The organism is Paenibacillus lentus (genome assembly GCF_003931855.1).
Classification (GTDB): Bacteria; Bacillota; Bacilli; order Paenibacillales; family Paenibacillaceae; genus Fontibacillus; species Fontibacillus lentus.
Genome location: NZ_CP034248.1, coordinates 2,076,177 through 2,537,549 on the forward strand (window position 1 = coordinate 2,076,177; position 461,373 = coordinate 2,537,549).

The window sequence follows — 461,373 nt, forward strand, 5'->3', positions numbered from 1 at the left end:
CGAGCCTGAGCTGTTGTCTTTCTCAACTTCCAAGATCAGTTATGTTTATGAAAATAATGAAGTAATGGCGGGATGGAATGAAGCAGAGGCAGACTTGTTTGGAGATTTAACAGCTGCTGACACGAATATAATTACAGTGTATATGAACCCTAAATCTGTGCGAACAACAGAGCAAAAGGAAATCAGCGAGGAGTATGTTCATATACAGATAAATGACGCAACTCGATTATTTTCCAGAACTATTTCTTCCGATAAAAATACCGTGATCAGTAAGTATGAAGCACTAAGAAGTTCTGATATATCCTCCCTGTTAGAAACTAGGGATATCACTCCCACGGTTAGAGTTTGGTTATTGGATGAAGACAAGCAAGTGGCTGAGGCGATTCTTATTAGTATCATAGATTAAGTGAATTAAGGTCAACGGAATCCTTCACTATTTATAGCTTAATTGCTTCTCTTATGCGGTGTTGTGTTAGCGGGGTGTTCCAGCTTTCCTGCAAAGGAAATCGAGCAACGTTCCAGTTTGAAAATAATGTATATGGAGGAATCGTATTTCTTCCGGCAATACGGCGATTTATTCATGATGCAGCATCCTAATATCGACATTGAAGTGGTTAGCACGAATAGTATTCATACTGGGGAAGATCAGGATTATGATAAAGCACTTGCAGACTTCATCGAGAAGGAACAGCCGGATGTAATCAGGTTGAGTATGGACAATTATGAGAAATATATTGAGGAAGGTAAGTTGCTGGAACTTGGTACATTGATTGAACGCGATAAGTACGATATTGGCAGCATTTACCCGGCACTACTTGATATTCTCAAGGAGCAGGGCGGTGGTAAACTGTACGGCTTAGCTCCTTTCTTTTTCGCCAACGTCCTTTTCTATAATGCAGACCTGTTCGCTAAATATGGAGTTGAAGTACCGCATGATGGAGTTACATGGCAGGAAATCATCGACACGGCCCGGCAGTTTCCGACCGAAGGCGACGAGAAGACTCGTGTTTACGGATTTGGCAGCGACCACGGCATGTCCTTGGAGGATCTCGCATCATCCATCGCCAGTACTCAGGGTTTAAAATATCTCAATACCGATAAAATGAAAATTACACTGAATACGGATTCCTGGAAGCAGGCCTATAAGTTGGCCATGGAGGCGATCGATTCGGGGACAATTTACAATCCTCAGGACGGGGGATTCAGGAGCGGAACGATGACCGAGTATTATCAGAGCCGAGCGTTTTTGATGGGGCGTATGGCAATGGAGATCGACGGCTTTTACTTGTTGCGCAACATGAAAGAAGCCAGGAATACGCTCAAGGATTACAAGCCTTTTCAAGTCGGCCTCGTCGCAGGGCCTGTCGATCCGTTCGAACCCGATAAAACCCGAAATTTCTACATCAATGAATTGTTTGCTATCCGTGCGAACTCGTCGAATGTGGATGCCGCATGGGAGTTCTTGAAATTTGTTAACGGGGAACAATTCGCCAAAATTAAATCGAGGTCGTTGAATAACGGACTTTTGTCCCGGATGGGAATATTGGAGGAAATTGGCGGCGTAAGCTTGGACGTGTTTTATAAACTGCAGCTGAAATTGGACCGCACAAGTACGCTGGACCATAATAAAATCCCCGGGGATTTCTATCCCCAGTACCAACCGATCGTCGATCGTGAGCTGAAATTGGCTGAAGAGAAGAAGAAATCCATTGAGGAGGCGCTACAGACGATTGAGGAGGAAGGACAGGCCGTATTAGACAAGGGGGTAAACGATAGGGCCTCCAAAAAAGATGGGGATCAGGGAGATGACAGTTTCGAAGAAGGAGAAGATACGGCCAATAACAGCTATGATGGCGCACTTATAATCAGCGAATAGTCACTAGCCCTGATTAACAAAGTATTACTCGATACTCGGTGCCATCTTTTAACTTTCTGCAAGCTCCGGCTTTTTCCAAAACAGGGCAATACCTGTGCCTAGAAGAAGTACGATGGTAGCGAAATAGTAGGGATAGTTCAAGTTGATATCGAACAGCGCGCCGCCGATGATCGGGCCGAAAATATTACCTATGCTAGTAAAAGTCGAGTTCATGCCGCCGACAAAGCCCTGCTCGTTCCCGGCAATTTTCGATAGATACGATGTGATGGCGGGGCGCATTAAATCAAATCCGGTAAATAGGACGAAGGTTGTCAGCAAAATGATAAAATAGGTGCTTACAAATGTCATTAGAAGCACGAGAACGGCAGAGATCGCAAGACAAAAGCGAATGACATTGATTTCGCCGATGCGTTTAGTCAGGCGGTCAAATAGCAGGATCTGAGCCACTGCGCCGACCAGCGCGCCGCCAGTAATGACGATGGCGATATCCTTTGGCGTAAAGCCGAATTTATGGTCGACGAACAGGCTGAAGAGTGATTCGAATGCAGCGAGGCCGAACGAAGACACGAAAATCAAAATGAACGCGATGAAGTACATCGGAATGAAAATGCGACGCAGCCCGCTCGTTTGACCTGATTTTGGGGTTTCTTTAGCAGCCCGTTCTGGTTCCCTCAGAAGAACCAAAGAAAGGATCGCGGCGATACCGCCAAGCAGCCCAGCGGAATAAAACGGAATGCGAGTGCCGATTTCAGCCAAAATCCCGCCAACACCTGGCCCGATGATGAAGCCTGTGCTAATCGCTGCCGACATATAGCCAAGCGCTTTGGATCTAGTGTCGTTCGTTGTAATATCCGCGATAAAGGCCGTCACGGCAGGCATAATGAATGCCGCACTGACCCCGCCCAGCATGCGGGAGATAAATAAAATTTCTACTGATCTTCCGATCCCAAACAGAAACTCTGAAAACCCGAAGATGAATAGACCGAGCACAATCATCACTTTACGTCCGTATTTGTCCACCCAGCGGCCGGAAAATGGAGAGATGATGAGCTGAGTTATTGCAAAAGCCGCCACCATATAACCGACAACGGCTCCGGTAATATTTAATTCATTCATAATAGTTGGCAGTACCGGAATAACAAGTCCGATCCCAAGAAAGGCGATAAATAAATTCGTTAATAGGATAGCTAATGTTATTTTCGGGTTTCTCATAAACATACTCCTCTAAACTTATGCTGTAAGTACAGTCGATCTGTGGATAACTAAGTTTAAGATTGATCCACAGACCTACTATTATACAACAATAATAAATTGCAGTATAGTAGTGGTCACGGACGATTATAATGAATAGGCCGTGTTACACACTGATCATGATGAAGAGGCCATGTCACACAATGTTCTGGCGAGAATGCCGCAGAATATAAGGGGACTACTCGTGCAATAATTGGATTCGTTGTAGTTAAAAATTGCTCATACTTTTTGGATATGTCTTTAGCTGGATTTTGTGTAGCTATATGGAGTTGGGAGGGGGAGTTGGTTTAAAAAAAATGAGTTAGATACACGAAATACAGTTATTTTGTCTAATTGAGGAAAAATGAAAAAATAAACTCAAAAAATCCACCTAAAATGTGCACGTATTTATTGAGGAACTGGTGAACTAAGTGAATAAGGAGAACTAGGTGAAGTAGTTAAGGGTTAAATGCTGTGGAACGGAGATAGGCTCTATATGAAGCATAAAGGTAAAATTTGTTTTGCGGTGGGAGTGGCGCTAGCCCCCAACCCCAATTTTTAACCCACAAGAAGGACACTTTGAACAAAGTTATTTTGTACAAAGTAACTATCTTGTGGGTTATTTATGGTTTTTATTCACTAACGGATTATGGAAAATTGAAACAAGGGCTTAAAAGAGCTGCTAATCCCAAAAAATTGCCTTGTATCCAAACGCATCTACAGTCACCTGGCCTGCGGGAAGATCATGTCCTGTTACAGCATCCGTTCCCGGGCAAGGCAAGGTAACGCTGCCTCCGTGACCGTCCATGTTGATTATGATCCACAATGTTTGGCCGTCTGCTCTCTGCCTTGGGGCGATAATGGTACCGGGGGTCACGTCGCTTTTAACGGTTATTCCGGCTTCATCGGTGTAGTGCTGGATGAGCTGGCGAAGCAGCTGATCCCCCTCCTCCCCGCTCGGCATTGAACCTAGCATGATGATTTTACCCTTTCCGTGCCGATGCTCCGTCAGAAACGCCAGACCGGGCGTTAGCCCATCGCTGATCTCGCCCACCACGGACGCGCCGCCTTCCAGTGGCTGGAATACTGTGCTCCATAGCGAGAGCGGAGCCGATACGCCAAAGGCGCGACCGATGGATCCCGTACCATCCATAGGATACGTAAACACCGTCTTTACGCCTGCTAACATCTCCAGCTCGCCGAGTCCCGCATCCGTATGAATCGTATGCTCTTCCGTGCGTCCTCCGGTTAGCGGCCCTACGACCCAAATCCCGCCCCCGGCAGTAAACTCCAGTGCGCGCTGTAAATATTCAGCGGATACATAAGGGAGAAAAGGCGTCAACAGCAGCTTGTAACCGTCGAGATCGGCTCCTTCCGGAAGGACATCGCGATGGAGGCCGAGCGATAGTATCCTCTTATAGAATTCATTTACCAGTCCCCGATGATCCAGCTTCCGATGCGGCTCGGTCTTCAAATAAGCCTTTGCTCTATCGGAGTATGTGATGGCGACTTCTGCTTGCACAGGTCTTGTCTCCTGCAGGATCTCTTCAAGCTCCTTCCTGGCGGCCTCCACTTCTAGTACCTGACGATGGCCGATCGTCGGCTCGCCCCAGGCGCTTACGACAGAGCCGTGAGGCTGCTCACTGCCCGTCCGCTGCTGACGCCATAGCCAGTAGCAGAAAGCCCCGGCGCCGAGGGCATACGCGGCTACAGCCTCTGCCTTCACATACCCGTTCGGATGCGGCGTGGCGTAGCTCTCCAGGGACGCTGCATGGGAGGGACTTGTCTCCATGATCCAGAAATTCTTACCCGGTTTAAAATTGCGCCATAAATCACAATTGAATAAGTACGCGTGCGCATTATCCTTGGACGCATAGGTATCAAAGGAGGCGAAGTCGAGATTCTGGAACAATCGCTCGTTGTCGAGGTGAAAGGCGATACTGCTATTATGCGTAATAGGCGCGGCGGAATACCGCCGGATGATGGCCGCTTGTTCATCCGCGAACTCGGCGATCTTCTCCATGGAGAAGCGTTGGTACATCGTCCGCAGCGAAGAATTGTGCAGGAAGGGGGCCGGTCCCGGCTGCGGCACCTGTTCAAACCGTTGGTAGGTCTGGCTCCAGACGTTCGTGCCCCAAGCCTCGTTCAAGCTCTCAATCGTGCCGTAGTGCTGCTCTAACCAGTGATGCCATAATTCTTTGCACGTCCTGCACATGCACTCTGCTACATGGGCTTTGAACTCATTGTCGAGCTGCCAGGCAATGACGCCCGGCAAGGAGCTGACCGCTTGTACAATATGCTCAATAATGATTGAGGCCCGCTTACGGAAATAAGGGTGATTGGTACAGACATGCTGCCGTGCGCCGTGATCCATTATGGTGCCGTGCTCATCCACATACATCCGCTCCGGGTGGCCATGGCTCAGCCAGATCGGCGGTGTCGGTGTCGGTGTGCACATGACCGTATCGATGCCATACTCGTACAGCAGCTCAATCACCTCGACAAATGAGCTAATGTCGATATGCCCTTCCTCGGGCTCCAAGATAGACCAGGCGAATTCCCCGATCCGCACGACATTGATCCCAGCCTGCTTCATGGTAGCGATATCCTCCAGCAGTACGTCCCGCCCCCATAGCTCTGGATACAAGCAGGCACCGTGATAAAGCTTCTTATTCAACTCTTCTCCACCTTTCCTCTAGAAATGCATTATCGCTGTTCACCATCAGTCTGTCTTAGCCTTGAACTCTCGGCAATAGCAATGTTTTGCCGCATTTGCACTTTTTTGAGTACAGCGGGCTGTCGCACCGTTTGCCAGGCCTTCAAGAAAGTCTAATTGCCGGAAAATAAGCGCTGACCCATAATGAGACTACATCGCATGCAAGCCGACAATCTCATGATGAAATCTCAAGTTAGGGCACAATGCATTCGCCCAGTTATGGATTCTCATATCCATTGCTGAAATGCATGACGATTATTGGCGGATGACTTATTTGGAGGTGAACAGGGTGAAACCATCGGCAGCACCGAACATCCTTATGTCGAAACAAGCTTTAAAAGACAACCGAGAAACCCGCTGGAAGCGCCTGAAGCGTGATAAGTGGCTGTACATTCTTCTTTTGCCGGGCCTGCTGTACTTTCTAATTTTTAAATATGTGCCCATGTGGGGAATCTTGCTCGCATTTAAAAACTATCAGCCCTTTATCGGATTTTGGAAAAGCGAATGGGTGGGCGTCGAGCATTTCAAGGTTTTTTTCCAAAACCCTGATTTCTTTATGCTGCTGCGCAATACGCTGATTCTGTCCCTGTACAATTTGATCTTCTTCTTCCCAGCCCCGATTATATTAGCGCTGCTACTTAATGAAATACGCCGGGCCATCTTCAAAAGAACGATTCAAACGCTGATTTATGTACCACATTTTATATCCATGGTCATCGTGGCGAGCTTGACCTATGTATTTCTAACGACCGAAGGCGGTATGGTTAATGAATTTTTGTATGCGTTTACAGGTAGGAAAATCGATTTTCTGGCCAGCCCGGACTGGTTCCGGCCGCTCATCATCCTGCAGACCATCTGGAAGGAATGCGGCTGGGGAACGATTATTTTCCTGGCGGCGCTGGCAGGCGTTGACGTAGAGCAATATGAAGCCGCTATCGTCGACGGAGCCAGCCGCTGGCGGCAGCTATGGCATATCACTTTGCCATCTATACGAAGCACGATCGTTATTCTGCTTATTTTGAGGATGGGGACGATTTTGGATAACGGGTTCGAGCAAATTTATTTGATGATGAATGCTTTGAATCGCGAGGTCGCCGAGGTATTTGATACGTATGTGTATGCGCTCGGGATCACGCAAGGGGCATTTAGCTATAGTACGGCTGTTGGATTATTCAAATCGGTCATCGGCGTAATACTTGTACTTGGCTCCAACTGGCTGGCTAAAAAATCCGGGGAATCAGGACTTTATTAACCGCCTTGACCTAGAGAGGAGAAGATGCTGTGGGCAAGCAATACAGAAGCACGAGCGAGAAAATATTCGATGTATTCAACTACGTGTTCCTCGCTTTGTTCGGATTAATGGCCGTTCTGCCCTTTATATTTGTTATCTCGGGTTCATTCGCGACGGATGCCGAAATTACGAAGCGCGCCGTCTTCCTGATCCCGAAGACGTTCTCGCTGGACGCTTATAAATTCATATTTTCTACGGACACCATTATGCGCAGCATCGGTGTATCGATATACGTGACTGTGATCGGCACGATCGTCAATCTGTTCTTCACGGTGACGATGGCATATCCGATGGCCCGGCGCAACCTGATGGGGCGCAACATGATTTTGAACCTTGTTATTTTCACGATGTTGTTTGGCGGCGGTATGATTCCAACGTACCTTGTCATTCGCGAGCTGCATCTGCTTGATACATTGAACTCCCTGATCCTGCCCGGCGCTATCAGCGCATTTAATTTAATTATTGTGAAAAATTTCTTTCAGGAGCTGCCCCCCGGGCTGGAGGAAGCGGCCAAAATCGACGGCTGCAACGAGCTCAGTCTGCTCTGGAAAATCGTGCTTCCGCTTTCGAAGCCCGTACTAGCTACTTTCACGTTATTTTACGCGGTCGGCCACTGGAACAATTTCTTCTCAGCCCTGCTCTATATCAACGATCCGAGTAAATGGCCGCTTCAGGTGATGTTACGGCAGATCGTGATGCTATCGCAATCGGCGGGGGATATGAGTTCGATGGACCCGACCTTCGTGCAGCCACCGGAGCAATCCATCAAGATGGCCGTTATTGTGGTCGGCACGATTCCGATCCTGTGCGTCTATCCGTTCCTGCAGAAGCATTTTGCCAAAGGAGTGCTGCTGGGCTCGATCAAGGGTTAAATTCATCCGATTCCTCAAGCTATGGAGTCAGACGATTTTACCATATAGAATAAGGAAAGCTAACGAACTTTAAGGGAGGTTATAAGGGAATGAACAGGCACACAGGTATGGGAAGTATGAAGCGCTGGCTATCTTTATGGTTGATTGTTGCCATGCTGGTCGTTATTGCCGGCTGTGGCGGAGGGAATGCCAATGAATCGGCGGCCGACCCGGCATCCGCTAGCAAAGGCAACGGAAATGAAGGTGGAGAGCAGGCGGAGCAATCCCCACTCGACCTGACGATTATGCTGCCGATTTTCAAAACGAATTATCCGAAAGATAATGGGCCGGTTGTAGAGGAAATTAAGAAAAGAACGAACAGCAACATTCACTTCGAGTGGGTGCCTAATGCCTCTTATGCGGATAAGTTTAATATCACTCTGGCTTCCGGCAAACTGCCACACATTATCTATGTTGGGGATGTGAAGGCACCAAGCTTTGTAAGTGCGGCTAAATCCGGTGCGTTCTGGGAGGTCGGCCCTTATTTGCAGCATTTTCCGAATCTGAGCGGCGCTAACCCAGTTATTATGGAGAACTCCGCAATAGAAGGGAAAAACTATGGGATATACCGTGGCCGGGTGTTGGGCCGAAATGGAGTTGCCTTCCGCAAGGATTGGCTGGATAATGTAGGGCTGGAAACGCCGCAGACGGTGGATGATTTTTATCATATGCTGAAGGCGTTTAAGGAGCAGGATCCGGATCAGAACGGGCAAAATGATACGTACGGCATGGTGCTCGTCAAATGGACGGGACAGTGGGCGAGCGGTTTTGATACGATCAAGCTTTGGTTCGGCGCACCGAATAAATGGGGTGTTATCGATGGAAAACTGGTGCCAGAGCATGAATATCCGGAATATGTGGAAGCGCTTAAATTTATGAAGAAATTATATGACGAAAAATTGATCAACTCTGATTTTGCTGTCATGGATAGCGCAAAATGGGTAGACCCGATCGTCAACAATAAAGCCGGCGTCATCGTTGACGTGGTGGATGTCGGCGCACGGATCGACGATAAAATACACGCTGCTTTGGCCAAGGAAGGGAAGGATGAGCCGGATCACCATTATATCGACGTCATCGGCGGGGTCACTGGGCCTGATGGCAAGCTGCGGACATTGCCGACATCCGGCTTCTCCGGCATATTGGCCATCCCTAAATCCTCGGTAAAGACCGAGGAAGAGCTGATGCGGGTGCTTGGCTTCCTGGATCAATTGAACGATCCGGACATGCAGACGATGCTCGGCTTCGGCCTGGAAGGTGTGCATTACAATGCAGTTGGCGAGTTTATCGAACCGATTAAGGATACTGTCAAACTGGAGTCTGAGGTGGAGGGCTTGAATCAAATGCTTGGTTTCATTCCCGAAGACCGCTCCAAGAAGGTCAAGCAGACACCGCTTCGGGTTAAGCAAGCCGAGGTCCAAAAGGCTAACGAGGAATTCATCGTAACGAACCCTGCGGAAGCGTTTATTTCCACTGTTTATTCGCAAAAAGGCCAGCAGCTTGACAACATCATCAACGATGCACGCATTAAATTTATCGTTGGACAGATCGATGAAGCAGGCCTAAAATCGGCATTCGAGGTATGGAAAAAAACCGGAGGCGACGATCTGGTTGCGGAAATGAATGACCTGTACAGCCAAGTGAACCCCTAGGGCAATCTTTAGGGTAATCCCAAACTTAGCATAAGCATGGATATCATGGAGAGCTGCCACGTAAGGTCTAATATTAGATTTTACGCGGGCAGCTTCTCTGCCTCAGACGCGATAAGCCCATTGCCCCATTTTATGTAAGCGGACTTGTATTTTTACATGAATGCGTTTACATTTTGTATATACCTTGATTCGGTTGGTGAGGAGATGAAGACGGGAATTTTGTCAAAATGGTGGTCGCGCACAATAGGGCTCTCTGGCTGTAAGGGGAAATATTACCGCAACAATTTAATCATGATGCTTGTAGTATCTGCGATTCCCGGCATTATTACCGGAGGGATTGTGTACTGGATGATCGGTGGGCGTCTGGAAAGCGAGCTGCTGCAGACGCATCATCAGCAAATTGAGCAGCGGGCGAGGAATATCGATGAACAGCTGTCCAATCTGGAGCTGATGCTATCACATTGGGCGTTTGATCCCCAATTCGACTATAGCTTGAATGGGCTTGATTTTAAACGGGATTTCGAACGGTCGCGAGACGTTACAAAGACGCTGGTCGTGATGCAAGGCTCGAATACGATGGTTAAGCAGGTCGAGCTTTATTTGTCAGGGCAGGAACCGGCGCCGCTGCTCTTTAATCCGGAGTACGGAGAGGTTCATTCCCAAGTGGTGTCCGATTTGTATGACAAGCTTGTTGAAACAAAGCGGAGCATTTATTGGACGGAATGGGCCTTTGATCCGAATCGGCCGGAGGTCAAGGAGCTCACGCTAGTGCATCATATTCCTGGCGGTAGCCAGCAGCCCTTTGGAGCACTGCTCATTCGGATGGATACTCAGAAAGTGGCGAATATGCTGAAGACGATGACACCGTATAACGTTGGAGAGACGTTTCTCGTGCAGAATACGGGAGATTTGTTTGCCTCTGCCGGGGGGAGTAGTTCGAACTCACCTTTTGTCTCTGAGCTGCGCGCTAAGATTAAGGAGCGTGGAGCGGATCAGAAATCCTCCTTTTTCTTTGAATGGGATGGTGCGACTTATACGGTTACATACGGGGGATTTTCGCGGATTTCTAATGAGTGGACTTATGTGTCCGCATCGCCGATAACGAGTATTACCTCCCCGGTAATGTTCATATCCAAGCTGATCCTCATCGTCAGCTTCAGCGCATTGCTGCTGGCGGCAGTGTTATCGTGGATTGCCTCCAGGAGGATGTATTCTCCGATTAGGCGGCTGTTCAAGACGCTGCTGTCGGATGATATTAAGACGGAGGGCAAGGAGGATGAGTTCACGCTCATCGAACGGCAATGGGAGAGCTTGCATTGGGAAAGCCATGATCTGCAGCGCAAACTGGCGGAACAGCTGCCCCATGTGAAGGAGAGCTTCCTTAACCAGCTCCTGCAAGGCCATTTATACGCTTATTCCGAGCAGGATTTGCGCCGCAGGATGGAGCGGTTCAGGTGGGATGTCACGAGCAAGCATTTCATTGTATTTTATGTCCAATTGATGGGGATTACGAGTCTGGAGGGGAAATTCAGAAGCGGGGATGAAGGACTCGTATCTTATGCGGCCGCCAACATTATCGGCGAACTAGCTATGCAGCGCTTCAGTCAATCCGACACGATCCATTTTCACGATTTGACGGCGGGGATGCTGCTTGTACTTCCGGAGGACGGCTCGTATGATGCCGAGCTGCATAGCTTTAGCGAGGAATTAACGCGGACGATTAATGCCATTCTGAAAATGCGGGTTACAGTTGCCTTTAGTGCCCCTGTCTCCAGCATTTCCGATATCCCACTCGCTTTTGAGGAAGTGAAGCAGGCGGCCAGCTATCGTCCGTTCAGCAACGAGAACCAGATTATTGATATGGAGCGGCTGGAGCAGGGGGGGAGCGATGAGACCGAGCCGACGTATTCCTTCGCCTTGGAACGGGAGATGATCCAAGCCCTGCGAACCGGTCAGGAGGAGGAAGCGTATCGTCTTCTGGCGGATTTTCTTGAGGCGCTGCGGGCTAAGGGGGCTAAGGCGATTGATGTGCAGCAGGGAATGCTGCATTTGCTTGGTCATGTGCAGCACGCGATCATGCAGTCAGGGATCGATCCGAAGCGGCTGTTCATGGGCGCGAATTTGTACGAGGCGCTGTCGCAAATCCGCGAGCCGGAGCTCATGCTAATCTGGTTCAAGGAGAAGGTGGTGGCTCCATATTTAAAGGAGCTCTCCCAGCGTACCAATGCCGAAGTGAAAATGATGATCGAGCAGGCGATGATTTACTTACAGCAAAATTATATGCGGGATGTTTCCCTGGATAGCTGTGCAGATGAAATTGGTACGAATTCCTTCTTTCTGAGCAAGTCATTCAAGCAGGTGACGGGGAATAATTTCATTGATTATTTGACAGAGCTGCGCATGGAGAAAGCGAAGGAGTTGCTGCGAGAAACTAAATTACGGATCAGTGAGGTCGCTGAGCAGGTAGGGTATCAACACAGCTATTTCAACCGTATTTTTAAGAAAATGGAGGGGATGACGCCCACGCATTATCGGGAGCTCAGCCAGTGATTTCGAAGGCTCTCGGGCAGCTGCAAGTCCGGGAGTGGTCGCCGAGTGACGGCGGTGTGCGGTCTGTGCTTGTGCTGGCCTGAACAAAATGCACAGCTCGATCAAAAGGATTAGTCTCATCTGGGATTGGTCCTTTTTTTTTGCAAGTTGTACCGTTGAAATAGCTGTGGAGCTCCTTATATTGTGCGCACGAAGCTGTCGTACACGAAATGGAATTCATGTATCTAATTATGCACTAAACGAATATTTCAAGGTACTAGATGGATTTTATGACCTTAAAATTAGGAAACAAGACCAGGCTGGGAATTTCCCTTATTCTAACGACATGAAATCCATTTAAACCTACATTCCCTTCTTTGTCGAAGAAATTAACTACTATAAATCCATTCATAAATCGAACGGTTGGAAAGTGGGGAGCCCCTTTCTTTCGGAAGCTTTTTCAAATGAATTCGCCATTCCTTGAGGAAGGTAGTTCCTAATGTACAGGATCAAATTATATCCTGCTCTGTGTTCCATTCTTTTGTTCATCTTATACTGCTCGTTTTTTAGTCATAGCGGATTTTCGGGGGAATCTTGGGGCGGCAATAAAGTCCAAATCGATGGAAAATATGCAATTTAGTAAGATGAGCCACTGTTTCTGCTGAGCAAGAAAGTCTAATTGCCGGCAAATGTCACCCTGCCTACAATGAGGGTACATTGATAGAGAAGGAGATGGTGGCCTGTGGCTTTGCGGACATCAGTCGGATTGCGTTGGTTGAACCAACCATCCATTCCTGTCGGAGTAACCTGGGGAATCCCCTGGGCAAAAGGTGTGCTAGGCCGGGAGGGGCTGTCTGAGCTTTCTTTGATTAGCGGTGATTCGGAATCAAACTTTCAATTGCTGTGTCGTGAGTTTGGCAAGAGTGCAGGCGGTGAAGGTAATAAGCAGGCGGAAAATGCTCGGATTGTTCAGAATGCTGTGAATGCTGAAAATGTCGTAAATGCCGGATGTGCCACAAATAGCGCAAGTGCTGCAATTAGCAAAAATGCCGGGAGTGCGAGCAAGTTCCCTTTGCAGAGCTGGGCAACGGCCTATTGGCCGGATGGGAGCGTGAAATGGACCGCTCATGCTACCGTTGCTTCATCTGAGGAAGACCAGGCTGAACGTGGAACTGCTGTTGTTGTGAGAGAGACGAAGGAAACCGTTATTGTTGACACGGGAGTCATCGTTTGCACGATCAACAAGCAGGGGCGAGGGATTATTCGCAGTATCGTCCAAACAGGATCGGGCAGTATGGTTTGCAGTAGTGGAGAATTAGTATGCATCCGTGAAGAAACAAGTTCGGGTTCCGGCCTGCGTACCATGAAGGAAGAGAAGTTTATCGGCAGCACGCTGCGGGTTAAGGTGGAGCAGCAGGGGCCGGTGCGCGCCGTAGTGAGATTGGATGGCAGGCACCAGTCTATTGCGGGAGGAAAGCGGCAATGGCTGCCCTTCACGCTTCGTCTATATTTTTACGCCGGATTATCGTCAATTCGAATGGTGCATACCTTTTTTTATGATGGCAATCCGCATCATGATTTTGTGAGAGGGCTGGGAATTTCCTTCACGGTTCCGCTGCAGGGCGCTTTATATAATCGGCATGTTGGGTTTGCTGGAGATCGCGGTTTGTTCAGCGAGTCACCGAAGACTCTCCATACCCGTCGGACGAAGGGACGCTATCGAGAGCTGTATGCCGCACAGATTGAAGGCAGGACGGTTCAATTTGAGTCGGATCAAGATGCATACTTTCTTGGTCTGCTTGACGATTCAGCGTCTTGGGACAGCTATAAGCTTGTACAGGAAAGCTCTGAGCATTACCGGATTTTCAAGCGGACGACAGAGGGCTGCAGCTGGGTTAAGGTGACGGATGGAAAAAGAGCCCGCGGGCTCGGATATGTTGGCGGCGAAGGCGGCGGGCTTGCTGCCGGGTTGAAGGACTTCTGGCAGAAAGCTCCCTCGGGCATGGAAATCCATGCAGCGACCGAGAATGAGGCCGAGTTCGTAGTATGGTTCTGGTCGCCGGATGCGCCAGCCATGGATCTGAGGCATTACGATACGAAGACTCATGTAGAATCGGCGTATGAAGGAGCCGAGGAGATGCGAGCCACGCCTTACGGTATCGCGAACACGAGTGAACTGATGATTTGGTGCATGGAGGAGACGCCAGGGCTGGAGCAGCTTGGGCGCATGGCTGCGGAAGCAGCTGCACCGGCTCGGCTTGTTTGCGACCCGGCCTACTATCATGAGGCGGGCGCCTTCGGCATTTGGAGCTTGCCTGATCGGAGCACGCCTGCCAAGGCCTATTTAGAGGATCGGCTAGACGGGATTATCGCTTTCTACAAGGCCGAGGTGGAGCAGCGAAAATGGTATGGCTTCTGGGACTATGGCGATTATATGCACAGCTATGATCCCATCAGGCATGTATGGAACTATGATTTGGGCGGGTGCGCATGGCAGAATACAGAGCTCGTCCCGAATATGTGGCTCTGGCTGATGTTTCTCCGCTCGGGGCGGGCTGACGTCTTTCGGATGGCCGAGGCGATGACCCGGCATACAAGTGAGGTCGACGTCTATCACTTCGGCGAATATGCGGGCCTCGGTTCGCGGCATAATGTGATGCATTGGGGCTGCGGCTGCAAGGAAGCGCGGATCGCGATGGCGGGTCTGCATCGCTATTATTATTATTTAACTGCTGACGAACGAATCGGGGACATTCTCGACGAGGTGAAGGATGCCGATTATTCAACGGTCACGCTGGATCCGATGCGAGCCTACTTTCCAAAGGATGAGCATCCGACGCATATCCGGGTCGGCCCGGATTGGGCTGCGTTCAGCTCCAACTGGATGACTCGCTGGGAACGCTTCGAGGATACGTCGTACCGGGATAAAATCCTGAGGGGCATCAATAGCATCAAGGCCGCCAATTTCCGGCTCATTTCCGGTCCTACTTACGGTTATGATCCAAAGACGGGGATTCTTACAGGTATGGGCGATGACAATTGGGGCCGGCATTTGGCCATATGCATGGGCGGACCGCAAATTTGGTTCGAGCTGGCGGGTCTGCTTGAAGATCCCGAATGGGAGGATATGCTGGCCGAGTTCGGCGTGTTCTACAATTTGTCGGATGAGAAGAAGCTGGCTTTGACTGGTGGAGCCATCGGCGGCAATAAGCAGCGGTTCGAGCATCCGGTGCTCAGTGTGGCGATTGCGGCGTATGGCGCCTATTATCGACAGGATGCCGAAGTGGCCGCGCAGTGCTGGGCGATTTTGCTGGAGAACAACTTTGCCCGGGTTAACCTGCAGGAGGCTGCTGTGCCTGTTATTCATTTAGATGAATTGTTGGAAATTGAATGGATGAATACAAATGAGGCTTCTCAGTGGTCTATCAATACGATTATAAGCTTAGAGCTAATCGCCGATGTATTGCCGCCACAGATACCGGGGCAAGAGCAGGAACAAAAAGAAGAGGGAGACAATCGGGAATAAGAGCAGGCATAGAATCAGGAATAGAAGTGGATGCAGAAGTAGGAGTAGAAGCAGAAGTAAAAGTAGAAGTAGAAGTAGAAGTAGAAGTAGAAGTAGAAGTGAGGTAGGAGCAAGAGAGATAGTGATAGAGGAAAAGCAAGAAATGCAGGAACAGCAACAGCAACAGGAACAGCAGCAATGGCGGAGGAGGTGGCTTTAGTGAATACCAACAGGAGTGGCTTGATCCCGCAGCATTGGGAGCAGTTGTATTTCAATCCGCTGCAATCGGCAGAGGATGTGGCGGAATTTCGGATGGAAGGAGAAGGTGCGGTAACCTTTCCCAGAGGGTGGATGCGCCTGGAAAGCACCCGTAGCGCGGCAGAGGGTCAGAGGGCAAATTTGGTATTTTGGTGTCCAGAGGAGCTGCCGGCAGATATCGCGATTTCCTGGCGCTTTCGGCCGATTCGGGAGCCGGGGCTGGCTATATTGTTTTTTAGCGCAAGGGGAACGGAAGGGAGGGATTTATTCGATTCGTCGCTGTCGCGGCGGACAGGCGAATACGAACAGTACCATCATGGGGAGATGAATGCTCTTCATATATCTTATTTTCGCCGAATGTGGGCTGAGGAACGGCAGTTTCATACCTGCAATTTACGGAAGAGCTATGGCTTCCATTTGGTTGCCCAGGGGGCCGATCCGCTGCCGGGAGTTCATGATGCGGCTGATTTTTACCACATGCTTGTTCTGAAAAAAGGTTCATCGATTACGTTCGCCATCAATGATCTACAAGTGCTGTCCTGGGAGGATGACGGCGCAGCATATGGGCCGCTCCTGGCCGGGGGGAAGCTGGGCTTCCGGCAGATGGCGCCGCTGATCGCAGAATATGCAGAGCTCATCGTATACGGGGCTTCGCCCTAAAAAGGAGGCGGTGAATCATGGCTTTGCCGAATATTAATTTTTGCTATCCACAGGGTAAGCATAAGGCGCTAACTATGAGTTATGACGATGGGCGGAGGGCGGATAAGAGACTCATCGGAATTTTTAATCGTTACGGCGTGCGTGGAACTTTTCATATTAATTCTGGACTGCTGGGAGGCGATGATCGGTTAACTGCGGAGGAGGCGGTTGCCCTGTACCGGGGGCATGAAGTGTCTGTGCATACGGTGACGCACCCGACGTTAAGCCGCTGTCCAATGGAACAGGTCGTCGATGAGATCATGGAGGATCGCAAGACACTCGAACGGCTATTCCAAACTACCGTGCGCGGAATGTCCTATCCGAACGGTTCTTATAGTCAAGAAATCGTGAAATTGCTACCGCACCTAGGAATAGAGTATGCGCGAACGGTGCAAACGACACATGGCGGCTTTGGATTGCCAGAGGATTGGCTGCAATGGCGGGCCACTTGCCATCATAACGACCATCTGCTGGAGCATGCGGAGGCATTTGTAGGACTGCATAAGCGTCAGTATCTCTACTTAATGTATGTTTGGGGTCATAGCTATGAGTTTGACCATGACAACAATTGGGAGCTGATAGAGCAGTTTTGTAAAGCAGTTGGCGGGCAAGACGATATTTGGTATGCGACGAATATTGAAATTGTGGACTATATGAAGGCCTGCAAATGGCTTAAGTTCGCCGCGAGTCGAGAGTTTGCACATAACCTAGGGGCGTTGCCGATTTGGTTGGACGTGGATGGAAGAATCGTAGAAATTCCCGGCGGAAGCCAGGTGAGCTTGATCTAATGGGTATGGGACGTTCAAAGCAACCGAAAGAGTATGGGGAGTAAGAATGAGAAGGAGAGATGAAATGAAGCTTTCAGCTAATACTGAAGGAAATCTTCACGAAGGAAGCGGTAAGGACATCGGACTCGAAAAAAGCAGGTGCGATCAGCCCATTCAGCATGATGAGCAAAATCAGCATGGCCAGGAGCCCTTTCAACTAGCGAGCATTGATATAAGCGCCTCCGGGCCGAGATGCAAAATGCTGCTCGGCGACCTTAACGGAGATGGACGGGCTGAACTGCTGCTCGTCCAGCCGGACAATCGTCAAGATGTCCGCTACATCCCCCACCAGGTACAATGTCTCACGGCTTATGATTTGAATGGCAATATGCTGTGGCAGCGGGGGAAGCCCAGTCTAGAAGCAGGAAGTCAGGGCTCTGACTATCCAGCGCAAATTTATGATATCGACGATGACGGCTGTCTAGAGGTGCTATGCGTTATGGATGGCCGGTTCCATATTATAGATGGCGCGACCGGAGCGATCAAGGAAGTGCATGATTTACCGGATCCGCATGCGCATGACTGTATCATCATTGCCAACTTATCCGGCGGCGAACATGCTTCGGATATTATTCTGAAGGATCGTTACCATAAAATGTGGGCGCTGAACCGGAATTTTGAGCTGCTTTGGATGCATGAGGGGAATGTTGGACATTTTCCATGGGCCAGCGACTTGAACGGCGATGGCTACGACGAAGTGATGGCCGGTTATGATTTATTGGATCATCGGGGCAATGTGCTCTGGAGCTGCCGCGACCTTGAAGATCATGCCGATTGTATATGGGTCGGGGATGTGAACGGTGACGGCGTACCGGAGTTGGTCATTGGCGGCAGTGTTACTGTGATGTATGACAGAGATGGACAAGAGCAGTGGAGATATGAGGGTTCGATCGAGTCGCAGCATATCGCGCTGGGCCGATTCAGGCCTGACCTGCCGGGGCTGCAAATCGCCGGGCTGGATCGGATGGTTCGTGAAGATGACGGAAAAGGACTAAAGGGAAAAGACGCATTGTTCTTAGTCGATAGCCAAGGAAATGAGCTGTGGAAGGAGGAGCGGAAGACGAGCGGCTGGCTGACTATCGCTGAAACATTAAGCAATTGGCGCATAGGAGCTCCAGATTACATTCTTGCCTATCGCCGAGGAGGAGGGGTGTATCCGGCTCTGTATGACGGTTACCAGAACGTCGTGGCCGAGTTCCCTCACGAGGGCTATGCGGTCCATGGCGACCTGCTGGGCCTTGGAACCGAGCAGGTTGTCATCTATGACGATGAGCTGGCGGTGATTTATTCCAGCAAGCAGATGGATTTATCAGTGCCGCCGTCCGGCGTATCGCAGCCTCATCCGAAGCGTTTATACAATTCAACTTTATATCCGGGAGGAGAAGTGAATGCAGACCTATTTTCCCGCGCATGATTCGATCGCAAGATATGCTGCAGGGCAAACGAGGCGGGTGCTCGCTACTGTAGCCAACCGCTACATCGGGGCGCATCCTCAGGAGCCTTTGGTATATCGTGTTCATTCCCGCCGAGGCTTCCGCCGTTTGGAGGATTGCCGTTACGATATGGACTTGATGCAACGATGGCCGGAGCTGTCTGTCGGACAGTTTGTTTATGTGTGGGGTATGCTGTGGGCGGAACGAGATGGCGAGACGCCATTTGCGGTTAACTGCTACGGCCCGGTTAAAATCTATATCAATGGATGCCTGGCCTTCCAATCGAATTTGAATGATGATGTGTTCCCGGACAGGCGAGCCTTTTTTCGCGCTAAAACAAGGAAAGGCCGCAATGATATCGTTCTGGAATTTGTTGCGGTAGGCACGGGCTGCGGTGGAGTTTTCGGCACAGGAAGCGTCAAGGGAGCGCCGATGCATTTCCTGAATCCCACAAGTGAAGGGCGAGGTGGCGAAGGCTGGGTTTACAGCGAGCCGCAGCAGGCGCCCTGGCGTAGATTGCCAGGCTTCACTGGTACGGGAGAGATGGATCACGATTCATATGAGCTTGATTGTAACGGTGTTCCTACCTCTGTCCGCTTATATGAATGTAGTGAATGTACGGTGTGGCATCCTCAGGAGCAATGGTCGGCTGAGGAGCTTGGAAGCGGATGCTTCCATCGTTTGTTCGGGACGAAACCTGATGCAAAGGCGTTCGCCTGGTGCAAGTTGGAGCTGCGCGGAGCTTTGCGAGCCAATCTACGGCTTGAAGGCCGTTATTCGGGAGAGATTGCCGTTTATGTTGGGGGTAAGCTTGTTTTCCGAGGCGAAAAGTGGAGCGGGCGGATTGATATTTCGCTGCAGGGCATCGGATTCGGGACGTATGATCTCGTTGTAGAGTCCACTTGTCTCGGGGAGGACTGGGGATTTGAATTGAGTGAGCCTCAAATTACATCTGCATCTTCGCCGCGGGCTATCATTCGGTTTGCGGAACCTATCCCCATTGAGGGAATGACGGACAACTGGCTGTATCTCGGCGCATTTTCAGCAGGAAATGCGCCCCAGGCTACTGAGATTTTGGAGATGGAGCGGCTGTTCGGGCTAGGGGAAAATACAACTTACTGGCGGGTGGATCGCCCAGAGTGCTGGGTCAGGCCGTATTTGGAAAGTCCGCTCTATGGCAGATGGAATTATCCTCTGGGGGTAACGCTATATGGGCTGTTAAGAACGGGAGAGGCACTGTCGGAACCGCATTATACGAAGTATGCCGCAGAACATATCGAGCAGTGCAGTAAGTGGCATGAATATACCCAGTGGGACCGAGACCGTTATGGGGCGCCCGGATTGAATCATCAGCTGAGCTTGATCGATTCCCTGGACGATTGCGGCTCCTTTGGTGCGGCAATGCTTACGGCGAATCAGCTTCGCCCCATAATAGGCGTGGAGAGAGCGGCTGCCCATATCGCCCATTACATAACGGACGTGCAGGATCGCCTACCGGATGGAACGTTGTACCGGACTCGCGGCACGGTAGATTTTATGAAGGAAACGGTATGGTGCGATGATTTGTATATGAGCACCCCGTTTCTATGCAAGTATTACGAGTTGACCGGAGAAGAGCGTTATCTTAATGATGCGGCTTCTCAGTTTTTGCGTTATAAGGAGCGTTTGTTCATCACTGAGCTTGGGATCATGCATCATGTCTTCGATGACAAATTTGGAAAGCCGAACGGCGTGCCTTGGGGGCGGGGTAACGGTTGGGTCATCTTCTCACTGACTGAGCTGTTGACGATTATGCCACCAGAGCATAAGCTTCGGCCGAAGCTGCTGGAATTTTATCGCGAACTTAGCGAAGGATACCGCAAGCTGCAGAGTGCAAACGGGCTGTGGCATCAGGTGCTCACAGATTGCGAATCCTATGCCGAGGCTTCTTGTACGGCCATGTTTATATACGCTTTTGCTCAGGGGGTTCGTAACGGCTGGCTGGTAGAGCCGGATTTGTATCTCGAGGCAGCCGTAAAAGGCTGGAAGGGATTAACCGAAGCATGCATTGATAGACAGGGCAACGTATATGGCGTATGTCGGGGATCGGGATATTCTTTCAATCAACTGTACTATAAGGAGGAGCTCGATTGGCAGCTGAATGATACGCATGGCATTGGAATTGTGCTGTTGGCGGGGATAGAAATTCTACAACTGGAGGCCAGCTTATAGAATAATGATAATTGCTTGCAAATATGGTACCATATTTAATGGCTATTTGTTTACGTATGCTCAAGCCTTTAGGTGTGGAGGGATCATTATGCAGGACGAATATACACGAAAGCTGGAGGATCAGAAAGGTTTATTCAAGCAGCTTGGCATAAAGCTGGACGCCCTGACCATTCATGAGAAAGATTTTGATGTGAAGATGCGCGGGTATGAGAAAGAGGAAGTAGACCGTTTCCTGGATGATATTATCGTTGATTATGAAAGATTTTATGATATCATCACGGATTTGTTGGATAAATATAAGGAAATCCAGCGCCGTCAGGCTTATCTTGAAGAAGAGAAGAAGGCGTTATCCTTCCGCAAGGTAAATAACGATCCCGGAAATGTCATAGATCGTCAGCTCGTAGAGGACGGGATTCGGCAAATGGAGCGCAGCCTGGAGCAATTTAAACTGCATATTCGCAAGGAATTCGATGTTTAGGTGGAACTGGTGCTCGGGCGCCGGTTCTTTTTTTGCATAAAAAGAGTGTGTTTTGCGCAAAATTTCACTAAAGAGTCGTTCCTTCATAGGATGTTCATGCATTATTCGTTGCATAGAACGGGAGAACATGGTATTATATATCTAAGATTTAGATCTAGTCTAAATTTAAAATATTCTAAAGAAATGAGACTCTTTCGGCTAGACTAATGAGTATCATATTTTGAATTGAATGGAGGAACTATAAAATGTCAAACCAAGTACTAACTGAAACCAATCAAACTTTGCATCAACAATTAAACCTGCAAATCGCCAACTGGACGGTGCTGTACACGAAGCTGCATCATTTCCATTGGTACGTTAAAGGACCTCAATTCTTTACGCTCCATGAGAAGTTCGAGGAGTTATATAATGAAGCAGCTGGATACGTAGATGAAATTGCTGAGCGGTTGTTGGCCATTGGCGGCGAACCGATTAGCACCCTTAAGGAAGCTTTGGCGCAGACGACGATCTCCGAAGCTGCAGGCAAACAATCCGCAGAAGAAATGGTCGCAGCTGTAGTAGCTGACTTCGAATCGATCAGCCAAGAGCTGAAGAGCGGAATGGATGCCGCTGAACAAGCCGAAGATGAAGCAACCGGGGATTTGCTGCTTGGCATGCTGTCCGCACTAGACAAACACAGATGGATGTTGAACGCTTATTTGGGTAAATAATTTTATAAGCTAACCGATGGAACCTGTTCGATTAGGATAATCTCCTAGCCGGACAGGTTTCTTATAATGTGCGTGCAGGTGGATATTTTATATCGTGAATGTCGATCTCTACGAATTAGGCGTATAAAGGGGAAACAGTGACGTGCTTAAAATTAAGAGAATATATGAAAGTCCAGCCATTGATGATGGTAAGCGAATACTTGTGGACAGAATATGGCCGCGCGGCATCAGCAAGGCCGAGGCTCAGTTATCCTTATGGATGAAAGAAGTCGCTCCGAGCACCGAGCTGCGAAAATGGTTTGCGCACAAACCTGAACGTTTTAGCGAATTTTCCAAGCGTTATAAGCAGGAGCTGGCTGCGCAAGAGGTTCAAGTATTTATCGAACAATTACGCTTTTGGAACCAAACGGAAACGGTCACTTTACTTTACGCCGCTAGGGATCAGAGGCATAATCATGCACTTGTGCTACAGGAAGTGCTGGAACGTAAATGATATGCAGCGATCCCACAGTCCCAGACAATCTTAAGCAAGCATCGAAGGCTATATTGCGGAAGCTTGCCGCATGTCCCGCAGCTGGACATTCGTACTATAAGTTGACGATTTGCCGCTTAATTTGAAGGTCGGATAGTTCTCCTCCGCATCAAGCCACAGCGTATCCTCATAGAAAATTTGATGCTGCTGATCGACGACAAAGGACAGATCCCCAGCATCAATTGGAAGGTCGAATTGTCCTTTCTGGCTTTGAATCAGCAGTGTATTTACTCCATCACATCCGCAGCCTTCCGTATCGTAATACAGCTTGATCACACCGGGCTGATTGCCCAAATTATCCCGAAGTCTACGTGCTGCTAACGGCGATACCTCCATTTTTATCATCGTTATTACTCCTTTCTTTTTATATAAGATGCGATCGTAGGAACATTTTACGTACTTGCCTACATCTCTTTCAATAGGTCTAACTTATATAACTCACCCATTTGTTTTGATTATAGATATTATTTTTTATTCAATCAAATTTCTAATTATTTGACTTAGGTTTATAATAGTAAGCATATTGGATTTATCGGCCTATTTCTGGCGAATTCTAATGGAATGGATGGTGATTCAAATGGATGTATTGTCGGCAATTCAAAAGCGGAGAGAAATTACGGCGTTTAAGGATGCTGCTATCTCAGAAGAGGATTGGAGCAAGCTCAAGACGGCCTTGTATCAATCTCCTGCCGGGAACAATTTGCCTTCAAGAGAATTTATTATGATTACAAATAAGAAGCTTCTGGAGCAATTGAGCAAGACGACGCCTTATATGCGGTGGTTGGAGCAGGCTGCGGCTGGTGTAGCTATTATAGGCAATGAGGAATTGAGCAAGTATTGGCTTCAAGATGCTTCCATCGCTGGAGGATATCTGTGGCTGGCTGCGACTTCGCTTGGACTTGGTGCTGCTTGGGGGGCGGTCTACCATTCAGAGGATCATAATCAATCGGCCCAGCGGGAAAAATATGTACGCGATTTATTAGGTATTCCTGCGAAATATCGTGTAGTGGCCATTCTGGGATTGGGTTATCCGGCCAGCGACCCGCCACCGAAAGAAATGTACGCCGAGGATACCGTGTTTCATTTGAATAGCTTTAATACACGGTAAATGTTGTTTACTCGTAAGCTTCTCATGGAGAGTAGTCATGGGAAGCTTATCTTTTTTTGTAGATGATTTTAACCTGCCATCCAGCCCGACAAAGTAAACCGACAAAGTAAATGGAATTCAGGTATTTAAAATATGCAATCTAGTATAAAGTCTACAATTAATTGGATTTTAGGTCATTAATACAAAGGTTTTAAACCGGATAATGTTATTGAAGTGTTTTAAATACACGACATCCAACTAAACCGGTATTGTTGCTTTGTTACAGGATACTGGATACAGGGGATCGAATTGATGGGCTACTGGGTATTTTCTACTGCTATTTGTTATCTGCTAATTGCTAGCTTCTATCTACTATCTACTATCTACTACTTCTATACTATTACTTCTATCTTTTGCTGTTATCTTCTATCCTCTACTACTATTGGTTGCTGTCTTCTGCCACAGATTACTATATATCAGCTATCGGCTATAGTTCTCAGATTCTGGTATTTGCGAAGGGGAGGGAAGGAGTCTTTATTGATCATTGCTGCTCCAGTTTCCGGATGAAGTGGGATGTTTTTTTCTTTTTTTGATTTGTGACTAAAATCACAATGTCTAAAAATGAATGTCCTACAATGAGAGTAAGGTATAGTTCAAATAAAGAAATGAGGTGCTTGTATGGGGAGCGTGAATACATTGCAGGAATTTTCTTTTGACGATATGAAGAAGATTTCAAGGACAGCATTGGGGAACGCGGTACCGATCGAGCTTTATCGTGCTATACGCCTCATCGGCATGTATCAAGGCCTTCCGATGAAAGGGAAGGGAACGACATTGACGGTTGGCCGGAAAATCGGCGAAAGTCTGCCTGTACATTCCGTGCAGGATCTGCTCGATTTATTCCGCGACTTGAAGATCGGTGATCCGCAAATTGTCCTTGAAGAAGACAGTAAGCTTTATATTGCGGTGAATGATTGTTTTTGCGTGGGACTGCCGGAGATCGAAAGCAATTTGGTTTGCGACTTGGAAGGCGCCATTATGGAGGGAGCCCTAAGTAAAATGATGGATAAAAGGGTATTCGTCAGGGAAATCAAGTGCAATGTTAACGGGGACGACTGCTGCGAGTATGAGGTGCGAATCTAGATTAGAAATGATCTGCAAGTAACGTCTTATACAGCTTAATTATTATAAGGAGGAAGATCACGATGGAGAAGCGTCATCTTAACGAGTATCAAGAATATCAGGAGAATAAATTTACGAAGCGCATTGTTTTTAAGGAAGAGGAGAATGTTATTTTTGTATTGAACTTTGCTCCGGGAGCGGAGCTGCCGACACATAAACACCCTGGTGCAAATGTGTATATTCTAGTCCTTGAAGGTGCTGGCGAAGTAATCTGTGACGGGCAATCATCCTCCGTCACCAAAGGAGACATCCTTCATATTACCGGGGACGAGGAATTCTCGTATCGCGGTGGTGAGGCGAACTCCAGTCTGTATGTTGTACTGACGAAAACACCTAATGAAAACTACGCCAAGAATGTTTGAGGCCGCTTCTAAGCTGTCCTTTGACTATCTTTTGACCACGGGCTATGTTGGTTTGAACCTGCAATGATAAAGATGGTGCCAACATGTGTAGAGATAGTGTTTAAAAAAATAGGAGATCCTCTCAAGTAAAAGATGGGGTCTCCCCGCAAGCTGATGGTGAACAAGGATTGCTCCTTGGTTCACCATTTTTTATGCGTTCGCCGAGTCAACAGCAGCAGCAGGAAGGAAATTAAAATAATTGTAATTGTCCAGGCCCAGGCTAGCTCGGTATTCCCGGTATCGACGGCAACGTAAATTGCGGTGGGGAGGGTCTGTGTCTTACCCGGTATATTGCCAGCGAACATGATAGTGGCTCCAAATTCCCCTAGTCCACGGGCAAACCCAAGTATATAAGCTGTAATCAAGGATTGAATGCTGAGCGGCAGTGTAATATATCGAAATACTTGCCATTCACTGGCTCCGCTGGATCGCCCCGCATCCTCCAACTCCTGATCTACCGAAGCAAATGCAGATTTCATCGTCTGGTAGACGAGCGGAAATGAGACGACGATGGAGGCAATGACCGCCGCCCACCAAGAGAATATGAGGGGCGAGGAGAATAGCCATTCGACGAAACGGCCGATTCCGCTCCTTCTGCCCAGGAGGACCAGCAGCAAAAAACCCACAACCGTTGGAGGCAGTACGAGCGGCAGCATAAGTAGAGTCTCTAGTATAATTTTGCCTTTCCATCTCTGGCTGGACATCCACCGGGCCATGGCCGTACCTAGAATCATGACTAGCACACTGGAAAGCAGGGCGACTTGCAGGGATAAGCGGATTGGCTGCCAAAATTCAGGCCAAGGTATTTGCACACTCATAAGGATTGTGCTGGAGCGAAGCCGTATTTAACCCAAATGTCCAGTGCCTCTTTGGATTGAAGATAGTTATAGAGCTCCGCTGCTTCCTTGCTATGTTTGGTGGACTTGATGACGCCGATTGGATACTCGACAGGAGTGTAGATGGCTGGATCAACGGAAAAAGCGACCTTCACCGCTTTAGAGGTCAGCGCATCAGACTGATAGACGAACCCTGCATCAGCGTTCCCCGTCTCTACATATTGCAGTACCTGCCGAACATCTTTGGCTTGTACCACTTTTGACTGGAGATTATCCCACAGCTGGGTAGACATTAGAGCTTCCTTAGCATAGCTGCCCGCCGGGACACTCTCCGGAATTCCCAGAGCGACCATCTTAATCCGCTTATCGCTTAAATCTTGCAGTCCCTTAATTTCCGCGAAGTTCTCGTTCGGTATGATAACGACAAGCTTATTCGTCAATAGACTCCTATGCTGCCCGGCATCAATCATGCCTTGTTCTAAAAGGGCGTTCATATTTTTAGCAGCCGCAGAGAGAAATATGTCAACAGGCGCACCTTGCTCGATTTGCTTCTGCAAGGCGCCGGAGCCTCCGAAGTTAAAGGTAAGCTTAACTGCCGGATGCTGTGCTTCATAAGAGTCTTGTATTTCTTTCATGGCATCTGTAAGACTGGCTGCTGCTGAAATCGTCAACTCGACCTGCTCTTGTGGAGCCGCACTGCAGCCAGTAAATACAAGGGATATTAACAGGGATAAGGTCAGAAAGGTTCTCGAGCTTTTCATACATACAAACTCCCTTTCAAGTTATGGTGCCGTATTGCTAAATGATTTGCGTTTCATTATAAGTGGTTGTGACCCAGGAAGTAAACCCTGTTCGCTAGTGAAGAAACGATTCTCGAAAGAAAGAGGGATTTCCCCGAAACGATATTAGGAATTCCCCTTATAGGAATGAGAATGACTCCCTTCCATAATAGATGTATAGACTAGACAAATTATTGATTCCCGTCATATCTTTGTCATTCTGCAGAAGGGGTGATTCGTCCAGTGAAACGGAAATTCGGACTGAAGTTTTTTAAGCCGATAGAAAGCTACTCTGATAATTGGTCGATTCTTGAAGAGAAGGATCGTACTTGGGAGAATATGTACCGCGGGCGTTGGGCGCATGACAAGGTCGTTCGCACGACGCACGGTGTCAATTGTACTGGCTCTTGCAGCTGGAAGGTCTTCGTAAAGAACGGAATTATTACCTGGGAAAACCAGCAGATCGATTATCCGTCATGCGGCCCGGATATGCCGGAATTTGAACCGCGCGGTTGCCCGCGCGGCGCTTCGTTTTCTTGGTATGAATATAGTCCGTTGCGAGTGAAATATCCGTATATGCGGGGCCGGCTCTTTAGAATGTGGAAGCAAGCCCTGAAGGAAACGACAGATCCGGTAGCCGCCTGGGCAAGCATTGTGGAAAATCCAGAAAAGGCCAGATCCTACAAGCAGGCCCGGGGAAAAGGGGGGCATGTCCGCGTATCCTGGGAGGATGCAACGCAAATGATCTCGGCGCAGCTCATCTACACGATCCGCAAGTATGGCCCGGACCGGATTGCCGGCTTCACGCCGATTCCTGCGATGTCGATGATCAGCTATGCATCGGGAGCCCGGTTCATCTCTCTATTGGGCGGCGAAATGCTAAGCTTCTATGATTGGTATGCCGATCTTCCGCCCGCCTCTCCGCAAATATGGGGGGAGCAAACAGATGTGCCGGAATCTAGCGATTGGTACAACTCAGGTTATCTGATTATGTGGGGCTCTAACGTACCGCTTACGCGTACACCCGATGCTCACTTTATGACCGAGGTTCGCTATAAGGGCACCAAAGTGGTGTCGGTGGCCCCGGACTATGCGGAAAACGTCAAGTTCGCAGATAATTGGCTGGCGCCAAATCCGGGGACAGATGCGGCGATTGCCCAAGCGATGACCCATGTTATTTTGAGTGAATTTTATCATGAGCGTCAGGAGCCGATGTTCCTTGACTATGCCAAACAGTATACGGATATGCCGTTCCTTATTCTTTTGGATCCATATGAAGGCAGTTACAAGGCAGGACGCTTCTTGCGAGCCAGTGATCTTGGAGATACATCGCAGCATGCGGAATGGAAGCCGGTTATTTTCGATGAAGATGCGAACGAAATTACGGTTCCTAATGGAACGCTGGGGCAGCGGTGGGAGAAGGATAAGAAATGGAACCTGATTCTGGAGCGTGAAGACGGTACGAAGATTATGCCGGCGCTTTCCGTGGAATCCCACGGCGCACAATGGGAAGAAATGGTATTTCCGTTCTTTGACCAAACCGGAAACGGCACCTTCAAGCGTTCGATTCCAGCCCGAAAAATCCAGCTTGCCGATGGCACGGAACGCCTAGCCGTTACTGTATATGACTTAATGCTGAGTCAATACGGCGTGCGGCGCACTGGCAGTGAGCACGAAGCGGCTGGATATGATGACGCCTCAACCCACTATACTCCTGCATGGCAGGAAGCCATTACTGGCGTCAAACCGTCCATCGTTATTCAGATTGCCCGTGAATTCGCGCAGAACTCGCTGGATACCGGGGGACGCTCCATGATTATTATGGGCGCCGGGATTAATCACTGGTTTAACAGCGACACGATCTACCGTTCCATTTTGAACCTGGTCATATTGACGGCATCGCAGGGCGTGAACGGCGGCGGCTGGGCGCATTATGTAGGACAAGAGAAATGTCGTCCAATCGAAGGCTGGTCTGCGATCTCCTTTGCGAAGGACTGGCAGGGGGCAGCGCGTCAGCAGAATGCCACCTCTTTCTTCTATTTTGCAACAGATCAATGGAAATATGAGGAGACGGGTACGAATGCATTGAAATCGCCCACTGGGGGAGAGGTTCGCTACCAGCACCCGGCGGACTACAATGTGCTTGCCGCACGTTTAGGCTGGCTTCCGTCCTATCCGCAATTCAACAAGAGCAGCCTGACCATGGCAGAGGAAGCGGCCCAGCAGGGAAAAACAGATCACGACAGCATTATACAACATACTTTGGATCAGATCGTATCCGGGGATACCAAGTTCGCTATTGAAGATCCGGATGCGCCGGAGAATTTCCCGCGCACGCTATTTGTTTGGCGCTCGAATCTGATATCGAGTTCTGCAAAAGGGCAGGAGTACTTTATGAAGCACCTGCTAGGCGCATCAGACGGGCTGCTGTCTACGCCGAATGAGGAGGAGAAGCCGGAGGAAATTACCTGGCGCGAAGAGGTTGAAGGAAAGCTGGATTTGCTTGTCGCGCTGGATTTCCGGATGACAGCGACGCCGATGTATGCGGATATCGTATTGCCTGCTGCAACCTGGTATGAGAAGACAGATCTGTCCTCTACGGATATGCATCCGTTCGTTCACCCGTTCAACCCGGCGGTCGATCCACTATGGGAATCTCGTTCAGATTGGGATATTTACCGGACGATTGCCAGAGACTTCTCGGACATGGCGAAGGAGCATCTGCCAGGCGTGTATAAGGATGTCGTAACCACGCCGCTTGCTCATGATTCCGTGAACGAAATCGCCCAGCCTTTCGGTGTCATCAAGGATTGGCATAAAGGCGAAGCTGATCCGATCCCCGGCAAGACCATGCCGAATCTGAGCATTGTTGAGCGCGACTACACGAAGATTTATGACAAATATATTACCCTTGGTCCAAATTTAAGTACTGGAAAAGTGGGGGCTCACGGTGTCAGCTTCTCAGTCGCCGAGGAATACGAGGAATTGAAGCGCATTAACGGTACTTATCATGATGATTCCATTAAAAATGGGCTTCCGAAGCTCCAAACGGCTCGTCATGCCGCAGAGGCCATCCTGAATCTATCTTCGGCCACGAATGGCAGGGTGTCCCAGCGCGCATGGGAATCGGCGGAGCAGGATACAGGTGTTGAACTAAAAGACATTTCCGCTGACCGTGCGGCTGAACGGATTACGTTCGAGAGCATTACGGTGCAGCCCCGCGAGGTCATACCAACTCCGGTATTTAGCGGGTCCAACAAGATGGGACGGCGATATTCGCCATTCACTACGAATATCGAGAGACTTGTCCCTTTCCGTACGCTTACCGGCAGACAGCATTTCTATATTGACCATGAGTTGTTCCTGCAATTCGGCGAGGCGTTGCCGGTCTATAAGCCAACCTTGCCGCCCATGGTGTTCGGCCCTAGGGACAAGCAAATTACCGGCGGGACGGATGCGCTTGTACTTCGCTATTTAACGCCGCACGGCAAATGGAATATTCACAGCATGTACCAGGATAATCTCCATATGCTGACCTTATTCCGCGGCGGCCCGACGGTCTGGATCAACGACGAGGATGCCGCAGCTCATCAGATTCAAGATAATGACTGGCTTGAAGTGTATAACCGTAACGGAGTCGTTACAGCACGGGCCGTGGTTAGTCATCGCATGCCGAAAGGCACGATGTTCATGTATCACGCGCAGGATAAGCACATTAACGTGCCGGGCTCGGAAATTACGAAGGAACGCGGCGGAAGCCACAATGCGCCGACGCGAATTCACGTTAAGCCAACGCAAATGGTTGGCGGCTACGCCCAACTCAGCTATGGCTTCAACTATTACGGACCGATCGGGAATCAGCGGGATGTTTATGTTGCTGTCCGTAAGATGAAGGAGGTTGACTGGCTTGAAGATTAAAGCACAAATCGCCATGGTCATGAATTTGGACAAATGTATAGGGTGCCATACCTGTAGCGTGACCTGCAAGAGCACTTGGACGAACCGTCCAGGTGCGGAATATATGTGGTTCAATAATGTCGAGACGAAGCCAGGCATCGGTTATCCGAAGCGCTGGGAGGATCAGGAGCAGTATAAAGGCGGCTGGATGCTAAAGAACGGCAAGCTTGAATTGAAATCTGGGAACAAACTATCCAAGATTGCTCTCGGCAATATTTTTCATAATCCGGATATGCCCGAAATGAAGGATTACTATGAGCCATGGAACTACAACTATGAGCATCTCACCAATGCGGGGGAGAAAAAGCATCAGCCAGTAGCCCGTCCGAAGTCGGCGATTACGGGCGACAATATTGATCTGGAATGGGGACCGAACTGGGAAGACGACCTGGCCGGCGCCCATGTTACCGGGCCGAGGGATCCGAACATCGAGAAGATCGAAGAAGAAATTAAATTCAATTTCGAGCAGGCCTTCATGATGTATTTGCCGCGGCTTTGCGAGCATTGCTTGAACCCGAGCTGTGTGGCATCCTGCCCGTCCGGAGCGATGTACAAGCGTGACGAGGACGGTATCGTTCTTGTCGATCAGGAGGCCTGCCGCGGCTGGCGTTATTGCATGACAGGCTGCCCGTACAAGAAAGTGTATTTCAACTGGCAGACGAATAAAGCGGAGAAATGCACCTTCTGCTTCCCGCGGATCGAGGCTGGGCTTCCAACCGTATGCTCCGAGACATGCACGGGACGCATTCGCTACCTCGGCGTGCTGTTATATGATGCTGATCGGGTGCAGGAAGCGGCTTCCATGCCGGATGAGAGGGATCTGTATCAGGCGCAATGCGACTTATTCCTTGATCCGAATGATCCCGCCGTCATTGCGCAGGCTCGTGCAGACGGTCTGACGGAGGAGTGGATCGAGGCGGCGCAGAATTCACCGGTTTACAAGCTTGCGATAGAATACAAGCTGGCTTTCCCATTGCATCCGGAATACCGGACATTGCCGATGGTATGGTATGTTCCACCGCTGAGCCCGATTATGAATTACTTCGAAGGCAAGGATTCGATTCAGAATCCAGATATGATTTTTCCGGCCATTGAAGAAATGAGAATGCCTATACAGTATTTAGCGAATATGCTAACCGCCGGCGATCCCGAGCCTGTAAAAGAATCCCTGCAGCGTATGGCGATGATGCGCTCTTATATGAGGTCCTTGCAGACGGGCAAAGCCTTTGACGAGGGACGGCTAAATCGCCTGGGATTGACCGCGCATCAGACCGAGCAAATTTATCGCTTGCTTGCTATTGCCAAGTATGAGGATCGATTCGTAATTCCAACGTCTCATAAAGAAACGTACTTGGACACTTATCACGCCCAGGGCTCGGCAGGCTTCGGAATGGATTGTGGGGGCTGCGGCATTAGCGGCTCAGGCGGAACGAAAAGTGCGAAAGAAGAAGATCACTTCTATGGGGGAATATGGCGTGATTAATCTCGAGAAGCTGTATGAATATAAGCATGTATTCGGTTTTTTCGCCCAGCAGCTAACATACCCGGAGAAGCTCGATTTCCATCCATCGGTTATTGAAGGGCTGCTGAAGCCGGAGGATCCGGCTTATGAGCATATCGGGCGATTCTGGGATCTGATGCATGACTGTAGTATGGAGCAAATAGAAGAAATGTACGTACAGACCTTTGATTTTCAAAAGGATTCGACCTTATATATGACTTACTTTAAATTCGAAGATACCAAGGAACGCGGGCAAATGCTGGCCAAACTGAAAATTCTATATCAAATGTTTGGCCTTGAAATGCCAGATCATGAGCTGCCTGACTATTTGCCGCTGATGTGCGAATTTATTTATGCTGCTAATTGGCAAGGGAACGCGCAAGCGGAGAAGGATTTTAGTGTGCTGGCGGGCGTTATTGAGGATGGCACCTATCATTTGCTGAAATCGCTGAAAAAGAGTGAGAATCCCTATTACCACCTGATCAAGGGCTTGCGGGAGACGTTAAAGGCTTGCATCCAACAGGAGGTGCCGACGAAATTATGAATTTATGGGATCAATTTCTGTGGGTAATCTTCCCTTATTTATGCCTCGTATTGTTTGTTGTCGGCCATATTTACCGTTATCGCCATGATCAATTCCACTGGACCGCCAAGTCCAGCGAATTTATTGAGAAGAAGCATCTAAGGCTCGGCAGCTTGATGTTTCATGTGGGCATCATTCCTGTTATCTTCGGCCATATCGCCGGCTTGGGAATCCCCAAGGAATGGACGCAGGCTCTAGGTATTAGCGATCATCTGTATCACCTCGGCGCGATGTATATCGGGGGATTATTCGGATTCCTCACACTGGGGGGAATGCTGCTGCTGACCGCTCGGCGCCTGACGATCAAAAATGTGAGGAGATTAAGCTCCGCATCGGACATTATCGTAAATTTAGTATTGTTGTTTATTGTCATCATGGGCATGTACAGTACAATCGTTACGAATAATGTTCAGCCGGACTTCGACTATCGCTCGACGATATCCGTATGGTTCCGGAATTTGTTTATCCTTCGTCCTGAGGCCAGCTTAATGGCGGATGTGCCGATTTCGTTTAAAATCCACATTTTGGCGGCCTTCTTCATCTTTGCATTGTGGCCATTTACAAGACTGGTTCATGTCTGGAGCGTGCCATTGAATTATGTAGGCAGAAGTTATATTCTATACAGAAAGAACCGTAAACAAGGATTGTAGGGGAGAAGGCGTAATGCCTTCTTTCTTTTCAATAAGCAGGGGTGTAATTATGATGAAGGATGAATCGAATTTTGATTTTCAGCAAGCGATTGATTTACTTCGGCAGCGCTTTGAGTTTGATTTTGTTTCGATTGCGCTCGTGCAATCTGCAGCCGATCAATTTGTACTGACATGGCAGTATGTATCAGGTAATTTAAATGAACGCTATAAACGGATTATCCTGCATTCAGGCAAAGGGATTGCCGGTATGGTGTTCAAGACGGGAAAGCCGATGATCATTCAAAATATAGCCGATGAACTCGACCCGAATGATTTGTTTAACTATCCGATTATCGTTGCGGAGCAGCTTCAGACCGCATGCGCTACCCCTCTATGGAAGGAAAGCCGTGTCGCAGGGGTATTACTTGTGGGCTTTCGGGAAAGTAATCGTTTAACATCTTCCTTGCTTGATGATTTCAGGCAATATATAGACCCATCGTTTGGCCCCTATTTCACCAGAGAGCTGGTAGAGGAGTGAGCCCTTTGCTAGATATGCCGAAAACGGATATGTTGCATCTGTTAAGAAAGATGTACGATAACAGTATAGAGGCTATTTTCTTCGTCGATGCAGAGGGGAAAATTTTGCATATGAACCCGGCTGCAGAGAATATCCTGGATCTTGATGTGATCGAACAGATGCATAAAGGAGAAACGATCACGCTTTGCAACTCCTGTGCCGGCTACACGAGTGAGGAAGCAATGATATCTTGCATGAATTGTTTCTTGCAAAATACAAAGGAGGAGTTCTCTTCCTTTCAAGTGTATTTGAATACGCGGGGGAAAGGACTCGTTCCTTATGCGGCAAGCTTTCATATGATCGATGAGCCAGAGGGCATCCGTGTCTTCATGCTGCTTAACTTAACGAAGCAATACCGGACTCAGGAAAGGCTATACCAGACTAATATGACCAAATACGTGATTAAAGCGCAAGAGGACGAGCGCAAGCGGATTTCACGTGAGCTGCATGATAGTGTTGCTCAGGAGCTGTTAAGCTCCCTCGTCGATTTGCGCGTTCTAAAATATATGAATGCCAACGAAGTCGTCCTGAACAAGTTACAGCAGACGGAAGCTTCATTAACCCGGCTGCTCGATGATATCCGGCGGTTAGCTGTCGAATTGCGTCCGGCGTCATTGGATGATTTTGGCCTGGAGGCCGCTTTTCGTTCTCATTTTAAATGGCTGGAGAAAAATTATGGCCTGCTTATCGATTTTAAGGCAGAGCTATCCGCTGCACGGTACAGTAATGAGATGGAGACCGTGGTTTACCGGATTTGCCAAGAAGCGGTACTGAATGCCCTGAAATATGCGAATACCGATGATATACAGGTCAGGCTGTTTGAGGAGGAAGGAGAGCTGCAGCTCATCGTGCAGGATGAAGGCTCAGGCTTTCAGCTGAACACAAGGGATCCGAAGGGGACAGGGCTCGGCTTGTTCGGTATGCGGGAGCGTGCTGAGCTTGTGCAGGGACAATTGAACATTTTGTCTGAGGTGGGCGTGGGAACGACGATCCACCTTCGCATTCCGTTGTCGCCAAAAGAAGGAGGGGAAAAGGAGTGAAAATTGTTATCGCTGATGATCACGCCGTCGTTCGCAGCGGCTTTTCCATGATCCTGAATTATCAGCCTGACATGGAGGTTGTGGCCACGGCTGCGGACGGGATTGAGGCATATCAAATGGTTGCCAAGCATAACCCTGACGTCTTGTTGATGGACTTAAGCATGCCGCCGGGAGAAAGCGGATTAATAGCGACAGGCAAGATTAGCAGTGATTTTCCCAATACGAAAGTATTGATTCTTACCATGTACGACGATGAGGAATACTTGTTCCATGTTCTAAAAAACGGGGCTGCAGGCTATGTGTTGAAAAATGCTCCTGATGAGGAATTGCTGACAGCCATTCGCACCGTTCATCAGGGGGGGACGTACATTCACTCGAAGATGGCGACATCCCTGGTCAGGGAGTTTATTAAGAAAGATCAGGAAACTAGTGATTCCGATCCTTTTAACCTGTTAACGAAGCGGGAGATTGAAGTACTGCCATTGGTCGCCAAGGGCTATGGCAATAAGGAAATCGCCGAGAAATTGTTTATTTCCGTTAAGACGGTGGAAGTGCACAAGGCAAAAATTATGGAGAAGCTGGGCTTAAAGAGCCGTCCGGAATTGGTAGAGTATGCCCTCAAAAAGAAGCTGCTCGATTTTTGAACGGAAATTTTTCGTACTTGCCCCACCATCATTTCGATAGTTCAACTTATATAGAAGCGCACAATATTTAGGGAATTCCTCTGCAGGATCAGGGGATTTCCCTATTATTTTTCTCCTCGTACTGCATTTACAATAGGATATGGGAATCAATAATACAGTACGCAGGAATTAGGTGATCTGATGATTAGAAAAGTGCAGTTGCCTTTGCAAACGATGAATTTAGTGCTTGGCTTTATGGTATGGGTTATTATTTCAGCTCTTATTCCATTTATTAAAGAAGATATTCAAATTCCAGCGGAAAAGCTGGCGATTCTCACGGCGATTCCTGTCGTGCTTGGGTCGATTTTAAGAATCCCCTTTGGATACTATGCCAATGTGTTCGGGGCACGTTTTGTATTTGCGGTTAGCTTCGTTTTGTTGCTGTTCCCGGTATTCTATATTAGTGAGGCTTCCTCGTTTACCGATTTAGTCATCGGCGGTTTGTTTTTGGGGATTGGCGGTGCCGTGTTCTCCGTAGGCGTAACATCGCTGCCGAAGTACTATCCGAAGGAACGGCATGGGCTGGTTAACGGCGTGTATGGCATTGGCAATCTGGGTACGGCGATTACAACGTTTGCAGCTCCGGTGATCGCGACACAAGTGGGCTGGTCGTTAACGGTTAAGCTTTATCTTGTTCTTCTTTTGATTTTTATCGCATTGAATATTTTGTTTGGTGATCGAAAAGAAGTCAAAGTGAAGACCCCGATTATGGATGAAATCAAGTCTGTCTATAAAAGCGATAAACTATGGTTGTTCTCACTCTTTTATTTTCTTACCTTTGGTTCGTTCGTAGCTTTTACCGTATACCTGCCAAATTTTCTAGTCTCTCACTTCGAACTGGAAAAAGTAGATGCAGGGATGCGCACCGCGGGCTTCATCGCCCTGGCTACGTTTATGCGTCCGGTGGGAGGATGGCTCGGCGATAAATTTAAACCGTTAATTTTATTGATGGGGATTTTCCTCGGGCTGACATTGTCTGGAATTTTGCTGGCTTTCTCCCCATCGATCGGGCTGTACACTTTAGGGAGTTTAACTATAGCGATTTGTGCGGGCTTAGGGAATGGTGTTATATTTAAGCTTGTTCCGCAATACTTCAATAAACAGGCGGGAACCGTAAATGGGATCGTATCGATGATGGGTGGACTAGGAGGCTTCTTCCCACCGCTTATGCTCTCCATGATTTATTCCATGACCGGGCAGTATTCCATTGGATTCATGGCTTTATCCCAAGTAGCTCTTGCTAGTTTGATACTGGTCATCTGGATGTATTATCAGGATCAGCTCGTCATGTCCAGCAAGGTGTTCCGCTACACGGGGCAAGGTATTCTAGTCACGGATTCAATGGGGAAGATTAGCAGCGTAAATCCTGCCTTTACCAAGCTGACGGGTTATGACGAGGAAGAGGTTATTGGGCATAAGCCGAATATTTTGAAATCAGGGAAGCAATCCAAGTCATTTTATGAAGAAATGTGGCAAACCATCCGAGAAACGGGCCAATGGCAAGGAGAGATTTGGAACCGCAGAAAGAATGGAGACGAATACTTGGAGTTTCTGACCATCAATGCAGTTAAAGATGATTCAGGTGAAGTCGTCCACTACGTTGGATTGTTCAGCGATATTACTACATCGTGAAATAAGGGCGACTGGTCATTCGGCTGGTTGCCCTGTTTTATTTTAATAGATATAAGGTGGTTGAAAATGAAGCGATACGAGATTGTTGACGGGCCTATCGATATTCAGCGTGCCATAGATATGGTGCTTCATCCGGGCGCAGGTGCCGTGACTACGTTTACGGGGCATGTACGGGAGTGGACACATGGTGTCAGAACGATATACTTGGCTTATGAGGCCTATATTCCGATGGCGGAAAAGAAGCTGGCCCAAATCGGCTCCGAAATTGAAGAGAAATGGCCGGGTACACGTGTCGCTATAGCTCATCGCATTGGTGAGCTGCACATATCCGATATTGCCGTCGTCATCGCTGTTTCGTCGCCTCATCGGAAGGCCGCCTATGAGGCCAATGAGTATGCGATCGAACGGATCAAAGAAATGGTGCCGATTTGGAAGAAGGAAATCTGGGAAGACGGCGAGGAATGGATCGGAGATCAGAAGAAGAAGCCTGAATATGGGGGGAGTCCGGAATGATTCGAGTACTATATTTTGCAGGTCTGCGCGATTTGACGGGAAAGCCGGAGGAGATCATTGATCGTCGAGAATGGACGGTTCAGGGATTTATGGACTGGGCGAAAGCAACCTACCCAGAGTTTGGTGATAAAACCGTATTTGTTGCTATAAATGAAGAGTATGCTCGTCCAGATGATGTCATTCAGGCCGGGGATACGGTGGCTATGATCCCTCCAGTGAGCGGTGGGTAATTGCGGCAGCGATGTAGTGCTTGTGGAGGAAATGAGAGGGGCAAATGGGATGATGACGACTGAACCTATACGCGACCAACTGAATCGGCCTATTCGTGATTTGCGCATTTCAGTAACGGATCGCTGCAATTTTCGCTGCACCTACTGTATGCCCAAGGAGATTTTCGGGGATGATTATCCATTTTTGCCGAAAAACGAGCTTTTGTCACTGGAGGAAATTTGTTATGTAGCGCAGTTATTTGCTTCCTTGGGTGTCAAGAAGCTGCGTTTAACGGGCGGTGAGCCCTTGCTGCGCAGAAATTTACCGGAACTCGTGGGCATGTTGGCGAACATCGAAGGGATCGAGGATATAGGTCTGACTACGAATGGACTGCTCCTGAACAAGTATGGCCAAGCGTTATATGATCAAGGCCTCCGAAGATTGAATATCAGCCTGGATGCACTGAATCCGGAGCTATTTGCCTATATGAATGGACGTGGAATTAAGCCGGCAGCTATTCTTGACAATATCGAGTATGCCAGGGAAATAGGCTTTCAAATCAAGGTGAATATGGTGGTACAAAAGGGGGTAAACGATCAGGAAATTCTCCCTATGGCTGCTTATTTCAAGGAGAAGGGAATTACATTGTGCTTTATCGAGTTTATGGATGTGGGCAACGATAACGCCTGGAGCCTGAAACGGGTCGTTACCAAAAAGGACATTTATGATCAATTATCCTCGGTGTACGAGCTGGAAGCCTTGGAGCCGCATTACTTTGGGGAAGTTGCGAAGAGATACCGCTATAAGGACGGTAAGGCCGAGATCGGCTTTATTACCTCGGTGTCGGAGTCGTTTTGTTCGACCTGCACGCGTGCAAGGTTGTCATCAGAAGGAAGATTCTATACTTGCCTGTTCGCCTCCCAGGGATTCGATTTGCGTCAGCTCCTGCGTGGAGGTGCGTCCAAGGATGAGCTGCTCGCCGCAATCCGAAGCGTCTGGGAGCGACGGGGCGACCGTTATTCGGATGAACGAACGGAGCAGCGGGCCTTACAGCGGAAGAAAATAAATATGTCTTATATTGGCGGTTAATAGAAAATGCAATGAGAGAAGAGGTTGGGGCGTGTGAAGAAGCAGGGGATCGTAATTCCCCATGAACACGGGGGCTGGGCCATGGTCACCGTTCCATTTGTGATCGGAATGATGTCTGGGCGCCCGCAGTGGATGCATTTGTGGCTATTTCTAGCTTGGTTATTTCTATATTTATCTTCATATCCGTTACTGCAATCCTTAAAACGAAAAAAGGATCGCAGACGCTTGATCACTTGGGGAGCCATATATGGGGTCATCGCGCTCTTTTTTTTGGCACCGGTTCTAATCAGTTTCCCGGAGCTGTTCTATTTTGCTCCGATTTTACTTGTTCTTCTGACAGTGAATATTTGGCATGTGAAACAAAAATCGGAACGAGCCGTGTTGAATGATCTCTGCGCTATTCTTACCTTCTCGATGGGCGGAGCGGCCGCCTATTGGATTGGCGGGGGCGGATGGGATCACACCATGCTGCTGATCGTTGGATTTAATGTACTTTTTTTCATGGGTAGCGTATTCTTCGTGAAGTCTGTGTTTCGCGAGCGAACGAATACTCGGTGGCTTGTTTGCGCGAAAGGCTATCACGTCCTATTGCTGATGGCTCCCTGGTTGCTGGGCTTGCCGTGGATGATGATTGCCTACTTGTTTCCATTGATCCGTACCCTTGCTTTTGCGGGAAAAACATTGCGTCCCATGAAAGTGGGTATCATTGAAATTATCGGTTCCGTCCAGTTTTTGCTGCTTGCTATTGCTGTGTTTTAGGCATGCTTGCTGTTTGATGATCTCTCGGCGAGTTAATATGTACTAAATTATATCCCCTCCGCCCTGATGTTTTGATTTCTTTAGAGCGGGTAATACAATACCGTACCCGGCGCGGTACCTTACAAATACGATAAGGAGTGAACCAACATGGCTAACAACAATCGTGACGGTAAGATGAGCTTGGAGGAAGCAGGGCGCAAGGGCGGAGAGGCAACTGCCAGTAATCATGATAAAGAATTCTATCAGGAGATCGGGCAAAAAGGCGGTGAGGCCCGCAGGGATTCAGACAAGATGAGCCGCGAGGAAGCGGGACGCAAGGGCGGCGAAGCTCGTGCCCGCCAGCGGAAAGATAAATAAGAGTAATGTAATGCGGATAGGCATGATCATATAAGTAAGTATGATCCGGCTGGCCCTTAGGCCAAGCAAAATGACCTCTGATCCATTCAGAGGTCATTTTGCTGTGCAGTCATTATATTTTGAATCGTTCAATCATGGCATGCAGCTTCTCCGAAAGGCTGGACAGGAAGCTCGCAGAGGCGCCGACTTCCTCCATGGCCGCGAGCTGTTCCTCGGATGCAGCGGACATCGTCTGAGCTCGTTCTACATTATGATTGGCTACTGCGACAATTTCCTCCACAGATCCTACTAAATGGACGGAACGGTCTGATAGCTCTTTGACGTTCGCGGCCACTCCCTCAATCGATTCCGCAGTGTGTGCGGCCGAGGAGTGGATCGTGGTGAAGGATTGGCCCGCTTGGCGCACAAGCTCTGTGCTGTGAAGCGTCTCCTGCAAGGTCTCGTCCATCGTTTTGCTGCTTTGATCCATCTGGTTGACGATATGGGCGATGAGGGCAGAAATTTGATCCGCCGATTGTACAGAGCGTTCGGCTAACTTGCGAATAGATGTGGCGACAACGGCGAAGCCCCGTCCTTGTTCTCCGGCCCGAGCCGCTTCTATTGCGGCATTCAGGGCAAGCAGATTGGTTTCCGTGGAAATTTCCGTCATAATGTCGAGAATGCTTTGAATTTCTTGGGAATGGCTGCCGAGTTCTTGAACAATGGAGGACAGCTGTTGTATTTTGTGCTCCATCACTTCCATTTGTTTTATGCTAAGCTGCACCGCTTCACGTCCTTGCTCGGAGGATTCGGAGGATTGCTGTGCTGATTGCGCGACAGCCTCCGCCTGGCGGCTGATTTCATCGATAGCTGCCGCCATGCTCCGGATGACGTCCGAGCTGTCCGCCAAGCTGCGCAGCTGTGTTTCGGTGCCTTCGGTCAGTTGTTCTATCATCTCAGCAGCTTGCTCACTTGCTTTGCCCGTCTGGTCGGCGCTGGCGGAGAGCTGCTGGGAGGATGCGGCGACCTGCACGGACGTTCCATTGACCTCGGCGATAAGCTGTCGCAAGCTTGCGGTCATGTTCCCAAAATCGCGGGCTAGCTGTCCTATTTCATCCCGGCTCTGGATTGCAGGGGGCTGTATACTCAAATCTCCAGCTGCAATCTCGTTGACCTGCCGTGAAAGTAGCTCGAGCGGCCGGATCATCCGGTGGATGAAGAAGTAGACACAGACAGCTCCTGCCAGAAGAACCGCTGCGCCGATCGCGAATGGCAGCGTAATGATTTCCCACGTCCGTTCATGAATGATGGAAGCGTCAAAGTTAATAGTCATTAATCCGACAATCGGGCTCGCAGGATCATGGTTCAGATAAATCGGCGCATAGCCAGACAATAACTCTACGCCGTCATAAGTGTACACGTCACTGTAAACCGAGTGCTTCATATCTCTAATCATATCCTGATCTGCCTTGGCTAAGTAAAAGGAGTCGCCAGCCGAGTAACCACGTGCCTGCAAGTACTTGTCGGCGGCTAGAATTTCGCCGTCCAGGGACAGGATAAAGCTTTCTTTAAACAAGGATTTATGGTCGACCGTCCAATTTAATTGTTCCTCGACGAGGGGAAGAACGGACGTGTCTCCTTGAAGCAATTGTTCGATCATTCGGGGATCCACTAGCCCCGTAGTAATGTTGGCGCAGCCCAGCACCTCAATACCGACGGAAGTTTTAATTTGACGGTAGGCGGTTTGATAGCTGAATCCCCCGATTAGGGCCCCGATCACAAGGAGCAGACTGATGATGGCTAAAGTAATTTTTCTTGCTAATCCCATTCTAATGTAGTTCTCCTATCATAAAAATTTTATATATATATTTGTTTATATTAATTATAAATCTGAAATGTTTGTGAAATAATAACGACAAGTGTCTAATTGTGTCGAAAAAACAACTATTGAGAATAAATTCACAAGGAGAAGTGATCTATGTCACCGGAAGGGGAGAAATGGCGCTTATTCGTTGCTGTCCCATTACCAAATCCCGTCAAAGAGCGACTGCACAGCTGGTGTCTAGAGCGGCAAAATGACTTGAAGTTTCGTAGGTGGGTACATCCGGCGGATTATCATATTACCCTGCAATTTCTCGGAGATACTCCGCCAGAGAAGGTAGCTCCTATATTGGAAGTGCTACAGAAGGCAGCAGCCGAGATTGAACCCTTTCGACTGGAGGCTGCGGGCATCGGAGTTTTCGGCTCACCCAGTCGGCCCCGCGTGCTGTGGAGCGGTGTGCAAGGAGAAATGACTTCCCTGCACCAGCTCCATAGCCGGGTAACCGCGGCAAATGCAGAATTGGGGTACGTGCCTGAAGAACGTCCATATGCCCCTCACATCACGTTAGCCCGCAAGTTTTCAGAGGGTGCCCGGTTGCAGGAATCGCTGCTAAATAAAGGATTATCGTTTGGGGATTGGACAAATGACACCATTTTAGTGTATCGTACTAGGGTAACCGTAAGTCCGATGTATGAGGTAGTAGGAATCATATCTTTGCAGAAATGAATTTCCTCGTTTCTCCGTTAGTTGCAGAGTGGTTGTAAGGAGAGCCTTCCTTCTCGGAAGGCTCTTTATGTCGAACTTTTTAGAGATAGTATTCAAAACCTCTTTTTTCGGTTACATAGTTGAAAGGGTCATTTCAGAGATACTGTAATTGTAGGAGGCCATATGTATATTTTTAGACAGAATCGTTATATCACGCTTTTAATCAGTGCAATTCTAGTATGTTCAGGGTCGATTTTATTATTATGGGGTCATATGGATCAGAGCCAAAATCGTGCTCGTTCAATCGAGCTTTCATCAAATAATAAGTCTATTTTCGTAAAGCAGCAGAATCGTAATACTGCCGTGAATATGAACGCATCCCTGAATCAGGAGAGGCGTATTTATCGACCCGTCGTTCCAGTGATTTCCAGACTACAGATGAAGAAACAAGGCGAATCCAAGACAAGTGAGCGTTTTCAGCTTTTGTTCACACGCAATCTGATAGCAGCAGAGCAGGCTCTGGTGCAACAGAAAGCGGTAAAGGCTGAGGCGGCTGCAGAAGCAGTAGAAACAATAGATATGTCTCATCCCCCCAACCAAATATACTTCACTCGTACAGAACTGCTTAGCCAGGCAAACAAGGATCAAGCGACCTGGAACTACGTTCTAACGGATGAAGAGCTGCATCTTCTTCACAAAATAGTGATGGCAGAAGCAGAGGGTGAACCGTACGAAGGCAAAGTGGCAGTCGCCAACGTTGTCTTAAACCGGCTACGGTCCGCCAATTACCCCGACACGATTAAGGAAGTTATTTACCAGAAATCTCAATTTAGTCCTGTGCAGAACGGAAGGATGGATCGGGTTACTCCAAACGAGGATTCGATTCGTGCTGTAACGGAAGCCTTGCATGGGCGCAAGGAAGTGTCTGATGACACTTATTATTTCCTGTCTCTATCTTTGGCTACGGATCTGACAGTTGCACACACCAAAAGTAAAACGAAGGAAATTGGGAACCATACCTTCTATAAATAAACATAATCCAGCTTGGCTTCAATGGAGGTTTTCTGCAACAAGCTGAGCACGGCCTTAGCGCAGCGATCCGGCTTATATACCGGGTAACGCAGCGGGCTTACTTTGTCGGATATCAGGCTGCTCTGCGCTGGTTCGGTAATCGATGTGAACCATTGATCGATGATTTCGGGAGAGGACAGCTCCATGCCAAACCCTTGACTGACGAAATATTCGCGGTTCTTGTCTTCCTGTCCAGGAATCGATTCAAAGAATAGCATGGGTATGCGCTTGGCTAGTCCCTCGGTGCATGTCATACCGCCGGGCTTCGTAATTAAAATATCCGAGGCGTCCATCCATTTGCTTACCTCCTGGGTATGGCCGATGATGGTGATGTTCTCATGCTGCAATGCAGGACAAGCGCGCAGCTTCTCAGCCAGCTTCTCGTTGCTGCCCGTGCAGCATATGATTTGTACTTTGCTGCGCCAGGCCAAGAGTTTGTCGATGAGTTCATCTTTGAGTAGTAGCCCCCAGCCGCCTCCCATGACGAGTACGGTAGGCATTTGCTTTATGCCGAGTTCTTTTCTTGCCGAGGTCTTATCCTGGATGCTCCAGAAGTTAGGATGAACCGGTATCCCGGTTACCTGTACGGCATCGGGGCTGACCCCGCGCTGCAAGAGCAATTGTTTGACCTCTGGCGTGGAGACGAGATATTGGTCCACTTCAGGACTAATCCAGGCGCCATGGGCATCATAGTCTGTAATTAGTGTATAGAGAGGAATCCGCAGTCCCGAGGCGCGCAGCCTTGCGATTACGGCATTCGGAATCGGATGCGTGCAAATAATAACATCCGGGTTCAACTGCCCAATTACCTGTGAAGCATGTTGATAGAACATTTTATGAAGGGCCAGCCGGGTTAATCGACCGACTGGTTTTTCATATTTTTTGCGATAAAGCATTCCTACTAATGCTGGGCTCGTATTTACGGTAACCCGGTAAGCAGACAAAATCCACGGGGCGATAATCGGATTAAGGAATGAGCCAAGCTCCATTACTTTTGTCTGTGCCTCGGGGCATATTTTCTTTATGCCGGCGGCTAACGCATGACCGGCCTGGGTATGACCGCGGCCGAATCCCTCCGATAAAATCAGCACTCGTTTTTTGGACATGATATCACCTGCTTTAGAATAGATCCGTCCCTTTTGGGCGGTTTTTTCTTACTTGAATAAGACACAATGCTAATACCTGTTTTCTAGTTTAAAAGGTTGCGATATGAAACAAAAGAGCCTGCAGACTGGTCGATAGCTGGACTAAAGTCGGGGAAAAATCACTGAAAGGGAAAAAAATCCACGCTCAGGTTAACTGGCTGGATAATCCGGGAATTATAGCAGGCTCATATTTTTGGCATAAAAGACAACCCGAAGCGAGGGATCACCCTGCTTCGGGCTGTGCTGCTTTTTTTTTGGATTTTTTTACGGAATCGGCTTCGGGGATCGGTACGGTTACTGCCTTCTCCATTTTGCTGGTCCCGTTTAACAGACCGCCTTCCGCTATGACGAGTTTCGCTACGTTTACATTTCCTTCAACCCGTCCGCTGCTCGAAATCGTTAGTCGGCCCTGCGAGGAAATATCACCGATGACTTTGCCAGCTACTATGATATCTGTACCCTTAATATTCGAATAGGCCTCCCCGGTCTCACCGATGATCACCTGCCCCTGACAATGTATTTCTCCATGGAATGCACCTTCTATTCTCAGGTTTGCTTCACACTCCAGCTTTCCCTCAGCCTGGCTGCCCTGTCCGATTAAAGTCCCCTGCCAGCCGCTTATTTTTTTATGGTCCTTGAACATGTATTTTATCCTCCGTTCATGAATGGGATATATTATTGCAAGTAAGAGAGCGGGTTAACCTTCTTGTCCCCCTTCACAATCTCAAAGTGCAAATGCGGGCCAGTGCTTCTACCGGTGTTGCCTAATTTTGCGATGGTTTGCCCCTTTTTCACGGTCTCGCCTTCGGAAACCTGAATCTCATTTAAATGCATATACCAGCTTTGTAATCCATTCGGGTGTTGAATTATAATATATTTGCCTCTTGAATGATTATTTTCCGCTGCGATGACTTTACCGGCTGCAGCAGCGTAAATAGGGTCTCCAACCTTGCCAGCGATGTCAATTCCTGCATGAAAGGCCGCTTTGCCCGTAAACGGATCGGTTCGATAACCGAAGTTCGATGTAAGGCGAGTGGACAATGTGGGCCACTCCGAAGGGGTTCCTGAAATGGAATATTCCGTTTGCTTGGCTTTTTGCAACGTTGCTGGCAGACTCTTCTCAATTTCATCCAGCATGGCGCTGATTTCCAGGAAATCATCACGTGTATCCTGAGCCAAACCTTCAATTTCTTGATCATATACGGCAATAAATTCGCCGCCCCTTCCTAAAGATTCGCTCCAGGATAGGGAGGACAGCCTGCCCGAATCGCTCTGACTTCCATATTTATCTATAAACTTTTGCAGTTCGGCTTCCAGTTCGCTTACTCGCTCCATACGATCCATCAATGCTTTGGATTGTCCTGATAATGAAATGACCTGACTTTGCAGCCGCTCGATTGCTTGATTCCTGTCCGTGACGACGGCCTCGAATTTGAGATTTTGCAGCTTCAGTGTTTCCTCCAAACGCGAAATGGTATTCTCCGATTGCAATTGCAAGCTGACGATGAGACCGGAAATGGACAGGAGGGCGACGATTGGCACAGCAATGACAAACGGTTTCGATACCTGGATTTGCTTGACAGGCTGATTCGCTTCCCGAAGAACAAGCAGCGTCATGCGATGGGGTAAACTAGCACTTCTCATGGCATCTCCTTCCCGTATATTTGATAGCTACTACTACTTTATCTATTCTTATGTCTCTTAAAACATGTCAAAAAAGTCATCTTGTCTCATATAGTTCATATTGTAAATAAACGAACGACAGGTAAATGAATAATTTGGGAATAGCTTGGTTAATGCTGAGTGGAGGAAGGGTGAGGCGTATGTGGTGGTTAGTTCTTATATTGCTCGCATTTATTTTTCAAATCGCTACCATTCTTATTCTGGAATTCCGCAATCCCGGCAAGGCGTTAGCTTGGATGCTGATCCTGTTCCTCTTTCCCGTTATAGGCTTCATTCTGTACTATTTCGTGGCGCAGGATTATAAGAAAAGGCGAAAGCTGCGGAACCGTGGCTCAAGGGTATTTCAGGAGGTTCGGGACAGACTCTGGCAGCAGACCGTAATTATAGATTGCATGGATGACATGAACAATTCGGAATATCGACATCAAGAGCGGCTCTTCGGCTTGCTTACGCATATTTCAGAGAGCCCTATTACCGGCTGCAACGAAACAAAGGTGTTGACGGACGGGGAGCGGACTTTTGCGGCGATGCTAGCCGCGATGGAGCTGGCCCGGGATCATATACATATGGAGTCTTACATTTTCCGCGCGGATGGTATAGGACATCAGTTCAAGAACGTGATGATTCGGAAGGTTCAGGAAGGTGTGAAGGTCAGGTTAATCTGTGATGGACTCGGCAGCTATCATTTAAAAAGTTCATTCGTAAAAGAGCTACAGGATGGGGGGGTAGAAGTGTATTTTTTTCTGCCGCCGTTGATTGCTACGATTGATCGTAGAGTCAACTACCGTAATCATCGTAAAATACTTGTGGTGGATGGGACGGTAGGCTTTGTCGGCGGGCTCAATGTCGGGGATGAATATTTGGGGCTGGATGGAAAGCTTGGCTATTGGCGCGATACGCATTTGCAAATTAACGGGGATGCGGTGTATTTTTTGCAAAATGCGTTTCTGGGGGATTGGCGTCTGGCTTCAGGCCAGCGGATTAATGATCCTAAGCTGTACCCTGAGCATCATTGCCAAGGCAATGAACAGGTACAGGTGCTCACCAGCGGTCCCGATCAGCATTGGGATGCCATTCAGGAGATGTGCTTTGGGGCGATTGCAGTTGCCAAACGGCGCATTTGGATGACTACGCCTTATTTTATCCCGGATTCCAGTGTGTATAATGCGATAAAAACGGCTGCCGTCAGCGGGGTGGAGGTGAAAGTAATTATCCCGTACGAGTCGGATAGTAGGATCGTCAAGCTGGCTTCACTCTCTTATGTAGAGGAGCTGCTTCAGTCCGGAGTGAAATTCTATCAGTACCAGAAGGGGTTTATCCATGCCAAAGTGATGATCGTGGATGATCTGCTCGCTACCGTCGGTACGGCGAATATGGATATGCGCAGCTTCTTCTGCAATTTCGAGATGACGGCGATCCTGTTTGACAAGGCTCCGATTTCTCGGTTATGCCAGGATTTTCTGAATGATCTAACCGAGAGTAAGGAGATTGAATTGAAGACCTTCTCCCGCCGAACGAGGCAGCAAAAAGGGCTGGAGCTGCTGTGTAGATTGTTGTCCCCACTCCTCTGACTAAAAGGCGATTCTACGGCCCTGCCCTATTTCAAATGCTGCAGGATAAGCTGAACAGATTGCGGAGGAACGTCTGCCAGCAAATCCCCTTTTTGTTTGAGGCGTTCCCCGATATTGTGCAGGTTGAAATCGGAGGGGTGAGGATTGTTGCGCACCTCTTCCCAGGTCAGCGGTGTAGATACACTGGCGGCAGGACGCGCCCGGGGGGTGTAGGGGGCGGCCAGTGTTTTTCCGGCATAATGCTGCAAATAGTCAAAATAGATTTTGTCGCCGCGATCCTTCTTTAATCGTTCGATCGTAAAGAGTGTGGGATATTTCTCCGTGGCGTAACGGGCGACAAAGTGCCCGATCATCCGAAGCTCGTCGAAGGTGACGCCGTATTCTATCGGCACGATGATCTGTACGCCGGTCGCTCCAGAAGTTTTCGGTACGGATTGAAGACCTAGGGAGCTCAATATGTCTCCTACGTAGACAGCAGCTTCCATAATGCGCGGTTCCTCCTCCTGCGAAGGATCCAAGTCGATCATCCATTCACAGGGCAGCTGCTCGTGAACATAATGCAGTGATGGATGGAATTCAATGCATGCCAAATTGCCCAGCCACAACAATACTGGCAGACGATTCAACACCACGTAATCGACACCTTCATGCACGGAAGTGTGCACGAATGTCGGTAAAGGCTCCGGCGCATTTTTCTGATAGAAAAATTTGCGCCCCACCCCATCGGGATAACGGATCGTGGTAAGAAGACGGTTCTGGCAATAACGCAGCAGATAGGGCGAAATTTCCGCCAGCTTCTCCAAGTACAGCTTTTTCGTTATTCCTGCTTCCGGCCACAGCAGCTTATCGGGATTGGATATCGTAATTTCCTCGCCGTCTACGACGATCGTGCCTTTTGTTGTTTTGGCCATGGGTATGCTCCTTTCATCCGATTGATTTCCTTAAAATTTAGATTTATGATCCGTTCGTTTAAGCATGAATCAGTGCTTTTCTTTTAGGCTTACCCATTGATAACAAATTAACCGCTAGAGCTCGCATTCTGTACATAGAATGGAAGTACGGCAGCATGGGTAGACTTGGGAACATAAATGATGAGATTCAAGAACAGATGGTAGGAGGAATAAGCATGAAGCTGAAACCGGTAGCTCCATTTGAGCCGATACGGTCGGAGATTCTTCCGGCTGGGCCGGGTTGGATTACACAGGTAAAATGGGACGGTGTGCGAATGCTAACCTATTATGACGGTCATGAAGCACGTCTTATTAACCGCAAAGGGAATGAGCGGAGCAAGCAATATCCTGAGTTTATGGACTTGTCCTCCTATTGCCGTGCGGATTCGATTATTCTGGACGGAGAAATGATCGCGCTGAACGCGGACAGGCCGTCCTTCCATGAGATCATGAGGCGGGACAGTCTGCGGCGGGAACAGGAAATTCGTTTCGCCGTCAAGCGGATTCCGGCTATTTATATGATATTTGATGTTCTGTACTATAACGGGGAATGGGTGATCAATCGTACGCTGGCCGAGCGGCAGGAGCTGCTGCAAGAGATCATTGTTCCAAACGCGCAGCTTCAGCTTGTTCCCAGCTACAGCGATGGAGAGAGCTTGTTCGCAGTAATGAAGGAGCGGGGGTGGGAAGGCGTTGTCAGCAAACGGCTGGACAGTACTTATGCAATCGGCGGTAAAGACGGGCGCTGGCAAAAGCTCAAGCTCGGCTATGATTTATACGCCGTAATCGGTGGCGCTACTTACCGAGACGGGATTATGAATGCTCTGCTACTTGGCTTATACGATGAAAATGGACAATTCATTTATATCGGGCATACCGGCAGTGGGAAGCTGAATCAGGATGCCTGGCGAAGCCTCACCGATCAAATATCCGTGCTAATGGTGGAGGATAGAACCTTTCACAATATTCCGCAGCGGATTAAGGGGGCCGTCTGGGTTCAGCCCTTGCTTACGGTGAAGGTGCAATTTATGGAGTGGACTCCCGGCGGAACGTTGCGTCATCCGGTATTGCAGGGGATGGCTGACATACCGCCGCAGAGCTGTTCGGTTACGCAGAACAAGTAGGAAACTAAGAGATGGTCTTTTTTGCTTTGCTGGAGGCTCTTTTTTTCGGTTTGGGCGCAGTATTCCCTCCAATTGCTGTCTCCGCAGTATCTGTGTTTGCGGCTTGCTTTTTGGCCGCCGTTTTGCGCGTGCGCTTGGCAGGAGCTGGACCCGGATCGGTTACGACAGGCTTAACCGCCTCGATGCTGGCCTGCAAGGCCGCCATGAGATCAATGACATTGCTCTGCGGTTTCGCAGGGGCAAGGCTGATCTCCTCCCCGGCAATCTTCTGTTCAATAAGTTGCAGCAGGGATTCCCGATAGTCATCATTATATTTCGCCGGCTCAAATGGAGTCGACAGCTGTTCGATCAACAGCTTGGCCATAGTCAGCTCCTTATCGTTCACGTTCAAATTTTCTGGCAAATTCGGTACTTGAGAGATCGGTCGAACTTCATCGGGATAGAAAATGGTTTCTACAGCTAGACAGCCTTCCATGACTCGGATCGCTGCAAGGCTGCTTTTGGAGCGAATTGCGATTTTGGCGATGCCGATTTTGCCGGATTGGCGCATCGCTTCCAACAGGAGCTGGTAGGCGTTTGATCCAGCCTGGTCGGGAGAGAGGTAATATGTTTTCTGAAAATAGATGGGATCGATTTCCGCCAAATCTACAAAATCCAGAATGGTGATCGTTTTCTCGGTTTGGGCCGACAACTGATCCAGCTCCTCTTTTTCAAACAGCACATATTTCCCCTTCTCATATTCGTAACCGCGGGAGATTTCCTCCCAGGTTGTATCCTTATCGCAGGTTGGACAGCGTCTTACATAAGATATAGGACTGCCGCAAGGCGTATGAATGTATTTCATGGAAATGTCTTTGTCTTCTGTGGCTGAGAACATTTTAACCGGAACGTGTACGAGACCGAAGCTGATTGCACCCTTCCAAACGGTATGCATTAGGGGTTGCTCCTTTCATTCCTTACTTATTTTTTGATGGTTTGGGTTATGATTATGGCATTATCTCTATATTAGTATGGTCCAATTTGGTTCCTCATAACCGGGAGCACCTGGCCTAAGTTGTTGCGGCTCATGCGGCAGACCGATATAATGGGGACATACGTTTGAGCATTTACACAGATCGTGGATGTCCGCAAGTGCGAGCGGAGTTGAAAACGCGATGTTGTAATATTGTAAAGGTGGTTGTATTGGTGGGATTTGATCAAGCTTCGTCAAAATGGATGTACGAGGCCAAGGATTTACAAGGTACTGAAGAACTCGCTGCGTATCTTGCCGCTCAGGCTGCACCGGGAACGGTCATAGCCCTGGATGGGGATTTGGGTGCGGGCAAGACGGCATTTTCTCAATTGTTTGCCAAGCATTTAGAGGTTCAGGATACGGTGAATAGCCCGACTTTTACCTTAATTAAGGAATATGAAGGTCGACTGCCTTTTTACCATATGGATGTGTACCGGTTGACGCTGGAGGAAGCCGAGGATTTGGGATTGGATGAATACTTCTACGGCAACGGCGTGACGCTGGTAGAGTGGGCAAGCATTATCGAAGATATTTTGCCAGAGCAGGTTATGCACATCTATATAGAAGCCGGGGCAGGCACGGAGCGGAAAATGTGGTTATCCGGTCGGGGAGAACCCTACGAGCAATGGATTACGATCTTGAGACAGAATGGAGCTGCACCTAAATGAATTATACACAAAAGCCGCGCCAGCGGTTATTGGCGTTGGACACGTCGACCTCGATCCTATCTGTGGCTGTGATGGAGGACGCCAAGCTGTTGGCCGAACGGAATATGAAGGCGGAGCGCAATCATTCGGCCTATTTGGTTACAGCGATTGAAGAGGCTCTGGCTGAGGCTGGATTGGCTAAGAAAGAATTAGACGGCATTGCTGTCGGCGTAGGGCCGGGATCGTATACCGGCGTTCGCATTGCGGTAACAACAGCCAAGACGCTAGCTTGGTCGCTGCAATTGCCATTGTCCGCCGTGTCGAGTCTGGCGGCAATCGCGCTTGGCGGTTTTGCTGCGGGAAGGGGACAAGTCGCCGAGCAATTTGCCCTTCCTCGCCCTACTGAGGCTGAAATGGCTGTCTCTGCGGATGATGCTGCCGAGCACTGGATTGTGCCGCTCGTCGATGCTCGTCGTGGGCAAGCCTACACCGCGTTATTCGGCGCAGCGGAAGGGCAAATTCCGCACCGCCTAGAACCGGACGCCATTCGGCTGGTGGCAGATTGGCAGGGCGAGCTTGCCCAGCGGCTGGAAGCTTTGCCCCAAGGCCGTAGACCGGCAGGCGTATGGTTCGTTGGAGACACTGCGGTTCATGCCGCAGCGCTTGAAGATCTGCGCTCCCTGTTGGGAGAAGCGCTGCACATTCGCGGCTATGAGCTTGAAGCCGTGTGGCTCGGGCTTGTTGGATCGGAGCAGTTCCTGCGAGGGGCTTATGAAAATGTACATACGCTGGAGCCGAATTATACCCAATTGGCAGAGGCCGAGGCGAAGAAGCTTCGTTAGCATTCAGGGAGGGATTCGGACATGGAGTCAGCAAAGTCGATACAGATGGACAAGGTGACTTTTCGTCATATGAAGCTTGAAGATATACCTGATATTATGGTCATCGAGCATGAATCTTTCACCTTGCCATGGAGCGAAGAGGCATTCCGCAGCGAGATGACCTTAAACCATTTCGCCAAATATTTGGTGATGGATTACGAGGGGAGTCCAATTGGTTATGCGGGGATGTGGACGGTGCTGGATGAGGCGCATATTACAAATATTGCGGTGAGGACGGCATACCGCGGTCATTATTTGGGCGAGCTGCTGTTTCGCAAAATAATTGACTGGGCTGCAGAGCTTGGCATGCGCCGGATGACGCTGGAGGTACGTGTAACGAATCATTCCGCCCAATCCTTATATAGGAAGCTTGGATTTCATTCTGTCGGTACTCGCAAGGGATATTACTCCGATAATGATGAGGACGCGCTCATTATGTGGTACGAGCTTCCCGTTCGGGAGCAGCAAGCAGGTGAAGAGGAAGGAAGCGAAGAAGATTGGATTTAAATCGGGATTGTTATATATTGGCGGTCGAAACGAGCTGTGACGAAACATCGGTCGCTGTTGTTAGAAATGGAACGGAAGTGCTCTCGAATTTAATCGCCAGCCAGATCGAAACGCATCGGGCTTTTGGCGGAGTCGTTCCGGAGGTAGCTTCTCGCAAGCATGTCGAGAGCATCACGCTCATGCTGGAGGGGGCGATCCAGGAGGCGGGCATTACGCTTGAAGACCTGTCAGCGGTCGCTGTTACGGAAGGCCCTGGCCTTGTCGGGGCGCTGCTGGTCGGGATTATGGCCGCCAAAAGCCTTGCCTTTGCTGCGGATAAGCCATTGATCGGCACACACCATATTGCCGGTCATATTTATGCGAATCGGCTTGTGCAGGAAATTCGCTATCCGTCGATTGCGCTAGTCGTTTCAGGCGGACATACCGAGCTTGTGCTAATGGAGCGGGAAGGAAGCTTCAAGCTGATCGGCCGTACGCGGGACGATGCTGTCGGCGAGGCGTACGACAAGGTGGCGAGAGCCTTGGGCTTCCCTTACCCTGGGGGTCCGTATGTCGACAAACTGGCTTTGGAGTCGGATACCGTCGAGGTGTTGCCCCGAGCCTGGCTGGAGCCGGATTCGTACGATTTCAGCTTCAGCGGCTTGAAATCGGCTGTACTGAATGCGGTGAATCAGCATAAGATGCGTGGGGAAGAAGGGTACGGTCCGGCTATCGCCCGCGGCTTTCAAGAGTCGGTCATTGAGGTGCTGGTCGAGAAAGCCATTCGCGCGGTGCGATCAACGGGAGCGGTACAGCTACTGCTATGTGGGGGAGTTGCTGCGAATCGTGGGCTGCGCTCGGCACTTGCCGAGCGGTGTGAGAAGGAGCGGATTGATCTTGTCATTCCGCCGCTAAAATATTGCACGGACAACGCCGCCATGATTGGTGCCGCTGCCTATTTAAAGTGGAAGAGCAAGGAGTTCTCCAACTGGGAGCTTAAAGCGGAGCCTTCACTATCTCTGGAAAAGTGGTCGATGAAATAATAAAAGGGCGCGGATCGGGAAGTATCCCGGATCTGCGCCCTTTTATGTATAACTTTGAGTCTCATTCGTTATCTAGGTCCTGTTGGATGCCAATCAGGAAGTTTGCGATGTGGCGGCTGCTTCTTTATTTGCACTTGCCGCGGGTTCGGACGGATTGCTCATACGGCTGCTACCTTCAAAAACGCTGCCTTCCTCAATCGAAAGACTGGTCACCGTAATGTTGCCGTACAATTTCCCCGTCGAGGTAATTGTAAGCTTGCTCTTCGTTTGAATATCTCCTGTCACTGTTCCAGCGATGATGACATTACGTGCGACAATGTTGGATTTAACTCGGCCTTTTTCACCGATTGTAACGTCGCCTTTACATTCGATATCTCCCGTAACCTGCCCCTCAATGCGAATGCTGGCATCCGATTTAATGTTGCCTTCGAAGCTGCTGCCTTCTCCTACCAGGGTATCCGTCGTATCGGGGTCAAGCTTTACAGGAACTGCCTTGCTTTTAAACATTATTCATCCTCTTCCTTTTCCGGTTTAATTAGATATATTTCGGGGTCAACCATAACCCCATTCTTTACTACTTCAAAATGAAGGTGAGGGCCTGTACTGCGACCGGTTGAGCCGAGCGTACCGATTACATCGCCTTGTTCCACTTCATCGCCTACTGTCGTTGCGATCTCATGTAAATGTAAATAGTTCGTTGATAAGCCGGATGGATGACGGATGGTGACATAATTTCCGCGCGTAGAGCTGTACCCGGCATCGGTCACTGTCCCGTCAGCCGCGGCATAAATGAGATCGCCGACATTTCCCTTGATATCCAGGCCGTTATGCAGTGTTGGTCTGCCGGTAAATGGGTCCTGGCGTTTTCCGAAGGGCGAGGTCGTCTTTAGAGAATCCGCTGGCCAAAACGTCGGCAGAATGCGCATCATTTCCTTATATTCTGTCACGGCTACCTTCGTTTGTTCCAGCCTCGCCTGCAAGTCAGGCATTTCTTCGAGAGACGTGGATATGCTCTCTTTCGTCTCCTCAATGAGAGAAGCAATATCCTCCTCGGTTAAAGGAATGAGTTCACCGCCCATCCCTTCCACATCCTGCTTGTTGTTCGAAGTTTCCCATGACAAGGCAGAAGCGGAATGAATCTCGCCTCCTGTTTTCTCCCCATTTGTTATTGATTTCAGCTCTGCCTCCAGCTTCTCGAGCTCGGTCATCTTCGTCTCCAGGGTTTTGGATTTCTCCCAGAGCTCTACCAATTGAAGCAGCAATCTGTCGATTTCCTGTTCTTTATCGTTGACTGTCGCTTGCAGCTGCTCCGACGAGGTTGAGAGTTTGGTCTCCAGAGCAGCGATCTTGAAGGCATGGGTTCGGTTTAGTGTAAATAGGACAAGCGCAGTGCCGAGCAAAAGAATGGCAGCGATTAAGCCGACCAGCAAATATGTGGAAGTCATTCTTAAACGAAATACCGGCTGTGAGCCTTCGGGTACAACTAGAACGGTATAGCGTTGGTTCTTGCCTTTAAATCCGAGCTTCATAGCTTCCTCCTGAATCTTGTACAATCTTAAAAGAACGTAAGACATGCGTCTTCGTTCACCAAGAGGTATAATTCGGCAAAACATTCCAATATTCCTGTCGCTATGGAAAAGATTATCGTAAATATTTGTGAAAAGTTAAGGGATTTGTCGAAGGTTCTGTGAAGTACTCCTGGAAAATAACATAAATTGAAACTTTTTCAGCGAACGGACTGTTTAATAGAGTAGGTTATGTAGGTTATGTACAATGCATAAAAAGTTGAAAAGTTGAAATTAAGGGGGAACTGCAGGGTGGGAATAGCATTGAAGCCGATAAGGCGATCTAAGCTACGGGCCTGGCTTGGCGTGCGATATTATCGTTTTAGGCGGTATACGGAATGGTGGCTGAGCGATGATAAAGTTGCTCGTGCTCGCAGCCGAAATCTCTTGCCACATGTCATTGCTGAGCATCGAAGTCCCTTGCTAAGACAACTGAAAGACGTCGATATGTGGCTGCAGCACAATAAGATCACGAATCTTAAATTAGCGGTATCTCGCATAGACAGTTTAATTCTGCAGCCCGGGGAGACATTCTCTTTTTGGAGGTTGGTAGGTAGACCATCCCGGCGAAAAGGATACGTTGACGGTATGATCCTCCATTATGGAAAGTTTAAGCATGGGGTAGGAGGTGGGCTATGCCAGCTTACGAATTTGCTGTACTGGATGGCGCTTCATTCTCCTCTTGAAATACGGGAGCGGCATCGCCACAGTTATGATGTATTTCCGGACTCCGGGCGTACCCAGCCATTTGGCAGCGGAGCGACCTGCTCCTACAATTACTTGGACTTGAAGCTGTATAATCCAGGCGATGAGCCTGTGCAATTGCATGTGTTTTTGGATGATGAAAATCTCGTGGGGGAGCTCCGCGCAGCGAGCCCTTCTTTGCACCGGTATGAGGTCTACGAGCGTGAGCATCAGATTACTCGTGAATATTGGGGCGGTCATATTAGACATAATCTGATCTATCGGCGGATCTACAACCTGAATGGCGAGCTGATCGAAGATTCGTATGTCACCGAAAACCATGCGCTGATGATGTATGAGCCCTTGCTTGAAGCTGGAGATGCCTCCAAATGCGAATGAAGATCATCTAGAGTGCGGTACATTTATTAAAGTATCGCCAGATTGTCCCGTGACCCACAGCATCGTTCCGCAATATAAAAAGGGCAATAAGCCGATCCACGTTATCCAGTATGAGCTTTTGAGCCGTCATCCTTACCGGTATACGCATGATCAGTTTTTGTTCGAGGTTCACATTAGGCATAAAAACATCCGGCTGAGGAGCTTGAAATGCACCGCCAGCACATTTGGGACGCGCTGTTCAGCAAAGCGCATGCCTGCCTGCGGGCCTCCCAGTTTCCGAAAAAATACGGCTTTGGCATTCATTACGATGCAGAGGGCCGGATTGCCATATATGGCATGGAGACGCCTGAATACGAGCGTTTCGTACAATCCGGCGATGAGCTTACGCTGCTGCTGAACAGAATGCGAAGTCGGCGCGGATAGACAGCGGGGGCAAAATGCGGGCCTGCCGGATTGCGGATTGCCGCACTGCAGACTGCAACCTGCCGGACTGTTGGACTGTCGCACTGGAGCATTGCTGGATTGCTGTATAAGTTGCTGTACCCGCACCGCTTACAGCTTTTATGTACATATCCCATATCCACTTATAATTTAACTTATATAGAATAGAAAAGGTGAGATCAAGATGGAAGAAATTAAAGGAGAATTAATTACAGTCGATACGTTAATGCAGGATTTAAAGAAACTTGGCGTGCAAGAGGGCATGACGTTGCTTGTACACTCCTCGTTCAAGTCCCTCGGCCAATGGGTGCTTGGCGGTCCGGTATCCGTTATTCTTGCCCTGGAGAAGGCGGTAGGAATGAGCGGTACCTTGGTTATGCCGACGCATACCCCGGATTTAAGCGATCCGTCAGGCTGGGGAAATCCGCCGGTTTCGGAGTCTTGGTGGGAGACGATTAGAGCAGAAATGCCACCTTATGACGAGGACATGACGCCATGTAAATGGATGGGCGTAATCCCGGACACCTTCCGCAAGCAGAAGGGCGTTATTCGCAGCAGTCATCCTCAAGTATCTTTTGCAGCCTGGGGAGCGAATGCTGGTGATATAGTGAGGAATCACTGTTTGGACAACGGGCTTGGGGAGAGCTCGCCGCTAGCTAGAATATATGATCGTCATGGCTGGGTACTGCTGCTCGGCGTCGGGCATGAGAGCAACACATCTCTTCATCTTGCGGAGCATCGGGCGAGCTATTACGGCAAGAAAGCGATAGAATGCAAGGCGCCGATAACTAGAGAAGGCATAAGGCAGTGGATTAGCTACACAGATCTTGATTATGAATCCGCGGACTTTGGACGTTTAGGCGTGGATTACGAGCGTTCGGGCGGACAGGCTCATCGGGGAAAAATAGCCGGCGCAGACGCTAGACTTATGCCGCAGCGGCAGCTGGTGGATTATGGTGTGCAGTGGTTGGAGCAGCATCGTCGCTCATGATATTTGCGAATATCAAACTCCCAACGACAGGTCCTGCGATTGCTATTGCTTCTAGATTTTTTTGAAATTGCTTTACGCTCTTGCCTGTATCCCATTCATTAGTTCATCTTAGTTAAAGAAATAGCTGCAGAGCTTACCGACAGCTATTTCTTTTGTAGTTGCTATAGTTTACAAAGTTTGAATTACACGCCGGAGTAGGCCATGAAGCCGCCGTCCACAGGGATAACGGTTCCGGTCACGAAGCCGGATGTATCCGCATCGGCTAGCCAGAGCAGCGTGCCGAGCAGGTCTTCCGGCACGCCGAAGCGCCGCATCGGGGTATGTGTAATGATTTTATTGGAGCGCTCAGTCAATGATCCATCCTCGTTCGTTAGCAGGTTGCGATTTTGCTCCGTCAGGAAGAACCCGGGGGCGATTGCATTGACGCGGATGCCGGACTCCGCCAAATGTACGGCGAGCCACTGCGTAAAGTTGTTGATCGCAGCTTTCGCTGCGCTGTAGGCCGGCACTTTGGTCATTGGGCATGGCGCACTCATGGAAGAGATGTTCAGTACGACAGCTCCGGGACGGCCGATCATCCCTTTGGCGAACACTTGCGTCGGAATCAATGTGCCTACGAAGTTTAAATCGAATACCGTCCTTACTCCGGAAATGCTCAGGTCGAAGAAGGTCGTAACGTCTGAATTCGTTAAATCCTCTGAGCGGAAAATTTCATTCGTCGTGTTGGCGCTAGGCTGATTGCCGCCCGCCCCGTTGATCAGAATGTCGCAAGGGCCGAAATGTTCCTGAACGGCCTTTTCTGCTTCGCGGACGCTGGTTTCATCGGTCACATCGCAGGCGACTGCGATCGCCTCGCCGCCGCAGGCTTGAATCGCAGCGACAACCTCATCGCCCTTTTCCTTGGTGCGATTGAGAATGGCGACCTTCACGCCCTGCCGGGCAAGTTCCTGCGCCATGGCGCGGCAGAGCACGCCTGAACCTCCGGTAATAACGGCGGTTTTCCCCTCAAGGGAGGAATGCTTAGGTAATGCACACATGTTAATTCCCCTCCCCGGCGCTTGCGTTAAGGGATTTTAACTGTTGTCTCGAATAGGCATCCCATAATCCCCATAGATACATAATCCCAAGAGCACGGTCATATAGTCCGTATCCGGGACGGCATTGCTCGCCCCAAATATGTCTGCCGTGGTCAGGGCGGCAGTAGCCTGTGAAATCGGTGTCATAATACGCTTTCACAACGCCGCTGATGTCAACCGTACCGTCAGAGGTTTTGTGAGAAGTCTCGATGAAATCCCCATTATCCATGACGCGTACATTGCGGATATGTGTGAACGGAATCCGTCCCTTGAATTCATGAATCATGGAGATAATATCATTGCTAGGCTTAGCCCCAAGCGATCCGGTACATAGCGTAATGCCATTGGCCGGGCTGTCATGCAGCGATAGCAGGCGGCGGAAGCCAGACTGGTCGTTCAGGATCCGCGGCAGTCCAAAGATCGAAAACGGCGGATCGTCTGGATGGACAGCCATCAGAATGCCGTGCTTCTCGGCGACGGGAACGATCTTGTCCAGGAAATATTTGAGATTGTCCCACAGATCCTCCTCTGTCACGTCCCGATAGGCTTCGAATAAGGAGGTAAGATGCGCCAGTCGTTCAGGCTCCCAGCCTGGCATCGTAAGGTCGCTGTTCTGATTGATGACTTTTACGAGATCGAACGGATCTACCCCATGAATTTTCTCCTTCTCAAAAAATAGGGCCGTCGAGCCGTCTTCCAGTTCTTTGAATAAATCGGTTCTCGCCCAATCGAATACCGGCATGAAATTGTAACAAATAACCTTAACGCCAATTTGGGCCAGGTTCTCGATCGTGCGAATGTAATTTTCGATATAATGATCTCTTGCAGGCAGCCCAAGCTTAATATCCTCGTGGACATTCACGCTCTCGACGACTTCTGTATGCAAGCCGTGCTTGCTGGCCAAATCGTGGACTTCTTTAATCCGTTCGAGCGGCCATACCTCTCCGGCGGGCACATCATGAAGTGCCCAAACGATACCCTCTGTTCCAGGGATCTGTCTGATCTGTTCCAGCGTAACTGTGTCGTTGTTTTCGCCAAACCAGCGAAATACCATTCGCATGTTTTCACCGCCTAATTCATTTTGATTGTTTATTGAAATAATCGGGGAACTTCTCCTGCAGCAGGCCCAAATTATAAATGCTAAGAGCCAGATGCGTCTGCATAAGGCGATCTGCTAAGGCTTCGTCCTTTTGGCAAATCGCTTCATACATACTGCGATGCTGCTCGTACAAATGATCCCAATGAGGATCGGTTCTCATCCACAGGATGCGGCTCCGGTTCAAATGGGCATTCATTTGCTGAATAACGCCCCAGGTTCCGAGCTTGCTCACCCCTTCGAACAAGATGCGGTGAAATTGTTCATCTAGCTCGAACATTGCCATCCCGTCATGTTTTTTCAGGGCATCCTGTTGTAGGGACAAGTTGTTGTCAAGTTTGGTGAGCAGTTTCTCCGGAAAATGCTTGCAAGCAAGTCTGATCACAGCGCGTTCCAATTGCTCCCGCATGAATTGGGCTTCCAGAACGAGATCCGGATCAATCAGAGACACCCGAGTGCCGCGCTGGGGAAGTACTAGCACCAGTCCTTCCTGGGCGAGCCGAACAAAACTTTCTCTCACTGGGGTGCGGCTGACGTTAAAAGTGATCGACACTTCCTTCTCGGATAACGTGGTTCCCGGAGGGAGTTCCATATTGACAATTTGCTTCTTTAACTCGTAATACACCATATTCCCAGCAGATTCTTGCATGGGAGGATTCATTCCTCTCAATCAATCACCCCCTTACTTCTTCCATACTACCACACTTGTATGGTAGTATGGAACTGAATATTCAGCAAGACTTATCATCATGAAACAGGAAGTGAGAATATAATCTCTCAGGGGGATGGAGCATGAAGCATTTTTATACGGAGAATTTGCTGCTTACGAGCCATAGTGCAAAAAAACTATATTTGAATACGCATCAGAGATGCCTATATACGACTACCATAACCATTTGAATCCGGCAGATGTAGCGGCGAACAAGCAGTTTCACAATTTGACGGAGCTATGGTTGAACGGGGATCACTATAAATGGCGGGCGATGCGTTGGCTAGGCATTGATGAATCGCTCATTACGGGGGAAGCCGGCGACCGGGAGAAATTCCTGGCTTGGGCTCGCGCGGTTCCACGGCTTGTGGGCAATCCGCTGTATCACTGGAGTCACCTGGAGCTGGCTCGTTATTTCGGTATCGAAGAGCGATTAAGCGAAGATAATGCGGAGGAGATCTGGGAGCGCTGCAACGAACAGCTGCAGGACAAGTCGCTTCATGCGGCTGGTATATTGCAGCAATTCGACGTTCGGGTTGCGTGCACGACGGATGATCCCGTGGACGACTTGGTGGCGCATGGACTAATCAAGAGCAATGCCAACATTAAAGCTCAAGTGCTGCCGACCTTTAGACCGGATCGGGCCTTGAATGTTATGGCTCCGGGATTCACGGCGTACATGCTGGAATTGGGTCAGGCGGCCGATTGTACGATCACGAGCTATACTGATCTTCTAGCCGCTTTGCAGAAGAGAATTGAATATTTCCATGAAAGAGGCTGCCGTTTGTCCGATCATGGGTTCGAGGCATTTCCTTTTGAGTCGGCCACGGAGCGGGAGATCGCGGATATTTTTACTAAAGCACTTCAAGGCCAAAAACTGACAGAATTTGAGGAAAGTCGTTACCGGACGTTTACTCTCCTCCGCTTAGCAGAAATGTATAATGAGCGCGGATGGGCTATGCAGCTGCATATCGGGGCCATTCGTAACAACAATTCCCGCATGATGGCTACTATCGGCAAAGACAGTGGATATGATTCCATTCTTGACTACCATTTGGCTACGTCTTTGAATGCCTTTTTAAATGAATTGGAACTTAGGAACGTTCTACCGAAGACGATTGTCTATAGTCTTTATCCCTATCATTATGAAATGCTTGCTACGACGATTGGCAATTTTCAATCCGGCGGAAGCATTGGCAAGCTCCAGCTAGGCTCAGCCTGGTGGTTTAATGATCAGAAGGAAGGGATGCTGCAGCATTTGAAAGCGTTATCCTCCATTGGGGTCATCAGTACTTTTGTAGGTATGCTGACGGACTCACGCAGCTTTATGTCCTTTCCAAGACATGAATATTTCAGGCGCGTATTATGCCGGTTATTTGGGGAATGGATCGAAGAGGGGGAACTGCCTGCTGATTACAGCTATATTGGAGGGATCGTGCAGGATATTTGCTATCACAATGCGGTTCGTTATTTTGGAATCCCAGCAATAAAAGTAGTAGAGTAACAGAACAATAGATTAATAGAGCAATAGAGCAATAGAGCAACCGGAACATCACTTGTCGCCTGCTGCCGTGCAGCCGGTAAAAGAGGAGGGCATAGCGATGAAGCGTCATAGGGTCATTCTTGTAGATGACGAAGTATACACGCGAAAGGGATTAGTCAAATTGATCGACTGGGAGGCCTGCGGTTTCCATGTGGCTGGTGAGGCTGACAATGGAGAGGATGCACTAGAGCTGATCCGGTCAATACGTCCTGATCTAGTTATTACAGATATTCGTATGCCGGTGCTGGATGGATTGGGGCTTATCAGGCAGTTGATTGAGGAGGAAGATGAGCCGCCCGTCTTTGTTATTATTAGTGGTTATGATGATTTCAGCTATGCCCAGCAGGCGGTTCGCTATGGGGTGCATGATTTTATTCTTAAGCCGATTGACGAGGCGGAATTCATGGAAATGCTATCCAGGTTAGACGAGCGGTTGCGGCAGGAACAGGAGGGGAGGGAGCGCAAGAAACGGTTAGCGAATCAGGCAATGATTGAATCTATCATTAAGAATGAAGCGGAAGAGTCGTTTGTGGCGGATTGGGAGAAGCAGTTGAATATGACAAGCAGCGACTTTTTGTACTATGTGTTTGTGGAATTGAATGATCATCATCTATGGGGGCCAACAAGGGAAGAAATGCCCCTACATCGCTTTCTTGAGCAGGTGGAGCAAGTGCTACAGGACCTCGTTGGGGCGTATCCACTCTATGTTCACGAGCATCGCAATCGAGTCGGTGTAATCGTGCCAGAGCGTGTGCTGAAGCCTTATCGTAACAATATTCGCTCGTTCGCTGAAGCGCTTCAGGGCAAAATAAAGGTTCGGAATGGCCGCGTATTTATTTACGCGGGATGTCCGGTTCAGGGGCTGGCTGGTCTTCGAAGTGCGTATGAGAGCGCCAAGGAGGCACTACTGTATAAGTATGTGTATGACCGAGATGGGATAGTGATTCATAGCCACAGTAACGAATGTACTATCCAATATGTCTCCGTCGACCAGGAGTTGTATCATCGTTTGATCGAGCAGATTGAGGAGTTCAAGCTTGAAGAGCTTGAGTGTTCGATTAAGCAGATGTTCCGAGGCTTTCAGGAGAAACGTTATGCCCCTGAGGCTGTAAAGATGAACATCCATCAGAGCGTGCTTGGCGTGATCGATATTATCCGAAGTATGGATGGGGAAGAGCAGTCGCTTGAATCATTGGCACCGATTATCGGCTGGCATGATTTAAATTTCTCCCTTCAGGAGCTGCAGCGTCTCTTTACGACTTTTGCTGTAGAGAGCGGCCGATATATCGGTGATCTGCGCAAGGAGCAGCAAAGGGGCGGCATTCATAAAATCCGTACATACATTGAGGAACACTACCACGAGAACATTAGCTTGAAGTCGATTGCCGCGATTTTCTATATGAACCCCGTTTATTTAGGTCAATTATTCCGCAAAACTTACGGCGTATACTTCAATGATTTCCTGCTCCGGTTAAGGATAGGAGAGGCCAAGCGCCTTCTCCGGCAGACGGATTTGCGCATATATGAGGTGGCCGACCGCGTAGGCTTTAGCAACCCCGACTATTTTGTTACCCAATTCGAGAAACTGGAAAAGCTGACGCCGAGTGAATATCGTTCACGGCTGGTGAAGGGAGGGGCGTCCGCAAGGACGAGTGGATGATACCTAATTTGAATAATGTCCGGCTGCGGGACAAGATGCTGCTGCTCTATTTTCTATGCGTATTCGTCCCGATTCTGCTTACCAACTTCATTTTTTATAATGTGACCACGGCTAGCGTAAAAAATCAGCGGATGCAGGACATATCCCGCGCTCTGGAGCAAGTCAAAAATGAGTTTCTTCAAGAAGTGGAAGATACCCTGCAGGTATCTTCTGTTTTTTATACCGACCATCTCCTGAATGAGATCATCGAGACGAAATATGAGCACCCCGCCGAGTACGTAGAAGTCTACGACTCTTATTTGCGGCGAATTATCAACACCTCCAGCCCGGCTTATAATTCCGTGGATGCAATCACCGTATATGTCGATAATCCCACGCTGCTGTATTCTGGCGGCATTGTCTACATTGATCAGAACGTGAAGCAGCAGGATTGGTATAGGGAAATATCTTCGGCCAAGCCATCTGCGCCGATTTTAATGCGGACGGGACAGAATGGTCAATTGGACACGTTTAGTGTTATCCGCCGCATGGATTATTACTATTATTCGCGGCAGGAGAACGGACATTTTCTTAAGATCGATATGCGTATGCCGATTATTCACCAGATTTTCAACAATTTGAATTTGCAGGGCCGCATCTACTTGCTTAATGATCGTGGGGAAGTCGAGTATTCAAACGATGCAGATCTCGATTTGCATGCAGGAGCCGTCCCTTTTGAACAAGTAGTTACTCCAGAGAGAACGATCGAATTCCACAAAGGCTATGGTCAAAGCAACCATTTGACCGGTTGGAGCATTGTCGGGAGAATTTCGGAGGATGAGGTCTTCCAGGAGGTTCGGCAAAACCGTAATTTCATCGTGCTGCTGACGTGCCTCAATATATTGCTGCCGACCTTGATCATTGTCTGGATCACCAGATCGTTGAATGTGAGGCTCGTTCGCATTTTGAAACATATGAAAAAATTAAAAAACCAGCATTTCGAAACGATTCAGGATGAAGGCTCCAGCGATGAAATTGGGCAATTGACCGGAGAGTTCAACCGAATGACTCTGCAAATCCAGAGTTTGATCAACAACGTGTACGTTGCTGATATCCAGAGGAAGAATCTGGAACTCGAGAGACGACACGCCCAATTAAATGCGCTGCAAAGTCAGATCAACCCGCACTTCTTGTTCAATGCACTGGAGACGATCCGCATGCGCAGTTTGATGAAGGATGAGGAGGAGACTGCCAGAATCATTCACAATATGGCGAAGATATTCCGCAACTCCCTCGTATGGCGGAGGGATATGGTTACCTTGAAGGAAGAACTGGATTTCATCTATTGCTTCCTGGAAATCCAAAAATACCGGTTCGGCGATAAGATCGAATATACGATACGGACAAACGAGGCAGATCTGTCGATTTCAATCCCTAAAATGTCTATCGTTACTTTCGTCGAAAATGCGAGCATTCATGGCATCGAACCGCTGAAGCAGGGTGGAAAGATCGAGGTGGAGATCAGGCAGTCCGCTGGCGAATTGTTCTGCACGATCCGGGATAACGGTGTGGGGATGTCCGGCGAGCAGGTAGAAAAATTACACGGCTACCTGATCGGGGAGGAAGAAATGGGGGAACGCATCGGGATTCAAAATGTCATTTATCGCTTGAGAATGTACTACAAAGATGGGTTGAATTTGAAGGTTCGCAGCAAGGTTGGCGAAGGCACAGAGATTCATCTTACGATCCCCATAGAGAAACATGAAAACAAAAATCTATATCAGTCTCCTAAAGTTTTCTAAGTATCAACTTTAGATTGACGGGTAAAACTTCTGTCTTGCCTCTCTTATAATGAAAGTGCTTACAAATAATGAAAGTCCGAAAGGGGAAGTCAAAGGATGATAAAAAGACGGTTTTGGCTAAGCTGCTTGACCATCATTATGCTGGCTTCGCTATTGTCTGCCTGCTCTGGCGGTAAAGGCAATAGCAAGGCAGTAAGCCCGTCAACCGGTGATGCGTCCCAAGAAGAGAAGCTGGATAAGGTGACTTTTACTTATTTTAACGCGGTAGCAGGCAAGGACATCAATACGAATGAAACGAAAATCGGAAAAATCTTTGAAGATCAAACCGGTGTGAACTTTAAAATCGAGCATCTTGTCGGTGACGAGAATACGAAGGTAGGCACGTTCATCGCAAGTAACAGCTACCCTGACGTTCTTGTGCCAGGCGGCTCGATCGATAAGCTGTTGAGCTCGGGCTCTTTTATCCCGCTGAACGATTTGATTGAGGAGTATGGCCCGAATATCAAACGGGTATATGAGCCTTATTATAACCTGATGAAGGCCGAGGATGGCAATATCTATTTCCTTCCGATGAGCGCCGTTGTGGGCGAGTACATTTCCGCTCCGAATATCGAGCAGGGAGCCTTCTGGATTCAGCGCCGCGTGCTGAAGGAAGCGGGTTACCCGAATATTAAGACATTTGATGATTACTTAAATCTTATCCGCGAATATATGAAAAAGCATCCGGGCGAGGATTTGACGGGATATATCGCCTTGACTACACAGGACCAATTTTTTGCCTTAACGAATCCACCGATGCATCTAGCCGGGTATCCGAATGACGGTGGCGTCATCATTGACATGGAGACTCACGCAGCGAGTGACTATGGTAATGATGAAATTACCAAACGTTATTTGCAGGAGCTGAACAAGCTGAATGCGGAAGGCCTATTTGATAAGTCCTCCTTTGTTGATAACCGTGATCAATATTTAGCTAAAATCGCTTCCGGTAAAGTGCTTGGCTTCTTCGACTACAGATGGCAGGTAGGCCAAGCGATGAACAATCTGCGTGAAGTCACGCAGCAAACCGGCAACGATGATTTGGAGTATATGGCACTGCCAATCGTATTTGACGAAAACACTAAAGATCAGTATCTCGATCCGCCTTCCTTTGTAAACAACCGCGGGGTAGGAATCTCTGTCAGTGCGAAAGATCCTGTACGTATTATCAAATATTTTAACAACCTGCTTACGGATGAAAATCAGATTTTATCCAACTGGGGACTTGAAGGCGAGACCTATTCTGTAGATGAGAACGGCCGTTTCTACCGTACGGAGGAACAAATCAAGCAGACGAACACGGAATCGTTCCGCGAGTCGTTCGGATTCAAATATTTCGAATACAACTGGCCGCGTTATGGTAACGGTTCTACTCTGCCGGACGGCAACTCCGTAGGGGCTGGCCGCCAACCTGAGGTTGCGCAAATGTCTTACACCGAAGCAGACAAGAAATTGCTGGAGGCATATGACATTCAGTCATTCTCACAATTGTTCGCTGCACCTGACGAGCGTCCATGGTATCCGGCCTGGAGCATTCAGATCGAGCAAGGCTCGCCGGCCCAAATCTTTACGCAGAAGAAGAGTGATTTGCAGCGAAAATACTTCCCGAGACTCGTTCTTGCCAGTCCGGCAGAGTTCGACAAAATCTGGGATGAATACGTCAAAGAATTTAACAAGCTTGGCGTCAAGGATTATGAGCAGCTGATTACCGACGAGGTTGCCAAGAAAATCGACCTGATTCAAGGGAAATAATAAATTGAGATTTTGAAATGGAAAGGCCGGCTGATCTGGACAATAAGTGGATTTTCGGCCTTTCTGTTATCTAAATTCCCCATTACTTGGATAGGGAGGAGAAGAAACCGTGGACAATGTGACACAGTTAAGACCGGCAGAGTCGCCTGAGCTGAACAAACTGGATGGCGGCTCGAAAGGTTTCTTCCAATTACTAAGCAAGCAAAGAGCGCTCGTCTTTATGTCGGTGCCTTTCCTGATTTGGCTCATCATTTTTAAATATTTACCGTTATGGGGTTGGACGATTGCGTTTCAGGATTATAAGCCAGCAAAGGGCATGTTCGATCAGGCTTGGGCAGGCTTGAAGCACTTCAAGTTTCTGTTCCAGGACGAGCATTTCGTTCGCGTTATGCGCAATACGCTCGCCATGAGCTTTATCAATCTTGTGCTGGGTTTTGTCACAGCGATTACTTTGGCAATTCTTCTCAATGAGCTCCGTAAGGTCGCTTTTAAGCGTGTTGTGCAAACGATCAGTTATTTGCCGCACTTTATTTCGTGGGTGGTCGCCTCAAGCATCATTTCGACGGCATTGTCTGCGGACGGCGGTATTATTAACGATGTGCTAATGTGGCTTGGTCTGATTAAAGAGCCGATACTATGGCTCGGAGAAGGGAAATATTTCTGGGGAATACTCGGTGTTTCGGAAGTTTGGAAAAATGTTGGCTGGAACACCATTATATATTTGGCGGCGATGACCAGTATTGATCCGTCGCAGTACGAAGCCGCAGAGATCGACGGAGCTGGACGGTTCCAGCGTATTTGGAACATTACGCTACCGGGCATCAAATCCGTTGTCATTATATTGCTCATTATGAACATCGGAAATTTGCTGGAGACGGGTTTTGAACCGCAATATCTGCTCGGAAATGGCATGAACGTCGACTATTCCGAGAACCTCGATATCTTCGTGCTTAAGTACGGGATTCAGATGGGGAACTTCTCCCTTTCGATCGCGGCAGGCATGTTCAAGACGGTTGTCAGTTTCATACTCTTGTTTACAGCCAACAATATCGCGAAGAGATTGGGCGAGGATCGGCTGTTCTGAGGCCGTACTTCCAAGGAGGGTTCACTATGGCTAACTCACTATCTAAAGCGCCTAAGATGTATGCCCGGTTCAAATCGCCAACGGACCGGCTGTTCGATACATTTAATATCATCTTCATGATTTGCCTGATGATTGTTACGCTATATCCGTTTATCAACACACTCGCCGTGTCGCTCAATACAGCGAATGATTCCATTAAGGGGGGCATCTATTTATTGCCTCGTGAGTTTACGTGGGAGAATTATAAATACGTATTTGAAGAAGCGACGATTTTCCATGCAACGCTTATTTCGGCGCTGCGGACCGTAATAGGCACGGTACTCTCTGTATTCTGCTGTACGATGGTCGCCTATACGATCGCCCGACCGGAATACGTGCTGCGCAAGTTTATTTCAATCGCGTTTATTTTGACGATGTATTTCAGCGGGGGGCTGATTCCCAACTTCCTGCTTATCCGGGAGCTCGGTATGATGAATAGCTTCTGGGTATATATCATTCCGGGTCTGATCGGTGTATTTAACGTTATTATCATCCGGTCGTTTATCGAGAAGCTGCCGGAAGGGATTCTGGAATCTGCACGCATTGACGGTGCCGGGGAGTTTACTACGTTTCTTCGGGTGGTTCTGCCCCTCTGCTTGCCGGTTCTCGCGACCGTCTCCCTGTTCTCTGCTGTAGCGCAGTGGAACTCCTGGTTCGATGTCTTCCTGTACAATTCGTCAAATGTGGAGCTGAGTACCCTCCAGTATGAGCTTATGAAAATACTGCAGAACTCCAATACGTCTATGAACAGCGGCAGCGACTATGCGAGCATGTTCTCCGGCTCGGAAGCTGCCATTAATCGCGTCACGCCGACGTCGATTCGTGCAACGATGACGATCGTGGCAAGCGTGCCTATTATTTTGGTCTATCCGTTCCTGCAGAAATACTTCGTGCAGGGGATGACGCTAGGAGGGGTCAAAGGGTAATGAGTGATGTAATACGAAATGAACGGAAGCTGAAGGAGATCTTTGCGGGTTCCTTTCAGATTGGAGCAGCTGTAAACCCGCGGACAATCCAATCACAGGAGGAACTACTAGCTTACCACTTCAACAGCATTACTGCTGAAAATGAAATGAAGTTTGTCAGCCTGCAGCCGGAGGAGGGCATATTCACGTTCGAGGAGGCGGACCCAAGCGCCTTGTTATTTTACAATGATTATAATGAGTCGAACCCGCTGAAAAGGGAAAAGATCTACAGGCTGCTCCAGCTTCTGCTGGACCAGGGCGCTCCAATTCATGGCGTCGGTTTGCAGGCTCACTGGAATTTGTATGGCCCGTCGCTGGACGATATTCGCGCCGCGATCGAGAAATATGCTTCGCTTGGCCTGCAGCTTCAGCTCACGGAGCTGGATGTGTCCATGTTCGCCTTCGATGATAAACGGACGGATTTGAAGGAAGCACCGCCCGAGCTCATCGAGCTTCAAGCGCAGCGTTATGAGCAATTGTTCAAGCTGCTGAAAGAATACCGGGACGTGATTAGCTCCGTTACGTTTTGGGGAGCCGCCGACGATTATACATGGCTGGATAATTTCCCGGTATGCGGGCGAAAAAATTGGCCGTTTCTGTTCGATGAACATCATCAGCCTAAGCCTGCTTTTCATCGCGTAGCGGAGTTAGCAGGATCATAGAGCTTGCCTTGTCCAATGGACGGAGGAGGGCTAGGTATAGAAAATCTCTCCTTAGATCACGAGGCAAAAGATAGGCTCCATGATCTAACGGAGAGATTTTTGATTGAATGCCGCGTATTCTATTTCATTGAGTTACTGCGTTATTTTTCCAGCTTCTTGGCATCCAGAGGATGCTCTATAACATTCTCTAATCCTGTGGCGATCTCGCCGTCCCAATCGAGCATGCCGCCAGCGTAATTATGTACTGCATCGAAGCCATGCTGTTGGAAATACTTGGCCACGTTAAAGCTCCGCTGTCCGCTTCGGCACACAAACACGTACTCTCTGTCCGGATCCAAGTCATCCATATAATGGATGATTTCCCCCATGGGAATCAGCGGTACGCCCGGGATATGGGCTTGAATGTATTCCTCCGGTTCTCTGACGTCGATGATAATGGTTCGATTGTTCCTGTCCTGCAATATAGCGGATAATTCTTTGGTGTTGACATGGGATACTCCCTGTATCATTTCGCTCATGGTCAAAGACCTCGTTTCCTTAGTATATGATTCTCATTAATGGAAAATATCCATGCTTAAATATCTCTCACCCGTATCTGGCGCTATGCATAAAATTCGCTTTCCGGCTCCAAGCCGGCGGGCAAATTGAATCGCTGTCCTGACTGAGGCGCCTGCGGAAGGGCCGACGAGAATACCTTCTAACGCCGCCAGTTGACGGATCGTCTTCAGTGCGTCGTCATCGGATACTTGAACGATTTCGTCATATATTTCGGTATTGAGAATAGGCGGAATAAAGCCTGGGCTGGTGCCGACAAGCTTGTGCGGTCCTGCATCTCCGCCGGACAGCACTGGCGATCCCTTCGGCTCGACGACGACGATTCGAATGTCCGCAACATGCTCTCGTAAATATTCCCCAGTGCCCGTAATGGTGCCGCCAGTTCCGGATGTAGCGACAAATACGTCCAGCCTTCCATTCATTTGTTGAACGATTTCCGGGCCCGTTGTCAGGCGATGGATCTCAGGATTCGCTTCATTCTGAAATTGCTGCGGCATGAAGCTGTCGGGTATTTCGGCTAGGAGCTCCTTCGCTTTGTCAATCGCCCCGGGCATCCGTTTGGCGGCTGGTGTGAGCACTACCTCTGCCCCGTAAGCCTTCAAAATATTGATGCGCTCCTTGGTCATGTTATCGGGCATAACCAGAATGCTCTTGTAGCCCCGGGCTGCGGCGTTCATGGCCAGTCCGATCCCGGTATTGCCGCTGGTCGGCTCAATGATCGTCGCTCCCGGTCGTAGCTTGCCAGCCTTTTCCGCTTCGCGGATCATGTGGGAGGCCGCTCGATCCTTAACGCTTCCGCTAGGGTTAAAATACTCCAGCTTCACATAGACTTCGGCATCCTGCTCGCTGACTAGCCGGCGAAGTTTTACAGCTGGAGTGTCTCCGACAAGCTCGGTTATGTTGTTAACGACTTTACGGGTCATAGTGCGTCCCCTTTCTTCGGGCCTCTATGACAATATATTTTATCGATTGCCTAGAGTGCTTTCAAGTTTATTGAAAAAGTAAACAGAAAGAACCTTGGCCGCGAACGAAATGCTTCTATATAAGTCGCTTCGGGTGGCCAAGGCTGATTATTCGTTTATCTCTAAACTATAGATGGAATCTATTTACCAGGAGGATAGCTCCGTTCGTTTCCAAGTATCTTTATCTACGCATACGTAAATGTAATTTTCGTCCCAGGCGATATCTCCTTTGTTGCCGGGAGCTTTGGAGGAAGCGGGTGTCTTGGATTCGCGGATCGCTAGGCTGTCTCCATTCACATCTAGCTGGCTTTGAGGCTCATTGGTGCCGATGCCTACTCTCCCATCGTTTCGATTGACGAATATGGCGCTAGCCAAGGCTTCGCCTTCGTCCGAGTATCGAACGACATGGAAATTTCCTCCGGCATTATCGCCGGTTAGCTCGGAGCTGTCAGCTCTGAGACTCCAAAGCGGGGTCGTTGCATTATTTTCTCCAGTTTTTGCGAATTGCAAATCCCGGTTCCCTTCACCGGCAACCCTAAGTATGCCATCCATCACATTAAAGTTGGAGGAATGGGTGCGAATCTCGGAAACATCGGTATCATAGGGAATTTCAAAGCGCGTAAATAGTTGATCTTTATATTCCCCTTCAGGTGACATCGTCGTTTCAATCGAAATATGCTTATGGTCTTGTTGCTCAGGATCGTTCGCTTTGTCATGAGAGACGATAGCTGTCTTGTCTATCCCTTTCTCATCGGCCCAGGAAATTGCCGGCTTAGCGCGTTCGGCCGTCCATTGCAGCCGGATTAAATCTGACAAATGCCCTTCTTCAGCAATCCACTTTTGATCGGTCGAAAGGTGGATGCGTTCATTATGCGGGAACGCAAGGCCTCCGCCGGGGAGAGGAGATTTTTGAAAGGCTAGTGTTCGTGACCCGGAGGACGCTTGCTTAGAGGCGCTGCTGCTCTGGCATCCTCCTAAATAAATCAGGCTTAAGCTTAATATGATGAGTGAAACGGTTTTTAGTGTTTTCATGTGATTTTTTCTCCTTTCATGATTAACAACCTGCTGATCATGTCCCTATCCAAGTAGGATTTTTCTATTTTTCATTTTTAGCTGCCAATTTGCGACCATTTGTGTCGAACAAACAGGGGGAAGGCCTGTAAAGATGATAAAGACTCTCCTCCATTTCTAGCAATAGGCTGATAGATGGGGGCGGACATAATTGAGGTTTTCTAATTACTCATTAACATGGGCAGATAGGAGTAGGAAGTAAGGTCAATTAATTGCTAAGCTATGCTAGTTAGGCAGATAGCATAAATCATTGAGTGGCATAGATGATTTAGTTTTTATGTCAGTCGTAGGACTCTTTGAATTTTTCATTGATTTTTTTAGGCTGAAATAAGTAGCATCCACTCTTAAAATAGGGAAAGGAGAACTAGGAGAGAAAACCGCTTTTTACTACAAAATATATCTTTTTGTCAAGTTGTGGACAAAGTTATCCACAACTTGTAGACTAACTTAGTGAAAAACGAATGAAAGCTTATGTACCAAGTGGTTGCCCGTTTTACGAAAAAGGGGATGTTTTTTTCTGAAAACTGTGGATAATGTGGATAGTTCAGTGGATAATTTGCATAACTTTGCAAAAGGGCTGCTTTTCAAGGGAAAAAACGGCCTCTAAGGCCGTTTTTATAAGCTGGAAGCTATCTAATCTGTGGATAATTCTGTGTGTAACATGAAGCTATGTTAAGGCAATGTAAAAAAATATTTTTCTAGGCTTCTGCCAGTGCCTCCCATTCTTCATAGGCTGCGGTCAACTTCAGCTTGTGATCATCGATCAAATTTTGTCTTTCTTGTACGGCAGTATAGTCCTGATATACTTCTGGCAATGCGAGCTCTGCTTCAATGGCAGCGATTTTATCCTCCAGCTCGGAAATGGACTGCTCAAGCTGCTCCAAACGGCGCTGTCTCATGCGTTCCTCACGTTTAGCTTGCTTCTCTGCTTCAAAGGTAGCTGCTCCATTCTTTGCCAAGGCAGCATCAGCAGCAGAGGAATCAGCATCCGCGATCGTGGCTTTGCTCTTTTGAATCGTGTCATTCTCTGCAGCCAACTCCGTGAGCTCCTGTAGCTTCGCTAAATAGTCGTCATAATTCCCCAGGAAATGATGAGCGCCGTCAGGATGCAGTTCGACAATTCGCTCTGCCATTTTGTTCAGAAAATAACGGTCGTGAGAAATAAATAATAACGTTCCGTCATAGTCCAGGAGGGCGGATTCAAGCACCTCTTTACTAAATAGATCCAGATGGTTGGTCGGCTCATCGAGAATAAGGACGTTGGCTTTTTGCAGCATTAACTTGGCCAACGCTACTCTCGCCTTTTCCCCTCCACTAAGTGCTGCAATTTTCTTTAGGACATCTTCCCCGCTGAACAGGAAATTGCCTAGCACTGTGCGTATACGAGCTTCCTCCATATGTGGAAAAGCGCTCCATACTTCCTCTAATACGGTATTGTTACTATTTAAGTGGGTCTGCTCCTGGTCATAGTAACCGATTTTTACTTTAGTTCCCCAGACGATGGAGCCGGATGAAGCTTTTAGATCCCCGGTCAAAATTTTGAGCAAGGTTGATTTGCCAATTCCGTTCGGCCCGATAAGGGCTACGGTTTCGCCTCGCCGCAGGTAGAAAGATACGTTTTGGAACAACGGATTTTTCTCGTTTTCAAATGAAAAGGAGAGCCCGTCCACTTGGAGTACTTCCTTTCCCGTCATGTACTCTGATTCGAAGGAGAAGCTGGCCCGCTTCAGGTCGCCGGTCGGACGATCCATGATTTCCATTTTCTCTAGAGCTTTGCGACGGCTTTGCGCCCGTTTGGTTGTAGAGGCACGGACGATGTTCCGCTGGATGAAGGTTTCCATGCGGGAAATTTCATCCTGCTGCTTCTCATACATTTTCATTTGGCTTTCGTATTCGGCCGCTTTTAGCTCAATATACCGCGTGTAGTTTCCCGTATAACGCTTCGATTGGTGGCGTTCGATTTCGACGATAGCCGTTACGAGCCGATCGAGAAAATAACGGTCATGGGATACGATCAGCAGTGCTCCGGAGTAGTTGCGGAGATAATCCTCCAGCCAGGTCAATGTCTCGATGTCCAAATGGTTCGTCGGCTCATCGAGCATGAGCAAATCAGGCGCCTGGAGCAAGATCCGCGCCAAGGCAAGCCGCGTCTTCTGTCCACCGCTTAGCGTGGAAATGACTGTGTCCGGGGGGAAGCTGCCAAAGCCCATGCCGTGGAGCACGCTGCGGATACGAGTTTCGATTTCATATCCGCCGTTATCCTTAAACCAATCTTGTTTGTGTGCGTAACGCTCCAGTAAATCCTGATAAGTCTTATTATTACTGTTGGCAGATTGGGCCGCAATTTCTTGCTCCATACGACGAAGCTCGCGTTCTGTATCCAATAGGGGAGCAAAGACATTCAGCATTTCCTCCCAGATCGTAAGATCCGATTGCAATCCGCTGTTCTGAGCAAGATAACCGATCGTAGTTTCCTTCGCTTTAAAAATTTGCCCTTCATCGTAGGATATCTCCTGAGCAAGGATTTGCAAAAGCGTTGATTTTCCGGCACCGTTCACGCCCACAAGACCAATCCGATCCCGCTCTAATATTTGTAGATTAATGCCATGAAGTATCTCGGTAACACCATATCGTTTTGTAATATTAGTCGCTTGAAGTAGCATAAGAATTGAATCCTCCGATTTTACTTTCTATATTAAGTGTACATGAAACCGTGGTGTATTGCATCGCTCAATGTACATGTCGATATCAATGGAAAAGAAAGAGAAATACAGCTTGATGAAAAAGCGCGGAAATATGCTATTTTTTCAGAAATCGCTTTAGTTTTCATTTTGCTTCAACAATGATAAACTAGATGAGAATATAACTCATATAGAGGGGATTAATATGCCGGATCTCCCAGATATCAAACAAAGGCTTCGCCATGTGATGAAACAACGCAGGTCGCAAATACCGGAGCAGTCCCGACGCAAACAGTCCAGGGAGGCGAGCTTGCTGGCTGAGCAGGAAGTTCTTGATCCGTTGAGGCGTAAGCTCAATAGGCCGCTTACGGTATTTATTTATGCTTCTTTTCGGGACGAGCCTGATACGAGTCATTTAATGAAGCAGTGCTGGATGAAGGGGGATCATGTAATAGTTCCGAAAGTCGTTGGCAAAGGGCGGTTGATGCTTCACGAATTGAAGGAATTCAGCGAGTTGTTGCCCGGAGTATGGGGCATACCTGAGCCAGCAGAGCATACGGACATATGGCCTGAGACCCGTTGGTCGCAAATCGATCTCATCGTAGTACCCGGTCTTGCTTATGATAGGACAGGCGGACGGATCGGCTTTGGTGGAGGTTTTTACGACCGATTCATACGTTCTTTGCATCTTTCAGAGGGTAGAGATACAGGAACTCTTATCGCAGCTCTCGCTTTTCGCGAACAAATATTGACCGACTGTATTCCGATGGAGCCCCATGACTTTAAGGTGGATTTGTTGTTTACAGCATCCGGTACGATATATATTAATGAAAGTAGTGAACGGTTATGTCTTCAAAATCCCCAGACGGGAAATTGACTCATTTTAATGAGCAGGGAAGAGCACAGATGGTAGATATATCAGGCAAGCAGGTAACAGTTCGTACTGCGGTTGCGATGACTACCGTGACGATGCAGCCAGATACACTTCAAGCTATTAAGGCAGGAAAGGTTGGCAAGGGAGATGTGCTGGCCGTAGCTCAAATTGCAGGAATTCAGGGCGCGAAGCGGACCTCCGATTGGATTCCCATGTGCCACCCGCTGCCATTAACCGGGGTGAATCTCACTTTTACAGATAACGGACTTAATGAGCTGTATATTGAGGTAACTGTAAAGACGGAAGGAAAGACAGGTGTGGAAATGGAGGCGCTCACCGCTGCTTCCGCGGCGGCGTTAACTGTGTATGATATGTGTAAAGCGCTGCAAAAGGATATGATCATCGGTCCGACCCTGCTCCGTTCCAAAACGGGAGGGAAAAGCGGAGATTATTTATCTGAGTTTTAATTATTGCTTCTATAATATATAAGTCGTCAAATTAAGGATTTGATTCAGACATTAAAGACGGAGTTCCTATGTGGATGAGGAGGGTGACTTCATGGTTTGGAAAACTGCGATCCTGACGGCAAGCGATAAAGGCTCCCGGGGAGAACGCGAGGATACGAGCGCTCAGGTGATTCGAGAGCTTGTTGAAGAGGAACTCGGCGGAGAAATTATTGAGTACCGCATTGTTCCTGATGAACCGGATGAAATTATCGCGGCTTTAATTGAGATGACAGATTATTTTCAAGCAGACTTGGTGCTTACTACAGGTGGTACGGAACTAGCCATCCGCGACGTGACGCCGGAGGCTACTCGACGAGTAATCGAACGGGAAGTGCCCGGCATGGCGGAGGCGATGCGTTATTCAGTTATGCAGAAGAACCCTGCAGGCATGCTGTTTCGCGGTATCGTCGGCATTCGCGGACGAACGTTGATTGTTAACTTGCCAGGTACGCCGAAAGGGGTTCACGAGAATTTGGCAGCCATTATGGAGCAACTTCCTGAGGCGCTCTTGATGGTTACGGGGCAATTCCGGCTATAGCTTTTATGAAATGGGCCTAAATGTTAGTAATATGTCCGGCAATAGCACTGTTACTGTGATATTAGTTATGGTATGATGTGGGCGTATGCAGAAAATATGCAAAACGATGTAAATCTATATCTATACTTTAACTGCTCTTGGAAGGGGAATCAGTATGAGTGCAGGCGGATTGTTATTAATTATCATCGCAGCGCTAATTATATTTGGGCCCAATAAGCTGCCGGAGCTGGGGCGCGTCGTAGGCCGCACTTTCAAAGAATTTAAGGATGCGACACAGGGGATTATGGAGGATGAGCCGCCGACCAATAAGGCGGAATCTCCAAAGCCTGCCGCTATGGTTCAAGAATCAGCAAAAGTAGAAGAAAGACGCTTACCAGAGTGATTTAAGGTTGAAATCGGCATCAATATGGATAAGTTTGAGCCTCCCTTCCTTCGGGAAGGATTTTGTATGCTTGGAGTAATTTAGAGTTGGGAGGACGGCGTATGGCTGAGGAATCGCAGCAAAGCGTAGTGGAGCATTTAACAGAACTTCGCCGCCGGTTATTCTGGGTCCTTTTTATATTTGTATTTGTACTTGTTGCCGCTTTCTTCGTAGTCAAACCTATTTATAATTATGTAACCGTCAATGCTCTTTCAGGGGTAAAAATTAACCTGAATGCGTTCTCTTTTTGGGATGGTGTTGGCGTATATATGAAAATAGCGATGATGGTCGCCCTGGGAGTGACCCTGCCCTTTGCGCTCTACCAGATATGGGCATTCGTAAGTCCAGGATTACGGCCTGCTGAACGAAAGGCAACGCTGAAATATATCCCTTATGTGTTTCTATGCTTTATTATTGGGCTCATGTTTGGTTATTTCGTTGTATTTCCGCTTGCTATGGCTTTTACGGGTGAATTGAATGCCGAGCTTGGGCTCATTGAAACCTATGGAATGGCTGATTATTTCAAATTTTTATTCAATATTATTATTCCAATCTCGCTGCTTTTTGAGCTGCCAATTGTCATATTATTTCTTACACAGCTCAGAATTCTAAACCCACAGCTGCTGCGGAAAATGAGAAGAGTGTCGTATTTTGCATTAGTGGTTATCTCCGTAATGGTTACTCCAGCAGATCTTCTTTCGGCTTTTCTAGTGCTTATTCCTCTTATTATTTTGTATGAAGTCAGTGTACTTCTTTCATCCCGCGTGCACCGTAAGCAAGTGGCGGCAGATGCGAAGCGGGAAGCTCAATATTCATAATACGTCTTGTCGATGAACACATCTTCTTGGTAGAAGATGTGTTTTTGTGATTGGGGCTGTTCTGTGGAATGGAAGACATAGATTCTGAGAGGAAAATGGAATATTTATAGAGGAGAGAGGATATTATGAAAAGGGTGTATGAAACGATTGAAACTAATTTAGAAAAAAATATGGAAGGGAACTTGAAATCTGTACTTATTTTGAGTATCATAAAAAGTGGTTGTTAGCACTGACCTTCATCGAGTGCTAAAACATCAAATTATGTTATTTAAATCAACAACAACATATTAAAGGAGGACATTTTCATGATCAAACCTTTAGGTGAACGTGTACTGGTAGAACCGATTGAGCAAGAGGAAACGACGGCATTTGGCATCGTGCTGCCAGACACAGCGAAAGAAAAGCCGCAGGAAGGTAAAATCGTTGCCGTAGGCAGCGGAGCTCTGAAGGATGGGGTGCGTGTTCCATTGGAAGTGAAGGAAGGCGACCGCGTACTGTTCTCCAAATATGCGGGAACAGAAATTAAATACGAAGGTAAAGAATACTTAATTATGAAGGAAAGTGACATCCACGCTATTGTGGGTTAAGTGTACATTGGCCTGACCTTACGAATAAAGATAAACAATCATTCAGGGAGGTAATTGAATTATGGCAAAAGACATTAAATTTAATGAAGATGCTCGCCGTGCAATGCTGCGCGGGGTAGACGCTTTGGCAGATGCGGTTAAAGTGACTCTTGGACCCAAAGGCCGCAACGTAGTATTGGAGAAGAAATTCGGCAGCCCGCTGATCACGAATGACGGTGTAACGATCGCTAAGGAGATCGAATTGGAAGATGCATTCGAGAACATGGGTGCACAACTCGTAAAAGAAGTAGCAACCAAAACAAACGATGTTGCCGGTGATGGTACAACAACTGCTACGGTTCTCGCACAAGCATTGATTCGTGAAGGTTTGAAGAACGTTACGGCTGGGGCTAGCCCGATCGGTCTGCGTAAAGGGATCGATAAAGCGGTTCGCACGGCGGTAGAAGAACTGCAAAAGATCTCCAAAACGATTGAAGGCAAGCAATCGATCGCTCAAGTTGCGGCTATTTCCGCTGGTGATGAAGAAGTAGGCGAATTGATCGCTGAAGCAATGGAGAAAGTCGGCAAAGACGGCGTAATTACGGTTGAGGAATCCCGCGGCTTCTTGACTGAGCTTGAAGTTGTTGAGGGAATGCAATTCGACCGCGGTTATATCTCTCCATACATGATTACGGATACAGATAAGATGGAAGCGGTTCTGGAGAACCCGTACATCTTGATTACAGATAAGAAAATCAGCAGCACGCAAGATATTCTGCCAATCCTGGAGAAGATCGTACAGCAAAGCAGACCGCTTCTGATTATCGCTGAGGATATTGAAGGCGAAGCGCAAGCTATGTTGATCGTCAACAAACTGCGTGGTACGTTCAACGCTGTGGCAGTGAAGGCTCCTGGCTTCGGAGACCGTCGTGAAGCTATGTTGCAGGATATCGCTGCTCTAACAGGCGGCCAAGTGATTACTGAGAAGCTCGGTCTGGATCTGAAGAGCACCAGCGTTGAGCAATTGGGTAACGCTCGCCAAGTTATCGTTACGAAAGAGAATACAACGATCGTTGACGGTAGCGGAGATAAGGCTGACATTACAGCTCGCGTGAACCAAATCCGTACACAATTGGAAGAAACCACTTCCGAGTTTGACAAAGAGAAACTTCAAGAGCGTCTGGCTAAACTGGCTGGCGGCGTAGCCGTAGTTAAAGTTGGCGCAGCTACTGAGACTGAATTGAAGGAACGCAAACTGCGTATTGAAGACGCATTGAACGCTACTCGTGCGGCTGTCGAAGAAGGTATCGTATCCGGCGGCGGCGTTGCGCTCATTAACGTTTACAATGCTGTAGCAGCACTGAACGTAGAAGGCGACGAGAAAACAGGCGTGAGTATCGTACTTCGTGCCCTTGAAGAGCCAATCCGTACAATTTCCGCGAACGCAGGTGAAGAAGGCTCCGTTATTGTTGAGCGCCTGAAGAAAGAACAAGCAGGCATCGGCTTCAACGCGGCTACTGGCGAATGGGTGAACATGATCGAAGCAGGTATCGTAGACCCTGCCAAGGTTACTCGTTCCGCACTACAAAATGCAGCTTCCGTAGCAGGATTGTTCTTGACTACCGAAGTTGTGATCGCAGACAAACCAGAACCAGAAAAACCAGCTATGCCTGACATGGGCGGCATGGGCGGCATGATGTAATAAAGGGGTATAAAACCCTGTAATAGCGCATAGTTAAAGGCTCCCGAGAGGGAGCCTTTCATATTAAATCACATAAAAAATCACATTTCCTGCAAAACACCTTGGGTTTGTTCTTTTTCATGGTGATCAAATTTGAAATTCAGAATATTTGCGAAGTGAATTCGAATCTTCTCGTTGGCATCATGAAAATCAGGAATTAGTTTTTTGTTTTCGGCCATAATTTGGTGTTGCCTTTCCCAAAACGCCTTAAGCAAATTCATAATACTTTCATCTATATCAATGGTTCGGATAGAACCGGTGGTTTTAGGGGGAACAAGTTTATAGAGCTTCATATTGTTATTTTCGTTATAAAGCGTCTTAGTAATGCGTATTTGATTAGTTTCGAAATTTACATCCGTCCATTTTAAGGCACATAGCTCGCCGGAATGCATGCCAGAAAATGCGAGAAGATAAAACCTTTCTAAATCCATATCCATACCGTGATGGTATACTGCTTCAAGAAACTCAGTCAGTTCATTCTTTTCTAAAAATTCATCCTCAATTGAGGGATTCTCGATTTCTTCGACAGTTAGTATTTTTTCCGGAATTACCGCACCTGTGCAAGGATTGTCGCTTCTCATTTTGTTCTTAATCGCGTATTTCATGATCATATTTGCAGTAACATGTACGCCTTGAATTGAATTCCTGGCATAGTCCTTATCATCCAAATCATTAAGAATATTTTGGTATTGTTTGTGTGTAACTTTATCGATTTGTGCCTCCGCTATATACCTTAACAATATTTTGATTTCCTTTTCCTTAATCCGTATTGTTCCAGGCTTAACTTTTCCTTTAGAATATGTCTTCAGCCATTCCCAAGCGACTACTTCAAAGGTGAGCTTTTTTATTTTTTTAGTATCTATCCCTTCCTTTAACTTCTTGAGCTCAGCTTTTGCTCGATCATATGCTTCCTTTTGGGTATCCCCGCGGCGAGGTATTTGTTTCCGTTTCCCTGTAACCGGATCAGGCGGTCCCTCTAAAGTACAGATCCATTTGTATCCTTGCTTGTTTTTAGCAGGGATCTTTTTATAGCTGGCATATAAAAGCACCTCCAGACATTTTCACAATAGTCCTTTGTCTCTGTAAGCAGCCATACCTTTTGCTAACAGCTGCCGGTTTAGCTGTTTTAAAATGCGCTGAGTCTCGTGAGACCAGGTTGGCCGTTGGATATTCCTACGGTTGGTTAATTCTTGGCTACTATGTTCAGCAACCAGTCTCCTTGCATTTCTCGTCGAAATATTTGTTCTAAACGTTGATCCGCTAGATCGAGTGAGACGTTAAATACATCTGCGACGAAAGGGACAGCTTCCCCTTTACTCTGGGGTATGGATAATTGTGAAAACATATAAAACGGCATTGTTGCGTACAAAACAAATGCATCTGCCTCATATTCTTGTGCTTCCTCAAACAATTCCGGCATGTAACGCTGATCTCCAGCATGCCTAAGTACATGGCATAGTTCATGAAAAAAGATTAGCCTCACAATAATATCATCAAGATGTTTATTTATAAAAATTACTCTCAGTTCGTTATCTGAAAAAGAAGGAGAGTCGGAAAACAAAAGTTTCACATCAAATGCTTCGGCAACCCATTCAAGATCAAATAGATCACCAGGTGTACATATTCCATTTTCAAGCAGCGCGCTTGATATCCATTGTTCCAAGTTAGTCTCCTTGTAATATGTAAACAATATGAATATCACCTCTGTACGGGAGTGTATGTTCGATTTGTGTGTGAAAAGAAAAGCCGTTTCCGGCTGGAATAACTATGATTATGGTTACTAGTTTTTATCAGGTTTCTTCGGTAAAGAGAATGCAATTTTGGTGATAAGTTCCGGATCGATGTTAACTCCTTGGGCTTTAATAATGACGGGTTCGGGCTTGGAATCTCTATCGGATCCTGTAAACACTCCGATTCTGATCACAGTAAACACCTCCATGAAGGGAATCTATGTTCGGTTTTTGTATGAAAATAAAAGCCATTGCTGGCTGGAGAAAAAAATATTCAGTTTGCTTTAAGACGTCTGATACCTGTTTCTTGTTCTAAGGAGCGTACAGCAAGTGACTCGAGTATCTTATCTTGCTTCAATTGCCCTTTCTTAAGCTCAGAGGAAGCAAAGATAGGTCAAGTAGAGAAGATGTTTTGAGAATGAAGGCAGCTCTCAGGAACATATTGGACATTTGTACGGATGAGTTTGCTAGATACCAGGCACGGTATGGTCTTGGTATCAATGTGGGAGGGGGAAATGAAGATTATGAGCAAACCAGGGTTTTATGACAAATACCAAATCATCAACCGGGATACTGGGCAAGAGTCGGTAGGCGCCTACTTCGTGCTTAAGCCGGCCACAGATCCGGCAGCGCGGGCGGCATTGTTGACGTATGCCGAAGTTACGGATAATAGGCAGCTCGCTATGGAGATTACAGCATGGGTTTCAAGCCTGCCGGAGCTGATGAAATGTGATTGGTGTGACGAGCCGGCAGCGGAGTTAAGCCATCCTCACATGTTTGATATGGCGATTGGAAAACGGATATGCCGTCATTGTTGGGAGCATGACCGGGAAGCTTACAAGGGAGTATAGGGAGAAGATATCGGGCCGTTTAAACCGATTGGAGGCTGCAATCCATGAAAGCTATAACGATACATCAGCCCTGGGCGACGCTGATCGCGCTTGGCGAGAAACGATTTGAGACACGGACTTGGGATACGAACTACAGGGGGCCAATTGCTATTCATGCAGGTAAGCAGATTGATCAGTATGCATGTGAGGAGCCGGAAATCAAAGCAGCGTTAGCCAAGCATGAGTTCAAAGCGAGTAACCTTCCGACTGGGGCAGTTATAGCAGTTTGTGAACTCGCTGGATCATATCAAATATATGACACAATTGACAACGGAACGCACATCGTTCGATGCCCGAATGATAGATATGATTTCGATAAGGTCGAATACATTCGCCGCCCTGAGCGTAATTTCGGTTGGTGGGAATCAGGGAGTTATGCTTGGGAACTGGATAATGTTCGGATGCTTTCGGAGCCGATCCCGGCCAAGGGCATGCAACGGTTGTGGAACTGGGAGGGTGTGCAGTAGCACGTTTAACGCAATGAAAGGAAGCTGGACAGAACAGCATATTTTGAAATGCAAATTTTCATTAAGGATGCAGGACATTAAATATTCTCAATAATATATATTCAGCACCAAAACTGAACGAATAGTGCTGAATATATGGCAGCCACTCAGGGGAGATGAATCAAATTATTTCGATACTTCCTTTCTCGCCTTAGAAAATCCAACTGTTGCGCTAAATAAAGTAACAATAAATATGTTTAGTATATAATCAATTTCATTCAAAGTTTTCTGCTGGATTAAAATATTGAATGCAATTAATACTAAACCGTAGAAAAAAAACATTCCAAGAAAATATTTAAAAAAAGCAAACCAAAATTTCATTTAATCAGCCTTATATCCGTCTAAAAATTTTGTAGCTGTGGTCCGTTCTAATTCATTGGTACGTTTCGAATCGCTATAAAAAATAGTCTCCCATTTAGACCCAACAATTAAAGTAGTAGCAACCGTGGATTTTTTTTCTGCGTACCTTCGTTTGTAGTATAATAACGGAATTTCATCTGATACTATCGTAGTAGCTATTGCCCCTATTGTACCTAATACGATCGTAGCTCCTGGTGCTGCTGCAGTTGCTATTGCAAATACTAAGGCCGTTACTGCAGTGACAGTGTATCTTTCGAACTTGGTGCTGCCATTATTCCAATCACCATATCTCCATGGCGTGACTGGCTCTCCTCCATAGGAATCCATAGGCTTAACATAACCAAAATCAAACCTATTAGGAGCAACTATATCTAACTTTTGAATTTCTGTATCTATCTGACCATTTTCAATAGTTGTAACTTCGAAACTTGATTTTTTAGTGTTTACAATAGCATTCTGAGTTGCATACTTAACAAATTCACCTTCAGAGTTTTTGATATAAATATTACTATTAACTCTGGTAAAATCCAGATTGGCATTTTCATCAACTTTATAAATCTCGCCGTTGCTCTCGTACGTGTAAACAAGATGTTTGTCTCCAGGAGTTCCTTCAAGGAAAATAAAGTTTTTCTTTTCTAATGATAGTAGGCTTACACTCTCCTCTATTTCCTTTGGTGATGCAGATATTATTGTTGGATTGACAATGCCTATACACAATGCAAATGACAAAACTGCTGCTATAACTTTTCTCACAGACTGAATCTCCTTTCATTTTCCTGAATTTTTGAAGAACTGAACCTTATAAACTGAGGCCCCATATTAAATGGCTGCATCTATATTGTAAACCATTTTTTAGGTTAAATTGTTCTTTATATGTTATTTATATGTAAAATAAACCAATTTTTAGTTTTGTGAAAGAAGAGCTATGTTGCACATTTCGAAAATGTGATTCAACAAAGTAGATGCTTAATGCTGGTCAAAGGGATAAAGCGTGAAGTATGTACACTCGAGCAGATCGAGAAGCACTTAAAGGTGATCGGCGCAGATAAGCCGCCTGAGCCACAAAATGAGTTTCCGTTTAAGATTACAGCCCCGAAGCAGGGGCGTTGGGGAAAATACTTAAATGAAAATGCAAAGACCCCCATATCCTTGGTCGGGGTGGGGGTCAATCGGTAAAAGTTTCCGCTCAATAATTATACCATAAAGGGGATTGAGGGGAATGGCGATGGCGTGGGGACAAGGGGAACTCTTTCCAACAGCAAATGAGCAGGAGATCCAGCGTACGAAATTCCTGCTCGGAAAATATACAAGCATGATTTCTTTGATGCGAGACTTCGAGGAGAACGAACAGGATTTGAAGCAAGTGGCCATTGATGGGGAAGTGGCTCGCCGGATCGATCAGGAAGACCTTCATGCGGATAAGACAGCTAATGCAGCCATATTGATTGAAAAACAGCGCTGGGTATATCAGCAATATAAGCTTTACACTCAGCAGCTGCGAAGAGCTGGGCGCTGATTCAAGACGATGACGCTAGGCAAGCAGTCGAATATCGGTATATTCAAGGATGCTCATATAAGGAGACGTTGCTTTTCTTCCGGCACAATATGTCCGATAGTACAATCCGAAGGAAGATCATTGAGGGAACCGAAAGCATAGCCAATACATTGAAACTGATGGGATTCTTTGAGCAGGATGATACGGAACCTGAGAACTCAGTTTAAATATAGAGTATGAATTAAATGTTGCTTCATTGACAATAAAAGACACCAGTTAATGCTGGTGTCTTTTTAGAACGTAATTAGTACTGTCTTGCAGAAACTTGAATATTCATACTTGCGCCGTCTTTAGTAAAAATATATACTTTCCAGTTACCGGTGATTCCCGTGCCATAAAGTTCTTCAAACGTTTGAGTGCGTTGACCACCAGGGGATATGGCAAGTTCGGATACAAACTCACTGCCATTTCGATAAATGGTCATGTAAACTGTTCCTGAACCATTATTCTTACAATAGACATTTAAGTATTTTCCGTTTTCCGGGGCTGTTGTAAATTCACCTGTGTAGGCTGCTGTACCAGTATGATTAACTGGATTAATGTGTTGAGTATCCATAGTGGAAAAACCAGGAGTTTCTGTTTCATAAGTTATAATTGTTGAATTTTCGACGGGTGGTTGGGCTATAGTTGTGTTAAGGAGTTCGCCTTGCCCACTAGTATTATTTTGGGTGGGAGAAGCATTGGCAATTAGTGCTGAGAATGCCATAGATACTAGCGCAACAGTCATGCAAAGCTTGGTAAGTCTCTTCAAATTAAAAACTCCCTTTCAATGCTATATTTTATAACTGAAACTATAACTTACCATATATTATTACAGCAATCAACTATAAAAGGAAGAAATATACATCCTCATTCAGCAAATTCTATTTCTTGCTTAATGGGTAAGTTATTAGTAGAGAGATAGGTTGTTACCGGAATAGATAAAACAGCCTGAAATTTATGACTACAAAGTGAGCAAGGTTTAAGCACAACATGACCACAAGTTGAACACCATGTGACGGATTTTCCATGTTAGTATGTAAGCATAGAAAAAGGCGGGAATGACACGCGCAGCTGCATGAATGCGGCGAAGAACCGGGGCGTACCTCTTCCTGCCTTTTCTATTATCAAAATAGTCTGCAATTAACAGGAATCCAGAGCAAAGGGATTAATAGTTCGGGGAAATCCATAAATGCAGTTTTGACTTCATTTTCCGCAGCTCGTTAAAATGGTCTTGTAATACGTCTCTAGTTACAAAGTACGTTTAAGTGAACAAGTTTAATATTTGAAACTTTCGTCAATGCTGTTAATTTAGCCGATTTGAGTCAATGCTGTAGGTCCGCCTTCAATATATATCTGTTTGTTTTTCAACATGTGATACGCAATAACTAGAATCTTACGTGAGATAGCGATACAAGCCTTCTTTTTCCCTCGTCGCGAGGCAATTTTCCAGAACTTCGTTGCCAAGATGGTGTTTCGTGAGCGAGCGATTGCCCAAGACGCTTCGCAAAGTGCCACTTTCGCATGAGGATTGCTTTTTACGCTTTTTGTACTTTTTTTTGCCCGCACTTTCGTGAGATTTACAAGTTCGTCCCCTCCACGTCTACCTTTGATTTTTTGGATCGACAGGAGAACTTGTATTACCCCATCTCCTTTCGGGTTGTTCGTTTTGTCCTGTTCAATGGTGCATATGAAACCGTCATAACGAATCTATCTGCCGCTGATTTCCCACCCGATGAACTCAAGTCTATTTATCACTTGCGATGGGGCATTGAAACCTCTTTCCGGGCCTTAAAATATACCGTTGGCCTGACCAATTTTCACGCAAAGAAGCAAGCGTTCATCATCCAAGAGATTTTTGCAAGAATGATCATGTACAATTTCGCTGAAATGATGACCTCACACGTCGTCATTTTGCAAATGGATAAACGGCATTCCTACCAAATTAACTTCACAGTCGCCGTTCACGTTTGTAGATATTTCCTGCGCTCAAGGGATGATGAACCCCCGCCCGATGTTGAAGCACTGATTCGCAAAAACATTTTACCGATTCGACCCCTTCGCCCAGGGCAGAAGAATACGCGTAAAATTCGCTATAAATCAGTTGTTAGCTTCGTCTACAGAGTAGCATAATTCGGTTCACATGAACAATTTTTAAGCGGATAGTCCATCCGCTTTGTTTGCTGTACGCTTTTTTCTTGCTTGAACCAAAAAACAAACGGCACAGGGCTTTTCCTATGCCGTTTTGCATTTCAGTTTTACTCCCGGTCTTGTCTTTGATCTTATCTTAATGACATTGCCCGAGAGGGAGCCTTTTATATTAAATCACATAAAAAACCATCTAACAGAAATTACATGTTGGTATGAAGGTCATAAAAAGAGGTGGGAATGACCGCTCGGCTGGATGAAGCGGCGATGAACTGGAGTGTACCTCTTCCTGCCTATTTATCTATCGGGTATTAGATTCATAAAATTAATAATTCTAGAGGATTATCCGACATATAATATATTCTATTATTGGGAGGATGAAGGATTTTGAGAATCAAAAAGGGATTAACTTTGATCACCACATTTGCGTTGCTGTTTTCTTTTATGGAAACAAATGGAGAGGCGGCCAGTCCACCATTTACCCAAGGTGGTGGATATGAACAAGGTGCATATGATGATTCAGCAATGCAGCCATTAGGGTTTAACTGGAATAAAAACTCAAGATATGCTGGTGTAAGTAAGAATATACATATTAAATGGGTATATCAAAAACCTGAGTCTGGGTCCGGTAATGCGTCTTTGACGATTGATAGCGAAGGCAACTTGTATTCAACAAGTTATAATTCGTTAGGTTCACCTAAATCGCACTTATATTCAATATCCCCAGATGGAATAGAAAGATGGAGATACTCATCAGATTTAAGTATGCTTCATTCATCGCCGGTAATACGTTCAAATAAGGAAATTTTGATGAATGTTAATAACGAGCTTAATTCAATAGATCCTGATACCGGCATTCCAACTGAAATTGCTGGTATTTCAAGTGGGCACTTTTTTGTAGAGCCAGTTATTGATAGCAAAGGTGTGATTTATACACTTTCAGCATCCGGACCAAGTCTGGTTGCCTACAATCCTGATGGAACAACGAAGTGGAGTAAGCAAATAACGTTAAAAAATTTTACCCAATTAGCCTCTCGGCAGATGGGACCTTATACTTTATTACCAATTCAAAGTTATACGCATACAATTCATTAAACGGAGATATTAAATGGGAGTATGGTATCTCGTATGATCCCAAATACAAGTCAGCTCCAACTATCGATTCTTCAGGAACTATTTACCTCGTTGATAATGTGGGGACCATTTATGCAATTAATCCTGACGGTACTTTGAAATGGCAATACCTGACAGAAAAACTGTCTAGTAGCTCTACCAGGACTACAATTAATCCTTTTATAGGTCTTGATGGGACGATTTATGCGTCAAATGGTTATAGAAATCTATATGCACTTGATCAAAACGGAACATTAAAATGGACATTTAATACAAGTGCTCCACTGCACTCTGCTTTAATTGATAAAAATAACAAAATCTATATTTCTGTTGGTAATAATGTTAGTAGCCTTGATTCGAATGGTGTTCAATTGTGGTCTATTGAGACTGAAACTGCTATAATCGGAAGCTCACTTGCAATTGCAGAAGATGGAACTATATATGTTGCAGGTAATATGGGGAAAATTTATGCAATTGGAGGCGATGTCGAAGAAGGCGAGGAGCCTACTAATCCACCACTAGATCCAGAGCCTCCAGTTGAGCCTAAGGGTGACCGAGCAATTTTAGTTATCACTCTAAATACAGGTGTAGAGAAGGAATACGATCTCTCCATGCAAGAAGTGCAACAATTTATTAACTGGTATGAAGGAAAAGCAGCCGGATCTGGGCCGATAACATTTGCAATCAACAAACATTATAATAATAAGGGGCCATTTAAGCAAAGACAAGATTACATTATTTTTGATAAGTTAGTTACATTTGAAGTTAACGAGTACTAAAGTGTGAGCCGCTGGTTTCAGCGGTTTTTTTATATTTATGGCGTGCCCAGAGGCACGCATCATCTAGTTGGTGAAAGTCCGACCGAAGGAGGGACCAAGCCACCTTCGTAGCTAGGATACCTACGTATGGCGAAAGCTGTGCGTAGAAGCGTATCGACGAAAGTACCTGGCAGAGACAGGGCGAGCAACATACCAGGCCGTAACATAAAGTGAATCCTGCCGCGTCGTCAAAAAGGCCTCGCAAGAGGGAAAAGAGGAAGTCGAGTCCCGCTTAAATGGCCGAAGGCCACGGAAGCTGTATAGAACTTGGTGCAACAGTGAAGAATCCTCCGGCGTATGGGGAGCGGCATGGTATGAAAGGTGGTGCAGTGAACTGGGGAGACCCTCCTGCACAGAAGAAACTGTAGAGAGATGCCCTATAAACCCGAAAGGTGAAATGGGTTATCTGCAGGAAGGGAGTCCGAGGGGTTAATAGTACCGAGGAACCGTAGGACAATATAACCTGCGGGAGGGAAGGAGCCCTACTTTGTTCAAGCTTGTTCAATGAGGTACGAATGAGTGAATGCCATGAGGCTAACAACACCAAAGGAAAAAGTTCAACAACTCCAAGAGAAGCTAGGTCATGCAGCCAAGGAGAACAAGAAGCGTAAATTCCACGCACTGTATGACAAGATCCACAGAGAAGATATATTAAGGGAAGGTTGCTACTCCGACAACATCAATGAAGAGAAGCTTATGAAGCTGGTTAAAATGCGAATCAGTGACAGGCGAATCTTGGAGTTCGTGAGGAAGTGGTTAGGTGCGGGGGTCATGGAGGAAGGGAGCATCAGGCGCTCAGATTTAGGTACGCCGCAAGGTGGAGTCATCTCCCCCATGTTGGCAAACATCTACCTAAATTACTTTGATCTCTTGTGGAAAAGACATGGTAGTCAGGTTAGGGGCTGGGTTCCGCCCAGCCTTTCACTCTAGACCTATTAAGATGACCCCACCCTCTATTGATAGAACCCATATACACCGGAGCTCTCAGCCAACAAATTTAGATAGCGAGATCAAGGCCGTAATCGTAATGATGTTCAACACCGTTGAAATGAGCACGGTTTGGGAGGCAAAGTCAGGTTCATTATCATATTCTTCCGCGAGTATAGTGCTATTTACACCTGTTGGCATACCAGAAGCGATAAGCAGGGCTTGTGCAGGAATCCCTTTTAAACCAAGTGCATAGATAAGTAAAAATCCAATGGCTGGGCCAATGAGTAGTCTTAAAAAGACGCTGATATAAACATCTAACCGATCCAGGCGCAAAAGATATTGGATGATTTGAGCACCAAGCGTCAGCAGTGCAATACTGACCATGGAATCGGCAATATAGCCTAGGGGCTTGGCAGCAAATTCAGGCAATGGCCAACGAAAGACGTGAAAAATAAGCCCAAGTACAAGGGCATACGGTACGGGCATTTTGAGAAATCCAATCAACGCTGCTTTTAGTGTGCCATCTGATTTAGCCCGCTGAACGGATATTACGCCATAGGTAAAGGTCACCAGGCTTTGGAAAGTCATGACCAAGGCCTGAATGGACGTTGCTAGAGGATCGCCTTTGAACGCGAGCTGATTGATCGGGAGTCCATAATTGCCTGAATTGTCTAGAATGAGACTATTCGTGAACGCGGCTTTCATTCCCGGTTTGAATTTTCTTTTCCAACTAACAATAGAGCTGACGCCATAGAGCAGCACAACATATAGCACATAAAATAAGGTGACGCTCCCCAGCAATGCAGGGGACATGCTGGATTCGTACATACTCAGGAACACGACCGCAGGAGTAATGTAATAAAAGTTTATTTTCGCTAAAGTATATAAATTTAGTTGAAAAGCACGATGCATAAGCGCGCCAAGTCCTATAAGCACAAATATAGGCAGAACTACATCCATTATTATTTCGATAATCATCTTGGTGTCCATCTTCTTTCAGCTCAATAATAAAATTCATTGATTCAGAAACTGTTAGTTATTATACCATGTTTGTTCTGTATATACAGGAATTTATAGGAGCCAGTAGGGTAACAATATACCTGAAATGGCAAACATATGCCTAAGTTTAAAACATGGGGTGCTATGGTTATGTCAGTGATTTTATCCTATATTCCGAAATGGAGCATTTTTGGTCAAGCTTTGCTGCTTATTGCCGTTCCTATTCTTATAATGTCCTTCTTCGGTTGGCTCCGAAAAGAAATCATCTCAAGCTTTGCCCTCAAGCCTAATAAATCATTCTCGTCGGTCAAGGAAAATGATGAACCCAAGTCAAAACCTTTGACTGGTCAATATGATGCAGATCTGGCCTCCGTTCGGGATGCTATTGGTCAGAATTCGGATGTCCGATTCAGGGAATTTAAAATCAGTGGAACGAGAATCCGGGCAGCAATCGTCTATGTAGATGGATTGCTTGATGCCGATCATGTGGATACCCACCTAATAACTCCCTTAATGATGCATGGTATCCCAGATCAAGAGTGGGATAATATCACGCACTCGAGCACCTCTTTTCAACAATATATGACTACTCAATTGCTCCCTGTTAACGAAGTTAATGAGACGAAGGATTTGCTTGAGTTAACCGAGACTGTACTGACTGGCAGAACTGCCTTGCTGATTGAAGGAATAGAGAGCGCATTCTTGGTAAGCTCTCCCCAAGGAAAGAGCAGAAATGTGGAAGAACCTTTGTCGGAGGCGCTCTTGCGTGGTCCGCGCATAGGATTTACGGAAAGGCTTGGGGATAATACAGGCTTGCTTAGATTGCACGGAAAAAACGAAAGCCTGATTTTGAGTAAATTCGAAGTTGGTAATCGCGTGAAAAAGGAATTAGTACTTGCCTATATGCGGGATATTGCAGATCAGACTCTGATAGATGAGGTCACATCGCGAATTCAGAAAATCGATATTGATGATCCTTTGGAATCAGGTTACATCGAACAACTGATTGAAGATGATGTGCTGAGTCCTTTCCAGCAGCTGCAAAATACCGAGAGACCGGACAGAGTGATTGCTTCCTTGCTGGAGGGCAGGGTGGCTATTCTTCTTGATGGAACACCGTTTGCGTTGATTCTCCCAGCGACCTTCGGCATGCTGTTGCAATCTCCTGAAGATTACTACGAACGATGGATTCCAGGCTCCTTCGTCCGCATATTGCGTTTCTTGGCAGCATTATTAGCCCTGCTGGCACCAGCGCTGTACATTTCATTTATCTCGTTCCATCCCGGGCTGATTCCGACGAAGCTGGCCCTTTCCATCATTGAAACAAGGCAGGGTGTACCGTTTCCCTCCATCATTGAAGCTCTCATTATGGAGCTATCCATTGAGATATTGCGGGAAGCCGGCATTAGGCTGCCTAAGCCGATCGGTCCAGCGATGGGGATCGTAGGCGGCCTGATTATCGGCGATGCTGCTGTGAATGCCGGAATCGTCAGCCCGTTCCTCGTTATTGTCGTCGCGGTAACAGCAATTTCTTCTTTTACAATACCCGTCTACAGTGCGGGTATTACACTGCGCATTCTCCGATTTGTGGGGATGATTATAGCGTCAATATTGGGGATATTCGGGGTTGTTATGTTTTTTCTTCTAATTTGCAGTCACCTGGTCAAGTTGAAAAGTTTTGGCGTCCCTTATCTGAGCCCCATGGTTCCGTATACCCTTGATGATTGGAAGGACTTTCTCGTTCGCCTTCCCTTGAAGGTGATGAAGAAACGACCTCACATGTTAAAGCCGAATGACCCTGACCGCAGAAATTAAACCTTTTAACTCAAAGAACAGAAAGAGGTTGGCAGCATGCGCCGTGCAAATATGAATCCAAAAGAAAAAGATCAGATAACCACTTCGCAAGCCGCTGTAATGCTTATTAACTATACGTTAGGAGCTGGAGTTCTGACACTTCCAAGAACGACTGTAGAAGCTGCTCAAACACCTGACGTGTGGATTTCGATTATCATATCCGGCATGATTATTATGGTTGCGGGGATTATTATTGTCCTGTTATGCCGTAGATTTCAGGGAAGAACTTTTTTTCAGTTTGCGCCGGACATTACCGGGAGGTGGCTGGCTTGGATTTTGAATCTGATCATCATTTGTTTTTTTCTCCTTATTTCAGCGCTTCAAATTCGAATCATGGCTGAGGTAACGTCTTTTTATTTGCTGGAGGGCACTCCCATGGGAGGGATTATTATGACTTTTATGTGGATTGGTCTCTATTTATCGTTGGGAGGCATAAATTGCATGGCTCGAATATACGAGATCATTCTGCCGATTACGGTGCTGTTTTTTCTTATTTCCATCCTATTAAGCAGCAAGATATTTGATATTAATCATCTCCGGCCAGTACTCGGCTCCGGGATTATGCCTGTCATAAAAGGGATTGAGCCGGCGCTGCTTTCTTTTAGCGGATATGAGATCATGCTCGTTGCCACAGCGTATATGAAAACTCCGCAAAAAGCGACCAAAGCCGTGGTGATCGGCACACTCATTCCTCTAATTATTTACTTAATAACCATTGTCATGGTGATTGGTGGAATCTCTATCTACGGGGCACTGACCAGAACCTGGCCTACCTTGGATTTAGTGCGCAGCTTTGAAGTGGAAGGCTTACTCTTTGAAAGATTCGAATCGCTGCTGCTCGTCATTTGGCTTATGCAGATATTTTCGACCTTTACGATAACGCATTATGCTGCATCGCTCGGTTGGTCGCAACTGTTCAAGAAAAATGTAAAACCCTTCTTGTTTGCCATGCTGCCCGTAATTTTTTTGATTGCCATGGTCCCGAAAAACGTGGCAGAAACCTTTAAGCTGGGAAGTGCAGTTGGTCAAGTGTCGATTTATTTATTTGGTGTCGTCCCTCTATTGCTGCTGTTGATTAGCATTGTTAGGAAGAAAGGAGGGCGTACGAATTGATTAAATATGCAAGGCGAATCTTACTAGTTCTTTCAAGCTTGCTGCTAGTTATAATAACCGGCTGCTGGAGCGGCAATGAGATTGAGGATTTAACGATATATATTGGATTGGGGCTAGACACCGTTAAAGAATCCCAGTTTGAGAAGGAAGCTAATAAGCAAGGGGCTCATTATCCGAAGGAAAACGTATTGACTGTTACGATTCAAATTGTTCCGCCAGTGAGCGGAAAAAAGGGAGGGGAGGGTGGAGGCTCGAGTTCCTCGGACTCGGATAAAGCTTATTTAAATAAACGTTTGACGGGGGATTCCGTTATTCAAATTTTACGCCAATTTTCATTGCAACGGGATCGTCCAGTGGTCGGACATCATTTGAAGGTGATCGTCGTTGCTAAAGAACTAGCGCAAAAATATAGTCTTGAGCAGCTGTTTGACTTCATTCTCCGCGACAATGATATCCGACCCAGTTGTCTCGTTGTGGTAAGCCATGGTAGCGCAGAGGAGGCTTTAAGTTCGAATGAACCAGGGGAAATCCCCGCTGTTTATTTAATGGGACTTGTCGGTAACCGCCATCGTTCCAGTGCAATTCTGCCCCCGATGACGCTGGTTAAGCTGGATAGTGACATGCAATCGGGAGCCAGCTTTCTGCTGCAGAATATAGTGACTGCTGAAGGTGAGCACGAATTTTCTGGAGCAGCCATTATAAAAGGGGATACGAAGAAGTGGGTCGGAGAACTAACTCAATACGATATTGAGGGGTTATCCTGGATCAAGGGAAATGTGGTGGGCGGAGCCCTTAAGACGTATGCACCAAAAGAGGGGTACACGATCACTTATGAGCTGAGGAACTCTAAGGCTACGATCATTCCTAAAGTATCTGGTGATGATATATCATTCCATATCGATGTCGAATCCGAAGGCAGGTTGATAGAGGACTGGAGTTTTCCGGAAATACCCTCATCTACTGAATACATTCAAGAACTAGAAGATCAATTTGAAGAAGAAGTCCGAAAACAAATCCGCCAAGTGTTGCACAAAATGCAAAACGTATACCGTGTCGATGTTGGGGGCTTTGATCAACAAATGAAAATTAAATATCCCAAGCATTGGAAAAAGCTGCAACGGAATTGGGACGAGACCTTTAGCCGGGCTCCTGTCACCTTTGATGTAAGCATGAGGATTACGGACTTTGGTTCCTCAACAGATTAGAGTGTGATGGAGATGATATGAGAAAACCTCGCCGTGGGGCGAGGTTATCCAATACCCTATATTATTTGCTTTTCAAACTTTCCAAATCAGCCTCCAGCTTAAGCTGCCGGCGATTAATAATATCAATGCTGTACTCATGGGTATTGAGCTGGTTGGTCGTCTTTCTCTCAAACGACTTTTGGGATAAATCCAGCCGTTTGGTGATATCGAGTGTTTCCAATACGGCTTGTCTTATTAATGGAATATCCGCCGTGTTGGCTTTTATCTCTTTCAACTCAGCCTCAAAACTCGATTGCTTAGCCTCCAAAGCGGCTTGTCTAGCCAGCAGAGCTTGCTGTCCGTCCTCAAGGGTTGCCTGTCTAGCCAGCAGAGTTTGCTGTCCGTCCTCAAAGTTTTGTTGTCTGTCTTCTAAGCTGCCCATACGAGTATTCAATGATTTCAGTTCATCCAGAATTTGATTTAGAACCTGATCGCTCATATGGCTGTAATCCCTCCTTTTTGCCATTGTAATGTAGGTGCTTGCTTATATTTGATCGAATCTAGATGTTGTCGTTGAAAAGGTAGTTCTATATGATACTTTCAGCATAATGAGTGTCTGGGATAAGTATAACTTAATAGGCAATTAGCCGCAATTGGTGCCTACATAAAACTTAAAAGCCGAGAAGGGGCATCGACATGACCAACCCTTACTCGGCCTATTCATATTCACCATGTTATATACTGCCTTGCGGTTGTTCCTGCTCTTGTTCTTGCCGACTTGGTCGCAGAACGGGCCCTAATTCGTCTTCGATCGTGGAGTCGGAAAGCTTCACATTCGAGCGGTAGGCGGCACGTATGATAAGATGTCCGGATACCGGAGCCGTGATGAAAACAAATACGATGCCAAGGATAACCCGTACACTGATGTAGGCATCACTGAACCATATATAAAGAAACGTCCCTATAAGAGTTAATAGTACTGCAAGCGTCGAGCTCTTGGTTGCGGCGTGCGAGCGCGTATATACGTCCGGGAAGCGAATGATGCCGATAGCGCTGATGACGCTTATAATGCTGCCAATGAGAATCAGGGTAGCCCCAACAAATTCACCCACTACGTTTACGTTCAATAATAACACCTCTCTCGATAAATCTTGAGAGTGAAATCGTACTGATGAAAGCCAGTATACCCAAGATTAGAATAACTTCCAAATATGCTTTCGTCTTCAGCAGTATAGATAACGCGGCAATACCAGATATCAGATTAACACCGATCATGTCCAGCGCAATCACACGATCGGGAATGGATGGGCCCCTGATAATCCGATAAAGGGAAATGGCAATGGCCACACTGAATAAGGTGAGCGCAACCCCCAGCATAATATTGATCATTATCGAGTCACCTCCATAATTGCTTTTTCAAATCGACCTAAAGAACGTAAAAGATCTTTTTTGTACCGCTCTATGTCGAGCGCGTGAATATAGAACGTATCTCCCTCTGGTGAAACCTCCATAACGACCGAGCCCGGGGTCAGCGTGAGCAGCAGGGCTAGCGTGGTTACTTCCCAGTCGCTTTTGAGGGCTGTTCGATAGGTGAAAATACCAGGTTTGATATCTATTTTTGGACTAACAATATGCTTCATTACAACAAGAGCCGACTGGAACAGCTCGGAAATAAAGATCAGAATCAGCTTGATGACACGGAAAAATCGATGCAAATAAAATTGTTTTCCGAAGAACCGCTGCATGACGAAAATGATTCCCACCCCGACAAGGAAGCCGGCAAAAAATGTCGTAAATCTTAATTCGTCTTCATCATTGAGAACCATCCAGAGAAAAGCGATAAATAAGTTGAGCAAAAACTGAGCAGGCATTACAATCCCCCCTTCCTTATTGCGTATTAGCTGTTCTAATTATTTAATACCAATTATTTGCCTAAGACCGCATCGATATAAATATAAGGATTCGTTAGTGTGCGCGCGGCATCCGCGACATATGGCGCTACATACTCTGCACCGAATCCTAGGCCGATTGAGGCAGCGGTAAGCAAAATACAAGGGATGATCCAGCCTTTACTCAGGGGCATGACATCGTCCTCGCTTGTCGTCGTTTCTCCCCAGAAGCAGTTCAGGAAAATACGCAGCAGGGAGTAAAGCACAAATATACTGGATATGAGGGAAAGAGCCAGTAGGATATAAGCTCCGCCTTCCACCGCTCCTTGTCCGATCAAGATTTTTCCCATAAATCCGCTGAGCGGAGGAATGCCAGCAAGAGCCAGCATAATGATAAAGAATAGCCAGCCCAGTACGGGATAATGGCGAATGAGTCCGCTCATTCGATCGATCATTGGCGTACCTGTAAGAGCCACCATAGAACCAGCAATAAGGAACAATGCGGCCTTTACAATCATGTCATGGATCAAATAATAAATCGATCCTTCGATTGCGGCTGGCGTTGCCACTGCGAGTCCTACTAGGATAAAACCTACTGCAATGACAACATTAAAAGAAATGATTTGGCGAATATCCTTATAAGCTATAGCTCCTAAGGAGCCCCCGATAAGCGTAATGCCAGCCATGATGCCGATAATGGTATGGGTGATCGAAGGGTCATGGTAAAAGAGCAAGGTAAACATACGGAACATGGCATAAATGCCGACCTTCGTCAAAAGTCCCCCAAATAAAGCGGCTACGGCTGTTGGTGGTACGCTATATGAGCCGGGAAGCCAAAAATAGAGCAGTAAACCGGCCTTCAAGCCAAATACGAGCAAGAATAGAATGCTAATCACCGTAAGCAGCGGAGTCTGTCCGGCTTCGGCTATGAGCTCGGCTAGATGAGCTAGGTTAAGCGTGCCTAATGTACCATACAGGTAGGCGATCGCAACTAGGAAGAACCAGGACGAGAGCACATTAATAGCAACATATTTAATGGATTCCTTTAATTGCGGTTTGGTCCCTCCAAGCGTAATAAGTGCATAGGAAGCAAGAAGCATTACCTCAAAGCACACATACAGGTTAAACAGATCGCCTGTTAAAAAGGAGCCGTTCACGCCTGCAACCATTAATAAGACAAAAGGATAAAAGAACATTTGCTCACGCTGCTGCCCTATAGAGTAGAAGGCATAGACTAAACAGACAGCGGCTACGATGCTTGTCGTGAGTACCAATAGCAATGAAAATGAATCGCCGACAAAGAGAATGCCGAATGGTGGCTGCCAATTACCAAAGTCAAGGCGGATAACGCCGACGTTCTGAATCATGTTCAGCATATAAAGGCTGATTCCCGTGACCGACAATATGGCGGCCAAGCTAAGCCATCGTTGGATTTGGATTTGCGACCGGAAAAAGATAAGAATGACGCCGATTAAAACCGGGATGACAACGGGCATAACAAGGATATTATTCATCCACAATACCTCTCAACTCGCTTAAATTATCACTTCTGCTCTCCTGGTACAATCGATATGCGAGTACGAGAAGAAAGGCAGTTACCGCAAAGCTAATGACAATGGAAGTTAGAATCAGGGCTTGAGGCAGGGCATCTGTAAAAGTAGTGCTATCCTCCCCAAGAACGGGAACGCCTCCGGTCTTTAGGCCGCCCATTGTCATGATTAATAAGTGTGCTGCATGGGTCAGCACGGCCGTTCCGAGAATGATCCGAATAACATTCCTGGAGAGAAACAAGTAGGTCGCCACGGACACTAGAACTCCCGTCAGGATGATGATCAACGTCTCCATACACTTACACATCCTCACTAATACTTAGAATAATCGTTACGACTACACCGACTACAGCCAATGCAACACCGAGCTCAAATACCGTCACTGTAGCCAGCCCGGTTTCCCCAAAGATAGGGAGATTGAAATAAGAATAAGCCTGGCTTAAAAAAGGAATGTCAAAGAATAGGGAAGCTACTCCTGTAGCTACCGCAATAAAAGCTCCTAGTGCGGCCACCATTTTAAAATCCAGAGGAATTCTCTTCATAATGGTCTCCGTATCAAAAGCAAGGAAGAGCAGAACTAATGCGGATGCCAGCACGAGTCCGCCAATAAAGCCACCGCCGGGGCTGTTATGCCCGGTTATAAATAGGTAGACGGCCATCGTTAGGATGATGAAAACTGCGATTTTGGTTACTGTTTGTAGGATGACATCATTGATCTTCAAGTTTCTGCTCCTCCTTTGTGGTTTTTAGTTTGATCAGTGTGTATACGCCCAGTCCGCCGATAGTGAGGACGACGACTTCAAGCATTGTATCGAACGCCCGGAAGTCCCCAAGAATCGCGTTTACAATGTTCTTGCCGCCAGTTAGTTCATAGGCATCCTCAAAATAGCCTGAAATCGTTTCAAAGAGCTTGCCGCTTCGCACAGAGAGAGCAACGAATACAAATATGGCTCCCACGGCAATGGAAATGATAAGATTGTTGCGTTTTGTCCTGCGCGGTGCATTTTCTTTCTTCCATTCCGGCAGAAAATAAAAGCAAAGCAGGAACAGCGCAGTCGATACCGTCTCCACAACAAGCTGGGTCAACGCTAAGTCAGGCGCCCGGAACACAACGAAGGACAGGGCCATGGAATAGCCTAGCGCTCCATTGAGTAGTACGGCGTTGACGCGGGATTTGGCGAACGGTATGGCAAGTGCGGCCGCCATCATAATGATTACCAGGACGGCTTCATATACACCGATCGAGGCATCGCCTGTCATATCAAAGGAAAAGGCTCCGGTGAACAGCATCGTACCTCCGAGCGCGATGATAAAGAACAGGAAAATATAAATCGAATAACTTCGAAGATAACCTGTCATGTAGAAAGAAGTAATTCGATTAGAGCCTTTTTCCATGAAAAGCAGACTGTTGTTATATAGGTTATCGAGCGTCCATTTCTCTGGAAGCAGCGAGTATATTCTCTTCCAACGTTTGAACGACAAATATAGCAGTGTACCGACTGCAATGACCCCGATGGTCATAAAGAGAGCCGGATTAAATCCGTGCCAGGCAGAAATAGGCTGAACCATTCCTTCGACTCCTATGGAAGGAAGGATGCTTGCCATGGCCGGACGCAATAAATAGTCGCCCAGTACATTCGGGAAGAAGAAGATAGCTACGATTAGAACCGCTAGAATTATTGGTGATATTAGCATGCCAATCGGTGCTTCATGAGCTTCATGATCCAATTTTTCCCGTTGGTAAGGCCCAAGGAACGTTTTAAATACTATGATCATGCAATAAATAAATGTGAACACGCTAGCAATCCAAGCGATAACAGGGAAAATAATCTTCGATACATTCAAAGAAAAAATCCCGGCTTGGCTCACGTTGACTATGGCTTCAAAGAACATTTCCTTACTCAGAAATCCGTTAAAGGGCGGCAGGCCAGCCATCGAAAAACTACCGATTAAGGCAATAGTAAATGATATCGGCATCAGCCCCATCAGTCCCCCTAGTCGGCGAATGTCTCGGGTGCCGGCTCCGTGGTTTACAATACCGATCACCATAAACAATGCGCCTTTAAAGGTGGAATGATTCACCAGATGGAACAGAGCAGCAAAAGTAGCCTGGGTATAAATCACGGTCTCCTCTCCAGTTCCCATGGACAGAGCGGCTGAGCCAATACCGAACAAACTCATAATCAGACCTAGCTGGCTTATAGTTGAGTAGGCGAGCAATGCCTTGAGATCTGTCTGGCGAACAGCGCTAAAGGAACCCCAGAATAGCGTGACGATCCCGACGCTGCTGACGATCCAGAACCAGGTTTCATGGCTGCCGAAAACCGGCGTGAACCGGGCGACCAAGTAAATGCCCGCCTTAACCATTGTTGCTGAATGAAGATATGCGCTCACTGGCGTAGGAGCTTCCATCGCGTCAGGCAGCCAAATATGGAACGGAAATTGGGCGGACTTGGTAAACGCGCCAAGCAGCAGAAGTAGCATCGCCGGAACAAATAGCATATGATTGGGATCGATGGCAGTGATAATTTCGCGAACGCTCATTGTGCCTGTCATCACATAGATCATAATGAAACTGGTAAGCATTGCGATGCCGCCGGTAACCGTAGTTAATAGCGCCTTTTTCGCTCCATATCTGGATCTCTTCCGGTGGTACCAGAAGGCAATTAACAGGAAGGACGAAATGCTCGTTAACTCCCAGAAGGCATAGAACACCATTAAATTGTCGGAGAAGACGACGCCAAGCATTGCTCCCATAAACAATAATAAGTAGACGTAGAAATGATTAAGCGACTCCTCCGAGGACATATAATAAATGGAGTAGATGATGACCAGGCTGCCGATCCCGGTGATTAGGAGACCGAATATCAGGCTGAGCCCGTCAAGATAAGTAGTAAAATGAATGTTGAGAGATGGAATCCACTTTACCGTGTTTAAATAATTCTCTCCTTGGGCTACCGATGGAATGTAGCCTGCTAGGGCAACAAACAGAACAACCGGCACAATAAGAACGAACCAGCCTATATGTTTGCGTGAAACCTTTGCATAGAGAAAAGGTACGATTACAGCAGCTAGAAAAGGAATAATAATGGCTAAGTTCACGGATAACAAAGTCAAACCTCCAATTTCTTCATGATGGTTATGTTTACATTAAGTTTGCACACTTTTAGGCGGTACAATACTTGTGTAAGAGGAGTTACTTTTTTAAGATAAAAACAAAGTGTAAGCTCCCAGATTGTTCTTCTTTAAAAAGCAGTAATAACAACCTTTAAAGAAGGATTCCCGCAGGGCTTGACTCCTATGTCAATAAGCGGGATAATAGGAAACCATAAGTCATTGATTGCCTATGATAATAAAGAGAGGACTTCGCTTAGGAAGTGGATTGGGAGTTCTCGGAAAGAAGCCGGCAGCTTTAAATTAGTTTGATAAAAACAGCTAGATCGACAACTTCGGATTTCTTACTAAACGATAAGGAAAAATTATTATAATGATATAATTATACAATAAAAATATGCTTGCTGTACAATTGTACATTTGATGTATAAGCTTTTCTTATATATGTTGTTAAAAAGGTCATCTTTTGCTTACATTTTTGTTGAAGTATTTTGCAGTAAAATTTACGATTCGTTAATGAGGTGAATTTCCGTCATGAAGAAAGTGAAGGGTCGTATGGATGAGAGTATTCTCGTTTGTGTATATTACGGTCCAAATGGTGAACGTTTGATCAGACGCGGTCACAAAATGGCGAGTATGCTGAATTGCCCTTTGTATGTGTTAACGGTAGATCCGCTCCCGTATGATGAATTCGATGCGGAGAAATCGGGTTATATAGACCGATGGAGGGAACTTGCCGAAGAGTGCGATGTCGAGGAGTTTATCCTCATGGACAATGAAAAGCGGCCAATCTCCAAGACCATTGCAGATGTCGCCCATAAACATAATGTTACACAAATTATCATCGGACAAACTCCTCAGAACCGGTGGGAGGAAATTACAAAGGGCTCATTCGCTAGTGCGTTGCTAAGAGAAATCACTTTTGTAGATATCCATATCGTATCGCTGGATCGCACAATTAAAACAGAAGAGGAAATTGAGTATGAAGCCGGTGTTCGCAGTTATTTGCTGAAAGACGGGGATAGCTACCGACTATGCTTTTCTTGCCAGAAGAACATAAGTTATGAAGGAATATTCTATAAAGAAATCGGCACTGACTTTAATAATGGTTTGTTTAAATTCGTCAGCAATGGCAAAACGCATCAGGTTCATGTTGCCGAGGATAAGGTTACCGAGCCTATAGAATTGCCTTCTAACATTAAATATGAGCACAAGACGCATGACTTAATTTAAACTTAAGTGATATTTTATATGAGACTCCCAAAGGGGTCTTTTTTTCATGGGGAAATATTCCTTGTTTTGCTTTTTTTGGTGATTACTAGAAGGGTATATAGTAGGCTATAATGCCTATTAGTAATTATTAAGTTTGCTTCTTGGCAATCGATAGACTAGGGATGCGTGTTTAGAAAATGTAAAGAATGGCTTGATATATTATGGACGATTAAGGAATATTGCAATCAACAATTCTATTATCTGGTAAAAAGGGGCTAGAAGATGCAGAGCAATAACAGATCGAGGAGAAGAAGATTATGGATGCGATTTACGGCTCTATTCATGAGTTTGATTCTGATGACAAGCTGTGGAATATTCGGTTCTGATAGCGGTACGGCAGACCTAATGGGAAGCCAGGATCAGGGCGAAGCAAGAATCGAGCGGTATGCAGGTGAGAAAAGCCAGGTGATTACCTCTGTTTATACGGCTAGAAAGGAACTGAGCTTAACCTTTAATGGCATGGGAGATATGCAGACGATGGAACGGCTGTTGAATGAGCTGGACAAGTATGACATTAAGGCTACGTTCTTTCTCCCGGGGATCAGAGTAGCGGAAGAACCGGACATTGCCAAGAGCATTGCGGCTCGCGGTCATGAAATCGAGAATAACACTTTGAATCACTTGGATTTAACGAAGCTGGATTATGAGCAGATTTATAAGGAAATTCAGCTAAGCAATGAAGTAATTGAGAAAGAGACGGGGATCTCACCAAAATACATAAGAACGAGGTCAGGCGATTATTCGGATGACATCCTTCTCGTTGCGGCCCAGCTTGGAATGGAGGGAGTGGTTAGCTACAATATTAACCCGAAGGATCGCGATATGAAGAATGCGAAAGAGATCGGCGACTATGTAGCTAGATATATGTCTAGAGGCAGCGTGATTTCGCTGAATACGGATATTAATCCCGAAATTGTTCCAGCGATTCGGTTCATTGCCGAGGCAGCACAGGATATCGGCTACAAACTGATTACACTGAGCGAGTTGGTTAATAATGGCGGGGAGCGCAAGCCGTTGGAGCAAATTCCTGGTTACGATGCAGCAAAGCTGAATCCTGATTATAAAGGAACTCCTTACGAGCTCGTCTATAAAGCCGATACGGGGAAGAAAGAAATAGCGATTACCTTTGATGATTGGGCTACGGATAAGACGGTCACGCGAATTCTGGATATTTTGGCCGAGCATGACGTCAAAGCTACCTTCTTCCTAAGGGCACAGGGCGTGGAGCACAATCCGAATCTGGCGAGAGCCATGATTGAAGAGGGGCATGATGTGGCCAATCATTCCTATGCCCATCAGGTGGTAACGACGCTGACCCCCGAGCAATTGCAGGAAGATGTCGTCAAGGCTCACCAAGTGATTACGGAGGCGATTCAGGAGCAGCCGCTGATGCTGTACAGGCCGCCGACAGGCGTGGTGGATCACGCTACTGCGGAAATTATCGCGGCTACGGGATATCCTCGAATAGCGATGTACGATGTGACGACGCTGGATTGGGATGTCAAGAACAGCGCCGATGATATCGTTAACGGTATTATGGATAAAACGCAGAGCGGAAGCATTATTTTACTGCATATCCTTGATGGCATCCATACGGCAGAGGCGCTGCCGACTGTGCTGGAACGGTTGAAAGAGAAGGGCTACACCTTTGTAAAGATGAAGGATTTGATTGAGTAAGGTGTCAATTTGACAGACGGAGATGGGGCAAATGGGACTATATAAGGAAATTGTTAACCGACGTGAAGGAATTGCCGTTGTTGGCTTGGGGTATGTCGGCCTGCCGATAGCTGTTGCTTTTTCCAAAAAGATAAATGTGATTGGTTTTGATGTGAATACGAAGAAAATTGAAGGTTACCTAGCAGGAATCGATGCTACGGGCGATGTGGGAGATGACGTGATTCAGGCCTGCGAGGTGGATTTCACCGCGGATGAAGAAAAACTGCGGGGAGCTCGCTTCTTTCTCGTAGCTGTGCCAACTCCGATCCAAAGCGGTAATGTGCCGGATTTGAAGTATGTGCAGAGCGCTAGTCGGATTGTCGGGAAGAAGCTGACCAAGGGGGCAGTCGTCGTCTATGAATCAACGGTTTATCCGGGGGTTACCGAGGATGTATGTATCCCTATTTTGGAAGAGGAATCGGGCCTTCGCTGTGGCGAGGACTTCAAGGTTGGCTATTCCCCTGAGCGGATCAATCCCGGGGACAAGGTGCATCGTCTGGAGAATATCGTGAAGATTGTATCCGGGATTGACGATGAGGCGCGGGAAGTGATTGCGAAGGTCTATGAGCTTGTCATCGAGGCAGGTGTCTATCGGGCAGAAAGCATTAAGGTCGCCGAGGCAGCCAAGGTGATCGAAAATGCACAACGGGACATCAATATCGCCTTCATGAACGAGCTATCGATGGTTTTCCATCGTATGGGCATCGATACGAAGGCTGTGCTTGAGGCTGCGGGAACGAAATGGAACTTCCTTCATTTTACCCCCGGTTTGGTAGGCGGACATTGCATCGGTATAGATCCTTACTATTTAACCTATAAAGCAGAGGATACCGGTTATCATTCGAAAATTATCCTTGCAGGACGGCATATTAATGACAGCATGGGGGCTTACATAGCCGACAACATTATAAAGATCTTGGTTCGATCGCAGCTGGATATTCGAAATACGAGAATCGGTTTGCTTGGCTTAGCCTTCAAAGAGAACTGCGCGGACATCAGAAACACGAAAGTTACCGATATTATCAACGAATTGAAGGATTACGGGGTAACTCCTTTAGTCGCCGACCCGTTGGTAGATCCGCAAGAGGCCTATGAGGAATACGGAATTGAATTATCAGATATGGCTTCGTTTCGGGATTTGAATGTTGTCATCGTGGCCGTTCCGCATGCACCGTTCGTGGAAATGAGCATGGATGATTTCGGGGAATTGTTCAATGACCATCAGACTAAAATTATGATTGATGTCAAAGGAATTTATTCCAAAGCGGAATATGAGCGAAATGGGTTTTACTATTGGAGGCTGTAGGTAAACCAATAAATGATTGGGGACGCAAATCGTGATTAAAAGTAAGAAGAAAAAGGTAGAAGAGGTACTGACTGTACCTAAGGCAGACAGGCGTACATTGTCATATGTGCCCGATCCCGAGCATATTCGCGGACGGGTTGATCGGAGAGGAGTGCGGGATGAAGGCTTCATGCCGGAGGATAACGAGCCGGATTCCTTAGAGAAGCAGCGGCTGCTTAGTTTGAGATATATGGCGGATTTCGAAGTTTTCCTCGTTCCGAAGGGGAAGAAGAAGAAGGATAGCATTAAGGCTCACGCCGTTGATATATCTTCAACGGGAATATTGCTCGAAGTGAGCCCCGAAGCAGGCAAGTGCGAGGAGGGGGAAAGTTACCAGCTTTATTTCCAGATCCCGCCGGGAACGATGCCGGAAGGCTTTGAATCCTCTGTCAAAATCGAGGCGGAGGTCGTTCGCTTGTTTACTCAGCGGGCAGAGGGCGGGGAGCAGCAGCGTGTGGCCCTGCAGTTTAGCCTGCCGTTAACAGACTATTTTCAGAAAAAACGCTGGGGTTATTCGATTTACACCGCGAGCAGCTTGATGTTCGTCGCAGTCGCAGTCATCATGTTAATGCGCGTGGAGAGCGTACTTTATTTTAAATATAATCTCTGGCTTTATTTATACAGCCTTATTGCAGCCTTATTTTTGTTGAGCCGATATTTATTTGGTGCTTTTTACCGGGATGTGCCAGTCAATCCAGATTATACGCCGGGGGTAACCATTATCATTCCCTGCTTTAATGAAGCTGAGTGGATTCATCGGACGATATTAAGCTGCATGAATCAGGACTATCCGGTGGATAAGCTGGAGGTGATCGTTGTCGATGACAAATCGACAGATAATTCCGCGGAACAGATTCGTAAGACAATTGAGATGGTTTATAATGAGGCCGAACGCTACAAGACCAAGGAAAGATTGAAAATGGTCGTGCTTCCGGAGAATGGAGGCAAACGCGTTGCTCTTGTGAAGGGCGTGGAAATGGCCAAGCATGATCTCGTCGTCTTCGTGGATTCCGACAGTTTCCTTGAACCAACAGCTATCAAACACTTGGTACAGCCGTTTCAAGATCCCCGCATGGGCGGTGTTGCCGGTCGTACCGATGTTGAGAACAAATATACAAATTCGATCACGAAGCTGCAGACGGTTCGCTACTATATCGCCTTCCGCATCATGAAGGCTGCGGAGTCCTATTTTGATAGTGTTACCTGTTTGTCGGGGCCGTTGTCCTGTTACCGCAAGGATCTTGTGCTAGAGCATTCTGAAGCCTGGCTGAATCAAAAGTTCCTCGGGCAGCCGGCGACCTTCGGCGATGACCGTAGTATGACGAACTTTATATTAAGGAAGCACCGTACTGCTTATCAGGATGCCGCAATTTGCTCGACGATCGTGCCGTCGAAACTGAGTGTGTTCCTTAAGCAGCAAATGCGCTGGAAGCGTTCGTGGCTGCGTGAGTCGCTGCGTGCCTCCGGGTTTATTTGGCGGAAGGAGCCCTTTATGTCGCTATTTTTCTACGTCGGGGTTATCGTGCCGATCGCTGCACCAATCGTAGTGCTGTACAACTTGGTGTATGTACCGCTTGCCTATCATGTTTTTCCGGGCACATTCTTGATGGGGCTGCTGCTGATGGGGCTGTTGATGAGCCTCGCTCATTTAATGTTCCGCAAGAGCAGGCTGTGGGTTTATGGACTTGTATTTTGCATCTTTTATGAGGTCGTACTGCTGTGGCAAATGCCGGTCGCTTGGGTGACGTTCTGGAAATCCACCTGGGGGACAAGGGAAACGCCGCAGGATATTGAAGCTAGAGAGAAAAGAGAAGCAAGAAAGCAAAAAAATAAAAAAAGAATCGGATTGCGTTTCTAAAGCAATCGCCCGAAGATTCATAGAGTGAGGATGGCAGAAATGTTAAAGAAGAAGCGGAGTTCTGCCCTTGATTATCGCAAAAAAAACCGCAGGAAAGTGATAAAGACCATGGTGCAAAGTGCGCTTTTACTGGTCGTGGGTGTCCTGCTCGTCAATACCTTGTTCGGAATTCGGAGGTATGAGGAGCCGGACAAGTCCGGATGGAGCAACAGGGAAGGTTTTATTGCGGTATCCTATTTCGGCGTAGGGCGCTCATCCACTCCAAAGTTGGTGGCAAAAAGCCAGCTTGATCAACAGCTTAAGGCTCTTTATGATCAAGGCTATGTTACGATATCGCAGCAGGATGTGATCGATTTTTATGTGCATCATAAGCCGCTGCCAGAAAAGGCGTTATTTCTGTCCTTTGAGGACGGACGGAACGATTCCAGTCTGTTCTCTCAGTCGCTGCTGGAGAAGTACAATTACAAGGCGACTTTCTTCTCTTACGCGAATAAAATGGGACACAGCGATCGCAAATTCGTTCAGCCGAAAGAGATGCTGAAGATGATGAAATCAGGTTACTGGGAGCTAGGAACGAACGGAAACCGTCTGACATATATTAATATTTTCGATCATAATGGTCGTTTTATAGGGATGAAAGAGGAGAAGGAGTTAACAAGCAAGGAGCATATCAAATATTATAATCATTATTTGATGGATTTCATTCGAGACGAGAATATGATTCCGGCGGAGAATCGGGCAGAAATGGAGACGCGGATTCATAGTGACTATGAAACGCTGAAGGATATTTATACGAGCAAGCTCGGGTTCGTGCCTCAGGCGTATATGATTATGCACGCGAACGCTTTGAACAATGGAATGAACCCGCTTGTTGCTCATGCGAACAGCATGAATATCGAGCAGTTGTTCAGCATTCATTTTAATCGGGAAGGGAATGCGTTTAATACCTCTGCAGGTGATGTATTTGACTTAACGCGGGTACAGGCCGCACCATACTGGTACACGAATCATTTACTGATGAAAATTCAGAAGGATACTGGAGAGGAAATGCAATTTATTCAAGGGGATAAGCGCCTTGCAGATGATTGGGAACTCATTAGCGGGGCTGCGCAGTTTACGGATAATCGGATTATTCTGACATCGCCCTCGGCAAGTCCGGGCATGCTGTACTTAATAGGCAGCGAAAGCAGCGGGAATACGGCAATTTCATATCAAGTGGCGGGGAATGTGGTAGGCAAACAGACGGTGTATGTTCGTTATGATAAACGAACGGGAGCTTACTTGCGGGTTGTTGTGGAGAATAATGAGCTGCATGTTGAACAGAAAAAATTTGGCCGCAAGGAAACAGAACGCATTCTCTCCAGTCAATTACAGCCGATCTCATGGAATGAAGAGGATCTCGCCTTTGATAAGGCTTCGGTTTATACGAAAGAGCAAATCGTAGCGGATGCCGAACCGAAGAAAGAGGAGTACCCGATTAATATTCAGCAGACTAGGCAGTTGAAGGTGAAACTGCAGGGAAATTTGCTGACGATTACGGTGGATGGCGATCCTATTGCTGATGGAGAGGAAATTGACGGATTGGTTGAGAGCGGCGGCGTTGCTTTGGAAGCAGAATACAGCACGCAAAATAAAAAGGACGATATCTATGACGCCGTGTTTGAGGATTTTGAAATCGTACTGATGGCGAAGGATGACGATAAATCCCTCGTGGTGTTTAGCAATAAAATGACAGGATTTCAAGGGATCATTCACAGCTTTAAAAAGGGGTTGGACGCCTCGATAAACTGGGTGATGGACACCTTCTAAATCGTGGGAGTAAGAAAGAAGGGAGAGGTGTCTGAAGCAGATGACTAGCAAATGGTTGTATGCTGCGGGGGCTGTAATTTTAGTTGTGATCATCGGAGTTTTATGGCTGGGCAGGCATGAGAAAGGACAACAACCAATCCAAGCTGTTACCGTAGAACCCGACTTGGAATTGGCTGCCTGGGTGGTTGATTGGAAATGGGAATCCGGCGTAGACGATTTGGAGCTAATCGGCAAGCAGCTTGATCGATTGCAGGTTTTTGCTGCATACTTCGATAGTGAGAATCGCTTATATTTTACCGAGGATATGCATGAAGCCCTCCCGCACATTTTTGAAACTGCGCGGAAGGGCGGCGTGAAGTATGTGGATTTGACGATCGTCAATGATCGCTGGAACTCGGACGGGACAGCGGTGCAGAAAGATCCGGGCATAGTTTCGCGCATGCTGGTCTCCAGGGAGAGCCAGGAGGAGCATATCGCGGAGATTATCGATGTCGTGGAACGATACGGGTTTGATGGCGTTGAGATGGACTACGAGAAGATCGGTGAGGCGGACTGGGAGAAGCTCTGCATATTTTATAAAGAGCTGCATGAACGATTGCAGGCTAAAGGGAAGGCACTAAGAATCATATTGGAGCCGCGAACGCCCATCGAACGCTTGCCACTGCCTGAAGGACCGGTGTACGTCATGATGGCTTATAATCTATTTGGCAGCCATAGCGGTCCAGGGCCCAAAGCAGACCATGCATTCATCAAGAAGCTGGCCTCTCGCATGAAGGTGCTGCCTGGCGAAGCGGGGATTGCACTGTCGGTGGGTGGCTTTGACTGGGCGGCTAAAGGCAAGGTGACTTCTTTGACGGAGAAGCAGGCGGTAAAGCTGTTGCGCCGAAGTAATGTAGCGGTACCGATGCGTGACAAAGCCAGCGGAAGCGTGTATTTCACTTACAAGGATGAAGGAGGTCAGAAGCATACCGTCTGGTATGCGGATGGCGAGACGATATCGCAGTGGATCGATACAGTCAAACAGGCGGGGTACACTAATATCGCCTTATGGAGACTGGGTGAGTTTGAGCGGTCTACGGTGGATAGGTTGAAAGACTTGTAAGGTTCCCTTCGCTTTACCAATTTTAATTTATTTTTCAGGTTACGGTAATGTGGCATTAAGGAAGTGAGGGTACTATAGATATACTCCCTTTTCTATATAAAGGAACCCATCCCGCTAAGCGGGATGGGTTCTATGTTTATCTTCACATATTGATTTGCTGCGAGCGCAATGTGCTTGCTCAAACAAATTAACTACCTAGGATTTACTTCAAGTCCTCAATGGAATTGGCCTCTACATAAGTCGGAACGACGAGTCCGGTACGGACTCCGGTCATATTGGCGCCAAGATCCTCCAGTTGATCCTTATATTTGTCCCAGTAGTCGGCATGAGTCAATGGCAGCCAAGCTGCAGCCGAGGCATCTACATCACCGCTGGCTACCCCTGTCCACATAGGGCCTGCTTCTACCTGGAGCGCTTCTACTTTGTATCCAAGGCGGTTCTCTAGAATATATTGAATTAGATTCGTGCTGGCGATTTCAGAATCCCAAGCGACATAGCTAAGCTTGAAGGTGTCTCCGCTAACAGGCGTTAAGTCAGCTGTCCATGCATCTACACGATCGCTATGGCCTTCTGCCCAGGTTTTAGCTGCTTCCGCAGGATCCTGGCCTTCCTGAATGGCTGTCATGATTTCGCCCATCTCGTCGGGAGTCCACTCGAAACGATCTAGAAATTCATAAGCTACCGGATGATCTTCCTTTAGACCTTTACGAGCGATAGTATGAATTTCCTCTGCCTCACCAAAGACTTTCTTTGGATCCTCCAAGAATTTCAGATCATATTCGGCGAACATCCAGTGCGGCGTCCAGCCTGTAATAATGATGGGCTGCTCGGATTTAATCGCCTTTGCCAGCGTAGCCGTCATCGCTGCACCAGAGCCTTCGATCAGCGTCCAGTCGGTAAGCTCATAATCTTCGATAGCAGCGCTAGCTGCCTTCATGATCCCTGCGCCAGGGTCAATTCCGATAATTTCATGCTTGACTTGCTCCCCTAGCGACTTGCCATTAGCATTGCCAGCGTTGCCTCCTGCAGCTCCCTCATTGCCTGAATTCCCGCAAGCCGATAGCAGCAGCACCGCTGCCAAGCTTAGTATCATAAGTAGATTTGATTTTTTCTTCATTAATTATGCACCTCTTTTTTTGGATTTAAATAAGTTCTGGGTAAAACGGTCGAGCACGATCGCCAGTACAACTACAGCGAGCCCGGCTTCGAAGCCCTGGCCGATTTTGAGCTGGGTGACTGCGCGGTATACCGTTGCACCGATTCCTTGCGCTCCGATCATCGAAGCGATGACGACCATCGATAAGGACAGCATGATCGTTTGATTTACGCCGGCCATCATAGTAGGCATCGCTAGAGGCAATTCCACTTTAAATAGCTTCTGCCACGAGGTTGAACCGAAAGCATCAGCCGCTTCCGTAAGCTCGCCGGACACCTGCTTGATTCCGAGATAAGTCAGGCGAATTGTCGGCGGAATAGCAAAGATGACGGAAGCAATTACACCGGGTACCACGCCGAGACTAAAGAAAGTGACGGCAGGCAGCAGATAAACGAATGCAGGCATCGTCTGCATGAAATCTAACAAAGGTGATACAATGCGGTGGGTAGTTCTGCTGTAGGCGCTCCATATTCCGATAGGGATGCCTAAGACCACTGAAATAATGCCGGATGTAACAACGAGGCCTAATGTATTCATTGTTTCTGTCCAATAGCCAAGATTATCGATCACGAGGAAACCAATCACCGTAAATAAGGTGAGTGGCACTCTTCCGATCAGAAAGGCCAGGATACCCAAAATAGCGATGAATAGAAGCGGGTGTGGTAAGAGAAACAACCAAGAGAAGAACTCGACGACACTTTCAATGATCTTGGACAGCCCTTCGAAGACTCCCCCAAGGTTTGACTCCATCCAGTCAACGATTGACTCAATCCAATCCGCAAGAGGTATTTTAGGAATGAAGTTCATATTGCTTCACCTCCATCTCGCGCACGTCTCCTGCAAGCGCGCCTAACACAGCGCCCCGCACAATTACGCCCAGCAATCGTCTTTGTTCATCGACAACGGCCAACGGAACTTTAGCCAAGCTGGTAGCTTCAAACAGGTCGCTCAACAGTGTATCCGGAGATACTTGCGGACTATCGTTTATCAGAATATCCGATAATGTTTTTCCTGACTTATTTGCTTCGGACGCATCCTCCGCCGTAATGACGCCCAGCATGCGCATAGAACGATCGATTACAAAGAGATTTGAAATTCCCCGTTCTCGCATCAGCTGCAGAGCAACCCGCGGGCCACGATCCAAAGTAATCGTCTCGGGTCTTCGCATCACATGCGAAGCAGTCAGCACCTTGGAGAGATCCACATCCTCGATAAACCGTTCAACGTAACCGTTAGCCGGCTGGGTGAGCATTTCCTCAGGTGTTCCGATCTGAATCAGCGAGCCATCCTTCATTAAGGCGATCCGATCCCCGATTCTTAGTGCTTCGTCAAGGTCGTGCGTAATAAAGATGATCGTTTTCTTCATCTTTTCTTGCAGCTCAATGAGCTCATCCTGCATATCTCGACGAATTAAGGGATCGAGGGCGCTGAACGCTTCATCCATCAGCAGCACCTCTGGATCATTCGCCAAGGCTCTGGCAAGCCCGACCCTTTGCTGCATGCCGCCGCTAAGCTCATCCGGCATTTTATCGCCCCAGCCCTTCAGGCCAACAAGCTCAAGAGCCTGCTCTGCTTTTTCTTTACGAGTACGGGCATCAATCTTTTGTATTTCTAAGCCATACTCCACATTTTGCAGAACCGTACGGTGAGGAAAAAGAGCAAACTTCTGAAAAACCATGCTGATGCTCTTCTGCCTTACTTTTCGCAGCTGGGCTTTGTTCATTTTCATCAAGTCCTGGCCGTTAATGAGAATTTGACCTGCGGTCGGCTCGATTAGTCGGTTCAACATCCGGACAAGGGTCGATTTGCCGCTTCCCGACAATCCCATGATCACAAAAATTTCCCCTTGACGGATGTCTAGGCTGACACGATTCACGCCAACGGTTATACCTCGATCAGCCAACTGCTCCTTCGTTTGTCCCTGATTGAGCAGTTGAAGCCCCTGTTCCGTATTGGATCCAAACAGCTTAGTGACTTGCTTCACTTCTAAAATGGGGTCCTCCAAACTATCCACTCCTTTATATATGAATTTCTAAAAACTGCACGGGCCTGCAGTCTCACATGGTACTTAGTTTAACAAAAAAGAGGGAATCTAAACAAACGTTAATACGGTTCGTATAGAACGTACAGAAAAAACTGTACGGAACGAATGATACATATACTCCCTCATCCTTACAAATGCTCGATTAGTCGCTGCTTTACTTTTATCCGGCCTTTTTTTAAGATATAGGAAGTATCATGATAGGAGGTTGCAAGCATGGGCTTGGACCAGCTAACACCAGAGCAGCAGGCAGATGTGATGAGAGTACGCAAGCGCGTCATTGAAGCCATTGGTAGGAATATGGATCTATATGGAATTTCTTTATCAACAGGTCATCTTTACGGTCTGCTTTTTTTTGCGAATAAACCGATGACTTTGGATGAAATGGGTCTGGAGATGAAAATGAGTAAGACAAGCATGAGTACGGGCGTACGAACTTTGCTTGATCTTAAAATGGTTAACAAAGTGTGGGAGAAGGGCTCCCGTAAAGATTTATATGAGGTAGAGTATGACTGGTACCAGACGTTTACGGATTATTTCGCAATCAAGTGGAGAAAAGCGGTAGAGTCCAACATTCTCATTCTTCGCAGGTCGATTGAAGAGATGAATAAGTGGCTTGCTACGGAAACAGAAGGAGCTATAACGGCTGTTTTGCAGGAAGATTGTCGGAAAATGGGCGAGGCCGTGAAATACTATAAATGGCTTGACCGTTTAATTGATGCGATGGAAAGCGGCGAAATATACCAGCTTGTTCCGAAAGAGTAGTTATTCGTTAAGTCTCGTGTTATTTGCAAAAAACGCCTAACCTAGTATCGGCTCAAACAAACCGATCAGGGCAGGCGTTTTTTGTGTTACATCAATATACACCGATATCATCCAGCATAATCTTGCCTGGCTTCTCGGAGAAATAGAAGGTAATTCGTTTGAGGGAGGTTAAGTCCAATGCGGCATTGACCTTGGTGAACTCTGATAAACGAAGCATGACCGTTTGGAATACCGCCTCCCGGGGATGCTTGTATTTGCCGCCGGAGAGCCGCATCTCTATCCAAGGATGGATGGTGAAAGCCACGTCTTCAGGCGGAGTAATCGCCAAATAGTCGGTCAGCGATATTCGAGCCGCAGCTCCATTTGTGCTCTGCAACTCGACTTCAGCCTGCAAAGCTAATGAAGCTCCAGGATCGCTTAGCTCGAAGGAGCGGTTGGATAATGAAAAGGAGAGGATTTGCGGTTTTTTCATTGACTCTCGTAAGAAGGAGTTCTCCCATTCTAATGAATAGGAGGCGCGATTACTCCCGTCCGCTGGCCACTCCAAGGTTACAACCCGGGTTCCTTTGTTCGTTTGCTTGCGATTTTTGGCTTCTTCCTCCGTCCAGGTTAAATTCGTAGCCCTGGCTGAACCGCCATTAGGAAGTGTCACCCGGTTCGAATCCTCATCAAAGCTGGCTATTTTGTTGAAATCCGCACTTTCAAACCGACTGAAATATTCAGTATCCTCCGGTAGCCAGTGAAGAGCTGATCTATAATCTTGGAATAAGGGCATATAGCTTGCATTCCCGTGAAGTGTGGCTTCCAAGAAGGCAGAAATATAAATTTTGGCGATTTCCCGCTGCTTCCGCGGATCAAGGATTTCTTGCTGACTTAAGAATATTCCCTTCGGATAGCTGATATCCCGAAAGCCCCATTCCGTGTTGAATTGACTGTGATTGGCATCGGTAATATAAATAGAAGATTTGAAATGAGAAGACGGCTTTGTAAATGATGTTCGAATATACTGCCGATCTCCATCGAAATCTGTTACATCCGCATCTCTTGCCCCCTGTATAGCCAAATAACTAACGTCTTTGATTCGTGCTAGGCCTCCATCTACCTTTTTGTCCGTTGGGGAGATAGCGATGACGGCTTGAATGTTGTAATGATTGAGGTCTCCTATCGATTCATCTCCACTGAACCAACGATCGGCATCTTTCGTCATCGCTACCGCTTGACCGCCCCTGGAATGTCCGATTAAACCGATTTGCTGGAAATCTACTTTATTATAGAAAGGGGTATTCGGATCACTAGCAAATTCATCGACCTGCTGAAGATGCTTTAATAGAATCCAGGCTCGAACCTTCATATCATTATTCGGTATACCTGTCCAAACGGAGTAATTTAGAAAGTTCTCATCCACTGATACGACGATAAAGCCCCGGCTGGCCAGCAGTTCCCCTAAGTAGCCATACCCTTCATCTGAGAAATCCTCCATGAGGTGGTTTCCATGGACGACAAGCACTAGCGGGAAAGGACCCTCTCCTTCAGGCATCCAGACTCTGCCGTTCAGGGGCAGTGAGCTCTGATCAAACCCCCAATAGCGGGTGCGAAATGCAGGCCATTTCTCGATATATGGGGAGGCATCCACCGAATTTGAAATCAGATCGGCTTGATTGCCGTATTCTGCTCTCCAATTATCGCTGCCGCTTCCATAACTGAATTGAATATAGTCGTAATCTCCGGGTTCGGCAGGATGATCCGACTGTATGGGAGCAATGCCATTTATCCAGGTGGAGTGTGATGCCGGGCTTTCGCTTGGCCATACCGCAGCAGAAACGCACAGCAACCCAACTGTGGCTGCAATGAATAATCTCAACCTGCTGTTTAAGCGGCTTCGGAGGAGTCCGGCGCCGAGTCCTGTTATAATTCCAGCGAGAGTCAGAATGCCTGCGGTGACCGCGGAAATGGCAGCATCATGATCCTGCCAAAATATAAAGAAAGTGATGGAAAATGTATATAAGACGGCTCCAGCGTACAGCCCAGGAATCCGCAGCCCGATGAGCGCTAGAAGTACGGCAACCAGATGGGTTGCGATAAACAGCCCTTTCGTGCCTATGGAAATAAATATTAAAATATCAGTCAGTGCACCTAATCCGGTAGGCATGCCTAGCGCTGCCAGCGCAAATACAAACATTGCTGCGCCCCAAGGCCCAACGATGGCCATTCGCCAAAACGCAGTATCGCAACCATAGGCATGGCGAATTCTCTGTTTAAGGCGTGTTCGCAATCGAGGCTTGACCGGCATAAATTCATTTTGAAGCTGCTGAAGTTCCACAGTTACTCCCACCCTTGACCGAGCTTCGCCGCTAAAAAGGCATATCCATTCCGAGCATTATTACTTGTAAGGATCGAAGCCGGTGATTGATCTAAGCTTATTGTAACATGCTTCGAGCTTCAGGAAAGGTGGTTAGCACTTAATCAAGAATCGTCTCGTCCATCGAAAGATGTAGTGAAAGACTGGGTACAAAAAGCCCCCTTTAGGCGCCCTGATCGATAAACGAGTTATCCCAAAGGCAGTCTAAAGGGGGGAATAAGGCTTGACTAGCTTCTTATACCTATTTCAAAAGCCATAAGGCCGGTGTGTTCACTGGTTCCCAGCCCTCCAGGGAAGTATGGGACTGTCGGCACTCATATACCGAACCGTTATAAGTTACCAGCGTGCCAGTGGTGTATGCCGTATTTGGCGCCCAAGCCTGAGCTGCCGGTGCTTCCGCTGTTGTTGCATGGACGGAATTGCTTGCAGGCGATTCATTGCCCGCGGCATCGAAGGCCCGAACAGTGAAGGTATATGTCGAATCGGGGCTTAGCCCAGTAACGACATAATCAGTAGTCGTTCCAGAGACCGTTGCTGCCAGAGCAGTGCCGTTATAAATACGATAGCCTGCTACAGCTACGTTATCTGTGGAGGGATTCCACATTAGAGATACACTAGAAGAGCTTGGTGTCCCCATGACATGCAAATTGCCAGGCGCCGTAGGTGCTTCGGTGTCCACAATGACCCCTTCCGTCGTTATGTTCACCGGATTGCTGGCATTCGACAGGTTCCCTGCGGCGTCTTTGGCTTTTACAGTGAAGGTATAAGAAGTATTTGCCGTCAATCCCGTAACGGTATAGCTCAAAGCAGAGCCGGGCACCGTTGCGACGAGCGAACTGCCGTTGTAGATTTGATACTCGCTAACGCCAACGTTGTCTGTAGATGCGTTCCAAGCCAAGGATACACTGGTGGAAGTGGCGCCTGTAGAAATGAGTGCTCCAGGTGCGCTCGGAGCAATCGTGTCGGTAGGAGGATTGTTTCCGCCGAAATTGACATCAATGACATTATAAAAGGCATTCGCCGTATCAGCGACTTCCCACACTGCCAGGATGACATGGTATCCGCTCCGCTGCGGAACATTGCAGGTATTTGAATATTCGAATGGAGGGCGGGCGCCACCATAGTCTACGGAGCAGAATGGAGTAAGATCAAAGGAGTTTCTGGAAAGAGGTGTATTCGGATCCCAGTTCTCTTTGGTAATATAGTATTTCCAGCTAGAGGTGGCATGAGCCGCCGTAAGCTTCCAAGTGAACGTATTTATACCCGAATTGATATTGACTTTCGCCCAGCGTGTAGCCGACTGCTCGTCCAATTTTGGAAAAGCTCCGCCTGCGCTAGCAATTTTACCGTCAGCTGGTCCCGCCTGGGGAAATCCTTTGGGCGCTTCCAGGCTCTGAGGCTCGTAAATTATAGCGCCACAATCCGTATTTTGTCCATTTTTGCATAGGATCGCTCGACTTCCCGGGCTGTCCACATAACCATGAGCGGATGCCTGTTCGGCAAACATAACCATAAATACAGACAAAAGAACGATTAGGCCCAAGGAAGTAAACGCTTTCGTAAATATAGGATGAAATCCGCGAATTGCAGACATTGTAATATCCCCCTTCTTCATTTGGATTGTGCTTTCTTTAAAACCTGGCTTCAACAGGATTGACAATGAAGGCTCCCCTCCTAATATAGTAAATTTATAGGTCATTTCTACCGACAGACATCACCTCCTCAATTTAAATTTATACAAACTCTCGTTCAAGTTACTGTTCCAAGGAGCTCCATTGTTGGTACAGTCTTTTACGAAAGTTCATACCAAGTTTAATAGACAAATAGGCGACAATTATCAGCAAAAAACGTCAATAATCAACATGGTTTATAATGGGTTTAATGACGAATATGAACAAAAATGACAAAACACTAAGAAATTTAAGTTACATACTAACCTTCTCGCATGTAACTCGTCAAGCCAATTTTTTACAGTTTATTGGGGATCTTAGGTAATCCTAAATCACTTAAGGCAGGTGCACCACGATAGGAGGAGAAAAAATGAAGTATCACTCAACGACTTCCATCCAACGAGATCAGATCGCGTTACCCCCTCCTTTCAGCGACTTCATTGGCACCGGGCTCTCGAGATCAACTGGATCGCTAGCGGTACCGGAATTTACGTCATCAATGGGCAGGAGCTTCCGTTTTGTGCGGGCGACATTTTTCTCATCGATTCCGATGACCTGCACCGCGCCTACGGAGGCAAAGGTCTCGAGATGGTCATTCTAATGATGGAGCCGTCCCTGCTCGCTAGCGAGCAACGCTATGATCCGGAAATATTGCTCCCATTTCGCAACACTGGTTCACAATTTTCGAATCACATTTCTCATGAGCAGGCTGGTTGCGGCAAGCTGGTTAAATACATCGAGGAGATCGACGCCGAATTTGCATCACAGCAGCCATCGTATACCTCGGTCATACGCGGTTTGCTGCTGCAACTGTTAGGCGAGATTAACCGCAGCCACAAGCACAGGCAACTCAGTGCCGGCTTAGGTATAAGCGCCAGTTCCAATGCCGGGGCAAACCGTAGGCTTTCTGGACGAAGGCAGCTGGGGCAAATGAGAGCGGTTATTCTCACCATGGAAAATGAAATTTCTCATCCGTGGACGCTGAAGGAGCTGGCAGAAGTCGCTCATTTGAGTCCGTCCCGCTTTAGTGCGCTGTTTAGTCAGATTGTCGGGTCATCGCCGCTGCACTATCTGGTGCAGCTTCGGCTCGATTATGCGGTCGGATTGTTAGAGCAGGGGGAGCTGAGCGTGCTGGAGATCGCTGAGCAGTGCGGATTTCGGAATCTATCGAATTTTAACCGGCTTTTCTTGAATTATTTGGGCATGACCCCCAGCGTGATGAGAAGGCGGTTGCAGGGTGGAGCTATCGATTAATAGTTCTAACAGTGATTCAAAACAGTAAGATCATATCAGTTTTGAGTCTGATTATAGAAGAATTCGTTAGGTTATCTTTGTAATCTAAAGGGGAAGGAGAGATGACCTATGAACTTCTTTTTGGGTGTCGACGCTGGTGGCAGCAAGACGTATAGTCTTATCGTCAATGAGAGGGGCGAGACACTCGGCCGCGGGGCAAGCGGCAATGGAAATCATCAGACCAACCCCTGCCATGCGGAGAATAATATCGCCTCAGCTTGCCGTCAGGCGCTTCGGGAAGCGGGGCTATCCAAGGAGAATATTTCTCAGGCTTACTTCGGCCTTGCCGGGGCGGATCGCGAGGCGGATTATGCGGTGCTCCGTCCGATGATCCGAAGAATGGAGTTTCCACGGTACTCCATTGCCTGCGATACTATGATCGCGATGCGATCGGGTACGGCTCGCTCTTACGGAGCGGTTGTTATTAGCGGTACGGGGTTTAACGCAGCCGCTCGCAATAGAGCTGGGAAAGAGCTGCAGTATGGCGGGTTCGGATACATTTATGGCGATGGTCAAGGTTCAGGAAGGGATCTGGCCAACTTTGCATTCCGCTCTGCGGTAAGGGCCTGGGATTTGCGGGGTGAATCCACGGTGCTCCATGATCTTGTCTTAAAGACCGCGGGCTTTCACAGTGTTCCGCAAATGCTCGATGCGGCGCTGGATCGAGGTTACGTCCCTCCGTTATCCTTAGCCGAGCTTGTCTTTGAAGCCGCAAAGCAAGGGGACGAGGTCGCAGCCAGCCATCTGGCTGAGCAGGGCAGCGAGCTGGGAAATGCGGCTGCGGCCCTGATTCGCCGGCTTGGTATGGAGAATGAGGAGTTTGATGTCGTGCTTGGCGGCAGCATTTTGTCCAAAAGCCGGAGCCCGATCATGACTGATGCGCTGGCCAGAACTGTCAGCTTGACGGCTCCCCGAGCCAAGGTTGCACGGATCGAGATGGAGCCGGTGGCCGGTGCGGTGTTAAGCGCTATGGACGCTGTGGGACATAGGGTGAGTGAGGAGATCATTGGCCGCTTGCGCGGCATTAGTTATAGCGATTTGAAGGGAGAGGCAAAGGATGTGTGAGCGAAGCGGACTCAAGATAGCCGTGCTCGGCGGGGGCTCCTCGTATACCCCTGAGCTGGTGGAAGGACTAATCAAGGGGTATGAGGAGATGCCGGTTGCTGAAATCTGGCTCGTCGATATCGAGGCAGGAAAACGGAAGTTGGATATCGTAGGCAATCTCGCCAAGCGGATGGTTCGCAAAGCGGGGCCGCCTATTCAGGTGCATCTGACCCTGAACCGGAGGGAAGCGATTAGAGACGCGGATTTCGTATTAACACAGATGCGCGTTGGTATGCTGGAAGCCAGGAGGCTCGATGAGCATATCCCGATTCGGCATGGAGTGATCGGGCAGGAGACGACAGGCCCCGGAGGCATGTTCAAGGCCCTGCGCACGATTCCTGTCATATTGGAGATCTGTCGTGATATCGAGGAGCTTGCGCCGAATGCATGGATGCTGAATTTTACGAATCCGGCTGGCATGATTACCGAAGCAGTCCAAAAATATTCACGCGTGCGAACGATCGGGCTGTGCAACTCGCCGATCAATTTTAAGAAGTCCCTAGCTGCGGTCTATAATGTGCCGGAGGAGAAGGTGCTGCCGGAATTCGTCGGCATTAATCATTTGCATTGGGTAACCTCCGCCCTTGTGGATGGGGAAGAGGTTCTGTCCGAGCTGCTTGCGGGTGAAGGTGGGGAGTACACCGCAGCAAATGTACCTACCTTCGGCTGGGACCCCGAGTTTCTCCAATCGCTGTCAGCTGTGCCAACCTACTACCTCAAGTATTTTTACATGCAAGATGAGATGCTCGGGGAAATGAAAGAATCGCTAGAACAGAATGGAACGCGGGCTGATATCGTCAGTCGGGTAGAGAAGGAATTGTTTGAGCTTTACGAGGACGAGACACTGGAGGAGAAGCCAAAGCAGCTGGAGCAGCGGGGCGGAGCATATTATTCCGAGGCAGCGGTAAGGCTGATGCAGTCGCTGTACCTGGGATCTAATGATATTCAGACACTGAACGTGGCTAATAGCGGTATCTATGATTTCCTGCCTGCGGACAGCTCTATTGAGGTGAACTGCGTCGTGAGTTCGGGCGGGCCAATTCCACTTGTTCCCCGGTATGTGCCATCGCATATCAAAGGCTTGCTGCATGCGGTAAAGACTTATGAACGTCTAGTGATTGAAGCAGCGGCTACCGGTGACCGGGCACTGGCGCTGCAAGCCTTAGTGCATCATCCGCTTGTCCCTTCTGCCTCCACGGCAAAGGTGCTTCTGAATGAAATGCTGGAAGCACATCGACAGTATCTTCCGAACTTTTTTGCATAAAGCATTGCGATTTTGGGTGTCCCGGCAGTCATCAATGATGACAGGAGGACTCTCTTTTTTTACAGTCTGCGGCTGCTTTTCTCCAAGTGGTTGTCCCGTTTTGCCCTGTTTTCTTTAGGGGTCGTTGCAAGAGACAGTGATTTCTATCAGATTTAGTTGATTAGGCAAGTAGTTAATGGGTGCTGTCTTTTTTAAGATATAGGTAACTGGTAAACGGAGTAGGGAGGAACAAGCTATGTCACAGATTTCCGTTGAGAAAAGAATGCAGCCGAACTCGCGTCAGATAAATCTAAAGATGGCCTTCAAGAGAGTTGTTCAAACGATCACTTACTTGCCGCACTTTATGTCCTGGGTTATTATCGGCGGATTGGTTGGCTCCTTGCTGTCCACCGACAACGGTAGTGTAAATATGCTGCTGGAGCGTTTAAATTTCATTTCGCAGCCGATCCGGGTCTTCGAGACGTATCCGATGTCATCGATACTTACGTCGTCCGTGTCGGCATTGATAATTATCGTTATTCCTACGCTTCGGCCGTTGGCCTTTTCAAATCGGTAATTAGCGTCGGTCTTCTCAGCATAGCGAACTATATCGCAAGAAAATCCGACAATAGCTTATGGTAATCGCGACAGAACTGGAGGAGAAGCAGGATGGTGCGTGACAGCTTTAGCTATATCTTTTAACGAAGGAATAGACACATCTAAGGGCGGAATTACGCTCTGGCCGAGAGTATTCACTTGGGAAAATTACGACGTGGTGTTCAAAGACGACCGTTTGATGAGCGGATTTCTCATTTCCGTGCTCCGGACGGTCATCGGGACGGTAACAGCGATATTGTGTACAGCAATCTTCTCTTACGGCATGAGTAAACGCGAGCTGATCGGCCGCAAGTATTACATGATCATGTGCATCATCACAATGTACTTTGGCGGTGGGTTGATTCCGACCTTTCTGCTTATCCGTAATCTCGGATTAATGAATTCTTTCTGGGTGTTCATTATTCCTTCCTTGATCGGTGTCTGGAATATGATTATATTCCGTACATTTTTCCAAGGGCTTACGGCAGGGCTGGAGGAATCGGCTAAAATTGATGGCTGCGGCAATTGGGGGACGCTGTTTCGAATCGTGCTTCCGCTATCCGGTCCTGTTATTGCTACCTTGGCTTTGTTCACAGCGGTAGCGCATTGGGAACGCTGCTGCAAATCAGAGATAATATCGAATACAAGCTTGAGGATGTGGAACGAGTTTCTTCTATTATATATGATGATTATTCATTAGTTCTGCACCTGCGCCATTTCGAGAATGGCTGGGATACATATGAAAGAACAGTAACGACGCTTAGACCCAAACTCCAGAATGCGATGCAAGCAACGAGGTTAAATATGGCGATGTTCATTTTTTTGCATAATCAGCATTTTAATGAATCTTATTATGGCTCCTTTGAGCAAGAGAACCTGGATATGCTGGAGCGGCTAGTTGAACAAGAGTGGTACACGACTTACCCGCAAGAGGAATATGGGAAAACGATGGTCTGAAAAAAGGTACAGCGCGACGAGCAATATGGACGGATATCCTTGTTACGGCGTATGGTTGATGTGTATCCGTTGGAAGTCAAGGAAGTCAGGTTTATGCGTTTTAGCGTCCAAATTCAGGAACTGCTCGAAGCCACAGGCGCAGATTAATCCGCATTTCCTGTATAATACGTTGTCATCGATTAGCCGGCTGGCCAAGTTTGGTGAAATTGACAAGTTGCAGAAGATGGTGCTTGATCTAGCCAAGTTCTATCGTCTCTCTTTAAATGAAGGAAGGACGGTGATTCCGATTCGCCATGAGCTGGAGCAGGCCGACCGCATCAGATTTAAAGTGATTGATAACGGCCTGGGCATGTCGCCTGTGCTCATCCGCCGAATGTTCGATCCGATGGAGGGCCAGAATGTTGGCTTCGGCATCCGTAACGTAAATAGCCGCATCCAGCTCCATTTCGGGGCTGAATACGGCGTAACGATCGGCAGCAGGCCAGGGGTGGGGACGACAGTGCAGATCGTCATCCCGGCCACTCCTTACTTCCCGGAGGAAGGGGTATGATGCAGGAATTTGGCCCCGGCAATTCCCGGTGAGGTCATCTCATGGGGATCGAGGATGACATCGAGCTCCTCCGGGGTCAACACTTTATATTCAAGGCATAACTCACGCACGGAGCGGCCCGTGGCAATAGCTTCTGCGGCGATTTTGCTGACCGTTTCGTAGCCAAGATGCGGATTGAGTGCAGTAATAATGCCAACGCTTTGATCCACGTAAGCTTGGCATTGCTCCATATTCGCCGTGATTCCTTCCAGACAGTACTTTTGGAACGACTGGAAGGCCTGGTTCATAATGCTGATGGACTGCATCAGGTTGAATACGAGCACGGGCTCCATGACGTTTAGTTCGAATTGTCCGGCTTCTGCGGCCATACTAATCGTGGTGTCATTCCCAATGACCTGGAATGCGACCTGGTTGATGAGCTCGGCCATAACCGGATTAACTTTGCCCGGCATGATCGAGGAGCCCGGCTGGCGAGCCGGCAAGGTGATTTCCCGGATTCCTGCTCTAGGCCCGGAAGACATGAGCCGCAAGTCGTTAGCAATTTTGGACATGTTGATCATGCACAGCTTCAGCGCAGCCGATGTCTCTGTATACGCATCACAGTTTTGCGTAGCGTCCACAAGCTGGCCTGCTGAGAACATCGGGTAACCGCTATACTCTGCCAACAATTTGACTACGCGTTCGATGTATTTAGGTTCCGCATTTAAGCCGGTGCCGACCGCCGTAGCACCCATATTGATTTCGAATAAAGCTTGTCTGGTCTGGTCCATTCTGCGAATGTCTCTTTCCAGCACACGTCGATAAGCTTCGAATTCTTGTCCCAGACGTATAGGTACGGCATCCTGCAAATGAGTTCGTCCCATTTTAATGATGTTGTCGAATTCCTGTGCTTTTTTCTTGAATGTATCAGCCAGCGAGCGAGTCGTCTTCAGCAGCCGATCCAGCAGATTAAGAATCGCGATATGGTTCGCCGTCGGGAAGGCGTCATTCGTCGATTGGGACATGTTCACATGGTTGTTTGGACTAACTGTGGCATAATCGCCTTTCTCTTTACCCAAAATTTCTAGCGCGCGGTTCGCGATCACTTCGTTGGCATTCATGTTGATGGAAGTACCAGCGCCGCCTTGAATCGGATCGGTAATGAATTGATCGTGATAATGTCCACCCATAATTTCGTCGGTCGCCTGGATAATCGCTTTACCGATCGTGGGGTCCAGCTGGCCAATGTCCATGTTGGCTTGGGCAGCAGCTTTCTTTACAAGGGCGAGGGCATGGATAAGTTCGGAATATATTCTGTATCCGGTAATGGGGAAGTTCTCCACGGCACGCATGGTTTGGACACCATAATAGGCATCTTTCGGAACTTCTAAGGAACCTAGAAAATCTTTTTCGATTCGGAATGAGTTGTTTGGCATGAATCTTCCACCTCTCCTTATATCTACATATATATTGTAACCTTTTTGAATTACAGGATATCCAGGTAAGGGCCTGTTTTGCACACAATTTCATGGAGTCAGAATTTATCCGGTATATAAAAACGGAAGCCTGATCGTAAATGAACAGCGCGGACTGCTTGTTAATTCTAATGTATCATGTTCCATAATTTACTCACAAGGCAGATAAGGCGGTTCGATGACTTTAATGAAAGCTGCAACTTTACTCCTGTTTTTTACGTATTAAGTTTAATACATCCGGAAAACGGGTAATTTACTTCAGTGTATTTATTAGTAATCATACATAATCATGCTGCAATATGCGATAGAGGTGGCGAAGAAAGGAGCAAAATAGCTATGAACATTGTCGTTCACAGTTCATTACCATATTACTCCCAACACCCCAGATCACCAATCTTGCATCTTTCCAGGAAAAGTGACAGGTACAATAAACCTGTTAGATTCAAGGATGTGCTTCAAGAGAAAATGAAGGCAAACCGTGACAGGCCAAAGCTTAAACAGTCTGAGTGAGAAGATTAGCATTAGCAGACATCGGTTGTTTCAACATTGCGGATGGCCCAGCTGGCAATAGCAACGCCGACAACAGATAGCGCTAGCGGCACGTAAATGATCGATGCGATCGAAAAAGCGGGGTTATGCGAGCTGATCAGCGCGACGATCAGTATAGAAGATACGATGGTTGCTGGAATGGATTGTTTGCGCAATCCGAAATATAGTGGAATCAGGCTAGTACCCGCCGTAGCGATCGAAAAAGTAAGAATCGATAACACCTGCTGCTGGAGGAAGGCCATGTCTACAATTCCCGGAATGATATGCAGAGAAGAATTCAGAAGCAGGAAGACCCCAGCCGTGAATAAGTTTGAAATAAAAACGGCTGCACCTGTTAAGGCCGCAATAAACAGCAGCTTTGCTGTAAGCACTTTTTTGCGGCTGATCGGGTAGGTGAATAGAACAAAGATGGTCTTATTCTTATATTCCTCGATAATGAGTTTAGCGACCATCACCCCTGCCAAAATGACAAAGGTAGCTCTGACAGACGATCCGATGACAACGCAGGCTTCTTCCAGATCTTTGATAGCCATTTCACCCGACGCTTCTACATAATTAATTACGATCATCATGGCAATGATACATAAGTTAGCGATAATGGCACTGATAAAATACCATCCCAGCGAGAATTTCATAAGCTCTAGCCTCATTAGTTTTATCATCAATGAACTCCTCCTTGATCCCTCTTACTGTCGCCCTGGACAAGATCGAGAAAATATTCTTCAAGGGACATGACCTTCTTGTTTATTGCTTCGATCTCGATATTTTGCAGAACCAGCGCCTTGAAAATATCTCCTTGAGAGATAGAGTTGTCGTAAATGCGAATATTCCGGTCATGCAGAACTTTAAAATTGGATATTCGGAGCTGGTGATCCAGGATGGCTGCTGCTCGGCTAGGCTCGGTGGTGATGAGCTCAATAAACTCCGTATTCTGGCCCCGGATGCTTTCCATAGACACTTCTTCGATTAATCTGCCTTCGCTGATAACTCCGATCGTATCGGCAATCTGCTCGATTTCGCTTAATAGATGAGTAGATATCAGGAGGGTAATCCCATAATCCTTGTTCAAAACTTGAAACAGATGACGTATTTCTTTAATTCCTAGCGGGTCTAGGCCGTTAATCGGTTCATCCAGTATAAGCAGCTCAGGCTTAGTCATAATGGCTCTGGCAATCCCGAGCCGCTGCTTCATGCCGAGGGAGAACTCCTTGACGGGCTTCTGATTCGTGTTTTTTAAGCCGACCATCTCCAGAGCCTCCAGGATGGCATGCTTGTTAGGATAGCCCATGTATTTACCATGCAGCTCCAAGTTTTGCGCAGCCGTCATTTTCTCATAGAAGATTGGATACTCTATGATGCTGCCAAGCCGTCCCAGCACTTCATAGGAAGAGGCTGTTAAATGTTCATTAAACAATAGAATATCGCCGGTCGTCGGCTTTACGAGATTGGTCAGCATTTTCATGATGGTCGTCTTGCCTGAGCCATTGGGCCCAAGGAATCCGTAAATTTCGCCCTTTCGAACATTTAAGTTCACATTGCTGATAACTTCCTTCCCCTCATAGGCTTTACTTAGCCCCAGGGTCTGAATGATATAATTCACGCGGCATGTCTCCTTTCGTTTATTACAACTGTATTCTAGCTGCAGACATTATCTTTTTTGTGATATGAATCTTACGAAAATCTTAAGTTTGGTTCTACCGCGCGCTGCAGTTGGATTGTGAAAGTTGTTCTTTGGTAAGGAAGACTGTGCAGGGAGATTGTTCCGTCCATCGCCTCTACGAGTCTCTTCGTAATCGTCAAACCGAGACCGCTGCCTTGAAAAGAGCGATTTCTGGATTCCTCAAGCGTGAACATGCGCTCGAAGACTCGCTCCAAATTTTGCTCCTGAATGCCTTTGCCCCGATCCCATACTTCTATTCTGATATGCGCCTCATCCGCAGTTAGAGTTAGGCCAAGTGTTTTTCCTTCATGGCCGTAACGGATCGCATTAGAAAGCAGATTGGTTAGAATTCGATTTAACGCCTCTTCATCGCCGTAGGCGTATATCGGCTGGTCAGGGATTTCAATGATGGCCTCCATGCCACTGGAGTGAACCCATTCATAGAAAGCTAAAATATTTTTGCGGCAAATTTCATTCATATGCACCTTCGTTAGGGAGAGCTGCTGGTCACCGGATTCCAATTTAGCCAAATCAAAAAAAGAATTCATTAAAGAAATGATTTCCATTGTTTTTTGTTGAATATTTTGCAGCAAGCGGCTTCGTTCCGAACTTTTCATGTCAGGCTCGTGTTGAATAATTTCGATATATCCTAATATGACGGTCAATGGGGTTTTTAGATCATGCGAGATGTTCGCGAGCATTTTCTTCATGGATTGTTCAGTTCTTGCATAACGAACGGACATCTTTTGACTTTCGGTTCGGAGCCGCTCAATGTCGTTTACTAGGGACTGTAAATATGTATCGTCGGTAAAAAGAAGTAGTTGCTCGGCAGATTGTTCATCCAAGATACGGTTTAGTTTCTGGGATACATCCACGAGACTCGCTTCGCGTTTTCGCCAGGCTGCATATTGAAGGAAGTTCAGTCCGATTGACAATACGGCGAGGAGGGCGAGGAGAAGCACTAGAACTTTCATGAGCCGAAGTCGCCCAGTTTGTAGCCGATTCCCCAGACGGTCTTAATATATTGCGGGGAGGAAGGGTTGTCCTCGATCTTCTCGCGTAGCCGGCTCATATGGACATTGATAATATTCTCGTCACCGTAATACTCGTCTCCCCACACGGAACGGTAAATTTGTTCTTTCGTAAATATTTTTTGGGGATAGGTAAACAGCAGCTTTAATATGCTCCACTCTTTAGCGGTAAGGTGAATTTCAGCCCCTCTCTTGCTGATCCGAATATTGTCGATGTCCATTATAATATCCTGTACGGTTACAATATTGGGTTGAAGTAGTGCGTTCCCCCCAGATTCTGAATATTCCGTTGCCCGGCGAATGGCGGATTTTACGCGAGCAGTCAATTCAATCAGCGAGAAGGGCTTAGCGATGTAGTCATCCGCTCCAAAGCCAAGGCCCAACGCTTTATCTACTTCGCTATCCTTCGCTGAAATAATAAGCACGGGAATGCGGCTCTGCTCTCTAATTTTCTTCAGAAAGTCCATGCCATTTAAATGAGGCAGCATGAGGTCCAGCAGAACGAGGGCAAGGTTATGCTCGCTAAACAAGCGGAGCGCCTCCTCTCCGTCCCGTGCATGAATGAGGGTATAGCCTTCTTTGGACAAATAGCTAATAACCATCTCGCTAATCGATATATCATCCTCGACAAGCAGTATGTTTTGAGCGTTATGAATCATGCCATATACCTACCTATTCCTATTCATTAGTTTTACCAAGTATTGGACTCCATTTTATCATATTTGCGCTTAATCCATACATCTTGACAGTTCAATGAATTAGGAGTTTAATTGTTGAATGGTTTTGCATAATATGTAAAAAAGAAGGCGTAACTATGAACGCTCATTTCAAGCAAATTCATCCGCTCTCTTGGACGATCATCATCGGTACAATATTTGGCCGTACGGCGATTTCCATGAGCATTCCGTTTCTATCTATTTACTTGATCCGATCTATGGAAGCAACGCCTGCAGAGGCGGGAATCGTCGTCGCCGTCAGTTCGCTGATCGGTGTGTTTTCCAGTTTTTACGGGGGTTATATATCCGATATTATCGGCCGCGAAAAAGTGCTCTACATAGCTATTTTCGGCTGGGTGCTAGTATTTGTGGGGTTTGCATATGCAAATCAGATATGGATGTTCTTCATCATGAATGCACTGAACGGCCTATGCAGGGCAACGTTTGAGCCTACTTCTCGCGCACTGCTCGCTGATATCACGCCCAAAGAGAGTAAACTGCTCGTGTTCAATTTGCGCTATGCTGCCATCAACTTAGGGGTGGTTATCGGGCCGCTGCTCGGACTTCAGGTGGGAGCTTCTGACTCGAACCGCGTATTTCTGATAGCGGCTGCCGTTTATGCCTGTTATGGTCTATGCCTGCTCATGCAGTTTTGGCGGTATTCGGAGTTGGGACAAGTTAACAGGGGGACCGAGCAACGCATTGGTTTGGCCGAGGCGTTGAAAGCGACGAGCAGCAATCGGACATTTATGTTGGTTTTGATCGGGATGACTTTTTGTGTGCTTGGCTGGGGACATTTCGATTCTACATTGGCTCAATATATGGAGCTGAGTCCACGAATTGAGGAAGGGGTCAAATGGTTCAGTTATTTACTGTCTCTCAATGCAGTAGTTGTGCTGGCGGTTCAATATCCACTTGTTCGGCTCGCGGCTCGCTTTGCGCCGGCACTGCCGATCATTGCTGGTAACTTGTTTACGGGCGTAAGCCTTGTCCTATTCGGGATGTTCGATGCCCTTTTGCCTCTCATGGCTTGTGTAGTCATTTTTACCATTGGGGAAGTGTTGACCTTCACGGCCGCGGACGTACTTATCGATCGCATCGCCGAGGCGGAGCTGAGGGGAGCATATTTCGGTATGTTTGGATTTAATAATTTGGGGATGGTGTTAGCTCCTTTAATCGGCGGTTTTTTGCTTGATAGCCTTGGAGTGGCTTCGTCGCAGCTTATATTTGCTCTTCTCGGCTTGCTGACCTTTTGCGGCGTTCCATTCTTGTATATGGCTCATCGGAGCTTGTATCGTCTGGAGCGAATGCGCGCCAGGCAGGAGGAGCGGCAATTCATCTCATCCTGATTGGCCGGTCGCCCCAAGGCCATTAACGGCTTCAATAGATGCATCTAAAGCCAAATAGAGTGCTTTGCCCCACTCAACCTTATATGATGAAATAATTCTGGGGTACTGAGCACGCGCAGGACTAACTCTTTGCAGACCCCTGTACTTCAACTGTCATGCTCCTCAAACTAGTCCGCATAATCGGCCAAGTTCCCTCATAGACATGTTATCAGTTTAGGAAATCAATCTGCAGAGGGGATGATCTCATGCGACGGATCACTTGGGCGCTAGTAATTGTAATATGCTTAAGTGCTGTATTGGGCGGGTGCGGCAAGAAGGATGCTGACGGTGTCGTCAAGGATTTGGACAAAGTCGTTGCGAATTTGGAAAGTTATCAGGGCTCGGGAACGATGACGCTTCATACGGGCGATAAGCCTCAGGAATACAAGGTGGAGGTATGGTATCAGAATCCGTCATTTTATCGAATTGCTCTGACGAATGCCCAGAAGGACATTACGCAGATCGTTCTCAAAAATGATCAGGGTGTTTACGTGCTGACGCCCAGCTTGAACAAGAGCTTCCGGTTTCAAAGTGACTGGCCGGAAAGCCAAGGACAGGTTTATCTCTATCAGACGCTTGTGCGAAGTATCCTGACAGATAGTACCCGTCAATTTGTAAGTGATAAGGACAGTTATGTGTTTGATGTGGCAGCGAACTACAATACTCATGCATTAGTTCGACAAAAAATATGGTTAGCCAAAAATGATTATGCACCAAAGCAGGTTCAGGTATCCGATGCTGAGGCGAGAGTCGTGGTCGAGGTGAAATTCGATCAATTTAAATTTGACGCCAAGTTTGACGATAAATCATTTGATATGCAGCACAACCTGGATACGGCTGGTCAACAATCCAAAGGAACACTGCTCGAAGTGGATGAGAACGGAATGCTTGTAGAGAGCAAAGAGGCTTCTGAATCAGGAGCTGACATCGCAGAGCAGGGAGCAGATGATCAAAGTATGGAAGCCCCGGCATTAAGCGAGCCGTTCGGTATCATTGAACCGACTTATTTACCGGAGGGCGTGGTGTATAAAGATGACAAAGTCGTAGATGATAGTGATAGAAGCAGCGTCCTTCTCCGATATGACGGTACATATCAATTTACATTGACTGAATCCCGTTCAGCGGATCGTACCGTTGCGCTGGCGGCAGGGGAAGTCATCGACCTCGGGTTTACGGCCGGTCTGTTAACAGGCGATGAGTTGCAGACTTTAACCTGGACGACAGATGGTCTGGAATTCCGGATTACAAGCGATAATCTTCCTGTGCATGAGATGGTGAAAATAGCCGCGTCTATGCAGGAACAAACGGGTAAATAAGAAGAGGCTGACGGACTTGCGGTACTTCGGATAGGCTGTAGGGGCTACGAACCCGTCAGTCTGTCTCTTCTTTATATTTGGAGATATTTGGAGAAACTGGTTTTTTAGTTTAAAATTACTTCATATGCACAAAATGGTTTATTTTGTATAATTGACAGCCGCCTTCAGGAACATTACGATTAGTGTATTGTTTGATGATGGATTTTCACTCATTAGAGAAGGTGACCTACAAAGTGCAAGTGAAGTATCGACCTACCCGTGCTGAAATCGATTTGGACGCGCTTTATGTCAACTACACTGCTTTGCGAAGCAGAATACCGTCAGGCATGAAGCTGTTAGCATGTGTTAAAGCAAATGCATATGGACACGGAGCTGTTCCTATTGCCAAGGAACTTGAAAGCTACGGGGCTGATTATCTTAGCGTAGCATTTCTGGATGAGGCGTTAGAGCTGCGCCAAGCAGGTCTGACCATACCCATTCTAGTTCTGGGCTATACCCCTCCGGATGGAATTCGTACGGCGTGGGAGAATGGGGTAACGCTTACTCTGTTCAGTCGAGAAGTGCTTGACGCGATCAAGGCTATTGATCCCGGCGAGTATCCTAATAAACTGAAGGTCCATATCAAAATCGATTCTGGTATGGGGCGTCTCGGACTCCTGCCTGGAGAGGAGGCGTTAGATTTCATCCGCGATGCGATAAGCTTACCGCAAGTGGAAGTGGAGGGTTTATTTACCCACTTTGCAACAGCGGATGAAGAAGATAAGAGCTATACATTGGAACAGTACCGGCGTTTTCAGAATGTAGTCCATGCGCTGAAGCAATTTGATTTGGATATCCCGATAATACATACAGGCAACAGCGCAATTGCAATTGACTTACCGGAGATTTCGTGCCAGATGGTACGAATTGGCATTGCATTGTATGGTCTCTACCCATCGGCTGAAGTTCACAAAGAGCAGGTTGCGCTGCGTCCGGTTTTATCCCTTAAGACGGAAACGGTGCATGTGAAAACTTTGCCGCCGCATTCCTCCATAAGTTATGGAGCAAGATATGTGACCGATCGGGAGGAGATTATCGCAACGCTGCCAATAGGCTATGCCGATGGATATTCACGGATGCTTGGTGGTAAGGCACAGGTACTCATTCGTGGACAGCGTGTCCCTGTCGTCGGAACCATCTGCATGGACCAATGTATGGTTTCGCTACAATCTTTAGCTGAAGAGGCTGAAGAAATCCAAGTCGGTGAGGAGGTTGTACTCATCGGCCAGCAGTCCGGTGCTACGATTACAGCGGACGAACTGGCCTCCATGCTCGATACCATTCACTACGAATTAATTTGTATGCTGGCTCATCGTGTGCCCCGCCTATATATAGGCACTAATAAACCGCATCTTTTAGTTAATCCATTGTTTGCGTGACTCGCAGACAAAAAACTACAAAACTATCTTCCTATGGAAGGAATTTATGCTAGGTCCATCGAATGATATACATTATGCTCGAATGTTAAAGATGGAAATGATCAGGTATGTACGCTCATGCTATTTTTGGTTATAATGAAATGCAGCATACTTGATATATACTCAGCATATATTCTTTTGTATAAATATCCTTGAATATTGCTATACTGAGTCACAAGGATCTGGGTCGACAAGGTTTTGGGGGTGGATGTTTTAAGATGGCCAATATGCAGAACACCAAAAGAATTATGATCAGCTTACCGGATCATCTATTGCAGGAAGTGGATGGAATCGTTGCTATGGAGAACTCCAATCGTAGTGAGCTTATTAGGCAAGCCATGAAGCTGTATTTAAATGAACGGAAGAAGCGTTTCATCCGGGAATCTATGCAGCGGGGCTACATGGAAATGGCCAAGATTAACTTAACCATGGCCTCGGAAGCTTTCCACGCGGAGGAAGATGCAGACAGCACTCTGGACCGCCTAGTTAGCGGGGTGTGACCATTGATTGTAAAGCGCGGCGACGTATTTTTTGCAGACCTTTCCCCTGTTGTCGGCTCTGAGCAGGGAGGGGTAAGACCTGTGCTTATCATCCAGAACGATATTGGCAATCGATTCAGCCCGACGGTAATCGTTGCTGCTATTACTGCCCAAATTCAAAAAGCGAAGCTGCCAACTCATGTAGAGATTGAAGCAGCAACGCATGGTTTTGACCGGGATTCTGTCATTTTGCTTGAACAGATACGAACGATTGATAAGCAGAGATTGACGGATAAAATTACGCATCTGGATGATGAGACGATGAAGAAGGTTAACGATTCGCTGCTTATTAGTCTCGGATTAATTGATTTTTGATGAACAAGGGGAGAGTCCCCCTCAAGACGTCCTTTCTTTTTAGGGCGTCTTTATCTTGCTTTCATCTTCGGGAATATTCGCCAACCTATAACCTATATAATGAATTTTGATTTCTCGATAGCTTCAATGGCTGAATCTGGTATAATAAGCGTATCTATTTTCCGAGGAGGATCATTGTTAATGGATTATAATACTTCAGGACAGTACAATTATAATTATCCGCCAGCACCACCACAGCCGCCAGGGCATTCGCCAAGCGGCGAACCGAATACAAATGGTAAATCGATAGTTGCGTTAGTATTAGGCATATTGGCAATCATCACTCCGTATCTCGGATTTTTTATAGGAATTATCGCAATTATTTTTGCATCACTTTCCTTTAAAGAAATCAAGGTTACCCGAGAAAAAGGCCATGGCCTCTCGATCGCCGGCATGGTTTGCGGAATCATCGGTACCGTCATTTATGGTATCATTTTCTTGATCGTAATTCTTGCCATTGTTGCTTATTCCTCGGCGGAGGGCATCATCAACTACTCAAGTTTCTAAAAGCGATGACCAGACACCGTACTGCAAGTACGGTGTTTTTGCTATTTTTCTGTGTATAGATTTATAGTTTTTAGCAGACCTGAGGCGGTCATAGTCGCTAGAAAATTACCGCTCAAAACACGGTCTCTCTACTGAAAAATACGTCTCAATCGTTATCTAACATCTAGTAATGCGCCCTGTACTGGCAATAAGCCATCAATTTTGTGATAATAAGAACAGTGTAATTTGAGGATGAAAGAGGGATGACCTTGTCACAAAGTAAAATCAATCCGGAAACGGCAACGAATGAGGAACAAATTAAGGCCGAGGTTCATGAACGAATCATTACGCAGGTAGCTAAAGAGCTTGGGCTGCCTTTGAAAAGTGTACGGACGACTGCTCAACTGTTAGATGAGGGGAATACCATTCCTTTTGTGGCTCGTTATCGTAAAGAAATGACCGGCGAGCTGGACGAAAATCAACTTCGCGATATAGATGATCGGATACAATACTTACGGAACCTGGAGGTTCGGAAGCGTGAAGTGATACGCATTATTGCTGAGCAAGGAAAATTGACTGGGGAGCTGGAAGCCGCGATTGTTCAGGCGGTGAAGCTTCAAGAGGTCGAGGACTTATACCGTCCATACCGGCAAAAACGGAAGACTAGAGCCAGCGTTGCCAAAGAAAAAGGCCTGGAACCTCTTGCGAACTGGTTGTTATCTCAGCCAAGAGACGGGGAAATGTTCGAGGAGGCAGCCAAGTATATAAACACGGATCTTGCGGTTGAAACAGCTGAAGAGGCTCTGCAAGGTGCTATGGATATAGTTGCCGAGGGGATTGCCGATGAGGCGGGAATTAGGGCTTGGGTACGGAAGTACAGCATGGATCATGGCGTGATCGTTTCGGAAGCCAAAAATCCCGAAGAAGAGTCCGTGTACGAAATGTATTACGACTACCGTGAGCCTGCCAAGAAGCTGCCGCCTCACCGCATACTGGCCATTAATCGGGGAGAACGTGAGAATGTACTCAAGGTATCTTTGGAGTTGGATACGGAGACAATATATCGCCATATCGCCAGTCGGACTATTAAGGGCCACTCCGTTACCGAGGGTACTCTTCAAAGCGTAATAGAGGATTCCTATAAAAGGCTGCTGGCCCCTTCAATCGAAAGAGAAGTGCGATCGGAGCTGACGGAAAAGGCCGAGCGGCAAGCCATCTCTATTTTCTCTGCAAACTTGCGGAGTCTGCTGCTTCAGCCTCCTGTCAAGGGGAAAACTGTGCTTGGCGTAGATCCGGCTTATCGTACAGGCTGTAAGCTTGCCGTCGTTGATGATACCGGCAAGCTGCTTGAAGTGGCTGTGACTTACCCGACTCCTCCGAATAATAAGAAACGGGAAGCCGCAGCTAAGTTCAATGAATTGATTAATAAGTACGGCGTGCAGCTTATTGTCATTGGCAACGGTACGGCCTCCCGTGAGACGGAGCAATTCGTCGCAGAAGTTATTGCTGAACGCAATGACCCTGAGCTGGCTTATTTGATCGTGAATGAAGCGGGAGCCAGCGTATATTCGGCTTCAAAGCTGGCGCAGCAGGAATTTCCGGATCTGGATGTCGCCGAACGAAGTGCGGTGTCGATTGCGAGACGATTGCAGGATCCGCTAGCAGAGCTTGTAAAAATCGAACCTAAAGCGATCGGCGTCGGGCAATACCAGCATGACGTATCCCAGAAGCATCTGGACGAGAGCCTGACCGCCGTGGTTGAATCTGCGGTCAACCATGTCGGCGTAGACGTGAACACGGCGTCTCCTTCACTCTTGTCTTACGTATCGGGCGTTAATACGACCATTGCTAAAAATATAGTTAAGTTTCGCGAAGAAAATGGAAAATTCACAAGTCGCAAGCAGCTTCAGAAGGTGCCGCGCCTTGGTGCCAAAACGTTCGAGCAATGCATCGGCTTTCTGCGAATTAGTGATGGGGAGAATCCGCTTGATCGCACACCGATCCATCCCGAGTCTTACGAGGTGGTTACCCGGTTGTTTAAGGAGTTGCGTGTCGAGCTAAGCCAGCTTGGAACGAAGGAACTGGCCGAGATGCTCTCAACCTTGGAACCAGACCATTTGGCAGTACAGCTGGACGTAGGCGTGCCCACATTGCGGGATATTCTTGATAGCCTGCAGCGTCCGGGACGCGATCCTCGCGAGGAGCTTCCGCCACCGATTTTCCGTACGGATGTCCTGAAGATCGAAGATTTAACGCCAGGTATGGAGCTTCAAGGTACGGTTCGCAACGTCATTGACTTTGGGGCTTTTGTCGATATCGGCATCAAGAACGATGGATTAGTTCATATCTCCCAGCTTAGCAAAGGATATGTGAAGCATCCGATGGACGTTGTTTCCGTCGGTGATAATGTGACCGTATGGGTGCTTAACGTAGATACCAAAAAGGGACGAGTCGGTCTTACGATGCGTAAGCCTTCTGAATAAAAAATGAAGCGGCACGGGGCTGTGTTATTGTGAATAGGTGCTGCTTAAGAAGCTGTTAAGTAAAACTAGTGAAATAAAAGCATCGAGTAAAACCGCATAATTTAGCAAGGGATGTGCTGCCAGTCCGGATCTCCGGGCTGGTAGTTTGCGTTTGCGGGGGCTTTTTAGCTCTATTCCCGTGCATTTTTTTTGTCTTAATGTACACAATGGTAATACGATCCCCATCAAGGCAAATAGGTTTGAAGGATATTGCGAGGAGGCTCGATGGTGAAAACACGGTATTATGTGTCTGTGCAAGGACGTTCAGTTTTGGAGGAACAAGGCGCTGCGGCCTATGAGTGGACGATCGAAGCATCTCCTGAAATGGCAAATAACTTAAGACATATGCTGGAGTGGATTGGAAAGAAGGAGGAAAGCTCCTTTGCTGCATATACGTATCCTTGGCCGGATACGTCGGAAGCTATAGTTAACAGTGGGTATCAGAGTCAGATGGATAAAGTATATCGGGAAATTTACCGGCTTGGTACGGAAGAGACGAGGCGAGAATTACAGAGAATAGGTTATGGAGCTGAGCAGGACGAAGATTAATTTAAGATGAACGAGGAGCGAAGGAACATGTACTATATCAAGGAAGCCAAATTTCGGCGGATGGCTGAGCATAATGGTCGGGAATGCGCTGAAATACAGGTGTGGCCAGGGGCAGTTGGTGATCCAGAACTGTTCGTATATGTAGCCCGTTCACAAGCTGGCAGCGAAAACTACGAAATCATCAGAATGATTCGCAGCGATGCGGATCTGGAAGTCGATTGGTACGACAATAGCCTTCATCAGGCTTATGCCGAGGTAGCCGAGGAGAACTTCTGCGACACAGGCTGGCCTGAGCCCGCTGAACAGCGTACGAATTTTAAGGAGCAGCTGCTTGCTTATGGGGATATTTCCGAGAAATTAAAGGAGAGACTGTCAAATGGAATTGGGGAAGACATGTCTTCATAAAAATATACTTTGAAAAAAGAAAAGGATGCGTTATAATAAATAACGCATCCTTTTCATACATACTTATTATGTCCCAGTAGCTCAGCTGGATAGAGCAACGGCCTTCTAAGCCGTCGGTCAGGGGTTCGAATCCCTTCTGGGACGTATCTAAAACTCTCCATAGGAGAGTTTTTTTGCGCTTCCCAGAGGATGAGAACCCCTTGGGGGTTCGTCGTTAGTGAGATCGCCGCGTGGAGCGGCAGAACGAACGGAGTCTCGCGCTTGGTGCGCGAGTATCCCTTCTGGGACGTATCTAAAACTCTCCAAAGGAGAGTTTTTTGCGCTTCCCAGAGGATGAGAACCCCTTGGGGGTTCGTCGGAGTGAGATCACCGCGTGGAGCGGCAGAACGAACGGAGTCTCGCGCTTGGTGCGCGAGTATCCCTTCTGGGACGTATCTAAAACTCTCCATAGGAGAGTTTTTTGCGTTTATTACATTCGCTCCGGCGTAGGCAAACCAAGAACCTCAAGCGCATCCCCTAGAGTTTCTATGACTTTTGCAGTCAACCAAACGCGAAACAGCTGGACTTCGCCCCTGGCCTTAAGAATGGGGCAAGCTGAATAAAAGTTATTAAATAAAGTAGCCAGTTGGTGAGCATAGGTGCATATCGTATTGGGTGTTAAGTCTTGGCTGGCATGGTGTAAGGTATCTAACCAAGTGCTGATATGCCTTAGCAAAGCTCTCTCTGCTTGCTCTGATGAAGTTATTTCAATTGGAGCTGAAGCTGGATTATTGTTCTGCTCCCTCGCTTTGTTCAAGACACTAGTGGCACGGGCATAAGTATACAGCAAATATACTCCGGTATTTCCTGAAATTTCAGTCGCCTGCTGCAAATCAAATACCACCTCGGTCTGAAGGTTAAAGCGCAGTAAATAATACCGTATAGCCGCCGTGGCAATATCTCGACTGGACAGCCCGCTTTGCTCGGATCTCTTGCTCTCAATTACGTTCTCCATGATATCGATTAATTCGGACACTTTTATACCAATTCCCTGACGGCCAGACATCGCATACGAGCTCTTTCCATCAGATATATCAATTCCCAATTGCGAGGCTGACGAGGGGCTCAACGAAACAACGCCATAGCTCACATGATGTAGCTTTTCTGCTTCTTTCGAATAATCTAGCGCTTGAAGTGCCTGCTTTACCATAGCCTGAGGGTATTCCTGCCTGTAGTCAATGACGTTGATAACCCGATCGGCATTACCGAAATTTTTTACGATACCATGAGAGCAGGTAGTCCATAAACCATCGGAAAAGGGTTGATATGAAAATTCCTTTTGAAGCAGTCCGTATTTCCACAGATGGTAGGCGATATCTTTGGCGGTGTAAGTCAAAATGCCATTTGAACGCACCAGAACTTTCTCCATAGCGTGATCGGTCATTTCCTGAGGTTGGCCCTCCCTATTTACATCCCCTGAACTCTGCTTCAATACCCAACATCCAGCCAATTTGCCTTCGGTCTCTTGATAAAAAAGAGAGGTCTGCTGCAGAAGCTGGAATGCTGAAGACCAAAAACCTTCTCTGACGATGCTGCTCTCCCAGACTAACAAATCATACTTGATTCCAAACTCGCTCATATCTTCTATATGTTCACGTACGATACGCTCTGCGGCCAGCATGCCGATCCAGGAGACATTGGAAATACCGTTCTCTAGCGCATGCAGCACCTCGGTTCGTTTATTCGCCAAATTGTAATTAACCGTATACTCCAGACTGTTGAAGTAATTGATTTTCTATGCAAGAAAACATACTTTCCACGGAAATCCAGAATCGAAAGGATTAAAATATAAGGTGAGTTCCCGTTTGTACGAGAAAAAAGCTTGGCTAGGTGCCTTGCTATTTTCTTAATGTTCTGCACTATGGCAGTCATCAGTGCTTGTTCCTGCACTTTTTCCCGGCCACGCAAACGGGAAATGCGAAGCCCATGGAGCACTTTGGCATCCGCGAAGCTTCGCTCAACTGTTTTACAACGGAGCTTATACAAGATCTGTCCTGAAGAGCTACGGTAATTCGCTTCTACTCGCTCTTTAAACCCTTCCCAAACATGCCGCTGAATTTTACGTTTACGATTTTTGCTTGATGTACAGCTATCCAATAATGGGCATTGGCCACATAAGTCAGGGTTGGACATATATTCTTTGTATCCATTGCGATTGGTTGTGTGGTAAGTCAGCTTAGATCCATTGGGACATATATAAGCGTCTTGTTGCGGGTCATAGGAAAACTCTTCTTTGGGTATAGTCCCCTCTGCTGTAGGGGCATTACGAGTAGCGATGACACTGAAAATACCCATCTCGCTTGTTTTTTTGCATATGTAGGGCGTCATATATCCTGAATCCAAAGCAACAGCTTCTAACGTATTGTGAAAGTCAAATGTATCGATCTGTCTTTGAAGTCTTTCTATATAAACGGTTGAGTCATTCACATTTCCAGGGGTAACATGGACATCCGTAATGAGATTGAATTTGTGATCGACTGTACGATGATCCAAATAATAAAACCCTTCGGGTTTACCTTTACGCTTCATAAAGCCACTTTCTGGATCGGTGTTACTCACTCGCAGTTTTTTTTCAATCGTTTCGTTTTTCACGGGCGGCAGCGGCTTTTTTCCATGACGCTCTCGTTCTTGATTAACAGCTGTCTCCAATTCTTTTAAATATTCAAGGGGCGTTTCCGTCACAACTTGCATCGATGAACGATTTTTATTCGCGTTAGCTTGGATGTGCGTTGAATCAGTAATGAGAACACGTCCCCCTACCATGTTATGACGGATGGCCAAACGGACTACTTCGTCAAAAATGTCTTGAAAAATGGTAGATCCTTTGAATCGCACATTACGGTTGTAACTAATCGTCGAGTGATCCGGCACAGGATCCGTTAAGCCTAGACCGAGGAACCAGCGGTAGGCTACGTCCGTTTTAATTTCTTGCTCTAATTGCCTTTCGGAGTGAATGCCATACAAATAACCAATCAGCATCATTTTGAAAAGGCGAATCGGGTGAATTGGAGGCCTCCCTAATGTGCCGTGATAGTAGGGGCGAGTCATCTCCGTAATAAATGAAAAATCTACGTTTTCATCAATGATTCGTAGTAAATGATCTTTTGGTACAAGCATATCTATACTAACCAATTCAATTTGATTTCTATCTTGTTGAATGTTAGGCAATTCGCACACCACACTTTCAATATATTACCTATATTATACCAAATTAACGCGGTAATGTGATCTAGATAGGGGCTTTTTCAACAGTCTGATACTCCTTATTGGTTGTTGCGTATAAATCCCAGCAATAGTCCCCAAAACGCTCATACTCTCCCGATAAAGGAATATTCAGCAGTCCAACCACCGTATCTGCCAATTGATTGCCTAAATCGTCGATATAATTATGGACTTCGACATGATAGCCTACTCTTCTTAGCAGCCTTACTAACGTATCGCCGATACAGGAATTCCTAAGATGGCCGATATGTGCTGATTTATTTGGGTTAATGGAGGTATGCTCGATAACTACCTTTTCATTCGTGTATTTCGGCAGTTCGAAATCACGCTGTACCCATTCTTCCCAATTGATAAATAAATTTAAAAATCCGGGAGGCAGGATTTCGACTCGACTCAATAAGTTTTGCATATTCCCTTGTTCGATCAGTTTGGCCTTGATTAATTCAGCGATGTGCAGGGGCAGCTTTCTTTATATCTTGTACGATCGATTGACTTAACATCATCAAATCCCCCATATACAGTTTTTTAATAAAACAAAAAAAGCCCACGTCTCATAAGAGACGAGGACTTATCGCACTCGCGGTACCACTCTTGTTGCTAAACATAAGGTTTAACCAACTTATAAAATAACGGTTTTAGCCGGGGCTCCCTACTTATTGTTCAGAAGTCCATCTCATGGATCCGTTTCATTATTGACTCCGGCCGGCTCTCACCATCCCGGCTCGCTTTGACTTAGAGGACAATAACTACTCTTCCAATCATTGATTAGCATATTAACTTTGGCTTATTATAACCAGTTTACCAAAAAATATCTACACTTTTAGAAAACATATTAGCCAATAATCCATTAATTACTCCCCTTTTTGAAGAAAACGCTTGCATATAAAAAGCGAATATGATATAAAAAATATAAATCTAAACGTTTAGATTTCGATTGGTTTATTCAAGGAGGTGGAGAGTATGTCCAACATTAGCATTAAAGATATAGCAGCCAAAGCGAATGTGTCTACAGCTACCGTCTCCTACGTCCTTAATGGTACGCGTAATGTTCGTCCCAAGACACGTGAACGGGTACTGGCAGTAATCGAAGAGCTTAACTATAAGCCAAACGATATTGCAAAAAGCCTGAAACGAAGACGTACCGATACGATTGGTGTAATTGCCGAAGACGTTACTGTATTTAATACGCCGGAAATTATTGACGGCATCAACGATTACGGCGATCGCCACGACCTGCATATTTTGCTGACGAACCTGCGGCTGGATAAACGGATCGGCCGTGATTTCGATAACATCGACAAGTACAAAAAGTATGCTACAAGCGCTGTGTCCGAGCTGCTAAGCAAGCAAGTAGACGGCATCATTTACATTGGCGTACATACCCGGGACTTGAGTGGATTGATCGATACGGAGGGAAAACCGATCGTTTACACCTACGGGTACACCCAGGACGATGTAGCGATTCAATATAATGATGAGCAGGCCTCCTATGAAGCGATGTCCTATTTGGTTCAAAAGGGACACAGGCGGATCGCCATTATTAGTGGCTTGATGGATTCGATCCCGTCCCGGCTCCGTTTGAATGGCTATTATAAAGCGGTAACGGACTTCGAACTGCCCTTCGACCCGCTATATATCAAGATGGGGGATTGGGAGCGAGAATCGGGTTATCGGTTAACGAAGGAATTGCTGGCATTGCCGGAGCCGCCAACAGCGATATTGTCTATGAATGACGTAATGGTTGTAGGTGTTTTGGAAGCGGCTAATGAAGTGGGAGTGAAGGTACCGGCCGATTTGTCCATCATCGGATTTGATAATCGGGAATTTAGCGATTATTTGACTCCCCGGATTACAACGATGGATATTCCCTTGCATGAAATGGGATACCGGGCGATGGAGATTCTCCATGATTTCATGCGTGGAAAGAAAAGCGAGCCTATGGAAATGCCGGTCTGCCGGTTGATTGAGCGCGATTCCGTGGCTGCCCCGAGAAAATGAGTGTTTTTTCGTGACAGCTTTTCTTTTCCAGTAAAATCTAAACGTTTAAATCTTTGACTAAATGGTGACAACTTGTCGATGGGGACAAGCTCACATATATATGAACCACACATTAGGGAGGGGTCAATGTGAAAATGAGCATCAGTACAAGCAAGGGAAAAAGCAGGAATAAGATGTGGTTAATGCTATCCCTGGTAGCAGCGTTGTGTCTTGGTTTGCTGTCCGCTTGCGGCGGCAAAACTGAAAGCGGTGCCAATTCATCCGGCGCAGCAGTTAATGGAGGAAATAAAGGAACTGAAGGAAATGAAGTGACGCTTCGTTTTATGACCTGGGACTCCGGACAGACGCTTCAGCCTTACCAGAATGCAATTAACGCTTTTATGGAGAAAAATCCTGGCATTAAAGTTAAAGTCGAATCCGTGCCGGACAACTATGATCAGAAGCTGTTGACATCGCTTGCTTCAGACACTGCTCCTGATGTGTTTATGGCCTGGAACTATCCGCTGTATGTGCCGGGCGGGGCCCTTGAAGATATGCAGGCTTGGGTAGACAAGGACAATTATGATCTTGGCAAATATTATCCGATCTTAATGGATTACATGAAATATGACGGAAAACTGTGGGGACTGCCAACAACGTACTCCACGCGTGCCATTTACTACAACAAGAAGCTGTTCGATGAAGCGGGCGTACCGTATCCGCAAGACGGGTGGAAGTGGGACGAATTCGTCGATACCGTCCATAAGCTGACCAAGCCGGGACAATACGGATTCATTATGACGCCGGATGATGTTATGACGATGCAGCCCTATGTCTGGAGCAACGGCGGAGATATGGTGAGCGAGGACGGGCAAACGACTGAAGGGGTGTTGAACAGTGCTGAGAACGTGGAGACGATGACTTTCCTGAAACAGTTGTACGATGCATCCTCCAAAATCAACTCGGCGGGCAAATTCAGTACGAACAACGGTCTGGAATCGTTCCAAACGGGACAAATCGCCATGTTTGACAACGGAATGTGGCCGCTCGGAGACATTTTAAAGGAAGGTAAATTAGATATTGGAACCGTGACGCATCCTCTGCCTGAGGGCGGCAGCTTGAAAGGTATTATCCATACGTCAGGCTACTCGATGCCGAAGACTGGCAAGAACAAAGAGGCGGCATGGGAATTGATCAAGTTCATGTCGGGCGAGGAAGGAATCAAGATCATCACTGCGAATAAATTCGCATTCTCGCCAGTCATCTCCGTAGATGAAGAGAATGGCTATGCTAAAGACCCTTATTTGGAAGCGTTTGCTAAAGAGCTGGAAGGTAGCGATAAGCTAATTGCGAGTATGCGGAACGAAAAATGGAGTGAGGCCGAGGATATGATTCGCGCCGGAGTGCAGGCGATCTTCTATAATAATGCCGATATTCAGAGTACTTTGGATGATGCGGCCAAGCAGGCTCAAGCAGTTTTGAAATAACAGGTTGCAATACGGATTTATAGTAATGGAAGGATGGGGGCCTTGAGGCCTACAAGCTTACGAGCCTGCGAAAAGCTATGACAGGCTTACAAGCGAAGGGCTGCAAGGCTTCCCTTTCTCCTCAAATTGAGGTGATGACAACATGACACAATCCAACGCAGGTCATACTCTAATGAAACGTTCCTTCAGACGAAAAAGACTTCGAGAGAATGCAGCCGGTTTATTCTTTATTTCGCCGTGGTTAATCGGATTTCTTCTACTGATGTTCGGGCCTATGATGTTTTCTCTCGGAATCAGCTTCACCGAATGGAATATGGTCGGCAGTCCGAAATTTATTGGCCTTAAAAATTATATTCATATGTTCACGAACGATCCTTTCTATTTTAAATCGATGATCGTTACGTTTAAGTATGTATTTATAATGGTGCCCTTGCAGGTCATATTCGCGATATTAATCGCTGTACTGCTCAACCGAGCAACTTATGGCATTAAATTTTTTAGATCGATTTTTTATTTGCCATCTTTAATTCAAGGGGTAACGCTCGCGTTGATTTTTAGTTGGATGCTGAATGACGATTTCGGGCCGATCAATTACATGCTGGAGCTCGTTGGGCTTCCGCGGGTACATTGGTTGACGGATCCGAACGTTGCTTTATACGCACTTATTTTTATTGCTTTATGGGGCGTTGGTTCTCCGATGGTGTTATACCTGTCAGCGCTTCGCTCGGTATCTTCCGAATATTATGAAGCAGCAGATATTGATGGAGCGGGGCCAGTGCGCAAATTCTTCAACATCACGATTCCGCTGATTACGCCGACGATATTATTTAATATTTTGACGAGCCTGATCTCGGCCTTTCAGACGATTGTCCTTGCCTTCGTGCTGACGGGCGGCGGGCCGGCGAATTCGACGTATTTCTACTCCTTGCATGTCTACCGTAATGCGTTCACCCACTTTAAAATGGGTTATGCTTCGGCCATGGCCTGGGTGATGTTCATTTTGATCGTCCTGTTGACCGGCCTCGTTCTGGCATCGTCCAAATACTGGGTTCATTATGAAGACGACGGAGGTGGACGTTAATGCATGCGATAGAGAGCAAAAAGCGTATCCAAACAATTCTGGTTTTGGCTCTGATCGTGCTCTGCGCAGCGGCATTTCTCTTTCCGATCGCCTGGATGCTGTCTACCGCGGTCAAAGCGCCGGAGGATATTTTTACACCAAAGCCGGAGCTAATACCGTCTACTTGGCAATGGCACAACTTTGCCGATGCTTGGAGTGCACAGCCGTTTGGTCGCTTCCTACTAAACACGCTGATCGTGGTCGCTGTTTCAACTCCGTTTGCCATGCTGTCCGCGACGATGGTCGCATTCGGGTTTGCCCGAATCAATTTCTGGGGTAGAAGTGCTCTGTTTCTGTTCGTTATCGGTACGATGGTGATTCCTTGGGATGTAACAGCCATCCCGTTATATATTCAATACAACAAGATGGGGCTCATTAATACGCTGTGGCCCATGATTCTGCCGGGGGCGTTCGGCTCCGCGTTTTTCATCTTCCTAGCCCGGCAGTTCATTATGGGGGTTCCGCGAGATTTGGACGAAGCGGCCGAAATTGATGGGTGCAACCGCTGGCAAATTTATTGGAGCATCATCCTGCCGTTATGTCGTCCGATTGTGGTCGTCATCGGAGTATTTCATTTTGTTTGGTGCTGGAACGAATTTTTAACGCCGCTCATTTTTATAAATGACCAGAGCATGTACACGCTGCCGCTCGGAATTAACTTATTCAAAAATGCATTTAATATTGAATACGAGAAGTTGATGGCGGTATCTTGCTTATCGGTTCTGTTCCCGGCCACACTATTCTATTTTACGCAAAATCTAATCCTAGGGGGCATTTCGCTTAGCGGAGTCAAAAAATGATAAAGGTGACAGGACTGAGGGGTGGAGACATATGAACATACTGAGTAATCCAAAGTTTGAACTTGCCTTTACAGAGCGTGGAGCGTTAGAGTCTCTGTTGATGAAGGATGATCCTTACGCCATGAACTGGGTCGTGGAATCCGCATATATGGCCGAAGTGGGTTATGATGATGAAGATAAGCTGTTCGGGGAGTGGACAGCCGTAGTGAACGGCCGCACGTTGCAAAGCTCCGAATTGATGCCAACCATTGTAAAAGACAATGATCACAGTGTCAAAATCTCTTTCGATGCAGAAGGCCTAACGATTACACTGACATATCGGCTTGAAGAGGAGCAAATTCGCTGGAATATCGAGGGAGCCAACCGGTCAGGCGCGTCGCTGCGGATCGACGGATTTCATGTTTGGTTCTCGTTAGCCTATGTGATGTTTCGCGATGAAAACGTGCTGCGCAATATAAGGCAGTCGTGCGCGGTTTTCGCGCATATGGGAGGAGACTTCTCCAAATTTGCAGCGATTCGGCGCAGCAATGAGGCACCGCATCTCGCTATTTATGGAAAAAAAGGCCGCACCGCGGCGTTTGGTTCATTTTGCAGATATGAGAATCGTTTTTTGGAGCAGGTGTCGCCATCGCTTGATGGGCTGCTGTTCCATCGCTTGTCGCTCGTAGAGGATGGCAGCTCGATGCCGGAATCGGCAGCGGTCGACTGGATTTACGGCGATGAGTACCGTTCGCTCACTCTGGAAGCCGGGCAGCGTATGCAGTGGGAGTATGTGTTTACAGCATGCGATAGTCAAGAGGACTTCTATAACCGAGCGTTAGAACACGGGCATCCCCGCTGGACGTATACTCCGGTGCTGACATCAGATGGATTATTTCAAGCGGAGTTGGAGCTTCCACCCGGCCAGCAGGTGCAGCAGGTCAGGCTGCTAACTTCACCGCCTCATCAAGGCGTGATTCAGGAGGAAGACATTACGGCTTATTTCATAGTAGATGAGCAGTGTCCTCGGCTATTTCAGACCGCCATGCAGCGACGAGAGCCCGGGGAGCATAAGCTTGAGCTGCTGCTAAAGGATGGACGTAAAGATGTGCTCGTGTGGAACGTACTAGAACCGATTGATCGCATTTTGGAGAAGCGTGCGGAGTGGTTATGCCGCAACAACTATGACGGTGAGGGGAAGATGGGAAGACCTCATGCATTTTTGCCGCTATCCAATCAGGGGGAATCGTTAGGGAAGCTTACTTTTTTGCTTATGAAAAATAGTCTGACGACCCCGGTTCCCGAGCAGGTGGCCCAAGCGGAAGCCTCCGCTGTGCTTGATATGAAACGCCATTGGTTCGAGTCCGGCAACTTCTTCAAGCCGCGAGCTCTATATGGAAGCTTTTATCGTATATTTGATCTGGACTATATCGCCCATGTGTTCTACTTGCTCTCTCGCATTGAAGCTTCGCTGCTAAAGCTGAATACGCCGCAAACTTATTTGGAGTGGGCTGCGGAGGTGCTTTCTGTCCGATTGAATCCGGATTGTCACCAAGGTCAGAGAGAGAAGGACGAAACAGGTTTGAGTGGCGTGTTAATACTATACATCGATGATTTACTTAAAGATTTATGGGAGGCAGGGCTGCTGGAATGGCATCAGAGGTTGACCCGGCTATGGAAGGAGTTTGGAGGGAGGCTGGAGCGGAATACGGAACCATTTGCCGGAGCGATTACGGAGCATTTCTATGATAATGCCGGTTTCGGACCCACATGCGAGGCATTGCTCTCCGTTGGATTGCGGGAAGAAGCGGAGAAATACGGTCAGCTGATTCTGGCCAATATCGGCTTCAGTAATGATTATCGGGCGCAAAATCCGGATCGCTGGTGGGAAGCCTTGTCATACATGATCCATTCCTTGTGGGGAGGCCTTGTAGCCGGTTCCTCTCGGGTAGCTTACGAGCAACTTGGGGATCCTCAGTACTTAGAGGCCGCCTATCGCTCGACAATGGCTGTCTTTAACTGCTACGATTGGAACGTGTCGTCTACGCCACGCCGCCTGCAGCCAGGCGAAGCCGCTTCGACCTATAGCGTGGCTGCCCCGAATTTGAACATGCCGTCCCTGTCCCGCGATCGATTTGGACAATCCGTGTTCCGGGACGCAAGCGATCCACTATTTTCCTCCCTGTTCTCCAATGCGACAGGCGACGATTGGGATATGGGGGAAGAACTCGTGGCATATTTGCTTGGATTCGGCACGACGACCTATTTATATCGCGATGATCAAGGAAAGCTGCGCTGCGTCAACGGATATATTACGAAGGATGAGGATAGCTGGATCATAACCAGCTACGCAGCATATCCCATGAAGTACGTTGTTCAGGAAGAAGGATTGGTGCTCCAGGCAAAGAAGGGCGAAATGCTCAGACGAGTGCGGCTTTGGGAGGAGGAGCTGTCCGCGCTGGAAATCGTACGCGAAGATGAACGATGAAATGGAGTCTTGGTCAGGTTTTGTTCATCGAAGCAGAACATTGAGGGTGCTTGCTAGAAATAGTAGAAGCCCTGTTCCAGCTAAATTAATTAATAGGGTTAGAATAATTCGAACCACAATATGGGCAGATAAACGAAATACGCTCACATTGGCCGCAGTCGTTAGTATGCCGCTGAGAGCACCGATTGCTCCGCCTATGAAGATTAGTATTACCATTTGCCCGTCATCCCGACGCAATATCATGGGTTGCTTCTTCTTAGCTGTGACTTCTTGATTGTTGTCGATAAATATTTTAAAAACTCTCCCGATGGAGAGTACTAATACGTCCCAGAAGGGATACTCGTGCTCCAAGCGCGAGACTCCCTCCTGGGACTTCATTTTGTGTCTTTCCAAGTCGCTTTGTATTAGGTGGCTTTTTTGTTGTGCACGCAGCGCATACTTAAAAGTAGTGTAGCTACAACTTCATTTAAAAATGCGCATGTGCGCACGGTGTGCTCCCTGCACGCAAAAAGCTGGGTACATCGTGTTTGCTTTGTTTGCATGTCAGTTTGTATATTTTGCGGGATGCTAGGCTTGCATACAATGTAGATTCCTGTATGGGAGTTGCTTGAACATGCGCCCTTCAGGATGTACAGCGCATGTCGCAGTTAGAATGGTATTGGACATCGCAGTTGAAAAGACAACAAAGGTTCAATTATCAAAGAATAGAGCTATTCCTACCTGCTGCTAGCTGCTGTGGGTTCTTCTTTATTGTTGGGAAGGATTTTTAGGCAACGGGCTAAGGTGCTCGTGAATTAGAAGCCATCGCTCTTGCTCCTTGACGAATACATTCGTGGCTCTCCCCTGTCCACTTACATAGGTTCCGTTAATATAGCCCTCATAAAAATAGGTGTAATTGCATGTGGCCGATGAGTCTCCCTTATGTAGCCAAACTACATCCTGAGCGGCGTAATGCTCTTCTTTGACGACAGTCCAGACATGTTCAAAGTAAGTTTGAATTTGCTCAGCGGTTGTACAGCTTTGATCCGAGAAGAAGAAGGTAGCATCAGGATGCAAAACCAGTCTGACTTCTTCAAAGTTATGTGTATTAATTGCCTTAATATATCTGTTCAGAATGTCCATCATGTTCACCTATCCTCGTTGTATTGAATCAATAATTTTACCATAAACCAAGAACGATTCAAGCTTGTTGTCACATTTTAAGGGGCCGTATCCGTAGTAATCAATATAAAGGGTTCAATAGGCGCCTGAAGAACTATTACAACTTTATATATATTTTTAGCTAGAGGTGGGAGGAGGTATAAAATGGACCCCGATATACAGCATGTTATTTTTAAAGTTATCCAAGGGGATCTGACACAATTTGAGCAAATCATGAACAAGTATCAGCGTAAAATTTTCAGCTACTGTTATCATATGCTGGGTCATTATGCAGAGGCGGAGGATGCAGCACAGGATACTTTTATCAAGGCTTATAAAAATTTGGAGAAATATCAGCCGGATAAATCCTTTGAGGTCTGGTTATACACTATTGCGTCCAATACATGTATAGATGCTTTAAGAAAGCGTAAATCAACGAAATATTTACCATTTTTATACCAAAATGATAAAGACAATCGACATGTGGATCAAACGATTAATGATCATTATTACAACGAAGAAATATTAATTTCACTGTCCAGATTAACAATTGAAGAGCGCAGTTTACTCATATTGAGGTGCGTCTAGGATAAGGAATATACAGAAATTGCACATATTTTGCAAAAAAAGAGCGGTGGTCTTCGTAAAAAATTCCAACGAACCATATCCAAATTCAAAGTGTACTACAGTCAAGCGACAGGAGGGAATCAAGATGAAGCACGAGGACGAGCAAGACCTCAAGAAGATTTTTCATAGTATTGAGATTCCAGAAATTGATGTCACAGCATCCGTAATAAATAAATTGGAGGGCTACAATATGAATAAACGTACTCGACCATCGGGTAAATTCAAAGTGGGGACAATTGTAGTGCTGGGGACGCTCCTACTTACAACATCTGCAATTGCAGCTTATCAACAGTTTACAATAACAAATTCTAAAGGTGAGGTTGTATACGAAGAGGAGAGATTTGATAAATCCAGATATGCAGATCGGACGAAAGAAATGCAGTTCCGTAGTTTGAAGGCTCATGGATTAGCTTATGAACTGCTGCAACCAGGGGAAGTCGCGGCGTTTTATATGGCTGGAGAAGGAGATGAAGGTGAATTATATATAAGATCAGGTCTAGGGATCTCCTTTAAAAATACGAATGACCTTTATAAAGCAATTAATGATTCCCATGTTCCTGTTCCTGAAACTTTGCTGGGGAAATATCATTTTATTAATGGGGCTATTAGCTACTCAGCCGATAATATGAGTGATCAACAAAAATTCGCTCTAATTCAAGAATTAGGGCCAGAAGCTCGGCAATCAGAAGAACAGTATGCTTTCAAATTACTCGATATATCTGGGAATACTTGGACATTGCATACGGTTTACTCAGGGGAAATCGGCGACATTCGTGTAACTCAGATGAGAGGAAGTGAAAAAATAACCTTCGTTTGGCCAAGTGATGAGAGCTCTGCCTATAGCAACACCGAGGAAATTGTATTGAACAATCATAAAGTGCTCTACAGGGCTTTCGACGCTGAACATAGCGTGCGTTTTTCTGTAAGTATTCCAGATAGTGAAGATCATATTCAGCATTTCATCTCTGCTCCTAAGAAAATGAGTAAGGAAGAGGTGTTGAGTATCGTGGAGACCTATTTGCAATAAAGTAACAGGGCTACAGATAACAGTAACCGCAATCGCAGAGATTTAGATCTGCGGTTGCGGTTATTTTTTTACTATGTATGTGTTACAGTACCACGATCCGGCGAGATGCTGCTAGAGACCGTAGCTCGACATTGAGGCTTTCTTTCATCTCATCAGTCATATCGAGTAAGAGTCCGTAATGGAACAGGGAGTTCTCGCTTTCTTTCTGCCACTGAATTTTTCCGGGAAACTTATGTAGATCCTCATTCAAACGAACATGAACCGTAGCTTGAATCTGATTAGTATCTGCGCGCAGATCAAGATTCGTCTGGATTCGGCATCCCGATTTGCTAATGTCAAGCAACTCAACTTCTGCTAATTTACTATACACAGTAACCTCGTTAATTTCCCTAATTTCTATCCAGCAGGGCAAGGGTGTGGTCATAGAATAACGGAAGGGATCCGCTCTTCGTGTTGTCATTATTATTTCCTCCGTAATAGGGAATATATTCCGATTATATCGGATATTTCAGGGAAATGATATGGTTTGGTCGGTTTACTTAAATATATTAAAGAAAGAGGTGTTAGTAGTAAAGGAGTTAAGGAGTTAATTGACAGAGGCGGCTGTTTTGTGTATTCATATACTTAGTAATGCTAAATATTATGTGTAGCAAGGTGATGAGATGAGCGATACGGCCAGCCAGCTGAAAAAGGGCGTTCTAGAAATTCTTGTATTGTATTTGTTGAGCCGATCGGACTTATACGGCTATCAGTTAATTATAGAGCTGGATATACGCAGCCACGGATATTTTAAAGTGAAGGAAGGCACGCTGTACCCGGTACTCTATCGACTGGAGGATTCTCGTCATATTGAGAGCTATTGGGAACGTGATGACGGCAAACGCGGAGTTAGGAGAAAATATTACCGCATCACAGCTTCTGGCGGGCGAAGGCTTGCAGAAATGAAGCAGGAGTTAGCCCTGTTCTTCGGTTCCATTAAACAGGTGTTGGAGGTAGATGACGGTGAACGAGATTGATGAGTATGTAAATGAAGTGCTGCTTCATATTCGAGCGGATCGACAGATAAAGCGTAGAATTCGAGAGGATCTTATCGCCTCGCTGAGCGAGAGAATTGCCTACGAGTCCAACAGGTCATCGCATGAGGTCATCGCTAGCCTTGGATCTCCTGCCGAAATGGCCAAAGAATATATGGAGAATCTCAGACTGTTGAAAAAGCCCCTATCTAGATCACATTACCGCATTAATTTGGTATAATATAGGTAATATATTGAAAGTGTGGTGCGCGAGTTGCCTAACATTCAACAAGATAGAAATCAAATTGAATTGGTTAGTATAGATATGCTTGTACCAAAAGATCATTTACTACGAATCATTGATGAAAACGTAGATTTTTCATTTATTACGGAGATGACTCGCCCCTACTATCACGGCACATTAGGGAGGCCTCCAATTCACCCGATTCGCCTTTTCAAAATGATGCTGATTGGTTATTTGTATGGCATTCACTCCGAAAGGCAATTAGAGCAAGAAATTAAAACGGACGTAGCCTACCGCTGGTTCCTTGGTCTAGGCTTAACGGATCCTGTGCCGGATCACTCGACGATTAGTTACAACCGTAATGTGCGATTCAAAGGATCTACCATTTTTCAAGACATTTTTGACGAAGTAGTCCGTTTGGCCATCCGTCATAACATGGTAGGGGGACGTGTTCTCATTACTGATTCAACGCACATCCAAGCTAACGCGAATAAAAATCGTTCATCGATGCAAGTTGTGACGGAAACGCCCCTTGAATATTTAAAAGAATTGGAGACAGCTGTTAATCAAGAACGAGAGCGTCATGGAAAAAAGCCGCTGCCGCCCGTGAAAAACGAAACGATTGAAAAAAAACTGCGAGTGAGTAACACCGATCCAGAAAGTGGCTTTATGAAGCGTAAAGGCAAACCCGAAGGGTTTTATTATTTGGATCATCGTACAGTCGATCACAAATTCAATCTCATTACGGATGTCCATGTTACCCCTGGAAATGTGAATGACTCAACCGTTTATATAGAAAGACTTCAAAGACAGATCGATACATTTGACTTTCACAATACGTTAGAAGCTGTTGCTTTGGATTCAGGATATATGACGCCCTACATATGCAAAAAAACAAGCGAGATGGGTATTTTCAGTGTCATCGCTACTCGTAATGCCCCTACAGCAGAGGGGACTATACCCAAAGAAGAGTTTTCCTATGACCCGCAACAAGACGCTTATATATGTCCCAATGGATCTAAGCTGACTTACCACACAACCAATCGCAATGGATACAAAGAATATATGTCCAACCCTGACTTATGTGGCCAATGCCCATTATTGGATAGCTGTACATCAAGCAAAAATCGTAAACGTAAAATTCAGCGGCATGTTTGGGAAGGGTTTAAAGAGCGAGTAGAAGCGAATTACCGTAGCTCTTCAGGACAGATCTTGTATAAGCTCCGTTGTAAAACAGTTGAGCGAAGCTTCGCGGATGCCAAAGTGCTCCATGGGCTTCGCATTTCCCGTTTGCGTGGCCGGGAAAAAGTGCAGGAACAAGCACTGATGACTGCCATAGTGCAGAACATTAAGAAAATAGCAAGGCACCTAGCCAAGCTTTTTTCTCGTACAAACGGGAACTCACCTTATATTTTAATCCTTTCGATTCTGGATTTCCGTGGAAAGTATGTTTTCTTGCATAGAAAATCAATTACTTCAACAGTCTGAGAATCTCAATATAGGCAGGGTTGTGCCTAAGTTCACAAATATCACAAATGTAATGTATGAGGGATCCCCCTATTTTGAGTACCGCTCTAAGTTTACATTGTTTGGTGTTCCTTGGGTACATGTGAAGACTCGCAAATGGTATAGCAATCGTCCTGGGGTTGCCCGCGGAATCATTGCTATAGGCGATGTATCCATCGGTTGTATCTCTTTGGGTGGACTGGCGCTAGGAGGGATCTGTTTAGGTGGAGTGTCGGTTGGGTTGTGCTCCCTAGGCGGTGTTGCTCTTGCGGCTTTATTGGCAGTAGGTGGAGTAGCGGCAGGTACGGCTGCAGTGGGAGGCGTATCAGTTGGGCTGTTTGCCCTGGGTGGAGTAGCCCTTGGTCAAGTAGCGATCGGTGAAGTAGCCGTTGGCAAATTAACTCATCAACTCAACTCACCAGACTCTGCTTCATGGTCGTCCTCATGGCAGCTGATTAAAGAGCTGATAAATAAGGGGTTTAAATTATAATACTTCACTTCGTATAAAAAATAGAGGTTGTTCATTAGGAATTCAACTTATTTGAACAACCTCGTGTTGTTGCTACAGTTACTCAGAAGCTGAAAGCACTTGCTGAATATCCCCCTCGAGTGCCGATGGAGCTGTCCGTGCGCTATACTGTTTCACTATGCTGCTGTTTCGGTCAATAAGGAATTTAACGAAATTCCATTCAATGTCTCCGGTTCGGTAAGGTGCGGGTACATGGTTGACCAAATAATCGTACAACGGGTGGATGTTGTCGCCTTTTACGTCAAGTTTGGCGAAGAGCGGAAAGGTGACTTGAAAGTTCAAATCACAGAACTCCTTGATTTCCTTTTCTGTGCCCGGCTCCTGCCCGGCAAATTGGTTGCAGGGGAAGCCGAGGACGACCAATCCCTGATCGCCATACGTATCGTATAGTTGTTGCAATCCTCTATATTGCGGTGTTAATCCACAAGCGCTGGCTGTATTTACGATGAGCAGTACTTTACCCTTGTATTGTTCAAGCGTTGTTGCTACCCCGTCAATAGTGCGCACCTCAAAATGATATAGCTCTGACATTGTTGTTATACCAAATCACAGGCTTCCGCTGGCATCCAGTGGGCATCCTGTCCTTCCCATTTGACATTGCATCCGATCGGATTCGTTAGCGGCACGCTAACTGGTTGACCGGAGGTTAGCTCAGTTAGAGCCCGCTCAAGGTCGTTCGTTGTCATTTTTGCAGTTTCGCGAGGGTTGTCCACTCCACGCCCTGTATAAACGAGACGACGTTGCTGGTCAAACACGAAGAAGTGGGGAGTCCGCAGCGCGCCATAAGCTCTGGCTACGTCTTGATCCATGTCCCGAAGATATACCCAAGGAAAACGGTGTTCCTCCATTCTGATGATCATATGCTCAAAGGAATCTTCCGGATACGTGTTTTCGCTGTTTGCGTTAATACCGACAAAGGCTACGCCCTTATCCTTGAATTTCTCCGCAGTATGGCGGGTCACTTCATCGGAACCGACCACGTAAGGACAATGGTTGCAAGTGAAGAACACGACTAAGTAATCGGCGGAAGCGAAGCTAGCTAATGAATACAAAGCTCCATCTGTCGCCTTAAGTTCAAAATCGGGAGCCTGAGCTCCAAGCTGTAGCGTAAAACTCATGTAATACGTACCTCCTCATCAATTAAAGTTGATAGATTTCGTTTCAACATGAGCAGAGCTGGTATGAAAGTCAGACGTCTATATTGTACTTCATTTTTCTTGAGATGCCTAATCGAAAAATAAATGAAAAGCGAGCCTTTCGACCTTTAAAATGAAGGTTTTTGTCGAAAAAAACTCGCTTGTAATTATGTAAACAAAACTATAAGAGATCCGCTCCGTCAAAATGGTTGACTAATCATCTTGGTCACATTCTGTTTAGCGAAGCAGAGCATTAAGGGTGGTTGCTAAAAATAGAAAAAGTCCCGTTCCAGCTAGGTTAATGAGTAGGGTTAGCATGATTCGAACTACAATATTGGTAGGTAATCGAAATACGCTGACATTGCCTGCAGCCGTAAGTATGCCGATGAGAGCACCTATTGCTCCACCAATGAAGATCAATACTAAGGGAAGAAAGCACCATAACTTAGCGATGACAGGCAGTGGTTTGGTTACTTCGATGATCGAGCCATCAATGACTAGATTAGGAACGTCTATTCCGAAGAAGTCTCTTTTCCAAGTGGCTTCCACCTCTTGACCGTCATCCCGGCGTAACATTATCGGTTGTTTCTTTTTGGCGACGATTTCTTGATTGTTGACAAAGAGTCGGGCTTTTCCCAAAAATCCGGAAGTAATAACCTCTAGAGTTTGATTGGCAAAGCCTGTTGGATAGATCTTGTAGCGCATCATATTCCTCCTAATTTAAAATGAAATTGATCATTAGTTTATATCGGAGGTAGTGGGAAAAATTTCATAGCACTTTCGGTCTGGTGTCAAATTTTGTGCGAGACTGTCGACGATTGTTGTCGATAAATATTTTTTTAAAACTCTCCCTACTGGAGAGTTACTAATACGTCCCAGAAGGGATACTCGCGCTCCATGCGCGAGACTTCGTTTGTCCTGCCTATGTATAGCGGACTCACTTCGCCGAACCCCCAAGGGGTTCTCATCCCTCTGGACGCAAAAAAACTCTCCCTACTGGAGAGTTACTAATACGTCCCAGAAGGGATACTCGCGCTCCATGCGCGAGACTTCGTTTGTCCTGCCGCTATGCATAGCGGACTCACTTCGCCGAACCCCCAAGGGGTTCTCATCCCTCTGGACGCAAAAAAACTCTCCCTATTGGAGAGTTACTAATACGTCCCAGAAGGGATTCGAACCCCTGACCGACGGCTTAGAAGGCCGTTGCTCTATCCAGCTGAGCTACTGGGACAAAAAATATTAAAAACGCAAGCAAAAAATATTTTATCACAGGAAGCGACTTGAAGCAATAGGTAATTTCAAAAAAAATTACTTACATTAATAGCACGGACTACACGGCAAGTATTTTTATCTCGAATACGTCTATGCTATAATCTCAATTAATTGAAATACGGAACAAAGGAGGCTGCGCATATCAGCAATTCTCGACCCGATGGAAAGGACAACATCGTTCTATTTCCCAAAACATTAGATTACTATCAAATTGAGCTAACACGGATGCTGGAAACAGAAAGATACCGTGAGGCCGTTGAGCTTTTACAATTTTTATTGCAGTGCCAGGGACAAGAGCCCAGGCAGTACGATGAGTGGCAGGCCCTGCTCGATTGGCTGAACAGTGCTTTTCCAACCTTCGAGAAGGAGGAGGCGTCCGAAGAGAATCCTTATGCCGAAGAAGAGATGGCAAGGCAGCATGCAGAAGCGAAGCTGGCTGAAGACCATCTATACACCGAGAAGCTGCTGTATGCCGTTACAGAGAGGCCTTTGTCGGAACATACTTTTCTTGCCCTGGAGCAGCTTGTGTATCTTAACAAGCCCGAGGTGGACGAGGTGCTGATACGATGGGTTGAAAATACAGAGCTGCATCCGCTGTTGCAGTATCGAGTGCTTCAAACTTTGCATAGACGAGGGAAGCAGGGAACACTGACCTTGAAGCGCGGCGGTGAATCGGTCGAAATTGATGTTGAGTCTGTTCCATTAAACCCGGATCAATTCCCTGCACCGATTCAAGCAGTGTTGGAACGTGTAGGAAATGAGACGCAGGTGCATGATCCGACGCTGTTTTATTTTGCCCAGGAGCTATGGATGCAATTTATTATGGCGATATATGGCACGAAGGATTACCAAATGCTTCTGAGCGAGGAGGACGCGGTCATCGATATATGGTCGGCTGCTCTCCATTTATTGGTTTCCGAGAGCATTCCCAGCGGAAGAAACGATGAGGATATAAGAACACTTTATGGCATTACGGATGATTTGCGACTGAAATTTGAGCAGGCCTGTCGCTCGATGAGGCAGTTTGTGACAGCGGGCATTGGCGGTTAATGGGGCGAAACGATACTTGTTATGCTCTAAGAAACTCCACGTTTCTGCTCTTGTAAAAACATGTATTGTTGTTTATAATATAGTGGTTATTCTGAACGTGGACATAGAGACAGCTATACTGGAACCATGATAGCTGCTTTATCGCGATTCGGTTTCAGTATTAAGTATAGTAATATGTGAAATTTGGAGGGGAAAGCATAAAATGAAAGCAACTTGGGAAAAAATAGAGAAGAACCTCGGCGTTCTCGAGGTTGAAGTGGAAGCAGATCGTGTATCTGCTGCACTAGATAAAGCGTTTCAAAAAGTGGTAAAGAAAGCTAACGTACCTGGATTCCGTAAAGGTAAAGTACCTCGGGCGATTTTCGAGGCGCGTTTCGGCGTTGAATCGCTTTATCAAGATGCCATCGATATTTTGCTTCCTGAAGTGTACACTGAAGCGGTTGATCAAACGGACATTTTTCCTGTTGACCGTCCTGAAGTAGACGTTGAACAATTTGCGAAGGGACAACCTTTCAAATTCAAAGCAAAAGTTACTGTAAAACCAGAAGTTACTTTGGGCGATTACAAAGGCATCGAAGTGCCTGTAGAGCCTGTGGAAGTAACTGAAGAAGAAATCACTCAAGAGCTCGAACGCTTGCAGCAGCGTCATGCTGAACTAATCGTAATCGATGAAGAAGCGGCGCAAAATGGCGACACAGTAGTTATCGATTTCGATGGTTCTGTAGACGGTGTTCCATTCGAAGGCGGCAAAGCAGAGCGTTATTCGCTTGAACTTGGCAGCGGCGCGTTCATTCCGGGCTTTGAGGAGCAAGTTGTCGGCTTGGCAACGGGCGACTTCAAAGATGTTACTGTAACTTTCCCTGAGACATACCATGCTGAAGAGCTGGCTAACAAAGAAGCTGTCTTCAAAGTGAAAGTACATGAAATCAAACGTAAACAGCTGCCTGAGCTGGATGATGAGTTCGCAAAAGATGTCAGCGAGTTCGATACACTTGACGAGTACAAAGAGGATCTGAAGAAAGAGCTGCTTTCCCGCAAAGAGAAAGACAGCAAAGCAGCGCGTGAAGGAGTCGTTGTTGACAAAGTAAGCGAAAACGCTGAAGTTGAAATTCCTGAAGCGATGATCCAAAGCGAAATTCAAAACATGGTGCGCGATTTTGACAACCGTCTTCGTTCTCAAGGCATGAACCTGGAAATGTTCCTGAGCTTCTCCGGTCAAAGTATCGAGGATCTGCAGGAGCAAATGAAAGCTGATGCAGAGAAACGCGTTCGCAACAACCTGGTTCTGGAGCAAATCGCGAAGCAAGAGAATATCGTGGCTACCGAAGAAGAAATCAACAAGGAGCTTAACGATATGGCGGAAGCTTACAAGCGTAGTCCTGAAGAAATCCGCAACATTCTTGCGGCTAATGGCTCTCTTGGTAGCTTGAACGAGGATGTGACACTCCGCAAGACGATCGAGTTCTTGCTGGAGAACAGCAAAGAAGTCCCTGCAGAGAAGAAGGAAGAAGTTAAAGAAGAAGCTACAGAAAAAGCAACTGAAGAATAAGATTCGCATTAAACCGTAAGCAGCTTTTGAAGCTTGCAACAAGGACGGGATGTACAATCGTTAAGGCACGTATATTAGATGCGTGCCTTAATTTTTAACCTTTTTAAAATACATATATTGGTATTACTTGGCTGGGTAAGTCATGAGTTATATATTACGTTCAGAAAATCATACACTGTATCGAATGAAAAATGACATGAGCCTTTGAACGTGATAGAATATTTCTGTAAGCGTAAGAATTTGAAAAGGAAAAGAGGTTGGTCGCATGAGTCTGGTACCTATGGTCGTAGAACAAACAAACCGGGGAGAACGCTCTTACGATATTTACTCGAGACTTCTCAAGGATCGCATTATTTTTCTCAGCAACGCGATTGACGATGATGTTGCCAATCTCGTAATAGCCCAGTTGTTGTTCTTGGCAGCGGAGGATCCTGACAAGGATATCCATCTTTACATCAATTCACCTGGTGGTTCGGTTACAGCCGGGATGGGTATATATGATACGATGCAATTAATCAAACCAGACGTTTCTACGATTTGCGTAGGAATGGCTGCCAGTATGGGTTCGCTCCTGCTTACAGCAGGTGCGCCGGGGAAACGGTTTGCACTTCCTAACAGTGAAGTGATGATTCACCAGCCGCTCGGTGGTGTGCGCGGTCAAGCTGCGGATATCAAAATTCATGCCGAGTGGATTATCAAGACGAGAGAGAAGCTGAATCAGATTTACGTAGATCGGACGGGTCAACCCCTTGAAAAAATCGAACGCGATACAGACCGTGACTTTTTTATGAGCGCGGAAGAGGCTAAGGCCTACGGGATCATCGACAAGGTCATTAGTAAGCCGATCAATCCATAAAGGGGTGTTTACATGTTTAAATTCAACGATGAAAAAGGACAGCTGAAATGCTCATTCTGTGGCAAATCGCAGGAGCAGGTTCGGAAGCTTGTCGCCGGACCGGGCGTTTATATATGTGACGAGTGCATCGAGCTATGCACGGAGATTGTAGAAGAGGAACTTGGTCACGAAGAGGAGTTAGATTTGAAGGAAATTCCTAAGCCGAAGGAAATTCGCGACATTTTGGATCAATATGTCATCGGCCAGGAGCAGGCAAAGAAATCACTATCCGTAGCGGTGTATAACCACTACAAACGTGTAAATATTCAAGGCAAGGTCGACGATGTTGAACTGCAGAAGAGCAATATTTTGCTGCTGGGTCCTACGGGCTCCGGTAAGACATTGCTGGCGCAGACGATGGCGAGAATATTGAACGTGCCATTTGCAATTGCGGATGCGACTTCTCTGACGGAAGCCGGGTATGTTGGCGAAGATGTGGAGAATATTTTGCTGAAATTGATCCAAGCAGCTGATTATGACGTGGAGAAGGCGGAACGCGGCATCATTTATATCGATGAAATTGATAAAGTGGCCCGTAAATCCGAGAATCCGTCCATTACTCGTGACGTATCTGGTGAAGGAGTGCAGCAGGCTCTCCTCAAAATATTGGAAGGCACAGTAGCATCTGTTCCTCCGCAAGGTGGACGCAAACATCCGCATCAGGAATTTATTCAAATCGATACGACAAACATTTTGTTTATTTGCGGCGGAGCCTTTGATGGTCTGGAGCAAATGATAAAGCGTCGGATTGGTAAAAAGATTATTGGTTTTAATGCGATGAGCGAAGGTCAAAAGGATCTTAAGCCAGGCGAATATCTCTCCATGGTTCTTCCGGAGGACTTGCTTAAATTCGGCTTGATTCCTGAATTTGTCGGTCGCTTGCCGGTTATTTCTACCCTAGAGCCGTTGGATGAGAACACATTGGTGCGCATTTTGTCCGAACCGAAGAATGCTTTGGTGAAGCAGTACCAGAAGCTGCTTGAGCTTGACAATGTGAACTTGACCTTTGAAACGAAGGCGCTGGAAGCTATTGCTCAAGAGGCGATTAAACGGAATACAGGCGCCCGCGGACTTCGGGCAATCATTGAAGGCATCATGCTCGATTTGATGTATGAAGTTCCTTCGCGTGAGGATATTACAGATTGCGTCATTACGGAGAAGGTGGTTCAGGATAAGATGGTTCCTGAGCTCCAGCCGAAGAAGAACAAGAAGCAAGAAGAGAGCGCGTAAGCCTACTTGGCGATTACGCTACAAAATAGATGTCTAGTCCTCCACCTTTGCGAGAAGCGCGTCAAGTTACGTGTTCGCTTGCAGGGGTGGAGCTTTGACGTTATGGGAGAGACATGAAATGACATTCTTGAGACAAGATACCCGGCCGGTCAAAGTAGGTAATCTAACGATCGGCGGCAGTAACGACGTAATCATTCAGAGCATGTGTACGACCAAGACAGCAGATGTGGCCGCAACAGTGGCTGAAATCCACCAGCTTGAGGAAGCGGGCTGCCAATTGGTTCGCGTGACCGTGAATAATGAAGAAGCTGCAGCGGCGATCAAGGAAATCAAGAAGCAGATTCACATACCGCTTGTGGCAGATATTCATTTTAATTACAAACTAGCACTACTAGCCATTGAGAACGGTATTGATAAGGTTCGGATTAATCCAGGGAATATCGGCCGTAGAGAAAAGGTTGAAGCTGTCGTAAAAGCCTGCAAGGAAAAGGGCATTCCGATTCGTATCGGGGTAAATGCAGGATCCCTTGAAAATCATTTGCTCGAAAAATATGGCTATCCTACGCCGGAGGCAATGGTAGAGAGTGCGTTGTTCCACATCGGAATTTTGGAAGAGCTTGATTTTCACGATATCATCGTGTCGCTCAAGGCGTCTGATGTACCTATGGCTATTGCTGCGTATTCCAAAGCGGCGGAGGTTATCCCTTATCCGTTGCATCTCGGCATAACCGAGGCAGGAACGTTATTCTCGGGTACCGTCAAAAGTGCAGCTGGCATTGGGGCGCTGCTATCCATGGGCATCGGTTCTACGCTTCGTATTTCATTGAGTGCCGACCCTGTTGAGGAAGTGAAGGTGGCTCGAGAGCTGCTCAAAACTTTTGGTTTAATTTCAAACGCCGCGACATTGGTGTCTTGCCCGACCTGCGGACGGCTGGATATCGACCTGTTTGCTATTGCGAATGAAGTGGAAGACTATATCGCCAATCTGAAAGTGCCGATTAAGGTTTCTGTACTCGGCTGCGCCGTGAATGGGCCGGGCGAAGCGCGCGAAGCTGACATCGGCATCGCCGGAGCGCGTGGTGAGGGTCTTCTGTTCCGATATGGAGAAATGATCCGTAAAGTACCGGAAGCGGACTTAGTTTCGGAGTTGAAGAAGGAAATCGACCACATCGTGGAAGTCTATGAAGCGACAGGCGAAATTCCTGGTCGTAAAGAGCACCGGGCAGCGAACGCAAAGGCATAGTATGGGCATTGAATGTGCACAAATACAAGCAATAAGTACTTGCGTTGTGTTCTGTTCCATTAAATATGAATGAGTACGAGCGCAAGACAAGTGTGGAAATGATATGAACGAAACCGTTAACCGCACTGTAAACCATACTGTGCACCGTAAACCAAACCGATCAGTAAACCAAAAACTGGCCTGTAAACTAACTGACCCTAAAGCCAACATTAAACCGTATTGTGTACACACACACATACCCACCATAAAGCGGTTATGCACAATCGTAAACCATACTGTACACCGTAAAGCGTTATGTAAGCCGTAAACTGTACAGTACACCGTAAAGTGGTTATGTAAGCCGTAAACCATAATGTAAACTCTAAAGCGTTAAATAAACCGTAAACCGTACTGTAAATAGTGCAGTTTGCGGTTTTTTTTTATATTTAGATTGCTGGGCGGACGTTATTGGATATCTTGTTTTTTTGCATGCTTTAGTTTGTTTTTAAGGCACAAGAGGCTAAATAGTTCTTGTTATATACGGTACCCTATACGTTGGCGAGTGTGGCATCCATCTAGTTGTCTAGTTTCATAATGAATTTAAAGACTAAATGTATTTCATCAGACTGTTGAAGTAATTGATTTTCTATGCAAGAAAACATACTTTCCACGGAAATCCAGAATCGAAAGGATTAAAATATAAGGTGAGTTCCCGTTTGTACGAGAAAAAAGCTTGGCTAGGTGCCTTGCTATTTTCTTAATGTTCTGCACTATGGCAGTCATCAGTGCTTGTTCCTGCACTTTTTCCCGGCCACGCAAACGGGAAATGCGAAGCCCATGGAGCACTTTGGCATCCGCGAAGCTTCGCTCAACTGTTTTACAACGGAGCTTATACAAGATCTGTCCTGAAGAGCTACGGTAATTCGCTTCTACTCGCTCTTTAAACCCTTCCCAAACATGCCGCTGAATTTTACGTTTACGATTTTTGCTTGATGTACAGCTATCCAATAATGGGCATTGGCCACATAAGTCAGGGTTGGACATATATTCTTTGTATCCATTGCGATTAGTTGTGTGGTAAGTCAGCTTAGATCCATTGGGACATATATAAGCGTCTTGTTGCGGGTCATAGGAAAACTCTTCTTTGGGTATAGTCCCCTCTGCTGTAGGGGCATTACGAGTAGCGATGACACTGAAAACACCCATCTCGCTTGTTTTTTTGCATATGTAGGGCGTCATATATCCTGAATCCAAAGCAACAGCTTCTAACGTATTGTGAAAGTCAAATGTATCGATCTGTCTTTGAAGTCTTTCTATATAAACGGTTGAGTCATTCACATTTCCAGGGGTAACATGGACATCCGTAATGAGATTGAATTTGTGATCGACTGTACGATGATCCAAATAATAAAACCCTTCGGGTTTGCCTTTACGCTTCATAAAGCCACTTTCTGGATCGGTGTTACTCACTCGCAGTTTTTTTTCAATCGTTTCGTTTTTCACGGGCGGCAGCGGCTTTTTTCCATGACGCTCTCGTTCTTGATTAACAGCTGTCTCCAATTCTTTTAAATATTCAAGGGGCGTTTCCGTCACAACTTGCATCGATGAACGATTTTTATTCGCGTTAGCTTGGATGTGCGTTGAATCAGTAATGAGAACACGTCCCCCTACCATGTTATGACGGATGGCCAAACGGACTACTTCGTCAAAAATGTCTTGAAAAATGGTAGATCCTTTGAATCGCACATTACGGTTGTAACTAATCGTCGAGTGATCCGGCACAGGATCCGTTAAGCCTAGACCGAGGAACCAGCGGTAGGCTACGTCCGTTTTAATTTCTTGCTCTAATTGCCTTTCGGAGTGAATGCCATACAAATAACCAATCAGCATCATTTTGAAAAGGCGAATCGGGTGAATTGGAGGCCTCCCTAATGTGCCGTGATAGTAGGGGCGAGTCATCTCCGTAATAAATGAAAAATCTACGTTTTCATCAATGATTCGTAGTAAATGATCTTTTGGTACAAGCATATCTATACTAACCAATTCAATTTGATTTCTATCTTGTTGAATGTTAGGCAATTCGCACACCACACTTTCAATATATTACCTATATTATACCAAATTAACGCGGTAATGTGATCTAGATAGGGGCTTTTTCAACAGTCTGATTTCATGCAGTTGGATTGCTTTGTTTCAAAAAAATACTTGGGCTAAATGGAAATCATGTAGTTAGTTTACCTGAATTGGATCGAATAGCCGTAATAGCCTAGAAGTAAATGTAGGGTTGCAACTAGAATAAAAAGTGGACAGTCCTTAAGTGAACCTAGATAATAATCCTTAAGGGAGAGATGTCCGGATGGAACGTAATAGTTACAGTGAAGAGTTTAAGAAGCAGACAGTGAAGTATATTTTAGAGCAAAGTAAGTCCATGCCGCAGTTGGCCGAAGAACTCGGTATATCTGCCGGTGTGTTGCACAACTGGAAAGCACTTTACCGCGATGAAATCCAGCTGGAATCTTTAGTCACACCGGAGAGAGTGCGTCAACTCGAACAACAACTGCGTAAAAAGGAACTGGAGAATCAAGAGAAGGAGCGGGAAAATCAAGATCTCCAGGAAGAACTCGCTATATTAAAAAAGGCGCTGCACATCTTCAGCAAAGAAAGGAACTGAGGTTCCAATTCATTGAAGAACATCGCTCCGAGTTTTCGGTGGAGAAGATGTGCAAGGTTTTACAAGTGTCTCGGAGTGGCTTCTACAAGTGGCAAAAGGCATTGCCTAGCGAGCAGAAACTTCGAAAGGCGAAGGTTCTGGAGAGAGTCAAGTATCATTTTCATGACTCCGGGGAACGCTACGGCAGTCCTAAGATTACCCGAATGCTGTGGAAAGAGCGTATCCAGGTCGCGGAGCGCACAGTTAGCATCTACATGAAAGAACTGGGGTTGCGTTCTTGTGTCTCCCGTAAATTTAAGGTGCAGACGACCGATTCCAATCATGACTCACCCATTGCTCCCAATGAGTTGAACCAGAACTTTGCCGTATCTGAACCGAACAAAGTGTGGGTTGCAGATATTACCTACATCCCCTGCCGAGAAGGACGGCTGTACTTGGCTAGTCTGATGGATCTGTGCACACGCGAGATCGTGGGTTGGCGTCTTTACGGCCGGATGACAACAGAACTTGTCTTAGATGCTCTAGAGGCCGCATATGATGCGAAAAAACCAGGTAAGGGATTGCTTCACCATTCCGATCGCGGTTCACAGTACGCATCGAAGGAGTACCGTGACAAGCTGGAATCGTATTCCATGAAGGTTAGCATGAGTCGTAAAGGGAATTGCTACGATAACGCTTGTATCGAGTCATTTCACAGCATCTTGAAAAAAGAACTCATCTACAGAACGAAGTTCAAGACCAAACAACAGGCTTACGAGACCATTTACAGGTACATTGAATTTTTCTACAACCGCAAACGAATCCACAGTTCAATCGGCTATGTGTCGCCGGTTCAATTTGCTGCGCAATTCAAGAAGGAGACGGCGTAAACTTTCACTTAATAGGTGTCCACTTTCTTGACAGAAGTCCAGGTTTACAGTTAGTTGCCTCTGACATGGTGAAAATCAGCGAATTTACTGTATGAATACATTTAGGTTTAATTTAGACACCTTGGTGTCCCTTGGTTTTGCCATACCAACCATAGAGACGGCCCATCCCCAAAGGAATGCTCAGATCCCGAAGCCTGACGAACCTTCACGAATGGAGGTCGAGTTCTTTTGAAAAGTAAGCTGAATGACGTTTATTCATTACAATTTAGCTATTATCTGCGTTTTATGAGGAACGAATAGGGCAATACTACCATGTATCAGTAAATGTGTGGGAGGATCTGTGTAATGGAGCTAAATGTAATTTTGATGTCCGTACAAATGTTTTTTGCCGTGGTGATTGGTCTATATTTCTGGAATCAGCTTCGCAGTCAGAGGGGGAATCGAACCGCGGTAGATAAAGAGTCGCGCAAAGAAATGGAGAAACTGCGCAAATTACGGGCGGTTTCATTAACGAAGCCGCTGGCGGAACGTACGCGTCCGGCTACAATGAATGACATCGTCGGCCAGAAGGATGGACTTCGGGCTTTGAAGGCCGCATTATGTAGTGCTAATCCTCAGCACGTCATTATTTATGGCCCGCCGGGGGTCGGTAAGACGGCTGCGGCTAGAGTAGTCATGGAAGAAGCGAAGAAAAATCCGATATCCCCGTTTAAAGCAGACGCCAAATTTATTGAAATGGATGCGACAATTGCGAGGTTTGATGAGAGAGGGATTGCTGATCCGCTTATTGGTTCGGTTCACGATCCGATTTATCAAGGAGCAGGTGCTATGGGGGTTGCAGGAATTCCCCAGCCGAAGCCGGGGGCGGTGACCAAGGCGCATGGCGGTATTTTGTTTATTGATGAAATCGGGGAGCTTCATTCTATTCAAATGAATAAAATGCTAAAGGTGCTTGAAGATCGCAAGGTGTATCTGGAAAGTGCCTACTATAATTCCGAGGATTCTGGAACTCCTGCATATATCCATGATATATTCCAAAACGGATTGCCTGCCGATTTCCGCTTGGTCGGAGCGACCACTCGTTCTTCCCATGAAATTCCCCCGGCACTCCGTTCCCGCTGCATGGAAATTTACTTTCGTCCGCTGCTGCCGGATGAGATCGCCCAAATTGCCGAGGATGCGGTAAAAAGAATCGGCTTCCAGCCGTGTCCTGAGGCGATTGAAGTTATTAAGAAATTTGCGACCAATGGGCGGGAGGCAGTGAACATGGTTCAGCTTGCGGCAGGGCTTGCCTTGACCGAGCAGCGTGATCATTTGCTCGCTTCCGATTTGGAATGGGTGGCTACGAGCAGTCAGCTTTCACCGCGCCCGGATCGTAAGGTCAATGAGCAATCAGAAATTGGTGTGGTTAATGGGCTTGCTGTGTATGGGCCTAACATGGGAACACTGCTAGACATTGAAGCTACGGCTGTTCCCGTCCAGAAAGGCAAGGGCGTCTATACCATTACAGGGGTGATCGATGAGGAAGAGATCGGTGGAGGCAATCGGACGCTCAGGCGCAAAAGCATGGCCAAAGGATCGGTGGAGAATGTGCTAACCGTGCTTAAAAGCGTCGGACTCCATCCGGCAAACTACAATCTTCACATTAATTTCCCGGGAGGGACGCCGATTGACGGTCCATCTGCTGGAATGGCTATAGCTACAGCGATTGCTTCCGCGATTAAGCGAGTACCGGTTGATAATCGGATCGCTATGACCGGAGAGTTAGGCATTCACGGCAAAGTGAAGCCGGTTGGCGGAGTGGTTGCCAAGGTCGAAGCCGCCTTCCAAGCTGGAGCGACAACGGTGCTCATTCCTAAGGATAACTGGCAGACACTATTTGAAGGCTTGCAGGGGCTGAGAGTCATTCCCGTAGAATCGATATCGGAGGCATTTCGCCATGTTTTTGGGCCTGAAGCGGAGAAAAATTTTGACCTGTCGCTAGGTGGAGATTCATTTGTTCCGACGCCGGCTCCGTTTCTGCACGCAGAATCTCCGCGAGGAGGCGCGATTTAACATTGGTTCTAGAATCTAAGGTATCTCAGCTATCTCAGAAGTCTAAGAAAAGGAAGTCTAGGTCTGCCTAGAAGTCTGTCTAGATAGATTTTTAGTCTGTGCATCCGTATCGGAATCCGGATAGGGGCGTAGTGTATCTTTATCGGAATTTGCTTAAATATAGACCGAAGTGTGTGTGCTGCTCGGGCTTAATAATGAGCTTTTCAGTCGGAGTGATTTATAGGGGCGGCTGCATGTGGCAGTCGCTCTTCGTTGGTGTTTTCAAGAAACATTTGCTAAAATAGGACTAATATCTAACGAGAACGTTTGGAGGTGCGAAAGCGATGGGATCCACTAAATCTAAAAGCCGTCGTTTTCCTTTATTGCCCTTACGCGGCCTTCTCGTCTATCCGAGTATGGTTTTGCATTTGGATGTAGGCCGGGAGAAATCTGTAAAGGCGCTGGAAAAAGCGATGGTAGACGACAATTTGATTCTCCTCTGTTCTCAATCTGAAGTGAACATTGAAGAGCCTACCCAGGAAGATATTTTTCGTATTGGTACAGTAGCGAAGGTTCGGCAGATGCTAAAGCTCCCTAATGGAACGATTCGTGTATTGGTTGAAGGGGTGGAGCGAGCCGAGATTATCGAATATTTGGATAATGATGAGCACTACGAGGTGCTTGCACAGGAACGTCCCGAAGAGGAGAGGCTTGATCCTGAAGTAGATGCGCTTATGCGTACCGTGTTGACTCAATTTGAGCACTATATTAATTTGTCCAAGAAGGTCACGCCGGAGACGCTGGCTGCGGTGTCCGATATTGAAGAGGCTGGGCGTCTGGCCGATGTTATTACGAGCCACTTGTCGCTTAAAATTAAGGACAAACAGGAAATTTTAGAGACGATTGATGTAAGTAAGCGGCTGGAGAAGCTGCTGGACATTTTAAATAACGAACGTGAAGTGTTGGAGTTGGAGCGCAAAATCAGCCAACGTGTTAAGAAGCAAATGGAGAAGACGCAGAAGGAATATTATTTGCGTGAACAGATGAAGGCGATCCAGAAGGAGCTCGGTGAAAAGGAAGGCCGGGCTGGTGAAGTAGAGGAACTGCGTGCCCAACTGGAGGAGAAGAATCCGCCAGAGCACGTTCGTGAGAAGGTTGAGAAAGAGATTGATCGATTGGAGAAAATGCCAGCTAGTTCTGCGGAAGGCGGTGTCATTCGCAATTATGTCGATTGGCTGCTGAGCTTGCCATGGAATGAAAGAACTGAGGATGATCTGGATTTGATCAAAGCGGAGCAAGTGCTCGATGAGGATCATTACGGTCTGGATAAGCCAAAGGAGCGCGTGCTGGAGTATTTGGCCGTGCAGAAGCTGGTGAAGAAGCTTAAAGGGCCGATACTCTGCCTTGTCGGACCGCCAGGCGTCGGAAAAACCTCGCTAGCTCGCTCGATTGCCCGTTCACTTGGACGGGAATTCGTCCGCATATCTTTGGGTGGTGTAAGAGACGAAGCTGAAATACGTGGACATCGCCGGACTTACGTGGGAGCGATGCCAGGTCGGGTTATTCAGGGCATGAAGACGGCAGGTACACTGAATCCTGTATTCCTGCTCGATGAGATCGATAAGATGGCCTCTGATTTTCGCGGAGATCCATCCTCAGCATTGCTTGAAGTGCTTGATCCTGAACAGAATAATACCTTCAGCGACCACTTTATTGAATTGCCGTTTGATTTGTCGAACGTGATGTTCGTGACAACGGCGAATGCGGTTCATAACATCCCGAGACCCCTGCTGGATCGGATGGAAATGCTCTATATTCCAGGATATACCGAGCTAGAGAAGCTGCAGATCGCTTCGCGATATTTGCTACCCAAGCAGAAGCGCGATCATGGACTCAGTCCGGAGCAGCTGGAAATTAGTGAGGAAAGTTTGCTGCGTACGATTCGGGAATATACCCGGGAATCGGGTGTGCGTAATTTGGAGCAGCAGGTCGCAGCCCTGTGCCGCAAAGCGGCCAAGAAAATCGTGTCGGAGAACGTGGAGAGCATCGTCATTGAACCAGATGAGATTAAGGATTACCTTGGCGTTCCGAAATACAGGTATGGTGTAGCGGATCTGGAGGATCAAATCGGAACCGTAACAGGTTTGGCCTGGACGGAAGTCGGCGGCGAAACTCTTGTCATCGAGGTAACGGTCGTACCGGGAACCGGGAAGCTGACCTTGACTGGAAAGCTTGGTGATGTAATGAAAGAGTCTGCCCAAGCCGCTTTCAGCTATACAAGATCAAGAGCTGCGGAGTTGAATATTCCGCTTGATTTCCATGAGAAGAATGATATTCACATTCATATTCCAGAAGGAGCTATACCGAAAGACGGCCCTTCAGCTGGTATTACGATAGCTACAGCGCTGATTTCCGCGTTAACGAACCGCTTCGTCTCTAAAGATGTCGCTATGACCGGGGAAATCACGCTACGGGGCCGCGTGCTACCGATCGGCGGCTTGAAAGAGAAGTCGCTGGCAGCTCACCGAGCTGGATATAAGAAAATATTGCTTCCCAAAGACAACGAACGCGATTTGCGCGATATTCCGGAGAGCGTGAAGGAAGATGTTGTGTTTGTTCCTGTGTCCCATATGGATCAGGTGCTGGAGCACGCCCTTGTAGATCAATCCGGGATCCATTAGAGAGGAATTCGACTTATGAAAGTAACGAATGCAGAATTTGTGATCAGTGCTGTAGGCCCTGATCAATATCCAGGAGACGCCTTGCCAGAGATTGCTTTGGCTGGGCGCTCCAATGTTGGTAAATCATCGCTGATCAACCGGATGATTAACCGTAAAAATCTGGCTCGTACAAGCTCTACGCCAGGAAAGACGCAGCATTTGAATTATTACCGCATTAATGATCAATTGTATTTCGTCGATTTGCCCGGGTACGGTTATGCGAAGGTATCGAAAACGCAGCGCCAGGTATGGGGGCAGATGATTGAGAAGTATTTGCTGGAGAGAGATGCATTGAAGCTGATCCTGCTTGTCATCGATTTAAGGCATCCACCAACGAAAGACGATGAGATGATGTACGATTGGCTAAAACATTACGATTTACCGGTGTGCGTTGTTGGCACGAAGGCAGATAAAATACCAAGATCCCGCTGGCAGAAGCATATTAAAATTATTAAGGAGTCACTCGTTCTTCGGGCGAGGGATCAATTCGTGATGTTCTCCTCGGAGGAGGGGATTGGTAAGGACGAACTATGGAGCCATATCAGCCGCCACATTCTTCAAGAGAAGCAAGCTGCCGAGAAGGAAGTCCAAGAGTGATTATATTAATAAATCGGTAGATGATAAAGGGATTTGAAGAAGTTGCAGCAGGAAAGTGAGCATGCAGGGGGATTTTTGCGGTTGAGAACGGATTAATCCGTTTTTTTCTGAAATATGGCAGGAAATCACGTTTCAGACGCTGAGCAATACCTTCAATGAGTGGTGTATAATTATGATTAAGGATTGCTAAAAGAATTGAGGAGATTTTTATGGCTCAGCGGTTAGCCACAGAATATGTTAATGCCAGTTTACGCTTGTCGGAAGTTCAGATGTCCCAGTTTATTCACAAGGTATATGATCCTCATGTACGTCAGCGGGTTAAGGTCCTGGATAATGGCGGCCAAGAGGTAGTGCTGGAGGATGATAGCGGAGAAGAAGTTCATCTGCCTTTTGACCGTAAGGACGGATATTACGTCTGTGAATTGTCTTTCCGCTTGGAAAAACCCCATTTAACCAATGTTATGCGACTGTTGTTTGCTGCATTCAAAGGCTCAGGTATGGTTACACGCATTTATAACGGATTCATGATGATGTATTATTATCAAGAAGGCCGCGTACGTAAAATAGTGGAGTATTCCCGTGATTCCTACAAGTTGGTATATGAGCACAAGGATACGGTCGGCGAGCTTCAGCGCATATACCGCAACAATGACGTCGAGCGGGAGATTGAACAGATTCATCGCGAGGTGAATGTACTTCTCGACCAGCGGTTTGTTGCACAGGATTCTACAGCTCTGCAACGGATTGATGGAGAGCTTCGCAAACACACCCGTCGATTGTTTGTCCTGGAAGCCTAAACAGCTATAATAATAATTTTTAGACCACTGTCACCATGGATGAGAAAATAACATAAAGTGGTAAGGAAAACTACTCTATTGCTAGAGTAGTTTTTTTTTCGGGCAAATAAATTAACTTTTTTTGCGAAAAGTGTTGCATTTGTTACGGATAGATGGTATTTTTAATCTCGTTGAAAAGAATATAGGAACCAGGATTCACTCAGGACATGGAGATGTTGCGAGAGATTTTTCCCTCGGGAAGTGAATGACGTAGGTCCTAGCGGATGAAATTTTTTCAAACATTTTATTCCTAGGAAGGGGGAACCGAAGGATGGAATATTCAACTTTCGGAAGACACGTTGCTGTTGATACTTGGGGAGTCGACTTTGAGGTACTGAACAATGCAGAGCTATTGCAAGCTCATTTGGTGGAAGCTGCTGAATCTTGTGGAGCAACGGTATTGTCCGTGCAATCCAAACAGTTCGAACCGCAAGGTGCGACGGTACTTGTGTTGTTGTCGGAGAGCCATCTCTCGATTCATACGTATCCTGAGAGAGGGTTTGCTGCTATTGATTGCTATACTTGTGGGGAGACGGTTGATCCACAATTGGCGATCGATTACCTGGTGTCCGTATTGAAGCCGGAGAAAGTTTACGCGAAGAAGATCATTCGCGGGTTGGGCGAGCTTGAGGTTGTAACGCCGGTTATGAATCAAGTAGAGCTTGTATAAAGAAAAAATGAAGACTCAGTGGTTTCGTAGCTCATAGTTTGCGAAAAATTGGGGACAATAAGATAACCATGGAGCAATTCCATGGTTATTTGTTTTTTGGTGGTAGAAATTGGTTGTTTTCATAAAGAGTTCATAAAAAGCTCATCAAAACCACCAGGTAATCTGCTGTTCGTGTGATATAATTAACATAGTTTGTTTTTGGTTGATGCTGTGACATCTTAAAAAGGCAGGTGAACTTGCAATGCACATCGTCGTAGTCGGGTTGAACTATCGTACAGCGCCTGTGGAAGTCAGAGAACGTTTTACTTTTGCCGAACGGGATTTGCCGCAAGCGTTGCAAGAGTTGAAACGCACCAAGAGTGTATTGGAAGGCGTCATTATAGCAACCTGCAACAGAACTGAAATTTATGTCGTTGTTGATCGATTGCATATGTGCGGTTACTTTATCCGCAGCTTTATGGAGCAGTGGTTCGGGATTCCAAGACAAGAGTTTACCCAGCATTTATATATGTATGAGGATGAGCAAGCCATTCGCCATCTATTCCGGGTCACATGCGGCCTTGATTCGATGGTGCTTGGCGAGACGCAGATACTAGGTCAGGTTCGGAGCTCCTTTTTGCTATCTCAAAGTGAAAAGGTTACGGGTACATTGTTTAATATGCTCTTTAAGCAGGCCATCACTCTTAGCAAAAGGGCCCATTCTGAGACGGCAATCGGCGAGAGCGCCGTATCGGTGAGCTATGCGGCTGTGGAGCTCGGCAAGCGGGTCTTCGGCAGCTTTGAGGGTAAGAAGGTACTTATCCTTGGCGCAGGCAAGATGAGCGAGCTTACAGCGAAGCATTTAAGCGGAGGCGGCGCAGCGGAAGTGCTGGTTGCCAATCGAACCTTTGGCCGAGCCCAAGAGTTGGCGGCCAAATTTGATGGAATTCCTTGCTCGATGCAGGAAGCGATGCAGCGACTGCAAGATATTGATATATTAATTAGCTCTACGGGGGCGGATGGTTACGTAATTACATCATCCCAAGTTCAAAATAGCATGAAGCAGCGGCCGGGGCGGCCATTGTTTATTATAGATATAGCTGTGCCTCGAGATATTGATCCTTCGATTGGAGAACTCAATAATGTGTTCCTTTATGATATTGATGATCTAGAAGGGATCGTAGAGAGCAATATGGAAATGCGCCGCGGTGAGGCCCTCAAAATCGATTGGATGATTGAAGAAGAGATGGGCGTATTCGCCAACTGGTTGCAGACGCTGGGAGTTAGACCGGTGATTCGTGCCCTTCAGGAGAAGTCGTCTTCAATTCACGAGAGCACGCTGGAAAGTCTGTTCAATAAGCTGCCTGAACTAAATGAGCGGCAGCGGAAGGTCATTCGCAGGCTAACCAAGAGTATTGTGAATCAAATGATGCATGACCCGATTAACCGGATTAAAGAGTTGGCAGGAGAAGAGCAGGGCGCAGATGCACTTGAAATGTTTACGCAAATCTTCGCGTTGGAAGAGCAACTGGAAGCGCTGTCTGAATCCTCTGCTTCAACTGGTAAGCAGGCTGATATAACCCAAGAAGTACCTCATCAAGAACCCAAGGAGAAAGAGCCTTTAATAGATGAATCGCCTGCTCTTTCACTTGTGCAAGTATCGGTTTAAAACAAATCGAATGTATTTTTAAATCTTCTTTGAATATATGCCGGGATCATATTTGTATGCCCTGAGCCTTCTGTTTTATTTCTCGTATTGCATTAGGGTGCAATCCGGAGACGGAGGGTCCAGGGCATTTTTGATGTGCGGGAGTCGTGCTCCCCTTCTGGCGGCTTACAGTTTGAATATAAATGGAGCGGTGAACGTGGCAAAATAAAGGATGGTAGGTTATGCTATTATCAATATAAAAACACGATAAATTTTGATCCGTTTACCATGGCTGGATCGGGGAGTGGTGACCATGGTCTTGCCGTATTATATACCTATAATGTTGAACTGCACGGGTAAACGCTGCGTCGTCGTGGGCGGCGGGCAAATTGCTGAGAGAAAAGTTACTGCGCTGATTGCCTCGTCGGCCGATACAGTAGTTATTAGCCCCTTGTTAACTCCTCATTTGATGTCCTGCTACGAGAAGGGACAGATACATTGGATAGAGCGGGGATACCGGGAAGGGGATTTGCAGGGGGCTTTTTTAGCTTATGCGGTTACAGACGATGTACAGGTGAATAGAGCAGTTGTAGCCGAGGCGGAATATCGGGCAGTGCCGGTGAATGATGCGAGCGACGGGACAAGAGGTTCATTCATAACGCCAGCATCGCTTCGAAGAGGCGGCCTAATCGTCGCTGTGTCTACTTCTGGTGCAGGTCCTGCGGTTTCTAAACGCCTGTGCCAGGAAGTCGATGCGATGTTCGGGGAGCATTATGAGGCTTATATAGATTTTTTGGGTAAGATGAGGATGCAGATTAAAGAGCGTGTGGCGGATCAGGACAAACGCCAGCGGTTATTTAAAAAGCTAGCTGAAATGGATTTATTGACACAAATTCGTGAGGAACGCTTTCGTCCTTGGAGTGTAGAAGAAATGACTTCATGGATCGATACATATCGGGAGGAATGAAGATGAAGAAACGAACGATTGTTGTTGGAACGAGACAAAGCCAATTGGCATTGACGCAAACAGGCCAGGTCATCGATGCGCTGAAGGCGATTTGCGAGGAGCAGGGTCTGCCCTATGATTTTGAAATTCGTAAAATTGTGACCAAGGGTGATCGCATTCTGGATGTGACCTTATCGAAAGTGGGGGGGAAGGGCTTATTCGTCAAGGAAATCGAGCAAGCGATGCTCAGTGGCGAAATTGATATAGCGGTACATAGCATGAAGGATATGCCATCCGTGCTGCAGGAGGGGCTCACCACCGGGGCGATTCCACGCAGGTTCGATCCCCGGGATGCGCTCATTTCAAGAAACGGCTTGAGCCTGGATGAGCTTCCCGAAGGAGCAAAAATCGGTACCAGCAGTCTTCGCCGTTCCAGTCAGTTGAAAAAGTATCGACCGGATCTTAAATTGGAATGGATCAGGGGGAATATTGATTCGCGGCTCCGTAAAATGGAGACGGAAGGCTTTGACGCGATTATTCTTGCTGCTGCTGGATTGTATCGGATGGGCTGGGAGGAGCGCATAACCTCTTTTTTACCGGTAGAGATATGTTTGCCTGCTGTTGGCCAAGGAGCGCTTGGCATTGAGTGCCGTGAGAATGACGAGGAGGTTCGTCATCTTCTCTCGTTATACAACGATCCGGATACCGAACTAACCGTAACCGCGGAGCGTCAATTTCTTCGCGTGTTGAATGGGGGTTGTCAGGTTCCGATAGGAGCGTATGCCACTTTGGTGCAAGGTGATGCCGATAATGCTGAAGCCGGAGCCAGAACGGGAGCGGTGCGTATCGAATTAACAGGAATGGTTGGGACTCCGGATGGGCGGCTAGTCTTGAAAGATGTCTTGGCCGGAGAAGATCCGCTGAAGCTGGGCGAAGAAGTCGCGGGCAAGCTGATCTCTAAAGGAGCAGATGAAATTTTGGCGGAAGTCAGGGAGTGAGTGATGAGGATGGCTGGCAAGGTATATTTAGTCGGGGCGGGCCCCGGTGATGCAAGATTGATTACAATTAAGGGACTGCAATGTCTGGAGAAGGGGGATGTTGTCGTATATGACCGTCTGGCCAATCCTAGCTTGTTGAGGAAGATGAAACGCGGGGCTGAGAAAATATACGTGGGTAAGCTGCCGGATCGCCACACGATGAAGCAGGAAGAAATTAATCAACTGCTTGTAGATTTGGCGCTGACGGGGAAGACTGTTGTTCGCCTCAAGGGAGGCGATCCTACGATCTTTGGCCGAGTAGGGGAGGAGGCGGAACTGCTGCGCAAACACGGTATCCCTTATGAAATTGTGCCTGGAATTACGGCTGCGATTTCAGTACCTGCATATGCGGGTATTCCGGTAACTCATCGAGATATGGCCTCATCCCTTTCCATTATCACTGGACATGAGAGCCCAGAAAAACTGGATAAGTCCATCAACTGGGAAAAAGTAACAAATGCAACGGGGACGCTTATTTTTATGATGGGCGTAGCCAAAATCGGATACATCAGCAGACAGCTAATGACCTACGGCCGTTCTCCCGACACCCCAATAGCTCTTGTACGCTGGGGGACGCGAGCTGAACAGGAAACCCTGACCGGGACGCTGGAGGATATTGAGCGTAAGGTGCAGGAAGCCAACTTTCAGCCTCCGGCTGTTATTGTGGTGGGCGATGTTGTGACGCAGCGCGAGCATTTAAAGTGGGCGGAGTCCCTTCCACTGTTCGGCAAACGTGTTCTCGTTACTCGTGCCCGAAGCCAAGCCAGTGAACTCGTCGCGCAAATTGAGGATTTGGGTGGCGAACCGTATGAATTTCCTGTTATCGATATACAAATGCCCCAGGACGAGGAACGGATGGCTCATACGCATGCGGCTTTAAGCCGCCTGAAGACGTATGACTGGGTGCTTTTCACGAGTGTTAACGGAGTGGAGTATTTCTTTATGCACTTGGAAAAACTGGGACAGGATATTCGTTCGCTTTATCGCGCGAGAATTGCCGCGGTTGGCCCGGCAACAAAGGAGGCTTTGCGCTCCCGCGGGATCGCTGCTGAGGAACTGCCTGGACAATTCCAGGCTGAAGGCATGTTCGAGGCCTATGGCGATGAGATGCTTGCCGGGCAGCAGGTGCTGCTGCCGCGTGGGGATCTTGGCCGCACCTTTCTGCCGGAAGTATTGCGAGAGAAGGGACTGACTGTCACGGATGCAGTCGTTTATGAGAACGTCCCCGCCAGCGAGGAGGATGATGAGCTGTTGAAGCTTATCGAAGAGGGCGGCATCCACGTCGTGACCTTCACCAGCTCGTCTACCGTAAAAAATCTCGTTGCCGCCCTTAAAGGCATGGGGCTCGCTGATCCTGTTCAAGCTTTGTCCGGCGCGACGATTGCCTGTATCGGCCCGCTTACTGCTCAAACTGCGAGGGAAGCCGGCTTCAATGTCGATATCATGGCCGAGGAGTCCACGATTGACAGTCTCGTCCAATCACTTTGCGATTGGCGGGCCAGCGTGAGGGACTAGATACGAAGCTATCAGAAGTCAAGCTATCATAGCATTTTTAATTCCTTAACACTGCACTATAGTCAGCGTATCCGAAGGGGACAGCGCCTCTTTATAGAAATGTAACTTCTATACACTAAATGAATTCCACCCACCCTACAGTAGGCGCACCTAACGTTAGAGCGGGCCCGTCAGGGCGGCAAGCGGCTAGAGCGTACGCAGGCAGCTTGCCCGGGAGCATCTCCCGTTGCAGGAGTCCAGAGGGCGCGGCCCCCTGGACTCCTCCCTTAAGACAAGGGAGGGTTTGGGTGGGTTGGGATCAATCGAAAGGATGAACAGCACTATGACATTTCCAATTGTAAGACATCGACGTTTACGGCAATCGGCTGGAATTCGCGGTATGGTTCGCGAAACGGTACTCACGGTCGACGACTTCGTGCAGCCGATATTCGTAACCTACGGTAACGGGGTGAAGAGCGAAATATCATCTATGCCGGGCGTATATCATTTTTCCTTGGATCGATTGCAGGAGGAAGTGAAGGAAATTGTCGGTCTGGGCATTCCGGCAGTTCTTCTGTTTGGTATACCAGAACAAAAGGATAGCATAGGAACGTCCGCATTCGTGGATAATGGCATTGTACAAGAAGCTACTCGTTTGATTAAATCGTGGTATCCCGAATTGCTGGTCATTGCCGATACTTGCTTATGCGAGTTTACCGATCACGGGCATTGTGGCATGGTTCATACGTTTGAACGGGACGGACATGTCTGCGGCGACGTGCTGAATGACGAATCTTTGGAGCTGTTAGTCAAGACTGCCGTATCGCAGGCTCAAGCGGGTGCGGACATTATTGCTCCATCGAATATGATGGACGGGTTCGTCCAGGCCATTCGTTCTGGTTTAGATGAAGCTGGCTTCAACCATGTGCCGATTATGTCGTATTCGGTGAAATATGCCTCTGCATTTTATGGGCCGTTCCGGGAAGCTGCAGATTCGGCACCGCAATTTGGCGATCGCAAGACATACCAGATGGATCCTGGCAATGCGCGCGAGGCGCTGCGCGAGGCGGAAACGGATGTGTTGGAAGGTGCGGATATGCTCATGGTGAAGCCTGCACTGGCTTATATGGACGTCATTCGGATGCTTCGCGATCAGTTTGACCAACCGATTGTTGCCTACAATGTAAGCGGCGAATATTCGATGGTTAAGGCCGCTGCAAGGCAAGGTTGGATTAGCGAACGGGCTATTGTGAACGAGATGCTGCTGGGGATGAAGCGGGCTGGTGCGGATATTATTATCACGTACTTTGCCAAAGACATGGCTGGTTGGTTGCGTGAAGGGAAGTAAAGTGCTTTAAGGAACGATGAGAAATCTAACGCAGATCACAGATTAATGATAATGCAGGGAGTGTGACGTCAATGAGTACAACTAGGGGACGCAATAGGGAGGAGTTATCCCATCAAGCTTTTGAAGAAGCCAAAAAGGTACTGCCTGGCGGAGTGAACAGCCCGGTGCGCGCATTCAAATCCGTTGGACTTACACCGATCTATATGGATCGCGGTGCTGGCTCGCATATTTATGATATCGACGGAAATAGCTATATCGATTATGTCGGCTCATGGGGCCCGTTAATTATGGGACATGCACATCCTGAGGTCGTTAAGGCCCTGCAGGAGACAGCTGAAAAAGGGACTAGCTTTGGTGCGCCTACTTTGCTTGAAACGGAAATGGCGAAGCTTGTTGTTGAGCGGGTACCATCGATCGAGATCGTTCGGATGGTCAATTCCGGCACGGAAGCTACGATGAGTGCGATTCGTCTCGCTCGCGGATATACGGGGCGCAACAAAATTATAAAATTTGAAGGCTCATATCATGGCCATGCTGACAGTCTGCTGATTAAAGCCGGCTCCGGTGTAGCTACTCTTGGTCTCCCGGACAGCCCAGGCGTGCCCGAAAGCGTGGCTGCGAACACGCTTACCGTTACTTATAACGATTTGGAATCCGTTCAATTGGCCTTTGATCGCTTCGGAGAAGAGATTGCCGGGGTGATTGTAGAGCCGGTTGCCGGGAATATGGGCGTCGTTCCGCCGCAACCTGGATTTCTGGAAGGATTGCGCCGTATTACGACGGAATATGGCAGTCTGCTTATTTTTGATGAAGTCATGACCGGTTTCCGCGTTCATCTGCACTCCGCACAAGGGTTATACGGTGTGACACCGGATTTAACCTGTCTGGGTAAAGTTATCGGTGGGGGACTGCCAGTGGGGGCTTATGGCGGAAAACGTGAAATTATGGAGCAAATCGCTCCTTCCGGTCCAATCTATCAGGCGGGAACACTGAGCGGCAACCCATTGGCCATGATTGCTGGTTTCACTACATTGTCATTGCTGACACCGGAGGTTTATGAGCGGCTAGAGCAATTATCAGCCAAGCTTCAGAAAGGTCTTGAAGCAAACGCAAAGGAAGCGGGTATTCCAAGCGTGATCAATCGCGTTGGCTCTATGGTTTGTCCATTCTTTACGAATGAGCGGGTTGTTAACTATGATACGGCGAAGAGCAGTGACCTGGATTTGTTCCGTCGATATTTCGCCGCTATGGTGCAAGAGGGGATCAATATCGCCCCGTCGCAGTTTGAGGGTATGTTTGTTTCTGGCGTTCATACCGAGGAGGACATTGACTCCACGATTGAGGCGCATCGTCGTGCGCTGCAGAAGCTGTGAGTTCAAAGCATACTGGCCAGAGGCGGGGCGAATGGCTGGAGCTGATGCCCGGCAAACTGTCTTCGCCGCAAGAAGGTGACCGTTTTGCCGCTGCTTTGGCGTGGCTGGAAGGCGAATTCGGCCTTCCTCCCAAACTGCGGCGTTCGCTTGAAGCCGAACAGGGAATTAAGTTGGCGGGGGATCGCCTGCGTCTGCGGCTTTTTCCGCCAAGGATTTCGCAGTATGAGCCGATGCAGCCAGAGCATCCGCTAGAAATTTTGTTCGAGGATGATTTCTGCCTCGTTGTACATAAGCCGGTAGGAGTCAAGGTGCACCCGGACGGACAGAGCCGTCAGCCTACTTTGGCAAATATGGTGGCAGCCATATATTCGGAACGCGGGGAACAGATTGCTCCCCAGCATATTCATAGGCTTGATGAATTTACATCAGGCCCCGTGCTGTACGCCAAAAACACTTATTCCCAGCTTAAGCTGGATGCGGCGATGGCTGGCAAAGAAATCAGCAGAGTCTACGTTGCCTTAGTTCAAGGGGTGGTGAATCCTGAGCTTCGTGTGATTGATGCACCGATTGGCAAGGATCGGCACCATAAATCACGGCGGCGCGTATCCCCGTCGGGTCAACGTGCAGTAACTCATGTAGAACCGATAGAAGCCTATTCGGATGCTAGCCTCGTTCGTCTTAAGTTGGAGACAGGGCGTACTCACCAAATTCGCGTGCATATGAGCTATGCAGGGCATCCGCTTATTGGTGACGCTTTATATGGAGGGAGTACGAGGCATCTCCCCTACCAAGCGCTCCATGGCGAGAGTCTAAGCTTCGCCCATCCGTTGACCGGGGAGAAATTGTCTGTACTAGACCCTTGGCCTAGTAGGTGGGATCAGCTGCGAAAACAGCTGCAAAGCTAGCTCAGGGTAGAATTCGATTTAAATGTGCTGCTTAATGAAAGACCGATTGATCGTCAGTCAAAAAGCAGTCATGCACTCCTTTTTTAAGCATATAGATAAAACGAGCGATGATTTGGGCCATTCAATATTCGGGTTGCGAAATCATGTTTGGAAATGCTGAAAGGAGGTATCATTCTTGGCTGATCAATCCTACGGTCTTAGGTTTGATATTTATGAACGTGTTCATTTATCGGAAGATGTAGTTGGGATTGAAGAATTGGAGGAAATAGAGCTCTTCCCAAAAATCCAGGTCGTCCCAGGCGAGGAGTATGCCGCTCTTCGCGGACATTTATTACTTTCTGGACTTTATCGGGGACAGGGGGAGAGCTGCAAGCTGGAACACTGGATTCCTGTCGAAATTACAATTCCTCTTAGTCGAATAAACAAGCTGGAAGAGATCGCAGTTGAAATTGAGAATTTTGACGTAGATTTGCTAAGTGCCCGCAGCTTGAATATTACCGGAGTATTGTCGTTACAAGGCATTGAAACGACGACATTGACAGGAAGCGGAGAATGGAAGGACAGCGAATTCATTGCGGCGCATGAATCAAAGCTGGATGATCAGGAGGAGACTAACTTTGTAGAGGAATTGCCTGTGAGAGCATGGACGGAAAGGGCTGCAGACAAGCAGAACCATGAGCAAGTGCGGGCACTAGAATCTACAGTGTCAGGCTTCAGAGAGAATAGCGCTCCTGAATGGCATAATTCCTTAGAGTCTGTGGAACAGCCGGATTTGTCAAAGCAGCCGGAGGACGGTCATCGGGACGTTATATCCTGGACCGAGACTTCGCCGCTTTCTACCCCCACGTTTTGGACGGACAAGGAGCCTGTTGCAGCTCATTCAGCGGATGAGGAGCAGCAGCCCGAAGAGAGTTATACTTGGTTCAAAGAAGAGATTACAGAACATAAAGACGTGGAATCCGCTGCTGAACAGGATCACAATACCGTGGAAGTCGTACAGGCTATTTCAAGGAATTTGGATCCAGCGGAGCCACAGGAGCCTGGGTCGGCGCCGGAAGCAGCTTCCGCTTTATCCTCTACGGCCTCGATCGATACGGAGACGGTGGAACAATTTGTTCAAGAAGACGCGGACTTGGAGATTCGTCCCCAGCCCGAGGAGAAAAAGGAACTTAAGATTGCTTTGAACAGCAAAAAGAGTGATGCTGCTGCGTTAGGGGACGACATTGGCATAAGTAAACTGTTATCTGCCCCCCGGCCGAACAAAGATCCCGACAGCTCATTGGAGCAGGGAGAAGAGATTGTGAAGCTGGCGACAGAAGGGCAAGGGGACGAAGAGGAAGAGGTGCGCTGGAAAAACCTCTTCATCGGCAATTCGGAGGATCAGTCCCCGTTTCGAAAAATTCGGCTTGTCATCGTTCAACGCGAGGAGACCTTGGATGAGATTGCAGAGCGTTACAATCTCAGTACTCGGGAGCTGCAGCTCTACAACCGGTTAGCCGAGCATAATTTAACGGAAGGGCAAGTATTGTATATCCCATAATATGCAGCTCCGGCTTTATATTAATTTATGCTGAGCTATTAGACTGCGCGAACTACGCGCAGTTTTTTAATGTGAATTTCAAATATAATTAAAATAAATTGGCGAAGAATCTTGTTTTATTTTTACTATTTATGGTATATTTGTTACGAGATGGTGAACTCATTGTATTTTTACAATTGTTTGTCGTCTGGTAATCATTTATTCTGTCGTTTCGTCGGATTATTGCCGCGTCATGACAGAGTTCTAGCGGAAAGGAGTGAAGTAAGAGCTGTTGTCTGTTTTGAGATTACTTTTAGGAGGAGCTAAGAAAGGAGAGTAGGGCACGACGGATTAGGAATAGCATATTGAAAGGCTACATTTTGAGAGCGCATACATTTCCGCAGCGAATGGTTCATAATCTATGAAAAATTATAACAGGAGCTGAAAGAAATGATAAAATACTTGCCTAAACGCACCGCGATGTTAGCATTAATCTCGGCATTGGTAGTCACGATGTTCACGCCTTTTGGAAGTCAAAGGGCACAAGCCGCAGAGGCTCATGTGGACAATCCGTATGTTGGCGCGACAAAATATATCAACCCTGACTATGCTACACTGATTGATTCTTCTATTGCTCAAGTAAGCGATAATACGTTAAAAGCAAAAATGGAGACCGTCAAATCCTACAATACCTATGTTTGGCTGGATCGCATCGCAGCTATATATGGCGGAGAGGACAACGGCAATCGCCGCAGTCTGGAAGGACACTTAGATGCTGCTTTGGCGCAGAAGCAAGGTAATACTCCGATCGTCGCTGAGTTTGTTATTTATGATTTGCCTGGCCGGGACTGTCATGCCCTAGCGTCAAACGGGGAGCTCCCATTGACGCAAGCAGGTCTGCAAACATATAAAACAGACTATATTGATGTGATTGCTGATATTTTCTCCAATCCTAAATATCAAGATATTCGGATTGTTACGGTGGTTGAACCTGACAGCCTTCCGAACCTAGTTACTAACCTGAGCAATCCGGCATGCGCGGCGGCCAGCTCCACGGGTATTTATGTGGATGCCATTAAATATACGCTGAATAAATTGGCAGTCATCCCGAATGTATACACTTATCTGGATATCGGCCACTCTGGCTGGCTTGGTTGGGATGATAACCGCCAAGGAGCGATCCAGCTTTATACTCAAGTGGCTCAAGCTACGGATGCCGGCTTTGCCAGCATTGACGGCTTCGCTCTAAATACGGCGAATACAACTCCTCTAGTAGAGCCGAACCTGCCGGATCCGAATCTCAATGTGAACGGTACTCCGCTTAGGTCTGCGAGCTTCTATGAATGGAACCCATATTTCAGTGAAGCTGATTTCGCAGCAGGTCTATACTCCGGCTTTGTATCCGCTGGATGGCCAAGCAGCATCGGTTTTATTATCGATACTTCCCGCAATGGCTGGGGCGGCCCGGATCGGCCGACTAGCGCTGTAGGTTCCACCGTGAACGAGATTGTGGATTCCGGTCGGGTAGATCGCCGCGAGCATCGTGGTTTGTGGTGCAACAGCAGTGGGGCTGGAATGGGTAGAGCACCTGAGGCAGCACCATCAGGGTTCCCGGCTTCGCATATCGACGCTTTTGTTTGGGTCAAGCCGCCTGGAGAATCCGATGGCTCTAGTTCTGAAATTCCGAACAATGAAGGCAAGGGATTCGATCGGATGTGCGATCCGACTTATCTAAGCCAGCATGGCGTATTAACGGGCGCACTTCCAAATGCCCCTATTTCCGGTCATTGGTTCCATGATCAATTTGTCATGCTTATTCAAAATGCATATCCTGCAATCCCTACAAGCGGGGGAGGACCGGTGGAACCGACTCCGACGGCTCCAGCGGTACCGGCCGGCTTGAGTGCTACGGCTGGCGATGGGCAAGTATCCTTGAGCTGGGATGCTTCCCAAGGTGCGACCAGCTATACGGTAAAACGCTCTACGACGAGCGGCGGGCCTTACACGACAGTAGCCACTATTAGCGGTACGAGCTATACGGATTCCACGGTTACTAATGGCACAACGTATTATTACGTGGTCAGTGCTGCCAATAACGCTGGCTCTAGCGCGAATTCTACCCAGGCTTCTGCGGTTCCGCAAGGCGGGGGGACGAATCCGAATCCGTCGCCAACGGGGGATTTGGTCGTTCAATACAAAGCTGGCGACACGAATGCAACTGATAACCAGATCAAACCGCATTTTAACATTGTAAACAACGGGACTACGGCTGTGGCATTAAGCGATTTAACACTCCGTTACTACTTAACGGCGGATGACCAGTCCCTTCAATTCAACTGCGATTGGTCGATGGTTGGTTGTACAAATTTGACAGGTACATTTGTCAATATGAGCGAGGGTAAAGAGGATGCAGACACCTACTTGGAGATCAAATTCAACGCATCCGCAGGAACGCTTGCACCAGGAGAAAGCACTGGCGATATCCAAACCCGTAACAATAGCAGCAATTGGACGAATCTAAATGAAAGCAATGATTATTCCTATGACCCTACCAAAACTTCCTATGCGAATTGGGATAAAGTTACTTTATACCAAAATGGAACACTCGTATGGGGAAATGAACCTCAATAAATGAACAGAAACGGCGTCTTATGGCGCCGTTTTATTTCCCTAAGAATGATTATAGAGAATTATTAAAATTTATGAGGAATGAGGGAGCATGATGTTTGCTGCTAGAAGATGTATTAGTCTGGCGATAGTTTGTGTTCTGTTAGCAACGCTTGGGCTCGGCTTATTTCCTGGAGGCAAAACGTTAGATCATGTTACTGCAGCGTCTGCAAATTTATTAACAAATCCTGGATTCGAATCCGGTTCGACAACCGGGTGGGAAGGCATGGCGGGAACAGAAACGTTAAGTGTGGTTAGCAATCCGGTTATTGAAGGTACTTATAGCGCGTTAGTAGAAGAAAGACAAAGCGAGTGGCATGGCATTGCCCAGAACCTCCTCGGCAAGCTTACGGCAGGACAAACTTACGATATTTCCGCATCTGTACGTCTAAAAAATGAATCCAGCGGTCGGGTTATGCTGACGATGCAGCAAAGCGATGGCAGTGGCGATGATTACCTTAGAGTGGCTGAATCCCCTGTGACGGATAATGCCTGGAGCACACTAAGGGGCTCATTTCTATTTAAGCCTTCCGGCACGGTAACATCATTGAAGCTGTATTTTGAAGGTCCGGAAGCTGGAGTAGATTTTTATGTAGATGATGTTGTTGTTATGGAAAGAGCTGAGATCGATTGGAAAGCCGAAGCAAATGCAAGGATCGATCAACTGCGGAAGGGCGATGTGCAGATTCTGGTAACGGATACGCAGGGCCGTCCAGTGTCGGGGGCAAATGTCGAGGTGCAGCAAACTAGACAAGGTTTTCCCTTCGGTTCAGCCATGAGCAGTACAGTGCTTAGCAACAGCCAATACAGCGATTTTTTCAAGAACCATTTCAATTGGGCTGTATTCGAAAATGAATCTAAATGGTATGCCAATGAAACCAGCAAAGGCAATGTCAACTATAGCGTGGCTGATCAGATGATGGAATTTGCTGAAGCGAATGACATCACGGTGCGGGGACATACGGTGCACTGGGAGGTTGAAGAGTATCAGCCCAGTTGGGTAAACAATCTGCAGGGCGACGAGCTTCGTCAAGCGATGGATGACCGGATCACCAGCGTAGTCAATCATTTTAAGGGAAAATTCGTTCACTGGGACGTGAACAACGAAATGATGCATGGCAGTTTTTTTAAAGATCGGCTGGGACAATCGATATGGCCTTACATGTACCAAAGAACGAAGGAGCTTGATCCGGCTGCCAAGTTGTTCGTGAACGATTATAACGTGATAAGCCAGCCTGGAGACAATGATTATAAGTTTCATATCCAAGAACTACTCAGCCAAGGAGCGCCCATTGATGGCATTGGTGTTCAAGGACATTTCGGTGCGACGATCGATCCGATTGTGGTGAAGCAGAGACTGGATAATTTGGCGACTCTGGATTTACCGATTTGGATTAGTGAATATGACTCTACCCAACCCAATGAGAATATCAGGGCGGATAATCTCGAAGCGTTATATAGAACGGCCTTCGGCCATCCAGCCGTAGAAGGTATCATGATGTGGGGATTTTGGGCCGGAAACCACTGGCGTGGCGCCGATGCTGCGATTGTTAACATGGATTGGTCTCTGAATGCAGCTGGTCAAAGGTATATGGAGCTGATGGATGAATGGACGACGTCTGAGTCCGGTACAACATCGGTCAATGGCCAATATGCCTTTAGGGGGTTTCATGGAACGTATGACGTGACCGTGACGAAAGACGATCTCCGTGCAACAAAAACCTTTGAATTAGTACCGGGAAGCGGCGCGCTTTCAGTACCCGTTCAGCTTAACGAGTCCGGCGGCGAACCCGAGCCTGCTCCTACGGGAGAATTGAAGGTGCAGTATAAGGCCGGGGACACGAATGCCAGTGACAACCAGTTGAAACCGCATTTCAATATTGTGAATAGCGGGAATAACGCAGTGCCGTTAAGTGAGCTGACCCTTCGCTATTACTTGAACACAGACGGGAACGAGGCTTTTATATTTAACTGTGACTGGGCGGTCGTCGGCTGTTCAAATCTCAGCGGCAAGTTCGTTAAGCTGGATGAAGCTAAAGCGAATGCTGATGCTTATTTAGAAATTAGCTTCAAAGCTTCAGCAGGCACTCTCTCGGCGGGAGGAAGCATCGGTGAAATACAAACACGCAGCCATAGCAGTGACTGGACGAGTTTAAACGAAAATAATGATTATTCTTTTGATTCGACAATAACCTCGTTTACAGATTGGGAGCAGGTGACGCTATATCAAAACGGGAAGCTAGTTTGGGGAGTCACGCCTTAAATTAAATGAATGAAAAGAGGGAGCTAGAATGATCGGTTTTATGGATAGTTCGAGAAGCAGTGTATGGAACTTTACAAAATCAACCGCGGCTGTGCTCATTCTCATGATGGTTATATCTGTTTTGTTACCTACAGGGGTTAACGCGGATACGGACCCTAGCCCAATCCGTGTCAACCAAGTTGGTTACCTGCCCGGGGCGAATAAAATAGCCACGATTGTCAGTAGCTCGACATCGCCGCTTGCTTGGGAGCTACGGAAGACGGGAGGCGGCGTAGCAGCTCAAGGACAAACGCATGTATATGGTCAGGATCAGGCTTCTGCCGATCATATTCACCACGCGGATTTTTCATCCATTACGGAACAAGGGACTTATAAATTATGGGTTTCGGGGTTAGGAGAAAGTGTACAATTTTCAATTACTGAAAACTTATATCCGAGCCTGCCGAACGAAGCGATGGAATATTTTTATTTTCATCGTATGGGAATTGATATCGAGGCGCAATATTTGAGTAATTCGGCGTTTGCTCATAAAGCACTGCATCCGGGGGACGGCTCGGTTGGCTGTTTTAACAACTGGTGCGGAAACGAAAGGCTCAATGTGAAAAATTCCTGGGCGGACGCGGGGGATTTCGGAATCTATCCCGTGAATCAGGCCATATCAGCTTGGACGCTGCTGAATCTGTACGAGCGTTATCCAACAGTGTTCCCGGACGGTTCCCTGAACATCCCGGAGAGCGGGAACGGAATTCCCGACATTCTCGATGAAGTTTTGTTCGGCTCTACTTTTATGAAAGGAGTTATGCCTTCGACAGGGCTTGCCTCGCATAAAATTCATGGTGATAACTGGAGTGCTTTCCCAGTAACGAACATTGATGAGGAAAACAGCATGAATCGCCAGGCCCAGCCGCCATCTACGAATGCGACCTATGCGGTTGCCCGCAATCTCGCACATTTGGCTCGCCTGATCGAACCGTACAATGCAGTAGAGGCCGCGGAAATGTGGAGCATTGCCAAGGAGGCCTGGACACGGGCTTTGGCTAACCCGAATGTTCTCTATACCTCGGAAACGCCCGATGCTCCTGGTGGCGGAGACTATGATGATATGAGTACAAGCGATGACCGATATGCGGCGGCCGCAGAGCTTTATTTGACGGCTTATGCGTTCGGTGACAGCAATGCCTCTTCCTACAAAGCCGCGGTAACCTCATCTCCCCATTACCGCGAGGTTACCCAGTTTGATTGGTACTCTACGGCTGCGACAGGTACGCTCTCCTTATTGTCAGCTCCCAGCGATTTACCAGCCACTGATCTTCAGGCGATGAAGACGAATGTGCTGAACCAGGCGAACGGTATGCTGGCGACGCTAAACGGGGAAGGATACCCTGTGCTGCTGCCGGGGAACAAAGGTTATGATTGGGGCTCCAACTCCAGCATTGCCAATAAAATGATATTGCTGGGCTACGCTTACGATCTTAGCCAGAATTTGAATTATTTAAAGGCCATGAACCGGGCGATGGATTATTTCATGGGTAACAATGCGATGAGATTATCCTATATTACGGGATACGGACAATACTACGAGACGGACACGCATGACCGCTGGGCCTGGGGCAAATACCAGAGCGGCGTCCCGTATCCGAAAGGCTGGCTGTCCGGAGGGCCGAACAATACGCATATCAATGATTCGGCGACACCGACGGGAATGCCGGCTGCGAAATCGTATGCCCCGAAGAACACGGCCCCTGAGGCCTGGGTGTCCAAAGAGAATACGATCAACTGGAATGCACCACTCGTTTGGATTTCAAAATACATTCAAGACCACAGAGAGCCCTTAGGCGGAGGTACGAACTCGAATCCTAACCCGAATCCCGACCCAAACCCAGATCCAAACCCATCACCTGAAGGAGATTTGGCTGTTCAGTATAAGGCCGGGGACACGAATCCCTTGGATAACCAGTTCAAGCCGTACTTTAATATCGTTAATCACGGTTCTACGGCAATACCTTTAAGTGAATTAAGCCTTCGTTACTATATTACTGTTGATGAAAATGAACAGATGGAGTTCAACTGCGATTGGGCGATGGTAGGCTGCACTAATCTAAGCGGTACTTTTGTCAAAATGAATCCCGGAAAATCGATGGCAGATACCTATTTGGAGATTACATTCAATGCAGCGGCAGGTTCGCTGCCGGCGGGAGGTCAAACCGGGGATATCCAGACTCGCAACCATAGCAGCAACTGGACGAATTTAAACGAGAGCAATGATTATTCTTTTGATCCGCTGAATACTGCTTATACGAACTGGGAACGCGTAACCTTGTATCATAACGGGATTTTAGTATTCGGAACAGAGCCTTGATCGGCGGGACTCACATGCGATTTCTCTCAGCTCCGGCACGTTTAAGACGCTTGAATTCGGGCTGATTGGATGCTGGCCGCCAGACCAAATATTGACTCCTAGTCAATTTCACGCTATGATAATGAAGATTAACTTAAAAAATGCGTGGAAAGACATAGAACGGGAAGAGTAGGCAGTATGCCCTTCAGAGAGCGGGATTGCAGCGCTGGAAGATTCCGCAGGATGCAGCTGGCCGAAGTCACCCGGGAGTCGCTTGTTTGAGCAGCTATGTAGTATGTAGTCGTTAGAACGGGCCGGTAGCAGCCGTTATCTGTACGAGTGTTGCGAGTTTCTCGGCTATTCCAATTAAAGAGGAATCAGCTTAGGTGAACCCGCAAAACAAAGGTGGTACCGCGAAAGTAAAGCCCTTTCGTCCTTTGAGACGAGGGGCTTTTTGTATTTTTAAGCAAGACTATCCTGATTACGCTAAGGCAATGCTGAATTGTAACGGAGGTTGAAATTATGTCAGAGATCCAAAAGCATTCATCGGCTAACATGCCAACAACGTATGACCCTAAGGCGGCAGAGCAGAAATGGTATCGGTATTGGATGGAGGGCGGCTTTTTCAAAGCAGGGCAAAGACCGGAAGCTACGCCGTACACGATCGTTATTCCACCACCGAATGTAACCGGTATGCTCCATATCGGGCATGCGCTTGATTTTACGCTGCAGGATATATTAATCCGCACAAAACGGATGCAGGGTTATGACGCTCTGTGGCTCCCAGGCTCAGATCATGCCGGAATAGCTACGCAAACGAGAGTAGAGCAAACGCTGCGGGCAGAAGGAATTTCCCGTTATGACCTTGGACGCGAGAAGTTTCTTGAGAAGGTATGGGAGTGGAAAGAGCATTATGCCGACACGATTCGTGAACAATGGGCAAAAATGGGCTTCTCGCTCGATTACTCCCGCGAGCGGTTTACTTTGGACGAAGGGCTATCGGAGGCTGTTCGCGAAGTTTTCGTTAAGTTGTACGAGAAGGGTCTGATTTATCGCGGTAAGTATATCATTAACTGGGATCCTGCGGCTCGTACGGCCCTCTCGGATATTGAAGTGGAGTACAAAGAGGTTAACGGTCATTTGTATCATCTTCAATATCCGCTTAAGGATGGCAGCGGATTTATTACAGTAGCTACAACGAGACCTGAAACGATGCTTGGGGATACGGCTGTTGCCGTTCATCCTGAGGATGAGAGATATCGTCACCTAATCGGGCAATCTTTAGTTTTGCCAATCGTGAACCGCGAAATTCCGATTATAGCCGATGAGTACGTAGATAAGGAATTCGGAAGTGGAGCGGTGAAGATTACACCTGCTCATGACCCGAATGACTTTGAAGTAGGCCTTCGCTATGATCTGCCGCAAATTACCGTTATGGATGAAAGTGGCAAGATGAACGAGGCAGCTGGAAAATACAAGGGGCTGGATCGCAGCGAATGCCGCAAAGCCATCGTTGAAGATTTGAAAGAATCGGGAGTCCTTGTGCAAATCGAGGATCATGTTCACCAGGTTGGGCACAGCGAGCGTTCCGGAGCCGTTGTAGAACCTTATCTATCGACGCAATGGTTCGTAAAAATGAAGCCTCTGGCAGAAGCGGCGATCGCTGCTCAAAAGTCAGGCAAAGGAGTTCACTTTGTTCCGGAGCGGTTTGAGAAAATCTACCTGCACTGGATCGAGAATGTTCGCGATTGGTGTATTTCCAGGCAACTATGGTGGGGTCATCGCATTCCAGCCTGGTATTGTGAATCCTGTGGCGAATTGCACGTCGCAAGAGAAGCAGTAGATGCTTGCGTAAAATGCGGAGGACATAAGCTTGTACAGGATAATGATGTTCTTGACACCTGGTTTAGTTCTGCGCTGTGGCCGTTCTCCACACTGGGCTGGCCGAATGAGGACAGCGAGGACTTCAAACGTTACTTCCCAACGGATGTTCTCGTTACCGGGTATGACATCATTTACTTCTGGGTAGCCCGGATGATCTTTACCGCGCTCGAGTTTACGGGAGAAATTCCGTTTAAGGATGTGCTGATCCATGGACTGGTACGGGACAGCGAAGGCCAGAAAATGTCTAAATCGCTGGGTAACGGGGTTGATCCATTGGATGTGATCGAGAAATATGGTGCGGATGCGATGCGCTATATGATCTCTACGAGCAGTACGCCTGGGCAGGACTTGCGCTTCCACTGGGAGCGGGTCGAGCAGGCTCGCAACTTTGCGAATAAAATTTGGAACGCCTCTAGGTTTGCATTGATGAATCTGGAAGGTGTAACCTTTGATGATATTAATATTGAAGGAAAGCTGTCGACTTCCGATCGTTGGATCCTTCACCGTTTCAATGAGACGGCGCGCAATATCACTCGTCTGATCGATGCTTATGAATTCGGAGAGACAGGTCGGGAACTGTATAACTTCATTTGGGATGATTTATGTGACTGGTATATTGAATTTGCTAAATTGTCGTTCTATGGCGAAGATCCGGTAGCCAAAAAGAATACGCAGTCCGTCCTTGCCTATGTGCTTGATCGCACGCTGCGATTGATTCATCCTTTCATGCCGTTTATTTCCGAGGAAATATGGCAGCACTTGCCGCATCGCGGCGAGACAATCACGCTTGCAGAATGGCCGCAGTATGATCCAGCGCTGGAAGCACCGGATGCCGTGCGGGAAATGAATTTGCTGATCGACATTATTCGCTCCGTTCGGAATATTCGCGCGGAAGTAAATGTACCAATGAGCAAGCAAATCGAATTGATCGTGAAGCCAAGCTCAGCCGAGCTGCTGGATATCGTGGAACGCAACAGTCACTATATCCGTCGATTCTGCAATACCTCGCAATATGAAGCTTCACTGGATGCGGCAGTACCTGAGAAGGCGATGACGGCGGTAGTGACGGGAGCCGAGTTATATTTGCCGTTAGCGGGTCTGATTGATATCAGCCAGGAAATTGCCCGTCTCGAGAAAGAATTGGCTCACCTCGATAAAGAGGTAGAGCGTGTAGAGAAGAAGCTGGCGAACGAGGGTTTTGTAGCTAAGGCACCAGCGAAGGTGATAGAGGAGGAACGTGCCAAAATGGCCGATTACTCCAGTAAACGTGATAAAGTGCTGGCCCGGATCGCTGAATTGAAAGGCTAAGACACGAGCAATACCCTTAGTACAGCAGGAGCAAAAGTCATTAATTACAGCTCTTGCTGTACATTTCATTATTGCAGCATTTCGATCAATACATTAATGTAGGTGAAAATGTCATGGGGGTTAATCTTTCGAAGGAGATTCAACTGCCGCTTGCAAGCTATCCAGATGCGGTTGAATGGATTAACGGTTTATTACCGTTTGGCATCCGTCCGGGATTAGAGCGGATTGAACGGATGATGGAGCATTTTGGTCACCCGCATCGAAGACTTAAGTTCATACATGTTGCAGGAACGAACGGTAAAGGCTCCTCCTGTGCTTTTTTAAGTTCAACGCTCAAGGAATGCGGATATGATGTAGGGATGTTCACTTCCCCTTACATTACGAAGTTTACGAACAGATTCCAATTCAATGGAGAGGACATACCGGAGGAGACACTGCTCAGCTTGTCCAACCGGATTGCTCCCGTTGTGAATGAGATCGCTGCCAGTGAATTGGGATCTCCTACAATGTTTGAAGTGAGTACAGCACTTGCGATTCTTTATTTTGCGGAAGTATGCTATCCCGATGTTGTAGTATGGGAGACCGGACTCGGGGGTAGAATGGATGTAACGAACCTGGTCACGCCGATTGTGTCACTGATTACGAATGTCGGCATGGATCACACGGATATTTTGGGCGACTCTCTGGAGGAAATCGCTTCTGAAAAAGCAGGCATTATCAAACCGGGCGTTCCGGTAGTAAGCTGTGCCAGCCAGTCTTCTGTTATTGCTGTTTTGAAAGAGACAGCTAAAGAGAAAGGCTCGACGCTCTATTTGCTAGGTGAGCAGTTTTACTACGATGGCAACGTTAGTGGCTTAAGCAGTCAAACCCAGAGCATTCATTTTCGCGGGCCGTTCCGTGCGATGGATTTAGAGCTTTCGATGTTAGGCCAGCATCAATGCGTAAATGCGGCAGGGGTAATGATGGTACTCGAGGTTTTACGCCAATACATGGCCTTTGTTCTTGAGGATGAGCAGGTGCGGGTCGGATTCAAAAATGCTTTTTGGGCAGGACGGCTTGAGCAAGTAGCTGAGCAGCCGCGAATCATACTCGATGGGGCCCATAATCCGGAGGGTGCAGAAGCGCTCACGAGAAGCCTTTCGGAAGCATTTAGCTACCGAAAGCTGAATTTGATGATGGGGATGCTGGATAACAAGCATCATCGTGAATACTTGGAGCATATATTACCAATAGTGGATACGCTTATTCTGACCGAGCCCGATTTTCGCAAGAAAATGGATGCGGATTCGCTGTATCAGCTCGTGGAGGAATTGCGCGGAGATATAGCGAAGGCGGATCTTGAAGTCATTGTGGAGCGTGATTGGAAAAGTGCGCTGGCACTGCTTCAAGCACGGACGGAACGGGAGGATCTTGGGGTAGTTACAGGTACGCTCTATATGATTTCGGACGTGCGGGCAACCCTTTTGCATCATACCGATTCTGAAAAAGGCTGGTGACCATATTGTTGAATACAACAGAACAACATGTACATTTTATCGGGATCGGTGGCTATGGAATGAGCGCTATTGCCCGCGTTATGCTGGAAATGGGCTACACCGTTACCGGATCGGACGTCGCTTCCCAGGAGTTGACCGAGAAGCTGGCGGCCAAAGGGGCTAAAATTTATATTGGACATACCAAAGAACAGGTTCATGGGGCAGATTTAGTCGTATACTCGACAGCACTGCCAAAGGACAACGTCGAGCGGGTGGAAGCGGAAGAGCAGGGCATACCGGTTCTACATCGTTCCCAGATGCTGGCGAGATTACTTAACGAACGTACAGGCGTGGCTGTCGCCGGAGCGCATGGCAAGACGACGACCTCGTCTATGATTGCTCTGGTGATGGAGCAGTGTGGAACAGATCCTACCTATATTATCGGTGGCGAAATAATGGATATCGGTACGAATGCTAAGGCAGGTCAGGGAAAATGTGTTGTTGCCGAGGCGGATGAGAGCGACGGTTCTTTCCTCCAGTACCATCCAACGCTCGGCATCGTTACGAATATTGAGGCCGATCATCTGGAAAATTATGGTGGAGATTTCGGAAAGCTTAAGGATGCTTACGTGCAATTTCTAAATCAAATCAAGCCGGAAGGTAAAGCTGTTGTTTCTGGAGATGACGGAATTATCCGTGAGTTACTGCCTAAACTGCAGTGTAATGTGGTAACTTATGGGATAGAAACAGCTTGTGATTATACAGCCACGGATATCATGCTGGGGGATCGCAAGGTTGTGTTCACGATGAATCATGGCCAGCAGCCCCTGGGCCAAATTAAGCTTTCCGTACCGGGAAGGCATAATGTCTATAATGCGATGGCAACGGTAATTGTATGCCTAGAGGCAGGAATTCCTTTCGCGGACATTGCAGAGGCGATTCAGTACTTTCACGGAGCTAAGCGTCGTTTCCAGGTGCTTGGTGAGAGCCGTGGCATCCTTGTGATTGATGATTATGCTCATCATCCAACGGAGATTGAAGCAACGATTGCCGCCGCCAAGGCGACCGGCAAAAGAATCATTGCCGTATTTCAGCCGCAGCGCTATTCGCGCACCTTCTTTCTATTAGATGCCTTTAGCCGGGCATTTGGCGGAGCCGATGAAGTGATTATTACCGATATCTATTCACCTGCCGGAGAGAAGCAGATTGAAGGCGTCAATTCATTGAAGCTGGTAGAGCTGATTAAAGAAAATAGCAATGCCGGAGCAAGATATCTGCCAACGAAGCAGGACGTAATTGACGACTTGCAAGGAAGGCTGCAATCCGGTGATCTCGTCATTACGATGGGGGCCGGGGATATTTGGAAGGTAGGACATGAGCTGGCTAAGACTCTAGCTTAGAAGAAATTAATAAAGGAGGAGTTCCGTGTGCAGACTTGTCTGCTGCGGAACTCCTCCTTTTGATTTATTTTAAAGCTGTCCTCCATACCAAGTTAAGGTACCCAGGGCATAAGAAATGGAATATCCCAATAGGATCCCGGATAGTACGATCCCCATAAACATCCAATCCTGCCAGCGAATCTTCATTTGGATGTAGAAATCGCGTTTGCCTCCGGTAAAACCGCGGGATACCATAGCGACGGCTACGCGCTCCGATTTACGAATTGCGCTTGCGAGCAGAGGGATGCTGTATCTCTTAAAGGCATGGAGCAGCGAACGAACATTGCGCCTCTCTCGCCATATGCCCCGCATCCGATGAGCCTGCTGCATAATACGTAGCTCTTCGCGGAACAAAGGGAGAAAGCGAAATCCGGCTAGAATGCCGTATGCCAGCTTGGGCGGCAGCTTACATTGCTGCATGAGACTGAACATGAACTTTACGGGCTCGGTCGTTAAGACGAACATAAGCGAAAGCGCTGAGAACATTAGAGTGCGCAGGGCGAGCGAGAGGGCCAGACTGAACCCGGCTTCTGTCATCTGCAGCGGACCCCATGATAGAAGTACCTTCGAACCCTGAGGCAAGTCGGAACGTGGGAAGAGCGCTGCCGTCCAGAAATAACCGATGGCCATAATGAAGAAGGGCAGGAACAACAGTAGCCATTTGCGCCAGGAAATCCGGCCGAAAATCACTGTAACCATCAATACATAAATCAGACTTACAGAGATCGTTACGGGATCAAAAGCAAACGATAACAAAATTACTCCTAGAATGACCGTAAGTCCTTTAATGGCAGGATTCATCTCATTCAACAGTTCGCTAAATGCGCCGGATGCTCTCACATCAGCACCTCCCTGCATGTTTCCTGCTTCTCCTTGAGCGTTAATCGCAGCTTATTCTTCAAATAAGCAGAGAGAGGAGGAATCAGTTTATTGGCCTGTAGCTGCTGCTCGGGCCAATCCCATAAATTATCTGGATGCCCGTCCCATTGTATGGATCCTTGGCGTAGAACAAGTACCCGATCAGCATATTGCTGAACGAGCTCCATATCATGAGTGATCATAATGACGGTAAGCCCGCGATCTACTCGAGCGCGCAGCGATTTCATCAATTCCAAGGCAGAGTATGCATCCTGGCCGAAGGTTGGCTCGTCGCATAACAGCAACTGCTGTTCCTCAGACAGCATGGCAGCCACACTCAAGCGGCGCTTCTGCCCCTGACTGAGCGCAAAAGGGCTGTAGTCGCGGCGGTGCTGTAGCCGATACTGTTCGAGAAGTGAGGCGACCCGCTCGGACACGACATTTTCCGGCAGTTTTTGGATTCGCAAGCTGAAGGCTAGCTCGTCGTAGACGGTATCGGTCACGAATTGGTGCTCGGGGTGCTGAAAAATCAACCCGATGCGCTTCCGCAGCTCCTGTTCAGGCCAACTCGATATGGCTTTGCCGGATAATTGGATCGTACCGGCTGTAGGTTCTAATATTCCTGACAATAGAGCGGCCAAAGTGGATTTGCCCGCACCGTTAGGGCCGACCAGCGCAATGAATTGTCCCGCAGGAATTGTCAGCGAAAGCTGCTGAAGAATTTGTCGGCCGCCGCTGCGCTCGAAAGAGACATTGTCGAGTAACATTAAGCTGTCTCTGCTTACGGTCTCCGAATCGCCATTCGACTGCATTGACCTGCGGGCTTGCCTTTGTTCTAGCTGCTCGAGAACATTAAGCTTTATTGCGTCCGGCTCATTGAGCCAAAAATAGGTAAGCTCATCTCTGGTTAAAGGCTGCCATGAAGCTGTATGCATTGTCTGCAGCTCCTCGTGAAGGCGCACGGCACCCGGCATCCATATTCCTAATTGTCGTGCTTCTTCTTTAAAATTAGCGAAGTAATTCCTGGGCTCGCCTTCGTAAATTAATTTTCCCTTTGTCCCCATTATAGCCAGGCGATCTACATAGGGCATCCATGCATCCAATTGATGCTCGATAAGCAAAATGCTCATCTGCCGTTGTTGGCGTATCGAGTCGATAAGGGCCGACAAGGCCCAGCAGGCTTCCGGATCCAAATTGGATGTCGGCTCGTCGAGAATGAGCACTTTTGGATTTAGTACCAAGGCACAGGCCAATGCTAGCCGCTGCTTCATTCCCCCGGATAAGGCATGAATCTGTGCATCCCGCCATTCAGTTAAATCAACGAGCTGTAGTGCATCGTCGATTTTTGCGCTAATTTGCTCCCTTGGACATCCGATGTTTTCCAGACAAAAAGTAAGCTCTTCCTCTACCTTTAGCATACAGAACTGACTGTCTACATCTTGAAAGACGATCCCCACCTGCTGGGCAATTGTCCCGGGATCCTGTTCCTCCAGAGACTGGCCGTATAAATAAACACTGCCGTTCACCACGCTGTCAATGGCTGAGGGGTACACGCGGTTTAAACATAGAGCCATGGAGCTTTTGCCGCAGCCTCCGGGACCGAGAAGCAGCATGAGTTCACCTTGATATAGGCGGAGGGAAAGAGAGGAGAATACAATCTCCTCATCCTCCTCGCTAAAAGCTAGTGACAGGTCTTTCGTCTCCAGAACAATGGGCTTATTCATCATTTCCTCATTCGTGTACATCATGTGTCCTGCTCCCTGTTCGGAGGGTGTGCACGGGATTTTGGTATTCATTACAGCTTCACCGCAGATTGTTTCTGACGTGCGGTTTGAGCTGCTTCTTTGCCGATCGGGAAGCTTCTCAATACACCGGTACGAGCCAGCGCATCGGCAATCCATTTCCCGAGCAGACCTGCGAGAACAGCCCCGCTAATTACGCGCACGATGAACATCGAAATAACGAGCCCTGTGGATAAGGCGGCGAAGCCGGACTGGAAGAAGCCCCAGGCAAAGCTGAATACGGCCGCTCCAACGCCAGCACCAATTAATACAGATGTGTTGTAATAACGGTATCTGACAACGGCAAATGCTGCTTCCGCACCGAGACCTTGAATAAAGGCCGACAGGATCAGAATTGGGCCGGTCACATTGCCAATGAGCACCTCGATGGTTCCGGCGATGGTCTCTGACAATAGAGCTGCCCCAGGCTTACGCAAAATGTAGGCGGCAATGATCGAGACAATAAACCATATTCCAAAAATGACCTCGTACCCCATCGGCCCCATAAAACCGACAAGGACATTGCCGATTTGCAGAAAAATTAAATAGACGACAGCAAAAACAACGGATAATGAACTAAGAACAATAATGTCACGGAGTTTCCAGGACGACATCGTTATTCCCCCTTATTTTGTACATGATCTGGTTTGGCAGACGGACTGTTGCAGGAAATGGTCGCCGTCATTACAAGATGTGAGGTTTGGATGCTAGAGGCTACAAAAGCATTCTCAAGCGACCGGAATACTTGATGAGCGTCTCCATCTAAGCGGCTGGCGTAATGTATGCCACCGGAGAAGGTACCCTCGATTTCAGCTGTTTTGACGGCATTATAGATGACATCCATATAGTGGGGCACACCCATAGGGTAAAGTGCGAATTGTACTGCGGTATCTACAGCAGATCCGGTGTCCTTATTTAAACGGACATCATCCTCGGACATGAATACGTCGCCCTCCGTGTCCCCAGGGCAGCCAACGGAAAAGGTTGCACTAAGGACAACGTGCTCCCCGCTTTTTGCCGCTTGAAGAAATATGGATTGGACCACGTCGAATACATGCTCGTGGCGACCTCGTACACAGGTGCTGATGTCATCGCTTTTAATCCATACCTTGGATGTGTCCGTATTCTCCAGAGCGCCAAGAATAATCGGCACGAAATGGCCGCTCATGGGGAATAAAGAAAATCGGCAGCCAACGATGCGGCTGCTGCCGCACGCTGCGGGTTTATTTTGTTCGTTGAATGAATTGCTTGTGATCATGAAGCATGTTCCTCCCCTTTGATAAATTAATAAATGTCGACAACGACAAAAAAACCGCACCCGAAGAGTGCAGTTGTATCGATATTGGCTAGCCCGCTTTAACATAATAAAGATAGGGTGCAACGCCATCCATCGTTTCCCCGCACTTCCCCACGCTAGTATGATCTAGATCGGGTGAAAAGGGTTAACCGTATCCTTGATCAGGAACGATCTCTCAGCCAATAAAGGCACCCCTAGTGCTTGATTCGTTATGCGGTTTTCAATGGTTCCCATTATACAGAGTTCCTTTGAATTGTAAAGTCCTTGTTTGAATGAACTGGTCTATATTCTCGTGAAAATTCATATTGTATCGTTAGAAGAGAGGACAAGGAGCGTGCGGATCGTGAACAAGGCGAAGATGACATTCCGGTTCGATGAACAAGGCCGGGAGACCCAGAAAAATGATGACTCATTTCCAGCTAGATCTAGTCAAGAGGTATCAAATATCTCAAGCGAAAAACCTAATCATCTCTCCGCAAACTATCGGGCGGTGGAGACGGTAGATTATTGGGGGGATCCATTAACCGATCGTGCAGCAACAGGGATTGCGGTATTTCCCGATCAAGGAGAACCGGGTGACGGGGATTATTATGTTCGGAGAACGAGAACCTCCTGGTGGAAGGTTGCAGGCTCATTAACCGGGGCTATTGTGACGGGGGCGCTCTTTGGATTTGTCGTTCTGTCGATGTTCAATCAAGAAATAACGGTACCTATACCGGGAATAGGTGTTCCGACGCAGAAGGCTGCGGGGGAAGCGGCAGACATTCCCGTGCTAGGCAGTGTTATCACCGAGAAGCAGGCCCCGCTCGTTCAAGTCGTATTGCCATCGCAAAGCTATCATTTCCTTCAATACGGCGTATTCAGCACGGCGGAAGGGGTGGAGCTGGCTCAGCAGCAATTGCGTGACTCAGGTATCGCTGCAGCGCGGGATACAGTGGATGAGAAACGGGTATACGCCGGTGTCTCTCCTGACCGCGAGGAAGCTAAGTTGTTAAGCAATCGACTGAAGACAGGGGGAGTTCACCTTATTTTGCACGAGATATCTCTGCCTGAATCAGCCACGGTTGAATATAATGGAGAAGCTGCCCTCCTTCAGCAATATTTGGCGCAGAGCGCGGATCTTGTATATATGCTAAGCTCTTCCTCGGCAGCTTTATTGGGAGAAGCCTCTCCCTCACGGCAGAGTCAAGAGGAGATGGAGCGGCTACGTGAGAGTCATCAGCTTTGGACTAAAAGCGCTGCCGCTATTCGGGGCAAGCTGTCGGCTGCCATAGATGGCGAGGCGAAGGAAATGGAGAAAGCGATGAACAGCGCGGTTGAGGCCATGGAGGAATTTAATGAAAAGGGTGAGCAAACAATGCTTTGGGAAGTACAAAATGAGGTGATGCGATTTATTTTGGCTGAACAAAAATTAATAGGAGTTTAATAAGCTTTTAAGAAATTTTGATAAGGCAGGGAAAGCTGGAAATAGTTCCCTCGCCTTTTTTATGTTTGTATTGCCGATCAATTAACCTTATAATAATGAAGTGCCAAAGTGTCAAAAAATGGCGAGGTTACAAGCTCGCAGAGCTTGCCCTGCGAAAGACGGATAAAGGAGAATCTGAACCTTGGAATTTGCAGCTTCATCAACACGACATGTCGTACTGGCCTCGACTTCACCGCGCAGACGGGAACTGCTGGCTACTCTACATATTCCGTTTGAGGTTATGCCGAGCGATGCCGATGAAACGACGCCGGATCATTGGACGCCGGAGCAAATCGTCATGGAGCTAGCGCTGCGTAAAGCAAAGGCAGTTCTTGCCACGCTTGAATCGGCATCACCCCAAGCGGTTATTATGGGGAGTGATACGATTGTAGTCCTGGACGGACAAGTGCTCGGCAAGCCCAAGGATGAGGAAGAAGCAGCTTTGATGCTTCGCTCTTTGCAGGGACGAAGCCACCATGTTTATACTGCCGTAGCTTGTATTGATGTAGCTACTGGAAGATCGGAAGTCGAATATCGTTCTACTTTAGTTACGATGAAAGCTCTGACAGAAGAAGAGATTATCGCATATGCCAAGACTGGAGAAGGCTTAGATAAAGCGGGTGCTTATGCGATACAAGGACTCGGGGCAATTTTTGTCACAAGTATCGAAGGCTGTTACTTCAGCGTTGTAGGATTGCCGCTGTCATTGGCTAGTGAGATGCTTGGTCGTTTTGGAATCCGTGTATTGAAATGAGCGACCGGATCAAATCGAAAAAGGCTGTAACAAATAATTTCATATTTACGTTGTAAAGGAAGAGGAAGAGATAAAGCATATCCTTCCGTAATGAGTTTTGCTGCCAGCAAGCTAGCTGGACGAAGCCTAATCATTCGGAAGCGAGGGATATGTATGGACTTGCCACAATACTTACTGCGTGATTTGCCTAGTGAGGAAAGACCCAGAGAACGCATGATGCAATATGGAGCGGGCTCGCTCAGTCATGCTGAACTGTTAGCTATTCTTTTTCGTACAGGTACCCGGGATGAATCGGCTGTTCATTTGGCCCACCGCGTACTGAGCAGTATAGGTGGAATACGCAACCTTGTAGACATTAGTTTGGACGAGTTGGTGAAGCTGAGAGGCATCGGCCCAGCCAAAGCTTTGCAGCTTAAGGCGGGAATTGAGCTAGGCCAGCGGCTTGCCAAAGCGCGACTACCGGAAGCTCAAGTGATTCGCAGCCCCCGCGATGCGGCGGATATTCTCATGGAACAGCTGCGTTATTTGCAGAAGGAACATTTTGTCTGTTTATTTTTGAATACGAAAAATCATATCATTGCTCAGGAGACGCTTTCCATCGGAAGCTTGAATTCCTCAATCGTCCATCCGCGGGAGGTGTTTCGCGCAGCGATTAAATGCAGCAGTGCCTCTGTCGTATGTGCTCATAATCATCCAAGCGGAGATCCGACGCCAAGTCCAGAAGATATTCGGATGACCGAGCGTCTATGCGAAGCGGGAGAAATTGTTGGAATCGATGTGCTGGATCATATCGTCATTGGGGACGGGGAATTTATAAGTTTGAAGGAGCAAGGCTTGATGTAATATAATAGACCAGATACAGAAGGAAAGGAAGATTACAGCATGTTAGGTGGTTTCACGAAAGACTTAGGGATTGATTTGGGTACGGCAAATACGCTCGTTTATATTCGCGGTAAAGGAATTATAGTGAGAGAACCGTCGGTAGTAGCGATGAATACAGATAATAAGAGCATTGTAGCGGTTGGAGAATCGGCAAAGAAAATGATCGGGAGAACGCCGGGGAATATCCGGGCCATCCGGCCGATGAAGGACGGAGTTATTGCGGACTTCGACACGACTGCGACGATGATTAAATATTTTATTCGCCAGGCTCAGAAGCAGCGTTCCTTGTTCCAACGTCATCCAAATGTGATGGTATGCGTACCGTCCGGCATTACGGCTGTAGAACAGCGGGCGGTTGAAGATGCCACGAAGCAGGCGGGAGCACGTGAAGCCTATACGATCGAAGAGCCCTTTGCGGCTGCAATTGGAGCCGATCTTCCGGTATGGGAGCCGACCGGCAGTATGGTTGTAGATATCGGCGGCGGTACGACAGAGGTTGCTGTGATTTCTCTTGGCGGCATTGTTACCAGTAAATCTGCTCGTGTAGCAGGCGACGACATGGATGATTCCATCATTCAATATATCAAGCGTCAGTATAACCTGATGATCGGTGAAAGAACGTCCGAGCAGCTGAAGATGGATATAGGCTCGGCTCTTCCGCTTGAGCAGGTAGAGACTTTGGAAATCCGGGGAAGGGATCTCGTGACCGGCTTGCCGAAGACCATCTCCATCACATCGGATGAAATTACCGAGGCGCTGGGCGATACGGTGAATGCAATCGTTGAAGCCGTAAAGGTAACACTGGAGAAATGTCCACCTGAGCTTGCTGCCGATATTATGGATCGGGGCATTGTGTTGACTGGCGGAGGTGCGCTGCTCCGCAATCTGGATAAGCTGCTGGCCAAAGAGACGGGCATGCCTGTCATTGTGGCTGAGCATCCGCTCGATTGCGTAGCCATCGGTACAGGGAGAGCTCTCGATAACATCCATTTGTTCAAATCAAGAAGCAGTTCGACCTTGCGCAAGCGCTAATATTTCCGTGGCAAGTAAGGATACGAACATTATGATAAAACGGCGCCGTCCTCTAATGGACGGTGTGCCGTTTTTCTATAGTAAATAGAGTGGACTCGTGGAGAGGAGAAATTGTAAGGTTGGAGGGTGCTTAAACTGTTTAAGCTGCTTGGCAACAAAAGATTGTTTATTTTGCTCATGGGACTCATTTTTTTTATCGCCATAATGGGATTTACGCTCGGGCCCCGGACGAATTTGTCTTGGCCGGAGAAATTCGTAAAGGATACGGTCGGCTTTGTACAGTCTATTTTTTATAGACCTACCTCGTACATCGCCGGTTTGATTGAGGATGTTTCTAACTTGCGTGCACTGCAAGAGGAGAATGAACGCCTCAAAATTGCGCTATCTCATTATACTAGAGATAAAGCCATCTATAATCGGATTGAGCAGGAGAATGCCCGTCTGTACGAATTGCATAAATTTACGGAAGCCCAGAAGAATCAATATAATTATACCTACCGGATCGCCCACGTAGTGAGCGTGAATAATGATCCGATCAACCGAACGATTAAATTGAACCTGGGAAGCAATGACGGGGTCAAGGTCGGGTATGCTGTTATCTCGGCTGAAGGTTTGGTAGGTACGGTTAGCCGGGTTGGCAACTTTACCTCCACCGTTAAGCTGGTGACAACGATGGATGCGAAGGATCCGAATTCCAACGGGATTTCGGCAACGGCCCAAGGCAAAGAGAACGAAGTGTTTGGCATCGTTGAGACGTTTGATACGAATAAAGGCATGTTCCTGATGAATAAAATCGACGATCCTTCGTCGATAGCGATTGATGACACGATCGTGTCGTCTGGCGTTGGCGGCGCCTTTCCAAGAGGGATGGTCATCGGCCAAGTCAAAGATATTCAAGTGGGAGAGTATGGCATGACCTACACGGCCTTCATCGAGCCTGCAGCGAGCTTTTCGGATTGGAAAGAGTTGATTGTGGTGTATACACCGGAGGTCTTGGAGTAGTGAGGAGCAAACGCAAACAAATATTGATCCTGCTATTGTTCGTATTGTTTATTATTGAGGGAACGGTCATCCCGTGGATTATTCCCGATTCGTGGCAGACGCGGGTCGTGCCTCACTTGGCCTATATCGCTATACTGTTCATTACCGTTTACGACAATCGGCATAGCGGCTTAGTGCTGGGGATTCTTTTCGGATTGTTGCAGGATGTTGTATTCTATGGATCGATCATCGGGGCCTATTCCTTTGGGATGGGGCTGTCCAGCTATTTGCTTGGCCTCGTTTTCCGGTCGCCGAGGGCTCCGCTCCCGCTGATGATGATTGTTGTCATGATCGGCAGCATCCTGCTGGATTCTATTTTGTTCGCAACGTATTCCCTATTTGAGCTGACGCATCAACCTTATACCTGGGCTCTAATGAATCATATTATACCGAATGTGTTCGTTCACTTTGTATTTGCCCTAGCTATCTACGTTCCTCTCCGGCGTCAGCTGGAGCTGATCACTAAACGTCGTTCCTCCGAGAATCAAGCCTGATATTCCGTGCTTTTCCTTAGGGAAGCAGGAACTTTGATGCTTCTGCACGAATTGAATAGGAGGGAGGGACAGGCTTATGACAGTGAAATCTAACCACGTTACGATCAAGGGCATCAAAGATGGCCTGGTTTTCCTGCTTGACGATGAGTGTGATTTGCAACAGCTTGTGGATGAGCTTCGCTATAAGGTAGAGCACAGCCACCAGAATATACTGACAGGTCCGATTATTCATGTAGATGTCAAACTGGGCAAGCGAATTGTGACAGACGCGCAGAAGGAAATGATCCTTGATATATTGAAGCAAAAAGGAAATCTGCTGGTTCGATCCATAGATTCACCGTTAGCGGAAGAAGATCGGCCAAAGGAAGGTGCGCTCACCACGCTTAGCGGTATTGTTCGTTCCGGACAGATTCTGCATCATGATGGGAATTTAATGTTTCTTGGGGACGTCAATCCGGGAGGGACGATCACCTGTACCGGAGACGTATTTATTCTGGGTGCTTTGCGAGGGACGGCTCATGCCGGGGCCGGGGGCAAGCAAGATTCCATTATAGCAGCTTCGTACTTATCGCCAACACAGCTGAGGATTGCGGAGGTTTTTAGCCGCCCGCCCGATGAATGGGAGCATCGTGAGAGCAGTATGGAATTTGCTTATTTATGTGACGGGAAGATGCAAATTGACAAAATAACGAACATAACCCGGGTGCGTCCGGACTTTAACGTGTTCAGAGGGGTGTAAACTATGGGAGAAGCTATCGTTGTCACTTCGGGGAAAGGCGGCGTCGGCAAGACGACAACTTCCGCTAATATTGGTACGGCATTGGCGCTGCTTGGCAAAAAGGTATGTCTTGTCGACACGGACATCGGCCTCCGAAATCTGGATGTCGTCATGGGGCTGGAGAACCGGATTATTTATGACTTAATTGATGTAGCGGAGGGGCGCTGCCGCTTAAATCAGGCTTTGGTGAAGGATAAACGCTTTGATGAACTATACATGCTGCCGGCAGCACAGACGAAAGACAAAAACGCCGTCTCTGCAGATCAGGTTAAGGATATTGTGCTTGAGCTGAAGAAGGAATATGAATATGTCATTATTGATTGCCCTGCCGGCATAGAACAAGGTTTCAAGAATGCCATCTCGGGAGCAGATCAAGCGATTGTTGTTACAACGCCGGAGCACGCTGCTGTTCGGGATGCGGATCGGATTATCGGCCTTTTGGAGAGCTCGCATATCGGTTCGCCGAAGCTCGTCGTCAACCGGATCAAAGTAGATATGGTGAAGTCTGGCAGCATGCTGGATATTGAAGGCATATTGCAAGTCCTTAATATTGATCTGATCGGCGTCGTACCAGACGATGAGCTTGTCATAAAAGCGGCGAATAGCGGAGAACCCACCGTGATGAATCCTGACTCCAAGGCAGCTATCGCCTATCGCAACATTGCGCGGCGTATCTTGGGAGACACCGTTCCTTTGATGCTGCTTGATCAGAAGAAAGGCATGTTCACACGCTTTAAGAAGTTTTTCGGAATGGGTTGATCCTAGTTGTTTTTTAAACTAAAAAAAATTGATTGGCTTATGGTAGCGATCCTGGCCATCTTCATGATTATGAGCACCTTGCTCGTCCACAGTGCAATTGCCCCTTATCTGCCTGATTTCAAAAACTATGATTTAAAGACCTTGATGTTCTATGGTCTTGGCTTCGCTTTGGTATTTGGCATGTCGATCGTCGATTATCGCACATTGCTTCGTTATAGCTGGTATATTTACGGAACGGGCTGTTTACTGCTCGTTCTTGTCTTCTTATTTGCACCGGAAATTAACGGCGCCCGGAGCTGGTTTAAGCTTCCCGGGGGGCTGCTGTTTCAGCCAGCCGAGCTGGTAAAAATTATTTTGATTATGACCACCGCGTATTTACTGGGCAAGCGTGAGGGCCGGTTGTTAAGCTTTCATCGGGATATTATTCCTATTTCGGCTGTAACGCTGCTTCCTTTCATACTGGTGTTGATTCAGCCAGATTTGGGGAATGCCATTATTTACCTGGTGGTGCTCTGTGCCATGCTCTGGATCGGCAATACGAAATACAGCCATGTACTCATCGGTCTGACTCTACTCGTTACTTTTCTGATTGTGTTCGTCACCATGTTCAACATTTACAATCAGCAGATTCATGATTATTTGGATGATAAGGGAAAGTTACACTGGTATCAACGGATTAATACGTTTATTAACCCGGACGAAGCATCGAATGATGCCAAGCATCAGTCCAGTTACGCCCAAATTGCCATTGGCTCCGGCGGGCTTATAGGGGACGGATTTTTGCAGGGCGAGCTCAAGAATAAACGGTTTATCCCTTATCCATATTCGGATTCGATTTTTGTCGTTGTTGGTGAAGAGTTTGGTTTCTTAGGATCATCCGTATTGCTGCTGCTGTACTTCTTGTTTTTATATAGGATGATCCAAATTGCACTTCGCTGCATAGACAAGCGGGGAGCGTTTATTATTATAGGGATTGCGGCCATGTTCCTGTTTCAAATCTTTGAGAACGTAGGCATGATGATCGGTCTGATGCCGATTACGGGTATTACGCTGCCGTTTATTAGCTATGGAGGGACGTCATTACTGCTCAACATGCTTTGCATAGGCCTGGTGTTCAGCATTAAGCTTCATCAGGAGAAATATGAAGTAGATTAGAACCAGCGCCGGTGGTGCTGGTTTTTTTGCGTCGGAATCAGGGTTGCAGTGTCGCTAAGGCTTGTTCATAATCCGCTGCTGCCACTCATAAACTAAGTACAACATGTTTACGGGCATATCTATTGGGTGTATTCGCACTTGGGGTGAGAGGCCTGATGTTATCGGAGGGGAATGAGAGTGATGGACGTGAAGTCGAATGTGAAGCGGCGGCGGGAGGAGCGGATCAAGCAATTGGTTTCGGGTGAAGGTGTCTCGGCCGCGGCGTCTCTCCTTGCTAAACGGAATAGTAACGAAGCAGTTGATCTGAAACATATTATTGGCGAGCAGCCTGGAGATGAGAGGGAGCAGGATCCTGAATGGATGTGGAAGCATGGACAAGGGCGGTGGAAGGATTCGGATCTTTTCGGGAACGTGCCGCCTCTGCCGCCGAATGAAGGGAATCGCTCTTCTTTTTGGAGCATGTTATTTATTCGTCTAAGCCTCAGCATGCTGCTATTTGCGGGACTATGGGCGATCTATCGGTATGAACCTCCTTGGTCGGGAGAGATTCGTCTATTCGTGGCTCATTCCTTAACCCATGAAATGGATTTTGGAGCGGCAGAGGCGTGGTATAAGCGTAATTTTGGAGGTGCTCCGACCTTTATTCCGATATTTAGGCAAACTGAAGAACACGGGATTAAAGTCAGTCATTCGGGCAGCTTCACAGTTCCACTGGAAGGAAAGATCGCTGATGCTTTCGCGATCAGCTTAAAAGGGATTAATATACTACCCTTAGGTGATTCGCCTGCAGACTTACAGGTTAAAAGCGTAGAAACGGGCAGGGTGCTTAATGTCAGTAATGATGCCTTTACAGGGCAGACGATCACTATTCAGCATGCGAGTGGGTATGTGTCTATTTATGGTCATCTGCAGCAAGCTTTTGTAGAAAAAGGAGATTGGGTGGAGTCTGGGGATTTAGTCGGGAGGCTCGAGGCGTTATCTGAGCAGGAGCCTGTCCTTTATTTTGCTTTAAAAAAAGATGATCGCTATATTGATCCTGCGGATGTGATTCCATTTGATTAGATGGAGCGGCATTATGATATCATTTCATCCGTTATTCGTAATCATCATGCTAGCTTCCGTTATTACTGGCCACTTTGTGGAGTTAATTACACTGTTCGCGATTGTATTTATTCATGAATGGGGGCATGTTGCCGCAGCAAGGTGGTTTGGCGTTAATGTCATTTCTGTACAGATGCTGCCTTTCGGTGGCGTGGCAGTCATGGAAGACACGACTTTTTTGAACGCAGGTCGTGAAATAATCATCGCCGTTGCCGGGCCTTTGCAAAATGGGCTGCTGATCGGACTGGCCTGGCTGCTTCATGTTTTTGGTTTGTGGGACGGGCCCTTCTATGAGTATTTCGTGCAGGGCAATATTTTGATTGCTTTGTTCAATTTGCTTCCCGTGCTGCCGCTGGACGGGGGGAAAATTGCTCATTCCCTGTTTAGTATTATTTTTCCGTATCATTCGTCATTGGTCTGGTCGCTGCGAATCAGTATATTATTTAGTTTGTTCGTTATTGGATATGCGTTGTTCCCTCTATTGCTGCAAAATGGGGTGTTACAGTTAAACTTGCTGCTAATCGGATCGTTTCTGCTCTATTCCAACTATGTGGATTACCGCAATATTCCTTATCGATTTATGCGCTTTCTGATGAACAGGGATCGTTCGTTCTCCCACCATCTGTTACACGGCAGTCTGGCTCAGCCGATTATAGCGGACAAAGTGCAACCTTTAGAGCATATTTTGCGTTTATTTAAAAGGGACAAATATCATTTTATTTATGTGATGAATCGACAAGGAAAGATAATTGCCGTCCTGCCGGAGCAGAAGGTAATTTATACCTTTATGAAAGGTGGACCTGCGGCATAGTAATCCGCCGTGGTATAATCAAAAAATATAATTGTGGTACAACGCAGACAGAGGGTGAAATCATGAAACGGATGATTGTTCACTGCAAATCCAGCTCTACCGAGATGGCCCTGCAAGAGGACGGCAAATTGGTGGAATATGCTACCGAACGCAGCCAGGCGAGAGGGCTTGTCGGCAGTTTTTTTAAAGGGCGCGTAGTTAATGTATTGCCCGGCATGCAAGCTGCATTTGTAGATATCGGACAGAAGAAAAATGCATTTCTATATATTGATGATGTGCTCCATCCGCATTTGGAAAGACAACCGAAGGTAAAACCGCTTATATCCGAGCTGCTTCAGCCCGGCCAGGATATAATCGTACAGGTGGTGAAGGATGCCATTGGCAATAAAGGGCCAAGAGTAACGACGCATTATTCTCTCCCAGGCCGCTGGCTCGTATATATGCCGTCAGCCGCCTATGTGGCGGTTTCCAAGAAGATTGTGGATGAAGAGAAAAGGCAGCGCCTAAAAGGAATCGGCAAGCAGCTGCGGCAGGACGAGGAGGGACTTATTCTCCGCACGGTAGCCGAGCTTGAGGAGCTAGAGGCGATTGAACTTGACTTGTCGCTGCTGCGGAAGCAATGGGCTACTATTTTAGAGAAGAGCAAGAAGAGTATTGCCCCGGCTCTGCTGCACCAGGATCTGAGCATGGTTCAAAGATTGATGAGGGATGTCTACAGTCCGGAGACGGATGAGATTATTATGGATTGCGCTCAACGGGTCAAGGAAGTCGCTTCGTTTCTGGAAATGATGCTTCCCGGAAATCCGCAGCCTATCAAAATTTACGACAAGAATATTCCCTTATTTGAATTCTACGGCGTGCAAAACCAGTTGGAAAAGGATTTTCAGCGGAAGGTGTGGCTGCCGGGCGGGGGTTATTTAGTCTGGGATCAGACAGAGGCGCTTACGGTTATTGATGTGAACACCGGAAAATACGTCGGGGGAAGCTCGTTGGAGGAGACAGTGTTCCAAACCAATTTGGAGGCGGCGGCGGAAATGGCCAGGTTGATTCGTCTCCGAGACACCGGGGGTATCATCATCGTTGATTTCATCGACATGGATCGAGACGAGCATCGCGATGCTGTGCTGAACAAGCTTCACAGCTGTATGCAAAAGGATCGGACTCAGCATCATATTCTTGGCTGGACGAGGCTTGGATTGCTCGAAATGACGCGGAAGCGAATTCGGGAAGAAACGGCAGCTTCCAGCGCGGATTAAATTTAACGAAAACAATTGATTTTAGCTATACCCCGTGATATTATATTAAGGTATGTGTCATAAGTTAGCTTGTGCACATGCTGTAACCGCTCCGATCAGGTCAGCAAGATCGTCGCATTTCGCGGCGCACCTGAATTAGGCGAGTCTGAGACATGAGGAGGTGCAAGCAAATGTACGCAATTATCGAAACTGGCGGTAAACAATACCGTGTTCAAGAGGGCGATGTGCTTTACATCGAGAAATTGAACGCAGAGGACGGCACAAGCGTGACGTTCGACCGTGTATTGGCCGTATCCAAAGGCGAAGGTTTGGTAGCGGGAACTCCTGTAGTAGCCGGTGCTAGTGTGACAGCGAAAGTTGAAAAACATGGCAAAGGCCGCAAGGTTGTCGTTTACAAATACAAACCGAAGAAGAACTACCACAAGAAACAAGGTCATCGTCAACCATACACGAAAGTGACCATCGAGAAAATCCAAGCGTAAGAAGGTGACGTAACTTGATTAGCGTCTCCATATTGCGTCGCAAGGATAACGACATACATGGTTTTAAAGTGGAAGGTCATGCTCATTATGCCGAACCAGGTCAAGACATTGTGTGCGCCGGGGTATCCGCCGTTACCGTTGGGACGGTGAATTCCATCGAATCGCTGACGGGAATCGTTATGGATTCCAAGATGAAGAACGGGTTCTTGAACGCGAATCTTCCTCATGTCGAGCAACCGAAAGCTCTCGAGCAGGCACAGCTACTTCTCGCTTCTATGGTCGTTATGCTGCAAAGTATCGAATTGTCATACGGTGAGTATATTCAGATACAAGATGTCATTATTTAAAGAAGGAGGTAGACTATAATGTTGAAATTGGATCTCCAGTTATTCGCATCCAAGAAGGGTGTAGGTTCCACAAAGAACGGTCGTGACAGTATTGCTAAACGCCTAGGCGTAAAACGTGCTGACGGCCAAACTGTAACAGGCGGAAGCATTCTTGTTCGCCAACGCGGAACGAAGATTCATCCGGGAACCAACGTAGGAATCGGTAAAGACGATACGCTGTTTGCAAAAGTGGATGGCGTTGTTAAATTCGAACGTTGGGGACGCGATCGCAAGAAAGTGAGCGTCTACCCTGTGGAAGTTGCTCCTGTAGCGGCTGCAGTCGAAGCTTAAGAGCTTCATCTGCCATAGCTTGGCTTATGAGCCCTCGGCACTCGTGCCGGGGGCTTTTTTATTCAAATATACATCATTTAATTCCTTGCTGGGACAAGGATTGTGATATACTGGTTAAAGATGTTAAAAAAATAGGTCTTGTTATCCAAATGAAGAGGAACGGGGAAATTCATGAAACATCGGTTCGCAGTGCCGGTTATTGCCGGGACACTTACGCTTGCTCTGTTGGTAATATTGTACTTCGTTGATTCGACAGTATGGTATGTTGTGTTGTGCGTATGTTTGCTAGCGGTGTTATGGGGTTATGTTAAGTACTTGAAGGAACAGGCGGCGATTGAGCGTAAGCAGCTGCTGGAGTCGGTTCAACGCACCGCGGCCGCTACGCTGGGGCATCATCGGCATGATTGGATGAACGACCTGCAAATATTGTATGGATACATACAACTGGGCAAGGTTGATAAACTGGCCTGCTGTGTGGAAAGAATAAAGGAAAGGATGGCTGTGGAGAGTAAAATATCCCGCTTAGGCATCCCTTCATTGGTTTTTTATTTGCAATCGTTTCGAGAAGTGAATAGTTCAGTTCAACTCACGATAAATATTGAGGACGATTTAGAACTTGGAAAGCTGCTTACTGCTGAAGATGCCGAAGAATTGACTGAGGCGATTATTGCGACGATACGTGCTTTCCAGTTTGCGGGCCGCTCCTCCTGGGGAGAGATGCTGCAGCTTAACATGTCGATATGCCTTGAACATAACGAGGTGCTGATCAGCTTTGAACAGGAAGGAAGTTCGGGAAATACGGAAACCCTCTTGAAGCGTCTGGATGAGGTTGTATCAGGCAAACGGGTCCGAGCCGAGCACCATGATTCTACATTAGCTTCTGTTCGATTGCGAATGCTGTGCGGAAATTTAAAAGAGGTGAACGCATGTTTATAGATAAAGCGAAAGTATATGTAAAGGGCGGCGACGGCGGCGACGGTATCGTTGCTTTTCGCCGGGAGAAATATGTCCCGGAAGGCGGACCAGCGGGTGGGGACGGCGGTAAGGGCGGCGACGTGATATTCCGCGTGGACGAGGGTCTTCGCACGCTGATGGATTTCCGCTATCAACGCCATTTTAAGGCAGACCGGGGCGTCAAAGGGCGGAATAAAAGCCAGCATGGCGCGAACGCTGAGAACATGATTGTCAGAATTCCTCCTGGCACGGTCATTATCGATGACGACACCCAAGAAGTACTCGCAGATTTGACTAGGCACGGTCAGCAGATTGTTGTCGCAAGAGGCGGCCGTGGTGGTCGGGGGAACACTCGCTTCGCGACGCCAAGCAATCCGGCCCCGGAGCTGGCGGAGCATGGTGAAGAAGGTCAGGAACGCTGGATCGTACTGGAACTGAAGGTTATGGCCGATGTGGGGCTCGTGGGCTTTCCAAGCGTAGGCAAATCTACTCTGCTATCGGTTGTATCCGCAGCTCAGCCTAAAATCGGTGCGTATCATTTCACAACGATAACACCGAACCTCGGTGTAGTGGACGTCGACGAAGGGCGCAGCTTTGTGATGGCTGACCTGCCGGGGCTAATCGAAGGTGCACATGAAGGTGTTGGACTGGGGCATGAATTTCTTCGTCACGTTGAGCGAACGCGCATTATTATTCATGTAGTCGATATGGCGGGGTCTGAGGGCCGCGATCCGTTTGACGACTGGTTGAAAATCAACGAAGAGCTCAAGCTGTATAATGCTGACTTGGAGAAACGTCCACAAATCGTAGCTGCGAATAAAATGGATATGCCGGAGGCGGAGGAGCATTTGGAAAAATTCCGCGAACAGGTGGGCAAGATTCGTCCTGATCTGGAGATCATGCCGATTTCTTCGTTGACTCGGCAGGGGGTTAAGGAATTGCTCTATAGAACTGCCGACTTGTTGGATCAGATACCAGAGGAACCGGCATTGGAAGAAATTACAGACTTGAACGAGCGTAAAGTGTACAAGCTGGTTAAAGAAGAGGAGCAAGGCTTTATTATTCGCCGCGAAAACGAGGGTTTTGTAATCGAGAGCGAGAAGATCGAAAGAATGATGAAGCGGATGCAATTGAATACGCATGACGCGATTCTCAAGCTCGCGCGTACGCTTCGCCACATGGGCGTAGATGATGAATTGCGTAAACGCGGTGCAAAGGACGGAACGATTGTTAGAATCGGGGATTTTGAATTCGAATTTGTGGAGGGAAGCAGCTACTATTAATGCTTTCATGGGAAGGGCACCTACTGGGTGCTCTTTTTTTAGAGAGAAAAAGTATAGATATAGAATCCATGAAAATCTGTGCTGAAAATAGGTTGCTTCCGGACATTCTTTCCGTTATAATGTCCACTATACGAAAACAACAGTCTTTAAGGGGAGGACGTTTGTGAAGGAACGTTACTACTTGGTCCGTGAGGATATTTTACCGGAAGCGGTGATCAAGACGCTTCAAGTGAAGCAGCTGTTAGCTGCTGGGGACGTCAAAACCGTGCACGAAGCGACGCTGCAGGTCGGGCTTAGCCGCAGTGCTTTTTATAAGTACAAGGACGGCATTCATCCATTGAATCAAATGGAACGGGAAGAAATCGTCACGATATCATTCGATTTGGAGCACCGTTCCGGGATCTTATCGCAAGTGCTGTCTCTGCTTGCCGGATCCGGCGGAAATGTACTCACGATTAATCAGAGTATTCCTTTGCAGGGAAGAGCCAATGTTGTCATATCCGTAGAGACCTCGCGATTGACGGAGGAACTCGATCAGATGATGAAGGCTCTGCAAGAAATCTCCGGCGTAAAGAAAATTCAAATTGTTGGTCAGGGATAGAATTTCCCGCAATATTACATTCTCTATAATAACCCGTATTGGGAATAGGAGGGACTCATATTGAAACCCGTTAAGGTAGGATTACTGGGACTTGGCACTGTAGGAACTGGTGTCGTGCGCATCGTCGAAGGTCACCAGGAGGATCTGAGCAGTCAGGTTGGATCTCCGATTATCATTGAGAAGGTCTCGGTTAAAAATCTGGAGAAGGCCAGAAGTATTGAAATCGAGCAGAGTAAGCTTACAGAGGATCCTTGGGAAGTCATTCGTGATCCGGAAATTGACGTTATTGTGGAGGTTATGGGCGGCGTCGAGCAAACTAAAAAGTATATTCTCGAGGCGCTGGATCGCGGTAAACATATTGTGACGGCGAATAAAGATTTAATGGCGCTTTACGGTGCCGAAATTATGGCTAAAGCGCTGGAGGAGCAATGTGATGTATTCTATGAAGCAAGTGTTGCTGGTGGCATCCCGATCATTCGAACATTGATTGAAGGCTTCTCTTCGGATCGAATCGTAAAGATCATGGGGATTGTCAACGGGACGACGAACTATATTCTAAGCAAGATGAGTCAGGAGGATGCTTCCTATGAGGATGTTCTAAAGGAAGCCCAGGAGCTTGGTTATGCAGAGGCAGATCCTACTGCAGACGTGGAGGGCTTGGATGCGGCTCGGAAGATGGTTATCCTGGGTAGCCTAGGCTTCCGCACGAACGTAGAGCTTAGCGACGTAGATGTTCGCGGCATATCCGGTGTATCCAAAGAGGATATAGCCTATGCGAAAAAGCTTGGTTACGAGATGAAGCTGCTCGGCATCGCCGATCGTCAAGATGATGAGTTCAGCGTCAGCGTTCAACCGACGATGGTGAAGAAGAGCCATCCGATTGCCGCGGTTAACGGCGTGTTCAACGCAGTCTACGTCCATGGCGAAGCGGTTGGCGAGACGATGTTCTATGGCGCAGGCGCTGGAGAAATGCCTACGGCTACCTCGGTAGTAGCTGACCTTGTAGCGGTTGTGAAGAACTTGAAGCTAGGTGTCAACGGTTTGAAAGCAATGGTTCCTTTTAAACAGAAGAAGCTAAAGACCGATGAGCAAATTGCCTACAAAAACTTCCTGTTGCTTGAGGTTGATGATAAGGCAGGCGTGCTTGCCCAGATCACCCAGGTGTTTGGGGAATATGATGTAAGTCTGGAATCCGTCGTTCAATCGCCGAATGAGCATACGCCGGATGCAGAAATCATTATTGTGACCCATCATGCCACGAAAGCAAACATGAACAAAGTGCTGAAGCATTTTGAGTCGTTAAAGGTCATTCGCCGCATCAAGAGTGTATACCGAGTAGAAGGTTAAGTAGTTTATTCCTAATATAAAAGGGGTTTTTATTTCATGAGATATCTTGGATTGCTGCATACGTACAGACAATATTTACCGGTTAATGATAAGACGCCGCTGCTTACATTGCATGAAGGCAATACGCCGCTCGTTCGTGCAGATCATTTATCTGAAGAGTTAGGGCTTGATTTATATTTTAAATATGAAGGCCTTAACCCCACAGGTTCATTTAAAGACCGGGGAATGGTTATGGCGGTGGCAAAAGCCATTGAAGAAGGCAGCAATACGATTATGTGCGCTTCTACGGGAAATACATCCGCAGCAGCCGCAGCATATGCAGCTCGGGCAGGACTTAACTGCATCGTCCTAATTCCGAACAATAATATTGCTCTTGGCAAACTGGCTCAAGCGATGATTTACGGGGCCAAGGTGATCGCGATTGAAGGCAACTTCGACCGTGCCCTGGAGATTGTTCGCGATATTACTGCGAAGCATCCGATTACCCTAGTAAATTCGGTGAACCCTTATCGCATTGAGGGTCAGAAGACGGCGGCCTTCGAAGTTTGCGATCAATTAGGGAAAGCTCCGGACGTGCTGGCAATTCCGGTCGGCAATGCCGGAAATATTTCAGCCTATTGGAAAGGCTTCAAGGAATATCACCAGCTCGGTAAAAGCGATTCGCTTCCACGTATGGTTGGTTTTGAAGCCGAAGGAGCTATGGCTATCGTCAAAGGAGAGCCGATACTAGAGCCTGAAACGGTAGCGACGGCGATTCGCATCGGTAACCCAGCAAGCTGGAAAACGGCGGTAGCTGCAGCTGAGGAATCTGGCGGCCAAATCAATTATGTAACGGATGAGGAAATTTTGACCGCTTATAAGACGATTGCTTCTCGAGAGGGAATTTTTGCTGAGCCTGCCTCTGCAGCGTCTGTAGCAGGTGTGTATAAGCTCCATCGTGAAGGTTATTTTAAAGGCGGAGAAACCGTTGTTTGTGTCTTGACTGGTCATGGACTGAAAGATCCTAACATTGCAATTAAGAGCATTGGCAGTGAGCCACTCGTAGTGGAGGATACAGAGGAAGCGGTTATGGCGGCGATTGCGAAGTTGCAGGGTGAGCAAGAATGATATCCGAAGCAGGCGTTCGCGTAAAGGTACCTGCCAGCACGGCGAATTTAGGGCCAGGCTTTGATACGCTAGGTATGGCTCTGTCGCTTTACGCCTGGATCGAAATGAAGCCTGCGAAAGAGACGGAGATCCATTTATACGGGGATCAGATGAAGGGGATTCCTACAAATAAAAGCAATCTTATCTATGAGGTAGCTCAATCCGTATTTCGTGAAGCAGGGGTGTCTCTTCCCGAGCTGGAAATATCTATGTATTCGGATATTCCACTCACAAGAGGACTTGGCAGTAGTGCATCGGCAATTGTCGGTGCGCTGGTCGCTGCGAATGAGCTGATTGGTTCCCCGCTAAATCAGGCCCAATTGTTTGATATGGCTACGGCATTGGAGAAGCATCCAGATAATGTGGGTGCCTCTCTATTCGGCGGGGTGATTACAGCTGTATGGGATGGGACACATGCGGAGTATTTACGAATCGAACCACCGATTGATCTGGAGGTTCTGGTAGCCATTCCTGAGTTCCAACTCTCTACCTCGAAAGCGCGTCAGGTACTCCCTGAACAGGTTAGCTTAGAGGATGCCGTATTTAATATTAGCAGAACCTCGTTGTTTACCGCTGCGATGGCTTCCGGAAGATTAGATCTGATCCGCTCGGCGATGCAGGATCGTTTGCATCAGCCTTTTCGTGCGCCTCTTGTTCCGGGAATGGCGCGTATATTGGAAGAGGCGACAGCCCATGGGGCGCTCGGTGCTGCCCTTAGCGGAGCCGGGCCTACGCTGCTTGCGCTAACGGATCGGCGTGAGCAGCGTGGAATGGAATTAGAACGTTTCTTAATAGAAGTGCTTAGCGAGCAGGGGATTAAGGCTCGGACGATTTGGCTGAATCCTTGCACACAAGGCGCGCAGACGCTTACTATAGAGAAAGGTGTAAAATTTATCGATTCCATTGAAGGGGAAGTCAGATCATGAAAGTGATAGCGTTGCTGCCGGAAGGCTCAGTGTCTCATGAAGCGGTTCTGCATCTGTTCGGGGATGAGCCGATTCAGTTGCTCCACTGCAAGCAGATATCCGATGTGTTTCAGGCAACGGCTAGTGGAGCTAGTCAGTATAGTGTTATTCCGATTGAGAATACGATTGAGGGCTCTGTCAGCTTGCATATGGACTGGCTCGTCCACGAGGTGGATATTCCTATGCAAGTGGAGTGGGTATATCCGTCTATTCAAAACTTGATTGGTGACCGAGAAGAGTTTAGATCTGATTCGGATCGGGGTCTGCTTGATTATTCGAAGGTGACCAAGGTGCTGTCCCATCCGGTAGCTATGGCGCAGTGCATGCAATTTTTGAAAACCCATATGCCCCAGGCAGAGCTGGAACATGTTGCAAGCACATCAGAAGCTGTAAAGTTGGTAAAAGAGCGGCCTGGCGAGCGCTGGGCGGCGCTGGGCACGGCGCTTGGCGCCAAAACGCATGGTCTAGATATATTGGCGAACCAAGTGACGGATCATGATAATAACTATACACGTTTTGTTCTGATCGGACAGGAGCCGCTCCAGTTGAATCCGAATGATTCGGCGCAGGACAAGACGAGTGTCCTGGTCACGCTCCCCGAAGACTTTCCGGGTGCTTTACATCAAGTGTTGTCGGCATTCGCCTGGCGAAAATTGAACTTATCTCGCATTGAGTCGAGACCGACGAAGAAACGGCTTGGAAGTTATTATTTTTACATGGATGTTCTCTCTTCTCTTGAATCTGTTCTGTTACAGTCAGCTATTGGGGAAATAGAGGCATTAGGCTGCCAAGTGCGCATACTCGGATCTTATCCGAGTTATTCTAATAAAAATTAAAAACTGGAGGTGCGAATACAATGGCAGAGCAATGGATTTATTTAGATGGACAATTCGTAACAAAAGAAAATGCAAAGGTCTCCGTGTACGATCACGGTTTCTTATACGGCGACGGGATATTCGAAGGGATTCGCATCTACAATGGGAATATTTTTAAATGTAAAGAGCACTTGGATCGCTTGTATGACTCTGCGAAATCCATCATGCTGGACATTCCCTTAACGTATCAGGAGATGGAGGATGCACTTGTCGAGACGCTTCGCCGTAATGAACTTCGCAACGGCTACATCCGTCTTGTTGTGTCGCGCGGTGCTGGTAATTTGGGCTTAGATCCGAATCGCTGCCCTAAGGCCTCCGTCATTATCATCGCTGAGCAGCTCGCTATTTATTCAGAGGAGGCGTACAAAACTGGCTTGAAGACGGTATCCGTCTCCACAAAACGCAATATTCCGGATGCGCTGAATCCGAAAATTAAATCGTTGAACTATCTGAATAATATTTTGGTTAAAATTCAATCGAACCTGGCGGGTGCGGGAGAAGCAATTATGCTGAACTCGCAAGGTTACGTAACCGAGGGCTCCGGGGATAACATTTTTATCGTGAAGAATGGAGTTATTACGACACCGCCTTGCTATTTGGGAGCGCTGGAGGGGATTACCCGACAGGCGATTATCGACATTTGTCATGAGAAAGGCTATAAAATCAAGGAAGAGCCATTCACGCTTCATGATGTTTATGTGGCTGATGAAGTGTTCCTGACAGGAACGGCGGCTGAAGTCATTGCGGTTCGCGAAGTGGATGGACGTATTATCGGTGAGGGGCATGCGGGGCCGATCACGCTTCAACTGCTTGAGGAATTCCGCAGTATCGTTGATAAAGACGGCTTGAAGGTCTGGTAATGGGCTGAAATGTGAGAACCTATCCTTGTCTTGTAAAAGAGGGATAGGTTTTTTTCGTTACATGGATGTCAAAAGCCGGGCTTCTGCATAGGATGTATTAAATGGGCCCCGGGCGAAGATCACGGTCCGGAGAAGAAACCTAGGAGGTTTTTAGCGCGTGAAAATACACATTGTAAAAAAAGGAGATACTTTGTTTGACTTGTCAAAAAAGTATAATGTTCCTTTGCAGAAGTTAATTGAGGCCAATCCGCAAATTAGCAACCCAGATCAACTTGGTGTAGGAATGAAGGTAAAAATTCCAACTACGGCTGTCCCGGTCGAGGAAGGGATTATCTACAAACATACCGTGAAGCAAGGGGATTCTCTTTGGAAACTGGCCAAAGCTTGGGGATTGCCTTTACAGACTTTAGTGAGTGCGAATCCTCAATTAAGTGATCCTAACGTACTTAAAGTAGGGGAGATTATCAATATTCCAGGTGCTGGATCGACAGGGTCAAACAACCCACATGATAATATCGGAGCTAATCCGGCACCAATCAGCCCCGCCGCAAAGAAAAATACGGCTCCTAAGGAAAACATCAAACCGGAGAACGTCAAAACCGAGAATATTAAGCCAGAAAATATTAAACCTGAAAATGTCAAACCGGAAAATATTAAGCCGATTGCCGAAAATTCAAAACCTGCTCCGATTGCCAAGCCTGAAAGTATTAAACTAGAAAGCGTCAAAGTTGAGAATATTAAAATTGTTGAAAATGTCATGCCTATGCCCGTTATTCCGCAACAGCTTCCTCAAATGGAGACCAAGCCGATGAAGTACGAGGAGACCCCATGCATGCCAAAACAACCATGTCCTGAGCTTATATCTCCATACCAATTTCAAGTTGAGCAGCCTCCTATGATGATGGCTGAGCAGCAGTTGCCTTATCCGCCATGCGGATGCTCAGGTCACAGTCCGCAGCCAGACAATTTATTCCAGCCTTATCAGGTTGAGAATGAGAAGGTATCCTCCTATTACGATTTTCCGCCGGTATGGCAAAATGAAGTGGCGATGGGAGAATACCCGGGACTTTCCAATGCGCCGATGTATCAATCGCCTCAATACGTTAATCCTTGTGCTCCAGAGCATTATGCTCACTATGGGCATCATCCGCATCAGGCTTACCAGCCGTATAGCTATTCTGAACAGGAACATGCGGTGCCGGAACAATTTTGGCCGAATGCGCCGCATCCTGGAGGAGATAATGCTCCCTGGGCTCAGGCTTCATTAATAGGGAACAATGCTTCTTTATATGGGGCCAATGTTTTTCCTAACACGCCTTATTCGAATTCTTGGCATCCTCCTTATCATCAGCCGATGCATGCATATTCACCGTGCGGCTGCTCCGGTCATTCTTCGCCGATACAGCCTTATGCTAACGCGCCTTATTTAGCCCAGCCATATCAAGGTACGATGCCCAACATTCCTGGATCACCCCTAGGTGGATTCGGAGCGCTTGATCAAATGCAGGAGGATTGCTATAAAGGCGGTACAAGAGAAGAAGATGCGATCGTTCAGGCTAATAATGATGCCAAAGAGAAAGCTTCCGATACTGCTCAAGCCGTTGCCACAACGCAACAAGCTACCAAAGAGGCTCGTATTTCTGAGGTTAAGAAAAGTAAGCAACAAGGACGAGACTCAGCATCTAAGGGTAAAAAAACTGCGCAGAGAAAAAAAAGCAGCGGTAGACGAAAACTATGGATTAACCAATAGTAAAGCCCGGTGAGGCGCCTTGAGCGCCTCTCTCATTTTTTACCAGTATATATTGATGAAATTATACTTGCTGTATACTCGAAATTTATGATATATTAAGTGTCCCAAATAAAAGATGATCTGTACTTTTTGCGGGATGAGGTGGCAGACTTCAAAGCTAAAATATTTTTTTAAAAAAAAGTACTTGCTATCTTCTGAAAGACATGTTATATTATTTAAGTCGCCGCTGAAACACAGCGTCGCAAGAGAATCAAAGTTGATCTTTGAAAACTGAACAACGAGTGAGCGGGTTTCACGGAAGTGAAATCTAAAAATAGAGTCAGATGCAAATCTGATCTCGTCAGATTCAAAATGAGCAAGTCAAACATCTTAGCTGAAAGAGATTTTGCCTACGGGTAAAACTTCCTTTCATCTCGGATGGAAGACCTCATCACCTTCGGGTATGAGCCTCCTTCCGATCTTTATTGGAGAGTTTGATCCTGGCTCAGGACGAACGCTGGCGGCGTGCCTAATACATGCAAGTCGAGCGGGATTATTTTGGAAGCTTGCTTCCGAAATGATCTAGCGGCGGACGGGTGAGTAATACGTAGGCAACCTGCCCCTCAGCCTGGGATAACTAGCGGAAACGTTAGCTAATACCGGATAATTTGTTTCTTCGCATGAAGGAATAATGAAAGACGGAGCAATCTGTCACTAAGGGATGGGCCTACGGCGCATTAGCTAGTTGGTGAGGTAATGGCTCACCAAGGCGACGATGCGTAGCCGACCTGAGAGGGTGAACGGCCACACTGGGACTGAGACACGGCCCAGACTCCTACGGGAGGCAGCAGTAGGGAATCTTCCGCAATGGACGCAAGTCTGACGGAGCAACGCCGCGTGAGTGATGAAGGTTTTCGGATCGTAAAGCTCTGTTGCCAGGGAAGAACGTCTTGGAGAGTAACTGCTCTAAGAGTGACGGTACCTGAGAAGAAAGCCCCGGCTAACTACGTGCCAGCAGCCGCGGTAATACGTAGGGGGCAAGCGTTGTCCGGAATTATTGGGCGTAAAGCGCGCGCAGGCGGTCATTTAAGTCTGGTGTTTAATCCCGGGGCTCAACTCCGGGTCGCACTGGAAACTGGGTGGCTTGAGTGCAGAAGAGGAGAGTGGAATTCCACGTGTAGCGGTGAAATGCGTAGATATGTGGAGGAACACCAGTGGCGAAGGCGACTCTCTGGGCTGTAACTGACGCTGAGGCGCGAAAGCGTGGGTAGCAAACAGGATTAGATACCCTGGTAGTCCACGCCGTAAACGATGAATGCTAGGTGTTAGGGGTTTCGATACCCTTGGTGCCGAAGTAAACACATTAAGCATTCCGCCTGGGGAGTACGGTCGCAAGACTGAAACTCAAAGGAATTGACGGGGACCCGCACAAGCAGTGGAGTATGTGGTTTAATTCGAAGCAACGCGAAGAACCTTACCAGGTCTTGACATGCCTCTGACCGCTCTAGAGATAGAGCTTCTCTTCGGAGCAGGGGACACAGGTGGTGCATGGTTGTCGTCAGCTCGTGTCGTGAGATGTTGGGTTAAGTCCCGCAACGAGCGCAACCCTTGATCTTAGTTGCCAGCATTTCGGATGGGCACTCTAAGGTGACTGCCGGTGACAAACCGGAGGAAGGTGGGGATGACGTCAAATCATCATGCCCCTTATGACCTGGGCTACACACGTACTACAATGGCCAGTACAACGGGAAGCGAAGCCGCGAGGTGGAGCGAATCCTATCAAAGCTGGTCTCAGTTCGGATTGCAGGCTGCAACTCGCCTGCATGAAGTCGGAATTGCTAGTAATCGCGGATCAGCATGCCGCGGTGAATACGTTCCCGGGTCTTGTACACACCGCCCGTCACACCACGAGAGTTTACAACACCCGAAGTCGGTGAGGTAACCGCAAGGGGCCAGCCGCCGAAGGTGGGGTAGATGATTGGGGTGAAGTCGTAACAAGGTAGCCGTATCGGAAGGTGCGGCTGGATCACCTCCTTTCTATGGAGAATCGTTCTCTGCAACGAGAACATTCAAAAAAAAGGCTGACGAAAGTCGCCGATCCCTTTGCAGATGCAAAGAGGAATATGCTTTCGAAGTAGCTTTACTTCGTAAAGCTTTTAGCTCACTCGTTGGTCAGTTTTGAGAGTTCAACTCTCAAACTTATCTTCCAACACTTACCGTTGAAACGGTAAGTTGAAAGATGATAAGATATTCTTCCGCCAGTTAAATGGCGAAAGAAACTTGATCCTTGAAAACTGGATATACGAAACGAAATTTGCGTTTTAGAAACAATCCTTTTAGCTGAACTTGTGTCAAGTGATTGACCAAGGAAGTTTAAAAGTAGCTAGCGAACGTTTTGGGATAGGCGATCCTTTGTGAGTTGATTTCTTCCTTATATGAATTTATAAGATCAAGAAATCAAGGAGCAACAGAGCGAATAGCCCAAAATGCGAGCGATATGGTTAAGCTACTAAGAGCACACGGAGGATGCCTAGGCGCTAGGAGCCGACGAAGGACGTGGCGAACAACGAAACTGCCTCGGGGAGCTGTAAGCAAGCTTTGATCCGGGGGTGTCCGAATGGGGAAACCCGGCTGTGGTCATACGCAGTCACTCACATCTGAATACATAGGATGTGAAGAGGCATACCAGGGGAACTGAAACATCTAAGTACCCTGAGGAAGAGAAAACAAATGCGAATGCTTACGAAGTAGCAATACTTCGTATTGCTTTCAAGTGATTCCGTCAGTAGCGGCGAGCGAACGCGGAACAGCCTAAACCAGAGAGCTTGCTCTCTGGGGTTGTGGGACGTCTCACACGGAGTTACAAAGGAACCGATTAGACGAACAGGTCTGGAAAGGCCGGCCATAGAAGGTAAAAGCCCTGTAATTGAAAGTCTGTTCCCTCCGAGACGGATCCCGAGTAGTGCGGGGCACGTGAAACCCCGTATGAATCTGCCAGGACCATCTGGTAAGGCTAAATACTCCCTAGCGACCGATAGTGAAGCAGTACCGTGAGGGAAAGGTGAAAAGCACCCCGGAAGGGGAGTGAAAAAGAACCTGAAACCGTGTGCTTACAAGAAGTCAGAGCCCTATGCGGAAACTTGTTTCCGCACGGGTGATGGCGTGCCTTTTGTAGAATGAACCGGCGAGTTACGTTCCCGTGCAAGGTTAAGGTGAAGAGCCGAAGCCGCAGCGAAAGCGAGTCTGAATAGGGCGATTTAGTACGTGGACGTAGACCCGAAACCGGGTGATCTACCCCTGTCCAGGGTGAAGGTGCGGTAACACGCACTGGAGGCCCGAACCCACGTATGTTGAAAAATGCGGGGATGAGGTGGGGGTAGCGGAGAAATACCAATCGAACTCGGAGATAGCTGGTTCTCCCCGAAATAGCTTTAGGGCTAGCCTCGGTGGGACAGTCGTGGAGGTAGAGCACTGATTGGGTGCGGGGCCCGCCAAGGGTTACCAAGCTCAGTCAAACTCCGAATGCCATAGACTGATTAACCGGGAGTCAGACAGTGAGTGCTAAGATCCATTGTCAAGAGGGAAACAGCCCAGACCATCAGCTAAGGTCCCCAAGTGTGTGTTAAGTGGGAAAGGATGTGGAGTTGCACAGACAACCAGGATGTTGGCTTAGAAGCAGCCATCATTTAAAGAGTGCGTAATAGCTCACTGGTCGAGTGACTCTGCGCCGAAAATGTAACGGGGCTAAACACACCACCGAAGCTATGGCTTGAATCGACTTCACTGCTTCTTTGAAGCGGTGGATACTACGAGACATTTTTGCCGAAAGCAACCTTTGAAATGGTTCATGGGTTTCGGCCAAATGCTCCAGGGGTTAAACCGATCACTTCGAAGCTGGAGTGAAGTCGATTCAGGGGTAGGGGAGCGTTGTATGTGGATTGAAGTTGGACCGGGAGGACTGGTGGACTGCATACAAGTGAGAATGCCGGTATGAGTAACGAAAAGATCAGTGAGAATCTGATCCGCCGAAAGCCCAAGGTTTCCTGAGGAAGGTTCGTCCGCTCAGGGTAAGTCGGGACCTAAGGCGAGGCCGAAAGGCGTAGTCGAAGGACAACAGGTTGAAATTCCTGTACCACCGTAATCCGTTATGAGCGATGGGGTGACGCAGTAGGGTAGTGACGCGAGCTGATGGATGCTCGTCCAAGCAGTGAGGCTGATGTGTAGGCAAATCCGCACATCGTTAAGGCTGGGCTGTGATGGGGAGGGAAAATTTACAGTACCGAAGGTCATGATCTCACACTGCCGAGAAAAGCCTCTAGCCAGGAGAAGGTGCCCGTACCGCAAACCGACACAGGTAGGCGAGAAGAGAATTCTAAGGCGCGCGGAAGAACTCTCGTTAAGGAACTCGGCAAAATGACCCCGTAACTTTGGGAGAAGGGGTGCCCCGGTAGTGTGAATAGCACGAGGGGGCCGCAGTGAAAAGGCCCAAGCGACTGTTTAGCAAAAACACAGGTCTGTGCGAAGCCGTAAGGCGAAGTATACGGGCTGACGCCTGCCCGGTGCTGGAAGGTTAAGGGGAGCGGTTAGGGAGCAATCCCGAAGCTGTGAACCGAAGCCCCAGTAAACGGCGGCCGTAACTATAACGGTCCTAAGGTAGCGAAATTCCTTGTCAGGTAAATTCTGACCCGCACGAATGGCGTAACGACTTGGGCGCTGTCTCAACGAGAGATCCGGTGAAATTTTAATACCTGTGAAGATGCAGGTTACCCGCGACAAGACGGAAAGACCCCATGGAGCTTTACTACAGCTTGATATTGAACTTTGATGCGATTTGTACAGGATAGGTGGGAGCCTGGGAATCCGGAGCGCCAGCTTCGGTGGAGGCATCGTTGGGATACCACCCTGATCGTATCGAAGTTCTAACCTAGGACCGTGATCCGGTTCGGGGACAGTGTCAGGCGGGTAGTTTGACTGGGGCGGTCGCCTCCTAAAGAGTAACGGAGGCGCCCCAAGGTTCCCTCAGAATGGTTGGAAATCATTCGTAGAGTGCAAAGGCAAAAGGGAGCTTGACTGCGAGACTGACAAGTCGAGCAGGGACGAAAGTCGGGCTTAGTGATCCGGTGGTACCGCATGGAAGGGCCATCGCTCAACGGATAAAAGCTACCCTGGGGATAACAGGCTTATCTCCCCCAAGAGTCCACATCGACGGGGAGGTTTGGCACCTCGATGTCGGCTCATCGCATCCTGGGGCTGAAGTAGGTCCCAAGGGTTGGGCTGTTCGCCCATTAAAGCGGTACGCGAGCTGGGTTCAGAACGTCGTGAGACAGTTCGGTCCCTATCTGTCGTGGGCGTAGGAAATTTGAGAGGAGCTGTCCTTAGTACGAGAGGACCGGGATGGACGCACCGCTGGTGCACCAGTTGTTCCGCCAGGAGCATAGCTGGGTAGCTACGTGCGGATGGGATAAACGCTGAAAGCATCTAAGCGTGAAGCCCTCCTCAAGATGAGATTTCCCAATTTAGTAAGACCCCTTGAAGACGACGAGGTTGATAGGCCTGAGGTGGAAGTGCAGCAATGTATGGAGCTGACAGGTACTAATCGGTCGAGGGCTTATCCAAAATACTACCCGCAAAGTGACGTGAAGCTGACGAAGCTTAGCCGATTACTTTGGCGGGGCCCGGAAGAGATGAAGGGCAGACGCAAATGAAGTTTCGTATCCAGTTTTCAGGTGATCAAACATCTGAACTCGTTTGGTGGCAATGGCGGAGGGGTTCCACACGTACCCATCTCGAACACGACCGTTAAGCCCTCCAGCGCCGATGGTACTTGGACCGCAGGGTCCTGGGAGAGTAGGACGTCGCCAAGCGGATGTTCCCTGATAGCTCAGTCGGTAGAGCACTCGACTGTTAATCGAGTTGTCACAGGTTCGAGTCCTGTTCGGGGAGCCATATGGCCCGTTGGTCAAGGGGTTAAGACACCTCCCTTTCACGGAGGTAACAGGGGTTCGAATCCCCTACGGGTCACCACCTTCTTTAACATGCTTCATAGGGGTGAGAACTCCCAATAAGGGGTTCGTCGGAGCTTCAGCTTCGGTAGGAATACATCGCAGTCTCGAACGGAGAGAGAGTATCCCCTACGGGTCACCACTTTCTTTATTTGCTTTAGTACAGATACAGATTTACATATGGAGGCTTAGCTCAGCTGGGAGAGCATCTGCCTTACAAGCAGAGGGTCAGCGGTTCGATCCCGTTAGCCTCCACCATATAACTTTATAACTGACGCGGGGTGGAGCAGCACGGTAGCTCGTCGGGCTCATAACCCGAAGGTCGCAGGTTCAAATCCTGTCCCCGCAATTGTATTACCTAGTGTGGAGCCGTGGTGTAGAGGCCTAACATGCCTGCCTGTCACGCAGGAGACCGCGGGTTCGAATCCCGTCGGCTCCGCCATTAATTTCCTCGAATAAGGGGTGAGAACCCGTCAAGGGTTCGTCGAAGCATCAGTATTATTTTGAGCCATTAGCTCAGTTGGTAGAGCACCTGACTTTTAATCAGGGTGTCGAAGGTTCGAGTCCTTCATGGCTCACTTTTAAAAGTTGCGCGTGTGGCGGAATTGGCAGACGCACTAGACTTAGGATCTAGCGTCTTCGGATGTGGGGGTTCAAGTCCCTCCACGCGCACCAAGGATGCGGACGTGGCTCAGCGGTAGAGCATCGCCTTGCCAAGGCGAGGGTCGCGGGTTCGATTCCCGTCGTCCGCTCCATATAGATATGCGCCCTTAGCTCAGCTGGATAGAGCGTTTGACTACGAATCAAAAGGTCGGGAGTTCGAATCTCTCAGGGCGTGCCACTTTTTAATTAGGTAATTAGTAATATGCCGGTGTGGCGGAATGGCAGACGCGTTCGACTCAAAATCGAATGGGGAGACCCGTGGAGGTTCGAGTCCTCTCACCGGTACCAACTATGAAATTTAGCTCTTGGGATCAGTAATCCTAAGGGCTTTTTTAATGTTCAGGATATTATGGGATTGGCAGGAACAGTACGACATCGAGCTGTTTAGAAGAGATATTCGGGATCAACCTAAAAGTATAGTTCGGTGAAAAACACAAATTTTTGGAAAACGATCTCGATAAAAACAAAGCAAGCGAACCTAGAGATAGTCCGCTTGCTTTGCTCTTCCTGCCCTTCACCACCATTTGTAACCGTTCTTCTGATCCGAGTTCTTTTCATGATCGCGATTCCGAAAAATTCGTCTTCTCTCGCGATCGTTGGGTCATACCAGTCAGCTTTGGCTTTTGCCCATTCCACCCACTTCATCAACTTGGGATCGAGGTTTCCGGATGCCTCCACTGCGGGTAGCGGTCTCCGTTAAGGACGCAAAATCGATGAGTAACAAGTCGTTGCGCATGTTACAGTGATTTCCAACTATAATAAAATGAGAATAATAGGGGGGATACTGATTTGAGGAAAAAAATTCTGATTTTTGGTTTAATATTTGTTTTTCTGGTCATTGGTGGTATTTTTGCTAGTTTGCAAATTAAATATAAATCACTTGAAAAGAGCTTGAAGAACTATTTAATCTCAGAACAAGGCTACTCTGAATCTGATATTCTTAGTGTTAAAGCAAAACTTAGTAAAATGCCCCAATTCCCGGTCTATGTAAGATTTGCTGATGATCCTGATACAGTTTATATTTTTACTGATAGGGGGGCGTCTGATTGGACTCAAGTAGATCCCTCAACACCTCAACGATTAAGAAAGGAAGTTAATATGAAATAAATGAGTTCAATGTCGAACTCTTATTTTATTTAAAGGCTCAGAAAAATTACTAGATAACACATAACTCGTTCAAACCAATTTAAGCAACAATAGACGGCTCAACCTGAAAATCGGCGCTTGACAAAATCAACCTAAATTCTAGCTATAGAGCCGGTGACGATTACATTCGATGAGAAGGAATTTTATAAAGCCATGTCTATAGATATTAAAAGTCGTGAGTAGCACCTTTAACCATACAGGGAAGGTGCTATTCTTTTTGTTTAGTATTTATTTGGAGTACAGTGGTAATCGAGCAAGAAGCTAGAGTGCAGCCTGTGTGGCGACAAAGATTACGGGAACTTGTTAAAAAAAACATCGATATCTTTTGCAGGAAAATCGACAGGTGATTTAATCGGCTTAGTGCTATCTTTCAAACCCATAGGGTTTTGGGGCCGGTTTAGGGGAGGGACGGCGCTGCTGGGGCGGTTAAAATCGATCTTGATTTAAGGTTTTTTGTCGTTTATATTATAAAGCACGGTCGATCGAAGTAAGGATTTGGGAAGGTGAATGCAGTTTGTTCTTTACCTTATATTAATCGTTCTGTTTACTAAAATAGTTGGGGATTTCACTGTATGGTTGGGTCAACCCGCAGTTCTAGGGAAATTGGTGGTAGGTATTATTTTAGGTCCGGCTGTGTTAGGCTGGGTACCTAATAGTGAATTTATACATTATTTTTCGGAAATCGGGTTTCTTTTATAAATGTCTTTCGCCGGTTTGGAAACCGATATGAATCAACTGCGTGAAAATTGGAAATCTGCATTACTGTTGCGGTTGGAGGCATTAACGTTCTTTTTTGGGGAGGTTACACAGTTGCGGAAGCTGTTGTTCTTGCCTCTGGTTACGCCATGTTTATGGGGGGTGTGTTCAGTGCAACTTCTGTGAGCATATCCGTTCAGGTTTTAAAAGAAATGAATAGATTAGGCTCCCGTGAGAGTACTACTATATTGGGAGCTGCAGTAGTCGATGATGTCCTTGTGGTCATTCTCCTGGCGTTTATAATGAGCTTCTTAGGTACGGGAAATGATGTTTCGTTATGACTACTTATTGGAAAAAAGGTGTTATTTTTCGTGGGTGTATTCGTAGCGTGTTGGCTTCTGGTCCCTAGAATTCTAAAACCGCTAACAAAGCCCCATGTCACCGAGCCGCTAGTTTCAGGCGGGCTCGTTGTATGTTTTGCATTTGCTTATTTTTCCGATCTCATGGGAATGGCGGGAATTATCTGCAGGACTTTCAATTTCACGAACCTCTTATAAAGAAACGATAGAGACAAGAATTGAGCCGATCGCATATTCACTATTTGTACCGGTTTTCATTGTAAGTATTGGGCTTAATGTAACATTTGAAGGAGTAGGGCGGCAGGTTGGATTTTTGATTGTCTTAATCTTAAGTGCAGTAGTAACTAATTTTCTTGGGGCAGGCTTAGGGGCAGTACTTACCGGGTTTAATATCAGATTATCGTTAGCTGTTGGATCTGGCATGATATCTAAAGGTGAGGTGGCACTAATTATTGTGGCTACCGGACTTCAGACTGGCTTATTGCTTCCAGAATACTGGTTATAGTAACTACGTTGATTGCTCCCCCATTGCTAAAAATTTGCTTTAGTATAGGCTCGGAGAGCAAGCTAACAGGTGACCAGCGTGGTCGAGGCTTATAGCAAAGAACCACCTGGTGCCAGCGTTAAAATAGAAGTGTTCAAGCTACTATGTATAGCGGTAACGGCAAGAGATAGTGGATTAAGGGCTAATCGAAATGATATGTCACATACGAAGTGGATGTGTGAATATCATACCGTGTTCACCCCAAAGTATAGACGTAAAGCGATCTACAATCAATGCAAAGAGAGTACCCAGAAGCTTCCAAGGCAATTGTGTAATTTTACAAAGGAGCGGAGATTCTCGAAGGACATTTTATGTCGAGTCATATCCATATGCTGGTAAGCATTCGAACTTGAGCGAAATGAAAAAGTAGCGCTTTTCAGACGCTAGCCGGCAAAAAAGCCTTATAGGCCTTAGAGTGGAGCCAGCTATTCGCAGGCATTTTACGCCCAATTGATGCGTCACGACTGGTATGGTATAGTCCGCCACCGTATCCGGCAACGGGGTGGGGGCAGTGAGCCGACCGATCCCGTTCACTCGCGTCGAAAACTGGTTATTCGCCTTACCGGTTTGGAAATCGCAGTTGGAGTCAATGCGTGAACAGTTGTCACGTATCCCCCGGCTTACGCAAAAATTCGATTTGGCCTCGATCTACGGCAAGGGTCAGAAAAACGAAGCAATTTTAAACGAGATAAACCGCCGTTTACAATTGCAAAATGTAGAAATCCCTTTAATGGAACTGAGGATTGATGTGCTGGAAGCTGCGATTCACTCCTTGCATGAGGAAGATCAGCAATTTGTGGAAGAGCGTTACATGAGCTGTCTGCCTTCCAGGCTTGTCATGGAAAAGCTGGGCTTTACGCACGGCAGGTACTATAAGCGACGGAAACGATTGCTCTCAGCCACGTTTACCGTTTTGTAGGCGGAGAGGCTTTCATTTTATTCGTGGATGATAAAGAAGTGAATTCGGATGCGGATTCATTCATCGGACGATTCCGAGGAATAAGGTCAGGTCAATTGAAGGTCACAAAATGATCAGGAAAAGGGACAAAACAAGGTCATTTAATCCTGTTAATCTGATAGTGTCAAAAAGGTGTGAACAGGCTCCCGGGCATCCCGGATGCCTGTCTTTTTCATTTTCAAGACTGATCGGGATCACCGCTCGTTCCTGAAGGGAAAGGAGTGATGGATCCATCCAATATCTCGACAATTGAGGAGCGGAAGATCGAGGAGATGATATTATCCCCTTACGGTAGACAGTGAAAAAAGAGTTCATGATATTATGAATTCAACACTGTAGACCGGAGGGGATTTTTCTATGCCACCAAAGAAGGGTCAGAAGTTTAATCGATACGACGAAGAAACGAAGCGAGAAGCCGTTCGTTTACGAATTGAAGAGCAATGGAGCTATACTCAGATCAAGGAAAAGTTGGGGATCAAAAGCGATGCTCAGATTGTAACTTGGGTACGCAAACATATGAATGGTGAATCGTTCAAGGATTATCGGGGGCGTTGGGCGAAAAAACACTTCAGCAGTCTCGAGGAAGAGAACGAGCATCTGAAAGCGCAGGTCGAATATCTAAAAAAGCTCAATCCGAATCTACATGGGGAGGGAAGTTGGATAAGCAAGCCCGGTTTAGGACCATCGAAAAAATGATTGGGAACCACTCGATAGTCATGCTGTGTAAGATTGCTGAAGTGTCTCGTGCCGGGTATTACAAGTGGAAAGCTGCTCTAAGTAACCAGCAACAACGTCAGGAGCGAGATGCTGATCTGAAGGAGCATATACTTGCCATTCACCGTTTGCGGCCCTATTTCGGTTACATCCGTATGTGTACGGCTTTACGTAGGGAAGGATTGCTTGTTAACCGCAAGAAAGTCAGACGGCTTATGCGTGAGCTCGGGATCCGGTCAGTCATCCGCAAGAAGCGTCCAAATGCAGGGCGCAAGCCTTCTGTCGTGTTTGCTAATGTCTTGAACAGGGACTTTCAAGCATCTGCGCCATTTACCAAGCTAGTCACGGATATTACTTACGTACGGATCGGTCACGATTTCACCTATTTGTCGACTGTAATGGATTTGCATAACAATGAGATTGTCGCTTGGGAACTCTCTGAGCGCAATGACTTGCAACTTGTGCTGGACACAGTAAAGCAACTCGGTACTCGCAAGGATGCAGTCTTACATTCTGACCAAGGCTTCCAATACACGCACAAGGCTTACGAGACTCAGTTGCTCGCACAAGGGCTCCAGGGCAGCCACTCAAGGCGAGGCAACTGTTATGACAATGCCTGCATGGAGTCGTTTTTCTCCCATTTGAAGACCGAACAGCTGTACCTTAAACGTCCGAACGATCAGCATTCAGCACGTCGTCTCATTGAGGAATATATTGAATTTTACAATCATGAGCGTTTCCAAAAAAAACTCGGCGACCGTTCTCCAGTTGAGTACCGGAAAGCGATCGCCGCATAAATTGATCCTCTTTTTTTACTGTCTACTTGACAGGGGTAAGACCAGTTATCACTGAATTTTATTCTTTTATTGGATTATTTACGAGTACGTCAAATACCCTAAAAGCTTTATATCCTATTACAGCTGTATTTACCATTTCTGGCTACTATGACGCATCGACAAGTCAAGTTATGCTTAGTTGCATTAGTTTACTGTTTTGCGTAGGGCTTGCCGCAGTAATACTTGCTGGCATGAACAAATGCAAATGAAATAGGCCCTCAAACTCGCGTCAGAAAATACTTCCGCTCTCTCAAGTATAAAACTGGAGTTTATCAGACTGTCCAATGCCAAAGCACATGGTCAGATTGCCTTGCGGGTCAAAATCGACCAGCAGCACTTTTTTGGAAATCAACTCACGATGATATCAATTGCAGTCACTTCATTTGAGGGTTAAAATGGGTTTGTTAGTAGATAATGGGCCCGTCCTGTTTTGAGTAATATGCATAACTAGAATTTATGTACTTTCCGATGGAAAAATAATTGAACATGGGACTTTTGAAGTGTTGATGGATAAAAAAGGGGAGCTGTATAGTCTCTATCACTTATTTGGAACTAATTAGGAGATGGGTATGTGGATAAAGATATAATTTTGAGAACGTTAAATCTCACAAAAGATTATAATGGGCAGAAGGTTTTAAAGGAGATCTCGCTGACAATAGAGAAAGGTGAAATCTTTGGCTTAATCGGTGAAAATGGGGCAGGAAAATCAACACTTATGAGAATTATTGCTGGGAGCAGCCGAGCGACAACTGGAGAAATGGTCATAATGGGCGCAACCCAAAATCGACACTCGCATTCTCGAAAACAAATGGGGGTTATGATTGAACAACCCTCTTGTTATGGTGATATGACCGCGGCAGACAATTTGGAAATAATCAGGTTAGCGAAAAAGATTGATAATAAGTCCGTGGTAGGAGAAACACTAAAAATCGTTGGTCTCGATGATGTCGGCTCGAAAAGAGTCAGAAAGTTTTCTTTGGGTATGCGTCAACGATTGGGGCTTGCAATGGCATTAATCAGTTCGCCAAAATTTTTAATCTTGGATGAACCAATTAATGGTCTTGATCCAAAGGGGATCATTGATATGCGAGATTTAATTAGAAAATTGAATCGTGAAAGAGGAATAACATTTCTAATCTCTAGTCATATTCTAACTGAGCTGCACCAGGTTGCAACACGTTACGGTATTATGCACCAAGGAAAACTAATCGCATTGCACTCTGCTGAAGAAATGGAACGTCAGTGTAAACCATTCATTAAGATCAAGCATGAAGACAATATGTTGGAAATTGTAGATTTCTTAAAAAGTAAAGGGCTTACTCAAGTAACAGTAGAAAATGATGAAATAACTATAAGTGATATATCTAATGTTCCTAAAGAATTACTATCCATGCTTGTAAGAATGAACTATCAGATCACAGAATACTATCGTCAGCAAGAAAGCATCGAAGATTATTTTGTTCGATTAACACAGGACGCTGCAGGAGGGAATAATGTATAAAGTAGAGGTGTATAAGATTTCTCATTCTCCAAATCTTTTGTATCTTATGTTTGTAGTAACGGTAGTTTCCATATTTTTAGGCATCACTCTATCTGCTAAAATGAATGTCAGCGACTCTAGTAGCTTATTGGATACAGCCTTTATAGGTTCTTCTGCGGTATTAATGCTTTACATAACTATCTTTGCAAGCTTCTATGTGAATCGTGACTATAGTGTCAATAACTACCGTGTACTTATAGGTACGGGGCTAAGTCGAACTAGAATTATTACAACAAAATACGTTGTATTTTTAATAGTTAGTTTTGTAATAATAAGTATTCACGTTGCAATAGCTATGGGTATTCCTATTATTCTTAATAAGCTAATTCTGTCTGCCGAACAAATTCAAACTATGCTGCTTTATTTTTTTGTATATGTGGCTGTTATATCAGTTGTCTTTTTTATCTCGATTATTAGTAAGACTTTGATAAAATCTATAATGCTCAATCTGGCCTTTATAATCATTTCAAGTATTATTGTGAGCTTTAGTTCAATGAGCTTAGTACCGATCATCCCCTTACAATCCCTACAATTCATTTCGAGTGTGGAAGGGGAAGAACATATTGTAATCATAAGCACGTTATTCTATGTAGTAGCATCCTATATTGCATCATATGTTACCTTCTTGAAACAAGAATTGTAATGTGTGGAGAGTGTTCCGTAGCGTCAAGAATTTTGTGTAGTGCGGCCGGGCTAGCTCAGCTTAGTAGAGCACCTGGTTTGGGATCAGGGGGGCGCATGTTATTCAAATCGTGTCGTCCCGATAGGAACAAAGGAGGCAGCCATCATTAGATGGTTGCTTTTTTTGTTTGCATAAATTGCAGCTTGTCTATTTGCATATTTCATCTATTCTCCGGTCACAATAACAGTAAATATTGACTGCTAGAAGGGAAGACGTGTGAATATCTTCCGTATCAAAAAGCAATTGAGACGCCGATGGAGAAGATGGAGACGCGCCATTTGACCCGCAGGAGGCTGCGATCGGATTGGTTGCGTTGATGGCTTGGCTGGGCTTGCTCTTGTCCAACCAAAAGGAAGCTCGACTTACTCATCTGGACGAGGTCGGTTATGTGCCTAGATAAATAGGCTCTTAACGTCATTGCGGATTGCTATGAGCAATAGAGCGTTATTGTGATCTCTAACCTGGAATTTGGACAATGGACCCCCATCTTTGGGGACACAAAGTTGACATCAGCTTTGGTAGACCGGCTGGTACACCACGCTCATATTCTATCTTTCACATGTGAAAGTTTCCGACTCAAGCAGGCCATGGAACGGGTTCCACAGTAACATGATTTGCTGGCAAGTGACCTCGGCACTTTTCGCAGCAAAACTCAGCATTTTTCACCTGCAAAAAACATACAGCAAATAAGCCCAGAAGCAGATAACGTAAGCTTAGAACGATCATTAAATACATTTTTAATTTATCTGAATCAATGAGTTTTAGGGAAACTCGCATAGAGTTTTTTATTGGTGAGTAATCACCTTCTCTATGCTCAAATATGCATGGCATCTGCGGTTAAATAGGTTTTAGCATAAGGTCGTAAGTCTAAGGTGCTGAAGAAGATAGGCAAACGATCTTTAAATTCAAGTTTTTGAAGTTCTTCAAAGGAAAATAGACTTTCTTATAGAATATATCTTTCCTGTAGAATATATATAGTGACTTCTCCCCCCCCTTGGGTTTTCTTGTTTCGTCACTTGAAAACATCTCCAAGTTGGGGGGAAGTCCTTTTTTATGTTTGAAAACCTTTGTCTAGCAAGGGCTCAGGTTAATGCAAAATGATCAATTAAGTGAATAACTAACCAATAACGTCCTTGTTAATATGTTGAGTCGGAGTGTACACAGTTTGATAGATAGGAAAAAAGGGGCGAAGAAACCTCATGACAAATAGAATACTCATAATAGATGATGATATAGAATTGTGCTCATTAGTAAAAAAATGTGTATCACAAGTAAACCTAGAAACCGATATGGCATATAACGGGCAAACAGGACTACTTCAAGTAATGAATGAAAAAGACTCTTATTCCCTTATTATTTTAGATGTGATGTTACCTAATATGGATGGTTTTCAAGTATTATCTGAAATAAGAAAATATAGTAATGTACCCGTACTTATGCTGACGGCTAAAGGAAGTGAGCCGGATAAGGTAACAGGTCTAAGCCTTGGGGCAGATGATTATTTAACAAAACCGTTCAGTATCAATGAACTCATTGCTAGAGTACAATCTTTGATTAGAAGATATACCACTTTTAATCAAGGGGGTTCTGTAAGCATTCTTACCTTTAAAGGAATGGTTATTGATAAAGAAATAAGAACTGTTCAGGTTGAGGACAAGCTAATTGATTTAACAGGCAAGGAATTTGATTTATTAGTATTTTTAGCTTCTAATAAGGGTCGTGTGTTTACGAAGAAACAAATTTATACACAAGTTTGGAAAGATGATTATGCTTTTGATGACAATAATGTTATGTCCTTTATAAGTAAGTTGAGGAAGAAAATAGAATCCAATTCAGAACAGCCATTTTATATTTTAACGGTACACGGAGTAGGTTATCGTTTTAATAAGGAGGCTTAATTATGAACTGGATCTACATTCTACTTATGGCTCTAGCTGTTTGTCTTGTTGCTATCATTTATATGGTAACAAAACTGTATAAGGTTTCTGAACAACTTTCAATAATTGAAGATTCTTTAGCGGATATAAAAAAAGGAAATTGGAATCGGCGTATTTTGGTAAATGAAAGTGATATGACTAAAACAATTTGTTATTCCATAAATGATATAGCAATGAATAGTCAAACTCAACTCATACAGTTAAAGCAATCAGAACAGGCTTATAAGCGACTTATGACGAGTTTATCCCATGATGTAAAAACACCTTTAACTTCTTTAGTTGGCTATTTAGAAGCAATTCAAGAGAAGTTTGTTACAGGCAAAGAAAAAGAAGAATATCTTGAAATCGCTCTGAATAAAGCACATCATTTGAAGGGTTTTGTTGAAGCTTTATTTGATTGGGTTAAACTTGACGCAAAAGAGCAAGTTTTTAAACTTGAACAACAGGATATAAACGAATTAACTCGTGATATATTGGCGAATTGGATACCCACCTTTGAGGAAGAACATTTTGATTATCATATTGATATTTCTGACAAAGAATGCTTTATCCGATTAGATTCAAATGCTTATATAAGAATTGTTAATAATTTAATTCAAAATGCTATTACACATAGTGAGGGAACTAAGATTGATCTACAAATAAGCGAAAATGAACAAAACGTTATGGTTCAGATTAGTGATAATGGGAAAGGGATTTCTCCTAATGACCTGCCACATATATTTGATAGATTGTATCAAAGTGATGAATCACGATCGACTAACGGAAATGGTTTAGGGCTTGCTATTGCTAGAGAACTTGTCCATCTGCATAAAGGAACAATCCATGCTGAAAAATCATTATCTGGTGGTACAACATTTACAATAAAACTTCCGAAAGCTCTTTAAATTTTTGAGAGCTTTTTTTATTAGCAAGAAACAAACAAGGTTTCGGCAAGGTTTTGGCAAGATTTGTTTGATAAACTTTAATTGAAGGAGGTATTAATATGACAAAGTATATCATAGAAACTAAACAACTTACTAAAATATATGGGGATCAGAAAGCTGTAAATAATGTGAATATCCATGTGAAAAAAGGACGTATTTACGGTTTACTCGGTCGTAATGGCGCCGGTAAAACTACAATCATGAAAATGATTTTAGGGTTAACGTCTACCTCTTCTGGTGAGGTAGACGTATTCGGAAAGAATATTAAGGGTAGAGAAAAGCAGGTATATCCCAGAATTGGAGCGATTATCGAAACGCCCGGATTCTATCCAAACTTAACTGGAACAGAAAATTTAAATATTTTTGCAAAACTGCGTGGTACATCTGCTCCTAACGCTGTGAAGAACGCATTGGAAGTTGTAGGATTACCGTATAAGGATAAGAAGCTGTTCGGTGAGTATTCTCTCGGTATGAAACAACGTCTTGGTATTGCTAATGCTATTTTGCATGACCCAGAACTATTGATTTTAGATGAACCTACAAACGGTCTTGATCCTATAGGTATAGCCGAAGTCAGGGATTTTATTAAGAATTTGAGCGTTGAACGTGGAAAAACAATTCTTATTTCCAGCCATATTCTTTCGGAAATTTCATTGCTTGCGGATGATATTGGAATTATCGACAATGGTATTCTGTTAGAAGAAAGTAGTATGGAGGAACTTAAACGAAAAAATGGTAAGTATATTCTACTTCAAGTTTCTGATGCTGCCAAAGCTACCTTGATTTTGGAACGTCAATTCGGTTTGAAAGATTATTCTGTGCAAGATGATCATACGTTGCAAATCTATGATCATTCTCTGGATATGGCTTCTGTTAATAAGGCACTTATAGTGGGAGATGTGTCGGTTATTAGTTCTCAGCTTTGTAATGATACTTTAGAGGACTATTTTAGGAAAATTACGGGAGGAGATGGCATTGCTTAAACTTATTGAAATAGAATTTCTTAAGTTACGACGCAGAAAATTTGTGTGGATGATGATGTTTTCAGCTCTGATCATGCCATTTCTAGCATACTTATTATTTAAATATGCGTGGAATACAGGCGGTGACCCTGTACAGTTTTATAAATGGTCAGCGTTCGGACTTACACTTTTTATTATTTTGCCTGTTGTTTTAGGAATACTAAGCACGATGCTGATGTACAATGAAAACCAATACGATATGCTTAAACAACTTTGGATTGTGCCTGTCAGCAAAATGAGATATTTCTTTAGTAAATTTTTTGTGGTTTTGATTTATTCTGTTTGCTTCATGATCGTTACAGCTGTAGGTTCCGTTATATTTAGTATACTTCTCGGAGATATCGCATTTGATTGGCAGAACGTTTTGTTTTTGATAAGAAAGTGTTTGGAAATCGGTGTTATTACAGCTTTTGCAATGCTGCCGATTTTGGCAATTGCTACAACGCAAAAAGGATATATTCTACCAGTTTCTATAACACTAGTCTATGCATTTCTTGGTTCTATTATAGTATCGATAAATATGTATCTACATCCGTTATCTAGCATGGCAGTAATCGTTGCTCGAAACGGAGATATTCCAGGGCTGAATAATACACAGGTAATTAGTATACCTTTGGCGTTTCTTAGCATTTTTGTCTGGGGAATTGTATCCGTACTCCTTGCAAACGTTGCATTAGCAAGAAGAAAGTGAGGTGTTAATCATGCGAACATTACTTTGGGCGGAACGTCAGAAGATTCGCCGTTTAAGTTTTGTTTGGATTGCAATTTTTGCGACAGTTATGGTAGCGGTTATTGTTTTTTTATCGGGATTAACAGACAATGACGGTATTCGAGATATAGATACTATAGGTTGGTATATGGCTGTGGCTCAACCACTGGCAACATTTTTCGTACTTCCAGCGGTTATTGCTCTCTTAGGTAGTTACATGATTTGTCGCGAAGAACAGGAGCATACAATTGAATCACTTCGACTTATCCCCGTGAATGAAGCAAAGTTGACTATTGCAAAAATGATTATAACCCTTATATGTAGTATTCTTTTTTACTTGTTACTTTTTGCTATAACATTTTTCACTGAAGCGGCTTTACACTTTTCTGATTTATCAATAGGTATGGTCATGAAATTTTTAAAAGCTTATTTATTGGATGGTCTATGCATATTCCTTGCGATCTCACCTATTATTGCTTTGGTATCGCATATGAAAAATGGATATTGGATTGCGTTAGTTATCACTGAATTTTATTCTTTTATTGGATTATTTACGAGTACGTCAAATACCCTAAAAGCTTTATATCCTATTACAGCTGTATTTACCATTTCTGGCTACTATGACGCATCGATAAGTCAAGTCATGCTTAGTTGCATTAGTTTACTGTTTTGCGTAGGGCTTGCCGCAGTAATACTTGCTGGCATGAACAAATGCAAATGAAATAGACCATCTATCCGCCAAACCTGAGTTGTCCAACATGCTCGAAAAAGAGCTTTGTTTTTAGGTGCCTCAAACGCGCATCAGAAAATATTTCCGCTCTCTCAAGTATAAATGAATCTTCCTCAATAATTCGAAAACCTTCGCGCGCTGCACTCGTTATATCCATTTTTACAACCATGAACGGCAGTCCTTACCTAGCATATGCTGGGTCGTGAATATAGGAACGTTTTGAGACATCATAGATCTATTTTATTTATCGGAATAGGTTGAATACCTCACAATGATCACTACGGTTCTCTCCGAGTTTTTCTCAACGTCCCCAAATGGCTTCATTTTAGGTAGTAGCCGTGAAGCCCTATAGAGCCTTGAAAAAGCGAAAAAACCCGCGAAAAACCTTTATTTTACAAGGCTTTTCGCGGGTTTTAGATTCCTCTTCTTTGACTTAATTTCTCTATCTTCCGAATAGCATGTGCGATGAAACTACGCGATGATACCGCTAACCGCACTCGACTCAAATCGTATCCGCAGCTCAGTGAACACGATATCGAAGGAGTTTCGAAGTATGTCACGGAGAAAGAACGTACTAAGGTTCAAGGATGTTACACCGCAAGCATCGCCGGTTTATGTTGTTGAAGATTTTGAGGGTTCGGTTGCTTTATTTTTACACAATTTAAATCTATTATTTTAAAGCTCGAAATTCCCAACATATGTTTAGTTTTACCGATTTAAGTGGACTATTTCAATTACCAAGTAAAGTAAAAGAGAAATTGACCTAATACTATATTACGGTTAAAAGACAGTCTGATTATCTTAGTGTTCTGACTTGTCATAACCACATCTCCTCTATTCAACTAAAAATTGTTAAGTAATCATTGTTTTTTTCAACCCATCTCTTCCGCTATGCTTCTATTGCTTTCAATATACTGATTTTTTTAGAGAAAAAATGATCAAAGTTCAAGTTGTTAAGGTTTAAGAAAATTCGAATGACGGATTGTAAATGAAGTATGATACCTAAAAAATAAAAGGCTCATAGAGGATTTGTGTGAGATGGAAGTTATAATACGCTCATTTACAGGAGAAGTGAACAATAGCGACTTTACCTTGGGTATGGTTTTACTAAGGTTATAGTTATTAACTAGATAAAGTTTTAGTATAGAGGTGTTGGAGTTTCGCTCTAGCTTGCTGGGTAATGAAATGCCAATGCCATTGAACCAATTTTTGGTTCAGGATACACTCGACTCTCAGGCGGTTACTTCCTGCTGCAGGTGTTCCATGGAGCCCATTCGGCGAATAGATGACTTTTTTACAAATTTGGATTTTACTCATGAAGATTTTCGATATCAATTAGGCTATGCCGGTTCTGGCACTGTGCCGGAAGAATTACTTAAAAGCTCAGATTTTAATGACCAATCGCTACGACAATGGCAGGATAAGCAAATCAATATTACTAACAGCTTGGAAGAAATTAAAGAACAATCTATCTTTAATTCACTTGATAGAATTCATAAAAGAAGCGTAACAAAAAGAGCTACTAATTTTGTGCCTATGAACGGTTGTTGTGTTGTTGGATCCCGACGATTATTTGTTTCTACAGATGGCGATTTTTTCGCATGTGAAAGGGTCGGAAACAGTCCTTCAATAGGAAATGTAAATCAAGGAATTATTGAGGAAAAGATTTATAGTAAATATGTTTAGGAATTCTCGGGTAAACATGATTTGCTGGCAAGTGACCTCGGCACTTTTCGCAGCAAAACTCAGCATTTTTCACCTGCAAAAAACATACAGCAAATAAGCCCAGAAGCAGATAACGTAAGCTTAGAACGATCTTTAAATTCAAGTTTTTGAAGTTCTTCAAAGGAAAATAGACTTTCTTATAGAATATATCTTTCCTGTAGAATATATATAGTGACCTCCCCCCCCTTGGGTTTTCTTGTTTCGTCACTTGAAAACATCTCCAAGTAGGGGGGAAGTCCTTTTTTTATGTTTCCGTCCTGTTCTCATGCTTTTAGCTTTGTGAGAATGTCCTCCATCCTCTTTAACTTCCGGTAGACAACCGAGCGATCAATCCCCAGCTGTCTGGCGGTTTCGGCGCTGTTGCCGCCACAGACCTGAAGCATTTGCTGAATATAGCGGCCTTCGGTCAAGGCGGTATATTCTTTGAGCCCGTTCAGTCGGCTGCGGTTAGCTTGAATGAAGTGATCCAGAGTGAACCAATCTGTAACCTGCTCCACTTGCTGCTGCTGGCAAAGTCCCGTCTGATCGATCACGATCAGTCGCTCTATATAATTGCGAAGCTCGCGCGCATTTCCGTGCCATGGTTTGGCCAGCATCTTTTGAAATTCCTCTGCCGGCAGCACATACTTTTTATCATATATCTTGTTGAAATGAGCAATAAAACTGGATATCAGACCGACTAGATCCAATTTCCGACTGCGCAGCGGCGGAATGTGGATTGGAATGACGTTGATACGATAGTATAAGTCCTCACGGAACAAATCTTTCTTGACCATACTCCATAAGTCACGATTGGTGGCAAAGATCATCCGACATTGAATGGGAATCAGTTCTGTGCTCCCCACACGCCGAAATTCATTACGTTCCAGTACATCGAGCAGTTTGGCCTGTATGTCTAACGGGAGTTCAGCGACCTCATCAAAAAATAAAACCCCTCCATTGGCTACCTCGAACAAACCTTGTTTTTCATTCAATAAGCCCGGCATAGCGCCCTTAACATAGCCAAATAGCTCATATTCAAATAGTGAGGCTGGAATGGCGGCACTATTAACCGGGATGAATGGGCCGTTCCATTTCGTGCTTTGGCGGTGAATATATTTGGCAATCACTGACTTTCCTGTCCCGGATTCACCCAGAATCAGCACTTTGCTGTCGTAGGAAGCAATCTGGTCACATACTTGAATAATTTGCTTCATCGCTAGGCTTTCGGCGACGACACCGTTGTTTTTAAATACGGAGCCAGTAGTGGCTGATCGTTTACTGTTCTCATGTGCTGGCGGAAGCGTGGAGTTAGTTATGATTGAGGAGCCCCCTCTATATCCGCTGGAGCTTGTAACGACCAACTGCACCTCGCCTGTGTTATCAAGGATGGGCACAGCCGTGGATTTGACTTTAAAGCCCTGTATTGTATTGACGTACTGGGTCACCTTTTGCTTGGATTGAATCGCTTTCATGGTTATAGACTCGCTGTAATAACCTCCTTTCACAAGATCCTGCACATTGTAGCGAAGCAATTCCTCAAGCGGAATGCCGATCGTTAAGGCGGTGAATTCATTAGAGATCAGGATATTGCCTCGGGCGTCTGTGACGAACAGGGTGGCAGGGGATTGGTTGCTACCATCAGCGGTCGGTTTATCAGTTTGATTAAACATCATCGATCAACTCACTTTTAGGATATCGAAGTTCTGCTGGGATGCTTCTCTTCATTATATGGAAAGAACAAAAGTTGTCATTATCATTTCACACTCTTAGCTCAAATTGTAACTCAAGACCATGCGGAAAAGCCGGGCCATCTCCTGTACTTAAGGATTCGGTCCGGCCTTTTGGCTGCCTAAATGCTATTCTATATCGGCGTTACTTGTTCACCGATGATTTGAGTTTGGCCAAGTCGGTTCATCAGCGCTTGCGCTTCATTGAACATGCCGGTGATCATCTGTTCAACCGTTGTAATCTCGTTGCACAGTCCGCATATTTGACCCGCCATGACGGAACCCCGATCCGTGTCTCCTTCAAATACTGCTTTGCGCAGGGAGCCAAGGCTGATTTTCTCCAGTTCCTCACGTGAAGCGTGCTCTTGCTCAAGCTTCAGATATTCAGCAATCATACTGTTCTTGATGCTGCGTACGGGTCCCCCGATGCTGCGTCCGGTAACGGTGGTGCTGGTATCATCGGCATCGATGACGGCTTGTTTGAAGTTGTCATGGGTTGGACATTCAACGGTGGTCAGGAAGCGTGTACCGACCTGGACACCCAGTGCCCCCAATGCGAAGACCGCTGCGATCCCGCGTCCATCGGCAATGCCGCCTGCGGCAATGACAGGAATGGATACGTTGCTAACGACCTGAGGAACCAGAGCCATAGTCGTCGTCTCGCCGACATGTCCGCCAGCTTCAGTGCCTTCAGCTACGACGGCATTCACGCCGAGCGCCTCCATTTTTTTGGCGATCTTGACGGAAGGAATAACGGCGATGACGATGATGCCATGCTCTTTGAAGATTGGCATATACGGAGCGGGTGTACCTGCACCAGTCGTAACGATCTTGACATTTTCCTCGACGATGACCTGAATCAGCTCAGGAATATTGGGCATCATCAGCATCAAATTCACGGCAAACGGCTTGCTGGTAGCTGCACGAACCTTGTGAATTTCCTCACGAAGTTCTTCAGCCGACATACCGCCTGAGCCGATAATTCCGAGTCCGCCAGCATTGGATACGGCACTTACGAGTGGTTCGCGGGCAATCTGGGCCATAGCGCCTTGGAAGATAGGATACTTAATACCAAGCAGTTCTGTAATTGTCATTTTTAATTCCTCCAGATCATATTTTCTGTAACAGCGTGCGGCAGCTTGGGTCAAGCTGTTTCAACAGTATTCGGTGCTGTTTTCTTGCTGTTCTCCAGAGCTTTGTACAAGAAGGTCAGTGCGAAACCAACCAGGGCAATCGCGAGTGCAATGTAGAAAGCGTTGGTGAACATGCCGTTATTGGCTGCGGCCACCGAGTTGGCGATACGCGGCCCGAAGAATGCAGCGCCGGAGTAACCGATGAAGGTCACGCCGTAATTGACACCATAGTATTTCATCCCGAATTTCTGTCCAACGATAGAAGGGAAAACGCCCATCGTACCGCCGAAGCATAGACCAATGCCAATAATGGCTACGGCAAATCCAACGGTAGAACTGGATAACGCCAGCGTCAGCATCATGCCAGCAATAACAAGATAGATCATCATCAGACAGCGAAGCTGGCCGATTCGATCGGATATGGCACCCCAGAAGATGCGTCCTAGACAATTGCTAAGCGAATATAGACTTACGAATAGAGCAGCTACACTGGCCGATAGGCCGAACATCGTCTGGCCAATAACGGAAGCGTTGGAAGTAACCATCATGCCAGACAAGGCGCCGATCAGGAACAGGCAGGCGATTACGTAGAACAGCGGCTGTTTGATCATCTGCCGCCAATTCAGATTCACGGCACCTGGACGGGGTCCTGACGTCTGCGGCGGTGTCCAGCCAGCAGGCATATACCCCGTCGGGCAGGCTTGAGTCAGCAGCCCGCAAGTCATAATGATGATCAGGAAGACAGTGCCGAGAATCATCATAGTTGTCTGAACCCCGGAGCCGGTAATCAGGGCGTTCGCCAGCGGAGCGACAATAATAGTACCGCCGCCGTAGCCTGCGGTGACGATCCCGGCTGCGAGTCCGCGCTTATCCGGAAAGAGCTTGATCGTATTGCCGATCGTAGCGGAATAGACGATCCCCTGTCCGAGACCGGCAATGACACCGTAGGTCAGATTAAGCATCCAGGAGGCGGTCGCAAGCCCGGATAAAATAAAGCCGAGACCAAACATCGCCCCGCCAAGGAAGATGGCGGCTCTGGCACCGCCCCGGTCTACGAACTTTCCGCCGAGAATCATCGGAATTGGTGAAATAGCGGCATTTATCGTGAAGGCCATCATAATCTCCGGCATGCTTGCATCAAACACTTTACTCAGGGGAAGTGCAAAAATACTGAAAGCATAAATGGAGCCAACGCAAATATTGATGAAGGTCGCAGCGATCAGAATTCGCCAGCGATTCAATTGTATATTTTTCATATCGTTTTGGTCCTTTCTGTTGGAGGATCAGTGAAACGGGATGAAGTATTGCTTCGCCCGCAGTTGGATGGTTCATGGCTGCCTTTAGACAGCGCTGGCATGTTCTAATCTGCGCTAATGGTAGTCACAGCATATCTCCTCGTCTCGTTTGCTCATCGTGTCTTGGCTGTAATTACTTCGCGCAGCTTACCCCATTGTTCACGGAACATCCCTGCATCCATTTCCTTAAGCTCCGGCGAGATGACAGGCATGAATTCCATTTGGTCGAGAATCTGGGTTTGCAAATCAATGCCGGGTGCGATTTCAGTCAGTGTCATTTTGCCGTTTTGCAGTTCAAATACAGCACGTTCCGTCACATAGACAACCCGTTGTTTGATCTTGGTCGCGTAGGAGCCGCTGAAAGTGATTTGCTGTACTTGTTTCAGGAATTTCTTCGCTTTACCTTCCTGCACGATGCGCAGTTTGCCGTTATCTACAGCAATTTGCAGACCACCTGCTGTGAAGGTTCCGGCGAAGACCAGCTTTTTAGCCGATTGGGAGATGTTAATAAATCCGCCGCAGCCCGCTACCCGAGTACCGAATTTGCTGACATTGACGTTGCCGGATTCATCGGTCTGAGCTAGTCCCAGCACGGATAGATCAATTCCGCCACCGTCGTAAAAGTCAAACTGAGACACATGATCCACGATAGCTTCGGAGTTGTAAGCATGACCGAAATCCTTAATGCCTGCTGGTACGCCGCCGACCGAGCCTGCTTCAGTCGTCAGAATCAGCTGATCGCTGACGCCCTCCTCGGCGGCAACCGTAGCTACACAGACCGGAATGCCAACGCCAAGGTTAAGCACGGTATTTGGCACTAGCTCAGCTGCTGAACGGCGGGAAATGATTTTTCGTTCGTCGAGCGGGATGACTTCCATCGCTTCCACTGGAACCTTCACATGTCCGGCGAAGGCTGGGTTGTACTGTGTATTTTCGGTCTGGAAATGATTTTGCGGCTCGGAGATGATCAGGTGATCGATCAATATGCCTGGCACTTTGACATCCTTTGGATGCAGTGTACCGTTCTTGGCGATGGTCTCTACCTGAGCGATCACGATTCCGCCGGAATTGCGTACGGCCTGGGCAATCTGCAGTACCTCCATATGCAGGCCTTCCTTTTCTAGCGTCATATTTCCGTTCTCGTCGGCAACCGTTCCGCGAATCAATGCAACCTGAATCGGAAAGCTTTTATAGAACAGCCATTCTTCACCCTCCAACTCGATCAGCTTGACGATATCCTCCGTTGTAGAGGCTGACATTTTTCCGCCTTCAATCCGCGGATCTACGAAGGTCTCCATCCCTACCTTGGTAATGACACCAGGTCGCTTTGCAGCGATTTCACGGAACAACTGCGCAATTACGCCCTGCGGCAAATTGTAGGCCTCACATTTATTTTCTTCGATTAACTTTGCCATAGCTGGGGAAGCAATCGCTATTCCGCCGATCCACCGTTTCACGAGGCCTTCATGACCGAGATGGCTCATCCCCTTAGTCCGGCGATCACCAACAGCACTGGCATGGACGACCGTCAGATTACGGGGATGACCGGATTGCAGGAATCGCTCTTCAATAGCGATGCCCATCTCCTCGGCCCAACAGGATAGCCCGAAGCCGCTTGCGGCAATCGTTGCTCCATCCGGGATAAGTGCTGCTGCTTCACTCGCTGAAATGATTTTGGACATGAGTGCTCACTCCTTGAATAAAAATTGGGTTGGAAATTCAGTTATACGTGCTATTAACAATACCGACATCACTGGGTAAGTTGTTTCTGTTTTATTTCGTGTAATATATCCACGTTCACTCCGGAATGTAATTGTGAATACTTTCACTTGAATCATAGTGCGTGTTTTTTTTTACGTCAACAGGTCCCAAACCGCCTGATGTAGAGGGGAGAAAGTGTTGCAAATTTGCGAATTTGGTAGATTATCAAAAGATAGAAGAATGGAAAAACAATGGGGGTGATCGGCACTACAATTTGTTAGAACAAAACAACAATACACATTTGGAGAAAAATAACGAGGGAGGTGACACATTGTCTCTATTAAGGTGAAGCATGGAGACTTAAGGCTCGAAACTTTAGTAATCGTCAATAGATTTGCCAAAAAGCTACACTTTTTTCCCAGAGAACGGATATCGAACGCAGGAGTAAAGGTTTAGCCATTAAGGGGGAGTGAACAATTAAGTTTCGCCCTTGCATTCATTAGCCTTTTATACAAAATTTGTGCCATGTCAGTAAGGGAAGGAGTGCACATGGATGATTTATGTAGCTCGAAAATAATTATAAAAATTTTTTCGGACTTTTAGGGAGGGGGATTTTTGCAATTTTGCTACACTAGGCAAGGCACTACGCAAATGCCTGTCGTTTATATTCTTGAGGAAATGGCACGGGAAGTATATAAACGATCTTAGAGTGAACAGTGGTTTTCTAGAATTTAAGTGTTGACTTATTTTTATTAAAGTGATATTATCTTAGAAGTGACCCGAAAACGGATCGCTAGCAATGTTACATTTTACGGGACGTAGCTCAGCTTGGTAGAGCACCTGGTTTGGGACCAGGGGGTCGCATGTTCAAATCGTGTCGTCCCGATAGGAATAAAGAAGGCAGTCATCATTAGATGGTTGCTTTTTTTGTTTGCATATATTGCAGCTTGTCTATTTTTGCATATTTCATCTATTCCCCGGTCACAATAACAGTAAATATTGACTGATAGAAGGGGATACCTGTGAATATCTTCCGTATCAAAAAGCAATTGAGACGTCGATGGAGAAGATGGAGACGCGCCATTTGGACCGCAGGAGGCAGCGGGTTGGTTGCGTTGATGGCTTGGCTGGGCTTGCTCTTGTCCAACCAAATGGAACAGTTGATGACGAAGGATGCCATCGCACTTGAAACGCTGGGTATCATAGAAGAAGCAGCCATAGGAGCTGGGAAGGAAGCCGATTCCGAAGCAGCATGGATCAAACAATTGGAACGAAGCGAGCAACCGCGGGTCGTGCGCCTAAACAAAATATATGCATGTGGAGAAGAGAGCTCTATTCTTGGAACGATGTCTCCAGACGAAGTGATCAGACTGTCGCGGGACAATCCAGAGTGGCGCGGGATGATCGGCGCAGAAGGAGATGTACAGTTCGAGCAGCGTATCCATGAATTGTCGGAGGTTTGCAAAAATAACGGTTATATAGGGATCGATCAACAGGGAAATCTCAGCTTGTTCGACGGCCCTCCTGAAAAAGAAAAAGTACTAAAGACATTTTTTCAGCTGGATGTAGAGACAATGGAAAGCTCATTGCCCCCGGATGTCCTGCTCCACTTGCACCAGGGAATCCGCATACAAGATGTGGATGAATATAACAGCGTGCTGTCGACTTTTGGTGAATACGCTGTTTTGCCTGCAAGAAAAGTCATGCAACAAAAAGAAGATTAAAGCGTATATATAGTCACGGCAAGAGACGTTCATACAACGTCTCTTGTTTTTTTTGCCAAAAACAAGTTCTACAAAGATTTTCCTCAACAGGATCAAATCTTTTGCTATAATAAGTGAATACATATGTTCGGTTATCCGGACATAGGCTTCAGTTCCATGATGGAGCTCCTTTATTGAAGGGAAAGAAGAAGCCGCAACAAACATGGGGAGAGATTAAGCTTGCGAATTTTAGGGATTGACCCCGGCATCGCCATCGTCGGTTTCGGCTTTATTGATAAACAAGGCAGTAAATGTGTACCTGTGCAATACGGCTGCATTCAGACGGAAGCACATACTCCTGAAGAAGAAAGGCTTCTTCATGTTTATGAAGGCATAGTTCAGCTCATCGATAAATACAAGCCGGATGCGGTAGCGTTGGAGAAATTATTCTTCAACCGAAACGTAACTACCGCGATGTCGGTCAGTCAGGCGAGGGGCGTGCTTGTACTGGCGGCGGCGCAGCGGAACCTGCCGATATCGGAATATACGCCCATGCAAATCAAACAAGCGATGGTAGGATACGGCAAAGCGGAGAAGAAACAGGTGCAGGAAATGACGAGAATGTTCTTGAAGCTGCAGGCGATTCCGAAACCGGACGATGTGGCGGATGCGCTGGCCGTGGCCATTTGTCATGCCCATTCATATACACTAAATACGAAGTTAAACGAGGTACTGAGGTCATGATTGATTTTGTAAGGGGCCAGGTGGCTCATTTGGAAAATGACTATGTTGTGTTGGACGTTCAGGGAATAGGATATCGCATTTACTGCCCGAACCCATATGCTTTTGGCACCAAAAGTGAAGAGACGACAACGGTATACACCCATCATCACGTACGGGACGATGCCATATTATTGTATGGCTTTCCGACAAGAGAGGAGCAAAGGCTGTTTCGCAAGCTGATAGAAGTATCGGGAATTGGGCCGCGCGTTGCGCTCGGCATTCTAAGCGGCGGCCATCCAGATCACGTTGTTGCAGCAGTTCAGCAGGAGAACATAGCGTTTTTGACCAAGCTGCCGGGAATCGGCAAGAAGACCGCCCAGCGCATGATCCTGGATTTGAAGGATAAGCTGGATGGTTTGGGAGGGCCTTCGCTATTCGATGAACTGCCAGCGGATGTGGAGGAAATGGATGGACTGAATCCGAGCTGGCCTGAAGCAAGAGAAGGCCTGAAAGCGCTGGGTTACACCGATGTAGAGCTTGATCGTGTTTGGCAGCAATTGAAGGATTCGGTTAAACCGACTGAAGAGGTAGATTCGGTCATGAAAAAAGCGCTCAAGCTGCTGTACGCAGGCTGATCTTGGGTTAAAGGGGAAGGAGCGGGAAGGCGATGATGGAAGACCGGATCATATCCGCGAATTTAATGATGGAAGAGCAGGCGGTGGAGCTTAGTCTTCGTCCCCGTTATTTAGCGGAATATATTGGACAGAACCAGATCAAAGAGAATTTGAAAATATACATTGAAGCGGCAAAGATGCGCAATGAAGCACTAGATCATGTGCTGCTATACGGACCGCCAGGCCTTGGTAAAACGACGTTGGCCAATATTATCGCCAATGAACTTGGCGTCAATTTGCGTACGACTTCAGGTCCGGCGATTGAACGGCCTGGAGATTTGGCTGCGCTGCTAACGAACTTGCAGGAAGGGGACGTCCTCTTTATTGATGAAATCCACAGGCTGCATCGGACGGTTGAAGAGGTTCTCTATCCTGCGATGGAGGATTTCGCATTGGATATTATGATCGGCAAGGGCCCCAGTGCGAGATCGGTTCGGCTGGATTTGCCGCCGTTTACGTTGATCGGTGCGACGACAAGAGCCGGGCTGTTGTCGGCTCCGCTGCGGGACCGTTTTGGAGTAGTAAGTCGTCTGGAATTTTATACGGTGGAGGAGCTTAGTTATATCGTAAGTCGCGGTGCTGATATTTTCGGCATCGATATTATTGGCGACGCAGCGGATGAAATCGCATTGCGCTCCAGAGGAACGCCGAGGATTGCCAACAGGCTCCTCAAACGGGTGCGGGATTTCGCCCAGGTTCGTGGAGACGGACATATTACGTCCGACATAGCCAAGGACGCTCTGCAGATGCTGCAGGTCGATCCTATGGGCCTGGATTTGATCGATCATAAGATGCTTCGGGCCATGATTACGAACTTTCGAGGCGGCCCTGTCGGACTGGATACGATCGCAGCTACGATCGGGGAAGAGAGCCAGACGATTGAGGATGTGTACGAGCCGTATTTGCTCCAAATTGGATATCTGCAGCGCACTCCGCGAGGCAGGGTGGTGACCCCTGCTGCCTATCAGCATTTAGGTTTGCCGATACCGGCAGATTCCTGATGGGATTAGTTGAAGAATGGAGTATTATACTCTGACGAGGAGGATTATAGAGCGTGAATAGACCACGACCGAAAAGAGGGCTAAAAAGCAGGACATCTAGGTGGGCAGCGGCCTTATTGGCTGTAACATTGCTGGGCGGAGTGCTTCAGCTTCCGATAAGCGCTGATGAAATGCCGGACATGCGTGTCCGGGTAGCCATGTTCCTGGATTTAGGGAGCACGTATAGATCGATTGTACCTGCAGTGACAATGACAGCGGAGTCAGCTTGGCAGGCAGGCCCACAGCGAGGGGAGGGTATGGAGAGCTGGCTGGATTTCAGCCCAGGCCAGACGGTTCGCTTTAGCGTAGACGGGATAAAAGTTAAAGCGCTGGAGAGCGCAGATTGGCAATTGGTCTCAGCTGCCGTCAAGAAGTTGCAAGGAGGGACGGATAGGCCGATCGCGGTTGTATCTGAGCAAGCTGGAGGCACGGTATACGAAGTGTATACCGGCCCTTATGCCAGCGCAGATGAGGCTTCGGCTGCGGTAACCCGCGTCGCGCAAGCGCTTGCTGGACAGCTGGGCAACCAGCAGCCATCCATCCACGGCAGCTTCTATTATTCCGCAGGCGTATTTGGCAGCAAGGCGGAGGCTCAAGCCTACAGTCAAACGTTAAAGCTGCCGGGCATAGAGGTAAAAGTAGCCGTTGTAGGCGCAAATCAATATGCGGTATGGGTAGGCGGTGCTGTAAGCGAAGCGGCCTTAGCAGCACTTAAAGCGCAAATTGTGCAGCTTCAGCCCCAATTGAATCTCTCAGCAATCGATGCGGAGGCCCCTGCCCTTATTGCTTATCGCGATGTTACTGGGGATATGAATTCGCCGATCGCGGTCGAGCATTATGCGGTTAGCGGCACAAATACGAAGCTGCTTGTACGAGATAGCGAGGATTCCGTCATTCAGGTGATGGAGAGATCAGGGCGCAAATACAGAGGCAACTTCGAAATCAGCTCCGTTAACGGTCAGCTGGCTCTCGTGAACGATGTACCCTTGGAGCAATACCTATATTCAGTAGTTGCTGCAGAGGTGCCAAGCTCTTGGCCACAGGAATCGCTCAAAGCGCAGGCTGTCGCAGCCCGGAGCTACGCGCTCTATCATGCAGCCGGAAATAAGTTTAAGGTTGCTGGCCTCGTGGACACAACCTTAAGCCAGGTATATAACGGGGTGGATAAAGAAGTCGACAGCATCATACAGGCCGTGGATAGCACGGCTGGGGAAGTTATAAAAGCGAATGATCGAATTGTAGAAGCCATTTTCTCCTCTAATAGCGGCGGTATGACGGCGGATTCAACGGAAGTATGGAGCAATCCGAATTCGACATTCAGCAGCATGATCAGCAATGAAGACAAGGCTGCGCAAGCCGGGTTGAAATCATGGTATCATGTGCTGCTTCCGACGGGAAAGGCTGGGTACGTCAGGGAAGATAACGTGAAGCTTACGGAAGGGACGACAGCAGCGGGATTGCCTAAAATGACGGTTACGGCTAACGCTACAAATGTACGTCCAATTCCGATGATTCAGGCAGATGTGAGTCCAGTTGCCCAAATGAATCCTGGTGACCAGGCAGTTGTTCTTGGCCTCGTGGATGAATCCAGCTCATATTCATGGATTCGCGGCCCGTACAGCTCGGAAGAGCTGCTGAAATCGCTGAAAGGCAAGACAGCAACGGATGCCCCCTCACCAATCCTCAATTTGGAGATCACGCAGCGAGGGCCGTCTGGACGGGCTACACAGATCAAGGCCAACGGGCAGATCCTTGATGTACGCTATCCGGATCTATTCCGTTCTGCTTTTGGCGGCCTGCCTAGTACGTTATTTGATATTGCAGCTACAGGTAGATATACTGTACAGAGCGCTAGCGGAGCGACGTCCTCGGGAACGGCAGCCTCTGGCACTCCAGTGTTATCTTCAACTGGCGTATCGAACTGGAATGGAGGCAGTTTAGTCGTTATGGGAGCGGACGGAGCCGCTCGGGTGATTGATCAGAGCAATCGTTTTTTGTTTGTTGGGCGTGGTAATGGCCATGGCCTGGGCTTATCCCAGTGGGGGGCCAAGGGAATGGCTGATGCAGGGTATGATTATGAGGCCATTTTGCAACACTACTACCAGAATGTCATTATCGTTAAGGAATGATTGTACTATATGAATGTTGACTTATATGATTTCGATTTGCCAGAAGAGCTTATTGCTCAGACTCCGCTTGCGGACCGAACTGCTTCCCGGCTGTTGACTTTGAATAAATCGACCGGAGAGGTTCAACACCATATGTTTCCGGCGATATTGGATTACTTGCAGCCCGGAGATACCCTTGTACTTAACGATACGCGCGTCATTCCCGCCAGATTATTTGGCGTAAAACAGGACACGGGAGCTAAAGCCGAGGTGCTGCTGCTCAAGGACTTAGGCGCGAACCGATGGGAAGCGTTAGTCAAGCCTGGCAAGAAGCTGAAAACCGGCGCCGTCATTACTTTCGGAGACGAACTGACGGCAACGATCGAGAGTGAGGGGGATATGGGAGAGCGCGTGCTTTCCTTTTCCTACGAGGGAATATTTAACGAAATCCTGGACCGGCTTGGACAGATGCCGCTTCCTCCGTATATCAAGGAGAAACTGGATGATCGAGAACGTTACCAGACCGTGTACTCCAAGCATGAGGGTTCAGCAGCTGCACCTACGGCAGGTCTGCATTTTACGAAGGAGCTATTGGAGCAGGTTCGTTCTAAAGGAGTAGACATCGCTTTTGTTACGCTGCATGTGGGGCTGGGAACCTTTCGCCCGATGTCCGTGGAGAAGGTAGAGGAGCATGTTATGCATGAGGAGTATTATATTCTCTCCGAGGAGACGGCGAAGCTGCTGAACGAAACAAGACAGCGCGGTGGCCGGATCATTGCGGTAGGAACGACATCCTCTCGCACATTGGAGACGGTAGCTGGAAAATGCGGCGACTCCCCGATTACGGCGATGAGCGGGTGGACAGACATTTTTATTTACCCGGGTTATACCTTTAAGTTGGTCGATGCGCTGCTTACCAATTTTCATTTGCCGAAGTCTACGCTAGTCATGCTTGTTAGCGCACTTGCCGGACGGGAACAGCTTTTGAACGCATACCGTGAAGCCGTGGAGCAGAAATACCGCTTTTTCAGCTTCGGGGATGCGATGTTTATATATTAAGGTTAAAGAGGATGGTTGATGAAAGTGGCAGCAGCAGTAACCTATGAACACATTAAGACGTGCAAGCAGTCGGGCGCTAGACTCGGACGCGTGCATACGCCTCACGGCGTAATCGAGACGCCGATTTTTATGCCGGTAGGCACGCAAGCTACGGTTAAGACGATGAGTCCGGAAGAATTAAAGGAAATGAATGCGCAAATTATCTTGAGTAATACGTATCATTTATTTCTGCGACCTGGGCATGAAATCATCCGTGAAGCAGGTGGACTGCATAAATTCATGAACTGGGATCGCCCGATCTTGACGGATAGCGGCGGTTTTCAGGTGTTTTCATTAAGTGAGATGCGAAAGATTACAGAGGAAGGTGTACATTTCCGCTCGCATTTAAATGGAGACAAGCTGTTTTTGTCCCCGGAAGTAGCTATGGAAATTCAGAATGCATTAGGGCCGGATATTATGATGGCTTTTGACGAATGCGCGCCTTACCCGGCTGAATACGATTATGTAAAAAAGTCTCTTGAACGCACGAGCCGCTGGGCCGAAAGATGCTTGAAAAGCCATGCTCGTCCACAGGATCAAGGCTTGTTCGGCATTGTCCAGGGCGGCATGTTCGAAGACCTTCGGAAACAGAGCGCAAAGGATTTGACTTCCCTGGATTTTCCGGGGTATGCTATTGGTGGACTGAGTGTAGGTGAGCCAAAGCATTTGATGTATGAGGTGCTCGACTATACTGTGCCTCTGCTGCCTGCGAACAAGCCACGTTACTTGATGGGGGTAGGTTCACCGGATGCATTGATTGAAGGCTCCATCCGAGGAGTCGATATGTTTGATTGCGTGCTGCCGACGAGGATCGCTCGCAATGGTACAACGATGACGAGTCAAGGCAGATTAGTGGTGCGTAACGCTCAATATGCTAAAGATTTTGGGCCGCTTGATCCGGAGTGCGACTGCTATACTTGCCGGAACTACTCCCGAGCATATTTGCGGCACCTGATCAAGAGTGATGAGACATTCGGTCTTCGGTTGACTACATATCACAACCTGTATTTCTTAATCAATCTGATGCGTCAAGTTCGTCAGGCGATTATGGATGACAGGCTGCTCGACTTCCGGGATGAGTTCTTCGAGCGGTATGGTCTGTTTGGCAACGACAAAGGGTTCTAAGACTACCAAATTTTCATATCGAAAGGGGGATATATATGTTCCACTTTGCAGCAACAGCAGCTCCGGCTGCGGGGAATCCGCTTATTACTTTGGTTGTTCCCTTCGCGATCATGTTTATCGTGTTCTATTTTCTGTTGATTCGACCGCAGAAGAAGAAGCAGCAATCTCGCAACCAAATGCTGAGAGCGCTCCAGAAAGGGGACAAAATCGTCACGATTGGCGGTTTGCACGGTACGATCGTATCACTAACGGATGATACCGTCGTGCTTCTCGTGAATGATGCGACCAAGCTTACGTTTGAACGTAACGCAATTAGCCATAGCGTGAGTGCGGCTGCTTCTTCCGAATCGAAATAAGGGATGGAAGAGGAATCCGAATACAAGAAGAGCCTGATACAGGCTCTTTTTTTGTTTCTGCAATATTACCTTACTTTTTCCTGTGCAAATTAACCCCGAACATGCCACCGAGTGCACCAATTAATACGGCAGGAAGGAGTAAAGTTAAATCGCTTAGTCCCGGAGAGTTGTCTAATGCGAGCAGGCTGATGACTAAAATTAGAATTCCATAGAATAATCCGGTAAGAGAGCCTTGGTACCATCCTTTTTGTCCCGCACGTTTCCCCGAAGTAAATCCTCCAAATAACAGAGCCGCCGCATGAACGGTATAAATAGGCCATGTTAGCTTATGTTCCTCCAGTGAGCCTGATTGAAGCAGAAGGGACAAGACGAGAGCCCCGACCATCATCCATAAGAAAGCGTACCAAATGCCGGAAAGAGTAGGGTGAGAAAGCCGAATTGATGCCAAACGCCGGAAGAAATCCATCACATGTTCCTCCTATATCATTTAATATCACCATTGTATGGTCAAGCCCGTAGGATTAGTACAGGAATTGCTATTGTCCAAAGTAATGTTGCTCACAGCGGATTAATGTTAAAAATAACCGTGGGTCAAGCCATTTGAGGAGGGTATGGTTATCCGCTCAGAGGGTCAGAATATCTGTACCATGTTTGCACGATATATACCGAATAGGATGGAGGGATCCAAATTGACTGCTCATCTTATTTCACTTGTACTTCGAACGGTGCTCATGTATTTTACGGCATTTGTTGTCATGCGTATTATGGGGAAGAGAGAAATTGGGGAGCTGTCGATCTTCGATTTGGTTATTTCGATTATGATTGCTGAAATTGCAGTGTTTGCTATTGAGGATATGCAGCGGCCCCTGTATGATGGTTTTGTTCCTATGCTTACTTTATTACTCATCCAGATCGCTATCGCCATGGTGTCATTGCGGAGCCGAAAATTACGCTTCTGGTTTGATGGCAAGCCGAGCGTAATTATACAGCAGGGGAAAATTAATCGAAAAGAAATGAAACGGCAGCGATATAATCTTGACGACCTGCTGATGCAATTGCGTGCTAACAATATCGATAATGTAGCCGATGTGGAATTCGCCATACTGGAGACCAGCGGTCAACTAAGCGTTATTCCTAAAAACCAGGACAGCGGTGGAGGAAATAGTCAGGATGGCAATTCGCCACAGGACAGCAATGCCTCGGTTATTTCGAAAATTAGATACGAAGAAATCCCATTGTCACTAATCATGGATGGCAAAGTACAAGATTTAAATTTAGAGCAGATTGGAAAAACGAGATTTTGGTTAAAAAATCAAATTCAAGCTAGAGGAGTAAAGGATTTTAAGGAGATATTCTTCTGTTCCGTCGATCATCAAGGCAAGCTGTACATTAATTTAAAACAGGATAAATAGTTAGCGGAACCATCTGCGAAGCAGCGGAATTCGGCGAAGATCGTGAAGGTCGATCAGTCCCATGATTCCCGACAGTGCGATATACAATATCCCTGAGATTACAGTAGCTACGATTAACTGGACTCCAGGCAGAGAACTAATTGTAAGTTCATGGTAAATGTAACCTGCAGCTCCAGCCATAATGATTGTGCCGCAAATGACTTTAAGAATATCCAAAAATGGGATGCGGTAATGCAGCGCTCTAGATACGCTGTAGCCATGCAGAAGAGTCACGATAGCAAAGTTGACAATAATAGCAATAATTGCACCATAAATCCCAAAGCTTGGGTTTGAGGCTAAATAGAAAATGAGTGAAATTTTGATAATTGCTCCGATCAATGTGTTAAGCAGAGCTCTCCCAGGCTTATCCAGCGCTTGCAGAGCGGCCTGCAGAGGCGATTGGGCGTACAGAAACAGAGCGAACGGAGCCATGATTTTAAGCATTCCGGCGATATCCGCATTGTTATAAATTAGCAGGCATAACGGTTCGGCCAGAACATACATGATCGCCGCGAAGGGTCCGCCTGTAACGAGAGCAAGCCGCAGCGATTGATGCAGCCGCAAGTGAATTGTCCGCATATCCCCGCGCGCCTGAGCCTCTGCAAGTGAGGGGACGAGTGAAACGGCAAGCGAGGATGTGAGCGCTCCGGGCAGCAGCAGTAAGGGAATGATCATTCCCTGCAGGGCTCCATACTGGGCCGTGGCAATTGCGGTAGTAATACCGGCGATGGCTAAACTTTGAGCTGTGGTGATCGATTCCATCAAATAAGAAAGCGATCCGACGAGCCGTCCTCCTGTAACCGGAATAGCTATTCGGAGAATATGCTTTAGGTTGGAGACAAAACCTTTACTTGAACTTAATTCTTGATCCGTGTTCATCGTCTCGTTCCCTTGCGGGTCTAGAAGTGGATTTCTTGCTTCACTATGTTTAGAGCGCCAATAATGCCATAAGATCACCACCATTCCGACTACCTCGCCAGCAGCCACTCCGAGCATGGCCCCCGCAGCTCCGTAAGCAACGCCCATAGGAAACATCAAATAAGAGAACCATAGCACACATACGATTCGGGCCAACGTTTCCAGGATTGATGATGAAGCCGAGGGAATCATATTCTGTTTACCTTGAAAATATCCACGAAATACAGAGGAGACAGCAACGAGTACGATCATCGGGCTCATGGCGATGAAGGGATGATATACCCGGGAATCCGGCAGGACATGCGAGCTAATCCACGACGCGCCGAGGAGACTAGCGAACGTAAAAATGAATCCTGCGCCGGTTGTAAATATTAGGCTCGTCCGAAGTATTTCTGCTGACCGTCCGGGCTGGCCGGAGGATTCTGCCTCCGCGATTAGCTTGGCGACGGCGAGCGGAATGCCACCGGTAATAATCGTTACAAGGACGATAAAGAAAGGGTACCCGAGCTGATAGAGGCCGACCCCTTCAGCACCGATAATTCGGGGAAGAAGGATACGGGGGATAAAGCCAAGAAGGCGATTAATAATGCCAGCAGCGAGCAGGATCATCGTCCCATGGATAAAGGTCTGTTTGTTCAAAATGATTCCCTCTTTCCCGGAATAAGCATTTTACTTAGACAACTTGTCTGATATATTTATGGATATGCTGTACCTGTCCGAATTCATACCTGCTAGTTTTTCAGCAGCATCAGACGAGCAGAAGCAGGAATTATGAGATCAGAGTAGAAATATTTAAAGACAGCTTAGCTCGCAGGAAAGGGGCATCATGACATGGATTCACAGGAATTCGCTGAGAAGCAGTTGAACGAAACGATTGAAACTCTATGCCGCAGCAAAGTGGAGGAATTTCGACTTATCGGTTATGAACATGTAACCGTATCGGAAATATGGGACTGTGTCAGTCATAAATATGAGAAAGAAGGTTATCCGGAGCTTCATCAATTGGTCAACGATATCCTTTCATTGAAATCTACCCAGTTTATGAATTACATGACGTTATCCGCATATCGTGGATCCCGTTTCTGAGGAAATCGGGATCTTTTTTTGCCTACAAATAGAGCGCACTAAAGAAAACGACAATATTTGATAAATTGACGCTCTTTTCCTGCATCGCTATAATAGGAATATTGAGAATTTGAAAGGGGAACGAGGTACGGGATGAAAAGACTCATCGCATTCATAACCGTCGTGGCCGTTACAACTGGAATTATGGCTTGGACAAGCCCGGGTCTGCTTCGAGATGTGCATCTCGGCTTGGATCTGAAGGGTGGATTTGAGATTCTTTACGAAGCCGAGCCTTTTGATAGCGGGGCTAAGGTAACGAGGGAATCACTGATTAAAACGGCTCAAAGCCTGGAGAAGCGCGCTAACCAGCTTGGTACAAGCGAGCCGGAAGTAACGACAGAAGGAACGAATCGGATTCGGCTGAAGCTTGCTGGAGTAACTGATGAGAACGAAGTCCGGAAGCTGATGAAGAAGCCATCAACTTTGACGTTCCGCAGTAAGGATGGAACGGAGAAGGCGCCTGAAGAGTTTAACAAGATTGAACTAGTCGGCACCGATTTTGTGGAAGGCGGCGCTTCCGTTCAGTTTAATCAGCTGAATCAACCGGAGATTGCAATAAAGCTGAAGGATAAGGATAAGTTCGCACAGATTACCGAGCGGCTGCTGGGTAAGGAGTTAGCGATTTTTCTCGATGACGAACTGCTGTCCGCCCCTGTAGTTCAGGCTGTTCTAAGAGATGGAACGGCTTCAATTAGCGGAAACTATACACGGGAAGAAGCGAATGACTTGCGGGATGAGATTAACCGCGGTGCTCTGCCTCTTAAATTAACCGAGAAATATTCACAAAGCGTTGGAGCTACGCTAGGGAAACAATCCCTCTATCAGACGATTCAAGCAGGTTTGGTAGCCTCACTGTTCATATTGATATTTATGATTTGGATGTATCGCGTTCCAGGCCTGCTGGCCTGCTTTGGTCTCATCCTGCATACCTGGCTGCTTATTCTGGTCTTTAATTTTGCTGACTTTACTCTTACCCTGCCAGGGATTGCGGCTATCGTGCTCGGGGTAGGGATGGCTGTAGACGCCAACATTATTACCAATGAGCGGATCAGAGAAGAAATGCGGCTCGGAAAGAGCATCACTTCCGCTGTTAAAGCGGGGAGCAAGCATTCCTTCCGTACAATTATGGACTCGAACATCACGACGATCATTGTTGCAATCGTAATGTATATTTTTGGCACGGGAGCGGTTAAGGGCTTTGCCCTCGTCTTGATTGTGGAGATCGTGCTAAGTATCGCCACCAATATTTATTTCATTCGTTTCCTGCTGAACCTGCTGCTGAAGGCAGGTAAGTTGAAGAAGCCGAAATATTTCGGTGTAAAGGAGAGTGAAATTGGTGAGCTCTAAAAATAAGCTGTTAAATTTGGACTTTGTGCGCATTGGCAGACGCTGCTATACGTTCTCCATCATATTAACGATTATCGGTGTTATTTCATTGGCTGTATTTGGGCTTAACTATAGCGTTGACTTCAAAGCTGGGTCAAACGTCGATATTTCGTTTACTAAATCCATTACGTCGGAGCAGGTTGAGCCTATTCTAGAGGAGCTCGGTATTCAGGAAGGAACGAAGATCACTCCAGGGGCGGATCGAATGTCCATCCGCTTTGAAGAGGTTCTGGATGAAGATCAGGATCACCAGTTGAAGAGCGAAATTTTGAAGCTAGACAGTGAGGCCTCTCTAGAGATCAACACGGTGGACCCGGAAATGGCTAAAGAGCTGGCGATAAACGCGATGTGGGCTGTACTGTTGTCGAGTTTGGGGATTATCGTATATGTAAGCATCCGTTTTGAGTGGCGTTTTGCGGTTGCTGCAATTGTTGCCTTGCTGCATGATGCCTTTTTGGTGGTGACGGTTTTCTCCATCTTCCGTCTAGAAGTAGATCTGACCTTTATCATTGCGGTCCTAACCATTATTGGTTATTCGATTAATGATACAATCGTTATTTTTGACCGGATACGAGAAAATTTACGTTTTGCCAAACAGAAGACACGCGAAGATCTGGCCGATATCGTAAACAAAAGTGTGTCCCAGACGATTATGCGTTCGCTGTATACCGCGTTAACTGTATTTATTGCAGCTCTATTCTTGCTCTTGCTGGGAGGAGCTTCGATTAAGATGTTCTCGTTGGCCATGGTCATTGGGCTTCTATTCGGGGCATATTCCTCAATCTTCATTGCCAGCCCGCTGTGGTTTGTGCTTAAGAGCAAGCAGAAAAACAAACCGGCCAAAGCGTCCTAAACGACGGTTTGCCATTTGCTTGATATGAGCGAAGCCGCGTCTCGATGATGGACGCGGCTTCGCCGTCTTCATGGTAATAACGTGTTTCAGGAGGGTTATTATGATTCGCGAACAAGCTGTACCATCTGATTCTGCCGCTTGGCTCGGCATTGTTAACAATGTCATTCTAGCTGTATTCAAAGGGGGAGTAGGTTTACTCTTTGACAGCCGGGCATTGCTTGCTGACGCCCTATATTCAGCATCAGATGCAGCAGCGGGTATTGCCGAGAAGCTCCAGTTGCCGCAAATGTTCAAAAAGAGGGTAGGGAAGCGGCATGGGGGAAGCGGGAATAGTACGGCAGAGCCGCTTATTGCGTGTTTATTTGCAGTTTTTCTATTCATGGGTGCTTTGCAATTGGGGATAACTTCAATTTCGGCGATGGTGAGCGGAAATATTCTCGCTCCGGGTTATATGTCTGTGGTAGCTGTTGTTGTTTCGATTGCTTTGAGAGAGATTGTATTTCAAATACAACAGCGTCAGAATCGTAAGCATTCGGGGAATACCTCTCTATCCTATATCGAAATACACAAGTATTCCTTATATGCTTCAATTATTGTTCTTCTGGGCGTTTTTGGAGCGATGGCTGGTGAAGCATGGGATATTCCGCTGATGCTGTATATCGACCCGGCAGCCGCATTGATTGTGGCTGGTCTTGTCTTTTGGAGAGGTTATCATTTAATTTTAGGAGCCTTATATGGCAAGCAAGAATCCAAAATGCAGATTGAAGACAAGACTCCATTTATTGAAACTGTGCAAAGGGTGCATGGTGTCATTACCGTAGACGAAATGAAATTAACGGACAATGGTCATTATATTTCTGCCGCAGTAATTATCAGCGTAAATCCTCAAATTTCTGTTCTAGAGGCGAATCACATTGCAAATCGAGCAAAAATATTGCTTATGAACCGTTTTTCCCAGGTAAGCGATGTGAGTATACAAATTATGCCCTATGATCCGGGCTATCCTTACAAGAGTAATTATGAAGGATCAAATAATAACCTGCCTACACTGTTGCAATAATTCGCGCAGAGGCAGAAGGTTAAGAAAGAAGGTGCTGTCAGGTTGCTTCATCCGAAGTACCGTTGGGTTGGTCTACATAGGGAGGACAGTGTCGCCTCGCTGTTAGGCGAGCAGCTTGAAATACCAAAAATATTGGCTTCCCTGCTCGTTAACCGTGGAATACAAGATGTTCAGGAAGCACGGCGTTTTTTGCAGGGGACGATGAGTGATCTTCATGATCCTTTTTTGCTTAGTGGCATGCAAGAGGCAGTGGCAAGAATTAGGAGAGCCATTGAGCAGGACGAGCAAATTTTAATTTATGGTGATTACGATGCAGATGGTGTATCTTCTACAGCACTCATGATTTGTTTAATGCGTCATTTGAATGCGAGGTACGAGTACTATATTCCGCATCGCTCAAAGGAAGGGTATGGACTTCATATTGCTGCCTTAGAGCCATTTGTGGAGCGAGGATTTACGCTAATCATCACCGTAGATACAGGAATCAGTGCAGTTGAGCAAATCGCCTATGCGCGTGCTGCAGGCGTGGATGTCATCGTTACCGATCACCATGAGCCACCGGAAACTCTACCGGAAGCTTATGCACTTGTGAATCCCAAATTACCTTATTGTCCATACCCGTTTAAGGGGCTGGCTGGCGTGGGAGTAGCCTATAAATTAGCGACTGCTCTGCTTGGCGATCATACGCCTGCGGCATGGACGGAATTGGTCACTCTAGGGACGATAGCGGATTTGATGCCGCTTACAGATGAGAATCGGATTTTAGTTGCGAACGGATTGAAGGCGATGTCCTATTCCAGCTTTCCGGGGATAACGGCACTAATGGGTGTATCCGGCTATGCTAAAAAAGCAACAGAAGAGGTTTCCTCAAATCATGTAGCCTTTGGGCTTGCCCCCCGTATTAATGCAAGTGGGCGAATGAGTTATGCTGATCAGGCGGTTGCTCTGTTAACGACAGAAAATATAGAAGAGGCAGAGAAGATTGCCGAGGATTTGGATATCCTGAATAAAGAACGTCAATTGCTTGTCGATCGTATCGTGCAGGAGGCAGTTGCTCAGTTAGCGGAGAAAGAGGCCGAAGGCTCGATTCCTCATGTCATTGTTTTGGCTGGAGAAGGTTGGAATCCAGGGGTTATCGGGATTGTTGCCTCAAAAATATTGGATCGTTATTATCGCCCAACCCTTGTCTTGGGCATTGACCCGGCAACGGGAATATGCAAAGGCTCTGCGCGCTCTATTCCGGGGTTTGACATGTATGAGGCTCTGACCCACTGTAAAAGCTTGTTGGAGCACTATGGAGGGCATCCCTCTGCGGCAGGAATGACCTTGCAACGGGAACAGCTTAACCATCTCGAGGAGCAGCTGAATCGGTATGCTGAAGGCGTGCTTCGTGAGGAGCATTTTGTCCCGATCATGCAGACGGACTTAGAGTGCTCCTTGTCGGACATTTCATTGCCGGTTATTGAACAAATGGAAGGACTTGCCCCGTTCGGAATGGGGAACACATGCCCTAGGCTGCTCATTCGCGGCGCGAAGCTCATAGAATCCCGAGCATTAGGGAAGGAAGGCAAGCATATGAAGCTGCTGCTCAGCCAGAATGGAACTGTGATGGAGGCAGTTGCATTTGGCAAGGGAGAGCTGTTGTCCCAATTGACAGAACAGGCTAGAGTCGATGTTGTTGCTGAAGCCAGCATTAATGAGTGGAACGGCTCCCGTAAGCCGCAATTGGTCATTCAGGATCTTGCTGTGCCTCATATTCAGGTGTTTGATCATCGGGGATCTAGATATCCCGTCAATAAGATGAATGAAGTCAGAAGCAATCTTATAGAACGGCAGTCGCTGGAGCAGCATATGATCGCGGTCGTTACGATGGAAGATTCGAATGCATTGAAAAATTATGAATTGAATGATACCCCTTGTTGGATATATGATAAGGACGTTGGCGTAATTCCTAGCAATACGGCAGCTTTCAAGAACGGACAAAGCAGGGATGATATAAAAATATTGTTCGTTCTAGAACTTCCTGAGTCGCCTGAAATATGGCATAAAATGATGGGCTCATTCTCAGCGCTCGAAAGAGTGTATCTGTTTCATTCGGCAAGGGATAAACAGGAGGCGCTTCATCCGCCCTCCAGGGAGCAATTTAAGCAGATTTATGCGCTGCTCAAGCATCAGGTCACCGCTCCGGTCAACGAAGAAGAGCTTATTTCCAGCCTAATACAGCGAACTCGTCTATCTCGGCGGATGCTGGTCATGACGCTGGAGATTTTCGAGGAGCTAGGCTTCATATATCGCCAAATGGGAACCGTAATGATGAATCAGGCACCCGCCAAACGAGCGCTCGATTCATCCCGCCGTTACCTGGAGCTGGAAGGGCTAGCTGAAATGGAACAGATTTTGCATCATGCTGGAATACCACAAATTACGCAGTGGCTAATGACAAATCAGCAAAATGTATCTTAATATTCATTATTTACTTTACTTTATAGGTATGCTGTTGTTATGCGCTCAACTACTAGGAGGAGATTGTTTTGGATTTCAAAGAGTACATTCGTGTTATACCCGATTTTCCCCAACCAGGAATTAGCTTTAAGGATATTACAACGCTGCTCAACAATGGAGAAAAGTACCGAGAAGCGATTAACGAGCTTAAGAGCATGGTGTCCGATCTGAAGATCGATTTGATCGCAGGGCCTGAAGCACGGGGTTTCGTTGTAGGCGCACCTCTGGCTTATGCGCTTGGCGTAGGCTTCATACCTATTCGTAAGAGCGGAAAGCTCCCCTATCAAACGATCGAGGTCGGATATGATCTGGAATATGGATCCGATCGCTTGGCTATGCATAGCGATGCTGTCAAACCAGGCCAGAATGTGTTGATTGCTGATGATTTATTAGCTACAGGGGGGACTATCTCCACTTCGGTTAAACTGGTGCGTGAGCTAGGCGGTAATGTAGTAGGAACGGCATTTTTGATCGAATTGAGCGAGTTGAATGGCCGGGACAAATTGCCAGGCATCGACGTGTTCTCGTTGTTAACGTATTAAACGAACTGTGAATAAAAATGTAAGGGCAGCCTAACGGGCTGCCCTTTTTTATGTTCAACTTTAAGGGGCCGATAAAACATGTGGGGAATTACGAAAATGCATGCGGACGTTTCTCCTATAATTGGATAATTCCTAGTGTTTTCGCCTTATTTAGTTAAAAAATAACAATATTTTCTTGACCTTGCTGTAGACTGAGATTAACAATAGGGGTGTGCTAACTAAGTCAGGGCATATGGGGGACTTATAACAATTATACCTGAGGAGGATTTCATTGAAGAAGCTAATTTCGTATGTACTTGTTCTGGCTGTAGGAATGTCGCTTTGGTCGGCAGAAATGAATGCGTTTTCAGGGGAGGTGACAGTAGGTAAAGGATCTTACTCGACCATGCTGCCTCCGGGGGCAACGGATGCACCACCTAGTATATACAAAAATTCAGACGTTACTGGGAAAATGCCTACGAATGATTGGTGGAGTAACCTGGCATGGATCCCTATTCTGAGGCACAGTATCCGCACCTTCTGGCGTTGAAAAATCAGGAAGATGGCATGCGGATTTACTATCCTGGAGCAAGAATATCGGCTCAGCCTGGATTTGTTGCTGGCTGGATGAATGACATTCATGATTTTACCGTAAGCCATTCTGCCGCAGCATCCTTCCCCGATGCTAAAGTGGATGGCTTCAGCGATTGGTTTGTGAAGGCGCTGTACCAGCAAGGAAGCAATTCCATGAACGTATCTTACGGACACGGCTCGCCGTATGTCTATTTCACCTTTGCCGGAGGGGATCCGCAGCTAAAATTCTATACGCCTCCGACTGTATGGTCAGGAAATAGCAGCAGTTCTGTTCTCGGCATCACGATCGAAGGCGCGCATTATGGTTTGTTTGGTGCAACGGGCAGCACGTGGAGCGGTATTGGAAGCAATACGCTGATTAATCACTTAAACGGCAAAAATTATTTCTCGATTGAGGTTCTTCCAGACAATTCAGTAGACACCTTAAATAAGTTTAAGCAGTATGCCTATTCTCATATCAATGATACTAGAGTGGATTATTCCTATGACGAATCGACCAGTGAAGTTATGACTACATTCACGGCAAGCACGGTAGCTAAAGAAGGTAATGAGTCGGGGACGATCTTTGCTCTTTATCCACATCAGTGGAAGAATTCCCCGGTAACAACGCTTCCATACACGTATCCTTCCGTTCGGGGGGAAATGAAAACGGCTGAGGGAACGACATTTCAAACGATAATGAAGTATAACGGCGTTCTGCCTGCGCTTCCAGACCTTGGGACGTATGACAAAAGCATTTTGAATCAATATGTGAACGAGGCAGCTGCTGAGCAGTACACAGGAGCCATGGATACGTATTGGACGGGAAAACGCTTAGGAAAACTAGCCGTATTAGCGCCGATTGCTGGGTTGGCAACACGGCTGCTTCCGTCAAATTCCGTTCGGAAATGAAAAGCATTCTTGAGGATTGGTTAAAGGCTAGCAATTCCTCCGGCCAATTAAAAGCATCCAATGTTTTCTATTATAACAATAATTGGGGAACCATGATCGGTTATCCTGACAGCTACGGAACAGCCAATGAGCTGAATGATCATCATTTCCACTATGGTTATTTTATCAAGGCTGCTGCTGAGATTGCCAGAACGGATAAGGACTGGGCTAGCGACGCTAATTGGGGTGGGATGATCAAGCTGCTAATACGTGACATAGCCAGTGTAGATCGTGAAGATACGATGTTCCCGTATTTACGGAATTTTGATCCTTATGCTGGTCATTCGTGGGCTTCTGGGCATGCCAAGTTCGGTGACGGTAATAACAATGAATCATCGTCAGAGGCTATGAACGCTTGGGCAGGACTTATTCTGTGGGGAGAGGCTACAGGAAATAAGACGATTCGGGATGCAGGAATTTACCAATATGTGACGGAAATGAATGCGATTAATGAGTACTGGTTTGATGTGCATGACACGAATTTTCCTGCTGGATTTACTAAGGAGACAGCCAGTATGGTTTGGGGAGGCAAAACGGTAGGCGATGCCACTTGGTGGACTAACAATCCGACTGAAGTTCATGGCATCAACTGGCTGCCAATCACATCCGTCTCGTTATATTTGACGCAATATCCTGAATATGCCGCTAGAAATTATAATGCGCTTCTATCCGAGAGCGGTGGTAATTTTAGTCCTTGGGAGGACTTGGTATATATGTATCGGGCGATTTCTGATCCTGCGGATGCCAAAGCCAAATTCAATGCCCGCGTATCTCAGCTAACCCCGGAGGCAGGCAATTCTAAAGCGAATACGTATCACTGGATTCATAACCTGGATGCATTAGGTCATGCAGATCCGACGGTTACAGCAGACTATCCAATCTATGCCGTGTTCAATAAGAATGGCGTGAAGACTTATGTGGTTTACAACATGACGAGTGGCGTAAAGACGGTTCGTTTCTCAGATGGCCATCAGGTTACCGTACAGCCGAACAGTTTTAATGTCGGAAATGGCGGAGGTGAAGGCGGTGAAGGTGGTGACTCAGATACAGCTGCTCCTACAGCTCCCACGGACTTGAAGGTTACGGCAAAAACGGCGACAACGGTCAGTTTAAGCTGGGCAGCATCTAGCGACAATGTTGGTGTGACGGGATATGAAGTATATAGCGGAAGCAGCTTGGTAGCTGCGGTGCCGGAGACGACAGCAGTAGTTAGCGGATTGGCACCAAATACAGCTTATACTTTTACGATAAAGGCAAAGGATGCAGCAGGCAATATTTCTCCGGACAGTAATAGTGTCGAAGTTACGACAGAACTAGCCGGTGGAGGGGATGAAGATATTGTTACGGAGGATTATACGGTTAGGATAAATCGGATTTCTGCTACAGAGGCCAGGATTGTTTTCACTCCGACGACACCAGCGCTCTATGTAGATATCCATTACACTGTATCGGGAGGCCAGCAGCTTAATTACCGGATGGGAAATCATAACGGCATCTGGGAACAGAGTATTGGCAGCTTACAGGCGGGGGATGTGATCGATTACTGGTTTACGTATGAAAAATCCGGTCCGCAGTATGATTCGCCTCATTATACCTACACGAATTGATGATCTAATCTGGAAGGTGCATAATGCCAAACTCGTAACAAAAAGGTCGAGTCAGGGAATGAATTATTCCCTACTCGACCTTTCTCACTTATATATTGATAAGCGATTCCCCCGCCTTAACGGGCGGATTCTTCCTTATCGTTGGAAATACCTAACACATCGATCAGCTTGAAGAACAAGCTCAACAAAATGCCGATAATGGTGGCCAGTGCCATACCTTTCAGTTCGACATCGCCCATCTTCAGCGTTGTGCCGCTAAGACCTACGACGAGAACGATCGTTGTCAGCATCATGTTCATTGGTCGGGAGAAATCGACCTTTTGTTCTACGAATATGCGCAATCCGGAAGCAGCGATAACTCCGAACAACAGTAGAGATACTCCGCCCATAACCGGCGGTGGAATAACCGCGATCATAGCAGAGAATTTACCGGAGAACGAGAGCAGAATGGCAAAGATGGCTGCGCCTCCGATGACGAAGATGGAGTAGACCCTGGTCAGGGCCATGACGCCGATATTTTCCCCATAAGTGGTGTTTGGTGTTGACCCAACAAATCCAGACAGCACGGTGGAGATTCCGTTACCAAGCAGGGAGCGATGCAACCCGGGATCTTTGGATAAATCCTTGCCCACGATGTTGCCCGTCACTAGCAAGTGTCCGATATGCTCGACGATAACGACCAGTGCTACCGGAATGATCGTAATAATCGCGGATATGTTCCATTGTGGCGTTGTAACGGTTGGCATAGAAAGCCAAGGTGCGGCTGCGATGGTATTTGTATCAACTTGGCCTAGAATATAAGCAAGTGCGTATCCAACGATGATACCGATAAGGATGTGAATGATCTTCGGGAAGCCGCGGAACAGGACGGCTCCGAGAACCGTGACCCCGAGCGTAACGAGGGATAGCATAATATCCGTTGGATTCGGCGTCCAGGCCTGGGTCGGGTCCGAATTGATCAGACCAGCCATGTCGGCAGCAACCGGTATCAGCTCCAGCCCGATCAACGCTACAATTGCCCCCATAGCAGCTGGGGGAAATACCACATCGATCCAGTTGGTACCGACGAATTTGATGACAAGGGCGACAGCGATAAAGATCAAGCCCGTTACGATAAAAGCACCTAACGCGTAAGCATAGCCTGTACCCGGGTGAGCATTCAACACTACGCCGACGGGATAAAGAAAGGCAAAGCTTGATCCGAGGTAAGCAGGAATTTTTGCTTTACAAATCAGGATGTACAGCAGTGTACCAATGCCGTTCATTAGCAGGATCATTGCCGGATCTACTTTGAATATATTCGGTACAAGCACCGTGCTGCCGAACATAGCAAAAAGGTGCTGCATGCTTAACAGAACACCAGGCCCGAAAGGCACTTTCTCATTAACTTGAATTTCGCGTTGCAAACAGGGTCACTCCTCTAAACGTTCGTATTTAGTTATCCTTACTAGGATAATGACATTGTTCGCATTTTTCAACATAAAATATTATACAATTCTAAATTATTTTAAAAAAAGACCCAAAGTTCGCCCTGTGGCGAGCTTTGGGTCCATAAAGAAGAAGGAGCTAGCTACTTAAAGTTATTCGCTTGCTGCTCGGCGAAATCGCCAAGGTAAGGCACTTTAAACCATTTTCCCTGCAGCGCCATCAGCATCAGCACAATCCAGAGCACGAAAGAAAGCACGCCGACGATAAGGGAGACGAGTGAGCCGATGAACGGAACCCAGGAAAAAAAGATGTTCGCGACGGTCAGCAAGCCGAATAGGATAATCGATTGCATGGCATGGAATTTAACGAATTGGCTTTGTTTCTCAATGACAAGAAAGATAATTCCCGTAACGAAGGTTAGCGCATAACATAGTAGACCAGCAACTTTCGGATCAAGATTGGTGGATGAAGCATCCAATTGCGGTTCATTCATAAGTATAAATACCTCCTTAATTTCAATATATGTACTGGGCTGAATAAAAAGTATTCGCTATGTTTAGAACTAATTCCTGTTTATTCTACAAATTTCTTATTTTTATTAAATTATTTTAATCAAAGAATTCGAAGGAAAAAATGAGTTTGAATTTGCTGGGCAATGCGAATAGTTGACGGAAGAGGATGCAGGAGTCATAATTATAGGAAATCAAAATGGGGTGAAAACTGCCCTTTTACGTGTTGTAATAATAAAGTCTTATTTTATATAGAAAGGAAACGAATCGGATTCAATGGGCATAGAGCGATTACTCGAAAAAGCGTCTTCTTACATTAAAGAACCGGATCTCAAGCGCATTCGGGAAGCATACGACTTCGCGGAACAAGCCCATCATGGACAGATGAGGAAATCCGGTGAACCTTATATTCTGCATCCGTTAGCGGTTGCGGAAATCGTCGTAGGCATGCAAATGGATGCTCTTTCTATTATTGCGGCCTTGCTTCATGATGTCGTTGAAGATACGACCGTTTCCTTGCAGGAAATTTATGATCACTTCGGCAGCGATTGTGCCATGCTTGTTGACGGGCTAACCAAGCTGGAGCGCATTAAGTTTCAATCCAAGGAAGAACAGCAAAATGAAAACTATCGGAAAATGTTTATTGCCATGGCACAGGACATCCGGGTGATTGTTATTAAGCTCGCGGATCGCCTGCATAATATGCGGACGCTTAAGTTTCAATCCGAAGAAAGTCAGCGCCGCATCGCCTATGAAACATTGGAGATTTTTTGTCCGATTGCCCACCGGCTCGGGATCTCGGCGATCAAGTGGGAAATGGAGGATATTTCCCTCCGTTACTTGAATCCTCAGCAATATTATCGGATCGCCAATCTAATGCACAAGAAGCGAGCGGAACGGGAAGAATTCATTAAGAATGTCATCGCCAAGATCCAGGAGAAGCTGGATGAAATGGGCGTTGAAGCAGAGCTGTCGGGTCGTCCAAAACACATTTATAGCGTCTATAAGAAGATGACGACGAAAAATAAGCAGTTTAATGAAATTTATGATTTGCTGGCTATTCGGATTATCGTCAGCAATATTAAAGACTGTTATGCGACCTTAGGGATTATACATACCCTTTGGAAGCCGATGCCGGGGCGGTTTAAGGACTATATCGCCATGCCGAAGGCAAATATGTACCAATCACTGCATACGACCGTAGTAGGCCCTACTGGAGAACCGACGGAGGTTCAAATCCGGACGAAGGAAATGCATCGGACTGCAGAATATGGGATTGCTGCCCATTGGGCTTATAAGGAAGGAACAGATGCGGGCACACCAGAGAATAAAATGACCTTTTTCCGTGAAATATTGGAGCTGCAGCATGAAGCCAAAGATGCTTCAGAGTTCGTGGAGTCGTTGAAGATGGACTTTTTCTCCGACCTAGTATTTGTCTTTACGCCATCGGGGGAAGTGATAGAGCTGCCGAAGGGCTCCGTACCGCTTGACTTCGCCTATCGTATTCATACCGAGGTGGGCAATCGGACGATCGGTGCTAAAGTGAATGGACGTATCGTACCGCTGGATCATAAGCTTAAGACCGGCGATATTGTCGAGATATTGACGTCAAAGCATTCTTATGGACCGAGTCAGGATTGGCTTAAAATTGCCCAATCCTCGCACGCCCGCAGTAAAATCAAGCAGTGGTTCAAAAAAGAGAAGCGGGAAGAAAATGTGGAGAAGGGTCGCGACGGCATAGAGCGTGAATTGAAACGTTCAGGCCTTGACGCTCCGCAATTTATGACAGAGGATAAGCTCCTTGAAGCGGCGAAGAAGTTTGCCTTCCATGATATCGAGGATATGCTGTCCGCCATCGGTTTTGGTGGGATTACCGCTTCCCAGGTCGTGACTAAGCTGACGGAGAAGCTGCGTAAAGAGCAGGAAGAAGCGGAGCAGATCGAGTTGACCTCCGAGGTCAAGGAAGTGAAGACCCAGGAAGTGCGAAGATCCCGGCCGACGAACGGTGTCGTCGTCAAAGGCATCGATAATTTGCTTGTACGCTTTGCTAGATGCTGCAACCCGGTACCGGGGGATGACATCATCGGCTACATTACCCGCGGGCGCGGTGTATCGGTTCACCGCAGCGATTGTCCGAATATTCCGACAGCAAACGACGGGGAAGAGGCAGCGCGCGTGATCGAAGTGGAATGGGAACATGCGGTGGAAGCAAACTATAGTGTCGATATCGAAATTACCGGGCATGATCGCCGCAACTTCTTGAATGAAGTGCTGCAAGCCGTCTCAGAGAGCAAGACGAATATCTCCGCGGTCTCTGGGCGATCGGATAAGAATAAGATGGCGCTCATTCATATGACGATCCTCATTCGCAATACAGACCATCTTCATTCCGTCGTGGAGAAGATCAAACGGGTTCAGGATGTATATACGGTTCACCGCATTATGCAGTAATTTAGCTGCAGGGTTGGAAGTAAAGGAGAAATGAATCGATGAGAGTTGTTGTGCAGCGCTGCAAGGAGGCAAAGGTTACGGTGGGGGATTCCGTAATCGGCCAAATTGGTCCTGGCTTAATGCTGCTCGTTGGCATTACGCATGAGGATACGGAGAAAGAGGCGGCGTACCTGGCGGATAAAATCGCCGGACTGCGGATATTTGAAGATGATGAAGGCAAGATGAATCGCAGTGTAGCAGACATTGGTGGAGCTATATTGTCGGTGTCTCAGTTTACCTTGTATGGGGATTGCCGCAAGGGCAAGCGACCGAGTTTCATCGCTGCAGCAAGACCGGATGTAGCTGAGCCGCTATACGAGCGTTTTAATCAATTGCTTCGCGATAAAGGCTTGGTGGTCGAAACGGGCAAATTCGGCGCAGATATGGACGTGCAGCTAACGAATTGGGGTCCTGTAACTTTAATGCTGGAGAGCCATCAGTCATCAATGGCGGAAACGCTGTAGCGTGAAGAGTAGAATACGATTTCTCTTTTCAGGGCAATCTGGAGAAGAGAGATCGTATTTTTATTTTGCCTAAATTTGCACAGCCCCATATTCAAAGGAGTTTATTTCATGCGACAGTCCCTTAAGGCAGATCAATGGCACCATCCATCGCTTATCCCAGCGGGAGATCGGACGGAGGCTCGCATGCTGTCCCGCGCAGCTAAGACGGAGGAGTACGAATGGATCCGGCTGGAGTTTAGACCAGGACGGGAGCTAACTCCCCGTTCTGGAGGATAGAGCCATTTGGCTCTATTTTGCATTGGTGATCGATTTGAGGTATTAGCGCGTTGTTATAAAAAATGATGTTCCGGGTAATAACATGCGAGAGAAAAAATCCTGGAAGGAGAGGACAGCCATGAGTAAGGTCGCTTTTTTGCTGGCTAACGACTTTGAAGATTCGGAAATGCAGGTTCCCTATGAAGAAGTGAAGAAGGCGGGACATGAAGCCGATATTATCGGCCTTGAAGCAGGGGAGACGCTGAAGGGAAAACAAGGCAAGGTTGAATATCAGGCGGACAAAGCTATCACCGATGTTAAAGTGGCTGATTATGACGCTGTGGTTATTCCGGGTGGGGCATCTCCCGAGAATCTTCGCTTAAATGACGGCATACTGCAATTTGTGAAAGAGGCTAATGAGGCGAAAAAAACAATTGCTGCGATTTGTCATGGGCCGCAAATATTGATTAGTGCTGACCTATTGAAAAGACGCACAATTACATGCTATCCTCCGCTAAAAGATGATGTGGTTAATGCTGGAGCCGAATTTAAAGATCAGGAGGTTGTCGTGGACGGCAACTATATTACTTCGCGCACGCCGAAGGATGAACCGGCCTTTGTGCGTGAAATTCTTCAGGCACTGCAATAGACGGGGAAGCTAGTTCTTTTCCGATCATCGGGTGATAAGGAGAGATCAACATGGCCAAACATATTCAAGCTTATTTTAACAGTGAGGATCAGGCGGAGGGAGCAAAGACGAGCCTGCTCTCATTTGAGACGGAGCATGTCGAGGTGGGACGCCTGGAGCAATCGATTGGAAGAGACAGCAGCATACTTGTTCCATTCGTCCCGGTCAACAACAGTGCGACGGGAGGAACTTACGGCGCCGTAGGCTATCCTGGGGCAGCTGGAGGGCAGGGCGTCATCCCGGTGGGTGCTCCGAACAGCTCGTTGAGCGATGAAAATGTCGATGGAATGCAGTCCGCCAGAGGCAGGGAGAGGCAGGAAGCCGATTCGGTTGTTGATTGGAATGATTTCGGTGACGAAGACTACGAGAGCTTGCAATATGTACTGAGTGTTAAGCTTCAGGAGAAGGATTATGACGCCGCCGTTCATAAATTGCGTTCTCAGGGTGCTTTTGTTGCACAGCTTGATGAATAATAAGCGTGTAATAAACCGCTTTCTTTCGTGTAATACAAATGTAACATTACTTCAATGATCCTTTAACATAGCCTGTTTATAATAAGAGCATGACCCCCTTTTAAATATATACTTTTGGACCTGCACCCCGTTGGTAGCAGGTCTTTTTCTTTTGAAAGGCTTGACTTTGCGCTTGGGGTTCCTTAAAATCTAAAAATATATGTATGTTCTTTAATACTTTTATTCGATGACGGGAGAAAGTAATTCAGCCCCACATCCACAGAGAGGAATCCCGGTAGAAGGGTATATGATTGTTCCTGAGGTTGCTTAGGATCATATGCTGTTCAAGACTGGCTGGAAGGATTCTGGTGATGATTGAACGAAAGACTTCCCTGAGAACCGGCGGCGAAATGGGCGACAGAGTAGCCGAACGGCGTAGGCGGGCGTTAACCGCATAAAGCGAATGTTGTATTCTAGGCGGGAAGGTTTAATTGAGAAAGTTGTTTCCGGCTGATACTACGGCAATCGGAATGTGGGTGGCACCACGGGTGATTTGGTAAATGATCTCTCGTCCCTGTTTGAATTTATGAACAGGGATGGGAGTTTTTTATTTTCACAAAGCTTAAGTACGATAATAGATGGAGGATGGGACATGGCTTTTCAAAAACCGACAGGCACGCAAGATATACTGCCTGGTGCTGTAGAGAAGTGGCAGTTCATTGAAGGGAAAGCCCGAGATTTGTGCCGTCGTTTTAATTACAAGGAAATTCGCACGCCGATCTTCGAACAAACGTCATTGTTTGAACGCGGCGTCGGGGAAACGACGGATATTGTCGAGAAAGAAATGTACACGTTTATTGACAAGGGCGACCGCAGCATGACGCTTCGGCCAGAAGGAACGGCGGGAGTCGTCCGTTCTTATGTAGAGAACAAGCTGTATGGCGAACCGGATGTAACGAAGCTGTATTACATCGGCCCGATGTTCCGGTATGAACGTCCTCAGGCGGGACGCCAGCGGCAGTTCCACCAGTTCGGGGTAGAAGTGTTCGGCGCCTTTGATCCGGCGATTGACGCCGAGACTGTTGCTTTAGGCTACGAGTATTGCCGAGGACTTGGCTTACAGGATGTCAAGGTAGAATTGAACTCTGTGGGCAATCCGGCAAGCCGCGCCGCATATCGTGACAAGCTGCTCGGATTTCTCATGCCGATGAAGGATGAGCTCTGCAAGGATTGTCAGTCCCGGATTGAGCGTAATCCGATGCGTGTGCTTGACTGCAAAGTCGATCAAGATAAGTTTACGGATGCCCCTTCTATTCTGGATAGCCTCGATGAAGAGTGCACCACGCATTTTGCTAAAGTGCAGGAATTGCTTACCGCGATGGGAATTGAGTATATAATCAATCCCCGTCTCGTGCGCGGCCTGGACTATTACACGCACACTGCGTTTGAATATAAAGCTCAAGGTATTGGGGCGATTGATACGATCGGGGGAGGAGGTCGTTATAACGGTCTTGTTGCTGATGTGGGCGGCCCTGATCAACCAGGTATCGGTTTCGCCGTCGGTTTGGAGCGAATCGCGCTTATCCTGGAGAAACAGGGGATCAGCACCACTGCGGAGAAGCCGCTCGATATTTACCTTGTCGCCCTAGGCGAAGCAGCCGATAAGGAAATTACGACACAGTTATTCAAATTGCGTCAAGCCGGTTTCTCGGCTGAACGTGATTACCTGGGCCGCAAAATGAAGGCGCAGATGAAATCCGCCGACCGAATGAAAGCTCGTTACACCGCCATCCTTGGCGACGACGAGTTGGAGCGGGGGGAGATCGCCCTAAAGTCAATGGAGACTGGCGAGCAGCGTACCGTCAAGCTCGCTGAGCTTGTGAACGAGTTAAAGTAAGCAGTATTAGCCCTGCATCATGGCAAGCGTATCTCCGCCGGAGAGAGCGCAACCCACAAGAGCCCTTGCCTGCACTATAGCGAGCAAATCCCCGTTGGGGAGAGCGCTCACCAAGCACGGAGCACCGCCACTACGCACCCCTTAACGGTTATCGCCAGTCGCAGGAGCGTCGGCGTAGAGCGGGCCCGTCAGGGCGGCAAGCGGCTGAAAGCACCACACTATGCCCGGATGAACCGAAAGCAGAAGAACTATGCAGCGTGTTTACCAGGTAACCCAGGAGCGCCCAAAGTAAGACGTACCCGAAGGGGGAAAAGCGTTCCACACATCAACCTCAGCGCATTCCCGAAGGGAACAGCGGCTGCAGGAGCACCTCTTCACCTCCTACGTTACTCCAGTTTGCGGAGTCCCGAGGGCAGCAAGCCCTCGAGGGCCCTCCCTTACGACAAGGGAGGGTTTGGGAGGGATGGGAATACACTCTAAATGAAGGAGCCATAAATCCATGAATCGTACTCATCATTGCGGAACGCTGAGCGCCGCGCATATTGGAGACACTGTAACCTTGAACGGCTGGGTACAAACTCGCCGTGACCTTGGAGGTGTTCTGTTCATCGACCTCCGCGACCGGAGCGGTATCGTGCAGATCGTATTCAACCCAGATTATTCCGGCGAAGCATTGGAAATCGCCGACAAAGTACGGAGCGAGTATGTCCTTGCCGTTAAAGGAAAGGTTGTAAAACGGGATCCCGAAACAGTCAACCCGAATCTGCCTACCGGCGAAATCGAGGTACAAATTACCGAGATTGAAGTATTGAATGCGGCTAAGACGCCTCCGTTCTTTATTGAAGACGGTGTAGAAGTGGATGAGTCTATCCGCTTGAAATACCGTTATCTGGATCTTCGTCGTCCAGAAATGCAAAAAACATTATTGCTTCGTTCCAAAGCGGCGAAAGTATTCCGCGACTTCCTCGACGAAGAAGGATTTATCGAAGTGGAAACTCCAATCCTGACAAAGAGCTCTCCGGAAGGTGCTCGCGATTACCTTGTACCGAGCCGGGTGCATGCTGGCGAGTTCTTTGCCCTACCGCAATCGCCGCAGTTGTACAAGCAGCTGTTGATGGTGAGCGGCGTAGAGCGCTATTATCAAATCGCCCGCTGCTTCCGTGACGAAGACCTGCGTGCCGACCGTCAACCAGAGTTCACCCAGGTGGACATTGAGACCTCCTTCCTGTCCCGCGACGAATTGCTGGACATGATGGAAAGACTCGTTGTGCGTCTGTTCAAAGAAACAAAAGGAATCGACATCCCTACGCCGTTCCAGCGCTTGAGCTATGCTGACGCAATGGGTAAATACGGCTCCGACAAGCCTGACCTGCGCTTTGGGATGGAATTGATCGAAGTGAACGATATCGTCTCTACCTGCGGTGTCAAAGTATTCTCTTCTGTAATCGAAAAAGGCGGAGAAGTTAAAGTACTTAATGCTAAAGGCTGCGGCACTTGGAGCCGGAAGGAAATTGACGATCTGGGGCCGTTTGCAGCCCGCTATGGAGCAAAGGGCCTTGCCTGGATTCAAGTGAAGGAAGGCGAGTTCCGCGGACCAATCGTTAAATTTTTCACGGAAGAAGAAATCGAAGCGCTGAGAGAGCGTACGGGTGCAGAAGAAGGCGATCTCTTGCTCTTCTCCGCTGACACGAAGAAAGTCGTAGCAGATGTGCTTGGAAACCTGCGTCTCAAAATCGGGCGGGATCTTGGCCTCATCGACGACAATGTTTACAAATTCGCTTGGGTTGTCGACTTCCCGTTGCTCGGTTGGGATGAGGAGCAGAAGCGTTATGTGGCAGAACACCATCCGTTCACGCGTCCTCGCGACGAGGATATCGCTTTGTTTGACACGGATCCGGGCAAGATTTTGGCTCAAGCCTACGATCTCGTTCTCAATGGATACGAAGTAGGCGGCGGTTCAATGCGGATCTACAAACGAGACGTGCAGGAGAAAATGTTCAAGGCGATTGGTTTGTCCCCGGAAGAAGCCCAGGAGAAATTCGGCTTCCTGCTGGATGCCTTTGACTACGGTACACCTCCGCATGGCGGTGTAGCCTTCGGCTTTGATCGTCTGGTGATGCTGCTTGCCGGCCGCAACAACTTGCGTGAGACGATTGCGTTTCCGAAGACGGCAAGCGCGACAGATCTGCTGATGAACGCACCATCCGAAGTGGATGCTCCTCAACTGGAGCAGCTGCATATTAAACTAGCCGTGAAACCGACTGAAGATAAAAAACAATAATACATTGAGCAAGGAACGGGTAGGGCTCCCTGATAGGAAGCCGTAGCCCGTTTCTGCTTCCATGAAGGAGGATTGCGGGAGATATGCTTCATCAGTTTTCACGCACAGAGCTTGCCATTGGGGCGGAAGGTCTTGAAGTATTGAAGAACAGCACGGTGGCAGTACTCGGTATCGGGGGAGTAGGCTCCATCGCCGTAGAGGCTCTCGCTCGAACGGGAGTCGGACGGATTATTCTTATCGATAAAGATGTCGTCGATATTACGAACCTGAACCGCCAAATCCATGCGTTAACGACAACAATTGGTCAGAAAAAAGCGGACTTGATGTGCGATCGGGTAAAGTTAATTAACCCGGAGTGCGAGACGATTGCGCTGAACATGTTCTATACCGAGGAAACCTATGAGCAGCTGTTCCAATACGATATCGATTACGTGCTGGATGCTTCGGATACGATTATGTATAAAATCCATCTCATCAAAGAGTGCCTGAAACGGAAAATTCCGATGCTGTCCAGCATGGGCGCAGCGAACAAGATGGATCCCACGCGTTTTCAGGTGGCGGACATATCGAAGACATCGGTCGATCCGATGGCTCGTGTCATTCGGACAAAGCTGCGTAAGGACGGTATAAAAAAAGGAGTCAAGGTTGTGTTCTCCACCGAGGAACCGGTTAAGCCTCGTGAGGATGTAACGAAGAAAATTGCCCCGGAAGGTGCGAAAATCCGCAAAGCGAAGCAGCCGCCGGCCAGTAACTCGTTCGTTCCGCCGGTCGTGGGACTCATTATGGTTAGCGTAGCCGTTCGGGATCTGCTTGAAGCAAATGGAATAAAAATCTGAAAAAGTAGTGCGTAGTTTTTGGCGACTTTTCCTTATTAAGTTAAGGTAGTCGCTTTTTGTTTTTCATGGTGGTATAATGTAACTCCCTTTTGACTTCTGGATATAGTAATAACTCGCCAGGACACAATTGGAACATCTAAACCTTAGGAGGTAACTGAAATGACTGATTTTCAAAGTGCCTATCAAGAAGAGAAGGAGCGGCTGGGCCGTACCTTGCAAGAGATTGATCACCAATTGTCGGCTTTGCGAGCTATACCTGTGTATACAGGTCATGATTTCACGGAGCAGGTACTGGAGGCAGGCCGGGAAGACCAGCGCCAGCAGCTGGAGAAATCAGTGCGGGAGCCCTACTTCGGCAGGCTTGATTTTGAGGAGCAGGGCCGGAAGCCCGCCTCTCTATACATTGGCAAAGTCGGTGTCGGCGACCCTTCCGGCAAGCAGCCAATTGTTATCGATTGGAGAGCTCCGGTAGCGAGTTTGTTCTATTCATTCACGGGCGGAGACTCGGCCACGTACGAAGCGCCCGAAGGCATCATTGAAGGACTTGTTTATTTAAAAAGAAATATCGTAATTCGCCAGCAAATTTTGGAGCGCGTCGTCGATACGTACAATCGGGAGGACGAGGGTCCTGCGGTATCGGATGAATTTCTCGTCTATCGGCTGGGCGAAAATAAAGACAATCGGCTGCGTGATATCGTGTCGACGATTCAGGCGGAGCAGGATCAAATTATCCGGGCGGCAAAAAACACGGCGCTCATTATCCAGGGCGTGGCGGGCAGCGGAAAAACGACGGTAGCGCTGCATCGTTTGGCCTTTTTGCTGTATCAGTATAAGGAACAGATTCAGGCTGAGCGCATGGTCATCTTTGCGCCGAACCATATGTTCATCGACTATATTTCCGAAGTGTTGCCGGAGCTTGGCGTGGGCGATATCCAGCAGAGCACATTCCCGGACTGGGCAGCGGAAGTGCTTGGGCTGGAGCATCCACCGTCTGCAAGCCAGAGCGATTTTCATCGGTGGTTCGATGCAGGCCGATCGGAGTCTGTGCCAGAATGTGAGCTGCCGGGCAGGTTCAAGGGCTCAATGCGCTTTAAGGCGGTAATTGATGCTTTTCTCGCTAACCTGGAAGCCTTATGCGTCCCGCAGATCGATTTTGAGCCTTGGGAGGGAACGAAGCTTCCTTATGCCGAGATTCTGGCTTGGTTTGAGGGAGAATACAAGCATTATCCTGCGGCAAGACGCAAAGAGCGTGTACTGGCCCGGCTTCACCGCTGGATTGAGATGGAGCTGAAGAAAGCCTCGTCGGCGGCACAGCTTAAGGAATGGAAGAAAAAAGGGCAGCAGCGCGAGAAGTCCTATGCCAAGAAATGGCCCGAGCTTACGCCGCTTTCGTTGTACGAGGAGTTTTTTCAGCTCAAAAAAAAGGGGAGCATAGGCCTTCCCGACATGTCTGCTGATATTCCCCCGGCCATTTGGCAGGAGACGCGCGGCAACCTGAAGCAGGGCATCGTTAAAGAGGAGGATCTCGCGCCGCTGCTCTATTTATATACGTGCATTCATGAGATCGAGGGCCAGATGACTTTCGACCATGTTGTCATCGACGAAGCTCAAGATTTTTCTGCATTGCAGGTTGCAGTGCTGGATCGGTTTGTCAAAGGGCATTCTTTTACGATTCTGGGAGATTTGTCGCAAGGCATTCATTATTACAAAGGGGTGCGCGATTGGCATGAAATGCAGGAGCAGTTTCATTCGGAGGATACGGCTTATTTTGCTCTGACGCGCAGCTACCGTTCGACGATGGAAATCATATCTTTCGGAAACGAAATATTGGCTAGGGGAGTCGGCGCAGAGCTGCTGGCCGTTCCCGTATTCCGTAGCGGGGAGCCGGTCAAGCTGTTATACGCAGCGGAAACGGAACGGAGCGATGCCATCAAAGAGGTGCTAAAGACCTTGCTTAAGGGAAGCTATCGGACGACGGCGCTGCTGACGAGGACGCTGCAGGATGCATCGAAGCTTCATGAATGGCTCGCTGAGGAGGGGATCGAAGCCCATTTGATCGATGGCAGCAGGGATCAGTATGCTGGCGGCATATCTGTGCTGCCAGCTTATTTGTCCAAAGGGCTTGAATTTGACGCTGTCATCGTTACGGATGTCGACCGGAAGCATTACTCGCCGGAGGATGCCAAACTGCTCTACGTCGGCTGTACAAGGGCTCTACACGAGCTCTGGCTACTGCATGGAGAGGAATTGCCTGATTATGTGATCACGGAAAATTCAGAGATGGTCATGAACGTAGTCCGTCCTCTTTTATAAATTCAGATCGTATGAAAATGAGTATAGAATTATGCACAGGAAGAGCTGTCTTATGCAGCTCTTTTTCTTTTTTTAACTAAGAAATAGGACTGATGTTATAATCATTTATATGTCTTTGAGTTAAAGCAGAGCATGGAACAGGGAGGGAGTGACTGACCTATGAAGTCATTGCCGCTATACAAAATGATTCAGGAGGATATCCGGTATCTCATACGAACGGGGCAGCTGAGACCAGGGGATCGTGTCCCATCGGAGACAGAGCTTGCCGAACAATATCATGTAAGCAAGATTACGACTAAAAATGCTTTGAATGGACTGGCTGAGGAAGGAATCCTGGTCAGACAGCGGGGAAAAGGGACATTTGTCAATCATATCCCCAAGGATATCCCGTCCATGGGCGGTCATAAGGGATTAATCGGGCTTATTCTCCCCAGTATGAAGACAAAGGTAGACCAGCGGATCATCAATGCTATCGAGCAATACGTCCGGAAAAATGGTTATCATCTTCTGATCAAAATTACTCAGGAATCATCGCTGGAGGAGAGCAAGGCCATTGAGGATCTACTCCAATTAAGGGTAAAGGGACTCATCATATTTCCGATTGAGCAGGAGATGTATAACAATGATATTTTAAGATTGTCATTGAATAGGTTCCCGCTCGTCCTGATCGATCGTTATCTGAAAGAAATCGAGACTTACAGTGTAAGCGCAGATAATGTGGATGGCTCCTATCAGGCGGTTAAGCACTTCATTAGCCAAGGGCATCAGCAAATCGCTTTTGTAACGATGGAAGTGACTAATTCGGTGACAGCGGATCGGGCGTTGGGATTTGAGAAGGCATTCCTTGAACGCACCCTGTCAATCAACAAAAATTTGTGGTGTGTGGTGAGCATAGCTGATATGGCTGTGGGAAAAGGAAGCTCTATAATACAGGAATTTCTAATGCATCATCCCGAAATTACGGCCGTCTTTACTGGAAATGCTGAACTCACCCGCATAACGCTTCGGGCCATGAAACATTTGAATCTGCCCAATGAGCAACGCCCGGAACTGATTAGTTTTGACCAGTCCGATTTAGCAGAGGTGAGCTACATCAAGCAAAATGTTGAGGAAATGTGCAGAGTTACTGTGGAGCTTCTGCTGGAGCAAATTCACGGGACGTATCTCCCGAGGAGGGTATTCATACCTGTTATTCTATTTCATTAAAAAGAGGAATTATTCAAATTATATACTTTATAAGATATAAAAAACTTCAAGGAGTGATGATAAGATGACGATAAAATAGAAAGCGATTACATTCGCATGTGGGAGGAAGGACGCTATGAGAAAATATGTAAAGATTTTGCTTGTTCTAATAGTAGGATGCCTGATATTGCCGGCTTCGCTGGCGCAGGCCTACCAGAATCCTCAGACACTCAGCCATGAATGGGCAACTTATGGTTCCGGTGATCCTTATATTTTGAAATTCAAAGGCGATTATTATTTGTACGTCAGCACCAAGGACTCTGAGACAGGCATTAAAGCCTGGAGCTCACCGGACTTAGTGAACTGGACTTATGCCGGACTTGTGGCTACAGATCCAGTTACAAAAGGAGCTTACGCACCGGAGGTTATTTATTGGAATGGCTACTTCTATATGTATACGTCTCCAGGCGGAAACGGGCATTACGTGCTGCGGAGTGAAAGCCCGACAGGACCCTTTACGGTTCAAACGCCGAATAAGGGATTGAGTATTGATGGGCATGTGTTTATTGATGACGATGGACAGTGGTATTTTTACCGCGCTGAACACGGCCAGATGGTCGCTCATCCTATGAGTGATCCTTATAGTTTTGGAGCCGGATCGAATACTGGTGCCTCGATCAGCGGGGGCTGGACAGAAGGGGCGACCGTTATTAAGCGGAACGGAAAATATTACATGACTCAACTTTCGCACCTAGAAAAATGACTTAAACCCTTGAGTGCGCAAGAAGAATTCAATAGATTTACTCGTATTGACAAAAAAACACCTTGCTTGTTTGGTATCATGGAAGTGTCTAATCAACCATACCAACAAGAAAGGTGTGTAACCCTATGTTACAACAACATTCCCTGTCTGAACAGTCTCACTTTCCCAAAATTTTTGCCAGTCTCCACATCGGAAAAACGTTACGACAAGCGGGTATTTCTAAATCTTTCGGTCTTTCAAGTCTAGCGATTTTCCAAATCGTGTTCTCTTTGGTCTTTGAGGGGAAAAACTGGTTTCGACTCCTGGAAAGTGATCGCGGAGCAGATCTTCCCGGCAAGGATGTTATCTACCGTTTTTTGAATCAGGCTTCTTTTGCTTGGCGGCGCTTTTTGCAGGCTTTGAGTCTTCGAATCGTGCACCATTTCGAATCGCTCATTTCGTCCCACCGGGTACGTGTGTTCATTATTGACGATTCCGTGCTCAGCCGAAATCGTAGCAGAAAAGCGGAACTCTTGGCACGTGTATTTGACCACTCCACAGGCAAATTCACCAAAGGTTACACTATGCTAACGCTAGGCTGGTCAGACGGATTTAGTTTTGCTCCGCTTGATTTTGTCATGCTGTCTTCCGCTAAATTAGCCAACCGTCTGTGCGAAATGGCTTCGAATCTTTCCAAACGCAGTAACGGCTACAAACGCCGGATGGAGGCCTTTTCTCGAAAGCCGGATGCTGTCGTAGCCTTGCTGGAACGAGCCTTACGTGGAGGATTCACCGCTGATTACGTGCTTATGGATAGCTGGTTTACGCAAGCTCCACTGCTTCGCGAGCTCACTGGCCAAGGTCTGCCCGTGATTGGCATGGTTAAAGAAATGAAACAACGCTATCTAGTTCAAGGCAAGCGAATGACACTGCGCGAGGTGTTTCAAAGCCTTCCTGCATCGAATGCCAAAGATATTAAAGGCTCGATCATCGTACACACCGCCTGCGGTCTACCCGTGAAGCTTGTGTTTGTCCGCAACCGGAATAAAAAACGGGAGTGGCTGGCGATTTTAAGTACAGATGTGACGCTTGATGCGACTGAAATCGTACGTATTTACGGTATGCGCTGGAGCATAGAGACCTTTTTCAAAGTCACCAAAAGCTACTTAAAACTGGGAACCGAATTCCAAGGCCGCTCCTTTGATCAGCTGATTAGCCACACCACGATTGTATTCAGCCGATATTTGGCGATGGAATACGAACGACGCCAATCGAGTGATGACCGAACATTGGGAGGACTCTTTTTCCTCTTTGCTGATGAGGTCCGCGATCTAGATTACCAGACTGCACTTCAGCAGCTCATGAGTTTATTTCTCGAAATGTCCCAGGCGAAAACAAAGAAGAACAAAACAGCTGTATTTTGTCAACTACAGGAATGGATCTCCGGTTTACCCAGCTATATTAAGGGTTTGTTTGGAGATTTGAGCTGCGAAAGTTGAGTTACATGACTTATACGGGAAACCATGTTCATAGTCCGGCTTACCGGATCGATTATGCGGTGAGCAGCAATCCTTTAACGGGATTTGTGCCTGCCAGCAAGCAGAATCCCGTCGTTCTCTCGACCGAGGGGCCAACGATTGGGTTGGGCCATAATGGGTTAGTCACCGGCCCGGATCTGGATACGCTCTATATGTTCTACCATAACTGGAAGGGCTACACGCCTGAAGGCTGGCCGATTCGAAGTATTAATATGGATCGTGTCGTATGGAATGGAGATAAAATGCACGTCTTGGGCCCTACGACAACATCGCAGCCCAACCCGGATATGCCGGATTTTTATGACCGCTTTAACAGAACGGCTATTGGTTCCGACTGGTACAATGTAAACGGCGGGCATTGGGGCATTTATAACCAGGAGTTAATGTGGCAGGATAGCCTGGGGTCAACGGCGGCGCATAAACAAATTACGAACGCGGCGACGGATGCGAATTATACGGCAGAGTTCCATATGAAGCAAATGAATCGAGGCACAAGCGCCTCCCCGCGTTATGGCGCTACATTTTCATATATAAATGAAGATAATTACGGCGTGGCGATGCTGAACGAATTGCATAACCGCCTGGAAGTTAATTTTGTAGTAAACGGTGTGCCTCAAGAATGGGTTTATGCTTCACTGCCTTCCGGGTTTGATTATAGCAAGTGGCATAGCATTCGGGTCGAGAAATTAGCGAATGAATTCCGAATCTATGTGGATCAGATGCTGAAGACCGTACAAAACGCCAACCTTGGCGGTGGTCAGGTCGGCTATTTAACCGAAGACACGCATGCTGATTTTGCTTATGTCGCATTCAGCAACAAAGTAGACGGCAGTAACGCTTGGGATGCGTATAAGCCCGTTCCAGGCAAAGTGGAAGCAGTTCATTATATGAGCGGTGGAGAAGGAATTGCTTATCATGATACAACCGTAAATAATCTGGGCGGTGAATACAGGAAGGATGCAGTAGATATTCGCGTGAATCCGGAGGGTGGTTATAGCGTAGGCTGGAATCAGTCAGGGGAATGGTTAAAGTATAAGGTGAATGTGGCTTCAACGGGAATGTATGATGTTACGTTTCGAATGGCAACGACCATGAATGGCGTGCAAATCAGACTATGGGATGGAGCGGTGGATTTGACTGGCATTGTACAAATTCCTAATACTGGCGGCTGGGATGAATGGCGCCCGATCACGGTGAAGAACATTCCTCTCACGCAAGGCTTAAGAGAGTTGCGGGTTGAATTTGTGACGGGCGAGGCCGATTTTGCCAGTATGGAGTTTCGGCATCATGCAAGTGTACCTCATTTGACCGATAACTTTGATGGGGGCAAGAGCGGCGAGTGGAAGCAATGGGAAGGAAGCTGGTCTGTAAGCGACGGACAGTATCACTCCGCAGGCAGCACATTTGCCAAGACAACGATTGGTAATGATCATTGGGCGGACTATACCGTGGAAGCGGATATTCGCATGAACGAGGTCGGTGGAGACTCGGGGATCATTGTCCGTGGAACTAATCCGGCAAACGGGCTGGAGCTTGGACAAGGCAATGCCGATTTCCTACAAGGATATTATGCATACATTAAGACGGATGGAGTGTATCTCGGTAAACAAAATTATAACTGGAGCCCTTTAACGGGGGTGAATCTGGCTCTGTCCACAGGTACATGGCATAAAATGAAGGTAGTTGTTCAGGGAACGAATATAAAGGTGTACGTGGGGGATATGAACGTTCCGAAAATTGATTATAACGATAACTCGGAAACGGCATTTACCCATGGAAAAGCGGGGTTAAGAACGGCTCATCAGAGTACGTCGTTTGATAACTTCACGGTTTATCCTTAATTAAGTTCTATAGTTCAGTTCAGAAATAGTGGAAGAAGGATCCTGCCATGCGGCTGGGTCTTTCTTTGTTCGTATCTATGCAGGTGGAGATGATGACGATGAGATTAGGCAAAGGCTGGCGGCATTTGCGAACGAGCATTAAATACAAATGGATTTTGCTACTTATGGCGATGACATTAATTCCACTGTTTATTTTGGGGCTGGTCTCGTATTCAATTACAAAAAACGCCATTGACAAGAAAGTGACGGACTCCTCGAAGCAGTTGATTAGACAGACAGGGGAAAATATCGATATCCGCTTCTCCGGGTACAAGGATATGCTGATGCAGGTCATCACGAACACGGAAGTAATGTCTTTGCTGGATAAGCTGCAGCAGCGTGATGAAAGCATTGTGGAACATCTCACGCTGACTACCAAGCTGGCTTACTTCACGGCGGTCTCTCCAGAGTTCAAATCGATTTCGTTTATTACGGATGCTCAATATATTAAGGGGATTTTCCGCTGGGAGGACCTTGAAGCTCATCAGGCTGATTTCTATGAGCGGACAATGGCTGAGCGGAATGCTTATGTCTGGTTCCCCACGAGACTAGGACAGTATTCGGATACAGCGGATAACCATGAGGAGCTTGTTTTTTCCTTGTCTAAACAAGTATTCAACATTCATGATGGCCGGCAGATGGGCATGGTGGTTGTGCTCGATATCCGGGAAGAGATGCTTAGCGATATTTTGAATAAAAATACAGAAAGTGAGCTTTCTACAGAAAGCTTCGTGATTGATCAGAATGGTATGATCTTATCGCATGCGGACAAATCTATGCTAATGACGCCGATGAACCTCTATTTTCAAAATGACACGGGGGCAGCTATTCAGGACGGGGTGAAGGAAGGCAGTTTCGTGGCCAAGTATAAAGGGAGAGAGGTTATGGTGAACTATCTGCAGCTAAAGAGCAACGATTGGAAGGTTGTACATATTATAGAACGGTCCAGTTTATATAAAGATTCGAATCAAGTGATAAAAGTAATTGCTATGATCATGATATTGTGCGTTTTGTTCTCAATTATTACGGCTTATGCCATGGCATCATCTGTCTCCAAGCCCTTAAAAGTGATGGTAAAGGCGATGAAGCAGGTTCATCTCGGCAATCTAGCGACACGGATTCGTATGAACGAGGACAGAATCGATGAAATCGGCAGCTTAGAATACCATTTTAATGATATGGTGGGGAGAATTGAAGAATTGGTGGAAGCGGTGTACGTGGAGCAGAACAATAAAAGAATTGCTGAGGTAAAAGCCCTGGAGGCGCAAATCAATCCGCATTTTCTCTATAATACATTGGACGCGATCAAGTGGACGGCGTTATTTCAGAAAGCGAATAATACGGCGGAGATGGCACGGTTATTATCCCGTTTGCTGCATATCAGTATCGGAAAAGGAAGTGATACGGTCCTTGTTCACGAGGAGCTGGAGCATGTTGAATGTTACATGGGAATTCAAAATCTCCGCACCACAACTCCGATTGAAGTAAATTATGAGATTGAAGACAAGGTGAAGATGTATCGAACGCCCAAAGTTATTCTGCAGCCGATAGTAGAAAATGCGGTGTTGCATGGATTTGCGGATCAGCCACAGGGAGCTGTGATCACGATTCGCTGCAGGCAGGAGGGAAAGCATCTGTTATTCGAAATTATAGACAATGGCCTCGGGTTTGAGGATGAAGTTAATTTTGGCAACCTGGAGGAGGATGACTTGCCAAAGGGAGCTTTTTTCCTAGGGGTGGGTCTCTCTAATGTAGAGGAAAGAATCAAGCTGATTTGCGGTCAAGAGTACGGTCTTACGATAAACAGCAAGCCCGGAAAGGGAACCGTTGTGGTCATTACGCTGCCAATACTAGAGTAGTCAGGGGGGACAACATGTATAAAGTATTGATCGTTGACGATGAGCATTTCGTCCGGTATGGAATTAAAGCAATGATAGATTGGGAGAGTATGGGATTTGATGTAGTTGGCGAAGCAAGCAACGGCATGGAGGGGCTGATGGCCTTCGAAGAACTGGCGCCGGATGTCGTCATATCTGATATCAAAATGCCTGTGATGGATGGGATCGAGTTTGTTAGTCAGGTCAGGGCATTGGATCGGCAGGTCAAATTGATTTTGTTGACTTGTCTTGATGATTTTGAGTATGCCCAGAAGGCCATACGTCTCGGGATTACGGATTACTTGATCAAGTCGGATATTATGCCCAAGGATTTGGAGCAGGTGATGATGAATCTGAAGGCCGTTCTGGACGAGGCTCAATCGACTGCTGGTCATTCCCCGAATAAGCAGGCACACGAAGAATCAAATAAAGATCGGTTTACCAAAGAAGCATTGCTGATGGGGCTGGCACACGGCACGATTTCGGAGGCCCACGTCACTAAGGAGAAACTGCTAGCAGCGGGCCTGTCTTCTAGCAAGCCCCCCTTGATCCTACTCTATATCGGGATCGATAATTTGGAGAAGCTGAGAAGCCATCACTCAGAAGATGAGATCATTATGCTCCATACCAGGGGGATTGAAGCAACTAGGGAAATATGCTCCATGGGTGCGGAGGATAACGAAATTATCTCTGGAAGCACGGGACTGTGGACTGCACTATGCAAAGGTATTTCTGCTGATGCGGCAGAGGAATTGGCGCTACGGATCATCTCGCGAATCTCTGACGAATTAGGATTATCGGCAACCCTTGGAGTAAGCAATCCGTTCTATACCTTGCTTGACCTCCGGAGTGCTTATTTAGAGGCAGAGCATCGCTATCGGCTGAAGCTGTTTATCGGATGCGGTATCGTGATTGGCCAAGAATTTGTATATGAAACTGACATTGCGGCAAAGCCAGTTCCGGTGATGAGCAAGAAGCTGAATGATTATTTGTATTCTTTGGATCGTGAAGCGATGCAGCAGTACCTTGTCGATACCTTTGAGCATGTGAAGGCCAGACTCGACTATGAAGGTGTACATCTAATATCCATTGAACTGCTGCTGAATTTGACCAATATGTATTTGGAATTGTCCCATGATCAAGAATGGATGTATGAACGGAAGAAGGAGTTGTTCGACCAGATTAAACAGCTTGAAATGCTAGAGGAGATTATAGCGTGGTTCGTGGAGATCTATGAAGAACTGATCCAAAAGATGCGGGCCGTCTATTCAAGCGATCAAGGAAGCATTGCGAAGGCCATTCAGTACATCGAGCAGAACTATGATCAAGATCTGTCGCTCCAGGTGCTAAGTCAGCATGTTCATCTTAGTAAAAATTACTTCTCCAATTTGTTTAAGCGAGAAATGGGCGAAGGGGTCATCGACTATATTACCAAAGTTCGGCTTGAGCGTGCCAAGGCCTTGCTCCGCAATACAGATCTTAAAAGCAGTGAGATCGGCATATTGGTCGGCATATCTAACTCGAAGTATTTCTCCAAACTGTTTAAAAAATTGACAGGCGCAACACCAAGCGAATATAGGGATGGGGTTAAGTCCATGTAAGCAGGCTTTGACGAATCTGTAAATTTTACTCGGATAGAGAGAAATATTGCACCTTACGATCGGATATGGAGATTCATCGCAAAGAAAACCTTATTTTTTTACGATAGATTGCGTGGTTTATTCCGTTTGAATGACTGCCGCTTTATTCTAATATGAAGATCAAGAACAGAATGAATGCGCTTGCATGACAGGCGGATTCGAAGAAGCTGTTCTAAACTTATACAAGAAAAGGGGATACGCCATGGCTAGAAAGAACAGGTTCACGACGATGTTACTCTTGATGCTCGCGATTGTGCTGATTACAGCAGGCTGCTCCAGCCAAGGGAATAGTCCAGCCAACTCGGGAAAGTCGGCGGAGGCGAATAGCGGTGCGGGCGGCAGTGAAGCCAGTGGGCCGGTCGAAATTACGTTTTGGAATCTATTTGGGGGCGGGGAAGGCGATTTTGTCGATCAAATTGTAGACGGTTTTAATGGCTCCCAGCAAGAGGTTAAGGTCAAAACGCTGCGACTGGAATCGGGCGAGTATTATGCCAAGTTCGGTACAGCACTGGCCTCCGGCAAAGGCCCGGATGTAGCGGTAGCTCATGCTGACCGGCTTGCGCCTTTTGTTAAGGCGGGACAATTGAGCGCGCTGAATAAGCTGACGGAGAAATCTGGTTTTGATTTCAGCGAAATTACGGATAGCAACGTGGAAAGCGTCAGCTATGACGGAAATCCCTATGCCGTTCCCATCGATACTCATTTCCATATGTTTTACTACAATAAAGATTTGCTTGGGGGGGCTGGGCTGTTAAATGAGGATGACACGCCGCAGTTTGGCGAGATTTCTCCGGAAGGCTTCAAGCAGTTTTTGACAGAGATCAAGAGCAAGGTTCCAGGGGTAACACCGTTTAGTGTGAATACGCCGTACTTTCATGAGCCCTTCTACAATTTATATTATCAGGCTGGCGGCAGTATTTTGACGGATGATCTAAGTCAAGCCGACATCAACAATGAGAAAGCCATAGATGTGCTGAAATTTTATTTGGATCTCTACGATCAGGGGCTTAGTGATATTAACGACAAGACGCCCTGGGACACGTTCCATAGCGGGAAATCCGCAACCTGGTTTGGCGGTGTGTGGGAAGCGGGCTGGCACCTCGGCGAAGAAGGTCTGAATGTCGGCATCACCTCGATTCCTCCGATCTTCGGCAGTGAGACGCATTGGGCAGCCTCCCATACTCTCGTTATTCCTGAATATGTGACGGAAGAGAAACAGGTAGCTGCAATGAAATTTATGAAGTATTTCACGCTGGAGGGCGGGAAAATATGGGCGCAAGCGGGTCATGTTCCAGCAGCAAAGGCGGTTACTGCCAGTGACGAATACATGAACCTTCCGTATCGGGAAGAGTTTGTCGCCTCGCAAAAAACGGTAAAACACGCGCCTAAGACGGATCGGTACAATGCGATCGATACGGTGGTGAAGGATGTGCTTCAGGCCGTTATTTTTAAAACGATGACGCCGGAAGATGGGGTAAAGGGAATGGAGAAGGATATTAACGAGATTCTTCAAAATTAAGAGTAAGGTGGATGAGATGAAACCGTGTCTGATGATGCGGTTTCATTCCTTAAACCTTGAAAGCAGGCTTGGTTTGGCAGTTCTGCATCGCGTTGGAGGAGGATGACCGTGAAGGCTCAGCAAGCAGCAAGCGGGTGGAAAAGGCAATTGAAAAATGAGTTTTCAGCCATTGCATTTCTAGCCCCATTTTTAATTCCGCTTCTTGTTTTCTATATTTGGCCATTGCTTAGAGGGGCTTATATTAGCCTTCATTCCTGGACAATTCTGGGAATGGAGAAATATGTGGGCTTCAATAATTATACAAAAATATTGACGAACAGCGATTTTTATAAATATTTATGGAACAGCCTGTATTTTGTCATTTTAGTCGTTCCGATCATTATTTCGCTTGGTTTATTGCTGGCTCTATTGATTCACCGGAAGATTCCGTTTCAGACGATGTTCCGATCAATCTACTTTCTGCCATATGTACTTTCCGTTTCAGTCATTAGCTTTATTTGGCTTCGTATGTTTGATTCGAAGCATGGACTTGTGAATGTGATCCTAGAGGCTCTAGGATTATCTTCAGTTCACTGGCTTACCAATCCTAAAGCGGCATGGTGGTCCATTGTCATAGCAACGGTGTGGTGGACGGTCGGCTTTGTCATGGTATTGTTCCTGGCAGGGCTGCAGGAAATATCCCAGGAGCTCTATGAGGCCGCTGATATTGACGGCGCGTCTTCGTTACATAAATTCCGGTTCATTACGCTTCCGGGTTTATCATCTGTGATGAAGGTGCAGATTTTTTTTCAAATCATCGCAGGCTTGAAACTGTTCGGGCAAGTTCAGATTATGACCAATGGCGGACCCGGGGATACAACGAATACAATCATCCGTTATATCTATGTGACGGGATTTAAGAAGGATATGTTCGGGCTTGCAGCCGCACAATCGACGTTGTTTTGTATTTTTATGCTGTTGATTGCCGGGGTTCAATACATGGTTGTGAACAGAAAAGAGTCGTAAATGGAGAGTGAATAGAGGTGGCGCGAGCAGCGATATATAGTTTAACCGTCATATTGGCAGTCATATTTGTAATTCCTCTAGTTTGGATGTTTGTCGTTTCTTTCAAGCCTGAAGGCGTATCTGCGATTACGATTGCAGAGTGGACGGACTTTTCGGACTTAACCATTAGCAACTATGCCAAGGTACTAATTGAATCGCAAATTTTGAGATGGACCTGGAATAGCTTCGTGATCGGGGCGGTAACGACGTTGATTACCGTGATCATTAGCTCGTTAGGGGCATTTGCTTTTTCACGCAAAAATTTTAAATCCAAAGGGTTTTTATTTATTTTATGTGTGTCCGGTCTGTTGATACCGACGGAAGCGATGCTAATTCCTTTATACGAGACGGTCTTAAGCATGGATTTGCTGGATAATATGTGGGGCATTATTTTGCCTAGCCTGACGAATCCGCTTGGACTGATTTTGATTAAGCAATTTATGGATGGGCTGCCCAAGGATTATATGGAAGCAGCGCAAATTGACGGGGGGCGGGATTTCCGCTTATGGTGGTCGATTTATATGCCTCTAACGCGTTCAGCCATGATTGCAATTGGTATTTTCTATTTCATTATGTCCTGGAATAATTTCATCTGGCCGTATATCGCGATTAATTCGGAAGAAAACATGGTGCTGTCTACAGGCTTGCCGACCTTCCTATCGAATAACGTACTGCATGTGAATACGATTATGGCAGCCAGCGCGATCGCTGCTATTCCTACGATGATTGTTTATATTTTTCTGCAAAAGCATATCGTCCAGGGTGTATCGATGACAGGGGTTAAAGGGTAGGTTGCTTCAATTAACAGCTTAAGACGGCACAGTATAGTTAGAACTAGGATGAAGGAGTAGATGAGTGACTATGGGAACACAGATGTATATTAAGGATTATCCAAGACCGCAATTCATAAGAACGGACTGGGTTAATTTGAATGGCGAGTGGAGCTTCGAATTCGATGATGAAAACATGGGTGAGCGCTTGGGATGGCCAAAGCAGTTTGGGGGGGAACGCCAAATTATTGTCCCTTTTACGTATGAAACCAAAGCTAGCGGGATTGGCGAAGAAGAGCATCATTCTAATGTATGGTACCATAGAACGCTGGATATTCCGGCCGAGAAAACGGGTAAGCGAGTCATACTGCATTTCCAAGCCGTTGATTATATCGCCAAGGTTTGGGTGAATGGGGAGTATGTTGGACAGCACCAAGGAGGCTATTCCGCATTTTCCTTCGATATTACCTCCTATATCGTTTGCGGAGATGCCAACAGCTTGACGGTTAAGGTGGAAGATAGTATGGATGCTGCCCAGCCGCGGGGGAAGCAGCGTTGGGTGCAGAATAGCTTCGAGTGCTTCTATGTGCAGACGACGGGAATCTGGCAATCGGTTTGGCTGGAATACGCAGCGCCTACGTATATCGATCAAGTGAAAATAACCCCGGACGTCGACGCCTGGAAGGTGAGGTTCGAATATCAAATGAACGGCGATTGGTCGGCTGGAGATATGTGGCTGGAAACGATCGTTAGCTTGCAGGGGGAGCAGGTTAAAAAGGTCGGCTTGGCGATGGATCGCGCCTGGCTCCAGTTGGAGGTTGACCTGATTCATGAAGTGAACGGTCCCTGGAAGATGAGCTGTTGGACGCCGGACCATCCGAATTTGTATGATGTTGAATTTATTTTGTACCGCGGCCAGGAGAAGATTGATCATGTCTATTCCTATTTCGGCATGCGGAAGATTTCAACGAAAGATGGACAGGTATTGCTTAACAATGAACCGATCTACCAGCGGCTTGTTCTGGATCAGGGCTACTGGCCGGAGAGCCATCTTACTCCGCCTTCGGAGGAAGCCATCATCCAAGATATCGATGCGATTCTAGAGATGGGTTACAACGGCGTACGAAAGCATATGAAAGTAGAGGATGCCCGTTTTCTGTATTGGTGCGATGTGAAGGGTTTGCTCGTATGGTCGGAGATGGCAGCTACATTTGAGTTTAACGACAATGCGATTCAGAGATTTACTAACGAATGGATGGAAGTGGTGCGGCAGTTTTATAATCATCCGTGCATTGTTGTGTGGGTTCCATTTAATGAATCCTGGGGGATTATGCAAATTGCCAAGGATAGGAAGCAGCAGCATTTCACAGAAGCTATCTATCATCTCACCAAAGCTTATGATCCTTACCGGCTTGTCATATCCAATGATGGCTGGGAGCATACGGTGTCGGATCTCATAACGCTACATGATTATGTAGAGTCAGGAGAAGAGTTCCTGCAACGTTATAAGGATAAAGAGAAGATTATAGGAAACGAAATCGCCTTTAATAATAGGAAATATGCTTTTGCAGATGGTTACGCCTATAGCGGGCAGCCCATCCTAGTCAGTGAATTCGGTGGCATTGCCTATAAAAATGAGGCGGGTTGGGGTTACGGCCATCAGGAGTCCTCGGAAGAATCATTTGTCGCAAGACTAAAAGCGATACACCACGCGATTAAGAATACGGATTATATTGTTGGCTACTGCTATACACAGATTACAGATGTGCAGCAGGAGATGAATGGGCTGCTAACGGAGTCGCGAAAGTTAAAAGTTCCATTGGAAGTCATAAAGGAGATGAATCAACTCTAGAGTCCTAGGGAAAAGACACGTCAGGAGCTGCTCATTAGAAAATCTAATGGGACAGCTCCTGATTTTTCGTTATATGGAGATTTAGTAGTTAGCATGAGGTTGATGTTTCCTTTTGGGCAGTGCGCATCTTGGCCAGTATTTTGCGGATACTCTCTTCTGAGAGATAATACATCTCAGCCAAATCTTTAACCGACAGACCTGAACGATGCTTCTGAAATATTTCCTCATTCCGATTGGCAATCGATGTGCGGGAACCGCTTAGCTCTCCCCAGGAAGCACGGCTTTGCTCCAATTTGGGGATGTAAAGAAGCTCACCTTGAATATGGCGCTGCAATTCCTTCAGCAATCGGGGGGGAAGCACATCCTTCCCATTTTTGTAGCTCACGGTCATGTTCCTCCTTGTTTCGATGTGCTCGATCTAGTTCAAGAACGAAATAAGTCAGCATGATCGTAATCCCCCTTTCGCAATAGTATGATTTAGTCGTTATCGCTATTTTATAAATAGCTGGCTATATCTTAACATATTGTCACAGCAACGGAAATAAGGGGGCTATACAGCCCCCTTGCTTGAGGTTTCCGCTTACGCGGAAACCACCTCACTCACTGAAATCACATTCATCAGCCCCCTTTCCAGTGATTCGTCGGCCCGACATCTATATTAACTCATATTACGCCTTAGGAAGAAAGCGAAAGAATGATTATAAATGTTTTGTACCCTAATATGGTAAAATGGACAATAGGTTCTTAGAGTAATATCATAGATGAGCTAGCACTGAATTCGAGTGGATTATGAGTCATAAGGAAGTGAACTTCGATGGATTTGTTCTCTTACCAGCAAAGCTCGAGCCCTGCCGGCAGGCTGCTTGCCGATCGGATGAGGCCGGTGACGCTGGATGAATATATTGGGCAGGAAGATATCGTCGGCCCGGGCAAATTGCTGCGTCGGGCGATCGAGGCCGATCAGGTCTCTTCCATTCTACTGTATGGGCCGCCTGGCTGCGGAAAGACAACACTTGCTCATATTATTTCAAATCATACGCAAGGAGAGTTTGTTAGACTGAATGCTGTGGATGCTTCCGTGAAGGATGTACGGGAAGTGATTGAGAAGGCGCATAATGATAAGTCTTTTTATGGAACCAAAACAATTCTATTCCTCGATGAGGTTCATAGATTCAATAGCTCGCGACAGGATGCGCTGCTTCCGGCTGTGGAGAAGGGAACAATTACTTTTATCGGGGCGACGACGGAGAACCCATTCCATTATGTGAACGGGGCTTTGATGAGTCGCTCGACCTTGTTCCAGCTGCAGCCCTTGACGAAAGAGCACTCGCTCATTGCGATGAAGCGGGCTTTGACAGATAAGGAAAAAGGATTAGGCTTCATGCATCTTGAAGTGGACGAAGAGGCGCTGCTGCATATTGCGGCGATGGCTAACGGAGATATCCGCCGGGCGCTGAATGCGCTGGAGCTGGCGGCGATGACGACGCCTCCCCGGCAAGATGGATGTGTCCACATTACGCTTGCGGTAGCAGAGGAATCGATCCGGCGCCCGCTCGTTAAAGCGGATGAATCTACGCAATACGACGTGCTGTCGGCGTTCCACAAGAGTATTCGCGGCTCCAGTGATGCTGCGCTGTTCTGGTTCCTGTACGCGGTAGAGAAGCTGGGGATGGACCCGATGACGTTCATCCGGCGGCTGATTGCTGCCAGCAGCGAGGATATCGGCCTGGCAAATCCCCAGGCGATGGTTCAGGCCGTAAGCGCGTTGGAGGCGTACCGGAACAACGGCTGGCCGGAGGCGAAGCTGAACATCGCTCAGGCGATTTTGTTTGCAGTAGAGAGCCCGAAATCCAACGCTGTGACCACGGCGATCTCCAAAGCGATGACCGCCATCGAGGATGCGAGATCAGCAGAGGTGCCTTTGCATTTGCGGGATACCCATTACAAGGGCGCCGAAAAGCTAGGACATGTCGGTTACAAATATCCGCATGATTACCCGGGGCACTATGTGAAGCAGGATTATTTACCGCCGAATTTGGCAAAGCGGAAGTTCTACGAGGCGACGGAGCAGGGGAACGAGAGCAAAATCCGACATAACCAGCAAATCCGCCGCTCCAAGGACATGCAATAAGAAAGCCTGATCAGATGAAAGTCAATAAACAAACAAGAGGCTTGTTAAATATATCGATAGCTAAAAGGAGTGGTAGTGCCATGTTCGTATCCGAAAAATATTCCGGAACTCGTGAGGAGCAATACGCTGCTGTTAGGGTACAGCTGCGGACGTTGCTGGAGGGAGAACCTAACCGGGTAGCCAATCTCGCCAATGCGGCGGCGCTGCTGAATCAATTTCTGGAGCAAATCAATTGGGTTGGCTTTTACTTATATGAAGACGGCGAGCTCGTATTGGGCCCGTTTCAAGGATTGCCGGCCTGCATCCGTATTCCGCTGGGCAGGGGCGTATGCGGGACAGCGGCCAAGCAGCGCACTACTGTGCTGGTGGATGATGTCGAGCAGTTTCCAGGCCATATTGCCTGCGATGCCGCTTCCCGTTCGGAAATTGTCGTACCGTTGATCAAGGATGGCGATTTGCTCGGCGTGCTGGATATCGACAGCCCGGTGACCAGCCGGTTTGATGAGCTGGACCGCGAGCAGCTAGAGCAATTTGTGGAAGAGCTTGTGCGCCATTTGTAAATAACCGAGGATGGGAAAGCCCTCTTCTCTCGCCTTATCAAAGGCGGGTGAAGAGGGCTTTGTTTTGCATCTATAATGCGTCAATTTTCAGCGGTTTCTAATTTGGAACTGGACAATTTCTTTGGGGCTTCGATTGTACCGCCGCCCAGGCATTCGTCGCCGTCATAGAAAACGACGGCTTGGCCTGGAGTGATTGCTTTTTGCGGTTGATCGAAAGCGACATATATTGTGCCGTCTTCTTTAGGAGTTAGAGTAACTCCCTGATCTTGCTGGCGATAACGGAACTTAGCCGTGCATTTGAACGGTATGTCGGGAAGCTTGTCCATGCCTGCAATCCAGTTTACGCCCGAAGCGATGAGTCCGGTCGAATAAAGACTAGGGTGCTTGTCACCTTGCACTACATAAAGAATGTTATGCTCCAAATCCTTCTCGGCAACGAACCAAGGCTCTCCGCTGCCCGAGCCTCCGATGCCGAGACCTTGTCGCTGTCCCAGCGTGTAGTACATCAAGCCGTCGTGACGTCCTTTGACTTCCCCGGTCGCAATGTCGACCATGTCGCCGGATTGGGCAGGCAGGTACTGGCTTAGAAATTCGCGAAAATTACGTTCTCCGATGAAGCAGACCCCTGTGCTGTCTTTTTTCTTAGCTGTATAGAGTCCTGCTTTCTCAGCAATGCGGCGCACCTCCGGTTTCGGCAGATGGCCGATTGGGAACATCGCTTTGGACAGCTGCTCCTGATTCAGCGCGTTTAGGAAATAAGTTTGATCTTTATTACTGTCAACGCCTCGCAGCAGCTTGTACATGCTGTCTTCCTGTACAACACGTGCATAGTGGCCTGTGGCGACATAATCGGCTCCTAACTCCATCGCTTTGTTCAGAAACTCGCCGAACTTAATCTCGCGATTGCACATTACATCCGGATTCGGGGTGCGGCCTCGCTTATATTCTTCGAGAAAATAGGCAAATACTTTATTATAGTATTCCTTCTCGAAATTTACCGTGTAGTACGGGATATCGATTTGCTCGCAGACGCGCCGCACATCCTCAGCGTCATCCTCTGCGGTACAGTGGCCAAACTCATCGGTATCATCCCAGTTTTTCATGAAAATGCCGATAACATCATATCCTTGCTGCTTGAGCAACAGCGCCGTTACCGAGGAATCGACGCCTCCGGACATGCCGACGACAATTCTTGTTTCGCTGTTTGATCCAGACATCTATATCACTCCTTTGGCGGTTTCCCTGTCGATATTTTATCATAAGCAGCTCGCTAGAGCGATGATGCAGCATTGTCAAAACAATGTAATCAATTTACGCAGGAAGCCAGCCTGTTTTATTTTCAAAAAGACCGGGGATGTGTTACGATAAACATAGGTTAATGATAGGAATAGGGAGATATTCGGATGACATGTCCTACCGATGTGGACAAAGCTCCCTGTTATATCTTATTGATCCAAAGTTCAATTATATAAATATTACTTGAAAATTGAAAGAGGTGGCTTCTTTGAAGATTTCCACAAAAGGACGCTATGGCTTAACAATCATGATGGAGCTCGCTGCAAAGTTCGGTGAAGGGCCTACTTCCTTGAAGAGCATTGCTGAGAAAAACCAGCTATCTGAACACTATTTAGAGCAATTAATTGCCCCACTGCGCAACGCAGGGCTTGTGAAGAGCGTACGTGGTGCTTATGGGGGTTATATATTATCGCGGGCGGCCGAAGAGATTACAGCAGGGGATATTATCCGCGTATTGGAAGGGCCAATTTCACCAGTAGACTTCACGGAGGAGGATGATCCAGCCAAGCGGGATCTATGGCTGCGCATTCGCGACGGCATCGCTGAGGTGCTGGACTCGACGACTTTGGATAATCTAATTAATTTTGAAGAGCAGGGCGCGGATCAAAATTACATGTTTTATATTTGAAATTAAGGTATCTAGTTAACCCACCAACCGTATAGGTTGGTGGGTTAACTTTTTTTCTAGGTACTTGGCCGATTTTTCCTCACTTGATCCTATCAACCACCAAATAAAAAGCCGAGAAATAATCTCGACCCTATTTGTTGGTATGATTTTGTTGGTTTGCAATTATAGGCGATAACCGTTTTCGATGACCCGTGACAGCCGTCCAATCCTTTAGTTGATCCGCACAATAAACTGTTGATGATCAACTTTGGAGGTGACTGTATGCACAGACAGATGAGAAAAAAGTATGTTCATCCGGCTAAAAAATTCAAGAAAGGCTTTCCGAAAAAAATCGTTAAAGTAAAACGTAAGATTGTTATCAACGCCCCGCAAGGTTTGCCAGGGCCTGAGGGTCCACAGGGACCGCAGGGTCCTGGTGGAGTGCAAGGGCCTCCAGGGCCGGCAGGTATTCAGGGGCTTCCAGGGATACCGGGGCCACAAGGCATACCCGGCCCACAAGGTATTCCTGGACCACAGGGCGAAAGAGGCCTGCCAGGAGAACCTGGTCCCGCCGGACCAACAGGACCAACAGGCCCAGTCGGCCCCGCCGGCGCAACTGGGCCGGCAGGACCAGCAGGACCAGAAGGCGCAGGAATCAGCGACTTTTTAAGCATTTTCCGATCCGATCCAGGCACGGGAACGGATACGGTACCCGGCAACACGGCTGTAGTCTTTAATGGAACGCTTGCAAATGTCGGCGGGGCCTTTGCGTTTACTGCACCGTCTGGTACAATCACGATTAATGAGACGGGAACTTATTTGATTAACTTTACGGTGCATAATCAAGGGAATGCAGACTTCAATTTAACCGTCAATGGAAGTCCTGTTACTCCCACTCCTTTCACGGGTAATGGAGGCGGCCCGACTTCGGCAGAAGTCATTATTACGGTCACCACTGTCCCGACAACGATTCAACTCGTGAATGCCAATGCTACGCCTGCTCAACTCCATAACTTAACGAATACGACGCTAACTATATTAAAGCTGGCTCCACTGGCTCCTTAAAAGGAATAAATAAGCTTGCCGTTTGTGATTAACCTGCCTTTATGGGCAGGTTTTTTTAGATATATCAAGCCGTGAGAATTCGAATGAGGAACTTCTTTCATAATATTATATGAAGGCCATTCCAATTAGACTGTATGAATATAGCATAGCATCTGACCATTTCCATTTTGCTGCTAAGCAGTCCCGTAAATATTATTTTATCCGATAAGTACGATGATGCTTCGTCTGTTGTTTCGGGCGAGGCTTTTCTATTTTGTCAATGGGAATGATGCGAGTAACATGTGCGATTTCCTCCAGCAGAAACCATAAGGCGCCCTCAACCGTGCGAAGCTGCACCTTCTTCGGATCTGCCCCCCATTTGGGCAGCCCGCGCATCGTATCACCGGACTCCAGTATTATGACGACTTCCTGCTCTAGCGTAACCGCCATTTTTAGTTCGTGCATCATTCTCACGCTCCTTGTTATTTATACTTCTATCATCGGTATGTTGCCCTAGAAAATAAAGAGAAAAACAAGATAAGTTATACATTTGCTGGACACCTGGTTAGTGCGGCGTTATGATGGGAATGTTTCCGGGGAATAATACACTAAAACGCATGAATTTAGGTTGTCTTTCCAACCTTTCAAAGATAGGTGATTTTGATGAGAAAAATATATTTGGATCATGCGGCCTCGACTCCGATGCATCCGGAGGTTGCTGAGGCGATGATGACGGTTATGACCGAAAAATTTGGAAACGCGTCAAGCGTTCATTCCTTTGGTCGGGAAGCGAAGCGGATGGTGAACGGAGCGCGGGACCGACTGGCGGCTTCTCTCGGCTGCAAGCCTGAGGAACTTGTGTTTACGGGAGGCGGCACCGAGAGCGATAATCTGGCGTTATTCGGTACAATACAGGCTAAAAAATCACGCGGTAAGCACATTATAACGACAGCCATAGAGCACCATGCCGTACTGCATTCCTGTCAGCAGCTGGAGAAGGTAGGATTTGAGGTGACGTATCTTCCAGTTGATCGAACTGGTCGCGTCCATCCAGAGCAGGTTGCCGAGGCGCTGCGCCCGGATACCATACTGGTCAGTATTATGTATGGCAACAATGAGGTCGGTACACTGCAGCCGATCATGGAAATCGGAGAAATTATTCGCAGCAAAAACGCTGATACGGTATTCCATGTGGATGCTGTACAGGCCTTAGGAGCGGTTCCGATTCATTGCAATGAATTCCCGGTTGATCTTATTAGCTTTTCCTCGCATAAAATTAATGGACCTCAAGGCGTAGGGGCACTGTACATTCGAAAAAAATTAATGATTGAGCCGATCATATACGGTGGACTACAGGAGAAGAAAAGGCGAGCAGGTACGGAGAATATGGCCGGGATCATCGGTTTTGCCAAAGCCGCGGAGCTTGCTGCTGACGGTCTGTTCAGGAGGAGGGAGCAGGATTTGCACATGCGCTCCACCTTGCTGACAAGTCTTGAGCGAACGGTTGGCCGCGATCATTATAAAGTCAATGGAAGCGAAGAGTTTTATTTGCCGCATATTGTAAATATCAGCTTTCCGGAAATGCAGACAGAGACGATGCTGATGAATCTTGATATGGAAGGAATAGCAGTAGCCAGCGGTTCTGCCTGCACATCGGGATCGCTTGAACCATCGCATGTGCTCGAAGCCATGAATCTCCCACAAAATCTTTTGCGTTCAGCGATTCGGTTTAGCTTTGGTTTGGGTAATACTAGTGAAGAAATCGAGTATACCGCTGAAAAAGTTGGAACCATCCTAACCCGTCTTCGTAAAAAATTATAATGGGCTTACGCTTGTAAACCATCAGGAAAGGAGGGTGTGTTCGCTTTTTCACAAGTGAGCTGCAATAAGCCCAGCGAGGAGGGACCTGAACTTATGAGACTGCAAGATATGATAGGCTTATCCGTCTTTGATGTAGAAGGCGGTAAGCAGGTCGGTAAAGTCCTCGATGTGATGTTGAATGAAGATTGGACTATCTCAGGGATTACGCTAGAGGGCAAGGCTTTATTTTCCTCTAATTGTAAAGTGGTGCTCTGGGAAGATATCGTCGCTTACGGCGAGGATGCCGTCATGATTCGCAATCAACAGGCTGTCCGCAGATGGGAAGCCGAGAATATACAGCTTACCTTCATTTCAGGTAACGGCAAATTGAAGGAACTTCCTGTTCTCACGGAGGACGGGACGATGATTGGTTATGTTGCGGATGTTTATTTTGAGCAGAATTTGGGAAATACAATTACTGGTATCGAAATCAGCGATGGATTTATATCCGATCTGATGGAGGGGCGTAAAGTATTGCCTTTTACACCAGGGATGACGAAAGGGGAAAATGCGATCATGGTCCCCCCGAACAGTGAACAGCGGCTGGATCAGACCATGAATTCTATCCATGAATAGGTGATAATTGAATGATGAAATGTCCAAATTGCAGCTCCAAGGATATTGGGAAGATCGGTTCCCATCAATTTTATTGTTGGGGATGCTTTATTGAATTAACTGTAAATGGCGAGAAGATGTCTGTATACCAAGTCGAGGAAGACGGGACGCTCAGTTCCCTGGACGATTTGTTCTTCGGAGAGGATTTAGGGCAGGATTTCTCGCAAATACAAGCTTCAACTTAATATGGTTGGCTACATATAGAATGATCGTCTATATTGGCCGGTGGACCCTTCTCTCTTAGTGGGAGAAGGGTCTGTTTTTTTACTTCAGGCGATTATTTTTAACGCAGCAGGCAAATACTGACCTATAGCCAGTCCACCGCCAAGGAGGGAACGCGAGTGGAACCGATTTATAAAAATAAAATGTTCCGCAATGGAATGTGGATGCTGCTAGCACTCGTCATTCTCTATTTTATTTGGCTGCTCCGTCCAATGTTTGCTCTTGTCTATGGTTTTCTTAGGGCGGTACTCGCTCCTTTTGTCATAGCGATGATCATATCCTATATCCTTAATCCTGTAGTGCGGATGCTGGGCGGCCGTAAAGTGCCGAGGACGATGGCGGTGCTGTTAATTTATGCGGTCTTCCTGACCAGCCTTTCCGTTATATTGATCAATGTGATACCGATGTTCATTGAGCAGCTTGAGGAGCTTGGGGAGCATCTGCCTGAGCTGACATTACATACTCAGCAAATGATCAATCGCTGGGACAGTAGCTTGCTGCCCGGCAGCATTCGGATGGGGATGAATAATTGGTTCTTCCAATTCGAGCATCGCCTCGCTGATGGAATTTCTAATTTTTTAGACAATATCGGAACGACGATCGGAGTCGTCTTCAATGCGTTCATCGTTCCTTTTCTCATTTTCTATATACTTAAAGATTTTGAGGCATTCGAGCGTATGATATTGCATTACTTACCGCGTACCCGCCGCAAATCCATCGTTGCTTTATGGAAAGATATCGACGATGCGCTGGGCAATTATGTGCGGGGGCAGTTGCTCGTTTGCGTCATTATCGGGGTGCTCGCCTATTTCGGTTATATGATTATTGGCATGCCCTTTGCACTGCTGTTTGCTGGAGTCGTTGCCTTATGCAACATCATCCCTTACCTTGGTCCCTTTCTGGGGGCAGCGCCAGCTTTGGTCATGGCGACAACGATTTCGTGGCGTATGGTGTTAATGGTGATCCTAGTCAATACGATCTGCCAATTTATTGAGAGCAATATTATCTCTCCTCAGGTTGTGGGGAGATCGCTGCACCTGCACCCGATGCTCATTATTTTCGCCTTGCTCGTCGGTGGGGAAATCGCTGGCGTAGCGGGCTTGATTCTCGCGGTGCCTTTTTTTGCGGTGGGCAAAGTGCTCATTCAGCATTTTTATACGTATTATGTTCGCCGTAAAACGGTCTAAACCGCATTGACAGCGCGAATTTCGCCTTATATACTTATTAATGATTTATTTACGATGCATAAGATGCAAATCGTTGACGAAATGAAGTACGTCCATGTTCACTGTTCCAGAGAAGGCGTTCCTTCGCGAAGCTGCGGTCAATTCGCACTATACGGCAGAATCGCGTTGGCTGAAAGAACCCGATCATTGACCGGACGGAAAGCTAATTTCAGAGAGCGAAGCAAATTCGCCGGGTGGTTCCCGTTATAGAATCGTTCGAGGCGATCGTTCTTCAGATTTATGGTCATAGGCATGATCTGAAATACGATAACCAGGGTGGTACCGCGAGTTAATCGTCCCTGATGTTCAGGGGCGTTTTTTCTATTTTTCAGTGAAAATCATTATGATCAATCATGATCTACTTAGGAGGAGCTCTTTATGAAGTCAAGTGAAATTCGATCCAAATGGCTGGACTTTTTCGCCAGTAAAGGACATAAAATTGAGCCTAGCGCATCCCTCGTTCCCCATAACGATCCTTCATTATTGTGGATTAATGCTGGAATGGCCCCATTAAAGCCTTATTTCGACGGCAGGGTGAAGCCGGACAATCCCCGTATTGCGAATTCGCAGAAATGTATTCGTACGAATGATATTGAGAATGTAGGGAAGACACGGCGCCATCATACCTTTTTTGAGATGCTGGGCAACTTCTCGATCGGCGATTACTTCAAAGAAGAGGCTATTACTTGGGCCTGGGAGTTCCTTACGGGTAAGGAATGGATCGGATTCGATCCCGAACGCCTATCCGTAACGGTCTATCCTGAGGATGAGGAGGCTTACAAGCTGTGGAATGAGAAGATCGGCATCCCTGCGGAGAGAATTATTAAGTTAGAGGATAACTTCTGGGATATCGGCGAAGGACCATGCGGGCCTTGTACGGAAATTTTCTACGACCGCGGCGATGCTTACGGCGATTTGTCTGATCCGGATTGCACACCGGGCGGAGAGAATGAGCGCTTCCTTGAAGTGTGGAATCTCGTCTTCTCGCAATTCAATCATAACAAGGACGGCAGCTACACACCGCTACCTAACAAAAATATTGATACCGGAGCAGGATTGGAACGGTTTGCTTCCATTTTGCAGAACGTAAACTCCAATTTCGATACGGATTTGTTCATGCCGATTATCGATGATACAGCCAAAATATCCGGGGTTCAATACGGGGCAAGCGAAGATAGTGATGTAGCGATGAAAGTTATAGCTGATCATATTCGTACAGTTGCTTTTGCTGTAGCTGACGGCGTGCTGCCGTCCAACGAAGGACGCGGATATGTCATCCGTCGCCTGCTGCGCCGTGCTGTCCGCTACGGAAAGACGCTGGGGCTGGACAAACCGTTTATGTATAGCCTGGTGAAGACGGTTGGCGATATTATGGGCAGCTACTATAGCGATATTGTTGCGAAGCGGGATTTTATTGAGAAGGTCATTCGTACGGAGGAAGAGCGGTTCCATGAAACACTGAGCGATGGACTGGCTATTCTGTCTGAGATTAGCGAGGCAGCCAAGGCGGAAGGCCGCTCGGTCATTAGCGGGGCAGATGCGTTCAAGCTGTATGACACATATGGCTTTCCGCTAGACCTCACCGAGGATTTTGCAGCGGAGCATGGCTTGACTGTAGATCGTGAGGGCTTTGAGTCTGAAATGGAGGGACAGCGCAAGCGTGCCCGGGCTGCAAGTCATAAAGGCGGAAGCATGTCCGTGCAAGGCGGGGTGTTGGCTGATTTTACGACTAAAACGGAATTCGTTGGATATAATGAGCTAGAAACGTCAACTAGCATATTAGCTATAATAGCGAATGACACATTTGTCGATGTGTTATCTGCCGGAGAGAGCGGCCAAGTTATTTTGGAGACAACTCCTTTCTACGCCGAGAGCGGTGGCCAAGTGAGCGATAAAGGGGCAATTCTGAGTGAATCGGGCAACGCTGATGTAGAAGGGTTGTTTAAAGCGCCGCGTGGACAGCATGTTCATCAAGTGTTGGTAAAGTCGGGCGAACTGCGTGTGGGAGCAGTGGTAAAGGCTCAAGTGGATCGGAAGCTGCGCAGCGGGATTTTGAAAAATCATACAGCTACGCATTTGCTTCACAAAGCGCTCAAAGAAGTGCTTGGCGAGCATGTTAACCAAGCCGGCTCCTTAGTCGAGCCGCAGCGCCTGCGCTTTGACTTCTCGCATCTCGGCAGTATTTCTTCCGAGGAACTGGCTGAGATCGAGCGCAAGGTAAATGAGCAAATTTGGAATGCACTGGACGTTGTGATTGAATATAAGCCGATTGACGAAGCCAAAGCGATGGGGGCTATGGCGCTGTTCGGCGAGAAGTATGGTGACATTGTCCGCGTCGTTCAGGTTGGCGGCTACAGTCTGGAGCTTTGCGGAGGCTGTCATGTAAACAATACAGCGGAGATCGGTCTGTTTAAGTTGATCAGCGAAAGCGGCATCGGCTCGGGAGTACGCCGCATTGAGGCGGTAACCGGCAGCGGGGCTTACTTGTACATGGATGGTCAGCTGGAGCTCTTGAAACAATCCGCATCGCTGCTGAAATCAAATGTAAATGAAGTGCCGAAGCGGATCGAGGCGCTCTATCAGCAGTTGAAGGAGCTTGGGCGCGAGAACGAATCGCTGCAGAGCAAGCTGAGCCGGGTTGAAGCCGGGGAACTGACGAGTCGTATCGTCGAGGTAGGAGGAACCAAACTGCTTGCGGCACGTGTAGAAGCAGCAAGTATGGATATGTTAAGGAATTTGGTAGACGAATTGAAAATTAAGGTGCCGGATGCCGTCCTAGTACTTGGCGCAGCGATGGACGATAAAGTCAATTTTGTCGTAGCCGTACCGCAGGAGCAGGTGAAGCAGGGAATTCACGCCGGCAAGCTTGTTAAGGAAGTTGCTGCTGTATGCGGCGGCGGAGGAGGAGGTCGACCGGATATGGCTCAAGCCGGCGGCAAAGATGTCTCTAAGCTGGAGGAAGCTTTGAAGGTCGCGGAATCATGGATTGCATCGCAGCGGTAGGTTATTGTTAATTCAATATGGTAACCGAAAATTTCCTTAAAGAACCTACAATATGTTATAGTAAGGGGAGACTAAGAGGAAACCAGACTGCGATCAAGAAGACGTATGTCTTAAGAAGCGAGGTGTCATCATGGACTATATGGATAAAACCGTCAAGTTTAATGTCAAGGGTGATGAGCAGGAGGCGTCTGCGCAGGAGATTCTTCTTACGGTATATGAAGCTCTACAGGACAAAGAATATAACCCAATCAACCAGATTGTAGGATACCTGTTGTCAGGAGATCCGGCATATATACCACGCCACAATAATGCGAGGAGCCTGGTGCGCAAGAAAGAACGCGACGAATTGATTGAAGAACTGGTAAGGTTTTATATGTCCAGTCACCGTTAGGAGAATGGCATGAGAATTATGGGTCTGGATTACGGGGATCGCAGAATCGGTGTAGCGATTAGCGATATCTTTGGGTGGACTGCCCAAGGCGTTGAAGTGATAGAACGCCGGCGGGAAGGCGATGAATATGATCGCATTGCTGAACTGGCCGGTCAGCATGAAGTTGAAGAAATCGTCGTTGGTCTGCCGAAGAATATGAATGGATCCGTCGGTCCACGTGGGGAAATATGCAAGGTCTTTGCAGAAGAGCTTCAGAATAGGATCAAGGTGCCGGTTCATCTCTGGGATGAAAGGCTAACTACGGTCTCTGCACAGCGAACGCTTATTGATGCGGATGTTAGCAGGAAGAAGCGCAGAGGAATTGTGGATAAAATGGCCGCAGTTTTGATTTTACAAAACTATTTGGACTCTAAGAGTAAAAAGTGAGGGTGATCGCTATGTCTAAAGATCGTATCGGCAATGAAGAAGAACCGGAAATTATTTATATCCCTGACGACGAGGGCAATGAGGAAGAGTTTGAAGTCATCATGAAATTTGAGGTTGACGGTTCAGATGCGAAGTATATGATGGTCGTTCCTCTGGAATCAGATGAGGACGCTGAGGCCGAAGAGGTATACGCATTTCGTTACGAGGAAGACGGCGATGATCTAAAGCTGTATACAATTGAGAGTGATGACGAGTGGGAAATTGTGGAAGAAACATTTAATACATTAGTTGATGAGTTCGACGGGGAGGATCAGGATTAATGTCGGAATTCTCCGCCAGTAATGTGATTTGGACCTCCCGAGTGCATGATGCATTTGGATCTGTCGTTGAGCTTGAAGATGAACAGGGAAATGTTTCTTATTATTCGGTTGAGAAGGAGTTCGATGTTGCGGGCGGCTCTTATGCTGTTCTCCGCGCTGAAAGTGGAGCAAATGCTGAACCGGAAATATTTAAAATTATCAGCGGGCAGGACGGAGTATTGGAACTCGTCACGATCGATGATGATGATGAATGGGAGAACGTAACAGAACTGTACGATGAACTGACGTTCCCGGAATAGAACCAAACACATTTCTATAGATAAGTCTGAGAAGGGCGGATACCGCCCTTTTTGGCTGTTAAGGAGTTGATTGGTTGAAGAAGGTATGGAAGTGGTTGTTATCCTTACTGCTGCTACTGTTTATCGGTGCTGGGGCTATCGCCGCCTATGGATACGTGCAAATGCAGCCAATGAAGCGTTCGGAGCAACCTGTCAAAATTACGATTGAGCCAGGTACAGGTACGGCCACGATTGCGAATATACTTGAAGAACAAGGTCTAATCAAAAATTCATTTCTATTCAAATCCTATTTGAAATGGAAAACGGAAGGTAATCGATTCCAGGCAGGTGTTTATGAGATACAGCCAGGTGTGACTTATGACGAAATTATTCAAAAATTGAACCGCGGCGATGTCGTCAAAGCTGAAATGATTCGATTCACGATTCCAGAGGGCTATACCGTAAAGCAAATGGCGGAAAGACTTGCCGAGGCCGAATATGTCAATAAAGAAGTGTTTTTAAATCTGGTCAAAGAGGCTAATGGGATTGAAGAAGCGATCCTTCCTAATATACCGGAATCATCAGAGTTGAATTATCGTTTGGAAGGTTATTTATTTCCAGAAACCTATGAGCTGGAGAAGGGGAGCAGCGAAGCGGATATAATCTCTAGGATGCTTCAAGAGACGGACAAACGAATTAGGAATATTCCCGATTTTGACCAGAAGCTGAAAGCGCGGGGGCTAAATTTTAACCAATTGATGACGGTAGCGTCCCTAGTAGAGCGGGAGGTTGTCGTTGATAGTGAACGAAGTCTTGTTGCTGGAGTTATTTATAATCGCATTGCGAAAGATATGAAGTTGGAAATTGATGCAACGGTTCAGTATTTGCTTGAAAAGCCGAAGGAGCGGTTATTATATAAAGATCTGCAAAGTGTAGACAGCCCATATAATACTTACATGTATAAAGGGCTCCCTCCGGGGCCGATTTCCGCTCCCAGCTTGAAATCGATCGAAGCAGCGCTGGATCCCAAGCCATCAGATTATTTATTCTATGTCACTAAAAAGGACGGCACCGGCGAGCATTTATTCGCCAAAACGTATGCAGAGCATTTGCAAAATATTAAGAAAAGTAAGGCTACAGCCAAATAACCGAGGTGTATGAAATATGGGAAATAAACCGGAGCTGCTGGTCCCTGCGGGTTCCTTGTCGGAGCTGCAAAGCTATTTGGAAGCCGGAGCCGATGCGGCGTTAATCGGGGAAGAGAAATATGGAATGAGAATGCCAGGCAGCTTCACGCCGGAAGAGATCTCCGAAGCGGTTAAGCTGGCCCATGCTAGAAAAGGCAAGGTTTACGTTAGTGTAACGAACATCATCAGCAATGAATTGTTAGAGGAGCTTCCGCATTATTTACAGCGTTTGGAGCAGGCTGGGGTCGATGGTATACAATTTGGAGATCCGGCGGTTCTGCAGGCAGTCAGATCAATGAATTTGAATTTGAAGCTGCATTGGAATGCTGAAATGACATCCACCAACTATGCCACGGCGAATTATTGGGGGAGCAAAGGGGCTTCACGTGTTGTATTAGCGCGTGAGCTGAATATGGAAGAAATTACGGAAATGCAGCCTAAGCTTGAAATTGAATCAGAGGTTCAAATCCATGGCATGACGAATATTTATCATTCCAAGCGACGTCTTGTGAACAGTTATTTGACGCACCAGGGAAGAACCCCCGAGCCTGACGGTGCTGATTTAGGCAGAGAACGGGGACTTTTCTTAGTGGAAGCTGAGCGTCCTGGGGAGAAATTTCCGATCTATGAGGATTCCAACGGAACACATATTATGAGCTCGGATGATATCTGCATACTAGAGGATCTACATCACTTGATGGCGGCTGGTGTGCACAGTTTTAAAATCGAGACCTTGCTAAAGGATGTTCGCTATAATACGATAGTCATCCGTACTTATCGTAAAGCAATCGAAAGCTATTTCAGCAATCCGGATGATTATGAAATGGATGAAAATTGGCTAGAGGAAATTCGGGAAGTACAGGATCCTGAGCGCGAGCTGTCATTCGGTTTTTTCTATAAAGAACAAGTATATTAATTAGAATCAGAGGTGAACGAGGATGCAAACAGCACAGAAACATCGGCCGAAATATACCGGGAAACGCTATCGCCTGGACAAGCCTGAGCTGCTGGCTCCAGCGGGAAATTTGGAGAAGCTGAAATTTGCGATCCACTATGGGGCGGACGCTGTATATATCGGGGGGCAGAAATATGGTCTTCGTTCGAATGCGGATAATTTCAGCTTTGATGAGATGCGTGAAGGCGTAGAATTTGCAAATAAATACGGAGCCAAAGTATTTGTGGCCACCAATATATATGCACATAACGAAGACATTGAGGGGATCGAAGAATATTTACGCAACTTGTACGATGTGGGGATTTCAGCAATTATCGCTGCGGATCCGATCATCATTGATACTGCGCGCCGCGTCGCACCTGGACTTGAAGTCCATTTAAGCACCCAGCAATCCACGATAAACTGGCAGGCAGTCAAGTTCTGGAAGGAAGAGGGCTTGCCGCGGGTCGTATTAGGCCGGGAGACAAGTATGGAGGAAATTCAGGAAATTAAAAAGCATGTGGATATTGAAATTGAGTCTTTTATCCATGGAGCCATGTGCTCATCCTATTCCGGGCGATGCGTGTTGTCCAATCACTTTACGGATCGTGACTCCAATCGCGGAGGCTGTTGTCAGTCTTGTCGCTGGAAGTATGATTTGTTTGAGGAGGGCTTGCCACAGGAGGTATGGGTATCAGAAGAGGAATTCGCTATGGCACAGTCAGCACAGGCGCCTCAAGTAGGGGCTTCCCCGCTTCCGTTGTTTCAAGAGGAAGACAATCCATTTACGATGGGCTCCAAAGATTTGTGCATGATTGCCCATATTCCGGACCTGATCGATGTGGGGGTCGACAGCTTTAAGATCGAGGGACGAATGAAGTCGATTCATTATGTTGCGACCGTAGTAAATGTCTACCGCCAGGCTATCAATTCGTATATGGCTGATCCCGACAACTATGTGCTAAAGCCGGAGTGGCTGGAGGAAATCAATAAGGCGGCGAATCGCCCGTTGAATACAGGCTTCTTCTATGACACGCCCGATCATGAGGATCATATTTATGAGCCGGAAGAGAAGGCCGTTCCTTATGATTTTGCCGGATTGGTGATGGAGTATGATACAGAAGAAGGAACTGCGATCATTCAACAGCGAAATCACTTTAAGCCTGGACAGGAAGTTGAATTCTTTGGTCCGGACGGAACTTTCTTTAAGCAAACGATTGGAACAATTTGGGATGAGGAAGGCAATGAGCTGGACGCAGCACGTCATCCCCTACAAAGAATTAAAATGAAGGTGGATTATCCTGTTTCTTATTTTGATATGATGAGAAAAAGGAAATAAATAGCAACTTTATGTAAAAAAGAGTCTTTTGTCAACTAGGACAAAAGACTCTTTTTTACTATGGTATTAACTTTTTTAGCTAAATATTAAACTCATAGGAGATTTTTACCGATAATAATAAAGGAAAAGGTGTGTTTTTGTCGAATGTAAATAAGCAACACAGGAAGAATTCATGAGGTTCGGAGCATGGCCTCAGGACCTACTTAAGTGGGTTAATTATTATGAGCGGTGGGTGATCAACATGAAATTGGTTCCTAAGAAGGAGAGCCAAGCTAAAGACAACCAGAAGGAAATGAAGAAACGTACAGATACCGGACAACCTAAAAATAAAGGAGTTAGGGGATGGAAGGAGAAGTTCGATAGTATTATTGATAAGCTTCCCAAGGACATCAATCCATCCAGGTCAGTAGGTATTCGTTTGTTTTTAATTTTCTTTATTGCGATTATGTTTTTCGTACTTGTAATCGGTCTGTTATCTTATCAAATGGCGAAGAATACCATTGAGAAAAATGCCGAAACAGCAAGCCAGCAAACCATTGTGCAGACATCACAGAAGCTAGACATTATTCTCCAAAAATATGAAGAAACACTGCAGCAAGTATTCCTGGATGATGAAATGCAAAAGGCGATTCGGGATGCCTCGCTCGCAACTTCGTCTGATTATGATCGCTTCACGACATCTAATCAAATGAGAAACCGTCTTAATTCCATGACGTTCTCAAGCAAAGGTGTTGTAGCGGTGTATATGGTTCCCGGAGAAGAGGGACTGATTGGCCCTGTAACTTCGGGAAGCGCGGATAATACATTTGTCAATGAGATTCGTAATGAGCCCTGGTTTGAGGACATGGCTCAAACTTCGCAAGTTCGATGGATTACAGCTCCAAACGATAACGCAGGTGGAACACAAATATTCAGATTGGTTAGATCCGTGCAAAGTGTCAGCAGCATGAAGCGATTTATTCTGGTGGCAGATATCAACCTAGAGATTTTGAACGGTTATTTGCAGGAGCTTAACCTCGGCAACGGTTCGAAAGTTCAAATGATTACAGCGGATAATGTGATTGTAGGCTCCTCGGTTGAAGGAGAGCACGGACAGAAATCCGAGTTCACTCTTCAGAAAAAAGAAGGCGAGAGATCGGGAAGCACACGTATTAAAAATGCTCAAGGCAGAACGGTACTTGCTGTCTATAATACGCAGGAGAATTCAGACTGGACGCTGATGGGTGTGCTGCCTACGGATCAACTGACGAAGGATGCCAGAGGTATTCTAGTTACAACCTTTATCTCGATGGCTGTTGTTGCTGCTATTGCAATTCTGATCGGTATGTGGATGGTTAGAATGATAGCTCGTCCGCTCGTCCAACTGATGAAACTGATGGATGAAGGCTCGAAAGGGAACCTCAATGTTCGCATGGAGCAGAAATCCAAAGATGAAATCGGAATGCTGACAGTAAGCTTTAACGTGATGATGGAGCAAATTATGCAGCTTGTTAAACAAACGAACGATTCCGCACAAGATGTACTGGATACTGCGGCAGAATTGACGCAAGCTTCGAATAAAACAGCGATTTCCGCCAAGGAAATTGCGATTGCTACTGAGGAAATTGCTAATGGTGCAACAAGCCTGGCGAATGAAGCCGAGCGCGGCAATGAGTTGACGGAGAACATTTCCCGACAAATGGATCATGTGATCTCTGCGAATAAAGAGATGGAATCGTCCGCTCGCCAGGTAGAGAGATCTAGCCAACAGGGGACAGAGTACTTGAATGAGCTATTGCAAAAAACAAGTGTAACAGGTGAAATGGTTAATGCGCTTACGGAAAAGGTCGATTCGTTGAAATCAAGCACATCTTCGGTATTAAAGGTTCTCGATGTGATGCAGAACATTACCCAGCAAACGAATATTCTCTCACTTAATGCAACGATTGAGGCTGCGCGCGCTGGGGCCGCAGGACGCGGATTTATGGTCGTGGCGGATGAAATTCGTCAGCTTGCCGATCAATCCCGTCAATCGATCACGATGGTAGGAGAAATTACAGACAATATCCAAAAGGAAATGAATGAAACCGTTCAGGCTTTATCCGAGGCTAGTCCGCTATTCCAAGATCAAATTAAATCTGTGAAAGAAACGAGCCAAATCTTTGTTTCCGTACAAGAGCAAATGGAAGGCTTTGTGCAGCATCTGGATTCCGTGACATTGTCGATCGATGAACTGAATCAATCGCAATCCGTATTGTCCGAAGCAATGAGCAATGTCAGCGCGGTAGCACAGCAATCATCCGCGACTTCGGAAGAGGTAGCTTCGCTAAGTAGCGAGCAGGAGACAGTAGGAGAGCAGCTCGTGAATCTGTCAAACAAACTGGAGAATGTGTCCAATGGTTTGAAGGAGTCTTTATCCAAGTTTAGCGTGTAACTCCTAGACAAAAATATAGGGGTTATAAGATGGACAAAATTGGAGTATATGTTACTATGGATATAAAATCTTATCTGAGGTGATTCTAGGTTGATAGGTCGTAGTGGAAATCCGACATTGAATGATAAAACATTCGATCAAATCGGATATCATTCTGGACAGGATGCAATGACCATTGAAGGCACAGTAAATAAAGTGTTTATTACGCTTGCTGTACTTTTAGGGGGCGCATTTGCTTCTTGGTCCATGTACTTCAACGGGCAGGACGTGCTGCCATATGCTATTGGCGGAGCGATTGGCGGCTTTATTCTAGCGCTGATTATTAGCTTCAAGCCAACGACAGCTCCATTTCTCGTTCCGATTTATGGAGTGTTGGAAGGCTTGTTTTTAGGCGCAATCTCTGCGATGTTCGAATCTGTAAACCAAGGAATCACGCTGCAAGCTGCGTTGCTGACGATGGGCGTATTCATCGCTCTGTTGCTTGCTTACAAGACAAGGATTATCAAAGCGACAGAAAACTTTCGGCTTGGTGTGTTTGCGGCCACGGGCGGCATAGCATTAGTATATCTGCTCAGTTTCATTCTGGGGTTCTTTGGAATTTCTATTCCTTACCTGCATGAAAGCAACTGGATTGGAATCGGAATTTCTGTGATTATTGTAATTGTGGCAGCTTTGAATCTCGTCTTGGATTTCGATTTTATTGAGAATGGTGCTAATCAGGGTGCTCCGAAGTATATGGAATGGTATGGTGCTTTCGGCTTGATGGTTACCCTAGTATGGCTCTATATTGAAATGCTTCGTCTTTTAGCTAAGTTGGCGAACAGAGACTAGATTGAAATCTAAGCTTTAGAGGATGGGGATGTGATCTCCATCCTCTTTTTTTATCTAAAAAATGGAATGGAATATCACCTAACATCGAGTTTAATAGTAGCTATAATTTATAAAGTTCTTTCTTTTTTGATAAAAATGAACAAAAATGATCCGAAAGTCCCTGTAAAATAGGTACACTACAGTATTACGTGCATGGTCTTGATATGTAGTCTTTAGAACTATTTAGTTTATGACATTAGCTTTCGATATTATAAGTAGGGATTGCAGAAATTAGAATTTTGTTCCTGGTACCCGGGAACTACGCCTCAGATTGTATAGAAATATTGAGAAAGGAGGATTTTTTCTTTGAGAACTCATGTAATGGAGCTTAGACCTGGAGATAGATTAATTGAAGATACTTTTAATCGCGCCGGGCTGCATATTTTACCTAAAGGATCGGTTATCCAAACCGAGGAGATTGCTTTATTGATTCGTCAAAGCATTGATTATGTCGACATTGAACCGCGTGACGGAAGCGCTATATCTGAAACTACACAGATTGTAGGAAGTCAGGAATTTAGTCAGCGATTGCAGGAAAACTTCGAGAAAACGGTTCAAGGTTTTCAGACTATTTTTCTGGAGGCGTTGACAACGGGCAGGTTTAATCAGTCGATGGTTGACGAGAAATTATTGCCTACGCTGGAAGCATTGGATAAACGCAAAAATATTGCCACCTTGCTGTATATGCTCAGCAATGATGATGTAAATATTTATAACCATTCATTGCAAGTCGGATTACTATCCTATTACATAGCTACCTGGCTCGGATACTCCAGAGAGGAGTGTCACGAGATTAGTAAAGCGGGTTATTTGCACGATATTGGCAAAAGCCGTGTGCGCCAATCCATAAAGAATAAAAGTGAGTTGCAAGGCGAGGAACTGGAGGAAATGAGGCGGCATACCAACTACGGATATGAAATTATCCGCGAATCGATTAAAGATAATGAAACGCTTGCTCTTGCTGCTCTCCAACATCATGAAAATGTGGATGGCTCCGGTTACCCTAAGGGAATCGGAAAGGACGAAATACATCCTTATTCGCAAATCGTCGCTGTAGCGAATGCTTACGTAGATATGACAACATCACCGAATAGGCAGCCTCACGACAGTTTACTAACCGTACTGCGTAAAGTGTATGAGCTTGGTTTCGGAAAATTGAACGAGAAGGCGGTTCAAGCATTGACCCAAAATCTCTTGCCGAGCTTTATAGGCAAGCGGGTACAATTGAGCAATGGGGAAAATGCAACGATTGTATATAACAATCCCACTGACATTTTTAGACCTCTTGTTAAAGTTGATGATTTCTTCAGAGATTTGTCGCGGGAGCGAGACATTGAAATTCAAGAAATATTTTTTGAATAAACATACGGAGAAGCCTGACTGGAGTCAATTTCAGTTAGGCTTTTTTTCTTATTTGGGCATACCTTCAGTTTCTCTTTGGACCGGAAAAAAGGTGTGAAGTAGCTTTTCCCAGGAAATAATGAGGGACAGGAAGGTGGAGGACGATGACATTACTTCGGAAGAAGCGCATATTTTATATTTTAATAGGATTTATGCTGGTGTTATCTCTCTATGTAATAAGGGTAGTCTGGATTCAGCTTGTTTCAGCTAGGGTCTCGATTAGCGCATCCGGGATGACGATGAATGAACTGGCTGTGCGTCAGCGTGAAGAGGGCATCGAGCTCGACCCTGGAAGAGGACAATTTTTGGATCGCAACGGTTATCCATTAACAGGATCGACGGTATGGGTTCCTGTTCTGTTCCCTGTTAAGGATTTGCCGGATACTGTTCAGGTAACAGAAGTGGCTGATTTGCTTGGTGTATCTGCTGAAGAACTCAAGCAAAAATGGAGCAAGCTTCAATATCCGTACTTATGGCAAGAGAGCGATGGAAAGGCTCCGCTTGTGCTTTCGAGTGAAGCTGCAGAACAGTGGACGCAAATCAGCGGTTTTAAAATACTTCCGTACATGCGGCGCTATCTAGAAGAGGAATCAGGCAAGCAATGGCTGGGCTATGTCTCGCAACGTCCAGATTATATTCGCAGCCTTCAGGGGCAAAAAAATAACCGTACGATTCCTTTAACCATGCAAGTAGGGTCCTCCGGGTTAGAACGTACATTTGATCATTTTCTGCGAGGTGTAGGATCAACCCGGGCTGCATTTACAGTTGATGGCCAGAAACGGCCTCTATTCGGATTAGGCTTGCGTCTGAAATCGGTTAATGATCGTTATTATCCGCTATCTGTACGGACGACCGTGGATAGAACGATTCAGCAGCGATTGGAAAGCCTGACTGAGCAAATGGATATTCGAGAAGGGGCGATTGTCGTTCTGGATGCGGTACAAGGGGATGTTGTCGCTATGGTGTCTCGTCCATTTTTTAATCCTCGGCAGATCGATTTGAAGCAGGGCAATTGGAGTAATCACGCTGTAAAGGCTGCAATCCCTGGTTCGATCTTTAAAACTGTAATTGCAGCTGCTGCCCTAGAGGAAGGGGTGGCATCGCCCTCAGAGACATTTCATTGTTCCGGACATTATAGCAAATACGGTCTTTCGTGCTGGAAAGAAGGAGGCCATGGCACGATAACATTGAAGCAGGCTTTTGCTCAGTCGTGCAATATCGTTTTTGCCACTTTAGGCGAGAGGTTAACAGCTGCGAGTATTGAGCGCACCGCCGATAAGCTGGGAATTGGACGCACGGTGGGCTGGTATGCCCCGTCTGATCGGGGAGGATCTGCTTTAAGACAGATCGATCAAGAGGAAGCTGGAACTGTGTTCGCGAAGGGGATTCAGCCAGATGGAGGAGTAAGGGCGCAAACTTCCCTGGGACAACGCGACGTAAAATTGTCTCCTTTGCAGGCTGCCAATATGGTCGTTACTTTGCTGCACGGCGGTAGTGTGACATCCCCACGCCTTGTTCAGGATATTTATTTTAAAAATGGTACGCGAATGCTTGAGTTTTCTCCGAAGTATCATCCTTCGATCTATGGAGCTATATCTCCGTCGACAGCGAGGACACTGCTCAGTTGGATGGAGGAAGTGGTCAAGAAGGGAACGGGCCGATCCTTGTTGAATGCTACATGGAATTTAGCAGGCAAGTCTGGGACCTCTCAAGTTGTATCAGCTGGAGTCCCTTTAAATCATCAGTGGTTCATCGGATACGGGCCAGTGGAGCAGCCGCGCTATGCTGTAGCCGTGCTTGTAGAGAACAGGCGGGAAGGCGCGCCTCATCAAGCCACGGAACTATTTCGCCGAGTCATGGATATACTAGCAGGAAGATTTCCTAAATAAAAAGACCCTAATATTGGAGCTAATATGATAAAATATAAGGGATACAATAAAAGCCTTAGGGCCCGCCAAAGTCAGTGAATGAGATAGAAAAGTGGGGAAGAGACATGGAGACTTTGCTGCTGTGGTTATTTTATGTTTCAACACTATACGCTTTCATACCCGGTTTGATTACGCGATTGTTCGGATTTCGCGTATTTCGCCGCGGAGTAGGCATGAATGAATTTGCCCTTACCTTCGATGATGGACCAGACCCGGTATATACGTCGCAGCTGCTTGATTTATTGAAGAAGTATAAAGCAAAAGCTACGTTTTTTGTCGTCGGCTCCAATGCGGAGAAATATCCACACTTAATCAAGCGAATGCATGAGGAAGGGCATCTCATCGGGATTCATAATTATGTGCATAAGACGAACTGGTTAATGGGTCCATCCGCTGTAAAGAAACAAATCCAGCGAACGAACAAAATCATTTGTGACATTATCGGCAGTGATACGCATTACTATCGGCCTCCTTGGGGGATTGTCAACTTATTTGACTTCGCAAGAAGAAGCGAGACACAAATTGTACTATGGTCATCCATGTTTGGGGATTGGCGCCAGCGCCTCGGCGCTGACCGATTAACGCAACGTATGCTGAAGAAGCTCAAGAGCGGCGAAGTATTTCTGCTTCATGACTGCGGCAATACACTTGGGGCGAATGCAAAAGCGCCTGTGCAGATGCTGATTGCTTTGGAGCGAGTGCTTCAGGAAGCTGAAAAGAAGGGGCTTGGAACGATACGGATTGACGATATGATCAGCAAGAGCGAGGCAGCAAAACGTGAAGCCAAGAGTAAGAAGACTTTGGCTTCGATGTCAAAGAATGCCCCTAATAAAACAGCCCCTAAGGGCAGGGGAAGATTATTCTGGGGCAAAAAGCTCCTTGTGTCTCTTTGGTTATTGTGGGAGAAAATATTTCATATGCTCTTCCAGTTAAGAACAACGAATCAGGAAGACCCGATATTTCATTTTCGCATACGACCGTATCGCGGACAGCCAGTAACGATGAATGGTGGCATAGAGCTGGTTAACGGTGATCGGGTATTAGAGCTCCATTTTGACAACAAAAGGTTATTTGAAATTGGTTCGCGATCCAGAAACTCCGTACAAATAGCCATTCAAATGATTCGCGGCGTAGAAAAGACGCTTCCTGAGCTTGCACAGTATGTCCAGAGCCATCCAGAGCTGCTTGACGTAAAGGCTTTGTATGGAGTGAGCATGATTAATCGGGGGCCAGAGCAATTTGGATTTACTGTGACGGATTTGCCCGATAGCTTTTTCGCCAGATCGACGCGCCTATACTTGAAGTTTCTGATGAGTGTCATTCATCCGTCCGGAGGAGATCGCCTGAAACAGCGTTCCTCTCATGAACTGATTCCTAAACTTATCGTAATGCCTATAGAGCTCTTGCTTGACAAATATTCCGAAGATGGCTCGCATCGCCGTTATTCCAATAAGGAAAGCAGCGAAGCCGTTAAGGAAGAAGCTGCTGAGGAAGCTACGGATGAAGCTACGTTAAGTGCAACTCAGCCGTGCTAGTCTAAATCAAAGGGGCAGTTCCACTGTATTCGTGGAACTGCCCCTCCTTTATGCATTATTTCGTAAATTACATTGATAATGTAATGAATTTACTTAAATTTTCATAACTCCACCGTTGCTTGCATTCGTAACGAGCTTGGAGTAACGAGCAAGATAACCTGTTTTTACCTTCGGCTCGAAGCCTTTCCAGTTCGCGCGGCGGCTGGCCATCTCCTCATCGGAAACGTGAAGCTCGATTTTGCGATTATTCAGATCCAGCTCGATGATGTCTCCATCTTCTACGAAGGCAATTGGTCCGCCTTCGGCAGCTTCTGGAGAGATATGGCCGATACTGATGCCGCGGGAAGCTCCAGAGAATCTGCCATCGGTGATCAGACCGACTTTGGCACCCAGCCCCATTCCAGCGATTTGTGAGGTTGGAGCGAGCATTTCCGGCATGCCCGGTCCGCCCTTAGGCCCTTCGTAGCGGATGACGACGACATTGCCTTCCTTAACCTTGCCATTCGCAATACCCTCGAGCGCTTGCTCCTGCGAGTCGAAGCAGATGGCAGGCCCCTTATGATACCCGCCTACCGAAGCATCAACCGCGCCAACTTTAATGACAGAGCCCTCAGGGGCCAGATTGCCGTACAGGATGGCGAGACCGCCTTTCTCAGAATGCGGATTGTCGATCGAGCGGATCACTTCGCGGTCATGTACCTCGCAGCCAGCCACGTTCTCGGCAAGCGTCTTGCCTGTAACGGTCATTTGATCGCCATAGATCGCTCCAGGCTTCTTCAGCAGTTCATTAATGACGGCACTTACGCCACCAGCGCGGTGAACGTCTTCAATGAAATAATCTGATGCCGGGGCCAGCTTCGAAATATGAGGCACACGGTTGGCAACCTCGTTGATGCGCTCCAGCGGATAATCGATGCCTGCTTCCTGGGCTAAGGCTAGGGTGTGTAGCACAGTATTGGTTGAACCGCCCATAGCCATGTCGAGGGCAAAGGCGTTGTCGATCGATTCTTTCGTTACAATGTCGCGCGGCTTGAGATCTAGCTTGATCAGCTCCATCAGTTGTCGGGCAGATTGCTTAACGAACTCCTTGCGCGCCTCGTCGACCGCAAGAATGGTTCCGTTACCCGGCATGGCCAGTCCCAGCGCTTCGGCGAGACAGTTCATGGAGTTGGCCGTGAACATACCTGAGCAGGACCCGCAGGTCGGACAGCCGTATTGTTCAAGCTCAAGCAGGTCGGCATCGTCGATCTTGCCCGCTTGATAAGCGCCTACGCCTTCGAAGACAGAAGTCAAGGACAGTTTGCGTCCTTTGCTGTCTACGCCGGCTTTCATCGGTCCACCGCTGACGAATACGGTAGGGATGTTCACGCGAAGCGCGCCCATCATCATCCCTGGCGTAATTTTGTCGCAGTTCGGGATACAGACCATACCGTCGAACCAGTGAGCGGAAACGACCGTTTCCAGGGAGTCGGCAATGATTTCCCGGCTAGGCAGGGAGTAACGCATCCCGATGTGCCCCATCGCTATTCCGTCATCAACGCCGATGGTGTTGAATTCAAAAGGTACGCCGCCAGCTTCGCGGATTGCTTCCTTAACGATTTTACCGAATTCCTGCAAATGCACGTGGCCAGGAACGATATCAATGTAGGAGTTGCAGACGGCGATAAACGGTTTACCAAAATCCTCGTCTTTAACGCCAGCAGCTCGCAGCAAGCTGCGGTGAGGCGCGCGGTCGAAGCCTTTTTTAATCATATCTGAACGCATTTTCTTGGCAGTCATGGTTGCCTATCCCCCCATAAAATGTATATTTTAATTTGGAACTTTACACCGCTAAAGGTTTCTCTAAAGTCTATCATATGTAATCCGCTTTTTCTAGCGGTTGAGAAGGATTGGAAGAAGGTTTCTACTAAAAAAGAGCTCCAGTTAAAACTGGAACTCTTCCTATGAATGGACGGACTTTCATCCTATTGATTGTTATTGTTGTTGCGGGCTTCCCCGCCCATGCGCCCTATTTTCCGATAGAACTCCTTATCGTACTTCTCGGAGGTGGCTTCTCCGCCTTTTTGCCCGATCTCCTGATAGAATTCCTTGCTGTGGCTTCTGGAAGTAGCCTCCCCGCCTTTTTGTCCGATTTCCTGATAGAACTCTTTGCCATGGTTTTTGGAGGTGGCCTGTCCTCCCAAGCGCCCGGCTTCTTGACGGCTCATTTTGCCGTTTCCGCGTGCCATTACAATCAACTCCTTCTGCGTATAGTTTTGTTTTGCGTATGAGTTATTTACCACAGCCAGTTTGTTTGAAACACCAGGAAACAAAAGAAGAGCCAAATGGCTCTAAAATTGGAAATATCGATCATTAAAGCTTTGCCTTTAGTGTTTGTTGGTTGTGCCGAAGGAACGGAACGCACGACGCTCCAAATTAAGCAGCCATTGTACAGATGGCTCAATGACAGGCGACGTCCATTTTCGAATGAAGGAATGGCTGAGTAGAAGAGTCAGGAGGACTGCGCCGATCATAAGCATGATCGAGGTTGTCGTATTCGTTATATAATTATATAAAGGTGAGGCGGCGGCAATCCGGATAATAAATCCGTGAAGCAGAAAAACGTATAACGTACGCCGTCCTAGATCTGTGAGCTTGCTTTCCCGCATCGGCACAAAAGACAGGAAAGCGATCCCGGCGAGTAGTTGAAGGCCGTATAAGGCTAATCGAACTAATCCTGCATGCCATTCATGATAACCGAGCTGGCCGTAAGTCATGCTGCCATATAGCCAACCGGCATCGATGCGGCTGCCCCAAATGGCGATTGCTCCGAGCAAAGCGATTTGTAAAGCAAGAGTGAACAAACGAGCTTTCGGGGTGAAGATTTTCTCCAGATAAGCAAACGAAAAATGATAACCAGCAATAAAGAAAGGCAGATAAACGAACGTACGTGACAGACTGAGCCAGGCTCCATCTACCTGCAGATAACCGACGAACACGCCTAAAGCCAAGGATAATGCCAATTGCTGAAGAGGGGTCCAATTGTTCATCGCAATGAGTATTACACGCCAACATAGATGGCTGGCTAAGAACCAAAGCAATAGATAGGGAATAAAGAAAGAGTGTTGGATATTCTGGACCTGAAATATGGTAACATCTAGTAAGGAGTAGAGACTTTGAAAGATGACATATTGGAGTCCGATTTGCAGCAGCAGCCTGTGTCCCGACCGGCCGAGCAAATTGGCTTTGGCGAAGTACCCGGTGACGAATACGAATAGCGGCATATGAAAAGTAAAAATCCAAACATAAATGTTATGCATCATAGCCATATCTTTAATCAATGGCTCGATGGCATTGCCTACAAAGACACATATGATCAGTAAAAAACGCAGGTTGAGAAAAAATGTCTCCCCATGCGGATTGGCTTGAACATTTATTGTCATGCTGATGGCCTCCCCGAGCTTAAAAATCATTCAAAATTTTAAACATTTGATCTCTGTATTAAAGGTACTCTTTATTAGAGATTGCACATGTGATTTTTATCACGAAGGAAAACGCTCTCAGTCTGATCCTATGTGGCAAAGTATTGAATCATAGTCGTTTAGGGTTACAATGATGATGACAGCGATACAAGAACATGAAGATGGGCGGGGATGACCATGGCGATTGTGCAAGCAGGGGAACGCAGGGCGTCTTGCGAGGCGATATTGTTTGATAAGGACGGAACCCTCTTGGACTTTATGGCTCTTTGGGGCGAGTGGGCGATGAGGTTGCTGGATCTGTTGGACGGTCATTTGGAGATGATGGGTGCTCGCCGAATCGATAGCAAAGCAGACCTGCTCGGACTAAGGTTGGATGATCGGCAGCGGGTGACGGATTACGATAAAGCTGGGCCGCTGGCGATGGGGAGCGAGGAAGAGGTAACTGCGCTGCTTGCCTGGCAGCTATATGCGGCGGGAGTTCCCTGGAACGAAGCGCTGATCCAGATAAGGCAACTCAGCTCGTCGGCGATGATCGAATTGAAAAAGCATAAAAACGCAAGGCCGTTGCCAGGACTCGAAGTCTTTCTGAATGCTTGCCGCGAGCGGAATATCCGTCTGGCTGTCGTCACCTCGGATACAACGGAGGCAGCGAGGGAGCATTTGAGCTGGATGGGGATCGAGCACTATTTCGCGGCGATTATCGGGAGGGACCAGGTGAATTTCGGCAAGCCCTTCCCCGAAATGGCCCTACTGGCTTGTGAGGAGCTGGGCATCCCGCCGGAGCTTGCTATCGTCATTGGCGACAGCAATGGGGATATGCAAATGGGCAAACAAGCAGGCGTACAAATGACGGTTGGACTTGCCCCGGAAGGCGGAGGAGAGACTTATTTGCTGGACGCTGACGTCATTGTTCACAGTTTTTTTGAAATGCAAGTGCTAGAGGAGGCATGAAAAGCAATGAAGATGAGTAATATCGAAAAATTGGCATCTTGGGTGAGCGAGGGACGAAGGATCGTTTTCTTTGGCGGAGCGGGGATTTCCACAGAGAGCGGGATTCCGGATTTTCGCTCGGCTGCCGGGGTTTATCAGCAGGAGAAGTCATCGCCTTACTCGCCGGAGGAAATATTAAGTCGGCCTTTTTTTGATCGTCACCCAGAAGTGTTCTACGATTTCTATAAATCGAAAATGATTCACCTCCATGCGGAGCCGAATCCGGCGCATCGTTTCCTGGCCTGGCTGGAGGGGGAAGGCCAGCTTGATTCGGTAATCACTCAAAATATCGATGGCCTCCACCAGAAAGCAGGAAGCCGCAGGGTGCTGGAGCTGCACGGTTCCATCCACCGGAATTATTGCATGGGCTGCGGCAGGTTCCACAGCTTGGAGGATATTATGAGTTCAGCCGATTCCGTGCCTAAATGCGAGGCTTGCGGCGGTACGGTTAAACCCGATGTCGTACTGTACGGCGAAAATTTAGACAATAAAGTGATTGAAAATACGGTAGAAGCAATTAGCGAAGCCGATTTACTATTGATCGGGGGCACTTCGCTGACCGTGCAGCCGGCCGCGCACCTGATTACGTACTTTCAGGGACAACGAACCGTGCTGCTGAATGCATCTTCCACGGCCTATGATAGCCGTGCCGATTTGCTCATTACCGAACCGATCGGCTCGGTGCTTGGTCAGGTGGAATCATTATTAAAAGCCAGAGCCTAGACGGCTCTCTCGCTAAAAACGAAAACGGTTTCTTCTTTCTTGCCAAAGGAGATTGAACGAGATATGATATTTTTCGAAAGACAATTTTACAGCAGGAAGGTAGGGAACTAAATGGCGTACGTTGCTAGTGAAGACCGGTACGAGTCGATGATATATAATCGTGTGGGTCGTTCAGGCCTTAAGCTTCCGGCCATATCGCTTGGATTATGGCATAACTTCGGTGGTGTAGATACGTTTGAGAATGGCCGTGAAATGATTCGCAGAGCATTCGATTTGGGGATTACCCACTTTGATTTAGCCAATAACTACGGTCCGCCTCCAGGCTCGGCCGAGGAAATGTTCGGAACCGTGTTAAAAAAAGATTTGGCTCCTTACCGCGATGAGCTGGTGATTTCCTCCAAAGCTGGCTACTATATGTGGCCTGGTCCATACGGCGAGTGGGGATCTCGTAAATACTTAATTTCTAGCCTGGATCAAAGTTTGAAACGGATGGGACTCGATTATGTCGATATATTCTACTCTCACCGCTTTGATCCGGATACGCCGCTAGAGGAGACGATGATGGCGCTAGATCACATCGTTCGCTCTGGCAAGGCATTGTATGTAGGCATATCCAGCTACTCGGCAGAGCAGACGAAGGAAGCGATATCTATTCTCAAGCAGCTTGGCACGCCGCTGCTCATTCACCAGCCGAATTATTCGCTGCTGGATCGCTGGATCGAGAATGGCCTGCAGGACGTTCTCGAGGAGAACGGTGTAGGGAGCATTGCCTTCTGTCCGCTCGCTCAGGGTCTGCTTACGAATAAATATTTGAACGGCATACCGGATGATTCCCGTGCAAAGAGTCCGACAGGTGCGCTGCAGGAGACGCAAATTACGCCGGAGACGCTTCGTAAGGTTCGTGCTCTAAATCAGATGGCGGCTGCCCGCGGACAGAGCTTGGCTCAGTTTGCGCTCGCTTGGGTGCTTCGCGGGGGGAAGGTCACATCCGCACTGATCGGTGCTAGCCGGGTTAATCAAATTGAAGAGAACGTACAAGCGCTAAATAAGCTTGATTTCACCGATGAGGAATTGAACCGGATCGAAACGATCCTTCATAACCACGGTGATCATTAGAAATGTGCGTGTCCATAGAAAAAAAGCCCGTTTCCCCTATATTGTATTGGGAACGGGCTTTGGCTATTTACCCGGAGGCGCTTCTTCGGTACTCGCTGGGCGACTGCCCATGAAATCTGCGGAATTGCCGGGAAAAATAAAGCGCATCGTTTAGTCCGACAGATGAGGCAATTTGCTCGATGGACAACTCGGGTCGTTCACGCAGCAATTGGCGGGATTTATCGATCCTAAGCTTAAGTAAGTATGTGACAGGGGTAAGCCCGGTCTCCTTCTTGAAAATACGTGATAAATAAGCGCGATTATATCCAAGGCTCGCGCACATTTCTTCTATTGATACATGGTGTGCATATTGGCTTGAAATGTAGTAAATCATTTGTTTTACAATTTTTTGGACGGGGGACTCTCCGGAAGGCAGCGTAGATTCCTTGAGATGAGCGTCTTCCGCCTCAGCCATAATCAAATGCAAGCAGCCAAGGGAGTGTAAATGTGAGCTTGGCTTCTTGCTGCGGAACTCCTGCAGCACGGATAGAATCAATTTTGGAATGCGGCTATCCGCCTGAACATGAATGACGGGATGCTGCGGCGTTAATCCGGCTCGCCCGAGCAGCGCAGGAACCTTTTCCCCGGTAAAAGCAATCCAGCGATAACGCCAGGGCGTCTTTATATCAGATGCATAGCTTACCAATTGGTTGGGATGGATAAGAAATCCGTCGCCAGGCTGCAGCTCATAGATGGAGTATTCCGTTTGAAAGCTTCCTGTCCCCTCTTCGACAAAGTGGAGTAAATAATAGTCATATACTTTCGGGCCTACGCGATGATCCGGTCTCGTCTGACTCTCACCAGCGAACAAAATGTGCAGGTCGCTCTCATCAAATACTTCGGGGTTGGCTGCGGCGCTGTATGTTTCTTGTAGCATTGATTGAGCCTCCTTCATTGCATAGAAAATACTAAGTTATATTTTATATTCTACTTGGTAAGGTCATATTTATCCATATAAACCTCGCATACATACATTATCAAAAGGCCGCGGAATCTTTATACTGAAAGCAAGAAACGAATATTCCATGAAGATGGGGTGTACATGTTGAAAAAACAGGAAATGGAGCAATTGTTCTTATCTCGCTTTGGGAGCAGTGAAGAGAGTATAGTTGTATTTAATGCGCCGGGTCGGGTGAATCTGATCGGTGAGCATATTGATTATAACGGTGGTTATGTTTTGCCAGCGGCGTTGGAATTCGGTACAACGCTGGCGGTTCGACGTCGCTCCGACAGAAAAGTCACTTTTGCATCAGCTAATTTTCCGTATAATGCAGAGTACGAAATTTCTGAATTAGGGCAATCCAAGACAGGTGAATGGGTGGATTATCCGATCGGGGTTATTTCAGAGCTAGGTAAGCTGGGGACGACGCTGACATGTGGCTATGATCTGTTCTTTCACGGAGAGATTCCGAATGGCGCCGGACTATCGTCCTCCGCATCCATTGAAGTTGTAACGGCATATGCGTTGTTAAAATTGGAGGGCAAAGAGACGGATAAGGTGGAAATTTCCCGCCTGTCTCAGCGTGCCGAGAATCACTACGTAGGTGTAAATAGCGGCATTATGGATCAATTCGCAGTAGCCAACGGTGCCAAGGATCATGCGATATTGCTGATGTGCGACACACTTGAATACGAGTTGGTTCCGTTTCACACGGGAGCGTATAAGCTGGTGATCGGAAATACGAACAAGCGCAGAGGGCTGGTTGATTCTAAATACAACGAGCGTCGCTCGCAGTGCGATGAAGCGCTCCGCTTACTGCAGGATCACGAGCCAGGTCTCGAATACTTGGCTCATCTAAAGCCAGAACGTTTGGCGCAGTTGGAGACGATTTTTACCAAAGAGGTTTTACTGCGTCGAGCAAAGCATGTTGTGCTTGAGAACGCCAGAGTGCTCGAGTCGGTAGAGGCTTTAAAGAACAATGATTTGCAGCATTTCGGCGAGTTGATGAATGCATCGCACGATTCTTTGAGAGATCTGTATGAGGTTAGCTGCACGGAGCTGGATGTGATGGTGGAGGAAGCACGCCTGATCGAGGGAACTCTCGGCTCGAGAATGACTGGAGCCGGATTCGGCGGATGTACAGTTTCTCTTGTGCATGAAGACTCGGTTGAAGCATTCGTGAAGCAGGTAGGCGAGGCATATCAACGTCGTACGGGGTTAGAGGCAGAGTTTTATGTTTGCGGAGTAGGGCATGGAGTACATCAAATGAAGGAGGAGAAATGAGATGGCCATTTTGGTTACTGGAGGAGCAGGATATATCGGATCGCATACGGTAGCGGAGTTATTGGATCGGGGGAAAGAAGTTGTTGTCCTTGATAATTTGCAGTCAGGACATCGCGAGGCGCTGCTGGGCGGCAAGCTGTATGAAGGGGATTTGCGGGATAAGGCGCTGCTGGCTAAGCTGTTTGCTGAGAATGAGATCGAAGCGGTCATTCATTTCGCGGCCAACTCACTGGTTGGAGAGAGCATGCAGAAGCCTGTGAAATACTATGACAATAACGTGTACGGCACGCTTTGTCTGCTTGAAGCGATGGATGCTGCAAACGTACGGAGAATCGTATTCTCTTCTACCGCTGCTACTTATGGAGAGCCTGAAAAGGTACCGATCGAGGAAACCGACTTGACTCAACCGACGAACGTATACGGAGAGACAAAGCTTATGATGGAGCGGATGATCGATTGGTTCGATAAGGTGCTCGGCATCAAATACGTATCTCTGCGCTACTTCAACGCTGCAGGCGCTCATGAGAGCGGACGGATCGGGGAAGATCATAGACCGGAGAGCCATCTCATTCCGTTGATCTTACAAACTGCACTTGGACAGCGACCATCGATTTCTGTTTTCGGCGACGATTACAATACGCCGGATGGCACATGCATCCGCGACTATATTCATGTCAGCGACCTGGCGGATGCGCATTTGCTAGCTGTAGAGCATCTGATTGCCGGCGGTGAAAGCAACATTTTCAATCTGGGCAATGGACAAGGCTTCTCTGTCAAGGAAGTGATTGAGCAGGTGCGTGAAGTAACCGGACGTGATTTTCCGGTGGTAATAAGCCCAAGACGTGCAGGAGACCCTGGGGTGCTGATTGCCTCTTCGGATAAAGCGAGAAAGATCCTGAAATGGCAGCCTAGCCGGAGCAGCTTGGAGCATATTATCCGCAGCGCCTGGGCCTGGCACAGTGCAAATCCGGGCGGCTATGACGATTTCAAGTAGGGAGGGGATTGAAAGTGGCAGCTAAAGAGATAACTATGCAAGAGGCGCAGCAGGCTATAGAGCGGCTGCTGCGCTACGGACGTGAGCACCGATTATTTGAGGAATGGGACATGGATTACACGCGCAATCGTCTGCTGGAGCTGTTTGCGCTGGATGAACCATGGACATTGGATTTGGAGATTCCTTCCGGAGTTGGACTTCGCGAGCCGTTGGATGTTTTGATCGACTACGGCTTTGCCATTGGTCTTATCCCGGATAATTCGGATACGTATCGCGACTTGCTTGATGCGAGAATTATGGGCCAATTGATGTCCCGTCCATCCGAGACGATAGCGGCTTTCAATCAGACCGCTAGCAAGAAGGGAATTGAAGCGGCGACTCAGGATTTCTACAAGCTTGCTGTAGACAGTAACTATATTCGCATGGATCGGGTTGCGAATAACATTTACTGGAATCAAGCGACGCCGTATGGTGAAATGGAGATCACGATCAATTTATCGAAGCCGGAGAAGAGTCCCAAGGAGATTGCGATGGCGAAGCTCCTGCCTCCACCGGTATATCCGAAATGTCAGTTATGCCGGGAGAACGTGGGTTATGCTGGGCGAGTCAACCATCCGGCCAGGCAGAACCTGCGGGTCATTCCGCTCGAACTGAACGATGAGCCGTGGTTGTTTCAATACTCGCCTTATGTTTACTACAACGAGCATTGCATCGTTTTCCATCAAGATCATGTGCCGATGAAGCTGACCCGGGATACCTTTAAACGTCTGTTGGATTTCACGACGGAGTTCCCGCATTATTTTATCGGCTCCAATGCGGACTTACCGATCGTGGGCGGGTCGATCCTGACTCATGACCATTTCCAGGGGGGCAGACATACCTTCCCGTTGGAGAAGGCCCCTGTGGAAGCGACATTCCGGCATGCATCGTTCAAGGATGTGACGGTTTCTATCGTGAACTGGCCGATGACCGTACTACGCCTGAACAGTCATCAACCGGACGTGCTGCTTGATGCAGCCGATGATTTATATGAGAAGTGGAAAATATACAGTGATCCGGAAGCCGATGTTTTGGCGTTCACGGAAGAGAACGGACAAACGGTTCCGCATAATACGGTAACACCGATCGTGCGCCGCGGGGTGGATGGCAGCTATGAAATGGACATCGTCCTGCGCAATAATAGGACGAATGAGCTATATCCGGAAGGGATATTTCATCCGCATCGCGAGATGCACCATATTAAGAAGGAAAATATCGGTTTGATCGAAGTGATGGGGTTAGCGATTCTTCCTGGACGGCTGAAGGAAGAGCTTGCCCGTATTGCAGAGATCCTTAGCGGGAATAAAGCATCGTATGAAGAGGTCTTGGTGAATCCGGAGAGCGCGCTTGCCGTCCATGCTGCATGGATTCGTGAGCTTGTCGCCGAACATGGACAGGATCTTGGCCTGGAAGAAGCCGAAGCGCTGCTTCGCAATGAGGTCGGGTTGAAATTCTCCACCATACTGGAGCATGCCGGTGTGTTTAAGACAACACCTGTGGGCCGGGAGGCCTTCCGTAAATTTGTTGTCTCCGCGGGCTATCGCGAGTAACGCGAAATTATTGCTCCGAATTTTCAGAGATTTTGGCGGCTGATCTAAGAAATTAGCTAATGCGAAGACTACCTTCCGTTTGATGAACGGGGGTAGTTTTTTTATGAGAGAATGGTACAAGGCCTGCTTTGTTTAGCTCACTGAAAGTAAGCCGATTGTTTCCTTATAGTGAGAAGAGTATAATTTATAGTGCAGTACATAATTAAGAATTAAGGATACCAAGGTTAAGAGACAAATTATTCAGGGAGGCATGTTGCATGAACTCTTTTCAATTTCATAATCCAACTAGGCTTATTTTTGGCAAAGGTCAATTAACGGCTTTGAAGACGGAGATACCGAAATACGGAAGTAAAGTATTGCTGGTATATGGAGGGGGTAGTATTAAGCGCAATGGTCTCTATGATCAGGTTATAGATCAGCTTAAGGAAATCGGAGTGGAGATCACGGAGCTGCCGGGTGTAGAGCCTAATCCTCGCTTGTCTACGGTTCATCATGGTGTGGATTTATGCAAAACAAAGGGCGTTGAGCTAATCCTTGCCGTAGGCGGGGGCAGTGTTTTGGATTGTGCTAAAGCGATTGCTGCAGGTGCTAAGTATGATGGAGACATGTGGGATTTTGCCGAGCGTAAGGCTGTTCCCCAGGCTGCGCTTCCACTTGGAACAGTGCTGACGATGGCAGCTACCGGTTCGGAAATGAACGGCAACTCGGTGATCACCAACGAAGCGACTGAAGAGAAGCTGGGCTGGGGAAGTCCACTCGTGTATCCGGTCTTTTCGATTCTTGATCCAGAGAACACGTATACTCTACCAAAAGATCAGACGGTATATGGCATTGTGGACATTATGTCGCATGTGTTTGAGCACTATTTTCATAAGGAAACCAATACGCTTTTGCAGGATGAATTTTGCGAGGGCCTGCTGCGTACCGTTATAGAGACGGCGCCTAAGCTGGTTGAGGATCTAGAGAGCTTTGATCATCGGGAGACCATTTTGCTATGCGGTACAATGGCTCTGAACGGGGTGCTGAATATGGGTCTAAAGGGCGATTGGGCGACTCATAACATTGAGCATGCCGTTTCCGCTGTTTATGATATTCCGCACGGAGGTGGACTCGCGATTTTATTCCCAAGCTGGATGAGCCACAACCTGCACCATGACGTAGCCCGTTTCAAGCGTTTGGCGGTGAAGGTATTCGATGTAGATCCAAGCGGCAAGAGCGATCAGCAGGTTGCTGAGGAAGGAATTGCGGCTTTGCGTTCGTTCTGGAGCTCGATAGGGGCGCCGAGCCGGCTTGCGGATTACGATATCGATGGGAGCAAGCTCGAGGTTATGGCAGATAAGGCGATGCGGTTCGGGGCGTTTGGCAATTTTGCGAAGCTGGAAAAAGAGGACGTTCTCGCTATTTACCAACGTTCGTTGTAATTTACGATGCCATAGGCCTAAAGTCGCGGATTAACCTGGACTAGGTGCAGCAATGTCAGATTTTATATCCAAGCCGAGTAGGAGGAATGAGAGGTCCTCTTACTCGGTTTTTTGAGCTTTAGCGTACTTGCTTTTTCAATTACTTGCAAAAGAGCGAAACGAAACCACATCCTGCAACGTATTACTAAATATATACATCCAGGAAGGAGGGGCGGCGAATGGAGGCCATGTTCTGGAGCTGCTTGCTCGGTGGAGCCGTATTCGCGCTTCTAAGCGTCATTATAGGAGATATTGTTGGCAGTTGGCTGGACGGTATATTCGACATTTTAGCGCTTGATTTTCTGAAACCCATTATTATGGCGTCCGCAGTCACAACGTTTGGAGGAGCTGGCGTATTACTAGTTCGATATACCGCTCTTGGTTCTGCAGCTGTCATCTTAATATCGATTCTGATCGCTCTGTTTATGTCGGTTGTTATTTATTTTGCCTACGTAAAACCGATGGAGAATAGCGAGAATTCGACAGGCTTCTCTGCAACCGAACTTCCAGGCAAGCTGGGTGAAGTGACCATACCGATTCCGGCGTCGGGCTTCGGGGAGATTATGGTTAATTTCGTGGCAGGAAATACGCTACATATTGCATCTAGTTGGGACAACACAGAAATTCCGGTGGGTACGCTTGTCGTCATTATTGATTCGAAAGAAGGCGTCGTGCAGGTATCTAGGCTTTATGAGAATGATCAAGAAAAGGAGATGGTGTGATTGTTGTTTGAAGGTATTCCTGATTTTTTATTAATTCCGATTATTATTATTGGCGTAATTCTTGTGCTTGGCCTGGCCTTCTGGGCCCGGTATAAGACGGTAAGCCCGGATGAGGCAATGATCGTTACGGGTTCTTTCTTAGGTAGTAAAAATATTTCAGATGATGAAACAGGCCGTAAAATTAAAATCGTTCGCGGTGGCGGGGCGTTCATTTGGCCTATTTTTCAAAAAGCAGAGTTCATGTCATTATTATCCCATAAGTTGGATGTCATGACTCCAGAGGTATATACCGAGCAAGGTGTTCCAGTATCTGCGGATGGAGTTGCAATCATCAAGGTTGGCAGCTCTGTCGAGGATGTAGCCACAGCGGCAGAGCAGTTCATGGGCAAGCCAATTGAATCGTTAAAGGGAGAAGCCCAGGAAGTATTGGAAGGCCACCTGCGCTCGATTCTTGGATCGATGACGGTGGAGGAAGTCTACCGTAACCGGGATAAGTTCGCACAGGAGGTTCAAGGTGTCGCTGCTCGGGATTTGAAGAAAATGGGTCTGCAGATCGTTTCCTTCACGATTAAAGATGTACGGGACAAACACGGCTATTTGGAGGCTCTCGGTAAGCCGCGCATCGCTGCTGTTAAACGGGATGCCGAAATTGCTGAAGCCGAGGCGCTTAGAGATTCGCGGATTCAAAAGGCACTTGCAGAGGAGTCCGGTCAAAAAGCGGAACTGCTTCGCGATACAAATATTGCTGAGGCTTCCAAGGAGAAGGAATTGAAGGTGGCTTCTTTTAAGAAGGAGCAGGATACGGCGAAGGCTGAAGCGGACCAGGCTTATCATATCCAGGAAGCACGTGCAAAACAGACGATGGTTGAAGAGCAGATGAAGGTAGAGCTCGTTCGTAAAGAACGCGAGATCGACCTGCAGGATAAAGAAATTATCGTACGCCAGAAACAATATGATGCCGAGGTAAAGAAGAAAGCCGATGCGGATCGTTACGCCGTAGAGCAAGCGGCAGAGGCGGAAAAAGCTCGTAAAATGCGGGAAGCTGACGCGCTGCAGTATTCTATCGAGACGCAGGCAAGAGCTTCTGCGGAACAGAAGCGTCTTGAAGGGTTAGCGATTGCCGATGCCGAGCGGGCTAAAGGTACGGCAGATGCGGAAATTATCAGACTGCGGGGGCTGGCGGAAGCCGAAGCGAAGGAAAAGCTGGCTGAGGCGTTCCAGAAGTTTGGTGAGGCTGCGATTCTTGATATCGTCGTGAAAATGCTTCCTGAGCTTGCAGAAAAAATTGCTGGTCCTATTTCGTCCATCGACAAGTTAACCGTCGTCGATACCGGAAAAGGGGAGGGCGCAGCGCGGGTAAGCAACTATGTTACCGAGCTTATGGCTACCGCACCAGAAATGCTAAAGAGCGTTTCCGGCATAGAGCTAGATCGTTTGATTAAAGGTTTGACGCAGGGCAAAGCCCTGCCAGCGGCAGCCCCTGCACAGGCACCAGCTGCTTCCACCTCTGGGTCAGCTCAGACAGCGTCTGCCGGCACGGCAGCTCCGTTATCAGGGGCAACGGTCAAGCCGCCTGTCATTCAAGAAAGCGCTGCTTCTTCGGAACAGAAATCTTAATGCGAATCACTTGACAATTAAGAGCAATAGCTGTAACTTGTGCATAAGTTACGCTGTAAAGCGTCCCGCCGAAAGGCGAGACGCTTTTATAGTGCGCCATACTATGATAAAATTTATTATTCATAAGCAAGGAATTTGTAAGCAAGTGAGGTGCAAATGTGAGCAGGCTGCATATAGCCAAAGCGTTGAACAATAATGTGATCATAGCGAATCACCCCGGGCATGGGGAGGTCGTTGTCATTGGCAAAGGTATTGGATTTAACCGCAAGCAAGGCGATACTATTCCTCTGGATGCGGTGGAGAAGATGTTTATTCTGACGAACCAGCAAGAGCAGGAGCAGTATAAACAACTTGTTCCTCAAATTGATGAGCGTCTGATCGAAGTTATCGGGGAGATCATTATGTATATCTCTCAGAAGACCGGCAAGGAACTGAATGAACATATTCACATTGCATTAACCGATCACATTTCGTTTGCGATTAAACGGGCGGAGCAGGATATTGCAATCCATAATCCCTTTCTGTTTGAGACAAGGGAAATATATCCTATGGAGTACGAATTGGCTGAGTACGCCATTGAACTGATCCATCATAAGCTAGGCATAGACCTAAGCCAGGATGAAATTGGCTTTGTCGCGCTTCACATCAATAGCGCAATGACGAATCGGCATGTCCGTGAAGTGCGAGAACATACACAATTGATTGCGGATTTAGTGCATATGGTGGAGGAAGAGTTGAAGCTAAGGATACTTCGCCATTCTTTGGATTATTCTCGTTTGCTGACTCATTTAAGATTTGCCATTGAACGGGTGCGTCGTGGTGAAAATGTTGCCGTCGTCGAGAAATTGGAAGCGCTGCTAAGTCAGGAGTATCCGGCGCTATATCAGTTAGCCGGGAGATTGACGAAAGTGATGGAGGAAAGGCTAAACAAGCCGGTCTATCAGGCTGAAATCAGTTATTTGACTATGCACTTGCATCGCTTAACGGTACACCATAAATGATTATACAAAAAGTCTTGACACTGATGGAATCTTCTTGTTATACTCAAAATCGATAAACAACAATAGCATATCACAATGTGTAACTGATTCGATCAGGCATGAGTTGATTAAAGTACTGTGATTGCATTTCTACCTTGCGGGGTATTATAACCGTAGGCAGATCTGTATCACTTAGTATCTTTTATTAGCTCATGCTTTTTTGCTGTTGTTAAACATTAAAGTGAAAATAAATTATACAGGAGGATGGGTATGTTTAAACGCTTTTTTGGCGTTCTACAGCGTGTGGGTAAAGCATTGATGTTGCCTGTTGCGTTACTGCCAGCAGCCGGTTTGCTGCTTGGGATCGGGAACATGCTGGTGAGCCAGGAGTTTCTGAATCTCGTTCCCGCTCTAGACAATGCTACGGTCAGTGCGATTGCAACCGTGATGATGAATGCTGGAGATATCGTGTTTGCGAATCTGGCACTGCTGTTTGCTGTCGGTGTTGCCGTTGGTCTTGCGGGCGGCGATGGGGTTGCGGGTCTTGCTGCGATTATTGGTTATTTGGTCATGAATGTGACTATGGGTACGGTGATCGGAGTTACGCCAGCTATGATTGGCGAGAACCCTGCTTATGCAAGCGTACTCGGAATTCCAACACTAGGCACAGGAGTGTTCGGAGGGATAATAGTTGGTATTCTCGCGGCTTCGATGTACAAGCGATTCTTTAAAATCGAGCTGCCTTCGTACCTTGGTTTCTTTGCGGGTAAACGATTTGTACCGATTATGACCGCGGCAACATCGTTGTTGCTTGGCTTGCTGATGGTCGTCATTTGGCCACCGATCCAGGGAGGGCTTAATGCCGTATCCTACTTTATGCTTGAGCAGAATCGAACGATTTCTGCATTCATTTTCGGAATCATCGAACGGGGACTTATTCCTTTCGGTCTCCATCATATCTTCTATTCACCGTTCTGGTTTGAGTTTGGTGAATATGTGAACAGCGCTGGGCAAATTGTACGCGGTGACCAGAAGATCTTTATGGCGCAGCTTCGCGATGGCGTAGGCTTCACAGCGGGAACCTTCATGACGGGTAAATTCCCATTCATGATGTTCGGATTGCCTGCGGCGGCTCTAGCTATATATCATGAAGCTAAGCCTAAGCATAAGAAATACGTTGCCGGAATTATGGGCTCGGCTGCCCTTACTTCCTTTTTGACAGGAATTACGGAGCCGCTTGAATTTTCTTTCCTGTTCGTGGCTCCACTGCTGTTCGTAGTACACTGTGTATTTGCAGGTTTGTCTTTCATGACGATGCATCTGCTGGATGTTAAAATCGGGATGACCTTCTCCGGTGGTCTGATCGACTTTTTGATTTTCGGGGTAATTCCGGGACGTACGCCATGGTGGAACGTCATCATCGTTGGCTTGATCCTTGCTGTTGTTTACTACTTCGGTTTCCGCTTCGTTATTCGCAAATTTAATCTGAAGACCCCGGGTCGCGAGGATGAGGAAAGCGAAGTCAGTGGTGAAGAACAGGAAGCGGGATCTAAATCGAAGCAGGATGAGCTGCCTCAGAATATACTTGCTGCGCTTGGCGGGAAGGATAATATTGTTCATTTGGATGCTTGTATCACCCGCCTTCGGGTTGAGGTAAAAGAGAAATCGGAAGTGGATAAGAGCCAATTGAAAAACCTGGGTGCTGCAGGAGTTCTTGAAGTTGGCAACAACATTCAAGCCATTTTTGGCACAAGATCTGATACGATTAAGACTCAAATTGGAGATATAATGGATGGGAAGACCCCAGTGAATACTCCGGCTGCTTCTGTGGAAAAATCTGCTGAAGCTGAGCAGCAAGCCGCGCAGGAGGGTAATGCCATTATTCCAGAGGAAATCGTAATGCCGGCAAGCGGCGAACTTCTAGAAATCACGGAAGTTCCAGACCCGGTGTTTTCCGAAAGAATGACGGGCGACGGGTTCGCGGTACTTCCTAATGAGGGAACGATTTGTTCTCCGGTTAACGGAAAAGTGTTCAATGTATTCCCTAGTAAGCATGCCGTCGGAATTTTGTCCGATGGGGGCAAGGAAGTGCTGGTGCATATCGGAGTCAACACGGTGAAGCTGAAAGGACAAGGATTTAAAGTTCTTGTGGAAGAAGGCGACTTAGTAACTGCAGGGCAGCAGATTATGGAAGTGGATATCGCCTATGTAAAAGAAAATGCGAAATCCCTAATATCGCCGATTATTTTCTCCAATCTTCCGGAAGGTTCTACAGTATCCTTGAACAGATCAGGTACATTGAAAGCCGGAACAGGGGACATCATTACTATTAAGTAAGCACAGCATTGGTTACAGAATCCCTCATCTCAATAAGTTGACCACTTTTGAGGTGAGGGAGTTATAATAAACATAAATTCAAAGCAGAAAGCGAGATGTACTAACATGGAAAGAGTATTCAGAATTACGGACGAAGACGGAATCCACGCACGCCCAGCAACAGCGCTGGTTAATACAGCAAATAAATTTAGCGGTGCTGAAGCTTTCGCGGAAGCAAACGGCAAGAAAGTAACTTTGAAGTCGATTCTGGGGGTACTATCCCTGGGTCTTGAGCAAGGTGATCTTATTACGATCATTGTTGAAGGAGACAATGCCGCAGAAGCACTTCAAGCGCTCACTGATGTAATGGTCAATGAAGGGTTAGGCGAAGTGAATGCTTAATATTCAAGGGATTGCTGCATCGGCAGGTGTAGCGATTGCTCCGGTATTCAAGCTGGAGCATCCTGACTATACGGTAAAGCACCGGGGGATCGAAGATACTGCGGCTGAGATTACTCGCCTGGAAGAAGCTTTATCGAAATCGCAGCAGGAGCTTGAAGCAATTAAGGCGCGTACGCAGCAAGAGCTGGGGGAGAAGAAGGCGGAGATTTTTGAATCGCACCTGCTTATTCTGAATGATCCTGAGCTGCTTACGCCGGTACGAGATAAAATTAATACGGAGAAAGTCAGCGCGGAGTATGCGCTGAATGAAACGGCACAGCAGTTTATCTCCATGTTCGAAAATATGAAGAGCGACTATCTTCGTGAACGGGCTGCTGATATGAAAGACGTAACGAAGCGCGTGCTGACCCACTTGCTTGGATTGAACTATGTGAATCCTGCAGAGATTAGCGAGGAGGTTATCGTGGTAGCGGAAGACCTGACGCCTTCGGATACGGCGCAGCTTAACCGCAAATACGTTAAGGGCTTTACGACAAACATCGGCGGCCGTACTTCTCACTCTGCGATTATGGCTCGTTCCTTGGAAATTCCGGCTGTTGTCGGAACGAAAGACGTACTAAGTAAAGTAAGCAATGGCGACCTGCTTATTGTAGACGGGCTTGACGGTACAGTGATCGTAAACCCGTCTGCCGAAGTAGTGGAGCAATATACAGCCAAACGCGACGCTTATTTGCAACAAATCGAAGAATGGAAGAAGCTGCGTGAGGTTCCGACAGTATCCCGTGACGGGGTACACGTGGAATTAGCTGCCAATATCGGAACACCGAACGATGTTGCGGGCGTTCTTGAAAATGGCGGTGAGGGCGTAGGTCTATACCGCACCGAGTTCCTTTATATGGGGCGGACGGAGCTTCCTTCTGAAGAAGTGCAGTTCAACGCTTATAAGACGGTGCTTGAAAAAATGGAAGGCAAGCCCGTAGTTGTAAGAACGCTTGATATCGGCGGCGATAAAGAGCTGCCTTATCTGGATTTGCCAAAGGAAATGAACCCTTTCCTTGGCTTCCGAGCCGTTCGTCTCTGTCTGGAGCAGACGGATATCTTCCGCACACAGCTTCGCGCCTTGCTGCGGGCTAGCACGTACGGGAATTTGCGGATTATGTTCCCTATGATTGCTACCCTGGATGAGTTCCGCCAAGCGAAATCCTTGCTGTTGGAAGAGAAGGCTAAGCTCGTATCTGAGGGTGTAGCCGTATCGGAAGATATTCAAATTGGCATCATGGTGGAAATTCCTGCTACAGCCGTATTGGCTGATCAATTCGCTAAAGAAGTCGACTTCTTTAGTATCGGCACGAACGATCTCATTCAGTATACGATGGCTGCCGACCGGATGAACGAGCGCGTTTCATATTTGTACCAGCCTTATAACCCAGCTATTTTGCGCTTAGTAAAAATGGTTATCGACGCCGCTCACAAAGAAGGACGTTGGGCGGGAATGTGTGGCGAGATGGCAGGGGACGCTACAGCAATTCCGCTGCTGCTTGGACTTGGGCTGGATGAGTTCAGTATGAGCGCTACATCAATCCTGCCAGCCCGTTCGCAAATCGCCAAGCTTTCCAAGAGCGAGATGCAGGAACTGGCAGCAAAGGCACTTCAGCTTGGCACGGCTGAGGAAGTTGTAGAGCTTGTTAAAGGTATTAATCAGTCATAATTGTTAATCAAGTATTAAGTAAACTTTTAACTTTTCCAACATTTTTGGGTTTCATTACAGCCGGCGCATTTTGCGCCGGTTTTTTTTGTTCAATGGTCAAACGTTTGTGATGGTATCGCATCTTTCGCGGAGGGACGTTAGGATTTATACAAATTTGGGTAAAATAACAATGTGGCTAAAGTTATGCATTACATTGAGGAGGGTGTTACTTTATGACCAAGAGTACGAATCAACAGACCCAGTACTTAGATGTGGCAAAAAGAACTGAGTTTACCCGCTCTTCACTAAATCAATTGAGAAAATCGGGGCATATCCCCGCAAGTGTGTATGGAGGAGGAACGGAAGCCCAGTCCGTTTACGTAGAGGAGAAGCAACTTGTCAAAGTGGCTCGTACGGGACGTAGCGAGTTTTTTGACTTGCGGATTGACGGTGGCCAGGGTATTCCGGTTTTGATAAAAGAGCTGCACCACCGGAGTGGAAAAGTCATTCATGTTGATTTCCAGAAGGTTTCAAAGAACAAACCGGTTCGCGTAAAAGTGCCGCTTATTTATAATGGGACGCCGGAGGGGGCCAAGATTGGCGGAATATTGCAGGTGCAAACAACGGAGGTGGAAATAGAAGGTTTGCCCGACTTGCTTCCGAATGGGTTGGAAGTGGATGTGACGTCGTTGGGATCCGGCGACAAACTGGTTGCAGGCGACATCAAACTGTCCGAAGGGATAACATTAGTCGGCGGAGAAGATGAACTGCTGGCTTCCGTCGTACTGCCACGAATGGCAGGAGCAGAGAACGACACGGACGCTGACTCTGCTGCGGAGCCGGAAGGGGATGAAGGAGTGGGAGGCAAGGAATAAGTTAGCTGGAAATGGTGAAAGGAAGACGGTCTAGTGGATCGTCTTTTTTTGTGCTATAGGCATGAGTAGATATTGCTAGTATAATATATTCATTAAATGTATTATAATTCCATTAATAGATATTATAAAACATTCCTTTGTAACTAGCTTAGTTACTCAACTTTCGCAGAGCGAAAATCGGCTTACTTGCTTGATGTGATTAGATAAACCCTGATTAGAATATGGATGTTGCAATAATAGAAAAACACCGCTTCATTTGGTAAAGTGAGAGTGTCGAATCAATCACTACCATACAGAAGAGGTGTCCTCTACATGATAGAGCAAAGCATATTACAAAATCAACTTCCAAATGAAATTAAACCCGCTTTTAAAGAGCTGAAAGTATTGCAACATTTAAGAACAGCTGGATTTAAAAAGAGATTTGGTTATACCTGTTCGTTTTTATTCCAGCTTGTCTTTGTCCTTTTGTTTCACCACAAAAACTGGTTCCGCCTGTTGGAAAGCGAGAAAGGTGATACGTTTCCTGGGAAGGATGCGATCTATCGATTCCTGAATCACAGCGGCTATGCATGGCGCAAATTTCTGTCATTGCTTAGTTCCTCCACTATCGATAAAATTCGCCCACTGACAGGTGAAGATCGCATGTCTGCATTTGTTGTTGACGACTCCATGTTTGAGCGCAATCGTAGCAAGAAGGTTGAACTGCTTTCTCGATTTAAAGATCATGCAACGGGTTCCTTTTATAAAGGATTTCGGATGCTTACGCTAGGCTGGTCGGATGGTCATACGTTTATTCCCGTTGACTTCTCCTTGCTAGCTTCGATGAAATCGCAAATAAATGGGATCATGCAAGGGATCGACAAGAGAACGTCTGGCTACAAGCGTCGGGTCGAAGCTTTGCTTCCTGCTCCTGAAATTATTCCATCGATGATTGATCGTGCGCTTTCCGCTGGTGTGCAGGCTTCATACGTGCTAATGGATAGTTGGTTCACACATGCTCCATTAATCCAAGCCATCGTTGATCGAGGCCTAGATGTGATCGGCATGGTCAAAGCGGATAAGAAGCGTTATCTTGTTGACGAACGCCGATTATCTTTGCAAGAACTTTATTATGAAGCCATCCCTGTTCAAGGAAAAAACAAGGGAATCTTACGCTCTATCCGTACCGAGTTGTCTCCAGGGATTCCAGTCATGATGGTTTTCGTGCGTCACCGCTCAAAAAAGAAAGAATGGCTTGCCATTCTATGCACCGACCTAACGATTTCGGAAGAAAAAATGATTCAGATATACGGCATTCGCTGGGATATCGAAGTCTTCTTTAAGTGTGCCAAATCCTTACTGCGCCTACAAAAAGAGTTTCAAGGACGCTCATATGATCTCCTTATCAGCCATACCACGATTGTTTTTTCACGGTATATTTTGCTAGCGTGGCAACACCGACAAAGTACCGACAACCGTACGCTTGGTGGCTTGTTTTATTTGCTATGTGATGAAGTAGGTCAGCTAGATTGGGCTGTAGCCTTAAAACAACTGATTGAATTAATCGAAGATATCTCCAAGAAAGCCAGTAAGAAGATCACAACACTCATTCAAACACAACTACAGCAATGGATCGCTGGCTTGCCCAGTTACATCAAGGCTTATTTGCCGATTTCAAGCTGCGAAAGTTGAGTTAGTTACTACTGTATAATGTGATTATGCAAATTCTAAGAAAGTGGGGATGACATGCCACCGAAGAAGAAGAGTCCTGCGTTGGCACAGCGCCAAGCGGAACAAACGAAGCAAAAGCAGAAACAGAAGACAAGACAGATTATATGGTTTTCCACGATTGGCATATTGCTGGCGCTTTGCATTATCGTGCTAGCGATTCCTACGAAGCCTTCAAACGAGGTGACAGCAGAGGCGGCTTTCGATTATGCCAGCCTTCCGGTGCTTGGAGATCCGAATGCTCCGATCAAGATCGTAGAATTCGGAGACTATAAGTGCCCGGCATGCAGTATATTCAGTGAGCACGTCAAGCCGAAAATCCAAAGCGATTATATAGATCAGGGCAAGGCGGCCTTTTATTTCATGAACTTCCCGTTTCTCAGCTCTGATTCAGATACGGCTGCTTTAGCCGCGCAAGCTGTGTATCACCAAAGCAATGAGGCATTCTGGAACTATTTCGACGCTTTATACAAGAATCAAGGGCCAGAAAGCGAACAATGGGCTACGGTTGATTTTTTAGTGGAGCTGGCTGAGAAGGAAAATATCGGCATCGATTACGAATTGCTCCGTAAGGATATTGAGGAGAAGACATACCAGAAAGAAGTGGACGAGCATAAAAACATGGCTAACCAGCTTAGAATTGGGGGGACGCCGTCCCTATTCGTCAACGGAAAGCTTTATCAAGGTCATTATGAAGACTATGCCGCGATCAAGGAGCTCATCGAAAACGAATTAAAGGGTGAATAAGGATGGCGCAAGGATCAGTGCGTTCTTTTTTTAGAGAATATGGCATCTATCTTGCTTGGCTTGTATCTATGGTGGCCACTGCCGGGAGTTTGTATTTAAGTGAAGTGCTGTATTACGAACCCTGCAAGCTTTGTTGGTTTCAGCGGATATTTATGTATCCCCTGGTCCTTCTGCTTGGTATGGCGGCATTTCGTAATGACCGCAGAATTCTCGTTTATGCGCTTCCGCTCAGCATCATAGGAGGATCCATCTCTGCCTACCATTACGCTCAGCAAAAGATTCCCGGCTTGGCTAAGATTTTGCCATGCAAAGTAGGGATACCTTGCAATATTGACTATTTGAATTGGTGGGGATTTGTGACGATACCTTTTATGGCTCTAATTGCATTTATATTAATTAATGTAAGTCTCTTTCTAGCTAGAGCGTCGTCAATTCAAGAATAATATTTTAGATGCCCTCGGCCATTGAAATGGTTGAGGTTTTTTATTGGCGGACGGCACGGAGCGCTTGTTAATGGGTATAATTTGTAAGGAAATGGAAAATGCAACAATTTAGGCGTATGAAGCGTTATTATAGGTGGAGGTGCATGATGAATAAGAGTAGAAGAATGATGATGACGTTATTCACAGCAGTGCTACTTATACTGTCTTTGTCGCTGACAGCCTGCAGTAAAACGGATAGCCCGTCGAATTCGGTTAACGGAAACAATCAAATACAGCATGGAGTAAACCCTCCTGATGTATCGGTGCAAGACGAGGAAACTAAACAGGGGACGGGGAAAATTGTTGGTCTAATGGATAGTCACTCGGTGGAAATAGAAGTGGACGGCGACCCGACAGCATTTCAGATGGATGCTTCGATAGCGGCTATCGCAGAGGAATTGGCTCCAAATGAGCCAGTTGAGTTTGAATACGTAGAAAAAGCTATTGAAGGCGAAGATACGCTCAAGCAGCTATTTCTCACCAAATTGGCGAAGGCTTCTCAATCGGACACCGCAGCCGGGCTGCCAGCGACCAAACTGCTGGAAGTCGAGCTTGAAGGCATGAAGGAAGAACGGAGCGCCAATTTAACAGAAGGCAACGGCTACGCGCTGTATGTGTTTGATATTTTTACATTCGATTCAAAGACAGATACTTTAAGTATGAACTATGACCCTAATTACAAGGTGAGCATTGTTAAGTTGCCTTCTGACTATAATACGGATGATCTACTGCTTGAAGCAAAGGAGCAGTTGTCGGAGATAGGTCAGGTAAAGGAAGTAGACAGCGAGATTATGCACAGATTTATGCCCGGCACCTTGGTATTTCTTCAAGCGACTAAAGAAGATCTGACCCGGCAATATATCATTAAAGAGATCGACGGACAAGGGTATGCTTTTGAATTGAACATTCCGCATGGAGAACCTGCGGAAGGCTTTGAACCGTTAGCTTATGCCTCCTTGAACTCTATTGTGACGAAATAATTGAATTTTATTTATAGCCTTAGCGAGGGTGATCTTGCTAAGGCTATTCACATTTCACTCGAATCTGTTGCAAATAGTCATTTTGTTACAGAAGCGGTTGTGACAAGTGCCTAGCCGTGCGCATATGATGCCAAAGACGATTAATTACTGGGCAAAGGAGAGAACGGCTTGAAGAAGAACAGAACTACGAAAACCAGTAGAGCGAAAAAGTCACTCTATTTTGTAGATAATCCGGATATTGATGAACTTAAGATGCTGGAGGATGACAGGCGTGAACGACGAGCCGGGCAGAAGGAAATCAAAATTCACCAATCTATCGCTCCTGTAATATCTCCTGAAAAAGATGAAGTAGACACAGGGGGTGCTTCTGCTAAGGAGTCGAAGAGCAAGGAGTGGAAGGAACAAGAAGTAACTCAGGTAGATCCCGTAGCTGTGGAGGAGCCGCCGGCCCCAAAAGTTGATTTGGAGGCGCACTTGGCGGAGAAAAAGACGCCGCTGGCAAGTGAAGGAATCGTCTATACAAGTGATTTGAGGGATGCCGCTGTTACGGGGGCAAAAATTGCACCTTATACGATCGATTCCTCGAGAATGAAATATGGTACGATCGGAACCGCTTGGTTGGCTGATTATGCCGTCCAAGGCATCAAGATTGCCGATGGGGCTGTAACCTCTTCAAAAATTGCAGCCGAGTCGATTACGGGCGAGCATTTGGTAGATGGCTCCATTGAGGGGAGAACGATTAGAAACCGCTCGATTAGCGGGGAGAAGCTCCAGGATGGGAGTATTACCTCGGATAAGTTGGCGGATAGTATTATCGGAGCTGATAAGCTGGCAGATCATTCGATTCAAAGCCGCCACTTAAGTGATTGGATTGTGACTACGGATTTGCTGCAGGATCAAGCTGTTACCTCGGATAAAATATTGAGCGGAAGCATTCAAACGATTAATTTGGCGAACGGGATCATCGATAATTCCAAGCTTGCTGAGCAAGCGGTAACCTCGTCGAAGCTTCGGGACGGTTCCATTACGGCTTCTAAACTCCAAGATGGAATTATAGAAAGTCGTCATTTAGCGGAGAATGCAATTACTGCAAGAAACTTGGCCCCCGGATTAATCGGTAAAGAGCAGCTGGCTTGCCCGAGCGTGGGAGCCAATCATTTAGAGAATAACATTATTGCTTCACAGCATATCGGCGAGAATACCGTCCAGTCTAAGCATATATCTCCAGAATCGATTGATGGGTCTCACATTCGAATGAGCAGCATCGGGGAAGAGCATATTCGTGCGGGGGAAATTAAAGGAAAACACCTTGCTGACCGCAGCATTCTTTCCTCAAAGCTGGCGGATCAATCGGTAGGCACAGCGCAAATCGTCGAGCAAGCGGTAACGTCTTCTAAAATTGCCGATCAGAGCATTCTGCCGCAAAAAATAGCAGATGAATCCGTGCTTACGAGACATCTCGCACAGGGCTCGGTTCAAAAATCACAGCTTGCCCTAGGTGCAGTTACATCCCAGCACATTGCAGTTGATTCTGTTCAGGGAGAGCATATCGCATCTCATGTGATCGATGAATGGCATATTGCGGAAGAAGCCGTAACCGGAGCTAAAATTGGCGATGGGGAAATATCGGAACGGCATCTGGCTGAGGATTCCATCTCAACCCCCCTGCTTCAGGACAGTTCCGTGACAAGTGAGAAGTTGGATAATGGAAGTGTGACCAAGGATAAAATCGCAGATGGAGCAGTGACTGATTCGGCCATTGGTATGGAAGCAATCAAATCTCGTCATCTTACTCCGGGATTAATTCAACCGTCCCATCTCTCTCCGAACATTGTGGGAGGAAACCAGTTGCAAGCTGGTGCAATAGAGGAGGAGCATATTCGTCAAGGAGCAGTATTCTCTCATCATTTGCAGGACCATGCAGTAACCTCGCTGAAATTGTCTCCTGAGAGCGTCACAAGCGATAAGATCAATGATTTGGCAGTAACCACATCGAAGCTTGCAGAGGGAAGTATAGTCTCTGCGAAGATAGCGACTGCAGCAATTTTGACTCAGCATTTATCTCCTGGAGCCGTCCAAAGCGATTCTTTGGGTGCCGGGGCGGTATTGTCAGAGCATCTTGCCAATGAATCTGTTACAGACAGACATCTTGTCACAGGTGTATTGAAACCTCATCATTTCTCGGATGGCTCTGTATCGGAACGGATACTTGAAGAAGGTGCTGTCTCCGCATCCAAGCTAAGAGAGGGCGCTGTTCAGTCAACTCACTTAACTAAGGGAGTTATTGAAGGGGAGCATCTCGGCAATGAGGTTATAGAATCGCGTCATGTGTCACCTTTGGCAATTACGGCAGCTCATCTATCTCCAGAATTGCATCGTGATGGACTCCTTCCGGAAGAGGGCGTAAGCGGCAAACAATTGCAGGCCAGCTCGATCAGTCGAGATCATCTGCAGCCGGGGGCAGTTGATAACATTGTGCTGCAGCACGGAGCTGTCGGCTCACTGCATTTGCAGCCTCAATCCGTACAGAGCCAACATATAAGTCAGGAATCAGTAACAAGCGTGCATTTGAACGATAGTATTGTGGAATCTCGTCACTTGTCCGAAGGGGCCGTAGGTGCACGGCATATTGCTGATGGAGAGGTCGATTCGCGTCATATTCGGTTGCAGGCTGTGCAGGTCGGGCATTTGTCTGCCGAATTGCAGCAGGATGGTCTTCTACCTAAAGGTGGAATTTCCGGTGCCGCCATTATGCCTGAGGCCATCGGACGTACTCATTTACAAGCAGGAGCAATCGCTGGAGAGCAGCTACAAAGCGAATCCGTCGGCTCCCCCCACTTGCAACCAAATTCTGTGCAGAGCCGGCATCTGACGCAAAAATCCGTGACAAGCGAACATTTAGCTGATGGAGCAATTCAGGGGCAACATCTGTTAAGGGGAGCGGTAAATGGAGGTCATCTCGCCGAAGCATCGCTGGAATCCCGGCACATTCAGTCTCAAGCGGTGCAAGCAGAGCATTTATCCGCTGAGTTGCAGCGGGAAGGATTGCTGCCAGAGAAAGGTATTGTAAGCAGTGATATCGTACCGGGAGCGATTACTCGGGTGCATCTTCAGGATGGATCGGTGGACAGTGATGTATTGCAAAGAGAATCCGTCGGTCCATCTAAGTTGCAACCCCGGTCGATACAGCGCCATCATTTGAGCGATGAATCGATCATTAGCCAGCATTTGTCGGAGTCTGTGATTCAATCACATCATCTGACAGAAGGGATTATAGATGGCAGTCATGTTACGGAGAGGGCGCTTGATTCCCATCATATTCGGCCTTTGGCGATTCAAGTAGAACACTTGTCAGTGGATTTGCAACGGGAAGGATTGCTTCCGGAGAGAGGGATTATTGGGAGCGATGTGACAGCAGGCGCAATCCATCGTACTCACTTGCAAGCGGGGATTGTGGATGGTGAAGTTCTTCAGGAAGAATCTGTGAATTCATCGCATTTACAGGCGGGTTCTGTGCATAGTTACCATTTAGTGGATGAATCGATACAATACCATCATCTAGCCGCAGGGATCGTAGAATCTCGTCATTTATCCAAGGGGAGTGTAGAAGGCGAACATATTGTGGAGTCATCTCTCGATTCCCGTCATATTCGTCCTCTAGCGGTTAAGCTAGAGCATTTATCAGCGGACTTGCAGCGGGAAGGATTGCTTCCGGAGAGAGGGATTATTGGGAGCGATGTGACAGCAGGCGCAATCCATCGTACTCACTTGCAGGCGGGGATTGTGGATGGTGAAGTACTTCAGGAAGAATCCGTGAATGCATCGCATTTACAGGCGGGTTCTGTACAAAGCTACCATTTGGTGGATGAGTCGGTTCAAAGTCAGCATTTATCTCCTGGTATCGTCGAATCCGAGCATTTATCGGAATGCAGCGTGAATGCACACCATATTTCAGATGCTTCGGTTGATACCCGTCATATTCGTCCTCAAGCAGTGCAGGTGAAGCATTTATCTATTGATTTGCAGCGTAATGGTTTGCTTCCCGAGAGAGGGATTATTGGAAGTGATGTGGTAGCTGGTGCAATAGGCCGTACTCATTTGCAGGCTGGTGCAGTAGATGGCGAAGTACTCCAGGAAAAGTCTGTGGACTCCTCGCATTTGCAAATTGGCGCGATCCAGAATTATCATGTGGCGGATGAGTCGATCCAAAGCCAGCATTTGTCGGCAGGGCTTGTAGAATCCCGCCATCTCTCCCAGGGAAGTGTGTCAGGTATTCATATAGCCAAGGACGCGGTAGAATCGGGACATATTCAGCCGGAATCTGTGCAGCTAGAGCATTTGTCAGCGGATCTTCGCCGGGATGGTCTGCTGCCAGTGGGTGGTTTGGCTGGAAATGCCCTGGCGGCTGAATCGATAAGCCGTACTCATTTGCAGGCTGGTGCAGTAGATGGCGAAGTACTGCAGGAAAAGTCTGTGGATTCCTCGCATTTGCAAATTGGTGCGATCCAGAATTATCATGTGGCGGATGAGTCGATCCAAAGCCAGCATTTGTCGGCAGGGCTTGTAGAATCCCGCCATCTCTCCCAGGGAAGTGTGTCAGGTATTCATATAGCCGAGGACGCGGTAGAATCGGGACATATTCAGCCGGAATCTGTGCAGCTAGAGCATTTGTCAGCGGATCTTCGCCGGGATGGCCTGCTGCCAGTGGGTGGTTTGGCTGGAAATGCCCTGGCGGCTGAATCGATAAGCCGTACTCATTTGCAGGCTGGTGCAGTAGATGGTGAAGTACTCCAGGAAAAGTCTGTGGATTCCTCGCATTTGCAAATTGGCGCGATCCAGAATTATCATGTGGCGGATGAGTCGATCCAAAGCCAGCATTTGTCGGCAGGGCTTGTAGAATCCCGCCATCTCTCCCAGGGAAGTGTGTCAGGTATTCATATAGCCGAGGACGCGGTAGAATCGGGACATATTCAGCCGGAATCTGTGCAGCTAGAGCATTTGTCAGCGGATCTTCGCCGGGATGGTCTGCTGCCAGTGGGTGGTTTGGCTGGAAATGCCCTGGCGGCTGAATCGATAAGCCGTACTCATTTGCAGGCTGGTGCAGTAGATGGCGAAGTACTGCAGGAAAAGTCTGTGGATTCCTCGCATTTGCAAATTGGTGCGATCCAGAATTATCATGTGGCGGATGAGTCGATCCAAAGCCAGCATTTATCGGCAGGTTCTGTTCAAAGCCAGCATATTCAGCGGGGCTCTGTTCAACTGGAGCATCTAGCAGTGACGCCAACACTGTCCATTCAGGGTCAGCCAACGATACAGCAGTTCGGGATGGCAGCATTTCTTCTCCAAAACCATGAAGAGTCGACAGAAGTGTTGATTATGTTCGACGAGCCGTTTGCCCATGCCCATTATGTAATTGTGGCGATGTCCAATCATCCTGGATATTATGCTACATTGAAATCACAATCACCTGAGTCTGCCATTCTTGAAATTTCAAGAATGAAGAATAATTCTAAAAATTATGGATTTATAACATGGATTGCTGTAGGCAGTATAAATTAATCCGCTGAAACGAAAAAAACGGTGTTGAGATCGATACTATGGTATACGAGAGACATCTCCCTTTATTTAGAAATTGTAGCTTGTAAATCAATTTCTTATAGAGGGAGGATGTCTTTTTTATTGCAATTTCTGAAATAAGAGATGATGTATGGCTGGGTTTAATATATAATGCGTATCAACAGTTGTAACAAGCTGTATATATTCAGACTGTTGAAAAAGCCCCTATCTAGATCACATTACCGCATTAATTTGGTATAATATAGGTAATATATTGAAAGTGTGGTGCGCGAGTTGCCTAACATCCGACAAGATAGAAATCAAATTGAATTGGTTAGTATAGATATGCTTGTACCAAAAGATCATTTACTACGAATCATTGATGAAAACGTAGATTTTTCATTTATTACCGAGATGACTCGCCCCTACTATCACGGCACATTAGGGAGGCCTCCAATTCACCCGATTCGCCTTTTCAAAATGATGCTGATTGGTTATTTATATGGCATTCACTCCGAAAGGCAATTAGAGCAAGAAATTAAAACGGACGTAGCCTACCGCTGGTTCCTTGGTCTAGGCTTAACGGATCCTGTGCCGGATCACTCGACGATTAGTTACAACCGTAATGTGCGATTCAAAGGATCTACCATTTTTCAAGACATTTTTGACGAAGTAGTCCGTTTGGCCATCCGTCATAACATGGTAGGGGGACGTGTTCTCATTACTGATTCAACGCACATCCAAGCTAACGCGAATAAAAATCGTTCATCGATGCAAGTTGTGACGGAAACGCCCCTTGAATATTTAAAAGAATTGGAGACAGCTGTTAATCAAGAACGAGAGCGTCATGGAAAAAAGCCGCTGCCGCCCGTGAAAAACGAAACGATTGAAAAAAAACTGCGAGTGAGTAACACCGATCCAGAAAGTGGCTTTATGAAGCGTAAAGGTAAACCCGAAGGGTTTTATTATTTGGATCATCGTACAGTCGATCACAAATTCAATCTCATTACGGATGTCCATGTTACCCCTGGAAATGTGAATGACTCAACCGTTTATATAGAAAGACTTCAAAGACAGATCGATACATTTGACTTTCACAATACGTTAGAAGCTGTTGCTTTGGATTCAGGATATATGACGCCCTACATATGCAAAAAAACAAGCGAGATGGGTATTTTCAGTGTCATCGCTACTCGTAATGCCCCTACAGCAGAGGGGACTATACCCAAAGAAGAGTTTTCCTATGACCCGCAACAAGACGCTTATATATGTCCCAATGGATCTAAGCTGACTTACCACACAACTAATCGCAATGGATACAAAGAATATATGTCCAACCCTGACTTATGTGGCCAATGCCCATTATTGGATAGCTGTACATCAAGCAAAAATCGTAAACGTAAAATTCAGCGGCATGTTTGGGAAGGGTTTAAAGAGCGAGTAGAAGCGAATTACCGTAGCTCTTCAGGACAGATCTTGTATAAGCTCCGTTGTAAAACAGTTGAGCGAAGCTTCGCGGATGCCAAAGTGCTCCATGGGCTTCGCATTTCCCGTTTGCGTGGCCGGGAAAAAGTGCAGGAACAAGCACTGATGACTGCCATAGTGCAGAACATTAAGAAAATAGCAAGGCACCTAGCCAAGCTTTTTTCTCGTACAAACGGGAACTCACCTTATATTTTAATCCTTTCGATTCTGGATTTCCGTGGAAAGTATGTTTTCTTGCATAGAAAATCAATTACTTCAACAGTCTGATATATTCCATTTATTGTAGGCCGAAGTTAGGACTAGTCATGGAATAGGAGTTGAGGAGAAATGAGCAGCCAACAGCAATTTTTCACGATCACAGCTTCAAGCATATATTATATTCAGGCGGAGATGAGCATGCCGATTCGGCATGCCTGGAAAATGATTTCCAGGGATCATAGCAATGTGTTCGGCGAGCTACCTTTACAGGGGGAGGATGCTGCAGTGGTCGTCCGCTACGCAGAGCCTGGGGATGGATGTCCTGAGTGGCCAGAAGCGTTCTGCTTGCGCTTTAACGGCAGGGTTACAGGCCAACAGCCTACTTTGCATATAGTAGGCAGGGATGAACTGGGGATTGTTTATGGGCTGCTTTATTACAGCCGTACTATACTAGGCGTCGATCCATTCTGGTATTGGGCAGAATTGCGGCCTGCCAAACGGGAGTTGATTACTCTGCCTGCAGTTGACTATGTTTCCGTGCAGCCAAAGGTGAGATATCGCGGTTGGTTTGTCAACGATGAGGTGTGCTTGATTGGATGGAAGGAGGAATATCCACCGACGGAGGAAGTGTGGCAGCCGGTGTTCGAAGCGCTGCTGCGCTGCGGAGGCAATATGGTCATTCCAGGTACCGATCTTCCCAGATCAGGCATTCATCACAAGCTTGCCACAGAAATGGGGCTGTGGGTAACCCATCATCATGCCGAGCCGCTAGGAGCGGAGATGTTCCTGCGAGCCTATCCCGGCAAGCAGGCAAGCTATAGCGAGCATCCGAATTTGTTTGAGAGGTTATGGCGGGATGCTATTGAAAAGCAGCAGCATGATCGGATTGTATGGGTGTTATCCTTCCGTGGTCAAGGGGATAAGCCGTTTTGGGAGGATGATCCGGCTTTCGATACGCCGGCTAAACGTGGCGCATTGATTACATCCGTCGTAGCAAAGCAGTATGACATGGTTCGGGAATATGTTGCAGATCCGGTATGCTGTATGGCGATGTATGGGGAGATTGCTGAGCTATATAAGGCGGGGCATATTGAGGTGCCTGAAGACATCATAAAGATTTGGGCGGACAACGGCTACGGTAAAATGGTCTCGCGCCGTCACGGGAATTTAAACTTGCGTGTACGGGCATTGCCTAATCGGGAGGACAAGGGCAAGCATGGCGTTTACTACCATGTAACCTTCCATGATTTACAGGCCTCTAACCATTTGACGATGTTTCCCGGTCGTCCCGAGTTTATTGCGCAGGAGCTGCAAAAGTCTTTTCACTGCGGGGCATCAGAATATTTGTTGGTGAATTGCGGAAATATATTGCCTCACTTGTATACACTGGACTTGACTGCCCAGCTATGGCAGGCCGGAATGACTGACGTGGAAAAGCATCTGTATAAGTTTATCGGGAGGCAGTATAGCTTTCAGCAGGCTCAAATTGCTGAATTGTATCGCCAATATGCTGACTGCACTATTGCCTATGGGCCAAACGAGGATGATCGTGCCGGAGACGAATTCTACCATCATCCGGCACGGCAAATTATGGGGCATTGGCTGCAAGGCAGGTCGGATTCAGATCATCGCCTTATTTGGGCTGCGGGTGAGCGGCCTTTTGTCGAGCAGGTTCGCTGGTTTAAGGAAAAGGCAGCAGCGGCTGAAACGGGCTGGGCTCGGCTTCGTGAACAGGGTGTGGTAGTTACAAAGCTGCTATCTGAGGAAGAGGGCAAGAGACTGCAGGTGCAATTACTTGTACAAATTGAGCTGCATCTCAGTGGCTGCCGGGGGTTGATTGCGATCTGTAGGGCCTATGAGGCTTATTTAGCTGGGCTGTACCCGCAAGCCTTCGTCCATGCTTCCCAGGCGGTGTGGAGCTATACGAACGGTCTTCACGCTTTGCGTGAAGCTGAGCAAGGCCAATGGGCGCATTTCTACCGGGCAGATTGGCTTACGAATATTGCAAACACAATCGAGCATGCCGATACGGTGCGTAAATATTTGCGGATACTAGGCGACAGTCCGGATATGTTCCTGTGGTACAAGGAATACTTGATGCCGGAAACAGAGAAGTATATTTATTTGGAGAATACACATCGCAATCCGCTGACGGATGATGAATTAGCACGCCGTTTGGAGAAGAAATTTGCCTCCCTAGTAGATGGGCTTGAAGTGAGTTGGAAATAAACCGATATTATTCTAAGTATAGGGCTTGTCATCATATAAAGAAGCCAATCGGCAGTCCGGTTGGTTTTTTTTATTAAAAGGCTATTGAGGTCTTTTTAAAAGGTGGATAGTGGTCAGTAACTATAGATTATTTACTAAAAGGCAGGTATACTTTTTTAGTAACACTAATTTTTGAGTAATGATATCCGATTAGCATTGGTTCTTAGCTGGATTGGAGAAGGAGCGGTGAAGGCTGATGAAAAAACCGACAATCGAAGATGTAGCTAAAAGAGCAGGGGTTTCAAAAAGTACAGTTTCTCAATATTTGAATGAACGATATCAGTACATGAGCGAGAATACAAGACGGCGGATCAGCGAAGTTATCGAAGACTTGCAGTACCAGCCTAACGGGCTTGCACGAAGTCTGAAGCAGAATCGAACCTTCATGGTTGGCATTATTGTGGCGAACATCGACTATTCTCTTTCAATTAAATGCATACGTGCGATTGAAAATGAACTGCAGCAGCATAAGACGCAGGTAATTATTTGCAATGCTGATGAAAGTCCCGAAAAAGAGCGGGAGTATATCGAGATGCTGGCGGCGCGCCAGGTTGATGGTTTGATTGTATTCCCAACCGGCAATGAAAATAGTTCATATAACAGAGTTATGGAAATGAAGCTGCCGCTTGTATTTCTGGATCGCCTTGTCGATGGAGTGTCGACGCAAAGCCTGCTGCTCGATAATGAAGCTGCGGTGAAAATTGCGATACAGGAAATGGCGAGCAGGGGCCATGAGCGTATTGCGATGCTATCACTTCCGCTGAGCGAGTATGTCATCACACCGCGCAAGGAACGGGTCAGCGGATATAAAAAAGCGATGGAGGAACTCGGGCTTCCGGTCGATGAATCTTACATTTGCCACGCGCCAAAGGATGAAATAGCCGGCGTTATGAGAAGATTGCTATTATTGCCGCAGCCGCCTACAGCGCTGCTGGCAGGCAATGATATCGTACTGGCAGAAATATTGAAATTTGCCAATCAGACTGGCCTGCGGATTCCGGATCAGCTGTCAATAATCGGCATCGATGATGCTGAGTTTGCGCATATTTATAATCCGGTCATCACGACGATATCGCAGCCTGCTTATGACATGGGGACGCAGGCGGCGAGGATTTTGCTTGCTTCAATTGAGCAGAAAGGGACGGAGCTGCCGATTACCTATCGTTTTCCGCCTGTTTTGCAGCAAGGACAATCTGTACAAAATATACACCATTAACCCCAAAAGAACATGCTTCGCTTATATCGGCGAAGCATGTTCTTTCGTTTGTGGCAGAAGTGCTTATCATTCTAAATGTATCCTTGCATCTGGATTAGCGGTTCATAAACTTATGCAGTTTGTCCCGATCGGGCAGACCGTCCATATCTCCCGGGGACATGATATTGATGGCACCGATCGCATTGCCGCGTCGGACAGCCTCCTTGAGAGGCAACTGCTCTAGCAATCCGCTGATGACTCCGACAGCAAAGCCGTCTCCAGCCCCAACTGTATCCACGACTTCCTCGACCTTAAAGCCCTCAGCATACCCCTCTTGATCGGCTGTTTTAAAATAAGCACCCTCCGGCCCGAGCTTGATCACGACGAGCGAAACGCCGCGCTCAAGGTAAAAATCGGCGATATCCTCGGGCTTGTCATGGCCTGTAAGCTGTTTGCCTTCGCTAATGCCTGGAAATACCCAATTGGAGCGGGCAGCAAGACCGTTAATGGCTTGAACCATCGTTTCAGTATCTGGCCATAGAGAAGGGCGCAGGTTTGGATCGAAGGATACAGTCTTTCCCTTGGATCTCATGAAATCGATGGCATGCATGGCGAATTCATGGCAGGATTTAGATACGGCTGGGAAGATGCCCGTCACATGCATATGCTTGGCCGAAGCGAAGTAATCGTTATCAAAATCAGCCAAGTTCAGTGTGGATGCTGCTGAATTTTTACGGAAATATTCTACAACCGGGTCACCCGTCAGCACTTTGGATTTGACCAGCATGCCTGTTCTATGTTCATTTGTAAATTTTACGTTCGAAGTGTCGATGTTTTCTTGGTTTAAAGTTTCGGTAATAAAACGGCCGAAGTTATCTTCTCCGAGCTTGGTGACAAGACCGACAGAATGTCCCAAACGGGATAAACCAACGGATACATTGCATTCCGCTCCGGCCATTGCCTTGGAGAAAGAAAGCGCTTTATGCAATTCCCCAGGTTCATTAGCATAAAACATGGCCATCGGTTCACCGAAAGTGACTACGTCCAGCTTTTTGTTCATGTGTGCTTCCTCCTATACCTTTTTAAGTTGATTGTTTATGCTGCTATCCAGAATGAATGCTTTATCTTGAAATTAACACATAAATCGGTTTTGTACAATAAAGGAATTGATGATTTATCATTTGACACATAAAATCCTTAAGTGAATGCGTAATTTAACGAGAATATTAATAATTATCAATAATATAGTGCATTTAATTCAAGAATGTTGTTTAATAGGATGTAGATAATAGTAAATTATGCGGGTAAAATTGATAAAAAAGTTTAGTGGAAAGGGAGATTGTGATGAAAAAAATAAAAGTGCTGCAAAATATTACGACACTGGGCGTTGTAGCGGTTATTCGTGGCGATGACGCAGAGTCGGCCTACCAGATGTCTAAAGCCTGCATCGAGGGCGGCTTGAACAATATCGAGGTTACTTTTACAACGCCAGATGCGGACCAAGTCATTAAGCGGCTAATTAAGGAATATGGGGAGAAGGCGGTGATCGGCGCTGGGACAGTGCTCGATCCGATTACGGCGAGAATCGCCATTTTGGCTGGAGCTGAATTCGTAGTCAGCCCGTCATTCGATGAGGAGACCGGAAAGCTCTGTAATTTATACAGCATTCCTTACATGCCTGGATGCATGACGCTGAACGAGATGAAGGAAGCATTGAAGGTAGGCGTGGATGTGCTGAAGCTCTTCCCTGGAAACAACTTTGATCCTGGCTTTATTAAAGCCGTCAAAGGCCCGATGCCGCATGTGAACATTATGCCGACGGGCGGGGTGGATCTGGACAATATGGAGCAGTGGGTTCGCAGTGGATGCGTGGCTGTAGGGATTGGCGGCAACCTGACTGCCCCGGCTAAGGAAGGACGCTATGATCTGATTACTGAGCTGGCCGCCAAATACGTAGCTAAATTTCGCGAGATTCGTCAGTAATCGCTACTCATACAGGATATAAATAAAGATCGAGCAGGGCTAGATCATGCCTGCTCGATCTTTTGGTGTACATACAGAGAATAACGAATCGGAGGAGATTATTTCTCCTTTAGTAGTCACAGATCATTATTCGTTATTGACGCTTTAATCCAGCGTATACGGTGCTAGATCGGCTGGAAGGGGGGCAGGACGTTCACATCGGCTTGTCATTTCATAATAGCGGCCCGAATCGGAGGATTCATGGAAGGCCCACATCGCTTCCAGGACATGATAGGCAAGCTCGCCGCTGGCTCGGTGCGGACGTCCATTCATTAGAGAATAGGCCATGTCTGCCGGACCGATCCCACGGCTATTCTCGGAATAGCCTGGCAGAAGAGGCTGCTCAATCCATTCGTTTTCGCCGATTTTGCGATATTTCACGGGCCCGCCAAACGTGTTGGGATCAGGCACAAGGATCGTTCCTTCCGTACCGTGTATTTCAATTGGCGGGAGACTGCTGCCTCCGAAAATATCAAAACTTGTAATTAGCGTGGCGATGGCCCCGCTCTCGAATTGCAGGGTACCGGCGACATGGGTCGGAATATCGACCGGGATAGGCTTGCCGAATTTTTTCTCGCTCGTAATGATCCGCTGCTCCTTCGCTTTGCCCGTCATTCCGGCAATACTGTGAATCGGTCCCAGCAGTTGGATGAGGGCGGTCAAATAATACGGCCCCATGTCAAACATCGGCCCTCCGCCCTGCGCATAGTAGAACTCCGGGTCGGGATGCCAGAATTCATGACCGCGGCTCATCATGAAGGCCGTTGCCGATACCGGGCGCCCGATGACACCGTCCTCGATTAATTTGAGAGCGGTTTGGATGCCCGCTCCCAGGAAGGTTTCGGGGGCGCTGCCGACGAGAAGGCCGAGCTTGTTCGCTTTATCCAGTACGAGCCTGCCTTCCTCCAGCGTGGCGGTCAGTGGCTTTTCCACATAGACGTGTTTGCCGGCTTCCAGCGCTTTGATGCTCACCTCGGCGTGTACGGCTGGGATCGTCAGGTTAATCACGATATCGATATCCGGGTCTCCGAGCAGCTCATCTGTGCTGCAGGCCCGAGGAATGCCGTACTTCTCGGCTTGTTCCCGTGCTCGATCCAAATCGAGATCTGCACAAGCCACGAGCTCCAGAACTTTGAATTTTTTGCAGTTTTCCATATAAATGCTGCTGATTTTTCCGCAGCCGATAATGCCTACCTTCATTTTGTTCATGATCCGACTCTCCTCTTTGAAACAGCATTGGGGTTATGGCCCACAGTTCTTGAGTTATTGGCTGTCACCCATACCGGTATAATTGTTCTGCTGCTTAACTGTCTGATCGCCATACAGTGCTTCAGCCTGCTGCTTGCCTTCCGCAGCCCAGAGTAAGCCACGGGTCATCAGCTCGGTAACCTGCGGAAGCGCGACGATATCTGCGTGATGTCCCAGAGAGTTATAATATACGCGTCCGACTCCCCAGCGCTTCGTCCAAACCACCGGCATATCGACGGCTTTGTTCAAGCGGTGCGGGCCGTCCGCTACAGGAAAACGGGTTGTAGCCAGTACTTCGACCGCAGGGTCGACATGCAGATAATATTGCTCGCTTTCCACCGTGAAATCTTCCATTCCGGCGATAAGTGGGCTTGAGGACTGTTTGATTTCCACTGTATATTTCACACCGTCATTACCTGGATGGGCCACCCATTGGCCGCCGGTCATAAACTGCCAGTCTACGTTGTGACGGAAGGAATCACACATGCCGCCGTGGCAGCCGGCTAGTCCGGTGCCGTTCTGTACAGCTGCTGATACATTATCGACGTAAGCCTGTGGTATTTCTCCCATCGTCCATACCGGTACGATCAGATCGAGATTCATCAGCTTCTCTGCATCTGCATACGCTTCCAATGTATCGGCAACTTCCACTTCAAATTGATGATTGCGTAGTATATTGGCGAAAATGGTCGCAACCTGTTCTGGCTCGTGTCCGTCCCAGCCGCCCCAAACGATTAGTGCCTTTTTCATATCTCATATATCTCCTTTACATTTCTGAGATTTCAACCCAGCGCCGCTCATCGATAGAGCGTTCTACTGCTTCGAGGACAGCCTGGCATTTTACGCCGTCATGGAAATTCGGCTGTGGCAGCCTGCTTTCCCGAAGCGCATTCGTCAGCTCTAATATTTCATGGATGAAGGTATGCTCAAAGCCGATCGTATGACCGGGCGGCCACCAGGCTTCTGCATAATCATGTGCTGGATCCGTGGCCAACACCCTTCTGAAGCCTTGCACATCCTCTTCATCAGAGGTGAAGTATACTTCAAGTTCGTTCATCCGTTCAAAATCAAACTTCACACTGCCGAGGCTGCCGTTAATTTCAAAGGAATTGGTTGACCGATGGCCTGCTGCAAAGCGCGTTGCTTCGAAACTGCCGAGGGCGCCGCCCGCAAAGCGTGCCAAGAAAAGCGTAGCGTCGTCCACGGTGACGGGACCCTTCGGCGCATCTTTACTGCCTTTGGCACTTAAGCCTGTCATCTCTGCGGCAATCGGGCGTTCTTTAATGAAGGTCTCGCTCATACCAATGACCTCCTGAATGTCTCCTACTAAATAGTGAGCAAGATCAATCAAATGAGCGCCGAGATCGCCATGCGACCCAGAGCCAGCGATTTCTTTCTGCAATCTCCAGACGAGCGGGAATTCCGGATCCATGATCCAGTCCTGTAGGAACCAGGCTCTGAAGTGATAGATTTTTCCTAGTCTGCCGCTCTCCACCAGCTTCTTAGCCAGCTTGACCGCTGGCGAGAAACGGTAGTTAAAGCCGACCATATGAGCGACCTTGGCTTCTTCAGCCGCCTGCAGCATTTCACGGGCGTCACTCAACGTAAGTGCAAGCGGCTTCTCGCAGAAAATGTGTTTTCCCGCCTTCGCAGCTGCGAGTGCAATTTCTTTATGTGCGTCACTAGGGGCGTTAATGTCGATTAAGTCAATATCGTCACGGGCGATCAGATCCTTCCAATCCGTCACGACACTAGACCATCCCAATTGGGCGGCGGCCTCAGTTACGGCATCTTTGTTTCTTCCGCACAGAGCGGTCATTTCAGGCTTAAGAGCTTCAGGAAAAAACATTGGCAGCGTCCGATAGGCGTTGCTGTGTGCTTTACCCATAAATTTATAACCAATCATCCCGACGCGCAGCTGCTTCATGGTATCCCTCCATCACATATAAAATTGATATCATTATCATTATAGAAAGTAGTGGAATGAATCTCTCGCCAGTTTATGCTTATTCATAGACAAAAAATGCACTTTAAGCATAAAGTGCATTTCAGGTTGAAGATAGATTTGGTTAACAGGCTTTGCAATATTAAGAGACGCCGTAACGAGAGCTTGAAGGGACGCAGCCCTTCAGCTCTTTATATACCCGGTTAAACGTACGGATGCTGTTGAAGCCGCATTCTAACGCAATCTCCATGATGCTGGCATCGCTGCTGATCAGCTTACGCTCTGCCTTGTGCACACGGATCGTATTGAGGTAGGTTCGGAAATTCATGCCTATAGCACTTTTGAACGTACGGCAAAAATAAGATGGCTCCATTTGAAAGCGAGTTGCGATTATTTCCACGGATAGATCATCCTGGTAATTTTCTTCAATAAACGACAGAATTTGCTGTATTCTAGCCCGCTTCGATTCGAGCTTGCTTCGCGAGCGGCGGCTCAGGCTCTGGGTTGGCCAGTTTCTCTGCAGCGTTCCGCACAACTCGAGCAGACCGGCCTTGATGAACATTGAATGACCCGGCTTGGCGTTCTCTTTTTCCTGCATAATGTCATAAAGCAGTTGTTTGATATGCTGAAATGCCGGATTACCTCCTGGAATGAAGGGAGACACAAAGCTGAAATCATTTGGCCAGTTCACGGATAGGCTGATCATTTCCGGCTTGAATATGAGAATGATGACTTGTGAATTTTCCTTACTCTCGAAATAATGAATGTCATTACTGCAGCAAATGACCATATCTCCCTGCGTAAGCAGACGCTTTTCTTCATTTACGCCGACGAGAATGTTTCCCGATTCGACGTAGATGAACTCAATTTCAGAATGATAGTGTGCATAGAACGTCAAGTTATGTCCATGGTGGATAACTAATGGCAACTCGTAATCTAGTATCCAATTTTGATAGAAGGATTTCATGCCCTCACTCCCGGGATTTGAACATTACACACTTTTATCATATCGGGAAGTACAATTAATGTCTAATAACCTATCCCAAATATTGTGAAATGTATTATGGAAATGGAAAAGGCTGACGCCATAAAAATGCGGCTTGTTTGGCATTAAAACATACTAATTCACGCACTAATCGATTGAAATTAAGAATTAGTACGTATTATATATTGAACAAAGATTAAATATGACGTATTATATACACAATAAAACTTAATTCATGGAAAGGAGGAATTAATATTCGCTAATATGACATTCTAATGATCGATGCAGGAATGTTATACTAAGAGCGAATTTATCTGAAGCGGAGGGATTTATTATCAAACTTACATCCCGTCAAATGGAGATTATTGACATCGTGAAAAAGCATGCTCCGATTACCGGAGATCTCATAGCTGAAATGCTAAATTTAACTCGCCCGACGATCCGTTCAGATTTGTCCATTCTCGTTATGCTCGACTACATCGATGCTAAACCGAAGGTAGGATATTTCTTGGGCAAGCGAAGAACGCGTGAAGACGAGAGCAAGCTACCGCTGCTTGATATGAAGGTCGGCGATCTTCACGGCGTCCCGGTCATTGTCCGCGAAACAACAACGATCCAAGAGGCGGTTGTCTCGCTGTTTTTAGAAAACGTAGGTCATTTGATCGTTACGGATGAGCAAGGCAGATTAGCGGGGATCGTCTCCCGCAAGGATCTGCTCAAAGTAACGCTTGGCAACGCCACGGCATCCTCGATGCCCGTAAGTTTCATCATGACTCGGCGGCCAAATATTATCACCGTCTCACCGGAGGATTCGGTGCTTGAGGCGGCAAGAAAGATAATCGCCCATCAAATTGACAGCTTACCTGTTGTTGTGCCGGCGGAAACCGGCGAAGAGGGGGATGTGAAGGTGGTAGGGCGGATATCTAAAACGAATATCATAAAAATGCTGCTAGATACGATAGCTGAGGAATAGTGGGGGAATGGGATGATTCAGGCTCCAGCTCATTTTATAGCAATCTGTTCAGATTCCATCGGGGAGACTGCCGAGGCGGTTGTCCGGGCCACTCTTGAGCAATTTGAATTATCCAACACCGAGATCAAGAGATTTATGAATGTGCGCGATGAAGAAGAGTTAAGTCGTTTGATGGAGGAAGTATCTGAACGCGGAGGTTTCGTTGTTTACACGTTGGTACAGCCTGAGCTGCGGGAGGCGATGAGAGAGGAAGCTGTCCGCCTAAACGTTCGTGCCGTAGATATTATGGGGCCAATGATGCAGGCTTTTGTTGATACATTTAATGATACGCCGAAGCGTACGCCTGGCCATAAACTTGATGAAGAGTATTTTCAGCGGGTGGATGCAATAGAATTTGCTGTGAACAACGACGACGGCAAAGACGTGGGCGCATTACTTAAAGCAGATATTGTTATACTTGGGGTTTCGAGGATTTCCAAGACACCGCTGTCCATGTTTTTGGCGCATAAAGGGAAGAAAGTCGTCAATTATCCCGTGGTTCCTGAATTAACGCCGCCTAGCCAGTTGAAAGAGATCAGCAGCCAGAAGATCATCGGACTGACGATCGATGCACAGCATTTGGTCAAAATTCGTTCAGAACGGCTTAAGGCGATGGGATTGCCCGATGATTCCGAATACGCCTCAATGGAGCGGGTTGAATATGAATTGAAATATGCCCAGTCACTGTTTGCTTCGTTAGGCTGCCCGGTCATTGACGTCACCGATAAGGCGATTGAAGAGACCGCTGGGCTGATCATGAAGCACTTGTAAATTTCTTTCTAAAGGAATAAAACATAGAATCATAAGAAGAGTTTTATAAAAATGATGGGGTGGAGGGAGTAACAATGGAACGTCACATAGCACTGGAATTAGTACGCATTACGGAAGCGGCAGCTCTTGAGGCAGCACGCTGGACAGGACGGGGCGATAAGAATAGCGCAGATGAGGCGGCAACATTAGCAATACGCAGTAAATTTAATTCCGTAGCTATTGACGGGACTGTAGTTATCGGCGAAGGGGAGATGGATGAAGCCCCCATGCTGTATATCGGTGAAAAAATAGGCAACCGCCGCGGCCCAGGAGTCGATATAGCCGTCGATCCATTGGAGGGAACAGAGACGGTAGCGAATGGGCTGAACAATGCCATCTCCGTGATTGCCGCCGCTCCTCAGGGCAGTCTGCTCCACGCTCCTGACATTTATATGGAGAAGCTGGCCGTCGGTCCTGCGCTGGCCGGGCAGCTTTCACTCGATGATCCAATCGAGACGACGTTAGCCAAAGCTTCTTTAATATTGGATAAGCCGCTGGCGGATATGACCGTGTCGATTCTGGATCGAGAGCGGCATGCAGCTTTGATCGATGCCCTGCGTAAATCCGGCGTTAGGATCAAACTGCTGAGCCATGGCGATGTTATGGGAGCCATTGAAGCCGCCATGGAAAAGGAGGTCGATATGTATGTGGGCTCCGGCGGAGCGCCTGAAGGGGTGCTGGCTGCGGCAGCGTTGAAATGCCTCGGCGGGGAGATGCAGGGTAGACTGCTTCCTAACGGACTCGATGAATACAATCGTTGCGTTCGCATGGGGCTCGCCAAGCCGGATCAATTGCTACGGATGGAGGATATGATCGGGCATGATAACGTCCTGTTCGTGGCTACCGGCGTGACATCGGGAGATTTTCTGCATGGGGTACGCTACTTGCCAAAGCATAAAGCCGAGACTCATTCCGTTATTATGCACTCCGAGAATAGAACGATCAGCTATATCGAGACCACCCATCACTTTACCGAGCAAATTAATTCGGTGAGAGGGGCGGCAATTTAAAGGTTAGCGAAGGAACGGAATAACCTAAATTATCGAACGGGACTACTTTTTAAGCTATGCCAGCTTTGTAGAGTAGTCTCGTTTTTTGAAGAAAATTATAATATAATATACCAAAGAATAAAGAATATGGTAAAATACGCAATTGGGGAGGTGATAGCTCATGATCAAAATGCAGAGAGGAGGTTATTTGAGTCCATCCATCGGCCAGAATATTGAAAACGCTTTCCAATATTTTAAGCTTACAATATTTGAAAAGGATGTGATTAGTATGAAACAAAGATTGGCTTTATTATTGTTGTTGACCGTAATGATAAGCATGTTCTCTCTTCCCTCTTCACAGGCAGCGGATCCCGGGTATGTTGGATTTGCGACTTTGAACGGCGGAACGACCGGGGGCGCGGGAGGTACTTCCGTCACGGTTACTACAGGGGCTGCGCTGCAAACGGCACTCAAAAATAAAGGCAGCGAGCCGCTGACGATTTATGTATCGGGCAAAATCACTCCAGCGAATTCCTCGGATAACAAAATCAGCGTCAAAGACGTAAATGATGTCTCGATCTTAGGCTTAGGCGCAGGAGCGGAATTTGAAGGCATAGGCATAAAAGTGACACGGGCCAGCAATATCATCATCCGCAATCTGAAAATTCACCATGTCAATATTGGCGATAAGGATGCGATTAGCATCGAGGGCCCGGCCAACAACGTCTGGGTTGACCACAATGAGCTCTATTCTACGCTCGATTCCAATAAGGACTATTATGACGGATTGATCGATGTGAAGAAAAATGCTGAGTATATCACGATTTCGTACAACTACATTCATGACAGCTGGAAAACATCGCTGGTTGGCTCGTCTGACAGCGACAATTATGACCGGAAAATCACTTATCACCATAACCGTTTTGAAAATATTAATTCCCGAGGGCCGCTGTTCCGTTTCGGCCAGGGCCATCTGTTTAACAATTATTACAACAATATTATAGACACGGGGATCAATTCAAGAATGGGGGCTACGCTCCGCATCGAAAATAATGTGTTTGAAAATTCAAAAGACCCAATCGTTACATTGTACAGTAAAGAGCAAGGGTACTGGGATGTGAAAGGCAATTTGTACGTGAACAGCACGGGCAGCATGCCGACCACATCGACAACGAGCTACACGCCGCCATACAGCTACACGCTGGATGCTGCAAATACAGTGAAGAATCACGTGATTGCGAACGCGGGCGTGGGCAAGATCAACGTTGGAAATTAATCGATGGATTGAAGTTTGTACGCGTGTACCCGGTGGGGCCACGCGTTTTTTTGTTTTGAATTATAGAGGACTTCCCATAGGATATAAGAAGGGTCACAGACAGTAGGCAGCAAGTTATTTTAAGATAAACCCTAGTTTGCACTAAAGGAGTCATAAGCATGAAATATAAATCGTTAGAGTTGGAAAAGCCTGTCGCCTATGAGCTGGAAGGGTTGGAAATCGGCATTACCTCCAATTGCAACTTTCGCTGCGATTATTGCTGCGCCTATCAAAGAAACGATGGGAACAACATCGGGGCAAAGGAAATTATTCCTCTTCTGGAGCAGCTGCCGCATCTTAAAAGAGTGAGACTGTCCGGCGGAGAGGTCACTTTAAAGTATGAAGATTGCGTTGAGGTTGTACGTTACTGCGCGGCACGCGGCGTTCAGACTCAGTTGAATTCCAACGGTAGCCTGCTGAATGAGGAGCGAATCCAGCGGCTGGCCGATGCGGGACTGACGACGATCCATATTTCCTTTAATTTTACGACGGCAGAGGCATTTTCCCAGTACTATCACATTCATCCCAGCGTGTATCAGAAAATTAGAAATAACATTGCTATGTTTGCTAAGACTAGGGTGGATACGGTACTTGAGACGCTCCTTTTCAGTGAAACCGAGCATCAGATGAAAGAGATTCATGACCATGTGTATGATATGGGTGTTCGCACGCATGAGATACAGAACAGTATCATGATGAAGCATAGCGGGTGGAAGGCTATAGCTGCACGCGAAACGTTGAAGCAGGCGGTAAATGATCTCATTGCTTACAAAAAAGAAGATATGACGCTGTACTTCACCTGCATGGATCGGTTTATGGAGGAGCTTGGTTTGCAGGAACAGCCAGGCGTCTATTTCCCGCACTGCATCGAAGGGAAAAAGCAGCTTCATTTGCATGGTAACGGGGATATTATTATTTCGGAGCTATGTCACCCCGTCATTATTGGAAATATCCATAAAGGCACTTCTTTGCGTGACATTTATCTTGATATGCCGCCAGCCTTAAAGCATTTTCTTGACCATGAGCCATGTCCGGCACGGGAGGCAATATTCCCCTCAACTCCGCTTTAAGATGCAAAGGATTTGAAAGCCGGAACAGCCTGGAATAAATCCGTGCATTAAAAGCAACGGCTATCCTCGGAATCTCGAGGATAGCCGTTTTATCGTTTTTCAGCCGCTGCAGGATAATTTGCCTGTTTTTAGCTCTGTTTCGGTCAAGCACGTCCGCGAATCTCCTGGCGGTGAAACAGAACGTAAGAAATGGCGAAGGAGATTAAGGTCAGCGCGATGAGACCAGTCACCTGTGGCCAGACGAGCAGCAGGCTCTGTCCAAAAGGCAGCGGGCTGGCAATGGCGCCATGAACCTGCTCGGTCGTCAGCGGTCCCAGGTTACGAACCGATGGCATAAGTAGAGTGGTCGTAGCCTCATTAAACAACGTGTAGGGAGATAGTCTGCTTAGCCACAACATTTGGTTCTGGAAGCCGACAATATCTTGTACTGTGGCCGTTTCAGCACTCGGCGCGATTCCCTTGGACACGATATTCAGGATCATGTCGTAGAAGAAGCTGAAGAACAGCCAGACGGAAATCCCCGACAGCGCCGAGGTAGCAGGCTGGCGGAAACGCACGGAGAATAAAATGGACAAATTAAGCCAGAATCCGATGTAGAAGATAATGATGAAAGTGAAGCTGATCATTCTTAAGAACTCCTCCAGCGTAGGAGGGATGCCTAAAATAATCGTTCCAAGCGCCATGGTCAAAAAGCCGAGCGTCAGGAACATCATGCTGATGACGCCAAGTGAGGCGGCAAACTTCGCGTTAAGCAGCGCGTCGCGATGCAGCGGCTGGGCCAGGATTCGGCTTAACGTACCCTTATTCCGTTCGCTGTTGATCGCATCAAAGCCGAGGCCGATTCCGAGCAGCGGGCCCAGGAACCCAATGAAGCTGATAAAGGACGGTAAAGTTCCATCTGACAGCGTGAACAGCTTCAGAATCACGAAGTCATTCGCGGAGCTGTCCGACTGAATAGCCTCTTGAATGCTGTTCATGGCCGTATACAAAGAGGCGATGCAGGTGAGCAGAATAATGCCAAGCAGCAGCATGAATCGCCAGCTGCGGATATGGTCGGAAATTTCCTTGCGCACCAACACACTGAATGGCGAAGCTCCGAGGCTGCCGACTCTCTTGCTTCGCTCACGCTCTTCCCCGTCAACCTTGCCGTTCGACGGGAGGCGATGGAACCAGTCTCGCAATCGCTGCGCCGAGCGGCGTAAATAGCCCTTCAAATCATATCTGCTGTTATTCAGCTTGGCTGCTTCCTTGGTCATGCTGTTCACCTCCTTCAAAATAACGGTGGTAGATCTCGTCAAGCCCGTATTGCCTTCGCTGCAGGCCGAACAAAGAAACATCGTTTTCAATAATCGTTCGGGCAATCAAGTCGCTGCAGTCGGTGTCCGAGCCGACGATAAGTCTGGTGCGTCCGGGAGATTCCATGCTGTTATATGCATCGGACAGTCCTACTCCGTTCCCGATTACCGGATCGGCATGCCGTACGCCAGGAATGGCGCGGATACGCTCCAGCAGTCCTTCATTCAGCGGCCCGCAGTCCACGGTAATTTGCAGCGGATCATCGGCGAACAGTTCTCGGGACAGGCTGGTGATGTCGCCTTGGGCGAGCAGGCGCCCCCGGACAAACAAGCCGACCCTGTCGCAGATTTGCTGCACTTGATGCAACTGATGGGAGGACAGCAGCACGGTCAAGCCTTGCTCCTCGCTTAAGCTGCGGATCAAGGCCAACAGCTCATCCATCCCTTTGGGGTCAATCCCAAGCGTCGGTTCGTCCAATATGATGATTTCTGGCGCTTTGATCAGGACATCGGCCAGTCCGAGCCGCTGCCGCATGCCGCGGGAATAAGCCCCCGTTTTTTTATGGGCGGCATGCTTCAGGCCTACGTTCTCCAGCAATTGATAGGCTCGTTCCTTCGCCTCCGCTTCCGGCACCTGGTTCAGCCTCGCCGTCAGCACCAGATTTTCCAGGCCGGTACGATCTTCGTAGAAGCCAACGTCATCCGGTAAATATCCGACCCTCCGTTTAACGGGGATAGGCTCCCTTGTCGGATCGAGTCCCAGCACGTTAATGGTGCCTTCGTCAGGCTCGCTGAGTCCGAGCAGCATAAGGATCGTCGTCGATTTGCCAGCTCCGTTGGGCCCGAGCAGACCGAAGATTTCGCCGCATTTGATTTGCAGGGACAACTGGTCTACGGCTCTGACGCCGTTATAGCTTTTTGTTAATGATTGTATGTCGATGACCGTCTCTGCCACGGTTATCGCCTCCCGTATTTGCGAATCAAATAGTAAATGCCACCGAGTATTGCTGCGATCACCAATACACCGATCCAGCCCCAGAGCATGGAGCCTTTGACCGCGACGCGAAATTGCGCTGAGGAGCTCGATTCCGGGGAGGACGCGGTCATGCCCGTGACATAGTCTCCAGCAATCGCCTTTTTGCTGGCGGTAATTGTGGCTTCCACGGTGGTCGATTGACCGGCTGCCAGCTTGTCGATTGTTTTCGGATTAAAGCTGACCTCCCAATCGACCGGAGCGTTCGAACTGAGGTTAATGTCCGATAAATCGGCGGTTCCGGTGTTTTTAACCAGCAAATCTATCGTCTTGCTGCCACCTGCGGTAACGTTGGTGCTAAGCAATCCGTTTGGTGTCGTTAGTTCCAAACCGTAGGTGCCGGTAATAACGGCTTCCAGCTTCAGTTCAGAGGAAGTTGATTGGTTGGAGGCGCTGACGGGGATGCTATAGGTTCCTTCCTTGATCTGTTCGGGCGGCTGGACTTTGACGGAGATGGATTGGCTGGTACCAGGTTCTACCTCGACGGAGGAGACCTGATTGTCCCCGGATGTAAAGGTCACATTCCAGCCTGGATCGGCTTGGGCCTGTAAAGCGTAGTTTTGCTTATCGGCCGTCCGATTTTGCAGCTTGAGCGAGTAAGTAAAGCTGGAATCGGATGGTCCCTGCAGGTTCGCCTGATCGGTCGTTAACTCGGTCTGGTAGATTCCTTTCTCTGTAATTTCTACGGTAAAAGGGAGCCGCGCCGCCGAGCCGGCCACAAGCTCAAAATGATAGGTTCCTTTGTCGATTTGTAGAGGAACCGTTACATTTAGCGAGACAGAGCTGGATTCGCCGGGTTTGACGGATATTTCCTTCACCCGCCAGCCTCCGCTGTTCAACTCGGCCGTCCAATCTTTCGGCAAATTATTAAGCTGCAGCGGTACTGTGACGACGTCGGAGGTATTGTTCATGACCTCTACGTTGTAATCCAAGGCTTCGCCGGGCGGGACAGATATTGAGGTATATGGCGAATAAAGCTTGATTCCTCCGGCGGCTGAAGCCGGAACTCCGCCGAACAAGCCGGCTATGAGCATAAACATCATGAGCATGCTCATAAGTTTTATATTCCTTTCCCAAAATTTCATCGTATGAACCCTCCTTAGTATATTTGTTCATTAAGGGTACGAAGGAGCCGGCGATTTGGATTTATCGAAAGCTTAAAATTAGCTAAATATTTGCTTAAAATCAGCTAAAAAGTTACTGATAAAGCAAAAAGGATAATAAAATTTGCTACAATATTCGTAAAAACAGGACCTAAGTAGGCCCAATATGATCCTAAGCTACAGTTATGATCAAGGAGGGACTGGGGGATGAAGGAGAGCCCTGAGTGTTGGCTGGCGGAGATTGCCGAGGGATCGGTCTCTGCCTTTGGCCGATTCTACGATGCTTATGCTCCGATGGTATACAGATTGGCCGAACAGTGCATGAAGGATGCCGCCGAGGCGGAGGACGTTTGTCAAGATGTATTCATGGAGGTGATGGATAAGGCGGGAAGCTATAATCCCGCGCGGGGCAGCGTGGAGGCATGGCTTGCGGTTCGCACGCGAAGCCGGGTCATCGATCGCCTTAGAAAGCAGCAGCGCTGGACGATTGCGGAGGAATGGGTGATCGACAGGGAAGCGGATATTCTGTGGAGCAGCGGAATGGAGTCTGCCGAATATGAAGCGCTGCGCAAATGGGAGAAGGAGCAGCTGAAGCAGGCGATGCTGGCTATCCCGCCGCTGCAGCGGATGGCGCTTCATGGAAGCTATATCGAGCAGCTTTCGCATCGCGAAATTGCCGAGTATATGAAGAAACCTGTAGGGACGGTGAAGTCGCTAATCCGCTACGGCATCCGCAATTTGCGCCGCCATTTGGACGAGATGCATCTGAGCAAGCTGGAAGGGGGAGTGGAGCTGTATGGACAAGAAAAGCTGCAAAAGTAACTCCCCGCAGGCGATGACTTTAATGACGGAACCATGCACTTTGTTCGCAGAGGAGAAGCTGGTCGACTTTGCAATGGGGCAACTGCCGGATGAAGAGCAGGCAACGATTCAGGAGCACCAAAGGCAGTGCCTAGCCTGCGATGCGATGATTCGCGAATGGAAGGAACTGCTCAATCAAGGCGCCGTCGGATCAGGGGAGGACAATCCCGAGAACGCTGTCCATCCTTACATGCAGCGGGAGCCTCAGTCAAGTCTTTCACTGCCACAGCCGCCGCGAAGGCTGCGCCGCCAATTGCTCCTTACGTTCTGGCTGCGTTCGCTTGGTGCTAGATGGACTGCCGCTCGAAGCCGATATATTTTCGGCTCTCTGGGCGGGCTGACAGTGCTCATCCTGCTTTGCGGCTTGCTTTACCGTCCACAGATTTGGAGCGATGAAGATCAGAGCCGGATTGAGCGAGATATTTCGCACCAAATCCATCTCATACAGAGCGCTGAAACGGAGCGGTATCCGATTAAGCCACATCCTCCTTATTACGGGGAAGGCATGGTCTGGCTGAAGCGGGAATCCGGCGAGATGCTGATCGTCGTAGACGGGTTTCATTCATTAGTGGAAAAGGACTATCAGATTTGGCTGCAGATGGATAATGAATCGAGCAGCCCGGGAATTCTTCCGGTGAAGCATCCCGAGGGGAAAAGCTATTACCACGGTTACGGGGCCGCGGAGGCGGAGCGGCTGATTATTAGCCTGGAACCTAAGGGGGGAAGCAGGGTGCAGACAGGACCTGAGGCCGTATTTGTCGAGATGAAACATTAAGCAAAGAATGGTTAAAATGCAGTCCGGAGGCGAAATCGTCTGACATATTATCATCGGTGAACATCGAACAGAGCCGTTGACAAAGCAGCTTGGCAGCAGTGAAGGTCTGCCACAGCTGCTTTTTGACTTGATTTTTTTTATGGAAGCATGGTTTTATAAGGCGGTATACATACCTGGATGATCTGTTACGATAAAGTAAATATACTAGTAATATTAAATTAAGAGGGGAAGCCAGGGCAGAATGTCTAACATGAAGAAACGCTATGTACCGTTTACTTACAAAATGATGATCTCTTATTTGCTGCTTGTTCTGCTGACGGATGTGCTTATCGGTTACATATCTTATACCATGCTAACGGAATCACGGACCGAGATGGCTGAGACGAATATTCGCACGGGGATGCAACAGGCCAGAAATAATATCCAATATCAGATGGATGAAATTCAGCGCATGTCGGATACGTTATTTGGCAGTGTGTCGTTTCAAAGAGCGCTGCAGAAAAGAGGGGAGCCACTAGACATTTATTTGACGATGATGGACGAGGTTATCCCGCAAATCGTCTCACCGCTCCAACTGTTTGGCAATAATATTCGTTTTATGCTGTACACGCCGAATAGCGACATGATCGTTATTACCGGTGACAATCTGGATAAGCCGATCGGGCAAAGTGATTATTACATCCTCCCTCTGCGGGACATCGAGCACACCGAATGGTATCAGTCCCATAAAAACTCGGAGCGCAACAACCTTTGGGTTCAGATTGATACCGATAGAAAGTTAGATCATATCTCTCATATTCGAAAGCTAGTTTCATATAGCGACTATGGATCAGTCATTGGTTTCGTACGAATCACGGTTTCTCTGGAGGATTTATTCGGCAACTTCGCAACTTTTCCGGTAGAAGAAGGCATCACGGTTCGTTTAATCCATCAGAGCACTGGAGAACGAGTATATCAGCGGGGTCAAGCGGAGCAAGTCAATCAAGTGGGAAAGCCGGGGGAAGGCTTGGGAAAGGGCAGCAGGAGGGATGTCTATTTAAGCTTGCATGAATCTATCCCGGGCACTGATTTTGCTATTGAAACACTCGTTCCGGAGGCGTATTTGACCAAAGACGCCGGGAAACTCCAGAGGGCTATTCTCGGGGTATGTGCGATCAGCTTTATTGTTATGACTTTTATCGGATTTATGGTGGCTAGATTAACCGGTAGAAAGATGACCCGAATTGTCATGCTTGTTCGGTCGTTCCAGGAAGGTAACTTTCAAAAACGCATCCGCTTCTCCGGCAATGATGAGTTCGTGCGGATCGCTGAGGCCTTCAATATGATGGCGATGAATATTCAAGAATTGATAGATAGCGTCTATTTACAAGGAATTCAGAAGAAGCAGGCTGAGCTGGAAGCGCTTCAGGCGCAGATCAATCCACATTTTCTATATAACACCCTTTCAACGATTAACAGCCTGGCCAATTTGGGGGAAATCAGCAAAGTCACGGAGATGGTTCAAGGCCTTTCCCGCTTCTATCGCCTCACGCTCAATCAAGGAAATGTGCATATTCTTTTGCGCAAAGAGCTGGAGCAAGTCGAGACCTACCTGGAGATTCAGCGTGTAAAATATGCAGACACGTTTACAGTACATATTGATATGGAGCCTGGAATTATGGATTATCAGGTCATAAAGTTGATTTTGCAGCCATTCGTAGAGAATATTTTCAAGCATGCCTGGTTTGGAGAAACGATAGCCATTCGGATCACCGGCCGGCGCGTTAAAGGAGATATTGAGCTAAAAATTATTGACAACGGCGTAGGAATGCGCCCTGAGCAGGTTAAGCGGTTGAGGATTGGACCTAGTCAAGCCGGAGGATACGGTGTGAAAAATGTGGATGAACGCATCAAGCTCAGGTATGGGGAAGCGTACGGCGTTTACATCGCCAGCATTTATGGGGCGGGGACGACGATATGTCTTCTGTTGCCGGCAGATCGCGGGGAGGTCGAGGATAGGGAGGAGTTCGCAAAATGAGTGTAAATGTATTGCTGGTTGACGATGAAACCATCGATTTGGAATGGCTACGCCGCAGGGTGCTGGCTAGCGAGCTGGATATTCATGTAGCCGGTACGGCAAACAGCGGCTTCTTAGCCCTTAAGGTGCTGGAGGAGCAGCGCGTTGATTTGATTTTGTCGGATATTCGGATGCCGATTATGACGGGAACCGAGTTTGCACGTAAAGCAAAAGCGATAAACCCCGAGGTGAAGGTTGTATTTATTAGCGGGCATGAGGATTTTAATTATGCTAAGGAAGCGATAGAAATTAATGCTTGCGATTATTTGCTAAAGCCAGTGGAAGATAAAGAGTTGTATGCGATGTTGAAAAAGATCTGCGAGGAGGTGGAGAAAGAGAAGGAGCAGGCGCGCACCTTTTCTGAGACATTGTCTCTCGTCAGCGAGGAGCTGCTTCTGCGTTGGTTTGAGCACGGTGATTCCGGCTATGCCGAATCGTATCTGCGTAGCATTCTGGATCCGTTATTGTTAGACGGTACAGCCGCAGCGTTGGTCGAGATTGATGATTTAGAGTGGAAGCTGCAGGATGTATCCGAGGAGGTCAGGAGAACCGAGATCCGGGCTATTGTTGAGAACATTAAAACACTCGCGATGGATACCGAGCTTGGCAGCTTGATTATACCTCGGCAAACGCGTCTAATTATTCTGTCCTCGATTGCTGAGGAGCTATTCTTGAAACGACTAACTGAGCTCATTTATGAGGTAGCGCAGACGACGGACTATACGGTTACGATCGGTGTCGGAAAATATGCTAATGACGCTCAAGGCTTGTATGAGTCTTTCCAGCAGGCCCAGGCTGCGCTAAGCGCAAAATGGCTGCTCGGCAAAAATCGCCTGCTTCGCGATACGACAGAACCTTCTACTCAAGGTGCTCCTTGGACATCGATAGATGATACCGTCTCCGTGATGCTGGGAGCTATCATGGATTACGACTTGGTTATTATTGACGATTGCTTGCTGGATCTGTTGTACAAAGATATGCCGTACGCCAGCAAAAAGGGTGTGTATGAGCTTATTATCCGCATTACGTCAAGCCTTCACGCTGAGCTGCTGCAGCGTAATGAGAATTTGTACGAGCTGCTGGAATGGGAATTGCATCAGCCCGATGTTTTATTTCAATTTGAGACAGTGCATGATGTCCATTCTTGGCTAAGACGAAGATTCTTTGAACTGTCGGAGAAGCTGTACGTTAAGCGACAGCGGCAGAAGCGTAAACTGATTGACGAAATCATGAGCTATGTCGAGGAGCAATTGGAGAAGAAGATTACCTTGAAAGAGGTAGCGAGTCACTTTGATTTTACGCCGAATTACCTGGGGCATTTATTTAAGGAAGAAACGGGAATGCTGTTTAGCGAATATTTGAATGAGCGTAAGATGGAACGGACTTGCGAGCTATTGCGCGATCCGACGTTAAGAGTTTATGAAGTGGCAGAAATAATGGGCTATAAGAACATCATTTATTTTAACAGGCAATTCAAGGCAAGCTTAGGAATGACGCCTGGAGAGTACAGGAAGCAGAATAGAATCTAGCTCAGGAACGAGATTAGCATAGGCGCAATGAATAAGCTCTCGGCTTAAAGGCCGGGGGCATTTTTTTATAGAATGATTCATGAATCGGTGAATTAGTATTATTTTTTGTTGTTTGCCTAAATCCTCCCATCAGAACGGAACCTTTATACTCATTAGTAAGGGTAGCAAGAGATAAAGAAAAGTCCAAAGAAATGACGAGAGGGGAGTAGACATGAAAAATTATCGGTTTTTCAGCGACCTCAAGAAATATAGAGCACTGCTGCTGATGCTCACCCCCGCTGTATTGTTTTTCCTGCTGTTTGCCTATATACCTATGGCCGGCATCGTCCTAGCCTTTAAGCAATTCAACTATCAAGGGGGCATATTCGGAAGCCCGTGGAACGGATTGGAGAACTTTCGATTTTTCATGGAATCGGGCGACGCTTGGCGTGTAACCCGGAATACGGCACTATATAATATTGCGTTCATTATTATCAACAACCTACTGCAAATCGTTACGGCGATTCTGTTGTTCGAGGTAGCCGGCAAATGGTTCCGCAAGGTAACCCAGACGGTGCTGTTCCTGCCGTACTTCATTTCCTGGGTTGTGGTCGGGGCTATCGCTTACAACTTGTTTAATTACGATGTAGGTACATTGAACGTAATGCTAAGCTCCATCGGTCTCGGACCGGTCGATATTTATAACACGGCTGCTTATTGGCCGCTGATTCTTATCGTGGTGTCGGCATGGAAGGCGTTGGGATACGGCTCCATTATGTATTTGGCGGCGATCACGAGCATCGATACGGAAATGTACGAGGCGGCGGAAATTGACGGGGCGAATATTTTTCAGCGGATTCTGAAGATTACCGTACCGAATATCATGCCTACGGTCATTATTTTGTTCCTGCTGGCCATCGGCAATATTTTCCGCGGAGACTTCGGCATGTTCTACAATATGGTCGGCAATAACGGACTTCTCTTCTCGTCCACGGACGTTATTGACACCTATGTGTTCCGTTCGTTAACGACATCCAATGAAATCGGCATGTCTGCAGCAGCAGGGTTTTACCAATCCATCCTGGGATTCGCGACGATTCTGTTGGCCAACTATGCGGTGCGCAAATACGACAAGGATCGTGCCTTGTTCTAGAAAGGGAGGCTTGAGGCAAATGAGTGCGACAACAGCAAATCCCGGTCGTCTGGATCCGGAAATCCGTGCGAATAAAGGCAAGGGGAAATCTTCCGATCGTGTGCTGCTCGCGGTTATCGGATATACGTTACTTACTATTTTGGCGCTATTTTGTATCTTTCCGTTTATACTGATTATCTCTTCCTCGTTGACTGAGGAAAGCTCGATTATCGAGCATGGGTTCAAAATCGTCCCGACCCAATTTTCCTTGGAAGCCTACAGCATATTGTTCAAGTATCCTGCGGATATGCTCAAAGCTTACGGGGTGACGATCAGCGTGACTTTGATCGGAACGGCAGTCGGATTATTTCTGACCTCGATGACGGCTTATGTTCTATCTAGAAAAGATTTCAAGTGGCGCAACCACTTTTCCTTCTTTTTTTTCTTTACGACCTTGTTCAGCGGCGGGCTCGTACCATGGTATTTATTGATCGTCAACTATTTAGACCTGAAGGATACCTTGGTCGTGCTGATTGTACCGATGTTAATGAATGTGTTCTACATTATCGTGATGAAATCGTTTATGAGCAGCATTCCGGAGGCGATTACCGAGTCGGCCAAAATCGATGGGGCAAGCGATTTTCTAATTTTTTTGAAGCTGATTATTCCGCTCTCCAAGCCGGCGCTGGCGACAATCGGCCTGTTCATTGCTTTAGCTTACTGGAACGATTGGTACCATGCCCTGCTCTTTATTTCGAAATCCGAGCTGATGCCTCTACAGTACTATCTCTATCGGCTGTTAGGCAATATGGACGGAATGCGGAAGGCGATGATGCAGTCTGGGGTGGCCATGAACCTCGATATTCCGACAGAAAGCTTGAAGATGGCGATGACCATCGTAGCTACGGGGCCTATTCTAATCGCTTATCCGTTCATCCAGCGCTTCTTTGTTCAAGGGCTGACGATCGGTGCCGTTAAAGGATGACCGCAGGGAAACCTGGTTATCAATATAGCTGAACTCTTGAAACCATTATTTGATTGGGGGAAAATGCTTTGAAAGAGACTAAAAGAACGGTAACACTTCTATTGGCTGTTTTTCTGATGCTGGCGACGCTGCTCGGCGCTTGCGGCGGGGACAAGAATGCAGCGGAGAACGGCGCTTCCAACGTGGATAAAGGTAACGGCGGAGTCCGTAGCGCAGAGGTTACAGATGAAATTGATCTATCCAAGGAAGTTAAATTGAAGATGCTTCTCGTTGGGGGCAAGCCAGTGGATTATGAAGAGGTATTTGGCGAGTTGAACAAGCTCTTGAAGGAAAAAATCAATGCCACCGTGGAAGCGGAGTTCCTTGACTGGTCGGATTGGACGCAGAAATATCCATTGAAATTCGCCGCTAACGAGGACTTTGACCTCGTCTATACGGCAAACTGGGCATTTTATAATGACCAAGCAATCCGCGGCGGCTTCTTGGAGCTGACGGAGGATATGTTGGCGAAGTATACACCGAAAACGTGGGAGGCACTACCTAAGGCTGCGTGGGAGCAGGCGAAGGTATCCGGCAAAGTATATATGGTACCGCAGAACAGTAATGAGGTCGTTGATAAAGTTGTGCTCATTCGCGAGGATTTGCGCCAAAAATACAATCTTGATCCGGTGAACAGCCCGGAGACATACGCGGCTTACCTGAAGACGATTGCTGTCAATGAAAAAGGTGTAGGTGCTTTTGGCGCCAAACCAGGCGACGGTTGGAAATGGCATGAACTGGACGAGGTGTTGCTTGAGCAGCAGAATAACTGGAAGGTCGTAGATCCAAATGTACCGTTCGCGTTCCAAATGGATGATCCGGCCGGAAACGTATTTAATGTTTACGATACGCCTGAATTTGCGGAATTGTTGAAATATTATAAAGATTTGGTGGATAACGGCGCATGGTCGAAAAATATCATTAGCTATAAAAACGACATATGGCAGGATATGAAAGCTGGCAAGATCGCCTCATATGCACATAATCTGGGTACGGTTGCAATCAATATGTCGGAAGCTCGCCGGGATAAGCCGGAGTATGAAATGGCAATCGCTGATTTAACACCGGACAAAATGAAATCCGCAGCGGTATCAACGCAAAATGGTATGGCGATTCATGCCACCTCCAAAAATCCGGAGCGTGCGCTTATGCTGATCGACCTGCTTCAGAATGATAAAGAAATTCATGATTTGACGATGTATGGCATTGTCGGCAAGCACTACGAGCCGGTAGGCGATGATCAATTTACGCCTGGGCCAAGCTCCACGAATTATACCGGCTTCTCGAACTGGGGATGGAACTCCCTACTGAACCGCACGGATACAACCTATCCGAAGGAAGCTGACGAGATGCTAAATCAGTGGCAGGAGAAGGTATACCATTACCCGCTAGAGACCTTCGTCTTTGATGACAGCCAGGTGAAGAATGAAGTATCAAACATTGGCAACGTCATGCTTCGTTATGCGATTCCGCTTGAATATGGTCTGATTCAGGATATCAAAAAAGGCCAGGCGGAGTTAATTAAGCAGCTGCAAGCAGCAGGCATTGACAAAGTAGGCGCCGAGATGCAAAGCCAAGTAGATGCATTCCTAGCAGCGCAGAAAGAGTAGATACAAGGCTGCCCCAGACGATTTGTTTGGGGCAGCTTTTTAAAACAGCTTTTTAAAATTACGCTAGATTTGGTCTTTGAATTTTTTGGGCGTCACCCCATAAGTCCGTCTGAACATGCGGATAAAATAGCTTGTCTCCATGCCGAGCTTTTCCGCAACGCTCTCCACTGTGATAGCGGGATTCTCCTGAAGCAGTTGGGTCGCTCTGCGCATTCGTAATTGCAAAATGTACTGCTGCGGTGTCATGCCGTAGCTGGATACGAACAAACGGTGAAAATGCTGAGGGGAATATCCGGCAGCTCGGGCCACATTCGTTAACAGTAGTCTCTCGTTATAATGATCATGAATTAGCTTTACAGCGGCTTGTAGGGCAGGCTGAGGGCTTCCCGAGGAAGTGACGCGTTTTAGGATTTTTTTATCGCTGGTTTGCCCTTCGAGCAGGGAGATTGTCATGCCGTAGATACGCTTGGAGGCTTCCCAATAAGCCTGTTCCCCGTTAAGGCTGATCAGCTGCCACAGTGATTCCAGTTGGCTCCAGAGCAGTTCAAAGTTGGGTACCTGCAGAACGGTTAGCACGAGTTGATTCATTTGCTCTAAAAGGGATTCTGCCGCCTTGCCGTCAAAGGCCACAAAGCCTAAATCCCAATTTTCCGTTGATTCATAAGGAAAGTAGGCATGTGGTTGATTAGCGGGCAGGATCAAGGCCGTACCGGGTGTCAAAAGCATATCGGCTTGATCAGGAATTCTGAAGATCCCTTGACCGCTTCTGGACAAAAACAGCTGATGCGCAGGATAGCCCTCGGGACGCTCTAGGTGTTTTTGTTCATGGCTGCCGACGCAGTAAACATAGAGAGGGAGTATTTCTTCCAAATTCGTGAATTCGGCTAGCAGAAAAGGCATCATCGTGAATAGGACCTCCAAAGTTAGAAAATAGCGTACTTGCTCATGTGGTTAATTTTGGGAATAGTATTCAATGTTAAGATAGGACGATTTTTAGATGGATATGTTCTATGATTATAAGCGGTTTTTGGTCTATTATCAAAGGTAGATAAGTGAATATGACGATTTATAAGGAGAGATACAGTGATGACGAAGAAATTTCCGCCAATTAGTAATAAACTTCCTGTCCTAATGCATGGGGCCGACTATAACCCGGATCAATGGCTGCATGATCCAAAGGTTCTGGAAGAGGATATTCGCATGATGAAGCTCGCAAATTGCAATGTGATGGCGCTGGGCATGTTTTCTTGGGCAGCTCTTGAGCCGACGGAAGGCGTATTTACGTTCGAATGGCTGGACAAGGTGCTGGATTCGTTTGCGGAGAACGGGATCTATGCCTGGCTATCCACTCCGAGCGGTGCGCGTCCGGCCTGGATGTCAGCGAAATATCCTGAGGTGCTTCGTGTGGAAGCGAATCGTGTCCGTAATTTGCACGGGATGAGGCATAACCACTGTTATACCTCGCCGGTCTATCGGGAGAAGACGGCAATTATTAATGGGAAATTGGCTGAACGTTACGGTAATCATCCGGCTGTTATCGGCTGGCATATCTCGAACGAGCTTGGCGGGGATTGCCATTGCGATTACTGTCAGGATGCATTCCGGGCATGGTTAAAGGAAAAATACGGTACGCTTGAGGCGCTTAATTTTGCATGGTGGACTTCCTTCTGGGCGCATACGTATACGGATTGGAGTCAAATTGAATCCCCTGCTCCTCACGGTGAGAATATGGTTCATGGCCAGAACTTGGATTGGCGCCGTTTCGTAACAGATCAAATGACGGATTTCTGCGATCACGAAATTAAATCTGTGAAGACGGCAAACCCTGACTTGCCTGCAACGACGAATATGCATATGACCGATGGGCTGGATTACCGGAAATTAGCTAAAATTCTCGACGTGATTTCCTGGGATGTGTATCCGACCTGGCATGATTATAACAATGATATTGAGCTGGGCGCTTCGGTCTCGTTCTGGCATGATCTGTACCGCTCGCTCCAGCAGAAGCCATTCTTATTGATGGAGAGTACGCCGAGCTTGACGAACTGGCAGCCGATCAGCAAGCTGAAGCAGCCGGGCATGCATAAGCTATCCTCTCTACAGGCGGTTGCCCATGGATCGGATTCCGTTCAATACTTCCAGTGGCGCAAGAGCAGAGGCTCCAGCGAGAAGTTCCACGGTGCAGTCGTAGATCATGTAGGACATGAACATACGAGAGTGTTTAAGGACGTAGCAGATTTAGGTCGTACGCTTGCCGATATTTCGGAAATTGCGGGTACGCCGACTCCGGCGAAGACGGCAATTCTCTTTGACTGGGATAATCGCTGGGCAGTACAGGATGCGCAGGGACCGCGCAATTCGGGCATCCATTATGAGGAGACGGTCATGGCACATCATCGCGCGATTTGGGAACAGGGCGTGCCGACGGATATTATCGGCTCTGAGGATGATTTTGCCGGTTACAAGCTAATTGTGGCCCCGATGTTGTACCTGTGCCGAGAAGAGACAGGCCAGAAGCTGGAGAAGTTTGTCGAGAACGGCGGAACATTGGTAACGACGTATTGGTCGGGGATCGTGAATGAGCATGATCTGTGCCATCTTGGCGGGTTCCCGGGGCCGCTGCGCAAGACGCTTGGCATTTGGGCGGAAGAGATCGAGGGATTGTACGATCATGATCGGAACGGCATAGCAATGGCCGAGGGCAATGAACTAGGCTTTAACGGCAGCTTTGAATCCCATGAAATCTGCGAGTTGATTCATACGGAAGGAGCCGCGGTACTGGCAACTTATACGGACAGCTTCTATGCTGGCAGACCAGCATTAACCTTGAACCGGCTTGGAAAAGGCCGCGCTTATCATATGGCAACGCGCCTGAAGGATGATTTCCTCGGCGAGTTCTACAAGCAGGTTGTAGATGCAGCAGGTGTTGAGCGGGCCATTCATACGGAACTGCCAGCTGGTGTAACCGCCCAGGTTCGAACGGATGGAGAGTCGGATTATGTATTTGTAATGAACTTCAGCGGACAGGAGCAGTGCGTAAAGCTGGATGAGCGCTCTTATATGAACATGGAAACGGGCGATGCTGTTAGCGGGGAGCTTGCACTGCCTGTTCACGGAGTAGTTGTGTTGAAACGCCAGGCATAAGGCGGGCAGCAGCTAAGTTCTGTTCTAATCTGACGGAGAGAAAAGTGTTTCCTGGCCAGAGTATGAAGTAAATATCAATAATGAGTCATAGCCTAATAAACAAGCCGGTGCGAATGCCCGGCTTGTCTTCTCTGAATTGGTTTTTTCATATCGTTTTTCGTGAGAGGAGTTTTGATGATGCAATATTCTATTCAGGCTAATGTTGTCCCTAAAAATATACACCCTTCATCCTTACGGTTAGGCGGACGAAATCCTGCTGGAGATGAAATCAGCTTCACAAATTATTATATGGAGTTGAATGGAAAGCCGTATTTAGCGATATGTGGTGAATTTCATTATTCCCGCTACCCGGAAGTGAATTGGGGAGCAGAGATCAACAAGATGAAAGCATCGGGTATCAATATTCTCGCGACCTACATTTTCTGGAACCATCATGAGGAAATCGAAGGGCTGTACGATTGGCAAGGGAATCGCAATTTGCGCAAGTTCATCGAGCTTTGTCGGGACAGCGGCCTTTATGTGATTTTACGTATTGGGCCTTTCTGTCATGGAGAGGTACGTAATGGCGGGCTGCCGGACTGGTTGTTTGGCCGAACGTTCGATGTGCGCTCGAATGATGAGGGGTATCTGCATTATGTTCGCCGCTTATATGCGGAGATCGGCCGGGAAGCAGCGGGGCTGATGTTCAAGGACGGCGGGCCCGTCGTCGGCATTCAACTGGAGAACGAGCTTAATGCCGCCGCGGCGCTATGGGAGCTGACCGCGAAGCAGGGAGACGAGTATTTAAGCGGAGGCAGCCGGGGCAGCGAAGGGGTAAAGCATATGCGGCACCTGAAGGAACTGGCGATTGAAGCGGGGCTTGAAGCGCCGATTTATACGAGCACGGGCTGGGATAGGGCACCGGTGCTGGAGGATGAGGTGCTGCCGCTCTACGGCGGCTATGCCTATACACCTTGGAGCATTAGCGCGCACAATCAACTGCAGCAGCCGACGCGGGAGTATTTATTTGATAGCTACCATGATGAAGGGGTGGACGGGGATTTTACGCCACCGTACCCGAAGGAGAAATATCCATTTGCCTGCTGCGAAATGGGCGGGGGCATGCAGACCTGGTATTTATCCCGCTTTCAGGTCGAGCCGGAGAGTGTATCCGCAATGAGTCTGATGAAAATCGCTGGCGGCTGCAATTTTATCGGGTATTATATGTTCCATGGCGGAACAAATCCTGTGGGCCGTAGCGGTTATTTAAACGAGAGTACGACGCCGCGGATTACGTATGATTTTCAGGCCCCGATCGGAGAATTTGGTCAAATCAGGGAGTCAAATCACCAGCTTCGCCTGTTGCATTATTTCCTTAGAGCCTTCGGGGATCGACTTGCTCCACTGCCTACAGTATTGCCTGAAGGAGCGACCGAGCTTACGCCCGAGAACACGGATACCTTGCGTTACGCCTTACGTACAGATGGGAAGTCCGGTTTCATATTTGTGAATAATTATCAAGATCATGTTGAGATGAAGGGGCATGACGATGTTCAGTTCGATCTTCAATTGTCGGAGGGAAATCTTATTCTGCCTCAGTATAGTTCATTGACAGTTGGTAGAAAAGCTTCGTTTATGCTGCCGTTTCAATTTGATCTGTCCGGCTTGCTTTTGCACTATGCGACAGCACAGCCTGTAACCGTAATGGACTCAGGAGAAATAAGCACTTTTTTCTTTGTAATGCCTGAAGGAATCGATGGGGAGTTCGTACTGGCAGCAGCGGGGATTGAGAGCATCCTGAGCGATGCGGGAGTAGTACGGCTCGAAGAAGATGGAATTTATTGTATCATTGTGCCGCATGATGGATCGGCCATGATTCGCATTCGTCGCACAGATGGAAATGAAACCCGGATTTATGCGATGGCATCTCATGAAGCCTCTATGTTATGGGAAGTCGAGACGGGGATAGAAAAAAGCGAAGGTGAATCAGGATCAGAGCGGATTTCAACCTCTACACTAGATAATGGAAGAAGACGCCTTTTTTTCTCGGAAACACCGCTCGTTGGCATGGCAGAAGGGCTGGAGCTTTATAGCTATGGCTCGCATGAATTTTCGTTCCGGGAGTATAGACATGAAACGGATGAGCAGGAGTGGCTGACAAAGAAAAAGGACTGTCGAATTACAGTTCAACGGGAAGGCTGGTTTGAAACCTGTTATGTACAGATTCCGGCTAAAGAGATTAAAATGGATGTGAAGCGCATTCATGATCATAAGGCGCTGGTTTCCTTGGAGCCAGAAATATTGGACAACGTAGAGGATATCCTCTTGAAGATCGATTATACGGGGAATGTCGGCTATGCATTTTCGGAGGGCCGATTGTTTCACGATCATTTTTATAATGGAGCCCCATGGGAGATCGGTTTGTCGCGGTTCAAGGAGGCTATTCAAGGCGGAGAAATCGTATTGGAGACGACCCCACTGCGTAAAGGTGTTATGAAAGTGGCACAAGATGCGGCTATGGCGGTGGAGCAGGTGTTCGAGGGAGAGCAGACGGCCAAGTTCCATCAGGTATCAGCAGAGCCAGTATACCGTGTAACGATGACGAGTCGAATGAAAAAGTTGTAGAAACAGGAGGACTTCCATATGTTAAACACAGAGCAAACCATTGAACTGCTGCAAAACGGTACAGCAAAAAAATTACTGTCCAAAATGTACGGTGAAGGACAGTTATCGGAGCAAATCGCTCGATACAGTGCATTAATCGAATCCTTTAGGACGCATTTTGGAGACGGGGCTCTAGCTTTATTCAGTGCACCCGGACGCTGCGAAATCGGTGGAAACCATACGGATCATAACCACGGGAAGGTGCTGGCGGGCAGCATTAATCTGGACACCATTGCGGCAGCGGTGAAGGTGGATGAGCCGGTCATTACTTTTATTTCGGAAGGTTACCCGGGCCGATTCGAGGTGGATTTGAATCAACTGGAGGCGGTTGAAGGAGAGGTTGCTACTTTATCGCTGGTTCGTGGAATTGTCTCCGGGTTTAAGGAAATGGGCTACGAAGTCGGCGGTTTCAAAGCCTATATTACGAGCAATGTCATTCCCGCATCGGGGCTCAGTTCTTCAGCTTCGTTCGAAATGCTGATCGGCAGTATTTTGAACACGTTCTATAATGAGTCCAAATTAGAGGCTGTCACTTTGTCCAAAATCGGCAAATATGCGGAGAACAAGTACTGGAACAAGCCGTCCGGCTTGCTCGATCAAATGGCTTGTGCTTACGGCGGGCTCATCACGATTGACTTTGCGAATCCCGAGCAGCCTGTTATTCAGCCAGTAGACTATGATTTTCAAAGCAGCGGTTACTCCTTGGTCATCGTCAATACGGGCGGCAATCATGCCGATTTGACGGAGGATTACGCCGCTGTGCCACATGAAATGCATGCTGTCGCTAAGGCGCTTGGCGCTGAGGTTTGCCGTGATCTGTCACCGGAGGATATTTATCGCAACCTGAATTCTCTGCGTGAGCAATGCGGAGATCGCGCAGTATTGCGGGCGCTGCACTTTTTTGCAGAGAATGATCGCGTGGATGCCCAGGTAGAAGCTCTGCAGGGCGGACAATTGGATAGATTTCTGGGGCTGATCACGGATTCGGGAAACTCCTCCTGGAAGTGGCTGCAGAACTGTTATCAGGAGACCGATGTGCGCCATCAAGGCATTACGGTTACGCTGGCGCTGACGGAATCTTATTTGAAATCGATTGGAAAAGGGGCCTGTCGGGTACATGGCGGCGGATTTGCCGGCGTGATACTAACGATTCTTCCAAATGAAGAAGCGCCAAAGTATGCCCAGTTTATTAAAGAAACGATCGGCACTTCCACTTTTATTATCAACGTACGGGAGCAAGGAGCGATCTGTTTGGACCTGGAAGGCTAGGGCTGAGTGAAAGAAACAGAGGACAAACTTAAGGAAGCGCAGATGGCGATTTAAGCTATTATATTGTGTTGAATACTAGTTTGAAATGGAAGCAGTTATTCTAGAAATGTCTAGGGTAGCTGCTTTTTTTTGAAATCACTTTACAAAATTGTTTTACGAAAACATATACCATTTTAAATTTATTATTCCAAAATATTTACTTTTATAGTATATTATAGACTGAGGAAAGCGCTATCATACTCTCTGGACAAATTTTATTCAATGGAGGAATGTCAAATGCGTTATCGGAAATTGCTTTTATCAATCATCAGCAGTGTGGCTATTGTTGGTTCTGCGGTAGGTACAGCCTTGGCGGCGCATTGGAACTTGACCGGCGATGTCGGCGTCCATGATCCGTCCATCATTAAGGAAGGCTCGGTCTGGTATACGTTTTCAACAGGACAAGGCATACAAGTGCTTCGGTCGGATAACGGCACCAACTGGTATCGTGTTCCCCAAATTTTCTTGAGTCCGCCATCCTGGTGGAAAACTTATGTGCCGAATATGACGACAAACGATGTATGGGCTCCGGATGTCAAGCTGTACAACGGTCGGGTGTGGCTTTACTATTCCATTTCAACCTTTGGGAAAAATACCTCGGCGATCGGTCTTGCTTCGGCAACGAGTGTAGGGGCGGGGAGTTGGCGGGATGACGGGCTTGTCATTAAGTCTGATCCTTCCGTGGATTACAATGCGATCGACCCGAATCTGGTCATCGATGCATCCGGAAATCCGTGGCTGGCTTTTGGCTCCTGGTTCAGTGGCATTAAGATCACAAAGCTGGACAAAACGACGATGAAGCCGACGGGCAGCCTCTATTCGATCGCCAAGCGGAGCAATGGGATAGAGGGCGTGTCTATCGTATATCGTAACGGCTATTATTACATGTTCGCTTCCATTGACAATTGCTGCCAGGGCTCGAACAGCAACTATAAAATCGTCGTTGGGCGATCAACGAGCATCACCGGGCCTTACAAGGATAAGAGCGGGGTAGACATGATGAACGGCGGGGGAACAGTACTCGATGCGGGCAATACGCGTTGGGCGGGTCCTGGCGGACAGCATGTGTATAACAATGTAATTGCAAGGCACGCTTATGATCGGGAAGATAACGGTAATCCGAAGCTGCTTATCAGCGATTTGAACTGGGATTCTAGCGGCTGGCCTACGTATTAGGACAGAGCGATCTTGATTTTGAACATATCATTGACATACGAAAGCTGAAATTTAAATGGTCTGAGCCAGCTAGAACTGCAAAAGGAGAATTCTATTAACAGGGTTTTTTATTTATAAAAATGTGAAACAAATGGTATGCCAGTTTTATGCTGGCTTGCATTCTAATATTTACCTCCTTTCCCTTGCAAGCCAGCGCGGCCTCTACCACATTCATTATCCAGTCGCGTCTTATTCCTCGGCAGACCCGCATGTGATGAAGCATACGGACGGTTATTATTATTTTGTCCATACTTCACAGAACTGGGATGGAAGTGACGATGTAAGTAGAGTAGAGATCCGTTGATGGAACTGACGATGTAGGTAGAGCAGAGATCCGTTGATGGAACTGACGATGTAGGTAGAGCAGAGATCCGTTGATGGAAGTGACGATGTAAACATGTCGAAGTTTTGTTACCTGCTTTTGTGACGATTTCGTTCATAGGATCGAGCAACTGCTGCTAAGCACCCTCAGTCCGGGGGAACTTGTATGAAAAATCATACACAATCCCTCATTTAGCGGCTTGCAGCGTGATTGTGTATGAAAAATCGAACACAGTCGCTCGTTTAGCGGCTTGCTGCGTGATTGTGTATGAAAAAGCATACACAATCGCTCGCCCAGCTGCTTGTTGCGTGATTGTGTATGAAAAATCGAACACAGTCGCTCGTTTAGCGGCTTGCTGCGTGATTGTGTATGAAAAAGCATACACAATCGCTCGCCCAGCTGCTTGTTGCGTGATTGTGTATGAAAAATCGAACACAGTCGCTCGTGCAGTGGCTTTATGCGTGATTGTGTATGAAAAATCATACACAATCCCTCGTGCAGTGGCTTGCAGCGTGATTGTGTATGAAAGATCATACACAATCGCTCGTGCAGTGGCTTTATGCGTGATTGTGTATGAAAAATCGAACACAGTCGCTCGTTTAGCGGCTTGCTGCGTGATTGTGTATGAAAAAGCATACACAATCGCTCGCCCAGCTGCTTGTTGCGTGATTGTGTATGAAAAATCGAACACAGTCGCTCGTTTAGCGGCTTGCTGCGTGATTGTGTATGAAAAAGCATACACAATCGCTCGCCCAGCTGCTTGTTGCGTGATTGTGTATGAAAAAGCATACACAATCGCTCGTTCAGCGGCTTGCAGCGTGATTGTGTATGAAAGATCATACACAATCGCTCGTGCAGTGGCTTTATGCGTGATTGTGTATGAAAAATCGAACACAGTCGCTCGTTTAGCTGGTTTATGCGTGATTGTGTATGAAAAAGCATACACAATCGCTCGTTCAGCGGCTTGCTGCGTGATTGTGTATGAAAAAGCATACACAATCGCTCGTTCAGCGGCTTGCTGCGTGATTGTGTATGAAAAAGCATACACAATCGCTCGTTCAGCGGCTTGCTGCGTGATTGTGTATGAAAAAGCATACACAATCGCTCACGTTACTCCTTGCTCCAAATGGAAAAGAACTTAATCCATTAGTCTACGTGCGCTCGCATTAACGAGTACGACTTCATTGACCAATAAAAATTCGTCGTCCAGCTGTTTGTTTATCTCCTCAACCTCAAACTAACGATACATTTAGGTTCGAGCACTTTTCTCTGAAAAAGTTGATTTAGCATATACAATCAGAAAAATTGTCACTCTCATAATATCCCTATCCCTATCTCTATCTCTATCTCTATCCCTTCCTGCTTAAATCCTAGGGATAAGTAGACAACTATGGGATGCTGTTCTAACGTCATTTTCATTTATAAAAAGCGGAAGCTATAGCGGGTTTACTATGCCGCCAGCATCCGCTTTACTATGCCGCCAGCATCCGCTTTACTATGCTGTCAGCATCCGCTTTACTATGCTGTCAGCATCCGCTTTACTATGCCGCTAGCATCCGCTTTACTAAGCCGCTAGCATCCGCTTTACTATGCTGTCAGCATCCGCTTTACTAAGCCGCTAGCATCCGCTTTACTAAGCCGCTAGCATCCGCTTTACTATGCTGTCAGCATCCGCTTTACTATGCTGTCAGCATCCGCTTTACTATGCTGTCAGCATCCGCTTTACTATGCCGCTAGCATTCGCTTTACTATGCTGTCAGCATCCGCTTTACTAAGCCGCTAGCTTCCGCTTTATTATTCCATAACTGGCAGTGTAATTTTGATGGCTGTACCGTATCCTTCCTCGCTTTCGATTTGGATGCCGTAATTTGCTCCAAACAATAACTGAATCCTCGAATGGACATTGTTGATCCCGATCCCGGATAAATGATGTTTCTTCTTTTCATTCATCCGCTCCACGCCCGAGGACATACCCACCCCGTCATCCATGATCTCGATCATTAAGTTATCTTCAAGCCGGCGTATAAAAATATGAATATTCCCGCTGGCGATTCCCGGGAAAGCATGGAAAAATGCATTCTCTACAAAGGGTTGAATGATCAGCTTCGGAACGAGGAGCTGCTTGCAGTCCTCTGCGATCTCATAATGAACCTTGATTTGCTCCCCGTACCTGATCTGGTTAATAAACACGTAGTGCTTGAGCATTTCAATCTCGGTTTCCACAGTCACTAAATCCTCGGTCGAACCAAGTGTGCTCTGCAGCATCGAAATGAGGCTATCGATCGTTTGATCCACCTCATCCGTTCGGCGCATTTTACCCAAATATTTAATCGAGCTTAGAGTATTGTATAAAAAATGTGGATTGATCTGCATTTGCAGCGCATTGAGATCAGCCTTTCTGCGCTCTTGCTGCTCGAATACCAGCCGATCTGTATACTGATCGATTTCACGGATCATCCGATTGTAGGCCTTGGTCAGCACGTTCGTCTCATAGCTGCCGCCCTCCTTTAATGGATGAAACTTCAAATTATCCCCTTTAGAGGTTTGCATTGTTTTGACCAGTTGATTTAGCGGGCGGGTGATGCGTCGGCTCAAAGAATAGACGAACGGCATGGTGATAAGAAGCACGATGCTGATGGCCGTAACAATCTCCGTGGAAATGCTGTATAAGGGTGCAAAAGCAGTTAGCTGATCGATCTCCTTTAGCAAGTAAGCATTGAACTCCGGCAAATAATAGGAAATATAGGTCTGCTTGCCTTCTGAATCCGACCATACGCCGCCCTGCTGCGTGACGTGATTAGCCGTAGATAAAAGGGAGATATCCTTCTTGGTGATCGAATCTTTGCGACTGCTGGATAGTATCGTGCCGTCCGAGGAGATCAATGAAATATGGATGCCTTCGGAAATATAGGGACTGTATTTGCGGTAAATATTCAGCTCATCCATGACGACTGCCGTATATCCGTACATCCAGCCGGTTACGCTGTCAACTAGAGGTTTGGTCGCGAAAATATAGTTGTCATACGGGACAGATTCTACGAATAGATCTGGGCTGCTGTTGTAGCGGATCCGATTGGGAATCGTCCCGTCTACGGTCATATAGGTCGAGACGATATCCTGGGGGATTTTGTCCCATTTTAAGGCGTTGCTTGAATAATGTCGGCCGCCTAACCCTGGTAGTGCGGAGACGATGATATGCGATTTCTCCGGGCTTAAATAATCCTTGTACAAATCGATGTATTTACCCAAGGTCATGACTAGGTTAATTTGCTCCTGCGGGGTGTTTGCAGGCTTCGTGATATAGTTTCTGAATTCACTGCTGCTGTTGATTTGCAGCATCGTATTGACGACTTGGTCGTTGTAATTCAGCAGCTCGTCCTTCACAAGGTTCATGTTGGCAGACGCATTTTTGACGACCTGATTCAGTAAAATCCGCTCTGAGATCCTTGATGACGCCAGCGTCAGCAGCAATGAAATAATCAGAATGCCTGAGAGCATCAGGGCAAGAATTTTAATAAAGATGCTGTTTTTTCGCAGCACGTTGAACACCTGTCTTTATTGTGAGATTTGATTGCGGTATTCCACTGGGGTCATCCCGGTCATCTTTTTGAATACCTTGGAAAAATAATTGTGATCCGAGAACCCGGTCAACCGGCTTATTTCCGACACTGATAATTTACAGTCAAGCAGCAGCTCCTTTGCTTTGTCCGTTCGTACCCGGTTAATATAGGAAGTCAGATTCTCATTTGTGCGCTGCTTGAAATAGGAGGATAAGTAACTGTAATTCAAATGTAGCTTATCGGCCATTTCGGACAGAGAAATATCGTTCGCATAGTTTTCATGAACATACGCGTAGATTTGCTGGAGAATCGGCGATGGCTGCTGATCTGAACGTGGGAGTATGCTTTTTAGATCCTGCAGGAAACGGAGCATGATTCCTTCAAGCTCATTGATATGAAAAGCCAGGTCTATTGTCTTGAACAGCTTTAGCTTGGACGAGCTGAGCTCGGCGACAGGCTGCTTCAACTGCTCAAGTGTACTCATTGCGGTATAAATGAGATTCTGGCACAGTCGTTTCAAGCTATATTCATCATAGGCCATGCTTGTAGTTATTTCTGAGAAAAGCGTTTCCAAAAGTACGCTGGCTTCATCGATGGAGAAGCTGCGCAGCGCCGCCGTGAAATGCTCCTGATTAAAGTCCACTTTCTCGCTCTGCATTAGGATTTCATCCACCGGTACAAGATTTTTCTCAGTAAAGTATAACAGCTTCCCAAGATAGGGAGTCAATCTAGTATGCTCTTCCTTAATTTGTTGTAGATCCCCAAAGGCATCCGAGAGAACGAACGAAATATAGGAGAGAGCCTGCCGTGCCTGTATCGAAAATCGTTTCAAGGCGGATAACACCTCTACGGATTGATGCGATTCATAATTCACGAGTAGCAGACATTCACTTTTTAGGAAAACAAGGGCATGATCCAGGCCAGATAAGTGTTCTGCGGTCAGCTCGATCAATCTAAGTTCCAATTGGCTTTGGGTATAGTTGGTTCTCGACAGCAGCAAGCTCGTGCTCGCTTTGGCGATGACAAAAAGCTCGGATTTGAAATGTTCGCGCAGCTCCTCAAGTATGGTTTCATTATGTTTGTCTTCTTCTATAGGGCTATAATGGCTGCCTAGCCATTGTCCTAATAACAATGAAGGATCATTTTTAGTTGAACCATAGTCTTGTAGGCTCAGATCAAGACCGCTGCATAACGACTGGATTAACGAGATTAATTCGGTAGCCGAGACTTTAGGTTTAAGTAAATAGTCGGTGACCCCGTATTTGAATACTTCACGAACATAATTGAATTCACTGTAGCTGCTCAGCACGACGATTTTAACTTCGGGATGCTCTTTGCCCATAATTTTGGCGAATTCGACCCCATCCATGATCGGCATGACAATATCGGTGATGACTACATGTGGATGAACTTCTTCTATATATTGGAGAGCTTCCAAACCATTCGAGGCCTGGGCAACGATTTCAATGCCATACTCGCTCCAATTACATAGATGCAGCATACCTGTGCGTAGAATCGCTTCATCATCCACGATCATTACCCGATAGTTTGCGGAGCGTTCTTCCATGTTTACACCTCACCTGTATAGTCCTTTGTCCTCATCATATACCAATCCCTGTGATAAAGGTATGATCGGACGAGGCAAAAGCTGAAAATACAAAATAACTGCTACTACCCATAATTTTTACTAAGTAAGTGATTACAGCAGGCTGCAAAGCAATAATTACTGCTAATATTGAGCTAAATTTGATTATACTTCGCTTTTTTTATTTTTTAAAATAGATTGTGAATCACATGAAACGCTTACAAAAATAAATCAAAAGGGGTTGTAAAGATTGAAAAAATGGTTATCCATATTGCTGCTAGTTTCCATGACAGCATCACTACTTGCGGCGTGCGGTTCTTCGAATTCGAATTCTGCAGAGAAGGAAGGCGATGATGCCGGAGCCGCCGGAGCAAAGAAAGTGGTTGCTTGGGCGTGGGATCCCTCCTTTAACGGAGCCGCGCTGAAAATTGCTGAGGATTTATATAAGAAAGATCATCCGGATTTCCAGCTTGAAATCGTCGATATGGCAAAAGCGGATCTGGAGCAAAAGTTGAATACGAATTTGGCTGCAGGCGTGAAAGACGGACTACCCGACATTATTCTAGTGAACGACCCGAATATTCAAAAATACGTTACTGCTTACCCGGGAACATTTGCTGACTTTAAAGAGAAAGTGGACTTTACGCAATTCTCCCCTTATAAAGTGGATGCGTTGCGGATCGAGGATAAGATTTACGGCGTTCCGTTCGACATCGGTGTTACAGGAATGTTCTACCGCTCCGATTATCTTGAGGAAGCTGGCTATACGGCAGAAGATCTCGAGAACATTACATGGGATGAGTATATTGAAATCGGTAAAGTTGTGAAGGAAAAGACTGGAAAATACATGGCTACGATCAATCCGAATGATGAAGCGTTAACTTCGATCCTATTGCAATCCGCTGGCTCCTGGTACATTACGGAAGACAATAAAGGAAACTTTGTCGACAACCCGGCTATGACGGAAACGCTTCGTGTCTATAAAGCGATTGCAGATTCCGGAATTGCCAAGCCGGTAACCGGATGGAGTGAGTTTGTAGGCAGCTTCAACGCAGGCGACGTAGCTACCGTTGTATCCGGTGTATGGCAAATCGCATCGATTATGGATGCTCAGGATCAAAGCGGAAAATGGAGAGTTGCTCCGATCCCAAGATTGGAAGTCGAAGGCGGCGTAAATGCTTCCAACGAGGGCGGTTCCAGCTGGTTCGTGCTTGAAGGCTCCGCGAATAAGGATTTGGCGATTGATTTCTTAGCAAAAACGATTGGCGGCAGTACGGAATTTTATGAGCGCTTCCTAACAGAAAACGGAGGAGTCGGATCGTTTATCCCTGCTTTCTCCAGTGAAGTATACAATCAAGAGCCAGAATTCTTTGGCGGACAACCTATTTACAGCGACTTCACAAGATGGTCGACAGAGGTTCCAGGTATTTCTTTGGGAATGTACACGCAAGAAGCTAAGGATGCACTCAAGAACGAGCTGCCTAACATTTTGAACGGTGCAGATTTGACCCAAAGCTTGGCTAATATCCAGAAACACTTTGAACAGCAGGTGCAATAAATACTAAATTAGCGGGTGGTAACCGATGGGCAGTAAATGGAATAAATCTTCTTTGATGGGATGGCAGTTTGTCCTATTGCCTTCAGCGCTTATTTTATTGTTCAGCTTCTATCCCATGGTACAATCCTTGCTCTTGTCGTTTCAGTCTGGCAAAGGAACGGTATATCAATATGTAGGCCTCGCCAACTATGTACGCTTGTTCTCAGATCCGATGTTCAAGCAAGCGGTGCTGAATACAGTGCTATACCTGGTTGTCCAGGTGCCGATCATGCTGATGCTAGGGCTTGTAATCGCTTATTTCCTGAACATGCCGAAGCTTCGCTTCAAAGGGTTTTATCGTACGGCCATATTTTTACCCTGCGTAACATCGCTGGTATCTTACGCGGTGCTGTTCAAGAGTATTTTTGCAGTGGATGGTGTTCTGAATCGGATGCTGATGTCGATTCATTTGATCCAAGAGCCAGTTGCCTGGCTCATGGATCCGGTTTGGGCACGCGTGGTCATTATTGCGGCGATTACTTGGCGTTGGACGGGGTATAACATGATCTTTTATTTATCGGCCATGCAAAATATCGATCCTAGCGTCTATGAGGCGGCTTCTATTGATGGGGCGTCGAAGACGCGGCAATTTTTCAGTATTACCGTTCCAATGTTAAAGCCAATCATTTTGTTTACGGCGATTATTTCTACGAATGGTACGCTGCAATTGTTCGATGAGGTCGTCAACATCACGAACGGTGGTCCAGGCAATTCAACGATGACGATATCTCAGTACATTTATAATTTATCTTTTGTATATACGCCTAACTTTGGTTACGCGGCTACAGTGTCCTACGCAATCGTCGTAATGGTTGCTGTGCTAGCATTGCTTCAACTCAAGGTCGGAGGTGAGAAACAATGAGAAAATTAAGCTCGCTGGGTATTCATTTATTTCTGATCATTGCGTCCGTTATTTCTCTGTTTCCCTTCGTCTGGATGTTGATCGGCATGACCAACAGCTCGTCCGATATCGTTAAGGGCAAGTTCAGCTTTGGTTCGATGCTGCAAAGCAATATCGCAAAATTGTTAGATATGACGAGCTTGGGTGCTGCCTTTGGGAACTCGGCCTTGATTGCGATCGTCGGTACCGTAGGCACGTTGATTTTAAGTTCTATGGCTGGATACGGATTTGAAATTTACCGTTCCAAAGGTAAAGATCGGCTGTTCGGCTTGCTCATGCTCTCCATGATGATGCCGTTTGCAGCAGTTATGATTCCACTGTTCCGGATGTTCAGTAATATTGGATTGCTTAATACGCCAACAGCGGTTATCCTGCCATCCATCACGACGGCATTCATGATCTTCTTCTTCATGCAGAATACGAAATCGTTTCCGCGTGAGCTGCTGCAGGCGGGGCGGGTTGACGGGCTTGGCGAGTGGCGTTTGTTTGCCCGTGTCTACGTCCCGACCATGAAGCCGACCTATGCGGCTGCGGCGATCATTACATTTATGAACTATTGGAACAGCTTCCTGTGGCCTTTGATTGCATTGCAGACACAAGATAAGAAGACATTGCCGTTGATCGTATCCTCTTTGGCCTCCTCCTATAATCCGGATTACGGAATTATTATGGTTGCCATCGTTGTGACGACACTGCCGACGGTGTTGATTTTCTTCCTGCTGCAAAAGCAATTTGTACAGGGGATGCTCGGTTCGGTGAAATAAAATCAAAAATAGTAAGATAGAGAAGGATATTGTACGTATTTTATCTGAAGGAAGTAGCCAGTTTCTAGTGGGGAGATAGTCGAGGAGAGAAAAGGAAAAAGAGCCTTGCCGTGAATGCGGCAAGGCTCTTTTGGATGAAGAGACTACTTCTTGAACCCGGCATTAACGATTCCAAAGTAGAGCTTATCTTTGTAATCCATGTCGGAATCGGTGTTGGTAATAACGATTTTTAGTTTGTTGATGTTTGTTACGTTAACATCGAAATCAATTGGAAGCACGCCCTTCTCCAGTTTGTCGGATGTATAGAGGAGCTGATCGTCTCCGTAAATTTTAAGCGTAGCGTGGGCCTCCTCCGAGGAACGGCTGTCATAGTGGAGGACGAAGCTGCCGCTAAATGATTTGTATTTCTGATTCAGCAGATATTCTCTCTCCATAGCCAGACCGTGCGTGGCACCCGTGCCGGAGCCGACAAGCTCGAACTTCAGGCCGTTATTATAATTCGTTCCGGCGTTATCCATGTCGTCTTCCGAACTCCAGGCTACTACTTTGTTGCTGCTGTGGCTCTTCCAATCCAGATGTCCCCATTTGATACTTTGACTTTCGCTAAGGAAATCGAGTGAAGATAGGGGAACATCGTGATCGTTTGCATTGACTTTGCCTATATAAATGCTATTGCCTGGAGCGTCCCATGTTACTTTGCTGTTGAAGGCTTCTCCTACCGCCCGGACGGGAAGATACGTGGTTCCTTCATAGACGAGCGGTTCGATTTTGTTGCCCTTGGCATCGGTTGATTGGACGAGCTTGCCGTCGACGTAAATTTTCGTGCCGTTAAAGAAGGCGGTAATTTGCTTTTGAAGTGGAGCCGCCCATGCAGAGGTAGCTGTTGTCAGTACGGCAGCAGCTACGAAGCCAGTACTAAAGATAGCGATTTTTTGTTTGAAGTTTTGTTTGTTCATGCTGTTATCCCTCTTTCTTTAAATGTAGGAATGATCATCCCTATTTTGTATATCGGACATATAGGCCTGATTTTAATATTGAATTTTTTATATAAGATGAACTAAAGAATGGGATACAGGTAGATAGGAAGTTATCTCTAAATGGGGTGCGAGGTATTTCCATAGGGAGTGGAAGGTACCTCAAAAGGGGAGGGGATAATTCCAAACGAAAAGCTCCCTGAAAAAAGCTGTATCGAGAGCGTAAGCTCGGGATGCTTTGGGAGCATCAGTTTTTTTGGGGGGTTGATCGGGTTACTTTTGGTCATCGTTGTTCACTCTTGTTGCGATTGATAGTTATTAATCATTATTGGTCAGCACTAGTCACCCTTGATCACCTTGGTCGTCATTGGTCGCCATTGTGATCGGAATTCTACCTCTTATGAATCTATAGCCTCCAAGAAATTGGAGCAGCAGTAATTGCAGGGGCGGTTTACGTACTTGCCTACATCCATTTAATTGATCATCTTAATTTACAAGCATAATAATCGCAGGGGCTCCATGCCAAGCGAGCCGGCGCGTAATTATCGAACTATAGCCATTCGCGCTGGGAGCTGCGCGCGGTACGAAAATTCCAATACAAATCAAAATCAGGCATCAAGCTTCATATGTGGAGGCTGTATTTGATGGCTGTTTGTCTTGCGGAGCGTGACGGCTCAGCAAGTAGCCCGCCAGAGAAGCCAATGTTTGCTGAAAAACCATGCCTAGTACAACGGGAACGGCAACCGGGGCGGGGAAGTAGGTTACGGCCAGCACGGCTCCTGCACTAATATTACGCATCCCGCCATTGAAGGTGAGCGCGACCTTGTCGGCATAGCTCCAACCCATCAGTCGAGAGAAGGCGAGGCCCAGCAAATAACCAATAGAAGCAATGGCGACAATAATGACTGCAAGTCCTGCCAATTGCAGACTGAAATTCATCAGATAAGGGGCAACCACCGAGCCGTTAATGGCTACAATGGCGGCCATAGCCAGCTTGGAGAACGGGTTCAGTCTTCCCCCCCATACAGGGGCGATTGCGCCTCTGCTCCACTCATTGAGAACCATGCCGATTAACGAAGGAACGACAATCATCCAGAACAGGCTGCTCATCATAGCGGCCACATCTAGCTGCACGTCAGCTCCCACAAGAAAGGATAGAATGCCAGGAACAATAAAAGGAGCCAGCATCGTATCGATGAGAATGATCGATAGCGTCAAGGCGATGTTGCCTTTATATATGCTGACCCAAACGAAGCTGCTGACCCCTGTCGGAATGCTTGCAGCGAGTATAAGACCGGTGATCATGTATATGTCTTCGGAATAGAAAAGATAGCCGAAAGCCATCGCAATCAGAGGCATCGCTAGATGTAAGATGAACAGACATATGATTAATGGAAAGGGCTTTTTGAGCACATTCATAAAATCCTTGAACCCTAGGCTGATGCTTCCGGCAAATGTCATAAAGGCGAACAGCCATGGGGAAAGATAGGTAAATGAAGACAGGCGGCTGCCGCAAATTACACCAATGATAATGCTTACTGGGGTGATCAAAGGCATCATGCGGTTCAGCCAACGGTTTACAGAGAGCAGCATGTTTGATACGTCCTTTACTATCAGCATAATTACGTGTAGACATACTCCTATATTAATAGAATGAACAGAAGGTTCAAGCATAAATGCTATCTGAGGTTCAAATATGTTATGGGATTAAATTTAATACTGCAATAACATGCTGGGCGCTTTATTATAACAAACCTCGGTTATCGTTTATATATGCATATCTTTGTATAAATTCTGAAAATGTGAACAGCATGAGGAGGATTATGTTAAAAAATGAGCAAAATGAAGTGGCCCAAAAAGAAACTTTTTACCGTAACCCTATCTTTAACTGTATTATTAAGCGGCCTTAGCGGAGGCTATGCAAGCGCTGCTGCCATTCCAGAATCAGTAGTCCCGCCTAAAGCGTCTTGGGGATATTTTGTGGACCATTATAAAAATAATAGTAAAGATAATTTATCAACGACAATTAATCCGGCAATCGGGATTCTCTCGGAATTTGAGAAACTGTGGACTCCCGGAGAAGGCTGGAATACTGGAACCAAATTGAGCGAAACATTGCTGGATGACAACATTCAAAAGGTTGTTGAAATTACAGCTAACCGTACGGCCAGTGAGGCGGAAGGCGCCTATTACGATGATCGCAGAAAACAAAGCTACAGTGTCATCGAGGGCTTGGGTTCGCTTACTGATATATACCGAGTTAAAGCCGGAGCTACAACGACCATTAAAAATATTCCGGCGGATGCTACTGCGAAAAAATACGATGACGAAGGGACGAATTCAGGCAACCCAGAATCATCCCTGGGTAATATGGTTCGCTTGGTGAATACATTGCGCGGCACTTATTCCTCAACGAATCCGTCCAAGAGCTTCTACAATTATGCACGGCCTTTCCGTTGGAGCGATGAGGTAGCCGTTCTGCCGACTCTTATTCCTGCACAAAATTCCGATCCCAGCAATGATGGCGGTTATCCTAGCGGTCATACGAATGCTGCATATCTAACGGCATTTGCGATGGCGTATGCTGTACCGGAGCGTTATCAGGAGCTGCTCACTCGTGCTTCGGAGCTTGGTCATAATCGGATAGTAGCCGGTATGCATTCACCGTTCGATGTAATGGGTGGACGAGTGATGGCGACTGCGCTGGCCGCCGCGATTCTGAATGATCCAGCCAACCGTGACTTGAAGAAGGCTGCCTATGAGGAAGCGCACAATATACTGCTTACCCACATTGGAACTGCAGTTGACCGATTTGGCGATTACGAATCGAATAAGCAAATTTTCACGGAGCGATTGACCTATGATTTCTCGCAGTCGGGTTCAACCGATAAGGCGGCTGTCGTGCCGAAAGGAGCTGAGGTGCTGCTGGAGACACGTCTGCCTTACCTTGACGACACGCAGCGCCGCTGGGTGCTCGCCACGACGGCTCTTCCTTCCGGGTATCCCGTGCTGGATGATGCAGAGGGCTGGGGGCGTCTCAACCTATTCGCAGCAGCGGATGGATACGGTGCATTGGTGGGTGACGTTACCGTAACTATGGACAGTGATCAGGGAGGGTTTCATGCCGAGGACCGCTGGCGTAATGATATTTCAGGCGAGGGTAAGCTGATCAAGAAGGGAACCGGCACTCTGCAGTTGGAAGGCAGCAACAGCTATTCCGGAGGGACTCAAATTGATGAAGGCACACTTGAAGCCTGGTCCGAAACGGCTTTTGGAATCGGCGAAGTAGTTAATAAAGGAGGCACGATCGTTAGCAATGTTTCGGGAAAGCTGACGATCGAGGGGAATTTCGAGCAGTCGGATAAAGGGACGCTGGAGCTTAATCTCAGCAGCTCGAATGATGCGCTACGGATTAAGGGAGCGGCAGCGTACGGAGGCAAGCTGCGCGTAAATTTTGTGGATGGTTATGTGCCTAGTGGTGTAATCTCGGTTATTACAGATGGAAGCCCGGATAAAAATGGGGTGTTCTCTTCGGTAGAAACCGTTGGACTGTCGAGCGGATATCAGGTTCAGGTGATCTACAATGGCCATAGCGTTCAATTGCAAATTAAAAAATAAGTAAATTCTACTGAATCTAAATAATATCAAATAAAAAGCCAATCTATCGCATGCCATGCCGATAGATTGGCTTATATATTTCTTTTCTCTATGATTATAGTGTGACGATCCAATTACAGGCAACCGTAGGCTGCTGCGCGGACGCGAGGATGATGATACTCTTCCATGTTAGGAAACAATTGATGCATGTACACAACCGAGAAGCCTTCGCTTGGATCGACAGAGGCCCAAGTGCCTGCGGCACCGGTCCAGCCAAATTCTCCAAGGGAGCTGTTGGAGTGGCCTGCGGCAGGATCCATCATCGTTCTAACGCCGAGTCCGTAGCCGTATCCGTCATTTTTGAAATCAGCCAGCTGAGTCTCGTTCAAGTGATTGGTCCGCATGAGGTCAATCGTCTTCCTGCCGATGATTTGTTCCCCTTTCCAAGTGCCGCCATTGGCCAGCATTTGCGTGAAGGCTAAATAATCTCTTACGGTCGAGTAGAGTCCAACTCCTCCACCTTCATATAGAGAGTCCGCTTGGTGATGTTCATCCAACGGGCCGGGAATCTCTTCGAGATTTCCGCTATCCGTTCGAGTATAGCAGGCCGCCATTCGCGCTTCCAGGTCGCCGTGAAAGCGATATCCGGTGCTGGTCATTTCTAGCGGCTCGAACAGCTCCTCCTGCAAAAATTGGCCAAGCGGCTTGCCGGAAATGACCTCAATCAATGCTCCGACGAGGTCGTGACTATATCCGTATAACCACTGCGTCCCTGGTTCAAAAGCCAATGGAACCTGAGCTACAGCTTTAACCTCGGTAAGCAGGCTATATTTCCCATGTTCGTCCTTTAACCGTTGGTGTAGATCTCTCAGTTGTCGAGCTGATTCCGATTCCCCAAACGGATAGGGAATACCCGTTGTCATGCAAAATGCATCCTTGATCAGGATTGGATTTCGGGCACCCTCAATCTGGGTGTCGCCATTAGGCTTGATTTTGACCACCTGCATATCTTTATATTCGGGAATATACTCATGCAGCGGCTCGTTCAGCAGAAAGCGCCCCCTTTCGAAAAGCATCAGCGCAGCGGTGCATACTACCACTTTTGTCATGGAAAACAATCGAAATAGGGTATCTGAAGAAACTGGAATTTCTTTATTTAGGCTAGCGAAGCCATGGTAACCTTCGTACAAAATTTCCCCGTTCCTGGCTACGGCACAAGCGCATCCGGCCAGATTTGTCTTCGTGAAATCGGTTAGCAGCGCGTCCAAATGCTGAAACTTTCCCATCGAAAATCCTCCGTTCGGTTAAATTATTGTAATTATGGTAACTTTAAAAAAGTTCATAAATATATGAATAAATTCATCATACTGTAAATCTAGCTTACAGATCAATTATTTGGGTAAACGAACCAAAATTCAGCGAAAAAATTACGATGCCGAGATGGGATGATTGTCATGGAGTACGGTCATTCATTATGTTAAAATCCAATTGTGTACTGTATTTGCTTCAAGTGGATGAAGCGAGCAAACTAGAACTGGACTAGTATATAAAATCGATTCTTACATTGATGCAGAAAGTGGAGGAGAACAAGCATGCAGAAGGATGGCAAGCATACTGTAGTCATTGTCGGCTACGGAGGCATGGGCAGCTACCATGCCAAATTGATCAAGGACAATGGAAAGTTTGAAGTGATCGGTACGTATGATACGGACACGGCACGCGGGGCGGTTTCCGAACAGGACGGCTACCGGGCTTATGGAAGTTATGATGAGGTGCTGAGCGATGGGGCGGTAGAGATCGTCCTGATTGCGACTCCAAATGATGTACATAAGGATATAGCTGTACGTGCCTTGGCCGCGGGCAAGCATGTAATTTGCGAGAAACCGGTAACGATGTCGGTAGATGAATTTAAGGAAATGATGGCAGCGGCCCAGCAAGCGCAAAGGGTGCTAATGGTGCATCAGAATCGCCGCTGGGACGACGATTTCCTCATCATTAAACAAATGTATGAGCAAGGAACGATCGGCGATATTTTCCGGATCGAGTCGAGGGTTCACGGTGCGAATGGAATCCCCGGAGACTGGCGTCATTTGGAAGCGCATGGTGGCGGAATGCTGTTGGATTGGGGCGTTCATTTGCTGGATCAGCTCATCTTTATGATTGATAGCAAGATTACTAGTCTGAGCAGCCGCTTGAGCTTTATTTTGGGCGATGAGGTGGATGACGGTTTTGAAGCTGTGCTGCAATTCGAGAACGGTATCTCTGCGTTGGTCGAGGTAGGAACCACTAATTTTATTACGCTTCCTCGCTGGTATGTGAAGGGGACAGAAGGGACAGGGGTTATTGAGGACTGGTCGATGACCGGTCGGATCGTGACCCGAAACCATGGAGCCGAACGGGTGGAGCCCACGCCGATTCAGGCAGGAGCTGGGCTGACTAAGACAATGGCTCCTCCATCAGAAACGGCGACCATTACGGGAGCATTGCCAGAGCCTTATCGCCAGCCGAGCAGCTTTTATGACAATTTCGCCGCGGTCCTGGCAGGTACGGCCGAGCCGATTGTGAAGAACGAAGAAGTGCTGCGAGTGATGAACTTAATTGAGGTGATTTTTGAGGCAGGCCGAACTGGAGAAACGATGAAGGATTTTGATCTGTACGCGTAAATCAAGCCAAGTATGCCTCGGCTAAAAGAGACTGCCAAACCTGTGCAGTTTCTTTTAACTTAATTTACTGATTTTCAACTCATAAAAAAGTCAACCTCTAGCAATATATATATTCCGTGATATGATGGAAGCGAATAAGGCGTGGATGAGCGCGGCCAATCGAACGTAAGCTTGTAATCGCTTTTATGAAGGCGTTTCTGCTTTTATATAACTCAGGTATAGCATCATGAAGTGGAGAGAATAATTTTGATTATGAAGAAAAAAGATACGGTACAGAAAGACAGACAGATGTTGATCCTGCGCGGCATGAACTTCTGGCAGTATGCCATTTTAGCTGTGCTGGCGCCATTTTTGCCGTTATATTTTGCAAATTTAGGATACTCTTCTTCACAAATCGGGTTCCTTATGATGATTGGTCCGTTTGTTGCCAGTATGATTCAGCCGTTCTGGGGGTATTTGAGCGATCGACTTCAGACGGTGAAGAAAATCATATTATGGCTGTGGATACTCGCAATTATCAGCAGTGTAGCTTTGTTTAATTCTGGTGGCAGCTATGTAATGACACTGTTCTTCGTATTGGCGGTGTACTTCTTCTACCAGCCTTCAATGCCGCTATTGGACAGTATTTCTGTTCAATCTGCTGAACGCAGAGGGAGCTCATACGGTTCGCTGCGTCTATTCGGTTCTATGGGCTATACTGTGGTTTCCCTCTCGGGGGGGCTGCTGCTTGCAGCCCTGGGCGGGATTACCAAGCTACCTTATCTATTCTGGGCCGCATGGGTTGTACCACTCATTTTGCTCCTATTTTTGCGGGATGAGCCGACTGAGGGAGAAGGGATGACCCTTAAAACTTTAAAGCAACTGTTTACCAATAAGTCATTCTTGTGGTTTCTGTTTCTCGTGTTCATTATTTCGGTTCCCCATCGTATGAATGATGTTATGCTCAGTTTGTATATGAAAGAAATGGGGGCTACCGACGCCATGGTTGGGTGGGCCTGGGCCTTAGCCGCCGGCGTTGAAATTCCCGTATTCGCTTTGCTAGGAAGATATTTGAACCGCATCCATGAGTATGTGCTGATCGGCATCGTTGGCATCTTGTACGCGCTACGCTGGTGGATGTATTATGTGACCGACGATCCGTGGATGCTCTTGGCGCTGCAAGCCGGAGCAGCAGTTACTTTCGCGGTATTCTGGATTGTTGCCATGCATTACGTCGCGCGAATTCTTCCTCCCCAGCTAGGGGCTACAGGCTTCTCCTTGCTAAGCATGGTGTACCTTGGCTTAGCAGGTATGACAGGCGGGGTAATTGGCGGAAGACTAACCGATTTGTTCGGCGGAGCAAGTATGTACTTGTTCGCAACGATCGTTTCATTTTTGGGTGGCGTCCTGTTTCTTGGGACTGATGCTTTGTCCCGCCGACGCGGGTGGAGAGTCCGATAAAAATTGAAAGATAGCGTAAATCATTGTATGGCATAAGAAAGCCGCCTATTCTGCGTATCGGAGCGCAAACAGGCGGCTTTATTCATATCGTTATATACAGGCTACGCCCGAGGTTTGAAGATGCCGAACGGGCGGCCAACAGGCAGAAACACCCGGCCAAAATGAACATTAAGCACTGCTGCTCCGGCGCCATACAGTGAGAGCAGGGCAATACCCATTTCTGCGTAGGCAGCTAAGGCATGGAATACCTCTGGTGCGATGCCAAACGCATCCAAAGCAAGACCAAGAAACAGAAGATCAATTAGAACGAAAATGAAAAACAGTACTTTATGCGTTTCCATAGCACCGATGGTCATAAATAGGGTGAAAATCAGGTATCCTACAAATGCGAAGCCAAGCTGCTTGCCGTCAATGCCGGCAGCCAGCTCTGGGCCGAATACGCCTAGCTTGATCAACCAGCTGGCACCCATGCCGAACCAGAAGAAGGCATAAGCGCCAAAGGCGGTCATTCCAAAGGTGTTATTATGTTTTGCATCCTGAATGCTAGCGAATAACTGAGCGAACGCGCCCAGAAATATCGCCCAGGGAAGGACATAGCTTAAGCCGTCCGTTAGGCCCAGCTTCTGCGAGGAAGCAACCAGGGTGACCATCGCTAGCCCGAATAAACCGATTCCGCTTGGATCAGCCGTTATAATTTTTACATGATTAGAGTTTGTAGTTTGCATAGTTTCGTTAAAGCCTCCACAAGATGATATATGGTCTCATTCCTCCGATAACGGAATGAAGACCGAAGTATATATTATACCTGATTTGGACAGTTCCTGCAGTGATGTTTCATTGGGGGAATCGAAGGAACAAAGAGATGTTGCATCGAAGATCCTATTAATCCCAAGCTTTTGATTACTTATCCTAGTAGAGTTTTTTTGGAAGGGGTACTTAAATGGTCAAACAAGTTAAATGGCGTAAAAAAGAAAATACCGGTTCCGAAAAAATAGAAGCATGGCTGGCACTTGGGGGAGACAGGCTGCCATTAATCTTTGACTTTAATCAGTGGCTTAAAGGAGGAAACGAAAACATAAAGCGAATAAAAGGTGAACTGGAAACTAACTTGCCATTTGTTAATGTGTAGATTGCATGGAGATTATGCAATGCCTTATTCGGGATTATTCATCTAGGTATCAAGATTTAATATAAATAATTAAGCCCTATAGATAGGGAGGGCGATTGGCTATTAGTATAAATTACCTAATTAAGCAGAAGTGAATAATTGCCGCACAAGAAAGAAACTTCGATTGTCGTAAATACTTGTGCTGTATTCCTTAGTATGGCGGGAGCAATGCGCTTTTCAATCGGGAGCAATGCGCATTTCAATAGAGTAAATTAATGCCGGAATTTTTACATATGGTCCTCATATCTAAAGGCCATGCGGAGGATTGAACCTCCCCGATGTGAGCCTTCTCCAATATAAACATGCACAAACGGGATTGCCCGATCCCTCCACCGATGGTGAATGGGAGCTTATTGGCAAGAAGCTGTTGGTGAAAATCTAATGATTCCCTCTCGGGACATCCGGCTTCCGCTAGCTGATGCTTTAGTGCGTGGGAATCCACCCGAATCCCCATTGAAGAAAGCTCATAAGCACACTCTCGAAGGGGGTTCCACACAATGATATCTCCATTGAGTTGCCAATCGTCATAATCTGGTGAACGTGCATCATGTCGTAGGCCTGATGTGGGAAGCAAGCCTCCAATTTGCATTACGAACACTGCTCCATAATCCCTTGCCACAACGTCCTCACGCTGCTTAGGCGTCAGGTGTGGATACAGATCCTCAAGTTCATGCGAAGTGATGAAGGTGATGGCTTCTGGTAATTTGCGGCTAAGGCGGGGATATCGCTCTGTGATGAAGACTTCGGTTGCCTTAAGAGCTTCATAAATTTGTTCTACTGTTGTCATCAGTGTCCCCATATGTCGTTCCTCGCGGGAAATCACCTTTTCCCAATCCCACTGGTCTACATAAATGGAATGTAGATGATCGAGTACTTCGTCTGCTCTTATGGCGTTCATTTGCGTATACAGGCCTTCGCCATGCTCGAACCCGTAATATGCTAGCGCCATTCGTTTCCATTTAGCCAAAGAATGTACAATTTCAAGGGTCTGACCTGGAATGCCGAGTGCATTGAACTGGACTGGGCTTTCTGTTCCGTTCAGGTTGTCGTTGATCCCGTTTCCGGTCATAACGAATAGTGGTGCACTCACATTTGTCAAATTTAGAGCTGCTGCCAGTTGTTGCTCAAAAAAACGTTTGAGCATATAAATTGCTTTTTGGGTCTCCTTGATGTCTAACTTCGATTCGTATTGTTTAGAGGTTTTAAATGGAGATTCCGTAAATTTCATAATAAATTCCCCTCGAATAGGTTTATTAAGATCTCAGCAAGACGGAACGTTTTCATGCCTTTAGAAATCTCTTCCATAATCTTCGCATTATAGCCTTCCAAATTATTTTTCTGTAAATCGCCTTAAGGTTGTGCGCATCTTTCTCTTTCTGAGTACTATCTAACTAACTAACTAACTAAACTAAACTAACTAAACTAACTAAACTAACTAACTATCTATCTATCTTTCTAAATCTAACTAATGAGTTCTCCCCTCTTAATGCGTATCTACTCCTCGAATTATACACTTCGTAAAGATATTTTTACTTATTCTTACAGCTTATCTTCGCTTGCTCTGGGCTAGTGATCCTTATAAATCGTCATGATCCTCTTTTACAGTTATCCAAATCCAACACTTCTAACAGATAGTCATCATTAAGACGTTCACGTTCACGTTCTTCTATGAGTTCATATCTATCTCTTTCATCCACTGTTCGCAAAGGACTTTTGCTTTTCCGGATTGGCTCCCCCCGGTTCAAAAGTCGACAACGCTGACATCTCCTCATTGATATATTTTACGAATCCAAGACGGTTCGAAAAAGCCTACTATCCACTCCAAATTTCTAACGGTTGCCACGGCCGTTAATTCGTTGAAAATGAGCACTTCAGTATCCTAACGATTGTAATCCACGTTATTTGTACCGATTTTGTTGTAACATATTAAAAACTTTAGAATAGCAACATATACAACCGTTAGATTCTCAGAATGTGAAAAACAAGTGGATTAATGGCAATGGCAATCGTTAGAATTGAAGGGCCTGACTAGCTGACTAGCTGATTGGCTGACGGGCTGCCTGCCTGACTGGCCAGCTAGCTAGCTTGCTTGCGGGCCTACATACATACATACATACATACGCACATACATACATACATACATACGCACATACATACATACGTACATACGCACATACATACATACGAACATACATACATGTATACATACTTGCTAGCTAGCTAGCATGAATTTAATGCAAGGATAATAGGATGGGATTTGAACTTATTTACATGCTAGCAGGCCTTGTTGTATGAGCTTTCTATCGACCTTATTTCACAGCATATTGATAGAATGCAAAGTGTAATTCGATATGGAAAAGTTCAAGCTTTAGCAGATTCAAACCAAATGCGACAAAAATGTAGTATTTATGTAAAAAAATACAATTGTATAATTGGATTATAGCAAAACAACCTTTCAATTTCTACCATATTTCAATAAAAGGATGATAGCATTCCTTTTTCTATTCTTCTATTACGCAAAATATTTCACGATCTCCACATATATAAGTATAAATCATAAAAAACATTATTATATAGAAATTTCCATCTTAACACTGTAATGTATAAAGAAGAGAGGTTAAAGTGGGTGAAATGTAACATTTTATTTAAAAGCCGTGTTTAGCTTTATTTAAATTACATTGCGAGTTGTATTATTACATGGAATGAACTAGACAGTATGATTTAAGGTATACAGCTTATAGATTTTTATTGGGATCACGATAAAGAAGTGTTTTTCATCGTTTATAATATGACACTAACTAGATTATTTTTTGGCGCAATCGGGATGGGTTTTAAAAGAACACTAGATTATTGAGAGGGATGTGAGGGGGATTGTCATTGTCATATTCTAGTTACGGTAGGATCAGAGCATTTTTTTTGCTTCTCGTTTTAGTTATATTGACTACGGCCACGTTATCAGGTTGTCAAGTAAATGATCCACCGGATAGTAAAATAGATAGTGATATAGAGATCGTCTCTAAAGAATTAATAGAAGTGCCTGGTCAAAATCCGAATATTGATATATACAAATTATTTTATAAAAGTGATGATATCAAAGTCTTAGCTTATCTGACGGTTCCCAAGGCTCCCGGAAAATATCCGCTGGTTGTTCATCTTCACGGGGGATACGCTCTTGAACGCAAGGAACTTTCTCATAACAACGATTTTGGTTTTACGTTCGGTTTTAAATATATGAGTGACGAAGTGGTTTACTTGTACCCGCTCTATCGGGGATATTTGGAGAGCGATGGCCACGTGCAAGGCATTGCGGAGAATACACGGGATGCAGATAATGCAATTAAAGTGGCGATCTCCACCGGAAGGGTTAAACCGGATTCGGTATACCTGCTTGGTGCATCAATGGGTGGCGGCGTAGCTTTAAGATTAGCTTCTGAGCGGCAGGACGTAAAAGCAGTTGTCGGTCTGAGTCCTTTTGTGGGCTGGGATGTAAATTTACGCTGGCTCGACGAACATCCCGACGTAACTTCCCCTGAGATCGTAGAGGAAAACAGAAAACTGGCGGAATATGTAAGATTCGGTTTGATTAATGTTAATCCTGAATCAAAAGGAGATTATTCGATACTGGATCGAATTCCCGATATTCAGGCTCCGGTACTTCTGTTGCAAGGGACTGCCGATGAAAGTCTCATTTGGCAAACGGTGCAAGATTTTGCAGATGATATGGAAGAGGCAGGTAAAACCGTGAAGCTTGTTTTGTACCCAGATGGTAATCATGGCTTAGATGATATGTATGAAGACCAGAGGAACCAAGAAGTGATGCAATGGCTTCATACATATGGCTTACCCAAATCATTTGTCTTGCAGTAGGAGTTAGTCGGTAAACTAACTAGCACCCTAATGAGGTACCCATTAGAGGGATTGGCCCAGTCCCTCACGGATCGACACTTGCTGATTATTGTATTGCTTGATGATTCACGAAAGACGGAGATATTGGCATTGCAATTCATAATAGGAGCCTCTTCTGGCGTAAGTTTTAACTTATGACCGGAAGGGGCTCTGTTTAACTGTTCATTTTTGAACAGGAATCCTCTTCGGCGGCGCCAGTATCTTCGACCTGTAGCTATACATCAAACAGATCTCATAATTTTGAGGCCGCAAGTTTTCCGAAACGTTTCTCGAACTAATTTATGATTATATTTATTAAACCCATATATTTCCTCATATCGTGATTTCTTTTTCCACTGTACAGGCACGACTGGGCTTCAGCCTACATACAATGAACAGACCACAGAGAAAGCACTCATTCCTCAGGAGGTGTTGTCATCTATGCCAGGGTTGTTCAGTATGATTGCTGTATTTATTCAGCAGCTGAGTCTGCTCGTTTCCTATGTCAAAAATAATGCTTTTCCCCAACCTCTGACTGAAGCAGAGGAAACACTACATCTTCAGCGTATGGCCGAAGGTGATCCCGTGAGCCGTAACCTGTTGATTGAACACAACCTTAGGTTGGTCGCGCATATAGTAAAAAAGTTCGACAATACAGGAGAGGACTTAGAAGATCTGATCTCCATCGGGACGATCGGGCTGATTAAAGCGATTGAGAGCTTCCGCCCGAACAAAGGAACGAAGCTGGCGACGTTTGCGGCCCGCTGCATCGAGAACGAGATACTGATGCATCTCCGGTCATTGAAGAAGACGCGTAAAGACGTGTCGCTGCACGATCCGATCGGAACGGACAAAGAGGGTAACGAGATTACGCTGATAGATATTTTGGGAACGGAAGCCGACGATGTGGCCGACCGTGTTCAACTAAAAATGGAAAAAAGTAAAATATATCAAAATCTCGATATTCTCGAGGCCAGGGAGCAGGAGGTGATCAAGGGGCGGTTTGGTCTTGAGCACGGTGGCGAGGAGCGGACGCAACGTGAAATCGCTAAGGAGCTTGGCATTAGCCGTAGCTATGTATCGCGGATTGAGAAGCGGGCGCTGATGAAGCTGTATCATGAGTTTTATAAGAAGAAGTGAATGTTAACGGTAAACCAGCTGGGCTGCCGTGTGTCCCGGTAAGGTGATGACTTCTACGAGCCGTTGCCCCTTCCCTTCCGTATGGGAATACCACTGTACCGAGGTTAACTCTAAAGAAACGGCTGCCCGTTTCATCTCATAAGCAAAGGTGTGCAATACTAAATCTAACACGCATCAGATGTCACCTAGCAGCCGTTACCTTTTTTTGAAAATAGGTTATAAATTAGGACAGTTTAAATATACTTATCGCTTCATTCGTTTCCTTAATTAAATGCTCAAGCTCTTGGATGGATTTTGATATTTCATTATAAGAAGCAACAAGCTCAACTGTGGATGCGGAGATCTCCTCTGCAGAAGCCGAGTTTTCCTCTGATACAGCGGAAGCTGATTCCACAGTAAGAAGCATCTTACTCTTTCCTTCATTAAGATTTTGAATCGAAGAGGTAATACCATCAATTTGTGGAATAATTAGCTGGATTGAACCGATAATCGATGTAAGTGATTCTATAGTTGAGTTCACCATATTGACTTGATCTTGAAGGATAAGACTAGTATTTTCTGTAGTTTCGGATACCACTCGTATCTCTTCGTTAATCGTATACATCATCTTATTAATGCCTTCCGAAGAGACGCTTACCTGGCTAGCCAGATTGCGAATTTCTGTAGCCACAACGGCAAAACCGCTTCCTGCTTCACCCGCACGAGCTGCTTCAATGGAAGCGTTCAGCGATAGAAGATTGGTTTGCTGTGCAATTTCACTAATAAATTTGGTAATCTCGGTTACCTTAGAGATACTTGCGATCAAGTTGCTGATCTTGTTCCGTGAATCGCTGAAGGATACCTCCACCTCATTTACAGTAGTAACGAGCTGGTTCAGCTCTGAGCTGCTATTTTCTGCAGTAATGCCAATGGTATTAGTAGTTTGATCCACCATGGCTACCGATTCGTTAATCTCCTCAAGGTGCTGGCTCAAGTTATTAAACATTTCGTTAATTTGCATTAATTCTTCTGCCTGGCTTGTCGAACCCTCGGCTACACCTTGAATAGCCAAAGAAACCTCATTTACTGTCGTATTAATTATTCCCGATGAACTTGACAGTAGAACGGTCTGTTTTGAGAGCTTCTCAGAATCGGCCTCAATTAGCCTTAATGATGAACTGATTGTATCTAGTGTTTTGTTAAGGGCGCGGTTCATTATTCCGAATTCATTTTTCATTTTTTCGTTAAATTTCACCGTAAAATCGCCTTTCGCCAGAATATTAAGATTGGATGTAAAGTCTTGGATGGAAGAACGAATTCCAATAATAATAATAAGGGATAAAAAAATCATGACAACCAGAGCTACAGTAAATATACCCAAAGTAAGTTGTAGCCCTTCTCTATATCGTTCCTTAGCATAGTTGCTTAATTGAGAAGAATAGTTTTCTTTATAATCGACCACATCTATGATAGATTGAGTAAGTTCATTTCCGGCATTCGCCATTTCAACAAATGCAAGCTGCTGATCGAGCTCTACTCCTCGTTTTCTTTGTTCGATGACATCCGGAATATATGAGTAATATTTTTGATAACTAGACATTACGCGATTAGCTAACTCCAGTTCCTCCGAATTCTCCTCTGCTTTTTCTAAATTCGCTGCAATTTTAGCGTAAATACTCTGATGATTTTTCAGTAAATCATCAACCATCGCCTGATCATAATCACGATCAATGATTTTAGTTAACGTATTACGCATTACGCCAATTTCACCATTAATCTCACCCCAGCTAACTAACAAAGGGATAACATCTTCGGTAATTTCATTAATTCTGTTCTGTTGGCCAATGTTATTGTTGAGCCCAATAAGCGCTGTAAGCACTATAGTAACTAGTGAAACTACGCACAAAATAACAATGCTGCCAATAATTTTAATCCCTTTAACCGTTTCAATAACTTTCCCCAAGATAATTCCTCCTAGTATGATAAAAACTGTGACTAATATTACATTTATCGGTGTTATATTGTGACAAGTGTATATCTATTTTTATGAAAATTACATCTTTCGACACTAAACGACAATAATTCGGCAAATTTAACTAGAATGCAATTGTAAAAGAAGAACAGATACTGCATTTCAGCCAGTGCTGAAGAAGCTTTATCCAGCTACATTGGCAAAGGATCGGATATACAGACTGATATGAGCGATCAGAAGATCGACAGGAGGATCGAAGCAGTACGTATCCGCATTAACATCATACATACGTTGGAAACTATTACCTTGAATGTTCCGCGTGGGAGATACGGAATCCGAAGAGAATTGGACGGAATTTTCTTGTGGGCTGTAACCTGAATTATGTAGCGTAATCTAGCTGAGGGAATTTACATATAATTAAGGATTTGATCGAAAACACTGCTGATCTATTCGCTGTTTAACTGTAAGCAACATTTTACGCCGCCGGAGTGGATCGCATACCTATTGGAAGACAGCTGTAAGGCTGCTCATCATGGACAATATGCTAGCCGCAGGGATATGGCAGAATCGTGCTACACATGGCTTAGAGATGGTGACATGCCATACTGTTTCAACCAATCTATGATGATGGGAAATTACTTCTACCAAAGATTGAATTAAATATACATTCGAACCAATCGATTGGCATTATAACGGACTTGAAGCGAAAGCAGCTTTTGATGAATCAATTAGGCAATCGTCTCCAATATTATTTATTTCGAGCCGGGCAAAACGAGTATATGCGTTTAACGGTGGAAGAGTTAATTACTTTTCTAATCCATGTAACGGAGAGGAATGATCGTCTCCCTCTGTTAATGGATTATTTTGCTTTAAAAGAAGAATGGAAGGTTAAAATAAAGGATCTAAGCCCCTCGAAAAGGGTATATGTGACCTTGCTGCGTGTCTTTTTTGCGTATCAGCCTATACTTGTATTGGAGGAACCTTATTTTTACTTGGAAGAAGATCGTCGTCATTTTAAACGGATTTTGGATGACCTTTCGAAAGAAAAGCAGATTTTAATGTTAACGTCGAACTTAGAGGATGCTATGATTTCTTGTGATGTGATTTATCGATTAAATGAGCTCGGATTTCATCCATTGGATATTCGTGACTCGGAAGAGGATAAGCAGGAAGTGAAGGAACAGGATCGAGCCAATATCACCCTGCAGAAGATTTATACGAAAAGAAATGACAAAGTGATTTTATTTGATCCGCCTGAAGTCGATTACATAGAAAGTTTGGAGGGTTCGATTCTCGTATATGTAGGTGGAGAAAATTATGTCTGTGCTTTGACGCTAACCGAGCTCGAGCAGAGGTTGTTAAATTTCGGTTTTTTTAGGTGCCATCGATCCTACATCGTTAATCTGCAAAAAGTAAGAGAGATTATTACATGGACGAAGAATAGCTACAGCTTGCGACTAAGCACAGGCAAAGATGCCGTGGTTCCATTATCTCGTGCAAAATTACAGGAATTAAAAGCACTTCTTAACATTTGAAATGTTTGCAAGGCAAATATACATCGTAAGCCTATGCAGATTTGCGAAGCAAACATAGCCTCGTAAGTCTGTCTAGTTTGGAAAGCAAAAGTCTATGCAAGTTTGCCAAGAAAACATAACTTCATAAGCTGCACCATTTCCGGGGAAATATCGAACCTATCAAGCATGCCATGGTACCATTCAGGCGTTAACAGCTACATTTCAGCGGTTTTTGATGGCTGGAAGCAGGGAATCTTTATATGCTTAAGGCATCAACTCCGGGGAAGTGGTGTCATGGATGTTATCCAAGTAGAGCATATTCGCAAGAGATTTGGAAATAAGGATGCGTTATCAGACGTGTCCTTTTCCATTCCCAAAGGGGAAATCTTCGGTTTCCTGGGGTCGAGTGGTTCGGGAAAAACGACTTTAATTAAGATTTTAACGGCGCAATTCCACCCGACAAGCGGACAGGCCAGTGTATTTAACCAGCCAGCGGAGATGATGCAGCGGTCTGCTCAGAAAATGCGCTTTGGTATTTTGACAGATAACAGTGGTCTGTATGAGAGATTATCGATTGAGGAAAATCTGGAGCTGTATTGTAATTTATATGATCTCCCTAAATCGTCGATCGATAAGGTGCTGCAGTTTGTTAACTTAAGCGGAGAGCGCAAAAAGAAAGTCAACCGCTTATCCAAAGGGATGCGTCAGCGTGTCTTGTTAGCCTGTGCGGTGATTCATGAGCCAGAATTATTATTTTTAGATGAACCTACATCGGCTTTAGATCCAGTAAACTCGGCACATATTTATAAGGGCTTACGCTACTTAAATGAGAAAGGGACGACGATTTTTCTAACTACGCATGATATGGATGAGGCCGAAATGATATGTAATCGTATAGCGATTTTGTATCAAGGACAAATCCAAGCGATCGGCTCACCCAAGGAGCTAAAAAAGCAGCACCGGAAAAACGTAGTTTGTGTCGAATTAATCAATGGGAAAGCCTACGAGCTCCCGCTTGATGAGGAGACGGCTGATCAAATTGCCGATTGGATGAAACGAGGGTGCATTGATCGATTAGAAACGAAAGAGCCCAGTCTAGGTGATATCTTTATTAAAATGACAGGAAGTGAGTTACTATGAGTATCTCATTAAAACGTGCCGGGGCGATATTTGTGAAGGATTACAAAGAATTTTCACGCAATTATGCGATTTCCATTAGTTTGATTTTTCCAATGATATTAGCACTTCTTTTTCGAAATGCAGGTCCGTTTTTGGGTATAGGCCCATCTGCGAATGGAGCTTTCGCATTCGGTCTTGTTCTTAATACTTCGTTTGTGTTACTAACGTGTTTAGTACAAGCATGCCTGTTTGCGGAAGAAAAGGAGCGTAACACTTTACGGTCGTTAATGATGACTCCGGCCACGACCATGGATGTTTTAATTGGTAAAAGTACTTTAGTCTTTGTCATGTCTGCTGTTGTTCTAGCTATGGCGACGTTTATAATGGGATACGATCCAGCTAGTATATGGGCGTTTGTTGCTGCAATTATTCTTTCGATTATTCTATACATAGCAGCCGGGACGATATGCGGTTTATTCTCCAAGACGTTGCTTGAAGCATCATTATCTATACTACCTGTGGCGTTCGTATTCACTGCAGCACCATGGGGAGCGTTTCTAGTAAAGGATTATCCGGTCTTCAAAGTGCTGGAGTATGCGCCAAGCAGTCAACTTGTGCATTTACTAGGTATACCCAGTACAGGCTTTACGACGGGAGATGTATTAACACCCCTCCTCATTATTTTGGCTTGGACGGTTGTATTAACGATGGTGTCTGTTGTTTTGTATCAACGTCGGTTGAAGGATGAGTAGCAAATAATCTCGCTATTGTTATAGAGTTAATTCTACTTTAGCCACTTAGGATTGCGTATTTCTACCGAGGGGGAAGCAGATTCCGATGAATTTAGCCGTCAAGTTAATGCGAGAATTCAAAGACCGCGATACCCGTAAGAAGCTTAAAGGCTATCGGGACAAAGCGGAGTTTATCTGTAAAAGGAATTTGGAAACATGGGACGAAAGGCGGTTGCAAGCAGAATCTCGTCGGCTGAAAAAGGAAGTAAGATCGGGGACGCCTTTGGACGAGCTGCTTGTTGATGCCTATGCGCTAGTCTGCGAGGCAACGAAGAGAACGCTCGGATTACATCCCTACGATGTCCAGATCATGGCTGCCATCGCTTTGCACGAGGGATGCTTGATCGAGCAGCATACTGGTGAAGGAAAAACGCTCTCTGCGGTTATGCCTGCCTATCTAAATGCGCTGACGGGCGAAGGTGTACATGTGCTGACTTTTAACGATTATTTGGCAAAGCGGGATGCGGAGTGGATGGGCCCAATCTATCATTTCCTTGGGTTAACGGTAAAATCGGTGCAAGCGGGTATGAGCATGTCTGGAAAACGGGGAGCGTATGCCGCGGATATCACCTATGTTACGGCCAAAGAGGCGGGATTCGATTATTTGCGCGACACGATTGCTCTGGATGAAGCCGATACCGTGCATCGTTCTTTCCACTACGTCATCGTTGACGAAGCAGATTCACTTCTTCTCGATGAAGCGCGGGTGCCGCTAGTCATTGCCTGTGAGCCGGGCGGCTTCACGAGTGACGGAATTCGTTTCGCAGAAGTGGCTCGGCAGCTCAAGCAAGATGAGCATTACAACTTCGACGAGTTCCAGCGGAATGTTTACTTGAATGCTGCAGGCGCTGCAAAAGCGGAATCGCTGCTGGGATGCGGTAATTTGTACGAAAGCCATAATAGTGATTTGTTATCGTCGTTAAATTGTGCACTGCATACGGAAGCATTATTGAAAAAAGACGTCGACTACATCGTCCGGGACGGAAAAATTGAGCTGATTGACGAATACACTGGCCGTGTGGCGGAGAACAGGCATTTGCCGGACGGATTGCAGGCCGCACTTGCGGCCAAAGAGGGGCTCCAGCCCTTAGCCAGCGGGAGAATTCTCGGTACAATCACCCTTCAACACTTCCTTAGCCTCTATCCGAAGATTTGCGGAATGACGGCTACCGCACAAGTTTCCGCAATGGAGTTCGAAGCGATTTATGCGCTGCAGGTCGTGCCAATCCCGCCGAATCGGCCAAACATACGGATCGATCATCCGCACCGGATTTATACCCATAAAGAAGCCAAATTTAAGGCGCTTGTACAAGAGATCTCGTACATTCATAGGACAGGGCGTCCGATTCTTATTGGCACATCAAGCGTCGAGGAGTCTGGCATCCTGGCGCAGGCGCTAGCGGCTGCCAATGTACCTTGCCATGTTCTGAATGCAAAAAACGATGCAGAAGAAGCTGAGATTATCGCCAAAGCAGGAGAAATCGGCGCTGTGACGGTGTCTACAAATATGGCGGGACGCGGCGTTGACATTCGGCTTGGCGGCGGCAATTCCGCGCAAGCAGAAGTTGTCGCCAAGCTGGGCGGGTTATACGTCATTGGTACGCATGTGCACGAAAGTATGCGGATCGACAAGCAACTATGCGGGCGTTCTGGCCGCCAAGGCGATCCGGGCGCTTCCGTGTTTTTCGTAAGCTTGGAGGACGAGTTGATGCTTCAATTCGGCATCGATAAAGTGCTGCCGCCCGCCTATCGCGATCTTAGGCAGGGTGAGGCTCTTGACGAGTCGGTGCTTCGCGGTAAAATCACCCACATTCAGCGCGTCATGATGGGCCAAAACTTCCAGATCCGCCAGGAACTGAACCGCTATTCGGATATGGTCGAGGAACAGCGGCGTATTTTATATGAGGAGCGGCTCGGAATTTTGCATGGCGAGACAAAGGTCAGCCCTTCGGAGCAGCGAGTACGGCTTTATTTTATCGACAAGTTCTGGGCTGATCATCTAGAATACGTATCTTATATTCGCGAAAGCATTCATTTGACGAGCCTGGTTAACTGCAATCCGATCGACGAGTTTCATGCGCAAATCATCCAAGCCTTCGAGCAAATTCCAGCTAAAATAAATAGGGAGTCGGCAAATATGCTCGCAAAGCTTGGTGGTTCGAATGACCCGGCGCTGTGGGAAAAGTTCGGGCTGAAGCCCCCTACTTCCACGCGGACTTATATCATCAACGATCAATACATGGAGTACTTGCAGAATCGTAGTTCATGGACTGCAGGGACGATCATCGCTTTTTGGATTCGCAAAATGCTAAGGCCTGTATTTGGATGGTCAGAATTTTGATCGGGGCAAGTACGAGACGAATAGGCTTGATTCATCCCGCGCTAATTTATTGCCATGCTTGATGACTGACTAATCCAGACCTGACCTGAAAATGAGATGTTGTTTTGGTGAAAAAATCAACGACCCGCATCGAGATGTTATCGGACCATCCCGCCGAAGTATCGATTGCATGAAAGCTCATTGAGTTCAAAGGTGCGGCTTTTTACAAATCTATGAAGTACGAAATCTATGCTGGCGTAAAGTTATTATTCTGCTAAAGGGAAACAATGGCTCAGCTATATAACGGTCGGTTGCCAGTAAAGATGACCGCCTGCCGCCCATCAGGCAAGCAGTTCACGACTGTAACGATTGCTACAGCCGTTAATCAGTTAAAAATGAGCACTTCGATGTACTAACGGTTGTAATCTACGTTATTTGTGTAGAATTCGTCGCAACATAGCAAAAAAATTAGAATAGCCGTGTATACAACCGTTAGATTCTCAAAAGGGGCAAAATCCGGGGATTAACGGCAATGGTAACCGTTAGAACTAAAGCCTCTTATCATCTGTTATTCTATGTGCGATCTTTTCTGATATACTATGTTACATTTCCAAATCAGAAGGATTTAAACAATAAATGTAAAATATCAAAGTATAAATCATCACACTGTCATGCTATAATTTCTCCGCATGGAAATTAGATGGAGAAATGTAGAGAGAACAGGAGTGGAAAGATGGTTACAAATGAACTGGTCGTTACCAACGGGGAGCATGAATTAACACATCCGCAGCAAAGAATCTGGATGATGGAAGCAACCTATCCAGGTACCTCGATTGGAAATTTGAATGCGGCGTTGAAGTTTGAATACAGGCTGGAGGTAACCGTGCTGGAGAAGGCTGTTCAAGCGTTGATTGCATCTTATGATATTTTTCAGCTGCGCCTGCATGTGAGAGATTCGGGGGAAGTATACCAGTCGTTTGTGCAGCAGCCTGAGTTAAAACCTGTTGAAATCGTTCAATTCAGCCAGGAGACGGAGCAATCCGTCATTGACGCGTGGATTCGGGAACAAGGAAAAATACCATTTCAGCTCATTGATTCCGAATTGTATTATTTTTGCATCATTATAAAAGGCGAGGGCGAAACATGGCTATACATGAAATCCCATCATATCATTCAGGACGGATTCTCCCTGAGTAAATGCGGACTGGAAGTTTACAGGCTATATCAACAACTGCTTCATGGGAAATCTCCTCAAATCCCTCTGCCATATTCTTACCAAGCCTATATAGAAGAAGAAAAAAAGTATATTCAATCCGGCAGATTCGTGAAAGACCGGAAATATTGGCTGGAAAAGTTTCAAACTATTCCGGATTCATCTACGATTAAGCCGAACCTGGCCCCTGCCATAAATACACATGCTGCAAGGTTTTCGTATTATCTGCCAAAGCCGCTGTCGGAGCAAATCAATTACTATTGCCAAGAGCATCATGTGAGCCCTTCGAGCTTGCTTCTAACCGTCCTCTCTATACTTCTGTTCAAATTAACATCCAACCAAGATATCGTCGTCGGTACCAATTATTTGAATCGGACAACTTTCAATGATAAAAATGCACTCGGCATGTTTGTCAGCACTACGCCATTAAGAATAACGCTTGACCCGGAGATGACTTTCGAGCGACTTGTTTCCCAGGCGGGTCAGGAACAGATGTCTGCGCTGCGGCATCATAAGTATCCATATGATCTTTTGCTGTCTGAGATCAGGAAGAATCATCCTCAAGTGAATCGTTTATTTCAGCTTAGCATGGATTATTTGGATATGGGGCAGGCGAAAGAAGCTGACGCGCAATTGGGGAATAGTGAAGATTATGGCTGCGAGGATCTGACTTTGGACGCTGTATTTCATTTGCATCACATGCTCGGCAATCTGCTGCTCAAAATAGATTACAGAATCTGCCTATTTACGGAGGAGGAAATACGGCAAATTTGCGCTCGGCTGATGTTGATCATGGAGCAGGGAATGAAATCTCCGGGGCAAACGCTTAAGGATTTTGACATCGTTACGAAGGAAGAGAAGCACAAGCTTCTGATGGATTTCAACAACACTTCGTTTCCCGTCAGAGATATCACGGTTCATCAGTGGTTCGAGGAGCAGGCAAACCGGTTCCCGGATCGAACTGCGGTGTCATTTCAAGGCCAGTCGATGACTTACCGCCAATTAAATGAACGGGCGAATCAACTGGCGCACACCTTGCGAAACAAAGGGGTCAAGGCGGGGCAGCCTGTAGGTATTCTGGCGGATCGATCCATGGAGATGATTACAGGTCTTATCGCGATCCTCAAAGCCGGAGGCGCCTATGTTCCATTCGACCCGGAATATCCGCAGGAGCGGATGAATTACATGATCGGTGATTCCGGATTAAAGCTGATGCTGCTGCAAAAGCATCTTTCAGCCAAGGCTGTGGGTGTGGAGCATCAAGTTGTGTTGGACGAGGAACAATCCTATTGTGAAGACAGATCCAATTTGCCGCATGTGAATCAACCGGGAGATCTAATGTACATGATGTACACTTCGGGGACAACAGGCGCTCCAAAAGGGGTACTTATCACGCATCGCAATGTAACCAGTCTGATCCAGGGTGCAGCCCAGTTTCAAATCACAGAACAGGACCGTGTTCTTCAATTGTCCAGCTATGCGTTCGATGGATCCACATTTGATATCTACAACGCTTTGCTGCGTGGGGCGGCACTCATCCTCGTTCCGAAGGAAACGATGGGGGAAATTGCCCAAATTACGGCTCTGATCAAAAATGAGCAAATCACTGTATCTTTCATGACGACAGCCTTGTTTAATTTATTCATAGATTGTGACTTATCGAGCTTGAAAAATATGAAGGCGATCTTTTTCGGAGGGGAACAGGCATCGGTATCCCATGTGAGAAAAGCGCTGGATATGTTAGGTGCAGGCCGCTTATATCATATCTATGGCCCGACCGAGTGTACGGTGTATGCATCGTACTGGAAAATCAACAGCATCGATCCAGAAGCGGCAACCCTGCCGATTGGCTCACCGATCAGCAATACCAAAATGTATATCGTCAATGGAGATCGTCAACTTCAGCCGATCGGTGTTCCAGGGGAGCTTTGTATCGGGGGAGCCGGCCTTTCCCGGGGGTATTTGAATCAAGATGATCTGACGAACAAGGTATTTATAAATCATCCTTTTCTGGCGGGAGAACTCATATACAGAACAGGGGATCTCGCAAAATGGCTGCCTGATGGAACGATTGAGTATGTCGGGCGCATGGATCATCAGGTTAAAATACGCGGTTTCCGTATTGAGCTGGGTGAAATCGACGTTCAGCTGGCTAAGGTTCCTTCCATCAAGCAAAGTGTTGTTGTCGTACGGGAGGACGAAGCCGGCGAGAAGCAGCTTTGTGGATACTACGTGTCAGACAGGACATTTGGGGCTGGCGAACTGCGGGATATTTTGTTACAGTCTCTGCCTAGGTTTATGATCCCAACGCGGTTCGTTCAACTTCATGAAATGCCTTTAACCCCCAACGGAAAAATAGACCGTAAAGCCCTGCCCGAACCGAGCGAGAGATCTCACTATACAGGGACGGAGTACGCTGAGCCGCAAACGGAGCTGGAGCAGAAGCTGATCACCGTCTGGTCGGATGTGATTGAAAGCGTCAATATCGGTATCGATGACGATTTTGTGGAGCTTGGCGGGCATTCGTTACTTGCGCTTAAGCTTGAGGTAGAACTGCAGAAACATTTTGACATCGACCATTTCGATCTCCATGAATGCAATACGATCCGTAAGCTGGCGGTGTTTATCGAAGAGAAGCAGGCCGCTGCTGTTGGTGGAGGGGGAAGACAATAATGCACAAACAGCTCCCCGTTCATATGCAGCCTGCGCTATACAGCTATTTGCACCATGCGTATCCATTATCCGTCATGCCGGAGCATCCGCACTTTTCTCCCTGGCTTCACAGCCATTACATTCAATGGAGCGCGGACCCCGAGTTTTTTAATCATCTCGATGAACATATCTTTGTTAACTACTATCAGCCCATGCATACACATCACTATCATGAGCTGCTTCATCTCAAAATCATGACGGCAGATCTGCTCAGCCGGATGGAGACGGGAACGGATTTGATCGCTTTTTTCAAACGAAGTATCGATCAGGGAGACTACGTCTATTTATTTCTGGATGAATTTTATTTGCCCGGAAAGGCCATGTACAGGCGGCATCATTTTGCGCATGACACTTTATTGTTTGGCTATGATGATGAGAAGCAAGTCTTTCATACGCTCGGTTTTAATCACAATTATGAGTATGGACAAACCGATATCGGATATGGGCCGTTTCTGGAAAGCTATCGACAGGCGGATCGCAGCAAAGCGTACTATACGAAGGAGATTATACTGTATAGCTTAAATAAAGAGCGAACCTATTCATTTGATCTTCAATTGGTGATCGAAAGCCTGGAGGATTATGTGTTGTCCCGTAACAGTTCAGAGAGATACAGGGCGATCGCCAGTCCCAATCAGCATGTGTACGGGCTTAAAGTTTACGAGGAAATCGTGAAATATTTGCGTTTGCTCCAATCCGATTCGACCTTATACCGTAACATTATCCCGGTTCATCTTCTTTGGGAGCACAAAAAAATGATGGCCGACCGATTGGAGTATATGAAACAGCACGGCTATTGGTGCCCGCCCGAAAAATTGATTGCCCAGTATCAAGAGATTGAACGAGAGGCTCAATTGATCCGAAAGCTATTTTACAAGTATGCATTCTTCTTAAAGGAAGATACGAGCTTGCTGGAAGAGGCTATCACAAAGACTCAAATGCTTGCGATTAAGGAATTGCAGGTGTTGGAGCAGGTCCTGAATGAGCTGCACGGAAAATCCATCATATCGTGTTCATAAGCACAAGCAATGCAAAGGCACCCAACCGGGTGTCTTTTTACATGTATCCTACACTATTTGGAAATTCCCTGAAAGTTTATATTGAGTTTAGATTCGTAGAATATGATGAAAGCCGTAGAAATGAGATTTATGTATAGATCATAGAAACCAAGGAGGAAAAGATGAAGTCACTATTGACATCAATTACAGATTGGGTTACGACAAAGAGAGGAATGTGGATAACGCTTGTGGTTTGGCTTATTCTCATGATTGGCTTAAGTACCGGACCCCAATTAAGCAACTATAAGGTGACGAATTTTCAATCGTTACCAAATGATGCGCCATCCATTATTGCGAATGAAAAGCTGGAGCAGTACTTCCCGAATGATCAAGGGACGCCTGGCATCCTCGTGTTTCATAATGAAGATGGTGAAGTGAATCTATCCGCAGTAACCGAAATTATGAATGCGATTCTATCGGCAGATGTGGCAGGCGTTGACCAAATCGTAGATATTGCCAAATTGCCGCCTCAAGCGACCGCTGCATTCATGTCTGAGGATAAATCTACGATGATTATTCCGATGACCCTAGACCCGGCTGCCGACAGCCGTCAGATTGGTGAAACGATCGATGCTGTCACAAAGATCGGAAACGAAGCCGCGCAAGGATTTACGGACACCCAATTTCGAATAACGGGTCCTGCAGGTATTGCCGGGGATACGTTAAAGCTATTTGAACGTGCGGACATCGTGTTGCTGCTGGCGACGATCGGGATTATTTTATTGCTTCTAATTGTGATTTACCGATCGCCTTTGTTGGCCCTTATTCCCTTATTGGCGACAGCGATTGTCTACCAAGTTACAAATCAGGTCATTGCCTTGATGGGCGCAGGCGGGTTAGAAATTAATAATTCGACAACCTCAATTATGAGTATCCTCCTGTTCGCGGCAGTTATTGATTACTCCTTGTTCGTCTTCTCGCGCTTCCGTGAGGAGTTGAATCATTATGAAAGCAAGTACGATGCCATGAAGCATGCCATGCGTGCTACAGGCATGCCGGTGTTCCTTGCAGGTGGTACAATATTTGCGGCGATGCTTGTTTTATTCTTCGCAAGCTTCCGGGATTACCAGAATTTCGCGCCTATTTTCGGTACTACCATGCTCATCATTATGATAGCATCGATCACGCTGGTGCCTGCCTTGTTTACACTGTTCGGGCGCAAAGCATTTTGGCCAAGAGTGCCTAAGTTCGGCAAAACTGGAGAAGTTAAACATGGTTTCTGGGGTCCAGTAGCTAAATTTGTAGTGAACAAGCCGGGATTATCGGGTGGACTGGTTGCGATGATGATGGTTGTGACCTCACTTAATGTGTTTAACTTGAATTATGAGTTCGACATGGTCAAATCCTTTCCGAAAGATTTACCTTCTCGTGAAGGATATGAGATTGTGGAAACTCGGTTTAATAAGGGGGAGCTAGCACCTACCTCGATCCTGGTTGAAAGCGATCAGGCCCTGTCTGAAGAGCAAATCGAGGCGCTTCGTGCGAGATTGCTTGACGAAAACAACGTTGCTTCGGTTAGGTTGAACAGTGTATCAGAGGATAATGCAGCACTAAAATACAGCTTAACGCTTGACCTTAATCCTTATTCGGTAGAAGCCATAGATCTGCTTAAAGATCTGCGCAATCGCAGTGATGAAATGTTAGTTGATGCAGGGGTAACCGGAGAGATCCATTTTGGCGGTATCACACCGAAACTGGTTGATGAGCGTGAGGTGAATAACCGCGATATATGGCTGATTGTTGTTCTTGAGACAGTACTCATTCTTGGCTTGCTTTACGTTTTGACCAAATCGATCCGAATGTCAACGTACATGATGGCCACCATTCTGGTTTCATTCGTATCTGCATTAGGACTTGGTCTCTTCCTTGTCGATGTCTTCTTTGGTTATGATGCGATAAGTACGCGTGTTCCTGTGTATTCCTTTATTTTCTTGGTCGCGCTGGGCATTGATTATAACATTATTCTGGTCTCCCGATTCTTAGAGGAACGTAAATCCCGCAAGGTGAAGGAAGCGTTAGAGATTGCCATTCGCAACACGGGCGGCGTCATCTCTTCGGCCGGTATCATATTAGCAGCCACGTTCGCAGCGCTAATGACCATGCCTATTGCCGATTTGTTCGTTTTCGGATTCATTGTAGCTATCGGTATTCTGATGGATACATTCTTAGTGCGTGGAATATTATTGCCATCTGTTATCTTATTCTTTGAGAAGGATAAGGTTAAGTAATTTGAAAAGTGCAGAGACTATTTCTACGGTCTCTGCATTTTTTGGCTAAGGGGGTCTCCGATGAAGATCATTGTAGTTGATGACGATAAGAACATTTTACAGCTTGTTAGCATTCATCTCACACGTGAAGGATATCAAGTGTTAAACGCAAATAACGCGTCAGAAGCCTTGGATATGCTGGAGAATGAACTACCTGACCTCGCGGTGGTTGACGTGATGATGCCCGGAATGGACGGAATTGAATTAACGGAAATCTTAAGCAAAGACTACGGCATTCCAGTTCTGCTCCTAACCGCGAAAGGCGAACTGGAAGACAAGACTAAAGGATTCTTGGCAGGATCAGAAGATTACGTTGTGAAGCCATTCGAGCCGAAGGAGCTGTTATTCCGTATCGCTGTTATTCTAAGGAGATTTGAGAAGGAGTATCAGTCGGTTATTCAGGTAGGCAATCTGACCATAAGTCGTCAAACCTATGAAGTCTCGACAGGTGAGCGTACTCTTGTAATGCCGTTGAAAGAATTCGAGCTGTTAGCCTTGCTGGCTAGCCGTCCGAATCACATCATGGAACGCAGCATGATCATGGAAAAAATTTGGGGACATGATTATGAGGGAGATGATTATACCTTGAATACCCATATAAAGCGACTTCGCGAGCGTTTAACTCAGTTGGGTGCAAATGTTGAAATTAGCACGACTCGCGGAGTTGGCTATCGATTAGAGGTTCAGCATTCGTGAAAACCCTGTATCGGCAATTTATCCTCATCACGGTTCTCATTATGTTACTCAGTACAGTCGTCTCTTTCTTTTTGACGAATACGTATTATCATTCGGCCACGAAAGAATTGGATAGTGAGAAAAATATTCAAATAGCGCAGCAAATTACACAGTATATTGAATCTACTCCAAATATAGAATTGGGTCATTATTTAGAGACGCTTGGTCAGGTGGGGTATCAGTTATATGTGACTAGCGATTCGGGGTATTCTCAATTTATTGGGAACGAGTTTAAAGTGAAGAATTTACCAGAAGCTGTGAAGTTATCTGTATTTAGCGGGAAGATTTATAATGGAATGAAAAGCTTTCCGAACCAGACCTTCATGAGTGGAAGGTTTGCCAACGAACTGGAAAATACAGTAGGCGTGCCATTTCGCTATCAAGGTGAACATTATGGATTATTTTTACGGCCGCATATTGATATTCTCGTTGATGAACTTCACATTATTTTCGCGATAATGATTATATCCATGGCATTGATTAGTCTTCTAGCGATGCTTGTTACTGCTAAACAGATTATTCGGCCGATCGCGCAGCTTACGGAAGCAACCAAACAGATTTCACTGGAGAAGTATGATCATTTGCTAACGGTTAATCGGAAAGACGAGATTGGACAGCTTGCCGAAAGCTTCAATCAGATGACCAAGCAACTGCAGGTGAATGATCAGTCCAGGAAAGAGTTCATTAGCAATGTGTCGCATGATTTTCAATCGCCGCTTCTTAATATCCAGGGCTATGCGGATCTATTGAAATCCCAGTCCACAACCGAGGAAGAAAGAGTAATGTTCTCATCCATTATCGAGGCGGAAGCGAAACGTCTGTCGATTTTGACGAAACAGCTATTGCTTCTTACCTCATTAGATCAGTCGAACTATAGATTGCAACGTTCAAACTTCTCGTTAGACCAACAGCTCAAAAGCTTGTCGCAAAAATATTTGTGGCGCATCGAGGAAATGGGCATCGAGCTTTATTATAAAACGACTCCTGTCCATTTCTACGGAGATAAAAGCCTATTGGAGACCGTATGGGATAATTTATTAACCAATGCTTTGAAGTACAATAAACCTCATGGTTCCATTCGAATTGAGGTGGAGGACTTCAATCATTATGTTACCATCCAGTTCAAGGACACCGGGATAGGTATACAGGAAAGTGAGCTCCACCATTTGTTCGAGCGTTTCTACCGAGCAGATACTTCCAGAAGCAAAGAAGGTACAGGACTTGGATTGACTATCGTCAACCAGATCGTCGAATTACATGGTGGAAGCATTCATGTTTCAAGTAAGATTGGGGAAGGAACCTGTATTACTATTACATTGCCTAAAAAGGATTCTCACCTGAGCATTTTGCATTAACCTGAGCCCTTGCTAGACAAAGGTTTTCAAACATAAAAAAAGGACTTCACCCCAACTTGGAGAAGTTTTCAAGTGACAAAACAAGAAAACCCAAGGGGGAGAAGTCACTATGTATATTCTACAAGAAAGTCTATTTTCCTTTGAAGAACTTCAAAAACTTGAATTTAAAGAACGTTTGCCTATCTTCTTCAGCGCCCTGGACTTACGGCCATATGCTAAAGAATTGAGAAGTCATTCACCCCGAGGTGCCGATGGGCACTGCCGACAAGGGATTCTTCGCGCATTGCTTGCAGCGCCGCTGGAGAACATGGATACATTTAGCGGCTTGCATCGTCGTCTGGATATGGATCTTCGTTTCCGTTACCAATGCGGACTCAGGCTTGATCGAAAAGCTCCATCAATCGCCACATTAAGCCGCGTTTTCACTGAGCTAACGAATAAGGGATTGGCAAAACGTCTGTTTGAGGATCTCGTCACACGCTGTAAGCAGGAAGGAATCATCGATGGAAGTCACGTGGCGATGGACAGCGCAGCGATCCATGCCTACGAGAAGAAACAGCCGAAGCGCAAAAGTGAGCTGACGGGGAATGCCAACTGGGGCGCGAAGTTTGACTCCTTTGGTAACAAGGTCAAGTGGTTCGGCTATAAGCTTCATCTTGCTGTCGACACCGCTAGCGAACTGCCCCTGGCCCTCTCGGTTACACCGGCTCATGTCAATGACGGTGATCTGGCACCCGCTCTTATGGAACAAGTGGCTGCCGATGCGAAAGTGAAGTTCTTTGTGTTTGATGCTGGGTATGACCAACTTAAAAACTATGAAGCGGCACGGAAGCTCAAAGCGCAAGCGATTATCCCGATGAATCTTCGCAATGAGAAGGAACCGCCTGCAGGTATAACATCTAACGGTACACCTTGCTGCTCCATGGGTTTTGCCATGACATACTGGGGAGTAGATGGCGATCACCTGAAATTCCGGTGTCCCCATGCGACCGGCAAGGTGGATTGTCCGCTGGGGATGGCAGCCTGTTCATCTTCCAACTATGGAATGGTGCTCAAGGTTGATACAAAAAGCGATTTGCGCCGTTATTCAAGTCCGCACCGGAACACGAAACGTTGGCAAGAACTTTACAAAGAAAGAACGAGTGTAGAACGCTGCAACTCCCGAATGAAAACCTATTTGACCGCAGACGCCATGCATGTTTGGGGCATAGAGAAAGTCATAACTCACCAATATTTAAATGCAATTGTATTGCTGGCTTCTGCCCTGGCAATGGCTCAGAAATACAGAAAAGTCGCTGCTTAAAATTTTGAATGCGCAGAAAATTCTGCAGGTCTGCCCATTTTTGAAAACCGAGTGGATTTAGCTGAAAATGCACCACCAACTAGGTCTAGGTTCTGCTATTCAATTCTCAAATAGGGAATTATGCAAAATGCTCACCTAAGTAACCCATGATCTTGGCAAAGCCGTAACTATGTCTCGCGGGTCGAGAAGCTAGCGTTGATGGAACCATAGGCATTAGTTGTGTAAACAGTTATGTAATAACAAGCAAGCCAGATGGCAAAAAGGGACTGCCAAGCTGGCTTGCTTGTTTAACTTTGAGGAACCTCTTACTGTTTCACTATATCTTCAACCGACTTATCCAACTTCTCCAGCAGTTGTTGTCCGGAGATTTGGGCCCCCAAGTATTCCTGCATCGCGGCTCCAAAGCCTTGCGATACACCGTCTGGGAACAGGTCCCAATACCAGCCGAGCGCAGTAGGTGATTTATCCTGGATAGCCACGGCTATTTGTCCGATATCATTTTCGGTAGCTTCAATGTTTGTCAGGGCAGGAATAAATTTAAATTCTTTACTTACAAAAGTTTTTCCGGTTTCGGATGTGACCAGCCAGTTTAGGAAGTTTTTTGCCTCTTCAGGATGGTCTGATTTGCTGTTCACAATATAGTTGCTAGGTACCCCGATCAGTACACTGCCTTCGTTATCGTTGATCGGAGCCGGAAGCACTCCTAACTGCAAATGGGGATCGATTTTATCGATGTCGGCTTGCGTCCAATTGCCCTGAAGCATCATCGCAGCTTTGCCTGCCGAGAAGTTGGCGATTTGCGAGGCGTAATCGCTCGTCATTTTGTCTTTTTGCGCATTGTTAAATATCAAGTCGACTAGATCCAGCCATTGTTTGAAGATTTCATTGTCTTTGAAGGTCGCGTTTCCTGCCTTGACGTCTTCGATGAACTTTTGTGGATCGGGCTGATTGGCGAGCCCGACATTCACCAGATGCATGCCGAGTGACCACCATTCATTCGTTGCCATGAACGGTGTAATACCTTCGGCATTCAATTTTTCCACGGCCTCTTTTAATTGTGATAGGTTCTTTGGTTCTTCGGTAATTCCAGCTTGCTCAAACAAGGATTTATTATAAATAATACCGTATCCCTCCACGTTCATTGGCATGCCGTAAAGCTTCCCGTCTACCATGGTGGGATTCTTGGAGGATTCAATCAGATCTTTGGCCCAGGCCTCGTCGGTAAGATCTGTCGCACGATCCATATAGGGGATCAATCCGACATATCCGCCATTATTGAAGATCTCCGGTTCAGAACCTGAAGCTAACTCGGCCTTTAATAATGCACCGTAGTCTTCCCCGCCGCCATGGGTTTCCACTTCTACTTTGACACCAGTTTCTTTCTCATATTCATCGACCAGATTATTGAGGGCTTCGGCAATTTCAACCTTGAAGTTAAACATTTTAATGCTGACGTCTTTTTTGGCCCCCTGTTGGTTTTGTTCCCCGTTATTTGTTGGTGCGCCTTGATTCCCATCTTTGCTGCAACCTGCAATGACTAAAGTGAAAACGGTTGCGACAATGAGGGCAAGCTTCCATTTTTTCATTTCGATAACCTCCCTTTATATTTTGCCTATAAGGTCATTTTAGTGAATACGCATTGCGACAGACACTAATTTTTATGCTGAAAAAAGTGGACAATTTTGTTGGCTAACCTTTTACAGAACCTGCTGTTACACCTTCGACGATATATTTTTGAAGTGAAAGAAAGAAGATGATTATTGGTGTAATTGCCATGACAAGACCAGCGAGTGCAAGATCCCATTTTTTCGTATACTGACCAAAGAACTTCGTGACAGCTAGGGGTAATGTTGTTAGATCTTTATTGCCCCCAATCACGAGTACCGGCAGCAGATAATCATTCCAGATCCATAATGTGTTCAGAATAATGACAGTAACAGCGATAGGCATCAGTAGAGGAAAAACGATTCGGAAAAAAACACCATAAGGATTCGAACCATCCACTTTAGCTGCCTCTTCCAGTTCGATGGGAACCGTCTTGATAAATCCATGGAACAGAAAAACGGATAACGGCATCCCAAAACCGAGATAACAAGCTACAATGCCGTAAAATTCCCCGCGCAATTCCAGCAAACTTGTGACGCGGACTAATTGCAGCATGATGGACTGAAACGGTATGATCATGGCTGAAATCAGCAGCAGGAATACCAGCATATTGAAACGGGTTGGTTTGCGGACGATTTGGTACGCAGCCATGGAACTGAACAGAACGATGAGAACTACGCTAAATACAGTAATTAAAAATGAATTCGAGAATGCTTGAGGAAAGTTTATGGCACTCCAGACGTTTGAGTAATTATCCCAATGGAAGATTTGTGGAAAAGAGGCTGCGTCGATCAGAATTTCCTTTAGCGATTTTACCGAGTTGGTCAGAACCAAGTAAAAGGGAGACAAAAAGAGCAAGCCGAGTAATATAGCAGCGATTTCTAGAATCAATAGCCTCGTACGATATGTTTGATTATGAGAAAACATTAGGCGGATACCTCCTTACGCTTCGTCACCCAAACCTGAGTAATGGTAATGGCTGACACGGCGAGAAAGAACAGCAGTGCTTTAGCTGTGCCCAAGCCATAACGATTATTGATTAGAGCTTCGGCGTAGATGTTATAAGCCAGTGATTGCGTGGATGTGCCAGGACCGCCTTTCGTCAAGGAAAGGTTGAGATCAAACATTTTGAAGGCGGTGGAAGTTGTAAGGAAAAGACAAATTGTAATCGCTGGCATAATCAAGGGGATGTATATTTTCCCCAGAAGCTGATGTGGACGTGCTCCATCCATTTGCGCTGCTTCAATCAGATCCTTCGGGGTACCAGTTAGGGCGGCGATATAGATCACCATCATATACCCTGCGGTTTGCCAGACAAAGACGATAATGAGTCCCCAAAATCCAGTGGACGGCGTTCCGAGCCATGGAAGTTGGAAAAAAGACAGGCCGGTCAATTCCCCGATGGTGCCGAATCCCTTCGTAAAAATAAACTGCCAAATATAACCGAGCAGTATTCCGCCTATTACATTAGGCATAAAGAAGACAGTTCGCAAAATTTTCCGGGTCTTTATGGAACTGGTCAAAATCAGGGCGAGACCTAATGCGAGAAAATTGGATATGCACACCGAAATCACTGTAAACTTCAGTGTGAAGTTAAGGGATTCCCAGAATTTGTCGTCGTTCATAAAAATTCTTCTCCAATTATCTGCCCCTGTCCAGACGGCTTTGTCCAAGTCGAGACCGTTCCAGTCCGTGAATGAGTAATAGAATCCTAGGGCGAACGGGACGAGCACAATGGTGGCAAAAAAAACAAGGCATGGACCGAGAAAAATAACCTGTTGTGCCCAGCCTTTCTTCGACCGTAAAACTCTGTTCATAGGTTTATCTCCTTTCAGATCTGTGAGGTTAATCAAACTCAGTATAGAAAGGATAGGGTGGATGCAACACTCATTTTTATGATAATAATAGTGGAATATTTTGCCGTCCTTTGCTAAGATGTTGTGAAAATAGGAGGGATATGTTTGTTTCGGAAAAGTATCCGTTTCAAGTTGATAGCACTTCTTCTGTTCGCGGTAATACTGCCGACAGGAGTATCAATCACGGTCTCTTACTTTTATACAAAAGCGTCAGTGACGGAAAAATCGATTCGGGAAAATACGAATTATCTTAACCTCGGTGCCTCCAATCTTCAAAGCTATTTCAAGGGAATTCATGAATTAGCCTTATCCATTTATAGCGGAATCAATATCCCTAACTCCCTGTACACATCGATATTATCGGCCAAGCCTCAACATTTGCAGGAGGCTGACTCGAAGGAAGACATCAATCGTAATGTTTTTTCGAGCCAATTGCTGAATATGTTTCAATCCAATAAAGATATCTATCAGATTCATCTGTTCGTGAATGCCAATCAACAATCCAATACCTTGTTAAAGGGTTTTTTTCGTAGAGAATATAACGATTCCTACCGTCCTTTAGTATCCCCGTCAGGAAAGGTGGAGCCTTTTATAGAAATAACGCATCCGGATCATAGATATGGAATGAAATCTGGAATTCCAAATCTTAAATCGGGTTCTATCGAGGTTTTTAGTGCCCACTATCCCATTTACCGTACACCAAGTGATGAAGCCATGGGGTATCTTTCCATAGACTTTCGTTTAACTGAGCTTGAGGAAATAGCGAAGGCCATGTATCACCTCGGTTCAGAGCAGGTTTTCTTGCTGAATGAAGAGGGAGGCGCCCTTTATTCCTCTGACCCGGAGCTGATAGGAAAGACGATTAAAGCGGGATGGAGTCAGGTCCCGTCCAAAGAAGATCACGGTCATTTTTCATGGAAGGACGAAAATTTCGAAGGTATTGTATTTTACAGGGCAATCCAGAGTCCTTTATTTAAGGGTTATCTTCTTAAGCTGGTTCCCTATGATAATTTATATGGAGATGCGAGAGCAATTACCCATATCACTACAGGAATCGGTATGCTATTTCTGATTGTTGGGATGATCGCTGCAGTCTTTATCTCTATTCGTTTTACGAATCCGATTAAACGGATAATCTCCTTCACACAAAAGGTACAAATTGGAGATATGGATGCCCAGGTGGAGATTGCGACCGAGGATGAATTCGGAATTTTAACGAGAAAAATTAATAATATGACCCAGACCATCAATAATCTGATATTAAAAGAATACAAGCTCGAAATCGCCAATAAGAGCAACCAGTTAAAGGCGCTCCAGGCGCAGATCAATCCGCATTTTTTATATAATGCATTACAGTCGATAGCTACATTGTCCCTTAGGTACAAGGCTCTGGAGGTTTATGAACGGATTTGTGCACTTGGAAGCATGATGCGCTATACAATGGCTACGGGGGTAAATACGGTTACGCTTCAAGAAGAGTTGGAGCATGTGGAGCATTATCTTATGCTGCAAGAGGAGCGATTTGGCAATGAATATCTTGAGATCCATTTTGATATCGCGGAAGAAACCAAAATTCAAGCCGTTCCTAAAATGATTTTACAGCCTCTTGTAGAAAATGTTTTTAAGCATGCTTTTGATGACGGCATCGTGAATGGGCCGATACGTGTCCGCATTGCCAGCCACCTGGACGAGGCAGGAAATCTGATGATTGCCGTCTCTGATAATGGAAAGCAGCTGACGCCGGAACAAGTCCGGGAGATGGAGTTAGCGATCAATGTCGAGACAAAAAATGAAATGGAACAGATCGGGCTTCGAAACGTATTAGCCAGACTCCGATTGTATTTTGGCAAGGAAGCTAGTCTGACGATGAGGGGACATGATAACGGCGGCTTAACGGTAGCTTTATGGATACCGACTGGAAATTGCAGAATTATAGAGGAGGACAAGAGTGAAAGCACTGATTGTGGATGATGAAAAGCATGTAAGGGAGGCCATTCGCTACTTTGTGCCCTGGGAGGTATTTGGGATCGATTCTGTATTTGAGGCTATGAATGGACAAGAAGCGATCAACCTGATTTTGGCGGAGCGACCGGAGATTATTTTCACGGATATGCGAATGCCCCTGATGGATGGAGCCCAGCTTCTGGAATGGATTCACCGGCATATTCCCTGCACGAAAGTAATTATCATCAGCGGATATCAGGATTACAAATATCTTCAACCCGCCATTGTATATGGGGGGATGGATTATTTGCTTAAACCGTTGAACGGCAACAAAATCGTGGAGGCGACAGAACGCGCGGTTCGCAAATGGCGGCAGGAAAAGGAAGAAAGTGAGCGGGCCCTTCACCGGAATATTCAGATCAATGAACTTCAGCCGCTATACTGGGATCGAATGCTTACGGACTTGATGTCCGGCTATCGACGATATGAGGAACTAGCTGCTGCCCTGAGCGATCACTTCGGACTAACCTTGGGACATACCCGCTGCCAGGTTGCCATCTTATCTTTGGAAATGATGGATCAAAGGCTATTAACCCGGTTCAATGGAGATGCGTCTTTAATGTATTATGCCATCATGAATATATGTAATGATGTGCTTGTGGGGGAAAACGGCAGTCACGGATACGCCTTTCGTTGTGGGATTGAGGGAGTGAATGTTGCGATTTTTTATTGGAATCAAGTCAAGGATATAGAAGAGTCCCTACGAAGTATCAATCAATCCATGCTGGAAACCTATCAAATTCAAGTTCACTTTGGCCTCGGTGAAGTATGCCTCATTTCAGAAGATGTGCCCCGTTCGTTTCATCAGGCCAAGATAGCACTGCAACAACGCAATTTGCTTTGTTCAGGTGAATGGATTCATATGTATCACGATATTGATCAGGTGGTTAGTGAAGAGGATTGCCCATTTCTTCGCTTTTATGAACCCTTTAAGTTTGCGGTATTATCCGGACAGCGCGATCGCATTATGGAATGGGTGGATAAATGGGCTGCTCTCATAGAGCAGCAACCTTACCTATCTCAGCTCCAGCTTGAAAAATGGCAGAAGAATTTTAAGTCTGCCCTGTTAAACTGGAAGGCTGAAATCGGATGGGACAAGAGCGCCGATTCGGATGAAACGTTTGATTTAGAACTGCCTTTCGATACCAACGGGAACTTTTCGCTTGCGGTTTGGAAGGAGCGAGTTGCGGCCAAGCTGCTTGCCATTTCTCGGAAGTATAACTCTATGCATGATCAGGACAGTCGATTGGTACAGGACATCAAACGCTATATTGATCAAAACTATCACAAAGAAATTACACTGCAGCATATTGCGGATTGCTTTTTTATCAGTCGAGAGAATGTTTCGAGGAAATTCAAGCAGGTCACAAATGAGAATTTAATAGACTACCTTACCCGACTAAGAATTGATAAAGCTAAAATGTTGTTAGCAGATTCAAACATGCGTATAGCTCAAATTGCAGAGCTTGTCGGATTTCAGGATGAAAAATATTTTAGCCGTGTATTCAAAAAGATAACCGGGCAGACTTCCCGTGAGTTTAGAAAACAGTTAAATACATAAATTATAATCAAACATATTTAATGAAGAAGGTGCATGATGAATAACAAAATTAGCGTTAGAGAAGTGCTCGTAGAAGATGCAAAGGCATTACTACAGATCATTCCCATAATCGATAAAGAGACAGAGTTCACGCTGAGAGGAGAAGGAGAATTCCGGTTATCGCTGCATGAGGAAGAGTCTTTTATCCGTAATATACTCGCTGAACCTCGTAGTGTTATGTTTGTTGCTTCCTGTAATGATAATATTGTGGGTTCTTTAGGATTCAGAGGAAATAATCTGACCAGGTATAAGCATACTGGAGAATTTGGTATGGGCATTTTAAAACAATACTGGGGGCAAGGAATAGGTACCATGTTAATTGAGCATTTATTATCTTGGAGTGAAGCACATGATATTAGAAAAATAAATTTAAAAGTGGTTGAAACTAATATCCGTGCTATAAAATTATATGAGCGATTTGGATTTGAAATAGAAGGAGTACAGAAAAATGAAGTAAAAATTGCTGATCAGTACTATAACTTATTATCGATGGGGAAATTTATCTAAGCTTCTACTCCAATTTTACCTGTGAATGAAAGCACTGATTTATGTGAGCCGGCGGATGCCGGCTCTTGTTAGCTGCTTACTGCTTATAGATCCTTTATTACGTTGCCGCTAGATTCATCTCGATGCACATGAGAATGAAGGCGCCAGCGCCGTGCAGATCGTTTTCGCTGGTGGGGCGGGCAATGTAGTGGGCATAATCGCCGATTCCGGTGCCGATGCAGATGTTACCAATCACGACGTTGCCTTTCTCGTCGGACTTCAGTGTATCGATTACGCCTTGGTAGCCTTTCCAGGCATAGTCCATGTACTCGGCATCCAAGTATCCGAACCTAACCGCTTTGGCAATGGCATGCACAAACAGCGCCGTACAGGAGTTTTCCAGCCAATTATCCGGGCGGTCTCCTTTGTCGACGACTTGATACCATAATCCGGTGGCCGGATCCTGATAGTTCGTAAGAGCGATAAGCAGATCCTGCAGAATGGCCACGAGCTTGGCTTTATCCGGGTGATCCTCCGGCAGGTATTCGAACATTTCCAGCAAAGCGACGGGATACCAGCCAATAGCGCGGCCCCAGAACTCTGGTGCGACACCCGAGATGGGGTCAGCCCATCCGGCTTCTTTGGTTTCATCCCAGCCATGATACAGCAAGCCGGTGGCCGGATCCTTCGTATGCTTCTCCATGAGAAGAGCCTGGAAGGTCATCATGGAGAAATATTCGCTGTCTCCGAAGGTCTTGGCAAATTGCACGGCAATCGGGCCTGCCATATACAAGCCGTCCAGCCACATTTGATTCGGATAATGTCCCTTGTGCCAGAACCCGCCCGACGCATTCGTCGGCCATGACTTCAGCAGAGGCACTAGCGTATGCAGCGCTTTTTTGTACCGCTCGTCTCCCGTCTGCTCATAGAGGGTGAAGAGAAGCACGCCAGGCTGAATATCGTCGAGCTCGTCAGACATAAATTTCTTGATGCTGCCGTCCTCGAGAATCTGGCTATCCACCCACCGTTTCATATAATCATACAATTTTTGTTCTCCCGTCTGCCGCCAGCATTTTTCCATGCCAGATAGAAAAACGCCTTGATGATAATGGAATCGGTCTGGTGGAAGATCCTCCGGCTCGAATTTGGCCATAATTGCTTCACAGGCGGTTTGCGCCCATTGAATCGGGGTCTTAAGGGATGTGGATGATGGCATTGATATCCTTCCTCCTCCTTGATTTTACTTTTATTCTAGCATCGTGAAATGTACGTTTTTTGCAGAAATAGCCTATTTCTTCTTATTTCTTGCGGTATAATGGACAGCAGCAGGAGTAAAGGTTAGGAAGGAGAGGGAGCGGGTTGGGAGATCTTTATTTTGAAAATCACACAGGAAATTTCCTGGTATCCCACCGGAAAGCATTAAGTCACCATATGCCGTTTAGCCACTTTCATAGTACATACGAAATCTATTATTTGATGTCTGGTCAGCGGAATATTTTTATTCAGGACCGGACGTTAGCGATCAACGAGGGCGATGTAGTCATTATTGCGCCGAATATTTTGCACCGTACAATCAATGCGGTCCAGCCGCAGCATGAGCGGCTCATTATTAATATGCATGAGCAGTATTTTTCGCCGGATGGTTCCCATAAGGAAGCGCTTCGTCCTTTGCTGGAACGGGATTATCTGATTGTAAGCGATTCCGTGCGTAACCAACTGTCGATCGAGCCGATGGCTCGGGCTATTCTACAGGAAATGAAGGAACAGGCGAGTGGTTTCGAATTGTTTGCGCAGACGCTTGCCGTGCAGCTGCTTATCATTTGCTGTAGGCACTTCAAGCACAATGCTATGGAGCTCTTGGCCTCGCCAAGTCCCATGCACGAAAGAATATCGGAGATCGTCCGCTATATTAATGAACATTACACGGAGGACTTATCGCTGCAGTTGCTGGCGGATAGGTTCTATATCAGCCCCTATTATTTGAGCCGTTATTTTAAAAAAGCGACAGGTTTTACATATGTAGAGTACGTGAATAGCGTCCGGATTAAGGAAGCCAAGAAGCTGCTGGAGCACTCTTCCATGAAGGTGCACCTGATCGCCAGGAAGGTAGGCTTTGGTAGTGTGACGCATTTCGGCCGGGTGTTCAAGGAAGTCACGGGCAATGCGCCGTTATATTATAGAAGAAATTATTAGGTTCAATTTGTTTAATGCATATCAACATTTGCTAGACTGAATCGTTATAACAATAGCTTGAAAAAAATCAATATCAAGCTATGTTTGAAAGAACGGTATAAGTCGTGAAGAGGTGAAAATATGCAAATTCAGATTGATCAAGTCAGTAAGCGATACTCGAAGAAATCTTACGGGCTTCATAAGGTTTCATTTAACATTGGCCCCGGTCTATGTGGCCTGATCGGGCGGAACGGAGCCGGTAAGACTACCTTAATGCGAATTATCGCAGGGATTATGGAAGCAACCGCCGGGACCGTCTATTTTGATGGACAGACGATGAAATCGGCAGCCATGCAAAGACATTTGCAGAAGAGAATAGGCTATCTTCCTCAGGACTTCGGTTTCTATCCTAGATTAACGGTAAAGGAAACCATGGATTACATAGCCATGCTGCATGGACTGAGCGGAAAGACGAAACAGACCAGAATTCAGGATTCATTAGAAAAAGTACATTTGGATAAGCAGGCTGATAAAAAAGTTCGAGAGTTATCTGGTGGCATGAAAAGAAGGTTAGGTATTGCACAAGCGATCATTCATGAACCCGAAATTCTTATCGTAGATGAGCCGACAACGGGAGTCGACCCTGAAGAACGAATATCGATCCGAAACTTATTAACGGAATATGCAGGTCAGCGCATCGTCATTTTGTCTACGCATATCATTGAAGATATTGCCCAGTCATGCCAACAAGTGGCTGTACTGGATCAAGGGACGCTAAAGTATCAAGGTGACATTGGCAGTATGATCAAGGCGGTCTCCGGCATGGTATGGGAGTGTACCTTGCCGATAACCGAGGATTATAAGAGTATGTTGACTGAGTTTACTCTTGTGTCCAATCACTACATGGGGGACAGCGTCAGGTTACGGCTGCTTGGCGAGAAGGCACCGAAAGCGGACAGCATTCAAGCAGCTCCAACCGCTGAGGATGCTTATATTTGGATGATAGGCGGGCTTGCCCCATGATGACAGTTTGCAAAGTGATGTGGTTCGAGTTCCTCTACCAGATCAAGAGCAAGTTTTATTTGCTCGGCATTTTAATTGCCCTCTTGTTTCTGTGGTCGGAATTTTCACCCTATATTCAACATTATCCAGTGGAAGATAATAATGACATCCGTCAGCTCTACGAAAAAGGAATACACCCCGAATTGCTGCATGTGGACGTTTCGCCTGAAGAGACTCTAACATCCGTGCTGCAGCACATCGATAATCTCCCGGAAGGTATTCTGTCCCCAAAAAATTATAATGCTTCTAAAGAATTAACCGCTATAATAAAGGCACAAAATCTACCCCTGGAGCAAGCAAACGCCTTAGTGAAACATCAATACCCTTCGTTCGCGCCGCAATGGGAAGTTTATATCGAGGAAAAGGGACAACGCCTAGGTTCAATTGAGGAGGTTCAGCCTGTATTCAAAGCTTACTATGAACAGCGAGCCTTTAGCTCGGAATTCGCTGTACTTTGGGTGGACCGGCTGCAAATCATTATGTCATTTCTATCCATCCCTGCTTTTTTAATGCTATTCTTCAAAGATAGACGGTTTAATGCCTTAGAGTGGCTGCATGCCAAGCCATTTACAGGCCAACAATACGTGATTGGAAAATATTTTGGGACGGTTACCGCATGGAGCTTGCCTGCTGTACTTGTAAGCACTGTAGTTAATATTTGGATTGGAGTCCAGGTCACAGCTCAGGCATATAATTACCATTTTACGAATTTGCCGTTAGGTCTGCTTATTTGTGTATTGCCGACTTTTATGATATCCGGGGCTATTATCGTTTTGCTAGGGTGTATATTCCAAAATGAAGTTGCTGCTTTGCCGGTTTTTCTACTTTATCTCATTTACAACATTACTTCTGGTGTGTTTATGGAAAATGATAGCACTCCGTGGTCATCAATAAAATATATGATCCGGCTGGACGAAAGTTCATCCCATCGTTGGATGGAATACTTGCCGCATCAGGGCGTTGTTTTAGGGCTAAGTATTCTGTTCGTGCTCCTAGCCGGACGATTATGGCCCCGGCAAGGGCTCAAAGGAAAAGGCAGGTTGACCTCATGAAGCTAATGGTATATCAATTTAAAGTTCTCTATTCGCCGGTAAAGTGGCTGCTGACAGGAGCGTTTATCGTATTTATTCCTTTTATGTTCTATGCTCCGACAGCCGTGGACGTTTTGAATCTGTATGAAATCTATCTACCATTCGCAGGTATCATATTACTCCCTGATTTGTTTTGGGTTGATCATTACGCTCAAGCAACAGAGGTGCTGGCTACCCGCAGAGGCCGAAGGCTGAATTTATTAGTTTACAGATTAGTGGCTATGGTTCTGCTTGTGATCTTCATGCTGCTTGCAGGGTGGTTGTTATTACGCATGAATATGTCCCCTCACGGTCTTCTCTTCTCCAATGAGCAGCTTCCTTTTTTAAGGCTTCTATATGTTGCGTTGCCTGGTCTATTATTTTCCGGAGCATTATCTTTATTGGGCGGAGCTGCTCTGAGATCGCCCGAAATTGGTTACTTGCTGGGTCTCGCCAATTGGATGTTTTGGAACATTAATATGGAGAATGCCTCCTGGCTGAATTTATTTTCGTATGCCAACAGGCTTAGCGATTTACCATCGAAATGGACATTAGGCTCGTTAAGTATAGTGTTCGTCTTATTATGCGGATTCTTTATGCTGCGCCCTGTAGAGCAATATAAGTTAGCGAGCCGTCTGAAAGATGGGCTGATGAGGGGCAACGCCAAGCAATGAATTTACTTATTACGGGACGAAAATCAGTATCGAAGAATGGGGAACAGGCTGCGCTCATTGCTAAACAAGCAAAGGGGCGCAGCCTATTCTTTGGCTTACGACGACACACTGCCAAGGTTGGCACTTAAATCAGTTAGAAAGAAGACTGTCAAGCCGACTGAAATTCTGTTGCTCCAGCTGCTCAAGGAAGAGAAGGCATAGACGCTGGACTTTCGGATCCTTCGATTGAATTGCGACAGCAAACCGATCCTGTAGTTCTTGTAATTCAACTTCCTCCTGTAATTTAGCTAATGTTTCACGGAGCATGGCCGTTTCTTCTTCATCGTCTATCATCTTAAGTTTTCCTGTTATATAGGCAATTTTGAGTTGCAACTTTGCCACCCCGCTAACTTCCAACAAATAACAATGATTATCGACAAGCAGTTCTGCAGAAACTCCGAAATATTCAGCCAATTGCTGAAGGCGGTCTTTGGGAACAGGCCGTCTTTTCTTGACCCAGTCTGAAAATTGCTGAGGAGTGATTCCAATTTCTTTACATACTTTTGTGTACGGCACTTGATGAAGCAGAGCGAGATAGGGGACGCTAGTAATCGTTGTCATTTATTCACCTCATTGACGTATTATATGTCTATTTCTATATCCATTATAACATTGACATATTTTATGTCAAACCTAAAATGCAATGGTTTATAGTATGTGCTGTTATTGTTGGAAACCACAAGCAGAACACAAAGAAGCAGAACGCCCTCTAGCTAAAGGGAGCGATCTGCTTCGACTTGCGTACAAACTCGTACAAGTTTGACAATGTGCAATCACAATCACGCTATGATCTGTGCTGTTAGTAACAATAATGAGGCCGATGTTGCTTAAGCATAAGCCCCAAGGAACATCTCCATGTCATCCTCGACGTTCGTGATGCCGCCGATGCCGAATTGCTCCACCAGTACATTGGCGACATTCGGAGAGAGGAAGGCAGGCAGCGTCGGGCCAAGGTGGATGTTTTTAACTCCGAGATAGAGCAGGGCCAGCAGCACGATGACTGCTTTTTGCTCATACCAGGCAATATTATACGAGATCGGCAGCTCGTTGATGTCATCAAGTCCCAGGATCTCTTTCAGCTTCAGCGCAATGATGGCGAGGGAGTAGGAGTCGTTGCATTGGCCTGCATCCAAGATGCGTGGAATGCCGCCGATCTCGCCGAGATCGAGCTTGTTGTATTTGTATTTCGCGCAGCCCGCGGTTAGGATGATTGTATCGTTAGGAAGCTGCTGGGCAAACTCGGTATAGTAGTTACGAGACTTCATCCGGCCATCACAACCGGCCATGACGAAGAAACGCTGGATATCCCCTGCTTTAACAGCATCCACCACTTGATCGGCGATGCTTGTTACAGTGTTATGGGCAAAGCCACCGATGATCTCCCCAGTCTCTATCTCCGTTGGGGGCGGGCACTGTTTGGCAAGGTCAATCAACTCGGAAAAATCTTTAGGCTGGCCGTTTGCGCCCTCTGGAATATGCTTTAAGCCAGGATAGCCAGTATTGCCCGTTGTAAAGATCCGATTTACGTAACCTGGCTTTGGCGGCACGATACAGTTAGTCGTCATCAGAATAGGCCCGTTAAAGTCTTCGAATTCACTGGCTTGCTTCCACCAAGCATTGCCGTAATTTCCGACAAAATGTTCGTATTTCTTGAAGGCTGGATAGTAGTGGGCCGGCAGCATTTCACTATGGGTATACACATCTACGCCAGTACCTTCGGTTTGCTGCAGTAGTTCCTCGAGATCCTTCAGGTCATGGCCGCTTACTAAGATGCCCGGACGGTTACGCACCCCAATGTTAACTTTAGTCACTTCAGGATGACCATAAACGCCGGTATTGGCTTGATCCAGCAAGGCCATGGCATCCACACCGAACTTACCCGTCTCCATCACGAGTGCGACCAATTGATCTACGGTTAATGTATCGTCCAACGTAGCCGCCAGCGCACGCTGCATAAATTGCTCCACTTCTCGGTTTGTATAGTTCAGTTGATAGGCATGATACTGATATGCAGCCATTCCTTTCAGTCCATAGGTGAGCAATTCTCGCAAGGAACGGATATCGGCATCTTCCGTGGCAAGTACGCCAACTACCTTGGCTTTGGCATCGAATGCTTCTTCATCGCTGCCATGCCAAACCGCCGCATCCGGCAATAACGTCTTGTTGGCTAGCGGCTGCTGCTGCTCCCAATGTTGACGTACTTCATCGCGTAGATCAAGCGCCTCCCGTACTTTTGCAATGAACACGTCCCGGTCAAAGTTGGCATTCGTGATTGTGGCGAACAACGAATCCATAATAAAGATGGAAGTCCGGTGTTCCAGCGTTTCAGGCAGCTTCGTACCCACACTTAAGAAAGATATGCCTTTCAAAATAAATATAAGCAAGTCCTGCAGGTTGGCGACATCAGGCGTCTTCCCGCACACGCCTACAATCGTACAACCAGTGCCTTTAGAAGCCTCTTGGCATTGAAAACAAAACATGGGCAATTCCCGTTCAGACGTATTTAATGCAGTTTGATTCATCTATATTACCTCCTCATTTTTAGTTGTAAAACGGATGTGCAGTCATGCAAAATATCAATTTAATCAGAAGCATAGCTCAGGAGAAGAGGTGACTGGGTGATTGGGATCACAATATATAAAATTGAACCAGAATATCCATAATTAGAGAAAAAAATAAATCGAACCGTTTTCTTTCCTGAAAGCAGAAGGATTTAAATCATCCTATACAAAATAGGATTTGAATTTTAGAATGTATAATGAATAGCACCTATGAAATCACTGGGGGTATTGTTGTGAGAAGATGGAGAACCATGTTCCAATGGTTTGGACGATTACAAATCATGCACAAAATTATTCTTATATTCCTTCCACTGATTTTTATTCCCCTCTTTATATCGGGATATCTCTCTAGCTACAATTTCAGTCAATCTACCATTCAAAATATGGAGCAAAGTGCTCTAGACGAGTCAAAATTAATTGTATCCCAATTGGATTCTATTATTAGCAATGCGGAGAATAGCGCTAATTTTATCGCTACGGATATTAATCGCATTATCGTCAGCTCGCCGGAGCAGCGCGATTCGATACAGGAGCTGAGGTTCAGACGACAGATTCAGAGCAAATTATCGACCGATCTCATTCTGTTTCCCGATGTTGACTCTGCCATTTTCATCGATAGAAATAATCATATCCATACTTCATATTCCCGCATAAACGAGCATGAGCAGAAGGTATTTGACAGCGGAATGATCGAACAAGTGATTCAGGCGGGAAGCTATGGAATAAACCGCTGGTTTCGGATGGAGCAGCGTAATTTTATGGTCAGCGATTCAACGATTCCTGTTCTAACTCTTGGCAAGGTCGTCATTGATGTAGATAGCGGCAATAAATTAGGAACTTTATTTATAAATGTGAAGGAGACTACATTCTCTTCATTTTTAGGCGCAGACAAAAATCAGGACATTTCCAAAGCTTATTTGCTGGTGGATTCTAATGAGAATATTATTTCCAGTTCCAACCCAGAGTATCTTCTAGAGCCGTTCGATTACTTAGAGGTGAAGCGGCCCTTGACGTTTCTTAACGAACCGTATTCAGAGATCGTGAATCGTGCCCACGGGCGGGAATTTATCACTGTCTATCCTTACGATAGAATGGGATGGAGCTTGGTGAACATGAACCCGATGACTGCGCTAAAAAGCATGATCAGTCATAATGTCTGGATGACCGTTGCGATCGGGCTCGTTTGTTTATTGCTTGCCCTTCTGGGGATTACCCTGTTATCCAAGATTATAGTAAACCCCCTGCTTCAGCTTGCTAAATCGATGCGGAGAGTCAAGGATGGGGATTTGAGCGTTACGGCGGCTATTCGCACCCAGGATGAGATGGGGCTGCTCGCTTCCGTATTCAATCTTATGATTGATCGCATTAAGCAGCTAATTGTTACCGTGGAGAATGAGCAGCGGCGTAAGCGGGAATACGAGCTTGCACTGATGCATGCCCAGATCAAGCCGCATTTCCTATACAACACCTTGGATACGATTTATGTACTTACTGATATGGACCGAATGGATGAGGCTAGAGACACGACGAAAGCACTCGCAGATTTCTATCGTATCGTTCTGAGTAAAGGCTATGAAATTATTACACTTGAAGAAGAGATGAAAATAGTTAATGATTATCTGTCGATTATGCAGGTTCGCTATCCTCATATTTTACAATACGATATTGCGATTCCTGACGAACTCAAGGGAGTCAACATCCCCAAACTGTCGCTGCAGCCCCTGGCTGAAAATGCGATTTATCATGGATTGAAAACGAAGGACAGCAGCGGTTTTATTCGAATTCGTGCGCGTTCAGACCGTGAGCAAGTAATCATTGAAGTGGAGGACAATGGAGTGGGAATGTCTCCACAGCTTGTATCCCGTATTACTGATTTCAAAGAGGATCCTGCTAAGAGAAAATCGATTGGCATATTTAGTGTGCATGAGAGATTGAAGCTGTATTTTGGTGACATATACGGTATTCATATTGAAAGTAAGGAAGGCCGAGGAACGACGGTAAAACTCATTCTACCCAATAACTATAATAAAGGTGAGCATTATGTATAAAGTTATGATTGTTGACGATGAACCTCTGTTCAGAGATTACATGCGAAGCAAGCTCGATTGGGCCAGTCATGGATTTCATATTTGCTGCGAGGCGGCTAACGGAAGAGAAGCGCTGGAGGAAGCTAAGCTCAATCGTCCTGATCTCGCATTCATTGATATATCGATGCCGTTTATCGACGGGCTGCAATTGGCAGAACTCTTAAAGCAGTCGCAGCCTGATATATCCGTTGTTTTTGTGACAGGGCACAGTGAGTTTGATTATGCGAGGCAGGCGATTCGGCTTGGGGCACAGGATTATTTGCTTAAGCCGTTCAATAAGGTTGAATTTTCGACGACGCTTCAGCGTGTAAAACGTACTTTGGATGAGCTCTCACGACCTTTTGTTCAGGAGGAAGCTCTTCCTCAGAAAACGATGAGCACTGGAATTCTTCCATTTGACGTCCAGGAGACGTTAATTATGGCCCTAAGGATGAGGGAGATGAGTTCAGTCCGCGAAGAGCTGAGCCGAATATGGCAGGACACAAGCCACATGGAGATTTCAGACGTGGTTGGGCGGAGTTATTTGGAAGCCTTGATTAATATTTGCCGCGCTTATATCATCGAGTCCGAACTGAGCCCGGAAGCAGTGTGGGGGAGTGACAGCACGCTTGAGCAGCAACTAAAAGCGCTGCGTTCCTGGGAAGAGGCTGAGCGGTGGATCATTGAGCTTTTCAGCAAAGCAGTTAATTATAGAGAATCCTTTCGGCCATCAAAATCGTATCAGTTATTTACAGCGGCCAAAGCATATATTCAACAAAACTATCCAGACTCAGAGCTGACCGTCGAAGGTGTGGCACAAGCCCTATACATTGATGCCAGTTATTTGCGCAGAGTGTTTAAGAAGGAAGCTAACATTTCAGTCGTAGATTATATTACTTACATTCGTATGAAAGAAGCTAAGGGCATCCTGCTAACCAGACCAATGAAGCTGTCGGCCGTGGCAGAAAAGGTAGGGTATAATGACCCGAATTATTTCAGTAAATGCTTTAAAAAGAGATTTGGTCTAGCACCTTCTGAGTTTGAGCAGCTTCACGCGAATAAGGCGAATTCTGAATAGATTCGTCTTTATTTGTCCTGTTTATTCCTTATCGTGCTCGATTATTGCATTAATCTAAACGATGAACAAATTTATAATAAAAACATACCTTGAAAGCGTTGCCAGGGACAAGGTGAACAACAAGTTAAATCCAGAAAAGAGGGGTACAGCATGAAGAAAGTTTGGTTCAAGTCTTTAACAGCTCTAGTCACCATCTCCATGTTATCTTTGTTGCTAGCGGCTTGTTCAGGAGGGAATTCGAGTCAGAGCTCTACAAGCTCCAACGGGAGTTCAGGGGAAGAGAAGGTTAAGCTGAAGGTGTATGCCCAGCATTTTGACGATGATACCTCCAAACCATTTGATTATGCAGTAGAAGAACTAAAAAAGGAAATGCCAAATGTTGAAATTGTGTTGGATCCAGCGGTGCAGGACGGACATCAGAAGCTAAAAACCTATGCCGCTACAGGGAATATGCCAGATATTTTCGAAACGGACTGGGCAACTTTGCAAACGTTCGCAAAATCTGAAAACGTTCTCTTGTTAGATGATTTTGAAGAAACAGCAGCGTTTAAGAACAAGTTGAATCCTGGGGTAGAAGGAAGATTAATTGCACCAGACGGACATATTTACGCATTTCCATTTACCGGAATCGAGTTCCAAATCCTCTATTACAATAAAGAAATATTTGAAGAGGTCGGCATTGAAGTTCCGATCAAGACTGTTGATCAATTAGCAGAGGCTTCCAAAAAACTGAAGAAAAAGGGATATGTACCACTTTCCATCTTTGCTAAAGAGAAATGGATCTCTACAGCGCTTTATCAAGGCTTTGTTACTCGTGAAGAAGCCATGGGCTACGGAAAGCTGGACGAGTCTGGCGTTACAGAACTACCGGAGTCCTTCATTACCGCTGCTCATCAACTGAGAACCTTGCAAGAAGCTGGCTTATTTGATGTGAACGCTACAAATACGAACTATGATCAGGCTTCTTCATTATTCTACACGGGTAAGGCTGCGATGTTTGTGAATGGGCAATGGGAAATTTACAGCTCTCAAGAGAAGCTCGGCGATAAAGTGGATTGGATGTACTGGCCGGCGAAAGATGAGGAAACTTATGAAAAAACAAAATACGCAGTTAACGGATCTCCATCGCCTGGCGGCTTCGCCGTATCTCAATCGACGAAAGATCCAGAGCTGACAGTGAAGGTAGCCAGCTTCCTTGCTCAAAAAGCTGCCGAGTATAAATACGCTCAGCTAGGCAGTCCGATTGTATCCGTAAAAGTGGATAAGGAAATCACTGCCGAAATACCGCCGATGATGCAGCGCATTGCTGATGAAGTGCTTCCAAACGCTACGGATTATGCGGTCGCTCTGAATAATGTCTCGATCAAAAATGTGCTGGATGATAATACACAAAGTATGCTGATCGACGGTTTCTCTACGGAGCAGTTCATCAAAAATATGAACTCGGTATTAGCTAAAGAGAACAAATAAGAAATAGAGACCCAGGCCATCCCCCCTTGATGCATTTGTTATTGAAGGGGGGATTGCTCCCAGGAAAGGAGTGGGGTTAAACCATGGATAGATATTTAAGCAACAAGAAGGCGATACTGATTTTTCTGCTTCCGGCATTGTTAGCCTATACTGTCGTTCTTATCTCACCGGTGCTGCAAACGATGTATCGCAGCTTTTTTGAATGGGATGGATTAGGTACGGCTGTGTTTAATGGACTTGATAATTATAAGGAAATGTTCCAGGATCCCCTTCTAATGACATCTTTGCGAAATGGCTTGATTTTTGCAGTTGTCCTTGTCGTTTTTCAAATTGGCCTCGGTACGATTCTAGCGCTTGCTTGTGCTGATCCGCGAGTCAAATTTAGAAAAATGCTGAAAACGGCTTATTTTGTACCCGTAATTCTGTCCGTGACGGTTGTATGCCAGCTGTGGATTGCGATGTACGATCCAACGAATGGTTTGATTAATAAGCTGTTTCAGATCATGGGGATCTCCTATCAACAAAACTGGCTCACTTCGCCAACCGTATCGATTGTTGCTATTGCTTTTGTTAATGCCTGGCAGTTTATGGGTTATCAATTTAGCCTCCTCTATGCAGGAGTGAAATCGATCCCCGAGCAATATTATGAAGCCGCAACCATTGACGGCTGCAGCAAATGGATGGCTCACCGTAAAGTAACGCTCCCTTTGATGAAGGAAACTTTTAAGTTCTGTTTTATCATTGCGATCACATCAGGAATCGGCGCCTTTGTACAAATGCTCATCATGACAAATGGTGGACCAGGCACGAGTAACTATACCTTAACCTTCATGATATACCGTTACGCCTTCCTGGAGAATAAGTATGGCTATGCATCTGCCATATCTGTACTATTGGTCGCCATCTCACTAGTAGCGACGATAATTATCAACAAAGTGTTTGATCGTAAAGATGATTAACATGCATCTTAGAAGGAGAGATCGTTATGCAACGGGTTAAATCATTCCTCATACAGGTTCCTTTATGGCTGTATTTTATTATTTCTGTGTATCCGTTATTCTGGATGATATCCTATTCGCTTAAGGACAACAATGAAATATTCGTTACCAATCCATTTGGGCTGCCGACCCAGTTTCGATATGAAAATTATATTAACGCTTGGACTCAATTTAATCTCCCGCAATATTTTATGAACAGTGTGGTCGTTTCTACGGTGGCAACGATATTTATCGTCATTTTAGCGTTAATGTTCTCGTTCGCTATCGCTCGGTTACGCTGGAGGTTTCGGGAAGCGGTCCGGCTCTATATGCTGGTTGGCATGTTTATGCCATTGCAGGTCATTATGATACCTCTGGCTATTCTTGTGAAGGATTTCCACTTAGCGAATACGTATGGAGCGCTGATAATTCCTTATATCGTAATCGGATTGCCGTTTTCATCGCTTATTTTCTATGGGTTTATGCGCGATATTCCTTCTGAAATTGAAGAAGCGGCATGTATGGACGGAGCGAGTGTCTACCGACTATTCACTAATATTATAGTACCTGTAGTCGTACCTGCCATTGCGACTGTGGTCATATTTCAATTCTTGAACAACTGGAATGAGTTCATGCTGGCGAATATTCTTATTTCCGATGAATCAATGAAAACACTACCTTTGGGACTATTGTTCTTTCAGGGGCAATATAGTACCGATTGGGGCGGAATGGGGGCTGTAATGACGATTGCCAGCCTTCCTATGGTTATCATCTATTTATTCTTCAGTGAACAGGTTGAAAGAGCGATGACCATGGGCTCTGCGGTAAAAGGATAGTAGGCGGGGTTAAATTAAAAGGCCTGAACCGGAAGAATACCGGGTTCAGGCCTTTCTTTGCCTCATCTACTATTTCCTCCTACATTTCAACTTGACTAGAGTGGGGCAGGTGACTGCGGTTATCCTTGGCTTGCAGGTAAATGCTCTTGTTGCAGATGCCGTCGAACTCATTGCTGTGCTCGATGATGACACAGATATAATCCGCTAGCTCCCCCGTGATCAGCTCCTTGATGCTGTCTCTGCCCAGCGTATCCATATGGTTGATAGCTTTGATCATATCATGAAACTTTCCATGTATATATCTAGATGCAATTTAGCATATAGATAAGCAAATACCATGAGGATGGGAGGAGAGAGTTTGAATAATAAATCCTATGCACTTTTGAAACAGCGGGTAGTTACAGTTTTATTAATGGCCGTATTATTGTTGATGCTGCCAGCAGGCTGGGCTTCCGCATCGGAAGAGGAATTCGCATTGGAATGGGAGCAAAGCTATGGGGAGAATGTAGGAGTACTTCATGCCGAACAGACTCGAGAAGGATATGCTATTATTGGCGTGAATGGGAGTAACAGCAATGTATACTTCGCGAAGACAGATTCATTGGGGACTCCATATTGGGAGAAAAATATTGAAGTACGAGGCAATAATGGAAAGATGGTTAGTTTTACAATGGCGGTTTCTGCGCCAGATGGTGGATATTTATTAGGTGGAACCCTTGAAAGTTTTCATTTTCGCTATAGAGATTTTTACTTTGCAAAAATAGACGATAACGGGTTCATCCAGTGGAATAAGATGTTTTCTTCCGGAGCTTACGGGACTTTTAATGATATCCATTTATCCAAGGAAGGCAGTTACTTATTTGCTCAATCTACAGATAGCTTAAACACCGGTTCCTTCCATACCGCTGTAGGCGAGTTATCCTCGGCAGGAGATATGATCTTCAGAAAGATTATAGGCGGAG

General features: G+C 46.8%; 378 protein-coding genes, 14 tRNA genes, 3 rRNA genes, 16 pseudogenes, 1 riboswitch and 3 other annotated features (2 of these 415 running past the window's edge). Of the genes and pseudogenes, 310 read left to right on the top strand and 101 right to left on the bottom strand.

The window, feature by feature from the left end; genetic code table 11:
- Together EIM92_RS09295 and EIM92_RS09300 are read left to right on the top strand one after the other, a co-directional pair.
- On the top strand, positions 1–406 hold the final stretch of the coding sequence (locus EIM92_RS09295; RefSeq protein ID WP_125082410.1) for a VanZ family protein. Its footprint begins 575 nt before the window's first position; only the last 406 of its 981 coding nucleotides appear in the window; its start codon lies beyond the left edge, outside the window; it ends in the stop codon at positions 404–406.
- A gap of 126 nt (positions 407–532) precedes the next feature.
- The gene (locus EIM92_RS09300; protein ID WP_125085091.1) at positions 533–1,876 is read left to right on the top strand and encodes an ABC transporter substrate-binding protein; all 1,344 of its coding nucleotides are present in this window, start codon (positions 533–535) and stop codon (positions 1,874–1,876) included.
- A gap of 48 nt (positions 1,877–1,924) precedes the next feature.
- On the opposite strand, the gene norA is transcribed toward EIM92_RS09300, so the two are convergent.
- Both norA and EIM92_RS09310 read right to left on the bottom strand, forming a co-directional pair.
- Positions 1,925–3,088, bottom strand: coding sequence for a multidrug efflux MFS transporter NorA (gene norA / locus EIM92_RS09305; protein WP_125082411.1), 1,164 nt, complete (start codon positions 3,086–3,088; stop codon positions 1,925–1,927).
- 700 nt (positions 3,089–3,788) lie between these two features.
- The gene (locus EIM92_RS09310; protein WP_125082412.1) at positions 3,789–5,783 is read right to left on the bottom strand and encodes a beta-galactosidase; all 1,995 of its coding nucleotides are present in this window, start codon (positions 5,781–5,783) and stop codon (positions 3,789–3,791) included.
- Positions 5,784–6,141: 358 nt separating this feature from the next.
- On the opposite strand from EIM92_RS09310, the gene EIM92_RS09315 reads away from it, so the two are divergent.
- The 12 genes from EIM92_RS09315 to EIM92_RS09370 all read left to right on the top strand — a co-directional run bounded on the left by EIM92_RS09315 (position 6,142) and on the right by EIM92_RS09370 (position 22,819).
- On the top strand, positions 6,142–7,074 hold the full coding sequence (locus EIM92_RS09315; RefSeq protein ID WP_211344467.1) for an ABC transporter permease: 933 nt from the start codon (positions 6,142–6,144) through the stop codon (positions 7,072–7,074).
- Between the two features lie 29 nt (positions 7,075–7,103).
- Positions 7,104–7,985 (top strand): carbohydrate ABC transporter permease, encoded by an 882-nt coding sequence (locus tag EIM92_RS09320; protein WP_125082414.1) that lies wholly within the window; start codon positions 7,104–7,106, stop codon positions 7,983–7,985.
- Between the two features lie 89 nt (positions 7,986–8,074).
- Positions 8,075–9,676, top strand: a complete 1,602-nt coding sequence (locus tag EIM92_RS09325) for an extracellular solute-binding protein (protein ID WP_246021267.1) — start codon at positions 8,075–8,077, stop codon at positions 9,674–9,676.
- A 219-nt stretch (positions 9,677–9,895) separates the two neighbouring features.
- Positions 9,896–12,226, top strand: coding sequence for a helix-turn-helix domain-containing protein (locus EIM92_RS09330; RefSeq protein ID WP_342772912.1), 2,331 nt, complete (start codon positions 9,896–9,898; stop codon positions 12,224–12,226).
- A 721-nt stretch (positions 12,227–12,947) separates the two neighbouring features.
- Positions 12,948–15,731 (top strand): exo-rhamnogalacturonan lyase family protein, encoded by a 2,784-nt coding sequence (locus EIM92_RS09335; protein WP_125082416.1) that lies wholly within the window; start codon positions 12,948–12,950, stop codon positions 15,729–15,731.
- A 198-nt stretch (positions 15,732–15,929) separates the two neighbouring features.
- A complete protein-coding gene (locus EIM92_RS09340; protein ID WP_425464178.1) occupies positions 15,930–16,628 on the top strand; it encodes a DUF1961 family protein in 699 nt (232 codons plus the stop codon).
- Between the two features lie 23 nt (positions 16,629–16,651).
- Complete coding sequence (locus EIM92_RS09345; RefSeq protein ID WP_425464199.1) at positions 16,652–17,455, top strand: polysaccharide deacetylase family protein; 804 nt, start codon at positions 16,652–16,654, stop codon at positions 17,453–17,455.
- A gap of 238 nt (positions 17,456–17,693) precedes the next feature.
- Positions 17,694–18,908 (top strand): hypothetical protein, encoded by a 1,215-nt coding sequence (locus EIM92_RS09350; RefSeq protein WP_246021395.1) that lies wholly within the window; start codon positions 17,694–17,696, stop codon positions 18,906–18,908.
- On the top strand, positions 18,883–21,138 hold the full coding sequence (locus EIM92_RS09355; RefSeq protein WP_125082419.1) for a glycoside hydrolase family 88/105 protein: 2,256 nt from the start codon (positions 18,883–18,885) through the stop codon (positions 21,136–21,138). Before EIM92_RS09350 ends, EIM92_RS09355 begins: the two co-directional genes overlap by 26 nt.
- Positions 21,139–21,226: 88 nt before the next feature.
- Positions 21,227–21,616 (top strand): DivIVA domain-containing protein, encoded by a 390-nt coding sequence (locus tag EIM92_RS09360; RefSeq protein ID WP_125082420.1) that lies wholly within the window; start codon positions 21,227–21,229, stop codon positions 21,614–21,616.
- Positions 21,617–21,861: 245 nt separating this feature from the next.
- A complete protein-coding gene (locus EIM92_RS09365; RefSeq protein WP_125082421.1) occupies positions 21,862–22,326 on the top strand; it encodes a Dps family protein in 465 nt (154 codons plus the stop codon).
- Between the two features lie 142 nt (positions 22,327–22,468).
- On the top strand, positions 22,469–22,819 hold the full coding sequence (locus tag EIM92_RS09370) for a DUF488 domain-containing protein (protein WP_125082422.1): 351 nt from the start codon (positions 22,469–22,471) through the stop codon (positions 22,817–22,819).
- A 48-nt stretch (positions 22,820–22,867) separates the two neighbouring features.
- Here EIM92_RS09370 and EIM92_RS09375 read toward each other — a convergent pair whose 3' ends face one another.
- Positions 22,868–23,203: an iron-sulfur cluster biosynthesis family protein gene (locus EIM92_RS09375; RefSeq protein WP_125082423.1), complete on the bottom strand. Its 336-nt coding sequence runs from the start codon at positions 23,201–23,203 to the stop codon at positions 22,868–22,870.
- A gap of 211 nt (positions 23,204–23,414) precedes the next feature.
- Here EIM92_RS09375 and EIM92_RS09380 point away from each other — a divergent pair, with 211 nt between their 5' ends.
- The 3 genes from EIM92_RS09380 (at position 23,415) to EIM92_RS09390 (ending at position 25,489) form a co-directional block, all read left to right on the top strand.
- Entirely contained in the window at positions 23,415–23,966 is a 552-nt protein-coding gene (locus EIM92_RS09380) for a nitroreductase family protein (protein WP_342772913.1), read from the top strand.
- Between the two features lie 657 nt (positions 23,967–24,623).
- Positions 24,624–25,088, top strand: coding sequence for a V4R domain-containing protein (locus tag EIM92_RS09385; RefSeq protein WP_125082424.1), 465 nt, complete (start codon positions 24,624–24,626; stop codon positions 25,086–25,088).
- A gap of 62 nt (positions 25,089–25,150) precedes the next feature.
- On the top strand, positions 25,151–25,489 hold the full coding sequence (locus tag EIM92_RS09390) for a cupin domain-containing protein (RefSeq protein WP_125082425.1): 339 nt from the start codon (positions 25,151–25,153) through the stop codon (positions 25,487–25,489).
- A 179-nt stretch (positions 25,490–25,668) separates the two neighbouring features.
- Here EIM92_RS09390 and modB read toward each other — a convergent pair whose 3' ends face one another.
- Together modB and modA are read right to left on the bottom strand one after the other, a co-directional pair.
- A complete protein-coding gene (gene modB / locus EIM92_RS09395; protein WP_125082426.1) occupies positions 25,669–26,346 on the bottom strand; it encodes a molybdate ABC transporter permease subunit in 678 nt (225 codons plus the stop codon).
- Positions 26,343–27,125, bottom strand: coding sequence for a molybdate ABC transporter substrate-binding protein (modA, locus tag EIM92_RS09400; RefSeq protein WP_125082427.1), 783 nt, complete (start codon positions 27,123–27,125; stop codon positions 26,343–26,345). The genes modB and modA overlap by 4 nt, the downstream gene beginning before the upstream one ends.
- Before the next feature lie 261 nt (positions 27,126–27,386).
- Between modA and EIM92_RS09405 the strand changes: the two genes are divergently transcribed.
- From EIM92_RS09405 to EIM92_RS09465, 13 genes are all read left to right on the top strand, one after another.
- On the top strand, positions 27,387–31,061 hold the full coding sequence (locus EIM92_RS09405; protein ID WP_125082428.1) for a nitrate reductase subunit alpha: 3,675 nt from the start codon (positions 27,387–27,389) through the stop codon (positions 31,059–31,061).
- Positions 31,051–32,583: a nitrate reductase subunit beta gene (narH, locus tag EIM92_RS09410; RefSeq protein WP_125082429.1), complete on the top strand. Its 1,533-nt coding sequence runs from the start codon at positions 31,051–31,053 to the stop codon at positions 32,581–32,583. The genes EIM92_RS09405 and narH overlap by 11 nt, the downstream gene beginning before the upstream one ends.
- Positions 32,576–33,145: a nitrate reductase molybdenum cofactor assembly chaperone gene (narJ, locus tag EIM92_RS09415; protein ID WP_125085095.1), complete on the top strand. Its 570-nt coding sequence runs from the start codon at positions 32,576–32,578 to the stop codon at positions 33,143–33,145. The genes narH and narJ overlap by 8 nt, the downstream gene beginning before the upstream one ends.
- On the top strand, positions 33,142–33,834 hold the full coding sequence (gene narI / locus EIM92_RS09420; protein WP_125082430.1) for a respiratory nitrate reductase subunit gamma: 693 nt from the start codon (positions 33,142–33,144) through the stop codon (positions 33,832–33,834). The genes narJ and narI overlap by 4 nt, the downstream gene beginning before the upstream one ends.
- 49 nt (positions 33,835–33,883) lie before the next feature.
- Positions 33,884–34,351 carry a GAF domain-containing protein gene (locus EIM92_RS09425; RefSeq protein WP_246021269.1) on the top strand — a complete coding sequence of 156 codons (468 nt, stop codon included), beginning with the start codon at positions 33,884–33,886 and terminating at the stop codon, positions 34,349–34,351.
- A gap of 14 nt (positions 34,352–34,365) precedes the next feature.
- Complete coding sequence (locus EIM92_RS09430; protein ID WP_125085097.1) at positions 34,366–35,430, top strand: sensor histidine kinase; 1,065 nt, start codon at positions 34,366–34,368, stop codon at positions 35,428–35,430.
- Positions 35,427–36,074, top strand: coding sequence for a response regulator transcription factor (locus EIM92_RS09435; protein ID WP_125082431.1), 648 nt, complete (start codon positions 35,427–35,429; stop codon positions 36,072–36,074). The genes EIM92_RS09430 and EIM92_RS09435 overlap by 4 nt, the downstream gene beginning before the upstream one ends.
- Positions 36,075–36,254: 180 nt before the next feature.
- A complete protein-coding gene (locus EIM92_RS09440) occupies positions 36,255–37,745 on the top strand; it encodes an MFS transporter (protein ID WP_125082432.1) in 1,491 nt (496 codons plus the stop codon).
- A 66-nt stretch (positions 37,746–37,811) separates the two neighbouring features.
- The gene (locus tag EIM92_RS09445) at positions 37,812–38,258 is read left to right on the top strand and encodes a molybdenum cofactor biosynthesis protein MoaE (RefSeq protein ID WP_125082433.1); all 447 of its coding nucleotides are present in this window, start codon (positions 37,812–37,814) and stop codon (positions 38,256–38,258) included.
- Positions 38,255–38,488, top strand: coding sequence for a molybdopterin converting factor subunit 1 (gene moaD, locus EIM92_RS09450; RefSeq protein WP_125082434.1), 234 nt, complete (start codon positions 38,255–38,257; stop codon positions 38,486–38,488). The genes EIM92_RS09445 and moaD overlap by 4 nt, the downstream gene beginning before the upstream one ends.
- Before the next feature lie 52 nt (positions 38,489–38,540).
- Complete coding sequence (gene moaA, locus EIM92_RS09455; RefSeq protein WP_125085098.1) at positions 38,541–39,557, top strand: GTP 3',8-cyclase MoaA; 1,017 nt, start codon at positions 38,541–38,543, stop codon at positions 39,555–39,557.
- Between the two features lie 33 nt (positions 39,558–39,590).
- A complete protein-coding gene (locus EIM92_RS09460; RefSeq protein ID WP_125082435.1) occupies positions 39,591–40,316 on the top strand; it encodes a YwiC-like family protein in 726 nt (241 codons plus the stop codon).
- Positions 40,317–40,463: 147 nt separating this feature from the next.
- A complete protein-coding gene (locus tag EIM92_RS09465; RefSeq protein WP_125082436.1) occupies positions 40,464–40,673 on the top strand; it encodes a KGG domain-containing protein in 210 nt (69 codons plus the stop codon).
- A gap of 112 nt (positions 40,674–40,785) precedes the next feature.
- On the opposite strand, the gene EIM92_RS09470 is transcribed toward EIM92_RS09465, so the two are convergent.
- Positions 40,786–42,480 (bottom strand): methyl-accepting chemotaxis protein, encoded by a 1,695-nt coding sequence (locus EIM92_RS09470; RefSeq protein WP_125082437.1) that lies wholly within the window; start codon positions 42,478–42,480, stop codon positions 40,786–40,788.
- A 150-nt stretch (positions 42,481–42,630) separates the two neighbouring features.
- Between EIM92_RS09470 and thpR the strand changes: the two genes are divergently transcribed.
- Both thpR and EIM92_RS09480 read left to right on the top strand, forming a co-directional pair.
- Positions 42,631–43,200, top strand: coding sequence for an RNA 2',3'-cyclic phosphodiesterase (thpR, locus tag EIM92_RS09475; RefSeq protein ID WP_125082438.1), 570 nt, complete (start codon positions 42,631–42,633; stop codon positions 43,198–43,200).
- Positions 43,201–43,362: 162 nt separating this feature from the next.
- Positions 43,363–44,211 carry a cell wall hydrolase gene (locus EIM92_RS09480; RefSeq protein ID WP_164515062.1) on the top strand — a complete coding sequence of 283 codons (849 nt, stop codon included), beginning with the start codon at positions 43,363–43,365 and terminating at the stop codon, positions 44,209–44,211.
- Here the strand turns inward: EIM92_RS09480 and EIM92_RS09485 are convergent.
- The 3 genes from EIM92_RS09485 to EIM92_RS09495 form a co-directional block, all read right to left on the bottom strand.
- Positions 44,202–45,356, bottom strand: coding sequence for an MGDG synthase family glycosyltransferase (locus tag EIM92_RS09485; protein ID WP_125082439.1), 1,155 nt, complete (start codon positions 45,354–45,356; stop codon positions 44,202–44,204). The genes EIM92_RS09480 and EIM92_RS09485 overlap by 10 nt on opposite strands.
- 262 nt (positions 45,357–45,618) lie before the next feature.
- Positions 45,619–46,038 (bottom strand): bactofilin family protein, encoded by a 420-nt coding sequence (locus EIM92_RS09490; RefSeq protein ID WP_125082440.1) that lies wholly within the window; start codon positions 46,036–46,038, stop codon positions 45,619–45,621.
- A gap of 32 nt (positions 46,039–46,070) precedes the next feature.
- A complete protein-coding gene (locus EIM92_RS09495) occupies positions 46,071–47,039 on the bottom strand; it encodes a M23 family metallopeptidase (RefSeq protein ID WP_125082441.1) in 969 nt (322 codons plus the stop codon).
- A 179-nt stretch (positions 47,040–47,218) separates the two neighbouring features.
- On the opposite strand from EIM92_RS09495, the gene cls reads away from it, so the two are divergent.
- A complete protein-coding gene (cls, locus tag EIM92_RS09500) occupies positions 47,219–48,649 on the top strand; it encodes a cardiolipin synthase (RefSeq protein WP_125082442.1) in 1,431 nt (476 codons plus the stop codon).
- A 26-nt stretch (positions 48,650–48,675) separates the two neighbouring features.
- Here the strand turns inward: cls and ligD are convergent, their stop codons facing one another.
- A complete protein-coding gene (ligD, locus tag EIM92_RS09505; protein WP_125082443.1) occupies positions 48,676–49,560 on the bottom strand; it encodes a non-homologous end-joining DNA ligase in 885 nt (294 codons plus the stop codon).
- Positions 49,561–49,775: 215 nt separating this feature from the next.
- Between ligD and EIM92_RS09510 the strand changes: the two genes are divergently transcribed.
- The gene (locus EIM92_RS09510; protein WP_125082444.1) at positions 49,776–50,723 is read left to right on the top strand and encodes an ATP-dependent DNA ligase; all 948 of its coding nucleotides are present in this window, start codon (positions 49,776–49,778) and stop codon (positions 50,721–50,723) included.
- A 4-nt stretch (positions 50,724–50,727) separates the two neighbouring features.
- On the opposite strand, the gene ku is transcribed toward EIM92_RS09510, so the two are convergent.
- A complete protein-coding gene (ku, locus tag EIM92_RS09515; RefSeq protein WP_125082445.1) occupies positions 50,728–51,657 on the bottom strand; it encodes a non-homologous end joining protein Ku in 930 nt (309 codons plus the stop codon).
- Between the two features lie 281 nt (positions 51,658–51,938).
- Here ku and tsaE point away from each other — a divergent pair, with 281 nt between their 5' ends.
- From tsaE to tsaD, 4 genes are read left to right on the top strand one after another with little or no spacing between them, the layout of a single operon-like run.
- The gene (gene tsaE, locus EIM92_RS09520) at positions 51,939–52,403 is read left to right on the top strand and encodes a tRNA (adenosine(37)-N6)-threonylcarbamoyltransferase complex ATPase subunit type 1 TsaE (RefSeq protein WP_125085100.1); all 465 of its coding nucleotides are present in this window, start codon (positions 51,939–51,941) and stop codon (positions 52,401–52,403) included.
- Entirely contained in the window at positions 52,400–53,224 is an 825-nt protein-coding gene (tsaB, locus tag EIM92_RS09525; RefSeq protein WP_125082446.1) for a tRNA (adenosine(37)-N6)-threonylcarbamoyltransferase complex dimerization subunit type 1 TsaB, read from the top strand. The genes tsaE and tsaB overlap by 4 nt, the downstream gene beginning before the upstream one ends.
- Positions 53,225–53,245: 21 nt before the next feature.
- Positions 53,246–53,770, top strand: a complete 525-nt coding sequence (gene rimI / locus EIM92_RS09530) for a ribosomal protein S18-alanine N-acetyltransferase (protein WP_125082447.1) — start codon at positions 53,246–53,248, stop codon at positions 53,768–53,770.
- Positions 53,761–54,792, top strand: coding sequence for a tRNA (adenosine(37)-N6)-threonylcarbamoyltransferase complex transferase subunit TsaD (tsaD, locus tag EIM92_RS09535; RefSeq protein WP_125082448.1), 1,032 nt, complete (start codon positions 53,761–53,763; stop codon positions 54,790–54,792). The genes rimI and tsaD overlap by 10 nt, the downstream gene beginning before the upstream one ends.
- A 93-nt stretch (positions 54,793–54,885) precedes the next feature.
- Here the strand turns inward: tsaD and EIM92_RS09540 are convergent, their stop codons facing one another.
- Entirely contained in the window at positions 54,886–55,299 is a 414-nt protein-coding gene (locus EIM92_RS09540; RefSeq protein ID WP_125082449.1) for a bactofilin family protein, read from the bottom strand.
- Positions 55,299–56,321 carry a M23 family metallopeptidase gene (locus tag EIM92_RS09545; protein WP_125082450.1) on the bottom strand — a complete coding sequence of 341 codons (1,023 nt, stop codon included), beginning with the start codon at positions 56,319–56,321 and terminating at the stop codon, positions 55,299–55,301. Before EIM92_RS09545 ends, EIM92_RS09540 begins: the two co-directional genes overlap by 1 nt.
- 294 nt (positions 56,322–56,615) lie before the next feature.
- On the opposite strand from EIM92_RS09545, the gene EIM92_RS09550 reads away from it, so the two are divergent.
- The 4 genes and pseudogenes from EIM92_RS09550 (at position 56,616) to EIM92_RS09560 (ending at position 58,872) form a co-directional block, all read left to right on the top strand.
- Positions 56,616–57,440, top strand: a complete 825-nt coding sequence (locus EIM92_RS09550) for a VanW family protein (RefSeq protein WP_246021398.1) — start codon at positions 56,616–56,618, stop codon at positions 57,438–57,440.
- Positions 57,421–57,573, top strand: a pseudogene (locus EIM92_RS24475) (DUF6157 family protein); the annotation flags it as partial. The gene EIM92_RS09550 and the pseudogene EIM92_RS24475, both read left to right, overlap by 20 nt.
- A 74-nt stretch (positions 57,574–57,647) precedes the next feature.
- A complete protein-coding gene (locus EIM92_RS24480; RefSeq protein ID WP_281279667.1) occupies positions 57,648–57,863 on the top strand; it encodes a DUF6157 family protein in 216 nt (71 codons plus the stop codon).
- A 202-nt stretch (positions 57,864–58,065) separates the two neighbouring features.
- Positions 58,066–58,872, top strand: a complete 807-nt coding sequence (locus EIM92_RS09560; protein WP_125082451.1) for an AAC(3) family N-acetyltransferase — start codon at positions 58,066–58,068, stop codon at positions 58,870–58,872.
- 182 nt (positions 58,873–59,054) lie between these two features.
- Here the strand turns inward: EIM92_RS09560 and EIM92_RS09565 are convergent, their stop codons facing one another.
- The 3 genes from EIM92_RS09565 to EIM92_RS09575 are packed head-to-tail and all read right to left on the bottom strand — an operon-like array spanning position 59,055 to position 61,705.
- Positions 59,055–59,909: an SDR family oxidoreductase gene (locus EIM92_RS09565; RefSeq protein ID WP_125082452.1), complete on the bottom strand. Its 855-nt coding sequence runs from the start codon at positions 59,907–59,909 to the stop codon at positions 59,055–59,057.
- A 1-nt stretch (position 59,910) separates the two neighbouring features.
- Positions 59,911–61,008 carry a mannonate dehydratase gene (uxuA, locus tag EIM92_RS09570; protein ID WP_125082453.1) on the bottom strand — a complete coding sequence of 366 codons (1,098 nt, stop codon included), beginning with the start codon at positions 61,006–61,008 and terminating at the stop codon, positions 59,911–59,913.
- 16 nt (positions 61,009–61,024) lie between these two features.
- Positions 61,025–61,705, bottom strand: coding sequence for a GntR family transcriptional regulator (locus EIM92_RS09575; RefSeq protein ID WP_125085102.1), 681 nt, complete (start codon positions 61,703–61,705; stop codon positions 61,025–61,027).
- Positions 61,706–61,836: 131 nt separating this feature from the next.
- On the opposite strand from EIM92_RS09575, the pseudogene uxaC reads away from it, so the two are divergent.
- From uxaC to EIM92_RS09610, 7 genes and pseudogenes are all read left to right on the top strand, one after another.
- Positions 61,837–63,257 (top strand): annotated as a pseudogene (gene uxaC, locus EIM92_RS09580) (glucuronate isomerase).
- 97 nt (positions 63,258–63,354) lie between these two features.
- Positions 63,355–64,956: a response regulator gene (locus EIM92_RS09585; protein WP_125082455.1), complete on the top strand. Its 1,602-nt coding sequence runs from the start codon at positions 63,355–63,357 to the stop codon at positions 64,954–64,956.
- Entirely contained in the window at positions 64,953–66,737 is a 1,785-nt protein-coding gene (locus EIM92_RS09590) for a sensor histidine kinase (RefSeq protein ID WP_125082456.1), read from the top strand. The genes EIM92_RS09585 and EIM92_RS09590 overlap by 4 nt, the downstream gene beginning before the upstream one ends.
- Before the next feature lie 96 nt (positions 66,738–66,833).
- Positions 66,834–68,528 carry an ABC transporter substrate-binding protein gene (locus EIM92_RS09595; protein WP_164515063.1) on the top strand — a complete coding sequence of 565 codons (1,695 nt, stop codon included), beginning with the start codon at positions 66,834–66,836 and terminating at the stop codon, positions 68,526–68,528.
- Positions 68,529–68,748: 220 nt separating this feature from the next.
- On the top strand, positions 68,749–69,612 hold the full coding sequence (locus tag EIM92_RS09600) for an ABC transporter permease (protein ID WP_125085104.1): 864 nt from the start codon (positions 68,749–68,751) through the stop codon (positions 69,610–69,612).
- A gap of 26 nt (positions 69,613–69,638) precedes the next feature.
- Complete coding sequence (locus EIM92_RS09605; RefSeq protein WP_125082457.1) at positions 69,639–70,577, top strand: carbohydrate ABC transporter permease; 939 nt, start codon at positions 69,639–69,641, stop codon at positions 70,575–70,577.
- Positions 70,577–71,278, top strand: coding sequence for an endo-1,4-beta-xylanase (locus EIM92_RS09610; protein WP_125082458.1), 702 nt, complete (start codon positions 70,577–70,579; stop codon positions 71,276–71,278). The genes EIM92_RS09605 and EIM92_RS09610 overlap by 1 nt, the downstream gene beginning before the upstream one ends.
- A gap of 140 nt (positions 71,279–71,418) precedes the next feature.
- On the opposite strand, the gene EIM92_RS09615 is transcribed toward EIM92_RS09610, so the two are convergent.
- From EIM92_RS09615 to EIM92_RS09630, 4 genes are all read right to left on the bottom strand, one after another.
- Positions 71,419–71,796 (bottom strand): rhodanese-like domain-containing protein, encoded by a 378-nt coding sequence (locus EIM92_RS09615; protein WP_125082459.1) that lies wholly within the window; start codon positions 71,794–71,796, stop codon positions 71,419–71,421.
- 36 nt (positions 71,797–71,832) lie between these two features.
- On the bottom strand, positions 71,833–72,756 hold the full coding sequence (gene cysK / locus EIM92_RS09620; protein ID WP_125082460.1) for a cysteine synthase A: 924 nt from the start codon (positions 72,754–72,756) through the stop codon (positions 71,833–71,835).
- Positions 72,757–72,939: 183 nt separating this feature from the next.
- Positions 72,940–73,827: a hypothetical protein gene (locus EIM92_RS09625; protein ID WP_125082461.1), complete on the bottom strand. Its 888-nt coding sequence runs from the start codon at positions 73,825–73,827 to the stop codon at positions 72,940–72,942.
- Between the two features lie 737 nt (positions 73,828–74,564).
- A complete protein-coding gene (locus tag EIM92_RS09630) occupies positions 74,565–76,529 on the bottom strand; it encodes an ABC-F family ATP-binding cassette domain-containing protein (protein ID WP_125082462.1) in 1,965 nt (654 codons plus the stop codon).
- 223 nt (positions 76,530–76,752) lie between these two features.
- Here EIM92_RS09630 and EIM92_RS09635 point away from each other — a divergent pair, with 223 nt between their 5' ends.
- The 7 genes from EIM92_RS09635 to groL all read left to right on the top strand — a co-directional run bounded on the left by EIM92_RS09635 (position 76,753) and on the right by groL (position 81,972).
- The gene (locus EIM92_RS09635) at positions 76,753–77,424 is read left to right on the top strand and encodes a 5-formyltetrahydrofolate cyclo-ligase (protein ID WP_125082463.1); all 672 of its coding nucleotides are present in this window, start codon (positions 76,753–76,755) and stop codon (positions 77,422–77,424) included.
- Positions 77,394–77,888 carry a cyclic pyranopterin monophosphate synthase MoaC gene (gene moaC, locus EIM92_RS09640; RefSeq protein WP_125082464.1) on the top strand — a complete coding sequence of 165 codons (495 nt, stop codon included), beginning with the start codon at positions 77,394–77,396 and terminating at the stop codon, positions 77,886–77,888. The genes EIM92_RS09635 and moaC overlap by 31 nt, the downstream gene beginning before the upstream one ends.
- A 91-nt stretch (positions 77,889–77,979) precedes the next feature.
- The gene (locus EIM92_RS09645; protein WP_110931656.1) at positions 77,980–78,465 is read left to right on the top strand and encodes a MogA/MoaB family molybdenum cofactor biosynthesis protein; all 486 of its coding nucleotides are present in this window, start codon (positions 77,980–77,982) and stop codon (positions 78,463–78,465) included.
- 154 nt (positions 78,466–78,619) lie between these two features.
- Positions 78,620–78,847: a twin-arginine translocase TatA/TatE family subunit gene (locus EIM92_RS09650; protein WP_125082465.1), complete on the top strand. Its 228-nt coding sequence runs from the start codon at positions 78,620–78,622 to the stop codon at positions 78,845–78,847.
- A 101-nt stretch (positions 78,848–78,948) separates the two neighbouring features.
- Positions 78,949–79,704 carry a twin-arginine translocase subunit TatC gene (tatC, locus tag EIM92_RS09655; RefSeq protein ID WP_125082466.1) on the top strand — a complete coding sequence of 252 codons (756 nt, stop codon included), beginning with the start codon at positions 78,949–78,951 and terminating at the stop codon, positions 79,702–79,704.
- A gap of 305 nt (positions 79,705–80,009) precedes the next feature.
- On the top strand, positions 80,010–80,291 hold the full coding sequence (groES, locus tag EIM92_RS09660) for a co-chaperone GroES (RefSeq protein WP_110931659.1): 282 nt from the start codon (positions 80,010–80,012) through the stop codon (positions 80,289–80,291).
- Between the two features lie 61 nt (positions 80,292–80,352).
- Positions 80,353–81,972, top strand: a complete 1,620-nt coding sequence (gene groL, locus EIM92_RS09665; RefSeq protein ID WP_125082467.1) for a chaperonin GroEL — start codon at positions 80,353–80,355, stop codon at positions 81,970–81,972.
- 80 nt (positions 81,973–82,052) lie between these two features.
- Here the strand turns inward: groL and EIM92_RS09670 are convergent, their stop codons facing one another.
- Positions 82,053–83,060 carry a tyrosine-type recombinase/integrase gene (locus EIM92_RS09670; RefSeq protein WP_125082468.1) on the bottom strand — a complete coding sequence of 336 codons (1,008 nt, stop codon included), beginning with the start codon at positions 83,058–83,060 and terminating at the stop codon, positions 82,053–82,055.
- A 134-nt stretch (positions 83,061–83,194) separates the two neighbouring features.
- Positions 83,195–83,674 carry an ImmA/IrrE family metallo-endopeptidase gene (locus EIM92_RS09675; protein ID WP_246021270.1) on the bottom strand — a complete coding sequence of 160 codons (480 nt, stop codon included), beginning with the start codon at positions 83,672–83,674 and terminating at the stop codon, positions 83,195–83,197.
- Positions 83,675–84,256: 582 nt separating this feature from the next.
- On the opposite strand from EIM92_RS09675, the gene EIM92_RS09680 reads away from it, so the two are divergent.
- Positions 84,257–84,592, top strand: coding sequence for a hypothetical protein (locus tag EIM92_RS09680; RefSeq protein WP_125082469.1), 336 nt, complete (start codon positions 84,257–84,259; stop codon positions 84,590–84,592).
- A gap of 44 nt (positions 84,593–84,636) precedes the next feature.
- Entirely contained in the window at positions 84,637–85,098 is a 462-nt protein-coding gene (locus EIM92_RS09685; protein WP_125082470.1) for an ASCH domain-containing protein, read from the top strand.
- Between the two features lie 360 nt (positions 85,099–85,458).
- Here EIM92_RS09685 and EIM92_RS09690 read toward each other — a convergent pair whose 3' ends face one another.
- A complete protein-coding gene (locus EIM92_RS09690; protein ID WP_125082471.1) occupies positions 85,459–86,250 on the bottom strand; it encodes a hypothetical protein in 792 nt (263 codons plus the stop codon).
- Positions 86,251–86,466: 216 nt separating this feature from the next.
- Here EIM92_RS09690 and EIM92_RS09695 point away from each other — a divergent pair, with 216 nt between their 5' ends.
- Positions 86,467–86,673: a hypothetical protein gene (locus EIM92_RS09695; protein WP_164515064.1), complete on the top strand. Its 207-nt coding sequence runs from the start codon at positions 86,467–86,469 to the stop codon at positions 86,671–86,673.
- 43 nt (positions 86,674–86,716) lie between these two features.
- The gene (locus EIM92_RS24135; RefSeq protein WP_246021277.1) at positions 86,717–87,013 is read left to right on the top strand and encodes a hypothetical protein; all 297 of its coding nucleotides are present in this window, start codon (positions 86,717–86,719) and stop codon (positions 87,011–87,013) included.
- A gap of 283 nt (positions 87,014–87,296) precedes the next feature.
- On the opposite strand, the gene EIM92_RS09705 is transcribed toward EIM92_RS24135, so the two are convergent.
- Positions 87,297–87,803: a hypothetical protein gene (locus tag EIM92_RS09705; protein ID WP_125082473.1), complete on the bottom strand. Its 507-nt coding sequence runs from the start codon at positions 87,801–87,803 to the stop codon at positions 87,297–87,299.
- Between the two features lie 863 nt (positions 87,804–88,666).
- Here EIM92_RS09705 and EIM92_RS09710 point away from each other — a divergent pair.
- The 4 genes from EIM92_RS09710 to EIM92_RS09725 all read left to right on the top strand — a co-directional run bounded on the left by EIM92_RS09710 (position 88,667) and on the right by EIM92_RS09725 (position 92,040).
- The gene (locus tag EIM92_RS09710) at positions 88,667–89,164 is read left to right on the top strand and encodes a transposase (RefSeq protein WP_164515065.1); all 498 of its coding nucleotides are present in this window, start codon (positions 88,667–88,669) and stop codon (positions 89,162–89,164) included.
- 402 nt (positions 89,165–89,566) lie between these two features.
- On the top strand, positions 89,567–90,274 hold the full coding sequence (locus tag EIM92_RS09715) for a PQQ-binding-like beta-propeller repeat protein (protein ID WP_125082475.1): 708 nt from the start codon (positions 89,567–89,569) through the stop codon (positions 90,272–90,274).
- On the top strand, positions 90,238–91,071 hold the full coding sequence (locus EIM92_RS09720; RefSeq protein WP_281279679.1) for an outer membrane protein assembly factor BamB family protein: 834 nt from the start codon (positions 90,238–90,240) through the stop codon (positions 91,069–91,071). The genes EIM92_RS09715 and EIM92_RS09720 overlap by 37 nt, the downstream gene beginning before the upstream one ends.
- Before the next feature lie 567 nt (positions 91,072–91,638).
- Positions 91,639–92,040 carry an RNA-dependent RNA polymerase family protein gene (locus EIM92_RS09725; RefSeq protein WP_246021279.1) on the top strand — a complete coding sequence of 134 codons (402 nt, stop codon included), beginning with the start codon at positions 91,639–91,641 and terminating at the stop codon, positions 92,038–92,040.
- 54 nt (positions 92,041–92,094) lie between these two features.
- Here EIM92_RS09725 and EIM92_RS09730 read toward each other — a convergent pair whose 3' ends face one another.
- Positions 92,095–93,018 (bottom strand): AEC family transporter, encoded by a 924-nt coding sequence (locus EIM92_RS09730; RefSeq protein WP_125082478.1) that lies wholly within the window; start codon positions 93,016–93,018, stop codon positions 92,095–92,097.
- A 171-nt stretch (positions 93,019–93,189) separates the two neighbouring features.
- Between EIM92_RS09730 and EIM92_RS09735 the strand changes: the two genes are divergently transcribed.
- From EIM92_RS09735 to EIM92_RS09745, 3 genes are read left to right on the top strand one after another with little or no spacing between them, the layout of a single operon-like run.
- Entirely contained in the window at positions 93,190–94,854 is a 1,665-nt protein-coding gene (locus EIM92_RS09735) for a spore germination protein (RefSeq protein ID WP_125082479.1), read from the top strand.
- Between the two features lie 36 nt (positions 94,855–94,890).
- A complete protein-coding gene (locus EIM92_RS09740) occupies positions 94,891–96,006 on the top strand; it encodes a GerAB/ArcD/ProY family transporter (protein WP_125082480.1) in 1,116 nt (371 codons plus the stop codon).
- The gene (locus EIM92_RS09745; RefSeq protein WP_125082481.1) at positions 96,003–97,211 is read left to right on the top strand and encodes a Ger(x)C family spore germination protein; all 1,209 of its coding nucleotides are present in this window, start codon (positions 96,003–96,005) and stop codon (positions 97,209–97,211) included. Before EIM92_RS09740 ends, EIM92_RS09745 begins: the two co-directional genes overlap by 4 nt.
- A gap of 61 nt (positions 97,212–97,272) precedes the next feature.
- Here EIM92_RS09745 and EIM92_RS09750 read toward each other — a convergent pair whose 3' ends face one another.
- The 8 genes from EIM92_RS09750 to EIM92_RS09785 form a co-directional block, all read right to left on the bottom strand.
- Entirely contained in the window at positions 97,273–97,689 is a 417-nt protein-coding gene (locus EIM92_RS09750) for a hypothetical protein (RefSeq protein WP_125082482.1), read from the bottom strand.
- A gap of 235 nt (positions 97,690–97,924) precedes the next feature.
- Positions 97,925–98,317, bottom strand: coding sequence for a Na+/H+ antiporter subunit G (locus EIM92_RS09755; RefSeq protein WP_125082483.1), 393 nt, complete (start codon positions 98,315–98,317; stop codon positions 97,925–97,927).
- Positions 98,295–98,579: a Na(+)/H(+) antiporter subunit F1 gene (locus EIM92_RS09760; protein ID WP_125082484.1), complete on the bottom strand. Its 285-nt coding sequence runs from the start codon at positions 98,577–98,579 to the stop codon at positions 98,295–98,297. The genes EIM92_RS09755 and EIM92_RS09760 overlap by 23 nt, the downstream gene beginning before the upstream one ends.
- A complete protein-coding gene (locus EIM92_RS09765) occupies positions 98,579–99,061 on the bottom strand; it encodes a Na+/H+ antiporter subunit E (RefSeq protein ID WP_125082485.1) in 483 nt (160 codons plus the stop codon). The genes EIM92_RS09760 and EIM92_RS09765 overlap by 1 nt, the downstream gene beginning before the upstream one ends.
- A gap of 53 nt (positions 99,062–99,114) precedes the next feature.
- Positions 99,115–100,593 carry a Na+/H+ antiporter subunit D gene (locus tag EIM92_RS09770; protein ID WP_125082486.1) on the bottom strand — a complete coding sequence of 493 codons (1,479 nt, stop codon included), beginning with the start codon at positions 100,591–100,593 and terminating at the stop codon, positions 99,115–99,117.
- Positions 100,586–100,924 (bottom strand): Na(+)/H(+) antiporter subunit C, encoded by a 339-nt coding sequence (locus tag EIM92_RS09775; protein WP_125082487.1) that lies wholly within the window; start codon positions 100,922–100,924, stop codon positions 100,586–100,588. The genes EIM92_RS09770 and EIM92_RS09775 overlap by 8 nt, the downstream gene beginning before the upstream one ends.
- A gap of 4 nt (positions 100,925–100,928) precedes the next feature.
- Positions 100,929–101,351, bottom strand: coding sequence for a Na(+)/H(+) antiporter subunit B (locus EIM92_RS09780; protein ID WP_125082488.1), 423 nt, complete (start codon positions 101,349–101,351; stop codon positions 100,929–100,931).
- Positions 101,338–103,740, bottom strand: coding sequence for a Na+/H+ antiporter subunit A (locus tag EIM92_RS09785; RefSeq protein ID WP_125082489.1), 2,403 nt, complete (start codon positions 103,738–103,740; stop codon positions 101,338–101,340). The genes EIM92_RS09780 and EIM92_RS09785 overlap by 14 nt, the downstream gene beginning before the upstream one ends.
- Positions 103,741–104,277: 537 nt before the next feature.
- Between EIM92_RS09785 and EIM92_RS09790 the strand changes: the two genes are divergently transcribed.
- From EIM92_RS09790 to EIM92_RS09815, 6 genes are all read left to right on the top strand, one after another.
- Positions 104,278–104,976: a universal stress protein gene (locus EIM92_RS09790; protein WP_125082490.1), complete on the top strand. Its 699-nt coding sequence runs from the start codon at positions 104,278–104,280 to the stop codon at positions 104,974–104,976.
- A 300-nt stretch (positions 104,977–105,276) separates the two neighbouring features.
- The gene (locus EIM92_RS09795) at positions 105,277–106,692 is read left to right on the top strand and encodes a polysaccharide deacetylase family protein (protein ID WP_246021280.1); all 1,416 of its coding nucleotides are present in this window, start codon (positions 105,277–105,279) and stop codon (positions 106,690–106,692) included.
- Positions 106,693–106,723: 31 nt separating this feature from the next.
- Positions 106,724–108,037, top strand: coding sequence for a nucleotide sugar dehydrogenase (locus tag EIM92_RS09800; protein WP_125082492.1), 1,314 nt, complete (start codon positions 106,724–106,726; stop codon positions 108,035–108,037).
- A 31-nt stretch (positions 108,038–108,068) separates the two neighbouring features.
- A complete protein-coding gene (locus tag EIM92_RS09805) occupies positions 108,069–109,934 on the top strand; it encodes a glycosyltransferase family 2 protein (RefSeq protein ID WP_125082493.1) in 1,866 nt (621 codons plus the stop codon).
- A gap of 39 nt (positions 109,935–109,973) precedes the next feature.
- The gene (locus EIM92_RS09810; RefSeq protein WP_125082494.1) at positions 109,974–111,743 is read left to right on the top strand and encodes a polysaccharide deacetylase family protein; all 1,770 of its coding nucleotides are present in this window, start codon (positions 109,974–109,976) and stop codon (positions 111,741–111,743) included.
- 40 nt (positions 111,744–111,783) lie between these two features.
- Positions 111,784–112,845 carry a glycosyl hydrolase family 18 protein gene (locus EIM92_RS09815; protein WP_125082495.1) on the top strand — a complete coding sequence of 354 codons (1,062 nt, stop codon included), beginning with the start codon at positions 111,784–111,786 and terminating at the stop codon, positions 112,843–112,845.
- A gap of 202 nt (positions 112,846–113,047) precedes the next feature.
- Here EIM92_RS09815 and EIM92_RS24140 read toward each other — a convergent pair whose 3' ends face one another.
- From EIM92_RS24140 to EIM92_RS09825, 3 genes are read right to left on the bottom strand one after another with little or no spacing between them, the layout of a single operon-like run.
- The gene (locus EIM92_RS24140; protein ID WP_246021281.1) at positions 113,048–113,962 is read right to left on the bottom strand and encodes a glycine betaine ABC transporter substrate-binding protein; all 915 of its coding nucleotides are present in this window, start codon (positions 113,960–113,962) and stop codon (positions 113,048–113,050) included.
- A gap of 3 nt (positions 113,963–113,965) precedes the next feature.
- Positions 113,966–114,808 carry an ABC transporter permease gene (locus EIM92_RS24145; protein WP_246021282.1) on the bottom strand — a complete coding sequence of 281 codons (843 nt, stop codon included), beginning with the start codon at positions 114,806–114,808 and terminating at the stop codon, positions 113,966–113,968.
- Positions 114,792–116,006, bottom strand: coding sequence for a quaternary amine ABC transporter ATP-binding protein (locus EIM92_RS09825; protein WP_125082496.1), 1,215 nt, complete (start codon positions 116,004–116,006; stop codon positions 114,792–114,794). The genes EIM92_RS24145 and EIM92_RS09825 overlap by 17 nt, the downstream gene beginning before the upstream one ends.
- Before the next feature lie 252 nt (positions 116,007–116,258).
- Here EIM92_RS09825 and EIM92_RS09830 point away from each other — a divergent pair, with 252 nt between their 5' ends.
- Entirely contained in the window at positions 116,259–116,807 is a 549-nt protein-coding gene (locus EIM92_RS09830; RefSeq protein ID WP_125082497.1) for a GbsR/MarR family transcriptional regulator, read from the top strand.
- A gap of 91 nt (positions 116,808–116,898) precedes the next feature.
- On the opposite strand, the gene EIM92_RS09835 is transcribed toward EIM92_RS09830, so the two are convergent.
- Both EIM92_RS09835 and EIM92_RS09840 read right to left on the bottom strand, forming a co-directional pair.
- On the bottom strand, positions 116,899–119,127 hold the full coding sequence (locus EIM92_RS09835) for a poly(ethylene terephthalate) hydrolase family protein (RefSeq protein WP_125082498.1): 2,229 nt from the start codon (positions 119,125–119,127) through the stop codon (positions 116,899–116,901).
- Positions 119,128–119,407: 280 nt separating this feature from the next.
- Positions 119,408–120,760, bottom strand: coding sequence for a lytic polysaccharide monooxygenase (locus EIM92_RS09840; RefSeq protein WP_125085105.1), 1,353 nt, complete (start codon positions 120,758–120,760; stop codon positions 119,408–119,410).
- 421 nt (positions 120,761–121,181) lie between these two features.
- Here EIM92_RS09840 and EIM92_RS09845 point away from each other — a divergent pair, with 421 nt between their 5' ends.
- From EIM92_RS09845 to EIM92_RS24485, 7 genes and pseudogenes are all read left to right on the top strand, one after another.
- On the top strand, positions 121,182–122,090 hold the full coding sequence (locus tag EIM92_RS09845) for an AraC family transcriptional regulator (RefSeq protein WP_125082499.1): 909 nt from the start codon (positions 121,182–121,184) through the stop codon (positions 122,088–122,090).
- A gap of 108 nt (positions 122,091–122,198) precedes the next feature.
- Positions 122,199–123,194, top strand: coding sequence for an N-acetylglucosamine kinase (locus tag EIM92_RS09850; protein WP_125082500.1), 996 nt, complete (start codon positions 122,199–122,201; stop codon positions 123,192–123,194).
- Positions 123,187–124,497: a 6-phospho-beta-glucosidase gene (locus tag EIM92_RS09855; RefSeq protein WP_125082501.1), complete on the top strand. Its 1,311-nt coding sequence runs from the start codon at positions 123,187–123,189 to the stop codon at positions 124,495–124,497. Before EIM92_RS09850 ends, EIM92_RS09855 begins: the two co-directional genes overlap by 8 nt.
- A gap of 295 nt (positions 124,498–124,792) precedes the next feature.
- Positions 124,793–125,118, top strand: a pseudogene (locus tag EIM92_RS09860) (hypothetical protein); the annotation flags it as partial.
- Positions 125,119–125,158: 40 nt separating this feature from the next.
- A pseudogene (locus tag EIM92_RS09865) lies at positions 125,159–125,683 on the top strand (carbohydrate ABC transporter permease); the annotation flags it as partial.
- 194 nt (positions 125,684–125,877) lie between these two features.
- Positions 125,878–126,030: a hypothetical protein gene (locus EIM92_RS24150; RefSeq protein WP_246021285.1), complete on the top strand. Its 153-nt coding sequence runs from the start codon at positions 125,878–125,880 to the stop codon at positions 126,028–126,030.
- 133 nt (positions 126,031–126,163) lie between these two features.
- Positions 126,164–126,580 (top strand): annotated as a pseudogene (locus tag EIM92_RS24485) (sensor histidine kinase); the annotation flags it as partial.
- Here EIM92_RS24485 and aspA read toward each other — a convergent pair.
- From aspA to EIM92_RS09895, 5 genes are all read right to left on the bottom strand, one after another.
- Entirely contained in the window at positions 126,556–127,995 is a 1,440-nt protein-coding gene (gene aspA, locus EIM92_RS09875; protein ID WP_125082502.1) for an aspartate ammonia-lyase, read from the bottom strand. The pseudogene EIM92_RS24485 and the gene aspA sit on opposite strands and share 25 nt — an antisense overlap.
- Positions 127,996–128,555: 560 nt before the next feature.
- A complete protein-coding gene (locus EIM92_RS09880; protein WP_125082503.1) occupies positions 128,556–129,245 on the bottom strand; it encodes an ABC transporter permease in 690 nt (229 codons plus the stop codon).
- On the bottom strand, positions 129,245–130,183 hold the full coding sequence (locus EIM92_RS09885; protein WP_125082504.1) for an ABC transporter ATP-binding protein: 939 nt from the start codon (positions 130,181–130,183) through the stop codon (positions 129,245–129,247). The genes EIM92_RS09880 and EIM92_RS09885 overlap by 1 nt, the downstream gene beginning before the upstream one ends.
- Positions 130,184–130,254: 71 nt before the next feature.
- A complete protein-coding gene (locus EIM92_RS09890; protein ID WP_125082505.1) occupies positions 130,255–131,217 on the bottom strand; it encodes a sensor histidine kinase in 963 nt (320 codons plus the stop codon).
- On the bottom strand, positions 131,214–131,933 hold the full coding sequence (locus tag EIM92_RS09895) for a response regulator transcription factor (RefSeq protein ID WP_125082506.1): 720 nt from the start codon (positions 131,931–131,933) through the stop codon (positions 131,214–131,216). Before EIM92_RS09895 ends, EIM92_RS09890 begins: the two co-directional genes overlap by 4 nt.
- A 155-nt stretch (positions 131,934–132,088) precedes the next feature.
- On the opposite strand from EIM92_RS09895, the gene EIM92_RS09900 reads away from it, so the two are divergent.
- The 10 genes from EIM92_RS09900 to EIM92_RS09945 all read left to right on the top strand — a co-directional run bounded on the left by EIM92_RS09900 (position 132,089) and on the right by EIM92_RS09945 (position 141,150).
- Positions 132,089–133,339, top strand: coding sequence for an MDR family MFS transporter (locus tag EIM92_RS09900; protein ID WP_125082507.1), 1,251 nt, complete (start codon positions 132,089–132,091; stop codon positions 133,337–133,339).
- A 245-nt stretch (positions 133,340–133,584) separates the two neighbouring features.
- Positions 133,585–134,694 carry an outer membrane lipoprotein-sorting protein gene (locus tag EIM92_RS09905; protein WP_125082508.1) on the top strand — a complete coding sequence of 370 codons (1,110 nt, stop codon included), beginning with the start codon at positions 133,585–133,587 and terminating at the stop codon, positions 134,692–134,694.
- 233 nt (positions 134,695–134,927) lie between these two features.
- Positions 134,928–136,112, top strand: a complete 1,185-nt coding sequence (gene alr, locus EIM92_RS09910; protein ID WP_125085106.1) for an alanine racemase — start codon at positions 134,928–134,930, stop codon at positions 136,110–136,112.
- A gap of 257 nt (positions 136,113–136,369) precedes the next feature.
- Complete coding sequence (locus tag EIM92_RS09915) at positions 136,370–136,651, top strand: CopG family ribbon-helix-helix protein (protein ID WP_019638235.1); 282 nt, start codon at positions 136,370–136,372, stop codon at positions 136,649–136,651.
- Positions 136,652–136,654: 3 nt separating this feature from the next.
- Complete coding sequence (locus tag EIM92_RS09920) at positions 136,655–137,005, top strand: type II toxin-antitoxin system PemK/MazF family toxin (protein WP_125082509.1); 351 nt, start codon at positions 136,655–136,657, stop codon at positions 137,003–137,005.
- A gap of 180 nt (positions 137,006–137,185) precedes the next feature.
- Complete coding sequence (locus EIM92_RS09925; RefSeq protein WP_125082510.1) at positions 137,186–137,551, top strand: DUF4190 domain-containing protein; 366 nt, start codon at positions 137,186–137,188, stop codon at positions 137,549–137,551.
- A 242-nt stretch (positions 137,552–137,793) separates the two neighbouring features.
- A complete protein-coding gene (locus EIM92_RS09930) occupies positions 137,794–140,013 on the top strand; it encodes a Tex family protein (protein WP_125082511.1) in 2,220 nt (739 codons plus the stop codon).
- Positions 140,014–140,277: 264 nt separating this feature from the next.
- Positions 140,278–140,601 carry a hypothetical protein gene (locus tag EIM92_RS09935; protein WP_125082512.1) on the top strand — a complete coding sequence of 108 codons (324 nt, stop codon included), beginning with the start codon at positions 140,278–140,280 and terminating at the stop codon, positions 140,599–140,601.
- A gap of 27 nt (positions 140,602–140,628) precedes the next feature.
- Positions 140,629–141,006, top strand: a complete 378-nt coding sequence (locus tag EIM92_RS09940) for a hypothetical protein (RefSeq protein ID WP_125082513.1) — start codon at positions 140,629–140,631, stop codon at positions 141,004–141,006.
- 70 nt (positions 141,007–141,076) lie between these two features.
- A tRNA-Arg gene (locus EIM92_RS09945) sits at positions 141,077–141,150 on the top strand.
- A gap of 325 nt (positions 141,151–141,475) precedes the next feature.
- Here EIM92_RS09945 and EIM92_RS09950 read toward each other — a convergent pair.
- From EIM92_RS09950 to argS, 3 genes and pseudogenes are all read right to left on the bottom strand, one after another.
- Positions 141,476–142,753, bottom strand: a pseudogene (locus tag EIM92_RS09950) (DALR anticodon-binding domain-containing protein); the annotation flags it as partial.
- Positions 142,754–142,866: 113 nt separating this feature from the next.
- Positions 142,867–144,222 (bottom strand): annotated as a pseudogene (locus EIM92_RS09955) (IS1182 family transposase); the annotation flags it as partial.
- Positions 144,223–144,274: 52 nt separating this feature from the next.
- Positions 144,275–144,664 carry an arginine--tRNA ligase domain-containing protein gene (argS, locus tag EIM92_RS09960; protein ID WP_425464179.1) on the bottom strand — a complete coding sequence of 130 codons (390 nt, stop codon included), beginning with the start codon at positions 144,662–144,664 and terminating at the stop codon, positions 144,275–144,277.
- Between the two features lie 156 nt (positions 144,665–144,820).
- Positions 144,821–145,038, bottom strand: a binding site (T-box leader).
- Between the two features lie 189 nt (positions 145,039–145,227).
- Between argS and EIM92_RS09965 the strand changes: the two genes are divergently transcribed.
- The 5 genes from EIM92_RS09965 (at position 145,228) to EIM92_RS09985 (ending at position 152,118) form a co-directional block, all read left to right on the top strand.
- Positions 145,228–146,265: a LacI family DNA-binding transcriptional regulator gene (locus tag EIM92_RS09965; RefSeq protein WP_125082515.1), complete on the top strand. Its 1,038-nt coding sequence runs from the start codon at positions 145,228–145,230 to the stop codon at positions 146,263–146,265.
- 134 nt (positions 146,266–146,399) lie between these two features.
- Positions 146,400–147,731 (top strand): ABC transporter substrate-binding protein, encoded by a 1,332-nt coding sequence (locus EIM92_RS09970; RefSeq protein ID WP_246021402.1) that lies wholly within the window; start codon positions 146,400–146,402, stop codon positions 147,729–147,731.
- Between the two features lie 142 nt (positions 147,732–147,873).
- A complete protein-coding gene (locus tag EIM92_RS09975) occupies positions 147,874–148,812 on the top strand; it encodes a carbohydrate ABC transporter permease (protein ID WP_125082516.1) in 939 nt (312 codons plus the stop codon).
- Positions 148,812–149,651 carry a carbohydrate ABC transporter permease gene (locus EIM92_RS09980; RefSeq protein WP_125082517.1) on the top strand — a complete coding sequence of 280 codons (840 nt, stop codon included), beginning with the start codon at positions 148,812–148,814 and terminating at the stop codon, positions 149,649–149,651. Before EIM92_RS09975 ends, EIM92_RS09980 begins: the two co-directional genes overlap by 1 nt.
- A gap of 31 nt (positions 149,652–149,682) precedes the next feature.
- Positions 149,683–152,118, top strand: coding sequence for a hypothetical protein (locus tag EIM92_RS09985; RefSeq protein ID WP_125082518.1), 2,436 nt, complete (start codon positions 149,683–149,685; stop codon positions 152,116–152,118).
- Between the two features lie 24 nt (positions 152,119–152,142).
- Here EIM92_RS09985 and EIM92_RS09990 read toward each other — a convergent pair whose 3' ends face one another.
- Together EIM92_RS09990 and EIM92_RS09995 are read right to left on the bottom strand one after the other, a co-directional pair.
- The gene (locus EIM92_RS09990) at positions 152,143–152,469 is read right to left on the bottom strand and encodes a hypothetical protein (RefSeq protein WP_125082519.1); all 327 of its coding nucleotides are present in this window, start codon (positions 152,467–152,469) and stop codon (positions 152,143–152,145) included.
- 396 nt (positions 152,470–152,865) lie between these two features.
- Complete coding sequence (locus EIM92_RS09995; protein ID WP_125085109.1) at positions 152,866–153,240, bottom strand: YybH family protein; 375 nt, start codon at positions 153,238–153,240, stop codon at positions 152,866–152,868.
- Between the two features lie 183 nt (positions 153,241–153,423).
- Here EIM92_RS09995 and EIM92_RS10000 point away from each other — a divergent pair, with 183 nt between their 5' ends.
- Complete coding sequence (locus EIM92_RS10000; protein WP_246021286.1) at positions 153,424–153,846, top strand: RNA polymerase sigma factor; 423 nt, start codon at positions 153,424–153,426, stop codon at positions 153,844–153,846.
- A 124-nt stretch (positions 153,847–153,970) separates the two neighbouring features.
- On the top strand, positions 153,971–154,912 hold the full coding sequence (locus EIM92_RS10005) for a hypothetical protein (protein WP_125082520.1): 942 nt from the start codon (positions 153,971–153,973) through the stop codon (positions 154,910–154,912).
- Positions 154,913–154,994: 82 nt separating this feature from the next.
- Here EIM92_RS10005 and EIM92_RS10010 read toward each other — a convergent pair whose 3' ends face one another.
- Positions 154,995–155,372 carry a PilZ domain-containing protein gene (locus EIM92_RS10010; protein ID WP_125082521.1) on the bottom strand — a complete coding sequence of 126 codons (378 nt, stop codon included), beginning with the start codon at positions 155,370–155,372 and terminating at the stop codon, positions 154,995–154,997.
- A 202-nt stretch (positions 155,373–155,574) separates the two neighbouring features.
- On the opposite strand from EIM92_RS10010, the gene EIM92_RS10015 reads away from it, so the two are divergent.
- The 4 genes and pseudogenes from EIM92_RS10015 to EIM92_RS10030 all read left to right on the top strand — a co-directional run bounded on the left by EIM92_RS10015 (position 155,575) and on the right by EIM92_RS10030 (position 158,165).
- Entirely contained in the window at positions 155,575–155,928 is a 354-nt protein-coding gene (locus EIM92_RS10015) for a PadR family transcriptional regulator (RefSeq protein WP_125082522.1), read from the top strand.
- Positions 155,915–156,166, top strand: coding sequence for a DUF1700 domain-containing protein (locus EIM92_RS10020; RefSeq protein ID WP_125082523.1), 252 nt, complete (start codon positions 155,915–155,917; stop codon positions 156,164–156,166). Before EIM92_RS10015 ends, EIM92_RS10020 begins: the two co-directional genes overlap by 14 nt.
- A 24-nt stretch (positions 156,167–156,190) precedes the next feature.
- Positions 156,191–157,546 (top strand): annotated as a pseudogene (locus tag EIM92_RS10025) (IS1182 family transposase); the annotation flags it as partial.
- Positions 157,547–157,778: 232 nt separating this feature from the next.
- Complete coding sequence (locus EIM92_RS10030) at positions 157,779–158,165, top strand: hypothetical protein (protein WP_164515066.1); 387 nt, start codon at positions 157,779–157,781, stop codon at positions 158,163–158,165.
- Positions 158,166–158,243: 78 nt separating this feature from the next.
- On the opposite strand, the gene EIM92_RS10035 is transcribed toward EIM92_RS10030, so the two are convergent.
- From EIM92_RS10035 to EIM92_RS10050, 4 genes are all read right to left on the bottom strand, one after another.
- The gene (locus EIM92_RS10035) at positions 158,244–158,735 is read right to left on the bottom strand and encodes a glutathione peroxidase (protein WP_125082525.1); all 492 of its coding nucleotides are present in this window, start codon (positions 158,733–158,735) and stop codon (positions 158,244–158,246) included.
- 5 nt (positions 158,736–158,740) lie between these two features.
- Positions 158,741–159,322: a thioredoxin family protein gene (locus EIM92_RS10040; protein ID WP_125082526.1), complete on the bottom strand. Its 582-nt coding sequence runs from the start codon at positions 159,320–159,322 to the stop codon at positions 158,741–158,743.
- A 255-nt stretch (positions 159,323–159,577) separates the two neighbouring features.
- Entirely contained in the window at positions 159,578–160,048 is a 471-nt protein-coding gene (locus EIM92_RS10045; RefSeq protein WP_125082527.1) for a hypothetical protein, read from the bottom strand.
- A 449-nt stretch (positions 160,049–160,497) separates the two neighbouring features.
- Positions 160,498–160,571: transfer RNA gene (locus EIM92_RS10050), tRNA-Arg, on the bottom strand.
- A 266-nt stretch (positions 160,572–160,837) separates the two neighbouring features.
- Between EIM92_RS10050 and EIM92_RS10055 the strand changes: the two genes are divergently transcribed.
- From EIM92_RS10055 to ispG, 5 genes are all read left to right on the top strand, one after another.
- Positions 160,838–161,662: a hypothetical protein gene (locus EIM92_RS10055; RefSeq protein ID WP_246021287.1), complete on the top strand. Its 825-nt coding sequence runs from the start codon at positions 160,838–160,840 to the stop codon at positions 161,660–161,662.
- Between the two features lie 202 nt (positions 161,663–161,864).
- A complete protein-coding gene (tig, locus tag EIM92_RS10060; RefSeq protein ID WP_125082528.1) occupies positions 161,865–163,211 on the top strand; it encodes a trigger factor in 1,347 nt (448 codons plus the stop codon).
- 265 nt (positions 163,212–163,476) lie between these two features.
- The gene (gene clpP / locus EIM92_RS10065) at positions 163,477–164,067 is read left to right on the top strand and encodes an ATP-dependent Clp endopeptidase proteolytic subunit ClpP (RefSeq protein ID WP_125082529.1); all 591 of its coding nucleotides are present in this window, start codon (positions 163,477–163,479) and stop codon (positions 164,065–164,067) included.
- 12 nt (positions 164,068–164,079) lie between these two features.
- The gene (gene clpX, locus EIM92_RS10070; protein ID WP_125082530.1) at positions 164,080–165,336 is read left to right on the top strand and encodes an ATP-dependent protease ATP-binding subunit ClpX; all 1,257 of its coding nucleotides are present in this window, start codon (positions 164,080–164,082) and stop codon (positions 165,334–165,336) included.
- A 118-nt stretch (positions 165,337–165,454) separates the two neighbouring features.
- Positions 165,455–166,579: a flavodoxin-dependent (E)-4-hydroxy-3-methylbut-2-enyl-diphosphate synthase gene (gene ispG / locus EIM92_RS10075; protein WP_125082531.1), complete on the top strand. Its 1,125-nt coding sequence runs from the start codon at positions 165,455–165,457 to the stop codon at positions 166,577–166,579.
- Positions 166,580–167,290: 711 nt separating this feature from the next.
- Here the strand turns inward: ispG and EIM92_RS10080 are convergent.
- Positions 167,291–168,646, bottom strand: a pseudogene (locus EIM92_RS10080) (IS1182 family transposase); the annotation flags it as partial.
- A gap of 268 nt (positions 168,647–168,914) precedes the next feature.
- Here EIM92_RS10080 and EIM92_RS10085 point away from each other — a divergent pair.
- The 20 genes and pseudogenes from EIM92_RS10085 to murC all read left to right on the top strand — a co-directional run bounded on the left by EIM92_RS10085 (position 168,915) and on the right by murC (position 200,539).
- Positions 168,915–170,098 (top strand): annotated as a pseudogene (locus tag EIM92_RS10085) (IS3 family transposase).
- A gap of 345 nt (positions 170,099–170,443) precedes the next feature.
- Positions 170,444–172,153, top strand: coding sequence for an ATP-dependent protease LonB (gene lonB / locus EIM92_RS10090; RefSeq protein ID WP_125082532.1), 1,710 nt, complete (start codon positions 170,444–170,446; stop codon positions 172,151–172,153).
- Positions 172,154–172,476: 323 nt separating this feature from the next.
- Positions 172,477–174,813, top strand: coding sequence for an endopeptidase La (lon, locus tag EIM92_RS10095; RefSeq protein WP_125082533.1), 2,337 nt, complete (start codon positions 172,477–172,479; stop codon positions 174,811–174,813).
- 15 nt (positions 174,814–174,828) lie between these two features.
- Positions 174,829–175,449: a ribosome biogenesis GTP-binding protein YihA/YsxC gene (gene yihA / locus EIM92_RS10100; RefSeq protein ID WP_125082534.1), complete on the top strand. Its 621-nt coding sequence runs from the start codon at positions 174,829–174,831 to the stop codon at positions 175,447–175,449.
- A gap of 209 nt (positions 175,450–175,658) precedes the next feature.
- The gene (locus tag EIM92_RS10105; protein ID WP_125082535.1) at positions 175,659–176,246 is read left to right on the top strand and encodes a non-ribosomal peptide synthetase module; all 588 of its coding nucleotides are present in this window, start codon (positions 175,659–175,661) and stop codon (positions 176,244–176,246) included.
- A gap of 310 nt (positions 176,247–176,556) precedes the next feature.
- Positions 176,557–176,955, top strand: coding sequence for an adenosylmethionine decarboxylase (speD, locus tag EIM92_RS10110; protein WP_125082536.1), 399 nt, complete (start codon positions 176,557–176,559; stop codon positions 176,953–176,955).
- A 241-nt stretch (positions 176,956–177,196) separates the two neighbouring features.
- Positions 177,197–178,603, top strand: coding sequence for a glutamyl-tRNA reductase (hemA, locus tag EIM92_RS10115; RefSeq protein WP_125082537.1), 1,407 nt, complete (start codon positions 177,197–177,199; stop codon positions 178,601–178,603).
- A 292-nt stretch (positions 178,604–178,895) separates the two neighbouring features.
- Positions 178,896–179,549, top strand: a complete 654-nt coding sequence (locus tag EIM92_RS10120; protein ID WP_246021288.1) for a precorrin-2 dehydrogenase/sirohydrochlorin ferrochelatase family protein — start codon at positions 178,896–178,898, stop codon at positions 179,547–179,549.
- 2 nt (positions 179,550–179,551) lie between these two features.
- A complete protein-coding gene (hemC, locus tag EIM92_RS10125) occupies positions 179,552–180,526 on the top strand; it encodes a hydroxymethylbilane synthase (RefSeq protein ID WP_125082538.1) in 975 nt (324 codons plus the stop codon).
- A 9-nt stretch (positions 180,527–180,535) separates the two neighbouring features.
- Positions 180,536–182,080, top strand: coding sequence for a uroporphyrinogen-III C-methyltransferase (gene cobA / locus EIM92_RS10130; RefSeq protein ID WP_125082539.1), 1,545 nt, complete (start codon positions 180,536–180,538; stop codon positions 182,078–182,080).
- 322 nt (positions 182,081–182,402) lie between these two features.
- Positions 182,403–183,407, top strand: coding sequence for a porphobilinogen synthase (hemB, locus tag EIM92_RS10135; RefSeq protein ID WP_125082540.1), 1,005 nt, complete (start codon positions 182,403–182,405; stop codon positions 183,405–183,407).
- Between the two features lie 71 nt (positions 183,408–183,478).
- The gene (hemL, locus tag EIM92_RS10140) at positions 183,479–184,780 is read left to right on the top strand and encodes a glutamate-1-semialdehyde 2,1-aminomutase (protein ID WP_125082541.1); all 1,302 of its coding nucleotides are present in this window, start codon (positions 183,479–183,481) and stop codon (positions 184,778–184,780) included.
- Complete coding sequence (locus EIM92_RS10145) at positions 184,777–185,685, top strand: RluA family pseudouridine synthase (protein WP_425464180.1); 909 nt, start codon at positions 184,777–184,779, stop codon at positions 185,683–185,685. Before hemL ends, EIM92_RS10145 begins: the two co-directional genes overlap by 4 nt.
- A gap of 175 nt (positions 185,686–185,860) precedes the next feature.
- Positions 185,861–187,225, top strand: a complete 1,365-nt coding sequence (locus EIM92_RS10150; RefSeq protein ID WP_125082542.1) for a LysM peptidoglycan-binding domain-containing protein — start codon at positions 185,861–185,863, stop codon at positions 187,223–187,225.
- Between the two features lie 429 nt (positions 187,226–187,654).
- Positions 187,655–189,835: a glycoside hydrolase family 6 protein gene (locus EIM92_RS10155; RefSeq protein ID WP_125082543.1), complete on the top strand. Its 2,181-nt coding sequence runs from the start codon at positions 187,655–187,657 to the stop codon at positions 189,833–189,835.
- 88 nt (positions 189,836–189,923) lie between these two features.
- Complete coding sequence (locus EIM92_RS10160; RefSeq protein ID WP_125082544.1) at positions 189,924–192,134, top strand: endo-1,4-beta-xylanase; 2,211 nt, start codon at positions 189,924–189,926, stop codon at positions 192,132–192,134.
- Between the two features lie 28 nt (positions 192,135–192,162).
- Complete coding sequence (locus EIM92_RS10165; protein ID WP_164515067.1) at positions 192,163–194,493, top strand: glycoside hydrolase family 9 protein; 2,331 nt, start codon at positions 192,163–192,165, stop codon at positions 194,491–194,493.
- A 146-nt stretch (positions 194,494–194,639) separates the two neighbouring features.
- Positions 194,640–194,913, top strand: a binding site (T-box leader).
- A gap of 81 nt (positions 194,914–194,994) precedes the next feature.
- Positions 194,995–197,664, top strand: coding sequence for a valine--tRNA ligase (locus EIM92_RS10170; RefSeq protein WP_125082545.1), 2,670 nt, complete (start codon positions 194,995–194,997; stop codon positions 197,662–197,664).
- 113 nt (positions 197,665–197,777) lie between these two features.
- Positions 197,778–199,160: a bifunctional folylpolyglutamate synthase/dihydrofolate synthase gene (locus EIM92_RS10175; protein WP_125082546.1), complete on the top strand. Its 1,383-nt coding sequence runs from the start codon at positions 197,778–197,780 to the stop codon at positions 199,158–199,160.
- 8 nt (positions 199,161–199,168) lie between these two features.
- Positions 199,169–200,539, top strand: coding sequence for a UDP-N-acetylmuramate--L-alanine ligase (murC, locus tag EIM92_RS10180; protein WP_125082547.1), 1,371 nt, complete (start codon positions 199,169–199,171; stop codon positions 200,537–200,539).
- A gap of 69 nt (positions 200,540–200,608) precedes the next feature.
- On the opposite strand, the gene EIM92_RS10185 is transcribed toward murC, so the two are convergent.
- The 4 genes from EIM92_RS10185 to EIM92_RS10200 are packed head-to-tail and all read right to left on the bottom strand — an operon-like array spanning position 200,609 to position 204,475.
- On the bottom strand, positions 200,609–201,418 hold the full coding sequence (locus EIM92_RS10185) for an energy-coupling factor transporter transmembrane component T family protein (protein WP_246021295.1): 810 nt from the start codon (positions 201,416–201,418) through the stop codon (positions 200,609–200,611).
- Positions 201,415–203,337 carry an ABC transporter ATP-binding protein gene (locus EIM92_RS10190; RefSeq protein ID WP_125082549.1) on the bottom strand — a complete coding sequence of 641 codons (1,923 nt, stop codon included), beginning with the start codon at positions 203,335–203,337 and terminating at the stop codon, positions 201,415–201,417. The genes EIM92_RS10185 and EIM92_RS10190 overlap by 4 nt, the downstream gene beginning before the upstream one ends.
- A complete protein-coding gene (locus EIM92_RS10195; protein ID WP_125082550.1) occupies positions 203,232–203,831 on the bottom strand; it encodes an ECF transporter S component in 600 nt (199 codons plus the stop codon). Before EIM92_RS10195 ends, EIM92_RS10190 begins: the two co-directional genes overlap by 106 nt.
- Before the next feature lie 2 nt (positions 203,832–203,833).
- Positions 203,834–204,475 carry a YkoF family thiamine/hydroxymethylpyrimidine-binding protein gene (locus EIM92_RS10200; protein ID WP_125082551.1) on the bottom strand — a complete coding sequence of 214 codons (642 nt, stop codon included), beginning with the start codon at positions 204,473–204,475 and terminating at the stop codon, positions 203,834–203,836.
- Between the two features lie 130 nt (positions 204,476–204,605).
- Positions 204,606–204,720, bottom strand: a riboswitch (TPP riboswitch).
- Between the two features lie 137 nt (positions 204,721–204,857).
- Here EIM92_RS10200 and EIM92_RS10205 point away from each other — a divergent pair.
- The 37 genes from EIM92_RS10205 (at position 204,858) to EIM92_RS10385 (ending at position 233,914) form a co-directional block, all read left to right on the top strand.
- The gene (locus EIM92_RS10205) at positions 204,858–205,940 is read left to right on the top strand and encodes an SPOR domain-containing protein (RefSeq protein ID WP_246021296.1); all 1,083 of its coding nucleotides are present in this window, start codon (positions 204,858–204,860) and stop codon (positions 205,938–205,940) included.
- A gap of 181 nt (positions 205,941–206,121) precedes the next feature.
- Positions 206,122–206,733 (top strand): Maf family protein, encoded by a 612-nt coding sequence (locus EIM92_RS10210; RefSeq protein ID WP_125082552.1) that lies wholly within the window; start codon positions 206,122–206,124, stop codon positions 206,731–206,733.
- A gap of 153 nt (positions 206,734–206,886) precedes the next feature.
- Positions 206,887–207,576: a RadC family protein gene (gene radC / locus EIM92_RS10215; protein WP_125085114.1), complete on the top strand. Its 690-nt coding sequence runs from the start codon at positions 206,887–206,889 to the stop codon at positions 207,574–207,576.
- Between the two features lie 39 nt (positions 207,577–207,615).
- Positions 207,616–208,647 carry a rod shape-determining protein gene (locus EIM92_RS10220; protein WP_125082553.1) on the top strand — a complete coding sequence of 344 codons (1,032 nt, stop codon included), beginning with the start codon at positions 207,616–207,618 and terminating at the stop codon, positions 208,645–208,647.
- A 126-nt stretch (positions 208,648–208,773) separates the two neighbouring features.
- Complete coding sequence (mreC, locus tag EIM92_RS10225) at positions 208,774–209,649, top strand: rod shape-determining protein MreC (RefSeq protein WP_125082554.1); 876 nt, start codon at positions 208,774–208,776, stop codon at positions 209,647–209,649.
- Positions 209,649–210,182: a rod shape-determining protein MreD gene (gene mreD / locus EIM92_RS10230; protein WP_125082555.1), complete on the top strand. Its 534-nt coding sequence runs from the start codon at positions 209,649–209,651 to the stop codon at positions 210,180–210,182. Before mreC ends, mreD begins: the two co-directional genes overlap by 1 nt.
- Positions 210,183–210,258: 76 nt before the next feature.
- Positions 210,259–210,921 (top strand): septum site-determining protein MinC, encoded by a 663-nt coding sequence (locus EIM92_RS10235; RefSeq protein WP_125082556.1) that lies wholly within the window; start codon positions 210,259–210,261, stop codon positions 210,919–210,921.
- A 3-nt stretch (positions 210,922–210,924) separates the two neighbouring features.
- Positions 210,925–211,719 carry a septum site-determining protein MinD gene (gene minD, locus EIM92_RS10240; protein WP_125082557.1) on the top strand — a complete coding sequence of 265 codons (795 nt, stop codon included), beginning with the start codon at positions 210,925–210,927 and terminating at the stop codon, positions 211,717–211,719.
- A gap of 6 nt (positions 211,720–211,725) precedes the next feature.
- Entirely contained in the window at positions 211,726–212,874 is a 1,149-nt protein-coding gene (locus EIM92_RS10245) for an FtsW/RodA/SpoVE family cell cycle protein (RefSeq protein ID WP_164515069.1), read from the top strand.
- A 180-nt stretch (positions 212,875–213,054) separates the two neighbouring features.
- The gene (locus EIM92_RS10250) at positions 213,055–213,936 is read left to right on the top strand and encodes a M23 family metallopeptidase (RefSeq protein ID WP_125082558.1); all 882 of its coding nucleotides are present in this window, start codon (positions 213,055–213,057) and stop codon (positions 213,934–213,936) included.
- Positions 213,929–214,786: a M50 family metallopeptidase gene (locus tag EIM92_RS10255; protein ID WP_125082559.1), complete on the top strand. Its 858-nt coding sequence runs from the start codon at positions 213,929–213,931 to the stop codon at positions 214,784–214,786. The genes EIM92_RS10250 and EIM92_RS10255 overlap by 8 nt, the downstream gene beginning before the upstream one ends.
- A 62-nt stretch (positions 214,787–214,848) precedes the next feature.
- Complete coding sequence (locus EIM92_RS10260) at positions 214,849–216,042, top strand: Rne/Rng family ribonuclease (RefSeq protein WP_125082560.1); 1,194 nt, start codon at positions 214,849–214,851, stop codon at positions 216,040–216,042.
- A 74-nt stretch (positions 216,043–216,116) separates the two neighbouring features.
- Positions 216,117–216,199 (top strand) — a sequence feature (ribosomal protein L21 leader region).
- Positions 216,200–216,212: 13 nt separating this feature from the next.
- The gene (gene rplU / locus EIM92_RS10265) at positions 216,213–216,524 is read left to right on the top strand and encodes a 50S ribosomal protein L21 (RefSeq protein ID WP_125082561.1); all 312 of its coding nucleotides are present in this window, start codon (positions 216,213–216,215) and stop codon (positions 216,522–216,524) included.
- Positions 216,525–216,538: 14 nt separating this feature from the next.
- The gene (locus tag EIM92_RS10270; protein ID WP_125082562.1) at positions 216,539–216,871 is read left to right on the top strand and encodes a ribosomal-processing cysteine protease Prp; all 333 of its coding nucleotides are present in this window, start codon (positions 216,539–216,541) and stop codon (positions 216,869–216,871) included.
- A gap of 18 nt (positions 216,872–216,889) precedes the next feature.
- Positions 216,890–217,201: a 50S ribosomal protein L27 gene (rpmA, locus tag EIM92_RS10275; protein ID WP_019638294.1), complete on the top strand. Its 312-nt coding sequence runs from the start codon at positions 216,890–216,892 to the stop codon at positions 217,199–217,201.
- 171 nt (positions 217,202–217,372) lie between these two features.
- Positions 217,373–218,137, top strand: coding sequence for a Spo0B domain-containing protein (locus EIM92_RS10280; protein ID WP_125082563.1), 765 nt, complete (start codon positions 217,373–217,375; stop codon positions 218,135–218,137).
- Positions 218,128–219,438: a GTPase ObgE gene (gene obgE, locus EIM92_RS10285; protein WP_125082564.1), complete on the top strand. Its 1,311-nt coding sequence runs from the start codon at positions 218,128–218,130 to the stop codon at positions 219,436–219,438. The genes EIM92_RS10280 and obgE overlap by 10 nt, the downstream gene beginning before the upstream one ends.
- Positions 219,439–219,601: 163 nt before the next feature.
- Entirely contained in the window at positions 219,602–220,039 is a 438-nt protein-coding gene (locus EIM92_RS10290) for an ACT domain-containing protein (RefSeq protein ID WP_125082565.1), read from the top strand.
- A gap of 60 nt (positions 220,040–220,099) precedes the next feature.
- Positions 220,100–221,386: a homoserine dehydrogenase gene (locus EIM92_RS10295; RefSeq protein ID WP_125082566.1), complete on the top strand. Its 1,287-nt coding sequence runs from the start codon at positions 220,100–220,102 to the stop codon at positions 221,384–221,386.
- A gap of 36 nt (positions 221,387–221,422) precedes the next feature.
- On the top strand, positions 221,423–222,493 hold the full coding sequence (gene thrC, locus EIM92_RS10300) for a threonine synthase (protein WP_125082567.1): 1,071 nt from the start codon (positions 221,423–221,425) through the stop codon (positions 222,491–222,493).
- The gene (thrB, locus tag EIM92_RS10305) at positions 222,490–223,458 is read left to right on the top strand and encodes a homoserine kinase (protein WP_125082568.1); all 969 of its coding nucleotides are present in this window, start codon (positions 222,490–222,492) and stop codon (positions 223,456–223,458) included. The genes thrC and thrB overlap by 4 nt, the downstream gene beginning before the upstream one ends.
- Entirely contained in the window at positions 223,455–224,333 is an 879-nt protein-coding gene (gene pheA / locus EIM92_RS10310) for a prephenate dehydratase (RefSeq protein WP_125082569.1), read from the top strand. Before thrB ends, pheA begins: the two co-directional genes overlap by 4 nt.
- A 20-nt stretch (positions 224,334–224,353) precedes the next feature.
- Entirely contained in the window at positions 224,354–225,232 is an 879-nt protein-coding gene (gene ilvE / locus EIM92_RS10315) for a branched-chain-amino-acid transaminase (RefSeq protein WP_125082570.1), read from the top strand.
- Positions 225,233–225,389: 157 nt separating this feature from the next.
- Positions 225,390–226,982, top strand: a complete 1,593-nt coding sequence (locus EIM92_RS10320) for a LysM peptidoglycan-binding domain-containing protein (RefSeq protein WP_125082571.1) — start codon at positions 225,390–225,392, stop codon at positions 226,980–226,982.
- Between the two features lie 461 nt (positions 226,983–227,443).
- Positions 227,444–228,998 (top strand): 16S ribosomal RNA (locus EIM92_RS10325).
- 462 nt (positions 228,999–229,460) lie between these two features.
- A 23S ribosomal RNA gene (locus EIM92_RS10330) occupies positions 229,461–232,577 on the top strand.
- A 131-nt stretch (positions 232,578–232,708) separates the two neighbouring features.
- Positions 232,709–232,825, top strand: a 5S ribosomal RNA gene (gene rrf / locus EIM92_RS10335).
- Together the 16S, 23S and 5S rRNA genes with 10 tRNA genes alongside form the textbook arrangement of a ribosomal RNA operon.
- 6 nt (positions 232,826–232,831) lie before the next feature.
- A tRNA-Asn gene (locus EIM92_RS10340) sits at positions 232,832–232,907 on the top strand.
- Between the two features lie 3 nt (positions 232,908–232,910).
- Positions 232,911–232,985, top strand: a tRNA-Glu gene (locus EIM92_RS10345).
- 160 nt (positions 232,986–233,145) lie between these two features.
- Positions 233,146–233,221: transfer RNA gene (locus EIM92_RS10350), tRNA-Val, on the top strand.
- Positions 233,222–233,238: 17 nt separating this feature from the next.
- Positions 233,239–233,312, top strand: a tRNA-Met gene (locus EIM92_RS10355).
- A gap of 16 nt (positions 233,313–233,328) precedes the next feature.
- A tRNA-Asp gene (locus tag EIM92_RS10360) sits at positions 233,329–233,405 on the top strand.
- A gap of 63 nt (positions 233,406–233,468) precedes the next feature.
- Positions 233,469–233,541, top strand: a tRNA-Lys gene (locus tag EIM92_RS10365).
- Positions 233,542–233,553: 12 nt separating this feature from the next.
- Positions 233,554–233,638, top strand: a tRNA-Leu gene (locus EIM92_RS10370).
- Between the two features lie 5 nt (positions 233,639–233,643).
- Positions 233,644–233,718 (top strand) — tRNA-Gly (locus tag EIM92_RS10375).
- A 9-nt stretch (positions 233,719–233,727) separates the two neighbouring features.
- Positions 233,728–233,804, top strand: a tRNA-Arg gene (locus tag EIM92_RS10380).
- 26 nt (positions 233,805–233,830) lie between these two features.
- Positions 233,831–233,914: transfer RNA gene (locus EIM92_RS10385), tRNA-Leu, on the top strand.
- 120 nt (positions 233,915–234,034) lie between these two features.
- Here EIM92_RS10385 and EIM92_RS23910 read toward each other — a convergent pair.
- Complete coding sequence (locus tag EIM92_RS23910) at positions 234,035–234,304, bottom strand: hypothetical protein (RefSeq protein WP_211344442.1); 270 nt, start codon at positions 234,302–234,304, stop codon at positions 234,035–234,037.
- 111 nt (positions 234,305–234,415) lie between these two features.
- Between EIM92_RS23910 and EIM92_RS10395 the strand changes: the two genes are divergently transcribed.
- The 5 genes and pseudogenes from EIM92_RS10395 to EIM92_RS10415 all read left to right on the top strand — a co-directional run bounded on the left by EIM92_RS10395 (position 234,416) and on the right by EIM92_RS10415 (position 238,840).
- Complete coding sequence (locus EIM92_RS10395; protein WP_125082572.1) at positions 234,416–234,733, top strand: DUF3139 domain-containing protein; 318 nt, start codon at positions 234,416–234,418, stop codon at positions 234,731–234,733.
- Between the two features lie 546 nt (positions 234,734–235,279).
- Positions 235,280–236,427: pseudogene (locus EIM92_RS10400) on the top strand (cation:proton antiporter).
- A 100-nt stretch (positions 236,428–236,527) separates the two neighbouring features.
- A pseudogene (gene tnpA, locus EIM92_RS24165) lies at positions 236,528–236,715 on the top strand (IS200/IS605 family transposase); the annotation flags it as partial.
- 167 nt (positions 236,716–236,882) lie between these two features.
- On the top strand, positions 236,883–237,290 hold the full coding sequence (locus tag EIM92_RS10410; protein WP_246021298.1) for a hypothetical protein: 408 nt from the start codon (positions 236,883–236,885) through the stop codon (positions 237,288–237,290).
- A 396-nt stretch (positions 237,291–237,686) separates the two neighbouring features.
- A protein-coding gene (locus tag EIM92_RS10415; protein ID WP_125081524.1) for an IS3 family transposase occupies positions 237,687–238,840 on the top strand; the annotation gives its coding sequence in 2 pieces (ribosomal slippage) (positions 237,687–237,948 and positions 237,948–238,840; 1,155 coding nt in all).
- 289 nt (positions 238,841–239,129) lie between these two features.
- Here EIM92_RS10415 and EIM92_RS24725 read toward each other — a convergent pair.
- Complete coding sequence (locus tag EIM92_RS24725) at positions 239,130–239,216, bottom strand: ParA family protein (protein ID WP_425464200.1); 87 nt, start codon at positions 239,214–239,216, stop codon at positions 239,130–239,132.
- A 234-nt stretch (positions 239,217–239,450) separates the two neighbouring features.
- Here EIM92_RS24725 and EIM92_RS10430 point away from each other — a divergent pair, with 234 nt between their 5' ends.
- The 10 genes and pseudogenes from EIM92_RS10430 (at position 239,451) to EIM92_RS10475 (ending at position 248,111) form a co-directional block, all read left to right on the top strand.
- Positions 239,451–240,380 carry an ATP-binding cassette domain-containing protein gene (locus EIM92_RS10430; RefSeq protein WP_125082574.1) on the top strand — a complete coding sequence of 310 codons (930 nt, stop codon included), beginning with the start codon at positions 239,451–239,453 and terminating at the stop codon, positions 240,378–240,380.
- Complete coding sequence (locus tag EIM92_RS10435) at positions 240,373–241,062, top strand: ABC transporter permease (RefSeq protein WP_125082575.1); 690 nt, start codon at positions 240,373–240,375, stop codon at positions 241,060–241,062. The genes EIM92_RS10430 and EIM92_RS10435 overlap by 8 nt, the downstream gene beginning before the upstream one ends.
- 46 nt (positions 241,063–241,108) lie before the next feature.
- Positions 241,109–241,183: transfer RNA gene (locus tag EIM92_RS10440), tRNA-Pro, on the top strand.
- A 328-nt stretch (positions 241,184–241,511) separates the two neighbouring features.
- A pseudogene (locus tag EIM92_RS10445) lies at positions 241,512–241,709 on the top strand (ATP-binding protein); the annotation flags it as partial.
- Positions 241,710–242,300: 591 nt separating this feature from the next.
- Positions 242,301–242,999 (top strand): response regulator transcription factor, encoded by a 699-nt coding sequence (locus EIM92_RS10450; RefSeq protein ID WP_125082576.1) that lies wholly within the window; start codon positions 242,301–242,303, stop codon positions 242,997–242,999.
- Between the two features lie 2 nt (positions 243,000–243,001).
- Complete coding sequence (locus tag EIM92_RS10455) at positions 243,002–243,925, top strand: sensor histidine kinase (RefSeq protein ID WP_125082577.1); 924 nt, start codon at positions 243,002–243,004, stop codon at positions 243,923–243,925.
- A 98-nt stretch (positions 243,926–244,023) separates the two neighbouring features.
- Entirely contained in the window at positions 244,024–244,947 is a 924-nt protein-coding gene (locus EIM92_RS10460; RefSeq protein ID WP_125082578.1) for an ABC transporter ATP-binding protein, read from the top strand.
- Positions 244,934–245,677: an ABC transporter permease gene (locus tag EIM92_RS10465; protein WP_246021300.1), complete on the top strand. Its 744-nt coding sequence runs from the start codon at positions 244,934–244,936 to the stop codon at positions 245,675–245,677. Before EIM92_RS10460 ends, EIM92_RS10465 begins: the two co-directional genes overlap by 14 nt.
- Before the next feature lie 10 nt (positions 245,678–245,687).
- Positions 245,688–246,416 carry an ABC transporter permease gene (locus EIM92_RS10470; RefSeq protein ID WP_125082580.1) on the top strand — a complete coding sequence of 243 codons (729 nt, stop codon included), beginning with the start codon at positions 245,688–245,690 and terminating at the stop codon, positions 246,414–246,416.
- Between the two features lie 1,179 nt (positions 246,417–247,595).
- Complete coding sequence (locus EIM92_RS10475) at positions 247,596–248,111, top strand: radical SAM protein (RefSeq protein WP_164515071.1); 516 nt, start codon at positions 247,596–247,598, stop codon at positions 248,109–248,111.
- Positions 248,112–248,413: 302 nt separating this feature from the next.
- On the opposite strand, the gene EIM92_RS10480 is transcribed toward EIM92_RS10475, so the two are convergent.
- From EIM92_RS10480 to EIM92_RS10495, 4 genes are all read right to left on the bottom strand, one after another.
- On the bottom strand, positions 248,414–249,805 hold the full coding sequence (locus tag EIM92_RS10480; RefSeq protein WP_125082582.1) for a sigma-54 interaction domain-containing protein: 1,392 nt from the start codon (positions 249,803–249,805) through the stop codon (positions 248,414–248,416).
- A 188-nt stretch (positions 249,806–249,993) separates the two neighbouring features.
- Positions 249,994–250,953 (bottom strand): nitronate monooxygenase, encoded by a 960-nt coding sequence (locus EIM92_RS10485; protein ID WP_125082583.1) that lies wholly within the window; start codon positions 250,951–250,953, stop codon positions 249,994–249,996.
- Between the two features lie 50 nt (positions 250,954–251,003).
- Positions 251,004–252,248: an L-lactate MFS transporter gene (locus EIM92_RS10490; protein ID WP_125082584.1), complete on the bottom strand. Its 1,245-nt coding sequence runs from the start codon at positions 252,246–252,248 to the stop codon at positions 251,004–251,006.
- A 152-nt stretch (positions 252,249–252,400) separates the two neighbouring features.
- Positions 252,401–253,969, bottom strand: a complete 1,569-nt coding sequence (locus EIM92_RS10495) for an acyl CoA:acetate/3-ketoacid CoA transferase (protein WP_125082585.1) — start codon at positions 253,967–253,969, stop codon at positions 252,401–252,403.
- 831 nt (positions 253,970–254,800) lie between these two features.
- Here EIM92_RS10495 and EIM92_RS10500 point away from each other — a divergent pair.
- The 9 genes from EIM92_RS10500 (at position 254,801) to yajC (ending at position 262,815) form a co-directional block, all read left to right on the top strand.
- Positions 254,801–254,874, top strand: a tRNA-Pro gene (locus EIM92_RS10500).
- 220 nt (positions 254,875–255,094) lie between these two features.
- On the top strand, positions 255,095–255,712 hold the full coding sequence (locus tag EIM92_RS10505; RefSeq protein ID WP_246021302.1) for a BofC C-terminal domain-containing protein: 618 nt from the start codon (positions 255,095–255,097) through the stop codon (positions 255,710–255,712).
- Positions 255,713–255,931: 219 nt separating this feature from the next.
- The gene (ruvC, locus tag EIM92_RS10510; RefSeq protein WP_125082587.1) at positions 255,932–256,435 is read left to right on the top strand and encodes a crossover junction endodeoxyribonuclease RuvC; all 504 of its coding nucleotides are present in this window, start codon (positions 255,932–255,934) and stop codon (positions 256,433–256,435) included.
- Positions 256,432–257,049, top strand: coding sequence for a Holliday junction branch migration protein RuvA (ruvA, locus tag EIM92_RS10515; protein ID WP_125082588.1), 618 nt, complete (start codon positions 256,432–256,434; stop codon positions 257,047–257,049). The genes ruvC and ruvA overlap by 4 nt, the downstream gene beginning before the upstream one ends.
- Positions 257,050–257,084: 35 nt before the next feature.
- Entirely contained in the window at positions 257,085–258,089 is a 1,005-nt protein-coding gene (gene ruvB, locus EIM92_RS10520) for a Holliday junction branch migration DNA helicase RuvB (RefSeq protein ID WP_125085116.1), read from the top strand.
- A gap of 53 nt (positions 258,090–258,142) precedes the next feature.
- Positions 258,143–260,257, top strand: coding sequence for a SpoIID/LytB domain-containing protein (locus tag EIM92_RS10525; protein WP_246021304.1), 2,115 nt, complete (start codon positions 258,143–258,145; stop codon positions 260,255–260,257).
- 9 nt (positions 260,258–260,266) lie between these two features.
- On the top strand, positions 260,267–261,295 hold the full coding sequence (queA, locus tag EIM92_RS10530; protein WP_125082589.1) for a tRNA preQ1(34) S-adenosylmethionine ribosyltransferase-isomerase QueA: 1,029 nt from the start codon (positions 260,267–260,269) through the stop codon (positions 261,293–261,295).
- Positions 261,296–261,319: 24 nt separating this feature from the next.
- Positions 261,320–262,459 (top strand): tRNA guanosine(34) transglycosylase Tgt, encoded by a 1,140-nt coding sequence (gene tgt / locus EIM92_RS10535; RefSeq protein ID WP_125085118.1) that lies wholly within the window; start codon positions 261,320–261,322, stop codon positions 262,457–262,459.
- Between the two features lie 35 nt (positions 262,460–262,494).
- Complete coding sequence (gene yajC / locus EIM92_RS10540; RefSeq protein ID WP_125082590.1) at positions 262,495–262,815, top strand: preprotein translocase subunit YajC; 321 nt, start codon at positions 262,495–262,497, stop codon at positions 262,813–262,815.
- 70 nt (positions 262,816–262,885) lie between these two features.
- Here the strand turns inward: yajC and EIM92_RS10545 are convergent, their stop codons facing one another.
- Positions 262,886–263,281, bottom strand: coding sequence for a TIGR04086 family membrane protein (locus tag EIM92_RS10545; protein WP_125082591.1), 396 nt, complete (start codon positions 263,279–263,281; stop codon positions 262,886–262,888).
- Positions 263,282–263,504: 223 nt separating this feature from the next.
- Between EIM92_RS10545 and EIM92_RS10550 the strand changes: the two genes are divergently transcribed.
- Positions 263,505–264,227 (top strand): DUF421 domain-containing protein, encoded by a 723-nt coding sequence (locus EIM92_RS10550; protein WP_246021312.1) that lies wholly within the window; start codon positions 263,505–263,507, stop codon positions 264,225–264,227.
- On the opposite strand, the gene spoVB is transcribed toward EIM92_RS10550, so the two are convergent.
- Complete coding sequence (gene spoVB / locus EIM92_RS10555; protein ID WP_125082593.1) at positions 264,228–265,823, bottom strand: stage V sporulation protein B; 1,596 nt, start codon at positions 265,821–265,823, stop codon at positions 264,228–264,230. It abuts the gene before it with no gap.
- A 192-nt stretch (positions 265,824–266,015) separates the two neighbouring features.
- Here spoVB and EIM92_RS10560 point away from each other — a divergent pair, with 192 nt between their 5' ends.
- The 7 genes and pseudogenes from EIM92_RS10560 to EIM92_RS10590 all read left to right on the top strand — a co-directional run bounded on the left by EIM92_RS10560 (position 266,016) and on the right by EIM92_RS10590 (position 275,762).
- Positions 266,016–266,270: a post-transcriptional regulator gene (locus EIM92_RS10560; RefSeq protein ID WP_125082594.1), complete on the top strand. Its 255-nt coding sequence runs from the start codon at positions 266,016–266,018 to the stop codon at positions 266,268–266,270.
- A gap of 132 nt (positions 266,271–266,402) precedes the next feature.
- On the top strand, positions 266,403–267,656 hold the full coding sequence (gene secD, locus EIM92_RS10565; RefSeq protein ID WP_125082595.1) for a protein translocase subunit SecD: 1,254 nt from the start codon (positions 266,403–266,405) through the stop codon (positions 267,654–267,656).
- Complete coding sequence (gene secF / locus EIM92_RS10570) at positions 267,646–268,548, top strand: protein translocase subunit SecF (RefSeq protein WP_125082596.1); 903 nt, start codon at positions 267,646–267,648, stop codon at positions 268,546–268,548. Before secD ends, secF begins: the two co-directional genes overlap by 11 nt.
- Positions 268,549–268,648: 100 nt before the next feature.
- On the top strand, positions 268,649–269,608 hold the full coding sequence (locus tag EIM92_RS10575; RefSeq protein WP_125082597.1) for a cation diffusion facilitator family transporter: 960 nt from the start codon (positions 268,649–268,651) through the stop codon (positions 269,606–269,608).
- A gap of 42 nt (positions 269,609–269,650) precedes the next feature.
- Positions 269,651–272,071 carry a single-stranded-DNA-specific exonuclease RecJ gene (recJ, locus tag EIM92_RS10580; RefSeq protein WP_125082598.1) on the top strand — a complete coding sequence of 807 codons (2,421 nt, stop codon included), beginning with the start codon at positions 269,651–269,653 and terminating at the stop codon, positions 272,069–272,071.
- Between the two features lie 68 nt (positions 272,072–272,139).
- Positions 272,140–272,652, top strand: a complete 513-nt coding sequence (locus EIM92_RS10585; protein WP_125082599.1) for an adenine phosphoribosyltransferase — start codon at positions 272,140–272,142, stop codon at positions 272,650–272,652.
- A gap of 271 nt (positions 272,653–272,923) precedes the next feature.
- Positions 272,924–275,762, top strand: a pseudogene (locus EIM92_RS10590) (glycosyl hydrolase).
- Between the two features lie 116 nt (positions 275,763–275,878).
- Here the strand turns inward: EIM92_RS10590 and uraA are convergent.
- Positions 275,879–277,168 carry a uracil permease gene (gene uraA / locus EIM92_RS10595; protein ID WP_125082600.1) on the bottom strand — a complete coding sequence of 430 codons (1,290 nt, stop codon included), beginning with the start codon at positions 277,166–277,168 and terminating at the stop codon, positions 275,879–275,881.
- Between the two features lie 164 nt (positions 277,169–277,332).
- Positions 277,333–277,683: a DUF4870 domain-containing protein gene (locus EIM92_RS10600; protein ID WP_125082601.1), complete on the bottom strand. Its 351-nt coding sequence runs from the start codon at positions 277,681–277,683 to the stop codon at positions 277,333–277,335.
- 292 nt (positions 277,684–277,975) lie between these two features.
- Between EIM92_RS10600 and EIM92_RS10605 the strand changes: the two genes are divergently transcribed.
- The 19 genes from EIM92_RS10605 (at position 277,976) to EIM92_RS10690 (ending at position 303,422) form a co-directional block, all read left to right on the top strand.
- The gene (locus EIM92_RS10605) at positions 277,976–280,150 is read left to right on the top strand and encodes a RelA/SpoT family protein (protein ID WP_125082602.1); all 2,175 of its coding nucleotides are present in this window, start codon (positions 277,976–277,978) and stop codon (positions 280,148–280,150) included.
- Positions 280,151–280,188: 38 nt separating this feature from the next.
- Complete coding sequence (gene dtd, locus EIM92_RS10610) at positions 280,189–280,653, top strand: D-aminoacyl-tRNA deacylase (protein WP_125082603.1); 465 nt, start codon at positions 280,189–280,191, stop codon at positions 280,651–280,653.
- Positions 280,654–280,761: 108 nt separating this feature from the next.
- Positions 280,762–280,929: a hypothetical protein gene (locus EIM92_RS23670; protein ID WP_164515072.1), complete on the top strand. Its 168-nt coding sequence runs from the start codon at positions 280,762–280,764 to the stop codon at positions 280,927–280,929.
- A gap of 118 nt (positions 280,930–281,047) precedes the next feature.
- Positions 281,048–281,557: a type 1 glutamine amidotransferase domain-containing protein gene (locus tag EIM92_RS10615; RefSeq protein ID WP_125082604.1), complete on the top strand. Its 510-nt coding sequence runs from the start codon at positions 281,048–281,050 to the stop codon at positions 281,555–281,557.
- A gap of 50 nt (positions 281,558–281,607) precedes the next feature.
- The gene (locus tag EIM92_RS10620; protein WP_125082605.1) at positions 281,608–282,069 is read left to right on the top strand and encodes a hypothetical protein; all 462 of its coding nucleotides are present in this window, start codon (positions 281,608–281,610) and stop codon (positions 282,067–282,069) included.
- 631 nt (positions 282,070–282,700) lie between these two features.
- On the top strand, positions 282,701–283,945 hold the full coding sequence (gene hisS / locus EIM92_RS10625) for a histidine--tRNA ligase (protein ID WP_125082606.1): 1,245 nt from the start codon (positions 282,701–282,703) through the stop codon (positions 283,943–283,945).
- A gap of 499 nt (positions 283,946–284,444) precedes the next feature.
- Entirely contained in the window at positions 284,445–286,226 is a 1,782-nt protein-coding gene (gene aspS, locus EIM92_RS10630) for an aspartate--tRNA ligase (protein ID WP_125082607.1), read from the top strand.
- 83 nt (positions 286,227–286,309) lie between these two features.
- Entirely contained in the window at positions 286,310–287,062 is a 753-nt protein-coding gene (locus EIM92_RS10635) for a tRNA threonylcarbamoyladenosine dehydratase (protein WP_125082608.1), read from the top strand.
- Between the two features lie 159 nt (positions 287,063–287,221).
- Complete coding sequence (locus EIM92_RS10640) at positions 287,222–289,375, top strand: HelD family protein (RefSeq protein WP_125082609.1); 2,154 nt, start codon at positions 287,222–287,224, stop codon at positions 289,373–289,375.
- A 159-nt stretch (positions 289,376–289,534) separates the two neighbouring features.
- Entirely contained in the window at positions 289,535–290,581 is a 1,047-nt protein-coding gene (locus EIM92_RS10645) for a GntR family transcriptional regulator (protein WP_125082610.1), read from the top strand.
- Positions 290,582–290,696: 115 nt separating this feature from the next.
- On the top strand, positions 290,697–291,323 hold the full coding sequence (locus EIM92_RS10650; RefSeq protein ID WP_125082611.1) for a family 43 glycosylhydrolase: 627 nt from the start codon (positions 290,697–290,699) through the stop codon (positions 291,321–291,323).
- 125 nt (positions 291,324–291,448) lie between these two features.
- On the top strand, positions 291,449–292,801 hold the full coding sequence (locus tag EIM92_RS10655; RefSeq protein ID WP_125081488.1) for an IS4 family transposase: 1,353 nt from the start codon (positions 291,449–291,451) through the stop codon (positions 292,799–292,801).
- 5 nt (positions 292,802–292,806) lie between these two features.
- Entirely contained in the window at positions 292,807–294,681 is a 1,875-nt protein-coding gene (locus EIM92_RS10660; RefSeq protein WP_125082612.1) for a carbohydrate-binding protein, read from the top strand.
- Between the two features lie 47 nt (positions 294,682–294,728).
- Entirely contained in the window at positions 294,729–296,579 is a 1,851-nt protein-coding gene (locus EIM92_RS10665) for a cache domain-containing sensor histidine kinase (protein ID WP_125082613.1), read from the top strand.
- A 14-nt stretch (positions 296,580–296,593) separates the two neighbouring features.
- Positions 296,594–298,198: a response regulator gene (locus EIM92_RS10670; protein ID WP_125082614.1), complete on the top strand. Its 1,605-nt coding sequence runs from the start codon at positions 296,594–296,596 to the stop codon at positions 298,196–298,198.
- Positions 298,199–298,439: 241 nt separating this feature from the next.
- Entirely contained in the window at positions 298,440–299,756 is a 1,317-nt protein-coding gene (locus EIM92_RS10675) for an ABC transporter substrate-binding protein (protein WP_246021313.1), read from the top strand.
- A 108-nt stretch (positions 299,757–299,864) separates the two neighbouring features.
- Complete coding sequence (locus EIM92_RS10680; RefSeq protein WP_164515073.1) at positions 299,865–300,761, top strand: carbohydrate ABC transporter permease; 897 nt, start codon at positions 299,865–299,867, stop codon at positions 300,759–300,761.
- 17 nt (positions 300,762–300,778) lie between these two features.
- Positions 300,779–301,591 carry a carbohydrate ABC transporter permease gene (locus tag EIM92_RS10685; protein ID WP_246021314.1) on the top strand — a complete coding sequence of 271 codons (813 nt, stop codon included), beginning with the start codon at positions 300,779–300,781 and terminating at the stop codon, positions 301,589–301,591.
- A 70-nt stretch (positions 301,592–301,661) separates the two neighbouring features.
- On the top strand, positions 301,662–303,422 hold the full coding sequence (locus EIM92_RS10690; protein WP_125082616.1) for a glycoside hydrolase family 2 protein: 1,761 nt from the start codon (positions 301,662–301,664) through the stop codon (positions 303,420–303,422).
- Between the two features lie 88 nt (positions 303,423–303,510).
- Here EIM92_RS10690 and EIM92_RS10695 read toward each other — a convergent pair whose 3' ends face one another.
- Positions 303,511–303,807, bottom strand: a complete 297-nt coding sequence (locus tag EIM92_RS10695) for a CD3324 family protein (protein WP_125082617.1) — start codon at positions 303,805–303,807, stop codon at positions 303,511–303,513.
- 429 nt (positions 303,808–304,236) lie between these two features.
- On the opposite strand from EIM92_RS10695, the gene EIM92_RS10700 reads away from it, so the two are divergent.
- Together EIM92_RS10700 and EIM92_RS10705 are read left to right on the top strand one after the other, a co-directional pair.
- Positions 304,237–305,553 carry a replication-associated recombination protein A gene (locus EIM92_RS10700; protein ID WP_125082618.1) on the top strand — a complete coding sequence of 439 codons (1,317 nt, stop codon included), beginning with the start codon at positions 304,237–304,239 and terminating at the stop codon, positions 305,551–305,553.
- An 80-nt stretch (positions 305,554–305,633) separates the two neighbouring features.
- Positions 305,634–306,113 carry a GAF domain-containing protein gene (locus tag EIM92_RS10705; protein ID WP_125082619.1) on the top strand — a complete coding sequence of 160 codons (480 nt, stop codon included), beginning with the start codon at positions 305,634–305,636 and terminating at the stop codon, positions 306,111–306,113.
- A gap of 80 nt (positions 306,114–306,193) precedes the next feature.
- On the opposite strand, the gene mnmA is transcribed toward EIM92_RS10705, so the two are convergent.
- Entirely contained in the window at positions 306,194–307,330 is a 1,137-nt protein-coding gene (gene mnmA, locus EIM92_RS10710) for a tRNA 2-thiouridine(34) synthase MnmA (RefSeq protein ID WP_125082620.1), read from the bottom strand.
- Positions 307,331–307,617: 287 nt separating this feature from the next.
- Here mnmA and cymR point away from each other — a divergent pair, with 287 nt between their 5' ends.
- The gene (gene cymR / locus EIM92_RS10715) at positions 307,618–308,037 is read left to right on the top strand and encodes a cysteine metabolism transcriptional regulator CymR (RefSeq protein ID WP_125082621.1); all 420 of its coding nucleotides are present in this window, start codon (positions 307,618–307,620) and stop codon (positions 308,035–308,037) included.
- A 261-nt stretch (positions 308,038–308,298) separates the two neighbouring features.
- A complete protein-coding gene (locus EIM92_RS10720; protein WP_125082622.1) occupies positions 308,299–309,081 on the top strand; it encodes a BclA C-terminal domain-containing protein in 783 nt (260 codons plus the stop codon).
- Between the two features lie 192 nt (positions 309,082–309,273).
- On the opposite strand, the gene EIM92_RS10725 is transcribed toward EIM92_RS10720, so the two are convergent.
- Positions 309,274–309,528 (bottom strand): hypothetical protein, encoded by a 255-nt coding sequence (locus EIM92_RS10725; RefSeq protein WP_246021315.1) that lies wholly within the window; start codon positions 309,526–309,528, stop codon positions 309,274–309,276.
- Between the two features lie 195 nt (positions 309,529–309,723).
- Between EIM92_RS10725 and EIM92_RS10730 the strand changes: the two genes are divergently transcribed.
- From EIM92_RS10730 to EIM92_RS10815, 18 genes are all read left to right on the top strand, one after another.
- Positions 309,724–310,881: a cysteine desulfurase family protein gene (locus EIM92_RS10730; protein WP_125082623.1), complete on the top strand. Its 1,158-nt coding sequence runs from the start codon at positions 309,724–309,726 to the stop codon at positions 310,879–310,881.
- A 93-nt stretch (positions 310,882–310,974) separates the two neighbouring features.
- Positions 310,975–311,496 carry a PRC-barrel domain-containing protein gene (locus EIM92_RS10735; protein ID WP_125082624.1) on the top strand — a complete coding sequence of 174 codons (522 nt, stop codon included), beginning with the start codon at positions 310,975–310,977 and terminating at the stop codon, positions 311,494–311,496.
- Between the two features lie 14 nt (positions 311,497–311,510).
- The gene (locus EIM92_RS10740) at positions 311,511–311,720 is read left to right on the top strand and encodes a hypothetical protein (RefSeq protein WP_125085122.1); all 210 of its coding nucleotides are present in this window, start codon (positions 311,511–311,513) and stop codon (positions 311,718–311,720) included.
- Positions 311,721–311,876: 156 nt separating this feature from the next.
- Positions 311,877–312,944: an AI-2E family transporter gene (locus EIM92_RS10745; RefSeq protein WP_125082625.1), complete on the top strand. Its 1,068-nt coding sequence runs from the start codon at positions 311,877–311,879 to the stop codon at positions 312,942–312,944.
- A 54-nt stretch (positions 312,945–312,998) separates the two neighbouring features.
- The gene (locus EIM92_RS10750; protein WP_125082626.1) at positions 312,999–313,193 is read left to right on the top strand and encodes a hypothetical protein; all 195 of its coding nucleotides are present in this window, start codon (positions 312,999–313,001) and stop codon (positions 313,191–313,193) included.
- Between the two features lie 168 nt (positions 313,194–313,361).
- Positions 313,362–315,986: an alanine--tRNA ligase gene (gene alaS, locus EIM92_RS10755; RefSeq protein WP_125082627.1), complete on the top strand. Its 2,625-nt coding sequence runs from the start codon at positions 313,362–313,364 to the stop codon at positions 315,984–315,986.
- A gap of 130 nt (positions 315,987–316,116) precedes the next feature.
- Positions 316,117–316,377, top strand: coding sequence for an IreB family regulatory phosphoprotein (locus tag EIM92_RS10760; protein ID WP_055105165.1), 261 nt, complete (start codon positions 316,117–316,119; stop codon positions 316,375–316,377).
- 9 nt (positions 316,378–316,386) lie between these two features.
- Positions 316,387–316,803: a Holliday junction resolvase RuvX gene (gene ruvX / locus EIM92_RS10765; RefSeq protein ID WP_125082628.1), complete on the top strand. Its 417-nt coding sequence runs from the start codon at positions 316,387–316,389 to the stop codon at positions 316,801–316,803.
- Positions 316,804–316,814: 11 nt separating this feature from the next.
- Positions 316,815–317,123 carry a DUF1292 domain-containing protein gene (locus EIM92_RS10770; RefSeq protein WP_125082629.1) on the top strand — a complete coding sequence of 103 codons (309 nt, stop codon included), beginning with the start codon at positions 316,815–316,817 and terminating at the stop codon, positions 317,121–317,123.
- Positions 317,123–317,422 (top strand): DUF1292 domain-containing protein, encoded by a 300-nt coding sequence (locus EIM92_RS10775; RefSeq protein WP_125082630.1) that lies wholly within the window; start codon positions 317,123–317,125, stop codon positions 317,420–317,422. Before EIM92_RS10770 ends, EIM92_RS10775 begins: the two co-directional genes overlap by 1 nt.
- A gap of 74 nt (positions 317,423–317,496) precedes the next feature.
- Positions 317,497–318,549: an endolytic transglycosylase MltG gene (mltG, locus tag EIM92_RS10780; protein WP_211344443.1), complete on the top strand. Its 1,053-nt coding sequence runs from the start codon at positions 317,497–317,499 to the stop codon at positions 318,547–318,549.
- A gap of 16 nt (positions 318,550–318,565) precedes the next feature.
- Positions 318,566–319,504, top strand: coding sequence for a peptidase U32 family protein (locus EIM92_RS10785; RefSeq protein ID WP_125082631.1), 939 nt, complete (start codon positions 318,566–318,568; stop codon positions 319,502–319,504).
- 22 nt (positions 319,505–319,526) lie between these two features.
- The gene (locus tag EIM92_RS10790; RefSeq protein WP_125082632.1) at positions 319,527–320,861 is read left to right on the top strand and encodes a peptidase U32 family protein; all 1,335 of its coding nucleotides are present in this window, start codon (positions 319,527–319,529) and stop codon (positions 320,859–320,861) included.
- A gap of 241 nt (positions 320,862–321,102) precedes the next feature.
- Positions 321,103–323,274, top strand: a complete 2,172-nt coding sequence (locus tag EIM92_RS10795) for a methyl-accepting chemotaxis protein (protein ID WP_125082633.1) — start codon at positions 321,103–321,105, stop codon at positions 323,272–323,274.
- A 90-nt stretch (positions 323,275–323,364) separates the two neighbouring features.
- Positions 323,365–324,105: a Bax inhibitor-1/YccA family protein gene (locus EIM92_RS10800; RefSeq protein ID WP_125082634.1), complete on the top strand. Its 741-nt coding sequence runs from the start codon at positions 323,365–323,367 to the stop codon at positions 324,103–324,105.
- Between the two features lie 345 nt (positions 324,106–324,450).
- Positions 324,451–325,506 carry an HD-GYP domain-containing protein gene (locus tag EIM92_RS10805; protein WP_125082635.1) on the top strand — a complete coding sequence of 352 codons (1,056 nt, stop codon included), beginning with the start codon at positions 324,451–324,453 and terminating at the stop codon, positions 325,504–325,506.
- Positions 325,507–325,649: 143 nt separating this feature from the next.
- On the top strand, positions 325,650–327,434 hold the full coding sequence (locus EIM92_RS10810) for a peptidoglycan D,D-transpeptidase FtsI family protein (protein ID WP_125082636.1): 1,785 nt from the start codon (positions 325,650–325,652) through the stop codon (positions 327,432–327,434).
- A gap of 104 nt (positions 327,435–327,538) precedes the next feature.
- The gene (locus EIM92_RS10815; protein ID WP_125085124.1) at positions 327,539–329,008 is read left to right on the top strand and encodes a polysaccharide deacetylase family protein; all 1,470 of its coding nucleotides are present in this window, start codon (positions 327,539–327,541) and stop codon (positions 329,006–329,008) included.
- Between the two features lie 93 nt (positions 329,009–329,101).
- Here EIM92_RS10815 and ilvD read toward each other — a convergent pair whose 3' ends face one another.
- The 3 genes and pseudogenes from ilvD to EIM92_RS10830 form a co-directional block, all read right to left on the bottom strand.
- On the bottom strand, positions 329,102–330,787 hold the full coding sequence (gene ilvD, locus EIM92_RS10820; protein WP_125082637.1) for a dihydroxy-acid dehydratase: 1,686 nt from the start codon (positions 330,785–330,787) through the stop codon (positions 329,102–329,104).
- Positions 330,788–330,975: 188 nt separating this feature from the next.
- A pseudogene (locus EIM92_RS10825) lies at positions 330,976–331,236 on the bottom strand (KGG domain-containing protein); the annotation flags it as partial.
- 138 nt (positions 331,237–331,374) lie between these two features.
- The gene (locus EIM92_RS10830; protein ID WP_125082639.1) at positions 331,375–332,430 is read right to left on the bottom strand and encodes an acyltransferase family protein; all 1,056 of its coding nucleotides are present in this window, start codon (positions 332,428–332,430) and stop codon (positions 331,375–331,377) included.
- A 216-nt stretch (positions 332,431–332,646) separates the two neighbouring features.
- Here EIM92_RS10830 and EIM92_RS10835 point away from each other — a divergent pair, with 216 nt between their 5' ends.
- From EIM92_RS10835 to mgrA, 3 genes are all read left to right on the top strand, one after another.
- Positions 332,647–333,420 carry an HAD family hydrolase gene (locus tag EIM92_RS10835; RefSeq protein WP_425464181.1) on the top strand — a complete coding sequence of 258 codons (774 nt, stop codon included), beginning with the start codon at positions 332,647–332,649 and terminating at the stop codon, positions 333,418–333,420.
- 12 nt (positions 333,421–333,432) lie between these two features.
- Positions 333,433–334,182: an NAD-dependent protein deacylase gene (locus tag EIM92_RS10840; protein WP_125085125.1), complete on the top strand. Its 750-nt coding sequence runs from the start codon at positions 333,433–333,435 to the stop codon at positions 334,180–334,182.
- A gap of 111 nt (positions 334,183–334,293) precedes the next feature.
- On the top strand, positions 334,294–335,298 hold the full coding sequence (gene mgrA / locus EIM92_RS10845) for an L-glyceraldehyde 3-phosphate reductase (RefSeq protein WP_125082641.1): 1,005 nt from the start codon (positions 334,294–334,296) through the stop codon (positions 335,296–335,298).
- A 67-nt stretch (positions 335,299–335,365) separates the two neighbouring features.
- Here the strand turns inward: mgrA and EIM92_RS10850 are convergent, their stop codons facing one another.
- Positions 335,366–336,214 (bottom strand): AraC family transcriptional regulator, encoded by an 849-nt coding sequence (locus tag EIM92_RS10850; RefSeq protein ID WP_125082642.1) that lies wholly within the window; start codon positions 336,212–336,214, stop codon positions 335,366–335,368.
- 168 nt (positions 336,215–336,382) lie between these two features.
- On the opposite strand from EIM92_RS10850, the gene EIM92_RS10855 reads away from it, so the two are divergent.
- The 19 genes and pseudogenes from EIM92_RS10855 to EIM92_RS10945 all read left to right on the top strand — a co-directional run bounded on the left by EIM92_RS10855 (position 336,383) and on the right by EIM92_RS10945 (position 364,842).
- Positions 336,383–337,561 (top strand): galactokinase, encoded by a 1,179-nt coding sequence (locus EIM92_RS10855; protein ID WP_125085126.1) that lies wholly within the window; start codon positions 336,383–336,385, stop codon positions 337,559–337,561.
- 1 nt (position 337,562) lies between these two features.
- Positions 337,563–338,555, top strand: a complete 993-nt coding sequence (gene galE / locus EIM92_RS10860; protein ID WP_125082643.1) for a UDP-glucose 4-epimerase GalE — start codon at positions 337,563–337,565, stop codon at positions 338,553–338,555.
- Between the two features lie 35 nt (positions 338,556–338,590).
- Positions 338,591–340,144, top strand: a complete 1,554-nt coding sequence (locus EIM92_RS10865) for a UDP-glucose--hexose-1-phosphate uridylyltransferase (RefSeq protein WP_125085127.1) — start codon at positions 338,591–338,593, stop codon at positions 340,142–340,144.
- A gap of 257 nt (positions 340,145–340,401) precedes the next feature.
- A complete protein-coding gene (locus EIM92_RS10870) occupies positions 340,402–341,565 on the top strand; it encodes an iron-containing alcohol dehydrogenase (RefSeq protein WP_125082644.1) in 1,164 nt (387 codons plus the stop codon).
- A gap of 218 nt (positions 341,566–341,783) precedes the next feature.
- The gene (locus EIM92_RS10875; RefSeq protein ID WP_125082645.1) at positions 341,784–342,326 is read left to right on the top strand and encodes an NfeD family membrane protein; all 543 of its coding nucleotides are present in this window, start codon (positions 341,784–341,786) and stop codon (positions 342,324–342,326) included.
- A 15-nt stretch (positions 342,327–342,341) separates the two neighbouring features.
- Entirely contained in the window at positions 342,342–343,943 is a 1,602-nt protein-coding gene (locus tag EIM92_RS10880) for a flotillin lipid rafts scaffold protein FloT (protein ID WP_246021406.1), read from the top strand.
- 158 nt (positions 343,944–344,101) lie between these two features.
- On the top strand, positions 344,102–344,944 hold the full coding sequence (gene glcT / locus EIM92_RS10885; RefSeq protein ID WP_125082646.1) for a glucose PTS transporter transcription antiterminator GlcT: 843 nt from the start codon (positions 344,102–344,104) through the stop codon (positions 344,942–344,944).
- Positions 344,945–345,193: 249 nt separating this feature from the next.
- The gene (ptsG, locus tag EIM92_RS10890) at positions 345,194–347,260 is read left to right on the top strand and encodes a glucose-specific PTS transporter subunit IIBC (RefSeq protein WP_125082647.1); all 2,067 of its coding nucleotides are present in this window, start codon (positions 345,194–345,196) and stop codon (positions 347,258–347,260) included.
- A 105-nt stretch (positions 347,261–347,365) separates the two neighbouring features.
- Positions 347,366–347,641 (top strand): HPr family phosphocarrier protein, encoded by a 276-nt coding sequence (locus EIM92_RS10895; protein WP_110931842.1) that lies wholly within the window; start codon positions 347,366–347,368, stop codon positions 347,639–347,641.
- The gene (gene ptsP, locus EIM92_RS10900; protein ID WP_125082648.1) at positions 347,634–349,349 is read left to right on the top strand and encodes a phosphoenolpyruvate--protein phosphotransferase; all 1,716 of its coding nucleotides are present in this window, start codon (positions 347,634–347,636) and stop codon (positions 349,347–349,349) included. Before EIM92_RS10895 ends, ptsP begins: the two co-directional genes overlap by 8 nt.
- A gap of 212 nt (positions 349,350–349,561) precedes the next feature.
- On the top strand, positions 349,562–350,203 hold the full coding sequence (locus tag EIM92_RS10905; protein WP_125082649.1) for a 50S ribosomal protein L25: 642 nt from the start codon (positions 349,562–349,564) through the stop codon (positions 350,201–350,203).
- Positions 350,204–350,515: 312 nt separating this feature from the next.
- Positions 350,516–351,874, top strand: coding sequence for an IS4 family transposase (locus tag EIM92_RS10910; RefSeq protein WP_125081064.1), 1,359 nt, complete (start codon positions 350,516–350,518; stop codon positions 351,872–351,874).
- A gap of 54 nt (positions 351,875–351,928) precedes the next feature.
- A complete protein-coding gene (locus tag EIM92_RS10915; protein ID WP_125082650.1) occupies positions 351,929–352,657 on the top strand; it encodes a DsbA family protein in 729 nt (242 codons plus the stop codon).
- Between the two features lie 2 nt (positions 352,658–352,659).
- Complete coding sequence (locus EIM92_RS10920) at positions 352,660–353,100, top strand: disulfide oxidoreductase (RefSeq protein ID WP_125082651.1); 441 nt, start codon at positions 352,660–352,662, stop codon at positions 353,098–353,100.
- 143 nt (positions 353,101–353,243) lie between these two features.
- A complete protein-coding gene (locus EIM92_RS10925; protein WP_125082652.1) occupies positions 353,244–354,119 on the top strand; it encodes a DUF8580 domain-containing lipoprotein in 876 nt (291 codons plus the stop codon).
- Positions 354,120–354,287: 168 nt separating this feature from the next.
- Positions 354,288–359,678 (top strand): WIAG-tail domain, encoded by a 5,391-nt coding sequence (locus EIM92_RS10930; protein ID WP_125082653.1) that lies wholly within the window; start codon positions 354,288–354,290, stop codon positions 359,676–359,678.
- A 291-nt stretch (positions 359,679–359,969) separates the two neighbouring features.
- A pseudogene (locus EIM92_RS10935) lies at positions 359,970–361,316 on the top strand (IS1182 family transposase); the annotation flags it as partial.
- A 171-nt stretch (positions 361,317–361,487) separates the two neighbouring features.
- Positions 361,488–363,587, top strand: a complete 2,100-nt coding sequence (locus EIM92_RS10940) for a glycosyl hydrolase 115 family protein (RefSeq protein WP_125082654.1) — start codon at positions 361,488–361,490, stop codon at positions 363,585–363,587.
- 235 nt (positions 363,588–363,822) lie between these two features.
- Positions 363,823–364,842, top strand: coding sequence for a LacI family DNA-binding transcriptional regulator (locus EIM92_RS10945; RefSeq protein ID WP_125082655.1), 1,020 nt, complete (start codon positions 363,823–363,825; stop codon positions 364,840–364,842).
- A gap of 94 nt (positions 364,843–364,936) precedes the next feature.
- On the opposite strand, the gene EIM92_RS10950 is transcribed toward EIM92_RS10945, so the two are convergent.
- Positions 364,937–365,881 (bottom strand): sugar kinase, encoded by a 945-nt coding sequence (locus EIM92_RS10950; RefSeq protein ID WP_125082656.1) that lies wholly within the window; start codon positions 365,879–365,881, stop codon positions 364,937–364,939.
- A 284-nt stretch (positions 365,882–366,165) separates the two neighbouring features.
- Between EIM92_RS10950 and EIM92_RS10955 the strand changes: the two genes are divergently transcribed.
- Positions 366,166–366,804 carry a bifunctional 4-hydroxy-2-oxoglutarate aldolase/2-dehydro-3-deoxy-phosphogluconate aldolase gene (locus EIM92_RS10955; RefSeq protein WP_125082657.1) on the top strand — a complete coding sequence of 213 codons (639 nt, stop codon included), beginning with the start codon at positions 366,166–366,168 and terminating at the stop codon, positions 366,802–366,804.
- Positions 366,805–366,948: 144 nt separating this feature from the next.
- Here the strand turns inward: EIM92_RS10955 and EIM92_RS10960 are convergent, their stop codons facing one another.
- From EIM92_RS10960 to EIM92_RS10975, 4 genes are all read right to left on the bottom strand, one after another.
- On the bottom strand, positions 366,949–368,052 hold the full coding sequence (locus EIM92_RS10960) for a Gfo/Idh/MocA family protein (RefSeq protein ID WP_125082658.1): 1,104 nt from the start codon (positions 368,050–368,052) through the stop codon (positions 366,949–366,951).
- Between the two features lie 54 nt (positions 368,053–368,106).
- Positions 368,107–368,841, bottom strand: a complete 735-nt coding sequence (locus EIM92_RS10965) for a ThuA domain-containing protein (protein WP_125082659.1) — start codon at positions 368,839–368,841, stop codon at positions 368,107–368,109.
- Between the two features lie 16 nt (positions 368,842–368,857).
- A complete protein-coding gene (locus EIM92_RS10970; protein ID WP_125082660.1) occupies positions 368,858–370,018 on the bottom strand; it encodes a Gfo/Idh/MocA family protein in 1,161 nt (386 codons plus the stop codon).
- A gap of 160 nt (positions 370,019–370,178) precedes the next feature.
- Positions 370,179–371,003 (bottom strand): AraC family transcriptional regulator, encoded by an 825-nt coding sequence (locus EIM92_RS10975; protein ID WP_125082661.1) that lies wholly within the window; start codon positions 371,001–371,003, stop codon positions 370,179–370,181.
- A gap of 373 nt (positions 371,004–371,376) precedes the next feature.
- Here EIM92_RS10975 and EIM92_RS10980 point away from each other — a divergent pair, with 373 nt between their 5' ends.
- The 5 genes from EIM92_RS10980 (at position 371,377) to EIM92_RS11000 (ending at position 376,217) form a co-directional block, all read left to right on the top strand.
- Entirely contained in the window at positions 371,377–371,994 is a 618-nt protein-coding gene (locus EIM92_RS10980) for a helix-turn-helix transcriptional regulator (RefSeq protein ID WP_125082662.1), read from the top strand.
- A gap of 12 nt (positions 371,995–372,006) precedes the next feature.
- Complete coding sequence (locus EIM92_RS10985; protein WP_125082663.1) at positions 372,007–372,804, top strand: pyruvate, water dikinase regulatory protein; 798 nt, start codon at positions 372,007–372,009, stop codon at positions 372,802–372,804.
- A gap of 74 nt (positions 372,805–372,878) precedes the next feature.
- Positions 372,879–373,853: a class II fructose-bisphosphatase gene (gene glpX, locus EIM92_RS10990; RefSeq protein WP_125082664.1), complete on the top strand. Its 975-nt coding sequence runs from the start codon at positions 372,879–372,881 to the stop codon at positions 373,851–373,853.
- A 307-nt stretch (positions 373,854–374,160) separates the two neighbouring features.
- Positions 374,161–375,108: a pectate lyase family protein gene (locus tag EIM92_RS10995; RefSeq protein WP_246021408.1), complete on the top strand. Its 948-nt coding sequence runs from the start codon at positions 374,161–374,163 to the stop codon at positions 375,106–375,108.
- Between the two features lie 158 nt (positions 375,109–375,266).
- Entirely contained in the window at positions 375,267–376,217 is a 951-nt protein-coding gene (locus tag EIM92_RS11000; RefSeq protein ID WP_125082665.1) for a radical SAM protein, read from the top strand.
- A gap of 143 nt (positions 376,218–376,360) precedes the next feature.
- Here the strand turns inward: EIM92_RS11000 and EIM92_RS11005 are convergent, their stop codons facing one another.
- Genes EIM92_RS11005 through EIM92_RS11015 form a run of 3 tightly spaced genes read right to left on the bottom strand, consistent with a single transcriptional unit; the run spans position 376,361 to position 379,630 of the window.
- Positions 376,361–377,473: an ABC transporter permease gene (locus tag EIM92_RS11005; RefSeq protein WP_125082666.1), complete on the bottom strand. Its 1,113-nt coding sequence runs from the start codon at positions 377,471–377,473 to the stop codon at positions 376,361–376,363.
- Positions 377,445–378,467, bottom strand: coding sequence for an ABC transporter ATP-binding protein (locus EIM92_RS11010; protein WP_125082667.1), 1,023 nt, complete (start codon positions 378,465–378,467; stop codon positions 377,445–377,447). The genes EIM92_RS11005 and EIM92_RS11010 overlap by 29 nt, the downstream gene beginning before the upstream one ends.
- A 2-nt stretch (positions 378,468–378,469) precedes the next feature.
- On the bottom strand, positions 378,470–379,630 hold the full coding sequence (locus EIM92_RS11015; protein WP_125082668.1) for a COG1470 family protein: 1,161 nt from the start codon (positions 379,628–379,630) through the stop codon (positions 378,470–378,472).
- A gap of 225 nt (positions 379,631–379,855) precedes the next feature.
- On the opposite strand from EIM92_RS11015, the gene EIM92_RS11020 reads away from it, so the two are divergent.
- From EIM92_RS11020 to EIM92_RS11050, 7 genes are all read left to right on the top strand, one after another.
- Entirely contained in the window at positions 379,856–380,470 is a 615-nt protein-coding gene (locus tag EIM92_RS11020) for an RNA polymerase sigma factor (protein ID WP_125082669.1), read from the top strand.
- A complete protein-coding gene (locus tag EIM92_RS11025; RefSeq protein ID WP_125082670.1) occupies positions 380,445–381,284 on the top strand; it encodes an anti-sigma factor in 840 nt (279 codons plus the stop codon). Before EIM92_RS11020 ends, EIM92_RS11025 begins: the two co-directional genes overlap by 26 nt.
- 241 nt (positions 381,285–381,525) lie before the next feature.
- A complete protein-coding gene (locus tag EIM92_RS11030; RefSeq protein WP_125082671.1) occupies positions 381,526–383,301 on the top strand; it encodes a sensor histidine kinase in 1,776 nt (591 codons plus the stop codon).
- Positions 383,298–384,869, top strand: a complete 1,572-nt coding sequence (locus EIM92_RS11035) for a response regulator (protein WP_125082672.1) — start codon at positions 383,298–383,300, stop codon at positions 384,867–384,869. The genes EIM92_RS11030 and EIM92_RS11035 overlap by 4 nt, the downstream gene beginning before the upstream one ends.
- 211 nt (positions 384,870–385,080) lie before the next feature.
- The gene (locus tag EIM92_RS11040) at positions 385,081–386,001 is read left to right on the top strand and encodes an ABC transporter permease (protein WP_125082673.1); all 921 of its coding nucleotides are present in this window, start codon (positions 385,081–385,083) and stop codon (positions 385,999–386,001) included.
- Positions 386,002–386,020: 19 nt separating this feature from the next.
- Positions 386,021–386,965, top strand: a complete 945-nt coding sequence (locus EIM92_RS11045) for a carbohydrate ABC transporter permease (RefSeq protein ID WP_125082674.1) — start codon at positions 386,021–386,023, stop codon at positions 386,963–386,965.
- A gap of 116 nt (positions 386,966–387,081) precedes the next feature.
- The gene (locus EIM92_RS11050; protein WP_164515224.1) at positions 387,082–388,614 is read left to right on the top strand and encodes an ABC transporter substrate-binding protein; all 1,533 of its coding nucleotides are present in this window, start codon (positions 387,082–387,084) and stop codon (positions 388,612–388,614) included.
- Between the two features lie 63 nt (positions 388,615–388,677).
- On the opposite strand, the gene EIM92_RS11055 is transcribed toward EIM92_RS11050, so the two are convergent.
- Positions 388,678–389,517: an AraC family transcriptional regulator gene (locus tag EIM92_RS11055; RefSeq protein WP_125082676.1), complete on the bottom strand. Its 840-nt coding sequence runs from the start codon at positions 389,515–389,517 to the stop codon at positions 388,678–388,680.
- Positions 389,518–389,700: 183 nt separating this feature from the next.
- Between EIM92_RS11055 and EIM92_RS11060 the strand changes: the two genes are divergently transcribed.
- The 4 genes from EIM92_RS11060 (at position 389,701) to abnA (ending at position 396,885) form a co-directional block, all read left to right on the top strand.
- Positions 389,701–391,758, top strand: a complete 2,058-nt coding sequence (locus EIM92_RS11060) for a beta-galactosidase (protein WP_125082677.1) — start codon at positions 389,701–389,703, stop codon at positions 391,756–391,758.
- Between the two features lie 174 nt (positions 391,759–391,932).
- A complete protein-coding gene (locus EIM92_RS11065; RefSeq protein WP_246021319.1) occupies positions 391,933–394,362 on the top strand; it encodes a beta-galactosidase in 2,430 nt (809 codons plus the stop codon).
- 18 nt (positions 394,363–394,380) lie between these two features.
- On the top strand, positions 394,381–395,670 hold the full coding sequence (locus EIM92_RS11070; RefSeq protein WP_125082678.1) for a galactokinase: 1,290 nt from the start codon (positions 394,381–394,383) through the stop codon (positions 395,668–395,670).
- Between the two features lie 276 nt (positions 395,671–395,946).
- Positions 395,947–396,885, top strand: coding sequence for an arabinan endo-1,5-alpha-L-arabinosidase AbnA (abnA, locus tag EIM92_RS11075; protein ID WP_125082679.1), 939 nt, complete (start codon positions 395,947–395,949; stop codon positions 396,883–396,885).
- A gap of 548 nt (positions 396,886–397,433) precedes the next feature.
- Here the strand turns inward: abnA and EIM92_RS11085 are convergent.
- The 3 genes from EIM92_RS11085 to EIM92_RS11095 all read right to left on the bottom strand — a co-directional run bounded on the left by EIM92_RS11085 (position 397,434) and on the right by EIM92_RS11095 (position 402,373).
- The gene (locus tag EIM92_RS11085) at positions 397,434–398,345 is read right to left on the bottom strand and encodes a hypothetical protein (RefSeq protein ID WP_125082680.1); all 912 of its coding nucleotides are present in this window, start codon (positions 398,343–398,345) and stop codon (positions 397,434–397,436) included.
- A 695-nt stretch (positions 398,346–399,040) separates the two neighbouring features.
- Complete coding sequence (locus EIM92_RS11090; protein WP_125082681.1) at positions 399,041–400,786, bottom strand: sensor histidine kinase; 1,746 nt, start codon at positions 400,784–400,786, stop codon at positions 399,041–399,043.
- A 15-nt stretch (positions 400,787–400,801) separates the two neighbouring features.
- The gene (locus EIM92_RS11095) at positions 400,802–402,373 is read right to left on the bottom strand and encodes a response regulator (protein WP_125082682.1); all 1,572 of its coding nucleotides are present in this window, start codon (positions 402,371–402,373) and stop codon (positions 400,802–400,804) included.
- Between the two features lie 268 nt (positions 402,374–402,641).
- On the opposite strand from EIM92_RS11095, the gene EIM92_RS11100 reads away from it, so the two are divergent.
- From EIM92_RS11100 to EIM92_RS11110, 3 genes are read left to right on the top strand one after another with little or no spacing between them, the layout of a single operon-like run.
- Positions 402,642–403,949: an ABC transporter substrate-binding protein gene (locus EIM92_RS11100; RefSeq protein WP_211344444.1), complete on the top strand. Its 1,308-nt coding sequence runs from the start codon at positions 402,642–402,644 to the stop codon at positions 403,947–403,949.
- A gap of 25 nt (positions 403,950–403,974) precedes the next feature.
- The gene (locus tag EIM92_RS11105; protein ID WP_125082683.1) at positions 403,975–404,850 is read left to right on the top strand and encodes a carbohydrate ABC transporter permease; all 876 of its coding nucleotides are present in this window, start codon (positions 403,975–403,977) and stop codon (positions 404,848–404,850) included.
- Positions 404,847–405,653, top strand: a complete 807-nt coding sequence (locus EIM92_RS11110) for a carbohydrate ABC transporter permease (RefSeq protein WP_125082684.1) — start codon at positions 404,847–404,849, stop codon at positions 405,651–405,653. The genes EIM92_RS11105 and EIM92_RS11110 overlap by 4 nt, the downstream gene beginning before the upstream one ends.
- 143 nt (positions 405,654–405,796) lie before the next feature.
- On the opposite strand, the gene EIM92_RS11115 is transcribed toward EIM92_RS11110, so the two are convergent.
- Positions 405,797–406,609: an NPCBM/NEW2 domain-containing protein gene (locus EIM92_RS11115; RefSeq protein ID WP_125082685.1), complete on the bottom strand. Its 813-nt coding sequence runs from the start codon at positions 406,607–406,609 to the stop codon at positions 405,797–405,799.
- A 633-nt stretch (positions 406,610–407,242) separates the two neighbouring features.
- Positions 407,243–408,220 carry a bile acid:sodium symporter family protein gene (locus EIM92_RS11120; RefSeq protein ID WP_125085132.1) on the bottom strand — a complete coding sequence of 326 codons (978 nt, stop codon included), beginning with the start codon at positions 408,218–408,220 and terminating at the stop codon, positions 407,243–407,245.
- A gap of 249 nt (positions 408,221–408,469) precedes the next feature.
- Between EIM92_RS11120 and EIM92_RS11125 the strand changes: the two genes are divergently transcribed.
- Positions 408,470–410,245, top strand: a complete 1,776-nt coding sequence (locus EIM92_RS11125) for an acid phosphatase (protein WP_125085133.1) — start codon at positions 408,470–408,472, stop codon at positions 410,243–410,245.
- A 113-nt stretch (positions 410,246–410,358) separates the two neighbouring features.
- On the opposite strand, the gene EIM92_RS11130 is transcribed toward EIM92_RS11125, so the two are convergent.
- A complete protein-coding gene (locus EIM92_RS11130; RefSeq protein WP_125082686.1) occupies positions 410,359–411,510 on the bottom strand; it encodes a serine hydrolase domain-containing protein in 1,152 nt (383 codons plus the stop codon).
- A gap of 306 nt (positions 411,511–411,816) precedes the next feature.
- On the opposite strand from EIM92_RS11130, the gene EIM92_RS11135 reads away from it, so the two are divergent.
- Positions 411,817–412,887: a Gfo/Idh/MocA family protein gene (locus EIM92_RS11135; protein WP_125082687.1), complete on the top strand. Its 1,071-nt coding sequence runs from the start codon at positions 411,817–411,819 to the stop codon at positions 412,885–412,887.
- Between the two features lie 252 nt (positions 412,888–413,139).
- Positions 413,140–414,327, top strand: a complete 1,188-nt coding sequence (locus EIM92_RS11140; protein WP_125082688.1) for an MFS transporter — start codon at positions 413,140–413,142, stop codon at positions 414,325–414,327.
- A gap of 101 nt (positions 414,328–414,428) precedes the next feature.
- Here EIM92_RS11140 and EIM92_RS11145 read toward each other — a convergent pair whose 3' ends face one another.
- Entirely contained in the window at positions 414,429–415,052 is a 624-nt protein-coding gene (locus tag EIM92_RS11145) for an acetate uptake transporter (protein ID WP_125082689.1), read from the bottom strand.
- Positions 415,053–415,267: 215 nt separating this feature from the next.
- On the opposite strand from EIM92_RS11145, the gene EIM92_RS11150 reads away from it, so the two are divergent.
- Entirely contained in the window at positions 415,268–415,456 is a 189-nt protein-coding gene (locus EIM92_RS11150; RefSeq protein WP_125082690.1) for a hypothetical protein, read from the top strand.
- A gap of 238 nt (positions 415,457–415,694) precedes the next feature.
- Here EIM92_RS11150 and asnA read toward each other — a convergent pair whose 3' ends face one another.
- Positions 415,695–416,723, bottom strand: coding sequence for an aspartate--ammonia ligase (gene asnA, locus EIM92_RS11155; RefSeq protein ID WP_125082691.1), 1,029 nt, complete (start codon positions 416,721–416,723; stop codon positions 415,695–415,697).
- Between the two features lie 1,649 nt (positions 416,724–418,372).
- On the opposite strand from asnA, the gene EIM92_RS11160 reads away from it, so the two are divergent.
- Both EIM92_RS11160 and sigK read left to right on the top strand, forming a co-directional pair.
- Positions 418,373–419,362, top strand: coding sequence for an alpha/beta hydrolase family protein (locus EIM92_RS11160; protein WP_164515074.1), 990 nt, complete (start codon positions 418,373–418,375; stop codon positions 419,360–419,362).
- Positions 419,363–419,821: 459 nt separating this feature from the next.
- On the top strand, positions 419,822–420,520 hold the full coding sequence (gene sigK / locus EIM92_RS11165) for an RNA polymerase sporulation sigma factor SigK (protein ID WP_125082693.1): 699 nt from the start codon (positions 419,822–419,824) through the stop codon (positions 420,518–420,520).
- 3 nt (positions 420,521–420,523) lie between these two features.
- Here sigK and EIM92_RS23675 read toward each other — a convergent pair whose 3' ends face one another.
- Both EIM92_RS23675 and EIM92_RS11170 read right to left on the bottom strand, forming a co-directional pair.
- Positions 420,524–420,691 (bottom strand): hypothetical protein, encoded by a 168-nt coding sequence (locus EIM92_RS23675; protein ID WP_164515075.1) that lies wholly within the window; start codon positions 420,689–420,691, stop codon positions 420,524–420,526.
- Between the two features lie 52 nt (positions 420,692–420,743).
- Positions 420,744–422,462 carry a methyl-accepting chemotaxis protein gene (locus EIM92_RS11170; protein WP_125082694.1) on the bottom strand — a complete coding sequence of 573 codons (1,719 nt, stop codon included), beginning with the start codon at positions 422,460–422,462 and terminating at the stop codon, positions 420,744–420,746.
- Positions 422,463–423,190: 728 nt separating this feature from the next.
- Here EIM92_RS11170 and EIM92_RS11175 point away from each other — a divergent pair.
- From EIM92_RS11175 to EIM92_RS11220, 11 genes are all read left to right on the top strand, one after another.
- Positions 423,191–424,006 (top strand): LytTR family transcriptional regulator DNA-binding domain-containing protein, encoded by an 816-nt coding sequence (locus tag EIM92_RS11175; RefSeq protein ID WP_246021321.1) that lies wholly within the window; start codon positions 423,191–423,193, stop codon positions 424,004–424,006.
- A 273-nt stretch (positions 424,007–424,279) separates the two neighbouring features.
- Positions 424,280–425,125, top strand: a complete 846-nt coding sequence (locus EIM92_RS11180; protein ID WP_125082696.1) for an ABC transporter ATP-binding protein — start codon at positions 424,280–424,282, stop codon at positions 425,123–425,125.
- Positions 425,122–425,856 carry an ABC transporter permease gene (locus EIM92_RS11185; RefSeq protein WP_125082697.1) on the top strand — a complete coding sequence of 245 codons (735 nt, stop codon included), beginning with the start codon at positions 425,122–425,124 and terminating at the stop codon, positions 425,854–425,856. The genes EIM92_RS11180 and EIM92_RS11185 overlap by 4 nt, the downstream gene beginning before the upstream one ends.
- A gap of 85 nt (positions 425,857–425,941) precedes the next feature.
- Positions 425,942–428,236, top strand: a complete 2,295-nt coding sequence (locus EIM92_RS11190; protein WP_125082698.1) for a preprotein translocase subunit SecA — start codon at positions 425,942–425,944, stop codon at positions 428,234–428,236.
- Positions 428,237–428,502: 266 nt separating this feature from the next.
- Positions 428,503–428,631: a hypothetical protein gene (locus EIM92_RS24490; protein WP_281279670.1), complete on the top strand. Its 129-nt coding sequence runs from the start codon at positions 428,503–428,505 to the stop codon at positions 428,629–428,631.
- A gap of 317 nt (positions 428,632–428,948) precedes the next feature.
- A complete protein-coding gene (locus EIM92_RS11195; RefSeq protein ID WP_164515076.1) occupies positions 428,949–432,101 on the top strand; it encodes a non-ribosomal peptide synthetase in 3,153 nt (1,050 codons plus the stop codon).
- Positions 432,101–433,156, top strand: a complete 1,056-nt coding sequence (locus EIM92_RS11200) for a cysteine peptidase family C39 domain-containing protein (protein WP_125082700.1) — start codon at positions 432,101–432,103, stop codon at positions 433,154–433,156. Before EIM92_RS11195 ends, EIM92_RS11200 begins: the two co-directional genes overlap by 1 nt.
- Before the next feature lie 161 nt (positions 433,157–433,317).
- On the top strand, positions 433,318–435,423 hold the full coding sequence (locus EIM92_RS11205) for an MMPL family transporter (protein ID WP_125082701.1): 2,106 nt from the start codon (positions 433,318–433,320) through the stop codon (positions 435,421–435,423).
- A 60-nt stretch (positions 435,424–435,483) separates the two neighbouring features.
- Complete coding sequence (locus EIM92_RS11210; RefSeq protein ID WP_125082702.1) at positions 435,484–436,158, top strand: response regulator transcription factor; 675 nt, start codon at positions 435,484–435,486, stop codon at positions 436,156–436,158.
- Positions 436,155–437,552 (top strand): sensor histidine kinase, encoded by a 1,398-nt coding sequence (locus EIM92_RS11215; RefSeq protein WP_125082703.1) that lies wholly within the window; start codon positions 436,155–436,157, stop codon positions 437,550–437,552. The genes EIM92_RS11210 and EIM92_RS11215 overlap by 4 nt, the downstream gene beginning before the upstream one ends.
- 109 nt (positions 437,553–437,661) lie before the next feature.
- Positions 437,662–438,855, top strand: a complete 1,194-nt coding sequence (locus EIM92_RS11220) for a transposase (RefSeq protein WP_125081264.1) — start codon at positions 437,662–437,664, stop codon at positions 438,853–438,855.
- Positions 438,856–439,160: 305 nt separating this feature from the next.
- Here the strand turns inward: EIM92_RS11220 and EIM92_RS11225 are convergent, their stop codons facing one another.
- The 3 genes from EIM92_RS11225 to EIM92_RS11235 all read right to left on the bottom strand — a co-directional run bounded on the left by EIM92_RS11225 (position 439,161) and on the right by EIM92_RS11235 (position 442,277).
- The gene (locus tag EIM92_RS11225; RefSeq protein WP_125082704.1) at positions 439,161–440,441 is read right to left on the bottom strand and encodes an ABC transporter substrate-binding protein; all 1,281 of its coding nucleotides are present in this window, start codon (positions 440,439–440,441) and stop codon (positions 439,161–439,163) included.
- 103 nt (positions 440,442–440,544) lie between these two features.
- Positions 440,545–441,387 carry a carbohydrate ABC transporter permease gene (locus EIM92_RS11230; RefSeq protein WP_125082705.1) on the bottom strand — a complete coding sequence of 281 codons (843 nt, stop codon included), beginning with the start codon at positions 441,385–441,387 and terminating at the stop codon, positions 440,545–440,547.
- Positions 441,387–442,277 (bottom strand): carbohydrate ABC transporter permease, encoded by an 891-nt coding sequence (locus EIM92_RS11235; protein ID WP_125082706.1) that lies wholly within the window; start codon positions 442,275–442,277, stop codon positions 441,387–441,389. The genes EIM92_RS11230 and EIM92_RS11235 overlap by 1 nt, the downstream gene beginning before the upstream one ends.
- Positions 442,278–442,421: 144 nt before the next feature.
- Here EIM92_RS11235 and EIM92_RS11240 point away from each other — a divergent pair, with 144 nt between their 5' ends.
- From EIM92_RS11240 to EIM92_RS11250, 3 genes are read left to right on the top strand one after another with little or no spacing between them, the layout of a single operon-like run.
- A complete protein-coding gene (locus tag EIM92_RS11240) occupies positions 442,422–444,287 on the top strand; it encodes a sensor histidine kinase (RefSeq protein ID WP_125082707.1) in 1,866 nt (621 codons plus the stop codon).
- Positions 444,265–445,881 carry a response regulator gene (locus tag EIM92_RS11245; RefSeq protein WP_125082708.1) on the top strand — a complete coding sequence of 539 codons (1,617 nt, stop codon included), beginning with the start codon at positions 444,265–444,267 and terminating at the stop codon, positions 445,879–445,881. Before EIM92_RS11240 ends, EIM92_RS11245 begins: the two co-directional genes overlap by 23 nt.
- Before the next feature lie 33 nt (positions 445,882–445,914).
- The gene (locus EIM92_RS11250) at positions 445,915–446,427 is read left to right on the top strand and encodes a GNAT family N-acetyltransferase (RefSeq protein ID WP_125082709.1); all 513 of its coding nucleotides are present in this window, start codon (positions 445,915–445,917) and stop codon (positions 446,425–446,427) included.
- 97 nt (positions 446,428–446,524) lie between these two features.
- On the opposite strand, the gene EIM92_RS11255 is transcribed toward EIM92_RS11250, so the two are convergent.
- On the bottom strand, positions 446,525–447,622 hold the full coding sequence (locus EIM92_RS11255; protein ID WP_125082710.1) for a glycoside hydrolase family 88/105 protein: 1,098 nt from the start codon (positions 447,620–447,622) through the stop codon (positions 446,525–446,527).
- Positions 447,623–447,765: 143 nt separating this feature from the next.
- Here EIM92_RS11255 and EIM92_RS11260 point away from each other — a divergent pair, with 143 nt between their 5' ends.
- From EIM92_RS11260 to EIM92_RS24495, 5 genes are all read left to right on the top strand, one after another.
- Entirely contained in the window at positions 447,766–448,599 is an 834-nt protein-coding gene (locus EIM92_RS11260) for an AraC family transcriptional regulator (RefSeq protein WP_125082711.1), read from the top strand.
- A 120-nt stretch (positions 448,600–448,719) separates the two neighbouring features.
- Positions 448,720–449,601, top strand: coding sequence for an ABC transporter ATP-binding protein (locus EIM92_RS11265; protein WP_125082712.1), 882 nt, complete (start codon positions 448,720–448,722; stop codon positions 449,599–449,601).
- Positions 449,598–450,692 (top strand): ABC transporter permease, encoded by a 1,095-nt coding sequence (locus tag EIM92_RS11270; protein ID WP_125082713.1) that lies wholly within the window; start codon positions 449,598–449,600, stop codon positions 450,690–450,692. Before EIM92_RS11265 ends, EIM92_RS11270 begins: the two co-directional genes overlap by 4 nt.
- The gene (locus EIM92_RS11275) at positions 450,689–451,384 is read left to right on the top strand and encodes a hypothetical protein (RefSeq protein ID WP_125082714.1); all 696 of its coding nucleotides are present in this window, start codon (positions 450,689–450,691) and stop codon (positions 451,382–451,384) included. Before EIM92_RS11270 ends, EIM92_RS11275 begins: the two co-directional genes overlap by 4 nt.
- On the top strand, positions 451,381–451,512 hold the full coding sequence (locus tag EIM92_RS24495; RefSeq protein WP_281279671.1) for a hypothetical protein: 132 nt from the start codon (positions 451,381–451,383) through the stop codon (positions 451,510–451,512). Before EIM92_RS11275 ends, EIM92_RS24495 begins: the two co-directional genes overlap by 4 nt.
- Before the next feature lies 1 nt (position 451,513).
- Here EIM92_RS24495 and EIM92_RS11280 read toward each other — a convergent pair whose 3' ends face one another.
- Complete coding sequence (locus tag EIM92_RS11280) at positions 451,514–451,984, bottom strand: helix-turn-helix domain-containing protein (protein ID WP_125082715.1); 471 nt, start codon at positions 451,982–451,984, stop codon at positions 451,514–451,516.
- Between the two features lie 266 nt (positions 451,985–452,250).
- A complete protein-coding gene (hcp, locus tag EIM92_RS11285) occupies positions 452,251–453,945 on the bottom strand; it encodes a hydroxylamine reductase (RefSeq protein WP_125082716.1) in 1,695 nt (564 codons plus the stop codon).
- 272 nt (positions 453,946–454,217) lie between these two features.
- On the opposite strand from hcp, the gene EIM92_RS11290 reads away from it, so the two are divergent.
- From EIM92_RS11290 to EIM92_RS11310, 5 genes are all read left to right on the top strand, one after another.
- The gene (locus tag EIM92_RS11290) at positions 454,218–456,032 is read left to right on the top strand and encodes a cache domain-containing sensor histidine kinase (protein ID WP_164515077.1); all 1,815 of its coding nucleotides are present in this window, start codon (positions 454,218–454,220) and stop codon (positions 456,030–456,032) included.
- On the top strand, positions 456,025–457,128 hold the full coding sequence (locus tag EIM92_RS11295) for a response regulator transcription factor (protein WP_125082718.1): 1,104 nt from the start codon (positions 456,025–456,027) through the stop codon (positions 457,126–457,128). Before EIM92_RS11290 ends, EIM92_RS11295 begins: the two co-directional genes overlap by 8 nt.
- 150 nt (positions 457,129–457,278) lie before the next feature.
- The gene (locus EIM92_RS11300; protein WP_125082719.1) at positions 457,279–458,598 is read left to right on the top strand and encodes an ABC transporter substrate-binding protein; all 1,320 of its coding nucleotides are present in this window, start codon (positions 457,279–457,281) and stop codon (positions 458,596–458,598) included.
- 83 nt (positions 458,599–458,681) lie between these two features.
- On the top strand, positions 458,682–459,557 hold the full coding sequence (locus EIM92_RS11305) for a carbohydrate ABC transporter permease (protein ID WP_125082720.1): 876 nt from the start codon (positions 458,682–458,684) through the stop codon (positions 459,555–459,557).
- Between the two features lie 26 nt (positions 459,558–459,583).
- Positions 459,584–460,411 (top strand): carbohydrate ABC transporter permease, encoded by an 828-nt coding sequence (locus tag EIM92_RS11310; protein ID WP_125082721.1) that lies wholly within the window; start codon positions 459,584–459,586, stop codon positions 460,409–460,411.
- Positions 460,412–460,490: 79 nt separating this feature from the next.
- Here EIM92_RS11310 and EIM92_RS11315 read toward each other — a convergent pair whose 3' ends face one another.
- Complete coding sequence (locus EIM92_RS11315; RefSeq protein ID WP_125082722.1) at positions 460,491–460,688, bottom strand: hypothetical protein; 198 nt, start codon at positions 460,686–460,688, stop codon at positions 460,491–460,493.
- Positions 460,689–460,769: 81 nt separating this feature from the next.
- On the opposite strand from EIM92_RS11315, the gene EIM92_RS11320 reads away from it, so the two are divergent.
- Positions 460,770–461,373, top strand: partial view of an Ig-like domain-containing protein gene (locus EIM92_RS11320; protein WP_164515078.1) — the beginning only. 998 nt of this gene lie beyond the right edge of the window; the window shows 604 of its 1,602 coding nt (coding positions 1–604); it begins with the start codon at positions 460,770–460,772; its stop codon lies off the right edge, out of view.

Bases quoted from the DNA above. Each gene is read 5' to 3' on its own strand.
- EIM92_RS10910 (WP_125081064.1), top strand. From the start codon at position 350,516: ATGATAGAGCAAAGCATATTACAAAATCAACTTCCAAATGAAATTAAA.
- EIM92_RS10645 (WP_125082610.1), top strand. From the start codon at position 289,535: ATGAAGTCATTGCCGCTATACAAAATGATTCAGGAGGATATCCGGTAT.
- EIM92_RS10235 (WP_125082556.1), top strand. From the start codon at position 210,259: ATGACAGTGAAATCTAACCACGTTACGATCAAGGGCATCAAAGATGGC.
- EIM92_RS09915 (WP_019638235.1), top strand. From the start codon at position 136,370: ATGGCCAATATGCAGAACACCAAAAGAATTATGATCAGCTTACCGGAT.
- queA (WP_125082589.1), top strand. From the start codon at position 260,267: ATGAATGTTGACTTATATGATTTCGATTTGCCAGAAGAGCTTATTGCT.
- tig (WP_125082528.1), top strand. From the start codon at position 161,865: ATGAAAGCAACTTGGGAAAAAATAGAGAAGAACCTCGGCGTTCTCGAG.
- EIM92_RS10760 (WP_055105165.1), top strand. From the start codon at position 316,117: ATGGACTATATGGATAAAACCGTCAAGTTTAATGTCAAGGGTGATGAG.
- EIM92_RS09730 (WP_125082478.1), bottom strand. From the start codon at position 93,018: ATGATTATCGAAATAATAATGGATGTAGTTCTGCCTATATTTGTGCTT.
- lonB (WP_125082532.1), top strand. From the start codon at position 170,444: ATGGAGCTAAATGTAATTTTGATGTCCGTACAAATGTTTTTTGCCGTG.
- EIM92_RS10600 (WP_125082601.1), bottom strand. From the start codon at position 277,683: ATGAATGAACCGCAATTGGATGCTTCATCCACCAATCTTGATCCGAAA.
- EIM92_RS09925 (WP_125082510.1), top strand. From the start codon at position 137,186: ATGGATTATAATACTTCAGGACAGTACAATTATAATTATCCGCCAGCA.
- EIM92_RS10105 (WP_125082535.1), top strand. From the start codon at position 175,659: ATGGCTCAGCGGTTAGCCACAGAATATGTTAATGCCAGTTTACGCTTG.
- speD (WP_125082536.1), top strand. From the start codon at position 176,557: ATGGAATATTCAACTTTCGGAAGACACGTTGCTGTTGATACTTGGGGA.
- EIM92_RS09645 (WP_110931656.1), top strand. From the start codon at position 77,980: ATGGTTTGGAAAACTGCGATCCTGACGGCAAGCGATAAAGGCTCCCGG.
- EIM92_RS11120 (WP_125085132.1), bottom strand. From the start codon at position 408,220: ATGCTGCTCTCTGTAAACCGTTGGCTGAACCGCATGATGCCTTTGATC.
- EIM92_RS10485 (WP_125082583.1), bottom strand. From the start codon at position 250,953: ATGACAATTACAGAACTGCTTGGTATTAAGTATCCTATCTTCCAAGGC.
- EIM92_RS10655 (WP_125081488.1), top strand. From the start codon at position 291,449: ATGTTACAACAACATTCCCTGTCTGAACAGTCTCACTTTCCCAAAATT.
- EIM92_RS23670 (WP_164515072.1), top strand. From the start codon at position 280,762: ATGCGACAGTCCCTTAAGGCAGATCAATGGCACCATCCATCGCTTATC.
- EIM92_RS10005 (WP_125082520.1), top strand. From the start codon at position 153,971: ATGAAGCACGAGGACGAGCAAGACCTCAAGAAGATTTTTCATAGTATT.
- EIM92_RS11275 (WP_125082714.1), top strand. From the start codon at position 450,689: ATGAAGCTAATGGTATATCAATTTAAAGTTCTCTATTCGCCGGTAAAG.
- EIM92_RS10955 (WP_125082657.1), top strand. From the start codon at position 366,166: ATGAAAAAAATAAAAGTGCTGCAAAATATTACGACACTGGGCGTTGTA.
- EIM92_RS09895 (WP_125082506.1), bottom strand. From the start codon at position 131,933: ATGATTCATAACGCTCAAAACATACTGCTTGTCGAGGATGATATATCG.
- EIM92_RS10840 (WP_125085125.1), top strand. From the start codon at position 333,433: ATGAGTAATATCGAAAAATTGGCATCTTGGGTGAGCGAGGGACGAAGG.
- sigK (WP_125082693.1), top strand. From the start codon at position 419,822: ATGCCAGGGTTGTTCAGTATGATTGCTGTATTTATTCAGCAGCTGAGT.
- EIM92_RS09635 (WP_125082463.1), top strand. From the start codon at position 76,753: ATGCCGGATCTCCCAGATATCAAACAAAGGCTTCGCCATGTGATGAAA.
- EIM92_RS09565 (WP_125082452.1), bottom strand. From the start codon at position 59,909: ATGTGTGCATTACCTAAGCATTCCTCCCTTGAGGGGAAAACCGCCGTT.
- EIM92_RS09740 (WP_125082480.1), top strand. From the start codon at position 94,891: ATGCGCCGTGCAAATATGAATCCAAAAGAAAAAGATCAGATAACCACT.
- yihA (WP_125082534.1), top strand. From the start codon at position 174,829: ATGAAAGTAACGAATGCAGAATTTGTGATCAGTGCTGTAGGCCCTGAT.
- EIM92_RS10950 (WP_125082656.1), bottom strand. From the start codon at position 365,881: ATGAACAAAAAGCTGGACGTAGTCACTTTCGGTGAACCGATGGCCATG.
- EIM92_RS11055 (WP_125082676.1), bottom strand. From the start codon at position 389,517: ATGATGCCTTTTCTGCTAGCCGAATTCACGAATTTGGAAGAAATACTC.
- EIM92_RS09610 (WP_125082458.1), top strand. From the start codon at position 70,577: ATGAGTGATGTAATACGAAATGAACGGAAGCTGAAGGAGATCTTTGCG.
- EIM92_RS11175 (WP_246021321.1), top strand. From the start codon at position 423,191: ATGAATCAATTAGGCAATCGTCTCCAATATTATTTATTTCGAGCCGGG.
- minD (WP_125082557.1), top strand. From the start codon at position 210,925: ATGGGAGAAGCTATCGTTGTCACTTCGGGGAAAGGCGGCGTCGGCAAG.
- EIM92_RS09650 (WP_125082465.1), top strand. From the start codon at position 78,620: ATGAGTGCAGGCGGATTGTTATTAATTATCATCGCAGCGCTAATTATA.
- thrB (WP_125082568.1), top strand. From the start codon at position 222,490: ATGATATCCGAAGCAGGCGTTCGCGTAAAGGTACCTGCCAGCACGGCG.
- EIM92_RS11230 (WP_125082705.1), bottom strand. From the start codon at position 441,387: ATGTTTTCTCATAATCAAACATATCGTACGAGGCTATTGATTCTAGAA.
- groES (WP_110931659.1), top strand. From the start codon at position 80,010: ATGATCAAACCTTTAGGTGAACGTGTACTGGTAGAACCGATTGAGCAA.
- asnA (WP_125082691.1), bottom strand. From the start codon at position 416,723: ATGAAATTTACGGAATCTCCATTTAAAACCTCTAAACAATACGAATCG.
- EIM92_RS11145 (WP_125082689.1), bottom strand. From the start codon at position 415,052: ATGCAAACTACAAACTCTAATCATGTAAAAATTATAACGGCTGATCCA.
- cls (WP_125082442.1), top strand. From the start codon at position 47,219: ATGTGGTGGTTAGTTCTTATATTGCTCGCATTTATTTTTCAAATCGCT.
- EIM92_RS24135 (WP_246021277.1), top strand. From the start codon at position 86,717: ATGGCGATGGCGTGGGGACAAGGGGAACTCTTTCCAACAGCAAATGAG.
- hemC (WP_125082538.1), top strand. From the start codon at position 179,552: ATGAAGAAACGAACGATTGTTGTTGGAACGAGACAAAGCCAATTGGCA.
- EIM92_RS10810 (WP_125082636.1), top strand. From the start codon at position 325,650: ATGACATTACTTCGGAAGAAGCGCATATTTTATATTTTAATAGGATTT.
- EIM92_RS10785 (WP_125082631.1), top strand. From the start codon at position 318,566: ATGGGAAATAAACCGGAGCTGCTGGTCCCTGCGGGTTCCTTGTCGGAG.
- EIM92_RS11110 (WP_125082684.1), top strand. From the start codon at position 404,847: ATGAGAAAATTAAGCTCGCTGGGTATTCATTTATTTCTGATCATTGCG.
- EIM92_RS10455 (WP_125082577.1), top strand. From the start codon at position 243,002: ATGAACTGGATCTACATTCTACTTATGGCTCTAGCTGTTTGTCTTGTT.
- EIM92_RS10480 (WP_125082582.1), bottom strand. From the start codon at position 249,805: ATGATGTTTAATCAAACTGATAAACCGACCGCTGATGGTAGCAACCAA.
- EIM92_RS09985 (WP_125082518.1), top strand. From the start codon at position 149,683: ATGAACATACTGAGTAATCCAAAGTTTGAACTTGCCTTTACAGAGCGT.
- EIM92_RS09880 (WP_125082503.1), bottom strand. From the start codon at position 129,245: ATGATAAAACTAATGAGGCTAGAGCTTATGAAATTCTCGCTGGGATGG.
- EIM92_RS11115 (WP_125082685.1), bottom strand. From the start codon at position 406,609: ATGAACAAACAAAACTTCAAACAAAAAATCGCTATCTTTAGTACTGGC.
- EIM92_RS10015 (WP_125082522.1), top strand. From the start codon at position 155,575: ATGAGCGATACGGCCAGCCAGCTGAAAAAGGGCGTTCTAGAAATTCTT.
- EIM92_RS09380 (WP_342772913.1), top strand. From the start codon at position 23,415: ATGGAATGGATGGTGATTCAAATGGATGTATTGTCGGCAATTCAAAAG.
- EIM92_RS11265 (WP_125082712.1), top strand. From the start codon at position 448,720: ATGCAAATTCAGATTGATCAAGTCAGTAAGCGATACTCGAAGAAATCT.
- EIM92_RS11015 (WP_125082668.1), bottom strand. From the start codon at position 379,630: ATGAAATTTTGGGAAAGGAATATAAAACTTATGAGCATGCTCATGATG.
- EIM92_RS09605 (WP_125082457.1), top strand. From the start codon at position 69,639: ATGGCTAACTCACTATCTAAAGCGCCTAAGATGTATGCCCGGTTCAAA.
- EIM92_RS09325 (WP_246021267.1), top strand. From the start codon at position 8,075: ATGAACAGGCACACAGGTATGGGAAGTATGAAGCGCTGGCTATCTTTA.
- hemA (WP_125082537.1), top strand. From the start codon at position 177,197: ATGCACATCGTCGTAGTCGGGTTGAACTATCGTACAGCGCCTGTGGAA.
- EIM92_RS11250 (WP_125082709.1), top strand. From the start codon at position 445,915: ATGATGAATAACAAAATTAGCGTTAGAGAAGTGCTCGTAGAAGATGCA.
- EIM92_RS10895 (WP_110931842.1), top strand. From the start codon at position 347,366: ATGGAAAGAGTATTCAGAATTACGGACGAAGACGGAATCCACGCACGC.
- EIM92_RS10035 (WP_125082525.1), bottom strand. From the start codon at position 158,735: ATGTCAGAGCTATATCATTTTGAGGTGCGCACTATTGACGGGGTAGCA.
- EIM92_RS09350 (WP_246021395.1), top strand. From the start codon at position 17,694: ATGCTGCTCGGCGACCTTAACGGAGATGGACGGGCTGAACTGCTGCTC.
- EIM92_RS09595 (WP_164515063.1), top strand. From the start codon at position 66,834: ATGATAAAAAGACGGTTTTGGCTAAGCTGCTTGACCATCATTATGCTG.
- galE (WP_125082643.1), top strand. From the start codon at position 337,563: ATGGCCATTTTGGTTACTGGAGGAGCAGGATATATCGGATCGCATACG.
- EIM92_RS11310 (WP_125082721.1), top strand. From the start codon at position 459,584: ATGCAACGGGTTAAATCATTCCTCATACAGGTTCCTTTATGGCTGTAT.
- EIM92_RS09315 (WP_211344467.1), top strand. From the start codon at position 6,142: ATGTCGAAACAAGCTTTAAAAGACAACCGAGAAACCCGCTGGAAGCGC.
- EIM92_RS09575 (WP_125085102.1), bottom strand. From the start codon at position 61,705: ATGAATCCTCCCATGCAAGAATCTGCTGGGAATATGGTGTATTACGAG.
- EIM92_RS10175 (WP_125082546.1), top strand. From the start codon at position 197,778: ATGGGGGTTAATCTTTCGAAGGAGATTCAACTGCCGCTTGCAAGCTAT.
- EIM92_RS09445 (WP_125082433.1), top strand. From the start codon at position 37,812: ATGAAGCGATACGAGATTGTTGACGGGCCTATCGATATTCAGCGTGCC.
- EIM92_RS09815 (WP_125082495.1), top strand. From the start codon at position 111,784: ATGACTAGCAAATGGTTGTATGCTGCGGGGGCTGTAATTTTAGTTGTG.
- EIM92_RS09810 (WP_125082494.1), top strand. From the start codon at position 109,974: ATGTTAAAGAAGAAGCGGAGTTCTGCCCTTGATTATCGCAAAAAAAAC.
- EIM92_RS10795 (WP_125082633.1), top strand. From the start codon at position 321,103: ATGAAATTGGTTCCTAAGAAGGAGAGCCAAGCTAAAGACAACCAGAAG.
- ptsP (WP_125082648.1), top strand. From the start codon at position 347,634: ATGCTTAATATTCAAGGGATTGCTGCATCGGCAGGTGTAGCGATTGCT.
- ku (WP_125082445.1), bottom strand. From the start codon at position 51,657: ATGCATACCGTTTGGAAGGGTGCAATCAGCTTCGGTCTCGTACACGTT.
- EIM92_RS10830 (WP_125082639.1), bottom strand. From the start codon at position 332,430: ATGACAATAAATGTTCAAGCCAATCCGCATGGGGAGACATTTTTTCTC.
- ilvE (WP_125082570.1), top strand. From the start codon at position 224,354: ATGGCAGAGCAATGGATTTATTTAGATGGACAATTCGTAACAAAAGAA.
- EIM92_RS10740 (WP_125085122.1), top strand. From the start codon at position 311,511: ATGAAATGTCCAAATTGCAGCTCCAAGGATATTGGGAAGATCGGTTCC.
- rplU (WP_125082561.1), top strand. From the start codon at position 216,213: ATGTACGCAATTATCGAAACTGGCGGTAAACAATACCGTGTTCAAGAG.
- EIM92_RS10190 (WP_125082549.1), bottom strand. From the start codon at position 203,337: ATGGATTGCCGATGCGCTGGCTCGTACCGGTGTATTGAGAAGCTTCCC.
- EIM92_RS10970 (WP_125082660.1), bottom strand. From the start codon at position 370,018: ATGAAGCAGCTGCGCGTCGGGATGATTGGTTATAAATTTATGGGTAAA.
- EIM92_RS11045 (WP_125082674.1), top strand. From the start codon at position 386,021: ATGAGTGCGACAACAGCAAATCCCGGTCGTCTGGATCCGGAAATCCGT.
- EIM92_RS10280 (WP_125082563.1), top strand. From the start codon at position 217,373: ATGAAACATCGGTTCGCAGTGCCGGTTATTGCCGGGACACTTACGCTT.
- pheA (WP_125082569.1), top strand. From the start codon at position 223,455: ATGAAAGTGATAGCGTTGCTGCCGGAAGGCTCAGTGTCTCATGAAGCG.
- EIM92_RS09935 (WP_125082512.1), top strand. From the start codon at position 140,278: ATGGTGAAAACACGGTATTATGTGTCTGTGCAAGGACGTTCAGTTTTG.
- EIM92_RS09465 (WP_125082436.1), top strand. From the start codon at position 40,464: ATGGCTAACAACAATCGTGACGGTAAGATGAGCTTGGAGGAAGCAGGG.
- EIM92_RS09425 (WP_246021269.1), top strand. From the start codon at position 33,884: ATGATGAAGGATGAATCGAATTTTGATTTTCAGCAAGCGATTGATTTA.
- EIM92_RS09980 (WP_125082517.1), top strand. From the start codon at position 148,812: ATGCATGCGATAGAGAGCAAAAAGCGTATCCAAACAATTCTGGTTTTG.
- moaA (WP_125085098.1), top strand. From the start codon at position 38,541: ATGACGACTGAACCTATACGCGACCAACTGAATCGGCCTATTCGTGAT.
- moaC (WP_125082464.1), top strand. From the start codon at position 77,394: ATGTCTTCAAAATCCCCAGACGGGAAATTGACTCATTTTAATGAGCAG.
- EIM92_RS10750 (WP_125082626.1), top strand. From the start codon at position 312,999: ATGCATAAGATGCAAATCGTTGACGAAATGAAGTACGTCCATGTTCAC.
- EIM92_RS11020 (WP_125082669.1), top strand. From the start codon at position 379,856: ATGAAGGAGAGCCCTGAGTGTTGGCTGGCGGAGATTGCCGAGGGATCG.
- EIM92_RS24150 (WP_246021285.1), top strand. From the start codon at position 125,878: ATGGCGATGTTCATTTTTTTGCATAATCAGCATTTTAATGAATCTTAT.
- EIM92_RS11185 (WP_125082697.1), top strand. From the start codon at position 425,122: ATGAGTATCTCATTAAAACGTGCCGGGGCGATATTTGTGAAGGATTAC.
- EIM92_RS10775 (WP_125082630.1), top strand. From the start codon at position 317,123: ATGTCGGAATTCTCCGCCAGTAATGTGATTTGGACCTCCCGAGTGCAT.
- EIM92_RS09625 (WP_125082461.1), bottom strand. From the start codon at position 73,827: ATGAAAACACTAAAAACCGTTTCACTCATCATATTAAGCTTAAGCCTG.
- aspS (WP_125082607.1), top strand. From the start codon at position 284,445: ATGAATCGTACTCATCATTGCGGAACGCTGAGCGCCGCGCATATTGGA.
- EIM92_RS11205 (WP_125082701.1), top strand. From the start codon at position 433,318: ATGAAGTCACTATTGACATCAATTACAGATTGGGTTACGACAAAGAGA.
- EIM92_RS09750 (WP_125082482.1), bottom strand. From the start codon at position 97,689: ATGAGCGATCAGGTTCTAAATCAAATTCTGGATGAACTGAAATCATTG.
- EIM92_RS09385 (WP_125082424.1), top strand. From the start codon at position 24,624: ATGGGGAGCGTGAATACATTGCAGGAATTTTCTTTTGACGATATGAAG.
- yajC (WP_125082590.1), top strand. From the start codon at position 262,495: ATGTTCCACTTTGCAGCAACAGCAGCTCCGGCTGCGGGGAATCCGCTT.
- EIM92_RS24480 (WP_281279667.1), top strand. From the start codon at position 57,648: ATGCACCGCCAGCACATTTGGGACGCGCTGTTCAGCAAAGCGCATGCC.
- EIM92_RS24140 (WP_246021281.1), bottom strand. From the start codon at position 113,962: ATGAAGAAAAAATCAAATCTACTTATGATACTAAGCTTGGCAGCGGTG.
- EIM92_RS10945 (WP_125082655.1), top strand. From the start codon at position 363,823: ATGAAAAAACCGACAATCGAAGATGTAGCTAAAAGAGCAGGGGTTTCA.
- EIM92_RS10470 (WP_125082580.1), top strand. From the start codon at position 245,688: ATGCGAACATTACTTTGGGCGGAACGTCAGAAGATTCGCCGTTTAAGT.
- EIM92_RS10575 (WP_125082597.1), top strand. From the start codon at position 268,649: ATGATTCGCGAACAAGCTGTACCATCTGATTCTGCCGCTTGGCTCGGC.
- EIM92_RS09800 (WP_125082492.1), top strand. From the start codon at position 106,724: ATGGGACTATATAAGGAAATTGTTAACCGACGTGAAGGAATTGCCGTT.
- EIM92_RS10220 (WP_125082553.1), top strand. From the start codon at position 207,616: ATGTTAGGTGGTTTCACGAAAGACTTAGGGATTGATTTGGGTACGGCA.
- uxuA (WP_125082453.1), bottom strand. From the start codon at position 61,008: ATGCGAATGGTATTTCGCTGGTTTGGCGAAAACAACGACACAGTTACG.
- EIM92_RS09485 (WP_125082439.1), bottom strand. From the start codon at position 45,356: ATGTCCAAAAAACGAGTGCTGATTTTATCGGAGGGATTCGGCCGCGGT.
- EIM92_RS09970 (WP_246021402.1), top strand. From the start codon at position 146,400: ATGAGCATCAGTACAAGCAAGGGAAAAAGCAGGAATAAGATGTGGTTA.
- EIM92_RS10730 (WP_125082623.1), top strand. From the start codon at position 309,724: ATGAGAAAAATATATTTGGATCATGCGGCCTCGACTCCGATGCATCCG.
- EIM92_RS11030 (WP_125082671.1), top strand. From the start codon at position 381,526: ATGTCTAACATGAAGAAACGCTATGTACCGTTTACTTACAAAATGATG.
- EIM92_RS10120 (WP_246021288.1), top strand. From the start codon at position 178,896: ATGGTCTTGCCGTATTATATACCTATAATGTTGAACTGCACGGGTAAA.
- rpmA (WP_019638294.1), top strand. From the start codon at position 216,890: ATGTTGAAATTGGATCTCCAGTTATTCGCATCCAAGAAGGGTGTAGGT.
- EIM92_RS10465 (WP_246021300.1), top strand. From the start codon at position 244,934: ATGGCATTGCTTAAACTTATTGAAATAGAATTTCTTAAGTTACGACGC.
- EIM92_RS09790 (WP_125082490.1), top strand. From the start codon at position 104,278: ATGAAGAAAGTGAAGGGTCGTATGGATGAGAGTATTCTCGTTTGTGTA.
- thpR (WP_125082438.1), top strand. From the start codon at position 42,631: ATGTCACCGGAAGGGGAGAAATGGCGCTTATTCGTTGCTGTCCCATTA.
- EIM92_RS09965 (WP_125082515.1), top strand. From the start codon at position 145,228: ATGTCCAACATTAGCATTAAAGATATAGCAGCCAAAGCGAATGTGTCT.
- EIM92_RS10700 (WP_125082618.1), top strand. From the start codon at position 304,237: ATGGATTTGTTCTCTTACCAGCAAAGCTCGAGCCCTGCCGGCAGGCTG.
- EIM92_RS10940 (WP_125082654.1), top strand. From the start codon at position 361,488: ATGAGCAGCCAACAGCAATTTTTCACGATCACAGCTTCAAGCATATAT.
- EIM92_RS11040 (WP_125082673.1), top strand. From the start codon at position 385,081: ATGAAAAATTATCGGTTTTTCAGCGACCTCAAGAAATATAGAGCACTG.
- EIM92_RS10985 (WP_125082663.1), top strand. From the start codon at position 372,007: ATGATTCAGGCTCCAGCTCATTTTATAGCAATCTGTTCAGATTCCATC.
- EIM92_RS09890 (WP_125082505.1), bottom strand. From the start codon at position 131,217: ATGAAAGTTCTAGTGCTTCTCCTCGCCCTCCTCGCCGTATTGTCAATC.
- EIM92_RS10665 (WP_125082613.1), top strand. From the start codon at position 294,729: ATGCGGCTGGGTCTTTCTTTGTTCGTATCTATGCAGGTGGAGATGATG.
- EIM92_RS09545 (WP_125082450.1), bottom strand. From the start codon at position 56,321: ATGAAGCTCGGATTTAAAGGCAAGAACCAACGCTATACCGTTCTAGTT.
- EIM92_RS10000 (WP_246021286.1), top strand. From the start codon at position 153,424: ATGGACCCCGATATACAGCATGTTATTTTTAAAGTTATCCAAGGGGAT.
- EIM92_RS09680 (WP_125082469.1), top strand. From the start codon at position 84,257: ATGAAGATTATGAGCAAACCAGGGTTTTATGACAAATACCAAATCATC.
- EIM92_RS09850 (WP_125082500.1), top strand. From the start codon at position 122,199: ATGAACTTCTTTTTGGGTGTCGACGCTGGTGGCAGCAAGACGTATAGT.
- glpX (WP_125082664.1), top strand. From the start codon at position 372,879: ATGGAACGTCACATAGCACTGGAATTAGTACGCATTACGGAAGCGGCA.
- EIM92_RS10260 (WP_125082560.1), top strand. From the start codon at position 214,849: ATGAAACGGATGATTGTTCACTGCAAATCCAGCTCTACCGAGATGGCC.
- tsaE (WP_125085100.1), top strand. From the start codon at position 51,939: ATGTACGAGGCCAAGGATTTACAAGGTACTGAAGAACTCGCTGCGTAT.
- EIM92_RS10250 (WP_125082558.1), top strand. From the start codon at position 213,055: ATGGACGTGAAGTCGAATGTGAAGCGGCGGCGGGAGGAGCGGATCAAG.
- lon (WP_125082533.1), top strand. From the start codon at position 172,477: ATGGGATCCACTAAATCTAAAAGCCGTCGTTTTCCTTTATTGCCCTTA.
- EIM92_RS09775 (WP_125082487.1), bottom strand. From the start codon at position 100,924: ATGGAGACGTTGATCATCATCCTGACGGGAGTTCTAGTGTCCGTGGCG.
- thrC (WP_125082567.1), top strand. From the start codon at position 221,423: ATGAGATATCTTGGATTGCTGCATACGTACAGACAATATTTACCGGTT.
- narI (WP_125082430.1), top strand. From the start codon at position 33,142: ATGAATTTATGGGATCAATTTCTGTGGGTAATCTTCCCTTATTTATGC.
- EIM92_RS24145 (WP_246021282.1), bottom strand. From the start codon at position 114,808: ATGAACTTCATTCCTAAAATACCTCTTGCGGATTGGATTGAGTCAATC.
- EIM92_RS10450 (WP_125082576.1), top strand. From the start codon at position 242,301: ATGACAAATAGAATACTCATAATAGATGATGATATAGAATTGTGCTCA.
- norA (WP_125082411.1), bottom strand. From the start codon at position 3,088: ATGAGAAACCCGAAAATAACATTAGCTATCCTATTAACGAATTTATTT.
- EIM92_RS11070 (WP_125082678.1), top strand. From the start codon at position 394,381: ATGTTAAACACAGAGCAAACCATTGAACTGCTGCAAAACGGTACAGCA.
- EIM92_RS10870 (WP_125082644.1), top strand. From the start codon at position 340,402: ATGAACTCTTTTCAATTTCATAATCCAACTAGGCTTATTTTTGGCAAA.
- ispG (WP_125082531.1), top strand. From the start codon at position 165,455: ATGACATTCTTGAGACAAGATACCCGGCCGGTCAAAGTAGGTAATCTA.
- EIM92_RS10660 (WP_125082612.1), top strand. From the start codon at position 292,807: ATGACTTATACGGGAAACCATGTTCATAGTCCGGCTTACCGGATCGAT.
- EIM92_RS09770 (WP_125082486.1), bottom strand. From the start codon at position 100,593: ATGAATAATATCCTTGTTATGCCCGTTGTCATCCCGGTTTTAATCGGC.
- EIM92_RS10980 (WP_125082662.1), top strand. From the start codon at position 371,377: ATGGAGATTATTGACATCGTGAAAAAGCATGCTCCGATTACCGGAGAT.
- EIM92_RS11315 (WP_125082722.1), bottom strand. From the start codon at position 460,688: ATGATCAAAGCTATCAACCATATGGATACGCTGGGCAGAGACAGCATC.
- hcp (WP_125082716.1), bottom strand. From the start codon at position 453,945: ATGAATCAAACTGCATTAAATACGTCTGAACGGGAATTGCCCATGTTT.
- EIM92_RS11130 (WP_125082686.1), bottom strand. From the start codon at position 411,510: ATGGGAAAGTTTCAGCATTTGGACGCGCTGCTAACCGATTTCACGAAG.
- EIM92_RS10770 (WP_125082629.1), top strand. From the start codon at position 316,815: ATGTCTAAAGATCGTATCGGCAATGAAGAAGAACCGGAAATTATTTAT.
- EIM92_RS11195 (WP_164515076.1), top strand. From the start codon at position 428,949: ATGGTTACAAATGAACTGGTCGTTACCAACGGGGAGCATGAATTAACA.
- EIM92_RS10975 (WP_125082661.1), bottom strand. From the start codon at position 371,003: ATGAAATCCTTCTATCAAAATTGGATACTAGATTACGAGTTGCCATTA.
- EIM92_RS09470 (WP_125082437.1), bottom strand. From the start codon at position 42,480: ATGGGATTAGCAAGAAAAATTACTTTAGCCATCATCAGTCTGCTCCTT.
- hisS (WP_125082606.1), top strand. From the start codon at position 282,701: ATGGCTTTTCAAAAACCGACAGGCACGCAAGATATACTGCCTGGTGCT.
- clpP (WP_125082529.1), top strand. From the start codon at position 163,477: ATGAGTCTGGTACCTATGGTCGTAGAACAAACAAACCGGGGAGAACGC.
- EIM92_RS10995 (WP_246021408.1), top strand. From the start codon at position 374,161: ATGATAAGCATGTTCTCTCTTCCCTCTTCACAGGCAGCGGATCCCGGG.
- obgE (WP_125082564.1), top strand. From the start codon at position 218,128: ATGTTTATAGATAAAGCGAAAGTATATGTAAAGGGCGGCGACGGCGGC.
- EIM92_RS10790 (WP_125082632.1), top strand. From the start codon at position 319,527: ATGCAAACAGCACAGAAACATCGGCCGAAATATACCGGGAAACGCTAT.
- moaD (WP_125082434.1), top strand. From the start codon at position 38,255: ATGATTCGAGTACTATATTTTGCAGGTCTGCGCGATTTGACGGGAAAG.
- EIM92_RS09765 (WP_125082485.1), bottom strand. From the start codon at position 99,061: ATGCCTGCTCAGTTTTTGCTCAACTTATTTATCGCTTTTCTCTGGATG.
- EIM92_RS09975 (WP_125082516.1), top strand. From the start codon at position 147,874: ATGACACAATCCAACGCAGGTCATACTCTAATGAAACGTTCCTTCAGA.
- EIM92_RS11225 (WP_125082704.1), bottom strand. From the start codon at position 440,441: ATGAAAAAATGGAAGCTTGCCCTCATTGTCGCAACCGTTTTCACTTTA.
- EIM92_RS09390 (WP_125082425.1), top strand. From the start codon at position 25,151: ATGGAGAAGCGTCATCTTAACGAGTATCAAGAATATCAGGAGAATAAA.
- EIM92_RS11190 (WP_125082698.1), top strand. From the start codon at position 425,942: ATGAATTTAGCCGTCAAGTTAATGCGAGAATTCAAAGACCGCGATACC.
- EIM92_RS11235 (WP_125082706.1), bottom strand. From the start codon at position 442,277: ATGAACAGAGTTTTACGGTCGAAGAAAGGCTGGGCACAACAGGTTATT.
- EIM92_RS10835 (WP_425464181.1), top strand. From the start codon at position 332,647: ATGGCGATTGTGCAAGCAGGGGAACGCAGGGCGTCTTGCGAGGCGATA.
- EIM92_RS09590 (WP_125082456.1), top strand. From the start codon at position 64,953: ATGATACCTAATTTGAATAATGTCCGGCTGCGGGACAAGATGCTGCTG.
- EIM92_RS09685 (WP_125082470.1), top strand. From the start codon at position 84,637: ATGAAAGCTATAACGATACATCAGCCCTGGGCGACGCTGATCGCGCTT.
- EIM92_RS10460 (WP_125082578.1), top strand. From the start codon at position 244,024: ATGACAAAGTATATCATAGAAACTAAACAACTTACTAAAATATATGGG.
- abnA (WP_125082679.1), top strand. From the start codon at position 395,947: ATGCGTTATCGGAAATTGCTTTTATCAATCATCAGCAGTGTGGCTATT.
- EIM92_RS10170 (WP_125082545.1), top strand. From the start codon at position 194,995: ATGTCAGAGATCCAAAAGCATTCATCGGCTAACATGCCAACAACGTAT.
- ruvB (WP_125085116.1), top strand. From the start codon at position 257,085: ATGGAAGACCGGATCATATCCGCGAATTTAATGATGGAAGAGCAGGCG.
- cobA (WP_125082539.1), top strand. From the start codon at position 180,536: ATGGCTGGCAAGGTATATTTAGTCGGGGCGGGCCCCGGTGATGCAAGA.
- EIM92_RS11060 (WP_125082677.1), top strand. From the start codon at position 389,701: ATGACGAAGAAATTTCCGCCAATTAGTAATAAACTTCCTGTCCTAATG.
- tatC (WP_125082466.1), top strand. From the start codon at position 78,949: ATGGCTGAGGAATCGCAGCAAAGCGTAGTGGAGCATTTAACAGAACTT.
- radC (WP_125085114.1), top strand. From the start codon at position 206,887: ATGGACTTGCCACAATACTTACTGCGTGATTTGCCTAGTGAGGAAAGA.
- EIM92_RS11005 (WP_125082666.1), bottom strand. From the start codon at position 377,473: ATGACCAAGGAAGCAGCCAAGCTGAATAACAGCAGATATGATTTGAAG.
- hemL (WP_125082541.1), top strand. From the start codon at position 183,479: ATGAGTACAACTAGGGGACGCAATAGGGAGGAGTTATCCCATCAAGCT.
- EIM92_RS09735 (WP_125082479.1), top strand. From the start codon at position 93,190: ATGTCAGTGATTTTATCCTATATTCCGAAATGGAGCATTTTTGGTCAA.
- ruvA (WP_125082588.1), top strand. From the start codon at position 256,432: ATGATTGATTTTGTAAGGGGCCAGGTGGCTCATTTGGAAAATGACTAT.
- EIM92_RS10850 (WP_125082642.1), bottom strand. From the start codon at position 336,214: ATGCTACAAGAAACATACAGCGCCGCAGCCAACCCCGAAGTATTTGAT.
- EIM92_RS10545 (WP_125082591.1), bottom strand. From the start codon at position 263,281: ATGGATTTCTTCCGGCGTTTGGCATCAATTCGGCTTTCTCACCCTACT.
- clpX (WP_125082530.1), top strand. From the start codon at position 164,080: ATGTTTAAATTCAACGATGAAAAAGGACAGCTGAAATGCTCATTCTGT.
- EIM92_RS11105 (WP_125082683.1), top strand. From the start codon at position 403,975: ATGGGCAGTAAATGGAATAAATCTTCTTTGATGGGATGGCAGTTTGTC.
- secD (WP_125082595.1), top strand. From the start codon at position 266,403: ATGAAAAGACTCATCGCATTCATAACCGTCGTGGCCGTTACAACTGGA.
- EIM92_RS11300 (WP_125082719.1), top strand. From the start codon at position 457,279: ATGAAGAAAGTTTGGTTCAAGTCTTTAACAGCTCTAGTCACCATCTCC.
- EIM92_RS09540 (WP_125082449.1), bottom strand. From the start codon at position 55,299: ATGTTTAAAAGCAAGGCAGTTCCTGTAAAGCTTGACCCCGATACGACG.
- EIM92_RS09615 (WP_125082459.1), bottom strand. From the start codon at position 71,796: ATGAGCGAAATGATACAGGGAGTATCCCATGTCAACACCAAAGAATTA.
- EIM92_RS11095 (WP_125082682.1), bottom strand. From the start codon at position 402,373: ATGGAAGAACGCTCCGCAAACTATCGGGTAATGATCGTGGATGATGAA.
- EIM92_RS11255 (WP_125082710.1), bottom strand. From the start codon at position 447,622: ATGCCATCATCCACATCCCTTAAGACCCCGATTCAATGGGCGCAAACC.
- EIM92_RS24490 (WP_281279670.1), top strand. From the start codon at position 428,503: ATGGCTCAGCTATATAACGGTCGGTTGCCAGTAAAGATGACCGCCTGC.
- EIM92_RS10045 (WP_125082527.1), bottom strand. From the start codon at position 160,048: ATGATGCGCTACAAGATCTATCCAACAGGCTTTGCCAATCAAACTCTA.
- EIM92_RS10155 (WP_125082543.1), top strand. From the start codon at position 187,655: ATGATAAAATACTTGCCTAAACGCACCGCGATGTTAGCATTAATCTCG.
- EIM92_RS10495 (WP_125082585.1), bottom strand. From the start codon at position 253,969: ATGTCCAAAATCATTTCAGCGAGTGAAGCAGCAGCACTTATCCCGGAT.
- EIM92_RS10160 (WP_125082544.1), top strand. From the start codon at position 189,924: ATGATGTTTGCTGCTAGAAGATGTATTAGTCTGGCGATAGTTTGTGTT.
- EIM92_RS10725 (WP_246021315.1), bottom strand. From the start codon at position 309,528: ATGATGCACGAACTAAAAATGGCGGTTACGCTAGAGCAGGAAGTCGTC.
- EIM92_RS11305 (WP_125082720.1), top strand. From the start codon at position 458,682: ATGGATAGATATTTAAGCAACAAGAAGGCGATACTGATTTTTCTGCTT.
- EIM92_RS09855 (WP_125082501.1), top strand. From the start codon at position 123,187: ATGTGTGAGCGAAGCGGACTCAAGATAGCCGTGCTCGGCGGGGGCTCC.
- EIM92_RS10620 (WP_125082605.1), top strand. From the start codon at position 281,608: ATGGCCAAACATATTCAAGCTTATTTTAACAGTGAGGATCAGGCGGAG.
- EIM92_RS09830 (WP_125082497.1), top strand. From the start codon at position 116,259: ATGGGCTTGGACCAGCTAACACCAGAGCAGCAGGCAGATGTGATGAGA.
- dtd (WP_125082603.1), top strand. From the start codon at position 280,189: ATGAGAGTTGTTGTGCAGCGCTGCAAGGAGGCAAAGGTTACGGTGGGG.
- EIM92_RS09495 (WP_125082441.1), bottom strand. From the start codon at position 47,039: ATGAGAAGTGCTAGTTTACCCCATCGCATGACGCTGCTTGTTCTTCGG.
- EIM92_RS10670 (WP_125082614.1), top strand. From the start codon at position 296,594: ATGTATAAAGTATTGATCGTTGACGATGAGCATTTCGTCCGGTATGGA.
- EIM92_RS09630 (WP_125082462.1), bottom strand. From the start codon at position 76,529: ATGCTACTTCAAGCGACTAATATTACAAAACGATATGGTGTTACCGAG.
- EIM92_RS11200 (WP_125082700.1), top strand. From the start codon at position 432,101: ATGCACAAACAGCTCCCCGTTCATATGCAGCCTGCGCTATACAGCTAT.
- tsaB (WP_125082446.1), top strand. From the start codon at position 52,400: ATGAATTATACACAAAAGCCGCGCCAGCGGTTATTGGCGTTGGACACG.
- EIM92_RS09695 (WP_164515064.1), top strand. From the start codon at position 86,467: ATGCTGGTCAAAGGGATAAAGCGTGAAGTATGTACACTCGAGCAGATC.
- EIM92_RS09490 (WP_125082440.1), bottom strand. From the start codon at position 46,038: ATGTTCAAGGACCATAAAAAAATAAGCGGCTGGCAGGGGACTTTAATC.
- EIM92_RS10925 (WP_125082652.1), top strand. From the start codon at position 353,244: ATGATGAATAAGAGTAGAAGAATGATGATGACGTTATTCACAGCAGTG.
- EIM92_RS10675 (WP_246021313.1), top strand. From the start codon at position 298,440: ATGGCTAGAAAGAACAGGTTCACGACGATGTTACTCTTGATGCTCGCG.
- EIM92_RS10640 (WP_125082609.1), top strand. From the start codon at position 287,222: ATGACTGATTTTCAAAGTGCCTATCAAGAAGAGAAGGAGCGGCTGGGC.
- EIM92_RS10905 (WP_125082649.1), top strand. From the start codon at position 349,562: ATGACCAAGAGTACGAATCAACAGACCCAGTACTTAGATGTGGCAAAA.
- modB (WP_125082426.1), bottom strand. From the start codon at position 26,346: ATGAGTGTGCAAATACCTTGGCCTGAATTTTGGCAGCCAATCCGCTTA.
- EIM92_RS10915 (WP_125082650.1), top strand. From the start codon at position 351,929: ATGCCACCGAAGAAGAAGAGTCCTGCGTTGGCACAGCGCCAAGCGGAA.
- EIM92_RS10815 (WP_125085124.1), top strand. From the start codon at position 327,539: ATGGAGACTTTGCTGCTGTGGTTATTTTATGTTTCAACACTATACGCT.
- ruvX (WP_125082628.1), top strand. From the start codon at position 316,387: ATGAGAATTATGGGTCTGGATTACGGGGATCGCAGAATCGGTGTAGCG.
- EIM92_RS11210 (WP_125082702.1), top strand. From the start codon at position 435,484: ATGAAGATCATTGTAGTTGATGACGATAAGAACATTTTACAGCTTGTT.
- EIM92_RS10650 (WP_125082611.1), top strand. From the start codon at position 290,697: ATGAGAAAATATGTAAAGATTTTGCTTGTTCTAATAGTAGGATGCCTG.
- EIM92_RS09940 (WP_125082513.1), top strand. From the start codon at position 140,629: ATGTACTATATCAAGGAAGCCAAATTTCGGCGGATGGCTGAGCATAAT.
- EIM92_RS10735 (WP_125082624.1), top strand. From the start codon at position 310,975: ATGAGACTGCAAGATATGATAGGCTTATCCGTCTTTGATGTAGAAGGC.
- EIM92_RS09995 (WP_125085109.1), bottom strand. From the start codon at position 153,240: ATGGACATTCTGAACAGATATATTAAGGCAATTAATACACATAACTTT.
- EIM92_RS10195 (WP_125082550.1), bottom strand. From the start codon at position 203,831: ATGTCGTCCTGGAAACTCCGTGACATTATTGTTCTTAGTTCATTATCC.
- modA (WP_125082427.1), bottom strand. From the start codon at position 27,125: ATGAAAAGCTCGAGAACCTTTCTGACCTTATCCCTGTTAATATCCCTT.
- aspA (WP_125082502.1), bottom strand. From the start codon at position 127,995: ATGCCAAACAACTCATTCCGAATCGAAAAAGATTTTCTAGGTTCCTTA.
- EIM92_RS10010 (WP_125082521.1), bottom strand. From the start codon at position 155,372: ATGACAACACGAAGAGCGGATCCCTTCCGTTATTCTATGACCACACCC.
- EIM92_RS10435 (WP_125082575.1), top strand. From the start codon at position 240,373: ATGTATAAAGTAGAGGTGTATAAGATTTCTCATTCTCCAAATCTTTTG.
- EIM92_RS10605 (WP_125082602.1), top strand. From the start codon at position 277,976: ATGGGCATAGAGCGATTACTCGAAAAAGCGTCTTCTTACATTAAAGAA.
- EIM92_RS09900 (WP_125082507.1), top strand. From the start codon at position 132,089: ATGAACGCTCATTTCAAGCAAATTCATCCGCTCTCTTGGACGATCATC.
- EIM92_RS09600 (WP_125085104.1), top strand. From the start codon at position 68,749: ATGTCGGTGCCTTTCCTGATTTGGCTCATCATTTTTAAATATTTACCG.
- EIM92_RS10960 (WP_125082658.1), bottom strand. From the start codon at position 368,052: ATGAACAAAATGAAGGTAGGCATTATCGGCTGCGGAAAAATCAGCAGC.
- EIM92_RS09300 (WP_125085091.1), top strand. From the start codon at position 533: ATGTATATGGAGGAATCGTATTTCTTCCGGCAATACGGCGATTTATTC.
- EIM92_RS10560 (WP_125082594.1), top strand. From the start codon at position 266,016: ATGGATTCACAGGAATTCGCTGAGAAGCAGTTGAACGAAACGATTGAA.
- EIM92_RS11125 (WP_125085133.1), top strand. From the start codon at position 408,470: ATGAAGTGGCCCAAAAAGAAACTTTTTACCGTAACCCTATCTTTAACT.
- EIM92_RS09355 (WP_125082419.1), top strand. From the start codon at position 18,883: ATGCAGACCTATTTTCCCGCGCATGATTCGATCGCAAGATATGCTGCA.
- EIM92_RS11295 (WP_125082718.1), top strand. From the start codon at position 456,025: ATGTATAAAGTTATGATTGTTGACGATGAACCTCTGTTCAGAGATTAC.
- EIM92_RS09480 (WP_164515062.1), top strand. From the start codon at position 43,363: ATGTATATTTTTAGACAGAATCGTTATATCACGCTTTTAATCAGTGCA.
- EIM92_RS24495 (WP_281279671.1), top strand. From the start codon at position 451,381: ATGAATTTACTTATTACGGGACGAAAATCAGTATCGAAGAATGGGGAA.
- EIM92_RS09905 (WP_125082508.1), top strand. From the start codon at position 133,585: ATGCGACGGATCACTTGGGCGCTAGTAATTGTAATATGCTTAAGTGCT.
- EIM92_RS10615 (WP_125082604.1), top strand. From the start codon at position 281,048: ATGAGTAAGGTCGCTTTTTTGCTGGCTAACGACTTTGAAGATTCGGAA.
- EIM92_RS10965 (WP_125082659.1), bottom strand. From the start codon at position 368,841: ATGAAAAAGGCACTAATCGTTTGGGGCGGCTGGGACGGACACGAGCCA.
- EIM92_RS10490 (WP_125082584.1), bottom strand. From the start codon at position 252,248: ATGAAAAATATACAATTGAATCGCTGGCGAATTCTGATCGCTGCGACC.
- hemB (WP_125082540.1), top strand. From the start codon at position 182,403: ATGACATTTCCAATTGTAAGACATCGACGTTTACGGCAATCGGCTGGA.
- EIM92_RS10165 (WP_164515067.1), top strand. From the start codon at position 192,163: ATGATCGGTTTTATGGATAGTTCGAGAAGCAGTGTATGGAACTTTACA.
- EIM92_RS11150 (WP_125082690.1), top strand. From the start codon at position 415,268: ATGGTCAAACAAGTTAAATGGCGTAAAAAAGAAAATACCGGTTCCGAA.
- mgrA (WP_125082641.1), top strand. From the start codon at position 334,294: ATGGCGTACGTTGCTAGTGAAGACCGGTACGAGTCGATGATATATAAT.
- EIM92_RS10720 (WP_125082622.1), top strand. From the start codon at position 308,299: ATGCACAGACAGATGAGAAAAAAGTATGTTCATCCGGCTAAAAAATTC.
- EIM92_RS11280 (WP_125082715.1), bottom strand. From the start codon at position 451,984: ATGACAACGATTACTAGCGTCCCCTATCTCGCTCTGCTTCATCAAGTG.
- EIM92_RS10055 (WP_246021287.1), top strand. From the start codon at position 160,838: ATGCTGGAAACAGAAAGATACCGTGAGGCCGTTGAGCTTTTACAATTT.
- mnmA (WP_125082620.1), bottom strand. From the start codon at position 307,330: ATGTCTGGATCAAACAGCGAAACAAGAATTGTCGTCGGCATGTCCGGA.
- EIM92_RS11000 (WP_125082665.1), top strand. From the start codon at position 375,267: ATGAAATATAAATCGTTAGAGTTGGAAAAGCCTGTCGCCTATGAGCTG.
- rimI (WP_125082447.1), top strand. From the start codon at position 53,246: ATGGAGTCAGCAAAGTCGATACAGATGGACAAGGTGACTTTTCGTCAT.
- EIM92_RS11220 (WP_125081264.1), top strand. From the start codon at position 437,662: ATGTATATTCTACAAGAAAGTCTATTTTCCTTTGAAGAACTTCAAAAA.
- EIM92_RS11180 (WP_125082696.1), top strand. From the start codon at position 424,280: ATGGATGTTATCCAAGTAGAGCATATTCGCAAGAGATTTGGAAATAAG.
- EIM92_RS10200 (WP_125082551.1), bottom strand. From the start codon at position 204,475: ATGATCACAAGCAATTCATTCAACGAACAAAATAAACCCGCAGCGTGC.
- EIM92_RS10040 (WP_125082526.1), bottom strand. From the start codon at position 159,322: ATGAGTTTTACGCTACAGCTTGGAGCTCAGGCTCCCGATTTTGAACTT.
- EIM92_RS10635 (WP_125082608.1), top strand. From the start codon at position 286,310: ATGCTTCATCAGTTTTCACGCACAGAGCTTGCCATTGGGGCGGAAGGT.
- EIM92_RS09795 (WP_246021280.1), top strand. From the start codon at position 105,277: ATGCGATTTACGGCTCTATTCATGAGTTTGATTCTGATGACAAGCTGT.
- EIM92_RS09585 (WP_125082455.1), top strand. From the start codon at position 63,355: ATGAAGCGTCATAGGGTCATTCTTGTAGATGACGAAGTATACACGCGA.
- ligD (WP_125082443.1), bottom strand. From the start codon at position 49,560: ATGGCCAAAACAACAAAAGGCACGATCGTCGTAGACGGCGAGGAAATT.
- EIM92_RS11050 (WP_164515224.1), top strand. From the start codon at position 387,082: ATGCTGGCGACGCTGCTCGGCGCTTGCGGCGGGGACAAGAATGCAGCG.
- EIM92_RS10690 (WP_125082616.1), top strand. From the start codon at position 301,662: ATGGGAACACAGATGTATATTAAGGATTATCCAAGACCGCAATTCATA.
- EIM92_RS09840 (WP_125085105.1), bottom strand. From the start codon at position 120,760: ATGTCTGCAATTCGCGGATTTCATCCTATATTTACGAAAGCGTTTACT.
- EIM92_RS11025 (WP_125082670.1), top strand. From the start codon at position 380,445: ATGGACAAGAAAAGCTGCAAAAGTAACTCCCCGCAGGCGATGACTTTA.
- EIM92_RS09725 (WP_246021279.1), top strand. From the start codon at position 91,639: ATGAGGCTAACAACACCAAAGGAAAAAGTTCAACAACTCCAAGAGAAG.
- EIM92_RS09440 (WP_125082432.1), top strand. From the start codon at position 36,255: ATGATTAGAAAAGTGCAGTTGCCTTTGCAAACGATGAATTTAGTGCTT.
- EIM92_RS11065 (WP_246021319.1), top strand. From the start codon at position 391,933: ATGATGCAATATTCTATTCAGGCTAATGTTGTCCCTAAAAATATACAC.
- EIM92_RS09930 (WP_125082511.1), top strand. From the start codon at position 137,794: ATGACCTTGTCACAAAGTAAAATCAATCCGGAAACGGCAACGAATGAG.
- EIM92_RS09430 (WP_125085097.1), top strand. From the start codon at position 34,366: ATGCCGAAAACGGATATGTTGCATCTGTTAAGAAAGATGTACGATAAC.
- EIM92_RS09560 (WP_125082451.1), top strand. From the start codon at position 58,066: ATGGAAGAAATTAAAGGAGAATTAATTACAGTCGATACGTTAATGCAG.
- EIM92_RS11135 (WP_125082687.1), top strand. From the start codon at position 411,817: ATGCAGAAGGATGGCAAGCATACTGTAGTCATTGTCGGCTACGGAGGC.
- groL (WP_125082467.1), top strand. From the start codon at position 80,353: ATGGCAAAAGACATTAAATTTAATGAAGATGCTCGCCGTGCAATGCTG.
- alaS (WP_125082627.1), top strand. From the start codon at position 313,362: ATGAAGTCAAGTGAAATTCGATCCAAATGGCTGGACTTTTTCGCCAGT.
- EIM92_RS11035 (WP_125082672.1), top strand. From the start codon at position 383,298: ATGAGTGTAAATGTATTGCTGGTTGACGATGAAACCATCGATTTGGAA.
- ilvD (WP_125082637.1), bottom strand. From the start codon at position 330,787: ATGACTGCCAAGAAAATGCGTTCAGATATGATTAAAAAAGGCTTCGAC.
- EIM92_RS11140 (WP_125082688.1), top strand. From the start codon at position 413,140: ATGAAGAAAAAAGATACGGTACAGAAAGACAGACAGATGTTGATCCTG.
- EIM92_RS09760 (WP_125082484.1), bottom strand. From the start codon at position 98,579: ATGATCAATATTATGCTGGGGGTTGCGCTCACCTTATTCAGTGTGGCC.
- EIM92_RS11270 (WP_125082713.1), top strand. From the start codon at position 449,598: ATGATGACAGTTTGCAAAGTGATGTGGTTCGAGTTCCTCTACCAGATC.
- EIM92_RS09375 (WP_125082423.1), bottom strand. From the start codon at position 23,203: ATGATAAAAATGGAGGTATCGCCGTTAGCAGCACGTAGACTTCGGGAT.
- EIM92_RS09365 (WP_125082421.1), top strand. From the start codon at position 21,862: ATGTCAAACCAAGTACTAACTGAAACCAATCAAACTTTGCATCAACAA.
- EIM92_RS09360 (WP_125082420.1), top strand. From the start codon at position 21,227: ATGCAGGACGAATATACACGAAAGCTGGAGGATCAGAAAGGTTTATTC.
- EIM92_RS10865 (WP_125085127.1), top strand. From the start codon at position 338,591: ATGCAAGAGGCGCAGCAGGCTATAGAGCGGCTGCTGCGCTACGGACGT.
- EIM92_RS10920 (WP_125082651.1), top strand. From the start codon at position 352,660: ATGGCGCAAGGATCAGTGCGTTCTTTTTTTAGAGAATATGGCATCTAT.
- EIM92_RS09510 (WP_125082444.1), top strand. From the start codon at position 49,776: ATGAAGCTGAAACCGGTAGCTCCATTTGAGCCGATACGGTCGGAGATT.
- cysK (WP_125082460.1), bottom strand. From the start codon at position 72,756: ATGACCCGTAAAGTCGTTAACAACATAACCGAGCTTGTCGGAGACACT.
- ptsG (WP_125082647.1), top strand. From the start codon at position 345,194: ATGTTTAAACGCTTTTTTGGCGTTCTACAGCGTGTGGGTAAAGCATTG.
- EIM92_RS10875 (WP_125082645.1), top strand. From the start codon at position 341,784: ATGGAGGCCATGTTCTGGAGCTGCTTGCTCGGTGGAGCCGTATTCGCG.
- EIM92_RS10705 (WP_125082619.1), top strand. From the start codon at position 305,634: ATGTTCGTATCCGAAAAATATTCCGGAACTCGTGAGGAGCAATACGCT.